General features: G+C 71.9%; 448 protein-coding genes, 5 tRNA genes and 10 pseudogenes (2 of these 463 only partly in view). 290 read left to right on the forward strand and 173 right to left on the reverse strand.

The window, feature by feature from the left end:
• The 16 genes from LG324_RS03370 to LG324_RS03445 form a co-directional block, all read left to right on the forward strand.
• Window positions 1-2,699, forward strand: the 3' portion of a protein-coding gene (locus LG324_RS03370) for a helicase-related protein (RefSeq protein WP_404351762.1). It extends 598 nt beyond the left edge of the window; only the last 2,699 of its 3,297 coding nucleotides appear in the window; its start codon lies beyond the left edge, outside the window; it ends in the stop codon at window positions 2,697-2,699.
• A complete protein-coding gene (locus LG324_RS03375) occupies window positions 2,696-5,452 on the forward strand; it encodes a class I SAM-dependent DNA methyltransferase (RefSeq protein ID WP_404351763.1) in 2,757 nt (918 codons plus the stop codon). The genes LG324_RS03370 and LG324_RS03375 overlap by 4 nt, the downstream gene beginning before the upstream one ends.
• Entirely contained in the window at window positions 5,442-6,524 is a 1,083-nt protein-coding gene (locus tag LG324_RS03380) for a DUF3644 domain-containing protein (protein ID WP_404351765.1), read from the forward strand. The genes LG324_RS03375 and LG324_RS03380 overlap by 11 nt, the downstream gene beginning before the upstream one ends.
• 810 nt (window positions 6,525-7,334) lie before the next feature.
• Complete coding sequence (locus LG324_RS03385) at window positions 7,335-8,147, forward strand: hypothetical protein (protein ID WP_404351767.1); 813 nt, start codon at window positions 7,335-7,337, stop codon at window positions 8,145-8,147.
• A gap of 44 nt (window positions 8,148-8,191) precedes the next feature.
• A complete protein-coding gene (locus LG324_RS03390) occupies window positions 8,192-8,386 on the forward strand; it encodes a hypothetical protein (protein WP_404351769.1) in 195 nt (64 codons plus the stop codon).
• A 518-nt stretch (window positions 8,387-8,904) separates the two neighbouring features.
• Window positions 8,905-9,219, forward strand: coding sequence for a hypothetical protein (locus LG324_RS03395; RefSeq protein WP_404351772.1), 315 nt, complete (start codon window positions 8,905-8,907; stop codon window positions 9,217-9,219).
• The gene (locus LG324_RS03400) at window positions 9,216-9,506 is read left to right on the forward strand and encodes a hypothetical protein (RefSeq protein WP_404351774.1); all 291 of its coding nucleotides are present in this window, start codon (window positions 9,216-9,218) and stop codon (window positions 9,504-9,506) included. The genes LG324_RS03395 and LG324_RS03400 overlap by 4 nt, the downstream gene beginning before the upstream one ends.
• Window positions 9,506-10,321, forward strand: a complete 816-nt coding sequence (locus tag LG324_RS03405; RefSeq protein ID WP_404351777.1) for a hypothetical protein — start codon at window positions 9,506-9,508, stop codon at window positions 10,319-10,321. Before LG324_RS03400 ends, LG324_RS03405 begins: the two co-directional genes overlap by 1 nt.
• Window positions 10,322-10,323: 2 nt before the next feature.
• Complete coding sequence (locus LG324_RS03410; RefSeq protein ID WP_404351779.1) at window positions 10,324-11,724, forward strand: hypothetical protein; 1,401 nt, start codon at window positions 10,324-10,326, stop codon at window positions 11,722-11,724.
• A gap of 14 nt (window positions 11,725-11,738) precedes the next feature.
• A complete protein-coding gene (locus LG324_RS03415) occupies window positions 11,739-13,247 on the forward strand; it encodes an SCO6880 family protein (protein ID WP_404351781.1) in 1,509 nt (502 codons plus the stop codon).
• Window positions 13,248-13,315: 68 nt separating this feature from the next.
• Entirely contained in the window at window positions 13,316-14,836 is a 1,521-nt protein-coding gene (locus LG324_RS03420) for an ATP-binding protein (RefSeq protein ID WP_404351783.1), read from the forward strand.
• A gap of 13 nt (window positions 14,837-14,849) precedes the next feature.
• A complete protein-coding gene (locus tag LG324_RS03425; RefSeq protein ID WP_404351786.1) occupies window positions 14,850-16,034 on the forward strand; it encodes a peptidoglycan DD-metalloendopeptidase family protein in 1,185 nt (394 codons plus the stop codon).
• A 38-nt stretch (window positions 16,035-16,072) separates the two neighbouring features.
• Window positions 16,073-17,410, forward strand: a complete 1,338-nt coding sequence (locus LG324_RS03430; RefSeq protein ID WP_404351788.1) for an ATP-binding protein — start codon at window positions 16,073-16,075, stop codon at window positions 17,408-17,410.
• Window positions 17,411-17,474: 64 nt separating this feature from the next.
• The gene (locus LG324_RS03435) at window positions 17,475-17,933 is read left to right on the forward strand and encodes a hypothetical protein (protein WP_404351790.1); all 459 of its coding nucleotides are present in this window, start codon (window positions 17,475-17,477) and stop codon (window positions 17,931-17,933) included.
• Window positions 17,930-19,384: a type IV secretory system conjugative DNA transfer family protein gene (locus LG324_RS03440; protein ID WP_404351792.1), complete on the forward strand. Its 1,455-nt coding sequence runs from the start codon at window positions 17,930-17,932 to the stop codon at window positions 19,382-19,384. The genes LG324_RS03435 and LG324_RS03440 overlap by 4 nt, the downstream gene beginning before the upstream one ends.
• Complete coding sequence (locus LG324_RS03445; protein ID WP_215512032.1) at window positions 19,381-20,040, forward strand: hypothetical protein; 660 nt, start codon at window positions 19,381-19,383, stop codon at window positions 20,038-20,040. Before LG324_RS03440 ends, LG324_RS03445 begins: the two co-directional genes overlap by 4 nt.
• Before the next feature lie 9 nt (window positions 20,041-20,049).
• Here LG324_RS03445 and LG324_RS03450 read toward each other — a convergent pair.
• Window positions 20,050-20,196: pseudogene (locus LG324_RS03450) on the reverse strand (integrase core domain-containing protein); the annotation flags it as partial.
• A gap of 68 nt (window positions 20,197-20,264) precedes the next feature.
• Between LG324_RS03450 and LG324_RS03455 the strand changes: the two are divergent.
• A pseudogene (locus LG324_RS03455) lies at window positions 20,265-21,433 on the forward strand (IS3 family transposase).
• Between the two features lie 69 nt (window positions 21,434-21,502).
• Window positions 21,503-22,243 carry a winged helix-turn-helix transcriptional regulator gene (locus LG324_RS03460; RefSeq protein WP_404351795.1) on the forward strand — a complete coding sequence of 247 codons (741 nt, stop codon included), beginning with the start codon at window positions 21,503-21,505 and terminating at the stop codon, window positions 22,241-22,243.
• A gap of 36 nt (window positions 22,244-22,279) precedes the next feature.
• Here the strand turns inward: LG324_RS03460 and LG324_RS03465 are convergent.
• Window positions 22,280-22,497: pseudogene (locus LG324_RS03465) on the reverse strand (transposase); the annotation flags it as partial.
• A gap of 222 nt (window positions 22,498-22,719) precedes the next feature.
• Here LG324_RS03465 and LG324_RS03470 point away from each other — a divergent pair.
• On the forward strand, window positions 22,720-23,493 hold the full coding sequence (locus LG324_RS03470; protein WP_404351798.1) for an RNA polymerase sigma factor: 774 nt from the start codon (window positions 22,720-22,722) through the stop codon (window positions 23,491-23,493).
• A 1,214-nt stretch (window positions 23,494-24,707) separates the two neighbouring features.
• Here LG324_RS03470 and mobF read toward each other — a convergent pair.
• A complete protein-coding gene (mobF, locus tag LG324_RS03475; protein WP_404351801.1) occupies window positions 24,708-30,245 on the reverse strand; it encodes a MobF family relaxase in 5,538 nt (1,845 codons plus the stop codon).
• Window positions 30,246-30,548: 303 nt separating this feature from the next.
• On the opposite strand from mobF, the gene LG324_RS03480 reads away from it, so the two are divergent.
• On the forward strand, window positions 30,549-30,878 hold the full coding sequence (locus LG324_RS03480) for a hypothetical protein (protein WP_404351804.1): 330 nt from the start codon (window positions 30,549-30,551) through the stop codon (window positions 30,876-30,878).
• Window positions 30,879-30,888: 10 nt separating this feature from the next.
• Window positions 30,889-31,383 (forward strand): hypothetical protein, encoded by a 495-nt coding sequence (locus LG324_RS03485; protein ID WP_404351807.1) that lies wholly within the window; start codon window positions 30,889-30,891, stop codon window positions 31,381-31,383.
• Between the two features lie 62 nt (window positions 31,384-31,445).
• On the opposite strand, the gene LG324_RS03490 is transcribed toward LG324_RS03485, so the two are convergent.
• On the reverse strand, window positions 31,446-31,628 hold the full coding sequence (locus LG324_RS03490; RefSeq protein WP_215512047.1) for a hypothetical protein: 183 nt from the start codon (window positions 31,626-31,628) through the stop codon (window positions 31,446-31,448).
• A gap of 84 nt (window positions 31,629-31,712) precedes the next feature.
• A complete protein-coding gene (locus tag LG324_RS03495) occupies window positions 31,713-32,996 on the reverse strand; it encodes an IS256 family transposase (RefSeq protein WP_404353118.1) in 1,284 nt (427 codons plus the stop codon).
• 450 nt (window positions 32,997-33,446) lie between these two features.
• Between LG324_RS03495 and LG324_RS03500 the strand changes: the two genes are divergently transcribed.
• Together LG324_RS03500 and LG324_RS03505 are read left to right on the forward strand one after the other, a co-directional pair.
• Window positions 33,447-34,529, forward strand: coding sequence for an IS110 family transposase (locus LG324_RS03500; RefSeq protein ID WP_192912052.1), 1,083 nt, complete (start codon window positions 33,447-33,449; stop codon window positions 34,527-34,529).
• 59 nt (window positions 34,530-34,588) lie between these two features.
• Window positions 34,589-35,841, forward strand: a pseudogene (locus LG324_RS03505) (IS3 family transposase).
• A 252-nt stretch (window positions 35,842-36,093) separates the two neighbouring features.
• Here the strand turns inward: LG324_RS03505 and LG324_RS03510 are convergent.
• Window positions 36,094-36,552: a hypothetical protein gene (locus LG324_RS03510; protein ID WP_404351810.1), complete on the reverse strand. Its 459-nt coding sequence runs from the start codon at window positions 36,550-36,552 to the stop codon at window positions 36,094-36,096.
• Entirely contained in the window at window positions 36,549-36,983 is a 435-nt protein-coding gene (locus LG324_RS03515) for an RNA polymerase sigma factor (RefSeq protein ID WP_404351813.1), read from the reverse strand. Before LG324_RS03515 ends, LG324_RS03510 begins: the two co-directional genes overlap by 4 nt.
• 451 nt (window positions 36,984-37,434) lie before the next feature.
• On the opposite strand from LG324_RS03515, the gene LG324_RS03520 reads away from it, so the two are divergent.
• The 13 genes from LG324_RS03520 to LG324_RS03580 all read left to right on the forward strand — a co-directional run bounded on the left by LG324_RS03520 (window position 37,435) and on the right by LG324_RS03580 (window position 45,903).
• A complete protein-coding gene (locus LG324_RS03520; RefSeq protein ID WP_404351816.1) occupies window positions 37,435-37,899 on the forward strand; it encodes an Asp23/Gls24 family envelope stress response protein in 465 nt (154 codons plus the stop codon).
• Window positions 37,896-38,216: a hypothetical protein gene (locus LG324_RS03525; RefSeq protein ID WP_404351819.1), complete on the forward strand. Its 321-nt coding sequence runs from the start codon at window positions 37,896-37,898 to the stop codon at window positions 38,214-38,216. The genes LG324_RS03520 and LG324_RS03525 overlap by 4 nt, the downstream gene beginning before the upstream one ends.
• A 361-nt stretch (window positions 38,217-38,577) precedes the next feature.
• Window positions 38,578-38,754 carry a DUF2273 domain-containing protein gene (locus tag LG324_RS03530; RefSeq protein ID WP_404351822.1) on the forward strand — a complete coding sequence of 59 codons (177 nt, stop codon included), beginning with the start codon at window positions 38,578-38,580 and terminating at the stop codon, window positions 38,752-38,754.
• Entirely contained in the window at window positions 38,747-39,115 is a 369-nt protein-coding gene (locus LG324_RS03535; protein ID WP_404351825.1) for an Asp23/Gls24 family envelope stress response protein, read from the forward strand. Before LG324_RS03530 ends, LG324_RS03535 begins: the two co-directional genes overlap by 8 nt.
• Complete coding sequence (locus tag LG324_RS03540; protein ID WP_404351828.1) at window positions 39,112-39,696, forward strand: DUF6286 domain-containing protein; 585 nt, start codon at window positions 39,112-39,114, stop codon at window positions 39,694-39,696. The genes LG324_RS03535 and LG324_RS03540 overlap by 4 nt, the downstream gene beginning before the upstream one ends.
• Entirely contained in the window at window positions 39,693-40,259 is a 567-nt protein-coding gene (locus tag LG324_RS03545; protein WP_404351831.1) for a hypothetical protein, read from the forward strand. The genes LG324_RS03540 and LG324_RS03545 overlap by 4 nt, the downstream gene beginning before the upstream one ends.
• 41 nt (window positions 40,260-40,300) lie before the next feature.
• Window positions 40,301-40,465 carry a CsbD family protein gene (locus LG324_RS03550; RefSeq protein WP_404351834.1) on the forward strand — a complete coding sequence of 55 codons (165 nt, stop codon included), beginning with the start codon at window positions 40,301-40,303 and terminating at the stop codon, window positions 40,463-40,465.
• 61 nt (window positions 40,466-40,526) lie between these two features.
• A complete protein-coding gene (locus tag LG324_RS03555; protein ID WP_215512057.1) occupies window positions 40,527-40,790 on the forward strand; it encodes a GlsB/YeaQ/YmgE family stress response membrane protein in 264 nt (87 codons plus the stop codon).
• Between the two features lie 318 nt (window positions 40,791-41,108).
• Window positions 41,109-41,918, forward strand: coding sequence for a hypothetical protein (locus tag LG324_RS03560; RefSeq protein ID WP_404351837.1), 810 nt, complete (start codon window positions 41,109-41,111; stop codon window positions 41,916-41,918).
• 151 nt (window positions 41,919-42,069) lie between these two features.
• A complete protein-coding gene (locus LG324_RS03565) occupies window positions 42,070-42,951 on the forward strand; it encodes a DUF2382 domain-containing protein (RefSeq protein ID WP_215520160.1) in 882 nt (293 codons plus the stop codon).
• Between the two features lie 114 nt (window positions 42,952-43,065).
• On the forward strand, window positions 43,066-43,755 hold the full coding sequence (locus LG324_RS03570; RefSeq protein ID WP_226901915.1) for a hypothetical protein: 690 nt from the start codon (window positions 43,066-43,068) through the stop codon (window positions 43,753-43,755).
• Window positions 43,756-43,874: 119 nt separating this feature from the next.
• Entirely contained in the window at window positions 43,875-44,063 is a 189-nt protein-coding gene (locus LG324_RS03575) for a hypothetical protein (RefSeq protein WP_215512060.1), read from the forward strand.
• Between the two features lie 592 nt (window positions 44,064-44,655).
• Window positions 44,656-45,903 (forward strand): IS256 family transposase, encoded by a 1,248-nt coding sequence (locus LG324_RS03580; RefSeq protein WP_404351842.1) that lies wholly within the window; start codon window positions 44,656-44,658, stop codon window positions 45,901-45,903.
• Here the strand turns inward: LG324_RS03580 and LG324_RS03585 are convergent.
• Both LG324_RS03585 and LG324_RS03590 read right to left on the reverse strand, forming a co-directional pair.
• A complete protein-coding gene (locus LG324_RS03585; protein WP_404351845.1) occupies window positions 45,853-46,260 on the reverse strand; it encodes a DUF6766 family protein in 408 nt (135 codons plus the stop codon). The genes LG324_RS03580 and LG324_RS03585 overlap by 51 nt on opposite strands.
• 639 nt (window positions 46,261-46,899) lie before the next feature.
• Window positions 46,900-47,397 carry a hemerythrin domain-containing protein gene (locus LG324_RS03590; protein ID WP_215512063.1) on the reverse strand — a complete coding sequence of 166 codons (498 nt, stop codon included), beginning with the start codon at window positions 47,395-47,397 and terminating at the stop codon, window positions 46,900-46,902.
• 967 nt (window positions 47,398-48,364) lie between these two features.
• On the opposite strand from LG324_RS03590, the gene LG324_RS03595 reads away from it, so the two are divergent.
• The 3 genes from LG324_RS03595 to LG324_RS03605 all read left to right on the forward strand — a co-directional run bounded on the left by LG324_RS03595 (window position 48,365) and on the right by LG324_RS03605 (window position 49,251).
• Window positions 48,365-48,625 carry an ANTAR domain-containing protein gene (locus tag LG324_RS03595; RefSeq protein WP_404351848.1) on the forward strand — a complete coding sequence of 87 codons (261 nt, stop codon included), beginning with the start codon at window positions 48,365-48,367 and terminating at the stop codon, window positions 48,623-48,625.
• Window positions 48,626-48,750: 125 nt separating this feature from the next.
• Window positions 48,751-49,083 carry an ANTAR domain-containing protein gene (locus LG324_RS03600; RefSeq protein ID WP_404351851.1) on the forward strand — a complete coding sequence of 111 codons (333 nt, stop codon included), beginning with the start codon at window positions 48,751-48,753 and terminating at the stop codon, window positions 49,081-49,083.
• A gap of 39 nt (window positions 49,084-49,122) precedes the next feature.
• Window positions 49,123-49,251 carry a hypothetical protein gene (locus LG324_RS03605; protein WP_404351854.1) on the forward strand — a complete coding sequence of 43 codons (129 nt, stop codon included), beginning with the start codon at window positions 49,123-49,125 and terminating at the stop codon, window positions 49,249-49,251.
• Window positions 49,252-50,184: 933 nt separating this feature from the next.
• Here LG324_RS03605 and LG324_RS03610 read toward each other — a convergent pair.
• The 4 genes from LG324_RS03610 to LG324_RS03625 form a co-directional block, all read right to left on the reverse strand.
• Window positions 50,185-50,964, reverse strand: coding sequence for a sigma-70 family RNA polymerase sigma factor (locus tag LG324_RS03610; RefSeq protein WP_404351857.1), 780 nt, complete (start codon window positions 50,962-50,964; stop codon window positions 50,185-50,187).
• 119 nt (window positions 50,965-51,083) lie between these two features.
• The gene (locus LG324_RS03615) at window positions 51,084-51,542 is read right to left on the reverse strand and encodes a hypothetical protein (protein ID WP_215512067.1); all 459 of its coding nucleotides are present in this window, start codon (window positions 51,540-51,542) and stop codon (window positions 51,084-51,086) included.
• A 362-nt stretch (window positions 51,543-51,904) separates the two neighbouring features.
• Entirely contained in the window at window positions 51,905-52,552 is a 648-nt protein-coding gene (locus LG324_RS03620; RefSeq protein ID WP_404351860.1) for a DNA-binding response regulator, read from the reverse strand.
• Window positions 52,553-52,982: 430 nt separating this feature from the next.
• Complete coding sequence (locus tag LG324_RS03625; RefSeq protein ID WP_404351863.1) at window positions 52,983-53,711, reverse strand: TetR/AcrR family transcriptional regulator C-terminal domain-containing protein; 729 nt, start codon at window positions 53,709-53,711, stop codon at window positions 52,983-52,985.
• 354 nt (window positions 53,712-54,065) lie between these two features.
• On the opposite strand from LG324_RS03625, the gene LG324_RS03630 reads away from it, so the two are divergent.
• Together LG324_RS03630 and LG324_RS03635 are read left to right on the forward strand one after the other, a co-directional pair.
• Window positions 54,066-54,431, forward strand: a complete 366-nt coding sequence (locus tag LG324_RS03630) for a hypothetical protein (RefSeq protein WP_215512070.1) — start codon at window positions 54,066-54,068, stop codon at window positions 54,429-54,431.
• Between the two features lie 1,774 nt (window positions 54,432-56,205).
• Window positions 56,206-57,126, forward strand: coding sequence for a helix-turn-helix domain-containing protein (locus LG324_RS03635; RefSeq protein ID WP_404351866.1), 921 nt, complete (start codon window positions 56,206-56,208; stop codon window positions 57,124-57,126).
• 240 nt (window positions 57,127-57,366) lie between these two features.
• Here the strand turns inward: LG324_RS03635 and LG324_RS03640 are convergent, their stop codons facing one another.
• Window positions 57,367-57,600, reverse strand: a complete 234-nt coding sequence (locus LG324_RS03640) for a hypothetical protein (protein ID WP_404351869.1) — start codon at window positions 57,598-57,600, stop codon at window positions 57,367-57,369.
• Between the two features lie 1,278 nt (window positions 57,601-58,878).
• On the opposite strand from LG324_RS03640, the gene LG324_RS03645 reads away from it, so the two are divergent.
• The gene (locus LG324_RS03645; RefSeq protein ID WP_404351872.1) at window positions 58,879-59,241 is read left to right on the forward strand and encodes a hypothetical protein; all 363 of its coding nucleotides are present in this window, start codon (window positions 58,879-58,881) and stop codon (window positions 59,239-59,241) included.
• Between the two features lie 332 nt (window positions 59,242-59,573).
• Window positions 59,574-59,759 carry a thermonuclease family protein gene (locus tag LG324_RS03650; RefSeq protein WP_404351875.1) on the forward strand — a complete coding sequence of 62 codons (186 nt, stop codon included), beginning with the start codon at window positions 59,574-59,576 and terminating at the stop codon, window positions 59,757-59,759.
• Window positions 59,760-59,805: 46 nt separating this feature from the next.
• Here LG324_RS03650 and LG324_RS03655 read toward each other — a convergent pair whose 3' ends face one another.
• Window positions 59,806-60,678: a hypothetical protein gene (locus LG324_RS03655; protein ID WP_404351878.1), complete on the reverse strand. Its 873-nt coding sequence runs from the start codon at window positions 60,676-60,678 to the stop codon at window positions 59,806-59,808.
• Between the two features lie 217 nt (window positions 60,679-60,895).
• Between LG324_RS03655 and LG324_RS03660 the strand changes: the two genes are divergently transcribed.
• Together LG324_RS03660 and LG324_RS03665 are read left to right on the forward strand one after the other, a co-directional pair.
• Complete coding sequence (locus LG324_RS03660) at window positions 60,896-61,237, forward strand: hypothetical protein (protein WP_215520167.1); 342 nt, start codon at window positions 60,896-60,898, stop codon at window positions 61,235-61,237.
• A 35-nt stretch (window positions 61,238-61,272) separates the two neighbouring features.
• A complete protein-coding gene (locus LG324_RS03665; RefSeq protein ID WP_404351882.1) occupies window positions 61,273-62,652 on the forward strand; it encodes a hypothetical protein in 1,380 nt (459 codons plus the stop codon).
• 268 nt (window positions 62,653-62,920) lie between these two features.
• Here LG324_RS03665 and LG324_RS03670 read toward each other — a convergent pair whose 3' ends face one another.
• On the reverse strand, window positions 62,921-63,247 hold the full coding sequence (locus LG324_RS03670) for an Lsr2 family protein (protein ID WP_404351886.1): 327 nt from the start codon (window positions 63,245-63,247) through the stop codon (window positions 62,921-62,923).
• Between the two features lie 624 nt (window positions 63,248-63,871).
• Here LG324_RS03670 and LG324_RS03675 point away from each other — a divergent pair.
• The 3 genes and pseudogenes from LG324_RS03675 to LG324_RS03685 all read left to right on the forward strand — a co-directional run.
• Window positions 63,872-64,495, forward strand: a pseudogene (locus LG324_RS03675) (type I restriction-modification system subunit M); the annotation flags it as partial.
• Between the two features lie 55 nt (window positions 64,496-64,550).
• Window positions 64,551-65,768: an integrase core domain-containing protein gene (locus tag LG324_RS03680; RefSeq protein WP_404351889.1), complete on the forward strand. Its 1,218-nt coding sequence runs from the start codon at window positions 64,551-64,553 to the stop codon at window positions 65,766-65,768.
• Between the two features lie 619 nt (window positions 65,769-66,387).
• The gene (locus tag LG324_RS03685) at window positions 66,388-67,581 is read left to right on the forward strand and encodes a Fic family protein (protein WP_404351892.1); all 1,194 of its coding nucleotides are present in this window, start codon (window positions 66,388-66,390) and stop codon (window positions 67,579-67,581) included.
• Between the two features lie 680 nt (window positions 67,582-68,261).
• Here LG324_RS03685 and LG324_RS03690 read toward each other — a convergent pair.
• Both LG324_RS03690 and LG324_RS03695 read right to left on the reverse strand, forming a co-directional pair.
• Window positions 68,262-69,344: an IS110 family transposase gene (locus LG324_RS03690; protein WP_192912052.1), complete on the reverse strand. Its 1,083-nt coding sequence runs from the start codon at window positions 69,342-69,344 to the stop codon at window positions 68,262-68,264.
• A gap of 351 nt (window positions 69,345-69,695) precedes the next feature.
• The gene (locus LG324_RS03695) at window positions 69,696-70,352 is read right to left on the reverse strand and encodes a hypothetical protein (protein WP_404351895.1); all 657 of its coding nucleotides are present in this window, start codon (window positions 70,350-70,352) and stop codon (window positions 69,696-69,698) included.
• 156 nt (window positions 70,353-70,508) lie between these two features.
• Between LG324_RS03695 and LG324_RS03700 the strand changes: the two genes are divergently transcribed.
• Window positions 70,509-72,374, forward strand: coding sequence for a histidine kinase (locus LG324_RS03700; protein ID WP_404351898.1), 1,866 nt, complete (start codon window positions 70,509-70,511; stop codon window positions 72,372-72,374).
• Window positions 72,371-73,012: a response regulator gene (locus LG324_RS03705; protein WP_404351901.1), complete on the forward strand. Its 642-nt coding sequence runs from the start codon at window positions 72,371-72,373 to the stop codon at window positions 73,010-73,012. Before LG324_RS03700 ends, LG324_RS03705 begins: the two co-directional genes overlap by 4 nt.
• Window positions 73,013-73,096: 84 nt before the next feature.
• On the opposite strand, the gene LG324_RS03710 is transcribed toward LG324_RS03705, so the two are convergent.
• The 3 genes from LG324_RS03710 to LG324_RS03720 are packed head-to-tail and all read right to left on the reverse strand — an operon-like array spanning window position 73,097 to window position 76,169.
• Window positions 73,097-73,528: a GNAT family N-acetyltransferase gene (locus tag LG324_RS03710; protein WP_404351904.1), complete on the reverse strand. Its 432-nt coding sequence runs from the start codon at window positions 73,526-73,528 to the stop codon at window positions 73,097-73,099.
• 44 nt (window positions 73,529-73,572) lie between these two features.
• The gene (locus tag LG324_RS03715) at window positions 73,573-74,220 is read right to left on the reverse strand and encodes a LuxR C-terminal-related transcriptional regulator (RefSeq protein ID WP_404351906.1); all 648 of its coding nucleotides are present in this window, start codon (window positions 74,218-74,220) and stop codon (window positions 73,573-73,575) included.
• Window positions 74,208-76,169 (reverse strand): sensor histidine kinase, encoded by a 1,962-nt coding sequence (locus tag LG324_RS03720; RefSeq protein WP_404351909.1) that lies wholly within the window; start codon window positions 76,167-76,169, stop codon window positions 74,208-74,210. Before LG324_RS03720 ends, LG324_RS03715 begins: the two co-directional genes overlap by 13 nt.
• Before the next feature lie 139 nt (window positions 76,170-76,308).
• Between LG324_RS03720 and LG324_RS03725 the strand changes: the two genes are divergently transcribed.
• Complete coding sequence (locus tag LG324_RS03725) at window positions 76,309-77,040, forward strand: hypothetical protein (RefSeq protein WP_404351912.1); 732 nt, start codon at window positions 76,309-76,311, stop codon at window positions 77,038-77,040.
• A 181-nt stretch (window positions 77,041-77,221) separates the two neighbouring features.
• Here LG324_RS03725 and LG324_RS03730 read toward each other — a convergent pair whose 3' ends face one another.
• A complete protein-coding gene (locus LG324_RS03730) occupies window positions 77,222-77,971 on the reverse strand; it encodes a hypothetical protein (RefSeq protein ID WP_404351915.1) in 750 nt (249 codons plus the stop codon).
• 116 nt (window positions 77,972-78,087) lie between these two features.
• Here LG324_RS03730 and LG324_RS03735 point away from each other — a divergent pair, with 116 nt between their 5' ends.
• Together LG324_RS03735 and LG324_RS03740 are read left to right on the forward strand one after the other, a co-directional pair.
• Window positions 78,088-78,396 carry a nitroreductase/quinone reductase family protein gene (locus LG324_RS03735; protein ID WP_404353119.1) on the forward strand — a complete coding sequence of 103 codons (309 nt, stop codon included), beginning with the start codon at window positions 78,088-78,090 and terminating at the stop codon, window positions 78,394-78,396.
• The gene (locus LG324_RS03740; protein WP_404351918.1) at window positions 78,360-78,593 is read left to right on the forward strand and encodes a hypothetical protein; all 234 of its coding nucleotides are present in this window, start codon (window positions 78,360-78,362) and stop codon (window positions 78,591-78,593) included. Before LG324_RS03735 ends, LG324_RS03740 begins: the two co-directional genes overlap by 37 nt.
• A gap of 26 nt (window positions 78,594-78,619) precedes the next feature.
• On the opposite strand, the gene LG324_RS03745 is transcribed toward LG324_RS03740, so the two are convergent.
• Window positions 78,620-79,153 (reverse strand): DUF1990 family protein, encoded by a 534-nt coding sequence (locus LG324_RS03745; RefSeq protein WP_404351921.1) that lies wholly within the window; start codon window positions 79,151-79,153, stop codon window positions 78,620-78,622.
• 142 nt (window positions 79,154-79,295) lie between these two features.
• Between LG324_RS03745 and LG324_RS03750 the strand changes: the two genes are divergently transcribed.
• Window positions 79,296-80,231, forward strand: a complete 936-nt coding sequence (locus LG324_RS03750) for an acyl-ACP desaturase (RefSeq protein ID WP_030526980.1) — start codon at window positions 79,296-79,298, stop codon at window positions 80,229-80,231.
• A gap of 86 nt (window positions 80,232-80,317) precedes the next feature.
• Here the strand turns inward: LG324_RS03750 and LG324_RS03755 are convergent, their stop codons facing one another.
• Together LG324_RS03755 and LG324_RS03760 are read right to left on the reverse strand one after the other, a co-directional pair.
• Window positions 80,318-80,761, reverse strand: a complete 444-nt coding sequence (locus LG324_RS03755) for a PA2169 family four-helix-bundle protein (protein ID WP_030526979.1) — start codon at window positions 80,759-80,761, stop codon at window positions 80,318-80,320.
• Window positions 80,762-80,856: 95 nt separating this feature from the next.
• The gene (locus LG324_RS03760; RefSeq protein ID WP_030526978.1) at window positions 80,857-81,267 is read right to left on the reverse strand and encodes a DUF1232 domain-containing protein; all 411 of its coding nucleotides are present in this window, start codon (window positions 81,265-81,267) and stop codon (window positions 80,857-80,859) included.
• Between the two features lie 174 nt (window positions 81,268-81,441).
• Between LG324_RS03760 and LG324_RS03765 the strand changes: the two genes are divergently transcribed.
• From LG324_RS03765 to LG324_RS03780, 4 genes are all read left to right on the forward strand, one after another.
• Window positions 81,442-83,268: a GAF domain-containing SpoIIE family protein phosphatase gene (locus LG324_RS03765; protein WP_404351925.1), complete on the forward strand. Its 1,827-nt coding sequence runs from the start codon at window positions 81,442-81,444 to the stop codon at window positions 83,266-83,268.
• A 121-nt stretch (window positions 83,269-83,389) separates the two neighbouring features.
• Window positions 83,390-84,418 (forward strand): acyl-CoA dehydrogenase, encoded by a 1,029-nt coding sequence (locus LG324_RS03770; RefSeq protein ID WP_404351928.1) that lies wholly within the window; start codon window positions 83,390-83,392, stop codon window positions 84,416-84,418.
• Window positions 84,415-85,806: a PIG-L family deacetylase gene (locus tag LG324_RS03775; protein WP_404351931.1), complete on the forward strand. Its 1,392-nt coding sequence runs from the start codon at window positions 84,415-84,417 to the stop codon at window positions 85,804-85,806. Before LG324_RS03770 ends, LG324_RS03775 begins: the two co-directional genes overlap by 4 nt.
• A complete protein-coding gene (locus LG324_RS03780; protein WP_404351934.1) occupies window positions 85,803-86,534 on the forward strand; it encodes a glycosyltransferase in 732 nt (243 codons plus the stop codon). Before LG324_RS03775 ends, LG324_RS03780 begins: the two co-directional genes overlap by 4 nt.
• An 18-nt stretch (window positions 86,535-86,552) precedes the next feature.
• On the opposite strand, the gene LG324_RS03785 is transcribed toward LG324_RS03780, so the two are convergent.
• The gene (locus tag LG324_RS03785) at window positions 86,553-87,248 is read right to left on the reverse strand and encodes an SDR family NAD(P)-dependent oxidoreductase (RefSeq protein ID WP_404351937.1); all 696 of its coding nucleotides are present in this window, start codon (window positions 87,246-87,248) and stop codon (window positions 86,553-86,555) included.
• 102 nt (window positions 87,249-87,350) lie between these two features.
• Window positions 87,351-88,847, reverse strand: coding sequence for a helix-turn-helix domain-containing protein (locus LG324_RS03790; RefSeq protein WP_404351940.1), 1,497 nt, complete (start codon window positions 88,845-88,847; stop codon window positions 87,351-87,353).
• 163 nt (window positions 88,848-89,010) lie between these two features.
• Between LG324_RS03790 and LG324_RS03795 the strand changes: the two genes are divergently transcribed.
• The 7 genes from LG324_RS03795 (at window position 89,011) to LG324_RS03825 (ending at window position 93,874) form a co-directional block, all read left to right on the forward strand.
• Window positions 89,011-90,054 carry an amidohydrolase family protein gene (locus LG324_RS03795; RefSeq protein WP_404351943.1) on the forward strand — a complete coding sequence of 348 codons (1,044 nt, stop codon included), beginning with the start codon at window positions 89,011-89,013 and terminating at the stop codon, window positions 90,052-90,054.
• The gene (locus tag LG324_RS03800) at window positions 90,054-90,869 is read left to right on the forward strand and encodes an iron-sulfur cluster assembly protein (RefSeq protein WP_404351946.1); all 816 of its coding nucleotides are present in this window, start codon (window positions 90,054-90,056) and stop codon (window positions 90,867-90,869) included. Before LG324_RS03795 ends, LG324_RS03800 begins: the two co-directional genes overlap by 1 nt.
• A 3-nt stretch (window positions 90,870-90,872) precedes the next feature.
• Window positions 90,873-91,907, forward strand: coding sequence for an NAD(P)-dependent alcohol dehydrogenase (locus tag LG324_RS03805; protein ID WP_211250965.1), 1,035 nt, complete (start codon window positions 90,873-90,875; stop codon window positions 91,905-91,907).
• A gap of 44 nt (window positions 91,908-91,951) precedes the next feature.
• Window positions 91,952-92,458: a DUF1097 domain-containing protein gene (locus tag LG324_RS03810; protein ID WP_404351949.1), complete on the forward strand. Its 507-nt coding sequence runs from the start codon at window positions 91,952-91,954 to the stop codon at window positions 92,456-92,458.
• Between the two features lie 107 nt (window positions 92,459-92,565).
• The gene (locus tag LG324_RS03815) at window positions 92,566-92,895 is read left to right on the forward strand and encodes a putative quinol monooxygenase (RefSeq protein ID WP_030526967.1); all 330 of its coding nucleotides are present in this window, start codon (window positions 92,566-92,568) and stop codon (window positions 92,893-92,895) included.
• A gap of 111 nt (window positions 92,896-93,006) precedes the next feature.
• Entirely contained in the window at window positions 93,007-93,498 is a 492-nt protein-coding gene (locus LG324_RS03820; RefSeq protein ID WP_030526966.1) for a polyketide cyclase, read from the forward strand.
• A 76-nt stretch (window positions 93,499-93,574) separates the two neighbouring features.
• A complete protein-coding gene (locus LG324_RS03825) occupies window positions 93,575-93,874 on the forward strand; it encodes a putative quinol monooxygenase (protein ID WP_030526965.1) in 300 nt (99 codons plus the stop codon).
• An 18-nt stretch (window positions 93,875-93,892) separates the two neighbouring features.
• Here the strand turns inward: LG324_RS03825 and LG324_RS03830 are convergent, their stop codons facing one another.
• The gene (locus tag LG324_RS03830; protein WP_404351953.1) at window positions 93,893-94,672 is read right to left on the reverse strand and encodes an isocitrate lyase/phosphoenolpyruvate mutase family protein; all 780 of its coding nucleotides are present in this window, start codon (window positions 94,670-94,672) and stop codon (window positions 93,893-93,895) included.
• A gap of 126 nt (window positions 94,673-94,798) precedes the next feature.
• Between LG324_RS03830 and LG324_RS03835 the strand changes: the two genes are divergently transcribed.
• The 5 genes from LG324_RS03835 (at window position 94,799) to LG324_RS03855 (ending at window position 98,145) form a co-directional block, all read left to right on the forward strand.
• A complete protein-coding gene (locus tag LG324_RS03835; protein WP_030526963.1) occupies window positions 94,799-95,080 on the forward strand; it encodes a DUF427 domain-containing protein in 282 nt (93 codons plus the stop codon).
• A 101-nt stretch (window positions 95,081-95,181) separates the two neighbouring features.
• Window positions 95,182-95,679 (forward strand): DoxX family protein, encoded by a 498-nt coding sequence (locus LG324_RS03840; RefSeq protein WP_030526962.1) that lies wholly within the window; start codon window positions 95,182-95,184, stop codon window positions 95,677-95,679.
• A complete protein-coding gene (locus LG324_RS03845) occupies window positions 95,679-96,632 on the forward strand; it encodes a glucosyl-3-phosphoglycerate synthase (protein WP_404351957.1) in 954 nt (317 codons plus the stop codon). Before LG324_RS03840 ends, LG324_RS03845 begins: the two co-directional genes overlap by 1 nt.
• Entirely contained in the window at window positions 96,629-97,519 is an 891-nt protein-coding gene (gene folP, locus LG324_RS03850) for a dihydropteroate synthase (RefSeq protein ID WP_404351960.1), read from the forward strand. Before LG324_RS03845 ends, folP begins: the two co-directional genes overlap by 4 nt.
• Window positions 97,516-98,145 carry a hypothetical protein gene (locus LG324_RS03855; RefSeq protein WP_404351963.1) on the forward strand — a complete coding sequence of 210 codons (630 nt, stop codon included), beginning with the start codon at window positions 97,516-97,518 and terminating at the stop codon, window positions 98,143-98,145. Before folP ends, LG324_RS03855 begins: the two co-directional genes overlap by 4 nt.
• 101 nt (window positions 98,146-98,246) lie before the next feature.
• On the opposite strand, the gene LG324_RS03860 is transcribed toward LG324_RS03855, so the two are convergent.
• Window positions 98,247-103,289 (reverse strand): GH92 family glycosyl hydrolase, encoded by a 5,043-nt coding sequence (locus tag LG324_RS03860; protein WP_404351966.1) that lies wholly within the window; start codon window positions 103,287-103,289, stop codon window positions 98,247-98,249.
• A 265-nt stretch (window positions 103,290-103,554) separates the two neighbouring features.
• Here LG324_RS03860 and LG324_RS03865 point away from each other — a divergent pair, with 265 nt between their 5' ends.
• The 4 genes from LG324_RS03865 (at window position 103,555) to LG324_RS03880 (ending at window position 105,987) form a co-directional block, all read left to right on the forward strand.
• A complete protein-coding gene (locus LG324_RS03865) occupies window positions 103,555-104,562 on the forward strand; it encodes a LacI family DNA-binding transcriptional regulator (protein WP_404353120.1) in 1,008 nt (335 codons plus the stop codon).
• Between the two features lie 173 nt (window positions 104,563-104,735).
• Window positions 104,736-105,074, forward strand: coding sequence for a helix-turn-helix transcriptional regulator (locus tag LG324_RS03870; RefSeq protein ID WP_030526956.1), 339 nt, complete (start codon window positions 104,736-104,738; stop codon window positions 105,072-105,074).
• A gap of 5 nt (window positions 105,075-105,079) precedes the next feature.
• Window positions 105,080-105,556: an SRPBCC family protein gene (locus LG324_RS03875; protein ID WP_030526955.1), complete on the forward strand. Its 477-nt coding sequence runs from the start codon at window positions 105,080-105,082 to the stop codon at window positions 105,554-105,556.
• Between the two features lie 14 nt (window positions 105,557-105,570).
• Entirely contained in the window at window positions 105,571-105,987 is a 417-nt protein-coding gene (locus LG324_RS03880; RefSeq protein WP_207025099.1) for a VOC family protein, read from the forward strand.
• A 3-nt stretch (window positions 105,988-105,990) separates the two neighbouring features.
• Here LG324_RS03880 and LG324_RS03885 read toward each other — a convergent pair whose 3' ends face one another.
• Window positions 105,991-106,176: a hypothetical protein gene (locus LG324_RS03885; RefSeq protein WP_207025098.1), complete on the reverse strand. Its 186-nt coding sequence runs from the start codon at window positions 106,174-106,176 to the stop codon at window positions 105,991-105,993.
• 40 nt (window positions 106,177-106,216) lie between these two features.
• Here LG324_RS03885 and LG324_RS03890 point away from each other — a divergent pair, with 40 nt between their 5' ends.
• From LG324_RS03890 to LG324_RS03900, 3 genes are all read left to right on the forward strand, one after another.
• The gene (locus LG324_RS03890; protein WP_404351970.1) at window positions 106,217-106,873 is read left to right on the forward strand and encodes a hypothetical protein; all 657 of its coding nucleotides are present in this window, start codon (window positions 106,217-106,219) and stop codon (window positions 106,871-106,873) included.
• Between the two features lie 121 nt (window positions 106,874-106,994).
• Window positions 106,995-108,761 (forward strand): S8 family serine peptidase, encoded by a 1,767-nt coding sequence (locus LG324_RS03895; protein ID WP_404351972.1) that lies wholly within the window; start codon window positions 106,995-106,997, stop codon window positions 108,759-108,761.
• A gap of 133 nt (window positions 108,762-108,894) precedes the next feature.
• A complete protein-coding gene (locus LG324_RS03900) occupies window positions 108,895-110,667 on the forward strand; it encodes a DUF3592 domain-containing protein (RefSeq protein ID WP_404351974.1) in 1,773 nt (590 codons plus the stop codon).
• Window positions 110,668-110,680: 13 nt separating this feature from the next.
• On the opposite strand, the gene LG324_RS03905 is transcribed toward LG324_RS03900, so the two are convergent.
• Genes LG324_RS03905 through LG324_RS03915 form a run of 3 tightly spaced genes read right to left on the reverse strand, consistent with a single transcriptional unit; the run spans window position 110,681 to window position 112,669 of the window.
• On the reverse strand, window positions 110,681-111,040 hold the full coding sequence (locus LG324_RS03905; protein WP_404351976.1) for a fluoride efflux transporter FluC: 360 nt from the start codon (window positions 111,038-111,040) through the stop codon (window positions 110,681-110,683).
• Window positions 111,037-111,447, reverse strand: a complete 411-nt coding sequence (locus LG324_RS03910) for a fluoride efflux transporter FluC (RefSeq protein ID WP_404351979.1) — start codon at window positions 111,445-111,447, stop codon at window positions 111,037-111,039. The genes LG324_RS03905 and LG324_RS03910 overlap by 4 nt, the downstream gene beginning before the upstream one ends.
• 4 nt (window positions 111,448-111,451) lie before the next feature.
• Entirely contained in the window at window positions 111,452-112,669 is a 1,218-nt protein-coding gene (locus tag LG324_RS03915) for a pyridoxal phosphate-dependent aminotransferase (protein ID WP_404351981.1), read from the reverse strand.
• Between the two features lie 100 nt (window positions 112,670-112,769).
• On the opposite strand from LG324_RS03915, the gene LG324_RS03920 reads away from it, so the two are divergent.
• Window positions 112,770-113,105, forward strand: a complete 336-nt coding sequence (locus tag LG324_RS03920; RefSeq protein WP_404351983.1) for an MGMT family protein — start codon at window positions 112,770-112,772, stop codon at window positions 113,103-113,105.
• A gap of 71 nt (window positions 113,106-113,176) precedes the next feature.
• Entirely contained in the window at window positions 113,177-114,448 is a 1,272-nt protein-coding gene (locus LG324_RS03925) for a PQQ-dependent sugar dehydrogenase (protein ID WP_404351985.1), read from the forward strand.
• A gap of 180 nt (window positions 114,449-114,628) precedes the next feature.
• On the opposite strand, the gene LG324_RS03930 is transcribed toward LG324_RS03925, so the two are convergent.
• Window positions 114,629-115,246, reverse strand: coding sequence for a hypothetical protein (locus LG324_RS03930; protein WP_404351988.1), 618 nt, complete (start codon window positions 115,244-115,246; stop codon window positions 114,629-114,631).
• 96 nt (window positions 115,247-115,342) lie between these two features.
• On the opposite strand from LG324_RS03930, the gene LG324_RS03935 reads away from it, so the two are divergent.
• From LG324_RS03935 to pntB, 7 genes are all read left to right on the forward strand, one after another.
• Window positions 115,343-116,677: an MFS transporter gene (locus LG324_RS03935; protein WP_404351990.1), complete on the forward strand. Its 1,335-nt coding sequence runs from the start codon at window positions 115,343-115,345 to the stop codon at window positions 116,675-116,677.
• On the forward strand, window positions 116,674-118,143 hold the full coding sequence (locus tag LG324_RS03940; RefSeq protein ID WP_404351992.1) for a pyridoxal phosphate-dependent decarboxylase family protein: 1,470 nt from the start codon (window positions 116,674-116,676) through the stop codon (window positions 118,141-118,143). The genes LG324_RS03935 and LG324_RS03940 overlap by 4 nt, the downstream gene beginning before the upstream one ends.
• Window positions 118,140-118,358, forward strand: a complete 219-nt coding sequence (locus tag LG324_RS03945; RefSeq protein ID WP_404351993.1) for a hypothetical protein — start codon at window positions 118,140-118,142, stop codon at window positions 118,356-118,358. The genes LG324_RS03940 and LG324_RS03945 overlap by 4 nt, the downstream gene beginning before the upstream one ends.
• A gap of 399 nt (window positions 118,359-118,757) precedes the next feature.
• Window positions 118,758-120,386, forward strand: a complete 1,629-nt coding sequence (locus LG324_RS03950; protein WP_404351995.1) for an AMP-binding protein — start codon at window positions 118,758-118,760, stop codon at window positions 120,384-120,386.
• A 192-nt stretch (window positions 120,387-120,578) separates the two neighbouring features.
• Window positions 120,579-122,618 carry a hypothetical protein gene (locus LG324_RS03955; protein ID WP_404351998.1) on the forward strand — a complete coding sequence of 680 codons (2,040 nt, stop codon included), beginning with the start codon at window positions 120,579-120,581 and terminating at the stop codon, window positions 122,616-122,618.
• Between the two features lie 183 nt (window positions 122,619-122,801).
• Window positions 122,802-124,352: a Re/Si-specific NAD(P)(+) transhydrogenase subunit alpha gene (locus LG324_RS03960; RefSeq protein ID WP_404351999.1), complete on the forward strand. Its 1,551-nt coding sequence runs from the start codon at window positions 122,802-122,804 to the stop codon at window positions 124,350-124,352.
• Window positions 124,349-125,752 carry a Re/Si-specific NAD(P)(+) transhydrogenase subunit beta gene (gene pntB, locus LG324_RS03965; protein WP_404352001.1) on the forward strand — a complete coding sequence of 468 codons (1,404 nt, stop codon included), beginning with the start codon at window positions 124,349-124,351 and terminating at the stop codon, window positions 125,750-125,752. The genes LG324_RS03960 and pntB overlap by 4 nt, the downstream gene beginning before the upstream one ends.
• 318 nt (window positions 125,753-126,070) lie before the next feature.
• On the opposite strand, the gene LG324_RS03970 is transcribed toward pntB, so the two are convergent.
• Window positions 126,071-126,730, reverse strand: a complete 660-nt coding sequence (locus LG324_RS03970; protein WP_404352004.1) for an HAAS signaling domain-containing protein — start codon at window positions 126,728-126,730, stop codon at window positions 126,071-126,073.
• 201 nt (window positions 126,731-126,931) lie between these two features.
• Here LG324_RS03970 and purM point away from each other — a divergent pair, with 201 nt between their 5' ends.
• Complete coding sequence (purM, locus tag LG324_RS03975; protein ID WP_404352006.1) at window positions 126,932-128,059, forward strand: phosphoribosylformylglycinamidine cyclo-ligase; 1,128 nt, start codon at window positions 126,932-126,934, stop codon at window positions 128,057-128,059.
• Window positions 128,060-128,251: 192 nt separating this feature from the next.
• Here purM and LG324_RS03980 read toward each other — a convergent pair whose 3' ends face one another.
• From LG324_RS03980 to LG324_RS04000, 5 genes are all read right to left on the reverse strand, one after another.
• Window positions 128,252-129,430: an endonuclease gene (locus LG324_RS03980; RefSeq protein WP_404352008.1), complete on the reverse strand. Its 1,179-nt coding sequence runs from the start codon at window positions 129,428-129,430 to the stop codon at window positions 128,252-128,254.
• A 119-nt stretch (window positions 129,431-129,549) separates the two neighbouring features.
• Window positions 129,550-130,077, reverse strand: a complete 528-nt coding sequence (locus tag LG324_RS03985) for a cysteine hydrolase family protein (protein WP_030526934.1) — start codon at window positions 130,075-130,077, stop codon at window positions 129,550-129,552.
• A complete protein-coding gene (locus LG324_RS03990) occupies window positions 130,074-131,618 on the reverse strand; it encodes a cytosine permease (protein ID WP_030526933.1) in 1,545 nt (514 codons plus the stop codon). The genes LG324_RS03985 and LG324_RS03990 overlap by 4 nt, the downstream gene beginning before the upstream one ends.
• A gap of 98 nt (window positions 131,619-131,716) precedes the next feature.
• Entirely contained in the window at window positions 131,717-131,965 is a 249-nt protein-coding gene (locus tag LG324_RS03995) for a DUF3073 domain-containing protein (protein WP_404352012.1), read from the reverse strand.
• 118 nt (window positions 131,966-132,083) lie between these two features.
• Window positions 132,084-133,175 carry a Glu/Leu/Phe/Val dehydrogenase gene (locus LG324_RS04000; RefSeq protein ID WP_404352015.1) on the reverse strand — a complete coding sequence of 364 codons (1,092 nt, stop codon included), beginning with the start codon at window positions 133,173-133,175 and terminating at the stop codon, window positions 132,084-132,086.
• A 184-nt stretch (window positions 133,176-133,359) separates the two neighbouring features.
• Between LG324_RS04000 and LG324_RS04005 the strand changes: the two genes are divergently transcribed.
• From LG324_RS04005 to LG324_RS04015, 3 genes are all read left to right on the forward strand, one after another.
• Complete coding sequence (locus LG324_RS04005; RefSeq protein ID WP_030526930.1) at window positions 133,360-133,758, forward strand: VOC family protein; 399 nt, start codon at window positions 133,360-133,362, stop codon at window positions 133,756-133,758.
• Between the two features lie 274 nt (window positions 133,759-134,032).
• The gene (gene fgd, locus LG324_RS04010) at window positions 134,033-135,070 is read left to right on the forward strand and encodes a glucose-6-phosphate dehydrogenase (coenzyme-F420) (protein ID WP_404352018.1); all 1,038 of its coding nucleotides are present in this window, start codon (window positions 134,033-134,035) and stop codon (window positions 135,068-135,070) included.
• A complete protein-coding gene (locus LG324_RS04015; protein ID WP_404352020.1) occupies window positions 135,067-136,221 on the forward strand; it encodes a CaiB/BaiF CoA transferase family protein in 1,155 nt (384 codons plus the stop codon). Before fgd ends, LG324_RS04015 begins: the two co-directional genes overlap by 4 nt.
• Before the next feature lie 81 nt (window positions 136,222-136,302).
• Here LG324_RS04015 and LG324_RS04020 read toward each other — a convergent pair whose 3' ends face one another.
• Window positions 136,303-137,469, reverse strand: coding sequence for an SGNH/GDSL hydrolase family protein (locus LG324_RS04020; protein ID WP_404352022.1), 1,167 nt, complete (start codon window positions 137,467-137,469; stop codon window positions 136,303-136,305).
• A gap of 62 nt (window positions 137,470-137,531) precedes the next feature.
• Here LG324_RS04020 and LG324_RS04025 point away from each other — a divergent pair, with 62 nt between their 5' ends.
• The 6 genes from LG324_RS04025 to LG324_RS04050 all read left to right on the forward strand — a co-directional run bounded on the left by LG324_RS04025 (window position 137,532) and on the right by LG324_RS04050 (window position 143,673).
• Window positions 137,532-138,293, forward strand: coding sequence for an enoyl-CoA hydratase-related protein (locus LG324_RS04025; protein ID WP_404352024.1), 762 nt, complete (start codon window positions 137,532-137,534; stop codon window positions 138,291-138,293).
• 247 nt (window positions 138,294-138,540) lie between these two features.
• Window positions 138,541-138,627, forward strand: coding sequence for a potassium-transporting ATPase subunit F (locus LG324_RS04030; protein WP_084696573.1), 87 nt, complete (start codon window positions 138,541-138,543; stop codon window positions 138,625-138,627).
• Between the two features lie 13 nt (window positions 138,628-138,640).
• Window positions 138,641-139,519 carry a winged helix-turn-helix domain-containing protein gene (locus LG324_RS04035; protein WP_404352026.1) on the forward strand — a complete coding sequence of 293 codons (879 nt, stop codon included), beginning with the start codon at window positions 138,641-138,643 and terminating at the stop codon, window positions 139,517-139,519.
• Window positions 139,520-139,778: 259 nt separating this feature from the next.
• Entirely contained in the window at window positions 139,779-141,572 is a 1,794-nt protein-coding gene (locus tag LG324_RS04040) for a BCCT family transporter (RefSeq protein WP_084696572.1), read from the forward strand.
• A 93-nt stretch (window positions 141,573-141,665) separates the two neighbouring features.
• Window positions 141,666-142,100, forward strand: coding sequence for a GNAT family N-acetyltransferase (locus LG324_RS04045; RefSeq protein WP_308279628.1), 435 nt, complete (start codon window positions 141,666-141,668; stop codon window positions 142,098-142,100).
• 37 nt (window positions 142,101-142,137) lie between these two features.
• Complete coding sequence (locus LG324_RS04050; RefSeq protein WP_404352028.1) at window positions 142,138-143,673, forward strand: ATP-dependent DNA ligase; 1,536 nt, start codon at window positions 142,138-142,140, stop codon at window positions 143,671-143,673.
• Between the two features lie 43 nt (window positions 143,674-143,716).
• Here the strand turns inward: LG324_RS04050 and LG324_RS04055 are convergent, their stop codons facing one another.
• On the reverse strand, window positions 143,717-144,112 hold the full coding sequence (locus tag LG324_RS04055; RefSeq protein ID WP_404352030.1) for a hypothetical protein: 396 nt from the start codon (window positions 144,110-144,112) through the stop codon (window positions 143,717-143,719).
• A gap of 733 nt (window positions 144,113-144,845) precedes the next feature.
• Between LG324_RS04055 and LG324_RS04060 the strand changes: the two genes are divergently transcribed.
• Both LG324_RS04060 and LG324_RS04065 read left to right on the forward strand, forming a co-directional pair.
• Window positions 144,846-145,577 (forward strand): HpcH/HpaI aldolase/citrate lyase family protein, encoded by a 732-nt coding sequence (locus LG324_RS04060; RefSeq protein ID WP_404352033.1) that lies wholly within the window; start codon window positions 144,846-144,848, stop codon window positions 145,575-145,577.
• A gap of 44 nt (window positions 145,578-145,621) precedes the next feature.
• Window positions 145,622-146,539: an alpha/beta hydrolase fold domain-containing protein gene (locus LG324_RS04065; RefSeq protein WP_404352035.1), complete on the forward strand. Its 918-nt coding sequence runs from the start codon at window positions 145,622-145,624 to the stop codon at window positions 146,537-146,539.
• On the opposite strand, the gene LG324_RS04070 is transcribed toward LG324_RS04065, so the two are convergent.
• Together LG324_RS04070 and LG324_RS04075 are read right to left on the reverse strand one after the other, a co-directional pair.
• Window positions 146,509-147,477, reverse strand: a complete 969-nt coding sequence (locus LG324_RS04070) for an aldo/keto reductase (protein ID WP_404352038.1) — start codon at window positions 147,475-147,477, stop codon at window positions 146,509-146,511. The two genes, LG324_RS04065 and LG324_RS04070, sit on opposite strands and share 31 nt — an antisense overlap.
• Window positions 147,429-148,580, reverse strand: coding sequence for a YbhN family protein (locus tag LG324_RS04075; protein ID WP_404352040.1), 1,152 nt, complete (start codon window positions 148,578-148,580; stop codon window positions 147,429-147,431). Before LG324_RS04075 ends, LG324_RS04070 begins: the two co-directional genes overlap by 49 nt.
• A 255-nt stretch (window positions 148,581-148,835) precedes the next feature.
• Here LG324_RS04075 and LG324_RS04080 point away from each other — a divergent pair.
• Window positions 148,836-149,108 (forward strand): annotated as a pseudogene (locus LG324_RS04080) (hypothetical protein); the annotation flags it as partial.
• A 125-nt stretch (window positions 149,109-149,233) separates the two neighbouring features.
• Here LG324_RS04080 and LG324_RS04085 read toward each other — a convergent pair.
• The gene (locus LG324_RS04085; RefSeq protein WP_404352042.1) at window positions 149,234-150,106 is read right to left on the reverse strand and encodes a DUF72 domain-containing protein; all 873 of its coding nucleotides are present in this window, start codon (window positions 150,104-150,106) and stop codon (window positions 149,234-149,236) included.
• Between the two features lie 79 nt (window positions 150,107-150,185).
• On the opposite strand from LG324_RS04085, the gene LG324_RS04090 reads away from it, so the two are divergent.
• The 4 genes from LG324_RS04090 (at window position 150,186) to LG324_RS04105 (ending at window position 152,736) form a co-directional block, all read left to right on the forward strand.
• Entirely contained in the window at window positions 150,186-151,034 is an 849-nt protein-coding gene (locus LG324_RS04090) for an SDR family oxidoreductase (RefSeq protein ID WP_404352044.1), read from the forward strand.
• A 118-nt stretch (window positions 151,035-151,152) separates the two neighbouring features.
• Window positions 151,153-151,488, forward strand: a complete 336-nt coding sequence (locus tag LG324_RS04095) for a DUF6671 family protein (protein WP_404352046.1) — start codon at window positions 151,153-151,155, stop codon at window positions 151,486-151,488.
• 529 nt (window positions 151,489-152,017) lie between these two features.
• Entirely contained in the window at window positions 152,018-152,374 is a 357-nt protein-coding gene (locus LG324_RS04100; RefSeq protein WP_404352049.1) for a Rieske 2Fe-2S domain-containing protein, read from the forward strand.
• Window positions 152,375-152,400: 26 nt separating this feature from the next.
• Window positions 152,401-152,736, forward strand: coding sequence for a cupin domain-containing protein (locus tag LG324_RS04105; RefSeq protein ID WP_404352051.1), 336 nt, complete (start codon window positions 152,401-152,403; stop codon window positions 152,734-152,736).
• Window positions 152,737-153,076: 340 nt separating this feature from the next.
• Here the strand turns inward: LG324_RS04105 and LG324_RS04110 are convergent, their stop codons facing one another.
• The 8 genes from LG324_RS04110 to LG324_RS04145 form a co-directional block, all read right to left on the reverse strand.
• Window positions 153,077-153,751 (reverse strand): (Fe-S)-binding protein, encoded by a 675-nt coding sequence (locus tag LG324_RS04110; protein WP_404352053.1) that lies wholly within the window; start codon window positions 153,749-153,751, stop codon window positions 153,077-153,079.
• Between the two features lie 155 nt (window positions 153,752-153,906).
• A tRNA-Phe gene (locus LG324_RS04115) sits at window positions 153,907-153,983 on the reverse strand.
• A gap of 49 nt (window positions 153,984-154,032) precedes the next feature.
• Window positions 154,033-154,106: transfer RNA gene (locus LG324_RS04120), tRNA-Asp, on the reverse strand.
• 18 nt (window positions 154,107-154,124) lie between these two features.
• Window positions 154,125-154,197, reverse strand: a tRNA-Glu gene (locus LG324_RS04125).
• Between the two features lie 120 nt (window positions 154,198-154,317).
• A complete protein-coding gene (locus tag LG324_RS04130; RefSeq protein WP_404352056.1) occupies window positions 154,318-154,734 on the reverse strand; it encodes a GntR family transcriptional regulator in 417 nt (138 codons plus the stop codon).
• Window positions 154,731-155,786: a PHP domain-containing protein gene (locus LG324_RS04135; RefSeq protein ID WP_404352059.1), complete on the reverse strand. Its 1,056-nt coding sequence runs from the start codon at window positions 155,784-155,786 to the stop codon at window positions 154,731-154,733. Before LG324_RS04135 ends, LG324_RS04130 begins: the two co-directional genes overlap by 4 nt.
• Window positions 155,787-155,862: 76 nt before the next feature.
• Window positions 155,863-157,074 carry a cysteine desulfurase-like protein gene (locus tag LG324_RS04140; RefSeq protein WP_207025054.1) on the reverse strand — a complete coding sequence of 404 codons (1,212 nt, stop codon included), beginning with the start codon at window positions 157,072-157,074 and terminating at the stop codon, window positions 155,863-155,865.
• A 94-nt stretch (window positions 157,075-157,168) separates the two neighbouring features.
• A complete protein-coding gene (locus LG324_RS04145) occupies window positions 157,169-158,605 on the reverse strand; it encodes a GuaB1 family IMP dehydrogenase-related protein (RefSeq protein WP_404352061.1) in 1,437 nt (478 codons plus the stop codon).
• Between the two features lie 214 nt (window positions 158,606-158,819).
• Here LG324_RS04145 and LG324_RS04150 point away from each other — a divergent pair, with 214 nt between their 5' ends.
• Together LG324_RS04150 and LG324_RS04155 are read left to right on the forward strand one after the other, a co-directional pair.
• Window positions 158,820-160,067 (forward strand): DUF445 domain-containing protein, encoded by a 1,248-nt coding sequence (locus tag LG324_RS04150; protein WP_404353121.1) that lies wholly within the window; start codon window positions 158,820-158,822, stop codon window positions 160,065-160,067.
• Between the two features lie 34 nt (window positions 160,068-160,101).
• Window positions 160,102-160,530 carry a DUF2177 family protein gene (locus LG324_RS04155; RefSeq protein WP_404352064.1) on the forward strand — a complete coding sequence of 143 codons (429 nt, stop codon included), beginning with the start codon at window positions 160,102-160,104 and terminating at the stop codon, window positions 160,528-160,530.
• A 24-nt stretch (window positions 160,531-160,554) separates the two neighbouring features.
• On the opposite strand, the gene LG324_RS04160 is transcribed toward LG324_RS04155, so the two are convergent.
• The 3 genes from LG324_RS04160 to LG324_RS04170 form a co-directional block, all read right to left on the reverse strand.
• Window positions 160,555-161,349, reverse strand: a complete 795-nt coding sequence (locus LG324_RS04160) for a DUF1295 domain-containing protein (RefSeq protein ID WP_030526897.1) — start codon at window positions 161,347-161,349, stop codon at window positions 160,555-160,557.
• A complete protein-coding gene (locus tag LG324_RS04165; protein ID WP_404352067.1) occupies window positions 161,349-162,647 on the reverse strand; it encodes a class I SAM-dependent methyltransferase in 1,299 nt (432 codons plus the stop codon). The genes LG324_RS04160 and LG324_RS04165 overlap by 1 nt, the downstream gene beginning before the upstream one ends.
• 71 nt (window positions 162,648-162,718) lie before the next feature.
• Window positions 162,719-163,714 (reverse strand): B12-binding domain-containing protein, encoded by a 996-nt coding sequence (locus LG324_RS04170; RefSeq protein WP_404352069.1) that lies wholly within the window; start codon window positions 163,712-163,714, stop codon window positions 162,719-162,721.
• A 101-nt stretch (window positions 163,715-163,815) separates the two neighbouring features.
• Between LG324_RS04170 and LG324_RS04175 the strand changes: the two genes are divergently transcribed.
• The 10 genes from LG324_RS04175 to LG324_RS04220 all read left to right on the forward strand — a co-directional run bounded on the left by LG324_RS04175 (window position 163,816) and on the right by LG324_RS04220 (window position 174,103).
• Window positions 163,816-165,096: an NAD(P)/FAD-dependent oxidoreductase gene (locus LG324_RS04175; protein WP_404352071.1), complete on the forward strand. Its 1,281-nt coding sequence runs from the start codon at window positions 163,816-163,818 to the stop codon at window positions 165,094-165,096.
• A 4-nt stretch (window positions 165,097-165,100) separates the two neighbouring features.
• The gene (locus LG324_RS04180; protein ID WP_404352073.1) at window positions 165,101-165,856 is read left to right on the forward strand and encodes a DUF1365 domain-containing protein; all 756 of its coding nucleotides are present in this window, start codon (window positions 165,101-165,103) and stop codon (window positions 165,854-165,856) included.
• Window positions 165,853-167,106 (forward strand): class I SAM-dependent methyltransferase, encoded by a 1,254-nt coding sequence (locus tag LG324_RS04185; RefSeq protein ID WP_404352076.1) that lies wholly within the window; start codon window positions 165,853-165,855, stop codon window positions 167,104-167,106. Before LG324_RS04180 ends, LG324_RS04185 begins: the two co-directional genes overlap by 4 nt.
• The gene (locus LG324_RS04190) at window positions 167,103-167,534 is read left to right on the forward strand and encodes an SRPBCC family protein (protein ID WP_030526891.1); all 432 of its coding nucleotides are present in this window, start codon (window positions 167,103-167,105) and stop codon (window positions 167,532-167,534) included. Before LG324_RS04185 ends, LG324_RS04190 begins: the two co-directional genes overlap by 4 nt.
• The gene (locus LG324_RS04195) at window positions 167,531-168,556 is read left to right on the forward strand and encodes an NAD(P)H-binding protein (RefSeq protein ID WP_030526890.1); all 1,026 of its coding nucleotides are present in this window, start codon (window positions 167,531-167,533) and stop codon (window positions 168,554-168,556) included. The genes LG324_RS04190 and LG324_RS04195 overlap by 4 nt, the downstream gene beginning before the upstream one ends.
• A gap of 5 nt (window positions 168,557-168,561) precedes the next feature.
• Window positions 168,562-169,296 (forward strand): CPBP family intramembrane glutamic endopeptidase, encoded by a 735-nt coding sequence (locus LG324_RS04200; protein ID WP_030526889.1) that lies wholly within the window; start codon window positions 168,562-168,564, stop codon window positions 169,294-169,296.
• Window positions 169,297-169,309: 13 nt separating this feature from the next.
• The gene (locus LG324_RS04205; RefSeq protein WP_404352080.1) at window positions 169,310-170,674 is read left to right on the forward strand and encodes a cryptochrome/photolyase family protein; all 1,365 of its coding nucleotides are present in this window, start codon (window positions 169,310-169,312) and stop codon (window positions 170,672-170,674) included.
• Between the two features lie 257 nt (window positions 170,675-170,931).
• Window positions 170,932-172,005, forward strand: coding sequence for a TerC family protein (locus LG324_RS04210; RefSeq protein ID WP_404352083.1), 1,074 nt, complete (start codon window positions 170,932-170,934; stop codon window positions 172,003-172,005).
• A 101-nt stretch (window positions 172,006-172,106) separates the two neighbouring features.
• The gene (locus LG324_RS04215; RefSeq protein WP_404352086.1) at window positions 172,107-172,940 is read left to right on the forward strand and encodes a D-hexose-6-phosphate mutarotase; all 834 of its coding nucleotides are present in this window, start codon (window positions 172,107-172,109) and stop codon (window positions 172,938-172,940) included.
• Window positions 172,937-174,103: an AGE family epimerase/isomerase gene (locus LG324_RS04220; RefSeq protein ID WP_404352089.1), complete on the forward strand. Its 1,167-nt coding sequence runs from the start codon at window positions 172,937-172,939 to the stop codon at window positions 174,101-174,103. The genes LG324_RS04215 and LG324_RS04220 overlap by 4 nt, the downstream gene beginning before the upstream one ends.
• 216 nt (window positions 174,104-174,319) lie before the next feature.
• Here LG324_RS04220 and LG324_RS04225 read toward each other — a convergent pair whose 3' ends face one another.
• Together LG324_RS04225 and LG324_RS04230 are read right to left on the reverse strand one after the other, a co-directional pair.
• Window positions 174,320-175,162 carry a transglutaminase family protein gene (locus LG324_RS04225; protein ID WP_404352091.1) on the reverse strand — a complete coding sequence of 281 codons (843 nt, stop codon included), beginning with the start codon at window positions 175,160-175,162 and terminating at the stop codon, window positions 174,320-174,322.
• Entirely contained in the window at window positions 175,153-175,731 is a 579-nt protein-coding gene (locus LG324_RS04230) for a TMEM165/GDT1 family protein (RefSeq protein ID WP_404352094.1), read from the reverse strand. The genes LG324_RS04225 and LG324_RS04230 overlap by 10 nt, the downstream gene beginning before the upstream one ends.
• A 305-nt stretch (window positions 175,732-176,036) precedes the next feature.
• Here LG324_RS04230 and LG324_RS04235 point away from each other — a divergent pair, with 305 nt between their 5' ends.
• The 7 genes from LG324_RS04235 to LG324_RS04265 all read left to right on the forward strand — a co-directional run bounded on the left by LG324_RS04235 (window position 176,037) and on the right by LG324_RS04265 (window position 181,841).
• Window positions 176,037-176,210 (forward strand): hypothetical protein, encoded by a 174-nt coding sequence (locus LG324_RS04235; protein WP_404352096.1) that lies wholly within the window; start codon window positions 176,037-176,039, stop codon window positions 176,208-176,210.
• 129 nt (window positions 176,211-176,339) lie between these two features.
• Window positions 176,340-177,362, forward strand: coding sequence for an NADP-dependent oxidoreductase (locus tag LG324_RS04240; protein ID WP_404352099.1), 1,023 nt, complete (start codon window positions 176,340-176,342; stop codon window positions 177,360-177,362).
• A 169-nt stretch (window positions 177,363-177,531) separates the two neighbouring features.
• Window positions 177,532-177,942, forward strand: a complete 411-nt coding sequence (locus tag LG324_RS04245; protein WP_404352102.1) for a molybdopterin-binding protein — start codon at window positions 177,532-177,534, stop codon at window positions 177,940-177,942.
• 10 nt (window positions 177,943-177,952) lie between these two features.
• The gene (gene modA, locus LG324_RS04250; RefSeq protein WP_404352105.1) at window positions 177,953-178,783 is read left to right on the forward strand and encodes a molybdate ABC transporter substrate-binding protein; all 831 of its coding nucleotides are present in this window, start codon (window positions 177,953-177,955) and stop codon (window positions 178,781-178,783) included.
• A 143-nt stretch (window positions 178,784-178,926) separates the two neighbouring features.
• Window positions 178,927-179,676, forward strand: a complete 750-nt coding sequence (locus LG324_RS04255; protein WP_207025041.1) for an ABC transporter permease — start codon at window positions 178,927-178,929, stop codon at window positions 179,674-179,676.
• Window positions 179,673-180,740: an ABC transporter ATP-binding protein gene (locus LG324_RS04260; protein WP_404352107.1), complete on the forward strand. Its 1,068-nt coding sequence runs from the start codon at window positions 179,673-179,675 to the stop codon at window positions 180,738-180,740. The genes LG324_RS04255 and LG324_RS04260 overlap by 4 nt, the downstream gene beginning before the upstream one ends.
• A gap of 804 nt (window positions 180,741-181,544) precedes the next feature.
• On the forward strand, window positions 181,545-181,841 hold the full coding sequence (locus LG324_RS04265) for a hypothetical protein (RefSeq protein ID WP_404352109.1): 297 nt from the start codon (window positions 181,545-181,547) through the stop codon (window positions 181,839-181,841).
• Window positions 181,842-181,941: 100 nt separating this feature from the next.
• On the opposite strand, the gene LG324_RS04270 is transcribed toward LG324_RS04265, so the two are convergent.
• The 6 genes from LG324_RS04270 to LG324_RS04295 form a co-directional block, all read right to left on the reverse strand.
• Window positions 181,942-183,168, reverse strand: coding sequence for an McrC family protein (locus LG324_RS04270; protein WP_404352111.1), 1,227 nt, complete (start codon window positions 183,166-183,168; stop codon window positions 181,942-181,944).
• Window positions 183,155-185,164, reverse strand: a complete 2,010-nt coding sequence (locus LG324_RS04275) for an McrB family protein (RefSeq protein ID WP_404352113.1) — start codon at window positions 185,162-185,164, stop codon at window positions 183,155-183,157. Before LG324_RS04275 ends, LG324_RS04270 begins: the two co-directional genes overlap by 14 nt.
• A gap of 171 nt (window positions 185,165-185,335) precedes the next feature.
• The gene (locus tag LG324_RS04280) at window positions 185,336-185,629 is read right to left on the reverse strand and encodes a transposase (protein ID WP_404352115.1); all 294 of its coding nucleotides are present in this window, start codon (window positions 185,627-185,629) and stop codon (window positions 185,336-185,338) included.
• 49 nt (window positions 185,630-185,678) lie between these two features.
• The gene (locus LG324_RS04285) at window positions 185,679-186,206 is read right to left on the reverse strand and encodes a hypothetical protein (RefSeq protein WP_404352117.1); all 528 of its coding nucleotides are present in this window, start codon (window positions 186,204-186,206) and stop codon (window positions 185,679-185,681) included.
• Window positions 186,207-186,209: 3 nt separating this feature from the next.
• Window positions 186,210-186,845 (reverse strand): MauE/DoxX family redox-associated membrane protein, encoded by a 636-nt coding sequence (locus LG324_RS04290; RefSeq protein ID WP_404352119.1) that lies wholly within the window; start codon window positions 186,843-186,845, stop codon window positions 186,210-186,212.
• Between the two features lies 1 nt (window position 186,846).
• A complete protein-coding gene (locus LG324_RS04295; protein WP_404352121.1) occupies window positions 186,847-188,028 on the reverse strand; it encodes an MFS transporter in 1,182 nt (393 codons plus the stop codon).
• A 124-nt stretch (window positions 188,029-188,152) separates the two neighbouring features.
• Between LG324_RS04295 and LG324_RS04300 the strand changes: the two genes are divergently transcribed.
• From LG324_RS04300 to LG324_RS04340, 9 genes are all read left to right on the forward strand, one after another.
• Entirely contained in the window at window positions 188,153-188,536 is a 384-nt protein-coding gene (locus tag LG324_RS04300; RefSeq protein ID WP_404353122.1) for an ArsR/SmtB family transcription factor, read from the forward strand.
• On the forward strand, window positions 188,529-190,487 hold the full coding sequence (locus LG324_RS04305) for a heavy metal translocating P-type ATPase (RefSeq protein WP_404352123.1): 1,959 nt from the start codon (window positions 188,529-188,531) through the stop codon (window positions 190,485-190,487). Before LG324_RS04300 ends, LG324_RS04305 begins: the two co-directional genes overlap by 8 nt.
• The gene (locus LG324_RS04310; protein WP_404352125.1) at window positions 190,484-191,014 is read left to right on the forward strand and encodes a signal peptidase II; all 531 of its coding nucleotides are present in this window, start codon (window positions 190,484-190,486) and stop codon (window positions 191,012-191,014) included. The genes LG324_RS04305 and LG324_RS04310 overlap by 4 nt, the downstream gene beginning before the upstream one ends.
• Entirely contained in the window at window positions 191,011-192,468 is a 1,458-nt protein-coding gene (locus tag LG324_RS04315; RefSeq protein WP_404352127.1) for a sodium/calcium exchanger protein, read from the forward strand. Before LG324_RS04310 ends, LG324_RS04315 begins: the two co-directional genes overlap by 4 nt.
• Window positions 192,465-193,289 carry an undecaprenyl-diphosphate phosphatase gene (locus tag LG324_RS04320; protein ID WP_404352129.1) on the forward strand — a complete coding sequence of 275 codons (825 nt, stop codon included), beginning with the start codon at window positions 192,465-192,467 and terminating at the stop codon, window positions 193,287-193,289. The genes LG324_RS04315 and LG324_RS04320 overlap by 4 nt, the downstream gene beginning before the upstream one ends.
• Before the next feature lie 245 nt (window positions 193,290-193,534).
• Complete coding sequence (locus LG324_RS04325) at window positions 193,535-194,035, forward strand: hypothetical protein (protein WP_404352131.1); 501 nt, start codon at window positions 193,535-193,537, stop codon at window positions 194,033-194,035.
• On the forward strand, window positions 194,032-195,012 hold the full coding sequence (locus LG324_RS04330; protein ID WP_404352133.1) for a cation diffusion facilitator family transporter: 981 nt from the start codon (window positions 194,032-194,034) through the stop codon (window positions 195,010-195,012). The genes LG324_RS04325 and LG324_RS04330 overlap by 4 nt, the downstream gene beginning before the upstream one ends.
• Before the next feature lie 495 nt (window positions 195,013-195,507).
• The gene (locus LG324_RS04335; RefSeq protein ID WP_404352135.1) at window positions 195,508-196,131 is read left to right on the forward strand and encodes a DsbA family protein; all 624 of its coding nucleotides are present in this window, start codon (window positions 195,508-195,510) and stop codon (window positions 196,129-196,131) included.
• An 11-nt stretch (window positions 196,132-196,142) separates the two neighbouring features.
• On the forward strand, window positions 196,143-198,140 hold the full coding sequence (locus tag LG324_RS04340; RefSeq protein ID WP_404352137.1) for a cytochrome c oxidase assembly protein: 1,998 nt from the start codon (window positions 196,143-196,145) through the stop codon (window positions 198,138-198,140).
• A 75-nt stretch (window positions 198,141-198,215) separates the two neighbouring features.
• Here LG324_RS04340 and LG324_RS04345 read toward each other — a convergent pair whose 3' ends face one another.
• Together LG324_RS04345 and LG324_RS04350 are read right to left on the reverse strand one after the other, a co-directional pair.
• On the reverse strand, window positions 198,216-198,845 hold the full coding sequence (locus LG324_RS04345) for a class I SAM-dependent methyltransferase (RefSeq protein WP_404352139.1): 630 nt from the start codon (window positions 198,843-198,845) through the stop codon (window positions 198,216-198,218).
• A gap of 186 nt (window positions 198,846-199,031) precedes the next feature.
• A complete protein-coding gene (locus LG324_RS04350) occupies window positions 199,032-199,898 on the reverse strand; it encodes a cytochrome c oxidase assembly protein (RefSeq protein ID WP_404352141.1) in 867 nt (288 codons plus the stop codon).
• Between the two features lie 508 nt (window positions 199,899-200,406).
• Here LG324_RS04350 and LG324_RS04355 point away from each other — a divergent pair.
• Complete coding sequence (locus tag LG324_RS04355; RefSeq protein WP_404352142.1) at window positions 200,407-201,012, forward strand: M23 family metallopeptidase; 606 nt, start codon at window positions 200,407-200,409, stop codon at window positions 201,010-201,012.
• 192 nt (window positions 201,013-201,204) lie between these two features.
• Here the strand turns inward: LG324_RS04355 and lnt (LG324_RS04360) are convergent, their stop codons facing one another.
• The gene (gene lnt, locus LG324_RS04360; protein WP_404352144.1) at window positions 201,205-202,701 is read right to left on the reverse strand and encodes an apolipoprotein N-acyltransferase; all 1,497 of its coding nucleotides are present in this window, start codon (window positions 202,699-202,701) and stop codon (window positions 201,205-201,207) included.
• Window positions 202,702-202,951: 250 nt separating this feature from the next.
• On the opposite strand from lnt (LG324_RS04360), the gene LG324_RS04365 reads away from it, so the two are divergent.
• Window positions 202,952-203,365, forward strand: coding sequence for an ArsR/SmtB family transcription factor (locus tag LG324_RS04365; RefSeq protein WP_404352146.1), 414 nt, complete (start codon window positions 202,952-202,954; stop codon window positions 203,363-203,365).
• A pseudogene (locus LG324_RS04370) lies at window positions 203,362-203,889 on the forward strand (cation diffusion facilitator family transporter); the annotation flags it as partial. The gene LG324_RS04365 and the pseudogene LG324_RS04370, both read left to right, overlap by 4 nt.
• Before the next feature lie 249 nt (window positions 203,890-204,138).
• Here LG324_RS04370 and LG324_RS04375 read toward each other — a convergent pair.
• From LG324_RS04375 to LG324_RS04405, 7 genes are all read right to left on the reverse strand, one after another.
• Window positions 204,139-204,798 carry a DUF305 domain-containing protein gene (locus LG324_RS04375; RefSeq protein WP_404352148.1) on the reverse strand — a complete coding sequence of 220 codons (660 nt, stop codon included), beginning with the start codon at window positions 204,796-204,798 and terminating at the stop codon, window positions 204,139-204,141.
• On the reverse strand, window positions 204,795-205,427 hold the full coding sequence (locus LG324_RS04380) for a DUF3105 domain-containing protein (RefSeq protein WP_404352151.1): 633 nt from the start codon (window positions 205,425-205,427) through the stop codon (window positions 204,795-204,797). Before LG324_RS04380 ends, LG324_RS04375 begins: the two co-directional genes overlap by 4 nt.
• Before the next feature lie 102 nt (window positions 205,428-205,529).
• Window positions 205,530-206,549 (reverse strand): c-type cytochrome biogenesis protein CcsB, encoded by a 1,020-nt coding sequence (gene ccsB / locus LG324_RS04385; RefSeq protein WP_404352153.1) that lies wholly within the window; start codon window positions 206,547-206,549, stop codon window positions 205,530-205,532.
• On the reverse strand, window positions 206,546-208,018 hold the full coding sequence (locus LG324_RS04390) for a cytochrome c biogenesis protein ResB (RefSeq protein WP_404352154.1): 1,473 nt from the start codon (window positions 208,016-208,018) through the stop codon (window positions 206,546-206,548). The genes ccsB (LG324_RS04385) and LG324_RS04390 overlap by 4 nt, the downstream gene beginning before the upstream one ends.
• 155 nt (window positions 208,019-208,173) lie before the next feature.
• The gene (locus LG324_RS04395) at window positions 208,174-208,947 is read right to left on the reverse strand and encodes a cytochrome c biogenesis CcdA family protein (protein ID WP_404352156.1); all 774 of its coding nucleotides are present in this window, start codon (window positions 208,945-208,947) and stop codon (window positions 208,174-208,176) included.
• Window positions 208,944-209,552, reverse strand: coding sequence for a TlpA family protein disulfide reductase (locus LG324_RS04400; protein ID WP_404352158.1), 609 nt, complete (start codon window positions 209,550-209,552; stop codon window positions 208,944-208,946). The genes LG324_RS04395 and LG324_RS04400 overlap by 4 nt, the downstream gene beginning before the upstream one ends.
• Window positions 209,553-210,000: 448 nt before the next feature.
• The gene (locus LG324_RS04405; protein ID WP_404352161.1) at window positions 210,001-210,294 is read right to left on the reverse strand and encodes a hypothetical protein; all 294 of its coding nucleotides are present in this window, start codon (window positions 210,292-210,294) and stop codon (window positions 210,001-210,003) included.
• Window positions 210,295-210,913: 619 nt separating this feature from the next.
• On the opposite strand from LG324_RS04405, the gene LG324_RS04410 reads away from it, so the two are divergent.
• The 4 genes from LG324_RS04410 to LG324_RS04425 all read left to right on the forward strand — a co-directional run bounded on the left by LG324_RS04410 (window position 210,914) and on the right by LG324_RS04425 (window position 215,072).
• Complete coding sequence (locus LG324_RS04410; protein WP_404352162.1) at window positions 210,914-211,285, forward strand: BlaI/MecI/CopY family transcriptional regulator; 372 nt, start codon at window positions 210,914-210,916, stop codon at window positions 211,283-211,285.
• The gene (locus tag LG324_RS04415; protein ID WP_404352164.1) at window positions 211,282-212,232 is read left to right on the forward strand and encodes a M56 family metallopeptidase; all 951 of its coding nucleotides are present in this window, start codon (window positions 211,282-211,284) and stop codon (window positions 212,230-212,232) included. Before LG324_RS04410 ends, LG324_RS04415 begins: the two co-directional genes overlap by 4 nt.
• A gap of 385 nt (window positions 212,233-212,617) precedes the next feature.
• Entirely contained in the window at window positions 212,618-213,685 is a 1,068-nt protein-coding gene (locus LG324_RS04420; protein ID WP_404352166.1) for a prolipoprotein diacylglyceryl transferase family protein, read from the forward strand.
• Between the two features lie 988 nt (window positions 213,686-214,673).
• Window positions 214,674-215,072, forward strand: a complete 399-nt coding sequence (locus tag LG324_RS04425; RefSeq protein WP_404352167.1) for a hypothetical protein — start codon at window positions 214,674-214,676, stop codon at window positions 215,070-215,072.
• 43 nt (window positions 215,073-215,115) lie between these two features.
• Here the strand turns inward: LG324_RS04425 and LG324_RS04430 are convergent, their stop codons facing one another.
• Window positions 215,116-215,358: a hypothetical protein gene (locus LG324_RS04430; RefSeq protein ID WP_404352169.1), complete on the reverse strand. Its 243-nt coding sequence runs from the start codon at window positions 215,356-215,358 to the stop codon at window positions 215,116-215,118.
• A gap of 54 nt (window positions 215,359-215,412) precedes the next feature.
• Complete coding sequence (locus LG324_RS04435; protein ID WP_404352171.1) at window positions 215,413-216,387, reverse strand: IS481 family transposase; 975 nt, start codon at window positions 216,385-216,387, stop codon at window positions 215,413-215,415.
• A 292-nt stretch (window positions 216,388-216,679) separates the two neighbouring features.
• Here LG324_RS04435 and LG324_RS04440 point away from each other — a divergent pair, with 292 nt between their 5' ends.
• From LG324_RS04440 to LG324_RS04455, 4 genes and pseudogenes are all read left to right on the forward strand, one after another.
• A complete protein-coding gene (locus LG324_RS04440; RefSeq protein WP_404352173.1) occupies window positions 216,680-217,033 on the forward strand; it encodes a DUF2752 domain-containing protein in 354 nt (117 codons plus the stop codon).
• Window positions 217,034-217,115: 82 nt separating this feature from the next.
• A pseudogene (locus tag LG324_RS04445) lies at window positions 217,116-217,409 on the forward strand (metal-sensitive transcriptional regulator).
• Window positions 217,410-217,441: 32 nt separating this feature from the next.
• Entirely contained in the window at window positions 217,442-217,660 is a 219-nt protein-coding gene (locus tag LG324_RS04450; protein ID WP_404352175.1) for a heavy-metal-associated domain-containing protein, read from the forward strand.
• A gap of 94 nt (window positions 217,661-217,754) precedes the next feature.
• Window positions 217,755-218,234: a cation transporter gene (locus tag LG324_RS04455; RefSeq protein ID WP_404352177.1), complete on the forward strand. Its 480-nt coding sequence runs from the start codon at window positions 217,755-217,757 to the stop codon at window positions 218,232-218,234.
• Window positions 218,235-218,449: 215 nt separating this feature from the next.
• Here the strand turns inward: LG324_RS04455 and LG324_RS04460 are convergent, their stop codons facing one another.
• From LG324_RS04460 to LG324_RS04475, 4 genes are all read right to left on the reverse strand, one after another.
• The gene (locus tag LG324_RS04460) at window positions 218,450-219,505 is read right to left on the reverse strand and encodes a cation diffusion facilitator family transporter (protein WP_404352179.1); all 1,056 of its coding nucleotides are present in this window, start codon (window positions 219,503-219,505) and stop codon (window positions 218,450-218,452) included.
• Window positions 219,502-219,873, reverse strand: a complete 372-nt coding sequence (locus LG324_RS04465) for an ArsR/SmtB family transcription factor (protein WP_404352181.1) — start codon at window positions 219,871-219,873, stop codon at window positions 219,502-219,504. The genes LG324_RS04460 and LG324_RS04465 overlap by 4 nt, the downstream gene beginning before the upstream one ends.
• Window positions 219,874-220,124: 251 nt before the next feature.
• A complete protein-coding gene (locus LG324_RS04470; protein ID WP_404352182.1) occupies window positions 220,125-220,742 on the reverse strand; it encodes a DUF3105 domain-containing protein in 618 nt (205 codons plus the stop codon).
• A gap of 73 nt (window positions 220,743-220,815) precedes the next feature.
• Window positions 220,816-221,205 (reverse strand): DUF302 domain-containing protein, encoded by a 390-nt coding sequence (locus LG324_RS04475; protein WP_404352183.1) that lies wholly within the window; start codon window positions 221,203-221,205, stop codon window positions 220,816-220,818.
• A gap of 223 nt (window positions 221,206-221,428) precedes the next feature.
• Between LG324_RS04475 and LG324_RS04480 the strand changes: the two genes are divergently transcribed.
• Both LG324_RS04480 and LG324_RS04485 read left to right on the forward strand, forming a co-directional pair.
• A complete protein-coding gene (locus tag LG324_RS04480) occupies window positions 221,429-221,665 on the forward strand; it encodes a hypothetical protein (RefSeq protein WP_404352184.1) in 237 nt (78 codons plus the stop codon).
• Window positions 221,666-221,718: 53 nt separating this feature from the next.
• A complete protein-coding gene (locus LG324_RS04485; protein ID WP_404352186.1) occupies window positions 221,719-221,970 on the forward strand; it encodes a hypothetical protein in 252 nt (83 codons plus the stop codon).
• Between the two features lie 20 nt (window positions 221,971-221,990).
• Here LG324_RS04485 and LG324_RS04490 read toward each other — a convergent pair whose 3' ends face one another.
• The 5 genes and pseudogenes from LG324_RS04490 to LG324_RS04510 all read right to left on the reverse strand — a co-directional run bounded on the left by LG324_RS04490 (window position 221,991) and on the right by LG324_RS04510 (window position 226,934).
• The gene (locus tag LG324_RS04490; RefSeq protein WP_404352187.1) at window positions 221,991-222,884 is read right to left on the reverse strand and encodes a potassium channel family protein; all 894 of its coding nucleotides are present in this window, start codon (window positions 222,882-222,884) and stop codon (window positions 221,991-221,993) included.
• Between the two features lie 34 nt (window positions 222,885-222,918).
• The gene (ccsB, locus tag LG324_RS04495) at window positions 222,919-223,959 is read right to left on the reverse strand and encodes a c-type cytochrome biogenesis protein CcsB (protein ID WP_404352188.1); all 1,041 of its coding nucleotides are present in this window, start codon (window positions 223,957-223,959) and stop codon (window positions 222,919-222,921) included.
• Window positions 223,956-225,487: pseudogene (locus LG324_RS04500) on the reverse strand (cytochrome c biogenesis protein ResB). Before LG324_RS04500 ends, ccsB (LG324_RS04495) begins: the two are co-directional and overlap by 4 nt.
• A 65-nt stretch (window positions 225,488-225,552) precedes the next feature.
• On the reverse strand, window positions 225,553-226,326 hold the full coding sequence (locus tag LG324_RS04505) for a cytochrome c biogenesis CcdA family protein (protein ID WP_404352189.1): 774 nt from the start codon (window positions 226,324-226,326) through the stop codon (window positions 225,553-225,555).
• Window positions 226,323-226,934 (reverse strand): TlpA family protein disulfide reductase, encoded by a 612-nt coding sequence (locus LG324_RS04510; protein WP_404352190.1) that lies wholly within the window; start codon window positions 226,932-226,934, stop codon window positions 226,323-226,325. Before LG324_RS04510 ends, LG324_RS04505 begins: the two co-directional genes overlap by 4 nt.
• Window positions 226,935-227,364: 430 nt before the next feature.
• Between LG324_RS04510 and LG324_RS04515 the strand changes: the two genes are divergently transcribed.
• The 3 genes from LG324_RS04515 (at window position 227,365) to LG324_RS04525 (ending at window position 229,680) form a co-directional block, all read left to right on the forward strand.
• Window positions 227,365-227,958 carry a DUF305 domain-containing protein gene (locus LG324_RS04515; RefSeq protein ID WP_404352191.1) on the forward strand — a complete coding sequence of 198 codons (594 nt, stop codon included), beginning with the start codon at window positions 227,365-227,367 and terminating at the stop codon, window positions 227,956-227,958.
• Between the two features lie 72 nt (window positions 227,959-228,030).
• On the forward strand, window positions 228,031-228,453 hold the full coding sequence (locus LG324_RS04520) for a rhodanese-like domain-containing protein (protein ID WP_404352192.1): 423 nt from the start codon (window positions 228,031-228,033) through the stop codon (window positions 228,451-228,453).
• Window positions 228,454-228,606: 153 nt separating this feature from the next.
• The gene (locus tag LG324_RS04525) at window positions 228,607-229,680 is read left to right on the forward strand and encodes a HoxN/HupN/NixA family nickel/cobalt transporter (protein ID WP_404352193.1); all 1,074 of its coding nucleotides are present in this window, start codon (window positions 228,607-228,609) and stop codon (window positions 229,678-229,680) included.
• Window positions 229,681-229,691: 11 nt separating this feature from the next.
• Here the strand turns inward: LG324_RS04525 and LG324_RS04530 are convergent, their stop codons facing one another.
• Together LG324_RS04530 and LG324_RS04535 are read right to left on the reverse strand one after the other, a co-directional pair.
• A complete protein-coding gene (locus LG324_RS04530) occupies window positions 229,692-231,173 on the reverse strand; it encodes a multicopper oxidase family protein (protein WP_404352194.1) in 1,482 nt (493 codons plus the stop codon).
• Window positions 231,146-231,307: a hypothetical protein gene (locus LG324_RS04535; protein WP_404352195.1), complete on the reverse strand. Its 162-nt coding sequence runs from the start codon at window positions 231,305-231,307 to the stop codon at window positions 231,146-231,148. The genes LG324_RS04530 and LG324_RS04535 overlap by 28 nt, the downstream gene beginning before the upstream one ends.
• A 217-nt stretch (window positions 231,308-231,524) precedes the next feature.
• On the opposite strand from LG324_RS04535, the gene LG324_RS04540 reads away from it, so the two are divergent.
• From LG324_RS04540 to LG324_RS04555, 4 genes are all read left to right on the forward strand, one after another.
• Entirely contained in the window at window positions 231,525-231,905 is a 381-nt protein-coding gene (locus LG324_RS04540; protein ID WP_404352196.1) for a DUF2752 domain-containing protein, read from the forward strand.
• Window positions 231,906-231,984: 79 nt separating this feature from the next.
• Window positions 231,985-232,278 carry a metal-sensitive transcriptional regulator gene (locus LG324_RS04545; RefSeq protein ID WP_055816919.1) on the forward strand — a complete coding sequence of 98 codons (294 nt, stop codon included), beginning with the start codon at window positions 231,985-231,987 and terminating at the stop codon, window positions 232,276-232,278.
• Between the two features lie 32 nt (window positions 232,279-232,310).
• Window positions 232,311-232,529, forward strand: a complete 219-nt coding sequence (locus LG324_RS04550) for a heavy-metal-associated domain-containing protein (protein ID WP_404352198.1) — start codon at window positions 232,311-232,313, stop codon at window positions 232,527-232,529.
• Between the two features lie 39 nt (window positions 232,530-232,568).
• Window positions 232,569-234,848, forward strand: coding sequence for a heavy metal translocating P-type ATPase (locus LG324_RS04555; protein ID WP_404352199.1), 2,280 nt, complete (start codon window positions 232,569-232,571; stop codon window positions 234,846-234,848).
• Between the two features lie 38 nt (window positions 234,849-234,886).
• Here LG324_RS04555 and LG324_RS04560 read toward each other — a convergent pair whose 3' ends face one another.
• Window positions 234,887-235,711 carry a F510_1955 family glycosylhydrolase gene (locus tag LG324_RS04560; RefSeq protein ID WP_404352200.1) on the reverse strand — a complete coding sequence of 275 codons (825 nt, stop codon included), beginning with the start codon at window positions 235,709-235,711 and terminating at the stop codon, window positions 234,887-234,889.
• 231 nt (window positions 235,712-235,942) lie between these two features.
• Here LG324_RS04560 and LG324_RS04565 point away from each other — a divergent pair, with 231 nt between their 5' ends.
• The 12 genes from LG324_RS04565 to LG324_RS04620 all read left to right on the forward strand — a co-directional run bounded on the left by LG324_RS04565 (window position 235,943) and on the right by LG324_RS04620 (window position 250,458).
• On the forward strand, window positions 235,943-236,635 hold the full coding sequence (locus tag LG324_RS04565) for a response regulator (RefSeq protein WP_404353123.1): 693 nt from the start codon (window positions 235,943-235,945) through the stop codon (window positions 236,633-236,635).
• Window positions 236,632-237,762, forward strand: coding sequence for a sensor histidine kinase (locus LG324_RS04570; protein WP_404352202.1), 1,131 nt, complete (start codon window positions 236,632-236,634; stop codon window positions 237,760-237,762). Before LG324_RS04565 ends, LG324_RS04570 begins: the two co-directional genes overlap by 4 nt.
• The gene (locus LG324_RS04575) at window positions 237,759-238,100 is read left to right on the forward strand and encodes an NADH-quinone oxidoreductase subunit A (RefSeq protein WP_404352203.1); all 342 of its coding nucleotides are present in this window, start codon (window positions 237,759-237,761) and stop codon (window positions 238,098-238,100) included. Before LG324_RS04570 ends, LG324_RS04575 begins: the two co-directional genes overlap by 4 nt.
• A complete protein-coding gene (locus tag LG324_RS04580; RefSeq protein ID WP_404352205.1) occupies window positions 238,091-239,194 on the forward strand; it encodes a hypothetical protein in 1,104 nt (367 codons plus the stop codon). Before LG324_RS04575 ends, LG324_RS04580 begins: the two co-directional genes overlap by 10 nt.
• 145 nt (window positions 239,195-239,339) lie before the next feature.
• A complete protein-coding gene (locus tag LG324_RS04585) occupies window positions 239,340-240,131 on the forward strand; it encodes an NADH-quinone oxidoreductase subunit H (protein WP_404352207.1) in 792 nt (263 codons plus the stop codon).
• Window positions 240,128-240,700, forward strand: coding sequence for an NADH-quinone oxidoreductase subunit J (locus tag LG324_RS04590; protein WP_235504610.1), 573 nt, complete (start codon window positions 240,128-240,130; stop codon window positions 240,698-240,700). Before LG324_RS04585 ends, LG324_RS04590 begins: the two co-directional genes overlap by 4 nt.
• A complete protein-coding gene (locus tag LG324_RS04595) occupies window positions 240,697-240,999 on the forward strand; it encodes an NADH-quinone oxidoreductase subunit K (RefSeq protein ID WP_055816905.1) in 303 nt (100 codons plus the stop codon). The genes LG324_RS04590 and LG324_RS04595 overlap by 4 nt, the downstream gene beginning before the upstream one ends.
• 13 nt (window positions 241,000-241,012) lie before the next feature.
• The gene (locus tag LG324_RS04600) at window positions 241,013-242,887 is read left to right on the forward strand and encodes a proton-conducting transporter membrane subunit (RefSeq protein WP_404352208.1); all 1,875 of its coding nucleotides are present in this window, start codon (window positions 241,013-241,015) and stop codon (window positions 242,885-242,887) included.
• Window positions 242,884-244,377 carry a NuoM family protein gene (locus LG324_RS04605; protein WP_404352210.1) on the forward strand — a complete coding sequence of 498 codons (1,494 nt, stop codon included), beginning with the start codon at window positions 242,884-242,886 and terminating at the stop codon, window positions 244,375-244,377. The genes LG324_RS04600 and LG324_RS04605 overlap by 4 nt, the downstream gene beginning before the upstream one ends.
• Before the next feature lie 14 nt (window positions 244,378-244,391).
• On the forward strand, window positions 244,392-245,795 hold the full coding sequence (locus LG324_RS04610; RefSeq protein ID WP_404352212.1) for an NADH-quinone oxidoreductase subunit N: 1,404 nt from the start codon (window positions 244,392-244,394) through the stop codon (window positions 245,793-245,795).
• A gap of 872 nt (window positions 245,796-246,667) precedes the next feature.
• Entirely contained in the window at window positions 246,668-247,174 is a 507-nt protein-coding gene (locus LG324_RS04615) for a TadE/TadG family type IV pilus assembly protein (protein WP_404352214.1), read from the forward strand.
• Window positions 247,171-250,458 (forward strand): LysM peptidoglycan-binding domain-containing protein, encoded by a 3,288-nt coding sequence (locus tag LG324_RS04620; RefSeq protein ID WP_404352215.1) that lies wholly within the window; start codon window positions 247,171-247,173, stop codon window positions 250,456-250,458. Before LG324_RS04615 ends, LG324_RS04620 begins: the two co-directional genes overlap by 4 nt.
• 237 nt (window positions 250,459-250,695) lie before the next feature.
• Here LG324_RS04620 and LG324_RS04625 read toward each other — a convergent pair whose 3' ends face one another.
• On the reverse strand, window positions 250,696-251,097 hold the full coding sequence (locus LG324_RS04625) for a heavy metal-responsive transcriptional regulator (RefSeq protein ID WP_404352216.1): 402 nt from the start codon (window positions 251,095-251,097) through the stop codon (window positions 250,696-250,698).
• 55 nt (window positions 251,098-251,152) lie between these two features.
• On the opposite strand from LG324_RS04625, the gene LG324_RS04630 reads away from it, so the two are divergent.
• The 8 genes from LG324_RS04630 (at window position 251,153) to LG324_RS04665 (ending at window position 256,743) form a co-directional block, all read left to right on the forward strand.
• Window positions 251,153-251,467: a thioredoxin family protein gene (locus LG324_RS04630; RefSeq protein ID WP_404352217.1), complete on the forward strand. Its 315-nt coding sequence runs from the start codon at window positions 251,153-251,155 to the stop codon at window positions 251,465-251,467.
• On the forward strand, window positions 251,464-252,816 hold the full coding sequence (locus tag LG324_RS04635) for a dihydrolipoyl dehydrogenase family protein (protein WP_404352219.1): 1,353 nt from the start codon (window positions 251,464-251,466) through the stop codon (window positions 252,814-252,816). Before LG324_RS04630 ends, LG324_RS04635 begins: the two co-directional genes overlap by 4 nt.
• Before the next feature lie 588 nt (window positions 252,817-253,404).
• On the forward strand, window positions 253,405-253,968 hold the full coding sequence (locus LG324_RS04640) for a DinB family protein (protein WP_404352220.1): 564 nt from the start codon (window positions 253,405-253,407) through the stop codon (window positions 253,966-253,968).
• An 83-nt stretch (window positions 253,969-254,051) separates the two neighbouring features.
• On the forward strand, window positions 254,052-254,375 hold the full coding sequence (locus LG324_RS04645; protein ID WP_404352221.1) for a hypothetical protein: 324 nt from the start codon (window positions 254,052-254,054) through the stop codon (window positions 254,373-254,375).
• The gene (locus LG324_RS04650; RefSeq protein WP_404352222.1) at window positions 254,372-254,797 is read left to right on the forward strand and encodes a MerR family transcriptional regulator; all 426 of its coding nucleotides are present in this window, start codon (window positions 254,372-254,374) and stop codon (window positions 254,795-254,797) included. The genes LG324_RS04645 and LG324_RS04650 overlap by 4 nt, the downstream gene beginning before the upstream one ends.
• 252 nt (window positions 254,798-255,049) lie before the next feature.
• Window positions 255,050-255,385, forward strand: a complete 336-nt coding sequence (locus tag LG324_RS04655; RefSeq protein ID WP_404352223.1) for a YnfA family protein — start codon at window positions 255,050-255,052, stop codon at window positions 255,383-255,385.
• Between the two features lie 213 nt (window positions 255,386-255,598).
• Window positions 255,599-255,976 (forward strand): ArsR/SmtB family transcription factor, encoded by a 378-nt coding sequence (locus LG324_RS04660; protein WP_404353124.1) that lies wholly within the window; start codon window positions 255,599-255,601, stop codon window positions 255,974-255,976.
• A complete protein-coding gene (locus tag LG324_RS04665; RefSeq protein WP_404352224.1) occupies window positions 255,976-256,743 on the forward strand; it encodes a cation diffusion facilitator family transporter in 768 nt (255 codons plus the stop codon). The genes LG324_RS04660 and LG324_RS04665 overlap by 1 nt, the downstream gene beginning before the upstream one ends.
• A gap of 105 nt (window positions 256,744-256,848) precedes the next feature.
• Here the strand turns inward: LG324_RS04665 and LG324_RS04670 are convergent, their stop codons facing one another.
• Together LG324_RS04670 and LG324_RS04675 are read right to left on the reverse strand one after the other, a co-directional pair.
• Window positions 256,849-257,790 (reverse strand): hypothetical protein, encoded by a 942-nt coding sequence (locus LG324_RS04670; RefSeq protein WP_404352225.1) that lies wholly within the window; start codon window positions 257,788-257,790, stop codon window positions 256,849-256,851.
• Window positions 257,791-258,046: 256 nt separating this feature from the next.
• Window positions 258,047-258,886, reverse strand: a complete 840-nt coding sequence (locus LG324_RS04675; protein ID WP_404352226.1) for a hypothetical protein — start codon at window positions 258,884-258,886, stop codon at window positions 258,047-258,049.
• 255 nt (window positions 258,887-259,141) lie between these two features.
• Between LG324_RS04675 and LG324_RS04680 the strand changes: the two genes are divergently transcribed.
• Both LG324_RS04680 and LG324_RS04685 read left to right on the forward strand, forming a co-directional pair.
• The gene (locus LG324_RS04680) at window positions 259,142-259,495 is read left to right on the forward strand and encodes a hypothetical protein (protein ID WP_404352227.1); all 354 of its coding nucleotides are present in this window, start codon (window positions 259,142-259,144) and stop codon (window positions 259,493-259,495) included.
• On the forward strand, window positions 259,492-260,976 hold the full coding sequence (locus LG324_RS04685; RefSeq protein ID WP_404352229.1) for a hypothetical protein: 1,485 nt from the start codon (window positions 259,492-259,494) through the stop codon (window positions 260,974-260,976). The genes LG324_RS04680 and LG324_RS04685 overlap by 4 nt, the downstream gene beginning before the upstream one ends.
• 88 nt (window positions 260,977-261,064) lie before the next feature.
• Here the strand turns inward: LG324_RS04685 and LG324_RS04690 are convergent, their stop codons facing one another.
• The 3 genes from LG324_RS04690 to LG324_RS04700 all read right to left on the reverse strand — a co-directional run bounded on the left by LG324_RS04690 (window position 261,065) and on the right by LG324_RS04700 (window position 262,868).
• Window positions 261,065-262,267, reverse strand: coding sequence for a tyrosine-type recombinase/integrase (locus LG324_RS04690; RefSeq protein ID WP_404352230.1), 1,203 nt, complete (start codon window positions 262,265-262,267; stop codon window positions 261,065-261,067).
• Entirely contained in the window at window positions 262,264-262,719 is a 456-nt protein-coding gene (locus LG324_RS04695) for a helix-turn-helix domain-containing protein (protein ID WP_404352232.1), read from the reverse strand. The genes LG324_RS04690 and LG324_RS04695 overlap by 4 nt, the downstream gene beginning before the upstream one ends.
• Window positions 262,720-262,795: 76 nt before the next feature.
• A tRNA-Lys gene (locus LG324_RS04700) sits at window positions 262,796-262,868 on the reverse strand.
• 234 nt (window positions 262,869-263,102) lie between these two features.
• Here LG324_RS04700 and LG324_RS04705 point away from each other — a divergent pair.
• Window positions 263,103-263,669 (forward strand): 2'-5' RNA ligase family protein, encoded by a 567-nt coding sequence (locus LG324_RS04705; RefSeq protein ID WP_404352233.1) that lies wholly within the window; start codon window positions 263,103-263,105, stop codon window positions 263,667-263,669.
• Window positions 263,670-263,709: 40 nt separating this feature from the next.
• Here the strand turns inward: LG324_RS04705 and LG324_RS04710 are convergent, their stop codons facing one another.
• On the reverse strand, window positions 263,710-264,147 hold the full coding sequence (locus LG324_RS04710; RefSeq protein ID WP_404352234.1) for a MarR family winged helix-turn-helix transcriptional regulator: 438 nt from the start codon (window positions 264,145-264,147) through the stop codon (window positions 263,710-263,712).
• Between the two features lie 133 nt (window positions 264,148-264,280).
• On the opposite strand from LG324_RS04710, the gene LG324_RS04715 reads away from it, so the two are divergent.
• Window positions 264,281-265,468, forward strand: a complete 1,188-nt coding sequence (locus LG324_RS04715) for an MFS transporter (protein ID WP_404352236.1) — start codon at window positions 264,281-264,283, stop codon at window positions 265,466-265,468.
• A gap of 45 nt (window positions 265,469-265,513) precedes the next feature.
• Complete coding sequence (locus LG324_RS04720; RefSeq protein ID WP_404352238.1) at window positions 265,514-265,813, forward strand: hypothetical protein; 300 nt, start codon at window positions 265,514-265,516, stop codon at window positions 265,811-265,813.
• A 3-nt stretch (window positions 265,814-265,816) separates the two neighbouring features.
• Here the strand turns inward: LG324_RS04720 and LG324_RS04725 are convergent, their stop codons facing one another.
• The gene (locus LG324_RS04725; RefSeq protein ID WP_404352239.1) at window positions 265,817-266,392 is read right to left on the reverse strand and encodes an NADPH-dependent F420 reductase; all 576 of its coding nucleotides are present in this window, start codon (window positions 266,390-266,392) and stop codon (window positions 265,817-265,819) included.
• A gap of 92 nt (window positions 266,393-266,484) precedes the next feature.
• On the opposite strand from LG324_RS04725, the gene LG324_RS04730 reads away from it, so the two are divergent.
• Entirely contained in the window at window positions 266,485-267,033 is a 549-nt protein-coding gene (locus LG324_RS04730) for a MarR family winged helix-turn-helix transcriptional regulator (RefSeq protein WP_404352241.1), read from the forward strand.
• 32 nt (window positions 267,034-267,065) lie between these two features.
• Here the strand turns inward: LG324_RS04730 and LG324_RS04735 are convergent, their stop codons facing one another.
• A complete protein-coding gene (locus LG324_RS04735; RefSeq protein ID WP_404352243.1) occupies window positions 267,066-268,091 on the reverse strand; it encodes a LacI family DNA-binding transcriptional regulator in 1,026 nt (341 codons plus the stop codon).
• 339 nt (window positions 268,092-268,430) lie between these two features.
• On the opposite strand from LG324_RS04735, the gene LG324_RS04740 reads away from it, so the two are divergent.
• The 3 genes from LG324_RS04740 to LG324_RS04750 all read left to right on the forward strand — a co-directional run bounded on the left by LG324_RS04740 (window position 268,431) and on the right by LG324_RS04750 (window position 271,083).
• Window positions 268,431-268,868: an isochorismatase family protein gene (locus LG324_RS04740; protein ID WP_404352244.1), complete on the forward strand. Its 438-nt coding sequence runs from the start codon at window positions 268,431-268,433 to the stop codon at window positions 268,866-268,868.
• 826 nt (window positions 268,869-269,694) lie between these two features.
• Window positions 269,695-270,507, forward strand: a complete 813-nt coding sequence (locus LG324_RS04745; protein ID WP_211251001.1) for a DUF1524 domain-containing protein — start codon at window positions 269,695-269,697, stop codon at window positions 270,505-270,507.
• A 240-nt stretch (window positions 270,508-270,747) separates the two neighbouring features.
• On the forward strand, window positions 270,748-271,083 hold the full coding sequence (locus tag LG324_RS04750; RefSeq protein WP_404352245.1) for a hypothetical protein: 336 nt from the start codon (window positions 270,748-270,750) through the stop codon (window positions 271,081-271,083).
• Window positions 271,084-271,098: 15 nt separating this feature from the next.
• On the opposite strand, the gene LG324_RS04755 is transcribed toward LG324_RS04750, so the two are convergent.
• The 3 genes from LG324_RS04755 to LG324_RS04765 form a co-directional block, all read right to left on the reverse strand.
• On the reverse strand, window positions 271,099-272,532 hold the full coding sequence (locus LG324_RS04755) for an ATP-binding cassette domain-containing protein (RefSeq protein ID WP_404352246.1): 1,434 nt from the start codon (window positions 272,530-272,532) through the stop codon (window positions 271,099-271,101).
• Window positions 272,533-272,713: 181 nt separating this feature from the next.
• Window positions 272,714-273,007 carry a DUF4193 domain-containing protein gene (locus LG324_RS04760; protein WP_030528457.1) on the reverse strand — a complete coding sequence of 98 codons (294 nt, stop codon included), beginning with the start codon at window positions 273,005-273,007 and terminating at the stop codon, window positions 272,714-272,716.
• Window positions 273,008-273,262: 255 nt separating this feature from the next.
• Window positions 273,263-274,411 (reverse strand): serine/threonine-protein kinase, encoded by a 1,149-nt coding sequence (locus LG324_RS04765; protein ID WP_404352248.1) that lies wholly within the window; start codon window positions 274,409-274,411, stop codon window positions 273,263-273,265.
• 259 nt (window positions 274,412-274,670) lie between these two features.
• Here LG324_RS04765 and LG324_RS04770 point away from each other — a divergent pair, with 259 nt between their 5' ends.
• The gene (locus LG324_RS04770; RefSeq protein ID WP_404352249.1) at window positions 274,671-275,990 is read left to right on the forward strand and encodes a serine hydrolase domain-containing protein; all 1,320 of its coding nucleotides are present in this window, start codon (window positions 274,671-274,673) and stop codon (window positions 275,988-275,990) included.
• Window positions 275,991-276,019: 29 nt separating this feature from the next.
• On the opposite strand, the gene LG324_RS04775 is transcribed toward LG324_RS04770, so the two are convergent.
• The gene (locus LG324_RS04775) at window positions 276,020-277,138 is read right to left on the reverse strand and encodes a YihY/virulence factor BrkB family protein (RefSeq protein ID WP_404352250.1); all 1,119 of its coding nucleotides are present in this window, start codon (window positions 277,136-277,138) and stop codon (window positions 276,020-276,022) included.
• Between the two features lie 145 nt (window positions 277,139-277,283).
• Here LG324_RS04775 and LG324_RS04780 point away from each other — a divergent pair, with 145 nt between their 5' ends.
• The 5 genes from LG324_RS04780 to LG324_RS04800 all read left to right on the forward strand — a co-directional run bounded on the left by LG324_RS04780 (window position 277,284) and on the right by LG324_RS04800 (window position 281,319).
• The gene (locus LG324_RS04780; protein WP_030528461.1) at window positions 277,284-277,928 is read left to right on the forward strand and encodes a hypothetical protein; all 645 of its coding nucleotides are present in this window, start codon (window positions 277,284-277,286) and stop codon (window positions 277,926-277,928) included.
• Window positions 277,929-278,194: 266 nt separating this feature from the next.
• Window positions 278,195-278,398, forward strand: coding sequence for a hypothetical protein (locus tag LG324_RS04785; protein ID WP_404352251.1), 204 nt, complete (start codon window positions 278,195-278,197; stop codon window positions 278,396-278,398).
• A gap of 67 nt (window positions 278,399-278,465) precedes the next feature.
• Entirely contained in the window at window positions 278,466-279,089 is a 624-nt protein-coding gene (locus LG324_RS04790; protein ID WP_030528463.1) for a DUF47 domain-containing protein, read from the forward strand.
• Between the two features lie 6 nt (window positions 279,090-279,095).
• Window positions 279,096-280,091: an inorganic phosphate transporter gene (locus tag LG324_RS04795; RefSeq protein ID WP_030528464.1), complete on the forward strand. Its 996-nt coding sequence runs from the start codon at window positions 279,096-279,098 to the stop codon at window positions 280,089-280,091.
• 196 nt (window positions 280,092-280,287) lie between these two features.
• Window positions 280,288-281,319 carry a hypothetical protein gene (locus tag LG324_RS04800; RefSeq protein ID WP_404352252.1) on the forward strand — a complete coding sequence of 344 codons (1,032 nt, stop codon included), beginning with the start codon at window positions 280,288-280,290 and terminating at the stop codon, window positions 281,317-281,319.
• Between the two features lie 32 nt (window positions 281,320-281,351).
• Here the strand turns inward: LG324_RS04800 and pstB are convergent, their stop codons facing one another.
• The 9 genes from pstB to LG324_RS04845 form a co-directional block, all read right to left on the reverse strand.
• Window positions 281,352-282,128, reverse strand: coding sequence for a phosphate ABC transporter ATP-binding protein PstB (gene pstB, locus LG324_RS04805; protein ID WP_030528466.1), 777 nt, complete (start codon window positions 282,126-282,128; stop codon window positions 281,352-281,354).
• Window positions 282,129-282,174: 46 nt separating this feature from the next.
• The gene (gene pstA / locus LG324_RS04810; RefSeq protein WP_404352254.1) at window positions 282,175-283,107 is read right to left on the reverse strand and encodes a phosphate ABC transporter permease PstA; all 933 of its coding nucleotides are present in this window, start codon (window positions 283,105-283,107) and stop codon (window positions 282,175-282,177) included.
• Window positions 283,104-284,096 (reverse strand): phosphate ABC transporter permease subunit PstC, encoded by a 993-nt coding sequence (gene pstC, locus LG324_RS04815; protein WP_207025019.1) that lies wholly within the window; start codon window positions 284,094-284,096, stop codon window positions 283,104-283,106. Before pstC ends, pstA begins: the two co-directional genes overlap by 4 nt.
• 128 nt (window positions 284,097-284,224) lie before the next feature.
• On the reverse strand, window positions 284,225-285,355 hold the full coding sequence (gene pstS / locus LG324_RS04820; RefSeq protein WP_404352256.1) for a phosphate ABC transporter substrate-binding protein PstS: 1,131 nt from the start codon (window positions 285,353-285,355) through the stop codon (window positions 284,225-284,227).
• Window positions 285,356-285,633: 278 nt separating this feature from the next.
• On the reverse strand, window positions 285,634-286,578 hold the full coding sequence (locus LG324_RS04825) for an NUDIX domain-containing protein (protein WP_404352257.1): 945 nt from the start codon (window positions 286,576-286,578) through the stop codon (window positions 285,634-285,636).
• 11 nt (window positions 286,579-286,589) lie between these two features.
• Window positions 286,590-288,902: an RNA degradosome polyphosphate kinase gene (locus tag LG324_RS04830; protein WP_404352258.1), complete on the reverse strand. Its 2,313-nt coding sequence runs from the start codon at window positions 288,900-288,902 to the stop codon at window positions 286,590-286,592.
• Window positions 288,903-288,954: 52 nt separating this feature from the next.
• Window positions 288,955-290,049, reverse strand: a complete 1,095-nt coding sequence (locus tag LG324_RS04835; protein ID WP_404352259.1) for an oxidoreductase — start codon at window positions 290,047-290,049, stop codon at window positions 288,955-288,957.
• A gap of 142 nt (window positions 290,050-290,191) precedes the next feature.
• The gene (gene mshD, locus LG324_RS04840) at window positions 290,192-291,073 is read right to left on the reverse strand and encodes a mycothiol synthase (protein WP_404352260.1); all 882 of its coding nucleotides are present in this window, start codon (window positions 291,071-291,073) and stop codon (window positions 290,192-290,194) included.
• Between the two features lies 1 nt (window position 291,074).
• The gene (locus LG324_RS04845; protein ID WP_030528474.1) at window positions 291,075-291,782 is read right to left on the reverse strand and encodes a response regulator transcription factor; all 708 of its coding nucleotides are present in this window, start codon (window positions 291,780-291,782) and stop codon (window positions 291,075-291,077) included.
• Between the two features lie 21 nt (window positions 291,783-291,803).
• Between LG324_RS04845 and LG324_RS04850 the strand changes: the two genes are divergently transcribed.
• A complete protein-coding gene (locus tag LG324_RS04850; RefSeq protein ID WP_404352261.1) occupies window positions 291,804-292,097 on the forward strand; it encodes a MoaD/ThiS family protein in 294 nt (97 codons plus the stop codon).
• 16 nt (window positions 292,098-292,113) lie between these two features.
• The gene (locus LG324_RS04855; RefSeq protein ID WP_051750508.1) at window positions 292,114-293,067 is read left to right on the forward strand and encodes a hypothetical protein; all 954 of its coding nucleotides are present in this window, start codon (window positions 292,114-292,116) and stop codon (window positions 293,065-293,067) included.
• A gap of 111 nt (window positions 293,068-293,178) precedes the next feature.
• Here the strand turns inward: LG324_RS04855 and LG324_RS04860 are convergent, their stop codons facing one another.
• Complete coding sequence (locus LG324_RS04860) at window positions 293,179-293,550, reverse strand: DsrE family protein (protein WP_404352262.1); 372 nt, start codon at window positions 293,548-293,550, stop codon at window positions 293,179-293,181.
• 12 nt (window positions 293,551-293,562) lie between these two features.
• On the opposite strand from LG324_RS04860, the gene LG324_RS04865 reads away from it, so the two are divergent.
• Complete coding sequence (locus tag LG324_RS04865; protein ID WP_030528478.1) at window positions 293,563-294,072, forward strand: FABP family protein; 510 nt, start codon at window positions 293,563-293,565, stop codon at window positions 294,070-294,072.
• 21 nt (window positions 294,073-294,093) lie between these two features.
• On the opposite strand, the gene LG324_RS04870 is transcribed toward LG324_RS04865, so the two are convergent.
• Window positions 294,094-295,161, reverse strand: a complete 1,068-nt coding sequence (locus tag LG324_RS04870; protein ID WP_404352263.1) for an LCP family protein — start codon at window positions 295,159-295,161, stop codon at window positions 294,094-294,096.
• Window positions 295,162-295,219: 58 nt separating this feature from the next.
• Between LG324_RS04870 and LG324_RS04875 the strand changes: the two genes are divergently transcribed.
• The 9 genes from LG324_RS04875 (at window position 295,220) to LG324_RS04915 (ending at window position 301,611) form a co-directional block, all read left to right on the forward strand.
• Window positions 295,220-295,639 (forward strand): Fur family transcriptional regulator, encoded by a 420-nt coding sequence (locus tag LG324_RS04875; RefSeq protein WP_030528480.1) that lies wholly within the window; start codon window positions 295,220-295,222, stop codon window positions 295,637-295,639.
• Window positions 295,636-296,667, forward strand: a complete 1,032-nt coding sequence (locus LG324_RS04880) for a YgfZ/GcvT domain-containing protein (RefSeq protein WP_404352264.1) — start codon at window positions 295,636-295,638, stop codon at window positions 296,665-296,667. The genes LG324_RS04875 and LG324_RS04880 overlap by 4 nt, the downstream gene beginning before the upstream one ends.
• A 75-nt stretch (window positions 296,668-296,742) precedes the next feature.
• A complete protein-coding gene (locus tag LG324_RS04885; RefSeq protein WP_404352265.1) occupies window positions 296,743-297,603 on the forward strand; it encodes a 3-keto-5-aminohexanoate cleavage protein in 861 nt (286 codons plus the stop codon).
• Window positions 297,604-297,825: 222 nt separating this feature from the next.
• On the forward strand, window positions 297,826-298,326 hold the full coding sequence (locus LG324_RS04890) for a DUF4395 domain-containing protein (RefSeq protein WP_404352266.1): 501 nt from the start codon (window positions 297,826-297,828) through the stop codon (window positions 298,324-298,326).
• Window positions 298,327-298,474: 148 nt separating this feature from the next.
• A complete protein-coding gene (locus LG324_RS04895; RefSeq protein WP_030528484.1) occupies window positions 298,475-298,849 on the forward strand; it encodes a helix-turn-helix domain-containing protein in 375 nt (124 codons plus the stop codon).
• 83 nt (window positions 298,850-298,932) lie between these two features.
• Entirely contained in the window at window positions 298,933-299,637 is a 705-nt protein-coding gene (locus tag LG324_RS04900) for a hypothetical protein (protein ID WP_030528485.1), read from the forward strand.
• 207 nt (window positions 299,638-299,844) lie between these two features.
• Window positions 299,845-300,840: an asparaginase gene (locus LG324_RS04905; RefSeq protein WP_404353125.1), complete on the forward strand. Its 996-nt coding sequence runs from the start codon at window positions 299,845-299,847 to the stop codon at window positions 300,838-300,840.
• On the forward strand, window positions 300,837-301,262 hold the full coding sequence (dtd, locus tag LG324_RS04910) for a D-aminoacyl-tRNA deacylase (RefSeq protein ID WP_404352267.1): 426 nt from the start codon (window positions 300,837-300,839) through the stop codon (window positions 301,260-301,262). Before LG324_RS04905 ends, dtd begins: the two co-directional genes overlap by 4 nt.
• 16 nt (window positions 301,263-301,278) lie before the next feature.
• Window positions 301,279-301,611 carry a DUF2516 family protein gene (locus tag LG324_RS04915; protein WP_404352268.1) on the forward strand — a complete coding sequence of 111 codons (333 nt, stop codon included), beginning with the start codon at window positions 301,279-301,281 and terminating at the stop codon, window positions 301,609-301,611.
• On the opposite strand, the gene LG324_RS04920 is transcribed toward LG324_RS04915, so the two are convergent.
• Entirely contained in the window at window positions 301,596-302,399 is an 804-nt protein-coding gene (locus LG324_RS04920) for a class I SAM-dependent methyltransferase (protein WP_404352269.1), read from the reverse strand. The genes LG324_RS04915 and LG324_RS04920 overlap by 16 nt on opposite strands.
• A 96-nt stretch (window positions 302,400-302,495) precedes the next feature.
• On the opposite strand from LG324_RS04920, the gene LG324_RS04925 reads away from it, so the two are divergent.
• From LG324_RS04925 to LG324_RS04940, 4 genes are all read left to right on the forward strand, one after another.
• Complete coding sequence (locus LG324_RS04925) at window positions 302,496-303,296, forward strand: hypothetical protein (RefSeq protein WP_036829991.1); 801 nt, start codon at window positions 302,496-302,498, stop codon at window positions 303,294-303,296.
• A complete protein-coding gene (mshA, locus tag LG324_RS04930; protein WP_404352270.1) occupies window positions 303,293-304,609 on the forward strand; it encodes a D-inositol-3-phosphate glycosyltransferase in 1,317 nt (438 codons plus the stop codon). The genes LG324_RS04925 and mshA overlap by 4 nt, the downstream gene beginning before the upstream one ends.
• Entirely contained in the window at window positions 304,606-305,127 is a 522-nt protein-coding gene (locus LG324_RS04935; protein ID WP_051750509.1) for a YbjN domain-containing protein, read from the forward strand. Before mshA ends, LG324_RS04935 begins: the two co-directional genes overlap by 4 nt.
• 83 nt (window positions 305,128-305,210) lie before the next feature.
• On the forward strand, window positions 305,211-305,948 hold the full coding sequence (locus LG324_RS04940) for a phosphoglyceromutase (protein ID WP_207024476.1): 738 nt from the start codon (window positions 305,211-305,213) through the stop codon (window positions 305,946-305,948).
• 6 nt (window positions 305,949-305,954) lie between these two features.
• On the opposite strand, the gene LG324_RS04945 is transcribed toward LG324_RS04940, so the two are convergent.
• The 4 genes from LG324_RS04945 to phoU form a co-directional block, all read right to left on the reverse strand.
• Window positions 305,955-307,886 (reverse strand): hypothetical protein, encoded by a 1,932-nt coding sequence (locus tag LG324_RS04945; protein WP_404352271.1) that lies wholly within the window; start codon window positions 307,884-307,886, stop codon window positions 305,955-305,957.
• A 384-nt stretch (window positions 307,887-308,270) separates the two neighbouring features.
• The gene (locus LG324_RS04950; protein WP_404352273.1) at window positions 308,271-310,163 is read right to left on the reverse strand and encodes a hypothetical protein; all 1,893 of its coding nucleotides are present in this window, start codon (window positions 310,161-310,163) and stop codon (window positions 308,271-308,273) included.
• Between the two features lie 87 nt (window positions 310,164-310,250).
• A complete protein-coding gene (gene ppk2, locus LG324_RS04955) occupies window positions 310,251-311,186 on the reverse strand; it encodes a polyphosphate kinase 2 (RefSeq protein WP_404352274.1) in 936 nt (311 codons plus the stop codon).
• Between the two features lie 38 nt (window positions 311,187-311,224).
• Window positions 311,225-311,914: a phosphate signaling complex protein PhoU gene (gene phoU / locus LG324_RS04960; protein WP_030528496.1), complete on the reverse strand. Its 690-nt coding sequence runs from the start codon at window positions 311,912-311,914 to the stop codon at window positions 311,225-311,227.
• Window positions 311,915-312,104: 190 nt separating this feature from the next.
• Between phoU and LG324_RS04965 the strand changes: the two genes are divergently transcribed.
• Both LG324_RS04965 and LG324_RS04970 read left to right on the forward strand, forming a co-directional pair.
• Window positions 312,105-313,298, forward strand: a complete 1,194-nt coding sequence (locus LG324_RS04965) for a cell wall metabolism sensor histidine kinase WalK (RefSeq protein ID WP_207024468.1) — start codon at window positions 312,105-312,107, stop codon at window positions 313,296-313,298.
• Complete coding sequence (locus LG324_RS04970) at window positions 313,295-313,975, forward strand: response regulator transcription factor (protein WP_030528498.1); 681 nt, start codon at window positions 313,295-313,297, stop codon at window positions 313,973-313,975. Before LG324_RS04965 ends, LG324_RS04970 begins: the two co-directional genes overlap by 4 nt.
• A 55-nt stretch (window positions 313,976-314,030) precedes the next feature.
• Here LG324_RS04970 and LG324_RS04975 read toward each other — a convergent pair whose 3' ends face one another.
• Entirely contained in the window at window positions 314,031-314,537 is a 507-nt protein-coding gene (locus LG324_RS04975) for a hypothetical protein (protein ID WP_030528499.1), read from the reverse strand.
• 266 nt (window positions 314,538-314,803) lie between these two features.
• On the opposite strand from LG324_RS04975, the gene LG324_RS04980 reads away from it, so the two are divergent.
• Genes LG324_RS04980 through ispF form a run of 3 tightly spaced genes read left to right on the forward strand, consistent with a single transcriptional unit; the run spans window position 314,804 to window position 316,517 of the window.
• Window positions 314,804-315,286, forward strand: coding sequence for a CarD family transcriptional regulator (locus tag LG324_RS04980; protein WP_030528500.1), 483 nt, complete (start codon window positions 314,804-314,806; stop codon window positions 315,284-315,286).
• Window positions 315,287-315,317: 31 nt separating this feature from the next.
• The gene (gene ispD, locus LG324_RS04985; RefSeq protein ID WP_404352275.1) at window positions 315,318-316,019 is read left to right on the forward strand and encodes a 2-C-methyl-D-erythritol 4-phosphate cytidylyltransferase; all 702 of its coding nucleotides are present in this window, start codon (window positions 315,318-315,320) and stop codon (window positions 316,017-316,019) included.
• A 9-nt stretch (window positions 316,020-316,028) separates the two neighbouring features.
• The gene (gene ispF, locus LG324_RS04990; protein ID WP_404352276.1) at window positions 316,029-316,517 is read left to right on the forward strand and encodes a 2-C-methyl-D-erythritol 2,4-cyclodiphosphate synthase; all 489 of its coding nucleotides are present in this window, start codon (window positions 316,029-316,031) and stop codon (window positions 316,515-316,517) included.
• A 39-nt stretch (window positions 316,518-316,556) separates the two neighbouring features.
• Here ispF and LG324_RS04995 read toward each other — a convergent pair whose 3' ends face one another.
• Entirely contained in the window at window positions 316,557-316,886 is a 330-nt protein-coding gene (locus LG324_RS04995) for a transcriptional regulator (protein ID WP_207024464.1), read from the reverse strand.
• A 151-nt stretch (window positions 316,887-317,037) separates the two neighbouring features.
• Here LG324_RS04995 and LG324_RS05000 point away from each other — a divergent pair, with 151 nt between their 5' ends.
• Window positions 317,038-318,132, forward strand: coding sequence for an S-(hydroxymethyl)mycothiol dehydrogenase (locus tag LG324_RS05000; protein WP_207024462.1), 1,095 nt, complete (start codon window positions 317,038-317,040; stop codon window positions 318,130-318,132).
• Complete coding sequence (locus LG324_RS05005; protein ID WP_404352277.1) at window positions 318,129-318,797, forward strand: MBL fold metallo-hydrolase; 669 nt, start codon at window positions 318,129-318,131, stop codon at window positions 318,795-318,797. Before LG324_RS05000 ends, LG324_RS05005 begins: the two co-directional genes overlap by 4 nt.
• A gap of 122 nt (window positions 318,798-318,919) precedes the next feature.
• On the opposite strand, the gene LG324_RS05010 is transcribed toward LG324_RS05005, so the two are convergent.
• Window positions 318,920-319,864: a type IV toxin-antitoxin system AbiEi family antitoxin domain-containing protein gene (locus tag LG324_RS05010; RefSeq protein ID WP_404352278.1), complete on the reverse strand. Its 945-nt coding sequence runs from the start codon at window positions 319,862-319,864 to the stop codon at window positions 318,920-318,922.
• A 230-nt stretch (window positions 319,865-320,094) separates the two neighbouring features.
• Here LG324_RS05010 and cysS point away from each other — a divergent pair, with 230 nt between their 5' ends.
• The 5 genes from cysS (at window position 320,095) to LG324_RS05035 (ending at window position 324,224) form a co-directional block, all read left to right on the forward strand.
• Window positions 320,095-321,528 (forward strand): cysteine--tRNA ligase, encoded by a 1,434-nt coding sequence (cysS, locus tag LG324_RS05015; RefSeq protein WP_030528507.1) that lies wholly within the window; start codon window positions 320,095-320,097, stop codon window positions 321,526-321,528.
• A 1-nt stretch (window position 321,529) separates the two neighbouring features.
• The gene (gene rlmB / locus LG324_RS05020) at window positions 321,530-322,483 is read left to right on the forward strand and encodes a 23S rRNA (guanosine(2251)-2'-O)-methyltransferase RlmB (protein ID WP_207024454.1); all 954 of its coding nucleotides are present in this window, start codon (window positions 321,530-321,532) and stop codon (window positions 322,481-322,483) included.
• A gap of 130 nt (window positions 322,484-322,613) precedes the next feature.
• Window positions 322,614-323,243, forward strand: a complete 630-nt coding sequence (locus LG324_RS05025; protein WP_404352280.1) for a hypothetical protein — start codon at window positions 322,614-322,616, stop codon at window positions 323,241-323,243.
• A 197-nt stretch (window positions 323,244-323,440) separates the two neighbouring features.
• Entirely contained in the window at window positions 323,441-323,767 is a 327-nt protein-coding gene (locus LG324_RS05030) for a CD225/dispanin family protein (RefSeq protein WP_404352281.1), read from the forward strand.
• A 4-nt stretch (window positions 323,768-323,771) separates the two neighbouring features.
• On the forward strand, window positions 323,772-324,224 hold the full coding sequence (locus tag LG324_RS05035) for a DUF2752 domain-containing protein (RefSeq protein ID WP_404352282.1): 453 nt from the start codon (window positions 323,772-323,774) through the stop codon (window positions 324,222-324,224).
• A 16-nt stretch (window positions 324,225-324,240) separates the two neighbouring features.
• On the opposite strand, the gene LG324_RS05040 is transcribed toward LG324_RS05035, so the two are convergent.
• From LG324_RS05040 to LG324_RS05060, 5 genes are all read right to left on the reverse strand, one after another.
• Window positions 324,241-324,663 carry a DUF2752 domain-containing protein gene (locus tag LG324_RS05040; protein ID WP_404352284.1) on the reverse strand — a complete coding sequence of 141 codons (423 nt, stop codon included), beginning with the start codon at window positions 324,661-324,663 and terminating at the stop codon, window positions 324,241-324,243.
• 1 nt (window position 324,664) lies between these two features.
• A complete protein-coding gene (locus tag LG324_RS05045) occupies window positions 324,665-325,129 on the reverse strand; it encodes a DUF4190 domain-containing protein (RefSeq protein ID WP_404352285.1) in 465 nt (154 codons plus the stop codon).
• 175 nt (window positions 325,130-325,304) lie between these two features.
• Window positions 325,305-325,991 (reverse strand): RDD family protein, encoded by a 687-nt coding sequence (locus tag LG324_RS05050; RefSeq protein ID WP_404352286.1) that lies wholly within the window; start codon window positions 325,989-325,991, stop codon window positions 325,305-325,307.
• A gap of 97 nt (window positions 325,992-326,088) precedes the next feature.
• On the reverse strand, window positions 326,089-327,330 hold the full coding sequence (locus LG324_RS05055; RefSeq protein WP_404352288.1) for a DUF4032 domain-containing protein: 1,242 nt from the start codon (window positions 327,328-327,330) through the stop codon (window positions 326,089-326,091).
• Between the two features lie 115 nt (window positions 327,331-327,445).
• Window positions 327,446-328,546 carry an ABC transporter ATP-binding protein gene (locus tag LG324_RS05060; RefSeq protein ID WP_404352290.1) on the reverse strand — a complete coding sequence of 367 codons (1,101 nt, stop codon included), beginning with the start codon at window positions 328,544-328,546 and terminating at the stop codon, window positions 327,446-327,448.
• A 200-nt stretch (window positions 328,547-328,746) separates the two neighbouring features.
• Between LG324_RS05060 and LG324_RS05065 the strand changes: the two genes are divergently transcribed.
• From LG324_RS05065 to LG324_RS05075, 3 genes are all read left to right on the forward strand, one after another.
• Window positions 328,747-329,175 (forward strand): CBS domain-containing protein, encoded by a 429-nt coding sequence (locus LG324_RS05065; RefSeq protein ID WP_404352291.1) that lies wholly within the window; start codon window positions 328,747-328,749, stop codon window positions 329,173-329,175.
• 289 nt (window positions 329,176-329,464) lie between these two features.
• Complete coding sequence (locus LG324_RS05070) at window positions 329,465-331,201, forward strand: serine/threonine-protein kinase (RefSeq protein WP_404352293.1); 1,737 nt, start codon at window positions 329,465-329,467, stop codon at window positions 331,199-331,201.
• A complete protein-coding gene (locus LG324_RS05075) occupies window positions 331,198-332,658 on the forward strand; it encodes a threonine/serine exporter ThrE family protein (protein ID WP_051750515.1) in 1,461 nt (486 codons plus the stop codon). Before LG324_RS05070 ends, LG324_RS05075 begins: the two co-directional genes overlap by 4 nt.
• A gap of 45 nt (window positions 332,659-332,703) precedes the next feature.
• Here LG324_RS05075 and csrA read toward each other — a convergent pair whose 3' ends face one another.
• Genes csrA through flgN form a run of 3 tightly spaced genes read right to left on the reverse strand, consistent with a single transcriptional unit; the run spans window position 332,704 to window position 334,002 of the window.
• The gene (csrA, locus tag LG324_RS05080) at window positions 332,704-333,042 is read right to left on the reverse strand and encodes a carbon storage regulator CsrA (protein ID WP_404352294.1); all 339 of its coding nucleotides are present in this window, start codon (window positions 333,040-333,042) and stop codon (window positions 332,704-332,706) included.
• Window positions 333,043-333,076: 34 nt separating this feature from the next.
• A complete protein-coding gene (gene fliW / locus LG324_RS05085) occupies window positions 333,077-333,481 on the reverse strand; it encodes a flagellar assembly protein FliW (RefSeq protein ID WP_207024437.1) in 405 nt (134 codons plus the stop codon).
• A gap of 8 nt (window positions 333,482-333,489) precedes the next feature.
• Window positions 333,490-334,002 (reverse strand): flagellar export chaperone FlgN, encoded by a 513-nt coding sequence (gene flgN / locus LG324_RS05090; RefSeq protein ID WP_051750517.1) that lies wholly within the window; start codon window positions 334,000-334,002, stop codon window positions 333,490-333,492.
• Window positions 334,003-334,251: 249 nt separating this feature from the next.
• On the opposite strand from flgN, the gene LG324_RS05095 reads away from it, so the two are divergent.
• The 34 genes from LG324_RS05095 (at window position 334,252) to LG324_RS05260 (ending at window position 363,250) form a co-directional block, all read left to right on the forward strand.
• Window positions 334,252-335,115 carry a sigma-70 family RNA polymerase sigma factor gene (locus LG324_RS05095; protein WP_404352295.1) on the forward strand — a complete coding sequence of 288 codons (864 nt, stop codon included), beginning with the start codon at window positions 334,252-334,254 and terminating at the stop codon, window positions 335,113-335,115.
• 157 nt (window positions 335,116-335,272) lie between these two features.
• Complete coding sequence (locus LG324_RS05100) at window positions 335,273-336,100, forward strand: flagellin (RefSeq protein ID WP_404352296.1); 828 nt, start codon at window positions 335,273-335,275, stop codon at window positions 336,098-336,100.
• Between the two features lie 92 nt (window positions 336,101-336,192).
• Window positions 336,193-338,058 carry a flagellar filament capping protein FliD gene (gene fliD, locus LG324_RS05105; RefSeq protein WP_404352297.1) on the forward strand — a complete coding sequence of 622 codons (1,866 nt, stop codon included), beginning with the start codon at window positions 336,193-336,195 and terminating at the stop codon, window positions 338,056-338,058.
• Window positions 338,059-338,074: 16 nt separating this feature from the next.
• Window positions 338,075-338,458: a flagellar export chaperone FliS gene (gene fliS, locus LG324_RS05110; RefSeq protein ID WP_030528526.1), complete on the forward strand. Its 384-nt coding sequence runs from the start codon at window positions 338,075-338,077 to the stop codon at window positions 338,456-338,458.
• Entirely contained in the window at window positions 338,455-338,769 is a 315-nt protein-coding gene (locus LG324_RS05115) for a hypothetical protein (RefSeq protein WP_404352298.1), read from the forward strand. The genes fliS and LG324_RS05115 overlap by 4 nt, the downstream gene beginning before the upstream one ends.
• 1 nt (window position 338,770) lies before the next feature.
• Window positions 338,771-340,141, forward strand: a complete 1,371-nt coding sequence (gene flgK, locus LG324_RS05120; RefSeq protein ID WP_404352299.1) for a flagellar hook-associated protein FlgK — start codon at window positions 338,771-338,773, stop codon at window positions 340,139-340,141.
• Between the two features lie 37 nt (window positions 340,142-340,178).
• Window positions 340,179-341,078: a flagellar hook-associated protein FlgL gene (gene flgL / locus LG324_RS05125; protein ID WP_030528529.1), complete on the forward strand. Its 900-nt coding sequence runs from the start codon at window positions 340,179-340,181 to the stop codon at window positions 341,076-341,078.
• A 318-nt stretch (window positions 341,079-341,396) separates the two neighbouring features.
• Window positions 341,397-341,753 (forward strand): flagellar basal body rod protein FlgB, encoded by a 357-nt coding sequence (locus LG324_RS05130; protein ID WP_404352300.1) that lies wholly within the window; start codon window positions 341,397-341,399, stop codon window positions 341,751-341,753.
• Complete coding sequence (locus LG324_RS05135; RefSeq protein ID WP_030528531.1) at window positions 341,753-342,145, forward strand: flagellar basal body rod protein FlgC; 393 nt, start codon at window positions 341,753-341,755, stop codon at window positions 342,143-342,145. Before LG324_RS05130 ends, LG324_RS05135 begins: the two co-directional genes overlap by 1 nt.
• Window positions 342,145-342,441, forward strand: a complete 297-nt coding sequence (gene fliE / locus LG324_RS05140; protein ID WP_030528532.1) for a flagellar hook-basal body complex protein FliE — start codon at window positions 342,145-342,147, stop codon at window positions 342,439-342,441. The genes LG324_RS05135 and fliE overlap by 1 nt, the downstream gene beginning before the upstream one ends.
• Window positions 342,438-344,018 (forward strand): flagellar basal-body MS-ring/collar protein FliF, encoded by a 1,581-nt coding sequence (gene fliF / locus LG324_RS05145; RefSeq protein ID WP_030528533.1) that lies wholly within the window; start codon window positions 342,438-342,440, stop codon window positions 344,016-344,018. Before fliE ends, fliF begins: the two co-directional genes overlap by 4 nt.
• Window positions 344,015-345,031, forward strand: coding sequence for a flagellar motor switch protein FliG (gene fliG, locus LG324_RS05150; protein WP_245616144.1), 1,017 nt, complete (start codon window positions 344,015-344,017; stop codon window positions 345,029-345,031). Before fliF ends, fliG begins: the two co-directional genes overlap by 4 nt.
• Window positions 345,015-345,671 (forward strand): FliH/SctL family protein, encoded by a 657-nt coding sequence (locus LG324_RS05155; protein WP_404352301.1) that lies wholly within the window; start codon window positions 345,015-345,017, stop codon window positions 345,669-345,671. The genes fliG and LG324_RS05155 overlap by 17 nt, the downstream gene beginning before the upstream one ends.
• Window positions 345,668-346,969: a FliI/YscN family ATPase gene (locus LG324_RS05160; RefSeq protein ID WP_404352302.1), complete on the forward strand. Its 1,302-nt coding sequence runs from the start codon at window positions 345,668-345,670 to the stop codon at window positions 346,967-346,969. The genes LG324_RS05155 and LG324_RS05160 overlap by 4 nt, the downstream gene beginning before the upstream one ends.
• On the forward strand, window positions 346,966-347,403 hold the full coding sequence (locus LG324_RS05165) for a hypothetical protein (RefSeq protein ID WP_030528537.1): 438 nt from the start codon (window positions 346,966-346,968) through the stop codon (window positions 347,401-347,403). The genes LG324_RS05160 and LG324_RS05165 overlap by 4 nt, the downstream gene beginning before the upstream one ends.
• Window positions 347,400-348,407 carry a transglycosylase SLT domain-containing protein gene (locus LG324_RS05170; RefSeq protein ID WP_404352303.1) on the forward strand — a complete coding sequence of 336 codons (1,008 nt, stop codon included), beginning with the start codon at window positions 347,400-347,402 and terminating at the stop codon, window positions 348,405-348,407. The genes LG324_RS05165 and LG324_RS05170 overlap by 4 nt, the downstream gene beginning before the upstream one ends.
• Window positions 348,407-349,828 (forward strand): flagellar hook-length control protein FliK, encoded by a 1,422-nt coding sequence (locus LG324_RS05175; protein WP_404352304.1) that lies wholly within the window; start codon window positions 348,407-348,409, stop codon window positions 349,826-349,828. Before LG324_RS05170 ends, LG324_RS05175 begins: the two co-directional genes overlap by 1 nt.
• A 5-nt stretch (window positions 349,829-349,833) precedes the next feature.
• Entirely contained in the window at window positions 349,834-350,265 is a 432-nt protein-coding gene (locus LG324_RS05180; RefSeq protein WP_030528540.1) for a flagellar hook assembly protein FlgD, read from the forward strand.
• A gap of 47 nt (window positions 350,266-350,312) precedes the next feature.
• A complete protein-coding gene (locus LG324_RS05185) occupies window positions 350,313-351,539 on the forward strand; it encodes a flagellar hook protein FlgE (RefSeq protein WP_404352305.1) in 1,227 nt (408 codons plus the stop codon).
• 14 nt (window positions 351,540-351,553) lie between these two features.
• Window positions 351,554-352,054: a flagellar FlbD family protein gene (locus LG324_RS05190; RefSeq protein WP_404352307.1), complete on the forward strand. Its 501-nt coding sequence runs from the start codon at window positions 351,554-351,556 to the stop codon at window positions 352,052-352,054.
• A 3-nt stretch (window positions 352,055-352,057) separates the two neighbouring features.
• On the forward strand, window positions 352,058-352,825 hold the full coding sequence (locus tag LG324_RS05195) for a motility protein A (protein ID WP_404352308.1): 768 nt from the start codon (window positions 352,058-352,060) through the stop codon (window positions 352,823-352,825).
• Window positions 352,822-353,706 carry a flagellar motor protein MotB gene (locus tag LG324_RS05200; RefSeq protein WP_404352309.1) on the forward strand — a complete coding sequence of 295 codons (885 nt, stop codon included), beginning with the start codon at window positions 352,822-352,824 and terminating at the stop codon, window positions 353,704-353,706. Before LG324_RS05195 ends, LG324_RS05200 begins: the two co-directional genes overlap by 4 nt.
• Window positions 353,703-354,173, forward strand: coding sequence for a flagellar basal body-associated protein FliL (gene fliL, locus LG324_RS05205; protein WP_030528545.1), 471 nt, complete (start codon window positions 353,703-353,705; stop codon window positions 354,171-354,173). The genes LG324_RS05200 and fliL overlap by 4 nt, the downstream gene beginning before the upstream one ends.
• 185 nt (window positions 354,174-354,358) lie before the next feature.
• Entirely contained in the window at window positions 354,359-355,222 is an 864-nt protein-coding gene (locus LG324_RS05210) for a flagellar motor switch protein FliM (protein WP_404352310.1), read from the forward strand.
• A 25-nt stretch (window positions 355,223-355,247) separates the two neighbouring features.
• Entirely contained in the window at window positions 355,248-355,649 is a 402-nt protein-coding gene (gene fliN / locus LG324_RS05215; protein WP_404352311.1) for a flagellar motor switch protein FliN, read from the forward strand.
• Window positions 355,649-356,251, forward strand: a complete 603-nt coding sequence (locus tag LG324_RS05220; protein WP_404352312.1) for a flagellar biosynthetic protein FliO — start codon at window positions 355,649-355,651, stop codon at window positions 356,249-356,251. The genes fliN and LG324_RS05220 overlap by 1 nt, the downstream gene beginning before the upstream one ends.
• Window positions 356,244-357,038 (forward strand): flagellar type III secretion system pore protein FliP, encoded by a 795-nt coding sequence (gene fliP, locus LG324_RS05225; protein ID WP_051750524.1) that lies wholly within the window; start codon window positions 356,244-356,246, stop codon window positions 357,036-357,038. Before LG324_RS05220 ends, fliP begins: the two co-directional genes overlap by 8 nt.
• A 10-nt stretch (window positions 357,039-357,048) precedes the next feature.
• Window positions 357,049-357,318 carry a flagellar biosynthesis protein FliQ gene (gene fliQ, locus LG324_RS05230; RefSeq protein ID WP_030528550.1) on the forward strand — a complete coding sequence of 90 codons (270 nt, stop codon included), beginning with the start codon at window positions 357,049-357,051 and terminating at the stop codon, window positions 357,316-357,318.
• Entirely contained in the window at window positions 357,318-358,097 is a 780-nt protein-coding gene (locus LG324_RS05235; protein WP_030528551.1) for a flagellar biosynthetic protein FliR, read from the forward strand. Before fliQ ends, LG324_RS05235 begins: the two co-directional genes overlap by 1 nt.
• A 4-nt stretch (window positions 358,098-358,101) precedes the next feature.
• Complete coding sequence (locus LG324_RS05240; protein WP_036830069.1) at window positions 358,102-359,211, forward strand: flagellar biosynthesis protein FlhB; 1,110 nt, start codon at window positions 358,102-358,104, stop codon at window positions 359,209-359,211.
• A gap of 109 nt (window positions 359,212-359,320) precedes the next feature.
• Window positions 359,321-361,393, forward strand: a complete 2,073-nt coding sequence (gene flhA / locus LG324_RS05245) for a flagellar biosynthesis protein FlhA (protein WP_036830005.1) — start codon at window positions 359,321-359,323, stop codon at window positions 361,391-361,393.
• A 1-nt stretch (window position 361,394) separates the two neighbouring features.
• On the forward strand, window positions 361,395-361,739 hold the full coding sequence (locus LG324_RS05250; RefSeq protein WP_030528554.1) for a hypothetical protein: 345 nt from the start codon (window positions 361,395-361,397) through the stop codon (window positions 361,737-361,739).
• Between the two features lie 158 nt (window positions 361,740-361,897).
• Window positions 361,898-361,973: transfer RNA gene (locus tag LG324_RS05255), tRNA-Thr, on the forward strand.
• 227 nt (window positions 361,974-362,200) lie between these two features.
• Window positions 362,201-363,250 carry a tyrosine-type recombinase/integrase gene (locus tag LG324_RS05260; protein WP_404352315.1) on the forward strand — a complete coding sequence of 350 codons (1,050 nt, stop codon included), beginning with the start codon at window positions 362,201-362,203 and terminating at the stop codon, window positions 363,248-363,250.
• Between the two features lie 7 nt (window positions 363,251-363,257).
• Here LG324_RS05260 and LG324_RS05265 read toward each other — a convergent pair whose 3' ends face one another.
• Both LG324_RS05265 and LG324_RS05270 read right to left on the reverse strand, forming a co-directional pair.
• Window positions 363,258-363,449, reverse strand: a complete 192-nt coding sequence (locus tag LG324_RS05265; protein WP_404352316.1) for a helix-turn-helix transcriptional regulator — start codon at window positions 363,447-363,449, stop codon at window positions 363,258-363,260.
• A gap of 45 nt (window positions 363,450-363,494) precedes the next feature.
• The gene (locus LG324_RS05270) at window positions 363,495-364,787 is read right to left on the reverse strand and encodes an ATP-binding protein (RefSeq protein ID WP_404352318.1); all 1,293 of its coding nucleotides are present in this window, start codon (window positions 364,785-364,787) and stop codon (window positions 363,495-363,497) included.
• 213 nt (window positions 364,788-365,000) lie between these two features.
• Between LG324_RS05270 and LG324_RS05275 the strand changes: the two genes are divergently transcribed.
• On the forward strand, window positions 365,001-365,729 hold the full coding sequence (locus LG324_RS05275; protein WP_404352319.1) for a hypothetical protein: 729 nt from the start codon (window positions 365,001-365,003) through the stop codon (window positions 365,727-365,729).
• A 214-nt stretch (window positions 365,730-365,943) separates the two neighbouring features.
• On the opposite strand, the gene LG324_RS05280 is transcribed toward LG324_RS05275, so the two are convergent.
• Together LG324_RS05280 and LG324_RS05285 are read right to left on the reverse strand one after the other, a co-directional pair.
• A complete protein-coding gene (locus LG324_RS05280; protein ID WP_404352320.1) occupies window positions 365,944-366,105 on the reverse strand; it encodes a hypothetical protein in 162 nt (53 codons plus the stop codon).
• Window positions 366,106-366,293: 188 nt separating this feature from the next.
• Complete coding sequence (locus tag LG324_RS05285; protein ID WP_404352321.1) at window positions 366,294-366,800, reverse strand: hypothetical protein; 507 nt, start codon at window positions 366,798-366,800, stop codon at window positions 366,294-366,296.
• A 505-nt stretch (window positions 366,801-367,305) separates the two neighbouring features.
• Here LG324_RS05285 and LG324_RS05290 point away from each other — a divergent pair.
• Window positions 367,306-367,605, forward strand: coding sequence for a transposase (locus tag LG324_RS05290; protein ID WP_404352323.1), 300 nt, complete (start codon window positions 367,306-367,308; stop codon window positions 367,603-367,605).
• 46 nt (window positions 367,606-367,651) lie between these two features.
• Here the strand turns inward: LG324_RS05290 and LG324_RS05295 are convergent, their stop codons facing one another.
• The gene (locus LG324_RS05295) at window positions 367,652-368,701 is read right to left on the reverse strand and encodes an IS110 family transposase (RefSeq protein WP_404352324.1); all 1,050 of its coding nucleotides are present in this window, start codon (window positions 368,699-368,701) and stop codon (window positions 367,652-367,654) included.
• Window positions 368,702-368,973: 272 nt separating this feature from the next.
• Between LG324_RS05295 and LG324_RS05300 the strand changes: the two are divergent.
• Together LG324_RS05300 and LG324_RS05305 are read left to right on the forward strand one after the other, a co-directional pair.
• Window positions 368,974-369,855: pseudogene (locus tag LG324_RS05300) on the forward strand (IS3 family transposase); the annotation flags it as partial.
• A gap of 917 nt (window positions 369,856-370,772) precedes the next feature.
• Window positions 370,773-371,333, forward strand: a complete 561-nt coding sequence (locus LG324_RS05305) for a copper resistance CopC family protein (RefSeq protein ID WP_404352325.1) — start codon at window positions 370,773-370,775, stop codon at window positions 371,331-371,333.
• Window positions 371,334-371,358: 25 nt separating this feature from the next.
• On the opposite strand, the gene LG324_RS05310 is transcribed toward LG324_RS05305, so the two are convergent.
• Window positions 371,359-373,344, reverse strand: a complete 1,986-nt coding sequence (locus LG324_RS05310) for a cytochrome c oxidase assembly protein (RefSeq protein WP_404352326.1) — start codon at window positions 373,342-373,344, stop codon at window positions 371,359-371,361.
• 121 nt (window positions 373,345-373,465) lie between these two features.
• Here LG324_RS05310 and ccsB (LG324_RS05315) point away from each other — a divergent pair, with 121 nt between their 5' ends.
• Complete coding sequence (ccsB, locus tag LG324_RS05315) at window positions 373,466-374,434, forward strand: c-type cytochrome biogenesis protein CcsB (protein ID WP_404352328.1); 969 nt, start codon at window positions 373,466-373,468, stop codon at window positions 374,432-374,434.
• A 7-nt stretch (window positions 374,435-374,441) separates the two neighbouring features.
• Here the strand turns inward: ccsB (LG324_RS05315) and lnt (LG324_RS05320) are convergent, their stop codons facing one another.
• On the reverse strand, window positions 374,442-375,986 hold the full coding sequence (gene lnt, locus LG324_RS05320; RefSeq protein ID WP_404352330.1) for an apolipoprotein N-acyltransferase: 1,545 nt from the start codon (window positions 375,984-375,986) through the stop codon (window positions 374,442-374,444).
• A gap of 5 nt (window positions 375,987-375,991) precedes the next feature.
• Entirely contained in the window at window positions 375,992-376,192 is a 201-nt protein-coding gene (locus LG324_RS05325; RefSeq protein WP_404352331.1) for a hypothetical protein, read from the reverse strand.
• 345 nt (window positions 376,193-376,537) lie between these two features.
• Between LG324_RS05325 and LG324_RS05330 the strand changes: the two genes are divergently transcribed.
• Together LG324_RS05330 and LG324_RS05335 are read left to right on the forward strand one after the other, a co-directional pair.
• A complete protein-coding gene (locus LG324_RS05330; protein ID WP_404352332.1) occupies window positions 376,538-377,164 on the forward strand; it encodes a TlpA family protein disulfide reductase in 627 nt (208 codons plus the stop codon).
• Between the two features lie 22 nt (window positions 377,165-377,186).
• Window positions 377,187-378,797, forward strand: a complete 1,611-nt coding sequence (locus LG324_RS05335) for a cytochrome c biogenesis protein ResB (protein WP_404352333.1) — start codon at window positions 377,187-377,189, stop codon at window positions 378,795-378,797.
• On the opposite strand, the gene LG324_RS05340 is transcribed toward LG324_RS05335, so the two are convergent.
• The 3 genes from LG324_RS05340 to LG324_RS05350 are packed head-to-tail and all read right to left on the reverse strand — an operon-like array spanning window position 378,758 to window position 381,046.
• Window positions 378,758-379,735: a cytochrome c oxidase assembly protein gene (locus LG324_RS05340; protein WP_404352335.1), complete on the reverse strand. Its 978-nt coding sequence runs from the start codon at window positions 379,733-379,735 to the stop codon at window positions 378,758-378,760. The genes LG324_RS05335 and LG324_RS05340 overlap by 40 nt on opposite strands.
• A gap of 10 nt (window positions 379,736-379,745) precedes the next feature.
• A complete protein-coding gene (locus LG324_RS05345; protein WP_404352336.1) occupies window positions 379,746-380,651 on the reverse strand; it encodes a cation diffusion facilitator family transporter in 906 nt (301 codons plus the stop codon).
• Window positions 380,648-381,046: an ArsR/SmtB family transcription factor gene (locus LG324_RS05350; RefSeq protein WP_404353126.1), complete on the reverse strand. Its 399-nt coding sequence runs from the start codon at window positions 381,044-381,046 to the stop codon at window positions 380,648-380,650. Before LG324_RS05350 ends, LG324_RS05345 begins: the two co-directional genes overlap by 4 nt.
• Window positions 381,047-381,471: 425 nt before the next feature.
• Here LG324_RS05350 and LG324_RS05355 point away from each other — a divergent pair, with 425 nt between their 5' ends.
• From LG324_RS05355 to LG324_RS05380, 6 genes are all read left to right on the forward strand, one after another.
• Window positions 381,472-382,164 (forward strand): M23 family metallopeptidase, encoded by a 693-nt coding sequence (locus LG324_RS05355; protein ID WP_404352337.1) that lies wholly within the window; start codon window positions 381,472-381,474, stop codon window positions 382,162-382,164.
• A gap of 127 nt (window positions 382,165-382,291) precedes the next feature.
• Complete coding sequence (locus LG324_RS05360; protein ID WP_404352338.1) at window positions 382,292-382,957, forward strand: DsbA family protein; 666 nt, start codon at window positions 382,292-382,294, stop codon at window positions 382,955-382,957.
• Window positions 382,954-383,562: a vitamin K epoxide reductase family protein gene (locus LG324_RS05365; RefSeq protein ID WP_404352340.1), complete on the forward strand. Its 609-nt coding sequence runs from the start codon at window positions 382,954-382,956 to the stop codon at window positions 383,560-383,562. The genes LG324_RS05360 and LG324_RS05365 overlap by 4 nt, the downstream gene beginning before the upstream one ends.
• A 141-nt stretch (window positions 383,563-383,703) precedes the next feature.
• Window positions 383,704-384,078 (forward strand): ArsR/SmtB family transcription factor, encoded by a 375-nt coding sequence (locus tag LG324_RS05370; RefSeq protein ID WP_404352342.1) that lies wholly within the window; start codon window positions 383,704-383,706, stop codon window positions 384,076-384,078.
• Window positions 384,075-386,141: a heavy metal translocating P-type ATPase gene (locus tag LG324_RS05375; RefSeq protein WP_404353127.1), complete on the forward strand. Its 2,067-nt coding sequence runs from the start codon at window positions 384,075-384,077 to the stop codon at window positions 386,139-386,141. The genes LG324_RS05370 and LG324_RS05375 overlap by 4 nt, the downstream gene beginning before the upstream one ends.
• A 983-nt stretch (window positions 386,142-387,124) precedes the next feature.
• Window positions 387,125-388,273, forward strand: a complete 1,149-nt coding sequence (locus tag LG324_RS05380) for a DUF2971 domain-containing protein (protein WP_404353128.1) — start codon at window positions 387,125-387,127, stop codon at window positions 388,271-388,273.
• Window positions 388,274-388,394: 121 nt separating this feature from the next.
• On the opposite strand, the gene LG324_RS05385 is transcribed toward LG324_RS05380, so the two are convergent.
• The 10 genes from LG324_RS05385 to LG324_RS05430 all read right to left on the reverse strand — a co-directional run bounded on the left by LG324_RS05385 (window position 388,395) and on the right by LG324_RS05430 (window position 396,882).
• Complete coding sequence (locus LG324_RS05385; protein ID WP_030529658.1) at window positions 388,395-388,592, reverse strand: hypothetical protein; 198 nt, start codon at window positions 388,590-388,592, stop codon at window positions 388,395-388,397.
• A gap of 212 nt (window positions 388,593-388,804) precedes the next feature.
• A complete protein-coding gene (locus LG324_RS05390; RefSeq protein ID WP_030529657.1) occupies window positions 388,805-389,557 on the reverse strand; it encodes a hypothetical protein in 753 nt (250 codons plus the stop codon).
• Window positions 389,554-390,756: a hypothetical protein gene (locus LG324_RS05395; protein ID WP_404352343.1), complete on the reverse strand. Its 1,203-nt coding sequence runs from the start codon at window positions 390,754-390,756 to the stop codon at window positions 389,554-389,556. Before LG324_RS05395 ends, LG324_RS05390 begins: the two co-directional genes overlap by 4 nt.
• Complete coding sequence (locus tag LG324_RS05400; RefSeq protein ID WP_030529655.1) at window positions 390,753-391,055, reverse strand: hypothetical protein; 303 nt, start codon at window positions 391,053-391,055, stop codon at window positions 390,753-390,755. The genes LG324_RS05395 and LG324_RS05400 overlap by 4 nt, the downstream gene beginning before the upstream one ends.
• Window positions 391,052-391,462: an SAV_915 family protein gene (locus LG324_RS05405; RefSeq protein ID WP_404352345.1), complete on the reverse strand. Its 411-nt coding sequence runs from the start codon at window positions 391,460-391,462 to the stop codon at window positions 391,052-391,054. Before LG324_RS05405 ends, LG324_RS05400 begins: the two co-directional genes overlap by 4 nt.
• A gap of 349 nt (window positions 391,463-391,811) precedes the next feature.
• Complete coding sequence (locus tag LG324_RS05410; RefSeq protein WP_404352347.1) at window positions 391,812-392,234, reverse strand: hypothetical protein; 423 nt, start codon at window positions 392,232-392,234, stop codon at window positions 391,812-391,814.
• Window positions 392,235-392,442: 208 nt separating this feature from the next.
• A complete protein-coding gene (locus LG324_RS05415; protein WP_404352349.1) occupies window positions 392,443-392,829 on the reverse strand; it encodes a hypothetical protein in 387 nt (128 codons plus the stop codon).
• A gap of 1,131 nt (window positions 392,830-393,960) precedes the next feature.
• Window positions 393,961-394,353, reverse strand: coding sequence for a hypothetical protein (locus LG324_RS05420; RefSeq protein ID WP_404352351.1), 393 nt, complete (start codon window positions 394,351-394,353; stop codon window positions 393,961-393,963).
• Window positions 394,354-394,698: 345 nt separating this feature from the next.
• Window positions 394,699-395,946 carry an IS256 family transposase gene (locus tag LG324_RS05425; RefSeq protein ID WP_404352353.1) on the reverse strand — a complete coding sequence of 416 codons (1,248 nt, stop codon included), beginning with the start codon at window positions 395,944-395,946 and terminating at the stop codon, window positions 394,699-394,701.
• Between the two features lie 429 nt (window positions 395,947-396,375).
• Window positions 396,376-396,882 (reverse strand): DUF6584 family protein, encoded by a 507-nt coding sequence (locus LG324_RS05430; RefSeq protein WP_404352355.1) that lies wholly within the window; start codon window positions 396,880-396,882, stop codon window positions 396,376-396,378.
• Window positions 396,883-397,343: 461 nt separating this feature from the next.
• Here LG324_RS05430 and LG324_RS05435 point away from each other — a divergent pair, with 461 nt between their 5' ends.
• The gene (locus LG324_RS05435) at window positions 397,344-397,595 is read left to right on the forward strand and encodes a hypothetical protein (protein WP_404352356.1); all 252 of its coding nucleotides are present in this window, start codon (window positions 397,344-397,346) and stop codon (window positions 397,593-397,595) included.
• Window positions 397,596-397,846: 251 nt separating this feature from the next.
• On the opposite strand, the gene LG324_RS05440 is transcribed toward LG324_RS05435, so the two are convergent.
• The 5 genes from LG324_RS05440 to LG324_RS05460 all read right to left on the reverse strand — a co-directional run bounded on the left by LG324_RS05440 (window position 397,847) and on the right by LG324_RS05460 (window position 403,189).
• Complete coding sequence (locus tag LG324_RS05440; protein ID WP_404352357.1) at window positions 397,847-398,110, reverse strand: hypothetical protein; 264 nt, start codon at window positions 398,108-398,110, stop codon at window positions 397,847-397,849.
• Between the two features lie 230 nt (window positions 398,111-398,340).
• Entirely contained in the window at window positions 398,341-401,331 is a 2,991-nt protein-coding gene (locus LG324_RS05445; RefSeq protein WP_404352358.1) for an ATP-binding protein, read from the reverse strand.
• A gap of 204 nt (window positions 401,332-401,535) precedes the next feature.
• Window positions 401,536-401,769 carry a hypothetical protein gene (locus LG324_RS05450; RefSeq protein ID WP_404352359.1) on the reverse strand — a complete coding sequence of 78 codons (234 nt, stop codon included), beginning with the start codon at window positions 401,767-401,769 and terminating at the stop codon, window positions 401,536-401,538.
• Between the two features lie 444 nt (window positions 401,770-402,213).
• Window positions 402,214-402,774: a hypothetical protein gene (locus tag LG324_RS05455; protein ID WP_404352361.1), complete on the reverse strand. Its 561-nt coding sequence runs from the start codon at window positions 402,772-402,774 to the stop codon at window positions 402,214-402,216.
• A 187-nt stretch (window positions 402,775-402,961) separates the two neighbouring features.
• On the reverse strand, window positions 402,962-403,189 hold the full coding sequence (locus tag LG324_RS05460) for a hypothetical protein (RefSeq protein WP_404352363.1): 228 nt from the start codon (window positions 403,187-403,189) through the stop codon (window positions 402,962-402,964).
• Window positions 403,190-403,877: 688 nt separating this feature from the next.
• Here LG324_RS05460 and LG324_RS05465 point away from each other — a divergent pair.
• From LG324_RS05465 to LG324_RS05475, 3 genes are read left to right on the forward strand one after another with little or no spacing between them, the layout of a single operon-like run.
• Window positions 403,878-404,750 (forward strand): tyrosine-type recombinase/integrase, encoded by an 873-nt coding sequence (locus tag LG324_RS05465; RefSeq protein WP_404352365.1) that lies wholly within the window; start codon window positions 403,878-403,880, stop codon window positions 404,748-404,750.
• A 60-nt stretch (window positions 404,751-404,810) separates the two neighbouring features.
• Window positions 404,811-405,134, forward strand: a complete 324-nt coding sequence (locus tag LG324_RS05470) for a hypothetical protein (RefSeq protein ID WP_404352366.1) — start codon at window positions 404,811-404,813, stop codon at window positions 405,132-405,134.
• Window positions 405,118-405,363, forward strand: coding sequence for a hypothetical protein (locus tag LG324_RS05475; protein WP_404352367.1), 246 nt, complete (start codon window positions 405,118-405,120; stop codon window positions 405,361-405,363). Before LG324_RS05470 ends, LG324_RS05475 begins: the two co-directional genes overlap by 17 nt.
• A gap of 66 nt (window positions 405,364-405,429) precedes the next feature.
• Here the strand turns inward: LG324_RS05475 and LG324_RS05480 are convergent, their stop codons facing one another.
• Complete coding sequence (locus tag LG324_RS05480; RefSeq protein ID WP_404352368.1) at window positions 405,430-405,651, reverse strand: hypothetical protein; 222 nt, start codon at window positions 405,649-405,651, stop codon at window positions 405,430-405,432.
• Between the two features lie 603 nt (window positions 405,652-406,254).
• Window positions 406,255-406,794, reverse strand: coding sequence for a PadR family transcriptional regulator (locus LG324_RS05485; RefSeq protein ID WP_404352369.1), 540 nt, complete (start codon window positions 406,792-406,794; stop codon window positions 406,255-406,257).
• A 145-nt stretch (window positions 406,795-406,939) separates the two neighbouring features.
• Between LG324_RS05485 and LG324_RS05490 the strand changes: the two genes are divergently transcribed.
• From LG324_RS05490 to LG324_RS05515, 6 genes are read left to right on the forward strand one after another with little or no spacing between them, the layout of a single operon-like run.
• Entirely contained in the window at window positions 406,940-408,436 is a 1,497-nt protein-coding gene (locus LG324_RS05490; RefSeq protein ID WP_404352371.1) for a class I adenylate-forming enzyme family protein, read from the forward strand.
• Window positions 408,433-410,850, forward strand: a complete 2,418-nt coding sequence (locus LG324_RS05495) for a xanthine dehydrogenase family protein molybdopterin-binding subunit (RefSeq protein ID WP_404352372.1) — start codon at window positions 408,433-408,435, stop codon at window positions 410,848-410,850. Before LG324_RS05490 ends, LG324_RS05495 begins: the two co-directional genes overlap by 4 nt.
• Window position 410,851: 1 nt before the next feature.
• Entirely contained in the window at window positions 410,852-411,631 is a 780-nt protein-coding gene (locus LG324_RS05500; protein WP_404352374.1) for an enoyl-CoA hydratase/isomerase family protein, read from the forward strand.
• Between the two features lie 7 nt (window positions 411,632-411,638).
• Complete coding sequence (locus tag LG324_RS05505) at window positions 411,639-412,547, forward strand: FAD binding domain-containing protein (RefSeq protein ID WP_404352376.1); 909 nt, start codon at window positions 411,639-411,641, stop codon at window positions 412,545-412,547.
• Window positions 412,544-413,797 carry a 2Fe-2S iron-sulfur cluster-binding protein gene (locus LG324_RS05510; RefSeq protein ID WP_404352378.1) on the forward strand — a complete coding sequence of 418 codons (1,254 nt, stop codon included), beginning with the start codon at window positions 412,544-412,546 and terminating at the stop codon, window positions 413,795-413,797. Before LG324_RS05505 ends, LG324_RS05510 begins: the two co-directional genes overlap by 4 nt.
• A gap of 3 nt (window positions 413,798-413,800) precedes the next feature.
• Window positions 413,801-415,162: an MFS transporter gene (locus LG324_RS05515; protein WP_404352380.1), complete on the forward strand. Its 1,362-nt coding sequence runs from the start codon at window positions 413,801-413,803 to the stop codon at window positions 415,160-415,162.
• A gap of 87 nt (window positions 415,163-415,249) precedes the next feature.
• Here the strand turns inward: LG324_RS05515 and LG324_RS05520 are convergent, their stop codons facing one another.
• Both LG324_RS05520 and LG324_RS05525 read right to left on the reverse strand, forming a co-directional pair.
• Complete coding sequence (locus LG324_RS05520; RefSeq protein ID WP_404352381.1) at window positions 415,250-416,305, reverse strand: helix-turn-helix domain-containing protein; 1,056 nt, start codon at window positions 416,303-416,305, stop codon at window positions 415,250-415,252.
• Between the two features lie 10 nt (window positions 416,306-416,315).
• Window positions 416,316-417,284, reverse strand: coding sequence for an alpha/beta hydrolase (locus LG324_RS05525; RefSeq protein ID WP_404352383.1), 969 nt, complete (start codon window positions 417,282-417,284; stop codon window positions 416,316-416,318).
• Between the two features lie 238 nt (window positions 417,285-417,522).
• Between LG324_RS05525 and LG324_RS05530 the strand changes: the two genes are divergently transcribed.
• A complete protein-coding gene (locus tag LG324_RS05530; protein WP_404352385.1) occupies window positions 417,523-418,695 on the forward strand; it encodes a serine hydrolase domain-containing protein in 1,173 nt (390 codons plus the stop codon).
• A gap of 195 nt (window positions 418,696-418,890) precedes the next feature.
• On the opposite strand, the gene LG324_RS05535 is transcribed toward LG324_RS05530, so the two are convergent.
• On the reverse strand, window positions 418,891-421,233 hold the full coding sequence (locus LG324_RS05535; RefSeq protein WP_404352387.1) for a transketolase-like TK C-terminal-containing protein: 2,343 nt from the start codon (window positions 421,231-421,233) through the stop codon (window positions 418,891-418,893).
• Window positions 421,234-421,502: 269 nt separating this feature from the next.
• Between LG324_RS05535 and LG324_RS05540 the strand changes: the two genes are divergently transcribed.
• Both LG324_RS05540 and LG324_RS05545 read left to right on the forward strand, forming a co-directional pair.
• Window positions 421,503-421,949 carry an Lrp/AsnC family transcriptional regulator gene (locus LG324_RS05540; protein ID WP_404352389.1) on the forward strand — a complete coding sequence of 149 codons (447 nt, stop codon included), beginning with the start codon at window positions 421,503-421,505 and terminating at the stop codon, window positions 421,947-421,949.
• 599 nt (window positions 421,950-422,548) lie between these two features.
• Window positions 422,549-423,175: a hypothetical protein gene (locus tag LG324_RS05545; RefSeq protein ID WP_404352391.1), complete on the forward strand. Its 627-nt coding sequence runs from the start codon at window positions 422,549-422,551 to the stop codon at window positions 423,173-423,175.
• On the opposite strand, the gene LG324_RS05550 is transcribed toward LG324_RS05545, so the two are convergent.
• The 5 genes from LG324_RS05550 to LG324_RS05570 form a co-directional block, all read right to left on the reverse strand.
• A complete protein-coding gene (locus tag LG324_RS05550; RefSeq protein WP_404352393.1) occupies window positions 423,163-424,557 on the reverse strand; it encodes a glycosyltransferase in 1,395 nt (464 codons plus the stop codon). The genes LG324_RS05545 and LG324_RS05550 overlap by 13 nt on opposite strands.
• On the reverse strand, window positions 424,554-425,594 hold the full coding sequence (locus tag LG324_RS05555; protein ID WP_404352395.1) for a hypothetical protein: 1,041 nt from the start codon (window positions 425,592-425,594) through the stop codon (window positions 424,554-424,556). Before LG324_RS05555 ends, LG324_RS05550 begins: the two co-directional genes overlap by 4 nt.
• The gene (locus LG324_RS05560; protein ID WP_404352396.1) at window positions 425,591-426,739 is read right to left on the reverse strand and encodes a glycosyltransferase family 1 protein; all 1,149 of its coding nucleotides are present in this window, start codon (window positions 426,737-426,739) and stop codon (window positions 425,591-425,593) included. Before LG324_RS05560 ends, LG324_RS05555 begins: the two co-directional genes overlap by 4 nt.
• Window positions 426,740-426,882: 143 nt before the next feature.
• Window positions 426,883-427,497 carry a hypothetical protein gene (locus LG324_RS05565; protein ID WP_404352398.1) on the reverse strand — a complete coding sequence of 205 codons (615 nt, stop codon included), beginning with the start codon at window positions 427,495-427,497 and terminating at the stop codon, window positions 426,883-426,885.
• A gap of 35 nt (window positions 427,498-427,532) precedes the next feature.
• Complete coding sequence (locus tag LG324_RS05570; protein WP_404352399.1) at window positions 427,533-428,300, reverse strand: hypothetical protein; 768 nt, start codon at window positions 428,298-428,300, stop codon at window positions 427,533-427,535.
• Between the two features lie 182 nt (window positions 428,301-428,482).
• Between LG324_RS05570 and LG324_RS05575 the strand changes: the two genes are divergently transcribed.
• Window positions 428,483-429,211, forward strand: a complete 729-nt coding sequence (locus tag LG324_RS05575; RefSeq protein ID WP_404352401.1) for a TetR/AcrR family transcriptional regulator — start codon at window positions 428,483-428,485, stop codon at window positions 429,209-429,211.
• A 612-nt stretch (window positions 429,212-429,823) separates the two neighbouring features.
• Window positions 429,824-430,861, forward strand: coding sequence for a hypothetical protein (locus LG324_RS05580; protein ID WP_404352403.1), 1,038 nt, complete (start codon window positions 429,824-429,826; stop codon window positions 430,859-430,861).
• A gap of 19 nt (window positions 430,862-430,880) precedes the next feature.
• Here the strand turns inward: LG324_RS05580 and LG324_RS05585 are convergent, their stop codons facing one another.
• Window positions 430,881-431,510, reverse strand: a complete 630-nt coding sequence (locus LG324_RS05585; RefSeq protein WP_404352405.1) for an alpha-ketoglutarate-dependent dioxygenase AlkB — start codon at window positions 431,508-431,510, stop codon at window positions 430,881-430,883.
• Between the two features lie 49 nt (window positions 431,511-431,559).
• On the reverse strand, window positions 431,560-432,063 hold the full coding sequence (locus tag LG324_RS05590) for a MarR family winged helix-turn-helix transcriptional regulator (protein ID WP_404352407.1): 504 nt from the start codon (window positions 432,061-432,063) through the stop codon (window positions 431,560-431,562).
• A gap of 124 nt (window positions 432,064-432,187) precedes the next feature.
• Between LG324_RS05590 and LG324_RS05595 the strand changes: the two genes are divergently transcribed.
• Complete coding sequence (locus tag LG324_RS05595) at window positions 432,188-432,979, forward strand: SDR family NAD(P)-dependent oxidoreductase (protein WP_404352409.1); 792 nt, start codon at window positions 432,188-432,190, stop codon at window positions 432,977-432,979.
• 286 nt (window positions 432,980-433,265) lie between these two features.
• Here LG324_RS05595 and LG324_RS05600 read toward each other — a convergent pair whose 3' ends face one another.
• Window positions 433,266-434,714: a peptide ligase PGM1-related protein gene (locus LG324_RS05600; protein WP_404352411.1), complete on the reverse strand. Its 1,449-nt coding sequence runs from the start codon at window positions 434,712-434,714 to the stop codon at window positions 433,266-433,268.
• Window positions 434,715-435,211: 497 nt separating this feature from the next.
• On the opposite strand from LG324_RS05600, the gene LG324_RS05605 reads away from it, so the two are divergent.
• Entirely contained in the window at window positions 435,212-436,222 is a 1,011-nt protein-coding gene (locus tag LG324_RS05605) for a LacI family DNA-binding transcriptional regulator (protein ID WP_404352413.1), read from the forward strand.
• A 1-nt stretch (window position 436,223) separates the two neighbouring features.
• Window positions 436,224-437,378, forward strand: coding sequence for a glycerate kinase (locus LG324_RS05610; protein ID WP_404352415.1), 1,155 nt, complete (start codon window positions 436,224-436,226; stop codon window positions 437,376-437,378).
• A 148-nt stretch (window positions 437,379-437,526) separates the two neighbouring features.
• Here the strand turns inward: LG324_RS05610 and LG324_RS05615 are convergent, their stop codons facing one another.
• From LG324_RS05615 to LG324_RS05630, 4 genes are all read right to left on the reverse strand, one after another.
• Window positions 437,527-438,714, reverse strand: a complete 1,188-nt coding sequence (locus tag LG324_RS05615) for a M15 family metallopeptidase (protein WP_404352417.1) — start codon at window positions 438,712-438,714, stop codon at window positions 437,527-437,529.
• Between the two features lie 414 nt (window positions 438,715-439,128).
• On the reverse strand, window positions 439,129-440,010 hold the full coding sequence (locus LG324_RS05620; RefSeq protein WP_030528579.1) for an NAD(P)H-hydrate dehydratase: 882 nt from the start codon (window positions 440,008-440,010) through the stop codon (window positions 439,129-439,131).
• Entirely contained in the window at window positions 440,003-440,245 is a 243-nt protein-coding gene (locus tag LG324_RS05625) for a hypothetical protein (protein ID WP_404352419.1), read from the reverse strand. Before LG324_RS05625 ends, LG324_RS05620 begins: the two co-directional genes overlap by 8 nt.
• Window positions 440,215-440,805, reverse strand: coding sequence for a histidine phosphatase family protein (locus LG324_RS05630; RefSeq protein WP_404352421.1), 591 nt, complete (start codon window positions 440,803-440,805; stop codon window positions 440,215-440,217). Before LG324_RS05630 ends, LG324_RS05625 begins: the two co-directional genes overlap by 31 nt.
• 239 nt (window positions 440,806-441,044) lie before the next feature.
• On the opposite strand from LG324_RS05630, the gene LG324_RS05635 reads away from it, so the two are divergent.
• The 4 genes from LG324_RS05635 (at window position 441,045) to LG324_RS05650 (ending at window position 444,588) form a co-directional block, all read left to right on the forward strand.
• A complete protein-coding gene (locus LG324_RS05635) occupies window positions 441,045-441,746 on the forward strand; it encodes a hypothetical protein (protein ID WP_404352422.1) in 702 nt (233 codons plus the stop codon).
• 207 nt (window positions 441,747-441,953) lie between these two features.
• On the forward strand, window positions 441,954-442,649 hold the full coding sequence (locus LG324_RS05640; protein ID WP_404352423.1) for a response regulator: 696 nt from the start codon (window positions 441,954-441,956) through the stop codon (window positions 442,647-442,649).
• Window positions 442,650-442,689: 40 nt separating this feature from the next.
• On the forward strand, window positions 442,690-443,079 hold the full coding sequence (locus LG324_RS05645; RefSeq protein WP_207024322.1) for a response regulator transcription factor: 390 nt from the start codon (window positions 442,690-442,692) through the stop codon (window positions 443,077-443,079).
• A 105-nt stretch (window positions 443,080-443,184) separates the two neighbouring features.
• Window positions 443,185-444,588 (forward strand): PAS domain S-box protein, encoded by a 1,404-nt coding sequence (locus LG324_RS05650; protein WP_404352424.1) that lies wholly within the window; start codon window positions 443,185-443,187, stop codon window positions 444,586-444,588.
• Window positions 444,589-445,630: 1,042 nt separating this feature from the next.
• Here LG324_RS05650 and LG324_RS05655 read toward each other — a convergent pair.
• The gene (locus LG324_RS05655; RefSeq protein WP_404352425.1) at window positions 445,631-447,124 is read right to left on the reverse strand and encodes an FGGY-family carbohydrate kinase; all 1,494 of its coding nucleotides are present in this window, start codon (window positions 447,122-447,124) and stop codon (window positions 445,631-445,633) included.
• A gap of 1 nt (window position 447,125) precedes the next feature.
• Complete coding sequence (locus LG324_RS05660) at window positions 447,126-448,160, reverse strand: LacI family DNA-binding transcriptional regulator (protein ID WP_404352427.1); 1,035 nt, start codon at window positions 448,158-448,160, stop codon at window positions 447,126-447,128.
• Window positions 448,161-448,295: 135 nt separating this feature from the next.
• Between LG324_RS05660 and LG324_RS05665 the strand changes: the two genes are divergently transcribed.
• The 4 genes from LG324_RS05665 to LG324_RS05680 all read left to right on the forward strand — a co-directional run.
• Window positions 448,296-449,363, forward strand: a complete 1,068-nt coding sequence (locus LG324_RS05665) for a sugar ABC transporter substrate-binding protein (RefSeq protein ID WP_404352428.1) — start codon at window positions 448,296-448,298, stop codon at window positions 449,361-449,363.
• Window positions 449,364-449,428: 65 nt separating this feature from the next.
• Window positions 449,429-450,268, forward strand: coding sequence for an ATP-binding cassette domain-containing protein (locus LG324_RS05670; RefSeq protein ID WP_404352429.1), 840 nt, complete (start codon window positions 449,429-449,431; stop codon window positions 450,266-450,268).
• Window positions 450,265-451,497, forward strand: coding sequence for a sugar ABC transporter permease (locus tag LG324_RS05675; protein ID WP_404352430.1), 1,233 nt, complete (start codon window positions 450,265-450,267; stop codon window positions 451,495-451,497). Before LG324_RS05670 ends, LG324_RS05675 begins: the two co-directional genes overlap by 4 nt.
• Window positions 451,494-452,468, forward strand: partial view of an NAD(P)-dependent alcohol dehydrogenase gene (locus tag LG324_RS05680; RefSeq protein WP_404352432.1) — the 5' portion only. The gene runs 72 nt beyond the window's last position; the window shows 975 of its 1,047 coding nt (coding positions 1-975); the start codon lies at window positions 451,494-451,496; its stop codon lies beyond the right edge, outside the window. The genes LG324_RS05675 and LG324_RS05680 overlap by 4 nt, the downstream gene beginning before the upstream one ends.

Here is a 452,468-nt window from a genome sequence, read left to right on the forward strand (position 1 = left end):
AATGGTTCGAGGACCGCTGGAACGACAAGTACTCCCTGGTCATCACCAAGGAGATCATCGAGCTGATTGAAGAGTCCTGGTCAGGGGAGCAACAGGCCACTCCGTTCGAGGTGTACCTGAAGGTCTGCCACGCGCTGTCCCAGGACGCGCGTGACGGGCTCGGCTACGTGCTGCCCAAGTCCATGCAGGACCTGCTGCTGGACTACCAAGTCACTGCTGTACGCACCCTCGCGCGTCGCATCGTGCGGCGGGGCGGCACGATGCTCGGCGACGTCGTCGGCCTGGGTAAGACCCTCACCGCCGTGGCGACCGCACTAATGTTGCAGGCCGCCGAGGACTACAGCGCGCTGGTCCTCTGCCCGAAGAACCTCGAGACAATGTGGCAGGAACACCTTGAGGCTTACGGGGTTGAAGGCGCCAAGGTCGTTCCCTACTCGATGGCCGACAAGGTCCTTCCCGACCTCAAGCTGTTCAAGCTCGTCATTTGCGACGAGTCACACAACCTGCGCAACGACACAACTAAAGCACATGAGGCTATCCGCGACTACGTTCGCCGCAACTCCAGCAAGGTCCTGCTGCTGACGGCCACGCCCTATAACCTTGCGTTCGCTGACGTCGCCAACCAGCTCGCGCTGTACATCGACGAGGACGATGACCTAGGGATCGTTCCCTCCGCAGCCATGGCGAAGGACCCCACCCTGGGGGACAAGGTCGACGGCAAGACGAACACTCTGGATGCGTTCAAGAGGTCCGAGGAAGCCGACGACTGGCGCCGCCTCATGTCCGACCACTTGGTCCGTCGAACCCGCAGCTTCATCAAGAAGTCCGCACGGAAGAGAACCGTCACCCTGGCCGACGGGACGACTCAGATGCGCGAGTATCTGCAGTTTGCCGACGGGACCGAGTTCTTCTTCCCCACCCGCATCCCGCACCCCCTGACACATGCCTTCGGCGACGACGACCCAGCGTCGAAAATGGAGGACGACACCACGCTGGATGCCATCGCCCGGCTTACCCTTCCGCGCTACCGGTTGTCCGACTACGAAGACCCCCGCGCATCCAAGACGGCCGAGGACAGGAAGTACCTCGACGACATCCGCTCCGGCCGCGGCAACGTCAGCGGGTTCGTCCGCGTCGGGCTCTTCAAGCGCCTCTCATCCTCGGGCCACTCCTTCATCCTTTCCCTGCAGCGGCAGCGTGCCCGCAACGAGCTGTTCATCTATGCCATCGACAACAAGCTCCAGGTCCCGCTGGGCAGCTTCACCGATCGTCAAATCACCGTGAGTGACGAAGACCTGGAGAGCGATGAGCCTCTGGGTGGATCGTTGGCGAGCCGGTACCAGGAGCTGCGCGACAGCGCGCCGGCCAAGACGAAGTGGCTCAACTCGACCGTCTTCAAGAGCACCCTGCGGCACGACCTGGTCAAGGACAACGAGCTCATCGGCACCCTTCTGACCCGCTTCGGCGCGTGGGACTCAACCCGGGATAGCAAGGTCAACGCGCTGGTCGATCTCCTGCGTGGCGAGCATGAGGGCAAGAAGGTTCTCGTCTTCAGCGAGTACAAGGACACCGCCTCTTACGTCGCCGCCGCCTTGGAGGAGGCGGGCATCGACAACGTCGGCCGGGCGACCGGGGATTCCACCGACCCTTCCGACGTCGCCCGACGGTTCAGCCCTCGGTCCAACCGCCTCCCGGGCCACAGCGTGGAGGACGTCAAGGAGCCCGAAGACCCGATCGACGTCCTGATCGCCACCGACGTCCTCTCCGAAGGACAGAACCTCCAGGACAGCCACGTCATCGTCAACTACGACCTTCCTTGGGCGATCATCCGGCTCATCCAGCGCGCCGGCCGCGTCGACCGCGTTGGTCAGGAGTCAGACACGGTTCACGTGTACCTCATCACCCACGACAAGGTCGAGCAGCAGATTCACCTTCGCCGCCGCATCCGTGCTCGGCTCACCGCCGCGGCCGAGGCCTTCGGCTCCGATGAGCAGTTCTTCGGCACGGACGACGAGATCAAGCTCCTGCACGACTTCTACGACGGGCGCTTGTCCGATGACGATGACGACGGCGAGGGTGAAGCCGACGCCGTGAGCGAGGCCTGGCTCGCTTGGAGCAACGCCCAGGACAGCAACCCCCTGGTCACCAAGCGGGTTCTCAGCCTCCCGGACCTCATCCACTCAACCCGCGACCGGTACGCGCGCGAGTCCGCCGGTGGCGTCGCCTGTTTCGTGCGTACCGAGTCCGGCATCGACGCCTTCGCGATGAGCGACTCCTACGGCTCCGAACGCCTCCTCACCCCCGCTGAGGCGCTGCGTGTCTTCGAGGCCGAACCCACCACACCCACAGCGCCACTTCGCGACGACCACTTTGACCTTGAAGCACAGCTCGTACGAGGCCCTCTGACCGTCGAGGCCAGGGCCGCCGGCAACCTGCGCGGGGTTCGCAAGCGCATCTGGGAAAGATTCGGTGGCACCTTCTACGCCGAGCAGGCCGAGGACGCGCTCAACGCCCTGCATGAGCGCCCGCTGACTACGCACGCCACGAACCAGCTGTCCATTGCCTTGCGGAACAAGTACGCCGACCAGGACGTCCTCGATCTGCTTGACCGTCTGCACCGCGAAGACCGCCTCGTCATCGGCTCTAGCGATTCCGACGAGCTGCGCATCGTCTGCTCGATTGGAGTGACCGACACGTGAGCCAGAACCTTCTCCCAAAGGTCGACCGCGGCGACTTCCAGGAGGTCTTCATCGAGGACCTCAACTGGCTCGCACCAGACGTCAAGCAGACGGTGAGCGTGACCAATGACGAAGGAAGCAAGATCAGCGCCCGAAACGTCGCCTCCTACAAGGGCCTCCGGGTCTGGGTCTGCGAAGAACGACCGGGCTCCGCACTCGAGGCCGAGCTCGATCGTCTGATCGCGAAGACCAGCACTGACCGGCTGGTCATCTTCGACGGTGATCAGGAGCAGGTCTGGCGATGGCCCGTGCGGCGAGCCAAGGACGGGTCCGTCACCTCGCGTCTGACCAGCCACCGCCACAAGAAGGGCGACGCCGACCCCAAGTTCGCGGCCCGCCTGGAAATCATCCGTATGCCCTTCGACGTCGTCCTCGACGCGAACGCCGTCCTGAGCAAGGTCAGACATGCCTTCGACACAGAGGCTCAGAACGAGTCCAAGCGTGCCTCGAAGCTCATGGCGAACATGTACGGGGCAGTCGAGAAGGCATACCCAGCCTCCACGGACCCCAAGAGGCGCGATCACGAGATCTCGGTGACCCTTGCCCGGATCCTGTTCCTCATGTTCGGCGACGACACCGAGATGTGGCAGACCGACGCCTTCCGCAACGTCATCCAGCACGAGACACGACCCGACGGCTCCGACCTTGCCCGCGTGCTCAACGACCTCTTCACATTCCTCGATACGCCCCGGCCCAAGGAGGTGCCGACCGGATTCGAAGGGTTCAAGTACGTGAACGGTGGAATTTTCGACGAGAAGATCAACCTGCCGGCCCTGGGCAAGGACTTCCGCACGGCCATCCTCGACGCGTGCGCCGTCGACTGGTCGGGCATCAGCCCCGCCATTTTCGGCTCGATGTTCCAGTCGGTCCGCGACGCGGAGACGCGCCGCGCCCTCGGCGAGCACTACACATCAGAAGAGAACATCCTTAAGACGCTCAACCCGCTCTTCCTGGACGAGCTCCGGGATGAGCTGACGGCGGCCCTTGCCCGCGACACCACCCAGAAGAAGGTCAACGCCCTCAACAAGCTCTGGGACCGCCTCGGCGATGTCCGGTTCATGGACCCCGCGTGCGGATGCGGGAACTTCATAATTGTCGCCTACCGAGAGCTCCGCGCCATCGAGCTCCAAGTCATGGAAGCCCTTTACGACCTCCGCGATAAGCACCAGCTCTCGCTCGACGCGAAGTCCGACCTCAAAGTCACCCTGGACCACTTCTACGGTATCGAGATCGACGAGTGGCCGGCGCGCATCGCCGAGACCGCCATGTTCATGATGGACCGACAGTGCGACCTCAATCTGCAGGAGCGCTTCGGGCAAGCCCCTGAACGGCTACCTCTCCAGCGCGAAGCCACGATCACGATCTCGCCGTCCCTGGCCGTGGATTGGCCCTCACTGGTTGATGGCGGCGGCGAACTCTTCATTGCCGGCAACCCCCCGTTCCGCGGTGGCCTGAAACTCTCGCCGGACCAGGCCGCGGAGCGCTCCGCGCTGTACAACAGCATGCCGGAGGCCAACGGTCTACGCGTGGGACGCGTTGATTACGTGTGCGCCTGGTTCGCGAAGGGTGCCGAGGCCAGCCGCAGGACCGGAGCCCGTGTTGCATTTGTGGCGACGAACAGCATCACGCAGGGCGAGCAGGCCCGCGTCATGGGTCCGCTGATGACCCGGCTTGGCGCCTACATTCATTTCGCGTACCGCACCTTTGCCTGGGACTCGGACGCTCAAGGCAAGGCCGCTGTACACGTCGTCATCATCGGCTTCCGCTCAGTCCCAGCCCGTTCCGTAACCCTCTTCGCCGAGAACGGCGGTGGCCCACGTCAAGAGGTAGTGGCCAATTGGTGGCTGGCCCCTGCCCATCACGTCGAGATCCCACCTCGTCGGCACCCCTTCCTGTCGGGCCTCCCACGAATGACAGTCGGATCCCAGCCAACGGACGGCGCCGGCCTCCTAATCACACAGGAGGAGGTGCAGTCGTTTCGCGATGACCCCGTGGCCGCTCCCTTCGTCAAGCGCTACATGGGCGCCGAGGAACTGCTACATGACAAATGGAAGTGGTGCCTCTGGCTGACTTCGGCTTCAAACGGGGCACTGACTTCCCGACGGATCTCCGAACGTCTGGCGATCGTGTCTGCTGCCCGCGCAAAGTCGCCCACAAAGGCGTTCAGGGAGACACCGCCCCACCTGTTCACACACCGCAAGCACCCACGAGGGGCATACATCGCTCTTCCGCAGAACTCGACAGACTCGAGAACTTGGATCCCTGCCGAAGTCTTTGACGAGGGCACCGTCGCCTCCAATAAGGCAACCATTGTGTACCCCGCGGAGACGTGGCTGCTCGGGCTACTGCAATCGCAGATGTATCAAACATGGATCCGGACGGTCGGTGGTCGGCTAAAGTCCGACCCGACGATCACAGCCGACCTCGCCTATAACTCGTACCCCTGGCCGGACTTGGACGAGCCGGCTAGAGGTCGGTTGACGGTGGCTACCGAGCACCTGATTGCCGTGCGTTCGCCGCTGAGGGCGAGCCGCAGCCTGGCCGAGCTTTATGAACCGAGAAGTATGCCCGTCGAACTGGAGATGGCACATCGAAAGCTCGACGCCGTAGTCGATGAGCTCTACGGCCTTCGCCAACCGGACTCTGCGCAGCGTGAGGCGGCCCTGTTCGAGCGGTACAGGTACCACGCTGAGAGAGATCGCCGTGAAGCGTGAAGTGAGGCTGCTCAAGGACAAGGCCGTTGCCTCGCTCACCCTCAGCGTCGAGCACTTCAATCGTCCTTGGGACCTTGGCCGAGGCGATGCGGTGCTGATCCTGCTGGACCATGCCTTTGAGATGCTCCTCAAGGCTTCGATCCTTCACCGCGGCGGAAGGATCCGGGAGCCGCGCGAGAAGAACACCATCGGGTTCGACGCTTGCGTGCGCAGGGCTTTGTCAACGCCCGGAGTCCAGTTCCTCACAGATGAGCAGGCTCTTGTCCTACAGGCCATAAACGGCCTTCGAGACGCCGCTCAGCATCACCTGGTCGATCTCTCCGAGGCACAGCTCTACCTGCACGCCCAGGGCGGCGTGACCCTGTTCCGCGACGTCGTGGACGCCGTGTTCCAGGAGAAGCTGAGCGATCTCTTGCCCGCTAGGGTGTTGCCGATATCAACCCGAGCCATCACAGACCCCATGTTGATGTTCGAAGAGGAGTTGGAAGAGGTGCGCCAGCTTCTCGCCCCTGGCAGCCGCAGACAGGCTGAAGCCCAGGCGAAGTTGCGAGGTTTGGCAATCGTTGACGGAGCTATCCGGGGGGAACTTCTGCAGCCAGGTGAAGGGGACCTCCGCCAGCTCGTGAAGAAGGTTCGGTCGGGGCACGAGTTCGGCCAGATCTTTCAGGGCATCGCCTCCGTCACGTTCGTGACTGACGGTTCGGGCCCCAACGTGTCACTGAGGATTGCCAAGAACGAAGGGGTGCCGATCACGATCGTCCCCGAGGGCACCCCCGGGTCATCGGTCATCGCCGTCAGGCGCGTGGACGAACTGGGCTTTTACAACCTCGGTCACAACGATCTTGCCAAGAAGGTAGGCCTGACTCCGAACAAGACTTCGGCAGCTATCCGTCTGCTCAACCTCAAGTCGGACCCGGACTGCTACAAGGAGTTCAAGATCGGGGCGGTCAGGCACCAGAGATATTCGCAGAACGCGATCGGACGGATCCGCGCGCTCTTGGCCGAGAAGGGGGTCGACGCGATCTGGCAGGAGTATCGGCGGATCCAGCAAGAGGCCAAGCTTCGCTCATAGGCGCCTGGGCAACCCGTGGATCCGTCCATCACAAGCGGCCAGCGACACGCCCGAGATTCATAACATCAAATGGTTCTAGAATGGTCAGCCGCCCCGTTCTTGCAAGATTCGGTGCATCTTAGACAGGGAGATACACCGATCCCCGGCGGTTAACTGGGCGTTGTGATGCGGGCGCACAGTGGGCGAAGTGACTCAAGTCCACGTTGGGGTCGGATCGAGGCCTACGGTCCTAGCCCCTCGGGACGTGTCACTGAGATTCTCGCTGGCTAGGAGGGCTTGGCATCATCTCCGCGCCAGCTGACCGGCCCGGCCCTCATGCCGGCCGTATCAGGGTCGCCGAGGGAACCTGGGTGACCTGAACCGGGTGACCGGGGTCGTCGACGGCCACGTATGTCACCTGGCCGTACACCCCGTCAGGACCGCGCTCCCACCGCAGCAGCAGCCCGGGGGACTAACTCTCCTCATGCCCCTGGGGTGACCTGACCCAGACGTGGCGTCGACTCGGAGCCGCCAGCGGCGCGTCGCCCCCCCGCTCATGCCCGAGGGTGACCGGACGCTGACCCAGCGGCGTCCCCGGGCGTCGGGGCGGGTCAACGGGCACTCCGGCAGTATCGCCGCCGGCCCTGACGTCCCGTGCACCACGGCTGTGGGCAACACCTTGAGGGGATCTTTCGGGGGGATGCCTCTGACCTGCGCAAACAGGCGCAGCGGGCGGCGTCCCCCCGCCGTCCCCCCAGGTCGGGGGGGACGGGTGAGGGGATGACCCGTCACGACCTTTCTCGTGTGAGACCGCGACGAAAGGACATGGTGATGAGCGTCGCCACGCAGCTGGGACTGGGCAGCCTCGACGAGGACCTGCTGGTGCAGGCACGAGACCGGTGGCCCTCCTGGGGGCGGCAGTACCCGGCGCTGGCCGCTGTCGGTGACCTGAGCGACCTGCCCGGCTGGCTACCGGCTGCGGACCCCGCAGCGGCCGACGACGTCCTGCATGCCCTGGCCGTTCTGGCCAGCCCTCGCGGGGGTGACGACCTCGCCGCGGCCGGGACCTTGGCGTGGGTGCTGCTGCCCGGCGCGTGCGTCGTGGCCTACCGGCTGCGAACCCTGACCTCCCGCATCGACGAGCTCGTGGCCGCCCAGCTCTGGCTGGAGGTGCGGTCCTTCGCGTGGGAGCGGCGGCGCAAGGTGGCCGCGAACATCGTGATGAACACCCGGCGCGGGGTGCTTCGCGACCTCGAGGTGGGAGAGCACGGTCGTGAGGTCGACGCCACCTGGGCCCAGGCGGTCCCGGTGCAGCCCGATGCGGAGCTGTGGACGGCTCTGGAGGCTCAGCGCTACAGCGCTCCGACCAACAGGACCGTCGAGCTGGGCGAGCTGCTGGAGTGGGCGGTGCGGGCAGGGGTGGTCGAAAGGCGGGACCTGGACCTGCTGCACCGACTGTCCGTGGCCGCCTGCGCGGCCGACCCCAGCCAGAACCATCGCGGCCGCGGAGGGCTGTTCTCCCAGGCGGCCCGAGCCGCGGTGGCCGCCGACGTCGGAGGCTCCGAGGCGACCATCCGGCGGCGCGCGAGCGCGGCACTGGAGGCCATCGCCGCAGCCCGCGCCCAGATGGGAGCCGTCGCGTGACCCTTGAGCCGGCCCGCCCCGCTTCCGGGAGCGAGGTGATGATCGTGACGACCGACGAGGACCTGGCCCAGCTGGTGCGCGATGCGCGCGACGAGGGAGCCGCCGTCGCAGACCTGGGGGCGGCCGCTGCTCGGCTGCAGCGCGCGTGGGCCGCCCAGCGCCGGCTGGCCGCCCTGCCCGGGGAGCAGCTGCGCGAGGTGCTGCGGCTGCAGCGCGGATCCGTTCAGGACGCGACATGACCCAGACCCAGACCAGGACCCCGACCCGTCCGGTGTCCGTCAGCGAGCTGCAGCGCGCCTGGCGCGCGGTGCGCGAGGGAGAGTTCCGCTGCGACGGCCCTCGCCCGCGCCCTTGGGTCGCGGACCCGGATCCGGAGTGCACGTGGTCGCCGCCGGGGCCTGTCATCGCGATCCTCGGGTGCCATCCGCAGGCCGGCGTCTCGACCCTGGCCGTCGCGATGGCGACCGTCGCCGCACCGGCTCAGGTGATCGAGTGCGCTAGCGCTACCGCTACCGGGCTGGCCTGTGCCGCCACCGCCGAGTTGGGGACCACTGGCGGGTGGCGGATCGGGCGGCGTGGCCAGGTCCACCTCGCTCGGGCCTCGACGGCGCTGCTGACCCCGGCCGAGGTTCCGGTTCCTCCCGCTCTCGAGGATCCTCAGCGCCTCCTGGTCCTGGACATCGGGTGGGAGCTCGGTCAGCTCCTGGCCGGCCAGTCCTGGGTGAACCGGAGCGTCGCAGAGGCGGCGTCGGCGGTCGTGACCACCACCGCCACCACCCCGGGATTACGGCGACTGGAGAACGCCCTGACGATGCTCAGCCCGCTCGAGCCGGCCATCGCCGTCCGCGGGCCAGCGCGTCGACGCTGGCCACGCCATCTCCAGGCCGGCCTGGGTCCGCTGAGCACCCACGCGAGCCGCGCCGGGCGCCTGCAGTGCATCCCGACCGACAAGGACCTGGCCGAGCGGGGCCTGACCGGACAGGACCTCCCAGCACCGCTGCTACAGGCAGCGGCCCACCTCCTGGCACTGACCGCCCCGGAGCTCAACCTCATGGAAGGAACCACCCGATGAACATCCACACCCTCACCGCCCAGATCGCCCGGGTCTGCCCCCAGGCGCCGCCCGGCGCCCAGCGCTACGCCGACCAGCTCATGGGATACGTGCTCTGGGGCGTCGGCATCCTCTTCGTGCTCGGCATCGTCGTCAGCATCGGCGCGATCGTCGCTGGCCGGGTCTTCGGCCTGCCGCATGCCAGCAAGGCCGGTGTGGTCGGTGTGGCGCTGGTCTTCCTGGCTGTGCTGGCCTACCTCGTCGGCCCGGGCATCGTGAGCAGCATGCTCGGCGCTGGCTGCATCTGATGATCGGGTCGCGTACCGAGCCGGGGGACCCGTGGAGCCGGCGCGCTCTGCTGCGCACGCTGGCCGGTGTCCTGGTCGCGGCCCTCCTGGCCGTCTTCGGAGTCGCCTACGCCGTGTACGCCGCGGTGCGCGGCCCGCGCGAGGAGCCGGCCGCGAAGAACGGACCGCCGCCGACCTCCCTGCCCTCGGGAGCCCAGCGACGCGACGCCATCGCGGCCGCGCCGATGCTCACCGTCCCTCCATCGGCCGCGCGCGGCGGCACCCCGGCCAGTGACCCCGGACCGACCATCACGGTCCCGGCCCCCACCGAGCTGGGCGCGGCAGAGGTACCTACCGGCTTTCCCCGCACACCCGAAGGAGCGCTGGGCCAGCTCGCGGCCATCGAGAGCACCGTGCTGCAGGGCATGTCGGTACAGCGCGCCACTGGTGTGCACCAGGCATGGGCACAGCCTGGGACGCAACCGGCAGGGCAGTGGGAGTTGGTCCGGAGCATCCAGGCCTTCCACACCTCCCGGGCCGGCTCCGCAGCTGCCCCCCTGGTGTCGGCGACACCCGTGGCCGGTCAGGTCAAGGGTGTCGACGGCCCGGACTGGGTCCTGGCGTGCGTCCTGATGGATGTGCGTGCCCAGGTCGCCAGCACCGCCCGCATCGCCTACGGGCACTGCGAACGGATGCAGTGGCTGCAGGGGCGATGGGTGATCGGGGCCGGCCCCGCTCCGGCCCGCGCTCCGTCGACCTGGCCGGAGACGGCCATGGCCCATGAGGCCGGGTGGGCCACCTGGTCCAGCTCCGGACCCACCGACGGGGAGGGCTAGAGATGGACTGGTGGGAGGTCATCGACCCGTTCACGCACCTGGGGAACTCAGCCGCCTCGATCGTCGCCGACGGGTGGACCACCGGCATGCTCGGCCTGTGGAACGCCGGGCTGTGGCTGCTGAAGCTGGTGCTGGGCCTCGAGGACGCCTTCCTCACCCCTGACCTGAGCGCCCAAGGACCCATGCGCAGCGTCTACCCGTTGACGTTCTGGATCTCCGGAACGCTGGTCCTGCTCCTGATGATGCTGCAGCTCGGTGCCGCCGCCTTCCGCCGAGACGGGGACTCTTTGGCGCGGGTGGCCATCGGGGTCGCGCAGTACGTCATTCTCTGGGTCGCCTGGGTGGGGTACGCCGTCCTGCTCCTGGCCGCCGCCAGCGGACTGACTAAGGGACTGATGCAGGCCCTGCTGGGCGTGGACTCGATGCAGGCCTGGCAGCCGTGGAGCGGCTTCGACGCCGCGGACATCACCGACGGCACGATGGCCACCGTCCTGGGCATCCTCGGCATCTTCCTGGTCTTCGCGGCGATCGGGCACCTGCTGGTCATGCTCGCGCGGGGTGCGTCCCTGCTCGTGCTGTCCGCTACGGCGCCGATCTCCGCAGCCGGGCTGGTCTGGGAGGGCGGACGGTCCTGGTTCTGGAAGTCCTTCCGCTGGTTCCACGCCGCCGCGTTCACCCCGGTGGTGATGATGCTGATGCTCGGCCTCGGTGTGCAGATCACCTCCAGCATCGCGCTCGGCGCGGGCGACAGCGTCGAGAAGGCCATCGGGACCGCGGTGCCTGCCGTGATGCTGCTGCTGGTCGGATGCTTCGCCCCGTTGGCCTTGTTCAAGCTGCTGGCCTTCGTGGATCCGGGCACCTCCTCGGGTGCGGCGATGAGAGCCGGCCTGGCCGCCCAAGGAGGAATCAGCGGTCTGCTCGGGCAAGGCGGCTCCGCCGGGCAGTCCTCGGCGGCCGCCACCAGTGACGGCGCCGGGCGCAGCCAGGGCGAAGTGGGAGCCGAGGCCGCGACGACCTCCCGGGTCGCCTCGGCCGCAGGCCGGGTCCTGGGCCCCGTCGGCAACGCCCTCGGAGTGGTCGTGGGGGCCGGCACCGCAGCCGCGACCATGGGGGCCGACCTGACCAACCAGATGGGGATCGGGCACAACACCTACATCCCGGACTTCGGCGGCGCGCGGTCCAAGGGCGGCAACACCGGCGGCCCGAGCAGCGCCAACCAGAACAACCCCGAGATCAACGGCGCCGGCGCCCCGCCGCCGTCGCCCAGTCCTCCCACACCAGCTGCCGCAGGAGTGGGAGGGGCCGGCGCCCCGGGCGCGGCCGGCGCCGCAGCGGGCGGGGGTGCCGCCGCAGGGGGCGGCGCCGCCGCCGCTGCCGCAGCCGTACCGATCGTCCCCGTCTGAGAGAAGGACACGTCATGACCGTGATCTACCGCGACTACTCCAAGGCCCGGATCGGCTGGCTCCCGTTCGGGCTCACCGGCTGGCAGGCCGGCGTCATCGTCGGGTCCGTGCTGCCGGTGTTCATCGCCCTGAACCGCGGAGCATGGGCGTCCGCAGGGTTGCTGCTGCTGGCCAGCGTCGCCGTGACCCTGGTGACGGTGGTGCCGGTGCGCGGCCGCTCGGCGACCGGGTGGCTGGTGGCCTCGATCGCGTTCGTGACCGGAGGGGTCGCGGGGTGGACCCGGTTCCGCTCCAGGGCGGCTCGAGGTGGTGTCGAGAACCTCGACCAGGCAGACCTGCCCGGGTCGTTGGCCGGGGTGGAGATCCATGAGGGCCCACCCAGCGGGCTCGAGGGCAGGCGGGTGGCGCTGATCCAGAACCACGCCGCCCGGACGTGGGCGGTCACGGCCGCCATCGTCCACCCAGGGCTGGGCATGCGCGACGCCGACGAGAGGTCCCGGATGGCCCAGGGGCTCGCAGACCTCATCGACCAGGCCGCTCGTGGCGAGCTCGTCGACGAGGTCCTCTTCCTCACGCGCACGGTCCCCGAGGACGGCGCCGAGCGCGACCAGTGGACGGCACGCCACCGCCGCGGCCCCGGCGGGCAGGTGCGCGCCATCAACAACGACCTGCAGCAGATCCTCACCGGCGCCTCGGTCCGGACCGAGACCTTCGTGACGGTCGTGGTCCCCGAGACACGGTTGGGGAAGGCGGCCAGGGAGGCCGGGCGCGGCATCGAGGCCCGCGCCCAGGTCCTCTATGGCGTCATGGCCGAGATCGAAGCCCAGCTCAAGGGCGGGATGGGCTGTACGAACATCACCTGGCTGACCAGTCCCGAGCTCGCAGTGGCCTGCCGGACGGGGTTCGCCCCCGGGGACCGTGCTGGCATCGTCGACGCCCTGACCGCTGCGGCCGCCGGGGTCGAGGTCAACACCCAGGTGCCGTGGGCGATGGCCGGGCCCTCCGGCGCCGACGTCGTGGCCCGGCACTACAGCCACGACGCCTGGAACTCGATCAGCTCAACCCTGCGCCTGCCGGTCAAGGGAGCCCTGCTCGGAGCGCTGGCGCCGATCCTGGCGCCGAGAGCCACCGGTGAGCGTCGCTCGTTCCTGGTGGCCTACCCGATCCTCTCCCAGCGCAAGGCGGCGCGTGCTGCGGCCTCGGGGGAGTGGGCTGCCGACGTCGGCAGCGCGCTGCGGGAGAAGGCGAGGATGCGCCAGTCCACCAAGGTCCGCGACGAGGTCGCCCAGGTCCGGGCACGTGAGGAGCGGCTCTCGCGAGGGAGCGCGATGACCCAGCCGTACGCGGTGTGCACGGTCACGGTGCCCAAGACCCTGCGGGTGGCCGAGTACGGGCGCCGCCTCGACGGCGCGATCCGCGCGGCCGGGTTTGCCGGCCTGCGGCTCGACCTGGCCCAGGACGTCGCGTTCGCCGCATCCGTGGTGCCCATGGGCATCAGCCTCACCCGCCGCGGCGACGGGTGAGGCTCCACGGCCGCCGGACCCGCCCACGGACACAGACCAGACGCCACAACCACCCTCGGGAGACCCAGATGACCGGAACGGCACGCGGCCGCGACGTCACCCGCCTGCTGGCCGACTTCGGCCACGACGTCCCCACGCTCGGGGCGGAGCCGACACCACCCAAGGAGGCCCGCCTCTTCCGCCACCAGCCCCGCCGGGGCGCCCGTGCCGCCGGCCGCGGCTGGGCCGCCGCCAGCGCACCCGTGACCGCCTACCGGATGACCTCGGACCAGGCGCCGGTGTTCTGGCCGTTCATCGCCGGACCGGGCCTGCCGCCGACCGGGGCGCAGATGGGCATCGACATGCTGTCCGGGTCGGCGTTCCACGCCGACCCGGTCGGGTGGGTCCTGCGCGACGACATCCCGGTCACCAACGCCAACGTCGTCTGCATGGGCAAGCCCGGCACGGGCAAGTCCGCCACGACCAAGGCGTTCTGCCTGCGGATGACCGACTTCGGCTACCGCATCCTGATCCTGGGCGACCCCAAGGACGAGTACGAGCGGCTCTGCCGCTTCTTCGGCGTCACTCCCTTCGCGCTCGGACCCGGGATGCCGGCACGGATCAACCCCCTCGGGCTCGGGCCGCTGGCCCATGGGTGGGCCGACCTCACCGCGGAAGCAGCCCGCAGCCGCAGCGCCGTCGCGTTCACCCGGTGGCTCACCCTCGTGCGTGCCCTCGTCGGCAGCCAGCGCATCGGCAGCGAGCGGGTCCCGTTCGGTCCCAGCGAGGAGACCGTCGTCAAGACCGCCCTGGAGGACCTCACCGGGTACGGCACCGGGAACACCACCCTGACCGAGACGACGATCCCCAAGCTGTGGCACTACCTCGACGCTCCCACCGACCGGCTCATCCAGCAGTGCCGCTACTCCAGCCGCCAACACTTCCTCGACCAGACCCGCCTCCTGCGCGACGCGCTCGGCCAGCTCGTCTCCGGCGCCCTGGCCGGTCTCTTCGACGATCTGACCAACATCGACGTCGACTGGCGAGCCCCCATCCAGTCCCTCTCCCTCTCCAGGCTCAACCCCCTGGGGGACGAGGCAGTCGGCACGGCCCTGGTGTGCCTGAACAGCTGGGGCCGCGGGATGCGCGAGATCGCCGACCCCGGAGACCTGCGCGTCGTCGTGCGCGACGAGGTGTGGAAGGCCATGCGGCTGGGCGTCGAGGCGGTGAAGTCGCTCGATGAGGACCTGCGCCTCTCCCGCGGTGTCGCCGGCCGAGGCGGCGACATCCAGTGGCTCAACGCACACAAGCCCTCGGACATGCTCACCGTCGGCGACCAAGGCTCCCAAGCCGCCAACATCGCCCGCGACCTGATGCACCTGGCGGACGTGAAGATCCTCCACGGCCAGAAGCAGGGCGTGGCCCGCGAGCTGGACGACATGCTCGGCCTGGGTGACCAGGCCCGCGAGGTGATGACCGGCTGGGCGATGCAGCGCAAGGGTCGGGCCTTGTGGCTGGTGGGGGAGCGTCCCTACAAGGTCGAGACCAGGCTGCACCCCCTGGAGGAGCACCTGACCTGGACCAACGAGGCGCTCGAGGGCGCGATCTGACGACGGCGCCACCGTGAAGAAGATCCTGCTCCCGGCCCTGCTGGTCGCCATCCTGGCCATCGGGGCACCCATGCTCCTGGTCGCGACCACCGCCGCCGGGACCGCCGCCGCCGTCCAGGCCACCAGCTGCGCCGCTGCCGGCGCCCCCGCGGCAGGAGCGTGGCGCCCACCCTTCCACCAGGCCTACGCCGTCGGCTCCCGCGGCTTCGGGATCAGGTTCCACCCGATCGAGCGCATCTGGAAAGAGCACACCGGGCAGGACCTGACCTCCCTGCCCCGGCCCGGCCCGGTCGTCGCGGCCGCAGCCGGCACGGTGGTCAGCGCCGGCACTGCCGGCGGCTACGGCAACCTCGTCGTCCTGGACCACGGCGGCGGCATCCACACCGCCTACGCCCACCTCGCCCGGATCAACCCCGACGTGCGCGCTGGGGCGGCCGTACGCATCGGGCAGCCGCTGGGCCTGGAAGGCTCCACCGGCAAGAGCACCGGGCCCCACCTGCACTTCGAGGTCCGCCGCGATGGCAGCGCCATCGACCCCATCCCCTTCATGCTCGAACGCGGGGCACCCCTGAACGGGGTGGCCGTCGCACCCAGCCAGGAACCCGGCGCCGCACGGCCTACCCCCCGCGAGTCCCCGCCCGGCCGCGGGTTCGACCTGCCCCCACCCGGCACCCCACGCCTGGCGTCCCTGACCAGCAGCCCGGCGCCGATCCCCGCCGACGTCAAGGCGCTGTACGTCGCTGCCGCGAAGCGGTACTCCCTGCCGTGGACGCTGCTGGCCGGGATCGGGATGGAGGAGACCGCGCACGGCGCACACACCGCCACCTCCAGCACCGGCGCCCAGGGCCTCATGCAGTTCATGCCCGCCACCTGGGCCAGCTACGGAGTCGACGGCGACGGTGACGGCCGCGCCGACATCCACAACAACGCCGACTCGGTGTTCTCCGCAGCCAACTACCTCACCGCCTCCGGGGTCGCCGAGGGAGCCGACGGCGTGCGCAAGGCCCTCTTCGCCTACAACCACGCCGACTGGTACGTCAACGACGTCCTGCACTACGCAGCCGCCTACGGCGGTGGAAGCGTCCTCGCCCAGCCCAGCGACTGCACCAGCAGCCGGCGAGAGGGTCCCCCCGCAGCGGCTGCAGCCATCTCCGACACGCCAACCCGACGTGCCACCACCACGGCAGCCGATAACTGAGGCTAGATATCGACAGTTATAGACGAGAGGAGCTGGCCGTGGACTCACGGATCTACACACCCGGTGCGGGCCACCAGCCACCGGTGCTCGCCGGGCGCGATGACCTCATGCGTGACTGGCGGCTCATGCTCAACGACACCGGTGCCCGGGGGAGGGTCGCTGCGGTCGACACCATCCTCGTTGGTCCTCGCGGGGTAGGGAAGACCGCCCTGTTGAAGGCCTACGGGCACGAGGCCGACCGGCACGGCTCGATCGTGCTGTCCGTGCAGGCGGTGCAGGGCGGGGAAGGGCTGATCGGGTCCCTAATGCAGCAGGCGCGCACACAAACCCAGGCCGAGGCCGGGCCCTGGCGTCGTGCGCGTGCAGCGTTCGAGAACGTCGCCGGCGTCAACGTCTCCGTCGCCGGCTTCGGTGGCGGTGTGTCGATGCGAGAGCCCGCCACCCAGGCCGCGCACCCCGACGCGGGGATGCTCGCCGCCGCTCTGGCCGGCCTGGCCGCGGAGGTGGGTAAGGACCACCCCGGGGCAGGTCTGCTCATGACCGTGGACGAGCTGCAAGTTGCCCCCCACCGCGACCTCGCGCTGCTCGCCGCGACCTTGCACCGCCTCAACGTCGACCACCCCGAGGCCAACGTCACCTTCGCCGCCACGGGCCTGCCACTGACACCCTCGGTCCTGACCGCAGCCGGGGTCACCCACCCCGACCGCCTCTTCTCGGTCCAGGACATCCCCCTGAACCTGACACCGCCCGATGCCCGGTACGCCCTGGTCGAGCCCGCCCGCGACCTCGAGGTCACCTGGCAGCCCGACGCCCTCGACCGGGTGCTGGCCGTCACCAACGGCTACCCGGCCCACCTGCAGCTGCTCGCCGACCGGGTCTGGCGCGCCGCCCCCGGCCCGGACACGGTCACCCTCGCCGACGTCGAAGGGGCCCTCCCGCGCCTGGCCGAGGAGCTGGAGATGCGGACCTTCGGCCCCCGATGGGACCGGATGAGCGACCGGCAGGCAGAGTTCCTGACAGCCCTGGCGGTCCTGGGAGGGCGCGCCGCCATGGCCGAGCTGGCCACAGCACTGGGACGGGCCAGCACCGACCTGAGCTGGTTGCGCGACCAGCTGCTCAAGGAAGGCGACATCTACGTCCCGCGCTACGGGCAGGTCGCGATCGCCGTCCCCCTCTTCGCCCCGTTCGTCCTGGCCCGCTACCCCCAGGACCGCCGCACCGGTCAGGAGAGCGGCATCCGCAGCCTCGAGGAGCTGCGCAACAACAGCGCCACGGGCCAGGCCGGCCCCCATCCCGGAAAGGTCACCAGGCCCAACCCCGCACGGCTCGACCCTCCAGGTGGCCCCGGGCCGCGAACACCGCCCCCGCCGCGCTGACCCCACACCACGAACCGGCGGCTTAGGGAGGACGAACAGCCACCGAGCACCCGGAGGTCCTCCCATGCAGCGCTCCCGCAGAACCAACCCTCACCCCTTCACCTGGGAGGTCCCCGTCGCGGGGACCGCAGTCCTCGTGGTGGCGTTGGTGCTCGGCGCCCAGGCCGGCCGCTCGGTCGCCAACCTCCTCGCCGGCAACGGGTGGGCCTTCGTCAGACGCGAGGACCTCTTCAGCACCCTCGGTGGAGTCCTGCAGGGCGACCCCTCGGCAGGCCTGTCGGGGATCGCTACCCCCGCAGGCCCCACCCTCCTGTGGGTCTGCGTCGGGCTGGTGGAGCTGCTGGTCCTTCTGGCGTGCGGCGCGGCGGCCACGTGGGCGCTGGGCCGGTGGGGCCCGGGGCGCCTCAAGGGCATGGCGACCCCGGCGCAAGCCGAGGCCCTGCTGGGCCGGACCCGGTTACACCGCCAGGCCAAGGTCATCCGGCCCGACCTGTACGGCGGGACGCGGCGGGACCCGCGATGAGACGACTACACCCCACCGACGTCGGCTGGCAGCTCGGCAAGGCCCGCGAACCCCGCGCAGGGCAGCTGTGGGTGCCCTGGGACCGCACCGCCGGCGTGATCGGGCCGCAGGGGTCCGGCAAGACCCTGGACCTTCTTGCCCCGGCGCTGATCAACGCACCCGGTGCAGCACTGACCACGCTGACCAAGGTCGACGACCTCCTGCTGACCTTCACCGCCCGCTCCAGCAGCGACCGTCCCGCCGTCGTCCTCGACCCGTTCGGTCTCGTGCCCGGACTGCCGGAGGTGGTGTGGGACCCCATCCGCGGGTGCGTCGACGCGCTCTTAGCCGAGCGCCGCGCCAAGGCGTTCACCGCCGGAACCGTCAAGGGAGCCGTCGCCGGCGGACACGGCGACGACTCGGCTCGGTTCTACGCCGCTGAGGCCGCCAAGGTGCTCCAGGGCTACTTCCACGCCGCAGCCCTGACCGGTCGCAGCCTCGAGGACGTCCTGCACTGGGTAGCCAACCCCGTCGCAGCGTCAGCTCCGCACGAGATCCTGCGCGCCCACCCCCACGCCGCGTCGTTCTGGGCCGGGCTGCTCCACGGCGCGCTGCACGGCGACGACCGCACCGCCGGCAACACGGTCACCACCGTGCAGCAGGCCATGGCCCTGTTCTTCCAGGAAGACACCCGCCGCCGCTGCGTCCCCTCCCCGGGACGGCCCGTCACCGACGTCGTCGACGTCATCACCCGCGGCGGGACCTTCTACCTCCTCGGCCGGGAGGACCCCTACGCCTCGGCGTCCCCGCTGATGACAGCCTTCACTGAGCACGTCCTGGACACCGCCCTCGAGGTCGCCAACACCACACCGTGGGGCCGGCTCTGCCCGCCCTTCCACGCCATCCTCGACGAGTTGCCCTCCACCGCACCCCTGCCGACCCTGCGCACCCGCATGGCCAACGAGCGGGCGCTGGGCATCTCGTTCCTGTGGGCCGCCCAGGCCTGGCCCCAGCTGGCCGCGGTCTTCGGCGAGCAGGAGGCCCGCACCCTGGTCAGCCTCACCAACAACCTCATCGTGTTCGGCGGCTCCAAGGACGTCGCGTTCAACCGGGAGATCTCCGACCTCCTCGGCGAGGTCCGCATCTCCCGCACCTCCTGGCAGTCCGGCCGGATGGGTGGCCGGCAGCACTCCGCCGACGACATCGCCATCCTCACCGGCGCCGAGATCCGGCAGATCAAGGGACGGCACGCCCTGGTCCTGTCCGAGAACGGCGCCCCGATCATCGCCCACCTGCACCGCTGCATCGAAGGCAAGCCAGGCCGCCAGCTCCTCGCCGACCAGGCCCGCCTCCGTGAGCACGTCAGCATCGGCCAACGCCACTCCGTGAACCCAGAAGCCCGCGCCACCGCCGCGCTGGTCCAGGCCCGCAGGCACGGCCTGACCGCCGACAACGACACCGAGCCGGCATGAGCGAACACACCCGCACCGGACGCGGCCCACGGCCGCAGCCCGTCCTCGAAGGGTTCCCCCGCCCTGGACGACGCGTCGAGCACGCCTACCGCGAGCTCAACGTCGCCCTCTACGGCGACGACAACGAGAAGAAGGCCCTGGGCAACTCCGCCGCCCTCGCCCGCCCCTGGGACCCCCCGACATGCGTCGACCCCGAGCTGCGCGCCGAAGTCTGGGACTGGCTCGACAGAGTCGCCACCTGGATCAACCACGAGTACGTCTGGGACCCCACCGCCATGATCCCTCCCTGCTGGCCCAAGCACCCCCACCTCGTCCACGAGATCGCCGTCATCGCCGACCTACGACGCCGCGCCGGCCTCGCCCTCACCTCCGAAGCACTCGAGGAGTGGCACCGCTACGCCCTGCCCGCGTTCACCGACCGGATGCGCCAACGACTCAAAGCCCAGTGCGAGGACCAAGACCACCAGACCTGGCCGGCGCAAGGACGGCACAAGCGACACCTCGCCCAAAGCGCGGTCGACGAGCGAGGCCGCCACTTCCAGAACGACCTCAACACCCTCACCGACGCGCCCGTGCCCCCGGAAGCGCGCACCCCCCGGCTACGGCTCGTGAACGACGACCAGGTCGACCTCATCACCGGAGAGACCCTCGACTAGGACGTGTTGCTAGATGTACTGACCGGGGACGTTGATCAATCGTGAGAAGGGCGGCTGGCCTCCGCAGGCGGTGTGTGGTCGGTGCTGGTTGTACTCGTGGAGCCAGTCGGGGAGGGCATCGCGGCGTTCGTTCTCGCTCGTGTAGCAGCGCGCATGGGACTGCTGAAGGTTCGGTTGACACCTGATCTGTGGGGCCGAGGAGGTCCCGCTGGGAGGATGTCGACATGCCTGCACCCCATCCAAAGGAGTTCCGTGAGGACGTGGTCGCGGTCGCCCGCAAGGGCGAGACCCCGATCGCGCAACTGGCCAGGGACTTCGGGATCTCCGAGTCGTGTTTGAGGAACTGGCTCAGGGCCGCTGACGTCGAGGACGGGATCCGTCCTGGCGTCACGCGGGCCGACTCCGAGGAGCTGCGAGACCTCAAGCGACGCAACCGGGCGCTGGAGCAGGAGAACGAGGTGCTGCGCCGAGCGGCCGCGTACCTGTCCCAGGCGAACCTGAAGCTGGGCCAGTCCCCAAAATGACCTTCCCGCTGGTCCTGGACCTTGCCGCCGACGGCATCCCCGTCGCGGTGACCTGCGGGCTGCTGGGCTTCTCCCGGCAGGCGTTCTACTCCTGGCGGGCGGTCCCGGTCTCCGAGCGGGACCTGGTCGACGCGTACGCGACCAACGCCGCCTTCGAGGTGCACGCCGAGGAGCCGGGGTTCGGGTACCGGTTCATCGCCGACGAGCTCGCCGACGCCGGGCACGAGGTCTCCGAGCGGCGGGTGTGGAAGGTCTGCTCGCAGGCTGGGATCGTCTCCGCGCACGCGAGGAAGCGGGGCCGGTCCAAGAAGCCGGGCCCGCCGGTGCACGACGACCTCGTCGAGCGGGACTTCACCGCACCCGGCCCGAACATGCTGTGGCTCACCGACATCACCGAGCACCCCACCGGCGAGGGCACGCTGTACCTGTGCGCGGTCAAAGACGTCTGGTCCCGCCGGATCGTCGGCTACTCGATTGACTCCCACAGGACCCGGCACCTCGCGGTTGACGCCTTGGAGATGGCGGTGGCCCGCCGAGGCCGCGCACGAGTCACCGGGTGCGTGGTCCACGCGGACAGGGGCTCTCAGTTCCGCTCCCGGACCTACGTCGCCGCCCTCGGCCAACATCACCTGAAGGGGTCGATGGGCCGTGTCGCCTCCTCGGCGGACAATGCCGCGATGGAGAGCTTCTTCTCCCTGCTCCAGAAGAACGTCCTGAACAGCCGCCGCTGGCAGACCCGTGACCAGCTGCGCCTGGCGATCGTCACCTGGGTCGAGCGCACCTACCACCGCCGGCGCCGGCAACGCGCCCTCGGCAAGCTCACCCCGGTCGAGTTTGAGACCATCAACCATGCCGCTCACGCGGCCTGAAACACCACACCGGAAGTGTCAACCAGACCTTCAGCAGTCCCAGGTGCGGCAGAAGACAGGGTGGCGGGCATGGCTCTCCTTGGTGTGAGAATGGTGCTTGATACTTTCAAGCGGGCACTTGATAAAGTCAAGGGGGTTCAGGTGAGGTCCTACGGACAGCTTTGTTCGATCGCTCGCGCCTTAGATGTCGTCGGTGACCGGTGGACTCTCCTGATCGTGCGTGAGCTGCTGATCGGGGGAGCATTGCGCTTTGGCGAAGTCCAGCGCGGCCTGCCTGGCATCGCGACGAACCTGCTCACCCAGCGCCTGCGGGACCTCGAGACCAACGGTGTCGTCGCCCGCGAGCCCGCCCCAGGAATCCCGGGCACGCCAACGTATCTACTTACCGAGCGTGGCCGGGCCCTGGACGGAGTGCTGCGCGAGCTTCTGAAGTGGGGTGCACCGACGGTTCCAGAGGCGCCGAGTGATGCGATCTTCCAGATGCACTGGCTCAGCCAACCGGCACGCTTCCTCCTCGCGGATCACAGACCGGACGAGCCACCGATCGTGATCCGGTTCGGCACCTTCGACGACGGCTTCGACCTCACCGCCGCCGCCGGGACCATCACGGTGAACCCTTGCCAGCGCGATGTCAGCCCCCTGGCGCGTGTTGCAGGCCCCGGGCCGGTACTGGTTGCCCTCCTGCAAGGCGCAATGCCTCTGCCCGCCGCTATCGCGCATGGCGTGGATATCACCGGCGATGCCGCGACCCTGACGCGAGTTCTACCAGCGCCGCAAGCGTCGACTAACGTCCCCGGTCAGTACAGCTAGAGAGTGTCCGATGAACGGTGTTCCCGGCGTTCATCCTCAGAGGTTCTCGGCGGCCGGCGGCCGGCGTGCGTCCGCGAACGCGTTCAGCGCGGGCTTCCACCACACGGCCCATCGCGCCTGACCGGTGCCTTTGGGGTCCATACCTCGCGTTACGAGGTAGCTGGTCTTCAGCGCGGCCTGCTCGGTGGGGGGTGCCCGCACACGCTGACCGCGCGGCGGTAGCGGGAGTGCAGTGACTCGATCGCGTTCGTGGAGAACAGACCCGCCAGGACCGGGCTCTATCGGCTGGAGGCAGGGAACTTCGAGGCGACGCGCGAGCATCGGGTCGTCACCGCGTGTTGGAGGGGCAGCGGACAATGGCTGTGCTCGACCCTGAAAAAAGTCGACGCAGAGTTGGGGGGTGGGCGTAGGTGGCCCACCTATGAGGGAACAACCAACGACGGAGTCGCTGGTCGTCCCCGAGAGAAGAAACAGGTATGGACTCAGAGCCAGAGAGCGAGCCGGAACTGCCCGGCGCCTCTGGCGCGCCCGTACAACAGCAGGTGCCAGAGGCGTGGCTCGTCGAGGCCGGACACGCAGATCTCGCGGACACCGTCGACCGGATGGCCGGCGACGTGGACCTCAACCTAAGCCTGGCACTGGCTGGGTACGAGGGTCGGCTCTGGGACTACTTCGCCAACGAACTGGCCAAGTACGGGTGCGCGGTCATCGCCAGCTGGATCCGCCGAAAGATCATCTTCGAACGCTGCCGGACCAAGGGCTTCGGCGGGCTCCCGACGTCCGACCGCCCCTTCACCGAGGACGAAGTAGCTGAGCTGACCTACGAGACGGTAACGAAGGCGCTCTTCCACTTCCGGCACGACGTGCTCATGAAGAGCAAGTGGGATCACCGTAGGGGAGCCACTCTCCGTACGTACTTCATCGGGCAGTGCCTCATCAGGTTCCCGAACATCTACCGCCGCTGGTGGGCTGGAGAGAAACGCAATCGCGCCCTACTCACTGAAGACGACGACCTGCTGAGCGTGTACCGGGGCGCTGTCAGCGGCCCTGAGCCCCGGGTCGTTGCGGGCGTGACCGCCGAGGAGGCGCTGTCCACGGTCAAGGACCCCCGGGTACGGCAAGCCATGCGACTCCGGGGCGAGGACTGGACGCAAGCCCAGATCGCCGACCACTTCGATGTCAGCGAAAAGACCGTGGAGCGCATGATCGCCAACGAGCGAGCACGACTAAAGAAGAGAGGTATTGCATGAGGAACTCGGAGATCCGAGCGAAGGTCAACGGCGGATCCCTCGGGACGCCGTCCGCGAGAGCGGCACGGCGGTCGGTTCCCGATGACACTGCGCGCCGAATCGTTGCTCGGGCACAAGGGGAGTGGAAGTCGAAAAGCATCCGCTCCAAGGAGTCTGGGGGGTGAGAAGGCGCCAGACACTTATACGCAGGCATCAGACGGTCCAACCGGTCCGCCTGTGGAGCCGCACAAGAGTGAGGCTCCTCAACCAGCAGAAGCCAGTCGAGGAGCCATCACGGGTGACATTGTGAGAGTACTCGACACCGGCCGTCTGCATGAGGGACTTGGAGGTCCCAATATGGCCAAGGGCCACGCAAGGAGCGCCATCACGGGGCGCTACATCTCGAGGGCGGCCGCCGCCCGCCATCCTCGTACCTCCGTCGTCGAGTCCGGCGGCAACAGGGGCTCGGGAACCGCACACCGGTCCGCCATCAGTGGTCGCTACGTGACCAAGGGGACGGCCCAGCGGAACCCGAACACCACGGTCACCGAGAACGGCTGACCACGTTCAGTGCTGCGGGGCGTCGGCCAGGCGCCCCGCAGCACTGGGTTCACCCGATGAGCTTTCGTGCTGTCTTCGCGTCGTGTCTACATGACTTCAGGGAGAGCCGGCCCGGCTTAGGTCCGCACCCGGCGCTCGACTGACTCGGACCCTCCCCCGGGTGTGACCCCGTCCCGAAGGTCAGCGGGTGATGATCCTGCTGACCCGGTGTGTCTCGGAGCCAACGAGGGTTGTCGACCCCACCTGACGCCACTGCTGGATGTGCCCGGCTCCACCGTGGTTGGTGCCAAGACACGAGCAGGTGCAGTCCTCACCCCTGGCGTTCTGGCATCTGGTGTCGCACTGCTCTGTGGAGCGGTAGTCGAGGTGCACCTCGACCTCTGGCCATCGGTCGAGGAGAGCATCCACGAGGGGAGATAGGTGGTTTCGAGCGATTGCCCAATGGCCAGCCGACCTCCTCCAGGTTGGCCGGATCCGATCACCGAGGGCTTCGTGAATCCACTGACGGTTGTCGGGTGCGTAGGGAATGCGCAGCTGTAGTCGGCCGTGGACCGGACGGACGATCGTAGGCCTCATCCCCATCGCAAGAACGTAACCGGTTCCAACTGGTGTAGCGCTGGGAGACGGACAATCGGGATGGTCAACGGCTGAAACCTGGACCGACGGCGCCGGGACTAGCGAGAGACCTGACGGTGATTCTGCGAGGGCGACGTCGGCGGGGCTGGTGGTGATGTAAGTGCCCGGTCGGGCGCAGGATCCGTCTGACGCGACATCCGGGCTCGAGTCGCCCTGATGTCGTCGAGCTGCTCATTAGCGACGTCGTGTGGCTCGTCGTCCCAACGGGCTACGGCGTCGGCGAGGTGGCGACGGAGCACGATACGGGGGACACCGGAGGTCTCGGCGATCGAGTCGATGCCAGCGTCCCAGCGGGACGGATGGCTGGCGGCGAGGACGGTTAGGGCCTGGCGAGCGCCGAGAATCCCGTCGAGTTGGGTGAGGCGTTCGTGGAGGAGGGCGTCGGCTAGAGGCGTGACGGCGGTCAGGGCCGTGCAGACCTCGTTAGCGCCGTAGCGGTGGAGCAGGTCGGCGGGGTCGGTACCTGGTCGCAGCGCGACGGTGGCCGGGTCGAGGTTGTGCTGCGCGAGGAGCCAGTAGTCGCGGTGTGCGGCGGTGCGGCCGGCGTCGTCGGCGTCGGTGGCGATGATCGGGTTCTGGTGGTGGGTGTGTGAGGCCGTGGCCAGCTGGCGCGACTGCTCTTCGGTGAGGGCGGTCCCGAGTGGGGCGATCCCGACGTAGTGGCCTTGGCCGGCCAGGGAGATGGCGATGGCGTCGAGCGGGCCTTCGACGAGGACGGGAACGGCGCCGGCCTCGAGGAGGTCTGGTCGGGGGGTGTAGAGCTGGGCGCCCTTGTGGAAGGCGGGGGTGTCGGGGGTGTTGAGGTACTTGGGTCCGTCGGCGTCGTCGCGGCGGCGGCCGACGAAGCCGAGCGTGCTGGTGGTGCCGTCACGTTCGGTGATGGTGATGGGCAGGACGAGGCGGTCGCGGAAGCGGTCGATGACGCGTCCGTTGCGAGTGAGGGTGGCCAGGCCGGACTCGGTGAGCTCGAGGTCGGTCGCTCCGTGGCTACGTAGGTGGGTGACGAGGTGGGTCCAGCCGGCGGGGGCGTAGCCGGGCCGGTAGTCGGGGTCGCCGGTGAGGTCGGTGCGGGTGCGGTCGGTGAGGTAGGTCTGGGCCCAGGAGCCGGGGTAGCGGCCGGTGTAGTAGTCCAGCGCGGCCTGGTTGAGTTCGATGATGCGGGCGCGGCTGACGGGGGCGGTGTCGTCGTCGTAGGCGCGGGCGAGGAGAGCATCGAGCTCACGTCCTTCGGGCTCGAGGACGCCGGCGTGCTGGCGGAGCTGCGCGGCGAGGGTGAGGTGGGCTGCGACGGCGAGGTCGTCGAGCTCGTCGTCGGGGTGTACCCGGTCTGCGTCGATGTCGCGGGGGTCCGGCTCGGTGTCGTCGAGGGGGACCAGCTGCGCCCATTCAGCGTCGGTGGGTGAGAGCTCGTGGTGCTTGAGGTCGTCCTCCCAGAACGGGTTGCGCTCCTGGTCGAGGGTGTCGGTGGCGGGGTCGAGAGGGTGCTCGAGCGGGGGAGGGGGGTCGTTCTGGATGGAGATGTGCCAGACCAGGGCCTGGCACGGGTCGAGGTCGGCGTCCGCTGCCGGCGGGGTGGTGAGCAGGTCGTGGGGGTTCGCGCCGCGTGCCATGGCGTGGTCGACGACGGCTACGAGCGTGGGCCACCAGCTGGAGGCGCGCAGCTGCTCGGCCCGCTCGGGGCCGACGATGTCGGGCAGCTGGGGCGTCCAGGGGGCGATGACCTGGTGCTCGGTGCCGGCTTGGACGGCGACGGCGGGGGAGAGGTGACGGGACAGGCGCCACCAGAGCGCGGCCGCGTTGTGGTCGTCGGGCAGTGGGCCTTCGCTCAGGGCGCGCCCGAGCAGGGCCGGCGCGTCGATCCGGGCACGGGTGAGTGCGGCGAGGCGCTCGGCGAGCAGGGGCGTGAACGGGTCCTTGCGGGACTGGATGAGCACGGTGTCGAGGGTGGGTCCCCACTCGGCCATCGCGGGTGTCCGTCCGGCGAGCAGCCGTTCCTTGAGGGTGTCCTGGTAGTGGTAGCCGGCCTTGGTGGGGTGGACCGGCCCGGTGGGGCGGCGGTCGGTGGCGTCGACGCCGTTGGCGGCGCGCCATACGGCGACGTCGGCCAGGATCTGCGGGGTGGGTCGGCCCTGGCCCTGCCGGGCCCAGGTGGGCAGGGCGGTAGCGGTCGTGGCGTCGTCGCGGACCTGGTCGCGCAGGTCGCGGACTCGGGCGGCTCGGGCGGCGAGGTAGGGGCCCCACTGGGGGTCGTCGGCCAGGTCCTCGGGGACGGCTGGCAGCCATGGGAGGGGGCCGGTGCCGGCGCTGCGCAGACCGGTGTCGTCCAGGCGCCAGTCGAGGACGGAGGCGACGTCGGCGGCGGTGTCGATCTCGCGGGAGGCCGCGGCCGCCCGCAGCTCCTCGAGGGGGTCGGTGCCGTGCGCGGAGCGCAGGATGAGGTGTGCGCGCAGGGTGGGCCAGGCCGGGGCGCGGGTGATGTCGGGGACGAGGAGGTCGGCGGTGTGACCGAGGCGGTCGATCAGTGCCGGGCCGAGCCGCGCTTCGGCGGCGACGTGCAGGGAGTCGGTGTAGCGGGCGACGGCCCGGGTGAGCTGGGTGGCCGGGTCCTGGTCCTCGCGGCGCAGGGTGGTGGCCGAGCGTGAGGAGTCGTCCCGGGCCAGGACGCGCTCGAGGAGGTCGGTCGCGGTCAGCGGGTGGGTGCTCTCGGGCTTGATGACGGTGTGCTCGTCGCCGTCGCCGACGACCTCGAGGTAGAGGTGGTTCTCGTGGCGGCCGCGGGTGACGGCGGTGTAGGCCAGCTGGCGGGACTCGGCGCCGGTGACCAGGGTGTGGCAGCTGTCGGCGGTGACGCCTTGGGCGGTGTGGACGGTGGAGGCGTAGCCGAGCTCGACGGAGGCGGTGACGTAGCGGTGGGGGAGGCGGACGTGGTGGCCGTTGCGCAGGTGCTGGACGGTGAGCGACCCGTCGGCGTCGACGTCGCTGACGCGCCACCGGTCGCCGTTCTTGACCCAGTCGCTCGAGGTCGTCCGCAGGTTCCGGTCGTTGCTGCGGGTGATGACGGTGTCCCCGAGCGAGGCGTGGGCGCCGTCGGCCAGTGCCGCGGCGGCCGACACCGGGGTGGGGTCGGTGGCCAGCCGGTGGGCTCGGGCGCGGGCGTTGAGCTCGGCGACGAGGTCGCGGGTGGGGGCGAGCATGATGGCGTCGCGGCCGGCGGCACGGTCCTGGGTCCACGCGGTGAAGACGTCGTCGGTGATGGTCGAGAGGTCCCCGACGTGGACGCGGCCACGGTCGAGGTAGAAGCCGAGCGCTTCGGGTTGTCCGTCGCGCAGTGCCAGTGACGCGGCGCCTTCGGCGGGGTCGGTGAAGCGCATGAGCTCGCTGAGGTGGAGGCATCCGTGGGTGGCTTGGATGTCGCGCAGGACACCGCCGGCGCCGACTGCGGCGAGCTGCTGGTCGTCCCCGATCAGGCGCAGAGAGCCGCCGCGGGCCAGGACGTACTGGACGACGGTGTCCAGGGTCGGGGTGTCGGCCATCCCGGCCTCGTCGATGACGACCAGGGTGCGTGGCCCGATGCCCTGAGCCCAGGCCGGCAGGGGTTCGCGGTCGGTGTGCTGGAGGTGCCAGGCGAGCTTGGCCATCGTGTCGGTGGAGGCGTCGAGGTGCTCACCCAGGACAGCGGCCGCGGCCGCGGACGGGGCGAGGCCGACGACGTCTCCACCGGCCTCGGTCCAGGCGTGGGTGAGGGCCCGCATGGCGGTGGTCTTGCCCGAGCCGGCCGGTGCGATCGCCAGCTGGAGCCGCGCCCCAGAGGTGGCCATCTCCCGCACCAGGGTGCCCTGGCCCGCGTTGAGGGCGAGCCCGTTGGCGGCTGAGGAGAGCATCGCCAGGTCGACCAGGTTGGCCGGGACGGCCATCCCGTCACGCAGGCCGGCCGCGGCCACGATCCGTGCCTCGGCCGCGAGCAGGTCGCCGGCGGTGTAGAGCTCGGAGCCGGCGACGGTGTAGACGCTCGAGCCGTCGCTGCGCTGCAGCTGAGCGGGTACCTCGACGTCGTCGCCGGGCCGGGTCAGCGGCACCGAGCGAGCCAGGACGTCGTCGACGAGGAGGGCCACGACGCGGTCGATGTCGCCGGTGGCCAGGTCGGTGCCGCGGACCTGACGCAGCGCCTCGGCCTCGACGTGCCAGCGCTGCCAGTGTGAGCGGCGCGCGGCCATCGTTTCCAGGATCTGCCCGGCGGTCCTGGCCACCCACGCGCTGTCGACGCGGGCCGCGGTACGGGCGGTGGGGTTGAGCGCCTCGGCGACCATCGCCTGCACCTGATCCGTGCCGCCGAGCGAGGCGGCCGCTTCACTGGCCCACGTCGTGCGCTGCTCCTGCAGGCTTCGGGGTTCGTGCTTGGCGTCGCGGGTCTCCAGCGTTGCCTGCTGCGCCAGGCGGATCGACTCGATCGGGGTCGGGGGTCGCCCGTGGGTGGCCTGGAACGTCTTGGTCAGGTCCTCGCGGCGAGCCTCGATGCTGGTGCGGCGTGAGGACCACACCTGGTTCAGTGCCGGCGCGACACCAACGATCTCCCGGATGGGCCGCTTGCCGGCCTGCGGGTCCTGACGGGCCGCGAACCGCACCCCCAGGGCGGTGCGGAGGTGGTGCTCCAGGCGGGTGTTGTACGTCTCGGACGCGGCGACGGTGGCCTTGAACAGCAGACGCCCGTCGATGGCCAGCCACGCGCCGCTGTCCCTGGCCTGCACCTTGTTCGCCACGGCCACGTGGGTGTGCAGGTCGGGGTCGCCGGCGCGTGAGTCGCGGTGGGTGAAGGCAGCGGCGAGCAGGCCGCGGGTCTCGACCTGGCGGGCCCCGTGGGCGCCCTCCCGGGTGAACAGGGCGTGCTGCTCGAGGTAGGTCAGGGCGTCCTTGACGGCCTGATGGTGGGCCTTCTCGATCGCGGCCGCGACCGACGGCGCAGCGACGGCCCACAGGGTGCTCACCGACTTCACCGGGGAGAACGTCAGGTCGTAGCCGGCCACGGCGTTGGTGCGCGGCCGGGAGTGCTTGGCGATGGTCGCGGCCACCTCCCGGGCGTCGACCGGGGCACGTCCGTGCTCGTCCCGGAAGAGCTCCACGGCGACCTCGGTGCGGATCCGGGCCCGGTCCTGCAGGCTGCCTGGCGCGTCGGCCGGGAGCCCCGCAGCCGTGTTCGCCGCGGCGACCCGCTGGGCCACCCGGCGGCGGAACTCCGAGACGTCGCCGGCGTACACGTTGAACGGCCGGCCCAACCAGCTGGCGTGGTCCTGGGCGCGCACGTCCAGTCCCGCGGCCGCAGCCTCCTCCCGCATCTGCTCGGCCAGAGGGTGGCGGCCGGCCCCGAACAGGTTGCGCATCTGCTCGGCGGTGACGATGTCGCCGGCGGCCACCCCCTCCAGGCCAGCCAGGCCCGAGCCCAGCCAGGTGCCCGGCGCCTCGCCCTTGGCGGAGTAGTACGACGCCAGGCCGGAGTGCCCACGTTCGGTGACGTCCTGGGCCGCGACCTGGCGGGTCAGGTAGTCATACCCGCTCCCAGCGGTCAGCTTGTGGATGGACATCGTCACACCACCCGTAAGCGGCGATCCTGGCGTGAAGGATCAGTGGTTGAAGCTGAAACGACCGTCGGTGCAAGAGGTGTGTGGGGCAGTGCGCTCGGGCGCGGACGGGTGGTGTCGCGGGGCGTGGGATCGCGTGGGGGGACGCCGTCGCCGGTGGGGTTGGGAGGGCGCGTGGCGGGCTGGTTGGGGTGGTGGTGACTCTTCGGCGCTGTCGGCGCGCTTAGGGGGGGGTGGATGCGATCAGCGGAAGGGGTGTGTGTGATGCCGAATCAGACGGCGCGGCAGCGGGCGAGGAGGGCGGCGTTGGATGCTCAGTCGCGGCTGCGGCAGGAGCGGGCGGAGCAGGAGCGGCGGCGCAGTGGGTTGGCGGTCACGGTGGTGACGGCGCTGGCCGAGCGCGACGAGCTGATGCGTGAGTGCGAGGCGCGGGCCGGGGAGGCGCTGCGGGCGCTGACCGAGGATGAGGGCCTGACCCTGGCCGAGGCGGTGCAGTGGTGCGGCGGTCAGGTGGACGCGCGTGAGGCGGCGCGGCTGCGGAGGGTCGGGCTCGGCGCAGGGGCCGAGCCCGACCCTCCGGGGTCGCGCACGGAGTCGGATGCGCCGGCGGCCGGCAGCGTGCCGGCCGCCGGCTGATCGAGGGCCCGTGGCGCGGCTGGACGACAGTGGGCTGCGGGCGCTGGCTGGTGCGCTCGGGCGGCCCGAGGTGGTGCAGCGGTACCGCTCCAAGGTGGTGGAGGTCGACGGCAGCGGCTGCTGGTGGTGGACGGGGGCGTTGTCCGGGCGGGGCCACGGGAGGTTCTGGCTGGGTCCACAGCGGGTGGTGATCGCGCACCGGTTCGGGTACGCGCGGGTCCACGGGGTCCAAGCCGTGGCGGCGGTGCCGGTGCTGGGCCACCGCTGTGACAACCCGTTGTGTCAGCGGGTCGGTCCGGGCCACGTGGTGGCCTCGTCATACGTCGAGAACCGGCGGGAGTGGGCGATCCGGAAGGCGATCTCCGGCTCCCCGTTGGATGACCCGCGCGGGTCACGGGCCAGGGCGCGCGAGCTGCGGGACCTGGCACGCCAGGACCCTGCCCTGGTGGCTGCGGACCTGGAACGGCTGCGGGCGCTGTACGGCGAGCAGATGGCGTTGTGGTGAGCGCAGTGCAGCGCCCGGCACGGAGGCGGCTCGCGTGCCGGGCGCTGCAGCGTGTGGCTGGGTCAGGTGCGGGTGTCCGGTGGCAGGTCGTAGGCGGTGTGGCCCTCGGCGTAGTCGGCGAACCGCTCGAGCGCGGTCGCGAGGTCGCGGGCCAACGTGGGGGACAGGCGCGCACCCTGGCCGCACCACGCCTCGAGGGCGCGACCGGTGTCGGTGAAGGTGAAGTCGCGCCCACGCTCGTCCATGAAGACGATGCCGACCCCGGCCCGGGGTCGTAGACGACGCCGGGGCCGGGACTGTCCGATGAACGGTGTTTCCGGCGTTCATTTTTAGAGGTTCTCGGCGGCCGGCATGCGGTCGGCGAAGGTGACGGCGAACGCGTTGAGCGCGGGCTTCCACCGCATGGTCCATCGTGCCTGCCCGGTGCCTTTGGGGTCCATGCCCCGGGTGACCAGGTACAGCGTCTTGAGCGCGGCCTGCTCGGTGGGGAAGTGGCCCCGGGCTCCGAGCGCGCGGCGGTAGCGGGCGTTGAGGGACTCGATGGCGTTGGTGGAGAAGAGGACCCGGCGGATCTCGACGTCGTAGGCCAGGAACGGGGTGAACTCCTCCCACGCGGCCCGCCACAGCTTGGGGATGGCCGGGTAGGGCTTGCCCCATTTCTCGTCGAGCTCTTCGAACGCCGCCCAAGCGGCCTCCACGCTGGGTGCGGTGTAGATCGCGCGCAGGTCCTTGGCGTGCTGGTCCCAGTACTTGCGTGAGGCGTAGCGCAGGGTGGCCCGGATCAGGTGGATCACGCAGGCCTGCACGATCGCGGCCGGGAAGACGATGTTGACCGCGTCGGGCAGGCCTTTCAACCCGTCACAGACGACGAAGAACACATCGGCCACGCCGCGGTTCTTCAGGTCGGTCAGGACGTTCATCCAGAACTTCGCCGACTCCCCACCGCCCTTGCCGGCCCACAGCCCGAGCACGTCCAGGTGGCCGCCCAGGTCGACCCCGATCGCGGCGTAGAACGGCTGGTTGCCGACCTGCCCGTCGCGGACCTCGACGTAGATCGCGTCGATGAAGATCGCCGCGTACACCCCCTGAAACTGGCGGGCGCACCAGGCCTGCATCTCCTCCACGACCCGGTCGGTGATCCGCGAGATCGTGTCCTTGGAGATCGACGCGCCGTAGACCTCGGCGAAGTGCGCGCTGATCTCACCGGTGGTCAGCCCCTTGGCGTACAGCGGGATCGCGACCGCGTCGACATCGGACAGGCGTCGCTGGCGCTTCTTGACGATCACCGGCTCGAACGTGCCGGCCCGGTCCCGCGGAACGTCGATCTGAACCTCACCGGCGGCGTCGGTCAGCACCGTTTTGCCTCGCGTGCCGTTGCGGATGTTGCTGGCCCCGCGCTCGGGGGCCTGGTGCTTGGGATGGCCCAGGTGGTCAGTCATCTCCTCCTCCAGCGCCGCCTCGAGCACTGAGGCGGTGATCGACTTCAGCAGCCCGTCCGGGCCGGTGATGTCGTCGCCGCGTTCCCGGGCAGCCCGCACCAGCTCGGTGATCGCCGCCCGCTCCTTGGCCGACGCCGTCGACGAGGACGTCCGCTTCTTCGCTTCCTTGGGCATCGCGCTCCCGCCCCTGACTGTCTCGGTCATCAGTGACCAACCTTCCCGCCAGCAGCTGCCGGCGTGCTAGGCCGGAAACACCGTTTGGCGGACAGTCCCCACCACCGAATCTGGAAACCAGGCTGTAGGGCAGGTCTAGTGAACCGCCTGTAAGTCTTCGTCTCGGCTGGCCTGGGGCTGGCTGGCAGGGTTGGCGTCGGTCACCCGGTGCGCGTTGTGACTCCTGAATCGCCTGACCCCCCTTGGGGGTGTCATGCCTGGGATCTGTCCAGCGTGCGCTGGGTGCCGGCGCCGACCCTGGCCCACAACGATGGCTTGATCAGAAGCATGTCCACCAACGGGATTGCCGTCCCGGTGGTGTGACTCATTACAGGCCCGCCTCGTCGTGACTTCTCACCCGGGCTGACGCCGGCAACGACGTCCAACCCGAACAAGTGAGGAGAACATCGCATGCCCAGTCTGCCGGTCACGGTGGCTGAGACCTACCGCTACGTCGTAGGGGTCGACACCCACGCCGCAACCCACAGCTACGCCGTCGTCGATGACCGCGGGGCACTGCTCGACCAAGCCACCTTCCCGACCTCCCCGGCCGGGCTGCGTCGCGCGAGGGACTGGATCGGTCGCCGCACCCAAGGTGATCTCGACTCGGTGCTGATCGCCGCCGAAGGAACTGGCTCCTACGGGGCTGTTCTCAGCGACGTCCTGTCTGATGCGGGCTACCGCGTGGTCGAAGCACCAACCCCTCGGCGCGAACGTGGCCGCGGGAAGACCGACGCTCTTGACGCTGTCCTCGCTGCCCGTGCCAGCTTGGTCATGCCGCTGGCCTCGCTACGTGATCGCCGCGCCGGTCAAGCGCACACCGCGCTGCGGGTCCTCACCGTCGCCCGTGAGCACCTCAACGTCGAGCGGACCAGGTGCATCAACGCACTGACCTCGATGCTGCGCAGTCACGACCTCGGCGTCGATGCCCGAAAGTCTCTGACTTCCCAGCAGGTCACCACCATCGCTGGATGGCGACGTCGCGAGGAAGGGATCGGGACGGCGACCGCCCGCGCTGAGGCAGTCCGACTGGCCAAGCGCGTGCTCGTGCTCGATGAGGAGCTGTTCGAGAACCGTCAGCGACTGACCGAGATCGTCACCGCCGAGGCGCCCGAGCTCCTCGAATTGCGCGGCGTAGGCGCCGTCACCGCAGCCATCATCCTGACCGTCTGGTCCCACCCTGGACGCATCCGTAGCGAAGCGGCCTTCGCCGCGATCGCCGGCACTGCACCAATCCCCGCCTCGTCCGGCAACACCGTGCGTCACCGCCTCAACCGCGGCGGCGACCGCCGGCTCAACCGGGCACTGAACACCATCGTGCTGACCCGCATGCGAACTGACCCAGACACCCGGGCCTACGTCCAACGGCGCCTGGCCGAGGGCAAGACCAGCAAGGAAATCCGACGCTGCCTCAAGCGCTACGTCGGACGGCAGATCTTCCGCACCCTCGCCGCGACCCACCCAGGACCAGAAGTGCTCGCGCCAGCTGCTTGACACGACATAGAAGCATCCCGGCATGTCCGGAGACTCCGAACCTTGGGAAGGTTGGAGTCATGCCAGGAGAGACGAGCAGGCGGTACCCGTCTGAGCTGAAGGCGCGGGCGGTGCGGATGTACGCCGAGATCCGCCCCGATCATCAGAGCGACTGGGAGGCGATGCGCCGGGTCGCTGAACTGCTCGGGGTCTCCACGGCGGAGACGGTCCGCAAGTGGGTGCGCCAAGGGCAGGTCGACGCCGGCGACCGCGCTGGGGTCAGTAGCGAGGAGGCTGCGGAGGTCAAGCGGTTGCGGCGGGAGAACGCCGAGCTGCGCCGGGCGAACGCGATCCTGAAGGCGGCCTCGAGTTTCTTCGCGGCCGAGCTCGACCGGCCTTCCCGGTGATCGTGGACTTCATCCGCGAGCACGCCGACCACCGCGAAGACGGTGGGCTGCGCTGGGGTGTCGAGCCGATCTGTGCGGTGCTGACCGAGCACGGCCTGCAGGTCGCCGTCGACGTACTACGAGCACGCCGGCCGCACCCCGAGCGCGCGTGAACGGCGCGACGAGCAGCTGCTGACCGAGATCCGCCGGGTGCACGCCGCGAACTACTCGGTGTACGGCGCACGAAAGGTGTGGCTCCAGCTCAACCGGGAAGGGCACCCGGTGGCCCGCTGCACCGTGGAGCGGCTGATGAAAGCTCACGGCCTGCATGGCGCGGTCCGCGGCAAGGTCAAGCGCACCACCGTCGCCGACCCGGCCGCCGAGCGGGCCCGGGACCTGGTGAGCCGCAACTTCACCCCGGCCGCGCCGGACCGGTTGTGGGTCGCCGACATCACGTACGTCTCGACCTCTTGGATTCCAGCAGTCGTCGCAACGGGGTGGTCATCCTGGGGTGGCGCACCGGCACCAGCATGAGCACCGACCTGGTCCTGGACGCCCTCGAGCAGGCCATCTGGACCCGGCAACGCACCGGCGCCGACCTCGGATCCGTTGTGGCACACAGCGACCGAGGCAGCCAGTACGTCAGCATCCGCCACACCGAACGCCTCGCCCAGGCCGGGATCGCCGCCTCTGTCGGCTCGGTCGGCGACTCCTACGACAACGCTTTGGCCGAGTCCATCAACGGTCTGTACAAGACCGAGCTCATCAAACCGCGCGGGCCGTGGCGCACCGCTGACGCCGTCGAGTACGCCACCGCCGAGTGGGTCGACTGGTTCAACCATCGCCGCCTGTACGAGTACTGCGGCGACGTCCCACCGGCCGAGGCCGAGGACCACTACTACGCTCAAACAGCAGCCCAGCCGCCGGCCGAGCTGTCACGCAACTGAGTCTTTGGACTCGCCGGGGCGGTTCACGAGCTACGGAAAACGCACGGTGAGAGTGTCGAGGCCAGCGGGGCCGATCGTCGCACTGGCCTTGCGAATGACCAAGTCGGGGCTCAGCGGTTGCCGCGGGGTCGCCATCTCCTCTGGGGCTGTCGGGTTGCCTCCGGACGGGGTGTCTCGCGGTTGATGGACACGCATTGTGGGTCACAGGTGACCGGTCGGCATGTTGTCTATCGCACGCGCCTTCAGAGAAAGTCAGGTCCGCCGCACGTCGTTGATGTGAACTTGCATGGTGTTGACCGTGACGGACGGCGTGATGGGTCCGAGCAACTCTTGGAGGACCTGCTGGGTGCGGTTCCGTATGTCGTCGGCAGTGGGCAGGATGGGTGAGCCGTAGTCAGCAGTGACGCAGACGACGACCCCGGTGTAGTGGTGCCGCTCGTTGGTGTTGACCTGGATTGCGGTGGGTAAGGCTCCGGCGACCTGGTCCAGGGCGTAGCGGATTCCAGCGATGAGGACCTGTTCGCTGACGTTGACCTTGCCGCCCGTTCCTTCGGCTCGGACGGGCATCGACCGTCGCGTCACGCGTAGGGCCTTGTCGAGGACTCGGTCGGCGACCTCGACCCAGCGTTCGTCCGCTTGAGTGCGGAGCGCGCTGACGGCGTGCTTGAGGTGCGCGTCAGTATCGGGGGCGCGCTTGCGCTGTGGGGTCATCGCCACTGCTCCATTCTGACCGCTAGAGTACGGCGCGCGCGGTGGAGTTGTCCGCGGACTACGGTTTCGTTGGTGCCGAGCACGCTGGCGATCTGGCTGTATGGCAGGTGCTCGACTTCCCGCAGCAGCCAGGCTGCGCGCTGCCTCCAGGGCAGCTCGGACAGCGCTTCGTTCAGGGCGTCGCGCAGTTCTCGGGTCGCGGCCACCTGTTCTGGTTCGTGACCGCGGGGTGCGCGAACCGTGCCGATGAGTCCGTCGTCCACGGAGACTGGTCGGCGGCGCCGGCGCGCGGCAAGGACCTCGTTGGCGGTGATGCGAAACAGCCAGGTCCTCAGGGATGACTGTCCGCGAAACGTGGGCAGGGCCACCCACGCCTTGGCCAGAGCTTCTTGCACGGCGTCCTCCGCTGCTTGGAAGTCTGCCTCCAGCATGCCGACCGCATACCGGTGCATCCCGGGTGCACAGCGCTGAACAATGAGCGCGAACGCATCCCGGTCACCCAGCGCGGCGGAAGCAGCGAGCTGCTCGTCGGTGCGCTCTGGAAGCGGCGCTGGAGTCCTAGGTGATGCGCCGATGTCTGCGCTCCTGTTCGTGCGGGGGCCAAGCGAAAGCCCGGCGGCGTTGGTAACAGCGTGCCCTGACGCGACACGGCGTATCGGGCCAGTCGGGGTTCATCGACACAGACCCTTCGCCCAAGATGCACCTGCCCAACGACTAGTTTACGTTGTACACGCCGTTTACGTTGTAAACAACGTTTGCCACTCAGGGCGACGGGTAGAAGTGGCGCAGGTCACAGTGGCGTTCGCGTGAGGGTTGCGCGATGGCTGCATCTAACCCGCGTAAGAGCACATCAAGAGACAGATCCATGTCCACATCAAGGAGATGACCGTGACGGAGAGTTCGAAGACCAACACCCCCACGGCCGCCGGTCGCGACAGCGCCCTGGTGACCAAGCACGGCAAGACCACCATCGCTGACACCGTCGTTGCCAAGATCGCCGGCATCGCCACACGCGAGGTTTCTGGCGTGCACGCCCTCGGTGGTGGCACCGCCCGTGCGGTTGGTGCGCTGCGTGAGCGCATCCCCGGTGGCCGGACCAACCATTCCCAGGGCGTCTCGGTCGAGGTCGGTGAGCGTCAGGCGGCCGTCGACATCGAGCTGACCGCCGAGTACGGCGTCGCGATCGCAGACTTGGCCACCAGCGTCCGCCGCAACGTGATCAGCGCCATCGAGCGGATGACCGGGCTCGAGGTCGCCGAGGTCAACGTCACAGTCCAGGACATCTACCTGGAGTCCGAGGACAACCCAGACGACGACCAGGACGAGAAGGGCTCGCGCGTCCAGTGAGCACCGAACCCGCCGGCACCGATCAGGTCCGCCCGCCCGAGCTCGCCGACCTCGTCGCCGCAGCCGTGCGCAGCGTGCCCGGTGTCGCGGGGTTGCACTCGGGCTCGTTCGGGGAGGCTGCGACTTACCTTCCCGGGCGTCGGGTGACCGGAGTCCGCCTGCGTGAGGACGTCGCCGAAGTCCACGTGACACTCATGTATGGCGTTCCCGTCCTCGCAGCGGCCGATCAGATCAGGGCGGCAGTCGCTCCGCTGGTCAGCACCCCGGTCGAGGTCAGCATCGAGGATGTTGTGCCCGGACCCTTGGCGTACTCGTGAGCGGCGGGCGCGCTCCACTGGACAGCTCCACCGCTGCCGCATGGATGCGCGCCCGCGCTCGTGCCGCACGTGCGCATCATCCAGACATGGGTGGAGACGTTGAAAGCTACCTGCGAGCCCTAGATGCAGTCGATGCGCGATTCGGCATCGGGGCGGCCGGCACCGTTCGTGTTCATGTACACCGCGACACGTCGCCACTGGCTCGCCTTCGGCGCCTGACGACGAAGGTGCGACACGTCGCGCAACGGTGCACCGTCGCCATGCCCAGCCGACTGCGTCCCGGGCCCACGTACATCGACCTGTAACACCCCAGCGACACTCGAACACCCCGAACACACCCGTCCAGACCAAGGAGACCACCGTGACGACCTCAACTGTTGGCCTGCTCGCCGGCCTGCTGCTCGGTGTGGCCACCGCCGCAGGCGGCTTCCCCGGGTTTCTCATCGCCCTTGTCCTCGGCTTGGTTGGCTACTTCGTCGGCGGCCACTACGACGGCGAAGTAGACCTGTCCGCCCTGTTCGGACGCCGGCGTGGCTGACGTTCTGCTGGCCGAGCCGGACCAACGCGGCCGCACCATCATCGAGGACGCCGTCCTTGAGCACATCGCCGCGCACGCAGCCCTCGAAGTGACTGGTGTGACCGTCACGGGTTCAGAGGTGGCCAAGCTCATCGGAAGGCGTCTTCCCAAGGCCGACGCGCACGTCGCGGGGACCAGGGCACGCGTCCAGGTCGAGGTCGCCGTCGCGTGGCCGCACCCCATCCCAACGGTCGCCTCCGCTGTCCGCGAACACGTCACCGCACAGCTGGTCGAGCTCACGGGCCTGTCGATCGACGCGGTCGATGTCGAGGTCACCCGAGTCGTCCACAACCCAGCGCCGCAAGAACGGAGGGTCCAGTGAGCACTGAGACCGTCACCACGAACAGAACCGTCCCTAGTGACAAGTCGACTGCGCCGCCGAGGGCCGCCAAGAACCCCGTGGGGCCCGGTGCCATCACCTTCATGGGAGGCCTACTGGCCATCGGTGTCATCGTTGTGGGCGCGCTTGGCCTCCAGGCCGCTGCGTCAGCAGTCGGTATCACCACTAGCAAGCCGTGGCTGAACCAGCTCATCACGGGCAGCGACGGCCTGCGTCCGCTCGGCTGGATGCTCCCCGTTGGCTTGCTGCTGGTCCTGGTGGGCCTGTGGTTGCTGCTGACGGCGCTACGCCCCCGCCCCAAGACGGCCGTGCCCCTAGACGCGCGGACTGGTGTGTTCATTCACCCGCGTGACGTGGCCCGCCTGGCTGAGCACGCTGCCGACGACGTGGACGGTGTCGCCAGCGTTCGCGCCCGAGCCACCCGCACCAAGGTGACTCTCAGCGTTGACTCCACCGGGGGGGATGAGGTCGCCGACGCCGTCAAGAGCGCAGTGACGGAGCAACTGTCCACGCTGAAAAAGGCACCCCGGGTGTCTGTAAGAATTAAGGCGGTCGCCCCGTGAGCCGTGCCGTCATCGCTTTCGACCGCCTTGCCACCCTGCTTCTGGGCCTCCTGCTCATCGTGGGGGGCCTGGCTGGCATTGCTTGGTGGCGCGGCGACCTGGGCTTGTCCGGTCCGCTGAACGTCGACGCCGTCGCAAAGCAGACCGAGCAGCCATGGTGGCCTTGGGTCACTGGGCTCGTCGGTGCCGCGCTGGTGCTGCTCGGCCTTCGCTGGCTTGCCGCGCACGTCATCACCCGGGGAGTCGGACAGGTTCGCCTGCCCGGGACTGGTAAGGCCGGACGGTTGACCGCACAGGTCAACCCCGTCGCGGACGCCGCAGCCACAGTCCTAGAGGGCACTGAGGGGGTCCGCTCATGCCGCGGAACCATCCAGCGCGACCGCGGTCAGCTCGTCGCCCGCCTTCGCGCAACCATCGAACCGCAGGCCGACCTACGCGAAGTGGCCGCCGCCGCTGACGGCGTCGCCACCGACCTGAAGAAGGTCCTCGGCCGCGACGACCTGCACTGCCTGGTCACCGTTCACGTCGCCCGCCGCCCACGCAACCTCGCCCGCGTCACCTGAGCCCGGCTGCCAGCAACCGCCTACGCCCTCCATACGGGTAAGTGACGAAGGAGATCCCCCGTGTGCGCTTCGACAAGCTGAACAAGGCCGCCCCGGACCTCAGCGGCAAAGCGAAGGAAGCGGGCGGCAAGGTCACCAACAACGAACAGAGCGCCGCGGACGCCAACAAGGCCGGCGGGCACGCCAAGGACGCTTGTCAGCACTGACTGCCCCACCCGAAGACCCACACCGCCTCAAGGCCGATTAGTCCACCAGGAGAACCCCCACATGGTCAGCAGCATCATCACCGCCCTCATCATCGGTGCCATCATCGGCGTCCTGGGCCGCCTCGTCGTCCGGGGAAAGCAGAACATCAGCATCCTGGCGACCATCATCATCGGCATCGTCGCCGCCCTCGTCGGCACCCTTATCGCCTCATTTATCGGCGTCTCTGACACCCCGGGCATCGATTGGATCGAGCTCATCCTCCAGGTCGTTCTCGCCGCCGTCGGTGTCTCCCTGGTGGCGGGGCGCGGCCTGAAGGTCCGCTGACGCGCCATGTTCGTGCTGCTCCGCAGCGCGTACCTCCCAGCAGTTCCACATCTTTTGGCCCGGTGGCGGGTAAGCACCCAACCCATCGATGACCAAGGAGTCGAGCAGCCGGCTCCCATTCCCAACAACCCCCGGTCACGGAGCCATCCGCAGCCGGTGCCCACCCCTACACCACAGACGGGGTGGGCAGGCCGCAGGGCCGGTTGCGCAACCTCTGTTGCCAACGGAACCCGTCGGAACGCACGCCAGCACGGCGTGTGGACCGCGGCCACACGCACTCAGAGCCTCTGAGTGCGCGAGACAACAGAAAGGCACGTCATGGAAGACGCACTGAAAAGCGCGTTGACGAGCATCGCGACCTTCGTGCCGAAGCTCGTGCTGTTCTTCGTCGTCCTCATCATCGGCGTCATCATCGCCAAGGTCCTGTCCAAGGCCGTCAACAAGATCCTCGAGCGGGTCGGCTTCGATCGCGCCATCGAGCGCGGCGGTGTGGGCAAGGCCTTGGAAAAGTCCAAGTACGACCCCAGCGACATCCTCGCCAAGCTCGTCTACTACGCCGTGATGCTGTTCACCCTTCAGCTCGCGTTCAGCGCATTCGGGCCCAACCCGATCAGTGAGCTGCTGACGTCGATCATCGCGTTCCTGCCGCAGGCGTTCGTCGCGATCGTCATCGTCGTCGTCGCCTCTGCCATCGCGGCAGCGGCCAAGACCCTCATTGAGGGCACCCTCGGCGGCCTTTCCTACGGTAAGGCGCTGGCGAACCTCGCGGCCGTGTTCATCCTCGGCTTGGGCATCATCGCCGCACTCAACCAGGTCGGCATCGCCACCACCGTCACCACCCCCGTCCTGATCGCGGTGCTGGCCACCATCGCCGGCATCCTCGTCGTCGGCGTCGGCGGCGGCCTCATCAAGCCGATGCAGGGCCGGTGGGAGTCCTACCTGACCAAGGCCGAGGAAGAGGCCCCCAAGGTCAAGCAGCAGGCCTCGAACGCTCCCAGCGTCAAGGAGCAGGCCCAGAACGCCAAGGACAAGGCCCAGTCCTTGTACGACCAGGCTGGGAGGGACAACACGGCCGTGTACGACCAGACCGGGTCCAGCGCCTACGGCCAGCCCAACCAGCGGTACTGAAACCAGCGCCCAATAGTGACGGGCGGCTGGGTTGCGCCCCAGCCGCCCGTCCCTCTCCACCGCACAACCAGAGAGTTCGTCGATCGCAGACGAGCCAAAACACGAACCGGCAGCACCTCCGCATGATTTCCACCCAAACGAAGGAAGCACCATGAGCATCGACCAGAACAACCTCAACGACGTCCTCGGCAAGGACGTCCTCGGCTCCGACGGCAACAAGATCGGAGAGGTCGGCCAAGTTTACCTGGACGACGTCACCGGCAAGCCCGAATGGGTCACCGTCAAGACCGGCATGTTCGGCAACAAGGAGAGCTTCGTCCCGGTGGCACAGTCCCAGTTCGCCGACGACGGCCTCCGCGTCCCGTACGGGAAGGACACCGTCAAGGACGCCCCGCGCGTCGACGCCGACCAGGGTCACCTGTCCCAGGACGAAGAGGCCGAGCTGTACCGCCACTACGGGCTGGACTACTCCGGAGACGAGTCCGACTCCGGTCTGCCCGACACCGACGGCAACGACCAGCGCGGTCTGGGTCAGGTCGATACCAGCGGGCGGACCGACGCCGACCGCTACGGCGACTCCCGTGACCTAGACGCGGACGGGACCGTCGGCCACGACACCTCCGGCCCGACCACCGATGACGCCATGACGCGTTCGGAGGAGCAGCTCAAGGTCGGCACCCAGACCCGCGAGGCTGGCCGGGCACGGCTGCGCAAGCACGTGGTCACCGAGGAGCAGACCGTCACCGTCCCGGTCTCTCGTGAGGAGGTCATCATCGAGCGTGAGCCGATCACGGACGCCAACCGTGACGAGGCCTTGGCTGGGCCGGAGATCTCCGAGGAGGAGCACGAGGTCGTCCTGACCGAGGAGCGCCCCGTCGTAGCGAAGGAGACCGTCGCCGTCGAGCGGGTCAAGCTCGGTAAGGAGACCGTCACCGACACCGAGCAGGTCACCGAGTCGGTCCGCAAGGAGCAGATCGACACCGACGGTGTCGACCTGCCCGACACCAGCGCAGACGACACCAACCGTCGCTGACCGCTCTACATCCGTCCCCCGCGGCCCCAGCGGCCAAGAGGCATGCGAGGGCCGCGGGCAGGACACCCCCAACGCACCACAGGGCGTGCTCGCGCGCCCGGCAAGGAAGTCATCATGAGCACCAGTGCAAGTTCCGCCGGCTCGCCTCGCCGCCCGGACACCAAGCAAAGCCGGGACGGGCAGTACACCGACCCGGACCAGAACGAGCAGCGCAGAACCTTCGGCGAGCACGACGGTGTGAGCCGTCGGGACGTGGTGGCCGCCGAGAAGGAACAGTTTGGTGGGATCAAGGTCGGGTCGGCGTTCTTCGGCTGGCTCACCGCGACCGGCACCGCGGTGCTTCTCACCGCCCTGGTCGCCGCCGCCGGTAGCGCGGTCGGACTGGCCAGCGGCACCGACGTGGACAAGGCCACCAGCCAGGCCACCAACGACCCGACCACGGTCGGTCTGGTCGGTGGCATCGTCCTGCTCGTTGTGTTGTTCGTCGCCTACTACTGCGGCGGGTACGTCGCAGGACGGATGGCCAGGTTCAACGGAGCCAAGCAGGGCATCGCCGTCTGGGTGTGGGCGCTGGTGATCGCCGTCGTCGTCGCCGTGGTCGGCGCCGTCGCTGGTAGCAAGTTCAACGTGCTCGCCAACCTGAACAGCTTCCCGCGGATCCCCGTCGGCGAGGGTGACCTGTCCACCGCGGGCATCATCGCTGCCGTCGGCGTCGCCGTCACCAGCCTGGTCGGCGCCATCGTCGGCGGGCTGGCCGGTATGCGTTTCCACCGCAAGGTCGACAAGGCCGGTCTCGGCAACTGACCAACCCTGCGGCCTCAGGGTCCACGGCATTCCAACGCTGGTCCTGACCACAAACGGTGTGGCGACCCCGCCATGTCGAGACAACATCCCGATAGGAAGCAGCAGAGGAGATCAACGCAATGCAAATCGACAAGCAGCAAATCATCGACATCCTCAAGAACCGAGGCGACGACGACAAGGCCGACCAGGCCCAGTCCGACCTGCCCGACCAGGTCGACACCGACCAGCACTCCGACAAGTTGTCCAAACTCGGCGTCGACCCCAAGGACCTCCTTGACGGCGGCATGGGTGACAGGCTCGGCTTCTAGCTGGAACGGAGCCGACGGTGGCGCCCCGCTCACGGGGCGGGGCGCCACCCCCCACCGGCCCGTCACGACGTGACATCGATGAGCACCCCGCCCCGTGTCTGCCGACCGCAACCCGCGCCGGCGCGGCTTGGACCCAGACATCCCGCCCGGCTACCCCCGCCGCCAGCGCCGCCGAGCCCGGCACCGCCAAGCACGCCAGCACCTCACGAATGGCCAACGCCGGTCACTGCTGAGCGGCATTCGGTGTCCTTGGTCAAGGCGGCGCGCGGGACGGGTGCGAGCGTCCAGACCTGGCGGCGACGGATCGCGGCGGGGGAGATGTCTGCCTATCGGAGCGCTCGGCTGACCCGGGTCATGGCGAGTGACGTGAATGCCGAAAGCGTCCAAATCCCGACCTTCCGCGCAGGAGGACAGGCTGCGCTTGTCCACCGAGCCAAAGGCGCCGCTCACCTGCCTAGCGACGTCTGCGAGTTGAGTCCCTGATAGTGGTGTAGCGCGGTCGTCGACATCGTCCCGATGGTGGACGTGGGTGCGGCCACCGCGTGATCCTTCGAGTGAACCTCTCACAGCACTCTCGAACGGAGTCATCACGATGACCGCACCACACATTGTCGACCCTGCCGGCCTGCTCGGTGAAGCCCTCGCGGAGGCCTCCCCGGATCTGATGCGCAGCCTGTTGCAGTCGATCATCAACACGCTGCTGTCCGCGGATGCCGACGCGGTGGTCGGTGCCGAGTACGGCCGCCCGTCCCCGGGGCGGACTACGCAGCGCAGCGGCTACCGGCATCGGGACCTGGACACGCGGGTGGGCACGATCGATGTCGCGATCCCGAAGCTGCGGACCGGCAGCTACTTCCCTGAGTGGCTGTTGGAGCGCCGCAAGCGGGCCGAGTCCGCGCTGATCACGGTCGTGGCCGACTGCTACCTCGCCGGCGTCTCAACCCGGCGGATGGACAAGCTGGTCAAGACCCTCGGGATCGACTCGCTCAGCAAGTCGCAGGTCTCCCGGATGTCGGGCGAGCTCGACGCCATCGTCGAGGACTTCCGCTACCGCCCCCTGGGCGATGCCGGACCGTTCACGTTCGTCACGGCGGACGCGCTGACCATGAAGGTCCGCGAAGGAGGCCGCGTGGTCAACTCCGTGGTCCTGCTCGCCACCGGCGTCAACGGCGAGGGACACCGCGAGGTCCTCGGGCTGCGCGTGGCCACCAGCGAGAGCGGGTCGGCGTGGAACGAGTTCTTCGCCGACCTCATCGCCCGCGGCCTGGCCGGGGTGCGCCTGGTCACCTCCGACGCCCACGCCGGGCTGCGCGAGGCCATCGCCGCGAACCTGCCCGGAGCCTCCTGGCAGCGGTGCCGCACCCACTACGCGTTCAACCTCATGGCTGTCACCCCGAAGGCGATGTGGCCGGCAGTCAAGGCGATGCTGCACAGCGTGTACGACCAGCCCGACCACGACGCCGTCCACGCCCAGTTCGACCGGCTCCTGGACTATGTCGCCGACAAGCTCCCCGCGGTCCACGACCACCTCGACGCCGCCCGAGCAGACCTGCTGGCCTTCACCGCCTTCCCGAAGGAGATCTGGACCCAGATCTGGTCCAACAACCCCACCGAGCGCCTCAACCGGGAGATCCGCCGCCGCACCGACTCCGTCGGCATCTTCCCCACCCGCACCGCGATCGTCCGCCTCGTCGGCGCCGTCATGGCCGAGCAGACCGACGAATGGGCCGAAGGACGCCGCTACCTCGGCCTCGAGGTCCTCGCTCGCTCCCGCGTCACGACCGTGCCGTCAACCGACCCCGAGATCGAAGCCGATGCACTCCCCGCCCTGACCGCCTGACCACAACAAGGAGAGCGCAGCGCTACACCACCACCGGGGACTTGACCTCTCACGGCCCTCGTCGCCCGGCGACTTCGACTCCGACGACCCCCGCTGCACCAGCCACACCGTGAAGAAGATGTACAGCACGAACTGCAGGAACTCAGACTGCCAGTTCTCGGCCACGTCCACCGCGAAGCTCGATGACGTCACGTACCGCAACAGCGAGATCTGCTGCAAACCAGCGGTCCTCGCCTCTTGGTTGTAGCCGACGACGCCCCAGAGCGACTGCCCCAGCAACGTGAGCAGCAACAGTCCGCCGAAGACCAGCGACAGCGCGTTGTCACGGAAAAACCCCCGCGGCTTCGGCGCACTCATCGCAGCATCAGCCCCATCACCACTCAGAAGACCAAGCCGACCGCGATGAGCACTGCGTACGCCAAGAACACGAGGCGCACCATCAACTCCCTTCTAGAAGGCAGTCGTATGGCACCGACGGGTCCGCCGACAAGCGCGTGCACCCCACGGCCGCCACCTTCCACCCGGTGTCGAAGAGCGACAGAAACACCGCCTCGCCCCTATAGCGGACCTGCGCCGTGTGCCCAGCCACGCTCACGGAACGCTGCTCACCGGCCGGGGGGGATGCCAGCCTCCGCGAGGTCCTTCGCGCACTCGCCAGAACCCTGCGACTCCAAGGACTCCACCGTGCGCGACGCCAACATCCGGCAGGCATCCGGTGGGTCCGACACCACCGCCGCGCTGAACGCGTCAGCTGGCGCTGCCGCCTGCCGCTTCTCCACGTCGGCTCCGCAGCCGGCGAGCAGCGCCACCAACGCTAGCCCCGTGGCGAGCGTGGATGCCGCGCGCGCCCGCACCCACCAAACCCTCGATCCCGATATCCGAGAAGGAAGACGCAACCGACCGACATCCTGGGCGCCATCGGGTACGACGCCTGCGACGGCTGTCATCCCTGGCCCCCGGGCCGAGAGGCGTGCCACAGTTAGACACCTGCGCCAGTTAGGAGAGGACGGCGTCGACGGTCTTCTTCAACGCGCTGGGCTGCTCCGGTCGACGTGGCGCCTTCTCCTTGGCCGCCGCCAGCTCGGCGCCCAGCTCGCGCAGCTGGGTACGCGAGAGGCCCTCACGGACCTTGGGGAACCACTCCTGCTCCTCCTCCTCGATGTGGTGCGTGACGTTCTCGATGAGCACCGTGGCCTTGGCTTCGAAGCGCTCGTCCTGCGGGGTCATCGGCACGAGCTCCATGACAAGCACGTCGGCCACGTGGTGCTCCTCGTACGACTCGAGCACGTCGTCTTCCAGGTCAGGGAGCAAGGCGCGCACGCGCGGGTACATGACCTCGTTCTCGATGTAGGTATGCACCGTGAGCAGCTCGATGATCTGCTCGACAAGCTTGCCCTTGCGAGCCTTCGTGGTCGACGACTTCCGGAACTCCCGGAAAAGGGCCCGGACCTCCTTGTGGTCAGCTTTCAGCATGACGATGGCGTCCTGGGACATCCCGGCTCCTCTCTCGTGGCGGGCCAGCAGCAGATCACCGGCGAACGACAAGGTAGCCACTCTTCCCCCGGGGGTGGGGATTTAGTGCAGGCCGCGATCTCGAACACAACCCTCGAGCTTTGCGGTCTTCGCCCGCACCTCCGCGTTGCTTCCCCACCTCGCGCACCAGCGACAGCAGAGTTTGCGCTCAGACGCTCGAACGTGGACTGTCTGCCGAGTTCCACCAGCGTCCGCACGCAAGAACGAGGCGTCTCGCCGTCATCCGGCTGCCCTCGCACCGGATGCTGGGACTGCATGCGAGTCACGTTCAGGTGGTGCGAGCGGGTGGCTCGGAGGTGGCTGCGGATGCATCAGCCCGGCGACGACCAGCATGCGGTGGTAGCCAGCCCGCCAGAACGGCTGGACCAGGTCGGGTGGTACCAGCCGGCGACAGCGGAGGACGCACTGCCGGGCGGCCGCGGAAGCCTCTACGGATGGCTCGGTGTCGAGGCTGCGTCCCTTCACGCGGCGCTGCGGCGTGACCTCGTCCTCGAGGCACCGCTCGACCCAAATGGAAGCGACGCCTGGGTCCGCCCGCGCCAGTCAGTCCCGCCCTGGTCGATGGTCGCCGGCCCTGAACGGGGCTGGCGACACGCTGGACGGTTTGAGCAACCCGGCCCCGGCCCACCCGGGCTCCAACTTCGGGAGGTCGCCGAGCTCGAGGTCGCGACCATGGGCCCACGCTTCTTGCCGTGACTCCACCCAAATGCACATACGACGATGCCTGGCCACCGATGGGGCGGGCGCGTCGGGCGCCTCCGGCCTACACAACTGGGGGCGGCGGATGGCTTCACAAGGTCCGCCGCGGCGGAGCCGATGACATCAGCACGCCCCCACCAGCCCAGGGAACACCCATCGAACCGTCTCGCCATACTGACCCCGTGACCGGACGGGATAGCGGCGGCACCTAGAGGACCTTGCCGCAACCTTGGAGCGAGACACGGCCCGTCTGGACGCGCTGGAACGTCACGTCCGTACCGACCGCGAGCTGATCGCTCAACTGCAGTGGGAGGGGCTGGTCTCCACCGAGCAGGCCCTGCATCTGCGGGAGGCGATGCGGTCCTCTCGCAGCGTCGGCGTTGCGGTCGGGATCATGATGAGCCGCGACGGCGTCAACGAGCGGCGCGCCTTCGGCATGCTGCGTCAGGTCAGCATGGACGAGCAGGTCCAAGATCTGGGTCCTGGCTGAAGAGGTGGCGCGCACGGGTGTTGCCCAAGAGCCCCTGGGGAGCGATAGACGACCCCTCGTGTTCGGCTCGAGGACCCGGCATACTGCGAGCCGTGCCTCATAAGCCTCACCCGCAACGATCCCAGGTGCTGCGGGGCCGACACCGCGCCCCCGCCCCCGACGACCTAGCGATCGACGACGACGCCCTGCAGCGGATGGAGCTCATCGCCGAGCTGCAGTGGGGCGGCGTCATCTCTTCCGTGCAGGTGAGTGAGTTGCAGGCCGTGCTGCGCGCGGCGCGGACGATCGGCGCCGCCACCGGGATCCTGATGAGCCGCTTCGGCCTTAGCCAGGAGCGAGCCAACGACCTCATCCGGCAGGGCGCGACCGCGCGCAACCTCACTGTCGGGGAGGTTGCGCGCGAGATCATCGAGACCCGCGGGCGCGCCTTCACACCACCAAGCCCACTCGATCGATAAGGACCACGCCCAGCTTTGCCTACTCCTACCCTTCGGGACGTGCGGATCGCCGAGTCGGGCCGGGTCAACCGGGTCTTCGTGTGGCATGAGCACGACGGGGAACTCACCGCCTGGTGCGAGGCCCTCGAGGGCGAGGGCTGGGAGATGCGTGTGCGCGAGGCCATGTAGATCCACGACGCGCTCGGGAAGGGCATGCTCGTCCCCGGCCGACAGTGCTTCGAGCACCCGCACGAGATCCCGCCTCGCTGACTCGAGGGCTAGGAACTGCCCACTGTCATCCCCAGAGGACAACGAGACAACCGCGCGCCCCGTAGGGAAGACGCTCCCCGGACGAGACAGCAGCCCCTGGCCGTTTCCACGGTAGCGCCTGCCCATTGTCACGCGTCACCCCGGTCTTGCGCCCCGCGCAGGCGAGCCGTGCTCCCTGCTCGAAGGCGGCTTGCGCACAAGAAGCGCTGCGCGTGCCCTGCTTGCGGGAACCCGCTCAGAGTGCTACTGGCTCCCGCCGACGCGGATGTCGCGGTCTTCGTGCTGCTTTGAGCGTGACAGGTTGCAGCACCGGGGGCTAGAAGTGAAGACCGTGTGACGCCTCACGGTTCGGCGCTCTCGATTCATCCGTTCTAGTCAGGTCGAGCAACCCGTGGACCGTCGCTTCGACGATGAACACCGGCCTAAACGCCTTCGTGGCCGGCCACAGCGACCGAGTTGCGTACAGGGCTATTGCTCGCCTGACCCACCGACACTCCCCACCCCGCAACCTGCTCATCGACCTGCAGTTCGACGACGTCAAGCCGATTAGGCGTATGCCGCAGCGAGCAGGCGGTCGAATTAGCCGGCGGCTGGGCCAGGAGGCGCGACAGCTGTCGTGATGAGCCGAAGTGCGTCACCTCGCACGTACACGGTCAGCAAGGGCGACGGAACTATGGCTTCGTGAGCATCGCGGCCGAACAACGTGCCCGACCCTCAGTGCAGCTTGACCAGGACCTCAAGCCGGCAGAGGAACGGCAGCGGGGCGACGTCGTGTTGCGCCGTGCGCACCACCACGACTATGGGCCGGACAGCGAGCCTCCAGCGAAGGCGCCCTCACGCCGGCCCTCTCGGTCAGGCGGCGACGACGTCGAGGCTCCCCCGCAGCTGCCGCAGGATGCGCGAGAGGATGCGCGAGACCTGCATCTGGCTGACCCCGAGCATCGACCCGATCTGCGACTGCGTCAGCTCCTCCACAAAGCGCAGCCGCACCACCCGGCGGTCCCGCTCCCCCAGCGACTCCAGGGCCAGCCGCAGGTCGGCGTACAGCTCGAAGCGGTGGTAAAAATCCCCGAGGTCGGCCAAGCGGTCGCCCTCCGTCCCGCCGGCCAGCACCGGCGCGTCCAGCGATGTGGGACGGAATCCGCTGCCGCACAGGCGTGCCGACTCGACGTCGGCGCACTCGCACTGCAGCAGCTCCGCGATCTCGGCGACGGTCGCCTCGCGGCCGAGCCGGTGGCGCAGGCTCTCCTCCGCCACGACGACCTCGGCCCTCAGCTCCTGCACGCGGCGCGGCGGACGGACGACCCAGCCGCAGTCCCGGAAGTGGCGCTTGAGCTCGCCCGTGATGGTCGGTACGGCGAACGCGACGAAACCCGCCCCCGAGTCGGGGTGGTAGCGGTCCACGGCGGCGACGAGAGCCGTCCGGGCGACCTGCTCGAGGTCGTCCCGCTCGATGCCCCGCCCGGAGTAGCGATGAGCCAGACCGTCGGCCAGCGGGAGCATCTCCTCGACGACCTGGGCGCGCAGCCGTCGCTGCTCGTCGGGGTCGGTCGTGACGGCGACGCGGTCGAGGAGACCTTCGACGACCTGGTCGCGCTCGCTGGGCAGGGTGGTACGAGTGGTCTTAGACATAGGTGTCCTCCATCAGAGCGAAGGAGGGCGCACTGCTTGACCCGCTGAGCGGCCGCGTCTGGACCGAGAGCACAACCGTTCCACGGATGTCCCGCCGACGGGGGGTTTGGTGACGGGCATTAGTCGCGGGTGCGGCCGCTGCGGGTCGATCGGCGCCCGGCCCACTCCAGGGCCGCCCGCCGTGCATGGCGCCGCAACTGACCGAACACGGCCCCCGGGGCGGGCGCCACCGCGTCGCCAACGCGGTCATCGCACCCGTGCAGTAGCTGCTCCACGTGGTCGAGGTCGGCCGCCTCGTGGGTCGTCACGAACCGTGGGCCGGTCTCCCGCTCCGACCTCGTCTCGTGCAACATCCCCGCCGGGAGGAGCCCGAGCTGCACCGCGAAGAACGGGCAGCCCGTGCCCAGGTCGTCGAGGTGCTCCGCCCCCTCGACGATCTCGTGGTCCTTGGCGGCGTGCGTCGCCCCGCCGTCCGTCGCGAGGGCGATGCGCTCCGCGGCCAGGTGCACCGCGAGGTGGCGCAGCAGCCGGTCTGGCGCCGCGCCCCCAAGCCCCCGGCGCCGCACGAGCGACCTCACCCACCATCTCGTGCAGCCGCCGGTGCCGGGCGACCACGATGCTGGCGAGCGTGGTGTGAGACATGCCTCTCCCTTCCCGAGGTGACGCCCCGGGGACGGCCCGGTCGCCATCCACAAGCTCTTCATAGGCCGATAGCTGGCCCCGCGATCGGTTACTCGGGCAGCAGGGGTGCGATCGGCTTCGCTCGTCCTGCGTCGCCGACCGCCCTACCGGTCTAGCTCGGCTCGTCTGACATCGCTCACACCTGACCAGCCTGCACGCGCGCCAGCCGAGAGACGTGCCATTCTTGGCCTGCCGTGATGTTGGGCCCAAAGGTTGGGTGGCAGCACCCCTGCCTGGCCACACCTCGCACTACAAGCCGTCAACGGACTCGGCCTCGGGGCGCCAAGTCAATCCGGCGACCTCGAGGTAGGTCCTTGGAGGGCAGCCGCCGCCGCGCTGCCCAGACGCATTCGTGATCATGAAGCGGCCATTTTCCGCCGCGAAGAAGTCCCCGTCGACGGGCCATGGCGACAACTTCTAGCTGCGAATGAGCCCCGAGCTTGGACATCAAAGCCGCCACGTAGCCACGGCACGTAGTGCGCGACATCCCGAGGTGTGGCGCGATCATGCTCGCAGCGCAACCCTCCCCCAGCAGCTGAAGAACCTGATCTTCGCGAGCTATCAGATGAACAGGTGCGTCCGCCGGCGCCTCACTCGGCGAGCAGTTCACGAGCAGGCGCAGCAGCGAGGGATGCACCCACAGCCCGCCCTTGCGGATGTCGCGCAGGACCCGCAGGAGGTCCTCGAGCGATCCATCTTCAGGCAGCAGGGCGCTCGCGCCGGCCATCATGGCGCGCTCCAAAAGCGAGTCCGTCACGACCGCCACCAAAAGCACGACGTGCAACCCGGGCAGCACGTCAAGCAGCTCGCTCATGGGCTCAAGACCACCCCCGTTCTCAACATCAAGCTCCACGATGACCACATCGGGGACAAGCGCGGCAACGCTCGACTGCGTCCTCGACGGCATGGACGGCTCCTAGCCACACCAAGTCGGGCTGAGCATCTACGGCGAGCCCCAGAAGGTCGGTGAACAGCTGGTGACGGTGCACTACCAAGAGTCAGCACGTGCCACGCGTGTCGCCCCTCCTTGGCCCATCACAGAGCCCAGAGTCCCTCACTCGGGCATTATGGCGCCCAACCGCGGATGCGTCGAGCAATGCTCTGCACCCCGTCCAACGCGCTGGCGGTCGACATACATGCACCGGTCACACACCCCCGAACGGATGCCGACAGCCCGCACAGCTGGCCGCTCATGTTGGCCGCTGCTGCAACGGGCGCCCGCGTCCCTCGCCGGCGGTACTTTTACCAACCCCTGAGACAGCACCAACTCCCCTGAATGATGTACCAGACTCTGCCCAACAACCGCAGCCACCCGTGATCACCGCGATGCGGTCCGCTCATTGCGAGAGGACGAGGTCCAGCCGGTCGAGCAGCGCCTCGAGCGACCGCTCGAACTCCTCGAGCGCGTGGTCCTCGGAAAGGAGCGGGGCGGTCCGCAGGATCGTGGGGAAGTCCTCGACCGACACCTCCTCACCCGGCGGGCGGACGGCGGCGCCGCCCTCGTCGAGCGGCTCCTCGACCGGCGAGGTCGTGGCCCCGAGCGTCGCGACCTCGAGCAGCAGGTGGCCGAGCAGGAAGCTCGTGAAGACGCGGTAGGCCTCGACGGCCTGGGCGTCGGTGAAGCCGCGGCGGGTCAGCCCGTCGAGGAACCCCTCGACGACACGCAGGCTGCGCAGCGGGGGACGCAGCCACGGCGCCGCCGGGTGGCGCGTCGCGACCAGCGGGAAGACCGCCGGGTGCGCGACGGCGAGCGAGCGCACCGAGTGCGCCATCCACTGCAGGAACGCCTGCCACCCGTCGGCCGGCTCGAAGAGGTCGCCGGGGTCGACGGCGATGGAGTCGACGAGCGAGTCGACGATCGCCTCGAGCAGGTCCTCGCGCCCGTTGACGTGGCGGTAGAGCGCCATCGCCTCGACCCCGAGCCGCGCCCCGAGCGAGCGCATGGTCAGCGCCTCGAGCCCCTCGGCGTCGATCATCGCGATGGCCTCCGCGACCACCACCTCACGGTCGAGCGGGCGGCGCGGCTCGGCCCTTTCTTGCGGCGACAGCTCGTCCGTCGGTGGCATGCGACCTCCTCGCAGGTGTCACCCCACCCTGCCACGGGGGCGCGACAGCGGGTCCGGAGTGAGCGCGGCCGGTCGCGGCGGTCCGATGTTTACGTCGCAAACATTCGGGGGTAGGCCCCGGGGGTGCCGCTCTCGGCGCGCCCCGTGAGCCGCCTCCAGCGGTCCCCTCGAATGGCTTCCCATGAACGACGCACCGCGCGACGCCCTGGCAGCGGTCGCCACTGCTGGCTGACGGCCACCGGCTCCGCCGTGCTCCTCACCGCGCTCGTGGCCGCCGCCGGCACCGGCGTCGGCATCGCGACCGGCACCGACATTTAGGACGCCGCGCACCGCGCCACCAGCGACCCCAGCACCGTGGGGCTCGCCGGCGGCATCGCTCTGCTCGTCGTCCTCTTCGTCGCGTACTACTGCGGCGGGTACGTCGCCGGCCGAATGGCCCGGTTCAACGGCGCCAAGCAAGGTCTGGCCGTCTGGCTCTGGGCCCTGGTCATCGCGCTCGTCGTCGCCGTCCTCGGCCTCGTCGCCGGCGACCGGTACAACGTGCTCGGGCAGCCCAACAGCTTCCCCCGGCTGCCCGTCGGCGAGGGCGACGTCGGCACCACCGGCATCCTCGCGCTCGTCGGCGTCGCTCGTCAGCCTGCTCGGGGCCCTCCTCGGCGGCCTCGCCGGCATGCGCTTCCACCGTATGTCCCTCGGGGACACTTCGACCCAGGCAGCTGAGCGAAACGTCCGAGCCACCCCAAGTCGCATGGACGAACCCACCACCGCCGTGTTCTCTGGCATCCGCTTCTGCAGCACCACGACTGCCTGAACGGCGCACGTCGATTGCCGACCTGCTGTAAGCATTCGGCCTTCGCAATCAGAGCTCGGTCGGCACCGCGTCCAGTCTCTTGGCAACGATTGTCGGTCTTGCGAGCGCGACCGCCGGCTCTTGAGTACTGCTTGGCGCTAGTCGATCAGCGGACTCCCTCGTCGGCCACCGACTGCCACCGCAGAGGTGTGGCAGGGCGCGGCACATCTCGCGGCCGACCAGGCCGACATCGCTGTGGGCTCACCAATGGCGACCACGGCGCCCCGCCCGACCTGGTGGTCGGACGGGGCGCCGTGGTACCGGTTCGGCGGATGTGGCGTCAGCTCCCCCTGCGGAGCTGGCCAGGCCGCCTGGCCTCGAGTCCGGTCCACCGCAAGCCCCTGCGCTCTTGGTGGTTCGTCCCGCCTCACCGGCCCCCGGACAGCGTCCCGTGGAGTGGTGGGGTTTGGGGTGACGGCGCGGCTTCCTGACTGAGGGGGGCCACCGGCGAGATTCTCGATGTGTACCGCCAAGTACTCGGCGGTCCTGTGCCGGGGTCGTGATGCCGGCCTGGTGCTCTCCTCGGAAAGGCACCACCCCGGCGAGGGCCTCCAGGCTGCCAGATCTTCCGGCCGGCCGCAGTGACGAAGTCCGGCGGCGGCACGACTCCTTGCGCGACCCACCGCACGATTGTCGGCTCCCCGATGCCGACGAGCTCGGCGAGAGCCTTCAACCCCACGAGTCCCGGGGGCAGCCGCGGGCCGCGCCGGTAGAACGGTCCCCACGGCGCGGTCGCCTTGCGCACCAGCGCCCGGGGTGCGCCGTACTCGGCGGCCACGGACTCGACGCTTCGACCCGACCGGCGCGCGCGCACCCTCTCCCTGACCACCTCGTGTGCTGGGAACGGTCCCCATGGGAGCGTGCGCCGGCTGATGATCTGCCGCGCGACCTGCTCGCGCCGCGCGATCGCCGAGACAGGCTCACCACGCTGTCGAGCCAGCACCCACCGCCGGACTCGTTCCGATGACAACTCCTCCAGCAGTTCGGTGCGGCCCAGCTGGCGCGTCGCACGGGGGAATGGCCCCCAGGGGTCCGTGGCGCGCGTGACCGCGTGTTCGCTCACCCCGTCACGCCAGGCGATCAGCGCCGGCGACTCTCCGTCCTTCCGGCGCGCGAGCCACTCCAGCGCCCGAATGGGCTCCCGTTTAGCCATCAATCCAAGGCATTGGACGTGGTGCGATCACGGCGGAAATCGCCCCGGCCGCCAAGTTCCATCCCGCTGTCGGCACGCTGCCATGATGGTACTGGTGTGCCGTGACCATCACGAATGCCGCCCGTGTCGTGAGGCGTGTCCGCGTGAGCAAGCACGCCTCACGACACTTCGCCGATAATCTACCTTATGTCATAATGGCGGCAATACGCCTCTCTCGCAGGGTGATAAGACGTCTCGCGCGACCGTGCACCCGGCCTTACGACGAATGCCCCTGTCTCGCTGAGCGGTCCTCGACCTCCGTTGCGGGTTCACCGGCGCGGTCGGCGAGATCCGAGACCAACTGCCCGGCGCTGTCCTAGCAAGTTGGGGCGGTGCTGCGCTCTGGTGGTGCCACGGCGTGTGCATAGGCGCTGCCACTGTCTGCCTGGGTTCGTGATGACACTTCGGTGGTCCAGGCCTGCTTACGGAGGTGAGCGGGCCAGGAGGTGGCGATGATGTATCGCAAGGCGTGGGAGGTGTCGTGGCGTCGTGAGCGCGCGGCCGGGGCCCCCGGCCGCTACGTGCCGGCCGAGCCGTCGATGGAGCGGCTGGCGCGGTTGCGCGACGCGCACGTGCCGCTACGGGCGTTGGCTCGCGGTACCGGACTGTCGGCGACGGCGATCCGCAGCATCCTCGATGGGGAGCACACCCACGTCCAGCGGCGCACGGCTGCGCGGGTGGCCAATCTGTCGTTGGCGCGGGTCTACGGAGAGCAGGCTCGGGGGCACGTCCCCAGGATCGGTGCACAGCGCAGGATTCAGGCCTTGATGGCGCTCGGATGGCCGCACGAGGCGATCGCGGCCGCAGGGGCCCAGAACACCTCCAACGTCCTGAACTCCGGTGGGCACCTGATGACTGCCGCGCGGTGGCGCGAGGTGCGGGACGTCTACGAGCGGTTGTCGATGACGCCGGGGCCCTCGCCGGAGACCCGCGGGTGGGCCCGCTCGCTCGGGTACGCACCACCACTGGCGTGGGACGAGGACGCCATCGATGACCCGACGGCCGAGCCGCAGGGGACCGAGCGCGGCGGTGGCCAGGCCGGGCCCCTCGTCGACTCTGTGGCGGTCAGTAGGGCCGTCGAGGGAGGTCACCCGCAGGGGATAGAGCTCAGCCGGCCCGAGCGGCTCATGGCCACCAGGAGACTGGCCGCCGCGGGCGCCTCCGACAGCGAGATCGCCGACCGGCTGGGCGTCTCGACCAGGACAGTCCTGCGGATCCGCGACGCAGAGCAGATCCCCGCTGGCCGTCCTCATGCCGCCAGCGGCGACGCGACGGTGGAGTGGGCGGCCGCTGGGGGCGCGACCCGCAATCCTCGCCGGCTACCCGATCACCCCTCCCTCGCCGGTCAACGAGCGATGGCCCGGACGCGCTGACTGATTAGTGAGACCGCTGAAGGTTCGGTTGACACCTTGAACACATCCGGTGCAGTGCCGCCTTGACTCGACACGACGCTGACGCCGTCAAGGGACAGCCGGCTTTGAGGCTTAGGTGATGCCATGCCGTGATAACACCACAGGTAAGACGGCAGATCAGTCCGACTTTCGGCCATACAGGTGCGGCATGTCCGGTCGACTCGCGGAGCCCCCGACGCCTTAGCGTTCCCTCGTGATTGTTCACATCGTCTGGCACGTCCGGCACGCCGCCAACACCGACGGATCCCCGACGCAGCACCGCGACGCTGAAGGAAGCTGCTCATCGACAAAGAGTTCGATGACGTCAAGCTCATCGGCGTCTACAGCACCGAAGCGACCGTGGAGGCGGCCATATCGCGAGCTCGCCTCCGCGAGGGGTTCCGCGACGAGCCCGAGTGCTTCTACGCCGCCCCATTCACCGTCGATGAAGACCACTGGACTGAAGGCTTCGTGAGCATCCCGTACTGCGAGCACGACTGACGGCTGGCGGCATGACAGCACGCCTGCCGGGCGATTCAGACGTCCGCACGCTGGTGCGCACTTCAATCGCCGGCGGCGCCGTCACCTGGAGCCCTACCTGCCGGACCCCGAGCCGCTTAAGGCCGAGCTCCTCGACGAGCTGGGCACTCAGGACGCCCCCGGGGCCGTGGGCGAGGTAGTGGCTGAGGTGCCGGCTCGCCTCCGACCGGGAAGTGCTGGTGTCGAGGGATCGCTGGGCTCGCCAGCGGGTGACCCTGCGAGGCGCTAGGACCGCTTACGGGGGGTGAAGGGGTGGCCGGATGCGCCGGCTGGCCCGTGTAGGGCTGGAAGGGCGGGCCCGGTGTCTAACCAACGGAATGGCGACCTGCCAGCGGTCCGGGGAGAGCTTCAGGAAGCCCAGCGCGCTGCTGCCGCTCTGGCCGAGTTGCTGAGCGGCGTTGTCCGGCGCGCGGGGCCGTCGACGGCCCCGGGGTTGGCGACGGTTGAGGACGTGGCGGTCGGTCGTGGATGAGCGAGTGAGCGCAGACCAGGTCATGGGGCTCCTGGCCGCGGCCCGAGCCAGCATCGGGCGTGCCACTGGCACGGCGGAGGACGTGCGGAGGTACGCCGGGAGCGCAGAGCGTGCCTTGGACGACGTCGAGGCCGAGCACGCCCGCTTCAGCATGGTCCCGCACGGATCGCTGGGTGTCAGCTACCTCACCGCGACCATCCGGGAGGTGGAGGTGCTGCGGTCTAGGTCTGCGGTGAGCGCGTCCACGGCGCTGGAGGTGCAGGAGGACCTGGAGGCTGCACGTGAACAGGTCGAGGGAGCGCGTCGGATCTTGAACGGTCGGGCCCCGGGCACGGTCACTGCGTCTCGTGAGATGGGTGAGCTCAGGGCCCAGCTCGACCACCTGGCCGGCGTGCTCGACCTGGCGTCGCCCTTGGCGGCCGCGGCTACAGAGCACCTGACGTCGGCCTCGCAGATCGCGACCCGCATCGCCACGCATAGCATCGCGGAGGACCAGCGGGCGGCGGTCGTCGCAGGGGTGGGAGTTGGGCCTGAGTGCGGCGGGGCGGGAGCTCGCACGCGGCGAGGTCACGGCCCGCCACCTGGATCACACGATGGGCTACGTGGCGACGACGGCGGGGGGGGGGCTTCGCGGGCGCCGACGCTCTCTCCGGGGCCGCCCACGACAGGTCCCGCTCCCCGCATGCGCCGGCGGGGTCCGATCTTGGGCCGGGGATGTCGCGGTGACGTCGATGGCGGTGCGAGACAGCGCGATCGGCCTGCGCGGTCAGATCCGAGCCGCCTTGGACTGTTTGGCGCCGGGTGACCTCGACCTCGGCGTGCTGCGGGATCATGAGGAGGGGCTGCGGCGGGGCTCGTCGTTTGATGTGGTGGTGCCGAGCCAGCACCTGCGGCGGTGTGTGGTCATCCGGGCGCTGCTGTTGGCGGCCGCGGACACCAGTCGGGCGGGTCTGCCGCCCGTCGGCGGCGTGCGGGTGCGTCGCCGGTTCCTCATGGCTGCTCTCGAGGTCGTGGAGGACCTGGTGTCTGTGGAGGCGCCGGCTCCAAGCCCCGTGCCCAGGCACGGGACCGGAGTGGCGCGATGAGCCGGCTGTCACGGGCTGTATGGGGGGTGCGGTGGCGGCTCTGGCGGTCGTGGGGGTGGTGCCCGTCGGGCTTCTGGTGGGGGAAGATTCACCGACTTCCGCCGGGTCGGTCGTCACGGTGGTGGGGATCCTTGACGGCGACACCGTGATCGTGGCCGGGGATGAGGCTCTGAACGTGCACCGGGTCCGGGTGCTGGGTGTCGACGCCCCTGAGATGGGGCGAGACGGGGCTGCGGCGAACTGTTGGGCGCTCCAGGCTCGCGAGCAGCTGATGCGGGAGGTGCCGGTCGGCTCCAGGGCCGTTCTCGTCCTGGTACAGCACGCAGCGTTCGGTGGACCGCTACGGCCGGCTGCTGCGCTACCTGCAGGTCGATGACCGCGACGTCGGCGCCGACCTGCTCGAGGCGGGCGGGGCCCGCACGTACTGGCCGGCGGGTGACGGGGAGCGGGCCTCGCGGTACGCGCAGATCGCCCTGCGCGCTGAGGGGGCGGGCAGAGGTCTCTGGGGAGCCTGTTAGCCAAGGCCGATCCCGGTGACTCCGGTGGCCGGCACCGGGAGGTTCCTCAGCGAGGAGGCACAGGGCTCGGCGCCAGGCTCAGTGCGGCCCCGGGCGCAGGCGGGGGTTCGAGGTCGCGAAGGCGGCCCCGGGTGGTCGCGGTCAGAGGTTGGCGCCGGAGCAGGCTGGCCCACGGCTCGGCCAGGCCGGCGTCGACCAGCGCCCCGTCCCCAGCGTGCAATACCGCGCGCCGCCAGTGACGTTCCCACCTCGGCATGAGGTAGCTGAGGGCTCCGAGCGTGCCCAGCAGGGCGGCCACCCACGGCTGCCCCTGGTGGACGGCTTGGGCGACGGCGATGCCGGCGACCACGAACCGCAGCCGCCACCCGATGGCCACGAGCGGCAGCCGGCTCAAGGTCGCGGCCAGGGCGTGGGCCAAGGCGCGGAGGGTGAGCCACGGCAGTGACCAGAAGGAGACCGCCAAGTCGCGGCGGAACCATCCGTCGCGCACGACACCGGCGGTGTGGCCGATCAGCGCGGCCGCCTGTTCCTGGCTGAGCCGACCGTCCGCCGCCGCGTCGAGGACGCCGCCGGCGACGACGACGGTGCGCCGGCCCAGCGGCTCGACGACCATGCGCCGGTCCCGTGGGTTGACGCGCAGCTCGACGAGCGGGGGGCCCAGGCGCCCCCGTGAGAGCAGGGTGAGCGCGGGACGGAGCGTGGCGAGCTCGTCGTCCTCGAGAGGGCGGGCGCGGGAGAGGCCGCGGGCGGCCGCCTCCTCTCCGACGCCGGCGGCCAGCAGGCCCAGGAGGACCACGCCGCCGACGAACAGGGCGAGACCCCACGGCGGCGGCAGCAGGGCGCAGAACATCCAGGTCAGGAGCGTGCTGGCCACCAGCCCGGGCCCCACGGCCAGGGCTCTCCACAGTCCTCGGCTCATCACATTCCCTTCCTGCACCCTCAGCGGCTAGGCCGAGTGGTTCCGACCTGTTGTGATGGCGACCCTTCCCGGCAGGTGGGGCCACTTACGGCGTGTGGAAGCAGTGTCCACAGGGGCGGTGACAGCCGCGGATATCCCCAGATCGGACCAGGCCTCTGCCAGGCGGCCGCAGGCTCTGGCTCGATGGGCTGGACCTGACCGGAGAGGAGCACCACCGATGACGACCGTGACCCCGACAACCCCTGCCCTACAGGCGTGGCGGGAGGCGATCGCGCTGCTGCACGACGCCTCAGACCTCGCGTACGCGGAGCGGAACACGTACGCCCTGGGTCTGTGGGCCGACCTGATCGGGTCCGCAGCCCGAAACCTGCTTCCGAGCGATCAGGGGCACATCCTCGACGAGATCGTCCTGCCACCTGAGGTGGTCGAGCGCGGGTTCTCCGCGATGGTCCTCGCGGCCGAGGAGCGGACCCGAGCGCACCCGATCGAGGAGTTCCCGCCCGGCGCCTCCGGGGTGATCGTCGAGCTCTGCAAGCTGGCCGGTCAGGTCTCGCCGTGAAGGGTGAGCCGCCTACGCCGGTCGTTGGGCGAAGTGTGGGTGAGCTGCTGCTGGATGCCGACCTGCACGCACGCTTGGCGCTGTGGGACCCCAACCCCGACGAGGCCGCGGCACGAGTTAGGACGTGGGGAGAGGTCATCGAAGCCGCCGCCGCGGTGTGGGCCGCGATCCCGGACCGTGACAACGACCCGACGATGGCGCAGCTGCACGCTCGGGCGGCCCGGCCCAACCCGCGGTGGCCAGGTGGAGGCGAGGGGGACCCGACGCTGACGACCGTGGCTGCTTCCCTGACCCGCGCGGCAGACCTCGTCAGCGCCCGCCGGCACCCGACCGCCGAGCTGTCCGAGGCGGGGCACCTGGACGCGGAAGCCGCGCGGACCCGGCTGATGCACACCGTGTACGTGGCCTCCCACGCCGTCGCGCTCTCCCTCGACCACCACGTGCGAGATCTCCGACGGCGGTTGGAGGCCGGGCGGGCGGTGCCTGCGGGTGAATCACTCACCCACGCCCGCACGGCACGAGAACGGGCGACGGCCGCCGAGCGGCTCGCCGGCCTCTACCTCGAGACCCGATGGCCCGCCGCGCTGGCGGGCCAGCACCAACCCAGTCCGGACACCTCGCGCCTTCAAACAGCAGTGGCGCGCTGGGACGTCGCCGCCCACCGCGCCCTCACCCGCTCCCCCACCATCGCGGACCTGAGCGCGGTGGCTCAGGTCCAGGCCCAGCTCGCATTGGCCACGAGCACGCTGACCGCTGCTGCGGCCCACGCCGCGCTCGTCGACGGCGAGTCGTTTGCGCAGCGGCTGGCCCCGTCCCTGGTCGAGGCGGAGCGGGCCTGGGCCCATTTGGGTGCCGATCTGCGACAGCTCACGGGCCGTGACCGCCGGCGCAACCCTGAGCTGCTTCTGAGCGCGAACGAGCTGACAGCGTCCCTGCGCGAGTACACCCACGACCAGTCAGGCCTGGCTCGGCCGTCGGCCGTTGCGCAAGACGAAGCCCTCTGGGAGGTGGCCAGGACGCTGCGCGGGGCAACTGCGGCGGCGCCGGACATCGCCCAAATCGTCCGAGAGGTCCTCGTGGAGGCAGAGTTGAGCGCGTCCGCGACGGCGACCCACGCCCTGGTCACTGCCCATCTGGGAAGCGACCGACAAGACGCATGGGTGAACCCTGCCGACCTTGCTCATCATCGACAGATTCCGCTCCCCCAGGCGGCACGGGGAGTCCTCGCCGAGGCCGCCGATCGGGCCGCCCAGGCTGTGAGCGCGGTCGACGTCGCCGCCGCGACCTTGCACCCAGCAGGCACGCCCGGCGCCCCGACCCGGGGCATGGACTCGGTCGCCACTGGATGGCGCCGACCCGAGCCAGAGCTTCCAAAGCTTGACTGGGCCCGACCGGGAGTTGGATGCGAACGGTGAGAGGCGTTGCAGTCCACCGCCGACACGCGCCCGGATGTTCAGCGCTGGGACGCATAGCGGTGCTTGCCTCGGCCAGTGATGGTCCTCGAACGCGGTTGGCTTGACGAATCACGCATCTCAATGGCCCGAGCCGTGTACACGTGCCGGCACGCGAAGTCCTCCGCGGTGGCCTAGGCCCTTGAGGCGTGGCGCCAACACCTCGGCTTAGAGGGAGCGTGCGATGACTAGTGGGCGTCCAATCGCGGTGCGCGCGGCTAGAGGCCGGGACCTAGCGGTTGTTGAGCGCGGCGGTGGCTTCCGTCGGAAGCCAGCCCCGGTCCTTGATGTCCGGGAATCCGTTTTGGCGCAGCCACTCACGGTCCTCCGAGGTAACGCTCGATCGGCGGGTAGGTGCCGAAGCGCGGGAGTGAGAGCCCGTGGCCTTTCGAGCCGCGTTCAGGTACGGGGTCAGGACCTTCTCCATGGCGTCGCGGTTCTTCTTCGACAGGTCGATCTCGTAAGTCGCGCCGTCGAAGGCGAATGTCACAGTCTCGATGTCCTTGCTCTCCTTGCCGTCCAGGTCGTCAGACAGGACCGTGATCGTTCGCTGCGCCATAGGGCTCCTCTCAACGGAGTGATTCCCCGTGGGTCAACCACACACACGGGGCTCAACATCTGTGTCGCCGCCGCAGGGATTCGGGCCAGGGTTCCGAACAAACGTTGCCGAAGCGAGCAGCTCAAGCGTTGTGGCGCATCATGATGCCGCAGGCATTCGGGAGCTTGCCAGATATCGACCTTCAGGCTGATCGTCCTCATGGCCCAGGTCTCGCGGTGGCGGTGTGCCCGGGGGGCGCGAACCCACAACCTACGGACTAACAGAACCTACGCAGTACCCGCGTGCTGACGGGCCCTGAGGTGCGCAGGCGGCTTCGAACGATGGTGGGTGATTGCAGCTACCCCTACCGCACGTGTGCCTATACGTGTCCCCCGCTGGACGGACCAACTTGTTGACGTCTGTGTACTTGGCTTGAACGTCGCTTGGCTTCCTCGGGATCGTCACCAGTACCTCGGGCGCCTGCGCCACCCCTCCTCGATGGGTCCCTTATGGTCCACCGGATCCGCGCACGGTCGAGGCAGAGGCGCGCGCTCCGGCAGTAGTCGCCGCACCCCAGCCTCCAAGTCAGGGGCTCGCTGACCGGTTGGTGCACCTCTGTCCTGCCTACCTGAGAGACTTCGGCCCGTGAGCCAGAGGATCAAAGAAGCCGAGCGGGCCGAGCTGCATAGGATCATCTGGTGGATCGCCAACGACCTGCGCGGCAGTGTCGACGGTTGGGACTTTAAGAGCTACGTCCTCGGGATACTGTTCTACCGGTTCATCTCGGAGAACCTCACCGCCTACCTCAACGAGGCCGAGCGAAGCGCCGGGAACCATCACTTTGACTACTGCGACCTCTCGAATTCTGAGGCCGAGTTCGGCCGCGAGGAAACGGTGAAGGAGAAGGGCTTCTACATCCTTCCCCAAGACCTCTTTGCAAATGTTCGCACCAAGGCCCGCCACGACGCGAACCTGAACGAAACGCTGTCCCGGGCCTTCACCAACATCGAGGCCTCCGCCGTTGGAACAGAGTCAGAGGACGGCATCAAGGGCCTGTTCGACGACCTCGACGTCAACAGCTCCAAGCTTGGCCCCACCGTGGCCAAGCGCAACGAGAAGCTCGTCGGACTGCTCGAAGCCATTGGCGACCTAAACCTCGGCAACGGTGGCTTCACCGAGCACACCATCGACGCCTTCGGCGACGCCTACGAGTACCTCATGGGAATGTACGCGTCCAGCGCGGGCAAGTCGGGCGGCGAGTACTACACGCGGTCGGGACACGGGGGACGTCGAGGGCGGTGAGGCGCTGCCGCCGGCGCCGTCGGTGGCCACGATCAACCGGATCCTGCGCCGCCATGACTTGGTGAAGCCGCGTCCGCGGAAGAAGCCGCGGAGTGCCTACATCCGCTTCGAGCGGCCGGGGCCGATGCAGCTGTGGGGCATCGACATCGTCGGCGGGGTCGAGCTGGTCGGCACCGTCACCGGCGAGGTGCGCGAAGCCAAGGTCGTCACCGGTGTCGATGACCACTCCCGGTACTGCGTGATGGCGGTGGTGGTGGAGCGGGCCACCGCGCGGGCGGTGTGTTTGGCGTTCGCCCAGGCCTTGGCCCGGTTCGGGGTGCCCGAGGAGGTGATCACCGACAACGGCAAGCAGTTCACCGACCGGTTCAGCCGGTACGCGGGTAACCGCGGGGAGGTGCTGTTTGACAAGATCTGCCGGAAGAACGGGATCCGGCACCGGCTGACCGCGCCGGCCTCGCCGAACCAAAACGGGAAGGTCGAACGCTTCCACGGCGCGTTCCGCCCCGAGATCACTGCGGCCGGGCCGTTCACCTCGATCGAGGCGGCCCAGGCCCGGGTCGACGTCATCGTCGAGGCCTACAACCGGGACCGTCCGCACCAGGGGCTGGATGAGCAGGTGCCGGTGGTGCCCGCGGACCGGTTCACCCCGGCGAGCAGCACCGAGATCGAGCTGTGGCTGCCGCCCGCGCTGGAGGTCACCGCAACCGTTCAGGCTCCCGACGTCGCCGACCCACCGGCTGTCGCGCCGATGCCGGCGGTCGAGGCGTCGCTGACACCGGTGGCTCTCGAGCTGGAGCGGACTGTCCCGGCGTCGGGGAACCTGGCGGTCCGTGGGCAGCAGTTCTGGCTCGGCCCGGCACGCGCCGGGCAGGTCGTCACGTTCTGGGTCGACTGCGACTGGGTGCACCTGTCCGCCGGCGGGGTCCGGATCAAGTCGCTGCGGTCCCGGTTCAGTGCTGCCGACCTGGCCTGGCTGCTCGTGCATGGTGGCGGCGTCCCTGCCGGCCCGGCCCCGATCGCTACCCGGCCCGGGCCGGGTAGCCGTGCCCGACACACGCTCGTCGAGGTCGAGCGGACCGTGGCAAGGTCCGGGACCATCTGCCTGGGCAGCCACGTCGTGCTCGCCGCGGAGATCTTGGCCGGCCGCCGGGTCGGGGTGTACATCAAGGACGGGGCGCCGCTGCTGTTCTTCGACCCCGACACCCGTGAGCTGCTGCGCGTCCGCCCCAACCCGCTGTGACCTGGCGAGGCGGTCCGGCTGCAGCGATCCCGTCCGCCCGGGACCCCGCCGCGGCCCTCCAGCGAGCCGGTCACCGTGCAACGCCGAGCCTCCAACTCCGGCGTGATCCTGGTCGCGGGTCAGAAAGGTCGCCCTCGGCCGCGAACACGCCGGAACCACCGTGACCGTCCACGTCGCCGAGACCACCCTGGCGATCGAGCTGCCCGAGAACGACACCCGCGTGGCGAGGCGCACCACCGACCAGCCCGTGCGTAGCATCAAAGGACAGCGGCCGCGGACCGCTGCCACCTCAGTGTCCTAGCCGAGAGTGTCAAGCATCAGGTGACACCAATCCGTCAAGAATCTACTGCGTCAAGACAGCCGTCCGCGCGTCGCCTTACATCGCACGCCTGTGACGGTCCTGCAGGGATGAGGTAGGCACTCACGCATCGAAGCGTGACAGAGGCGTGTCCAACTGGGAGGTCAGATTAGGGCTCGGTTAAGGATCGGCAAGCCTCTGACCTGCACGGTTGCCTACGGCTCGGCCTGTACGTAATCTTCGCAAATGAGGTCACTAGCGCAGTCGCATCCGTGGATTGACTTCACCTTCGACACTCGACGCGTCCAAGCTCGCACGTGGATGCTGCTTGGAGAGGCGTACTCCAAGTGCGAACATCTCGTCGGATCGCCGCTCAAGCCAGCTATCGCCAAGGAACTTGCTGCCATCTCCCTGACCAAGGGGGTTCACGCCACCACGGCGATCGAGGGGAACACGCTCAGCCTGGATCAGGTGCGGGAGCGAATCGAGGGAGGAAAGGCGCTTTCCGAGTCGCTCGAGTATCAAGGCATCGAAGTGGAGAACATCGCCAAGGCGCTGCTTCTGATCGACCACGAGATGGTCGATGGCGCCATGCCTGGGTTCACGGTCGAGCGTATCTTGGCCCTTCACGCAATGGTCCTCACTGGCCTCGCAGAACCGCCGGATCGTGCGCCAGGCGAATTCCGAACACACAGCGTCGGGGTTGGCACGTACGGCGCCCCTGAATGGAACATCGTCGAGGACCTGATGAGCCAGATGGTGGAGTGGCTCAACTCGATGGATCCGGGCTTCGATACACGGCGGTCCGATCGCTTCGCTGCAGCCGTCTTCTGCGCCGTCCTCGCGCACCTGTACATCGCATGGATCCACCCCTTCGGGGACGGCAACGGCCGCACTGCGCGTTTGGTCGAGGTGCACATTCTCGCTCGGAGTGGGCTCATACCGATGGTGGCGACGAACTTGCTGTCGGACCACTACAACACCACCCGGCCGAAGTACTACGAACAGCTTGCGCGAGCGTCGGCGACTGGTCAGCCTTATGACTTCGTGCACTACGCCGTGACAGGTTTCGTTGATCAGCTGCGTGAGCAGATCCAGACTGTAAAGGCGCACAACCTACGCGTGGCCTGGGAGTCGTACGTCCACGAGGGCTTTGCACATGTGAAGGCAACCGACGCGCGCTCGCGTCAGCGTGCGCTGGCCCTGGCTCTTCCGAGCGATTGGGTGACGAAGAAGCAGGCCACGGAACTCACCCCAGACCTGATCCGCGAGTACGCGGTGGCAGGACCCAGAATGCCCGCACGGGATCTAAACAAGCTCGTGGAACTTGGGTTGGCCTACCGAGACGGCGCTCGGTACCGCTCGGCAGTCGACACCCTCCAAGCGTTCAGTTCGCCAGTAGCCAACGCAAGTTTGGAGGCTGAGCTTGAGATCTTGGATGGCCTTCCTGAGCCTCCAACTGTTGACCTACCGACCCTGTTTGACTGGGAGGCGTCAGTCAGCGCTCCAGTCTGATGGCTGGGTTTCACAGACTGGGCTGGCTCCTTGTAGCGGAGCATCTGTAGGGCTCGGCGGGTTGGGTCAAGGGTGGCCGCAGGCCATCACGCAGTGACGCCGAGGGCGCCCTTGACGCGTTCCGGCGGGCCCGGATGATGGGGAGCGGGGGAGCCAGCCAACCCATGCGACCGTCCCTACGCACGGCAGCGATGTGTCCGGACGGTGGCCATGGCCTGAGCTCAGGGTCGCACGTGCGTCACGATCGCAGCGCTGGCTCCAAAATGGCCCCGAAACCGCGCACGGCGCACCGAGGACGACCGGGCGCGACCGAGTGCGACAGCAGACGACAACCGGCGTGCCGCCGCCCGTGACCTGCTACTTTGCCAAGACATGGGTGTCGGCTGATGGCGTGCCGGGTCGGCTCCAGGAACCCCCACAGCGGTCTACGGATCAGAAGGTTAGGGGTTCGAATCCCTTCGGGCGCGCTCTGTGTTGAGACAGTGAGACGGGCCCCGGCCGGCGGAAACGCGGCCGGGGCCCTGCTCTGTCCGGACTCCGAACGGCTCCTGAAGGCCCTCTGGGCTCCAAAATGCGCCGCACGGGCCTTCAGTCGCACGGGGTGACACTGGGGCCGTGAGCAGGAATGGTCGGGTCGCAGCCGTCCCCCAAGGGGGTGCCCGGGATGCTTCTATGTCGTGTCAAGCAGCTGGCGCGAGCACTTCTGGTCCTGGGTGGGTCGCGGCGAGGGTGCGGAAGATCTGCCGTCCGACGTAGCGCTTGAGGCAGCGTCGGATTTCCTTGCTGGTCTTGCCCTCGGCCAGGCGCCGTTGGACGTAGGCCCGGGTGTCTGGGTCAGTTCGCATGCGGGTCAGCACGATGGTGTTCAGTGCCCGGTTGAGCCGGCGGTCGCCGCCGCGGTTGAGGCGGTGACGCACGGTGTTGCCGGACGAGGCGGGGATTGGTGCAGTGCCGGCGATCGCGGCGAAGGCCGCTTCGCTACGGATGCGTCCAGGGTGGGACCAGACGGTCAGGATGATGGCTGCGGTGACGGCGCCTACGCCGCGCAATTCGAGGAGCTCGGGCGCCTCGGCGGTGACGATCTCGGTCAGTCGCTGACGGTTCTCGAACAGCTCCTCATCGAGCACGAGCACGCGCTTGGCCAGTCGGACTGCCTCAGCGCGGGCGGTCGCCGTCCCGATCCCTTCCTCGCGACGTCGCCATCCAGCGATGGTGGTGACCTGCTGGGAAGTCAGAGACTTTCGGGCATCGACGCCGAGGTCGTGACTGCGCAGCATCGAGGTCAGTGCGTTGATGCACCTGGTCCGCTCGACGTTGAGGTGCTCACGGGCGACGGTGAGGACCCGCAGCGCGGTGTGCGCTTGACCGGCGCGGCGATCACGTAGCGAGGCCAGCGGCATGACCAAGCTGGCACGGGCAGCGAGGACAGCGTCAAGAGCGTCGGTCTTCCCGCGGCCACGTTCGCGCCGAGGGGTTGGTGCTTCGACCACGCGGTAGCCCGCATCAGACAGGACGTCGCTGAGAACAGCCCCGTAGGAGCCAGTTCCTTCGGCGGCGATCAGCACCGAGTCGAGATCACCTTGGGTGCGGCGACCGATCCAGTCCCTCGCGCGACGCAGCCCGGCCGGGGAGGTCGGGAAGGTGGCTTGGTCGAGCAGTGCCCCGCGGTCATCGACGACGGCGTAGCTGTGGGTTGCGGCGTGGGTGTCGACCCCTACGACGTAGCGGTAGGTCTCAGCCACCGTGACCGGCAGACTGGGCATGCGATGTTCTCCTCACTTGTTCGGGTTGGACGTCGTTGCCGGCGTCAGCCCGGGTGAGAAGTCACGACGAGGCGGGCCTGTAATGAGTCACACCACCGGGACGGCAATCCCGTTGGTGGACATGCTTCTGATCAAGCCATCGTTGTGGGCCAGGGTCGGCGCCGGCACCCAGCGCACGCTGGACAGATCCCAGGCATGACACCCCCAAGGGGGGTCAGGCGATTCAGGAGTCACAACGCGCACCGGGTGACCGACGCCAACCCTGCCAGCCAGCCCCAGGCCAGCCGAGACGAAGACTTACAGGCGGTTCAGGGGTGGTTAGCTGCGTGGGGCTTCGATGCCTGGGTGCGGTCAGGCTCGGTGCTTAGGTGACCGGGTGGTGAGTCGCTGACGACGGGCCATGATGCCGGAGGCGCCGATCAGCCAGAACGGGAGGAGCACGTAGTTGACCAACCCTCCTGGGGGGACGCCGGCGTTCCCGAGGGCCCCCAGCACTCCGCAGGCGACGGTGGCGATGGCGAACCACCGCGGTAGCACTGCACCGGCAAGGCCACCCAAGCCCGTCGCGATGAAGGCCGTGGCGAGCCCTATCCCCATCCCTGCCCAGCCGAAGAATTGGACGTAGCTCAGCGACTTCAGTGCGGCGTCGTCGGACGCGGCGGCGGCCCCGATGATCAGGCCCCAGTTCCACGTCACCATCTGGGACAGCCCGGCAGCGGTGACCACCCAACCGCCGTGGGCAATCGAGGACCACGTGGCCTCCGCCGGCTCGGTGGAGCGCAGGAGGTTGCGGACGGCCGTGGCGAAGAAGAGCAGGACGATACCCATGAGGACGAGGCAGCCCACGCTCGCGTAGTTGAGCAGGAGGTGGTCTCTGATGACCTGGCTGGTTGCGCTTCCCGGTTTGTCCGTCTCCGTCACCGACTGCAACGTGCTGTGCCCGATCCAGCACGCTCCCGCGATCGCACCAGTCCAGGGCAGGAGCTTCTCGAGTCTGGTGAGCGGCATGACAGCCTCCCTCTCGTCTGCGTCCGCGACCATCGCCGACTGCCAGATGGTGTGGCCACGAGAAGTCCAGGTGCATGAGGCAGATGTCCCGAACGGGCCGGGAACTCGTCCCGGGAGGGCTGACGAGGCTGTGGGGCCGACCCCACACTGGTGTCCATGGGTGGTGCGGTGACATTCGCGGCGGCTCTGCCGGTGGCTCTCGGACTCTTGGTGGTCCTTCGCAGCGCCCAGGTGTCAATCGGAATGCTGCTCGTCTGCCATGGCGCGTCCGTGGCATTGATCGGTCTTCAGGCGCTCGACGTCCTGGGCGGGGGTGCCGGCCTCCTTCTCGACCAGCTCGCCCAGGGCGCATGGGTTCTGCTGTTCGTCTGGTCGGCCGTGATGGCCCACCTGTTTCCCGACGGTGCCCTGCCGTCTCCACGATGGCGGTGGTGGCTCGGCGCCGAGGTCCTGGGGGTCGCGGCGTTCGTCGTCGGGGCTGTGGGCAATGGCGAGACCTTCTCCGAGCAGCATCCTGGACAGGCGCCACCGTTGGGTGCGTTGCCCTCGACGGTCTCGGCGATCCTCGGCACTGTCGGGTTGGTCGCGCTCGTCTGCCTCGTGGTCGGTGCAGGGGTGGCGGTGGTCGTCCGTCTGCGCATGGCTCATGAGGACGCGAGGACTCGGTTGCTGTGGCTCGTGTGGGGTGCTTGGACCGTGCCCGTGTCGCTTGTCGTCGCCTGGGCGAATCACTTCCTGCTCGGTGACCAGACATGGCTGGTGATCGCCGCCCTGGGGGTGGGGACGCTCTCCGTCCCGCTCACTGTCGCGGTGGCGACCCTGCGCCACCGGCTCTTCGACATCCGGGTGGTGCTGAGCAGAACCGTGACGGCCACGGTGATGACCGGTGCCGTCCTCGTGATGTACGCCTCCGTTCTGGACGCAGTGCGCCGGCTCGGCGGCGACAGCACGGTCGGGGGCCTGCTGGCCGTCGCTGTCGTCGCCGTCGTGATCCACCCCGCGCACTCGTGGTTGCGACAGCGGGTGGAGAGGCGTGTCCATGGGTACCGCGGCGACCCGCACCGCGCGTTGCGGATGCTGGCCGACGCGACCGAGGCGGCTCCTCAGGAGACCTTGACCGCGTCGATCTCCGCCACCATTGCCGAGGCGGTGCGCGTCGACTGGGCCCGGATCGACACCGGATCAGGGGTGGATGACGGCAACCACCGCTTCCCACTCGAGCACCGCGGCGAGGTGATCGGCTCGTTGGTGGTCGCGTCACCGCCAGGAGGCCGGTTCGGCGCCGAAGACCTCGCTCTGCTGCGAGACCTCGCGAGGTACGCAGCAGTGGTCGTCTTCGCCGATCGGCACCACGGCGCCCTGCGCGACTCTCGAGCGCGGATCGTCGCCGCGAGGGAGGAGGAGCGTCGACGTCTGCGCAGAGACCTCCACGACGGGATCGGACCGTCGCTGGCCGCCGTGGTCCTGAAGCTCAACGCAGCCGAGACCCGCACCGATGCTCAGGAGCGGCACGCCATTCTCAAGGAGGCCCGCTCGGAGGTGAAGGAAGCCATCGACGAGGTCCGGCGACTGGTCGATGACCTGCGGCCGCCGGCGATCGACGAGGTGGGCCTCCTCGCCGCCATCCGCCAGCGCGCACTGGGCCTGTCCGAGGCGGTGGTGTTCGAGGTGAGGGGGCCGACCGTGATGCCCGGCCTCCCTGCGGCGGTCGAGACCGCCGCCTTCCGCATCGCAGCGGAGGCGATGACCAACGTGACCCGCCACGCGAGCGCCACCCGGTGTGAGGTCGACATCACCATCACGGGCGACGAGTTCGCGATCACGGTCACCGACAACGGTCGAGGCGCCGCGTCGACGGCGCGCTCGGGGATGGGGTGGGAGTCGATGCGCGAGCGAGCCGCCGAGCTCGGGGGGTCGTGCACGCTGACGAACGGGGCCCCGGGGACCGGGCTGTCGGTCCACGCGGTCCTTCCTCACCGGCCGTCACCGGGTCATCTGGCCGAGGCGGGCGAGAGGGCATGATCCGGCTGCTGATCGTCGACGACCACCCTGCCTTCCGTCGCGGGCTGGAGCTCATGCTCTCGGACGTCGACGACATCGAGGTCGTCGCCCAGGCGGCATCAGGTGAGGAAGCGGTCGAGCTGGCTGCACAGGTCCCGCCGGACGTCGTGCTGATGGACCTGCGGATGCCGGGCCTGGACGGGATCGAGAGCACCCGCCGGCTGAAGCGTCTTCACAGCTCGCTCTCGGTGGTGGTGCTGACGATGTTCGAGGACGATGCGTCCGTCTTCGCTGCGATGAGGGCCGGCGCCCGCGGCTACGTGCTCAAAGGGGCGGATCAGGACGAGATCGAGCGGGCGGTTCGAGCAGCGGCTGCCGGTGAGGCGATCTTCGGCCCTGCGATCGCCGACCGCGTCATCCTCCACTTCGCCCGGGACGGCGACCACCCGCGGTCGACGTTCCCGTCCTTGACCCAGCGCGAGCGTGAGGTGCTCTCGCTCATCGCCAACGGGAAGGGGAACGCGGCGATCGCCCACGAGCTGGGGATCAACCTCAAGACGGTGCGCAACCACGTGTCCAATGTCTTCACGAAGCTCCACGTGTCCGATCGGGCTTCGGCGATCGTCAAGGCACGCGAGTCCGGAATGGCCGGAGAGTGAGCACTGAGGGGTGCCCGCTCGCGCGCTGCCCGTGGTTGTCCACGTTGGCGTGGTGCGGGCTTGGTCGTTGGCGACCGGCCAGGCTCACCGACGCAGGCGCGCGACGAGCTCACCGTCGACGTGCTCGCCCGTCTCGACGAACCCCACGCCGCGGTAGAGGGCCGCGGCCCGACGGTTGTCGGGCCCGTACGAGAGGGCGAACCCACCGTCGGTCGCTCGGTCGGCCAAGAGGTCGAGCGCGGCGGTGACGGCGGACCCCCCGAGCCCGCGCCCTTGGTGCCGGCCGTCGATGACGATGCCGCCGAGCCAGCAGCTCGCATCCTCCTCGTCGATGGCCCACATGAGGAACCCCACCACGGTGTCCTCCTCGCAGACTGCGAGCGGGCGCCAGAGGGCCTCGCCGGCGCCCAGGGCCAGGTAGTGGGTCGGGCTGGCGACGAACCGGGACTGCTCCGGGGCGACGGTCAGGGCGGCCACGGCCACCCGGTTGGCCGCGTCGACCGGGACCAGTCTCACGCGAGCACCTGTCGCGGGCCCGTCGCCCGGATGGGCTGCGTACCTCATCCGCTTCGGTGGCTCTCGAGATAGCGCAGCACGGCGAGGACGCGGCGATGCTCGGTGTTGGCCGACTCGGCCAGCCCGAGCTTGGTGAGGATACGGCTGACGTGGGTCTCCACCGTGCGGTCGGTGAGGACGAGGCGATGGGCCACACCGGCGTTGCTGAGGCCTTCGGCCATGAGCCCGAGCACCTCTCTCTCGCGTGGGGTGAGCTCCTGAAGGGCGGACCTGTTGCCGACCATGAGACGGGCGACGACCTCGGGGTCTAGCGCTGATCCCCCGGCGGCGACGCGGTCGAGGGCGGCGATGAACTCGTCGACGTCGAGGACGCGGTCCTTGAGGAGGTAGCCGAACCGTCCACCGGCGACGAGGTGGACCGGTAGCCGGGACTCGACGTGCTGGGAGAGCAACAGCACGGCTGTGTCGGGCAGGGCCTCTCGGACCTCGGCCGCGACCCGGGCGCCGTCGTCGGCATGGTCCGGGGGCATCCGGATGTCGAGCACGGCGACGTCCGGGCGGTGATCCAGGACTGCCGCGAGGGCGGAGGGTGCGTCACCGGCATCGGCGACGACGTCGTGCCCGACCTCGGTGAGCAGGGCCCGTAGGCCGGCGCGGAAGAGGGCAGAGTCCTCGCCGATCACGACCCGCACGGGATCTCCGCGGTCATGACGGTGCCGCCCAGTGGTGGGCTGTGCAGGGAGAGGCGCCCGCCGAGGGCGTGGACCCGGTCGCAGAGCATGGACAGACCCGAGCCGGGGGTGATACGTGCTCCGCCGGAACCGTCGTCGCGGACGGCCACGAGGACGTTGCCGCGGTCGCGTCGCACGGCGACCTCGACCTCCCGCGCGCCCGAATGCTTGACGGCGTTAGCCACGCCCTCGCTCGCGACGTAGTAGGCGGTGACGCTGACGTGCTCGGGAAGCTCGTCGGCATCGAAGGTCAGGCGCAGGGGGAGGGCGCTGCTCCGTGTGAGGTTCTCGAGCGCGGGGGCCAGCCCGTCGTCGAGGCTGCTGGGCCGCAGGCCGTGGGCGATCTGGCGCAGCTCGGCCACGGCGGTGGCGATCTCGTCGACGGCGGAGTCGACGAGGCCGTCGAGCTCGACCGACCCGCCTGCGGCGACGCGACGCTGGGCGACGCGCAACCTCATGCCGAGGGACACCAGACGCTGCTGGGCGCCGTCGTGCAGGTCCATCTCGAGGCGTCGCCGCTCCTCGTACCCGGCACGCAGCAGCCGTTGTCGGCTCGCCTCGACCTCGGCCAGGGCGTGTCCCAGCTCGCCGCGCAGCCGGGTCGACTCGGCGACAAGAGCAGCTTCGCGCGCCACCTCCTCGGGAACAGGTGCCCGGCCCGGACCTGCCATGATCAGGCCGATCTCGTTGCCCTTGAGGCGGATCGGGACACCCGTCCCAGAAACGGCGTCCCCCGCCACGTCCACGAAGCCGGCCGAACCCGGCCACCGGTAGCCCACGCGCAGCGCCGGGTCGCGCATGGCCTCGCGCAACACGGACTCGAGCTCTTCCGGTTCCCTGGAGCCGTCATGGACGTCGGTGACCAGCGCCTGGACGGCCGCGACGCCCCGGGCGCGCCGCGGGTGCAGCCGCCTCCCCAGGAAGCGCAGCAGCAGGGCTCGCGCGGGCAGGAGCAGAACGACGACGGCGACAGTCGCCAGCACCGCCGGTGCGGTGGAGTCCGCTGCCACGGCCAGCGCGACCGCGGACGACACGGTGGCGTGGCCGGCCACGACGAGGAACGCCAGCACGGGGTAGACGGCCGCCGCCACCACCGCGCGGTCGACGTCGTAGAGGTCATGGCGCAGCATCGCCACCAAGGTGGCGGCCGGGATCGCGATGTTCATCGCGATCAGGCCACCGAGGGCGACGATGGGTGTCCCGGTGAGCAGGTAACCCGCCCAGCACAACAGGATCGTCGCCGGAACCGTCAGGCAGGCGACGAACATCCACCGCAGCCGCGCTCGTTCCAGCTCGTCGGCCGCGGCCCGGTAGCGACGACGGGTCGCCAACGCCGCCAGGACCAGGCAGGCGTAGAACACCACCAGCGCGGGGATGGCGCCGTAGCCGACCCAGTGCTCCCCGAACGGGCGCGGCCAGTCGTCCAGCGGGGGCATCAGCGGCCCAGGCGCCACCGCGAGGAAGAGGTTGAACGCGACCACCGAGAGGGGAAGGGCGATCGTCGTCCGCCGAGCCCACGCGTCGTTCGGGCGGCCGTCGGGGAAGAGGAGCAGCACCATCGCGAACGGCAGGAACCAGCCCATCCAGATGCCCTGGGTGAGGTTGAGGAGCTCCGCACTGGCCGCGAGGTCGCTCGGCGGTGCGGCCAGGGCGTCGGCCCAGTTACCGTGGGCCATCTGCAGCAGGATGTTCGCTCCGGCAGCGGTGAGCCATGGGCCCACCCAGTTGCGGGGGTCGTGCCGGACAGCAAGGAAGCCTGCCGCGAACGGGACACCCGACGCGAGCACGGCACCCCCGACGATCCAGGCGCCGGCCGGATCGCCGAGGTCGCGCACCGCAACGACGGTCAGCACCACCAGCACGACAGAGACCGCCCACAGCAGGTGGGTGATGCGTCGCGGCCACGGCATGGCTCAGGCTAGAGCGGCCCTCGAGCTGACGTCATCCGTACTGGCACGGACGGCAGGTCCGGTACCACCGCCGACGACGCGCCGGTTCCCCCGCCCCCACCGTGGAGGTCCCAACCAGACCACTCCGCAGGAGCCTCCCGTGACCACGACCCGTCACACCCCGACCCACACCGAGACCTCGCCCGACACCGCGCCGCGCGACCTGCGCCGCTCCTGGCGGTGGCTCGCCGCAGCCGCCCTCGTCCTGGGGCCCCTGGGCGTCACCGCCATCCGTGCCGTGATGCCCTACTGGACCGACGACACCCCCGCCGAGATGGTCGCTGGGTTCGCTGCCAACCCGGAAGCCGGGGCGCTGATGAACTGGCTCTCCCTCGTCACCACCCCGTTCCTCCTCCTCAGCGCGCTCGCGATGGGGTTCGTCGCCCGACGCCGTGCCCCCGTCATCGCGTCCTGGGGGACAGCCGTCCTCTTTGGCGCCTATGCCCTCGGCAGCGCCGTCAGCGCCCCCGACGTCCTGACCTCCGCGCTCCTTGGCCGCGGCGACGACCAGGCCTCGGTGGCCGGGACCGCAGCCCTACTCATGGATCACCCCCCGATGCTCGCGGGCGCGCTGTCCTTCGTCATCGGCCACCTCGTCGGCATGGTGCTCGTCGCCATCGCCGTCGTCAGGGCCAAGGTCGTCCCCTGGTGGGTCGGGCTCGTCATCGCCGTGGCCCAGCCCGTACACGTCGTCTCTGCCGTCGTCGTCCCGAACCGTCTGCTCGACGTCGTCCTCGGCTGGGGCGCCACCACCGTCGGCTACGCGCTCGTCGCCGGCGCCGTCCTCCGGACGGCGGACGAGGAGTGGGACCTCCAGCCGCAACCACAGTGAGGAGCCCTCGCGTGGGCCCCAAGATGGGCCCCAAAACTCATTCGCAGTCTCGATTCCGTAACGATGCGCCTTGGCGCGACGGGACGTGTCCTATCCGCTCTGACCAGCGGAAACGTCAGATCTCGGGTCGCGTCCGGTCGATGCGCGTCCGGGCGTTTCAGGGCCGGAACGGGCCTACGGATCAGAAGGTGAGGGGTTCGAATCCCTTCGGGCGCGCACTGTGTTGAGACAGTGAAACGGGCCCCGGCCGGCGGAGACGCGGCCGCGGCCCTGCTCTGTCCGAGGTGCCGGGGGGCGAGCCGGCGCAGGCGATGCGCGTGGCGAGCGACGACGCCGCGAGCACCGACTCGACGATGCGCCGGCAGGTCAGCACCGGCTGCGGGCCCCGCCGTGCCGGCGCCTCCGCGACGACAGGCAGGTGGTCGAGCACGGCGCGGAGGGCGTCGCCGTCGCGGAGGTGGTCGCCGTCCATCGCGGGCCCCGTGAGCGTCGGCAGCCGACGCAACCGGGCGACGCCGCACGACGCCAGGGCGTCGAGGTCGTCGCCGAGGTCCGCGAGCATCGCAGGGGTGAGGGCGCCGGCCGCCACCTGACGGGCGAGGCTGTCGACGAGGCCGTCGAGGTGGTCGAGCTCGGCGACGAGCCGCAGCTCCGACGCCGTGCGGGGCAGGGACCGCGGCGAAGTCGCACGATGGGCGACCCGGACGCGGGCGCAGCTGTCCGCGCGGCTGCACGCGAGCCGGCGACGGCCGGAGCCGCGCACGACGCGGCGGGCCGCGGTGGCATCCCCGGATCGGGCTGCGGCGAGCACTTGCTCGAGGCCGCGGGCCACGAGCTCGGCGGCCGTCGCGAGCATCGAGTCGGGGCCACCGGCCGACGAGCGGGTGGGAGGGAGGGGCGCGGGGGATGCGGTGTGCGATGGGGCGGTCACGCGGACCAGCCTCCGCCCGGTGGGCAGCCTGCCCGGCGAGCGGCACGTGATCGTGACGCCCTCCGACGCGTCTTGACGCGGTCCTGTCACCGGTCGCCGGAGGCATCCACCGAGGGCTGGTCAGGCCGCGGCGACACCCCTACCGTGGAGGGCATAACCGGTCCCGGGGGCGCGGCGGCCGCAGGGCCGCGCCGGACGTACGCGCGGTACCGTCTGCACGGTGTCGAGAACGCCGTGACGACGGTCCTCACGCGCGCCGGCTCATCCCCCACTCGTGGGTGCTGACGACGGTCGGTCGACGGACCGGCCGTGAGCGGCGCAACCCCGTCACCGTCGTCGACGTCGGCGGCCGGCGATGGCTCGTCGCCCCCTACGGCCCCGTTCCCTGGTGCTCAACACGCGCGCCGCAGGAGAGATCCGGCTGACCAGGAGGGCTGCGACGCAGCGGTTCCGGGTGCGCGAGGTGGGGGCGGACGAGGCCTGTCCCGTGCTCAAGGTGTACGCGAGGACGGCGCGCGCGACCCGGCCCTACTTCGGCGCGGGCCTCGACGACCCGCCCGAGGTGTTCGCCCGCGAGGCCCACCTCCACCCCGTCTTCGAGCTCCTGCCCGCCCCCGCCTGACGTGGGCACCTGACCGTCACGACCCGTCAGGGCCGGTCGAGGGCGCGGAGGTACCGGCGGGTCATCCACCGCTGGGCGGCGCGACCCACCGGGCCGGCGAGACGGGCGGGGAGCAACGCAGGCCGCGAGACGGCGGTGATGCGGAAGCGGAGGCGGCCGTCGTCGAGCCGCTCCAGCAGGAAGCGCTCTTCGCCGGCCTCGGGGTGGCCGACGAGCGTGCCGTAGGTGAACCCCGCGCGCCCGGGCTCGTCGACGACCTCGACGACCCGGCACGGGATGCGCAGCGCCGGCGGCCCGACGCCCCACCGCATCTCCACCACGGTGCCGGTGCGCAGCGGCAGCCGCGAGGTGCGGACGCGCAGCCCTGCGCGGGCCTGCACCTGCCAGGTGAGCAGGTCGTGTGCGGCCCGCTCGAAGTCGGTGCGGGACAGGATGGTCGACTCGTCGAGCAGCGCAAACCCGTCCGGTGGGCGATCAAGGAGGCCGGGGCGCCGTTCGTAGGACAGGTGTGCCGACGACAGCCGCGCCCGATGGCGCGGGTCGAGGAGGCCGACGGTCACGGGTCGATCCTGCCTCCTCGTGGCGGCCGGCGGTGGCAGTGCGCGAGGTTGGTCCGTCGCTCCCTCTGGCCCGGGGCCCGGCGAGGGTGTAGGCAGGGGGTGGGCGCGGCCCACGCGTTCGCCCCCGACGAGGAGGACCCGCATGGCCACACTCGACAGCGCCCGACTGCTCGCCGCGCTCGAGCCCACGGTGGAGGAGAACCTCAACCGCCACCTCGCCGCCGCGCAGGAGTGGATGCCGCACGAGTACGTGCCGTGGTCGCTCGGCCGGGACTTCAAGGAGCTCGGCGGCGAGCCGTGGTCGGTCGAGCAGTCACAGCTCTCGCCGATCGCCCGCACCGCCCTCGAGGTCAACCTCCTGACCGAGGACAACCTGCCGAGCTACCACCGCGAGATCGAGCGGGCCTTCGGCCGCGACAGCGCCTGGGGCGCGTGGGTCAACCGCTGGACGGCCGAGGAGGGCCGGCACGCGTTCTGCATCCGCGACTACCTCCTCGTCACGCGCGGCGTGGACCCCGACGAGCTCGAGCGTGCCCGCATGGACACGATGGAGACCGGCTACGACTCGGGCGACAAGCCGCTGCTCAACGTCTGCGCCTACGTGTCGTTCCAGGAGCTCGCGACCCGTGTCTCGCACCGCAACACGGGCCGGTTCACCGAGGAGCCCGTCGCCGAGAAGCTGCTGATCCGGGTGGCCAAGGACGAGAACCTCCACATGATCTTCTACCGCAACATCATCCAGGCGGCGCTCGAGCTGACCCCGAGCCAGACGATGCGGGCGATCACCGACGAGGTCGTGTCCTTCCAGATGCCGGGCTCGGTCATCCCCGGCTTCGGCCGCAAGGCCGTGCAGATGGCGATGGCCGGCATCTACGACCTGCGCATCCACCACGACGACATCGTCGCGCCGCTGCTGCGGCAGTGGGGCGTCTGGGAGCTCGAGGGCCTCGACGCCGACGGCGAGAAGGCTCGCGAGGAGCTCGCCGCCGCCGTGTCGTCGCTCGATGCCGAGGCGACCCGCTTCGTCGAGAAGCGGGAGGAGCGGGCCGCGAAGCTCGCCGCCCGCCAGAACGCCTGACGCGCAGCGCACCTCACGCACCGCACACACGACCGAGGGGCCCCGTCCGGCGCGGACGGGGCCCCTCGGGGCCGTGGACAGGCGGGTCAGCCCGCGGTCTGCAGCGCCTTGACCTCGTCACGGGCGGCGACGACATCGGCGTGCTGACGCGAGACGACCTCGCGGAAGCCCGCGCTCAGGTCCTGCTCCAGCGCCTTCTCGTACTCCTGGACCGCGTGGTCCTCGCCGGTGACGGCCGCGCCGAGCACGCTGTCGGGGCTGTCACCGGTCACGGCGTCCTTGAGGGCGATCCAGCCACGGTGCAGGGCGGCCGCGGCCGACCCGCTCTCGTCGACGTCGTCGCCGTACTCGTGACCCATCGCGACGATCTCGCGGTGGAAGCCCGCACGCTGCTCCGACAGACGCTGCAGCGTCGTCGCCCACTCCGGGTGGTCGCTGTCGCGCAGCTTCTCGGCGGCGTCCGCGAACCCGCGCTCGCCGTCCTTGAGGGTCTCGACGAGCTCCTTGGCCGCCTTGGCGTCGTCCGACATGTCGTGCTCCTTCGTGTTCGAGGTGGCTGGACACCTGCGCTACCCCGGCGGCCCGCCCGCGAACCGTCCTGTCGAGGACCTTGTCCGACGGCCACTCAGCCGGGCGGCAGGCCCGCCAGCCGACGGACCGCGGCGAGGCCGGCCGGGCTCCCGGGCCAGTGCCGCTCGAGCGCCTCGGGTCCGGCCCGGCGGGTGACGGAGCGCAGCGCGAGGGCGACGACGACCGCGTCGTCCGCGTACCCGATGACCGGGACGACGTCCGGGACGAGGTCGACCGGCAGGGCGAGGTAGCCGAGCAGGAGCCACAGGCGCACCCGCAGGCCCCGGGGGAGCGACCGGTCACGGGCCAGCCGCGCGAGCAGCCGGACGACGTCCGGCAGCAGGCGCAGCGCCTCCTTGAGGCCGGTCTCGTCGGGCCGGGCGCGCCAGAGCACGACGAGCAGTGCCGCCCAGAGCAGGACGAGCCCGCCGGCGACGGCGAGCAGCACACGTACCCATCCGTCCACGGAGCCATCCTGCCGGGAGGGGCGGGCGGGCAACGTTCGGCACCTTCGTCGGTCGATGCACGGTCCGGACGCCGCGTGAGGACGGGGCGGAGCGGCTCCGGACGGCGGTCCGTTCGACCCCTGCCCGATGGTCGGTGCTGACAAGCAGTCGTTCCACCTGCGAGGATGACGAGCGTGGAGCCGTTCGACGGAGCGCCGCGCACGCCGCGCCTCCCCCGCCAGGTCGGTCAGACACTGACCGAGCTCGCGCACGTCACGAACGAGCTCGTGCGCGCCACGACGGTCGAGGCCGTGACGACGGTCGTCACCGAGCACATGGCGGATGCCGTCGGCGCGACGATCGCCGCGCTCGGCCTGCGGCAGGGCGAGACCGACGCCCGTCTCATCGGGGTGCGGGGGCTGCCCTCCGACGAGGCGAGCGCCTGGCGCACCTTCCCGCTGTCCTCCGGAAACTCGATGGCCCACGCCATCCGCACCGGCGAGCGCGTCGTCGTCGTCGGTGCCGACGAGATCAGCCGGCGGTTCCCCGAGATCGCCGGCCGCGGTGAGCGGACCATCATCACCGTGCCGCTGCAGGGCAGCGAGCGCACGATCGGCGCGATCCACCTGTCGGTGCCGGAGGCGGTCGCCCCGCACCCCGCGGCGCTGGAGTTCGTCGACGTCCTCGCCGACACCTGCGCGCAGGCGCTCGAGCGCATCGAGGCCGCCGCCGTCGCCGAGAGGCAGACCAGCCGCCTCGCCTTCCTCGCGGAGGCCTCCATCCAGCTGGCGAGCAGCCTCGACGTGCGAGCCACGACCGCGAAGATGGCCCGGATGACCGTGCCGCGCTACGCGGACTGGTGCGCCGTTGACGTCGTGCGACGCGGCTCGCTCCGCCGTCTCGCCTCGGCGCACACCGACCCGGCCGCGGCCGACCTCGTCGCCGCGATGCGGGAGCGGTGGCCCGAGGGCGCAGCGGGCGGCTCGTGGCTCGACCGCGTGGTCGAGACCGGCCGGCCCATGCTCGTCTCCGAGGTCACCGACGAGCTCCTCGACCGCACCGCGCGTGACGCCGGCCACCGCGCGGCGCTCGCCGCCCTCGACCTGCGCAGCGTCCTCATCGTCCCGCTCTTCGTCCGCGGCCGGGTCGCGGGCCTGCTCACGTGGGGCTCGAGCACACCGGGCCGGCACTACGACGAGGACGACGTCCGCTTCGCCGAGCACCTCGCCCGGCGCGCGGCCAGCGCCCTCGACAACGCCGACCTCTACGGGCAGACGCGCGCCGTCGCCGAGCAGCTGCAGCGGGCGGTCCTGCCCGAGCGGCTCACCGGTGACGACGACTTCGAGGTCGCCTGGCGCTACGAGCCGTCCGGCCGCACCGAGGTCGGCGGCGACTTCTACGACGCCTTCCCCGTCGGGGACGGCCGGCACGTGGCCTTCGTCGGTGACGTCATGGGTCGTGGGGTCGCGGCCTCGGCCGCGATGGCCCAGATGCGGGCCTCGGTGCGCGCCTTCGCCTCGGTCGACCCCACGCCGGAGTCGGTCCTCGACGCGCTCGACCGGATGGTCACCCGCTTCGACGCCGACCAGCTCGTGACCCTCGTCTACGTGCTCGCCGACGCGCGCACCGGCACCCTGCACGTCGCCAGCGCCGGGCACCTGCCCCCGCTGCTCGCCCACCCCGACGGCAGCGTCGAGCGACTGCCCGACGCCGACGGCCCGCCGCTCGGGCTCGCCGACGGCCGGCACGGCCTGGAGCTGCCGTTCGGCCCGGGCGACTCGCTGCTCCTCGTCACCGACGGGCTCGTCGAGCGCCGCGACGAGGACATCGAGACGGGTCTGACCCGGCTGCAGAACGCGATGCGCGCCCTGCGCGGCGCAACCCTCGACGACGCGCTCTCGCGGCTGGTCCGCACCGTCGGCGACGAGTCGGCCGACGACGACGTCGCGGCCCTCGTGCTGCGCCGCACCGTCGTCTCCACCGCCGGTGGCGGCGTCGCAGCCCCCCGGATGAGCGCCTGACCCGTCCGACCGGCTGTTCGCGTCACCCGCGAAGCCGCCGCAGGTGTGGATCCCGCCCCGCGGGGTACACCCCCTCGCCGACGATGACGAGGGCCCTGGCGGGCGGTGAGGACGGTGGGGCGTGGACGCCCGGGTGCACACGACGTGGCGGGCGCAGGAGTGGCGACGCCCCGACCTCGAGCCGGACGGGCGTGACGTCGCCGCCGGCCTCGCCGTCGCCCGCGACGAGCACCGAGTGGCCGAGGGGCTGGCGGCCGACCCGTGGCGCTACCTGTCGACCCTCGCGACGCTGGGGTCCCTCGACCTGACGCTCGCGCGCGCCGCCGAGCCCCACCTTGACGCGGTCGCGATCCTCACTCAGGCGGGTGACCCGGACCTCTCGGTGCTCGGGGTCGACGCGGCGAGCACCTTCGGTGTCTACGCGGCCCGAGCGCCCGGGGCCGTGCTGGCCGCCCGCCCGGGGAGTGACGGGTCGGTGCGCCTCGACGGCACCAAGGCCTGGTGCTCGCTCTCGTCCGTGGTCAGCCACGCCCTCGTCACGGTCGACGCGGGGGAGCGCCCCGGCCTCTACGCCGTCCCGCTGCGGCACCCCGGGGTCGTGCACGACGACGGCCGATGGGTGCCGCGCGGCCTCGCCGCCGTCCGCACCGGCTCGATGACGCTGACCGACGTCCCGGCCGTCCCGGTCGGCGAGGGCTCGTGGTACCTCGAGCGGCCCGGGTTCGCCTGGGGCGGGATCGGGGTGGCGGCGGTGTGGTTCGGCGCGGCCGCCGCGGTCGCGGGACGCCTCGTCGACGCTGCCGCGCGCCGCCCCCCGGACCAGGTCGCCCTCGTGCACCTGGGCACGGTCGACCGGCTGATGCACGCCACGCTGCTGGCGCTGCGCGACGCGGCGCGGGTGATCGCGGACGGCACGGCCGACGGCTCCGCCGGAGCGCTGCTCGCGGCGCGGGTGCGGGCGGTCGTCGCGGAGGCCGCCGAGGAGGTGCTGCGCCTCGTCGGCCACGCGCTCGGACCGGCGCCGCTCACCGCCGACGACGAGCACGCGGGGCGGGTCGCCGACCTCACCGTCTACCTGCGCCAGCACCACGCCGAGCGCGACCTCGCCGCGCTCGGAGCGATGGTCCTCGAGGCTGGAGGGGTCCGATGACGGACCCGGTCCTGTTCCGGCACACCGACGCCGGCACCGACGAGAGTCGCTGGCTCGGCGACCCGCGCTGGGCGCTGGCCCCCGTCCTGGACGTGCCCGCTCTGGCGGCGACGCACGACGAGCTGCTGGTCCTCGCGGCGCACCCCGACGACGAGACGCTCGGGGCGGGAGGCCTGGTGGCGTTGGCCGCCCGGGCCGGCATGCCCGTCCGCGTGGTCGTCGTGACGGACGGCGAGGGCTCGCACCCCGACGCCTCGGTGTGGGACCCCGAGCGGCTCGCCGCGGTGCGCCGGGACGAGGCGGCCGCCGCCGTGGCAGCGCTCGCGCCCGACGCGGAGCTGCGGCACCTCGGGCTCGCCGACGGGTCGTTGGACCGTCGGCGCGACGAGCTCGACGCCGCGCTGGACGGGCTCGTCCGCCCGGGGTCCCTCGTCGTCGCGCCGTGGAGCCGGGACGGCCACCCGGACCACGACGCCCTCGGGGCCGCGGCGGGCAACGCCGTCCGACGGCGCGGCGCGACGCTGCTCCAGTACCCGGTGTGGCTGTGGCACTGGGCGACTCCCGACGAGCTGCCGTGGGCCCGGGCCCACGTCGTCGAGCTCGACCGGGCCGCGCACGACCGGCGGGCCGCCGCGCTGCGCGAGTACGGCTCGCAGTCGGCCCCGCTCGGGCCGGCCCCGGGGGACCAGCCGGTGCTCCCGCCGCCGGTGCTGCGCCGGGCCTCCCGACCGGTCGAGCTGGTCCTCGGCGACGGAAGCGCGCTGCCGGAGCTCGCGCGAGAGGCGGGGTCGGAGACCTTCGACGCGATGTACGACGGGAACGAGGACCCCTGGGGCTTCCACGGCTCGTTCTACGAGCGACGCAAGCGCGACCTGACGGTCGCCGTCCTGCCGAGGGAGCGGTACGGGCACGTCCTGGAGATCGGCTGCGCCACAGGAGTCCTCACCCGGCGTCTGGCCGGGCTCGCGGATCGCGTCACGGCGACGGACGTCAGCACGCGGGCCCTCGACCTCGCCCGGCGCGACGCGCCCGCGCACGTCACTTGGGTGCTCGGACGGGTGCCGGAGGCGCTGCCGGACGACGGGTCCCCGGAGGACGTCGTCGACCTCGCGGTCCTCTCGGAGGTGGGCTACTTCCTGCGGCCGACCGAGCTCCTCGAGACGCTGCGGCGCGTCCGGTCGACCCTCGCCGCCTCGGGCGAGGTGCTCCTCGTGCACTGGCGCCACGCCACCGAGGACGTGCCGCTCGACGGCCCCCTCGTCCACGAGGTCGCGGCCTCGGTCCTCGGGGACCTCCCGCACCGGGTGCACCTCGAGGACGACGACGTGGTCGTCGACCTGTGGGGCGGCCTGCCCGGCTCGGTCGCCGAGCGCGAGGGGCGCGCGTGACGCCCGTGCGCCACGTCGTCGTGGCGGTCCCGGCGCGCGACGAGGAGCTGGTCCTCGACCGCTGCCTGGCCGCGATCGGACGGGCGGTCCGTGACCTCGCGGACCACCGTCCCGGCCTCGGCGTCGACGTCGTCGTCGCCCTGGACCGCTGCCGCGACGCGTCGGCGTCCGTCGTCGCGGCGCACCCGGCCCTCGCCGTGGCGCTCGACGCCGGTGCGGCGGGCGCCGCGAGGCACCTCGCGGTCACCGTCGGCCGGTCGATGCCCGGAGCCGTGCGCGCCCGCAGCGGGGCGACGTGGCTGGCGTCGACCGACGCGGACTCCGAGGTGCCGGCGCACTGGCTGAGCGAACAGGTCCGGCTCGCCGACGCCGGCCACGACCTCGTGGTCGGCACGGTCGAGCCGCATCCCGAGCTCGCGCCCGGCCTCGCCGCCGCGTGGCGCGCCCGCCACGTCCTCGAGGAGGGCCATCCCCACGTCCACGGGGCGAACCTCGGTGTCCGCGCCGACGCCTACGACGAGGCCGGTGGCTTTCCTCCGTGGCCCACCCACGAGGACGTCGAGCTCGTCCGCCGGGTCCGGGCGGCCGGGCGGGCGTCGGTCGCCACCGACCGGCTGCGGGTCGTCACCTCGGCCCGGCTCGTCGGCCGGTCGCCGGGCGGGTTCGCCGCGTACCTCGGCGACCTCCTCGTCACGCCGAGTGCCGAGGTCGGGGTCGAGCCGGCCTGAGCCGCAGCGCGGTCCGGGTCAGCGGCGGCGGCGCCGCACCGCCATCCCGACCCCCGTCGCGGCCGCGGCGAGGAGCCCGGCCGCCGCCGTCAGCTCGCGCGGGGACGATCCGGCGGCCGCGCGCACGACCGCCGACGCGGCGGTCGCGGTGCTGTCGCCCTCGCCCCGCTCGACGAGCGCCAGGCGCACCGGGCTGCCCTCGGTGCGCAGCTCCTCGGTGACGGACTCGTGGAAGCCACGGACCGCGGCCTCCGCGCCCGACCGGGCCGACTGCCCGGCCCGGCCGCGCCGGGCGGCCGCCGACGTGACGTGGACGATCGTGCCCCGGCCGCGCTCGCGCATCCGCTCGAGCACCGCCATCGTCGTGTGGACGTGCCCGAGGTAGAGCTGCTCGGTGATCGCCCGGAACTCGCGCGGCTCGTGGTCGCGGAAGCTGCGGTCGCGCGGGTCGTCGGCCGTGTTGACCCAGACGTCGACCGGCCCCAGCTCGACCTCGATGCGGGCCACGGCGGACTCGACGGCGTCGGGGTCGGTCGTGTCGACGACGACCCCCATCGCGTCGGCCCCCGAGCGGCGCAGCGCGGTGACGAGCTCGTCGACCGCGATGGGGGTGCGGGACAGCAGCGCGACGCGGTCGCCCCGACCGGCGAAGCGCGCGGCTGCCTCGACCGCCGTCTCCGAACATGCTCCGGTGATGGCCACGACCCTGGGCACGACGCTCCTTCCGGGGCGGCCGCCTGCTCGGCGCCCCGGGTCATCATGACAAGGCGGCACCGCCCGGGCGACGACTCGGCCCGACCCGTCCCCAGCGATGTCTCAGCGCAGGTCGTCGAGGCCGTAGTGGCTGATCTTGCGGTAGAGGGTCGAGCGGCTCATCCCGAGCTCGGTCGCGGCCTGCTTGACGGTGACACCGGGCGCGGTGAGGGTGCGCGCGATCTCGTCGCGCTCGAGCGACTCCAGCCGCGAGAGCCGGTGGCCGCGGGTGGCCGTCAGCTCCCCGGGCAGGTGTCGCACGTCGACGGTCTCGGCTCGGGTGGCGGCCCCGTGGACGACCCGCACGAGCTCGTCGACGTTGCCCGGCCACGCGTACGTCGTGAGGACGCGCTCGGCCGCGGGCGTGAAGTGGACCTCGCGCATTCGCGTCTGGTGGCCGACGTACCGGGCGAGCGGCATGACGTCGTCAGGACGCTCGCGCAGCGGTGCGACCCGCACGGCCGAGGCGACGAGCCCGGCCAGGGGCGCCGGCACCGCCTCGAGCGACTCGGTGGTGACGGCCCACGCCAGGTCGGACGGCTCGCCCGAGGGGGAGGATCGCAGGGCGTCGACGGCCCGCCGGTGCAGCTCGGCCGCGGCCCACGCGGGGAGGGTGTCGACGTTCTCGACGACGACGGCGGTGTCGGGCTTGGTCAGCTCCGGGGTCCACAGCGACAGCCAGGTCTCGACGTCGTCGGGGGCGGGCGCCGCGGCGCTGAGGATGCGGTGGTGCGGGTGGGCCCGGCGCAGGGCCTGGGCGAGCAGGGTGGCGCGGCCGGCGCCCGGCTCGCCCACCGCGGCGACGACCCGGCCCGCGGCCAGCCCGGCGGTCGCCTCCTCGAGGGCGCGGACCCAGGGGCCGGAGACGCTGCGCAGCGTGCCCGCGCCCGGCTCGAGGCGCCCGCGCTGCACCCGGAAGACACCGCCCTTGGGCGGGGTTCGCGGCGCGCGACCCCGCGAGCGCGCGAGCATCATCGCGCTCGTCGTGCTCGCGGCCGACTGCGCGAGGGCGAGCAGCAGGTCGGCCGAGGAGCGGGCCCACGTCGTGATGTTGACGCTGCCCTCGAGCCGGCCGCTCACCGGGTCGAGGACCGGGACGGCCGCGCAGGTGTACGTGCACAGGCTCGCGCTGTAGTGCTCCTCGGCGCGGACGAGCGAGGGCGTGCGGTCGGCGAGGGCCAGGCCCAGCCCGTTGGTCCCGGCCTCCCGCTCGGAGAAGGCGAACCCCGGCGCGAGGTGCACGGCGTCGAGGGCGCGCAGCAGCGAGGTGTCGCCGGAGAAGCGGTTGAGGACCAGCCCGTCCGGGTCGGTGAGCATGAGCGAGAGCGGCTCGTTGGCCAGCGTGCGGTGCAGGTCGGTGAGCACCGCGCCGCCGCACTCGGCGAACAGCGACCCGTCGGCGACGGGCCCGACCCAGACCGGCTCGACGGACTCGAGCGAGACGCCGTACTCCTCGCTGCGGCGCCACGAGGCGAGCAGCCGGTGGTCGACGGCCGACCCCGGGGCACCGAAGGGCGCGGACGCCCGCTCCGGGAGTGGTGACCCGCCGCTCGGCCCCATCGCCGACTCCTTCCGACCTCCCGACGGTAACCCCGCACCGTCCGGGAGGCCAGCGATCCGTGTCCCAAAGTGGGACACGAGGGGTCTGGGACGCCTCCGGTGGCCGACCTAGCGTCGGTGGGGTCCACGACGACGAGGTCGTGGGGAAACGGAGACATCGGGGATGTACACCAAGGACGGCGAGAGCTACTTCATCGTCGACGCGCACATCGCGCTCTGGGACGCGCGGGCGGAGAACCTGCGCAACGTCCACGGCAAGCAGTTCATCGACTGCTTCTACGACTATCACCGCAACCTGTCGCCGGAGAGCGAGGTGTGGACCTACGACGAGTACCTCTACCAGGGCGGTCAGCGCCTCATGAAGGACCTCTTCGAGGACGGCTACGTCGACCACGCCATCTTCCAGCCGGCAGCCCTGACCGAGTTCTACCGCAACGGTTTCGGACAGACCGAGGAGGCGTACGAGCTCGCCGCCGCGAACCCCGGCCGGCTGACGTACAACCACAACTGGGACCCGCGCAACGGCGAGCAGGGCCTCGAGCAGCTCCGGGCCGACCACGAGAAGATGAAGTTCACCGGGGTCAAGCTCTACACCGCCGAGTGGCACGGGGAGTCGCGCGGCTGGAAGCTCACCGACCCGTGGGCCTACCGCTACCTCGAGGCCTGCCGGGAGCTCGGCGTCACGAACATCCACATCCACAAGGGCCCCACCATCCGGCCGCTGGACCGCGACGCCTTCGACGTCGCCGACATCGACCACGTGGCGACCGACTTCACCGACCTCAACTTCATCGTCGAGCACGTCGGCCTGCCGCGCCTCGAGGACTTCTGCTGGATCGCCACCCAGGAGCCGAACGTCTACGGCGGGCTCGCCGTCGCGATGCCGTTCATGCACACCCGGCCGCGCTACTTCGCGCAGATCCTGGGCGAGCTCCTCTACTGGATCGGCGAGGACCGCATCTTCTTCTCGAGCGACTACGCGATCTGGACGCCGAAGTGGCTCGTCGAGAAGTTCGTCGACTTCCAGATCCCCGAGGACATGAGCGAGTACGCGCCCGTCACGACGGCGCAGAAGAAGAAGATCCTCGGCCTCAACGCCGCGAAGATGTACGGCATCGACGTGCCCGCCGAGCTGCGCCTGCCCGAGGCCGACGCCCCCGAGACCGGCCCGCGCGACCCCGAGGCCGCCGACCTGGCGACGGTCTGATGACCGCCCTCGCCACGCGGGACGTCACCGACGCCGACGTCCGCGCCGCGCTCTCCGGCGTCCTCGACCCCGAGCTCGACGAGCCGATCACCGACCTCGGCTTCGTCCGCTCCGTCGAGGTCGACGGTGGCGACGTCACGGTGCACCTGCGCCTCCCGACGTCGTTCTGCTCCCCGAACTTCGCCTACCTCATGGCCTCCGACAGCAAGGACGCCCTGACCGGCCTCGCGGGGGTCGGGCGGGTGGTCGTCGAGCTCGACGACCACCACGACTCCGACCTCATCAACCGCGGGCTCGCCGCGGACGCGGGGTACCGGGGGACGTTCGGGCACGAGGCCGAGAAGGACCTGGAGGAGCTGCGGGCCACCTTCCGCCGCAAGGCCCACACCGCCGCCATGGAACGCTGCCTGACCGCCCTGCTGCGGGCGGACTCCACTCTCGCGGAGGACGGGCTGGGGTCGGTGCGCCTGCGCGACCTGCCGGCCGGCCGGGAGCGCGACGCGCTGCTGTCCCGTCGGTCGGCGCTCGGGCTGCCCGACGCGCCCGACGCGCCGGTCCTCGTCGACCACGAGGGCCGGCCGCCGGTGGCCGGCGACACGGCGATGTTCCTGCGCCGGGCCCGCTCGACACGCATCAGCATCGACGGCAACGCGCACTTCTGCCGCGGCCTGCTGCGCACCCGCTACGAGGGCTCCGGCGCCGACCAGGCGCCCCGGCCCGACGGGGCGGAGCCCGCCGACCACCACCTGCTGCTGCCCCTCACCCCCCTCACCAGCGGCACCGCTGTCGCCGACGCCACCCCGAAGGAGTCCTGACCCATGAGCACCATGCGAGCCGTCCAGGTGGTCGGCTACCACGAGAAGCTCGAGATGACGGAGAAGGCCGTCCCGGAGGCCACCGGCCCGTGGGACGTCGTCGTCCGGATCGGCGGGGCGGGCGTGTGCCGCACCGACCTCCACATCCTCGAGGGGCAGTGGGCCGAGAAGTCGCAGGTCGCGCTGCCGTACACGATCGGCCACGAGAACGCCGGGTGGGTGCACGCCGTCGGGTCGGCGGTCACCAACGTCACGGAGGGCGACAAGGTGATCCTGCACCCGCTCGTCACGTGCGGCCTGTGCCGCGCGTGCCGCTCGGGCGACGACGTGCACTGCGAGAACAGCGCGTTCCCGGGCATCGACACCCACGGCGGGTACGCCGAGTACCTGCTGACCTCGGCGCGCTCCTGCGTGCGGATCGACGACTCGCTCGAGCCGTCGGACGTCGCGGCCCTCGCCGACGCGGGGCTCACCGCCTACCACGCGGCCGCCAAGGCGGCCCGGCGCCTCACGCCCCGCGACACCTGCGTCGTCATCGGCGCAGGAGGGTTGGGACACATCGGGATCCAGGTCCTCAAGGCCCTGACGCCGGCGCGGATCGTCGTCGTCGACCGCATCCCGGCCGCGCTCGACCTCGCCCGCTCGATCGGGGCGGACGAGGGGGTCGCGGCCGACGGCACCCAGGTCGAGGCCGTGCTCGACCTCACCGGTGGCCACGGGGCCGAGGTGGTCGTCGACTTCGTCGGGGAGAACGGCTCGACGGCCGAGGGCCTCGCGATGACCCGGCAGGCCGGCGACTACCACGTCGTCGGCTACGGCGAGAACGTCGACGTCCCGACGATCGACCTCATCTCGAGCGAGAAGAACGTCATCGGCAACCTCGTCGGCTCGTACAACGACCTCCAGGACCTCATGGCGCTCGCCGCCAAGGGGCTGGTCACGCTGCACACGCAGAAGTACGCGCTCGACGACTTCCAGCAGGCCGTCACCGACCTCGACAACGGCGCCGTCCGCGGCCGCGCCATCCTCGTGCCCTGACCGGGCGCGACCCCCCCCTCACCTCCCGGACGAAGGAGTCCGTCGTGAAGAGCTACATCGGAGTCGCCGTGTCCATCGGCGTCCTCGCGGGCATCTGGACGCAGGTCAGCGTCGAGCTGGGCCTGGTCACCTGGATCGCGTTCGTCGTGTGGGCCGGCTTCTACGCCGCCGGCGGCAACCGGGACGGGTTCGTCCGCATCCTCGCCTCGGCGCTGTCCGGCGTCGTCTACGGCTGGCTGGCCGTCTGGTTCGCCGGCGTCGCCACGTTCCCCGGCGCGCTCGCGGTCGCGGTCGCGGTCATCGCCGCCGCGATGTGCCTGCAGGCCGGCTGGTTCGTCCTGTCGTTCATCCCCGGCGCGTTCTTCGGCGCGGCGTCGTACTTCGGCAACGGGGCGTCCTTCTGGTCGACCGTCGTCGCCGTCGTCGTCGGCGCCGTCCTCGGGTGGGCCTCGGCGGTCGCCGGTGCCCGCATCCAGGCGCTCGTCGACGGGCGCTCGGGTGCCGCCCGGCCGCCGGCCGCGGAGCCCCCCGCCGCCCCGGCGACCCTCTGATCCGGCGACCCGTCCGACCCGGCTGCTGCGGGCCGGACGGGTCGCCACCACCGCCGCGCCCCTACCGTGGAGCCGGTACGGACCCCCCCCGGCAGAAGGAGAGCCCCTTGATCCTCATCACCGTCAAGTTCCCGATCCGCGAGGACCGGCTCGAGGAGTGGAAGGAGCTCTCGCGGTACTACGTCGAGCACGTCACGGCCGAGCCGGGCAACGTCTTCTTCGAGTTCTCCGAGAGCGTGCACGAGCCGCGCACCTTCGTCTGCATCGAGGGCTTCCGCGACGACGCGGCCGGCAAGGAGCACATGGCGCAGCCGCACGTCGAGCGCTTCATGCGCGAGATGCCCGACATCGTCTCGGCGCAGCCGCAGATCATCTACGTGGACGCCGAAGAGGTCGACGGCTTCGGCCCGATGGGCGAGATCCAGCCCCGCGGCTGAGCCACCACCCCGTCGTCCCCGCCCCGTCGACCCCGGGCGCCGGCCTCCCACCCCTCCGGGAGACCGGCGCCCTCGTCGTGCGCTGGCCGGCGCGTCCGGGAGGATGGACCCGTGATCGGTGACCGCTGGGGCGTGACGGACGACGAGGTCGCCTTGCGCTACGGGTGCGACGCGATCGTGCCCCGGCCGGCGCTGCAGGCCTGGCGCGGCGTGACGGTGGACGCTCCGCCCGAGCGGGTGTGGCCGTGGGTGACGCAGCTGCGGGTCGCGCCCTACTCCTACGACTGGGTCGACAACCTCGGGCGCCCCTCGCCCCGGGAGCTGCTCGACCTCCCGCCGCTCGCGGTCGGCGACCCGTTCACGAGCACCGCCGGCCGCCCGGTGGGCCGGGTCGTGGCCGTCGCACCCGGGCGCGAGCTGACCGGGCGCATCCTCGGTGCGGTCATGAGCTACCGGCTCGAGCCCACCGGTGACGCCTCGACGCGGCTGCTGCTGAAGCTCGTCATGGCGCGGGGACGCCTGCTCGCGCCCGCCGTCGCGGTCGGCGACCTCGTGATGGCCCGCCGTCAGCTGCTCACCTGGAAGGCCCTCGCCGAGTCCTGAGAGGCCGGCCGCTCGCCGCGGCCGTGGACGGCGCCCGGCGCCCTACGCTGGGGCTCCCCGAGCAACGGAGACCCCCATGGCCGAGCTGCACGTCGTCGCCACCATCCCCGCCGCGCCCGAGCACGTCGAGCCGCTCCGTGCGGCGCTGCGCACGCTCGTCGAGGCCACCCGGCAGGAGGAGGGCTGCCTCGCGTACGACCTCTACGAGTCGGCCTCCGCCCCGGGCGTCTTCGTCACCGTCGAGCGCTGGACCGGGCAGGAGGCGCTCGACGCGCACATGGCCTCGCCGCACATCGCCGCGGCGATGGGGGCCGCGCAGGGCGCGCTGGCCGGCGACATCGCCATCCACCCGCTCGTGCCGGTCGACGCCGGCTGACCGACGCCGACCCGGGGGTCAGTTGAGCGGTCGGGTGCCCTCGGGCAGGCCGCGGCCCTCGTGCACGCCCTCGACGAGCTGCTGCAGGGCGGTGAGCGCCACCCGCTGCGACCACGGCCCGTACGAGACGCGGGCGACCCCGAGCTGCTCGAGCTCGGCCAGGGGGAGGGTGCCCGGCACGCCGATGAGGGTCAGGCGCTTCGGGCCGAACGCCTCGACCAGCGCCTCGACGTGCGCGCGCTCGGTGGCCCGGGGGACGAACACCAGCGGGGCGCCGGCGTCGAGGTAGCTCCGGCCGCGCTCGATGGCCGCGTCGAGGCACTCCTGCGGGCTGCGCCCCTCGGCCTTGACGAACGCGTCGGTGCGGGCGTTGAGGCAGAAGTCCGGCACGCCGGCGTCACGGGCGGCGCCCATCGCGGCCTCGACGGCCCGGACGGAGTCGGCGAGCGGGCGCATCCCGTCCTCGAGGTTCGCCCCGACGACGCCGAGGTCCACCGCGCGGGCGACCGTGCCGGCCGGGTCGCCGTACCCGGACTCGAGGTCGGCCGTGACCGGCAGGTCGGTGGCACGCACGATGCGCTCGACGGCGGCCAGCATCTCGTCGACCGGGATGTTCTCGCCGTCCTCGTAGCCGAGCATCGCGGCGATCGAGTGCGATGCCGTGGCGATGGCCCGCGTGCCGGGCACGTCCGCCACGACGGTGGTCGAGACGACGTCCCAGACGTTGACGACGGTGAGCAGCTCCGGGGCGCGGTGCAGCTCGAGGAGGTGGGTGGCGCGGGCGGCGGTGTCGGTCACCGGCCCATCCTCACCCGGGGCACAGGCTTCGACAAGCGCTCGCCGCCCGGGAAGAGGGCCAGCCCGTCGGGTGTTTCCGCCCCTGACCGGGAGCGCCCGGCCGCAGACCCACGCGAAGGAGCGGACATGAAGGCCATCTGGAACGGGACCGTCGTCGCCGAGAGCGACGACACCGTCGTCGTCGAGGGCAACCACTACTTCCCCGCCGAGTCGGTCCGCGAGGACCTGATGCGCCCCTCGGGCACGACGACGGTCTGCCCGTGGAAGGGAACCGCGAGCTACAAGAGCCTCGAGGTCGACGGCACGGTCAACGCCGACGCCGCCTGGTACTACCCGGAGCCGAAGGACGCCGCCCGCGAGATCACCGGCCGCTACGCCTTCTGGAAGGGCGTCGAGGTCACCGCCTGACCGACCGGCGCCGAGACCTAGAGTGATGGCGGCCCGACCGGGCCACGGCCCGGGCTCGCCGGGCCACCCCGCCGGTGCGCGGGGCGACTGACGGGAGCGGGATGGACCTCGACCTCGGGATGCTCGTGCTGCGGCTCGCCCTCGGGCCGATGCTCGTCCTCCACGGCGTGAACAAGGTGTGGGGCGGCGGTGGGCTGTCCGGCACGGCCGGATGGTTCGAGTCGCTCGGCCTGCGCCCGGGGTGGCTGCACGCGCGGCTCGCCGCCGGCACCGAGATCGTCGCCGGCGTGCTCGTGACCCTCGGCCTGCTCACCGGTCTCGCCGCCATGGCCTTCGTCGGGCTCATGGCCGTCGCCGCCCTGACCGACCACCGCGGCAAGGGCTACTTCGTCTTCAAGGGCGGTTGGGAGTACGTGCTCCTCGTCGCGATGGCCGCCGTCGCGCTCGCGGTCGTGGGCCCGGGCGGCTGGTCCGTCGACGCCGCCGCGGGGCTCGACCTCGCCGGCGCGTGGTGGGGCCTGGCCGCGGCCGTCGGTGGTCTGCTCGCGGCCGGTGGCCTGCTCGCCGTCTTCCGTCGTCCCACCCCCGGCGGGGCCTGATGCCGGTCCGCACCGTGAGCGGCCCCGGGCCGTCGGTCCCCGACCTGCTCGCCGCCAAGGGCGCCACGACCGTCTCGGTGGTGATCCCCGCGCGAGACGAGGAGGCGACCGTCGGCGACGTCGTGGCCGGGGTGCGCCGGGCGTGGGTGGAGGACGTGCCGCTCCTCGACGAGCTCGTCGTCATCGACTCCGACTCCACCGACCGCACCGCCGAGGTCGCGCGCGCCGCCGGCGCCACCGTGCACGCGGCCGCCGAGGTCCTGCCCGGGCTCGGGCCGGCCCGCGGCAAGGGCGAGGCGCTGTGGAAGGCGCTCCACGTCACCAGCGGCGACGTGCTCGTCTTCCTCGACGCCGACCTCGTCGAGTGGAGGACGCACTTCGTGAGCGGCCTGCTCGGCCCGCTGCTCACCGACCCGGGGGTCGCCCTCGTCAAGGCCGTCTACGACCGGCCGCTCCTCGACGCCGAGGGCCGGGAGGCCGAGACGGGCGGTCGCGTGACCGAGCTCGTCGCCCGGCCGCTCCTCGCGCTGCACCACCCGGAGCTCGCGGGGCTCGTCCAGCCGCTGGCCGGCGAGTGGGCGGTGCGGCGCTCCGCCTTCGAGCGGTTCTCGGTGCCGGTCGGCTACGGGGTCGAGATTGCGGCGCTCGTCGACACCGCCGCCCTCCTCGGGGCGGACGCCGTGGCGCAGGTCGACCTCGGCCGTCGCACGCACCGGCACCACCGCCACGACACGCTCGGTCCGATGGCCGTCCAGGTGCTGGCCGCGGTCGAGGCCCGGCTCGGTCGGGGCGTCGAGGCGGCGGCCGGCGTCGCGGACGGCTGCGCCACCCTGACGCAGTACGAGCGGACGGCCGAGGGCTTCACGCCGCGGCCCCGCGAGGTCGACCTCGCCGAGCGGCCGCCGGCCGTGACGGTCGAGGGCTACGCCACGAGGACGGAGACGGTGCGATGAGCGGGTCCGCTGCGGGACGTGGGGCGGTGCTCCGGCTGGGTCGGTACGAGTACCCCGCCTCGGCGCGCCTGGTGATGGCGATCGTCAACCGCACGCCGGACTCGTTCTACGACAAGGGCATCAGCTGGGCCGAGGACGCTGCCCTGGACCGCGTCCGGATGGTCGCCGAGCAGGGCGCCGACATCGTCGACATCGGCGGCATCAAGGCCGCACCCGGGGTCGAGATCGACGCCGCCGAGGAGAAGCGTCGGGTGGTCGGCTTCGTCGAGCGCGTCCGCGGCGAGTACCCCGACCTCGTCATCAGCGTCGACACCTGGCGCAGCGAGGTCGCCCGCGCCGTCTGCGGGGTCGGCGCCGACCTCATCAACGACGCGTGGGGCGGGGCTGATCCCGAGCTGCCCACCGTGGCAGCTGAGTTCGGTGCTTCGCTGGTCTGCACGCACACCGGCGGCGTGACGCCGCGGACCCGGCCGCACCGCATCGAGTACGACGACGTCGTGGCCGACGCGCGGTCGTCGCTGCTGCGCCAGGCCGAGCGCGCGGTGTCGATGGGCGTGGAGCGCGAGCGGGTCATCATCGACCCGGCGCACGACTTCGGGAAGAACACGTGGCACTCGCTCGAGGTGACCCGGCGGCTCGACGAGCTGACGTCGCTCGGCTGGCCGACGCTGGTCTCGCTGTCCAACAAGGACTTCGTGGGTGAGTCGCTCGACCTGCCCGTGGGTGAGCGGCTGACCGGCACGCTCGCCGCGACGGCGCTCTGCGCGTGGCTCGGGGCCCAGGTCTACCGCGTGCACGAGGTCGTCGAGACGCGTCAGGTGCTCGACATGGTGTCCGTCGTCGCCGGCGACCTGCGGCCGGCCCGTACCGTCAGGGGGCTCGCGTGAGGCGCTCGGTCGTCGTCGTCCCCAGCGCGCCGATGCTGCTGCCCGAGTACACCGGGCGCACCGACGCCGTGGCCGACCTGCGGTCGTGCGCCGTCGAGGCGCTCACCGCCGCCGTCCCGGACGCCGGGTCCGTCGTCCTCGTCGTCGCCACCGACCGCGAGCAGCGCGGCACCCGGCCGCCGCTCGGGGAGCGCGTCGGCCGGCACCTCGCCGGCCTGGCCGGTCTTTCCGTCGCCGAGGTCGTCGTCGTGCCGTGGGACGCGCCCGTCGACCGCTGCGTGGCGGCGGGGCAGGCCCTGGCGGCGTCGCATCCGGAGGCCTCGGTCGTCGTCGTGGCCGACGGCAGCGCGCGCCGCGGCGAGAAGGCCCCCGGGCACCTCGACGAACGGGCGTTCGCCGTCGACGAGGTGCTCGTCGCGGCGCTGCGCGCGGCCGACGCCGAGGCGCTGCTGGCGCTCGACCCCGCGCTGTGCGCCGACCTCCTCGTGCACGGCCGCGCCCCGCTCCAGGTGGCCGCCGGTGTCCTCGGCAGGGTCGACGGGACGGTTCGCGCACGCTGTGAGGCACTGCACACCGAGGACCCGTTCGGCGTCCTCCACGTCGTCGCCCGCCTCACCCTCCCCTAGCGCCTCCACATTTCGGGGTGACCCCGAAATGTCCACGAGACCCCGGTTCGGAACCGGGGTCTCGCGAACGAGCTCGTGCGTCGAGCCGGCGACGGACGCGCTCAGCGGACGGTGACCACCAGCGTGCCGACGACGTCCGAGCGGGTGTCGCCCGCGAGGACCGTCACGGTGTAGGCGCCGGCCGCGGCCCAGGTGTGCCGCCCCGAGAGGCGCACGGCACCGTCGGAGCCCGCAGCGAGCGTCGCGTCCTCGGTCACGCTGCCGTCGCCCCACTGCACGCGAGCCGCGTAGGCCTCGCCGGGCACGCCGCCCGACACCGTGCCGAGCGGCACCGTCGTCGCGCTGCCGCGCCGGGCGGTCGTCGCCCCGGCCGCGTCGAGGGCGACGGGGGCACCGTCGTCGGCGACGGCGAACACGTGGACGCGTCCGGCCGTCTGCGGGTCGCCGGTCTGCTCGGGCATCGTCACCGACACCACGGACCGGCCGGACGGCACCTCGAGCGGCGCCGTGGCGAACAGCTTGAGGCGGCACGGGTCCGTCCCGGTCCCGTTCGTCCGGTAGGCCAGCTCGACGGCCACGGTGTTGCCGAACTTCGCCGAGCCGCACCAGTCGCCGTACTGCAGCGGGTAGTCCGCGGTCGAGCCGTCGTCGAACGTCACCGTGGCGGTGGTGTCCTGGTCCTTCTGCGTCGCGGTGCCGATGAGCGACATCCGCGTCGCACCCGGCGCCAGGGTGACGTCGAGGGTCTGCCCGGCGCCCGACGCGCTGTCGGGCTCACCCGCCGGCACGGCCGGCAGCGACCAGCGCAGGTCGGTGCCCGGGACGGTCTGCACCCGCCCGGGGACGACGCCCTCGTCGGCCAGGGCCTGACGGGCGATGCCGGACCGGCCGCCGTCACAGGGGACGGCCGTGCCGACGTCACCGATGCACTGCAGGTCGAAGCCCTTCGCGTACGACGGGACGACGGCCTGGTGCACGGTCACGGCGGCCAGCCCGCTCGCGGACTCCTTGCCGGACGTCACGGTGACCCGCGGCTGGTAGAAGCCCGGCTCGGTCCACGTGTGCGACCCGCTGACCGTCGAGGTCCCGAGGTCGCCGACCTTGACACGGCCGGGGGACGAGGTGCCGTCACCCCAGTCGACCGTCACCGTCGGCGCCGTCTCCTGACCGCCGCGCCCACCGGCGAAGGTCGCCAGCGTGCCCGACCACTCGCGGCCGACGGAGGTCTCCGCCGCGTCGGCGCCGGTGACCGACAGGGGGCCCCGCGCCGCCTTGGAGCCGTCGGTCAGCAGCTCGACCTCCGAGAGGTTGACCGCGCCGTCGGCCGCCGTGACGACGAGCCGGTAGCTCGCGTACGCGCCGGGGTGGCGGATCTCGAACGGCCGGGTCTGCACCCGCCACGGGAAGCTCTCGCCGGAGCGCCGGTCGAGGGTCTTCCAGTGCTTGCCGTCCTTCGAACCCTCGAGCCGCCAGGCCGTCGGGTCGCCCTTCTCGGGACCGGAGGTGAGCGTGTACCAGGTGGCGCGCTGCCCGGGGCCGGAGAGCGTGTACGACACCGTCAGTCGCCTGGTCGTGAACGTCGCGGCGGTGCGCGAGGTGTCGTCGAACAGCGCCTTGGCGCTGCTGCCGTCCGCGAGACCGGTGGCCGTGGCCGAGCCACGTCCGGCGCCGGTGGCGTCACGCAGCGGGTTCGGCGCGTCCGTGCCCTTCGTCAGCGACGGCGGCAGGTCCTGCGGCCGCGAGCCGAACGACGAGGGGCGCGTCCCCATCGCGAACCGGACGGTCGTGCGGCCGGCCAGCTGCGACTGGTCGATCGACACGCCCGACTGGCGCTTGCCGTCGATGCTCACGCCCTGGACGTAGATCGCCCGCTCCGAGTTGCCGGGCGCCTCGACGACGAGGTCACCCTGCGTGCGGTGGACGGTCGTCTTCGTGAACTTCGGTGAGCCGATGGCCCACTGCGACGACCCGACCTGCAGCGGGTAGATGCCGAGGGACGAGAGCAGGTACCACGCCGACATCTCGCCGTTGTCCTCGTCGCCGGGGTAGCCCTGCCCGATCTCGCCGCCCACGTAGAGACGCCGCATGATCTCGCGGACCTTTTCGGCCGTCTTCCACTGCTGGCCCGTCCAGTCGTACATGTACGGGATGTGGTGCGAGACCTGGTTGCTCTGACCGAGCATCCCCATCCGGACGTCGCGGGCCTCGAGCATCTCGTGGATGACCCCGCCGTAGCCGCCGGGCTTCGTCGCGGTCTCCGGAGTCGCGAAGAACTCGTCGAGCTTCTTCGCGAGGCCGTCCCGTCCGCCGTAGAGGTGGGCCAGGCCGACGCCGTCCTGCGGTGCGTGGAAGGCGAAGTTCCACCCGTTGGTCTCGGTGAAGTCGCCCCCCCAGTCCTCCGGGTCGAAGGACGCCGCGTCCGGGAAGTCGCCGTCCGCCGCGCGGCCGCGGAAGAAGCCGGTCTCGCGGTCGAAGCTGTTGACGTAATGGGTCGCCCGCTCGAGGAAGTACGCCGACTCCTCGCGCAGCTGGGCCCGTCGGTCCTTCGGGGTCCGGCGGTCCGTCGCCAGCTTCTTCGCCATCTGGCCGATGCCGTAGTCGTTGACGAAGCCCTCGAGCCCCCACGACACCGACTCGTGCGTGGCGTTGCTCGTGTAGCCCTTGAAGGTCGAGGTGTCGATGCCCTTGCGGCCGACCGCGCTCGAGGTCGGCAGCACCGTGGCGTTGCGCACGGCGGCGTCGTAGGCCGCGAGCGGGTCGGGCAGGTCGACGCCCTTGACGTAGGCGTCGGCGAACGCCACGTCCGAGCTCGTGCCGGTCATCAGGTCGGCATAGCCCGGCGAGGACCAGCGCGCGACCCATCCGCCGTCCCGGTACTGCTGGACGAAGCCGTCGGCCAGCTCGGCGGCGACCTCCGGGTAGAGGAGGCTGTAGGCCGGCCACACCGTCCGGTAGGTGTCCCAGAAGCCGTTGTTGACGTAGATCTTGCCCTTGACGACCTTCGCGTTGGTGCGGGTCGCGGTGGCGTCACCGTCCTTCGGCGACACCGGGCTCGCGTAGGCGTACTTCGGCGAGCGGGCCGTCCCGGTGTTCTCGAACTGGCTGTTGGGGTAGAGGTTGAGCCGGTAGAGGTTCGAGTACAGCGTCGAGCGGTCGGTGTCGTTCGCGCCCTCGACCTCGACGACCCCGAGCCGCGCGTTCCACGCGGCGTTGGCGGCCTGGCGGACGCGGTCGAAGCCACGCCCAGCCAGCTCGAGCGCGTGGTTGTGCTTGGCCTGGTCGAGCGAGATGAACGAGGTCGCGAGACGCAGCGTCACGGCGCGGTCGGTGCTCGTGTCGAAGGTGGCGTAGCGCGTGCCGTCGTGCCCGTCGGGAGCGGTGCCGGCGCCGGTCGGCTTCCGCGAGAACGTGCCGTAGACGAACATCCGGCTGCGGCCGGCCGAGAGGCCGCTGCCGTTGTCGACCCAGCCGGTCACCGTGTTCGTGCCGGCCTGCACGGTGAACTCCCCGTCGTCATTGACGGTGTCGAGGACGAGGTGGCCGGTGGCCGTGTCCTTCGGGAAGGTGAAGCGGAAGACGCCACCGTGGTCGGCCGGCGTCTGCTCGGCGACGGTGCCGTCCTCGAGCACCGCCCGGTAGTAGTCGGGGTGCGCGATCTCGGTCGCGTGGTCGAAGGCCAGGCCCCGGGCGTCGGCGTCCCCGGTGGGCGTGCCGGACGCGGTCGACGGCATGACCGACAGCTGGTTGCGGTCACCCATCCACGGGCTCGGCTCGTGCGAGACCGCGAGGCCCTGCAGGACAGGGCGGTTCTGCTCGTCGTTGGCCGACTGGTAGTAGTACTGCCACGACTGGGAGGTCGCGTCGGTGACCGGCGTGAGGAACGTGAACCCGTTGGGCAGCGCGCTGATCGGCAGGTTGTTGCCGCGTGAGAAGCTGCCCGAGGCGTTGGTGCCGCGTCGGACGTCGACGAAGTTGGTCAGGTCGCGGCCGTCGACGACGGCGGGCTTCTCCTCGATGCTCACGTCGTCCAGCCAGCCGCCGAAGCGGGTGTCGGCTGCCGCCGTCGGGTTGTCGTAACCGAGGAGGATCGCGTCGACCGTGCGCCCGGCGGCCACCCGGCCGAGCTCGACCGTCACGGCGTTCCACTGGTTGGCGTAGAGGATCTTGCCGCGTCCCTGGCCGCTCGGGCTCGCCTCGGTGCCGTGGGCGTCGGTGGCCCGCAGGTCCGAGAGGAAGGTGCCGTCGGTGAAGCGCAGGTCGACGGCCGTGTACGTCGACGGGTAGGTCAGGTCGCCGCTCACCATGTCCGGGAAGATCTTGTACGTGAGGCGGCTGGCGTGCCCGACGGGGACGTCGACGTCGAACAGCCGGTTCCAGGCGTAGCCCCGGCCGGCCGCGGTGTGGCCGCCGGAGTAGCGCAGGGCCTTGACGCCGGTCCAGCCGACGAGCGGCTTGATGTTGAAGCCGGAGATCGGGCCGGGGCCGGTGCGCGTCACCATCGGCGAGACGGTGCCCGGGCCGGTCGTGCCGTCGCTGATGTCCCAGTCTGCGAGCTGCACGAGCCCGCCGGAGTGGTTGGCCGTCACGTCGAGCCGGTAGAAGCGGTACTCGGCGGGGGCGTCGACCTCGAAGTCGAGGGTCGCGAAGCGCTGCGGGAAGTCGAGGCCGGTCTCGCGGTCGAGGTCGGTCCACGTCGTGCCGTCGGCGGAGCCCTGGAGGGTGACGTCCTTCGGGTCGCGCTCGGGGGAGTCGTTGGCCGAGGTCATCGACCACTTCACGACGGTCGCCGGCTTCGCGAGCTCGTAGCGGACCCAGCCGGAGGGCTCGAAGGCGAGCCACTTGGTGTCGGGGTTGGCGTCCGCGAGGCTCGAGGCGGCCTCGTTCGGGGCGTTCTCGGCGCCGGCCGTCACGTCGGTGACCTGGCCGAGGAGGCTGCCGTCGGTCGACGCCGTGCCGGTGACGTTCTGCTGGAGCGGGCCCTTCGGCCCCTGCTCGACGCTCGAGTCGGCCGGCTGCGGCTGGCCCTCCTCGAAGGAGGTCGAGAAGTCGCCCGGCGCCGGGGCAGCAGCGCTCGGCAGCGCCGCTCCCGACACCGTGGCGGCCGCGACCGCGAGGACGGTGGCCCCCGCGCGGAACCTCGTCATGACACCCATCGGTCCTCCGTGCTCGCCCGCGTCGGGCGTCGTGCCGGCTGTCCGGGGCGGCGACGACGCGGCAGGTGAGGCCGTCGAGGGGGCGTCGCTGCCCACCGGTGCGGCGAGCCTCGGTGGGGGCGCGGCGGCCGGCAAGCCGGGACGCGGGCTTGTCCGGTCAGGACATCCGACCGGACAACGGGGTGTCGGGCGGGGAGGACGTCGCGCCCGCCTCGCTGGTCGGGGCGCCGTGTGGTGTCATGACGCGGTGACAGCGATGTCGGCCAACCGGACACCGGGGCGCCCCACGATGGCCGAGGTGGCCGCGGAGGCGCACGTGTCGGTCAAGACCGTGTCGCGGGTCGTCAACCACCAGGCCGGCGTGCGCCCGGACACCGCCGAGCGGGTGAGAGAGGTCATCCGGCGCACCGGTTTCCGCCGTGCGGGTGGGCTCGCGACCATCCGGGAGGGACGGACGTTCACGATCGGGCTGGCCGTCGAGGAGCTCGCCAACCCCTTCTACTCGCAGATCGCGGCCGGGGTCGAGCGCGAGGCCCGGATGCACCAGTACCACCTCATCACCGCGTCGGCCGAGAACTCCCCGAACCGCGAGCGGGCCGTCATCCGGGCGCTGCTGGCCCGTCGGGTCGACGGCATCGTCGTCGTCCCCGCCGGCGAGACACCGGTGGCCGACCCCGAGGTCGAGGGGGCCGGGGCGCCGATCGTCCACCTCGACCGGCCGGTCCGCGGCGCGACCTGCGACACGGTCCTCAGCGACAACGTCGGCGGGATGCGCAGCGCGGTCGAGCACCTCGTCGCGCACGGGCACCGGCGCATCGGCTTCCTCGGCGACGACCCCGAGTTCTGGACGGCGCGCCAGCGACGCGAGTCCTTCCTCGCGACCCACGTCTCCCTCGGGCTGCCCCGCACCCCGCCGGTCGCGATGGGGCCGCACTCGGCCGAGTCGGTGCGCACAGCGCTGGGGGAGTGGGTGGCCGACCCCGAGCCGGTCACCGCCGTCGTCACCGGCAACAACCGCGTGACGGTGCTGACGCTCGTCGCGCTGCGCCACCTCGGGCTCGACCTGTCGCTCGTCGCGTACGACGACTTCGAGCTGGCCGAGCTCGTCGACCCACCGGTCACCGCCGTCCACCAGGACCCCACGGCGATGGGCGAGAAGGCCGCGCAGGTGCTCTTCGCCCGCCTGCTCGGGGACGAGTCGCCGCCGCGCACCATCGTCCTGCCGACACGCCTCGTCGTCCGCGGCTCCGGCCGCCGCCGCTGACCCGCCGCCCCTCATCCGCCGCCCCCTCACCCGACACCCCCTCCCCGCCGCCCCTCCTTCCGCGCGAACGCGTGTTGACTCGCCGAGGAGCCCCGGCGAGTCAACACACGTTCGCGGAGCAGTGCGCAGAGATCAACTTGACGGTTGATCAACGATCTGGTTGAGTACGTCGCATGGACGACGAGCTGGTGGACCGGGGCTTCGCGGCTCTCGCCGACCCCGTGCGCCGCGCGATCATCGCGCGGCTCAGCCGCGGGCCGGCCACCGTCGGCGAGCTCGCCGAGCCCTTCGGGATCAGCGTGCAGGCGGTCTCGAAGCACATCCAGGTCCTCGAGCACGCGGGCCTGGTCACCAAGGGCCGGGACGCCCAGCGCCGCCCGGTCCACCTCGAACCGGCGGCCCTCGAGCGCCTCACGGCGTGGCTCGACGGCTACCGGCTCGCTCACGAGCGCGGCTACCGCCGCCTCGACGCCCTGCTCGGGGAGCAGTGGCAGGACCTCACGAAGGAGTGAGCAGCATGGCCAACAGCCTCGACCTCGACATCCCGGCCGGTGTGCCCTGGATCGACTTCACCCGCGAGTTCGACGCCCCCGTCGCCGCGCTCTACGCCGCGCACGCCGACCCCGAGCAGGTCCGGCAGTGGCTCGGGCCGCAGGGGTACGCGATGGACGTGCCGCGTTGGGACTTCACGGACGGTGGCGGCTACCGCTACGTCCACCGCTCGCCCGACGGCGGCGAGTTCGGCTTCCGCGGCAGCTTCCACACGGTGCGCACCGACGAGCTCATCGTCCAGACCTTCGAGTTCGAGGGGATGCCCGACGAGGTCGCGCTCGAGCTGCTCCGCTTCGAGGACCTCGGTGACGGGCGCTCGCGGCTGCACGGCCGCAGCATCGGCTCGAGCGTCGAGGGGCGTGACGCGATGGTCGCCTCCGGCATGGAGGGTGGGATGACCGAGGGCTACGTCAAGCTCGACGCCCTCCTGGCCCGGGGCTGAGGGAGGAGCGCAGCGTGGACTGGACCCTCGAGGTCGTCGTCGTCCCGGTCTCGGACCTCGACGCGTCGGTCGCCTTCTACCGGGACCGGGTCGGGTTCCACCTCGACCACGACACGGACGCCGGCTTCGGCCGGATCGCCCAGCTGACCCCGCGCGGCTCCGGCTGCTCGGTCGTCATGGGCACGATGCCGAACCTGCGGGCGATGCCGCCCGGCAGCCTGCACGGCGTCCAGCTCGTCGTCGCGGACGCCCGGGCGGCGCACGCCGAGCTCGTCGGCCGTGGGGTCGCGTGCGACGAGGTGGTCGTTCTCGACGAGCGGGACGGGGGCACGCTCTTCGGCTTCCGCGACCCCGACGGCAACTCGTGGACGGTGCAGGAGATCCGGGCGCGCGCCGGGCAGCCGCTCATCCCGCGGGTCGACGACGCCTGAAGGTCAGTGGTCGGCGTCGGGGCGCTCGTCGGCCGCGGCCTCGTCGAGGCGCGCCCGCAGGCGGTCGCGCACCTCGTCCGGCTCGTACGCGCGGCGGCTGCGCTCGTCGCGGGCGACGAGCACGCCGGTCGCCACGACACCGGCCGCGCCGGCCACCCCGAGCAGCTTCCACAGGCGGTTGCGGTCCACGTCGCCACCCTAGCGAGCGCGGCCCGGCAGACTGGGCGCCATGGCGCACACCGGCACCCGGCCCGTCCCCTTCGACGAGGCCGTCGCGGCGGCCCGCACCGGGGACCTGTGGATCTTCCGCGGGGGCACCGTGGCCGACCGCGTCATCCAGACCGCGAGCAACGCGCCGGTCAACCACGTCGGGATGGCCCTCGTCCTCGACGACCTGCCGCCGTTGCTCTGGCACGCCGAGCTCGGCCGCTCGATGCGCGACCACTGGACCGGCGACCACCATCGCGGCGTCCAGCTGCACGACCTCGTCGAGGCCGTCACCACGTGGCAGGTGCGCTACGGGCAGCGGGCGTGGCTGCGCCAGCTCGAGCCCCGCGCCGGCCGGGCCGAGGAGGACGCCGCGCTGCGCACGGTCGCCCGGCTCGACGGCGTCTCGTTCCCGTCGACCGTCCGGCTCGGGTGGCGGTGGCTGCGCGGGCGCGACGCGCACCTGACCCGGCGGGCGCGCGACGTCAAGGGACTGCGCCCCGAGGACGCCTACTGCGCCGAGGTCGTCGCGGCGACGCTCGAGGACATGGGCGTGCTGCGCCCGGACGTCCCGACGAACTGGTACGACCCCGGCCGCTTCTGGAGCGGCGACACCCTGCCGCTGGCCGACGGCTGGTCCTACGGGCTCGAGGTCGAGGTGGCCGCCGCCGACCGCTGAGAGATCCCCCGATCTCGGGGGTTCCCAGCCCGCGGCCGCTCCCCTACGGTGGCGCCCGGACGCACCGCCGCGTCCATCCCGACGGAGGAGACACACGATGCGACGATCTCGCATGGTTGCGATGACGGGAGTCGTGGCCCTGGCCACGGCGACCCTGGGGGCGGTGACGGCGACGGCATCCGCGCAGCCGACCGCAGCCACGGCCTCGACGGCCCGGACGGCGTACGCCGTGCTCGCCGACGAGGGCACCGACGCGCGCGCCCTCGCGCAGCGCCTCGAGAAGGCCGGCGCCACGGTGACCGCGGTCAACACCGACATCGGCCTGGTCTCGGTCACCTCGACCCGGGGTGGCTTCGCCGCCTCCGCCCGGTCGATGCCCGGGGTCGCGGCCGCCGCGAAGGACGGCGTCATCGGGCGCACCCCGGACGCCGGCAAGGTCAAGGACCGCGTGACCCGCGAGCAGCAGGACGCCGCCGTCCGGAGCGCCGCCGCCCGGCACGGCAAGGACGACCACAAGCCGCCGAAGCCGCCCAAGGGCGCCAAGGCCGACCCCCTCGACTCCCTCCTGTGGGGCATGGACATGATCGGCGCCCCGCAGGCGCACCGCACCGAGATGGGCGACAAGCGCGTCCGGGTCGGCGTGATGGACACCGGCGTCGACGGCTCGCACCCCGACCTCGCCGCGAACTTCGACCGCCGTCTCTCGCGCAACTTCACGACCGACATGCCCGACATCGACGGGCCGTGCGAGTACACCGGCTGCGTCGACCCGGCCGACCACGACGACGACGGCCACGGCACCCACGTCGCGGGCACCATCGCCGCGGCGATGAACGGTCTCGGCGTGTCGGGCGTCGCCCCGAACGTCGACCTCGTCAACGTGCGCGCCGGCCAGGACAGCGGCTACTTCTTCCTCACCCCCACCGTCAAGGCGCTGACCTATGCCGGTGACGCGGGCCTCGACGTCGTCAACATGTCGTTCTACGTCGACCCGTGGGCGTACAACTGCGCCGGCGGAGCGCCGGAGGACAGCCCGGAGGAGGCGGCCGAGCAGGACCTCATCATCCGGTCGATGACGCGGGCGCTCAACTACGCGCACCGCAAGGGCGTCACGCTCGTCGCGGCGCTCGGCAACAACAACGAGGACATCTCCAACCCCCGTACCGACACCTCGAGCCCCGACTACCCCGGCGGCACCGAGCACCCGCGGACGATCGACAACGCGACCTGCCTCGACCTGCCCGTCGAGGGCCCGCACGTCCTCGGCGTCTCGTCGGTCGGCCCGTCGGAGCGCAAAGCCGACTACTCGAACTGGGCCACCGACCTGCGCTCGGGCGAGATCGAGGTCTCGGCGCCGGGCGGCTGGTTCCGTGACGGCCTCGGCACCGACACCTACCGCACGAACGGCAACCTCATCCTCTCGACCGCGCCGCTCAACGTCATGCAGGCGGAGGGCCAGGTCGACGAGAACGGCGACATCACGCCGCTCGGGGAGTCGCTCGGCACGATGAAGGACTGCCGCGTCGTCAAGGGCCACGGCCGCGACAAGAGCCGCGAGGTCTGCGGGTACTACCAGTACCTCCAGGGCACCTCGATGGCCTCGCCGCACGCCGCCGGCGTCGCCGCGCTCGCGGTCTCGGCCCATGGCAAGTCGCAGCGCCACGGTGGCTTCGGTCTCGCGCCCGACACCGTGCGCTCGATCGTCATGGGCACGGCCCGCGACCACGCCTGCCCGGAGGGTGGCGTCCAGTCGTACACCGACGTGGGTCGCTCGGACCTCTACACCGCCACCTGCGTCGGCGGGAAGGGGTTCAACGGGTTCTACGGCGCCGGCATCGTCAGCGCCTCCGGCGTGGTGGCCAAGCACCACCACGGTCACGGTCACTGACCGAAACTTCCGGACCGGACGCGCCGCCCGCCCCGCTCTCGCGGGACGGGCGGCGCGTTCGTGCTTTTGAGCCGCGCGCCCGGCTCTCCCGGAACGGGCGGCGCGTTCGTCGTCGCTGACCTAGGCTCCCGCCGTGACCGTCGAAGCAGCGGGTGGGATGACGGCCGCGCGCGCCGCCGGTTGGGTGGCAGGACTCGAGAGCCGGTGGCGTCGCGGGTCGCTCGTGGCGGCGGGGGGCGCTGCGTTCGTCGCGTCGGCCCTCGGCGGGTCCGCGGAACGCTGCTCGGCGCTCGACCCTTCCGTCTGCGGCCCGGACGTGGTGTTCTCTGCGGCTGTCGTCCTGGCGTTCGCATCCACGGTGCTCGTGTGGTGGCTGCCGCTCGAGGCAGCGGTCTGTGCGGTGGGCTTCGCGGTGCTCGACGTCCGGTTCGACGACGTCGTGACGGCCAACGTCGCGTGGACGGTTCTCGCGCTGCTCCACGTCGGGCACGTGCTGCTCCTCCGCCGGGAGCGGGCGTCGCGACAGCGCGTCTTGGTCGGCGCCTTCGTCGACCTCCCGACCGAGGTCCGCGGGGTCACGCGCCGTCTCGTGCACGACACCGGGCCGTCGATCGGTGCCCGTCACCTCGCCCCCCTCGCGCTGTTCGTCGCCTCCCTGGCCTGCGTCGGCGTACTGGCCCAGCAGCTCGCCGCCGAGACCGAGCACGAGCAGCGAGCGAAAACCGTCGACGCGGTCGTCGTGGCGACCGAGGGCGCGGACGGTTTCGTCTACCGGCTGCGCCTGGAGGAGCCGGTGCCCGGCGTGCCGCGCGACCACGTCATCGAGACGCTCGACGAGTACGAGGTCGGCGAGCGGGTTCCCGTGCGTGTCGATCCGGAAGACCCCGGATGGACCCATCTCGTCGCCGAGCCCCCTGACGTCACGTGGTGGCTGTCCCTCGCGGTCGGTGCGCTGCTCCTCGCCGTCGTGCTCGCCCGGCCGCTGGTCGGTGGGGGCATGCACCGCAGGGCCCTCGCGGCGACGATGCACACGTCGGGGGTGCCCGTGCGCTGGGTCGAGGTCGAGGACGACCTCGTCCCGATCCTGGCCACGGACCGGGATGTCGTCGTGGCCGAGCTCGAGACCATGGCGGGTCCCCGGCCTGCCGGACCGGAGGCCCCCCGGCTCGACCAGCAGGTCCGGACCGGGTGGCTGGTCGGTGACGTCCGCGACGGCGGGTGGTGCGCCCTGCTCCACCCCGGTGGCCTCGAGCTGCCGGCGGCGCGGCTGCGCCCCTTGCCGGACCTGCCCGCGATCGACGACACCTCGCTCGACCCCGACCTCGAGCAGGACCTGGCCGACTGGAGCGACCCCGTGCCGGTCGGCGCGCACCCCGCTACGCTGCCCGTCGTTCTCGGCCCGAGTCCGCTCGACCGCCTCCTCGGCCTCGGCGCGATGCTCGCGGGGACGGTCGGCGGGGTCTGGGTGCTGGGCTGGGAGGAGGCCTCTTGGTGGCAGGGGATCGGCATCTGCCTCACCTCGTTCACCGTCGTCCACTGGGGTGTGGACCGGGCGGTCTCCGCGGTACGTGTCGACACCGACGGAATCGAGGTGGTGGACCCGTGGGGGCGCCACCGGGTACCCATGACGGTCGTGTCGGACGTCCGGGTGGCCGGTGACGAGGTGGTGGTCGTCGTTGAGGACGGCGAGCTGGTCCTCGGTCCGTGGACGAGAAAGCCGGGCGACGCCCGTACGGTCCCTCCCGCCGCCGAGGTGGCCGCCGCGGTGGACGCCCTCCGCCCTGTCGTGCGACCGACGACGGCTGCCGTTGTGAGCGTGCGCACCGCGGTGTCCACGGGGAGCGCGCTGCTCGCGCTCGCGGTCGCGCTGCTGGCGATTCGCTGGGTCACGGCGCTCGTCCTGTGACCCGTCCCCGGGGTCAGGGAGCGAGGGCGTAGCCGAGGGCCGCGGCGCCGAGGCCGAGGACGAGCGAGAGCCCGAGGTTCGCGGCGGCCGCGACGGGGCGGTCGTCGTCCAGGGCCTCCCACAGCTCGAGCGCCAGCGTCGAGAAGGTCGTCAGGGCCCCGCAGAAGCCGGTGCCGACGAGGGCGAGGGCCGAGCCGCCCACCGCGTCGCCGACGAGCACCCCGAGCACCAGCGAGCCGACGACGTTGACGGCCAGGGTCCCGGCGGGCGGCGCCGCCCCGAGCCGCTCGCGCGCGTAGTGGGCGACGACGAGCCGCAGAGGCGCCCCGACCGCGGCGCCGAGCGCGACGAGCAGCGCGTGCGCCGCGGTCACGGGCCCGGCCAGACGCGCCGGCCGCCGAGCATCCCCGCGGCGACGGCGAGCGTGCCGACGAGGAACGTCGCGCCGACGTAGAGCAGCGCCAGCTGCACGTGGTGCGTGGCGCCGAGCTGCACGGCGTCGACGGCCAGCGCCGAGAACGTCGTCCACCCGCCGAGTACGCCGACCCCCACGAACGGACGGGCCAGACGGTGGACCCCCGGTCGGTCGACGAGGAAGGCGACGAGCAGTCCCATCGCGAAGGCCCCGGTGACGTTGACGACGAAGGTCGACCAGGGGAAGGCGCCGACCTCGTGCGGGAGGGCGAGCCCGACCGCCCAGCGGCCGAGCGACCCCAGCACGCCGCCGACCGCGACCACGCCGAGCGTCGCGCCGTCGGGAAGGGCTGCGGCGGAGGCCATCCCGTCAGGCGCGCATCGTCGCGAGGTGCTCGGCGATGCGGCCGATCGCCTCGGTCAGCGTCTCCTCGTCGGGCAGCGTCACGAGCCGGAAGTGGTCCGGCGCGAACCAGTTGAAGCCGGTGCCGTGCGTCACGAGGATCTTCTTGGCCCGCAGGAGGTCGATGACGAACGCCTCGTCGGACTCGATCGGGTAGACCTCGGGGTCCAGCCGCGGGAAGCAGTAGAGCGCGCCCTGCGGCTCGACGCACGACACCCCGGGGATCTCGTTGAGCAGCCGCCACGCGAGCTTCGACTGCTCCCGGAAGCGACCGCCCGGCCCGATCAGTTCGTTGACCGACTGGTACCCGCCGAGCGCGGTCTGGATGGCGTGCTGCGCAGGGACGTTGGCGCACATCCGCATGTTCGCGAGGAGCGTCAGGCCCTCGAGGAAGTCCGACGCGAGGTGCTTGGGGCCCGAGACCATCACCCAGCCGGCGCGGTAGCCGCAGACCCGGTAGGCCTTCGACAGGCCGCTGAAGGTGAGGCAGAGGACGTCCTCGCCGGCGAACGTCGCGGCGTGGTGGTGCACCGCGTCGTCGAAGAGGATCTTCTCGTAGATCTCGTCGGCCATGACGACGAGGTCGTGGCGCCTCGCGATGTCGACGAGCGCGCGCACTGTCTCCTCCGAGTACACGGCCCCCGTCGGGTTGTTCGGGTTGATGACGACGATCGCGTGCGTGTTCGGGGTGATCTTGGCCTCGATGTCCTCGAGGTCGGGGTTCCAGCCGTTGGACTCGTCGCAGCGGTAGTGCACGGGCGTCCCGCCCGACAGCGAGACCGCGCCGGTCCACAGCGGGTAGTCGGGCGCCGGCACGAGGACCTCGTTGCCGTCGTCGACGAACGCCTGGAGGACCATGGTGATCAGCTCGGAGACACCGTTGCCGATGTAGACGTCCTCGACGCCGGTGTCGCGCAGGCCGCGCGACTGGTAGTACTGCGCGACCGCGGTGCGCGCCGAGTAGATGCCCCTGGAGTCGGCGTAGCCCTGGCTCTCCGGGAGGTTGTGCACCATGTCGGCGACGATGGCCTCGGGCGCCTCGAAGCCGAACGGCGCGGTGTTGCCGATGTTCAGCTTGAGGATCTTGTGCCCCTCGGCCTCGAGGCGCTGGGCCTCGACGAGGATCGGGCCGCGCACGTCGTAGCGCACGTGCTGGAGCTTCTGGCTCTGGACGATGCGCCGCATGCGGGACAGTCTCGCAGGCCCCACCCGTCCCACGCAGGGGTGTTTCGCGGGATGTCGCCCACACCGCGGGGCGGCGCACGCGTCGGGCAGACTCCTGCGCGTGGACGACGTGCTCGTGGAGCGGGTGCTGCGCGCGGTGGAGCAGGTGCCGCGCGGGTGCGTCGTGTCGTACGGCGACCTCGCGGCGCTCGTCGGCATCGGCCCGCGCCAGGTCGGCTCGATCATGAAGGCGTACGGCGGCAACGTCACGTGGTGGCGGGTCACGAACAGCTACGGGGACCTTCCCGCGCCCCTGCTCGAGCGCGCGCGGGAGACCTGGGCGGAGGAGGGCATCCTCCTCAAGCGCAACGGGCTCGGCTGCGACATCCGTCGGTACCGCGCCGACCTCGATGCGCTCGCCGCCGCCTACGAGCGGGCCGTCACCGACCTGCCCTGACCGACTGCCGCGACCTGTCGAACGCCGGTCCGGCCCGGGGCCCCGTCGCCGACGGGATGTGAGACTGGGGCATGGGACCCCGTCGCTCGACCGCCGTCCGCCGCACCGCGGCCTTCGCCGCCTGCCTCGGGCTCGTCGCCGTCGGCGGCTGCTCGTCGGGTGACGACGACGGGTTCGGCGAGGTGCCCGCCCGCCCGAGCACGTCGGCCTCCGGCAGCTCGAGCGCGCCGCCCTCCTCGAGCCCGGCGCCGCGCAGCACCCAGGAGCCCGAGCTCGACGTCGAGGAGGTCGCCGGCGGGCTCGAGCACGGCTGGGACATCGGCTTCCTCCCGGACGGCACGGCGCTGGTCACCGAGCGTCCCGGGCGGATCTCGCTCGTGTCGGGCCTGCGGGAGGGCGCGTCGGTCACGCGGGTGCGCGCCGACCTCGACGACGTCTACGTCAACAGCGAGGGGGGCCTGCTCGGGATGGTCGTGCACCCCGACTTCGCGCAGACCCGCCGGTTCACGACCTGCCAGACCCACCAGGAGGGTGGCGCGCCGACGGACATCCGCCTCGTCACGTGGCGGCTGGCGGCCGACGGACGCTCTGCCGAGCGGGAGAAGACGCTGCTCGACGGGCTGCCGATCTCGACCGGCCGCCACTCGGGCTGCCGTCCCGAGCTCGACGCCGACGGTGCGCTCGTCGTCGGCACGGGCGACACGGCCGTCGGCAGCATCCCGCAGGACCTGACGAGCCTCGGGGGCAAGACGATCCGGCTCGACCTGGAGACCGGGAAACCGATGGAGGACAACCCGTTCCCGTTCGCGAAGGACCCGATGCAGCGGTACGTCACGAGCTGGGGGCACCGCAACATCCAGGGCGTGGCGCTGCAGCCGGGGACCGGTCGCATCTTCACCGCCGAGCACGGCCCGTCGAACAACGACGAGGTCAACCTCGTCGAGCCGGGGAAGAACTACGGCTGGGACCCGGCCCAGGGCGGCACCGTCGGCGGCTACGACGAGAGCGTGCCGATGACCGACACGGAGCGCTACCCCGACGCCGTGCCGGCGGTGTGGCAGAGCGGTCGCACGACGCAGGCGGTCTGTGCGGCCGAGTTCCTCGAGGGCGAGCAGTGGGGGGCCTGGGACGGCGCCCTCGTCGTCACCGCGCTCAAGGGCGCCAAGCTGCTCGTCCTCAGCCTCGATGGCGACGGCTCCGTGACCGACGTGGCCATCCCGGAGGCGACGAACGGCCCCTACGGCCGCCTGCGGGCGGCACGCCTCGGCCCGGACGGCGCGCTCTACGTGACGACGACGAACGGCGACGACGACAAGCTGCTGCGCATCGCCCCGCGCACCTGACCCCCACCCCGCCCCTGACCCCGCCCGCCCCTGACCCCGCCCGCCTCACGCGTATCGGGTGACCCGATACCGCTGCGCCTCACCCGACAACCGTTCTCGGGTGAGGCGCGGTCGTATCGGGTGACCCGATACGCGAGTGACGCGGGGGGCGGGCACGAGGCGGGGGGCCACCGACGACCGTCAGGTGACGTCGACGATGGTCGTCGTGACCTCGGTGACCGACGGCCGGCGCGGGGTGGAGGAGAACCCGAACCGGCACGGCGGGTCGACGGGGGCCAGTGCGCCGAGGTCGGCGCCGTCGAAGCGACCCGACATCGCCGTCACGGCGTGGACGTCGGTCGCGCCGTAGTACTCACGACGTCCGGCGCGGGCGACGCCCCGGGTCCGCACCCCGTGCAGGACGAGCCGGGCGACGGGGTCGGCCAGCGTCGCGAAGGCCGGGCTCGTCGCGAGCACGGCTGGCACGAGGCCGAGGAGGGCGCCGAGCGGGGTCCGGCCCCCGAGGTCGGCGGTCAGGGTGAGCGACGGCGACGTGACGTCGAGGCGGGTGGGCCCGTCGCCGGTGAGGCCGACCGCCACCGGCTCGAGCCGGACCTCGTCGAAGGTGTAGGTCGTCGCGACGAGGTCGACGACCTGCTGCGTCGGGGCCAGCAGCACCCGATGCCCTGCGGCGGTCTCGACCATGACGTCGGCGAAGGCGCCGAAGGGCGACTCGAGCCACCACCCGACGACGACCCGCACCCCGGAGGTGGAGCCCACGCCCGTGATGCGTCCGCGGAACCTGCGCCTCGTGCCCACCGCCCCATCATCGCTGCCGCGCCGGGTGGCTCCACGGGCGCCCCGTCCTGCGTCGGGCCCCTCCCGCCGGGCGATGCGGCCCACTAGGGTCCGGCCATGGGCGAGCGCGGGGTGGCGACCGAGTCCGCCCGCCTGCCCGCGTCCGTCCGCCGCGGGTACGGCCTCGGCTCGGTCGCGACCGGGTCGTTCGGGACGGTGCCCGGGCTGCTGCTCCTGCCGTACCTGACCGACCGGCTCGGGGTCGGTGCGGGCCTCGCCGGCCTCGTCGTGCTCCTGCCCAAGGCCTGGGACGTCGTCCTCAACCCCGTGGCCGGGCGGATCAGCGACCGCTCGACGCACCCCGCAGGGCGGCGCCGGCCGTTCCTCCTGCGGGCCGGCCTGACGCTGGCGGTCGCGTTCGTGCTGCTCTTCGCCGGTCCGACGAGCCCGACCGCCCTCGCCGCGACGTGGGTCGTCGTCGCCTTCCTCGCCTGCGCGAGCGCCTACGCCTTCTTCCAGGTGCCGTACGTCGCGATGCCGGCCGAGCTGACCGACGACTACGACGAGCGCACGCGCCTCATGACGTGGCGCGTCGCGGTGCTCGCGCTCGCCATCCTCGTCAGCGGCGGGCTGGCGCCGGTCGTCCGCGACGCCGTCGGCCCCGAGCAGGGGTACCGCGCGGTCGGGCTCTTCGTCGGCGCGCTGATCCTCGTCGGCACCCTCGGCGCCTGGTGGGGGACGCGGGACGCGCCCGTGCGCCGCGCCGCGACCGCCGGCGGGAGCCTGCGCGACCAGCTGCGCGTCGTGTCGGCGTCGCGCGAGTTCCGCACCCTGCTGGCGGTGTTCGTGCTCCAGGCGCTCGCGACCGGCGCGATGCTCGCCGGCGTCGACTACGTGGCCCGGGTGCAGCTCGGCCGGCCCGGGGCGTCGGCCGTGCTCTTCGTCTGCTTCGTGGGGCCGGCGCTCCTCGTCACCCCGCTGTGGCAGCGGGTCGGCGAGCGCCGCGGGAAGCGCACCGGCTACCTCTGGGGGTCGGCGCTGCTGGGCGTCGGTGCGCTCGCCACGCTGTTCGCCCTGCCGCTGGGGACCGCCGCGACGGCCGTCACCGTCGGCGTCGTCGGGGTGGGCTACGCCGCCTGCCAGATGTTCCCGCTCGCGATGCTCCCCGACGTCGCGGCGGCCGACACCGCCCGCACCGGCGAGGACCGCGCCGGGACGTACACCGGCGTCTGGACCGCCGGGGAGACGCTGGGCCTCGCCGTCGGCCCGTTCCTCTACGCGCTCGTGCTCACCGTCGGCGGCTACGTCTCGTCGACCGACGCCGCTGCCGCGCAACCGGACTCGGCCCGCACCGCCATCGCCCTCGGCTTCACCGTCGTCCCGGCGGTGCTCGTCGCGGTCTCGGTCGTCGTGCTGCGCCGCTACCGGCTCGACCCGAAGGAGACCGGATGACCACCTCCGCCGCCCCCACCGGACCGCGCGCCGCCGAGGTCCTCGACGAGCTGCGCGCCCTGCGTGCGGCCGACCTGCCGACGCACGGCGGCCGGACCCTCGCCTACGTCTACGACTCCGGTCTCGCCGAGGCCGACGCCCTCGGCCGCGAGGCGCTGGCGATGTTCTCGTCGGCGAACGGGCTGGACCCCACCGCGTTCCCGTCGATCCAGCGGATGGAGAACGACCTCGTCGGCCGCGCCGCCACGCTGCTGCACGCGCCGCGCGGGGCCGTCGGCGTCGTCACCTCCGGGGGGACGGAGTCGATCCTGCTCGCCGTCCTCGCCGCACGCGAGGCCGCGCCCCACGTCGCGTCGCCGAGCATGCTCCTGCCCGCGTCGGCCCACGCCGCCTTCCGGAAGGCGGCGGAGTACCTCGGGGTGCGCGCGGTCGTCGTCGACGTCGATCCCGTCACCCTCCGGGCCGACCCCGCCGCGATGGCCGAGGCCGCGGACGGGTCGACCATCCTCGTCGTGGCCTCCGCCCCGTCGTACGCGCACGGCGTGGTCGACCCCGTCGCGGCCCTCGCCGAGCTGGCGCTCGACCTCGGCGCCCGCTGCCACGTCGACGCGTGCATCGGCGGCTGGGTCCTGCCCCACCTCGACGACGTGCCGCCGTGGGACCTCGCCGTCGATGGCGTGACGAGCATCAGCGTCGACCTGCACAAGTACGCGTACACCCCCAAGGGGGTGTCGGTCCTGCTGCACCGCGACGCCGGGTTGCGGCGCGGGCACCTGTTCGCGTCGGCGGACTGGCCCGGTTACACGATGCTCAACACGACGACCCAGTCGACGCGCTCGGGCGGCCCGGTCGCCGCCGCGTGGGCCGTCACGCGCTTCGTCGGGGACGAGGGCTACGCGCGGCTGGCGCGCGAGACGCACCGGGCGACGCTCGAGGTGGCCCGGGCGGTCGGGGACCTCGACGGCCTGCGCGTCGTCGCCCCACCTGGGTCGACGCTGCTCGCGCTCGCGACCGACGACACCTGCGACGTCTTCACCGTGGCCGATGAGATGCTCGCGCGCGGCTGGTTCGTCCAGCCGCAGATGACCTTCCGCGACCTGCCGCCGACCCTCCACCTGACGTTCTCGGCCGCCACCGCGGCGGCCGTGCCGGAGGTCGTCGACGCGCTCCGGGGGTCGGTGGCCGCGGCGCGCGCTGCCGGGCCGGTGCGTCTCGACCCCTCCCTGGCGGGGATGCTCGCGCACCTCGACCCCGCGACGCTCGACGACGCGGGGTTCGCCGGCCTGCTCGCGGCGGCCGGGCTGGCCGGTGACGACGGCGGCGTCGCCCTGCCCGCCCGGATGGCGCCGGTCAACGCGCTCCTCGACGCGAGCCCTCCGGCGCTGCGCGAGGCCCTGCTCCTCGGTGTCCTCGACCGGCTCTCGCGCCCGACCCGTCCCGGACCCTCGACCGGAGGACCTCGATGACCTCGTCCCTCTCGAGCAGCTGGCGCTGCGAGCAGTGCGGCCGCATCGTGCGCGGCCCGAAGCACATGACCCAGCTGGGTCGCACCGTCTGCACCTCGTGCCAGCACGACCACGACGCGCTCGTGCTCGGATCGTGGAGAGGCGGCGGCTTCGGCGACGTCGTCACGGTGCGCGGTGCGCGTAGCTGGATCCGTCGCGTGCTCGGCCGCGGCTGACCGTCGGGGCGTTCCGGCGGCCACGGAAAGCCCGCACGTGCGGGGTTGTCGCTGTCCGGTCGGGCCGGCGGCCACGGAAAGCCGGCACGTGCGGGGTTGTCGCTGTCCGGTCGGGCCGGCGGCCACGGAAAGCCCGCACGTGCGGGGTTGTCGTTGTCCGGACGGGTCGATGACCACGGAAAGCCCGCACGTGCGGGGTCATCGCTGTCGAGACGGGCCGGCGGCCACGGAAAGCCCGCACGTGCGGGGTCATCGCTGTCCGGACGGGTCGGTGACCACGGAAAGCCCGCACGTGCGGGGTCGTCCTCGCCCCGGGAGCGATGAGGCGGGGCTCGGTTGCCCGGCGGGCCGCGGACGTGTTGGCTGGACCTCGTTGGCACCGCCGCCGAAGGGACCCCGATGACGCTCACGCCCGACCCCGCCCTCTCGCACACGGTCGGCCTGCTCGACCCGCCCCTGCTCGAGCAGACCATCGGGGACGCGCTCGACGCCACCGTCGAGCGGTTCGGCGACCGGGAGGCGCTCGTCGACCGGGCCCAGGACGTGCGGATGACGTGGAGCGAGCTCGGCGAGGCCGTCGACCGGCTCGCCCGCGGGTTGCTCGCGAGCGGTCTCGAGAAGGGTGACCGCGTCGGCATCTGGGCCCCGAACTGCGCCGAGTGGACCCTCGTGCAGCTCGCGACGGCCAAGGTCGGGCTCGTCCTCGTCAACATCAACCCGGCCTACCGCACCCACGAGCTGACCTACGTCCTGCGGCAGGCGGGCATCCGGGTGCTCGTGACGGCGGCGTCCTTCAAGACCTCCGACTACGTCGCGATGGTCGAGACCGCCCGGCCCGAGTGCCCGGCGCTCGAGCAGGTCGTCGTCATCGGCCGCGACAGCTGGGACGCGCTGCTGGCCGGCGCCGACGATGTCAGCCCCGAGCGCCTGACGATGGCGCAGCGCGACCTCGACCCGTACGAGCCGATCAACATCCAGTACACGTCGGGGACGACCGGGTTCCCCAAGGGCGCGACCCTCTCGCACCACAACATCCTCAACAACGGCTACCTCGTCGGCGAGCTCTGCCGCTACACCGAGGCCGACCGCATCTGCATCCCCGTGCCCTTCTACCACTGCTTCGGGATGGTCATGGGCAACCTCGCGGCGCTGACCCACGGCGCCTGCATGGTCATCCCCGCGCCCGGGTTCGACCCGGCGCTCACCCTGGCCGCGGTGTCCGAGGAGCGCTGCACGTCCCTCTACGGCGTCCCCACGATGTTCATCGCGGAATGGGCTCTGCCGCAGTTCGACTCCTACGACCTGTCGTCGGTCCGCACCGGCATCATGGCGGGCTCGCCGTGCCCGGCGTCGATGATGACCAAGCTCATCGAGTCGGGCATCGAGGAGATGACCATCTGCTACGGCATGACCGAGACCTCGCCCGTGTCGACGCAGAACCGCGTCGACGACACCTTCGAGCAGAAGGTCAACACCGTCGGGTCGGTGCACCCCCACCTGGAGATCAAGGTCGTCGACCCGGTCACCGGCGAGACGGTGCCCCGCGGGACGCCGGGCGAGTTCTGCACCAAGGGCTACTCGGTGATGCTCGGGTACTGGGAGGAGCCGGAGAAGACGGCCGAGGTGCTCGTCGACGGCTGGATGCACACCGGCGACATCGCCGTCATGGACGACGAGGGCTACGTGCAGATCACCGGTCGCATCAAGGACATGGTCATCCGCGGCGGCGAGAACGTGTACCCGCGCGAGATCGAGGAGTTCCTCTACACGCACCCGGACGTCCTCGACGCCCAGGTCATCGGCGTCCCCGACGAGAAGTACGGCGAGGAGCTGTGCGCCTGGGTCCGGATGCGCGACGGCGCCGAGCCGCTGACCGTCGAGGCAGTGCGGGAGTTCTGCGCCGGACGCCTCGCGCACTACAAGGTCCCGCGGTACGTCAAGGTCGTCGAGGAGTTCCCGATGACCGTGACCGGCAAGGTCCGCAAGGTCGAGATGCGCGAGCGGACGGTCGAGGAGCTCGGTCTCTGAGGGCAGCCTGACCTGCGGCGACGCGTCGAGGACGGCAGGGTGGACCGTCTTGCCGCGTCCGGCGCCGACCCCCTAGGTTCTCCTCTCGCAGGGGATGCCCGGGCGACGCCCGGCAGGTGCCGCCGGGCCCGCGCCCGGCGGTAGGTTGGTCCGACGCCGTCACCCGGCGTGCTCTCGACAGAAAGTCCCGACATGCCCTCCACCACGATCCTCCTCGTCGTCGCCGCCGTCGTGGTCGTCGGCCTGCTGGCCGCCTGGCTCCTCGCGCGCCGGACCGCGAACCGGCGCAAGGACGCCGCGCGCGCCGAGGCCGCCGAGCTCCGGGCGCAGGCCGAGGGCCTCGCCCCCGCGGTCGCCGGGCACGAGGCGTTCGCCGCCCAGTCCGAGGAGCGGGCCGAGCTGGCCCGGGCCGAGGCCGAGCGCCTCGCCGCCGAGGCGGAGACCCGCCGGGCCGATGCGGAGGCCACCCGCACCGACTACGAGTCGCTGCTGACCCGCGCCGATGTCGTCGACCCCGACGTCGAGACGCCGCGCGAGGCCGTCGAGGCCGCCCCCGCGCAGGGTGCCGACACCGCCCCCGCGCAGGGTGCCGACGCCGCCGACACCGCCGTGGAGGCCGACCGTGCCCCGACGACCCGCGCCGAGGCCCGCCGCCTGCGCGAGGAGGCCGAGCGCTCCGCGTGGGCCGGCAGCCCCGCCGCGCCCGTGCCCGGCGCGGCCGGCGCCGCCGTCATGGGCGCCGAGCTCGCCGCCGAGGGGCCGCGCTCCGCCGGGACCTCGTCCGAGGAGGAGGCCCCGGTCGACCCGACCACCACGCAGGCGCTGCCGGCCGCCGACGAGGAGACCGTGGCCGCCGAGCCGGTCGTCGTCGACGCCATGACGGTCGAGCCGGAGCAGGAGCAGCCCGAGCCCGTGTCCTCGCCGTCCGGCGCCGACACCGCCACCGAGGACGCTGCCGCCGACGACGCGAGCGCCCGCATCGCCACGGCCGCCGACTACCGCGACGACACCCCCGCGGACGCCGACGTGTGGACGGCCACGGGCGCGGGTAGTGACGACGCCGTGAGCAGCGACCAGGACGAGACGTCTGCCGCCGACGACGCCCGGACCCCGTCCGGCGAGTGGGGCGGCCCCCGCGACCCCGAGGCGGCCCCGGCCGCCGCGGAGCCCACCACGCCCGCGGCCGACGCCGTGGACGTCCCCGCCGACGACCAGAGCGCCGAGTCCGACGAGAGCGTCGAGGCGCGGCCGACGGACGCCGAGCAGGTCGAGGACGCCCAGCCGGTCGAGGACGCCGAGCAGGTCGAGGACGCCGAGCCGCCCGCGCCGGCCGAGCGCACCGAGGACCCGGCCCACGATCCGGTCGAGGAGCCCGCGCCGCGCTCCGAGGTCCCCGACCACGAGGGGCCCGAGGCCTCGCAGGCCGTCGAGGACCCCGCCGACGGCGCCTTCGCCGAGCCCGAGGAGCCGGTGCCCGGCGACGAGCACGACCCCTCGACCCAGCGCGACTGGTCCGCCGACGAGGCCGAGCTCCTCGACGAGAACCGCGAGCGCGGCGACCGGCTGGCCCAGGAACGGGCCGAGATGGACCGCGAGGCGGCCGCCGTCGGGATGGACCCGGTCGACCCCGCGTCCGCCGAGTCCGTCGAGGAGCCCGTGTCCGACGAGGCCGCGTCCGACGAGCCCGCGGCCGACGAGCCCGTCACCGGTGAGCAGCCGGTCGCGGACGCGGCCGACGCCGAGCAGGACGGCGTCGAGCAGGCCGCTGACGCCTCCGCGACGGACGACGAGCCGGTCGCCGACGCGCCGGAGACGGACGTCGTCGGTGAGGTCCCGGCCGACCCCGACCCGGTGGCCGAGGCCCCGGTCGAGGAGGCGGCGAGCACCGACGAGCCGACGACGGACGAGCCGTCGGTCGACGAGTCGACGAGCGACGAGCCGACGACCGACGAGTCGGCCCCCTCCGACGAGACGGCCACCGACGCCCCGGCCGCCCCCGCGGCCCGCCGGGTCTCCGAGTTCCACGAGATCCGCGACGGTGGCTACGGCATGGGGTCCGCGGCGGCCCTCGAGGACGGCGCCCAGCCGCTCGACCACCCGGTGCAGGCCTACCGCGACACGATGACCTACCGCCTCCCGGAGGACGACGGCTACGCCGACGCCGTCGCCGACGTCTGGTTCTACGACGCGGACGCCGCCGAGCGCAGCGGCTTCCACCGCTCCGAGGGCTGAGCCCACCCCGTCCGTCGACGCGCCGGTCCCCTCGGGGGCCGGCGCGTCGCACGTCCACCGGCGCCGAGCCGGCCACGAGATCGCCGACGGCCGGCCGTGTGCCACGCGCCACACGTCGCGAATCCCCGGGCCCGACCCGCTAGGTTCGGACGGAGCCCGCCCCGGCAACGGAGAGGAAGCCCCGTGCGCATCGGAGTCCCCCGCGAGTCACGACCGGGGGAGACCCGTGTCGCCGCGACCCCGAAGACCGTCGAGCAGCTGGTCGGCCTCGGCTACACCGTTTTCGTCGAGGCCGGCGCCGGGGCGCGGGCGAGCTTCTCGGACGAGGCCTACCGCGAGGCCGGCGCCGACGTCATCGAGGGCGCGGTCTGGAACGCCGACGTCGTCCTCAAGGTCACCCCGCCGACCGACGAGGAGGTCGCGCGGCTGCGGCCGGGCACCGTGCTCGCCTGCCTGCTCGCGCCCGCGCTCGACCCCGACCTCGTGCAGCGCCTCGCCGACGCCGGGGTCACCGCGCTCGCGATGGACGCGGTGCCGCGGATCAGCCGCGCGCAGTCCCTCGACGTCCTCTCCTCGATGGCCAACATCGGCGGCTACCGCGCCGTCGTCGAGGCCGCCCACGAGTTCGGCTCCTTCTTCACCGGCCAGGTGACGGCCGCGGGCAAGGTCCCGCCGGCCAAGGTGCTCGTCGTCGGCGCCGGCGTCGCGGGGCTCGCGGCCATCGGCACCGCGAGCAGCCTCGGCGCGGTCGTGCGGGCGTTCGACGCGCGGCCGGAGGTCGCCGAGCAGGTCGAGTCGATGGGGGCGGAGTTCCTGCGCATCGACGTCGAGGACGACGGCCCGTCCGCCGACGGGTACGCGAAGCAGACGAGCGCCGACTTCGACGCCAAGGCCGCCGAGCTGTACGCCGCGCAGGCCCGGGACGTCGACATCATCATCACGACGGCGCTCATCCCCGGGCGCCCGGCGCCGCGCCTGCTCACCGAGGAGATGGTCGCCTCGATGAAGCCGGGGTCGGTCGTCGTCGACATGGCCGCGGCCAACGGCGGCAACGTCGCCGGCACGGTCGCCGGCGAGAAGGTCGTCACCGACCACGGCGTGACCCTGCTCGGCTACACCGACCTGCCGAGGCGGCTGCCGACGCAGGCCAGCCAGCTGTACGGCACCAACCTCGTCAACCTCATGAAGCTGCTGACGCCGCAGAAGGACGGTGAGGTCCACCTCGACCTCGACGACGTCGTCCAGCGCGGCATGACCGTCGCGAAGGACGGCGAGGTGATGTGGCCGCCTCCCCCGGTGCAGGTCTCGGCCGCGCCGACGCCGGGCACCGACGTCGTCACCGTCGGCACGACGGCCAAGCCCGCGAGGCAGCCGATGAGCGGGACGACGAAGCTCGCCCTCGCCGGGGTCGGCGCCGCGCTCTTCCTGCTCGTGTCGGCCTATGCCCCACCGCCGTTCCTCGGGCACTTCATGGTCTTCATGCTCGCGGTCGTCATCGGCTTCTACGTCATCGGCAACGTGCACCACGCGCTGCACACGCCCTTGATGTCGGTGACCAACGCGATCAGCGGCATCATCGTCGTCGGGGCGCTGCTCCAGGTGGGGCGGGACAGCGTGGCGGTGACGGTGCTCGCGTTCGTCGGCATCCTCGTCGCGAGCATCAACGTCTTCGGTGGCTTCCGGGTGACCGCGCGAATGCTCGAGATGTTCAAGCGCGAGGAGCCCGTCCGATGAGCTCGACCCTCACGCAGGGCGCGTACATCGTCGCGGGACTGCTCTTCATCCTCGCCCTCGCCGGGCTGTCGCGGCACGAGTCCGCGCGCCGCGGCAACCGCTTCGGCATCGCCGGGATGGTCGTCGCGCTCACCGCGACGGTGCTCGCGGCGACCGCCGGCACGGGCGGCTCCGGCTGGCTCGGCCTGCTGCTCATCGTCGTCGCCATGGGCATCGGCGCGGCGATCGGCCTCGACCGCGCCCGCAAGGTCGAGATGACCGGGATGCCCGAGCTGATCGCGATGCTGCACAGCTTCGTCGGGCTCGCGGCCGTCCTCGTCGGCTGGAACTCCTCCTACGAGATCACGGCGTACCCGACGATCCACGACGTCGAGGTGTTCGTCGGCGTCTTCATCGGGGCGGTGACCTTCACCGGCTCGATCGTCGCGTTCCTCAAGCTCTCCGCGCGCATCCCGTCCAAGCCGCTGATGCTGCCGTTCCGCAACTGGCTCAACGTCGGTGCCCTGGTCCTGTTCGTCGTGCTGACGGTGGTCTACGCCGCGGTGCCCGAGCACGCGGTGTTCGTGCGGCACCTGCTGCTCGGGTTCGTGACGCTCCTGGCCCTCGCGCTGGGCTGGCACCTCGTCGCGTCGATCGGCGGCGGCGACATGCCGGTCGTCGTCTCGATGCTCAACAGCTACTCGGGGTGGGCGGCGGCCGCGGCCGGCTTCCTCCTCGGCAACGACCTGCTCATCATCACCGGCGCGCTCGTCGGCTCCTCGGGTGCGTACCTGTCGTACATCATGTGCCGGGCGATGAACCGCTCGTTCATCTCGGTCATCGCCGGCGGCTTCGGGGTCGAGGGCGGCACCGTCGCGGCGGGCGACGTCGACTACGGCGAGCACCGCGAGGTCACGGCCGAGGGTGCGGCCTCGCTGCTCACCTCGGCGCGCTCGGTCGTCATCACCCCCGGCTACGGGATGGCCACCGCGCAGGCCCAGCACGCCGTCGCCGAGCTGACCAAGCGGCTGCGGACCTCCGGTGTCGACGTGCGGTTCGGCATCCACCCCGTCGCCGGGCGGCTGCCGGGGCACATGAACGTCCTGCTCGCCGAGGCCAAGGTGCCCTACGACATCGTCCTCGAGATGGACGAGGTCAACGACGACCTCGCCGAGACCGACGTCGTCCTCGTCATCGGCGCCAACGACACCGTCAACCCGGCCGCCGCCGAGGACCCCACCTCGCCGATCGCCGGCATGCCGGTGCTGCGGGTGTGGGAGGCCAAGGACGTCATCGTGTTCAAGCGGTCGATGGCCACCGGGTACGCGGGCGTGCAGAACCCGCTGTTCTTCCGCGAGAACACCCAGATGCTCTTCGGCGACGCCAAGTCCCGGGTCGAGGACATCATCGCCGCCCTCTGACGACGCCCCCGCGACTCGCGACCCCGGCGCTCCCTCCCTCCCTCCCTCCTCTGCGGAGTCGAGTGCGGAAGTGGTCGCCAGGGCGACCGCCGGCGCCCTCGACGCCGGGGCGTTGGAGCACACCGGTGCGGGTTGAGGGGCCCGAGCTTCCGCGGCATCACCGTGACGACGCGGAAGTTCCTCCAGGGCGGGGATGCATCCGCGACGCGCGTGAACATCCGCGTCATCACAGGGACGACGCAGATCCTCCGGCGTCGCCTGGTGCCCGAGGTCCGGCCGGGCCGCGCTCGCGCTCGGGGCCGACCCCGGCCGCGGCGCTCAGGCTCGGTCGGTCTCGGCCCAAGCCCGACGAGCGACCCGGACCAGAGCGACCCCGGTCGCGAGGCAGAGCACCACGGCGACGACGGTGCTCACCGAGCGTGGCTCCTGCCAGAACGTCGTCGCGAGCACGACGAGGAACGCGGCCGGCCCGGCGAGCAGGAGGGTGGCGCGAGTGCGTCCGTCGAGGCCCCGGGCCGCCGCCGTGCACACGGCGCCGACGAGCCAGGGCAGGCCGAGCAGGAAGGCCCCCAGGAAGAGCACCTCGGACGGCCCGAACATCCCCGGGCCCTGACCGAGGGCCGTGACCCGGGCGAGCACCTCGAGGGCGAGGAGCAGACCGGTGGTCCCGGCGACGAGGAGCGTCCCGACCCGGACGAGCCCGGGCGTCGGGGAGGCCGGCGAGGGGGTGGCCCGGTCCGCGACCGAAGGGGTCGCGGCGTCCCCACCCCGCGCCTCGGCGGCGATGCGCTCGGGCGGGCCGAGGCGGACCAGCGCCTGCTCGAGGGCGGCGGGGTCCCCGGGGTGCTCGGCGGCGACGGCATCGAGGTGCTCGCGCACCCCGGCGAGGACGTCGTCGCGGGTGCCGGGGTCGAGGTCGGAGAGCATCCGCGCGAGGTCGTCGAGGTAGGTGGTGACGCGGGTGTCGGAGCCGTTCACGGGTGTCCTCCCTGGAGGGTGGTGTCGACGGCGTCGCGGCTGCCGTCGGGTGGCCGTCGGCAAGCATCCGGCACACCTCCCGGGGTCGAGTGCGGAAGCGGCAGCCAGGGCTGCCGCGTGCGCCCTCGACTCCGGAGGGGGAGGGGTGCCGACCGCGGGCGCGGGCGGGTGGGGCGGCGCGGTCTCGGTAGGCTGCGCGGCGTGAGCGACACCGAGCAGCCCACCGCCATCACCTACGCCGCGGCGGGGGTCGACGTCGAGGCCGGTGACCGCGCCGTCGAGCTGATGAAGGAGTCCGTCCGCCGGGCCACCCGCCCCGAGGTCCTCGGCGGCCTCGGCGGCTTCGCCGGGATGTTCGACGCCAGCGCGCTCGCGGCCTACCGGCGGCCGGTGCTCGCGACGTCGACCGACGGCGTCGGCACGAAGGTCGCCATCGCGCAGGCCCTCGACCGGCACGACACCATCGGGTTCGACCTCGTCGGGATGGTCGTCGACGACATCGTCGTCTGCGGCGCCGAGGCGCTGTTCATGACCGACTACATCGCCTGCGGCAAGGTCGTGCCCGAGCGCATCGCGGCCATCGTCTCCGGCATCGCCCGCGCGTGCGAGCAGGCGCGGGTCGCGCTCGTCGGTGGCGAGACCGCCGAGCACCCCGGGCTCCTCGACCCCGACGAGTACGACGTCGCGGGCGCGGCCACCGGCGTCGTCGAGCACGATGCCGTGCTCGGGCCGCAGCGGGTGCGCGCGGGCGACGTCGTCCTCGGCCTCGCGAGCAGCGGCCTGCACTCCAACGGCTACTCGCTCGTGCGTCGTGTCGTCGCGCACGCCGGCTGGGCGCTCGACCGGCACGTCGACGACTTCGGTCGCACCCTCGGCGAGGAGCTGCTCACCCCCACCCGCGTCTACGCCGCCGACCTGCTCGACCTCGTCCGCCTCGACGGTGTCGACGTCCACGCGCTCTCGCACGTCACCGGCGGCGGGCTCGCGGCCAACCTCGCGCGCGTGCTGCCCGACGACGTGCACGCCCGGCTCGACCGCGCCTCGTGGACGCCGCCGGCCGTGTTCTCGACCGTCGGCTCGCTCGGCAACGTCCCGCGCGCCGACCTCGAGCGCACGCTCAACATGGGCGTCGGCTTCGTCGCGGTGCTCCCGGCCGCCTCGGTCGACGCGGCGACGGCGCACCTGACCGCTCGTGGCATCGACACCTGGGTCATGGGCGAGGTGCACGAGGCGTCGGCCGCGGGCGCCGCGACCGGCGAGGTCGTGCGCGGCGCGAAGGGCGTCGACGGCGGCTCGGTCGAGCTCGTCGGCGACCACCCGGCCGCCTGAGGGACGCCCCCACCGCGACGTCTTGCGCATCCGCCACCTCTGCGTGCCCTCGTGGGGGCCTTCGAGGTGGCGGACGGGCAATGAGTCGATGACGGGAGGGGCCGGCCGCCCGTCGGGACAGGGGACAGGATGTCGGCGACGGACGACCGGCGGTTCTGGTGGGGGTGGTCGGGGAGAGCGGCCCCGGGCGGGTCAGCCCCAGATGGCCGTGGCCCACTCCGGGTGGTCGACGAACGGGTTCCGGTTGTGCTGCCACGTCGTGTAGATGCGGTCGTTGCGGCGCATCTCGAAGGCGTCGACCGGGTCCTGGGCGTTCCACTGGAGGAGCACCGAGAGCCTGCCGATGTTCGGGGCGCTGCCGTTGCCGACGGAGTTGTTCATCTCGAGGTTCGCCCAGCCGTCGTCGCCCTCGTAGCGGACCGCCATGTAGAAGATCATCCGGGCGACGTCACCCTTGACCGCGTCGCGGGGCTCGAAGGAGTCGGAGTCCGAGAGGCAGCCGGTGCACTGCGCGACCGCACTGCCGCCGTCGTCGAAGTCGAGGTTGCCGCGGGTGGAGTTGACCGTGACGTCCTCGGGGCGCAGGTGGTGCACGTCCGTGCCCGGGCCGGTGGCCGTCCCGAAGTCGCCGTGCGACTTGGCCCAGACGTGCTCGCGGTTCCACTGGTCGACGCCGCCACCGTTGTCGGACTTGGCGATCGAGCGCCCCGAGTAGATCTCGACGACGTTGTTGGTGTTGTTCGGGTCCTCGTCGGTGTCCTTGAGGGCGGTCCACACCTGGTCGTAGGTGAGCTTCGTCTGGTCGTCGATGATGCCGTGCAGCGCCGTCTTGAGCGCCGACCCGGTCTTGCCGACGGCCGGGGCGTAGTAGGTGCCGTCGTAGTCACCGGTGCCCCCGGCGCCACCACCCGTCCCCCCGCCGGTGCCGCCGCCCCCCGTGCCGGCGGTCGCGACGGCGGTCGTGCCGGTCATCCCCGGGTGCGAGAAGTACGCGGCGAGGGTGCCGGTCACGTCGACCTGCCGGCCCATGAGGCTCGGGTTGGTCTTGAGGCCCCACTGCGAGCGCAGGGCGCTCGGCAGCTGGACGTAGAGCATCTTCGACGTCGAGGTCTCGGACGCGGTGTCGGCGATCGCGAGGGCGTAGTCGTTGGGGAAGGCCGAGCGCACGACGGTCGAGGTCGCCGTCGACTGGCCCACCACGTAGCCGCGGACCGTGTGGGAGGCGCCGTCCTGGGTCGCCACCGCTTGGGCGACGGTGAGCGGGGTCGCCGCCTGCGACGCGGGGGCGGTCAGGCCGAGGAGGACGACGAGGGCGGAGGCGAGCGCGAGGGCCGTGGGCAGCGCGCGCCGTCGGGTCTGGTGTCGGGTCACGGTGGACGACCCTGCCGGTCGGGCGGTCGGGCGGGGGTCTGCCGGGGTCAAGGATTCGGTCAGGACTCACCCATCCCCGGGTCAACCCCAACCGGGACTCCCCTCCGGAAGAAGCGGGGTCAGGTGACGGTGACCTGGGGGGCGAAGAGGGCCATCGTGGCCAGGGCCCGGGCGTGGTTCTCGGGGGTCGAGCCGGCGCACGCGTCCGCGACGACCTCGACCGTGACGCCGGCGTCGGCCATCGGCAGGACCGTCGAGACGACGCAGCAGTCCGTCGCCACCCCGGCCACCGTCACCCGGGCGTCGGAGCCGACGACGTCGCGCAGGACCGGCCACTTGCCGAAGGTCCCGGCGGTCACGACGGTGCCGGCGAGGCCGTCGAGCTCCGGCACGACGGCGTACAGCGGGTCGCCGTCGGGGACGAGGGCGAAGGGCCACTCCTCGTAGTACGGACCCCAGGACCCGCCGAGCGAGGGGTCGGCGACGAACCGCGTGACGACCGTGCGCTCCGGCCCGAACCGCTCGGCGAGCTGACGCATCCGGCCCACGGCGCCGGCGAACATCGACGAGCCCCACGGCGAGGTGCCGGGGTCGGCGAAGACGACCTGCGGGTCGACGACGACGAGCCAGTGCCCGCCGGACGTCATCGGGCGGCCGGTGCGGCTGCCGGGGTCTCGGCGCCCCGCTCCTGCCGGCGGACCGCGGCCCGGCGCGCGAGGAGCGTCACCCCGAAGCCGATGACGAACGCGAGGATGACGCCGATGTTCGCGTAGGGCCAGGTGCCGTCCCAGTACGGGGCGCCCTCGCCCTGCGTGACGTAGGTGCCGAGCCCCAGCGGCTCGAGGAGGTAGCCCTGCCAGTTGTTCCAGGCGGCGTCGACCGCGAAGTTGTTGACGACCAGGCCCCACCCGAGCACGGAGGCCACGACCATCGTCCCGACCGAGACCCAGTCCCACGCGCCGTAGCGGCCGCGCGGGTCGAAGAGGGCGTCGGCGCCGTCGGGGCCCCAGTCGTAGTCGCGGCGGCGCATCACGAGGTCGGCGATGAAGATGCCCGCCCACGCCGCGAGCGGCACGCCGAGGGTGATGAGGAAGGACTGGAACGGCCCGAGGAAGTCCTGCGCGACGAAGACGACGAAGAACGTGCCCAGCGTGAGGATGACGCCGTCGACGAGCGCCGCGGCCGGCCGCGGGACCTTGACCCCGAGCGAGAGCAGCGTCAGGCCCGAGGAGTAGATGCCGAGGACCGCGCCGGACACCAGCGAGAGGATGACCGCGACGAGGAACGGCACGAGGAACCACGTCGGGAGGATGCCGGCGAGCGCGCCGATCGGGTCGCTGCCGATGCCGGCCGCGACGTCGGGGTCGGAGGCGGCGACGAGCAGGCCGAAGCCGACGAGCAGCACGGGCGCGACGGACCCGCCGACCGTGTTCCACAGGACGACCGCGCGGTCCGAGGCGTCGCGGCGCTGGTAGCGCGACCAGTCGGCGGCGATGTTGATCCAGCCGAGGCCGAAGCCGGTCATCACCATGACGAAGGCGCCGACGACGGCGCCCGCCGGGCCGGACGGCACGGCCGAGACCTTGCTCCAGTCGATGGTGCCCTGCACGAGCACGATGACGACGAACATGACCGTCACGGCGCCGGTGACCCAGGTGAGCACCGACTGCAGCCGCATGATGACGTGGTAGCCGGCGACCGAGGCGCTGACGATGAGCAGCGCGACGACCACCGCCGCGACGACCTTCGTCACCGTGCCGCCGCCGAGGCCGAGGCGCTCGAAGACCGTCGCGGTCGCGAGCACGGCGGTGATCGCGAGGAAGGTCTCCCAGCCGATCGACGTCAGCCACGAGATGACACCGGGCACCTTCTGCCCGGTCACCCCGAAGGACGCGCGCGACAGGATCATCGTCGGGGCCGACCCGCGCTTGCCGGCGATCGCGACGACCCCACAGAGCAGGAACGACACGACGATGCCGAGCACCGCGACGAGGACGCCCTGGCCGACGGAGATGCCGAAGCCGAGGACGAATGCGGCGTAGGAGATGCCGAACACCGACACGTTGGCCGCGAACCACGGCCAGAAGAGGTCGCGGGGCGACGCGGTGCGCTCGGCCTCGTCGATGATCTCGATGCCGGTCGTCTCGACGCCGAGGCGCCGGGTCTCGGCTGCGCTGGTCTCGCTCATGGAGCGAGCATGGCAGACCACCGACGCGCGGACGGCGCACGGCACACCGCCGTCAGCGACGCCTCACGGCACCGGGGGAAGGGAGGGGGAGGGCGGCGTCAACGCCGCCCGGAGACCCACTGCCCGTCGTCGTCCTCCCAGTCGCGCTCATCGGCGGTGTCGCCGGTGTGGCTCTGGGTGTGCAGTTCACGCTCAAGCGCCGACAGGTCGGTGTCGGGGCTGAAGTACTTCAGCTCGCGAGCAACCTTGGTCTGCTTGGCTTTGGCCCGGCCGCGCCCCATGGCGTGACCCCCTCGTGAATCTGCCGGGGCGGCACCACAGGCCCGATGGCCCTCGAGGAGGGTCATCCAGCTCCGCGGGGCGGCTCCGGGAATGGTGTGCATATCGTGCTGCCAACGATACATGGCCCGGGGGCGTGACGGTGACCGGACCGACCGCGCGCGACCGGGTGGACAGGGTGTCCGGTCAGCGGGACGGCGGCGTGTCCCCGCGCCGCAGCCACGGGGTCCGGCCGCCGCCGGCGATGCGCCGCTCGGCGAGCCGGTCGGCGGCAACGGCGGGCGTCACGCCCTCGGCGTCGGCGGTCCGCAGCACCTCGCGGGTGGCCTCGAAGATCGTCCGCGTCCGGGCCCGGGCCCGCTCGAGGTCGAAGCCGTGGAGCTCGTCGCTGACCTGGATGACCCCGCCCGCGTTGACGAGGAAGTCCGGGGCGTACGTGATGCCCCGGGCCGCCAGCCGGTCCGCGGTCTCGGGGGTCGCGAGCTGGTTGTTCGCGCCGCCGCAGACGACGCGGGCCCGCAGCGCCTCGACGGTGACGTCGTCGAGGGCGGCGCCCAGCGCGTTGGGGCTGAAGACGTCGAGGTCGGTGCGCGCGAGCTCCTCGGCGTCGGCGACGACGGTGACCTCCGGGTGCCGCGCCAGGAGGCGCTCGACCGCGGCGGCGTCGACGTCGGTGACGACGACCTCCGCCCCGTCCTCGAGCAGGTGCTCGGTGAGGCGCGCCCCGACCTTGCCGGTGCCGGCGATGCCGACGCGCCGCCCGGCGAGGGTCGGCTCGCCCCAGACGTGCTCGGCGGCGGCGCGCATCCCCTCGAAGACCCCGAGGGCGGTGAGCAGCGAGGAGTCGCCGGCGCCGCCGCGCTCGGGGGAGCGGCCGGTGGCCCAGCGGGTCTCCTCGGCGACGACGTCCATGTCGGCGACGTAGGTACCGACGTCGCAGGCGGTCACGTAGCGGCCGTCGAGCGACTCGACGAAGCGCCCGTAGGCGCGCAGCAGCTCGGGGGTCTTGTCGCGGTGCGGGTCGCCGATGACCACCGCCTTGCCGCCGCCGTGGTCGAGGCCGGCCAGCGCGTTCTTGCTCGACATCGCCCCGGACAGGCGCAGGACGTCGGCGACGGCGGCGTCCATCGACGGGTAGGGGTGGAAGCGGGTGCCGCCGAGGGCCGGCCCGAGCGCGGTCGAGTGCAGCGCGATGACCGCGCGCAGCCCGGTGGCGGGGTCGGAGCAGAAGACGACCTGCTCGTGGCCCGCGAGGTCGACGAGGTCGGTGGGGGGCATGCGGCCACGGTAGACCGCGCGACCGCGCGACGACGGCCGTCGTCCCGTCCTCGGCCCCTCCGGCCGGACGGGGTGGGAGCGGCCGGGCGCTGGTAGACCGGACGGAGGCCGTCGACGCGCCCGGCGCGGGGCGGCCGGCACGCCCCACGGCCCACGGCACACGGCACACGGCAAAGGAGCCGACATGGCCTTCCCCGGTCTGCAGCACGTCGCGATCACCGTCACCGACCTCGAGCGCAGCACCCGCTGGTACTCCGCCCTCTTCGGGGCCGACCCGGTCCTCGACGAGGACGAGGAGGGCGGCCGCTTCCACCACACCGTGTTCGTCCTCGAGGGTGGCCAGCTCTTCGGGTTGCACACCCACCAGGGCCGGGAGTCGGGCGACGCCTTCGACGAGGAGCGCACCGGCCTGGACCACGTCGGGTTCGCCGTCGGGTCCGTGGCCGAGCTCGAGCAGTGGCAGGCCCGCCTCGACGAGCTCGGCGTCGAGCACGGCGGCGTCAAGCGAGCCGGCTACGGCGTCGGCCTGTCCTTCCGCGACCCCGACAACATCGCGCTGGAGCTGTTCACCGGGCCCGAGTGACCGCACCTGCGGCCCCGGCGAGAGCTTCGCAGCGGATTCGCAGCGCCGTCGTAGCGCCCGCGGTCACGCTGGTCCCGTCGCTGCACCCGGGGGGGACCGGGCGCGGCGGCTCCCGCGTCGGCAGGGGGTGGCGGCGCGGGACTCGTCGTCAGGGGGGTGCGGACCGGTCGGAGGGGGTCGGTCCGCACCGGACGGGGGGTCCGGTGGCCGGCGTCGACCGGGCGCCGCGCCGCCGACCGGTCCGCCCGCGCGCCGGGTGTAGCAGGATGGCGACATGAGCGCAGCGCAGGGCATCAGGGTCGGGTACAAGGCGTCGGCGGAGCAGTTCGCGCCGGGTGAGCTCGCGGGGTACGCGGTGCTGGCCGAGGAGCTCGGGCTGGACTCGGTGACCATCTCGGACCACTTCCAGCCCTGGCGGCTCGAGGGCGGGCACGCCCCGAACTCGCTCGCGTGGATGTCGTGGGTGCTGGCGCGCACCGAGCGGGTCATGGTCGGGACCTCGGTGATGACGCCGACCTTCCGCTACAACCCGCCGGTCGTCGCGCAGACCTTCGCGACGCTGGCCTGCCTCGCGCCGGGGCGCGTGATGCTCGGCGTCGGCACCGGCGAGGCCCTCAACGAGATCGCCGTCGGCTCGGTCGCCGAGGGCGAGTGGCCCGAGTTCAAGGAGCGCTTCGGGCGGCTGCGCGAGGCCGTCACGCTGATGCGGCAGCTGTGGACCGAGCCGCGGGTGACCTTCGAGGGCGAGTACTACCGCACCGAGGACGCCGCGATCTACGACCGCCCCGGCACCCCCGTGCCGGTCTACATCGCCGCCGGCGGCCCGATGGTCGCCCGGTACGCCGGCCGGCACGGCGACGGGTTCATCTGCACCTCCGGCAAGGGCGAGGAGCTCTACCGCGACCAGCTCGTGCCCTCGGTCGACGAGGGGATGGACAAGGCCGGGCGCGACCACGCCGAGATCGACCGGATGATCGAGGTCAAGGTCTCCTACGACCCCGACCCCGAGAAGGCGCTGGAGAACTGCCGGTTCTGGGCGCCGCTGTCGCTCTCGGCCGAGCAGAAGCACTCCATCCACTCCCCGGAGGAGATGGAGCGCGCCGCCGACGAGCTGCCGATCGAGCAGGTGGCCAAGCGTTGGATCGTCGCCTCGCGCCCCGAGGAGGTCGTCGAGACGATGCGGTTCTACACCGACCTCGGGTTCGACCACCTCGTCGTTCACGGCCCCGGCCACGACCAGGAGCGGTTCCTGCGCACCTTCACCGAGCAGGTCCTGCCCGGTCTGCGCGAGCTCGTCCCCGCCGCCCGGTGAGCGCGGGGTCGTCCGTCGCCGCCGGCCCGCTCGCCGGCGTCCGCGTCGTCGAGCTCGGCGGCATCGGGCCGGCGCCGTTCGCGGCGATGGTCCTCGCCGAGATGGGGGCCGACGTCGTGCGGGTCGACCGGCCCGGCGCCCCGAGCGACGTCGACGCCTCGGGCGGGCTGCGGCGCTCGCGGCCGAGCATCGCCGTCGACCTCAAGCACCCGGACGGCGTGGCCGCCGTGCGGCGGCTCGTCGCCGGGGCCGACGTGCTGGTCGAGGGGTTCCGGCCGGGAGTGCTCGAGCGGCTCGGGCTCGCGCCCGACGACCTGCTGGCGGACAACCCGCGCCTCGTCGTCGGCCGGATGACCGGCTGGGGGCAGGAGGGGCCGTGGGCGGCGCGGGCGGGCCACGACATCACGTACGCCGCGCTGTCCGGGACGCTGCACGCGATGGGCGGCGCCGAGCGGCCGGTCGCGCCGGTGCCGGTGCTCGCCGACTTCGCCGGTGGGGCGATGTACCTCGTGTCCGGCGTGCTGGCGGCGCTCGTCTCCCGGGGGACGACGGGGCGCGGGCAGGTCGTCGACGCGGCGATGGTCGACGGCGCCGCGCACCTGCTGACGCTCGTCCACACGATGCTCGGGGCGGGGGAGTGGACGGACCGGCGCCGGTCGAACGTCCTCGACGGCGGTGCGCCCTTCTACGACGTGTACGCCTGTGCCGACGGCCGGTTCGTCGCAGTGGGGGCGCTGGAGCCGCAGTTCTGGCGCGAGCTGCTACGGCTGCTCGGGGTGTCGGTCGAGGGGGACCAGTACGACCCCACGACCTGGGCGGAGCAGCGCTCGGCGTTCGAGACGGCCTTCGCGCAGCGGACCCGCGACGAGTGGGCGGCGCACTTCGAGGGTTCGGACGCGTGCGTCGCCCCGGTGCTCTCGCTCGAGGAGGCGCACCGGCACCCGCACCACGCGGCGCGTGGGTCGTTCGTGCCCGGGCCCGATGGCTCGCCGGTGCCGCGGCCGGCGCCGCGGCTGTCCGGGACGCCGCTCGGCACGCCCGGGCCCGAGCCGGTGCCGGGGCAGCACACGCGCGAGCAGCTGCTGGCGCACGGGTTCGGGGCCGACGAGGTCGAGGCGCTGCTCGCCTCCGGGGCGGTCGTCCAGGCCTGACCGGCCGTCTTCTCCGCGCGACCTGCGGGGTCCCGGCGCGACCGCACCCGGACCCGCGCAGGTCGCGGGGAGGACGGGCCGTCAGGTGGTGGGAAAGGGGCCGCCGTCGCCGAAGACGGTGCGCGCGAACCGCTCTCCCATCAGCCCGTGCGTCTCCTCGTCGGGGTGCAGGGCGTCCGGCAGCGGGTGGGCGGCGACGTCGTCCGGGCCGTACATCGCCAGGCCGTCGACGAGGTGGAGGTTCGGGTCGTCCGCCCGGCGCTGCTCGACGACGCGCGCGAGCTCCTCGCGGACCGTGCGCAGGGTGAGGCGGCCGGCCGGTACCTCGGCGGGGTCGCCGGTGGCGGTGAAGACGAGCCGGCCCTCGCGCAGCGCCTCGACGTCGACCGAGCCGGGGCCGGGGGTCTCCTCGTGGATCGGGCAGAGGACCGGCGTCACGACGAGCAACGGGGTGGTCGGGTGGCCCTCGCGGACCGTGTCGAGGAACCCGTGGAGCGCCGGCCCGAGGACGCGGCGGCGCATCAGGTCCCCGCCGACGATGTTGATGCCGACCTTGAGGCTCAGCAGGTCGGCGTCGAGGTCGCGCATCGAGCGGGCGACGAACGGGTCGAGGACGGCCGAGCCGCCGAAGCCGAGGTTGACGAGGTCGAGCCCGGCGGTGCGCGCGGCGACGACGGGCCAGGTGCCGGTGGGGCGGACCGCGTTGCTGCCGTGGCTGATCGAGCTGCCGTGGTGGACCCAGCGGGGGCGGCCGTCGCGCGGCACGGCGGTGACGGGGGCATCAGCGCGCAGCGCCACGAGCTCGACGCCTTCCTGGTGCGGCAGCCACAGCTCGACGGTCTTCTCGCCGTCGGGCAGCGGGAAGCGCACGGTACCGGGGCCGCCCTGGGCCAGGGTCGTGGCGCCGGTCAGCATGTCGGTGGTCAGCAGGTCGCCGTTCGGCACGACGGCGCCGTCCGTCACCTCGCCGTCGACGACGAGGTCGACCTGGCCCTCGGGCCGCGCCGGTGCGCCGGTCAGCGCCCGCCGGGTGACGACCGCGTCGAGCTCGACGGCCGTGGCGGTGGTCCGCAGCACGAGGCGCACACCCGCCGGCTGGCCCTCGTTGATCGCGAGCATCGGGTCGGCGTTCTGGGCGCGGGCCCAGGCCGGCAGCCGGTGCGGGCGCAGGCCGCGGTCGCTCGTCTCGAGCTCGACGGCGCCGTGCACGAGGTCGGGGGTCAGGGGGACGGGCTGGAGTCCGGTCACGGGGCACAAGTCCACCACCCGCCGCCGCTGCGGGGGCGCGCAGGGTGCGGTTGGATGGCGGGATGAGCAGCGCACGGGTCCGCGTGGAGGCGGACGGGGCCATCGGACGGATCACCCTCGACGCCCCGGAGCGGCTCAACGCCGTCGACCCCGAGATGTGCGCCGCCGTGACCGCGACCGTGCGCCGCTTCGACGCCGACCCCGACGTGCGCGTCGTCGCCCTGACCGGGGAGGGGCGCGGGTTCTGCTCCGGTGCGCCGCTGACCGCGGAGGGCGCGCAGATGGGCGTGCTCGACGCCGGCGCCGACCTCGTCCGGGCCATCGTCGGGGCGCGGACGCCGGTCGTGGCGCTGGTGCACGGGGTGGCGGCCGGCATCGGGGTGCCGATGGCGCTCGCCTGCGACTACGTGCTGGCCGCCGACGAGGCGCCGTTCGTCCTCGCGTTCAGCCGGATCGGGCTCATGCCGGACGGCGGCTCGACCGCGCTCGTCGCCGCCGCCGTGGGCCGGGCCCGGGCGATGCGCCTCGCGCTGACCGGCGAGGCGCTGCCCGGTCGCACCGCCGCGGAGTGGGGCCTCGTCGCCGAGTCCGTGCCGGCCGACGGGTTCGCGGCGCGGGCCGACGAGCTGCTCGCCGCGTTTGCCGCGGGCGCGACCCTCGCGCTCGGTGAGACCAAGGCCGCCGTCAACGCCGCCACGCTCGACCTCGAGGGCGCGCTGGCCCGCGAGGACGCCGGCCAGCGGGCGCTCGCGACCACCGCAGACCACCGCGAGGGCGCGGCCGCGTTCGTCGGCAAGCGCCGTCCGGAGTTCCGCGCCCGCTGACCTCCGGGCCCCGCCGGGCGTCCAGGAATCGTCGCTTTCGTCAATTTCTGCACGGTCAAGGCGGACCGGGCGTGCGGGAAGCGTCACATTCGTCGATTTCTGCACGGTCGGTTGGGGCGGGGTGTGCATCAATCGTCGCTTTCGTCGAATGCTGCACGGGTGAGGGGCGTCAGGATGGCGTCAAGAGGCCGTCAGCGCCGCGTCACCGCGCGGGGTGCGGCGGCGGCCCGCTGGTGTGGTGGGCCGCATGTGGGAAGACCTCCTCGCAGGCGTCATCGGCCTGCTCCTCCTCGGCTACCTCCTCGACGCGCTCGTGCGCCCCGACCGGTACTGAGGGGCGCCGCACCATGTCCATCGCCCTCCAGACGGCCACCGCCGTCCTCCTCGTCGCCGCGATCCTCGCCGCGATCCTCGCCGCGACCCACGTCCCCCTCGGCGCCTGGATGCACCGCGTCTTCACCGACGAGCGCGACTGGCGCGTCGAGCGCGTCGTCTACCGGCTCGTCGGGGTCGACCCCCGCACCGAGCAGCGCTGGCAGGGCTACGCCGGCTCGGTGCTGGCCTTCGCGGTCGCCTCGGTCGCGCTGCTCTTCCTCCTGATCCTCGGCCAGGGCCTGCTGCCGTGGGACCTCGGCCGCTCGATGCACTGGGACACCGCGACCGTCGCCGACGCCCCACCGGACCTCGTCGTGCTCGACCTCGGGCTGCCGGACCTCGACGGCGTCGAGGTGCTGCGGCGCATCCGCGCCCGCTCCCGCGTGCCCGTCGTCGTCCTGTCGGCGCGCCACCAGTCCGACGACAAGGTCGAGGCGCTCGACGAGGGCGCCGACGACTACGTGACCAAGCCCTTCGGGATGGACGAGCTGATGGCCCGGGTGCGCTCGGCGCTGCGGCGCGGCGGCGAGGACGAGGGGCTCGCGGCGGTCGGTCCGGTCGTCACGGACGCGTTCACGCTCGACTTCGCGACGCTGTCGGCGACGCGCGACGGCGCCCCCGTCCACCTCACCCCGACCGAGTGGCGGCTGCTCGCCGAGCTCGCGCGCCACCGCGGGCGCGTCGTCACCCAGGCCGACCTGCTGCGGGCGGTCTGGGGGCCGGGGTACGGCCGCGAGTCCAACTACCTGCGCGTCGACGGCAACCAGCTGCGCCGCAAGCTCGAGGCGGACCCGTCGGCGCCGCGGTACATCGTCACCGAGCCCGGCATCGGCTACCGGCTCGCCGTCTGAGCCGCAGCGCGGCACAGCGGCTCCGGGGGACGTGGGTTCCGCGGCAGGGCGTGACGACCGTCTCGCCGGGCCGAGGAATAGACCCGGCGTCCCCGCAGGTCAGCAGTGGTTCGACGCGCACGGCGTGCGGCGCCGCGCCCACGAGCCGGTTTGAGCGAGCGGCGCATCGGTGGTGTGGTTGAACGGTTGACCTGACCGAGTACCCCCGAGCAGAGCGAGAACGGAGGGCCGCGGGCACCCCGCGGCACACACCACGAGCGTGAGCACAGACATCCGTACCACCCCCGAGCCCACCCCACCGCCCACCGACGACGACGGCACCCGCGCCCCGGTCGCCGACGAGGCACCGCACCCCGTCCTCGGCATCGACGTCGTCGAGCAGACGGCGCGCGGTGCGACCGTCGACAAGGTCGTCTTCGGCGTCGTCGCGGCGATCGCCGTGGCCTTCGTCGCCTGGGGGTTCCTCAGCACGGACACGCTCTCGGCGGCGTCGGACTCCGCCCTCGGGTGGTCCGTGACGAACATGGGCTGGATGTTCGTCGTGCTCGCCTCGGGGTTCGTCGCCTTCGTCATCTGGCTGGCCGTCAGCCGGTTCGGTGACATCCCGCTGGGCACCGACGACGAGGAGCCCGAGTTCCGCACCGCCTCGTGGATCGCGATGATGTTCTCGGCGGGCATGGGCATCGGCCTGATGTTCTACGGCGTCAGCGAGCCGCTGTCGCACTTCGTGACTCCGCCGCCCGGTACCGGGGAGGCCGGCAACCCGCAGGCCGTGCAGACCGCGATGGCCACGACGCTCTTCCACTGGACGCTCCACCCGTGGGCGATCTACGCCGTCGTCGGCATCGCCATCGCGTACGGCGTCTTCCGCAAGGGGCGCTCGCAGCTGGTGTCCTCCGCGTTCATCCCGCTCATCGGCGAGAAGCGCGCGACCGGTGGCGCCGGCCGCGTCATCGACATGCTCGCGATCTTCGCGACGCTCTTCGGGTCGGCCGCCTCGCTCGGCCTCGGCGCGCTCCAGATCGGCAGCGGCCTTGAGATCGTCGCCGGCATCGGTGCGGTCGGCAACGGCGTGCTCGTCGGCGTCATCGCGCTGCTGACCGTCGCGTTCATCCTCTCGGCGGTCTCCGGCGTCGCCAAGGGCATCCAGTGGCTGTCGAACATCAACATGGTGCTGGCCATCGGCCTCGCCGTGTTCGTCTTCGTCGTCGGACCGACCGTCTTCATGCTCGACCTCGTCCCCACCGCGGTCGGCTCCTACTTCCAGGACCTCGCGATGATGTCGGCGCGCACCGACGCCGCGGGTGGCGACGGGATGGCCGACTGGCTGTCCGGCTGGACCGTCTTCTACTGGGCCTGGTGGATGTCGTGGACGCCCTTCGTCGGCATGTTCATCGCCCGCATCTCGCGCGGCCGCACCATCCGCCAGTTCGTCACCGGGGTGCTGCTCGTCCCGAGCCTGGTCAGCCTCGTGTGGTTCGCGATCTTCGGCGGCGCGGGCATCCACGCGCAGCAGAACGGCACCGACCTCGCCGGGCAGTCGACCTCCGAGGGGCAGCTGTTCGGCCTCCTCGACACGATGCCGCTGGCCGGCCTCACGACCGTCGTCGTCATGGTCCTCGTCGCGATCTTCTTCGTCTCGGGCGCGGACGCGGCCTCCATCGTCATGGGCACCCTGTCGCAGCGCGGGACGATGGAGCCGAGCCGCTGGAACGTGGTCTTCTGGGGCGTCGCCACCGGCGCCGTCGCGGCGGTCATGCTGCTGGTCGGCGGTGACTCGGCGCTGACCGGGCTGCAGAACCTGACGATCGTCGCGGCGCTGCCGTTCGCGCTCGTCATGGTGGGGCTGGCCTGGGCCCTCGTCAGGGACCTGCGCGAGGACCCCGTCGTCGTCCGGCGCAAGTACGCCGTGGCCGCCGTCGAGAAGGCCGTCGTCACCGGCGCCACGCTGCACGGCGACGACTTCGCGCTCTCCGTCGAGCCGGCGGACGAGCCGGTGCTCGGCGAGGGCGACAGCACCCCGAGCGAGGCCGCGGAGGTCGCGCGCGGTTGACCCCGCCCCACCGCGAACGCGTGTGAGCTCGCCGGACGTCCCCGGCGAGCTCACCCGCGTCCGTGCGTCGTGGGGGTCCCTAGGGTGGACGGCGTGCCCGTCGTCCGCTCCGCCCCGACCCGTGACCTGCCCGCCGAGGTGCTCTACGCGCTGATGCGCCTGCGGCAGGACGTCTTCGTCCTCGAGCAGGAGTGCCTCTACCCCGACCTCGACGGCCGTGACCTCGAGCCGGGCGCCGTGCAGTGGTGGTCCGAGTCAGGGTCGGGTGAGGTCGTCGCGACGCTGCGGGTGCTCGACGACGGGGGCGGGGTGCTGCGCATCGGCCGGGTGGCGACCGCGGCGTCGGCCCGCGGGGCCGGGGTGGCGCGCGAGCTGGTCCTCGCCGTGCTCGCGGCGACCCGCGGCCCGGTCGTGCTCGACGCCCAGAGCCACCTCGAGCACTGGTACGCCGGGCTCGGCTTCGCGCGCGACGGCGCCGAGTTCGTCGAGGACGGCATCCCGCACGTGCCGATGCGCCTCGCGCGCTGACGCCCTCCCTGTCGGTGGCGGCGGGCAGGATGACCGGATGGACGTCACGCTGGCCGAGCTCGTCGCCACGTCGCAGGAGGTCGCGGCCACGCGCTCGCGCACCGCGAAGACCGAGGCCATCGCCACGCTCCTCGCCCGCGCCGACGCCGTCGAGGTCGGCACCGTCGTCGCGTTCCTCTCCGGGGTGCTGCCGCAACGCCGGCTGGGTGTCGGCCACCGCTCGCTCTCCCGGCTGCCGGAGCCGGCCGCCGAGCCGACGCTGACCGTCGCCGAGGTCGACGCCGCGTTCGACCGGCTCGCCGCCACGGCGGGGGCCGGGTCCACGGCGTCCCGCCGGGCCGAGCTGGGCGGGCTCCTCGGCCGGGCGACCGCCGACGAGCAGCGGTTCCTGCGCAACCTCATGACCGGCAACCTCCGCCAGGGAGCGCTCGACGGCGTCGTGCTCGCCGCGCTGGCCCGCGCCTTCGAGGTGCCCGACGCCGTCGTGCGCCGGGCGGTCATGCTCGCCGGCTCGGCCCACGAGGTGGCCGGCATCGCCGCCACGGGCGGGCAGCCGGCCCTCGAGGAGGTGGGGCTCGTCGTGGGGCGGCCGCTGCGCCCGATGCTCGCCGGGTCGGCCAAGACGACGGACGAGGCGGTCGAGGGCTTCGGCGGGGCCGAGCTGCTCGTCGACGGCAAGCTCGACGGCATCCGGGTCCAGGTGCACCGGCGCGACGGCGGGGTCACGGTCTTCACCCGCAGCCTCGACGAGATCACCGAGCGGCTGCCCGAGGTCGTCGAGGCTGTCGCGGCCCTCCCCGGCGGCGACCTCGTGCTCGACGGCGAGGCCATCGTCCTCGGTGACGACGGCCGGCCGGCGCCGTTCCAGGTGACCGGGGCGCGCACCGCGAGCTCGGCCGACGTCGAGCGGCTGCGGGCCGAGGTGCCCCTGACGACGTTCCTCTTCGACGTGCTGCACGCCGACGGTCGCGACCTCGTCGACGCGCCGGCCCGCGAGCGGCACGAGGTGCTCGCCGCGCTGGCGCCGCACCTGCTCGTGCCCCGGCTCGTGACGGCCGACCCCGCCGAGGCCGCCGCCTTCTTCGGGCGGCTGGTCGCCGACGGCCACGAGGGGGTCGTCGTCAAGGACGCCGCCGCGCCGTATGCGGCCGGTCGCCGGGGGAGCGGCTGGGTCAAGGTGAAGCCGACGCACACGCTCGACCTCGTGGTGCTCGCCGTCGAGCGGGGCTCCGGCCGCCGGCGCGGCTGGCTGTCCAACATCCACCTCGGGGCCCGCGATGCGGGGACCGGCGAGCTCGTCATGGTCGGCAAGACCTTCAAGGGGATGACCGACGAGATGCTGCGCTGGCAGACCGAGCGGTTCACCGAGCTCGCCGAGGGGCCGACCGACGGGTACGTCGTGACGGTCCGGCCGGAGCAGGTCGTCGAGATCGCCCTCGACGGCGTGCAGCGCTCGACCCGCTACCCGGGCGGTGTCGCGCTGCGGTTCGCCCGCGTCCTGCGCTACCGCGACGACAAGCCGCTCGACGAGGTCGACACCCTCACCACCGTCCGCGCCCTCGGAGGGATCTGAGCGGGCCGACGCACCGAGCGCCGGTCGCGGGGAGTCGGGGCGGTCAGCCGCGGCGCCGCCGGCGAGCGTCCGGGTCGGGTGGGCTGCCGCCGAGGATGCGCACGAGCGAGGAGACGACGCCCGCCACCCCGCCGACGATGGCCACCACGAGAGCGGCCCGCAGCGGCGTGCGCCACGGGCTCCCCGCCACGACGGGGAAGAGGTCCCACGCGGCGACCGACGCAGCGAGGCCGACGGCGGAGGACGTGAGGTCGGCGACGGCCCGCCACCAGCGCGTCCGGACGACGAGCGCGACGGTCTCGAGGACGACGCCGGTCCACAGCGCTCCGACCATCCACGGCACGAGCTCCTCGGCGGCCGGCGTGAGCAGGGGCAGGGTGCGCCAGCCAGGCCACACCTGGACGAGGTAGAGCAGCCCCAGCTCGACGACCGCGACCACGGCGGAGACCGCGCGGGGTGGGAGGGAGCGGGTCCTTGCTCGCGGCGGGCTCGGCCGGGCGAGGGCTGCTGACATCGTGGTGCTCCTACCGGCGGCGGCGTCGGGAGAGCCGCGCCGCCGGGCGCGCGCCACCGCCACCTCGATCGTCCCACCGGGCGGGCGGCGCGACAGGGGGCTGGGAGGGACGTCACGTGGAACGGGTCGGGAGCGGCCGGCGCGGGGGTCGCCGGCGTCCCGAGGACTGTCAGCCGGCGGCGGCGCGGGCGAGGGAGAAGTGCTCTGTCGGCCGCTGTCGTTCGCGTCCGCCCTTGGAGCAACCATGACGAGCGGTCGCGTGTGCGTCTCCTGCTGGAGCAACCATGACGAGCGGTCGCGTGTGCGTCTCCTGCTGGAGCAACCATGACGAGCGGTCGCGTGTGCGTCACCTGCTGGAGCAACCGGGATGAGCGGGCGGTTGCTCTCGTGCGACATGCTTCTGACCGCTCGTCATGGTTGCGTCGGCGACGGGAGCGAACGACAGCGACGGGCGGACCCCTTTGTCCTGCCGGAGCCGTCCTCGGCCGACCTGCGGCTCGCCTCCCGTCTGCCGGTCCTCGGCCGACCTGCCCCTCGTCTCCGGACCCCCGCCTGCCGGTCCTGGGCCGACCGGCTCCTCGTCTCCGGACCCCCGCCGGCCGTCGGTCGACCGGCTCGCCGCCGCACCGGGGAGCCTCCCGGCTGGCACGATGCCCGGATGGAGGACTCCCGGGGTATCTGGACGACGACGGCCGACGTCGACCTGCTCCTGCGGCTCGCGGGCAGCGGCGTCGACTGGGTCGCCCTCGACGCGCAGCACGGCGCCCTCGACCGCGCCGCCCTCCACGCCGCCGGGCGCGCGCTGACCTCGGCCCACCACCCGTTCCTCGTCCGCGTCCCTGCCGTCGACCCCGCCTGGATCGGGGCCGCCCTCGACGCCGGCGCCCACGGGGTGGTCGTGCCGTCGGTCACCGGCGCCGGCGACGCCGAGCGCGCGGCCCTCGCCTCCCGCTACCCACCCCTCGGGGACCGTAGCTGGGGCCCGTGGCCACCGATGTGGGGAGTCGACGCCCCGGACACCGCCACCGCGAACGAGCTCGTGCGCTGCTGGGCGATGGTCGAGACCGTCGGCGCCCTCGACGAGGTCGAGCAGATCGCCGCCACCCCTGGCGTCGACGGCCTCTTCGTCGGCCCGCTCGACCTCGCCCTCGCGCTCGGCACGACCGTCGACGCGCTCCTCGACGACACCACGCCGGACGGTCCCCTCGCCCGGGTCGTCGCGGCCGCCGACCGGCAGGGGATCCTCGTCGGGGCCTTCGCGGGCAGCCCGGCGGTCGCCCACCGGCTGCGGGCGCACGGCATCGGGTTCCTCGCCGTGACGACCGACGCCGGCGTCGTCGCGGCCGGCGTGCGCGCGGTGCTCGACGAGCTGGGCCCGCGCCAGGCCTGACCGGAGGGCCATCCGCCCGCACCGGAGGCGACGAACCACGCAGCGTGACCCTCCTCGACGACGTCCGTGCGCTCGCGATGCAGGTCTCGGCGCGGTTCACCGTGCGCTACGGAGAGCCGCTGCGCTTCGCGGGCAGCGACCTGCCGGCCCCGCAGCGCCTGCGCGTCCCGACGCGCCACAGGCCGGTGCGGGTCGACCTGTACCGCCCGCCCGGCGTTGAGGCGCCTCCGGTCGTCGCCCACTTCCACGGCGGCGCCTTCGTCATGCGCTACCCCGAGATGGACGACTGGTGGTGCCGCTATCTCGCAGCGACCGCCGGCGTCGCGGTGGCGAACGTCGACTGGTCCGTCGGCCCGCAGGCGCGCTACCCCGTCGGCCAGGAGGAGGGGCACGACGTCGTCGCCCACCTCGCGGCGGCGGGGCACGAGCACGGCCTCGACGGCACGCGCGTCGTCGTCAGCGGCTTCAGCGCCGGCGGTCACGTGGCCGCCGCGGTCTGCCTCATGGCGCGCGACGCCGGCTCGTGCGCGCCGGTCCTCCAGGTCCTCGGCGTCCCCGCGCTCGACCTCGCCTCCGAGGTCGAGGACCGCCCGGGCATGGTCGACCCGGCCCTGCGCCGCCTCGTCCGCCGGGTCTACTTCCCGGACGTCGCCCGACGCGAGGAGCCCTACGCCTCACCGCTGCTCGCGCCCGACCTCGCCGGCCTGCCGCCGACCGTCGTCCTGACCGGCGAGCGCGACGCGTTGCGACCGGTACGCCGCCCGGCTGCGCGCCGCCGGCGTCGACGTGCTCCACGACGTGACGCCGGGCGCCGACCACTACTTCCTCACCGGCGACCCGGCGCGCGCCCGGCTGACCATGCAGATGGTCGTGGCGCGCATCCAGGAGGCCTGCACGGCAGGCGTGCCCGAGGCCTGACCGGCGACGGCGGTCAGAAGCCCGTCGGCCGCCGCGGCGTGTAGGCACGCTCGAGCGCGGCCACCTCGTCGTCCGTCAGCTCCAGGTCGAGCGCGGCGACGGCGTCCGGCAGGTGGTGCGGCTTGGTGGCCCCGACGATGGGGGCGGTGACGACCGGGTTGCGCAGCACCCACGCCAGCGCGACGGTCGACATCGCCACCCCGCGCTCGCGCGCCACGGCCTCGACCGCGCCGACGATCTCGCCGTCGCGGTCCTGGTAGAGCCGCTTGCCGAACTCGTCGGTGTCCGACCGCCCGGTCTGCTCGCCCCACGGCCGCGCGAGCCGCCCGCGCGCCAGCGGGCTCCACGGCAGCGCGCCGAGCCCCTGGTGCTCGAGCAGGGGGAACATCTCCTGCTCCTCCTCCCGCATGAGCAGGCTGTACTGGTCCTGCATCGTCACGAAGCGGGTCCAGCCGCCCAGGTCCGCCGCGTGCTGCATCGTCGCGAGCTGCCAGGCCCACATCGACGACGCCCCGATGTAGCGAGCCTTGCCGGCGCGCACGACGTCGTGGAGGGCCTCCATCGTCTCCTCGACGGGGACCTCGGGGTCGAAGCGGTGGATCTGGTAGAGGTCGACGTGGTCGGTCTGCAGCCGGCGCAGCGAGGCGTCGACCTGCTCGAGGATCGCCTTGCGGGAGAGGCCGCTCCCACCGGGGCCGTCGTGCATCTTCCCGTGCACCTTGGTGGCGAGCACGATGTCCTCGCGGCGGCTGTACGTCCGGATGGCCCGCCCCACGAACTCCTCGGACGTCCCTGCGCTGTAGACGTTCGCGGTGTCCCAGAACGTGATGCCGAGCTCGACGGCCTGCCGGAAGAACGCCCCGGACGTCTCCTCGTCGAGGGCCCACGGGTGGTAGCCGCGCGAGCCGTCGGCGTAGCTCATGCAGCCGAGCGCTAGCCGGCTGACGGTGAGCCCGGTGCTGCCGAGGCGGGTGTACTCCATCGAGGTGCTCCTTCGGTCGGGATGCTCCCCGCATCATGCGCCCCGACCACCTCCACGGCGGGCGCCGGGTGCACGCCGACCGCACCGTGGACGCGCCGAGCCGCGCGGCGGTGCGCGAGCCACCACCCGCCGAGGGCGAGGCCGCCGACCGGTACCTCCATCCCGACGACGAACGCGCGGTAGAGCAGCACCCCCGCGGCGGCCGGCGCGGCCGGCGTGCCGAGCGCGGTGAGCGCCCCGGCCATCCCGACCTCGACGACCCCCGTAGCGCCCGGCGTGATGACGAGCATCGACAGCAGCCGCTCGACGACGAAGGCCGACGCGACGAGCAACGGCGCCGCCGGCGCCCCCACCACGACGAGGCACGCCCACAGCAGGAGCGCCTGGAAGAGCGCGTACAGCACCTTGGCCCCGAGCATCCGCGCCCAGCCGCGACGCACGAGGTCGGCGCTCTCGGCGCGGAAGCGGGCGCCCCGCTCACCCCAGCCCTCGGGGGCCGCCGGCACCCGGCGGTGGCGGGCGGCGAGGCGGTCGAGCGCGCGCCCGGCCCGCCGCACGGCCCGGTCGTCGCGTCCGACGAGGACGACCCCGCTGAGGAGGACGAGGAGCAGGAGCAGGCCGAGCGCCCCCGGGACCGCCAGGCGCGCGGTGCCGCGGTCACCGGGCAACGCGAACCAGCAGAGCACGACTCCCGGCAGGAGCAGCTTGACCGCCGTGTCCGCGAGGTTGGTCACGAGCGCCCAGCGCCCGAAGGCGGCGGAGCCGAAGCCCCAGCCGCGGGCCATCCGCCAGTTGACGACCGTCCCCGCGGCGCCGCCGAGCGGCAGGAGGTTCGAGACGCACGAGCCGGACAGGTTGAGGAGGAGGGCGCGACGGTGGCTGAGGCCCGGCAGGGCCGCCGTGAGCGACGGGGTGTGCACCCACAGGCCCGCCAGCCACAGCACCGTGAGGAGCCCCAGCTGGAGCGGGCTCGGGTGGGTCAGCGCCTGCGCGATGGGCCGCCACGACGTCCCCGCCACCCGCGGCAGCGCGAGCGCCAGCACCGCGGCGGCGGCCGCCGTCCCCAGGCCCAGCCGCAGCCCCGGACCCCACATCCTCGTCATGGTCCCCACCGTGGCGTGCCTCCTGCCGCCCGCACATCAGGGGTGACCCGGACATCGACCCCGGCCCACCGTAGCGAGGTGGGGGTCCGGGTTCACGGGATTTCCGTCGTGTCGCGCCGGCCCGCCGGCGGCCCGGCCCGGCCCGTCCTACCTCCTACGGTGGGCGATGTGGAGCCGGGTGACGCAGTGCTGGTCGTGGCCGACGTGGGTGGGACCAAGGCCCTCCTGCGGGCGCTCGCCGCGGACGGCTCGGTGGTGGCGGAGATCCTCGAGCCGACCGGCCCGGGCACGACCGGGGAACGGCTCGACCACCTCGTGGGCGAGGTCGTGGCGGAGCATCCGAGCACGCGCTCGGTCGCGGTCGCCGTGCCCGGGCTCGTCGACCCCGAGGGCCGGGTGGTCGTCTCGGACGTCCTGCCGCTCCTCGCCGGATGGCGACCACGGCCGACGGCCGCAGGAGCGCCGGTGGTCGTCAACGACGTCCGCGCCGCGCTCGCGGCGGCCCGTGCCGCGGCGCCGGCGGTGCGCGACCTCGTCGTCGTCGTGGTCGGGACCGGCATCGCCGCCGGCGTCGTCAACGGGGGGTCCTGGGGTCCGGCGGCGGGGGCGTCCCCGAGGGTATGGATACCCCCCGGGGTGTGCAACCCGAGGGGTCAGGGACGGTGCGTCACCGGGACGTGGTGGTCGCCGAGGCGGGCGATGAGCCGGACCGCGTCGTGCGGCGCGTGGCCTCGCGCGTCGTTGTCGAAGAAGACGACGACGTCGTGGTGCTGCGCCCAGCCGCGGCAGCGCTCGGCCCACCGGTCCAGGGCGGCGTCGGAGTAGCCGCTCGCGTAGAGCTCGGTGTCGCCGTGGAGGCGGACGTACACGAGGTCGCTCGTGACGGCGTCGGCCGTCGGCCAGCGCCCGGCGGTGTCGGCGACCACCGTCGCGACGTCGTGGCGGCGCATGAGGTCGACCGCCTCGTCGGTGCAGAACGTCGCGCTGCGGAACTCGAGGGCGTGCCGGATGCGACGCGAGGCCAGCCCGCGCGGGGCCCGGGTCAGGGCGCGGGCCTCGGGGACCTTGGCGTCGTGCCGCCGGGCGAGCGCGGCCGCGTCACCGACGGTCCGGGGGAGGAGCGCGAAGAAGTCGGCGAGGAGCGCGGCGTCGTACTCCTGCCGCTCGGGCAGCTGCCAGAGCACCGGGCCGAGGGTGGGTCCGAGCGCCAGCACGCCCGAGGCGAAGAAGTTGGCGAGCGGCACCTCGACGTCGCGCAGGCGCTTGAGGTGGGTGACGAACCGGCCACCCTTGACGGCGAGCTCGACGCCGTCGGGGACCTGCTCCCGCCAGTGCACGTAGGTCGTCGGCCGCTGCAGGGAGTAGAACGAGCCGTTGACCTCGAGGGCGCCCATCCGCTCGGCGGCGTACCGCAGCTCCTCGCGCCGGACCAGGCCGCGGGGGTAGAAGTCCCCCCGCCAGCGCGAGTAGGTCCAGCCCGACGTCCCGACGCGGATGCGTCCTCCGCGCGCCTGGTCCACCGTCACCCCGGGCACCTACCCGGAAGGTTCGACGGTCACACCGGCGCCCTCCCGCGGAGGCTGCGGGCGGGTCTGCGCTCCGGCCATGTCGCGTCGCGAGGTCGCCCTGGTCACCGGTACGTCGAGCGGGATGGGGCTGGCGACCGCCGTCGGCCTCGCGAGGGCCGGCCGCACCGTCGTCGCGACGATGCGCGACACCGGACGGGCGGACCGGCTGCGGGCGGCGGCCGAGGCGGCGGGCGTCGAGCTCGACGTCCGGGCGCTGGACGTCACCGACGCCGACGGTGCCCGGGCCGCGGTCGAGGGGGTGCTGGCCGACCACGGGGGCGTCGACGTCCTCGTCAACAACGCCGGCCGCGGGGCGGTCGCGACGCTCGAGCAGCTGACCGACGCCCAGCTCCAGGAGCAGCTCGAGGTCAACTACCTCGGCGTGGCGCGGATGACCCGCCTCGTCCTCCCCGCGATGCGCGCCGCCGGCCGCGGGCGCGTCGTCACCGTCACGAGCGTCGGCGGCGCGGTCGGCCAGCCGTTCGCGGACGCCTACTGCGCGGCGAAGTTCGCCGTCGAGGGCCTCATACAGTCCTTGGCTCCCGTCGTCGCCCCGTTCGGGGTGACGGTGAGCATCGTCGAGCCGGGCGCGGTCGCGAGCGACTTCACCGGCAACGTCCACCGGGCCGACACGGGCGGGGGTGACGCGGACGCCGACGACCCGTACGCCGAGCTGCTCGCCGCCTACCTGCGCCGCACCGCCGGTGCCTTCGACGACGCACAGACCTCCGAGTCCGCGGCGGCGGTCATCGTCGAGGCAGCGACGACGGACGCACCCCGCTTCCGCTGGCAGACGACCGAGCAGGCCTCCGCGTTCGTCGGCCTCTCGCTGGCGGACCTCGACGGCAGCCGGGTGCTCGGCGCGACGTCGACCTGGCTGACCTGAGCCCGGGCACGACGACTCGCCGGGGACGACAAGAGCCGCAGCCCGGGGTGCGGACTGCGGCTCGTGGTGGTGGCCAGGGGCGGGGTCGAACCGCCGACCTTCCGATTTTCAGTTCGAGATGGGGTGTCCCAGAGGGGCCCGGCTCGCCCGGGACCATCCCCGGGTCCGCATCGAGACCGACCTGCGTGCCCACATGTGCCCCACGCGTCATCTCGTGATGGTCCGCGCCGCCCAGGACCTCCTGCTCAGGCTCTCCAGCCCGTGCCCCTCGTGCGCCGCCCCGGGCTACGGTGTCGAGGACGTCGTGCGCGGCGCGCCGTGCCGCGACTGCGGCACCGCGACCGACGAGGTCCTCGCCCTCGTACACCGGTGTCCGCACTGCGGCGCGACGAGCACGCGGTCGGCCGAGGCCGCAACGGCCGACCCGGCGCGGTGCCCCTCCTGCAACCCCTGAGGTCTTCCTCGCGCCCTGACCATGACTACCCGGATCGAGACGTATCGGGCGTCGTGAGGGAGCGGGCCAAACGGCGTGTTGGCGCAACCGCGACGGCGCGGCGTCGATGACACCATGAAGCGGCGTGTGGCCCCCAGTCACCCCGACGGGTCCGGTGGGGCTTGGTCCATGACGGGAAATCGGCGTGCCGAGGCACGGGCTATCGGACTGTCCTGGGGTGCGCTGCTCGGGGGAGCAAACCCGAGAGGCAGGTCCGTACGACCGTCTGCGGGCTCCTTGCATGACGTCCTCGCCGAGGCGGCTTCACCCCGCGGCCCGGCGCCCCGGGCCGGTGGACGAGATCCGCCTGTACAACTGTCCAATCCGGGAGTTGGCCGAGAGCCGCAGCCAGCTCGTCTGTGCTCTGCACGCCCGGATCCTCAAGGGATCGTGCACGGCGACACCCCCCCCCGCCTCCGGGTAGCACGGATGGCGCGCTCGTCCCCTTCGACACCCCGACGACCTGTGTTGCCTGTCTGTCACCGCGGTAGTGACCTCTCGGCCACCCGGGAAGGCCACGACCCGCCGTCCGGGTGGCGTCGATGGGCAGATCCCCTTCGGTGGCGGAGTCTCCGTCGGCCGCGACGTCACCGGTGCCGCCAACGACATCGCCGTACTGCGGGACGGTGACGGGCGGGTGTGGGCGACCGACGACACCTGTACGCACGAAACCGCGTCGCGGGCACACGGGTGGGTCGAAGACGGTACGGTCGAGTGCCCGCTGCACGGCTCGACCTTCTCGCTGTGGGCCGGCAAGATGCTCTGCCTTCCGGCCACCCGCGACACGGTCGTGTACCGGGTCGAGGTGATCGACGAGGTGTACGTCCACGTCGATGGAAGGCCGTAGTCAACGGTCGTGAGGAAGGGCAGCACATGGACAGCACGTCACTCACCGCACTGGGCGACGAGGTGCTCGCCGTCGCTCGAGAGAGCGTGGCCGGTCGTGCCTCGCGCACGATCCACGGTGGTCACGACCGGATGCTTCGCGAGACGGTCATCGCCCTCGTCGCGGAGCACGAGCTCGCCGAGCACGAGAGCCCTGGTGAGGCCACCCTGCAGGTCCTGAGAGGACGGGTCCGACTCCGCGACTCGGGCGGAGAGCGTGAGGCGGGCGCCGCCGACCACCTGGTCATCCCCCCACGTCGGCACTCGCTCTTCGCGGTCGAGGACTCCGTCGTGCTCCTCACCGTAGTCAAGCCGTTGTCATGAGCGACTCGGCGGGGCGGGCGTCCGACAGCGTCGCGGACCTCCAACGACTGATCCGCTGGGAGGAGTCCGGGGGTGTCTGGGAGGTGGCCACCCGGGGCCCGGTAGGGACGACGTTCGCACTCCTGCGATGTGACGCAGGTGAAGAGATGGACCGGTTCACGACGACCGACCCCGCCACCCTGGCCTACGCCGAAGGGCGGACACGGTCCGACCACCCTGCACCGTCAAGACCGAACCGGGACGGGTAGACGCGTGGGTGCCCGAGGCGTTCACGTCCCGGATGGTCAGGTCACGAGCGTGACGCCACGCGAGTCGTTCCGACTCGACGATCTCGTGTCTGTCAGTCGGGACTGCCAGCCTGCTGCGCCCGGATGGCGTCCCGGAACAGCTCGGCGAGGTGCCGGGGCTGTCTGTCGGTGAGGTGCTGGATCTGCTCGCGGCAGCTGAACCCGTCGGTGACGATCTGGGTGTCCGCCGAGGCCGCCCGGATCCGCGGCGCCATCTTCCGCTCGCCGACGCGCACGGACACGTCGTACTTGCTCGCCGAGAAGCCGAAGGACCCGGCGAGGCCGCAGCACCCGGCGTCCATCACCTCGGCGTCGACACCCATCCGCCGGAGTAGGGCCTCCTCGGCATCGGTGCCCAGGGCCGCGACGTGGTGGCAGTGCATCTGCACGAGGGCATCGACCGGGAGCCGCGGGGGCTGGTAGCGCTGGCGCTCGAGGAACTCGGAGAGGATGAAGGTCTGCTCCGAGAGCCGCCGGGCGTCCGCGTCGTCCGGGGAGAGGCCGACGAGCTCGTCCTGGAAGGCCGCGACGCAGTGGGGCTCGACGCCGACGACGGGCACGCCAGCCCGGATGTCGTCGCGCAGGATGTCGAGGACCTGGCGCCACAGGCGTTCGGCGGTGGTGAGCATGCCGGCGTCGTACAGCGGCCGGCCACAGCAGAGGGGCCGGGAGGGCAGCGACACCGTGTAGCCGGCGTGCTCGAGCACATCGACGGTCGCCTCGAGCACCGAGGACTCGACGTAGGGCGATTCATCTCACCCGTGCCGCCGCGACGACGGGCTCTGGAGGTACCGTTGTGGGCGGCTGTTGGCAAACTGTGAGCAAACGCGAATCCTGAGGAGTCGCGATCACTCGGCAACAACTTTGTGACCTGCGGGTTTGCTGGTGGCCAGGGGCGGGGTCGAACCGCCGACCTTCCGATTTTCAGTCGGACGCTCGTACCAACTGAGCTACCTGGCCTGGACCTGCACGGAAGGGCCGGACGTATCCGGCCCCTCTCGTGAAGGAGCGACCCCGACGGGACTCGAACCCGCGACCTCCGCCGTGACAGGGCGGCGCGCTAACCAACTGCGCTACGGGGCCTTGGCTGGTGCAAGACCGTATCCCCAACGGGATTCGAACCCGTGCTACCGCCGTGAAAGGGCGGGGTCCTGGGCCGCTAGACGATGGGGACCCGACTCTCGTCGGACCCTCTCCGTCGCACAACCCGGGATCGGATCCGTCGAGGACTCCGAAAGCATAGGGGAGATTCCCGCGACCACCAAAACGGGGTCCGGCCGGGGCGGGAGGGGCGTCAGTGCAGGTGCCCGAGGGCGTCCCGGACGAGCGCGACGGCCGCCTCGTCGGTGAGTCCGGCGGCCCGTGCGGCGCGGGCGAAGTCGGCCGCGGCCAGCCGCATCGCGGGGTCCGGGACGGATGCCCCGCCGCGTGCGCCGCCCCCGCCGCGGGGCGCGACGACGGTCCCGAGGCGTCCCCGGGTGACGACGAGGCCGGCGGCCTCGAGCTCCTTGTAGGCCCGGGCGACGGTGTTGGCGGCGAGACCGAGCTCCTCGGCCAGGCCGCGGACCGTCGGCAGCCGCGTGCCCTCGGCCAGGCGCCCGTCGCCGACGGCCTCGGCCAGCTGGGTGCGCACCTGGTCGAACGGCGGTCGCGCGCCGTCGTGCTCGACCCGCAGCACGCCGCCGAGGGCGGTCGTGACGCGCCCGCTCACCGCCCGACCCCCGTCCACTCCAGGACCTGCTCGACCTCCCACGTCGTGACGATGCGGTCGGCCGGCACGCCGAGGCGCTCGGCCCGCTCGCACCCGTACGCCTTCATGTCCAGCTGCCCCGGCGCGTGCGCGTCGGAGTCGATGCTGAACAGGCAGCCGATCTCGAGCGCGAGGGTCACGAGCTCGTCCGGCGGGTCGCAGCGCTCGGGGCGGCTGTTGATCTCGACGGCGGTGCCGTGCTCGGCGCAGGCCTCGAACACCGCCCGGGCGTCGAACTCGGACTGCGGGCGCGTGCCGCGCGATCCGGTGACCAGCCGCCCCGTGCAGTGACCCAGCACGTTGACCCGTGGGTTCGACACCGCGGCGACCATCCGCCGCGTCATCGGGTCGGCGTTCATCCGCAGCTTGCTGTGCACCGACGCGGTGACGAGGTCGAGACGGCCCAGCATCTCGTCGGTCTGGTCGAGCGAGCCGTCGTCGAGGATGTCGACCTCGATGCCCTTGAGCAGTGTGAACTGGCCTGCGAGCGAACGGTTCACGCCATCGACGATCTTCAGCTGCTGCCGCAGCCGTTCCACCGTCAGGCCGTTGGCCACGCGCAGCTGCGGGCTGTGGTCGGTGAGCACCATCCACTCGTGCCCGGTCTCGACGCCGGTCAGCACCATCTCGTCGATGGGGGAGCCGCCGTCGCTCCAGTCCGAGTGCAGGTGGCAGTCGCCGCGGAGCATCCCGTAGAGGTCCTCGCCGCCGTCGACGAGCGGGCCCCCGGACTTCTCCTGGAGCGACGCCAGGTACTCCGGCACCTCGCCGGCCACGGCCTCGGCGATGACGCCCGCCGTCGACTTCCCGATGCCGTCGAGCTCCTGCAGCGTTCCGGCAGAGGCGCGCTCGCGCAGCGCGTTGTCGTCCAGCGTCCTCACGTGCTTCACCGCGTTGCGGAACGCCTCGACCCGATAGGTGCCGGCGCGGGTGCGCTCGAGCAGGAAGGCGATGCGGCGCAGCGCGTCGACGGGGTCGACGGGAGCCTCCAGCGGCTCGAGCAGGGCGACCATGCCGTCGATGCTGTCACAGCCGCGGCACGGCCGGACGGGACGCGACGGCCCCGTCCGGCCGGGCAGGGGGCCGACGTCAGCAGACGTCGTCGAGCGCGCTGAGCAGCCGGTCGACGTCCTGGCGGTTCGTGTACGGCGCCAGGCCGACCCGCACGCCGCCCGCGTCGCCGAGGCCGAGGTGGCGGCTGCACTCCAGCGCGTAGAAGCTGCCCGCGGGGGCGTTGACGCCGTGGCTGGCCAGCGTGCGGCGCACGTCCTGCGGGTCGCGGCCGGTCACCGTGAAGAGGAGGGTCGGCGTCCGGCGGGCGGCGTTGGACCACACCTGCACACCGCGGCGGCCGCGCAGGGCCGGCTCGAGGCGGGCGAGCAGCCCCTCCTCGTGCTTCTCGAGGGCGGCCATCGACGAGCGCAGGCGCGCCCGGCGGTCCTCGGGCGTCACGGGCGTGTCGAGGTCGTCGAGGCCGGCGAGGAAGTCGACCGCGGCCGTGGCGCCGGCCAGCAGCTCGTAGGGGAGCGTCCCCAGCTCGAAGCGCTCGGGCACGTCGTTGCTCGAGGGCAGCAGCTTGTCGGGGTGCAGCGACTCCAGCAGCTCCGGGTCGGCCGCGAGGACGCCGCAGTGCGGCCCGAGGAACTTGTACGGCGAGCAGGTCCACACGTCGGCCCCGAGCGCGGCGACGTCGACCGGGACGTGGGCGGTCGCGTGCACGCCGTCGACCCAGTGCAGGGCGCCGACCGCGTGCGCGGCCGCCGAGATCGCGGCGGTGTCGGGACGGGTGCCGATGAGGTTGCCCGCCGCCGTCGTCGCGACGAGCCGCGTGCGCTCGCTGAGCACGGCCTCGACGGCGGAGGTCGGCATCTCGCCCGACTCCGGGTCGAAGTCGACCCAGCGCACGGTCGCACCGACCGCCTCGGCGACCTGGACCCACGGGCGGATGTTCGAGTCGTGGTCGAGCCGCGTGACGACGACCTCGTCGCCGGGACCCCAGCCCTTGGCCATGGCCCGGGCCAGGTCGTAGGTGAGCGTGGTGGCGCTGCGGCCGTGGACGATGCCGCGCGGGTCGGCGCCGAGGAGGTCGGCCATCGCCTGCCGGTAGGCGACGACGACGGCGTCGGCGCGGCGCTCGGAGGAGGTGACGACGCCGCGGTTGGAGATGGCCGAGGTCAGGGTGTCGGCGACGGCGCGGCCGACGACGTCCGGCACCTGGCTGCCGCCGGGGCCGTCGAAGTGGGCCGCCCCCTCGACGAGGGACGGGAAGTGGGAACGGATCCGCTCGACGTCGTAGGCCATGCACTCATTTTCGCCCATCGGCGACTACGCACGGTGCGCACCCTCCCGGCCGATGACCGGCTGTCCGAGGGGTGGGCGCGCACCCGGGCGGGGCTCACCAGGAGGTGTGCAGCGGCCGCCCCTCGGCGAAGCCGGCCGTGCTCTGGATGCCGACCGTCGCCCGCTCGTGGAACTCCTCGAGCGAGCGCGCGCCGGCGTAGGTGCACGCGCTGCGCAGGCCGGCGACGATCTGGTCGATGACGTCCTCGACGCTCGGGCGCGCGGGGTCGACGTACATCCGGGCGCTGCTGATGCCCTCCTCGAAGAGGGCCTTGCGGGCGCGGTCGTACGCGCTCTCGGTGGCCGTGCGGTTGCGCACGGCCCGGGCCGAGGCCATCCCGAAGGACTCCTTGTACTGGCGGCCCTGCTCGTCGGTGTAGAGGTCACCGGGGGACTCCAGCGTCCCGGCGAACCACGAGCCGACCATGACGTTCGACGCGCCGGCGGCCAGGGCGAGCGCGACGTCGCGGGGGTGGCGGACGCCGCCGTCGGCCCAGACGTGCTTGCCGAGCTCGCGGGCCGCCGTGGCGCACTCGAGCACCGCGGAGAACTGGGGGCGGCCGACCGCGGTCATCATCCGGGTCGTGCACATCGCGCCCGGGCCGACGCCGACCTTGACGATGTCGGCGCCCGCCTCGATGAGGTCGCGCGTGCCCTGCGCGGAGACGACGTTGCCGGCCACGACCGGCACCCCGAGGTCGAGGGCGCGCACCTGGCGCAGCGCCTCGATCATCTTCTCCTGGTGGCCGTGCGCGGTGTCGATGACGAGGACGTCGGCGCCGGCCTCGGCGAGGGCCTGCGCCCGCTCCGCGACCTCGCCGTTGATGCCGACGGCCGCCGCGATGCGCAGGCGGTTCGAGGCGTCGACCGCGGGGGAGTACAGGTGCGCGCGCAGGGCGCCGGCGCGGGTCAGCAGGCCGACGAGCGTGCCGTCGGGGGCGATGACCGGGGCGAGACGTCGGCGGGCGTGCGAGAGGACGTCGAAGGCCTTCTCGACGTCGACGCCGTCGTCGAGGGTCACCATCTCGCGGACCATGACGTCGGCGAGCTGGGTGAACCGGTCGACCCCCGTGAGGTCGGTCTCGCTGACGATGCCGACCGGGCGGTCGCCCTCGACGACGACGGCCGCGCCGTGCGCGCGCTTGTGGAGGAGGACGAGCGCCTCGCCGGCGGTCGTCGTCGGCGCGAGGCTGATCGGGGTGTCGTAGACGAGGTGGCGCGACTTCTGCCACGCGATGACCTCGCGGACGACCTCGACCGGGATGTCCTGCGGGATGACGGTCAGTGCGCCGCGGCGGGCGGTCGTCTCGGCCATCCGGCGGCCGGCGATCGCCGTCATGTTGGCGACGACGAGAGGGATCGTCGTGCCCGTGCCGTCGGTGCTGGCGAGGTCGACGTCGAGCCGGCTCGTGACCGACGAGCGGTTCGGCACCATGAAGACGTCGTCGTAGGTGAGGTCGAGCTGGGGCATGAGGCCGTTGAGGAACTGCACGGGTCCAGCGTAGGCGCGCCGGGCCGCCCGCCATCCCGCCATCCCGCCCCACCCCCCCCGGAGTCGAGTGCGCTCGCGGCTGCCCCAGCGACCGCCGGCGCCCTCGACCCAGCGAGGCGCGGGGGACCCCTGGCGTCGAGGGCGGAGGTGGTCGTCCTGACCACCACTTCCGCACTCGACACCGACGTCGGGCAGGATCGGCCGGGTGAGCCTCATGGCGGAGTCCCCGGCCGACGCGCGGCGCCGCACGGCGCTGCGCCGGATGCGCCTGGTCGCGCTGTCGTTGCTGCTGCTCGCGGCGGTCGTCTTCCTCGCGACGCTGCGCCTGGACCACGGCGGCGTGTGGGGGTACGTCAACACCGCGGCCGAGGCGGCGATGGTCGGCGCGCTCGCCGACTGGTTCGCCGTCACCGCCCTCTTCCGGCACCCGTTGGGCCTGCCGGTGCCGCACACGGCGATCATCCCGCGGCGCAAGAACGAGATCGGGCGCAACCTCCAGGAGTTCGTCACCGAGAACTTCCTCACCGTCGAGATCGCCCGCGAGCGGCTCGCGGCGGCCGACGTGACCGGCCGGGTCGGCCGCTGGCTCGGGGTCGCGCGCAACCGCCGACGCGTCCTCACCGAGGTCGTCCGGGTCGCGCGCGCCGGCCTCGGTCGGCTCACCGACGACGAGGTGCGCTCGCTCGTCGCCGACGTCCTCGTGCCCCGCCTCGTCCGCGAGCCGGTCAGCCCGATCGCCGGCGCGCTGCTCGAGGGGGTCGTCGAGGAGAGCACCCACCACGGGCTCGTCGACCTCGGCCTCGAGCAGCTGCACGACTGGCTGCGCGAGAACCCCGGCACCTACGCCGACGTCCTCGGCAGCAAGGCGCCGTGGTGGACCCCGCCGTGGCTCGACGACCGCGTCATCACCTGGACGTACGACCAGGTCCTCGCCTGGTTGCGCGAGATCCGCCGCGACCCGCGCCACCCGGCGCGCCTCGCCCTCGACGACCTCCTGCGCCGGCTCGCCCACGACCTCCAGCACGACGCCGACGTGATGGCGCGCGCCGAGTCGCTCAAGGAGCGCCTGCTCACCCACCCGCAGGCGGCTGAGACCGCGGTCGGGCTGTGGCGCTCGTTCCGCACCTCGCTCGAGACGGCGATGGACGACGAGCGCTCGTACTTCCACACCCGCGGCGACGAGCTGCTCGAGCACCTCGGCGCCCGGTTCGAGCACGACCCGGAGTGGAAGGCCGTCGCCGAGGCGCGCCTCGGGGAGGCGGTCTCGTTCGTCGTCTCGACCTACGGCGAGGAGCTGGCCGAGGTCATCTCCGTCACCGTCGAGCGCTGGGACGCCCGCGAGGCCTCCGAGCGCATCGAGCTGCACGTCGGTCGCGACCTCCAGTTCATCCGGATCAACGGCACGGTGGTCGGCGCCCTCGCGGGCCTCGTCATCCACGCGGTCGCGCAGCTGCTCGGATGACCCCGGCCGGCGCCCGGCTGGGATGCTGGGGCGCATGACCGCCGAGGCCGCCGCCCCGCCGACCCGCCTGCTGCTCACCGCTGCCACCGTGAGCGCGCTCGTCTTCGCCGTGCTCGACGCCGTCTGGCTGACCACCGGCTCCGGCACGCTCTACGACGACCGGATCGGCCACCTGCTCGCCGAGAAGCCGAACATGGCCGCTGCGGTGGCGTTCTACGTCGTCTACCTGCTCGGGTTCGTCCACTTCGTCGTCCGGCCGGCGCTCGCGGCGGGCTCGGTGCGGCGGGGCGTGCGCGACGCGGCGGCGTTCGGCGTCGTCACCTACGCGACCTTCGACCTCACCTCGATGGCGGTGCTGCGCGACTTCCCGCTCGTCGTCGTCCTCGTCGACATCGCGTGGGGGACGGTGCTGTGCACCGTGACCGCCGCCGTCGCGCTGGGCGTCACCCTGCGCCGCCGCTGACGGGCGGCAGCAGGGTGACGGCGCTCACTTCTTCTTCGGGGGGAGCGGGAAGAACATGCTCGTGCGCTCCTGGTACTCCGGGTAGCCGGGGCGCTTGGCCATCTCGGACTCCAGCAGCCGGGCCCCGGTCGCGAACGCGAGGAAGTAGGTCATGACGACCGGCGAGAGCACGGTGAGCACCCCGGGCCACGCCTCGGCCGCGACGACCCACATGCCCCACCAGACGGCGGAGTCGCCGAAGTAGTTCGGGTGGCGGGTCCAGCCCCAGAGGCCGCGGTCCATGACCTTGCCCTTGTTGGCGGGGTCGGCCTTGAACGCCTTGAGCTGGGCGTCGCCGACCGACTCGAAGGTCACGCCGACGAGCCAGACGAGGACGCCGAGCGCCGCGACCCAGCCGAGGGCCGAGTCGGTGGCGGCCGCGACCTGCAGCGGCAGGGACACGAACCACGCCGCCGCGCCCTGGGTGCCGAAGACCTTGACCAGGGCGGTGCGGAACCGCTTCTCCTCGGGGACGCCCGACAGCATCTTCGCGTAGCGCGGGTCCTCGCCCTGCCCGAGCGCACGCCCGCGGATGTGCCACGCCAGCCGGCCACCCCAGAGGGTGACGAGCACGGCGAGCAGCAGCGAGCGGCCCGAGTGCTGGCCGGCCAGGTACGCGACCCAGCCGATCGCGACGAAGACCAGGCCCCACGTGATGTCGACGACCGCGTACTTGCCGACCCGCTTCGACCACAGCGCCGTGGCGCCCATGGCCACGAGCGACGTGAGGGCGGACGCGACGAGGACGACGCCGAGCGTCCCTCCGGAGAAGCCGTCCATCAGCGCGCGGGGTCCGAGACGACGGCCGGGCCGCCGGTGCGGCGGAGGAGCAGCTGGTCGACGCCCATCCGGTTGTCGCGGAAGGCCTGCGCGCCACCGACGAGGTAGAGGCGCCAGACCCGCGCCCCCTCCTCGCCGAGGAGCTCGACGGCGCGGTCCCAGTTCTCCTCGAGGGTGCGGTGCCAGGCCTCGACCGTCCACACGTAGTGCTCGCGCAGGGCGTGCACGCCGCGGACCTCGAAACCGGCGCCCTGGAGGAAGGTCAGGGTGTCGCCGACCGGCCGCATCGTCATGTCGGGGGCGATGAACTGCTCGATGAACGGGCCGCCGCCGGGGTGGTGGCCGCGGAAGCGCGACATCTGCTGGACGAGGACGTACCCGCCGGGCTTGACGTTGCGGTGCAGCACCTCGGCGTAGGTGTCGTAGTTCTTCTCGCCGACGTGCTCGCCCATCTCGAGCGACGCGACGGCGTCGTACGGGCCGTCGTGCACCTCGCGGTAGTCCTGCAGGCGGATCTGCACCCGGTCCTGGAGCCCGCGCTCGCGGATCCGCTCGTCGATGAACGCCTTCTGCTCGGCGGCGATCGTCACGCCGGTGACGTGCGCCCCGAAGTGCTCGGCGGCGTACAGCGACAGCGAGCCCCAGCCGCAGCCGACGTCGAGGAAGCGCATGCCCTCCTGGAGGCCGACCTTGCGGCAGACCAGGTCGAGCTTGGCGGCCTGGGCGTCCTCGAGGCGCATCTGCGGACCGTCGGCGTAGAAGGCGCACGAGTAGGCCATGTGCGGGTCGAGGAGGAACTCGTAGAACTCGTTCGAGAGGTCGTAGTGGTGGCTGATCGAGGCGCGGTCGCGGGCCAGCGAGTGCAGCCGCCCCTTGATGACCGCCTGCGTGGCCGGCGGGGCCGGCGGGCGGGCGAGGGCCCCGGCGTCACGGGCGAGCCGGACGAGGTCGGGGAGCATCCGCGCGACGCGGGCCGGGGTGAGCGGCGGGAGGCTGCGCGCGGCCACCGTCTCGCGGACGAGGTCGAGGGCGTCACCGATCTCGCCGTGCACGTCGATCTCGCCGGTGACGTAGGCCTGCGCGGCGCCGAGCTCGCCCGGGTGCCAGAGGAGGCGGGTCAGGGCCTGCGGCGAGCGCAGCTCGACGAGCATGGCGCCCTCGGGGCCGGCCTCGGAGCCGTCCCAGGCCCGCAGCCGCACGGGCAGGGGGCCGGCGAGGAGGGGGCGCAGGGCGGCCTCGATGCGGGGGGCGAGCCCCTGTGTCGAGGTGCTCGTCGTGCTCCGGTCGGTCAGCGTCACGGGGGCTCCTGGGGTATGGGGGGTAGGGGAAGGCCGGGCGCTGGCTGCAGCGCCCGGCCCGTCGGGTGTGGTCACGACCGGGGTTCGGAGTCCGTCCGGGTCGCGGATGCCCCGTCGCCGGCGTCCTGCTCCTGGGCCTGCGCCCGGCGGCGCTCCCGCGCGGCGTTGGTCAGCTCGGTGACGTCGCCGACGAGGTCGGGGCCGAGGTGGTAGGCCTTGATCTCGTCGAGGACGCGCGGCGTCGTGCCGCGGCCGGCCAGCCAGACCGGGTGGCGCTCGGCGAGCCGGCGCAGGGCCGGTGCGTGCGCACGGAAGCCCGAGGGGCGGCGGCTGGCGAGGACGACGGCGTCCGGCTGGGTGAGGTCGGCGGCCGACGCGAGCGACGCGATCGGGGTGTCCGGACCGAGGTAGCGGATGCGCCACCCGGCCCGGCCGAGCAGCACGCCGAAGCTGAGGAGGATGATGTCGTGGAACTCGCCCGGCGGGCACGCGAGCACGGCCACCGGGCCCGTGCCGATGCCCCAGGTGAGCGACAGGACGCCGAGGCGCCGCCGCACGAGGCTGGAGGCGAAGTGCTCCTGGGCGATGCCGATGCGCCCGAGCTCCCACATCTCGCCCACCCGGACGAAGAACGGGACGAGCACGTCGACGATGGCGCTCTCCACGGAGCGGTCGAGGAACGCGGTGTCGAGGACGGCGTGCGCGCGGTCCTCGTCGAGCGCGGTGACTGCGTCGAGCAGCTGGGTGACGAGCAGCGGAGGGTCGGTGCGCATCGGGTCGACGGTGTGACCGTTGGTCGTCGGCTCGCCCTCGACGTCGTCGGTGGTGATGCCGGTCGCGGCGTTGCCGGCGCGCTCGGCGGCCAGCACCTGCCGGCATGCCTCCATGGCGCTGACGCCCTGCTCGCGCAGGGCCAGGACGTCGCGGACGCGGCGCTCGTCGTCGGCCCCGTAGAGCCGGTAGCCCCCGCTGCTGCGGACCGGGGTCAGCAGCCCGTAGCGGGACTCCCACGCACGCAGCACGTGGGTGCTGACCCCCACCTTGGTGGCCAGCTCTCCAATCCGCATCGATGGCGGAACCGAACGCCTCACGTCCTCCACGGTAGGCGCTCGGCAGAGATTTGACAAACCTTTGACGACATTCGATGAAAGGTTCTACGGTCGTGGCCATGCCCACCCACCCCGCGGCGAGCCCCGACGCTCGCCGGCGCATCGCCGTCGTCGGCGCCGGAGTCTCCGGTCTGACTGCGGCACACGTCCTCTCGTCCACCCACGACGTCACGCTCTACGAGGGTGAGGGCCGCCTCGGCGGCCACGCCCACACCCACACCGTCCCGACGTCGAGCGGCGACGTCCGGGTCGACAGCGGCTTCATCGTCCACAACGACCGCACCTACCCGCACCTGCGCCGCCTCTTCCGCGAGCTCGGCGTCGAGGCGCGCGACACCGAGATGTCGATGAGCATCCGGGACGCCTCGACCGGCCTCGAGTACGCGGGCGGCCGCGGGGTCAAGGGCTTCGTCGCCCGGCCCCGCCAGCTGCTCGACCGCGAGTACGTCGGGATGCTCCGCTCCGTCAAGCGCTTCCACGGCCTCGCCGCTCGCTTCCTCGACGAGACCGACGACGAGGACACGACGACCTACGGCGAGTTCATCCGCGAGCACGGCTTCCCCGAGTCTTTCACCCGGCTGTACGCCGTGCCGGTCGTCGCCTGCGTCTGGTCGAGCGGCGGCGGCGACGCCCTGGACTACCCGGCGCGGTACCTCTTCCGCTTCCTCCAGCACCACGGGATGCTCTCGGTCGGCGACTCCCCGCAGTGGATGACCGTCGTCGGCGGCTCCCGCACCTACGTCGACCTGCTGGCCGCCCGCCTGCCCGCGGTCCACGCCGGGGACCCCGTCACCTCCGTCGCCCGCACCCCCGAGGGTGTCGAGATCCGTACGGCGGGAGGGCGGCTCGACCGCCACGACCAGGTCGTCGTCGCGACTCACGCCGACGACGCCCTGCGGCTGCTCGCCGACGCGACGCCCGCCGAGAAGGAGGTCCTCGGGGCGTTCCGTTACTCCCGCAACGAGACCGTCCTGCACCGCGACGGCTCGCTGATGCCGCGCGCCCGGCTCGCGCGCGCGTCGTGGAACTACCTCGTCGGGGACCCGGCGCAGGGCGCCGTCGTCACGTACTGGATGAACAAGCTCATGGGCATCCCCGACAGCGAGCCCTTCTACGTCACGCTGAACGCCACCGAGCGCATCGACCCCGGTAGCGTCGTCGCCACCATGGAGTACACCCACCCCCTCTACGACGTGGCGGCCGTCCGGGCCCAGCGACGCCTGCCCGAGATCACCACGGACCGCACGGCGTTCGCCGGCGCCTACCAGGGCTGGGGCTTCCACGAGGACGGCTGCCGGTCGGGGGTGGAGGCGGCGCGCGCCTTCGGTGTCGAGTGGTGACCCGATGACCACCACCGCCGACCTGCCCGCCCTCCCCTCGATCGTCGTCGGGCAGGTGCACCACACGCGGCACCGCCCGGTGCGTCACTCGTTCACGCACAAGCACACGCAGTGGCTCGTCGACCTCGACGACATGCCGCGGGTCCCGTTGCCGCTCAGGCCTTTCGCCACGTTCCGCGCAGAGGACCACCTCGCCGGCAACCCGGGCATCCCGGCCCTCAAGGCCAACGTCCTGCGCGTCCTCGAGCGCCACGGCGTGCCGACGTCGGCCCGCGACCGGGTCGTCATGCTGTCGCACGCCCGGGTGCTCGGGCACGTGTTCGACCCGATGTCCGCCTTCTGGGTGTTCGCCCCCGACGGTGCGCTGCGCGCGGTGCTCGTCGAGGTGCACAACACCTACGGCGGCCGGCACGCCTACGTCCTGCGCCCCGACGAGGGCGGCCGCGCCTCGATGGACAAGGACTTCTACGTCTCGCCGTTCAACGACGTCGAGGGCGAGTACGCCATCCGCCTCACCCTCACCCCCGGGACCGTCGGCGTGGCCATCCGGCTGCGCACCCGCGACGAACCCCTCGTCACCGCGACCGTCACCGGACGCCCCCGCGCGGCCACCACCGCGCAGGTCGCCCGCACGGCGCTGCGGTACCCGCTCATGCCCCAGCGGGTCACGGCGCTCATCCGCGTCCACGGCATCTGGCTGTGGCTGCGGAGGCTGCCCGTCCGACCCCGCCCCGAGAACTCACTGGAGACCGTCCGATGACCGCAGAGACCCCCCGCCTCGAGCTCGCCACCCCGGCGCTGCGCTTCCCCCACGTCCTGACCCGGGGCACGGTCGCCAAGGCCATCACCGAGGTCGCCGTCAAGCCGATGCCGGTCCGGATGCGCTACCCCGACGGCACCGTCGTCGGCGCCGGCGGGCCGGACTCGCCGGTGCTCGAGGTCGTCCGGCCGCGGGCGATGTTCCGCCGGCTGGAGGCGCACCCGAAGATCGGCCTCGGCGAGGCGTACATGGCCGGCGACTGGCGCGTCGCCGACGGCACCGACCTCGCGCGGGCGCTCGCCCCGTTCGCGGCCCGGATGGGTGAGCTCGTGCCCAAGCCGCTGCTGTCGCTGCGCGGACTCGTCGACCGGGCCATCCCGCGGGCGCAGCGCAACACGCTCGAGGGCTCGCGCAGCAACATCAGCGCGCACTACGACCTCTCGAACGACCTCTTCGCGGCCTTCCTCGACCCGTCGATGTCCTACAGCTCGGCGCTATTCGACCCGACCCGTCCGGTCGCCGAGCAGGACCTCCACGAGGCGCAGGTGCGCAAGGTCGAGGCGATCCTCGACGCCGCCGACGTCCGCGAGGGCTCCCGTGTCCTCGAGATCGGCACCGGCTGGGGCGAGCTGTCCATCCGGGCGGCCGCCCGCGGCGCCACCGTCACCTCGGTCACGCTCTCGGCGGAGCAGCGCGACCTCGCGCTGCAGCGCATCGCCGCCGCGGGGTACACCGACCGCGTCCGGGTGCTGCTCCAGGACTACCGCGAGACGACCGGCGAGTACGACGCGATCGTCAGCGTCGAGATGATCGAGGCCGTCGGGGAGGAGTACTGGGAGACCTACTTCCGCCAGATCGACGCGCTGCTCGCGCCGGGCGGCGTCGTCGCCGTGCAGGCCATCCTCATGGAGCACCACCGGCTGCTGGCGACCAAGGGCTCCTTCGGCTGGATCCAGAAGTACATCTTCCCGGGCGGCCTCATCCCCTCGCTCCAGGCGATCCGCGACGTGACGCGTGAGTCGACCACCCTGCGGGTAGAGAGGGTCCACGGCTTCGGCGCCGACTACGCCGAGACGCTGCGTCGCTGGCGCGAGAGCTTCAACGCGCAGTGGCCGGACATCCAGCGGTACGGGTTCGACGAGACGTTCCGCCGGATGTGGGAGTTCTACCTCGCGTACTGCGAGGCGGGCTTCGCCACCGGCTACCTCGACGTGGCCCAGATCCGTTTCTCACGAAGGGACACCGCATGAGCACCACGGTGGAGCGCACCATCACGACGACCGCACCCCCGTCCGACGTCCTGCCCTACCTGGCCGACTTCCGCAACGCGACCGAGTGGGACGCGGGCACCGTCTCGTGCGAGCGGGTCAGCGGCGACGGCGGCGTCGGCACCACGTACAAGAACGTCTCGAAGTTCGCCGGCAACACCGTCGAGCTCGAGTACACGACCGAGGAGCTCGGTGAGGACCACGTCGTCATCGTCGGGCGCAACGACGCCGCGACGAGCCACGACACCATCACCGTGCGGCCGCACGGCACCGGCTCCGAGGTCACGTACAAGGCGGAGTTCGACTTCAGCGGGATCGTGGCCCTCGTCGGCCCGCTCATGACGCCGCTGCTCGAGCGGCTGGGCGACAAGACGGCCGCCCAGCTCAAGGACGTGCTGGACCGCCGGTGAGCGACTCCCGCGGCGCCGGCCGCCGAGCCCTCGTCACGGGCGTCACCGGCTACATCGGCTCCCGGCTCGTGCCGGCCCTCCTCGACGAGGGCTGGACGGTCCGGGTGCTGACGCGCGACGCCACCAAGCTCGACCGGCGCCTGTGGCGCGAGCGGGCCGAGGTCGTCGAGGGGGATGCGACCTCGCGCGCCACCCTCGCCGAGGCGCTCGCCGACGTCGACGTCGCCTACTACCTCCTGCACTCGATGGACGGCGCGGGCAACTTCGTCGAGCGCGACCGCGAGATGGCCCGCGCCTTCGGCCTCGCCGCCTACGAGGCCGAGGTCGGCCGCCTGGTCTACCTCTCCGGGCTGCACCCCGACGACGGCCCGCTCAGCGACCACCTCGCCTCCCGCGTCGAGGTCGGCGACCTCCTCATGGCCAGCGGCGTGCCGACCGCGGTGCTGCAGGCGGCGATCATCCTCGGGTCCGGCTCGGCGTCGTTCGAGATGCTGCGACACCTCACGTCGCGGCTGCCGGTCATGGTCGCCCCCAAGTGGCTCGACAACCGGATCCAGCCGATCGCCGTGCGCGACGTCCTGCACTACCTCGTCGGCGCGGCCGACCTGCCGCCGGACGTCAACCGCACGTTCGACATCGGCGGCCCGGAGGTGCTGACCTACCGCGAGATGATCACCCGCTTCGCGAGGCTGGGGGGCATGCTGCCGCGCACCGTCCTCACCGTGCCGGTGCTGACGCCGCGCCTGGCCAGCCAGTGGGTCGGGTTCGTCACCCCGGTGCCGACGGGGGTCGCCAAGCCGCTCGTCGAGAGCCTGCTCCACGAGGTCGTCTGCGAGGAGCACGACGTCGACGACCTCGTCGGCCCGCCCCCGCAGGGCGCGCTCGGCTTCGACCGCGCCGTCACCGACGCCATCGCCGGCGACGACGCGGACCCGCGTCCCGAGCCCGGCACCGTCGACCCCGCCCGGGTCACCGCGGCCGACCCCTCGTGGGCCGGGGGTGGCAGCGGGTCGTCGGGCTGAGTCCGATGGCCACGTCCGTCCGGCCGGTCGCCGAGCTGCGCGCGTTCGTCCGCGCCGCGCTCGTCGACCCCGTCCCGCGCGACCACACCGAGACCGACCGGGCCTTCCGTCGGCGCCGGGTCGTCGCGGTCGTCACCCTGCTCGTCGGGGCCGGCATCCTCGCGTACGCGCTGCGGATCGAGCCCGGCGACCCGACCTTCTACCTCGCGACCCTCGCGCTGGCGCTCGTCTGGGCGGTCGGGGCGTTCGTCTCGGGGCCGCTGCACCTCGGCCGCGCCCACTCGCGTGCGGGGCGCACCGACAGCCGCCCGGTCGTGCAGTCGCTGGCGCTCGGCGCGCTGCTGCTCGGGGTCTTCCTGCTCGGCTCAGTCGTCGTCGCGCAGATCCCCTTCCTCCGTGACCCCGTGCAGCAGCTGCTCGACCACGCCCGGTACGGCTCGCTCTGGGTCGTCGCGGTGATCACGGTCGTCAACGGGGTCGCCGAAGAGCTGTACTTCCGCGGTGCCCTCTACGCGGGCGTCGGCCGCAAGCACGCCGTCGCGGTGACGACCGTCGTCTACGCCCTCGTGACCGCCACCTCGGCCATCCCGCTGCTCGTCTTCGCCGCGGCGGTCGTCGGCGTCGTCGTCGGGCTGCAGCGACGGGTGACCGGCGGCATCCTCGGCCCGATCGTCACCCACCTCACCTGGTCCCTCGGGATGCTCTTCCTCCTGCCCCCCGTCCTCGACCGCCTCTCCTGAGGAGCGACCCGCGATGACCTCCGTCCTCTGGCTCCGCCGCGACCTGCGCCGCCGGGACCACCCGGCGCTCCTCGCGGCCCGTGACGCGGCGGGGGACGGCGACCTCGTCGTCGCCTTCGTCGTGGACCCGCGGTTCTGGGACCGCGGGGGGCCGGTGCGCCGCGCCTGGCTCGCGGCGACGCTGCGCGACCTCGACGAGACGCTCGACGGCTCGCTCACCCTCCTCCACGGCGACCCGCGGCAGGTCGTGCCCGCCCTCGCGGAGCGCGTGGGAGCCTCCAGCGTCCACGTCTCGCGCGAGACCACCCCCGGCGGGCTGCGGCGCGACGAGGCCGTCCGTGACGCGCTCGGCGAGGGCGTCGAGTGGGTCGAGACCGGCACCCCGTACGCCGTCGGGCCGGGCCTGGTGACCAACGGCTCCGGCGACCCCTACAAGGTCTTCACCCCGTTCTCCAAGGCCTGGCGCTCGCACGGATGGCCCGAGCCCGCGCCGACCCCGCGCACCCTGCCGCTGCGGCACGCCCGCAACGACGCCGACGCGACGGCGGCGCTCGACGCCGCCCTCTCCGCCCCCGACCTGCCCGACCTGCCGCCGGTCGGCGAGGAGGCCGCGCTGCGCCGCTTCCGGGCCTTCCGCGACGACGCCCTCACCGACTACGACGACGACCGCGACCGCCCGGCCCTCGACGCCACGTCGCGGATGTCGCCCTACCTCAAGCTCGGGGTCGTGCACCCGCGCACCCTGCTCGCCGAGCTGGCCGACCGCAGCGGCACCGGGGTCGAGACCTACCGCGACGAGCTCGCCTGGCGCGAGTTCTACGCCGACGTGCTCTTCCACAACCCACGCAGCGCGTGGTCCGACCTGCGACCGGCCCTGAAGGGCATGCGCTACGACGAGCCCGAGGACGCCGTCGAGGCGTGGCGCCGTGGCGAGACCGGCTACCCCGTCGTCGACGCCGGGATGCGGCAGCTGCTCGCCGAGGGCTGGATGCACAACCGCGTCCGGATGATCACCGCGAGCTTCCTCACCAAGGACCTCCACGTGTGGTGGCCGGTCGGGGCGCGGCACTTCCTCGACCACCTCTGCGACGGCGACCTCGCCTCCAACAACCACGGCTGGCAGTGGGTGGCCGGCACCGGCACCGACGCCTCGCCGTACTTCCGGGTCTTCAACCCGGTCACGCAGGGCGAGAAGTTCGACCCGAGCGGCGACTACGTCCGGCGCTGGGTGCCGGAGCTGCGGCACCTGTCGGGCAAGGCCGCGCACCAGCCGTGGAACCACGACGACGGCTACGCCCACGGCTACCCGGAGCGCATCGTCGACCACGCCGAGGAGCGCCAGGAGGCCCTCGACCGGTACGCCGCCGTCCGCGGCTGAGGTCGGCCACCGACCGGGTCCCGACCGTCGGTCCCGGGTCCTGCCCGGGGCCGGCGAGGGCGTCGAAGGTTGGGCGGTTTTCCGCACACGGACTTGGGGAAAAGATCGGCCCGCCGGTAGCCTTGGTCGCGACGAGGGGAGTACTTCCCAAGTCCGTCACCGGTCAGTACGAGCATCCCATGGTGCTCCCGGAGCGGCGCCACACCCCGGTGTGGTGAAGGAGACCTCGGGACAACGATCGTGCCCCGAGGAGCGTCATGCCATCCCTCCACACCCTCGTCGCGGCGGCCGAGCCCGCCGCCGCCGAGCAGTCCGTCGGCACCCCCCTGCTGTGGGGCGTCACCATCGCGGCCGTCCTCGGTCTCTTCGCCCTCGACTTCGTGCTGACGCGCAAGCCGCACGAGGTGTCGATGAAGGAGGCCGTCGGCTGGTCGAGCTTCTACATCGCCCTGCCCCTCGCCTTCGGTGTCTTCATCTGGTCGCAGTACGGCGGTGACCGCGGCCTCGAGTACTACACGGGCTACCTCGTCGAGAAGTCGCTCTCGGTCGACAACCTCTTCGTCTTCATGCTGCTGCTCGCGGCCTTCGCGGTGCCGGACGAGCTCAAGCAGCGCGTGCTGCTCATCGGCGTCGCCGGCGCCCTCATCCTGCGGGGCATCTTCATCGCCGTCGGGGCGCAGCTGATCTCGATGTTCGCGTGGACCTTCCTCCTGTTCGGCGTCATCCTCCTGATCACCGCCGTCAAGGTGCTCAAGGACGCGATGTCCGACGAGGAGGAGGGCGTCGACATCGGCTCGCTGCGCACCGTCAAGCTGCTCCGCCGGTTCTTCCCGGTCGTCGAGGACTACCGCGGCCCGCACCTGACCGTCAAGGAGAAGGGCAAGCGCGCCCTCACCCCGCTCGGCCTCGTCGCCGTGGCCATCCTCGGCACCGACATCGTCTTCGCGGTCGACTCGGTCCCGGCCGTCTTCGGCATCACCGGTGACGCCTACCTCGTGTTCGCGACCAACGCGTTCGCCCTCCTCGGCCTGCGCGCCCTCTACTTCGTCCTCGAGGGCCTGCTCGGTGCGCTGCGCCACCTCGGCTTCGGCCTCGCGGCGATCCTCGCCTTCATCGGCGTCAAGCTCGTCCTGCACTGGGCGCACGGCGTCTGGCCGGGCACCCCGGAGGTCCCGACCCTCGCCTCGCTCGGCGTCATCGTCGGCATCCTCGCGCTCGTCACGACGACGAGCATCATCGCCAACAAGCGTGACGAGGCCAACGGCGTCGACCGGGGCGATGACGACCCGGACGCGACGCGGCGCCCGGAGCTCGAGCCCGAGCGCTCCTGACCCCCACGCACGACACCGACGGCCCGGCGGGACACCCCAGCCGGGCCGTCCCGTGTGGACGCGACGTGCGCGAGCGCGGCACGCCTCACTACGGTGGGCCGGTGACCGACGACGCCCCCACCTCGCACCCGGTCTCGGGGGCGGACTGCACCGGCGAGGTGCTCGACGAGGGGGCGCTCGTCCTGCGCTGGCACCCCGTCGGCTCCGAGCCGGTCCTCTTCTCCCACCCGACGCTGCCGGTGCGCTCCGGCACGCCGCCGCACGCCGGGATCCCGGTGTGCTGGCCCTGGTTCGGCGCGGGGCGCCACGGCGACAAGGCGCCCTCGCACGGATGGGTGCGCTCGACGCGCTGGCACCTCCTCGAGGAGGTCGCCGACGCCCGTGGCGGCACGGTGCGGATGGGCCTGTCGTCGCGGGACTCCGGCAGCCTCCAGTGGCCGCACCCCTACCGGCTCGAGCTCGTCGCCCGGATGGGTCGCGAGCTCGAGGTCTCGCTCTCGACGACCAACCCCGGGCGCGAGCCCGTCGTCGTCGAGGAGGCCCTGCACGCCTACCTCGCGGTGGGGGACGTGCGGCAGGTGAGCATCGGCGGCCTCGACGGTGCACGCTTCCACGACAAGGTGACCGGGCGCGACGAGACCCAGCGGGGCGACCTCGTCCTCGACGGCGAGACCGACCGCGTCTACCGCTCGGACGTGGCCGTCACCGTCACCGACCCCGTGCTCGGCCGCCGGCTGCGCGTCGAGACCGAGGGCGCCGCCGACCGCGTCGTCTGGAACCCCGGCCCGGACAAGGGCCCCGGCATCCCCGACATCGCCGACGAGTGGCCGCATTTCGTCTGCGTCGAGGCCGCCAACGCGCTCGCCGACGTGGTGACCGTCGGCCCCGGGGAGACCCACACCCTGACCTACCGCCTGTCCGTGGAGGACCTGTGACCAGCTGGCTCGACGACCCGACCCACCGCGAGTGGCTCGGCCGGGGACTGTCCGACGTCCTCGGCTTCGCCCTGCGCTCGATCCGGCCCGAGGGCGGCTTCCACCACCTCGACGCCGACGGCACCCCCCTGCAGGACCACCCGCCGATGCTGTTCCTCACGGCGCGGATGGCGTACTCCGCGTCCGCCGGTGTGCGGCACGGCGTCCCGGGCTCGGGGGAGCTGCTCGACCACGCGATGGCCTCGCTCATCGGGCTGCACGCCGACACCGAGCACGGAGGCTGGCTGACCCAGCCGGGGACCGAGACGCGCAAGGCGACGTACGACCACGTGCACGTCGGGCTCGCCGCCTCCGCGGCGCTCGGGGTCGGGCACCCGGGAGCGCGGGCGCTGCTCGACCAGGTGGTCGAGGTCGTCGACACCCACCTGTGGGACGAGGGTTCGCGGTCGCTGCGGGAGTCCTTCGCCGCCGACTGGAGCGACTCCGAGGACTACCGCGGCGCCAACGCCAACATGCACGGGCTCGAGGCCTTCCTCGCGATGGGCCATGCCACCGGCGACGCCGTCTGGCACGAGCGCGGTCTCGACATCGCCGACCGGCTGATCAACCGGGCCGCGCGCGAGAACGGCTGGCTGCTGCCGGAGCACTTCTCGGCCGACTGGCAGGTGCTGCCCGAGTACAACCGGGACGAGCCGAACCACCCCTTCCGCCCGTACGGCGCGACCTTCGGCCACTCGCTCGAGTGGGCGCGCTTCCTCCTCCAGCTGGACGCCTCGCCGCTCGTCGGGTCGCCGGACTGGCTCGTCGAGTCGGCGGACGCCCTGGCGCGACGGGCGCTCGACGGCGGCTGGGCCCTCGACGGTCGCCCGGGCCTGGTCTACACGGTCGACTGGGAGGGCGCTCCCGTCGCGGACGTGCGCCTGCACTGGCCGGTGTGCGAGGGCATCCAGCTCTCGGCGTCGATGGTCCGGCTGACCGGCGACCCGCACTGGGAGGGCTGGTACCGCCGGCTCTGGGACCACGCGGCGCGCTTCTGGGTCGACGAGCGCGGCACCTGGCGCAACGAGCTGGACGACGAGATGCGCGAGGCCGGCACCATCTGGCCCGGGCGCCCCGACGTCTACCACTGCGGCGGCGCCCTCTCCGGCCCCCTCGAGGCCTGAACCCCGCGCCCCACACGCCCCACGCGTCCCCACATTTCGGGGTCACCCCGAAATGTCCACGAGACCCCGGCTCGGAGCCGGGGTCTCGCGGACGAACCGGGGTCTCGACGCCGCCGGGACCGGAGTGTCGCTGATGGCGCGTCCGGTGGCGTGAGAACCGGGGTGATGACCCCAGGTCCTGCGCCACGGATGGGACCACGCGCCGGCGGAGCGGGCTCAGCCGAGCACGACCACCGCGTCCGGGTCCTCGACCGGCAGGTCCGGGTCCGCGGTCGCGGTGACGTCCATCGCGAACGGACCGGTCTCGGCACCGAGCGTCGTCATGAGGGCGACGTCCGCCGCGTCCCGCCCGGTGCCGGTGCGCACCATCGACGCACGGGGCGCGAGCCGGGTCGCGTCGAGTAGGCGCCACTCGTCGCCGACCGCCGTCTCGACGACGGCGTGCGCGTCCATCGGGTCGAGGCCGGGGGCGTAGACCGAGACGTAGCGGGCCGGGACCTCGAGGGCCCGCAGCAGCGTGACCGTCAGGTGCGCGTAGTCCCGGCAGACGCCCTGCCCGGTGTGCAGCGGGACGAGGGCGTCGTCGCCGGCGTCGGTGGAGCCGGGGGTGTAGGCGGTGCGGTCGTGGACCCACGCGGCGACCCGGCGGGCGAGGTCCCACGGGTCGTCGACACCGGCGAACTCGGACGCCGCCCAGCCCTGCACGCGGTCGCTCGGGCAGTAGCGGCTCGGCAGGACGTCGGTGAACCGGTCGGCGTCGGTGACCGGTGCCGGGTCGAGCAGGTCGAGACGGACGGTCGCGCGGTAGCGCACCGACAGCTCGCCCCGCGGGGCGTCGACCACGTGCAGGTGGGTGTGGTGGTGCAGCCCGACCTCGCGGGCGTCGAGCGGGTGCCCATCGGGGCCGGTGACCGCCAGCGACTCGTCGCGGTCGAGGTGCCCGGCGTCGGTGAGGCAGAACGCGACCTCGCCGGCCGTGACGATCTCGGTGCGCAGGTCGAGCGCCACCGAGGTCGTCGGGCCGGCAGGCGTACCGCCCGCGGCGGGGCTCAGAGCCATCCGGCGCCCTGGGCGATGAGGAGCAGGCCGAAGACGAGGAACGCGGCGGCCGCGCCGTACTTGATGACCTTCTCCGGCAGCTTGCGGCCGAGGACCGCGCCGACGCCGATGGCCAGCGCGTCGGCGGCGACCATCCCGACGGTGCTGCCGATCCAGGTACCGAACCAGCCCTCCTGCGTCGCGAGCGTGATGGTGGCGAGCATCGTCTTGTCGCCGAGCTCGGCGAGGAAGAACGCGACACCGACGGCGAGGAGCGCCGCCCCGGTGCTGCGGCGGGCCTTGTCGGCCTCGTCCTCGGTCAGCTCGTCGCCGCGCAGGGTCCAGGCGGCGAAGACGAGGAAGGCGACGCCGGCGACGATCGAGATCGTCCCCTGGTACTGCTCGAAGGCGCTCCCGACGGCGGCGCCGATGCCGACGGAGACGAGGTGGACGATGGCGGTGGCGGCGGTGATGCCGATGAGGACGTCGCGGACGCGGTAGCGCGTCGCGAAGGTCATCGCCATGAGCTGGCTCTTGTCGCCGAGCTCGGCGACGAAGATGACGGCAGTGCTGAGCAGGAACGCGTACATGTGGTGGGGGCTCTTCCTCGTGCCGGACGAGGAGTGCCGCGGGAGGGACCTCTCGGCCGGCACGCGTGACTGGACGGGCGTGCTTCTGGCCGAAAGTCTCGTCCGCCACCCGAGGTGGCCCGCCGTACCGGACCCGGGGGTCAGTGTGTCGACACGGCGATTGGGGACTACTCCCTTTCGCCACCAACCGTAGCGGCCCACGACGTGGAGACGGAAATCGCCGGTGGTGCGCATCCCGTAGGTTGGACGGGTCGAGGCACGAGCACGCGGGCGGCACCGTCCGCGCACGAGGAGAGGTGGTCGCCGTGGCCGGGTCCGAAGGACTGTCGTGGGGCTACCGGTTCGGGTGGCGGGTCCGGTACCTCCTGACCAGCGTGTTCGGCCCGGCGCAGCTCGGCACCGAGGACGACCCCCAGGCGAAGCTCCGGCGCGAGCGGGCCCGGCGGGTCGAGAAGGCGCGGCGCTCGCGCGAGGGCTGAGGGATCCGTCGCCGCACGCGCACCGGCGCGGCGACCTCCGGCGGGTGAACGAGGTCACGGCATAGACCCCGGCCCCGGTGGCGTTGGAACCACTCGGTCCACGTCCCCGACACCCCTGGAGGTCCACCCATGACCGACCCCACCGGCTCCTCGAGCACCGCACGCGAGTGGCGCCTGGCGTCCCGCCCGACCGGCTGGCCGACGCCCGAGAACTTCGAGCTCGCCGAGAGCGACGTCCCCGCGCTGGCCGACGGCCAGCTGCGCGTGCGCAACGTCGTCCTTTCCGTCGACCCGTACATGCGCGGCCGGATGAGCGCCGCCAAGTCGTACGCCGCCCCCTACGCGGTCGGTGAGGCGATGAACGGCGGCGCCGTCGGCGTCGTCGAGGAGTCGCGCGCCGACGGGTTCGCCGTCGGTGACCACGTCCTCCATGGCCTGGGCTGGCGCGAGGTCGCCGTCCTCGACGCCAAGGACGCGCGCGTCGTCGACACCTCTGCCGCACCGGCGTCCGCCTACCTCGGCATCCTCGGGATGACCGGCCTGACCGCCTACGCCGGCCTCAAGCGCGTCGCCGCCCTCACGGAGGGTGACGTCGTCTTCGTCTCCGGCGCCGCGGGTGCCGTCGGTGGTGCGGTCGGCCAGATCGCCAAGGCGATGGGCGCCTCGCGCGTCATCGGCTCGGCCGGCTCGCCCGAGAAGGTCCGCCACCTGACCGAGGACCTCGGCTTCGACGCCGCGTTCTCCTACCGCGACGGCCGCGTCGCCGACCACCTGCGCGAGCTCGCGCCGAACGGCATCGACGTCTACTTCGACAACGTGGGCGGCGAGCACCTCGAGGCCGCCATCGGCTCGCTCAACCTCGGCGGCCGCATCGCCGTCTGCGGGATGATCTCGGTCTACAACGACACCGAGCCGGCCCCGGGCCCGCGCAACCTCGCGCGCCTCATCCAGACCCGCGGCCGCATCGAGGGCTTCCTCGTCGGCGACCACTACGACCTCGCGGGCGAGTACTTCTCGACCGCCGCCGGGTGGCTGGCCGACGGCACGCTGTCGCAGCGCGAGACCTCGGTCGAGGGCTTCGAGAACGCCGTCGACGCCTTCCTCGGCGTCTTGCGCGGCGAGAACACCGGGAAGATGGTCGTCACACTCTGACCTCCGCCTGACCCACGACACGGCCGCGGGCCGGGGCGCCTCCGCTCAGCACCGGTCCGCGGCCGTCGGTGTCGCAAGGCCGGCGCAGGCGCGGATGACGGCCCAACGAGAAGTGGCAGGTTCGCGCCGATCCGTGGACTCTGGCCGCATCTGCGGTTAGGGTCCGTGCATGCACCTCTTCCGGATGCGCGAGGCGGCCGATCTCCTGGGGATCAGCGACGACACGCTGCGTCGCTGGGCCGACGCCGGGCGGCTCGAGACCGTCACCGACCCCGCGGGGCGGCGGGCCGTCGAGGGTCCCGTCCTCGCCCGGTTCGCCGAGGAGCTCGCGGCCGAGGGTGCGCACCTCGAGGTGGGAGAGGTCGCGGCCGCCTCGGTCCGCAACCGGTTCACCGGGCTGGTCACGCGCGTGCTCAAGGACGGCGTGATGGCGCAGGTCGAGATCCAGTCCGGGCCGCACCGCTTCGTCTCCCTGCTCAGCCGGGAGGCCGCCGACGAGCTCGGCCTCGAGCCGGGGGTGCTCGCGGTGGCCGCGATGAAGGCCACGAACGTGTCCGTCGAGATCCCGAGCAGCCGGTGAGCGTCGCCCGATGACCACCACCCGTCGTCCCCGAGGAGCCACCGTGCGCCGTGCCGTCATCACCTGCGTCGTCCTCGTCGCGGGGCTCGGCCTCGCAGGGTGCGGGTCGGGCCCCGCCGCGTCCACCACCGCGGGCGGCGCGTCGTCCGCGTCGGCGAGCAGCCAGGTGACGGGTGACATCACCGTGCTCGCCGCGGCGTCGCTCACCGAGTCCTTCACGACCATCGCGAAGCAGTTCGAGGCCGCGCACCCCGGGACGACGGTGACGCTCAGCTTCGGCGCGAGCTCGGCGCTCGCGACCCAGGTCACCTCGGGCGCGCCCGCCGACGTCTTCGCGTCGGCGAGCGCGAAGAACATGGACGCGGTGGTCTCGGCCGGCGCCGCCACTGACCCGAAGACGTTCGCGCAGAACGTGATGGAGATCGCCGTCCCGCCGTCGAACCCCGGCGGGGTGACGGGCGTCGAGTCGCTGGCCGGCTCGGGCGTGAAGACGGCGCTGTGCCAGGAGCAGGTGCCGTGCGGTGCCACCGCGGCCAAGGTCTTCGCCAACGCGGGCGTCACGGTGAAGCCGGTGACCCTCGAGCCCGACGTGAAGTCGGTGCTCAGCAAGGTCACGCTCGGCGAGGTGGATGCCGGGGTCGTCTACGTCACCGACGTCCGCGCCGCCGGCGACAAGGTCAAGGGCATCGCGATCCCGGCCGACGTCAACGCCTCCACGAGCTACCCGATCGCCGCGCTCGACGACGCCCCGAACGCCGCGACCGCGAAGGCGTTCGTCGACTACGTGCTCTCGGCGGAGGGGGCGAAGGTCCTCACGGCGGCCGGCTTCGAGCAGCCGTGAGCTCGCACGGCGACGGGACACGTCGCGGCCGGCCCGGTTCTGCCACAGCCCGTCCGGTCACCCTGGACGCACGTGAGCGGCAGCGGCGCGCGAGCACGGGCGGGGCGTCCCGTCGGCCGCCGGCACCCTTGCTCGTGCCGGCCATGGTCGGGGTCGCCTTCCTCGTCGTCCCCCTGCTGGGGCTGGTCGTGCGGGCGCCCTGGGGGGACGCCTGGCGCATCCTGCGGGAGTCGCAGGCGTCCGAGGCGCTGAGGCTCTCGCTGTGGACCTCGAGCGTCGCGACCGTCATCGCCCTCGTCGTCGGGGTGCCGCTCGCCTGGCTGCTCGCGCGCAGCAGCTTCCCGGGGCTGCGGCTCGTGCGGGCACTCGTCACGCTGCCGCTGGTGCTGCCTCCGGTCGTGGGTGGCGTGGCCCTGCTGCTCGCGTTCGGGCGCAACGGTTTTCTCGGTCGCTGGCTCGACGAGTGGTTCGGCCTGACGATCCCGTTCAGCCCGGTGGCGGTGGTCATGGCCGAGACGTTCGTCGCGATGCCGTTCCTCGTCGTCACCGTCGAGGGGGCGCTGCGGGCGGCGAACCAGGGCTACGAGCAGGCCGCGGCCACGCTCGGGGCCGGCCGGATGACCGTCTTCCGGCGGGTCACGCTGCCGATGGTGGCGCCGTCGCTCGCGGCCGGCGCGGTGCTCTGCTGGGCGCGGGCGCTCGGCGAGTTCGGGGCGACCATCACCTTCGCCGGCAGCTTCCCGGGGCGCACGCAGACGATGCCGATCGCCGTCTACTACGCCCTCGAGACCGACCCGGACGCCGCCATCCTCCTCAGCCTGGTCCTGCTGCTCGTGTCGGTCGCCATCCTCGTCGCGCTGCGCGACCGCTGGCTGCGCGGAGGCACGGTGTGAGCAGCCGTGGGCTGGACGCGCGGGTCGAGGTGCGCCGGGGCGGCTTCGTCCTCGACGCCGCGGTGCGCGCGGCGCCGGGGGAGGTGCTGGCCGTCCTCGGGCCCAACGGGTCCGGCAAGTCGACGCTGCTCGGCGCCGTCGCGGGGCTCGTGCCGCTGGCGGGTGGGAGCATCCGGCTCGACGACGTCGTGCTCGACGACGCGAGCACGGGGGCCTTCGTCGAGGCGGCGCACCGCCCGGTCGGCTTCGTCTTCCAGGACTACCGCCTCTTCCCGCACCTCTCGGTGCTCGACAACGTGGCGTTCTCGCCGCGGGTCCGCGGGCGCTCGCGGGCCGAGGCCCGGGCCGTCGCCGCGGGGTGGCTCGAGCGTCTCGGGCTCGCCGACCTCGCGCGTCGGCGGCCCCACCTGCTGTCGGGCGGGCAGGCGCAGCGCGTGGCGCTGGGGCGCGCGCTGGCCGGCTCGCCCGACCTCCTCCTCCTCGACGAGCCGCTGTCCGCCCTCGACGCCCGGACCCGGCTCGACGTGCAGGCCGAGCTGCGCACGCACCTCGCCGAGTTCGGCGGCCCGAGCCTGCTCGTCACCCACGACCCGCTCGAGGCGCTCGTGCTCGCCGACCGGCTCGTCGTCCTCGAGGGCGGTCGCGTCGTCCAGGAGGGCAGCCCCGCGGAGGTCGCGCGGCGTCCGGCGACGGAGTACGTCGCGCGCCTCGTCGGGCTCAACCTCTACGCCGGGACGGCGGATGCCGACGGGGTCGCGCTGGAGGGTGGGGGGCGGTTCGTCGTCCCCGATCACGGTGAGCGCGGCGAGGTGCTCGTGGCCCTGCGGCCCTCCGCCGTGACGGTCAGCGCGCAGCCACCGGGCCCCTCGAGCGCGCGCAACACGTGGGCGGCGACCATCTCGGGGCTGACCCTGCTCACCGACCGCGTGCGGCTCGACCTCGACGGCGAGCCGTCGTGCCTCGTCGACATCACGCCCGCGGCCGTGGCCGACCTCGGGCTGTCGGCCGGGCAGCGGGTCTGGCTGTCCGCCAAGGCCGTCGACCTCGAGGTCTACGCCCGCTGACGTGTGATCAGTCGGCGGGAGTGGGCCCCGTGGGATTCGAACCCACAACCTACGGATTAAAAGGTCACGGCACCCCGTGTCAGACAGGCTCATCCGGTCGCTCGACCTGCGCTTTCGAGCCCAGCCTACGTTGATGAGACGCCGTGACACAGCATGCAACTGCACCGCAACTGCACCTCTGGGTATCAGGTGTGGTTCGCTCAGACGAGCGACGGAAATGTCGATGTCGACGTCGAGCTCGTGCTCCCCGGTTTCACGGAGCGCCCCCCGGGTTACTTCGCGCACCGGCATAGAAGGGACCATCCGCGCGAGCTGCGCCGAGGTTGCGACTGACACCTGAACCTGCGCTACGCTAGGACCCATAGTTCCCCACCGTCCCTCGGGATTGGTGGGGTTTTTTCTTCTGACGAGGAGTGCCATGTCTCCAGTGCCCGCGCCTCCAGGACTGCGGGCCGCAGTCGTCATGGACTACCAGAACGTCCACTTGGTGGGGCACGAGGCCTTCCCAAGCGCACGACACGGCGATCGCCACGAGTGCCTCGTCGATCCCTGCTCTTCGCTCAGCAGCTGCTGAGTCAGCGCAACGCCAACCAGCGCCCGGGCTTCCCCGACGCCCAGCTGCGGGACTTGTGGGTCTATCGCGGTCTCCCCTCGAGCGAACACGATCCGGATGACAACGCTCGAAGCCTGGCCCAGAAGGTTCATTGGGAGCGCGACCCACGAGTTCATGTCAGTCTGCGCCCCCTGCGGTACAGGGTGGAACGGGACGCAACCGGACGTCCGCTGCGTGACATCCACGGGCGCATGACCGTGATCGAGAAGCGCGAGAAGGGGGTTGATGTGCTGTGCGCCTTGGCGACGGTCCGAGAGGCAGCTCGTGCAGATATCGACCTGGTCGTGTTGGCGTCGTCGGATAGCGATCTGGAGCCGGCCATCGACGAGGCGCGCGTGCTGGGGACGGCGAAAGTCGAGACATTCAGATGGGACTCACCTGATTCGTTCGTCTACCAACTGAGGGCCGGGGACAGGTCCAGGCCGGTGTGGTGCACTCGGCTCGACGAGAAGGCCTTCCAGGCGTGCTGGGATCGAACTCCCTACTGAGCGTCGTCGACGTGCCTATGGCTTGAGCGCGGCGAGGCGAGCGGGCGATTGGCACCCTCCGCTCGGTTCGGAGAGAGTCGCGGATTGGCAGGCAGGTACTTCAGGGTTGCCAGTGAGAGGCACCCGCCATCGGCGACGACCGCGGGTCTCGCATGGCCGGAAGCAGTTTCTGCGCCAGATGGTCGACCTGGGTCTCGATGTCGGCGAGTGGGCGTGTGATGTCGACTGCGTGGATGTGGATGGTGACGTCGGCGCCGAAGATGTCGTACGGGTCGGGTTGTGGGTCGCCGGCGGCGTAGATGAGATGGCCGGTGCGAAGGCCCAGCCGCGCGCAGTAGGTCACGAACTGGTAGGCGTCGGCGTTGGGAAAGCTGCCCTTGTCGTCCAGGAGCTTGTACTTGGTGTCGGCCACGGCGACGGGGCGGCCGTTGAGGCCGTACCACACGAGGTCGGGACGGATGGTGAGTCGCCCGAGGGTGTCTAGCGGCATGGTGTCCTGGCCGGCAAGCCCGTGCGTCCGTTCGCGCAGTAGTCGGGTGACCAGTGCCTCGAAGAGCCAGGCCATGTTGACGACGAAGCCGCGCGTGCTGGTATCGCCCTTGTCGTGCTCGACGCCGGCATGGGCCAGCGCGATGTCGGCGAGATGGAGCAGCCGGTGCAGACGTACGTTGAGCCGCGTGGGCACCCACGCACGCCACCGGGTGCCCGCCGGCGGCACTCGGGCATCACCCAGCATGCGGTCCAGGCGCAGCAGCCCCTGCCGGGCCGCGGCCGGGACACCGGGCTGGGCGAGGAGGACCTGGGTGGCCGCACGAAGACGACGGTTGTCATCGGTGTCGAGGGTCCACTCGTCGACGGTGACCTCGAGCGGAGCCGGGAGGCCGTACCGGCGCAGGTACTGCTCGCGCATCCGCAGCCGGCCGCGCAGCCCGGGGAGAGTCTGGTCCTCGGCTCGGTAGCCGCGCAGAGGTCCTGCGGCCATCGCGGTCGCCGCCTCGAGCGAGAACAACATCGCGGGCACTGCGGAGAGGTCCGCGGCAGTGCCGACGTCGACGTACTCGGCGTCGATCTTCAGGCCCGAGACGCCGTGGGCGCGGGCCAGCAGCGTGAGCACCCGGACCAGGCCCATCTTCGGCGTGACACGTACGGTGAGGTCAGCGCGGTGCACGGAGGCCACGGCGAACTGGGCTGCGACGGACCACCCACCCAGGTCCGGCTGGACGGTGACCAGGCCGCTACGGTTCAGCGCGGCCGCCTCCGCCCGGGTCAGGTCGACGCCGCTGAGCCGCTGCCCTTCCTTGAGGGAGCCGAGGTCAGCCCGGCTCACCGACGTGCCCGCCGTCCATCGCCTGCTCCGCACTGGGCTGTTCGCTGCCTTGGGCGCGACTTGGCGACTCCACTGCCTGCTCTGACGCGGAAAGTACGTCCGCGTCGGTCTCGCGATCACCACTGGCCGGCGCCGGCTGGTGTGCGGGCGACTCGTCAGGCTCATCGCTCGACTCGGATGCGGCGTCCTTGAGGCCGAGCTCGGTGACCCAGGTCGAGAACGGGTACCAGGCGTCGACGTGCTCGTGGTCGCCGTAGTGGTGCTCGACGAGCATCGGTCGCAGCTGCCGGCGCCACAGTCGGTCCAGCCCGCCCGCCTGGTCCAGGCCGGGATCCATGAAGTATGAAGGCCCGAACGCGAGTGAGGAGTCCAGCCCGCGCTTGCGCATCTCGGCGTTGATGCGGTCTCGCAGCCACGCCAGCCCATCCGGACGACCGGTGGCGCCGCACCAGCGGGCGAGGACACCTGTCAGCGCGAGTTCGGTCCCGGTGTCCATGGACAGGAACTCGAAGCGCCGGCGCATCGCGGCGTCGAGAAGGGCGAGGGACCGGTCAGCGGTGTTCATCGTGCCGATGATGAACAGGTTGGCGGGCAACTCGAACGGGTCGTCAGGGGTGTACAGCAGCCGCAGCTGCTTCTCGCGGTACTCCAAGAGGAAGTAGAGCTCGCCGAAGACTTTGGTGATGTTGGCTCGGTTGATCTCGTCGATGACGAGGACGAACGGCTTGCCGGGTGCCTCGGCAGCCTCCTCCGCGAGGCGCTTCAGTGGGCCTGGCTGCACGACGAGTGTGGCTCCGTTGCCGTCGCTGGACTTGCTCGGGCGGAAGCCCTCGACGAAGTCCTCGTAGCTGTAGGTCGGGTGGAACTGCACCACCGTCGACTGTCCCTCCGTGACACCACAGGCCTCGAGGAGGTGGTTGACGAGGAACGTCTTCCCCGTTCCCGGCGGGCCCTCGAGGACGATCTGCTTCTTCGCGTTGAGGCTCAGGAGCAGCTCGTCGAGCCAGCTGCTGTCGGCGTGGTGCAGCTTTGCCGCGAGGGCGGCGGTGTCGCAGGAGAGCACCGCCGCGGCGGCCGGCGGGACGGGTGCCTCGTCGCTCTCGACGGGTACTTCAGCATGGTCGTCGATGTCGTCGGGCTCGATCGGTGAGATGTCCTCGTCGACCTGGGTGATGGCCTCCAGCGCAGCGCCGATCTCGGTGAGGTCGACGACGTCCTCGCCCTTGAACCGGACCCTGCTGCGCACCTGGCTCGGCAGCTCCTTGATGTCGGGGGAGGCCTCGCCGAACCACGCGACGGGACGCACGATCAGGCTGGACCCGCCGACGGACTGCAGGGTGGGATCGCCGTCCTGCAGCCGTCCCAGCCGCAGCGTGCCGCCGTCGACCGTGCAGACCAGGTCTCCGGGACGCATCCCGAGTACGAAGGTCAGCACGTCGCGCTTCTTGACCTCGCGCTTGACGACCTGGAGGTCGGAGTACCGGTCCTCGACCAGGCTGCTCAGCGCGTCCTGGGTGACGGGGGAGGGCAGCTGGGTGAGCCGGCCGACGGTCAGGGTGACCCGGCCCTGTGCGACCCACGTCGGGACGCGGTTCTGCTGGTCGAGCTCGCCGCGGACCAGCCAGGCCTGGCCCACCTCGGGGTCCTGGCTCCACTGCTGCAGCAGCGGCGCCGCCTCGTAGCGCACCGGCGCCCCGCCGCCCTCGCGCTGCAGGGTGAGGGTGATGTCCCGCAGATCGCGCTCCACGTCGCCGGTCGGCTCGGTCAGATGCTCGGCGAAGACCTCGACGATCCGGGCGCGGTCCGCCGCACGGAGCACTGTCGTGAACGACGACGGCTGCGCCACGAGGCAGAGCAGGGAGGCGACGCGGTCGTCGACGCCGGGGACGCGCGAGACCCGGTCGCGGAAGGTCCACGGGTTGCCCCAGGCCGCTTCGCGCTCCTCGGGGGTCAGCTGCCACCAGGAGTCGAGGACCCGGACGAACGACTGGAGCATCAGCAGCGGAGTCGCGATGAGCGTGCTTCCGCCGCGTACGAATCCGTGCTCCAGGTCGGCCGACATCTGCGTCGGGCCACCGGTAGTACGGCGCTCTCGCGATCTTCAGCACCCGGCACGTCACCGTCACGGGGATCCCGTCGACGGCCAGCTCACGGACGAGCGGGTACATCATTTTGGGCCGATGTTCGCCTGGGACAGGTAGGCGGCCGCCCGGCGCAGCACCTCCACCTCCTGCTCCAACAGCCGGTTGCGCCGCTTGAGCTCGCGCAGCTCGGCCAGCTCCTCACGGCCCGGCCCGGATCGGACACCGGCGTCGCGGTCGGCCTGGGTCATCCAGTTCGTCAGGCAGGACTCGGAGATCCCGAAGTCCTTGGCGACCTGCTTGAGGGTGACCCCGTCCTCGCGGGCACGGGCCACCCGCACGACGTCGTCACGGAACTCCTGGGGATAGGGCTTGGGCACGGCGACATCCTTCCAGCGGCACCTCTCGGCACCACAGATCGGTTGTCACCTATCCGTCGGCGCTTCGCAAGTACGCCTTCCCGGTGATCTTGTTCTCGCTGATCCTGAATGCGAACGGTGTGGACTTCACGTCGAGGCTGTTCACGATTTCGCGTGCCTGCGGGTCATACAGGACGGAGGAGTCAACCGTTGCAAATAGATTCCGTAGCCGTTCCAAACCCTCAGGGGTGCCGCCACTGACCAGGAAAATGGTTCGGTCAAGGCCTTGGCACCGCGAAACAATCTCGCTGGCGCGTTCAGTGCAAGGTACGCAGCTCGTCGACAGGAAGACTGCGACAAGGACCCCCTGGTTGGGGCCGATGCCGCCCTCGTATAGGAGGTCCAGCGTGCTCTCTGGCACCTGGCTCCCTACGGCCGGTCCGTCGGTGTCAACGTCGAACGACTCCCCAGAACTCATGCCACCCGCTTCAACGGCCAGCTGGAGAGCTCCTACGTGCCGAATAAGCGCAGCCAGCAATACGGTTAGGCCAACGAGCAAAACCACGGCCAGCGTGCCGAGTAGATATGTCCAGGTCACCGATCATCCCCCCTTTCGCGCCCCGAGCTCCATGCTGATCCACATCCAGTCGACGCGCTCGCCGAAGTCGCGAACAAGACTGCGCACGCGAAAGGCCAACCGAATCGTGTATGGCAGAAAGACAATGGTCAGAGCCATTCCGATGGCACTGAGTTGCGATTCTGCAGTAATGGTTCGTGTTCCATTCCACGCCACGTTCGCCCAAGCGAGGAGCGAGGCCACGAACAGTGCACCAGCGCGAACTGCGCTCAGCTTGGAAACCGGTTCCTTGCCCAGACAACTGCAGTCAAACGACTCGCCGCGCCTAAGGACCCCTACCGTGAGCACAGTGAAAAGGAGCGAAAGTGCGGTGCTCACGCCCAGTGCGACAAGTGCTAGGCCGCGGACGGGCATCAACAGAATGGCCGCCAAGGAGAGCTCGCCCAAGGCAATTGTTAAGCCCACGGCTTTGGTCGGTCTTACTGGGACGCGGAAGTTGGCCGCCGAGGTGGCGGCGGCCAACGGTTGACGCATTTTGTAGGTACCTGAAACCAGGTACACGAATGCCAATGTCGCTTGGAGGATTTGCGATGTCTGATCCCCGAGCATCCCATCCACCATCCGTAGGAATACGGCGTAGATGGAGTCAAACCCGCTCATGTCACGCCGTCGCAGGGATCAGGAGGTAACGCTGTCCGTTTCTGGGATCAGTCCAGCCCGACCCCGCGAGCACGTCTCCCGGGCCGATTCCGCGAAGAAGGCCGTGGAGGCGATCGCGAGACGCCGGCGTCTCGTCGGGAAGCTGGCCTCTCTGCAAGTCGATAGTGCCCTGCTCCGTGAAGGCCCTCGAGCCATCATCGCTGAGGCGCGTAACGCGGACGACGATGTCTCGGAAGATGCTACCCACGGAGGTTGCTTCACCGGATGCGGCGCCGACGACGAGGCCGAGCACGACCGGCAGCAGCCGCAGCCCGGTGGCCATCGGGGGGTGCCCACGCACCAGCTGCAGGTACATCGGGATGACGAACAGCAGCGCGAACAGTGCGACCCCGGCGAGGGCGGCGGCTCCGCTTCCCGCGGCGAACGAACGGTGCCGGAACAGGGCACCGTCGATGAGGGGATGATCGGTTCGCCGCTCCCATGCCACCAGGGCGGCCAGCAGTGCCAGGCCCGCGCCCAGGGTGGTCAGCACGGCGGGTGACCCCCAGCCGCGCAGCGGCGTTTCGATGACCGCGTAGGTGAACCCCGCCAGCTCGGCCACCCCCAGGGCGGCTCCGGTGAAGTCGGCCCGTGGCGGGGCGGGGTCAGCCGATTCCGGCACGAGGACGCCGACGGCGGCCAGCGCCGCGATGGCGATGGGCACATTGATGAGGAAAACCGACCCCCACCAGTATCTTTCGAGTAGCCAGCCGCCGACCACAGGGCCCAGCGGGACGCCCAAGCCTGTTGCCGCGACCAGAACGGCCACCGCGCGGCTGCGTTCCTGCGGAGAAGAAAACAGCACGGCCAGGGTGGCCAGGGTCATCGGCAGCACCATCGCCATGCCGACGCCCATGACCGCCCGCGCGGCGATGACCATGCCCGCGCCACCGGCCCACGCGGCCAGGACCGACCCGACCGTGAACAAGGCGAGCCCTCCCAGCAGGACCCGGCGCCGCCCCCACCGATCGCCGGCGGCACCTACCGGCAAGATGAGGCAGGCGAACACCAGAACGTACGCGTTGACCATCCACCGCAACGCGGACATGCCGGCACCCAATTGCGACCCGATGGTTGGTAAGGCCACGTTCAGGATGGTGATGTCGAACCCGCCGGTCAACGTGGCCAGCACCAGTGCCGCCACCGCCCACCATGCACCCCGACTGCGAGCTGCCATGACACCTCCCCTTGGCGCGCGAGTCAGCTTTTGCGAATCACACCCGGTTTGACGAGCCGCGCACTCTTGACGCTATCATCGGACTATGGCGATGACAACGAAAACGGCTGAACCAGACCATCGGGCCGAGCTTGGCGGGGCGGCCGCCCTGTTCCACGGCCTGGCCGACCCGACCCGCCTCGCGGTGGTCCGCCGTCTCGCGGACGGCGAGGCCCGCATCGTGGACTTGACTGCCCAGCTCGGGCTGGCGCAGTCCACCGTGTCCGCCCACGTGGCGTGCCTGCGCGACTGCGGCCTGGTGCAGGGCCGCCCCGAGGCGCGGCAGATGTTCTACTCCCTGACGCGCCCCGAGCTGCTTGACCTTCTGCTGGCGGCCGAGGCCCTGCTCGCCGCGACCGGGTCAAAGGTCAGCCTGTGCCGGAGGTACGGCACGGACGCAATGGGCGACGCGCGGGCGGAGGCAGCCGGTGAGTGACGCCTGCGGCTGCGACGAGCCCACCACCGAAGGCGCCGAGGAGAACGAGCAGGAGGCCGAACGGCTCGTCGACGTCAGCGAGCTGCGCGCCGCCGCCGTAGCCGGCGTGCTGCTGCTGGCCGGGTACGCCACCGGCTGGGCCGGTGGACCGGACCTACTCGGCCAGGTGCTGCTGTGGGCGGCGCTGCTGGTCGGCGCGTCCACGTTCGTGCCGTCGACGCTGCGGCGCCTGGCAAAGCGCAAGATCGGGGTCGGCACCCTGATGACGATCGCCGCCGTCGGCGCGGTCCTTCTCGGGGAGGTCGGTGAGGCCGCGATGCTGGCGTTCCTGTACTCGATCAGCGAGGGCCTGGAGGAGTACTCCCTGGCCCGCACGCGCCGCGGGCTGCGCGCGCTGCTGTCGCTGGTGCCGGACCAGGCAACCGTGCTCCGCGACGGTGCACAGGTGGTCGTGGCGCCGGCGGATCTGCGCGTCGGTGACCTGATGCTGGTCCGGCCCGGTGAGCGGGTCGCGACCGACGGGGTGATCCGGGCCGGACGGACCTCCCTGGACGTCTCGGCGATCACCGGTGAGTCCGTGCCCGTGGAGGCCGGTCCCGGACAGGACGTGTTTGCCGGGTCCATCAACGGCACGGGGGCCTTGGAGGTCGAGGTGACCACGACCGCGGCTGACAACTCCCTGGCCCGGATTGTGCGCATCGTCGAAGCCGAGCAGTCCCGCAAGGGCACAAGCCAGCGCCTCGCGGACCGCATCGCCAAACCGCTGGTGCCCGGCGTGCTGGTCGTGGCTGCCCTCATCGCGGTCGTCGGCAGCCTACTGGGCGACCCGGCCACCTGGATCGAACGCGCCCTGGTCGTCCTGGTCGCCGCGTCCCCGTGCGCGCTGGCCATCTCGGTCCCCGTCACCGTCGTCGCCGCGGTCGGTGCTGCCAGCCGCCTGGGCGTCCTGGTCAAGGGCGGCGCCGCGCTGGAGGCGCTCGGCGCGGTCCGCGTCATCGCCCTGGACAAGACCGGCACCCTGACCGCGAACCGGCCCCAGGTCGTCGAGGTCGCCACCACCGGCGACGCCACCCGGGACGAGGTCCTCGCCGTCGCGGCGGCGCTCGAGGCCCGCAGCGAGCACCCGCTCGCCCGGGCAATCTTGGCCGCGGTCACAACCGTCGGTGACGCCCAAGACGTGCAGGCGGTCACCGGGGCCGGGCTGACCGGCACCATTGACGGGCGGCCGGCACGGCTGGGCCGCCCCGGCTGGCTCGAGCCTGGCCCGCTCGCCGCAGACATCGCGCGAATGCAGACCGGGGGCGCGACCGCCGTCCTGGTCGAACACGCCGGCACCGTCATCGGCGCCATCGCGGTGCGCGACGAGCTGCGCCCCGAGGCGGCCGAGGTGGTCGCCGGGCTGCGCCGCTCCGGGTACGAGGTCGCGATGCTGACCGGTGACAACCACGCCACCGCGTCCGCCCTCGCCGCCCAGGCGGGCATCGAGCAGGTGCACGCCGAACTGCGCCCCGAGGACAAGGCGGCCATCGTAGCCCAGCTGCGGCAGCAGCGGCCGACCGCGATGGTCGGCGACGGCGTCAACGACGCGCCCGCCCTGGCGACCGCTGACCTGGGCATCGCCATGGGTGCGATGGGCACCGACGTGGCCATCGAGACCGCGGATGTTGCCCTGATGGGTGAGGACCTACGGCACCTGCCGCAGGCGCTGGACCACGCCCGCCGGGCCCGGCGCATCATGCTGCAGAACGTCGGCCTGTCCCTGGTCATCATCACAGCACTGATGCCGCTGGCCCTGTTCGGTGTCCTCGGGCTGGCCGCGGTCGTACTGGTCCATGAGGTCGTGGAGGTCGCCATCATCGGCAACGGCGTGCGCGCCGGCCGCGCCAAGACTCTGCCGCTGACGGCTGTGCCGGCTGCGGTGCATGCGCCCGCCGTCGTGGGCGCCCGGTGAGCGTCACAGAGACCGCCCCCGAGACCGCCACCGTCCGGCGGCAGGGGCGGCGCCCCGCCGCCCGCCGGGCTGTAGTGCTGGCCGTCGCGGCCGCGGTCGCGGCTGTGGACCTGAGCCTGAAGTCGTGGGCGCAGACCGGCCTGCCCGCGGGCGGCTTTGAGGCCGGACCGGTCGACCTGCGGCTGGCGTACAACCCGGGCGTAGCGTTCTCCCTGGCTGCCGGGGCGCCGGCCGCCGCCGTCATCGCCGGCACAGCGCTGGTCACTGTGGGTGTGGCCGCGCTGGTGTGGGTGGGTGCGCCGACCGCGACTCGGCTGCGGCTGGCCGCGTTCGCGGCGCTGCTCGGCGGCGCGGTCGCGAACCTGACCGACCGGGCCGGCGACGGAGTCGTGACCGACTACCTGCACAGCGGGTGGTGGCCCACGTTCAACCTTGCCGACACGGCCATCGTGACCGGCGCCATCCTGCTTGTCCTGTCGTCCATGGGTGCCTCCCGCACGGCGGGCAAACACGAGGCGGGGCGATGAGCTCGGCCACCACCCCCGGCGCCACGCCCGGCACAGTGGCGCGTCGGAGCGGCTTGCGCATCGCGGCCGGGCTGGGCCTGCCGCTGTTGGCCGCCCTTCCGGGACTGTGGCTGCGCCTGGGCGGTGCGAGCGTCCCGCCAGCGGTCGCCGCCGCCCTTTTCGCCGCCGCGGTCGTCGGAGCCGCGTTCCTGCTGACCTGGGGCACCGAGCTCGCTGAGATCGACATCGGCCAAGGTTTGGCCCTGGCGCTGCTCGCGCTCATCGCGGTCCTGCCCGAGTACGCGGTCGACGTCGTATTCGCCTGGCTGGCCGGGCAGGACCCGGACCGGTACGCGCCGCTGGCCCTGGCCAACATGACCGGCGCGAATCGGCTGCTCATCGGGGTTGGCTGGTCCGTGGTGGCGCTGGCCGCCCTTGCCGCTGCCCGCCGGGCACGACGCACTGCAACCGGCGCAGGCGGTTCCGCTGACACGCAGGGCGAGCCCACCGACGGTCACGCCGTGCAGCTACACAGGGTTCAGGTGGTCGAGCTGGCCTACTTAGCAGTGGCCAGCGCGTACGCGCTGACGTTGCCGCTGCGCTCCACCCTGACCATCGTCGACGCGGTCATCCTGTTCGCCATCTTCGGTGCGTACCTGTGGCGGGTGCGGGCGGTGGAGCACGAGCCGGACTCCGCCACCGGCGACGGTGACAGCGACCCGCAGAAGGTCGACGATGACACCGGGCACCAGGAGGAGGGCGGGGAGGAGGGCGAGGAGGAGTCGGAGCTGTTCGGTCCGGCGGCTGCGGTCGCGCAGATGCCGGCTCGGACCCGGCGCCTCATCACCGTCGGCATGCTGGCCGCCGCCGCCGCGGTCATCCTGGCGGTGGCCGAGCCGTTCGCGCAGAGTCTGGTCGCGACCGGTGAGCAGCTGCACGTCAGCCAGTTCCTGCTGGTGCAGTGGGTCGCGCCGCTGGCGTCGGAGACACCGGAGTTCATTGCGGTGCTGCTGCTCGCGCTCAAGTTGCAGTCCGCGGCAGCGCTCGGCGCGTTGATCTCCTCCAAGATCAACCAGTGGACGCTGCTGGTGGGCATCCTGCCGATTGTGTTCGCCGTTTCTGCCGGGTCGCTGGCCGGGCTGCCGATCGACCCGGTGCAACGCGAGGAGCTGCTGCTGACGGCGGCCCAGTCCGTGTTCGCGGTCGCCCTGGTTGTCACCGGCCGCCTGACCCGGACCGGGGCGTGGTCGTTGCTGGGCCTGTTCACCGCACAGTTCGTGGCGGCGTGGACAGCGCCGACCGACCTCGCCGGGACGGTCCGGCTGAGCATCGCCGCGGTGTACCTCGTTCTGGGTGTGGGTCTACTGGTGCTGCGCCGCCGTCACCTGATGCGAGTCCTTCGAACCGGGCTGCGCCCACCGCGCAGTGCAGCGAAGACCGACCGGTCCGGGAACCGTGCCGGCGGTGCAGGATGAGCTGGCTGGCCGCCGTTGTCCTGGGAGTGGTGCAGGGGCTTACCGAGTTCCTCCCCATCTCCTCCACGGCGCACCTGCGGGTCGTGGCAGCCCTGGCCGGGTGGCCCGACCCCGGGGCCGCCTTCACCGCCGTCACCCAGCTCGGCACCGAGTCCGCGGTGCTGCTGTACTTCCGCCGCGACATCGCCGGCATCCTGCGCGCCTGGACGCGGTCGCTGCGGACCCCGGCGCTGCGGGCGCGCCCTCAGGCCCGGCTCGGTTGGTACGTCATCGTCGGGACGGTGCCGATCGCGGTGCTCGGGTTCGCGTTCCAGGACCAGATCGAGACTGCGCTGCGGGACCTGCGCCTGGTCGCGGCCACCCTCATCGTGTTCGGTGTGGTGCTCGGCGTCGCGGACCGGATGGCGGCCAACCGGCGGCCGCTGGAGGCCCTGACGGCGAGGCACGCGGTCCTGTTCGGGTTCGCCCAGGCGATGGCCTTGGTGCCCGGGGTTTCCCGCTCGGGCGGCACCATCAGCGCCGGCCTGCTGCTGGGCTACACCCGCCAAGCAGCGGCCAGGTACGCGTTCCTGCTCGCCATTCCTGCCGTGCTGGCCTCCGGTGGGCTGGAGCTGACGAAGATCGGGCAGGGTCCCACCCCCGCCTGGGGGCCGACCCTGTTGGCCACCGTGGTCGCGTTCGGTGTCGGGTACGCGGTCATTGCCTGGTTCCTGCGCTACATCGCCACCCACCGGTTCACCCCGTTCGTGGCGTACCGCATCGTTGCCGGGGTGGGGCTGCTCGCCCTCATCGGCACCGGTGTCCTTACCCCCGCCAGCTGACCGGCCATGCTGAAACCACCACGACCAACCAAGAACTGCGCGCTGCGCAGACTCCGGCGCCATCGGCGGGACGGGCTGCCGGCCCGTCCCCGGGTCGGCAGACGCGGGGACGGCGGGGGCCGTTGCTGCTGGGGGTGGCCCTGCTCCTGTTGACCGGTGCAGTCGCGTCGGGGGCGACGCTGCGAGGCGACGCAACCGCCCTGTCATGGTTCACGAGCCTGGATGATGGCGGGGCCTCGCACGTCGTGGCCCGCATCCTGGTGATGGGCGGCCAGTTCTGGCTCGCCGGGTCGGTGCTGGCCCTGCTGGCGGCGTTCCAAGGCTGGGTGCAACGCTCGCTCCGCCCCGTGCTGGTGGCGGGGGTGTCGATGGCCGGCCTGGAGGCGGTGGTGTGGGCGCTCAAGGCGCTCACCGGCCGCACCGCGCCGGCGTCCGGGGTGAACGCGGTGCTGGCGGGTGGGTCCTCCTTCCCGTCCGGGCTGGGCTCGCAGGCGGTCGTGGCCGACTCGACCCAGACCCTGCTGTGCACCTACCTCTCGGGCGTCCTGCTGCTGGGGCTGGCCCTCAACGCGACCCTCGGGTGGTGGTGGGCCGACCCGGTCGTCGGCCTCGCCATCGCGGGGGTCGCCGCCAACGAGGGTCGGGAGGCGTGGCGGGGTGAGGGGTGCTGCGCGCCGTCCGGTGGCGGTGACGACGACCCAGGGTGCTGCTCATCGGGTGGGACGAGAACGGAGGAATCACGATGACTGGGCACAACCACGGCGGGAGCGGCGGCGCCAACGGTGGGCGGCAGGACGGGCGGTACCTGGGCGCCGCCCTGGCGCTGATCCTCGTGTTCATGGCGGTGGAGGTCGTCGTCGGCGTCATCGCCTCGTCGCTGGCGCTGATCTCGGACGCGGGGCACATGCTGACCGACGCAGCTGCGATCGCCCTCGCGCTGGCGGCCCGGCGGGTGGCCGCGCGGCCGGCGCGGGGGAACCTCACCTTCGGCTGGAAGCGGGTGGAGATCCTCTCCGCCCAGCTCAACGGCCTCACGTTGTGGGGTCTGACGGCGTGGTTCGCCTACGAAGCGGTGCAGCGGTTCCTCGACCCACCGGAAGTGTCCGGCGGCCTGGTCCTGGTCACCGCGCTCGTGGGGATCGTCGTCAACCTCGGGGCGAGCTGGCTGATCGCCCGGGCGGACCGCAGCTCGCTCAACGTCGAGGGCGCCTTCCAGCACATCCTCAACGACCTCTTCGCGTTCATCGCCACCGCGCTCGCCGGGCTCGTCGTTCTCCTGACCGGCTGGGCCCGCGCCGACGCCGTCGCCGCGCTCGTCGTGGCCGCGCTGATGGCCAAGGCGGGCTGGGGACTGTTGCGCGACTCGGGGCGGATCTTCCTCGAGGCCGCACCCCGGGGCACCGACGTCGCGGCCATCGAGCGGGACATCCGCGCGGTCGACGGCGTCGTCGAGGTCCACGACCTCCACGTCTGGGAGGTCACCTCCGGGTTCCCCGCGCTGTCCGCGCACGTCCTGGTTTCCGACAAGCACGACTGCCACGAGCGCCGCAAGACCATCGCGCAGATGCTGACCGACGACCACGACATCGAGCACACCACCCTGCAGGTCGACCATCCCGCCCCGACCACAATGCCTATCGACGCGGTCCGGGCACGGGATGGCCTGCTTGGAAGAGGCGCGACTGATGACGAGGCGACGAGCCATAAGCGCGCAGGACCGTGACAGCCCGAAGTCGCCGTTGGCGACCCTCTGGGCCGGTGCCGGGCCAGGCGAGCCTGCCTGACCGGGGAAGGACCTGGGTTACGCCCCGACATCCGGAGGATGATCACTGCGTCCCTTACTGGGCTCAAAGGCGAGAAGGGCAGAACTGGCGTGACCACGATCATTCCACGTCCAGCGGACGGGCAGCACGACGGCCATGCCGCGTACCTCCCTCCTGGACGGCGAAGAAATTGGACGGGCTCGCCGTCTGGGAGACGACCGCACGGGTGAAGCCAAGCTTGTCGGCTGGCGCGAGAGAAGAGGGTCCTCCGTCTCACCCGCTCATGACGTATGGGACGATCCCCACTCATGGATTCGCAGCACGGACCGCGAGCGGCGTCCCCCGCTCGCGCCCCTAGTCGCGTGCGCTCCCAGTCGCGGCGGGCGGGTCTCAATCACCGCAGCGCATGCCGAGCGCGCGGGGCCGCGTCGCCTGGTCGAAGGTGGGTTCTCGGCGTGGTCCTGGCGCTGGGCCTATCGGGCGCGGTGGGTACGGTCCTTCTGCACGACTCCGGGTCAGTCACGAGTCCGCCGCCACCGGCCTTGACAGGGGCGAGCGTCGACCACGGCGACAGTAACGTGCTTGTATCAGCTGGGCCGGGGAGTCCGGACCTGGTCGTCTTCCTCGACCTGGAGTCCCAGCGCTGCCGGGTTGCCCTGCCCGTCATCGACCGGGTACGCGCCGACTATCGGGGCAGGGCGAAGGTCGTCCTCCGGTACGCGTTCACCAACGGTCACACCAACAGCATGGACGCGGCGCGGGCGTTGGAGGCTGCATCTCGTCAGGGGGAGCTCGAGGGCATGGTGCACCGAATCTGCGAAACAGAGGATTGGCGCGAGGGAAGGGACTCGCAGCTGTCTAGGTTCCGTGGCTTCGCCGAGGACCTCGGTCTGGACATTGCGAGATTCCAGTCCGATCTCTCCGAACCGGGGATCCGGGACAGGATGGAGGAGGACCGCCGTGACGCCATCGCACTGGGTGTCCAGGACACACCGGCGTTCTTCCTGAACGGCCGAAGGATCCAGCCGGTCAGCGAGAGTGGGTTGCGCCAGCTGCTGGATGAGGTGATCGAGAGTTGACGCTGCCGGCCGTGACCGAGAGGACGAGAACAGCGCGGGTGGTTCTGCGTCCGCTGCCGTTGGGTCTGCTGGCAGCGATTCTCACGATCGTGCCGGCCGCTCTCGCGACGGGAGCCGCGGATCCCCTTGAGCTCGCGGATGCCGGTGCGGCAGTTCGGTGGGGGCTGCCGGTGGTTGATGCCGTAGCGAACATCGTGTCTGTGACCGTGGTTGGCCTGCTCGGGTTGGCTGCCTTCGTCGTCCCTGAGCGCCGCCACACGGACCGTCGAGGAGCCGCAGTCCGCACGGCCGGTCTGTTGGCCGCCGTGTGGGTCGTGCTGGGTGCGCTCCAGGTCGTCCTGCGGTTCGCGGACATCGCCGGAAGTCCGCTCTCGACGCCGGGGCTCCTGGAGCAGGTCGTGACCTTTGCGTGGCAGCTGGAGGTCACTCGGGTGATCTCCATCGGGGCCTTGTGCGCGCTCGGCGTCGCGGTCGGCGCGCTGTTCGCTCGCGGCCGTGGGTCCGTGGCGTGGCTGTCCGTCGTCGCGCTGTTCGGAGTGGTCGTGCAGGCGCTCATCGGTCACGCGGCCGGGTCGGCGAGCCATGCCGATGCCGTCAACGGGCTCGCGATCCACCTGCTGGCGGTGACGCTGTGGGTCGGGGGCCTGGTGGGCCTCGTGATCCTGCGTCCGCGCCTCGGGTCGGACCTCGGGACCTCAGTAGCCCGGTTCTCCGTCGTCGCGACGTGGTCCTTCGTTGCCGTTGGGCTGTCCGGGTTGCTTCAGGCCTGGATCCGTATCGGTTCTCCATCCGGGCTGTTCACCGGGTACGCGGCGTTGGTCGCCGCGAAGACCCTGCTGTTCGTGGGCCTCGGTTGGCTCGGGTGGCGGCAGCGCAAGGTGCTGGCGCGGCGGCTGGTGGCCGACCCGTTGGACGGCCGAGCGTTCAGGAGGTTGGCTTTTGGCGAGGTCGTTCTCATGGGACTTGCCATGGGCTTTGCCGCGGTGTTCTCCCGCAGTGAGCCTCCTGTCCCCGATGCCCTTCCGGACCCCAGCAACGTGCTGAGCCTCACTGACTACCCGGACCCCGGGCCGCTGACCGCCGCCGACTGGATCCTTGCTTGGCGTACCGACTGGCTGTTCCTCACCGTCACCGTGCTTGCTGTCGCGGTCTACCTCGGCGGGGTGCGTCGGCTACACCGCCGCGGCGATCCATGGCCGGTGCTGCGGAGCGTCCTGTGGGTCGCGGGCTGGGTGGTCTTCCTCTGGGCGACGTGCGGGGCGCCGGGGATCTGGGGCCGGGTGCTGTTCAGCATGCACATGGTCATGCACATGGCGGTGGCGATGATCGTTCCGCTGCTGCTCGTCCCGGCGGCTCCGGTGACCCTGGCGCTACGCACCCTTGCGGCGCGAAAGGACCGCACCTGGGGGCCGCGCGAGGTGGTCCTGCAGGTTGTGCACTCACGCGCCCTCCGGGTGCTGGCGAACCCGGTCGTGGCGGCGTCTCTGTTCTTCTTCAGCTTGGCGGCCTTCTACTTCTCTCCGCTGTTCTTCACCGCCCTGACGACTCACACCGGGCACCTGCTGATGATGGCCCACTTCCTGCTCACGGGGTACCTGTTCGTGTACGTGATGATCGGCACCGACCCGGGGCCGCCGAAGTGGTCGCCGCTCATGCTGCTCGTCATCCTCTTCGCGACGGTGTCGTTCCACGCGTTCTTCGGCGTCGTCGTCACTGGCAGCCAGGAGCTTCTCGCCGGCAACTTCTGGCGGGCGCTCGAGCTACCGTGGGGGCCAGAGCTGCTCGCCGACCAGCGGCTGGCCGGCGAGATCGCGTGGGGCGTGGGGGAAGCGCCGACCTTGGTGCTTGCCGTGCTCGTCGCCGTCCATTGGTTCCGGGCCGAGACCCGACGGGCGGTGCGCTCGGACCGGCAGGCCGACCGGGACGGCGATGCCGAGCTGCGGGCCTACAACGCCCACCTCGCTCGACTGCGCAGTGAGGCGGAACGGCTGAAGGGCACCAGCCGCTGACGGCGGCACTCGCGCATGGGCTGGGTCGGGATGCTCTCAGCCGTGATGACCGTGCATGTCGCGACGGGGTCGGGTTCAACAACGACTTGCACCACGGGCAGTGCCGGCTGCCAGGTAGACCGCGCCCCGCAGTGCCTCCGCGTACACCGTGTCGTCGGTGTGCCGCCGTAGAGACTCCCACGGGTGCAGGTGGCGATAGGCGACGGAGACACCGAACGGCCGGTTGAGGGCAGAGGCCAGACGGACCATCCATTCTGGCCATCGCCGAGGGTCACGCAACCCCGATATGGCGAGGCGGCCACCGGCCGGAAGCTCGCGGACGAGCCGGGCGATCAGCGCGTCGTGCTTGGGAACCATCTCGATCGCGAAGGTCGCAAGGACGGCGCGGGTCCCGGGAGGTAGGGGGAAGGCGGTGAGGTCGGCCTGAACGAGCGTGACGTTCGATCGGTGCGTGACACGACGGCGGGCCCGGTGGAGCATTCGGGGCGAGAGGTCCACGCTTGTCACGTGGCCTCGTGGCCCGACGGCATCCGCAAGGTGTGGCAGTGCCCATCCCGTTCCCGTGCCGAGGTCGACGACCTCGTCTTCGGGCTCCAGTCGAAGCTCGGTGATCGCGCGCCGCCCGAGACGGCGCCCACCGAGCACGACGTAGGGTGCGGTGAGCGGGTCGTACCAGGGCGCCACCCTGTCGTACAGCTTGCGCACCCCTGTCGGAACCAGGAGCCCGTCGTCGGCTGTGTCCGGTAATCGCCTCGTCTGTCGCCAGGTCCACCAGCAGAGGCCGAGGACGACGACTGCTGTCGTCCTCGGGTACGAGGAGCCCCGTGCGCGCGCAGTGCGGTGGCGGAGGCTCATTCGGTCATCGCTTGGGCACGGCGACTGGAGATCGACCTACGCGTCGTGGTCGCGCAGCTGGGCGAGGTAGGCGTTGTAGGCCTGGAGCTGGGCGTCGCCGTCGCGATCGGCCTTGACGTCAGCAGCGCGGGCAGTGAGGGTGTCGGCACGCTGCCACCGCGCGAAGACGATGAGCAGCAGGACCAGCGCAGGCAGCTCGCCGTAGGACCAGGCCAGGGCTCCGGCGACGGCTTGGTCGCCCATGATGTCGACCCCCCAGTCCCGCGGGGGATGGGTGAATGCTGCCACGAGCGGGCTCGCGGTCATGATGACGATGACCCCGAAGAACGCGTGGGTCGCCATTTCGATGAACATCTCGCCGACTTGCAGCTCATGGGGATGACGGCGCGGAACGGGGTCGCGCGACAGCACCGGCACGGTGAAGAGCACACCGGCGACAAGGAACAGAACCTCGAGCGAGATGTGTCCCGCCCAGGACCCGAGCAGCGCCCCGCCGGCGGGGCTGAGGTAGAGGCCGTAGTAGGTGAAGAGGAAGACGGGGATCGTCACGAGCGGGTGCAGCGCAGCAGCCCCAGGTCCGGCCCGTAGGCCCCAGATCGCTGCACGGAGCACGCCCCCGCCCATCCCTCCGTGGGGGGTCGCCCGAAGGAGCAGGGTGCCGGGTCTCCCCAAGATCAGCAACGGCGGGACGGCCATCATCAGAGTGAGCTGCTGGAACATGAACACGGAGAACATCTCTAGTCCGTAGCCCTCCACGGCCGGGCCGGTCACCAGAAGGAGCACCAGGACGCCCGCGAGGAAGGCCGCAGTCCGCCCCCAGGACCAAGGCATCCCGGAGCGCCTCAGCCGCCACAGCCCCGCCACGTAGGCCACGAGCAGGGCGACGCCCACAATCGGCAGCACGGGCAGCGGCTGGAGGTGGGGGGCCAGGTATGCCGAGAAGGACGGGGCTTGGGTCGGGACCCACACGGGACCGTCGAAACTCACCTGCAGCGCAGTAGGAGTCACGGAACGGTCCACCTCTTCGTCGTCGATGTGCGCTGGCACCACCGACGGTACAAGACACGGCAGGCACGCCCAGGAACTGCTGACGCGCAGCGTGCGGTAGGGAGGTCGTCGGTCTCCTGGGAGGGCGTGGGGCACACGTCGGTGGGTCCGGCCGTGCACGTGCTGCGGATTTCAGGGGCATGTGCCCGGCCGGGTAGGGTCTCTCGACGTTGACGTTTGCGACCCGAAGGGTGTCTGTCTTGTGAGTCGGTCGTACCAAGGACGTCACGGAGCCGGCCGCCATCGCAGCAGCTGGTCGTTGACTGGACCTCGAGTCTTGCTGTCGACGGCTCTGCCCGTCGCGGCCGCGGGGGCGGTGGCCGTCGTCACCACGGCAGCATCTGTGGCAGAGTCAGCGCCGGCGGTGGCACACGAGCCCCTCGCCTACGAAGTTGCGGCAGGGCGTGCTGTCGAGACGAACCAGGCCGACGTCGACGTGGATCTGGCGGACCGACGGCGGTCGGCCGCCGGGGCCCGGTCCGCGGCACTGGGTCGGGCCGAAGCCCGAGCCCGCGCCGCCCGGGCCGCGAAGCGCGAAGCCGCCGAACGAGCGGAGAAGGAGCGTCGTAGCCGTCGCTGGGTGAGGGCCATCGTGGATGGTCGGCAGACGTCGGGGTTCGGACCGCGGTGGGGTAAGACACACGACGGCCTGGACATCGGTGCGGCCACCGGCACCCCCCTCTACGCGATGTCACGGGGGACGGTCGTCCGTTCCTTCGTGGACCCGAGCTTCGGCAACAAGGTCGAGATCCAGTACTGGGACGGATCCGTGTCCTGGTACGCGCACATGGACTCCCGGTCCGTGCAGACGGGGGACTCCGTCATGCCAGGCGACGTCGTCGGCCGAGTGGGCAACACCGGCTACTCCTTCGGTCCGCATCTGCACATCGAGATCCAACCGGCGCCCGGGGTGGACGAGCCCCTCGATCCCCGACCTTGGCTGTCGCAGCGAGGCGTCGCAATCGGCTGACCCTTTCCGCGCCGGCCCGCACCTGATGGCCGAGCGCGATCGGTGTCGGAGGTGCGGGAAAGCCCTGGGCAGCGGACCCCTCCTCCGAGGACTCTGTGTCGGGTCGCGGAACCGACGCGTATATGGAGCACGACTTCCTCGACGTGGTGGGCGCAGCTGCGGAACCTCGGGTGCAGCATCCGGCCCGGCCCCCTACCGCCTGGGGTGGTGTCCGCGGACCGCGACAAGGACGAGGAGAGCGAGAACCCCCGTTGCGAGCGCCTGAGGCGCTTGCCCGAGCTGGTCCGCCAGGGTCCGCTCGCTCCGCAAGGAGACGGCAGCCACGCGCTGGGCTGGGGTGAACAGCGACGTCTTCTGGGTCACAGTCCCGTCAGGGGCGATCAAGCCGGAGACCCCGACCGTGGAGACGTGGACGACGCTGCGGCCGTGCTCGATGGCCCGGATCCGGGAGATCGCGAACTGCTGCTCGGACTCGGCGGTGTACCCGAAGGTCGCGTTGTTGGTCTGGACCAGGATCACCGAGTCGGTCTCTCCGGCGGCGGCGACGCTCTCGCGCATCAGCCCGTCGTAGGCGACCTCGAAGCAGATCGTCGGCAGGGCCGCGTACGAGCCGTCGGCCGCGGGCACCTCGAAGACCCCCACCCGGGTCCCGGCGACGAAGTTACCGGCGAGGTTCGCGGCCGGGGTGAACATCGCGAAGAACTCGCGGTTCGGGATGTACTCGGCGAAGGGCACCGGGTGGATCTTCGTGTACCGCTGAGACGGGGTCTGGGCGCCGTCGTAGAGGAGCGAGACGTTCGAGCTGCGGCCCGGTGGCTCGGCCAGCACCGCCCCGACCAGCAGCGGGACGCCGACGGCTTGCTGAGCGGCGGCGATCTGGTCCGCGGCGTCGGGGTTGCGTAGGGGGTCGATGTCCGAGGCGTTCTCGGGCCAGACGACGAGACCGGGGTCCTTCGTCGCTCGTTCGGCCAGGGAGAGCGTCCCGTTGACGTGGTTGTCGAGCACGGCACGGCGTTGGGCGTTGAAGTCCAGCCCGGAGGTGGGGACGTTGCCCTGGACGAAGCCGATGGTCTCGGTGCGGCCGTCGGTGGGCAGTGCGATGGCCGCCGGCCCGAGCTGTGCGGCGGCGGCGAGCGCGAGGACGGGTGCGGCCCTGCGGCGGGAACCGCGCACGACGAGGACGGCCGCCGACAGGAGCAGCATCCCGACGAGGGCCACGCCGAACGTCACGCCCGGAGCGCCGGCCCAGCGCGCGAGGTGCGCCAGAGGGCTGTCGGCTTGGCTGAAGGCCAGCCTCGCCCACGGAAACCCACCATACGGCGTTGTCGAGCGTGCCCACTCCTGAGCGACCCACCCGAGCGGCACGAGGGTGTGGGCGGCCCACGGGTGACGGGCAGCGATGAGCCGGCGTCCGGCGTAGCCGGTCACCGCGCCCTGGACCGCGAAGTAGAGCGCCTCGAGGGCGGCCAGGGCGAACCACGGCACCATCCCCACGTAGACCCCCGACCAGGACAGCGTGGGGACGAAGAACGCCATGCCGGCCACGAGGCCGAGGAGGAAGCCGCGCGGTCCTCCGGCCCGCAGCGTCGCGCCGCCGAAGACGGCGACGGCCAGGGGCGCGAGCCACCAGAGACCCTGGTCGGGGAAGGCCAGCCAGAGGAGGAGCCCTGCACCCGTGGCGGCGAGCACCCGGAGGATCTCGTGTCCTAGGTGAGCACGACTCGGCGGGCGGGCCGTGACGCCTGCGGGACTCATGCCCGCGAGACACGCTCGCGCACCGACCGAACGTGGGCGGGACGGTGGAGTGCGGGGGCGGGGGTCTCGCGCATCGCGCAACAGGTGCCGGGGTTTCAGACCTATCGCGGAGGCGACGAGCTGAGAGACGGTCGGCACGCGAAAAATGTAACATCTGATCATACGTTCAGATATAGAGGCTCTGATGGCTGACGTGTTGATGGGACTCGATGGCTGTGCCGTCGACTGCGTCCATCCTGAGAAGGTCGCGCTGGTGGGCGCGAACGCGCCCGGCGAGGACGAGCTCGCCGTGCTCACCGGTGTCTTCAAGCTCTTGGGAGATCCGACCCGTGCTCGGCTGCTCTACGCCCTGTTGGAGGCCGGCGAACTCTGTGTGTGTGACCTGTCCGCTGCGACGGCGACGGCCGCGAGCACCGTCAGCCAGGCACTGCGGCTGCTTCGGGCGTCCGGCGTCGTCGCCGGACGACGTGAGGGACGGAACGTGTACTACCGCCTCTCCGACGGACACGTTCGCCTGGTGCTCGACGTGACCCGTGAACACGTCGTCCACGGCACCTCGATGGCGGGTACGGGGAACCCGGCGGGAGCCGTCCGATGAGTGGGGGTCACTCGCACGGAGCCGGTGGCCACGCGGGCGGCCGTCACCGCTGGCGGCTCGCTGTGGCCTTCGGCCTCACCGCCTCGTTCTTCGGAGTGGAGCTGGTGGCCGGCATCCTCTCCCAGTCGCTGGCGCTCCTGTCCGACGCCGGTCACATGGCGGCCGACATCGTGACGCTCGGCGCGGCCCTCGTGGCCACTCGGATCGCGACCCGGACCGACACGACCGGACGCCGGACGTTCGGTTCCTATCGTGCGGAGATCTTCGCGTCGGGGTTCGCGGTCCTGGTCATGATCGGCGTCTCGGTCTACATCGTCGTCGAAGCCGTCGGCCGCTGGGGTTCGTCCCCGGAGGTGGGGTCCACCGCGATGTTCGTGGTCGGCGGGATCGGCCTCCTCATCAACGTCGTCGCCTTGATCCTCCTGCGTGGCGGGGCCGGCGAGTCCCTCAACGTCAAGGGCGCCTATCTCGAAGACGCCTCGGCCGTCCTGCGGGAGGACTTCGGCATCGCGCACGCGACCCTGCAGGTCGAGACGAGCGAGGACAGGCAGTGCCAGGGAGTCGACTGGTGACTCCCTGGCGCCGACGGACGTAGGTCACCGCGGTGGGCGTCCGGGGGCTGCCCGGGCAGAGATCCGTCGGAGGGGCACGGGGCCGGCTCTGGGACCGTGCCTGGTGCCTCGTGCCGGTCAACCCGTCCGAACATCATGTCCGTCGGGCTCACGTCCTGACGGGCCCACCGTCAGGACGTGAACGGGCCACCCCGTTGTTCGTCAGTTGCGGTCGGCGAGCATCGACGTCATGAGCTCGATCTCGGTCGTCTGCGCCCGGTCGATGGCGCCGGCGAGCGTCCTGACCTCAGGGGTCTTCGCGTCGGCGAGGGCGGCCTCGGCCATCGCCACGCCGCCTCGGTGGTGGTCGATCATCAGGCGCAGGAAGATCCGTTCCGCCTCCACGCCTCGGGCTGTCCGGAGCTCGTCGAGCTGCTGGTCGGTGGCCATCCCGGGCATCATCGCCGGCATCCCATCAGCGCTGCGCTGACTCGTGTCCCCGTCGTCGGCCCAGGCCATGGGGCCCCGGGGCGCGGTCTGCGGCAGGCCCCACTGCACGAGCCAGCCGTACATCTGGCCGGCTTGTTGTTGCTGGCTCGTGGCGATGTCGTAGGCGAGGGTGCGGACCGCCGCGTCGTCGGTGCGGTCGCGGATGATGAAGGCCATCTCGACGGCTTGCCGGTGGTGGGTCTGCATGTCGCGGGAAAAGCCGGCGTCGGCGCCGGTGTCGGCCACCGAGGTCGAGGTCGTGGCGCGAACGACGAGAAATGATCCCAGCGCTCCGAGGAGCAGCGCGGTGAGGCTCGCCAGGGCGAGCTTGGTCCAGGCTGGTCGGCGGCCGCTGCCGGTGGGCTCGGACGGGCGCGGGGTCTCGGTGGTCACGGCGACTGCTCCATGCCGGCGCCGCCGGTGCCTGTGCCGTCGGTGCCGCCGCTGCACGCAGCACCGGGCTCGGGGGTCTGCGGCCCCTGGCGGTACTCCCGGACGAACTCGGTGAGGCGAGGGTCGTCGACGCCGTCGAGCTCGAGCTGGGTGCCCCAGGCGGAGGCGACGACCGGTGATGGAAGCCCCTTGTAGGGGGAGACGATGACGTACTCGGACGGCAGGCTCGAGATGAGCGCGTCGACCTGGTCGGAGGGGAGGTCGGGAGAGTAGGTGACCCACACGGCGCCGTGCTCGAGGGAGTGGACGGCGTTCTCGTTGGGGACCGGCGCGTCGTACACACCGCAGTTGAGCCAGATGGGGTTGTGGTCGCCGCCGACGGGCGGCGACTGCTCGTAGGACACGGGGGTCGTCACGTGGTTCCTGCTCGGCTCGTAGGTCTTGACGGCGTCGAGCGTGGGGCGGCTCGCCACGTCCCGGGCGACGGTGAACACGACGACGCCGATGATGGCCAGAACGGCGAGGGACGTCCCGCCGATCCACAGGAACCTTGAGCGGCGCTCCCGGGCACGTTGCTGCGTCTTCAGCTCGTCGAGACGGGCGCGAGACGGACGATCGGGGCGAGCCACGGGGAAACTCCTGATGGTTTGGACTGTTCGGTGCATTCAGCGCTTCACGCGCGGGATCGGTTCCGGAGGGGCGGTGCCCTCCGTTGCTTGTGGGTGAGCGGATCAGAGCCCGGAGTAGGAGTGCATGCCGACGATGAAGACGTTGACGACGGCGAAGTTGAAGATGACGGCGCCGTATCCGGCCAGGGCGATCCAGGTGGCGTTCTGGCGCTTCCAGCCCGTCGTGGCGCGGGCGTGGAGGTAGGCGGCGTAGGCGACCCAGATGACGAAGCTCCAGACCTCCTTGGGGTCCCAGTTCCAGTACGAGCCCCAGGCCTGCCGGGCCCAGATGGCGCCGGCGATGACGGTGAAGGTCCACATCGGGAAGGCCACGACGTGCACGGAGTAGGTGAGCCGTTCGAGGCGGCGGGCGGACGGCAGCCGCGACATGAACCCGGGCGCCTTCAGACTGCCGGACTCGACCCGGTCCTGAATGAGGTAGAGGATCCCGGTGGAGGCGCCGATGGTGAACAGCGCGACGGTCATGGTCGCGACGGTGACGTGAATGGCCAGCCACACCGAGCGCAGCGATGGCAAGAGCTGTGAGGCTTCGGTGTACCAGATGACGATGGCTGCGCCGAGGACGAGCAGCACGGGCCCGACGACGAACAGGCCGAGCCAGCGCAGGTCGCGGCGCAGCGCCCACCCGACGTAGGCCAGGAGGGTGAACATCGCGCCGACGAGGGCGAACTCGTACATGTTGCCCAAGGGCCAGCGATGGACCTCGGCCGCCCGCAAGGCCACGCCCGCGACGACGAGAACAGTGCCGAGAACCGTCAGGGACCACCCGATACCGGCAGCTCGGCGGGCGCCGAGGGGTTCGTCCTGGGGGGCGGGCCCGGCGGGCTGAGCCGCGGCCGGCTCCGGGCCTGCGCCGGCCGTCCCGGTGGTGGCGGAGGCCCCGGCGGTGACGAGCCGGTGGCCGGGGACGGTCGCCGGTTCGGTTCCTGCGTCCTGCGCCTGCTCGCGCAGTGGCGCCAGCCGCGCGAGGTACACCGTGTACGCGATCATCGCCAGGGTCAGCACGGCGGTCGCGGAGTAGACAGCCAGGTTCGACAGCTCGGCCAGGGTGGTGTCGGTCATCTCGTTCCTTCGGGTGTGGTGAGCACGGCGGCGATCTCCTCGTCCATGCCCTCGTCGTCGTCCTTGGCGAGGCCGCCGATGGACACCACGGTTCGTGTGGGGTCCTCCGCGGGACGGATCCGGACGAAGACCCGCCGGCGGCGCACGACGAGGCTGAGCACGAGGCCGGCGAGCATGAGGACGGCCGAGACCAGGGTCAGGCTCTTGCCGGGGTCGGAGCGGATGGAGAGGCCCGCAAACCGCTCGACCCCGTCGAAGGAGATCGAGCCGCGACCCTCGGGCAGGTCGTAGGTGTCGCCGGGGCGCAGGAGGATGCGGAGCTGGTCCGCGCCGTTCTTGCCCGGCAGCGGGGTCATCTGCGCGGTGTCCAGGGTGTACACCGACTGCGGGGCCCCGCCGGGGAAGAGGGTCCCCGAGAACGCGGTGAGCGCCAGCTGGGGGTCCAGGGTGTCGGGAAATACCGAGTGTGGGCCCTGCTGGTCGTCGATGACGCCGGTGGGCAGGAAGAACCCGGCGAACCCCAGCTGGTCGGGCTGGGCTCCGGGGATCTTGACGGCCCCGACGGAGGTGTAGTTGTTGTCCTGGGCCAGGAACGGGGTGGCGTCGGAGTAGATGACCGTGCCGTCACCGTCGCGCACCGTGATCACGGGGGCGTACCCGTTGCCAAGCAGGAAGACCGTGCCGGCTCCGGTCTCCAGTGGACCGTTGACCTTGATGTCGACCTCCCGGGCCGGCCCGGAGGCAGGGGTGAACCGGGTGGAGGCGGTGAAGTCCCGCGGGGCGCCGAACTGTCCCCGCCCGCTGTCCCCGGTCTCGAACGAGACGGCGAAGTCCTCCAAGGTGAGGGTGAACGGGTCGAGGTCGTTGACGTCGACCCAGGGGCCGGGGCTGAAGGTGTCGTAGCGGGACAGGGTGTTGGCGAAGGTCTTGCCCACGGGCAGGATGATGTCGCCCTTCCAGCCCAGCAGGTGGCCCCACGCGACCCCGACGAGGACCCCGATCAGGGCCAGGTGAAAGACCAGGTTGCCGGTCTCCTTCAGGTAGCCCTTCTCCGCCGACAGGGTCACCTGGTCGTAGGCGTGGACCCGATAGCGCCGGCCGCGCAGCGCCGCACGGAGCCGGTCGCGTACCTCCTGCGGCGTCCCGTCGGCTTCCACCTCGCGGTGCGCCGCGAGCCGTTCCAACCGGCGGGGGGCCCGCGGCGGGCGCGCCCGCAGCTGGTGCCAGTGCAGCCGGGAGCGCGGTGCGACGCAACCGATGAGCGAGACGAACAACAGCAGGTAGATCGCGGCGAACCACGGCGAGGCGTATACCTCGAAGAAGCCCAGGCGGTCGAGAGTGGGTCCGGCGGTGGGGTGGTCGGTGATCCACTGCGCCGTCCGCGCGGCGTCGATCGAGCGTTGTGGGAAGGTCCCCCCGGGGATCGCCGCCACGGTCAGGAGCAGCAGGAGGAACAGGGCGGTGCGCATCGACGTCAGCTGCCGCCACACGTACCGCAACCATCCCGTCGGACCGAGCCGCGGCAGCCTGACGGGCCCGCCGGCACCCCCGCTCCCGCCCTCCTCGCCGGTCTCGGGGACTTCGGGTAGTGGCTGGGTGCTCAGGGCATCCGCGCGCGTCGTGCTCACAGGGACACCTGGAAGCCCGTGACGAGCTCGGTCTGGACCCAGCGGTTGAGGGTCTCCCACACACCGGTGAGCATCAGCAGCCCGACCAACACGAGCGTGGCTCCACCGAACACCTGGATGGTCCGCTGGTGACGGCGCAGCCAGCCCGAGAGCCGGCCGGCGCGGTCCAGCCCGGCCGCGACGAGGAGGAACGGCAGCCCGAGCCCCAGTCCGTACGCGACGGCGAGGGTGGCGCCCCGCCCGACCTGCGGATCCGCCGACGTCGACGCCAGGACCAGCACCGCGGCCAGGGTCGGGCCGGTACACGGTGCCCAGCCGAGCGCGAACACGGCCCCCAGCAGTGGCGATCCGACGAGTCCGGCCCGTGGCCTCCATCGGATCCTCGCCTCACCCCCACCGCCAACCCCGAGGAAGACCAGCCCCATGAGGACGACCACTGCGCCACCGATCCGCGACAGCAGGACCCGGTGCTCCACGAGCGCTCGGCCCACCCCGGTGACGAACACCGCACCGAGGACGAACACCACCGTGAAACCGACCACGAACAGCAGCGCGCCCAGCACCATCCGACCGCGCCCGGTGGCTACCGGGCCCGTACCGGAGACCTGACCGGTCAGACCCGTCACGTAGCCCAAGAACCCCGGCACCAGCGGCAGCACGCACGGGCTGGCGAACGACACCAGACCCGCCAGCGCAGCAACCGCCAGCGCCAGCGGCAGCGCCCCGCTGGTCACCGCGTCACCGGTGACGACGGCCAGGACCGGCGTCACGACTCCGCGACCACGTCGTCGACGAGGCCGATCAACGTGCTCGCGTCGACGGTCCCGTTGACCCGGGCCGCGATCCGGCCTTTCGGGTCCAGCACCAGTGTGGTCGGCACTGTCGGCGCCTTGCCTTGCAACCGCAGGATCAGCACCCCCGCCTCGTCGGACAGGCTCGGGTAGGTGATGCCGTACTTCTTGTTGAACGCCGCCCCGCGTGCGGCCTCCTCGCGGAAGTCGATGCCCATGAACTGTACGGGCAGCGACTTCTCTTGAACGCTCTCCCAGGCTTTCTGAAGGTCGGGCGCCTCCGCCACGCACGGCGGGCACCACGACCCCCAGACGTTGAGAACCAGCACCGACCCGCGGGTCGACGTGATGTCCCAGGGCGTGCCGTCGAGCAGCTCACCCGACATCGTCACCGGCTTGGCCCGGTCCGCCGCGGGGATCGTCTCCACGGCGCCGTCACCGGACACGTAGCCCTTCTGGTCCCCGGACTTGGCCTGCGCGGCGATGGAGTTCGGGTCCTGGCTACAACCCGTCAGAGCGAGGGCGGCCAGGCCGGCAGCGCCGAGGACCACCATCCGGCGGGGGCGGGGAGGGCTGGGACTCATATCCGTTCCTCGAAGGTTGGGCAGTTGGGGGATTGATGTCGAGAGTGAGGAGGGCGCTGGTCCGGTGACCGAGCATGACCCGGGACTGGATCGCCGGCTTCGCGACGTCCGGCGACACAAGTGAGTCTATGGCCGACGGCGTTTGATGCGCCGTCATCGCCAGCGCAAGCCGGACAATCGGCCAAGGGTTCCAGAAGATGGGTACCGCCTTCACTCCGGGTGACGAAGGCGGCTTGTCACCGAGTATTTGTCCCACGCGGTCAACAGACCGGGATGGCCCCGAGGGCGCGGCCCGCAAGCCGCACTGGAGAAAGGGGAGTGCCGAGCCCCTGGTTACGTGGCACTTCGAGTCGAGCCACACGGTGTGTGGGGCGACCGAGGCGCTCGGAACTCGGCACGAGTCCGTTCCCACTCTCACGGTGCGCCCTGGACCGGGAGCTCGTCGCCACTACCCGCGAGACATGCCCGGCATCGGCATGGCGCCGTCCTCCGACCCTGACATGCGGTTTCCCGACTCCGACATCATGTCCTTCATCTGCTTGCGCATGTCGGGGTCGCGCATCATGTCCTTCATCATCGCTGTCATGTCGGCCCGACGTTCGGGGTCCGACATCATCTGGCCCAGGTGGCTGCTGCGCTCGTCCGAGCCGGTGGTCTGGTGCGCGGCCGCGTAGCCCGGCACTCCGACGAGCACCGCTCCGGCAATCAGGCCGGCGGCTACGTACGTGGTGGTTCGCTTCATCTCTCGTGTCCTTTCGATGGTGGTCTTCGAGCGAGAACTCGCCGCGTACGACGGTGACGCCATGCCGTCGGGCAACGGCTCGAAGATCTCGGGTCGTGACTGGGGCGGTTCCCGGTTCCACTGACGGCCGGTGCCGGGCCCGGTTGGCCTCTGGTGAGGCCTCGGGGTGCGGCCGGGGCAGGTCGCTCAGCTCGGGCAGTCCGGGGGTGCGTTCCCGGTCGGCAACCCGATCTGCGGTCTCGGCACGCAGCTGGTCGACCTCCGCCCGCAAGCGGACGATCTCGTCGGACTGCGGCTGGGACTGTTGGGCGGTCTGGCTGTTCCCGCCGCGCATCATCATCCACATCATGAGTCCCATGACCACGGGGCACGCGAGGATGACGAGCGAGAGCAGTAGTCCGGACATCGATCGCTCCTTCGACTGGGATGACTACGATGGAACTTAGTAGAAGCAACCTACAGCAGAACATCGACGGAGGAAAACGCGGCGTGCCGAGGCAGCGGTGGCGCAGTGCGGCGCCTGGGATCGGGGCGCACTGCCGGGCGGTATGGTCGGTGCATCGCGGCCGAGGTCGGTGCGACTCGTCGATGGAGCGGTCCAGGCAGGGAGGAGGTCCCCGTGGGGCAGCTGGGGCATCTGGAGTCGGCGGTCATGGCGCGGATCTGGGCGTCCGGGCGGCCGATGCTCGTGCGTGAGGTTCTCGGTGACCTCCAGCTCGACCGTCCGCTCGCCTACACCACGGTGATGACCGTGATGGACAACCTCCACAAGAAGGGGTTGTTGACACGCGAGCGCGACGGGCGCGCCTACCGGTACCAGTCCGCGCAGACCCGCGAGCAGTACACCGCGGAGCTGATGGAGGACGCGCTGGCCAGCAGCGGGAACTCCGCGGCCACCTTGATGCACTTCGTGGCGCAGATCGCTCCGGAGGAGCTCGCCGGGCTAGAGGCGGCCGTCGCGCGGGCCCGACGCAGAGGGGAGCAGGCGTGATCGCCGCCGTGTCCCTCCTCGGCTATGCAGCGGCCATGGCGACCGTCGGCCCTTGGCTCCTCAACCGCACCCGGTGGACCCTGCGCTCACCCCGGCTCGGCATCCTGGCGTGGTTCGCCCTGGTCTCCTCCGTCCTGGTCGCGGTGCTGATGGCCAGCGTGGTCGCCTGGCTTCCGAGGTGGCCCGGAACGAGGGGTCTGGCAGACCTCCTGAACACCTGCGCCATGCTGCTGCAACAGCAGTACCGCACACCCGCCGGGGCCGTGACCGGCACGGTGGGCCTGCTCCTGGCGCTCGCCGTGGTCGCGCGACTGTTGCTGTGCGGCATGCGCATCGGAGTTACCACCCGTCGGGCCCGGCGGGCTCAGCGGCACCTGATCTCGATGGTCGGACCGGTCAGCGGACCGCACCCGGGGTACCACGTGGTGCACCACCAGGAGCCGGCGGCGTACTGCATCCCCGGCCGACACCCGGAGATCGTGCTCACCTCGGCGACCCTCAGCTCGCTGGACGGTCCCCAGCTGCGGGCGGTGCTCGCCCACGAGCGGGAGCACCTCCGCGGCCACCACCACCTCCTGGTGGCCCTCGCTGAGGCTGCCCGGGATGCCTTTCCCTTCGTTCCGGCCTTCGTCGCTGCCTTCGAGGAGATCACCCGCCTGGTCGAGATGCGAGCCGACCAACGGGCAGTGGAGGCCACCGACGAGCTCACCCTCGCCAGCGCGCTGCTCCGTCTCGCCCAAGGACGCACCCCGATCGGATCCTTGGCCGCCGGCGGAAGCGCGCTGGTCGCCCGGGTGGGACGGCTCACCGAACCGATGCAGCCGCTCACCCTCGCGCACGGCGTCGCCGTGCATGTCGCGGCGCTGATGCTCGCGGTGGTGCCCGTGCTCATCGCGGCCGCGCCCGCCCTCGCGGTCGTCTCCGCGCCGTACTGCCCGGTCTGGTGACCTGACCCGAGACCCCTCATCGAGCCGCGGGGGCCGGGTACACGGTCACTGCTCCGAGAGCGCGATTCCGCCGGCGTGTGGACCTCGGTGGCGAGGTGGGTGGCGGTGCGCTGATACTATGGAACTTAGTAGTCGCGCTCCCGGACGTGTCCGTCGGAGCAGCCCACCGGTGCGAAGGAGTCCTGCCGTGAGCCCGACGCAGCCGGCACGTGACGAGGGCGACCCCTCGTCCACCCGTGCCTCCGCCGGTGCTCCCGTGCGGGGTCCTCGAACCGCGCTCGGCCTCCCGGTGGCGGCCGCGGGAAAGGGGACTGCGGCGACCGTTCGTCCTCGAAGGTCGCCGGTCACGTCCACGCGCGGTCGGAGGTCGGACTTCGAGGCGTTCATGCGGGTGCCGGTCGACGAACGGCAGGCCGGCGGGTGGGACCCGTTCCCCGGGCTTCTCGACGAGGCCGAACCGCAGGCCATCGCCGTGACCTACCGGCTGCCGCCCCTGTCCGCACCCCGGGTCAGTGCGGCGATCCGCGTGGTCGGCGTGCGCCAGGGCGTCACGGGAAGGCCCGGCCCACGCGACCGCTTCCAGCGCGTCGAGCGTTTCACGGATGTTCCCGGCGGGAAGCGGGGGAGCGTGTCCCTCACCAGCCGCGTGGAGGGCATCGCGAGTGGCGAGTGGCGAGTGCGGGTCGAACCAGTCGAGTGCTCGGTCCCGGACGTCACGTTGCCGACGCGGATGATCCAGACCAGAAGTCGCTTCGCTCCGCTGGCGCAGGGGGTAGGGGTGCGGCTGTGGGCGTGGCCCTTGCTGGTGGGGTCTGGCGCGGCCGTCGCGCTCGTCGCGCAGGCCGTGCTCGCCGCACGAGCGGGCCTGGACGTGGCTGCCGTCCTCGCCCTGTCCGCATTCGCCTGCCTGGTGGGGTTCCTCGGGGGCAAGCTGTGGTACCTCGCTCAGCACCGCAAGGGCCTGAAGGACTTCTTGCGCTCCGGCGCCTGCATCCAGGGCTTCCTGCTGGCCGCTCTCGCCGTGCTCGCCGCCGGTTCGCAGCTCAGGGGTCTTCCCACCGGCACCGTCCTGGACATCACCGCGCCAGGAGTCTTCTTCGGTATCGCCGTGGGTCGTCCGGGATGCTGGCTGACCGGCTGCTGCGTAGGCCGTCCGACCACCTCGCGGGGGGGCCTGGTCTCCTCCGACCGCCGTCTGCGGATCCGACGCATCCCCGTGCAACTGTACGAGTCCGCAGCGGGGGCAGCCATCGGCGCGGCCAGCCTTACAGCCGTCCTGGTCGGGGTAGGCGCGCCGGGATCGGTGTTCGCCGTCGCGGTCACCGCCTACACGCTGGTCCGCCAGCTCCTGTTCCCTTTCCGGGGAGACCCGCACACGGTTCGAGGGAGGCTTGTGACCATCCTGCTGTCGACCTCGCTCCTCGCCGTGGCGTTGGTGACCCTCAACGGGTGAGCACGCCGTTCACCCGCTGACGGGCGCTGCGTCGCGAAAGCGCCAGCCCAAGAACGAGAGCAGAACACAGAGCAACGGCTGCGGCCTCGGCCCTGCTGACCGTGGCTCGGCGCCGTCCGGCGCCACCACCGAGAACCCTTCGAGAGAACAGGAACGGATATGGGAACGGACATGGGAATGGGAATGGGAATGGGATGGGCGATGGCCCTCTGGGGTCTCGTCGGGTTGGTCGTGCTCGTCCTCGCCGTACTCGCCGCGGTCTGGCTGGTGCGTAGCCTCATCAACGGCTCGCAGGCTGGTGGTCACGGAGACAGGGCCGAGGGCGAGCTCCGCGCGCTGTTCGCCGGAGGCCAAATCGAGGAGGACGAGTACCGTCGGCGCCTCGAGACTCTGCGGAAGCGGTAGAGACGCAGGGCGCGACGCCGGTACCCCGCCCTCCTGTCGCGGTCGGAGGCCTGAACACGTTGGCGCGAGGCACTCCATCGGCAGTGTTGCCGGGACGTCCACGGACCTTCGCACGGCTCGTTATCGCGCCGACCGCGCTCCTTACGCGATCGACGGTGCGCCTCCCGGGTCCCGCCTGCGCCAGGTGCGCCGAACTCCTATGTAAGATAGTAGATGATCATTCGTGCCGCCCTCCGGGAGTCACGCCGATTCGAGGAGGGAACCGTACGTGCACCAGCCCGCACCAGTCGACGAGACGCATGCCGACACCGCACGCGAGAAGGCGGCCGCAGCTCATCGCGAGGCAGTCGAGAGGCAACGCCGCCGACGCATCGCGATGGGGCTTGCGCTCGCCGTGCTCGCTGTCGCCGCTACGGTCGGAGGGGTCGCTGCCGTCCGGACGTCGGCCTCGAGCAGCACGCAGACGACGACGGAGCTGGCAGGCGGCAGCGGTCAGAGCGCAACTTCCGGGCCCCCATGGCCCGCCCCGACCCGGGACGTCGAGAAGCTCGTCGCGTCCGCCGGCCTCCCGTTCCGGATGGGGATGGCTGAGCATTACCACGCCCACCTCGACGTCATCGTCGACGGCGAGCCCGTGTCCGTCCCGGCGAACCTCGGGATCGACTCCGGCTCCGGCGCCATGGCCCCACTGCACACGCACACCGACGACGGCGTCATCCACATCGAAGCCACCACCAAGGGCGAGGTCTTCACCCTGGGGCAGCTGTTCACCGAGTGGGACGTCCCGCTCACCACCGACCAGATCGGTGGACTGCGGGCCGGCAACGAGAACGCCCTGACCGCCTACGTCGACGGGGACGCGGTCACCGGGGACCCGGCGCAGATCCAGCTGCGTCCCCGACAGGAGATCGCACTGGTCTTCGGTCCCCAGGACCAGCAGGTCGACGTCCCACGCACCTACGACTTCCAGGGCGGCGAGTAGTCGCATGGCGGGGGAGGAAGGAAGGGCGGGTCGGGTCATTCCCTCACTGGCCGCGAGGACGGTGACGCAGCGGCTCGCCACAGATGTCGTAGCCATCGAAGAACGCCCAGGCCCCCGCCAGAGCCGTCGCGCCCTCGGCCGAGTTGACCACGCCCTGCAGCTGCCCCGCCAGCTCGAACGCCTCGTCCTCCGACAGCGACTGACCCGACTCGGCCAGCTCACGACCCAGCCGCGCGCACTCCTCGCGCAGCCCCGCAATGCGGCGGGAGAGGGTCTCTGTGTCCATGCCTCAGTGTACCGAACACGTGTTCGACGGACAAGCGCTAGTTGTACCCGGCCATCAGGTTGGTGACAGGCGGCTGGTCGGTGGGAGTCCGCCGAGGGCGGTGTGGCGTCGTTGAGTGTTGTACTGCTCGAGCCAGGGGGCAAGGGCGTCGGCGCGGGCTTGGTTGCTGGTGAAGACTTGTCGGTAGGCCCATTCGGTGGCCAAGGTGCGGTTGAAGCGTTCGACCTTGCCGTTCTGCCAGGGGCAGTGGGGGCGGATGAACTTGTGCTTCGCGCCCAGAGCGGTCATCGCGGCCGCGACGTCGTTGCTCTTGCGGTAGCTGAAGTGGTTGTCGGTGATGACCCGCTCGATGACGGGGATGCCGTGCTCGGCGAAGTAGGCCGCGGCACGCTGGATGAAGGCCCCGCAGGTGGCTCCTTTCTCATCGGGCAGGATCTCGCTGTAGGCCAGGCGGGAGTGGTCATCGACCATCGAGTGCACGTAGTCGTACCCGATCCGGGCCTTCTTCTTCGCCGCGCTCGACCCCATCGAGCGGCCGTGGGCGCGCCACCCGCCACCGTCGGGGATCTTCCCGATCTTCTTGACGTCGACATGGACCAGCTCCCCGGGCCGGTCCCGCTCATAGCGGACCGCGGTGGACTTGCTGGCGCGGATCACCTCGCCGGTGAGTGGGTCCAGCACCCGCAGGAGCGGGACGTGGTGGCGGCGCAGGACGCGGCTGACGGTGCGGGCCGGCACGCCCAGCTCGGGCCCGAGCCAGTCCTGCCCGCGGCGGTGCTCGACCCTGGCAGCCAGGATCGCGGCCTCAACCGCTGCGCTGGTGCGGCGTGGGCTCGACCTCGGCCGGGAGGACCGATCCACCAGCCCGGCCTCGCCCTCGGCATCGAAGCGGGCCACCCACCGGTGGGCGCACTGACGCGAGATCCCCATCGCCTTCGCCGCATGCGCCACCGCCCACCCCTGGCGACGGACCCGGTCCACCAGAAGACGACGACCATGAACATTCAGACGAGCGTTAGCGTGGGCCACGAGAACCTCCGGGCGGTGTAGGACCTAGACAATCCACACCTCACCCGGAGGTTCTCCTCCTCGTCAACGCCTACGCGTCACCAACGTCCCGGCCGAGTACAGCTAGCTGCTGTTCGCTCGACGCGGTGGGACTGTCAGCATGTTGGCGCGGGTGTTTGTGGCCCCGGACGGAGAGGCATCGATGGTCGACGCAAGGGAACGGACCCCCGAAAGGCGCACTCCTGGGCGGCTGCTCACGGTTGAGAGGCACGACCGCTACCGGTGGCTGACCTCTCTGGCGCTCCTCGGAGTCGTGGCTGCGGCCGCCATGGCGCTCGTCGGTCTGCCGCCGGTGGACACCCACGGCCCGTTGCACTGGCTGGGAATCATGGGGCCGACCTGTGGGGCCACCCGGGCGGCGATGTTCACGGCTCGGGGTGAGCTGGGACTGGCGTGGACGTACAACCCGCTGGGGATCGCGGCGGTGGTGGGTGCGGGTCTGATGACCGCCCGGGCCCTCTGGGGGATCAGCACGAGGCGCTGGCCGGCGTGGGCGCTGTCGCTGTCGCCGAGGGCTCGGCGGGTGCTGTGGCTGGTGGCCCTGGCCACTCTCGTCATGCTCGAGGTGCGGCAGCAAGGGCGTGCCAACCTGCTCATGGGTCCCTAAGCCAGCGCTGTTCAGGTATATCTCTAGAGGGTAGTACGGTCAAAGTCGCGCACCCCATATGGGTACGACTGAGCAGGCAGCCATGGCCCACACCGTTCCCGGGTACATCGGTGAGACGCAGGCGGTCCAGAACCGGCTGCGGCGCATCGAGGGACAGGTGCGCGGACTGCAGCGCATGGTCGACGAGGACGTCTACTGCATCGACATCCTCACCTAGGCCGGCGCGGCCAGCAAGGCCCCGGAGACCGTGACCCTCGCCCTCCTCGACGAGCACCTGCGGCACTGCGTCACCGACGCGGTCCGTGCCGGCGGTGAGGAGGTCGACGTCAAGTTGACGGAGGCCTCCGACGCCATCGCGCGGTTCGTCCGCTCCTGACCGGCGACCGATTCACCGCCGGGACATCCCCCATGACCTCTCAGACCTACGGCGTCACCGGCCTCACCTGCGGCCACTGCGTCCAGGCCTTGACCAGCGAGCTGTCCGGCCTCGACGGCGTCAGTGAAGTCACCATCGACCTCGTGCCGGGGGACACCTCAGCCGTCATGGTCACTAGCGCCGGACCCCTGGACCGTGAGGCCGTCGCGGCCGCCCTCGACGAGGCGGGCGACTACCACCTCGCGTCCTGACGCGTCGGTCGGCGACGGCCGGGGAGGGAGGCTCTGATGACCAGCCATACCACGGGCGCCACGACCCACGAGACCCAGCTTGGTCATCGGGGGGATGACCGACGCCTCGTGCGCGGCCCGTGTGGAGAAGAAGCTCAACCGGATGGATGGAGTCACCGCAACGGTCAAGTACGCCATCGAGAAGGTCCGGGTCTCGTTCGTGGACGGCATCAGTCAGTGCCGCCGACCTCGTCGCGACGGTCGAGGCCACCGGCTACACGGCAGATCTGCCGCCGGATGCCTCGCCAGATGCCGACGGCGGGTCGACCGACCGGCACGCGCCGGACGAGCCGCCGCATGGCGGCAGCGGCTCCTCGTGTCGGCCGTGCTCGCCGCCCCGGTCGTGGTGCTCAGCATGCTGCCCTGGCGAGCCCGTCGTCGTCGGCTGTGTCCTCTACCCGCTTCGTCTGTCGCCAGGTCTACCAGCAGAGTCCGAGGACGCCGACTGCTGTCGTCCTCGGGTACCAGGAGCCGCGTACACGCGCCTCGTGGTGGCGGAGGCTCATTCGGCCATCGCTTCGGCACGGCGACTTGAGTCCGTCTCGGCGGGCCTTGCGAATGGCGTGGCTGCGGCCCTCGTGTTCGTCGTCGAGGGGGCGTAGCCGATGGAGGCGTACAGCCGGATCTTGTTGTAGTCGGCTCGGACCCGGTCGAGCTCAGCGGCGAGGTCGCCAGGGTCGACGGAACGGCCGGTCCGTGTCCGGCGTGGCCGACACACGCAGCTCGGCCGAAGTCGCGCTCTTGGGTCAGTCAGGGCCGCGGCGAGGGCTGCGGATCGTCGGTGTGCGCCTCGTCGTGGGATTGAGCCGGGTACGCGTGGACGACCGCAGTGGTGAGCCGCGGCACTTCGGCCGTCAGTGCATCTTCGGCCGCATGCGCGACGCGATGTGCCTCGTCGAGGGTCGCACGTGGGTCGACGTCCAGGTCGGCGTCGGCGTGGATCTCGTGTCCGATCCAGCGCATCCGCACCAGCCGCACGGAGCGGACGCCGTCGACGCGTGACAGAGCAGCTTCGGCTTTGTCGACGAGATCGGGGTCGACCGCGTCCATGAGCCGGCGGAAGACGTCCCGCGCCGCGGTCCGCAGGACGAAGAGGATCGCCACGGTGATGAGCAGCCCGACGACTGGGTCGGCCCACTGCCAGCCCAGCGCGACCCCGCCTGCACTTACGAGGACCGCGAGGGAGGTCAGCCCGTCGGTGCGGGCGTGGTGCCCGTCCGCCACGAGCGCGCCAGAGCCGATGGCCCGCCCTTCGCGGATACGGAACAGCGCGACCGCCTCGTTGCCGAGGAAGCCGATGAAGCCCGCGGCGGCGACCCAGCCGAGGTTGCTGATCGGTCGAGGGTCGAGTAGCCGGTCGATGGCCTGCCAGCACGCGAGGACGGCGGACAGGGCGATCATCGCGATGACGAAGAGCCCGGCGAGGTCCTCGGCCCGACCGAAGCCGTAGGTGAAGCGGCGGGTGGCGGCGCGCCGACCGATGACGAACGCGATCCATAGCGGCGCGGCGGTGAGGGCGTCGGAGAAGTTGTGGATGGTGTCCGCGAGGAGGGCGACGGACCCGGACCAGGCGACGACGACGAGCTGGAAGATGGCCGTGGTGCCCAGCCCGACCAGGCTCAGCTTGACCGCCCGGATCCCTCGCGCGCTCGCCTCTAAGGCGGAGTCGACGGAGTCGGGCGCGTCGTGCGAGTGCGGTGTAACGACGTGCGACAGCTGCTCCCACCATCCGTCGTGGTCGTGGTCGTGGTCGTGGTCGTGGTCGTGGTCGTGGTCGTGGTCGGGAGCTCCGCCGGGCCGGCTCATCGCGCGCTCTCCGTTAAGGGCGTGACGGCGCCGCGGTGGTGAGCGGGGACGCCGTCGGTCGCGTGCTCGGCGTTGTGGACCGCGTCCCGCACGAGGCTGGCGACGTGCTCGTTCTCCACCCGGTAGAACACCTGGTTGCCGTCGCGGCGGGTGCGGACGAGCCGTGCCATCCGGAGCTTGGCCAGATGTTGGGAGACGGCGGGTCCCGGCTTGCCGACCATCGCGGTCAGCTCGGTGACCGACCGCTCGGCCTCGAGGAGGGACCACAGCAGGCGCACCCGCGTGCCGTCGGCCAGCATTCGGAAGACCTCGACGGCGAGCTCGACCTGCTCGTCGGGAAGATCAGGTGTCTGCGAAGTTGCGCGCATACGCAGATACTAAGCGATGGTGACGGCTCCTGTGTTTCCGGGAGAATGCTGTCACTGGTCGGGCAAGGGCGGCGGTGGCGCCGTCGCATTCGGACCCCGGGGTCCGACTGCCACGATGCTCGTCGCCCCCATCTCGAGTAGGGGGTGAGCATCGGCACCTTCACCGCGCGGCTCGGCGCGGTGTTCGCTCTCGTTCGCGCGGCGTGATCGTCGCCGGCAGTCCGCTAAGCCGCAATCCGACGCGGGGGCCGTCACCCGGTCTGCGGTGCGGTGCTCCCGTCGGTTCCCCCGCTGCAGGTGGCGCCGGGCTCGGGGGTCTGCGGTCCCTGGCGGTACTCCCGGATGAACTCGGCGAGCCGGGGGTCATCGACGCCGTCCAGGGCGAGCTGGGTTCCCCAGGCGGAGGCGACGACGGGAGATGGAAGCCCCTTGTAGGGGGAGACGATCACGTAGTCCGCTGGAAGGTTGGAGACGAGGCTGTCGACCTGCCCGGCAGGCAGGTCGGGGGAGTAGGTGGCCCATACGGCGCCGTGCTCGAGGGAATGCACGGCGTTCTCGTTGGGGACGGGCTTGTCGTATACGCCGCAGTTGAGCCAGACGGGGTTGTGGTCTCCGCCGACGGGCGGCGACTGTTTGTAGGTCACGGGGGTCGTGACGTGGTTCCTGCTCGGCTCGTAGGTGCTCACAGCGTCGAGCGTGGGGCGGGTCGCCACGTCGCGCGCCACGGTGAACACGACGACGGCGATGATGGCCAACACGGCGAGGGAGGTGCCGCCGACCCAGAGCCACCGAGTGCGGCGTTCGCGGGCGCGCTGCTGGTTCTTCAGCTTCTCGAGCCGGGCACGGGAGGGACGATCGGGGCGGGCCACTAACGAGCTCCATGCGACAGGGAACTCGACCACGGTGGGACCGTGGTCGAGCGTGGAATTGTGAGCGGCGCGGTCAGGCGGTGATCGAGGTCAGGGCAGCCTCGAGACGGGCCCGCGCGTCGGCTGCCACGCCGTGCAGGTCCTGGTTGCCGGTGACCTGCACCATGACCTCCGGATCCATGGCCTCGACGAGCACCCGGTCGTCCGCCTCCCGGACGACGACGTTGCAGGGCAGGAGGAGGCCGATACCAGGCTCCGCTCGAAGAGCGTCGAGGGCCAGCGGCGGGCGGCACGCCCCGAGGATCACTTGGCCCGGGATCGTCTCGCCGGTCTTCGCCGCGAGGGTCTCGGCGATGTCGATCTCTGTGAGGACGCCGAAGCCCTGGTCCTCGAGGGCGGACCGGGTCCGTGTCAGGGTGTCGTCGAAGGGGCCGTCGGTCGTGACGGACAGTGCGTAGGACATGGCGCGGGCTCCTGTCTGGGTGTCGGACGATCCGACGCTCGCAGACCGTTCCTCGGGCGGCGTTGAGGAACCATGAACGTTTCGTCAAGAAGGTCGGGATGCACCGTTGCCGTGACCGCTGCGTGACGTCGACATGTGAGGCTCGACCCGTCGCCGCTCTCCTCGCCCTCGTCATCGCGGGTCTGACGGCGGACCGAACGACCACAAACAGGAGGACGGGCACATGCCAGAAGCGCACGGATCGGCAGTGCAGGAGTACCGGAGGCACCGGCGCCTGGTCCTGGCCGGCAAGGTGCTCATGGGCGTCGCCGCCGTCGTGGCGATCGTCCACGTCGGGGCACATCTGACGAGCAGCCCGTCGGGACTCGTCGACCTCGTGGCCGGCTATCCGGCGGCCGGCGCGGTCTTCGTCATCGGGGCGGTCCTGGCCGGCCGCGCTGAGCCGGGCACCCGTCGGTGATACTTGGCCACAGTTTCTTTGTCGCTGTAGCGCTGCTGCTCTCAACGGTCTTCGTGGTCGCCAGTCTGCGCAAGCGGCTCCCGCCGGTCTGTTGGCCGGTCGTCATTGCGGGTGGGACGGGTGCTCTGCTGGTTCCTGCCGGGATCGCTCACTACGCCGAGGATCGTTGGGATCTCGCGGCGATGGCGGCTCTGAGCGTGGCGGCGTTCGTGTCCCTGGCCCACGCCAGCCGCACGAGGATCGCGCAGCTGCCGCCGTGGTGGTCGGCGACGGTGGACCAGGAAGCGGGTCGGCTCGACCGTTGACGGACTCGCACCGCGCCGGGTCACGCGTCGTCGAGTGCGGCGTGGTCGATGAACGGTCTGTGCTCGTGATCGGCTGCGTACGCGCCGATCGGGTCGTCGTCCGCCGAAGCACCGATGACGTCGGCGACCTGGTGCTGGAAGGTGTCGAGCTCCGCCCGGAGTCGTCGTCCTGCGCGTCGGCACTCGACGTGCGCCGACGGGGCGCAGGCGCGGTCGGCCACGGCACGGGCCACGGGGAGGGCGGCGGCCAGGGCGGTCTCGCGCTGCGACTCCCGGAAGTAGTAGGACTCGCGGTACTGCTCCAGGTCGACAGCGGCAGTGGCGAGCTGCTGTATCAGGCCGTCCAGCAGGACCGCGTCGCTCGGGCCGGACCCCGCTCGTAGGTGGTCGGTGTAGCGAGTGCGGTGCAGGGTGTGCAGGCTGCGGGCGAGGACCCGGCGTCGGGTGAGGGCGGGGTAGAGCTGCAGGACCCACGAGATGGCCGCGGTCAGGAGGAGGAACCCGATCAGCGCCTCGAGGACGATGGCCGTCCGCATGGGTCCGTCGGCCGGAACGACGTCCCCTAGCCCGAGGGTGCTGACGGCGACCGTCGAGACGTAGAGGGCCGTGCCGAAGGTCGTCGCGGCCGGATGCCCGTGGTCGACGGTGAACGACTCCAGGCGTGGGTGGTAGACGAGCGCGAAGCCGCCGACCACGCCGAGGGCCCAGAGGGCGATGACGAGAACGAGGGCGGCCGGACCGGCGAGCTCCGGCCCGCGACCCCGGCGCCAGGCGAACCGGGTCCCTCGCCACACGGAGACGAAGGTGCTGCGGGCGATGGTCCCGAAGCCGCTCGGGTGGAAGAGGGTGTGGAAGATGTCCCGGAGCACGAGCCCGACGAGCAGGACCCCGGCCGTGGTCTCGAGCGTCGTCATCAGCGGGTCCCGCCCTCGGGCCGGTCGATGCCGGTCACAGGCCGGAGTAGGAGTGCATGCCGACGATGAAGACGTTGACGACGGCAAAGTTGAAGATGACGGCGCCGAAGCCGGCCAGGGCGATCCAGGTGGCGTTCTGGCGCCTCCAGCCGGTCGTGGCGCGGGCGTGGAGGTAGGCGGCGTAGGCGACCCAGATGACGAAGCTCCACACCTCCTTGGGGTCCCAGTTCCAGTACGAGCCCCAGGCCTGCCGGGCCCAGATGGCGCCGGCGATGACGGTGAAGGTCCACATCGGGAAGGCGACGACGTGCGCGGCGTAGGCGAGCCGCTCGAGAGCCTGCGCCGTCGGAAGCCGTCTCATGAAGGAGCGGCGGCCACGCGCGGAGCCGCCGGTCTCGATCCGGTCCTGGATCAGGTACAGGGCCCCGAGCGCAGCGCCGAGGGTGAAGACGGCGACCGTCATGGTCGCGACGGTGACATGGACGGCGAGCCAGTACGACCGCAGTGACGGCATGAGCTGGGATGCCTCCGTGTACCAGATAGTGACGGCCGACCCGAGGACGGCGAGGACGGGCGCCAGGACGAAGGCGCCCAGCCACCGCAGATCCCGCCGGGTCGACCAGGCGATGTACGCCAGGAGGGTGAACATGGCGCCGGCGAGCGCGAACTCGTACATGTTGCCGAGCGGCCACCGGTGGACGTCCAGGGCGCGCAGCACGACCCCGGCGACGACGAGGGCGGTACCCAGCAGGGTGAGCATCCAGGCGATGCCGGATGCCCGTCGACCAGGCCCGGGGTCGGGACGTCCGGTCTCGTGGTCGGGCCCGTCCGTCGTCGCGACCCCCACGAGCCCGGGGCCCGAGCTCTCGCCGTCGGGGGTCGGCGCCCCGGCAGGATCCACGAGCTGTTGCTGCGTCACGCGTGGAGCGGAGGTCATGGCGCCGTCCGATGTGGTGTCCTCCCGAGGCGCGGTTCGGACGAGGTGGACGACGTATCCCACGAGCGCGCCCGACAGGACGAGGAGGGCAGAGAAGACGGAGTAGTCGGAGAGCGCGGCCCAGGTCGATTCGGTCATGGCGTTCCTTTCACGGAGAGGATGATGTCGGCGACCTCGTCGTCCATGGCGGTGTCGTCGTCCTTGGCGAGACCCCCCACGGCCACGACCGTTCGGGCAGGGTCGTCGGCGGGGCGTACCCGGACGAAGAACCGGCGACGTCGGACGACGAAGCTGAGGACGAGTCCGGCGAGCGCGAGCAGGGCCGAGACGAGGGTGAGGGTCTTGCCGGGGTCGGTGCGGATGGACAGGCCGGCGAAGCGCTCGACGCCGTCGAAGGTGATCGACCCGCGACCGCCGGGCAGGTCGTAGGTGTCACCAGGGCGTAGGAGGATGCGCAGCTGGTCGGCGCCGTCCTTGCCGGGGAGCGCGGTCATCTGTGCGGTGTCGAGCGTGTACACGGACTGCGGTGCCCCGCCGGGAAACAGGGTGCCCGAGAAGGCGGTGAGGGCGAGCTGGGGGTCGAGGGCGTCGGGGAAGACCGAGTGCGGCCCCTGTTGCTGGTCGATGACGCCGGTGGGCAGGAAGAAGCCGGCGAACCCCAGCTCTCGGGCTGGGCGCCGGGGACCTTGATGGCCCCGACGGAGGTGTAGTTGTTGTCCTGGGCGAGGAACGGGGTGGCGTCGGAGTAGAGAACCCTGCCGTCGGCGCTCTTCACGGTGACGTGGGGGGCGTACCCGTTCCCCAGGAGGAAGACCGTGCCGCCACCGCTCTCGAGCGGGTGGTTCACCTTGATGTCGACCTCTCGGGCCGGTCCGGAGGCGGGGGTGAAGCGGGTGGTGGCGGTGAAGTCACGTGGGGCGCCGAACTGTCCCCGCCCGCGGTCCTTGGTCTCGAAGGAGACGGCGAACTCGTCCAGGGTGAGTGTGAACGGGTCGAGGTGGTTGACGTCGACCATTGGGCCGGGGCTGAAGGTGTCGTAGCGCGACAGGGTGTTGGCGAACGTCTGGCCCACGGGGAGGATGACGTCGCCCTTCCAGCCGAGGAGGTGACCCCAGGCAACGCCGATCAGGACGCCGATGAGGGCGAGGTGGAAGACGAGGTTGCCCGTCTCCCTGAGGTGACCCTTCTCGGCCGACAGCGTCGCGTCGTCGTACGCGTGGATCCGGTAGCGCCGACGCCGCAGGGTGGTCCGCAGTCGCTCGCGGACCTCGTCGGGGTGCCCGTCGATCTCCAGCTCGCGATGGGCGCCCAGCCGGTCGAGCCGCCGCGGCGCTCGCGGTGGGCGGGCCCGTACCTGCCGCCAGTGGATCCGTGAGCGTGGGGCGACGCAGCCGATGAGCGAGACGAAAAGCAGGAGGTAGATCGCGGCGAACCACGGTGAGGCGTACACCTCGAAGAAGCCGAGGCGGTCGAGCGCGGGCCCGGTGGTCGGATGGTCGGTGATCCACTGCGCGGTACGGGCGGCGTCGATCGAGCGCTGGGGAAAGGTACCGCCCGGGATCGCGGCGACCGTGAGGAGCAGCAGGAGCAGCAGCGCGGTGCGCATCGACGTCAGCTGCCGCCAGACGAACCGCAGCCACCCGACGAGCCCGAGCCGAGGCTGCATCACGGGACCGCCGGGGGCCGGCCCGTGGGCGTCTGACGCCGGCCCGGTGGGGCGCTGGTCGGTGCTCACAGCGAGACCTGGAAGCCGGCGACGAGCTCGGTCTGGACCCAACGGTTGAGGGTCTCCCACATGCCGGTGACAAGGAGTAGCCCGACGAGGATGAGCATGGCCCCGCCGAACATCTGGATGGGACGGTGGTGACGTCGCAGCCAGGCGGACGCCCGGCCGGCGCGGTCCAGTCCGGCGGCCACGAGGAGGAACGGCAGCCCGAGTCCAAGGCCGTACGCGACGGCCAGGGTGGCGCCCCGGCCCACCTGTGGGTCCACGGACGTGCTGGCCATGACCAGCACCGCGGCCAGCGTCGGACCGGTACACGGCGCCCACCCCAGGGCGAACACCGCCCCGAGCGCAGGCGATCCCGCGAGCCCTGCCCGTGGTCGCCAGCGGATCCGCGCCTCCCGGCCGCTGCCCACGCCGAGGAAGACCAGACCCATGAGGACCACGACCCCGCCACCGACCCGTGACAGCAGCACCCGGTGCTCCACCAGGACCCGACCGGCCGAGGTGACGAACACCGCACCCAGGACGAACACCACCGTGAAGCCCACCACGAACAGCAGAGCGCCCAGTACCGCCCGGCCACGCCCGGACTTCACCGCTTCCGCATCGGAGCCCTGACCGGTCAGCCCCGTCACGTAACCCAGGAACCCCGGGACCAACGGCAGCACGCACGGGCTGGCGAACGAGACGAGCCCGGCCAAGGCGGCGACGGCCACGGCCAGCGGCAGCGCGCCGGTCGCCACCGCGTCACCGGTGGCGACGGCCAGGATCTGCGTCACGACTCCGCGACCACGTCGTCGACGAGGCCCGTCAACGTGGTCGCATCGACGGTGCCGTTGACCCGGGCCGCGATCCGGCCTTTCGGGTCCAGCACCAGTGTGGTCGGCACTGTCGGCGCCTTGCCTTGCAACCGCAGGATCAGCACCCCCGCCTCGTCGGACAAGCTCGGGTAGGTGATCCCGTACTTCTGGTTGAACGCCGCCCCGCGTGCAGCCTCCTCGCGGAAGTCGATGCCCATGAACTGTACGGGCAGCGACTTCTTTTGAACGCTCTCCCAGGCCTTCTGAAGCCCAGGCGCCTCCGCCACGCACGGCGGGCACCACGACCCCCAGACGTTGAGAACCAACACCGTCCCGCGGGTCGAGGTGATGTCCCACGCCGTGCCGTCGAGCAGCTCACCCGACATCGTCACCGGCTCGGCCCGGTCCACCGCACGGACGGTCTCCACAGCGCCGTCACCGGACACGTAGCCCTTCTGGTCGCCGGCCTTCGCCTGCGCGGCGACAGAGTGGGGATCCGGAGAGCACCCGGCCAGCGCCGCCACGGCGGTGCTCCCGGCCAGGCCCAACAGCCCACGTCGAGCGATGTCGGCTGCGTGGCCGGTCACTGCCGACCGCCTCGTCCGGGCTGGAACGGCCGGGCACGGAAGCGCCGATGGCTGCCGACGGACGGGGCAACCGACGGGGCGGCCGATCCTCTTCCCGCCTTCGGCTGAGTGTCGACGCAGCGGATCACGGCGTAGACCACAGCGCCCCACAGGAGGGAGAGCGCCACCCCGGCGGCGAGGAGCGACCCGATACTTCCCGTGACCTCGAACACGCGCTCCACCGTGGCGTTCGCGTGTGAAGAGAGCAGCGACATCGTGTTGAGATTCCGTCAAGCCGGGCCATGGCACTTTCGGAGCCGCATCTACATGAAGTCTTCATGGTTCGGGTGGGGTGGCGGCCGGGGAACGGTCCGCACACTGGGACCACCGGCGGGTGGACCGCCACCGAACCTGGCTCGCGATCGCGGGTCCTCTTCCCGAAGGAGCCCGCGTGGCACCCAAGACCCTGGCTGTTTCGCTGACGCTCGCGGCCGTCGCGTTGACAGCGTGCAGCGGCACGGTGAGTGACGGTGCGGCGTCATCTTCGGCGTCGACGTCCTCGTTGTCCGCGACGACGTCAGCGACGTTCAACGACGCCGACGTCAGCTTCGCGACCGACATGATCTCCCACCACCGTCAGGCCGTCGAGATGGCGGAGCTCGCGGACACCCGGGCAAAGCGTCAGGAGGTCAAGGCGTTGGCGACGCAGATCAAGGACGCTCAGGGCCCGGAGATCAAGACGATGTCCGCGTGGCTGACCGCGTGGGGTCGGCCGGTACCGGCCGACATGAGCGGCATGGACATGTCGGGCTCGATGCCCGGGATGATGAGCACCGCCGACATGGCGTCCCTTTCCAAGGCCTCCGGAGCGGACTTCGACACCCGGTTCCTCACGATGATGGTGGCTCATCACGAGGGCGCCATCGAGATGGCACGTACCGAGATGTCTGACGGCGCCGACGCCGACGCCGTCGCTCTGGCGGGACAGATCGAGAAGGCGCAGACTGCGGAGATCGCGACGATGAAGAAGCTCCTCAGCTCCTGAAAGCCAAGGGTCAGGACCGCGAAGCGCAGACGCAGGAGGGTAGCCATCGACGAGGCGAGGACGAGTGACAGGATGTCCCGTCGAGCGCTGGTGCTCGTCCTGCCCCTCGCGGCGGTGGGTGCGACAGGCTGCGAGGCCGACGCGCAGACGCCGACGACCACCGACTCCCCGGCGGCTCGGCTGCTCCAGCCGGCTGCGTTCGCCGAGATGATCAGGAGGCCGAGCGTGACGGCGGTGAACGTCCACACGCCGTACGAGGGTGAGATCCCCGGGACCGACGTCTTTGTCCCCTTCGACCGGATCCGCGACGAACGCGAGCGGCTTCCCGCGGATACTGCGACCCTGATCGCCGTCTACTGCCGCAGCGGACGGATGAGCAGTGACGCGGCGCGCACTCTTGCGGGTCTGGGGTATACGAACGTCGTGGAGCTCCAGGGCGGGATGGACGCCTGGGAGGCCAGTGGCCGCAGCGTGGAGCATGACGCCGGAGGGTGATGACCGCGGTGCTCGCACCGCGTTGATGTTTCCCCGTGGACAGCTCGTGGTCTTCCACCGTCGTCGTGGGGGCCGGGGTCCGGCCGTGGGTGGTGCCCGGGTCGTGCAACAGCTTCCCGCCCTGTTGCGAATACCCTGCAATAAGGTGGGGGTGTGCCGACCGCCACCGACCGACGACGCTGGACGGCCAGCGAGCGGGTGGTCCTGGTCCGAGTCGTCTCGGCGGTCCTCCTCGTCAACGCCGTTGGCTGGGGAGTTCTCCTCCTGGTCATCGCGCCGCGCGGGTACGAGGTCGGCGACGCGGGCGTGTTCGGGGTCGGGCTCGGAGTCACGGCGTTCCTGCTGGGCGCACGCCACGCCTTCGACGCCGACCACATCGCGGTCATCGACAACACCACCCGCAAGCTCGTGGGCGAGGGGAAGCGGGCTCTCGACACCGGGTTCTGGTTCGCGCTGGGCCACTCCAGTGTCGTCTTCGGGCTGTCCTTCCTCCTCGCGGTGGGCGTGCGGGCCCTCGCGGGCCCCGTCCAGGACGAGAGCTCGACCCTGCAGAGCAGTCTCGGTCTGGTCGGGACGTTGGCGGCGGGAATCTTCCTCATCACGATCGGGCTCCTGAACCTGAGTGCCTTCTTCGGCATCGTCCACGCCTACCGCCACTGGAGAGCCGGCTCGTTCGACGAGGCTGCGCTGGAGCACCACCTGCACCAGCGAGGGCTGTTAGCACGCCTCTTCCACCGGGCCGTCCAGCGGGTCGACAAGCCGTGGCACATCTATCCGGTGGGCCTGCTCATGGGACTGGGCTTCGACACCGCGACACAGGTCGCCCTGCTGGTCCTCGCAGGCGGGACGGCCGCGTACACCCTTCCCTGGTACGCAATTCTCGTGCTGCCGACGTTGTTCGCGGCCGGCATGCTGCTGTTCGACAGCCTCGACGGCGTCGTGATGTCTCGCGCGTACAGCTGGGCGTTCGTCGACCCCGGGCGCAAGATCGCGTACAACGCCACCGTGACGCTCCTGTCGGTCGTCGTCGCGCTGGCCGTCGGCGTTCTGCTGCTGCTCCAGCTCACCGCGCAGCGCCTCGATGTTCCCGGGCTGTCCTGGGCGACGTCGGTTGACCTGGAGTTCGCCGGGTTCGCCCTCGTCGCCGTTTTCGCCCTCGTCTGGGCCACGAGCTTCGGCATCCTCCGACTGGCCCGCGCCCGTCGCGCCACCCGAACCCTCGGGTAGCGACCACGGCGTCAGACCGCCTCGACGACGCCCATCATCCCGAGGTCCTCGTGGTCGAGGATGTGGCAGTGGTAGACCGTCCGCCCGGGGTGGTCGCGCACGTCGACGCGGACGGTGACCTGTCCGTTCGCCGGCACGATGACGACGTCGCGCCAGTCCGGCTCGGCAGACTCCTCGGGACCGACGATCTGCATGGGCCACACGTGCAGGTGGAAGGGGTGGTCCATCGTCGTCGTGTTCGTGATGGTCCACTCCTCGACGGTCCCGAGCCGGAGCTTTTGGTCGACCCGGTCGGGGTCGAAGGTCCGTCCGCCGAAGCCGAACTCGGTCATGCCCATGCCCATCCCGCCGCCGGTCATCGTCAGCCGGCGGCTCCGGTCGACCGAGGTTCGGCGCAGGTCGCGGGCGGGGACCCCGGGGCCGCGCCATGAGACGGCTCGTGAGGCATCGGGCCCGGGAGTGATGGTGACCGCCGCGAGCGTGACGTCCTTGGAGGAGTCGACTTTGCCGCCCATCATGCCGCCACCCATGCCCATGTCCCCGCGGTCGTAGCTGCGGCTGCGGAGTGTCGTCGACCCGGTGGCCGAGGGCGAGACGAGGACGTCGACGCGGTTGCCCGGGGCGAGCAGCAGGGAGTCCCGCTCCTGGGGTGCGCTTAGAGCCTGGCCGTCGTAGCCGAGCAGCTGCCAGGGCCGGCCCTCGAGCTCGAGGTCGAGGAAGCGGGAGACGCAGGTGTTGACGACGCGCCACCGCTCGGTGGTCCCGGCGGTCACCTCGATGCGCGGCTCCCGGAGCCCGTTGACAAGGACGAGGTCTCCCTCACGGCCGAGCATGGCGTCCATGTGGCCGGCCCCAGCGACGGTGCCGTCGCTCGTGAGGGTGGTGTCGCTGACGACGAGAACCCGGTCGCGGTCGACGACCGGCTCGTCGGGTCCGGTGACGACGATGGCGCCGAGCAGGCCGCCGAAGACCTGGTCGGTGACGGTTCCGTGGTGGTGCGGGTGGTACCAGAACGTGCCCGACGGGTGGTCGTCGGGGATGCGGTACTTGTAGTCCGCGTCCGTGCCGGGGCCGACGATGCGGAAGACGTTGTCGCTCCTCCCGGCCGGGGAGACGTGCAGGCCGTGCGTGTGGAGGTTGGTGGCCTGGTCGAGCCGGTTGCGCAGGGTCACCCGCACCAGGTCCCCCGGGCGGACGACGAGTGTGGGTCCGGGCGAATGCCCGTTGTATCCCAGGGCGTGGGTGGAACGCCCCGCCAGGGTCACGCCGGGCGCCGCTTCCAACACGACCTTGAGCAGTCCGTCGGCGCTGCGACTGACCGGCGGCTCGGCGAACGAGGCCCCGCCGGTCGAGGATCTGCCCACGGCCTGCCAGGTGCCCCAGGCCCCGAGCGCGACAGCGGTCGCGCCCAGGCCGCCCGCGGCGACCACGGCGCGCCGGCTCACCGGGGGGCGCGGGTCCGGCGTCATCGTCGCCGCCGTCGGGTGGTCCACCAGGTTGCGAGGGACACCAGAGCGACGAGCGCGACCGCGACGCCCCACCCGCGCAGGCCACCGATTCCCGGCCCGGCCGAGGCGGCGCTGAGGGCCGCCTCCGGTCGCATGGCCTTCAGCACGTTCTTCTCCATGGCTCCACCATCACGCGGACAGATGGAGACGCGGCTTGCGGCCCGTCAAGAAGCGATGAAGATCTGCGGGTCCCGCTCGACCTCCCGAAGGCTGCTCCAGCACAGTAGGACGGTCGTCGTGTCGTGGAGGAGATGGACCGTGGGAGTGCGCCTGGGACCCGTCCCACGACCGTCCGGGTGGCCGGTGGCGGTCGAGGACCACGACCGCCACCGTTGGGTGACCCTCGTCGCGACCGGGGGCATGGTGGCGGCCGTCGTGCTCGCCGTGGTCGGACTGCCGTCGCTCGACACCCACGGACCGCTTCATCGCTGGGGTGTCATGGGTCCCACGTGTGGAGCGACGCGGGCGGCGGTGTTCACCGTTCGCGGCGAGCTCGGCCTCGCGTGGACGTACAACCCGCTCGGCATTGCCGCTGTCATGGCCGCGGGACTCATGGTGCTGCGCGCGGGGTGCGGCGCTCTCACGTCGAGGTGGCCGGCCTGGGTCTGGTCGCCTTCCTCGGGGGCTCGCCGCCTGCTGTGGCTGGGCGTCGCCGTCGCCGTGGTCGCGCTCGAGGTGCGACAACAAGGGCGGGCCGACCTGCTGATGGGCCCCTGAGGGAGCCACTTGACGCATACCCCCCACGGGTAATAACCTTTCTTCGTGATACCCCCATGGGGTAGGCGAGGAGGCGGAGATGGCACACACGGTCCCGGGCTACATCGGGGAGAAGCAGGCGGTGCAGAACCGGCTGCGGCGGATCGAAGGCCAGGTCCGCGGTCTGCAGCGGATGGTCGACGAGGACGTGTACTGCATCGACATCCTCACGCAGGTCGCAGCCGCCACGAAGGCCCTCGAGACCGTGGCCCTCGGCCTGCTCGACGAACACCTCCGGCACTGCGTCACCGACGCGGTCCGGGCCGGAGGTGACGAGGCCGAGGTCAAGCTGACCGAGGCGTCGGACGCCATCGCCCGGCTCGTCCGCTCCTGACCGCACCACCACCCATCGAGAGGAACACCACCATGCCCACCCAGACCTACAGCGTCACCGGCCTCACCTGCGACCACTGCGTCCACGCCGTCACCGAGGAGCTGTCCGGGATCGATGGCGTCACCGGAGTGACGATCGACCTCGTGCCCGGGGACGCCTCCGCCGTCGCCGTCACGAGCGCGGAGCCCCTCGACCAGGAGGACGTGGTCGCCGCGCTGGACGAGGCGGGCGACTACCACCTCACGTCCTGACCCACACGCTGGCGGCCGCACCAGGAAGGAAGACCAGTCATGACCGACGTCACCGCAGGCGCCGCGACACACGACACCGAGCTCGTGATCGGCGGCATGACCTGTGCCTCGTGCGCTGCCCGGGTGGAGAAGAAGCTCAACCGGATGGACGGCGTCACCGCGACGGTGAACTACGCCACCGAGAAGGCGCGGGTCACCTTCGTCGACGGCATCAGCGCCGCCGACCTCGTCGCGACGGTCGAGGCCACCGGTTACACCGCACAGCTGCCGTCCGAGCCGTCGGCGACGCCCGCTGACACGGCGACCGCCGGCGAACCGGACGAGGCGGCCGGCTGGCGGCAGCGGCTCGTGGTGTCGGCGGTCCTCGCGGCCCCGGTTGTCGTCCTCAGCATGGTGCCGTGGCTCCAGTTCGACGGCTGGCAGTGGATCACGCTCACCCTGGCCTCGCCGGTCGTCGTGTGGGGCGCGTTGCCGTTCCACCGCGCAGCGGTCACGAACGCCCGGCACGGGGCGGCGACGATGGACACCCTCATCTCGGTCGGGGTGGCCGCGGCCTACCTGTGGTCGCTGTGGGCGCTGCTCTTCACGATGGCCGGCGAGCTCGGGATGCGGATGGAGTTCACGCTGCTGCCGAGCGCGGCCGGCAGCGAGCCGCACCTCTACCTCGAGGTCGCGGCGGCGGTCACGGTCTTCATCCTCGCCGGGCGGTACTTCGAGGCGCGGGCCAAGCGGGACTCGGGCGCGGCGCTGCGCGCGCTGCTCGACCTCGGCGCCAAGGACGTCGCCGTGCTCCGCGGCGCCGGAACGGACGAGGCCGAGGTCCGGATCCCCGTGTCGGACCTCGCGGTGGGGGACCGGTTCGTCGTCCGGCCCGGTGAGAAGGTCGCCACGGACGGCGTCGTCGAGTCCGGGACGTCGGCGGTCGACGCGTCCATGCTCACGGGGGAGTCGATCCCGGTGGAGGTGGGTCCGGAGGACGCCGTCGTCGGCGCCACCGTCAACGCCGGCGGCCGGCTCGTCGTGCGGGCCACCCGGGTCGGGTCCGACACCCAGCTCGCCCGGATGGCGCGGCTCGTCGAGGACGCGCAGAGCGGCAAGGCGGAGGTTCAGCGGCTCGCGGACCGCGTCTCGGCTGTGTTCGTGCCGGTCGTCATCGTCCTGGCCCTGGCGACCCTCGCCGTCTGGCTGCTCCTGGGACACCCGGCGGCGGCGGCCTTCACGGCCGCGGTCGCGGTGCTCATCATCGCCTGCCCCTGTGCTCTGGGGCTCGCCACGCCGACCGCCCTGCTCGTCGGGACCGGTCGCGGGGCGCAGCTCGGCATCCTCATCAAGGGTCCGGAGGTCTTGGAGTCGACCCGGGTCGTCGACACCGTCGTCCTCGACAAGACCGGCACCGTGACGAGCGGACGGATGCGGCTCGTCGAGGTCGTGCCCGCCCCGGGGGAGGAGCGGGACGAGGTCGCCCGCCTGGCCGGCGCGGTCGAGGGTGCCTCGGAGCACCCGATCGCCCGGGCCGTGGCCGACGGGGCGCGCGACCTCGTCGAGGGCCGGCTGCCCGGGGTCGAGGACTTCTCCTCGACCGCCGGGCTCGGGGTCCGGGGTGTCGTGGACGGCCGGGTCGTGCTCGTCGGCCGACCCTCCTGGGTGCGGGACGCGCACGACGTCGCCGTCGACGACGCGCTCCTCGCCGTCGCGGCCGAGTCCGAGGCGGAGGGCGCGACCGTCGTCCTCGCCGCATGGGACGGCGTCGCCCGCGGTCTCCTCGTCGTCGCCGACACGGTGCGGCCGACGAGCCCCGACGCGGTGCGTGCACTGCGCGACCTCGGGCTGCGCCCGGTCCTCCTGACCGGCGACAACGACCGCGCCGCGCGGTCCGTCGCCGCGGCGGTCGGGATCGACGAGGTGCACGCCGAGGTCCTGCCCCAGGACAAGGTCGACGTCGTGCGAGCCCTCCAGGCCGACGGCCGGGTCGTCGCCATGGTCGGTGACGGCGTCAACGACGCGGCTGCGCTGGCCACGGCCGATCTCGGGATCAGCATGGGCACGGGCACCGACGTCGCCATCGAGGCCTCGGACCTCACTCTCGTGCGGGACGACCTCACGGCCGCCGTCGACGCCATCCGGCTCTCGCGACGCACCCTGGCGACGATCAAGGGCAACCTGTTCTGGGCGTTCGCCTACAACGTGGCCGCGATCCCGCTGGCGGCCCTCGGCCTGCTCAACCCCCTGATCGCCGGGGCGGCCATGGCCTTCTCCTCGGTGTTCGTCGTGACCAACAGCCTGCGGCTGCGAGGCTTCCGGGCATCGACGACGCCGTGAGGACGCCTGCCGCGCCGGTCCGTTGGCGACGAGTGGGGTCAGACCACCCGTTCGAGGGTCTCTCCCAAGTCGGTCGTACGCACCACGGTCTCGCCGACGACGAGGAGGACGTCCAGCCCGTCGGCGGTGCTCGTCGCGGACACCGCGGAGGCTTGACCGACCGACCCGCCCGCCGCCCAGGTTCCGCCGGCATCCTCGCTGACGACGAGGGAGCCGGTGACGCTCACCCCGACGAGGGTGTCGGCGTCGGCCCACGCGACGGTGACGAGCAGATCGGGCGTCGTGACCGGTGTCCACGTCCGGCCCTCGTCGTCGGACGAGAGCAGACCCTGCTCGGTGGTCGCGAGCAGCCGACTACCGGTGGGCGAGGCCGACAGCGTGCGCGGCGGCGCCGGGATCGACCGTTGCTGCCAGGAGGAGCCGTCGGTGCCGACGCGCAGGGCTCCGTCGAAGCCTGCGACGACACCGGGGCCCGCGGTGAGGGTGTGGAAGTCGGACTCCCCGGCCCGGGAGACCGCGGCCCAGGACTGCCCTCCGTCCTCGGACCGGATGAGCCCGACGGGCTGGTCCAGGTCGACGCCGGGACCGGGGTGGCCGGACGCGAGGTAGGCGCCGCCGGGCGACACGGCGAAGCCCATGAGGTCGACGACGGGCCCCACAGGCGTGGGCCCGGACGGATCGACGCGGTACAGACCGCCGTGCGTCGCGAGAAGGACGTCACCGCTGGCGGGGTCCCGGGCGACGCCGTGGATGTGCCCCATCGCACGTGCGTCCGCGCTCGAGGCCCCGAGGTCGGCATCCTGCGAGGTGGAGCCGCACGAGGCGAGGACCAGCGCCGCGACGACCGCGGTCGCGAGGCTCACGGCGATGCGATGAGGGCGAGTGGCCAGTGGCCGGCGAGGCATGAGTGGCGTCTCCAGAGCTCGGGGTCGAGATCGGGGGCGGCCGGCCGCCCCGGTCGGCGGACACCGAGCGTTTCAGCCGCAGGTTCAGGTTCCATGAAGAATCGACGAAGGATGGTGGCGCGCAGTCCCGGGACCTCGTCGCCCCGGTGGCCGGTCCGACAGACTGGCGACGTGCCTGCTCCGGACGAGATGCCACCGGCCAGTGTCCTCGTCGTCGACGACGAGACGGCCCTGGCCGCCATGGTGTGCACCTACCTGGAACGCGCCGGTTACCGCACCCAGAGGGCCACGACCGGTCCGGAGGCTGTCCGCACGGCGCGGGAGACGGCGCTGGACGTCGTCGTCCTCGACCTCGGCCTGCCCGGACTGGACGGGATCGAGGTGTGCCGCCAGGTGCGGACCTTCAGCGACTGCTACATCCTCATGCTCACCGCGCGGTCGGAGGAGACGGACCGGATCGTCGGACTCTCGGTGGGGGCCGACGACTACATGACCAAGCCGTTCAGCGTGCGCGAGCTCGTCGCCCGGGTCCACGTGCTGCTCCGCAGACCCCGCAGCGGTCCGGTCCCGGACGGCGCCGACACCCGCGTGTTCGGTGACCTGGAGATCGACCCGGGAGCGCGGCAGGTGTTCCTGGGCGGACACCTCGTCGACCTCACCCGGACCGAGTTCGACCTCCTCGAGGTCCTGTCCAGCAGACCGCGGTACGCCTGGGCGCGGCGGCAGCTCATCGACGAGGTCTGGGACCCGGCCTGGGTCGGGGACGAGCACATCGTCGACGTCCACGTCGCCCATCTGCGGCGCAAGCTCGGTGACGACGCGGGCGAGGCGCGCTTCGTCGAGACGGTCCGCGGGGTCGGCTACCGGATGCTCCCGTCATGACCGCGCCCCGGATCGGGCGGTGGGACGGCTTCGCGACGCGACTGATGCTTGCGCAGCTCGGGGTGCTCGTGGCCAGTGTGGTCACGGCTGCCGTGGTCGCGGCCGTCCTCGGGCCGCCCCTCTTCCACTCGCACCTGCTCCGCGCCCGCGGGTCGCTGAACGACAGCCAGGTCGACCACGTCGAGCGGGCCTACCTCGACTCCAGTCTCCTGGCCTTCGGGGTCGCCTTCCTCATCGCGATCGCCAGTGCGGGGGCGGTCACCTGGGTCATGGCACGGCGGTTGCGTCGCCCGCTGGACGACCTGTCGTCGGCGGCTCGCGCGATCGCGGGCGGCCGCTACGACCGGCGGGTGGCACCGACGGGCGCGGGTGCGGAGCTCGACGTGTTCGCGGAGTCCTTCAACGAGATGGCGATGCGCCTCCAGACCACCGAGGACACCCGACGCCGGCTGTTGGCGGACCTGGCCCACGAGATGCGCACGCCGCTGGCGACCTGCTCGGCCTACCTCGAGGCGCTCGACGACGGCGTCGCCACGTGGGGCCCGGACACGAGCGGGATCATGGCGCAGCAAGTGATCCGTCTGTCCCGGTTGGCGGCCGACCTGGAGGACGTGAGCCGCGCGGAGGAGGGCCGGCTCTCCCCCGACCTGCGCGAGGTCCCGGTGGCCAGGCTGGTCGACACCGCCGTCGCCACCGTCCGGCCCCGGTTCGAGGACAAGGCGGTCTCGCTCGAACGCGTCGACGAGGCGGGTCCGGCGCCGACCGTGCGGGTGGACGCGCAGCGCTTCGGACAGGTGCTGACGAACCTGTTGGACAACGCCGTGAGGCACACCCCGGGCGGCGGCCACGTGCGGATCGCCAGCAGGGTCGACGCCGAGGAGGTCGTCATCACCGTGCAGGACGACGGTGAGGGCATCGGTGACGACCAGCTGCCCCACGTGTTCGAGCGGTTCTACCGGGGAGACACCGCCCGCGACCGCACCGACCGCGGATCCGGGATCGGCCTGACCATCAGCCGCGCCATCGTCGACGCCCACGGCGGATCCATCACCGCGCAGAGCAGTGGACCGGGTCGAGGGGCGACCCTCGAGGTGCGCCTGCCGACCCGGGCGACGGTGCGGACATGAGTGGCCTGCTCGCGATGGCGACCCTCGCCATCGGCGGGGTCGCCGTCGTGTACACCGCCCACCGGCTGCTCGTGCCGTGGCGTGCTGCGCTCCGCCCGCTGCCGTACCAGTCCGGGTGGGAGCCGGACGCCCATGCCCTCTCGCGCTACCACGTGCGGTGGTACCTCGCGACGCTCCTGTTCCTGGCCTTCGACGTCGAGATGCTCTTCATGTACCCGTGGGCGGTGGTCGTCGCAGACCTCGGCGCGAGCGCCGTCACCGAGATGTTCGTCTTCCTCGGTGCGCTGCTCGTCGCCGTCGCCTGGGCCTGGCGGGAAGGGGCGCTGCGGTGGGTGTGAGGTCCTGGCTCGCACGCCGGGCCGTCCGCGCAGCGCGCGTCCTCGTCGTCGAGTGCCCGGGCTCGTGGGAGGTCCGGGTCGCTGTGGAACGAGCCGTGCGCGACCGAGGGTGGCGACTGGCCCTCTCGCCGGCATCCGCCGACGTCCTCGTCGTCACCGGCCGCGCGGACGGCGAGATGGCCGAGATCGTCGAGCGACACTGGGATGCCATGCCGGGACCTCGTGCCCGTGGACGCGCCGAGAGCGCGGCCGCCGTGGCGGACGTGCTCGACGCCGCCGCTGTCGACCTCCTCGACGACGGGACACAACGCATGGATGCCGACGGACGGTCCGGATCGGCGAGTGGCGACCCGGCACGCGCCGACGACTCCACGAGCCACGGCGAGATGGACCACGGCGGGATGGACCACGGCGAGATGGACCACGGCGAGATGGACATGGCGCCGGACGGGATCCCGCTCGCCGGCGCGTCCGAGCACGACCGCGATGGGCTCGAGATGGACGAGCTGCCGCTGCGGCTGGGGCCGGTCCTGCCCGCGTGGCCGGCCGGTCTGGTCCTCGACCTGGTGCTGCACGGGGACCTCGTGGTGGCCGCCACCGGGTCCTTCGTGCCCGTAGGGGCCCCCGCCGAGGTCGGTGCGGCCCTGGTGGGGGCCCGGCGCTGTGATGACCTCGCGGCCATGCTCGACCTGGCCGGGTGGGCGGACGGTGCCGCCCGCGCCCGACGGGCGAGGGACGCGGCGCTCGACGGCCGGGACGAGGTCGCCGTGACGGTCCTTTCGGCCCTGCGCCGCCGGATCGAGAGCTCCCGGACGCTGCGGTGGTCGCTGGCGGGGGCCGGCCACGTCACGGCGGAGTCCGCACCGGGGTTCCACGTGCCGGAGTGGCTCGTCGGCGACTGCCACGACCGGCTCCTCGTCCTGGCCGACCGGGCTCGGGCCGCGACGAGCGGCGAGGGCGCCGACGTCTCCAGCGCGGAGCTCGTGGGGCCCGAGACGGTGGCGGCTCTCGTCACCGGGCTCGACGTGGGGGAGGCGCGGCTCGTCGTCGCCAGTCTGGGCGCCACAGCGGTCCGGGAGGTCGTCGATGTCTGACGCGTCGTCGCTCACGACCGTCGGTCTGCCGGGTCTTCTCCTGTGGGCCGCAGCCCTGCTCGCGTTGGCCGTTGGCGCCGTCGCTCTCGACGGCGTCCTGGCGGCGAGGTCGGAGGGAGCTCCCCTGCGGCCGAGCCTGACCCGTGTGGTCGACGAGACGGCCCGTCTGCTCCGTCAGCGGCGCCGCGCACCGCTGTCGGCCGACACCCTGGTGTGGCGCGTAGGAAGCAGCGGGCTCGTGGTCGCCGCCCTCCTCATGGTCGCCGTCGTCCCCTTCGGCGACCACGTGGTGTCCGACCTCGACGTCGGCATCGTGTGGTTCAACACCATGGACGTTCTCGTCTGGGCCCTGGTCTGGCTCCTCGGCTGGGGGGCCAACTCGGCGCACTCCCTCGTCGGGGGGTACCGCTTCCTGGCCCTGGCGTTGGCCTACGAGCTGCCGCTGATGTTCGCCCTCGTCGCCCCGGCGGTCGGAGCCGCCAGTCTCCGGCTCGGTGACGTGGCGGCGGCCCAGTCCGGCCTGTGGTTCGTCGTGTGGATGCCGGTCGCGTTCGCCGTCTACTGTCTCGGCGTCGTTGCCTTCTCCGTGTGGGGTCCCTTCGCGGTCCCGGCCGGTCACGACCTGGCCGGTGGGGTGCTCGCCGAGCTCAGCGGGGTCGACCGGCTCCTGGCGCAGGCGGGCCGCTACGCCCTGCTCGCGGCGGGCGCCCTGTTCGCCGTCCCTCTGTTCCTCGGTGGCGGTGCGGGACCGGCGCTCCCCGGGTGGCTGTGGGTCCCGGTCAAGGCCAGTGTGCTCCTCGCGCTGTTCGTCCTCGCCCGGCGGACCCTGCCGTCGGTGCGTCCGGAGCGGCTGATGGAGGTCGGCTGGGTCGTCCTGCTGCCCGCCGTCCTCGTCCAGGACCTCGTCGTCGCCGTCGTCGTCGCGGTGCGGGGGTGATCGGGGTGCTCGTCGACATCGGCTTCTGGGTCCTCGGGATCCTCGCCGTCGCCTCCGCGGTCCTCGTCTTCGTCGTGGACTCGATGGCCCGCGCCACCTACGCCCTCGCGCTGTCCTTCGTCGCCGTCGGCCTCTCGCTCCTGCTGCTGCAGCAGAACTACGTCGGCGTCGTCACCGTCCTCATGATGGTCATGGAGATGGCGGTCATGGCCGTCTACATGGTGATGTACATGGGGATGAACCCGGCCCTCATGCCAATGTCGATGGTCCACGACAAGCGCGCCGCCCTCGCCGTGTCCGTCGCCGCCTTCGTCGTCCTCGGCGCCGGAGCGCTGCTCGTGCCGTGGCCCGTGCGCCGTGGCGTCCCGTCGCCCGACGTCACGGCCGCGCTGGGTGAGGCCCTCATGGGAAAGCAGATGCTCGTCATGGTCGTCGTCAGCCCCGTCATGGTCGCGACCATCGTCGGGGGGATCGTCCTGGCCGCCGGTCGCACCCGCTACGACCGGTTCGGTGACGACCTCGACGTCCGGCCGCCGCGCGACCCCGAACGGGGAGGGGTGGGTCGATGACCCTCCAGACCGTCCTCCTCGTCGCGGCCGCGCTCTTTGCGGTCGGACTCTACGGCGCGATCTCGCAGCAGGTCGTCGTCATGGTGATGATGGGCCTCGAGGTCATGGTCAACGCCGTGCTCCTGGCGGCGGGGGCGATGTGGTGGTTCCTCGCCCCGGACCCCACCGGCCAGGTCCTCCTCCTCGTCGTCCTGGCCGCGATGACGGTCGAGATGGCGATGGGTTTCGCGGTCGCCACACTCGTCCATCGCCACCGCGGCAGCGACATGACCGACTCGGCGACGGACCTGGCCGGATGAGGTGCTCGACCGGATGACCTTCGCGCAGACCGCCCTCTGGGCTCTCGTCGTGCTGCCCGCGGCCGCGGGAGGCATGCTGGTGCTCGCGCCGTCCTCCGCAGCACGCGGACGGGTGGCCGCAGCGGTCGGGGTGGGCGTCGCCGCGGTGACGAGCCTGCTCGCCGCCGTCGCCGCGACCATGCGGCCCTCCGTCGGGGTGCCGTTCCTCGCGGGGTCCGACCTCGCGCTGGAGGTCGACGGCCTCGCCGCGGTCGTCGCGCCCGTCGTGTCGGTCGTGGCGACCCTCGCGCTGCTCGGCGGCTCGGCGGACGTCCGCGAGTCACGCCACCGCTTCCACGGCCTGATGCTGGTCTTCACGGCGGGCGCCCTGCTGACCGTCACGGCGGCGACACTGCCCACCCTCCTGCTCGCCTGGGAGGTCATGGGCGCGACCTCGTACGCCCTCATCGGCTTCGAGTGGCAGGAGCGGCGACGGGTGGCCTCGGGTCTCACCGCCTTCCTCACGACGCGGGCCGCCGACCTCGGCCTGTACGTCGCGGCGGCAGCGGCCCTGGCAGGGGGTGCCGGACTGGGACTGGCCGACCTCGCGACCACACCATCCGGGTGGCGGGACGTCCTGGCTGCCGGCGTGCTCGTCGCGGCGCTCGGGAAGGCCGCCCAGCTCGTCCTCGCCTTCTGGCTGTCCCGGGCGATGGACGGTCCGGCGCCGGTCAGCGCGCTGTTGCACTCGGCCGCCATGGTCGCCATGGGTGGGTATCTCCTGCTGCGGCTCGAGCCGCTGTTGTTGTCGACCTCGTGGGCCGGGTCCGCCACGGCGTGGTCGGGCGCCCTGACGACGGTCGCTCTCGGGCTGGTCGCGGTGGGGCAGCGCGACCTGAAGCAGCTCCTCGCGGCCTCGACGTCGGCCCAGCTCGGGTTCGTCGTCCTCGCCGCCGGGCTCGGTGCGACGGCGGCCGGAACGGCTCACCTCGTCGCGCACGCCGCGACGAAGGCCGCGCTCTTCCTCGCTGCCGGGGCCTGGCTCTCGGCGCTCGGCACCAAGGCGCTGGACGGGTTGCGCGGCGCCGTGGGGGAGTGGCCGCTCGTGCGGGTCGCGGCGACCGTCGCGGTGCTCTCGCTCGCGGGCCTCCCCCCGCTGGCGTTGTGGGCCACCAAGGACCTCGTCCTGGCCGCGGCCTTCGAGCGGTCCACCGTGCTCGGGCTGGTCGCCGTCGTCGGCGCCGGGCTGTCGGCCGCGTACGCGGGGGTCGTCCTGAGGGTCCTGTGGGCACCCGTGGGACCGGGCGAGGCCGAGCGGGCCCGGGATCTAGGGGGCTCGGAGGAGGAGGCCCGGGGAGGGGTGCCCCGCTCGCTGGCAGCGGCGATCGTCGCCCTGGCGACGGCCGCGGTGCTGCTGGGCGCTCTTGCCGTCCCTGCGGTCGCCCAGCGGGTGGAAGAGGTGGTCGGGGGTCAGCTCGTCGAGCCCGGAGCGTCGGGCATGGCCGGCAGCGGTGTGCTCTCGGTGCTCGTCATCGCCGTGCTCTGGTGGCGCCCCGTCAGCCGCGACGGCCGGTGGGTCGCCCTCGTGCGGACCTGGGGTGGCGTGGAGCGCGCGGTCCACCACTTCGTGGTCCGCCCGACCGTGCTCCTCGCGCAGGCGCTGGATGGGATCGACCGGAAGATCTCGGAGGGCGTCATCGGGCTGGCCACGGCAGCGCGCCGAGTGGCGTCGTTCACGGGGACCGTGGACGAGCAGCGCATCCACGGCACGGTGCTCGCGGTCGCCGGTGCCGTCCGGCGGGCCGGGAGGGCGGCCCGACGGCCGCAGACCGGGCAGCTGCACCAGTACTACGTCCAGGCCGTCGCGCTCGTCGCGTTCGGTGTCGTCCTGCTCCTCGTCGTGAGGTGACCGTGCTCTCGCTGACCGTGTTCCTTCCGCTCGTGGCGGCGTCGCTGCTGCTCGTCCCCGGTGTCGGTCCCACCGCCGCCCGGTGGGGGTGGGTGCTCGCGTCGGCTCTCGAGCTCGTGCTCGTCGGGGTCCTGTGGTGGCGCTACGAGACCCCGCCCGACAGATCCCTGGCCTTCGACGAGCAGGTGCCCTGGATCCCCGGGGTGGACTCCAGCTACCACGTCGGCCTCGACGGGCTGTCGCTCCCGCTCGTCGCGATGACCGCCGTCGTCTTCCTGGCCTGCGCCGTGTACTCGGTGCGTGACCCGGACCGCCCACGCAGCCGCGCCGCCCTCTTCCTCGCACTGGAGACGGTCTGTCTCGGCGTCTTCGCCGCCGCGGACCTCATCCTCTTCTTCGTCTTCTTCGACCTGTCCATCGTCGGCATGTACGTCGTGATCGCAGGGTGGGGCCACGGCGACCGCGCCCGCTCGGCCCTGCAGTTCTTCCTCTACACCTTTCTCGGCTCCCTCGCGCTGCTGGCGGGGTTCATCGGCCTGTACCTCGCCGCCGACCCGCACACGTTCGACATGCTGGAGCTCGCCCGGCAGGACCCGTTCGCCGGTGGCGGGACCGTGGCGGCCGCGGTGCTGGGTGCGATCCTCCTCGGGCTGGCCGTGAAGACGCCGACGGTCCCGTTCCACACCTGGCTGCCGCCTGCGCACACCGACGCTCCCGCCGTCGGGTCGGCGGTCCTGGCCGGGGTGCTGCTCAAGCTCGGGACCTACGGGTTCGTCCGGTTGGGGATGGTCCTGCTGCCCGAGGCCTGGCGGGCGTGGGCCTGGGTCGTGCTCGTCGTCGGGCTGGTGTCGGTGCTGTGGGGAGCCCTGGTCGCGTTGGCCCAGAAGGATCTCAAGCGGATGATCGCCTACACGTCGGTCAACCACATGGGGTACGTCGTCCTCGCCGTCGGTGCGGCGGGGGTCGTGTCGTCGGGGACGACGGAGGCGCGGAGCATCGCTGTGTCCGGCGCGGTGACCCAGATGGTGAGCCACGGCTTGGTCACGGCGGCACTGTTCCTGATCGCCGGTGTGTTCCTCGACCGCTCGGGAACCTACGAGATCGACCGCTTCGGAGGGCTGGCCGGGCCGGCGCCGCGCACGACGGGGCTGTTCGCCGTGGCCGCGTTCGCCTCGCTCGGGCTGCCCGCGCTGTCCGGGTTCGTCGCCGAGTTCCAGATCTTCACCGGCAGCATCGCCGCCGTCCCGTGGAGCGTGGTCGGGCTGCTCGGGATCCTCGTGGTGTCCGGGGTGCTCCTGTGGACCCTGCAACGTGTCTTCACCGGCGACCTCGGGCCGTCCTCCCGGGGTTTCACGGACGTCGGAGGTCACGAGCTGTGGGCCATCGCACCCCTGCTAGTGCTGTCGCTCGTCATTGGTGTCGCCCCGCGCCCCCTCCTCGACGTCGTCGAGCCCGCCGCGAGGTCGGTCGTCGGCCTCCTCGGTGGGTGAGGCGAATGCAGTCGATGGCCATGAGGCCGCTGGCCATGCTGCCGGAGATGCTGCTCTTCGGGGGCGGACTGGCGTGTCTGCTGGGCGGCTCGTTCACCGCACGTCGCCGCCAGTGGCGCCTGCGGGCCGTCGCCGCGCTCGCTCTCCTCGGGTGTGCCGTCGCCGCCGTCCTCGGCTCGCTCGTGCCCGGCTCCGCCTTCGAGGGTGCCTTCGTCGTCGACGGTGTGACCACCGCGGGACGGGTGACCGTCGCCGTCGCGACCCTGCTCGTCCTGCTACTGGCCGGTGACGAGGTCGCCGGGAACGACCGCGAGAGCGAGACCTACGCCCTGGTCCTGTTCGCCGCCACCGGCGCCCTGGTGCTCACGGGAGCACGTGACCTCCTCGTCCTTGCCGTCGGGTTCCTGCTCGCCAGTCTGCCCGTGTACGCCCTCGTCGGGCTGCGCCGAACTGCTCGTGGCGCCGAGGCCGCGCTCAAGACCTACCTGGTCGGGGCGATCTTCGGGATACTCATGCTCCTCGGGGTGACGCTCGTGTACGGGCTCGCCGGGTCTACCAGCTACCCCGACCTGGCCGCCCGCCTCGAGGGCCTGCCGACCGTCGCGGTCGCCGCCGGGGTCGTCCTCGTCGTCGCCGGGCTGGCGTTCGAAGCCGGAGCGGTTCCGGCGCACTTCTGGGTCCCGGACGCGGCGCAGGGCTCCACCGGGCTCGCCGCGGCCTTCGTCACGACAGTGCCGAAGATCGGTGCCGTCATCGCGTTGTACCGCCTGCTCCTCGCCCTCCCCGACACCCTCGCCTGGGGCCTGCTCGTCGCAGTCATCGCCACGGCGAGCATGACCCTGGGCAACCTCGCCGCGTTCGGCCAGGAGGACCCGCGACGACTCCTCGGCTGGTCGACCGTGAGCCAGGCGGGCTACCTCCTGGTCCCGGTCGCCGTCGCGGGCAGGAGCGACCTGGCGCTGCCGTCGATGCTGCTGTACCTGGCCGCCTACGCGGTGACCAACATCGCTGCCTTCGCGGTGACGACGGCGCTCCCGGACGTGCGCGACCTCGCGGGCTATACCGGACTCGTCCGTCGTCGGCCGGGCCTGGCCGTCGCCCTCGTCGTCGCCCTTCTCGGCCTGGTCGGTACGCCCCCGACGGCGGTGTTTGTCGGCAAGCTGACAACCGCGACCGCGGCCTGGGACGGCGGGATGCCATGGCTCACCGTCGTCGTCCTTAGCAACTCGCTGGTGTCGCTGTTCTACTACCTCCGGTGGGTCGCACCCGCACTCGCTCGGACGGAGCCGGCAGCGGGGTTGGCGGCCCCGCGCCCGTGGTCCGCGCGGACGGCACAGCTGGGCGCGGCGATCTCGGTCGTCGTGGGTCTTGGCGCCGGCCTCCTCTTGGCCCTCGCCGACGTCACCGTGCTTCCCTGAGAAACTGACTGCACCGGCAGGTGACAGGCCACTCCCGGCTGTCAGGACCGAACAGGACGTTGGACGTCCCCATGGTGCAAAACCCCGGCTCGGGCTTGACGGTCCCTCGTCGGAGGCGCCGGTGCGAAGTCCCTGAACTCCGAGAACCCGACCGCCCCCGCGCCCGACGCCGACCCGGTCGAGGACCTCGACTGGGCGCCGCGCTACCGACGACGGCTCCGGGTAGCCCTGGAGGCGCTCGCCGTGTCGGAGCAACGTCTTCATCCATCAATGTTCCGTGCCCGGCTGCGTGACCGCCACCCCGGCGGGCTCACCTCATGATCTTGCGTGTCACTAGTCCGACGGCTCCTGCGGGGACTGGGGGTTCGGCGGTTCAGGCGTCTCTGATGGACGAGAACCGCCGAGGCGCTTCGGGCGAGGTACCGCTCGTTTCAGCCCCTTCATCGCCGTCAGTGCCTGAGACTCGTCGGCGATCCCGTCGCCGTCGAGGTCGACCCGTCGGAAAGGCCTCGCGACGCGACCGGCAGCCGACGCCGCGCTCTTGATCGTGGTGAGCGCCTGAGGCTCGTCCGGGACTCCGTCACCGTCGAGGTCGACGTGGCGGAACGGCTTGGTGATGGCAGTTCCAGCCACGCCCGAGCCGAGGCCGAGAGCGCCGCTGCGTCGAGTTTGGCGAACCAGCGAGTCAACTGCGGGCACAGCGCGGTGACGGTCGACACGAGCGGGTTCGCGTCCCCGGTCGGCACACCCGCCGCCGTCCGGGCGACGGTGACCTGCGTCGTCAGCCTCTCCGACCTGTCCGTGCCAGGGATCCCCGGCAGCCGGAGTGTGACCGCGACGATGACCTCGCCGCTCGACACCTACCGGGACCGGTGAGACTCGTGCCCGTCCATCTGTCGCCACCCCTGCGCCTGCAGAGCACTTCGTCGAGAGGCCAGCGCTTCAGCGTCTTCCTGCGCAGTAGGACGCGGGATGAGCGCGGCTCGGTCACCATCTGGCTCGCCACCGCCGGGTTCATCACGACCGTCCTCGTCGGCATGGCCGTCGACCTCGGCGGACAGGTCCACGCGCAGCAGCACGCCCGCGACGTCGCGCGCCAAGCGGCTCGGGCCGGCGGCCAGCAGTTGCAGGCCGCTCCGGCCGTCCGGGGACAAGGCGCCATCGCCGACCCCGTCCGCGCGACCCAGGCCGCGCGCGCCTACCTTGCCGCCAGCGACGTCTCCGGGTCCGCCACCGTGACCGGCGGCAACACCATCACGGTGAACACCAGCACCGTCTACGCGACGCAGTTCCTGTCGATCATCGGCATCAACCGCCTGACCGTGACCGGCCACGCGCAAGCCAACATCACCCGTGCCTTCGAAGGAACTCGGCGATGACATTGCGCACACGCCTCTCCGGACTGCTGGCGTCCTTGACGATCGTTGCCATCGTCGTCGCGCTACCTCTCGTCCTGCTCGCAGTCGGCGCGAATCCCATCCCCACCACCTGGCCCTCCCTCGACCAGACCCGCGCCGCCGCGATGAGCCCGGACGACGGAACCCTCGCGCTCGGCGCGATCAAGCTCGTCGCGTGGGGCGCCTGGGCATTCCTCACCGGCTCGATCGTCCTCGAGGTCCTGTCCCGCGTCCGTGGTGTCCGTGTCCCGCGCGTGCCGGCGCTGGCTGTCCCGCAGGCAGCGGCCCGGGGTCTCGTCGGCGCAGCGATCCTGCTGTTCGCGGCAGCGCCGGTGAGCCACAGCCCGGCCAGCGCAGCCCCCGTGGTGGCGACATCAACGGCGGCGACGGTGGCGGCGTCGTCTGCTGGGCACCCGACCCACGTGTCGAGAGCGACAACTCACGCGGCGCCTCGGGCCGTCGCCCTTGCGACGCCGCCTCGTCATCAGACGCCCCCGACGGCGGACTACGTCGTGCAGCGTGGTGACACCCTCTGGGCCATCGCCGAACGTCACCTCGGCTCCGGCGTCCGCTACACCGAGCTGGTCGACCTAAACCGGGGCAGGCTGGGCGCCGACCCGGGTTTCCTGACGGCCGGCGAGGTTCTGCAGATCCCCAGCGAGCCTGCACGGCAGACGACCTCGGTCGAAGAGCACACCGAGACCGTGAAGCGTGGCGACACCCTGTGGGACCTCGCCGACGAGGAGCTCGGCGACCCCACGCGGTACCCAGAGATCTTCGAGGCATCTCGCAACACCGTGCAGCCGGATGGCCGCCGACTGACCGACCCCGACCTGATCGTGCCCGGCTGGACGCTCATCGTCCCCGCAGAGCAGACGGCGGCCGTGGAGAAGCCGGCCCCGCGGCAGACACCAGAGATTGCACCGCACCTGAAGTTCACGCCGACGCAGGGCGGCACACCATCGACCACCGAGAAGTCGCCAACGCCGGCCACTCGTGAGTCGGTCCCGCAGGCGGCCGGGCCCATCGACACGTCTAGGCCAAGTCAGTCGGTCCGAGACTCCACACCGGCTCAAACTTCCGAGGTCGTTGACGTGGATGACGCCGGCTCCGACCACGCGTCATGGATGGTGACCGGTCTGACCGGGGGAGGGGTGATGTTGGCCGCCGCCATGCTGCTGGCGCTGCGCCGACGCCGTCGCGCACAACTCCGACACCGGCGTCCTGGACGCATCATCGCCGCGCCCGAGCCGCACCTGGCTCCCGTCGAGCGGACGCTCACCGTCGCCGGTGGACCGGTCAGCCTCGACCTCGAGCGGATGGACGAAGCACTTCGGCGCCTAGCCTCTGCCGGGACCGCGCTGAACGCGCCGATGCCGATGCTGGCCGCTGTCGAGCTCCGCCGGCATGACCTGGCCCTGCACCTGTCTGCGCCTGCGACTCTCGGCGATCCGTGGACCGGCAGCGACGACCGGATGCACTGGACGCTCGCCGGGACCGCTGCGGTGGATCAGGTCGGAGCCCTCGTCCCCGACCAGCCGGCGCCGTACCCGCTCTTGGTGACCGTCGGCTCCGACGACGAGGGCCAGGTGTGGCTGCTGAACATCGAGGAACTGGCGCTCACTGTTACCGGCGATCCCACCTTCGGACGGGACTTCGCTCGGTACCTCGCCGCGGAGGTCGCATGCAACCCGTGGTCGCACGGCGTCACCGTCGACACGGTCGGTGTCGGGCATGAGCTCGAGCCGATGAACCCCGACCGGCTCCGCGTACCCACCGACGGACTGCACGCCGCTGCCGCGTGCCTGACCCACGCCGCCAGCATGATCGACCGCAGTAGCGACGCGGGAGTCGATGTCGCCACCGCCCGGGCGCATCAAGATGGCGCCGACTCGTGGCCAGCTCGCCTCCTGATCGCGGATCTCACCGAGTACGCCTCTCGTGCAGCGGCGGATTCGTCGGTGCCGGGCATCGACAAACTGTTGGATTTCTTGCACGACAACTCTCGGCAGACCGGGGCCTCGGTCCTGCTGCTCGAAGATGGCCGGCGTGAGCACGGGGTGGAGCTGCACTTCACAGATGACGGTCGGGTGCGCTTGCCGCACGTTGGACTCGACCTCGTGGCTGTAGGCCTGACGAGCGACGAGGCGCGGGGGTGCGCGGCTCTCCTCGCGCAGGGCGAGGAACTGGCCGATGCGCCGATGCCGGTCGACGAGATTGCGTCGGACGGGTGGCGAGCATGGTCAGACGAAGCCGGTTCGCTGCGCCATGAGCACACCATCGCTCGCGACGACGTCGAGGATCACACCGGCCCCTCGTCCTCGCTGCTCGACCACTCCGACGAGTCCTACCTGGAGGTATGTGCGACCACGCGTGAGGACCTGGCGGAACTCGCGCCTTTTGTACCGGAGCGGGTGGGGGATGCCGTGAGGGACTCAGATCCCACACTCGACGAGGACCTGGCCATGTGGTGGTCGGATGACTGCCCACTGCCGCGGCTGACGCTCCTGGGACCGGTCGGAGCGCGCACGAGAGGGACGCCGGTGACCAAGCGCAAGCCCTACTACACCGAGATGCTCGCTTTCGTGGCTCTGCGCCCGCACGGCGCGACGCCGGACGAGCTGGCCGACGCGTTCTCGCTCAGCCCCGGCAAGGCGCGCGACTACGCCCGGATCGTCCGAGACTGGCTGGGCACGAACCCGCGGAACGGGAAGCCTCACCTACCCGACGCGCGCCAGTCGCCCGCAGCGAAGACGCAAGGCGTGAGCGTCTACCAGGTGCTTGACCTTCTCGTCGACGTCGACCTGTTCCGCCGCCTGCGCGTTAGAGGGGAGTCACGTGGACCGGACGGCGTGCACGATCTCTGCGAGGCTCTCCGTCTTGTCCAAGGCCGGCCCTTCGACCGTCTTCGCGACGGCGGCTGGTCCTTCCTTTCCAGCGGAGACCGGCTGGACCACCACATCACGTGCGCCATCGTCGACGTCGCCCACCTCGTGACGACGTTTAGCCTCGAGGCGGGCGACATCCGCAAAGCCCGACTCGCAGCGGAGACAGCGAATCTCGCGGCGCCCTACGAGGAGATCCCGAAGCTGGACCTGGCCGCTGTGGCCGACGCCGAGGGTGACCATGCCGAGGCTGACCGCATCCTGCGCGAGGACGTGTGCAACCGCACGGATGACGACGACGCACCCCCAGAGATCTCTGACCGAACCCGTCGTATCGTCGCGGCGCGCGCGTGGCGGGAGCGAACCAGAAAGGCAGGCTGACCAGGGTGGCGGAGTGATCACTTGACGCGGAGCCCCGTGCGGTCGATCGCTACCCGTCGAGGTCCGGGATCCACGAGCCGTCGAGAACGAGGCGCTCGATCTTCCTCGCCCCCGTGATGCCACCTTGGTGGTGCTGCATACCGCCCACTGTGGGGCACGAGCACTCCGCCCATAAGAGATGCGGATCAGGGCAGCGGCGGCACAGGTCTCGAGGCCTTTCAAGCCCCCGACGGCCTGTTAGCGCCGCGCCGGGAGGATGTGGCAGACCTCGGTGTCGGAGCAGTCTGCGGGGTCGAGGCGACGGCTGCGTTCGAGGAGCGTTCCGAGCTCGGTCTCCAGGGCGGTGAGGGATGCGATCCGTGCCCGTACGGCGGCGAGCTTGTTCTCGACGAGCCCTGCCACGTGGGTGCAGGGCACGGTCCCGTCGTCGCGGAGGTCGATGATGCCACCGATCTCGGCCAGCGTGAGCCCTGCCGCCTGCCCGGCGCCGATGAAGTGCAGCCGGGTGATGGTGGACGCGTCGTAGTTGCGGTAGCCGTTGGCGCCGCGCTCGGGATCGGGCAGCAGGCCCCTGCGCTCGTAGAACCTGATGGTCTGCGTGGGTAGCCCGGCCGCGCAGGCGAGCTCGCCGATCAGCACGGCGCCACCTTCACCGTTGACATTGCACCACGGTACAACGTCTACGGTCGCAGACATGGACGTCACGCTCTTGTACTTCGACGACTGCCCTAACTGGAAGATCGCCGATCAACGCCTCGCCGCGGCCGCCGCGGACCGCGCCGACATCACGGTGACGCGTTGCCGGGTCGAGACCATCGAGGAAGCCGAGCGGGTGGGCTTCCACGGCTCGCCGAGCATCCTGGTCGACGGAGTCGACGCCTTCGCCGAACCTGGCGCCGGGGTCGGGCTCTCCTGCCGGGTCTACCGCACCCCGGACGGCCTGGCGGGGGCGCCCACGGTGGAGCAGCTCCGAGCGGCGCTCGGCGTGGCGCCCGAGGGTGAGCGATGAGCCGCCGCTACGACCTGATCGTGATCGGGGCGGGCATGGCCGGTGTCGCTGCGGCCAACAAGTGCGCCGCGCAGGGCTGGAGCGTCGCGATTGTCGATGCCCTTCCCTACGGCGGCACGTGCGCCCTGCGGGGGTGCGACCCGAAGAAGATCCTGCGCCGCGGCGCCGAGATCATCGACAGCGCCCGACTGATGCGCGGCAAAGGCATCGACGACGACGGCCTGGCGATCAACTGGGCCGACCTGATGAAGCACAAGCACGGCTTCACCGGTCCGGTCCCGCGCAACATGGAGGACGGCCTGGCCGATAACGGGGTCGCCACCCTCCACGGGCATGCCCGGTTCAGCGGGACGAACACCCTCGAGATCCAGGGGGACCGCTACGAGGCGGCGCACTTCCTGATGGCGACCGGCGCCCGCCCACGCCCACTGCACTTCACAGGTCACGAGCACCTCATTGACAGCACCGACTTCCTGGACCTTCCGGCGCTCCCGGCGCGGATCCTGTTCGTCGGCGGCGGCTACCGCTCCTTCGAGTTCGCCCACATCGCGGCCCGCGCCGGCAGCACCCCGACCATCGTCGAACACGGCCCCCGCTCCCTGAAGGGATTCGACCCCGATCTCGTCGAGCTCCTCATCGCCCGAGGCGAAGAGGCGGGGATCGAGCTGCAGCGCTCCACGACCGTCACCGCGATCGAGAAGTGCCGGAGCGGCTACCAAGCCAGGCTGGAACGATCCGGCGACGCCGAGACGATGGAGTTCGACCTCGTCGTGCACGGCGCCGGCCGGATCCCCGACCTGACCGGCCTGGACCTGGACGCGGCCGGCGTGGAGTGGGACGAGCACGGCGTGCACGTCGCCCCCCACCTCCAGAGCCCCACCAACCCGGCCGTGTACGCCGCCGGCGACTCCGCCAACACCGCGGGGATGCCGCTGACCCCGGTCGCCGTCATCGAGGGCAAGGTCGCCGCGTCGAACATGCTCAAGGCCACCACGACCGTGCCCGACTACGCCGGCATCCCAACCGCGGTGTTCACCATCCCCGAGCTCGCCCGAGTGGGCATGCTCGAACACCAGGCACGAGACCAAGACATCGACCTCGAGGTCCGCTACCACGACACCAGCAGCTGGTACTCCAACTACCGCATCGGGGAGACCACCGCCGCCGCCAAGATCCTCATCGACCGAAGCAACGACCGAGTCGTCGGCGCGCACCTGCTCGGACCCGAGTACGCCGAGCTCGCCAACATCCTCGGTCTCGCCATCAAGCTCGGATTGACCACCCGCCAGCTCAAGTCCATGACGGCGGTCTACCCCACCGTCGGGTCAGACCTCGGATCGATGCTCTGAACCCGCGCGGCCCTAACGCCGGCAGGCGACCACCCGGATCGCGGCAGTTCAGGACGAATATGTGCCTTGCCCGACCAGTGCGACGCGAGGCGCCAGCGCGTCAACGCGTTCAGCGAGCGCGCCATGTGCCGCGCAAAGGCGGGTTCGCCAGCCAAGGGGACCGGATCCGGCACCGACCAGTGCGCCCAGCTCGCGCCCCCTAAGTCAGGCCGCCCATATCGGGGTCGGGCGCCTCTGGTCATCGGTGGTCGGGTCGGATCAACATGGGTCTATGGAGATCGCAGCCGCCGAGTCCGTGCCTGAGCAGCAGCCGTCCTGCTGGTGCTGCGGCACCCCGTTCGAGGACTCGGAGCTGACCCGACTCGGTGAGCATCCGGAAGTGGGCGTCTGTGCCGGGTGCGCGCACTGGCTGTATCGGCGCGCCCGGCTCGGCGCGGACCGCCACCGCCGCGCACCCACAGCGGTGCTCCGCCGAGGCGTCCACCGCACCCGCGGCGCCGTCATCCGACTCGGCGCCCCCGACTGGCCGGTGCTCGGTCCACTGCTCCGGCGCCTGGACCGACACCTGCCCTGAGGGCAGACCTAACCGTGAACTCGGCAGCGACCCCATCAGCCCCGGTCGACCGTGCAGCGATCGCCACGGACCTGCAGGAGTGTCGGGCCGACCTGCATCACCTTCTCGCCGGCGCGACCCACGACCGGCTGCGCGCCAGGAGCAACGGCACCGCCTGGACCAACGAGCAACTGCTCTTCCACATGGTCTTCGGCTTCCTGGTCGTGCGGCGCCTGCTGCCGCTGGTGCGAATGGTCTCGGCGATACCCCCGGCCGTCGGTCGCGCCTTCGCCGCGGCGTTGAGCGCTGGCCGGAGACCATTTCATTGGGTGAACTATGCGGGGTCATGCGGTGGGGCATTGGTGTTCAACCGCGACCGGATGGGACGTCTCAGCGACCACACCATCGAGCACCTGATCAACCGACTGGAGGAGGAGCCCGAGGCGCGACTGACTCGATCCATGCCGTTCCCGACCAGCTGGGACCCCTACTTCCAGCCCCGCATGAGCATGGCCGACGTCTACGCGTACCCGGCCCTGCACTACCGGCACCACCGTGCCCAGCTCACGCTCACAGGCAACCCTGCCAACGGCGGCTAGGTCGGCAGGCTGAGTGGACGAGCCTCAGGGTCCGTGGCGCAACACTTGCATCCGGTACTGAGGTACAGGTTTAGCCTTGCGGGATGGACGACCTGATGACCACCGGCGCGTGCACGCTTCCGACGACTGAGCGCCCGTTGAGGCTTGCGGAGTTCGACGCCCTGTTCACTGAAGCCGTGCGTTCGGTTCACACGGATGGCGGACGAGTGCGGATGCACATGACAGGTGACGACGCTCTCCGAGAACGAGTCCGGGACCTTGCCGACCGGGAGAGTGCGTGCTGCTCGTTCTTCACGTTCGCCATCCAGGGGTCAGCGAGTGACCTCACTCTTGAGATCACGGTGCCACCCGAGCACATGGACATCCTCACGGCTCTGGCCGAACGGGCCGCGAGGCTGTCGGTGTGAGCCTGCGTGCCGGCGAGGTGGCACAGGCTGCCGGGGTCAATCGGGAGACGTTGCGCTACTACGAACGCCGGGGACTGCTCGGCACACCGGATCGCAGCCCGGGCGGGCACCGCCTCTACGACGAGCAGGCGATCACGACCCTCCGGGTGATCAAGGCCGCCCAGCGACTGGGGTTCACCCTCGAGGAGGCCGCTGACCTGGTTGAGGTCGGCCGTCGGCACGGTCGCGACTGGGGACTGCAGCAGCGAGCCCGGACAAAGCTCGCCGAGGTGCAGCAGCGCATCATCGACCTGGAGGCGATCCGCGACACCCTGGTCGCCGCGATCGAGGCCGGCTGCGACGACCTCCACGTGTGCGCCGGAAGCGACTGCTGCCCGATCTCGTTCGTCGAGCTCGCCGAGTTGCGGGCCGGTCGCTCATGACCGAACAGGCCAGGTCGAGGCGCCTCCTCATCGGGGGTGGCGCGGCCGCGTGCGCCATCTGCTGCGCCCCTTCGGTTCTGGCCCTCCTGGGCATCGCGGGCGCCGGAGCGGCAGCCACCGCCGCCACCCTGGTCTTCGCCGGCGTCATCTTCGCAATCGTCGTCGCCGGCATGACAGTGATGGCGTTGATCCTCCGCCGCAGACGCGGGAGCCGGCCCCGCCCGCTACCTGCACCACAGGCACAATCAGCGCATGAACGTCGCCCGCTCCCTGACCCTGTTCGTCGCGGCAGCGATAGCTGAGATCGGCGGCGCCTGGCTGGTCTGGCAAGGCGTTCGGGAACACCGCGGCTGGGCCTGGATCGGGGCCGGCATCATCGCCCTGGGAATCTACGGCTTCGTCGCAACCCTCCAACCCGACGCGCACTTCGGCAGAATCCTGGCCGCCTACGGAGGCGTCTTCGTGGCCGGCTCCCTGGCCTGGGGGATGGTGATGGACGGGTTCCGACCGGACCGCTACGACATCACCGGCGCGCTGATCTGCCTGCTAGGTGTCGCAGTCATCATGTACGCCCCACGCAGCACCTGATTGCACCCATGCGGCTCACTCCTGAATCCTGACGACCTTGACCGCTCGTCGGCACATTCGGTCGGACCTTTAGTCCCGGCACCTGCTGCATAGCGCCGCCTGTCGACGGCTTGGATCGTTGCGTGGCCGGGTGGGCGTAGCCGGTCCGCGCGAGGCATGGGAGGGCGGGCTTGACGATGTGCCCCTACGGTGACTTAGCATCGCCGCATGGCGATGACAGCGCTACCAAGAGTGAGAACCGGCGAGACGGCTGAGAGGACGGCCCTCACCGCGGCAGCGTGCCTGTTCCACGGATTGTCCGATCCCTCCCGGCTGGCGATCGTGCGCCATCTCGCAGTGGGTGAGCACCGGGTCGTGGACTTGACCTACCACCTGGGCCTGGCGCAGTCGACGGTCTCCAAGCACCTGGCCTGCCTGAAGGACTGCGGCCTGGTGGCCTCTCGCCCGCACGGCCGAGCGTCGATGTGGTCGCTGAACCACACGGACACCGTGATGGAGCTGCTGTCCGCTGCCGAGCGGCTGTTGGCCCTCACCGGTGACGCCGTCACGCTGTGTCCGAACTTCGGTACCACCACGCTGGAGCGTTCCTGATGGCCACGCGTGCCCACGTCTACGTCCCGCTGGATGCTCGCGAGAAGGCGCGGCTGGGACGGCGAGCCCAGTTCCTGGCCGCCGCCTCGGTCACCTACAACGTGATCGAGGCCGTCATCGCCATCGCCGCCGGCGTGGTCGCCGGGTCCGTTGCGCTGGTGGGGTTCGGGCTGGACTCGATCGTGGAGGTGTCCAGCGGGCTGATCATCCTGTGGCAGTTCCGACACCGGATGCCCGAGTCACGTGAGCAGCGGGCACTGCGGTTGATGGCCTTGTCCTTCTTTGCCCTCGCCGGCTACGTGACGTTCGAGTCCGTCCGGGCCCTGATCACCGGCCACGACCCGGACTCCTCGCCCGTGGGTATCGGACTCGCGGTCGCCTCGCTCGTGGTCATGCCGTTCCTGTCCTGGGCCCAGCGCCAGACCGGTAGGGCGCTGGGCTCGAACGCGGTGGTCGCAGACTCCACGCAAACCCTCCTGTGCACCTACCTGTCCGCCGTCCTGCTGGTCGGGCTGGTACTCAACGCGACCCTGGGCTGGTCCTGGGCCGACCCGATCGCCGGCCTGGTCATCGCCGCGGTCGCCGTCAAGGAGGGCCGCGAGGCATGGCGGGGCCAGGGCTGCTGCGGTCCGACCCACAGCGGGCACGGCCCCGACCAAAGCGCCGACTGCACCTGCGCCGAGGGGAGCTGCTACGACGAGCGCTGCGCCCCGACGTCAGCGCCCCAACCGCAAATTCTGACCCTGCACACCCGCAAAGACACCTGACCTCACCGGCGCGACGGAAGGTCCACACCTGCGTCTATTCGCCGCCATAGGGCGTGCCGCCGGGCTGTCCGGTCGATGGGGCCGGCAGCAAGGACCCTGATGACGTCAGAGTCCGACTGCTGCTCCTGGATTCTGGGCCAGCGGAGTCGCCGTGCTGTCACGTCCGGCGCTACTCAGCCGCTGAGAGCGCTGTAGTCGTTCGGTCCCGGAGGCGTCGACCGGGAGACAGCGGAGGGGCCCGGCCTTGGCGGCCGGATGCATCGACTCGATGGCATTGCGCTGACGGAGTCTCAGGACTGTTCGGTCAACCACACCGACGGCGCGGGCGATGTCGGTGTCGGACGATCCCCTCAAGGCAAGCACACGGATGGCCGCGAGCCGCTCGTCCGGGGTCAGGAGCGCGGCGGTCTCACATGTCACGCCGGCGGTGCCCGCAGCGACAGCCCGGTCGACGGCGACTTGGTCGACTTCGTGGGGGCCTGCCGCGGCCGTTGCTGGGACTGCGCGTGGGTCGTCGATGGTGTCGTCGTCCCACGCGAGCGGAGGTAGGTATCCGCGCGCTCGGGCACGGTCGCGGCACACTTGTGATGGGCCGGGCGTCATGCTGAGGCGGTCGTAGACGTCGCGGGTCCGTCTCCAACCGGTCGCGGTGACCCACTCGCGGTCAGGGCGTGTGATCAGGTTCGAGGCGGGGACACCAGCGGCTTCGAGGTCTGACTTGCGCCACCCGATGGCCATCAATGCCTGGATGCGCCGAATGGTGCCGATGCTGGGGACGTTGCCACTTTCTTGCTCGAAGACATCGGCGAAGCGCAGAGCGGCGACGCGGCGCGCCGTTGTTCGCCGGACGAAGCGCTGCTCGCCCGCCACCAGGCGGCCGACAGAGGTGTCGCTGAGTCCAGACGCGCGCGCGATCGTCCGGAGTGACACGTGGGCGTCCACCAGCGTCTGCAGCCGGACGCGGGTGTCCTCGGCAGGGACGTACCGTCGGTGGCCCTGGGCGCGTTCGCGCTCGTAGTTGACCCGCCACGCCTTGTTGTAGGCCATTGTCTGCCCCTGGTGCTCGCGCGACCTCGCCGTCGTGGACCAATGCGGGGGGCGAACAAGCGATGGACACCGCGGTGCGCGCTGGTCGAAGTGAGCGACGCGGGCGACGCGGCCGGGCAGTGACTGAGCCGCGAATAGGTTGCGCAGCCCACCGCGGCTACGAGCAGAGGAGCCGCTATCAGCGTTCGTCCGGGCGCCGGAGCCGGCCTGCTACGCGCCGCCGCGAAGTGAAGGACGGCCAGCGGCTTGGCGCGAGTCAGTGGGGCATAGGAACCGCCGCGAGACGAGCTCGGTGTGCCGGCCGGGAGAGGGCGTGCGCTCGCTCGTGGGCTTCGAATGATCTCGAGCGGCGGAGAAGGAAGCGTGCGAGGGCGTCGCCGAGCCCGGCCTCGCGTACCGCGGTGTCGCCGATCGTGACCAGAGCCCGCGCCCACGCGCGTTCCCATCTACCCGTCAGGTAGGTCAGTGCGCACACCGTCACGATGACGACCGCCACCCCGACTTGGCCGGCCATGGCTGCCTGGACGCCAGCGATCGTGGCGACGACGAAGCGACCCTTCCACGCGAGCGACAGCAGCGGTGACCGGCGGAAGGGCGCGGTCAGGGCGGACAGGATGCCGCGGGCGATCTGCCAGGGGAGCGTGCAGAGATCGAGGGCGAGGTCGGCCCGGACCGCGCCGCTGACAACAGCCGCGGCGCCGTGCGTCAGGACAGCGGCGGCCTGGTCCACCGGGAGTCTCCCGTCGCGTACTGCTCGGATGTAGCCGCCGGTGACGACCACGGTCCGTCGACCGACGCCGTAGGCAGCGACGGCCGCCCAGGACTCTCGGACGCGGAGCTCGAGCGTCGCCAATGGCACCCCGTGCTGGCAGGCGAACCCGACGGCCGGGGCCAGCGCGTCGACTTCCAAAGCCGCCAACGACCGCGCCTGCCCCACGACCCTCACCACCGGACCCTCCGCCACTTTCGAGAGCACTGCGACGGCCAGGACCACGAGCGCAACAAACGCGACCAGCCCGACCAGCGGCGGGAGAAGGGCTCCGAGCATGACCGTGACCAGCCCGCTGAACGTAACTGCCGGCCCGTAGGCGAGCACCTTCCTCGACGTCGTTCTCATCTCGACCACCTCTCAGGAGTGGCTGACCTGCTGGTGCAGAAGTCTCAACCGCCAAACCCGCTGACCATCACGCGCTGGTCGGCGGCCTTCGGCCATCGAGAAGCAGTGTCATCCCCACCCATGACATCCCAGGCCGGTTGTCCACAGGCCCCCAGAGCGTCCTGTCGCGGCCGCCGGCGTGCTGCGTGGATGGGGAGGCAACCCCTTTCGATCCGCACGAGGAGCCCGACGACCATGAGCACCGATACCCGACCCACCCGCGACGACGCCCGCTCGATCCTGGCCCACACGGCCGCCCTGCTGGCGCACGCGTCTGACCTGACATGGTCCGAGGTCCGGACCGACCCGAGCCCGCAGAAGCGTTTCCTCGGGCTCGGGCTCGACCTCGCCGCGTGTGAGGCCGCCCGACTGCTTCCTTCCGGCCTCGACGTCGACGTCCCCGGCGCCGATGCTCTCGCGACCAACGTCCAGGAGCTGGTGCGCGCGGCCGAGGGCTGTCTGCGGCTGCTGCCGATCGAGCAGTTCCCGCCCGGGACGTCGCAGCTGGTCGTCGACATCTGCGACCTGATCCAGGAGAGCGCCCCGTGAGCGACATCGACCGACGCAGCGTCGGCGAGCTGCTCCTGGAGGCCGACTCGACAGCACGGACCATCCTGGTCGACGTCGCAGAGATGGACGCGGCGACGATGCTGCGTACCTGGGGCGAGGTGGTCCAGGCGGCCTCCGAGCTGTGGCAGGCCCTACCCGCTTCCGGGCCGGTGGGAGACGAGGCCCTAGCACGTCCGGACGCCTCCGACCTGACGATCCTGCGACTGGATTCGATGAGCCGGGCGCAGCACCGCAGCGGCGCCCGGGGCTGGCCGGGTGACGGGCCTGCCGACGACCGCCATCTACGGATCGCCGAGTCCTTCGCCCGCGCAGAAGGGCTGGTCGAGCGGTACGCCAGCCGCAAGCACCCTCCGGTGACCGCTCGCGCGCTCGCCGACCGCGACGCCGCACGAGTGCGGATCATGCACACCCTGTACGTCGGCGCTCACGGCGTCGCGGTCGCCCTCGCCGCGCACGTGCGGGCGCTGGAGAAGGTGCACGCCGCCCGACGCGCGATCCCTGCAGGGGAGTCGCTGAGGCAGGCCCGGACGGCGTACAAGCGGATCGCCGCGTTCGAGCGGGTGGCCGGAGCCTACGTTGCGCAGACCTACCCCGGCGCCCTGGCCGGTGAGCACCGGGCGCCACCGATCGCCAACCGTCTGGCCGACGCCCTCGCCCGCTGGGACGTCGCCGCCCACCGCTCCCTGGTGAACACCCCCCGCACGTCCGAGCTCATGCTCACCGCACGCACTCAGGCGGTCATCCTCAGCGGCAGCGACGCCCTGCTCCACGCGGCCAGCCAGACCGGGCACATCGACACCGCGCAGCACCGGCGCCGCCTCGAGACCGCGATCGCCACCACCCAGGACCGGTGGGAGACCCTCGCCGCGACCCTGGCCACGCTCGCCCCGCCGCTGGAACGCCGAGCCGACCGAGCCCTGACCGCCGCCAGCCTCGAGGTGCGGGCCGCGCTGCGGGAGATCCTCGTCGACGGAAACCGCGCCGCCACCGCGGACGTGGTCGGGCAACGCACCGACCTGAGCCGGTTGCCCGACCTCGTCGGCCAGGCCCTCGCTGCCAACCTCGAGTTGGCGCACGTCACCCGGGACGCGATGACCGACGAACGACTCACCGGAGGCGCCCGAGGCATCCACGAGATCGCCACCGCCGCGCGCAGGGCGTCCCTCGACCCCCGCATCCTCGACCACAGCCCCCACAGCGTCGACATCACCCCCCAGGACCTCTTGGCCAACCGCGCAGTCCCACTGCTGCCTGTCGTCTGGGCCGAGCTCAGCAAGGCCGCCGACGCCGCGACCGACGCGGCCGCCACCGCCATGAGTGCCGGCGCGCCGCTCACCGGTCGGGTGGTATCGCAGACCCCGGCGACCGACCAGCCAAAGAGCCTCGGACGTGAAACCGCGGAGCGCTCGTTCGCAGTGGGGATCGCACAGGGACCGGCCGGTCCGCGCTGCGAACGCTGATCTGTCCGCCCCCGCGCTGATCAAGGACGTCCCGAACATGCGGGACATCGGGCCCTATCACTGCCGACTCTCGGTAGACCGGCTCGGCTCAGTCACCCCAGATCGCGGTGCCGACTTTCACGGCGGCCTCGACCCGCATGGTGTCCATGACGTGCTGGTACCGGGTGAGCAGCACGGCCTGGCTCCACCCCATCAGGCTCATCACCACCCGGCCGTCGACGCCCTGGGCGAGCAGGATGGTGGCGGCGGTGTGTCTGGCGTCGTGCAACCTGGCTTCGCGGATCTCCGCACGAGCCAGCAGCCGCTTCCAGACTCGGTGGTCGTTCCGTGGGTCGGCAGGCCCACCACCCGGGCGAGGGAAGACCAGGTCGTGCTCCGCCCAGGCGGAGCCGACCGCCAGACGCTCGGCGGCTTGGGCACGTCGGTGATCGAGGAGCTGCGGGACCATCTGCGGTGGAAGAGCGAGGACCCGCCGCCCCGCGCCGCTCTTGGTGTCGTCGAACCTCAAGCCGCCGGAGTGACGCTGCGGGCACTCGGCGGGAGGGTGTCGAGGCTCGCTCTCGACGCACCCGTGCTCCCACGGGTGGCGCTGCAGCTGACGGCGGACCGCCAGCGTCCCGTTCTCCAGGTCGATGTCCGACCACTGGAGAGCCAACGCCTCACCCTGGCGTAGCCCCAACGCCAGCGCGACCGCCCATCGCGCTGCGTTGCGCTCGCCGGCGGCGATGCTCAGCAGCCGATGCACCTCGGCCACGGTGAGCGGCTCGACCTCCACGTGTGCGACCCGAGGCACGGTGGCGTAGCGGCACGGGTTGGCAGCGATGAGACCGCGACGAACGGCGATGGTGAACGCGGACCGCAGCGTGCGGTGCAGGTTGCCGGCTGTCGTGGGGCTGACTGCTGTCGCGACGCGGTGCAGCAGGTCGTCGATGTGCCGGACGGTGACCTCGTGGAGCTTGACCGACCGCAGCTGTTGGCAGTGGGTGCGGACCAGGGCGTCGTAGGTCGTGAACGTGCGAGGCTTCCGGCTGCGCTTGACGAGCACGAGCCATTCGTCGAGCCACTCACCGAGGGTCTGCCGGCGGTTGGCTGCTGCGAGACCCGCCGAGCTCGCCCGCTCCCGCTCGAGGTCGGCGACCCGCTCGGAGACGACGGCCCGCGTCCGACCCCGCACGTGCCGGCGGACCGGTTTGCCGTTCTCGTCGCGGCCCATCGACACCCACCCGTGCCAGGTCCCCGAGGAGTCCCGGTAGACCGACGACCGGCCGTTGGCCGACCGGGTCCGGCTCACGACGCGGCCTCACCTGCCGTGTAGCACCGTAAGTCGTCGGGCCGGAAGCGCGTGCGAGTCCCGATCTTCACGCACCGCAGGCGTGGGTCGGTCCGCAACAGGCGGTACATCGTGGCCCGGGAGACTCCGAGCCAGTCGGCTGCCTCCTCGACGTCGAGCAGGTGGTCATCACCCGGCGGCGAGGTCAGTGCGGCCAGCGCCTGCAGGTCGCTGCGGATGGCCGACTCGTGCTCGGCGATGGACTCCAGCCGTGCCTCGATGCGCTCGGTGATCGAGCGGATCTCAGTGGGGGTCATCTCCGTCACGGCCACCAACGCCCGGGACGGCGTGCGGGTGGTCAGATCGGGCGGAGCCTGAGACACCCTGACCCGTGGTGACACGCCCTGCGACGGATACGGCCGCACAGTCTCACACTGTCTCACCAGGGTGGGCAACTGCACCGGAAACTGCACCGCTCGCACTCGAAAACCATCCATCAGAACTCTCGATTCTTCGTCGAGAGCCTGCCTGACCTGGGGTGTTGCAGAGTGGGCCCCGTGGGATTCGAACCCACAACCTACGGATTAAAAGTCCGCAGCTCTGACCGTTGAGCTAGAGGCCCGAGGGTGGGGGACGTCGTCGTGGAGCCCACCGACGACATCCGGTGGCCCGGATGTCCCGTCCACCCGCGTGACCGAGGGTAGCGTCACCTCCGGTCGTCCCCGGAGGGACCGGACCGGTGGGCCGTCCACGGGCCCTTTGCCCGGGTCGCGTCGGACGGTGACGGCCCGAGCCTTCCGGAACGCGGGGGCCGACAGTGCCACGATGTCGTGGACCCGACGAGCGAGGAGGTGCCATGCAGGTGTCCGTGGCGGTGCGTCCGCCCGAACACATCCGCGACGCGGTGACCGGCATCGCCGCGCGCGTCCCCGGTGCCCGGCAGCAGCTCGAGCTCACGCACTCGGGAGCGTTCCGGCTGAGGATGATCGGCCTCGGCAACCTCACCGTCCCCGACGCCCGACGGCTGCACGAGGCCCTCTACTGGCCGGTGACGCGGTTCGGCCTCGTCGCGAAGGTCCGGCTCTCGGGCGTCTGGGCGCTCGAGGACGAGACCGACCCGAGCATCGCGATGAAGCTCGAGGGCGACCTCGACACGCTGGCGGAGATCGCGCGCCGGCTGCCCCCGCTCGTCGCGGACCACGCCTTCTACGTCGACCGCCGGATCTTCGTGCCCCGCCTCACGGTGGCGCGCGTGACCCCCGAGACCACGGTGCCCGTCCTCGAGCACCTGGTCGAGGCGCTCGAACGGTACGAGAGCCAGGAGTGGGAGATCTCGGCGGTGCAGATCCTCAGCCGAGTCAACCGCGACACCGGCCACTCCTTCGAGGTCTTCGAGGACCTCCCCACCGTCGTCCCGTCCTAGCGGTCGATCCGGCCGGCAGCGGCCCGCCCGGTCGGTCGCCTCAGGCGAGGCCGACGGCCCCGACGAGGTCGGCGAGCTCCGGTGTCGCACGGGCCTGCTCGACCGCTCCGTGCAGGGCGTCGTCCGCCGTCGGCCGGGCCTGCTCGAGCAGCTCGCGGCCGGCGGGCGTGAGCTCGGTGTAGATGCCGCGACGGTCGTCGGCGCAGAGGATGCGGGTGAGCAGCCCGCGGTCCTCGAGCCGGTTGACGAGCCGGGTGGCGGCGCTGGGGGAGAGGGCGGCCGCGCGGCCGAGCTGCGTCATCCGCAGGTGCCAGCCGTCCTGGCGCGAGAGCGTGTCGAGGACGGTGTACTCGACGACCGAGAGCCCGTGCTCGTCGGAGAGCGAGCGCTCGAGGGTCGACTCGATGAGCCCGTGCAGGGCGGCGAGCCGGCGCCAGCCCTGGGCGCGCACCTCCACGGCGCTGTCGCTGATCCCCATCGGTCCTCCTCGTGGTCGGGCGTACTGCCATCCTATCGCGTTGTGCAATATCCCGCGTGTGCAACTACCGTCGTCCGAGTTAGTTGCGCACGCGGGATATCGCCGCGTGCACCCATCCCGAGAAGGACCTGTCATGCCCCTCGCACTCCTCGCCCTGGCCGCCGGCGGCTTCGGCATCGGACTCACCGAGTTCGTCATCGCCGGCCTGCTGCCGGAGGTCGCCGCGGACTTCGCCGTCTCCGAGGCCGCCGCCGGATGGCTCATCTCCGGCTACGCGCTCTCCGTCGCGGTCGGCGGCGTGTTCCTCACGATGGCCACCGCCCGGATGCGCCCGAAGCGCGTCCTGCTCGGCCTCATGGTGCTGTTCGTCGTCGGCAACCTCGTCTCCGCTCTGGCGCCCACCTACGCGCTCCTCATGACCGGACGCGTCGTCGCGGCCCTCTGCCACGGAGCCTTCTTCGGCATCGGCGCGGTCGTCGCCGCCGGGCTCGTCGCACCGGACCGCAGGGCCGGCGCCGTCGCCACGATGTTCGCCGGTCTCACCGTCGCCAACGTCCTCGGGGTCCCGTTCGGCACCTTCCTCGGGCAGGCGTACGGCTGGCGGTCCACCTTCTGGGCGATCACGGCCATCGGCGTGCTCGCCCTCGTCGCCATCGCGGCGCTCGTGCCCGCGGCGGGCGCGGACGATCGGCAGCCGACGAGCCTGCGCACCGAGGTCCGGGCCTTCGCGAGCGGCCAGGTCTGGCTCTCGCTCGCGGTGACCGTCCTCGGCTTCGGCGGGATGTTCGGCGCCTTCACCTACATCGCCTACACGCTGACCGGCGTCTCCGGCTTCGCCGCGAGCTGGGTGCCGTGGCTGCTCGTGCTCTTCGGGGTCGGGCTCTTCGTGGGCAACCTCGCCGGCGGCCGCGCCGCCGACCGCGACGTCGACCGCACGCTCGTCGTCGTGCTCGCGGGCCTCACGGCCGTCATGGTCGCCTTCGCCCTGCTCGCGTCCTCGGCGGTCGCGACGGTGGTCCTGCTCGTCCTCATGGGCGGGTTCGGCTTCGCGACGGTGCCCGGGCTGCAGATGCGCATCATGCGCTTCGCCGGCCAGGCCCCGACCCTCGCGTCGGGTGCGAACATCGCCGCCTTCAACGTCGGCAACGCGCTCGGCGCCTGGGTCGGCGGGATGGCGATCGCCGCCGGGCTCGGCTACACCTCGCCCATCTGGGCGGGCGCCGGCATCACCGTGCTCGGCCTCCTCGTCCTCCTCCCGGCGGCGCGACGGGCGCGCCGGACGGCCGAGGTGGTCGAGCCCGCCGAGCCCGCCCTGGTCTGACCGGCGAGGGGTGACGGCGGCGGCCGCCGCGCCTACCGTGGGCGGATGGCCTTCCTCCGTCTGGCGTTCTTCCCCGGCGCCACCGCCGAGCACTGGGCCGCGGTCGTCGAGGCGGTCGGCGAGGTCCCACCGCCCCCCGGACGGCGGGCCTTCGCCGCCGGGCCGGCGGAGGGCGGCTGGCAGGTCGTGCAGCTCTGGGACACCGAGGCCGGTCTCGAAAGGTTCAACGCCGAGGTCTTCGGACCCGCCCTCGCGCGGCTGGGTGGCGGAGGGTTCCCGGCGCCGCCGGTCGTGCGCGACGTGCACACGACCGCGGCGTGGGTCGACGGCGAACCGGTGACCTGAGGGTCAGGCCTCGAGGGCGAAGCCGCCCGTCCAGGGGGTCTTCTCGCCGACGGCGAGGGTCAGCTGCAGGAAGCCGAGCGCCTCGAGCTCGCGCGCCCGGCGCAGGCTGCCGGCGTCGACGGCACGCAGGCCGGCGGAGGTCACGACCTCCGACAGCGTCGCCTTGGCGTTCGCGTCGTCACCCGCGACGAGGACCGCGGTCGGCCGACCGCCGACCGTCCCGGAGGTGAGGGTGGCGACGAAGTTCGTGTTGAACGCCTTGACCACGTGCGCGTCGGGCAGGGCGGCGGCGAGCTCGGCCGCCGCGGAGGAGTCGGCCGGCACGACGAGCGTGTCGAAGGTCTCGAAGTCGAGGGGGTTGGTGATGTCGACGACGACCTTGCCGGCGAGCTCGGCAGCGCGGGCGCCCACGATCTCGTGCAGCGCCGGATAGGGCACGGCGAGGACGACGACGTCACCCGTGACGGCCTGGTCGGCGTCGGCGCGGCCGAGTACCTGCACCGTGTGACCGCCCTTCTCGGCGAGGGCGGCGATGGCCGAGCCCATGGACCCGGCCCCGATGATGCTCACTGCGGTCATGACGTGTCTCCCTGGGATGATTTGGTTGTTCCGACAACTAACGTAGCAGCGAATAGTTGTACCGACAACCACTGCCGCGGCAGACTGTCTCCGTGCCTGCCGACGACCCCTCGACCCCGGTGTCCTCCCGCGAGCCCCGCGAACCGCGCTGGCTCTCCACCGCCGAGCGGGCCGCGTGGATCCGCGTGGTCTCGGTCCTCGAGCTCCTGCCCGGAGCCCTCGACTCCCAGCTGCGCCGCGACGCCGGGCTGACCTTCTTCGAGTACTACCTCCTCGCCCGGCTCTCCGAGGCGCCGAACCGCGTGCTGCGGATGAGTGCTCTCGCGCACGGCACCAACTCGACCTTGCCCCGCCTCTCGCACGTCGTGCGCCGGCTGGAGGACCGGGGCCTCGTCGAACGGCTGCCCTGTCCTGGCGACGGTCGCGCGACGAACGCCCACCTCACGGATGCAGGCTGGGACGCCGTGGTCGCCGCCGCGCCGGAGCACGTCGGGGAGGTGCGCAGCCGCGTGTTCGACGGCCTCGGGCCGGGTCAGGTCGCGCAGCTCACCGCCATCTGCGATGCCGTGCTGACCACGCTCGACACAGAAGGGCGTACGAGGGCTTTCGACGGGCTCGGGGCCGACGGCCCCACCGGCTGAGGAGAGGCCGGGCGACCTCAGGTCCGTGCTGCTCAGGAGGCGGTACCGGGCGCGTGGAGGACCAACCGCGGGGGCACCAGCCGATGTCGGCCGAGGCGGCGGCGGCCGTGGATCGAGTCGATGAGCAGGTCCACGCTCTCGCGGCCGATCTCGTTCGCGCGCAAGGCGATGCACGGGAGGGGCGGTCTGGTGGATGCGTATGCCGGGTTGTCGGTGATGCAGACGACGCGCAGGTCGTGGGGCACCTGCAGGCCGGTGCGGTCGGCGACGTCCAGGACGTGGTGGCCGGAGTCCTCGTACACGCCCACGACGCCGTCCGGCCGATCGTCCCCGGCGAGGAGCGCGGCCGCCGCCGCCGTCTCCGATCCGCGGTAGTCGGGCAGGGGCGCGAACGGGGCGATGCGCACGGCCACCCCGGTGCGTGCGGTCCAGGCCTCGCACCCGGCCAGCAGCTGGGTCGGGAAGGCGTCGTCGTGCTGGGGGAGGAGGAGGGCCGGCCGCCGGGATCCGTTCTCCCACAGGTGGTCCAGCGCCATGATCATGGCGCCGGCGGTGTCGCTGTGGACCCACAGCTCGTCGCGTGCCGTCGGCCCGGGGTGGCCCGCGCTGACCATCGGGATGCCGCGCCGCAGCAGGATCTCGCGCACCGGGTCGTCGGCGCGGGGCTCGCTGTGCACGACGCCATCGAGCGGGGTCGACATCCAGGCCCACGAGGTGAGCGAGCTCGGCAGGACGAGGAGGAGGTAGCCGCGGCGCAGGGCCTCCGCCATCGCGCCGAGGACCAGCTCGCGGTAGTAGGAGATCTCGAGGTAGTCGACCGGGTGGTCGCCGTAGAGCGTGAGGGTCAACCCGACGACCCCGGTGCCGCCCCGCTCGCCGGCCCGCGCCGACGTCCACGGGCTGTAGCCCAGCTCGCGGACGGCGTCGAGGACTCGCGCGCGGGTCGGTGTGGCCATCCGGCCCGTGCCGTTCATGACGTTCGAGACGGTGGCAGGGGAGACGCCGGCCAGCGTCGCGACCTCGCGGACGGTCGGCCGGGAGCGGTAGCGAGAGGTCATGGGCGCCCCCTTGTGGTGAACACGTTCATCATCGAGCGTCTCGCCCGGGACGTCCACGGCCGCCCGGCCACCGGACCTGCAGGGCGGTGTGACCACCGGCCCACGAGCACGCAGGAGGCGTCATGACGGTCGACCTGACTCGACGAGGACTCATCACCGGCGCGGGAGCGCTGGCGGTCGGAGCGGCAGGGACGGCGGCGGCCGGCCCGGCCGCCGCGACGACCGACCGGAGGCGGCGCATCGCCACCGTGGTCGTCAACGGGAAGGTTTCACGGCCACGGGGCGCGAACAGGGCCCCTCGAGGCCGTCGCGATCGACGGCTCGGGGTGCATCATCGCCGTGGGACGCAACGCCCGGGCCCGCTCCTGGATCGGCCGTGGCACCGAGGTGTGGGACGACCCGGAGGCCGACTTCTTCAGGCCGGGGACGCCGGGCGTCGAGATCCACCACCTCGTCGCGCCGCGGGACGGCGAGCCGGTCGCGCAGAAGGCCTTCCCGAACGCGTTCCGCGACACCGACCTGCGGGCGAAGCTCGCGTCGCTCGGCGTCGACGCGCTCGTCGTCGCCGGGATGATGACGAGCCTCTGCGTCGACGCGACCGTCCGGGCGGCCGCCGACCTCGGGTTCGACGTCACGGTGGTCGCCGACGCCTGTGCCGCACCGGACCTGGAGTTCGGTGGGCCCACGGTCGCTGCCGCCGACGTGCATGCCGCGTTCCTCGCCGCGCTCGCCGACTCGTACGCCACCGTCACGACCGCCGACGAGCTCGAGGTCTGAGCCTGCGGTCGTCGCGCCGTTCTCGGGACACGGTCCGGCCCGGGCGTCTAGAGTCGCGCCGTCACGGGGGACCGACGTGGGGCACGAGCGTGCCCGGCGTCGCGGTCCCGGGTGTCACGACACGGTCGTGCGTCCGGGGTCGACGGGGCATCGCGGACCGGGGGTCGTCGACCGTCGGGTCATGAGGGAGGAGCCGACGGCATGATCGCGTGGACGGGAGACCCCGCGGGGTCGCACGAGCCCGGGCGACGTCCTTGGGCGGGCGCATCGGCCGGCCGACGCGTCGGGCCGGGGTCGGAAGTCGTCGCCGTGCTCGCCATACTGCTCGTCCTCGTCGCCGGTCTGGGCCTCGCGCTCACCGGGGTGGTCCACGCCGTCACGCTCGGGCCGTGGCCACTCGTCGCCGGAGTGATGATGACGTCGGCCGCCCTCGCCGGCATCGTCGCGGTCGGGCGCGGCCGACCACGGGCCTCCACGCACGCACCCGTCCGATCGGCGGGTCCGTCGTCCGTTCGGACCCTCCTCGGCGGGTCCCCGTGGCGGCAGGGTCGGCCGAGGGCATCCTGTCCGGGTGCGGCACACCGGGAGTCATGACCATCGACTCCCCGGGCCCGGACGGGTGGCGCGCGGGTCCGCCCGCCGGCGACTGACGCTCGGAGCCGGTCTGCTCGCTCTCGTGCTCAGCGGATGTGCGGGGGCGTCGGCCGACGCTCCCACCCCCACCCCCGCTGCAGCATCGGGACCCGCGACCACGGTTCCTCCCCTCCCGGGGCCCTCGGCCTCGGGGACGCCCTCTCGCCCGTCGTCCCCGTCCGCGACGCCCACCATGGCGCCGTCGCCCCCCGAGCTCGGCACCGCGCTGGCCACGCTCGGCTCGATCCCCGTCAAGGGTCGTGCGGCGAAGTCCGGGTACGACCGCGCCCGGTTCGGGCAGGCGTGGGCCGACGTCGACCGCAACGGGTGCGACACCCGCAACGACATCCTCCGGCGTGACCTCTCGGCAGTCACGCTGAAGCGCGGTACGCGCGGGTGCGTCGTCCTGTCGGGCACCCTGCACGACCCCTACACCGGACGCACCCTCGCCTTCGTGCGCGGCGCACGCACCTCCGGCGCGGTGCAGGTCGACCACGTGGTCGCCTTGTCCGACGCCTGGCAGAAGGGCGCTCAGCGCTGGGACGAGGCCACCCGCACGGCGTTCGCGAACGACCCCCTCAACCTGCTCGCGGTGGACGGGCCCACGAACGCGGCGAAGGGCGATGGCGACACCGCGACCTGGCTGCCGCCACGGAAGGCCGCACGCTGCGGGTACGTCGCCCGCCAGGTCGCGGTCAAGAGCCGCTACCACCTGTGGATGACCGCCGCCGAGCGGGCCGCCGCCGAGCGCGTCCTCGGCGGCTGTCCCGGGCAGGCCGTGCCCACGACGCGACCCGTCGCCCTCGGAGGCGCGCCCGAGGAGCCCGAACCGGCTCCGTCACACCGCGCGACGCCGCGACCGGTCTCCTCCGGGCGCACCCCCGACCCGCGCTTCGGCTCGTGCCGCGCAGCCCTGGCCGCGGGGTACGGCCCCTACGTCGAGGGCCGGGACGTCGAGTACGGCTGGTACCGCGACGGCGACTCCGACGGCACGGTCTGCGAGTAGCCCCGGTCGCGCGGAGCTCGTGCAGCCGATCGCGTGGGTCGAGGCCGATGTTGGACAGGAGACCGACGCGCACGCCGTGCCGGCGCAGGCCGACGAGGACGGCACGGAGCATCCCGGCATCCTGTCAGCCGACCGACGACGCGCCGCTCCGGCGGAGATCGCCTCCCTCGACCCGTGCGACGGGTCCGGCAGACTCCGAGGAGCACGGCGCTCCGGGCCGCGAGTGAGGGGAGCAGCACCATGTCCACGCACGAGACACCGCCCGTCCCGGGGTTCGAGCCGCCGGCGCGCGGCCCGTCCGGCCCTCCGCTCGTCCGGCTCCAGACCTGGGTCAACATCGTGCTGATCATCACGCTGCTCGCGTCCTGCGGCGCGGCGAGCAGGTCGGGTGAGGTCGTCTCCGGGGTCCTCGGTGGTGGGGACGCCGCGTCGAGCGCCCAGGTCGACGACATGTGCCGGCTGCTCGGGGCCGTGGCGCAGAAGCAGGGCATCGACCTCGACACCGTCCTGCCCGAGGGGTCGGGCGACCCGTCCTCGTCCTGCGGGACCCTCGCCCGGGAGCCCGGCACCCCCTGAGGCGCCGGGCCGGCGTCAGGCGTCCTCCTTCCGGAAGGTCGACGTGCCCCACCACATGGCGGCGGCGAAGAGCCCGAGCGCCCAGGCCGATCCCCAGAGCATCCGGTCGTTGCCGAACTCGCCGAGGAACGAGGTGCGGACGGCATCGGTGATCCAGCGCACCGGCATGAAGTCGCTGACGTCCTGGAGCCACTGCTTGCCGAGCGTCATCGGCAGGAGGATGCCCGAGAGCAGGAGCACCGGCATCATCACGACGTTGATGACCGGCGCCATGACGTCCTCGCTCTTCGTCGTCAGCGCGAGGGCGTTGGAGGCGGCGGCGCACGCCCCGCCCATGAGCAGGGTGAGCACGACCCCGAGCGCCGCGCCGCCGGCCGAGGCGTCCATCCCGAGCGCGTAGCCGAGCGTCGGACGGCTGGTGTCGGTGGTCGGCGAGTCGGCGCGGTCGGGGCTGTCGGCGGAGCCGGGCGGGTTGGGGTCCTCGGAGGCGGCGCCGGAGTCGCGCAGCGAGCGGCCGGTGAGGGCGAGGAAGACGTCGTCGAGCGTCGGGCGGCGCACCTCGAACGTCGCGAGGTCGGTCCCGGCGACGGCGAGGTCGCGCAGCAGCGGGGGCACGGCCACGGCCGCGCGCGGTACCCGGCCACGGGCGTGCCGACCCTCGACCTCCACGCCCGTCGCGATGGCTCCCAGCCGTGCCGCGACGTCGGCGACACGCCCGGGGTCGACGACCTCGAGGTCGACGAGGTCGCCGCCCACCTGCGCCTTGAGGTTGTCGCTGGTGTCCGCGGCGACGATCCGGCCGTGGTCGATGACGACGATGCGGTCCGACAGCGTGTCGGCCTCGTCGAGGTAGTGGGTCGTGAGGAAGACGGTGGCCCCGCGTTCCGTGCGCAACCCGGCGATGTGCTGCCAGAGGTTCGCGCGCGCCTGCGGGTCGAGACCGGTCGTCGGCTCGTCGAGGAAGACCAGCGTCGGGTCGTGCACCAGACCCATCGCGATGTCGAGGCGCCGGCGCTGGCCGCCCGACATGGACCTCGGCTGGCGGGTCCACATCCCGGGGAGGTCGAGCTGCTCGAAGAGCTCCCGGCCGCGTCGACGGGCGTCGGCCCCGGACATCCCGTAGAGCATGCCGTGGTCGACGATCTCGTCACCGGCCCGCGCGAAGCTGCCGGTCGAGCCGCTCTGCGAGACGTAGCCGATGCGGCGCCGCACCTCGGCCGGTGCGCGCACCACGTCGAAGCCGGCGACGGTGGCGGTGCCCGCGCTCGGCCGCAGCAGCGTCGTGAGCATCCGCAGGGTCGTCGTCTTGCCGGCGCCGTTCGGTCCGAGGAAGCCGACGACCTCGCCCTCGGCGACGTCGAGGTCGACGCCGTCGACCGCTCGGACCTCCTTCTTGGCACGTCCCTCGCGGGTCGTGAAGGTCTGCACGAGGCCTCGTGCCTGGATCATGGTCCCTCCCGGGGGCCCCGTGACGGCGGGGCCGCGTCGTCGCACGGGACGACGGTCGCCGTCCCGTCAGGATGGACCGGGGCCGGCCGCCGGACTCATCGGCGCGGGGTGGGACGCGTGAAGGCCGCACTCCGGTGGAGTGCGGCCTTCGGGGGCGTGCGGTGCGGCGGGTTCCGGACGCTCAGGCGCAGTCGAGGCAGATGCTCGTGCCCGGCTTGGACTCCTGCGAGCGGTGCACGAGGAGGAAGCAGCTGATGCACGAGAACTCGTCGGCCTGGCGCGGGATGACCCGCACCTCGAGGGAGAGGTCGGACAGGTCGGCGCCGGGGAGGGTGAGGCCGTCGACGGCCTCGGTGTCCTCCTCGAGGAGGTCGACGCTGGTGCCGCGGGAGCGGGCGGCGTCGAGCTCGATGATGTTGTCGGACTTCTCCTCTTCGCCGTCACGGACCCGGGGAGCGTCGTAGTCGGTTGCCATGTCAAGCACCTCTCGGTCGGTCTGGGTCGGCTGGGGCGGTGAGGCCGGAGCCATGAGTATGGCGAGGTCAGAGACCTTTGTCAAAGCTTTGTCTGAAGTTTGACGAAGGTGCGTCTGCTCGGTGAACGGTGGGGGGCCCACCGATGTTCCCGAGGGGTCCCGCAGCCGTCGGTGCGCGACCTCCCGTGGGTGGTCGACGGGGGTCGACAGGAGGGCTGGTCGACCCCGGACGGGGCCGTCGGCCGCGGGCGTCGGTCAGTGCGTGAGGGCGAGGAGGAGGCCGACGGCGAGCGTCGCCGCGAGCACGGCCGTGGCCGGCAGCCAGGCCCAGTGGACGCGCCGGACGCCGTCCTCGCCGACCGTCACCGACGGGCCGGCCGGGACGCTCCCGCGCTCGTGGTGCAGCGCCCGCCGACGTCGACGGCGGGCCCGCGGAGCGGCGAGAGGGGCCACCGGGGTGGTGGGGGTCGGGGCGGGGTCGTGGTGGGCGTGCCCCGGTGCGTCCTGGGGTTCGGCCGCCACGGAACGGCGCTCGGCCGACAGGGCGCGACCCTCGACGTGGTGCGCGGCGACCTCGTCCGGCGTCCGCACCGGCGAGTCGGACAGCTGCTCCCCGAGCTCGCGCGCGCTCGCCGGGCGCTCGTCCGCCCGCTTGGCCAGGCACTGCTCGACGAGCGCGCGCAGATCGCCGGTCACGTGCTCGGGCAGCGGCGGCGGCGGGTCGTTGACCTGCGCCAGGGCGGTGGCAACGGGCGTGTTGCGGTCGAACGGCCTTCTGCCGGTGAGCATCTCGTGCGAGACGATGCCGAGGGCGTAGAGGTCGCTGGCGCCCGTGGCGGCCTCGCCCAGGGCCTGCTCGGGGGAGAGGTAGTGCGGCGTGCCGACGACCTCACCGGTCTGGGTGTGGCCGCTTCCGTCGAGCGCGCGGGCGATGCCGAAGTCCGTGAGCTTCACCGTGCCGTCGGCGGTGAGCAGGATGTTGGCCGGCTTGACGTCGCGGTGCACGACCCCGGCCTCGTGCGCGGCGCCGAGGGCGAGCGCGGCCTGGGCCATGACCGACCGCACGCGCTCCGGCGGCTGGGCTCCCTCACGGCGCACGAGGACCGAGAGCGGCTCGCCGTCGACGAGCTCCATCACGAGGTACGCGAGGTGGTCCTCCTCGCCGTAGTCGTAGACGGTCGCGATGTTCGGGTGCGCGAGTCCCGCGGTGTAGAGGGCCTCGTCACGGAAGCGGCGGGCGAAGACCGGCTCGCTGTCGGTGCTGGGGCGCAGCACCTTGACGGCGACCGTGCGGTCGAGGACCTCGTCGTCGGCGCGCCACACGTCGCCCATCCCGCCGGAGGCGATGCGTGAGCCCAGCAGGTACCGGCCCCCGAGGCGGTACCCCTGCTGCAGCCGGTTCACCGGTGTCGACTCGTTCGCACGGGGACGACGATACGCCCGTCGAAGCGGACGACTCGCCGAGGCTGACCTGCGGTGTTGAGGGTTTGTCGAGATGAGACCGAACCGAGACCCCATCCGCCCCACCGGGCACCGGCGCACCCGCCGCCTCAGGCGTGAGGGGGAGGCCGGAGCCCGCCCTGCGGGGGAGCCGCGGACCTCGGCCTGCGGGTAGACCGGAGGAGGGCAGCACGCCCGCGCCACCCGACCCGAGGGGAACCCGATGACCAGCACCCGACGACTCCACCGCCTTCGCGCCGGCCTCGCCCTCGGCGCGGTCGGCGCCCTGACCGCCACCGGCGCCGCCCAGGCCGCCCCCGCCCCGGCCGCGACGGAGGCCTCGCGGGTGGCTGCGGTGACGGCCGACGACCGGGCCGCCGCCCGCGCGCGCCTCGACGACCGCCTCGAGGAGCTGACGGCCGCCGGGGCCGTGGGCGCCGTCGCCCACAGCCGCGGCGCCACCGGGCGCGCCTGGAACGGGTCGGCCGGCGTCCGCACCATCGACGCCGCGCGCCCGGCCCGGCCCGGCGACACCGCGCGCGTCGCGAGCGTCACCAAGGCGATGGTCGCCGTCCTCGCGCTGCAGGAGGTCGACCGCCAGCGGTGGACGCTCGAGACGACCGTCGACGACGTCTGGCCGGGGCTGCTGCCCGGCCACGGTGACGTCACCCTCGAGCAGCTGCTCTCGCACCGCAGCGGCCTGCCCGACTACCTCGTGCCGCTCCTCGGCGACGCGCAGACCGGCACCGAGCTCGTCGACGTCCTCACCCGGGACCGCACCGACCGGCAGCTCGTGCGGGCCGGGCTCTCCCAGCCCTGGCTGTTCGAGCCCGGCACGTCCTTCTCGTACTCCAACACCAACTACGTCGTCGTCGGGCTCATGCTGCAGCGCGCGACGCACCGCTCGGTCGCCTCGCTCCTCCAGCAGCGCGTCTTCCGCCCGGCCGGGATGCGCGACGCCCGCTTCCCGACCACCGGACGGACCTTCGCCGGGCCGGCGCACCTCGGCGACTACGCCGTGCTCGAGCGGCCCTACCTGCTCGACGGCACGAGCTCGAGCGTCTTCTCGTCGGCGGGCGCGGTCGTCGCGAGCGCCGCGGACATCGGGTCCTTCTACCGCTCCCTCATGGCGGGCCGGCTCGTCTCGAAGCGCTCGCTGGCGCAGATGCTCACCCCAGGCACCACCGGGCCGCTCGCCTACGGCCTCGGCGTCTACCGCGCGACCGACCCCTGCCCGGACGCCTCCGGGCAGCCCGGCACCCTCTACGGCCACGACGGCGCCTCGTTCGGCACCATCACGCTCGTCTTCACCTCCGCCGACGGCACCCGCCAGGCGAGCGTCGCCTTCGGAGGACGGCAGTACACCGCCGACGCACCGACCCTCCCGGCGGCCAACCAGGTCCTCGTCGACGCCCTCGTCTCGACCTGCCCCCGGCCCGTGCCGCCGGCGGCGGCGCAGCGCAGCCTCGTGGAGCTCGACCGGCTCTCGGCCGGCCTCGACACCCGGGCCGAGGCCCTGCCCGAGGCGCTCACGGCTCGCTGAGGGCGGCTCCCCGCGGGGCGCCTGCCGGCTCAGGACCGGCGGGCGCCCTGCGAGGGCAGCGGCTCGAGCTCGACGCCGTCGGCGCGCTCGTCGTGCGGCCGCGGCTCCGGGATGCCCCGCCGCAGCCGGCGCCCCGCGCGGACCCGCTCGTCGAGCTTCTCCTTGGCCTTCTCCGCGCCCGAGGCGTCCTTGAGCGGCAGCTGGATTGTGTGCTCCGCCTTGATGCCCGCCTCGAGCTCGCGGACCCGCTCGAGCTCGGCGTCGACCTCGGCACCGAAGAGCAGCGCGAGGTTGGTGATCCACAGCCAGAGGAGGAAGACGATGATGCCGGCGAGCGAGCCGTAGGTCTTCGCGTAGGAGCCGAACGTCGTCACGTAGAACCCGAACCCGACCGAGGCGAGGACCCAGACGCCGATGGCGACCGCGGCCCCGACGGAGACCCAGCGGAAGCGCGGCTGGCGCACGTTGGGCGTCCAGTAGTAGAGCACCGCGACCATGACGACGACGACACCGAGCATCACCGGCCACTTGGCGACGGCGAAGACGGTGACGGTGGCCGCCTGCAGCCCGATCCGGCTGCCCACGACGTCGGCCAGCGGGCCGCTGACGACGAGCCCGACGAGCACGAGGCCCGCCATCACGACGAGGCCGAGGGTGATGAGGACCTGCTGCGGCCGCAGCTTCCACACCGGACGCCCCTCGGGCACCTCGTAGACGCGGTTGAGGGCCCGGCCGAACGCGCCGACGTAGCCCGAGGCGGAGAAGAGGGCGGTGCCGATGCCGAGGACCAGCGCGAACCCGGCGCCGCTCGCGCCGATCATCGAGCGGATGGGCTCCTCGAGCTGGTCGGCCGCGTCGCCCTGACCGAGCTGACGCACGATGTCGAGCAGCTGCTGGGTCGTCGACTCACCCTGCCCGAACACGCCGAGCAGCGAGACGAGCGCGAGGATCGCGGGGAAGATCGCCAGCACCGAGTAGTACGTGAGGGCGGCGGCGAGGTCGGTGCACTGGTCGCGCTGGAACTCCGCGAACGCGTTCTTGGCGGTCCGGCGCCATCCGCGGGGGCTGACGTCGGTGGGCGAGTCCGGCGTGCGGTCGCGGCCGGCCCCGGGCTCGCGCCGCCGGTCGGCGGGTGCGTCGGTGGCCATGGTCGTCCTCCGGGGGTGCGGGGGTGCCCGGCGGGGCACGGCGGTCCCTCCCAACCTAGCCGGGGCCACCCGCATCGGCGCTGGTGAGGGCGCCTCGATGCCCCGTGCCGCCACGGGGCGGCGTGCGAGGTGCGAGACTGCCCGGATGACGAGCGACGGAGGACGACCCGTGCCGCGCCGGCCGGTGCGCTTCGGCCCGGACGCCCTCGAGGCCCACGGTGGGACCCTGCCCGGCCCCGCCGAGACCACCGAGATGGCGCACCAGACGGCGGCCATCCTCGTCGGCGCGGGACGCGCGGCCCACGACCCGCAGGTCACCTCGCGCCTCGTCTCGCTCGTCGACGACCTCGGCCTCTCGACCGTCGCGGACCTGTGGTCCTCACGGCCGGGGCGCTCGCTGCCCGGCGCGCTGTGGCGGCTCTACGCGCTGCGCGAGTGGGTGCGGCGCAGCCCGGAGGCCGCCAGCCGCGAGTACGCGGCGGGCATCCGGTTCACCGACGTCGCGCACGTCGTCGCGGGCATCGCCGAGCCGCCCGAGCCCGCCGAGCTGATGCGCGTCGCCGACCAGATCCTCGCCGGCGTCTTCGAGGGCGACCTCGCCGTGGCGCTGGAACGGGCGTCGGCGTTCTGCGCGGTCATCGCCGCCGGGCGCGCCGAGCTCGCCCACGACCACGACGTCCTCGACCCCCTCTCGGCCACCGACCTCACGCGCAGCGGCGCCGCGCTGCTCGCGACCGGTGAGGACCTGCGGGCCAGCGCGCGGCTCTGGCGCACCGGCGAGCTCGACTGAGAGCCCTCCGGCCCGTCCGGCGGTCCCGTCGACGGATCCGTCCCCGCATCGGGAACATCCCCGGCCGGGGCACGCGTTATGGTCTTCCGTGGGTGCCGGGCCGCGGCAGCCCCGGGTCCCAACATCAGCCGCTACGAGCGGCCACGCGCCGTGAGGCGCTCCCGGTCCGGCATCCACCTCATCGCCCCGCGGCCGTCTTGGACGCCGCGCCCGTTCGTCCGGTCGGCGTCCTGCCGTCATGCGGTGTTTACCCCTACGGTGACGACATGCGACCGGACGACCCGCTGACCGACGACGCGCTCCAGGAGGAGATCGAGCTCGTCGGAGCGCTCGTGCTCGAGGCCTCGGCCAGCGACGGCCCCATGGACCAGGAGCACATCGACGCCGTCCTCGGGGTCGGGGAGGGCGACGCACCGGCGGAGCCCGACGCCGACGGGGACGACGCGACCGCGGAGGATGCGGGGTCCTGACGCGGGGTGTCGTGCGGGGGCCTAGCCTGTACCCGAGCACCAGGCCGTTCCCCGGGAGACCTTCATCGTGGGCTTTCGCCGCACCCCGTCCGACCCCTCCTTCTTCGCGCTGTTCGCCGACTCGGCCCGACAGCTCGTCGAGGGCGCGGGGGCGCTGACCGCGCTCCTCGGGGCGGACGCCGACGAGCGCGAGGCCATCCTCAAGCAGATGCACGAGATCGAGGCCGCGGCCGACGACGCGACGCGCGCGATCGTCCGCAAGGTCGGCGGCTCGTTCGTCACGCCGTTCGACCGCTCCGACATCCACGCCCTCGCGGTCGCCCTCGACCAGTGCGTCGACCTCATGGAGGCTGCGGTCGACCTCATCGTCCTCTACCGCGTCGACGAGCTGATGCCGCGCGTGGCCAAGCAGGTCGAGGTGATCCAGCGGATGGCGGAGCTGACGGCCGACGCGATGCCCCGGCTGCGCTCGCTCAAGGAGATGGACGCCTACTGGGTGGAGATCAACCGGCTCGAGAACCGGGCGAACAAGCAGTACCGCCGGATGCTCGCCGACCTCTTCAACGCCAAGAAGGCCGACCCCCTGACGGTCATGAAGCACAAGGACATCATCGACGCGCTCGAGGCCACCGCGAACGGCTTCGAGCACGTGGCGATGACCGTCGAGGCGATCGCCGTCCGGGAGTCCTGACCGGTCGTGGAGTGGTGGCCCGCGGCCCTCGTCGTCGTCCTCGCGATGGGCTTCACGTACACGAACGGCTTCCACGACTCGGCGAACGCCATCGCGACCTCGGTCTCGACGCGGGCGCTGACGCCCCGCATCGCGCTCGCGCTGGCGGCCGTGATGAACCTCGCCGGCGGGTTCGTCGGCGTGCGCGTGGCCGAGACCGTCGGCGGCGACATCGTCTCGGTGCCGACCGGGCCCACGGGGATCGTCCTGTGCGTCGGCGCGCTGCTCGGGGCGACCGGCTGGAACCTGCTCACCTGGTGGCGGGGGCTGCCGTCGTCGTCGACGCACGCGCTGATCGGCGGCCTCGGCGGGGCGGCGCTCGCGGCCGGGGCGACCGTCAAGTGGGACAGCATCCTCGACAAGGTGCTCGTGCCGATGCTCGTCTCGCCGGTCGTGGGGCTGGCCGGCGGGTTCGTGCTGATGACGCTCATCCTGTGGGTCTTCCGGGGGGCGCGGCCGGGGCCGGCGGTGCGCGGCTTCCGGTACGCGCAGACGGTGTCGGCGGCGGCGATGGCGTTCGGCCACGGGATGCAGGACGCCTCGAAGACCGCCGGTGTCGTCGTGCTCGCGCTCGTGGCCGGGGGGCACCGGGGGGCCGACGACGCGTCGGTGCCGTGGTGGGTGCTCGCGCTGTCGGCGGTGGTGCTCTCGCTCGGGACGTACGCCGGTGGGTGGCGGATCATCCGCACGCTGGGGCGCGGGATCATCCACCTCGACCCGCCGCAGGGGTTCGCGGCCGAGGCGTCGGCGGCATCCGTGCTGTGGGTCGCGACGATGACCGGGGCGCCGGTCTCGACGACGCACGCCATCACGGCGGCGATCACGGGGGCCGGGGCGACGCGCTCGGCCAAGGCGGTGCGGTGGGGCGTGGCGCGCTCCATCGTCATCGGCTGGCTGCTGACCTTCCCCGGCGCCGGCCTCGCGGCCGCCCTCGTCTACGCCGCCCTCTCCCCCCTCACCTGACCCCGCCTCTCCCCGTTCACGCCGACTTATTGCTCATCCGCCACCTCTCAGGCCTGGATTTGGGCCCTCCGAGGTGGTGGATGGGCAATGAGTCGGGTCGAGCGGGGCGTCCACAGGGTCGGCGCAGGGTGCGCGTCGTCCACAGATGCCGCCGTGGGGGTGCCGCTCGTCCGCGCTCGGGCCGATGGTGGCGCCCATGGCGAACCTCCCGACCTGCTTCACGCGGGCCGAGGCGCTCGCGGACGGATGGTCCGCGCGGCGCCTCGATGCCGCGGTGCTCGGTGGTCGTCTCGAACGGATCGTGCCCGGGTTGTACGCGGACGCCGACGCGTGGTCGACGATGCCGCCGTGGGACCGCCATCGGGCCATCGCCCGCACGGCGAGCCGGACCACCCCCGACGCGATCATCAGCCACGCGAGCGCGGCCGCGCTCCTCGGTCTGCCGATGCCGCCGCACCCGCCGCAGCTGGCCACCCTCACGCTGCTGGACGACTCCCGGACGTCGCGAGAGGACTCCTGGCGCCGGTTCCATCGTGGTGCAACGCCACCGTCGCACGTGTGGATCAGGAAGGGGACGCCGTTCCTCGATCCCGCGCGGACGGTCGTCGACTGCCTGCGGGACATGCGGCCCGGCGATGCGCTCGCCGTCGTCGATGCGGCGCTGCGTCGGGGACTGGTGACATCCGCCGGGTTGGCGGCGATGCGGGAGCACCAGCGCCGCTGGCCGGGCATCGCGGTCGCGGACCTGCTGCTCGCGCTGGCCGACGGCCGGCGCGAGAGCTGGCTGGAGTCGGTGAGCGCGTACGTCTTCGCCTCGTGGGAGGCCCCACCGGGCGTGCCGCAGGTGGTCGTGCGCGACGAGCACGGCCGCTTCGTCGCCCGTGTGGACGTGGGGTGGGAGGGGCTCGGCGTGGTGGGGGAGGCCGACGGCCGGGGGAAGTACCTGCTGGACGCACCGCCCGACGTTGGGCAGGAGGAGGCTGCCGCGCGCAAGGTCGTCGCCCAGGGTGTGCGGGAGTCGCGCCTAAGGGACCTCGGCCTCGAGGTGCTCCGGTGGGAGACCGCGGACGTCCTCGGCCGCCAGGAGGAGTTCCGGGAGCGGTGGGAGTCAGCGCTGGGACGAGCCCGCCCGGACGTCGTCACGGCGCGGTTCGAGTGCTCCTGCTGCGCCCGTCCCCCCACTGATTGCGCATCCGCCACCCGGACGGACCGTTTCCGGGGGTCCTGAGGTGGCGGATGGGCAATAAGTCGGGTCGAGGGTCAGCCGAAGCGGCCGCTGATGTAGTCCTCGGTCGCCTTCTCGGTCGGGTTGGAGAAGATGCGCTGGGTGTCGCCGACCTCGACGAGGCGCCCGGGCTCGCCGGTGGCCTTGAGGTTGAAGAACGCCGTCTGGTCCGAGACGCGGGCCGCCTGCTGCATGTTGTGCGTGACGATGACGATCGTGTAGTCGGACTTCAGCTCGTTGATGAGGTCCTCGATGGCCAGCGTCGAGATCGGGTCGAGCGCCGAGCACGGCTCGTCCATGAGGAGCACCTGCGGGTTCACGGCGATGGCGCGTGCGATGCACAGCCGCTGCTGCTGCCCGCCCGAGAGGCCGGCGCCGGGCTTGTCGAGGCGGTCCTTGACCTCGTTCCAGAGGTTCGCGCCCTTGAGCGAGGTCTCGACGACCTCGTCGAGCTTCTTCTTGTTCTTCAGCCCGTTGAGCTTCAGCCCGGCGGCGACGTTGTCGCGGATGGACATCGTCGGGAACGGGTTCGGCCGCTGGAACACCATCCCGACCGTCCGGCGCACCGCCACGGGGTCCATCGACGAGGCGTACAGGTCCTGGTCGTCGAGCATGACCGAGCCGTCGACGCGGCCGCCGGGGATCACCTCGTGCATCCGGTTGAGGGTGCGCAGCACGGTCGACTTGCCGCAGCCGGACGGGCCGATGAAGGCGGTGACGGAGCGGGGCTCCACGGTCATCGTCACGCCCTCGACGGCCTTGAAGTCGCCGTAGTAGATGTCGAGGTCCTTGACGTCGATGCGCTTGGCCATGGGTGCGGTGTCTCTTTCCGGAGGTGGTCGTCGGGGACGTCGGGGGTCAGCTCTTGACCTTGCTGAAGCGGCCGACGAAGCGGCCCAGCAGGTTGAGCAGGAAGACGAGGAGGATGAGGGTGAGCGAGGCGCCCCAGACCCGGTCCAGGGCCGGCTGGAGGGCCTCGGTGCGGTCCTGGTTGATCATCGTCGGCAGGGTCGCCATGAGGCCGCCGAACAGGTCGGTCGCGATGACCTTCGTGTACGGGCCGAGGATGATGAGCGGCGCCGTCTCGCCCATGACGCGGGCGAGGCCCAGCAGGATGCCGGTGACGATGCCCGAGAACGCCGTCGGGACGACGACCTTCATGATCGTCTTCCACTTCGGCACGCCGAGCGCGTACGACGCCTCGCGCAGCTCGTTGGGGACGAGCTTGAGCATCTCCTCGGTCGAGCGCACGACCGTTGGGATCATGAGCAGGGTCAGCGCGAGCGTCACCGCGAAGGCGACCCGCTGGAAGCCGAACGTCGTCACCCAGAGCGCGTAGACGAACAGCGCCGCGACGATCGAGGGGATGCCGGTGAGGATGTCGACCATGAACGACACGACCCGGGCCAGCCGGCCACGGCCGTACTCGACGAGGTAGACCGCGGTCAGCACGCCGACGGGCACCGACATCACGGCGGTGACGACGGCCTGGATGAGCGTGCCCTGGATGGCGTGGACGGCGCCGCCGCCCTCGCGCCGCGAGGTGATGCCGGCCTGGCTGTTGGTCCACCACTGCGCCTCGAGCAGCATGTGGCCGCCCTTGACGAGCGTCGAGCCGAGGATCCAGACCAGCGGCACGACGGCGATGGCGAAGGCCAGCCACATGACGACCTTCGCGAGGAGGTCCTTCGCGGCGCGGCCGCCGGACTTCTCGCCGAGGCCGCGGGTCGGGGAGGACCCGGTGCCGGGGGGCGTCGTGGGGGTGGTGGTGTCGAGCTGGGCGGTGCTCATTCGGAGAAGGCCTTCCTGCGCTCGATGACGATGCGGGCGGCGGCGTTGACGAGGAACGTCACGACGAAGAGCACGAGGCCGGCGGCGATGTACGCACCGGTCTTCTGCGGGGTGTCGAACTCGCTCGCGCCGCCGGCGATCTTCGAGGCGAAGGTGGAGCCGCCGTTGAAGATCGAGAAGCTCCACTCCTTCGTCGGGCTGAGGGTCGACAGGAGGATGAGGACGGCGAGGGTCTCACCGAGCGCACGACCGAGGCCGAGCATCGCCGCGCTGATGATGCCGGGCTTGCCGTAGGGCAGCACCGCGACGCGGATCATCTCCCACTTCGTCGCGCCGAGGGCGAGCGCGCCCTCCTTGTGCGTCGTCGGCACCTGCGCGAAGACCTCGCGGGAGATGGCCGTGACGATCGGCAGGATCATGATCGCGAGGATGACGCCGGCGAAGGCGAGGGTGCTCTTCGCGCTGACGTTCTGGTCGGACAGGAACGGGATCCAGCCGAGCGCGCCCTGGAGGAGGCCCGCGACCGGCTCGAAGTACTGGCCCGCGATGTTGAGCCCCCAGAAGCCGTAGACGATCGAGGGGACCGCGGCGAGGAGGTCGACGGTGGCCGCCGCCGGGCGGGAGAGCCAGCGCGGCGCGTACTGCGTGATGAAGAGGGCCACGGCGACGCCGAGCGGCACCGCGATGACCATCGCGATGACCGAGGTGACGAGGGTGCCCCAGGCGAGGTCGGCGATGCCGAAGCGCGGGTTCGCGCCGCTCGGGCTCCACTCGCGCGAGAGGAGGAAGTTGGCGTCGTTGTTCATGAGCGACGGCACGGCCTGCACGAGCAGGAAGACGCCGACGAGCGTCACGATCGCGACGACGAGCAGGCCCGAGCCGGTGGCGAGACCGCCGAAGATGCGGTCGCCCAGCCGGCCGGTGGAGGCGCGGTCGGCGTCGTGCGGGTCGTCGTCGATCGTCGAGCGGCCGGTGATGGAGGTCGTCACGTGGTCCTCGGTCTCGGTGGGGGTGGTGGTCGTGCCAGAGGGCGGGCCGGTGGTTCCGGCCCGCCCCCGTGGCGGGTGGTCGGGGCGGCGAGACGCTCCGACCGGGTGGCGCCGCGGGCGCCGGTGGGTCAGGAGATCGCCGCGATGGCGGTCTGGACCTTCTCCTCGATGGAGGACGGGAGCGGCGCGTAGCCGATCTCCTCGAGGCCCTTCTGGACCTCCGGGTCCGCGAAGTGCGTGAGGAAGCCCTTGACCTTGGTGGCGGTCGCCGCGTCCTTGTACTTGGAGCAGACGATCTCGTAGGTGACGAGGAGGATCGGGTAGGCGCCGGCCTCCTTGGTCGCGTAGTCGAGCTTGAGGCGCAGGTCGTTGCCCTCGCCGTCGTTGGCCGCGGCCTCGAGGGCCTTGCCGACCGACTCGCCGGTCAGCTCGACGGCGCCGCCGCCGTTGTCGACCTTCGCGACACCGAGGTCGTTGTCCTTGGCGTAGCTCCACTCGACGTAGGTGATGCCGCCCTCGGTGGACTTGACGCCCTCGGCGACACCGGCGGACTTCTCCTTGCCCTCACCGGAGGCGGGCCACACCTTGGCCGGGTCGTAGCTCCACGCGTCGCCGGCCGCACCCGAGAGGTACTTCATGAAGTTCTCGGTGGTGCCCGACTCGTCCGAGCGGAAGAAGACCTTGATGTCGGTCGCGGGGAGGGTGACGCCGGAGTTGATCGCGGCGATCTTGGCGTCGTTCCACTTCGTGATCTTGCCGTCGAAGATCTGCGCGGCGACGTCCGGGGTGAGCGTCAGCGAGTCGACGCCGGGGACGTTGTACGCCAGCGCGATCGGGCCGGTGACCATGGGGATGTTCCAGGCGGGGGAGCCGCAGGTCTGGGCGGCCGCGTCCGTCTCGACGACGCCGTCCTTCTCCTCGGTCTTGAGCGCCGAGTCGGAGCCGGCGAAGTCGACCTGGCCGGCGATGAACTGCTTGATGCCCGCACCCGATCCGGTCGGGTTGTAGTTGACGGTGGCGCCGGAGCAGGCCTCCGAGTAGGACGCGGCGGCCTCCTCGAAGGCGTTCTTCTGCGCGGAGGAGCCCTCGGCGTTCAGGGTGCCGTCGAAGCAGTCGGCGGACGCGGAGGAGGCAGCGGAGCTCGAGCCGGAGCCGGCGGTCGCGCCGGGGCCCGAGTTGTTGTCCGAACCACAGCCGGCGAGAGCGATGGAACCGACCAGGGCGAGGCTCGCGAGCTGGCCGAAGCGGCGGGTCTTCACAGGTGTACCTCTCGGAGGTCAAGGGGAGTCGTGGAGCCGGACACCGATGTCCGACGCTGAGGACGGTAGGGACGCCGGGTGACGCCGCGGCCCGTCACCGGTGAACGGGGCGTGAACAGCACCCGAGCATCGGCCGACGGGACGGTCAGGTCCCGGGGACGGGTGCGTGTCGCGACGGGCGCTCCCGCGTCCCGCCGTCCTCCCGAACGTGTGTGGAGAACGTCGGCATGCCGACGTTCTCCACACACGTCCGGGAGGGAGCGGGTGGGGCCCTCGTGTCAGGGGAGGTGGCGCTCGACGGCGACGACGCGGGCGGCCGGGCCGGTGCCGGCGATGTGGAGGACGAGGGCCTCGCCCTTGACGAGCTTCGCGTCGGCCGCGGCCGCCAGCAGCGCCCGGTCGGCGGCGGGGGCCGTGGCCGCGAGCGGCGCCAGCACCTCGAGCAGGGCCGGGAGCACCGGGCCGTGCGAGCAGAGCACCGCCGGCCGGCCGGCCTCGAGCAGCCGCAGGACGCGGCGGGGCGCCTTCGTGGCGTCCTCCTCGAACCCCTCCTCCGACAGCCCGCCGCGGGTGCGGACGGTCAGCCCGGCGGAGTCCGCGAAGGGCGCGACGGTCGCGACGCAGCGCACCGACGGCGAGCTGATGACCCGCCGTGGGGCGTACGCCGCGAGCACGCCGACGAGCGCTGACGCGCGCGCCACCCCGGCGGCGTCGAGCGGGCGCAACCTGTCGTCGCCGCCGGACCACGCCCCGCGCGCGACGGCGTGGGCGTGCCGGACGACGACGAGCGGCCAGGTGTCGAGCGAGCCGGCCTGGTGGTGGCGGACGAGGGCGCGCAGCTGCTCGCGGTCGCGGGCGTAGTCGAGCCGGTCGTGGGCCGCGCGGGGGTCGAGCCACGCGACGTCGTCGATCTCGTTGACCAGCTCGCCGGTGCCCCCGACCACGCGCGCCGCCCAGTAGCGCACCACCTTGTCGGCGGGCCGGCCGTCCTTGCCGAGCATCGTGTAGCGGGCCTCGGGCAACGGCACGCCGAGGCGCACCTGCAGCCCGGTCTCCTCCTCGGTCTCCCGGGCGGCGGCGGGCGCCCACTCCTCGCCCGGGTCGAGCTTGCCCTTGGCCCAGGCCCAGTCGTCGTAGCGCGGCCGGTGCACGAGGGCCACCTGGAGCGCGTGGCCGCGCACCCTCCAGGGAAGGGTGCCGGCGGCCGGGATCGTCGTCGGCACGGTCGGGCCGCTCAGCGCCGGCGGGCCTTGCGGCGGCGCTTGGCGTGCATCTCGACCAGCGCGGTCTGGAGGTCCTCCAGCGGCTGGCCCTCGTCGTCGAGGTGGCGGCGGGTCCATCGACCGTCCGGGCCGAGGGCCCAGTGCGAGTACCGCTGCGAGGCACCGCGCTCCATGAGTGAGCGCAGGTCCTGGACGTGCCGCGGGTCGGTGAGCCGGACGAGCGCCTCGACGCGGCGGTCGAGGTTGCGGTGCATCATGTCGGCGCTGCCGATGTAGACGAGCGGGTCGCCGCCGCCGCCGAAGTAGAAGATGCGCGAGTGCTCGAGGAAGCGCCCGAGCACCGAGCGCACCTCGATCGTCTCGGACAGGCCCGGTACCCCCGGCCGCAGCGCGCAGATGCCGCGGACCCACAGCTGCACCCGCACGCCGGCCTGCGAGGCGCGGTAGAGGGCGTCGATGACCTGCTCGTCGACGATGGAGTTGACCTTGAGGCCGATGTAGCCGCTGCCGGGCTCGGCGCGCTCGTGCTCGATCTCCTGGTGCACGTGCGCGACGAGGCCGGAGCGGACCGAGCGCGGCGCGACGAGGAGGCGGCGGAACTTGCTGCGCGGGGCGATGCCCGACAGCTGGTTGAACAGGCGGCTGAGGTCCTCGCCCACCTGCTCGTCATCGGTCAGTAGCCCGAGGTCCTCGTAGAGGCGCGCGGTCTTCGGGTTGTAGTTGCCGGTGCCGACGTGGCAGTAGCGGCGCATCCCCTCCGCTTCCTGGCGGATGACGAGGCAGAGCTTGGCGTGGGTCTTGAGGCCGACGATGCCGTAGACGACGTGGACCCCGGCGTGCTCGAGCTTGCGGGCCCAGGAGATGTTGTTCTCCTCGTCGAAGCGGGCCTTGATCTCGACGACCGCGAGCACCTGCTTGCCGGCCTCGGCGGCGTCGATGAGGGCGTCGATGATCGGGGAGTCGCCGCTCGTCCGGTAGAGGGTCTGCTTGATCGCGAGGACCTTCGGGTCGGCCGCGGCCTGCTCGAGGAGCGCCTGCACCGAGGTCGAGAACGAGTCGTACGGGTGCTGGAGCAGCACGTCCTGCTTGCGGATGGACGCGAAGATGTCGCGCGCCTTGGCCGACTCGGTCGGGGCGAGGTCGGCGTTGGTGCGCGGCACGAACGGCTCGAAGTGCAGCTCGGAGCGCTCGAGGTCGGCGATGACGTTGAGCGCGCGCAGGTCGAGCGGCGCCGGCAGCCGGTAGACCTCGGCGGCGTGGACGCCGAGCTCGCGGACGATGAGGTCGAGGACGTGGTCGTCGATGTCCTCCTCGACCTCGAGGCGCACCGGCGGCCCGAAGCGGCGCCGGGTCAGCTCGCGCTCGAGGGCGGTGAGGAGGTTCTCGTTGTCGTCCTCCTCGACCTCGAGGTCCTCGTTGCGGGTGACGCGGAAGGTGAAGTGCTCGCGGATCTCCATCCCCGGGAAGAGCTGGTCGAGGTGGGCGGCGATGACGTCCTCGAGCGGCACGAACCGGGTGTCGTACATGTCGGCCAGCGGTGACTGGTCCGGCCCGGGCTCGACGCGCACGAGGCGCGGCAGCATCGGCGGCACCTTGACGCGGGCGAAGTGCTCCTTGCCGGTGCGCGGGTTGACGAGGATGACCGCGAGGTTGAGCGACAGGCCGGAGATGTACGGGAACGGGTGCGCCGGGTCGACGGCCAGCGGCGTGAGGACGGGGAAGAGGCGCTGCGTGAAGACGTCACCGAGGCGCTCGCGCTCGTCGTCGGAGAGGGCGTCCCAGTGGACGATCGTCACGCCCTCGGACTCCAGCGCCGGGCGGACCTGCTCGGCGTAGACGCGGGCCTGCATCCCCATCAGCTCGTGCGCGACGAGGCTGATCTGCTCGAGCACCTCGCGCGGCTCGAGCCCGGAGGCCGACCGGACGGCGATGCCGGTGGCGATGCGCCGCTTGAGGCCGGCGACCCGGACCATGAAGAACTCGTCGAGGTTCGAGGCGAAGATCGCGAGGTAGCGGGCGCGCTCGAGCAGCGGCACGTTCTCGTCGCCGGCGAGCTGGAGGACGCGCTCGTTGAACTGGAGCCACGAGATCTCGCGGTCGAGGAAGCGGTCGGCCGGCAGGCCCTCGTCGTCGTCCGGCTCGGGGTGGTGCGCGCCGCGGACGAACCGGCCGTTGGCGCTGCGCGGCTGCTGCCGGGTCTCGGTGGCCGAGGCGCTCGCGATGGAGACCTCGCTGACGATCGCGCCCTCGGCCGACGCGTCGGCCGCGGCGTCGCGCGCCGTCCCGCCCTGCTCCTCGACGTCCACCGCCGTCTCGTCCGTCATGCGTCCATCCTGTCAGGTCCGCGCCCGGGCGGTCAGCCCGCTCGCGGCCGGTTCAGCGGATGGACACGCGCGCGACACGACCCTTGCCCCCGGCGGCCCAGCACGACCCGTCGGCGGTGCAGTCGACGGTGTGGAACCCGGTGTCGGAGAGCCGGTGCCAGGAGCGGCCCGCATCGAGGGTGACGCTGACGCCGCCGACGTCGCCGCTCTCGCCGACGGTCACCGCGCCGCGGCGCACACCGGGGAGCCAGGCGACGTCCTCGCCGAGGTGCTCGAGGTCGCCCGCCGAGGTCCAGCGCCGACCGTCGCGGCTCGTCGAGGTCGCATCGACGCCGTCGGCGGGGGCCGAGAAGTCGCCGCCGACCGCGAGACCGCCCACGCCGGGGCGCACCGCGAGGCCGAAGACCCCCGCGGCCTCACCGGCGGGGATGCGGGACTCGGTGGCCGTCCAGGTGCGACCGAGGTCACCCGAGCGGAAGACCCGTGAGCGCTCGCCGCCGCTGCCGAACCACGCCTCGTGGCCGGAGACGGTGAGGCACTCGCCGCTCGCGGAGAAGTTGGCCTCGCCGGTGCTGTCCGGCATCCCCGTGCTCGGCAGGACGTGCCACGAGCGGCCGCCGTCGGTGGTGCGCGCGATGCGGAAGCGGCCGTCCACCGGGTCGCTGACGGCGAGGCCGGTGCGCCCGCCGGGGAAGAACGCCAGGCAGTTGTAGAACGCCGCGGGCTCGGTGTTGCGGAAGGTCTCGGTCCACGTCCGGCCGTCGTCGCGGGTGCGGTAGATGCGTGAGGCCTCGCCCTCGCCGATGGCCAGCACGGTGACCGTGCCGCGGCCGGTGACCTCGACGTCGCGGAAGTTCAGGCCCTCGGTCTGCGGCGGGGAGACGTCCACCCACGTCCGGCCGCCGTCGTGGGTGCGCCAGACCCCGCCCGTGTCGCCGGACACGCTGCCGCCGGCGACCCAGGCGGTCCGGCGGTCGACGGCGTCGAGGCCGCGGAAGGACTGGTCGGCGTCGACGACGTGGGTCGAGGTCGTCAGGTGCGGTGCGTGGCGTCCGTCGGCGGTGCCCGCGTGAGCCGGCGCGGCGGCGACGAGGGAGGCCGCGAGCACGGCGGCGGAGGCGAGGGCGGCGGGCAGCGTTCGGCGCATGCCGGCACTCTTCCCCCGCCGGGTGGGTCGCGCCACCCGGGCAGCCGGCCCTCTCCGCGCGAGCAGCGCGCGCTACACCGCAGTAACTGCTGCTGTGACGACACGTACTGCGGCGTAGCCCGCGATGGAGGGTGCGCCGGGGTCAGCGGGGGACGGTGTACTGCACGTCGACCGCGGCGTCCTCGAAGCCGAGGCGCGCGTAGGTCCGGCGCGCGGCGGTGTTGTCGCCGTCGACGTAGAGCTCGACCTCGGCGAGGCCGCGCCGGGCGAGGTGGGCCGTGCCGAGGCGGGTCAGCGGACCGCCGAGGCCGTGGCCCTGCTCGGCCGGGTCCACCCCGACGACGTAGACCTCTCCTGATGTCGAGCCGGGCTCGACCTTGGTCCAGTGGAACGCCACGACCCGCCCGTCGCGCTCGACGAGGATGAACCCCGCGGCGTCGAACCAGTCCTGCTCCATCCGCTCGTGCAGGTCGGCCACGGTGAGCTGGCCCTGCTCGGGATGGCTCGCGAACGCCGCGGCGTTGAGCGCGACCCAGGCCTCGTCGTCGCGCCCGGGCTCGAAGGCGCGAGCGGTGTACCCGTCGGGGAGCTCGGGGTGGGCGGCGTCGTCGGAGGTCAGCGGCCGCGCCATCCGGAACAGCTCGCGGGTGCGCTCCAGCCCGGCGGACGTGGCGAGCGCGCCGGCGGCCGGCAGGTCGCCGTGCGCCCAGACCGACCGGGCGCCCTCGACGAGCGCGGCGTCGAGCAGCGCCCGGCCGTGGCCCGAGCGCCGGTGCGCCGGGTCGACGACCAGCTCGGCCACCGCGTCGTCGGTGCCGGCGGACGCGACCTGCGCGTACCCCACGACCTCGTCGCCGTCCGCGCGGACGAGGTGCACGACGCCGTCGCGCGCGGGCCCGACCGCGAGCCGGAACGCCTCCGAGACCGCGCCGACCCCGTCGGCCTCCTCGGCCCGCGCCCACAGCGCGCGCAGCCGTGCGGCGAGGTCGCCGTCGATCGCCTCCAGCCGGTCCGTCGACCCCACGTCAGCCCTCGACCTCCTCGAGCTCGTCGTCGACGGCCGCGGCCTCCGGGACGAAGCGGTAGCCCACGTTGCGCACGGTGCCGATGAGCAGCTCGTGCTCGGTGCCGAGCTTCGCGCGCAGCCGGCGGACGTGGACGTCGACGGTGCGCGTGCCGCCGAAGTAGTCGTAGCCCCAGACCTCCTGGAGCAGCTGCGAGCGCGTGTAGACGCGGCCCGGGTGCTGCGCGAGGTACTTGAGGAGCTCGAACTCCTTGTACGTGAGGTCGAGCAGCCGGCCGCGCAGGCGCACGGAGTACGTGGCCTCGTCGATGACGAGCGCGCCGGCGGTGATCGGGCCCGCCTCGTCGTCGGCGGTCTCGGCGCGGCGCCCGAGGGCGAGCCGCAGCCGGGCCTCGACCTCGGCGGGGCCGGCGGTGTCGAGGAGGACGTCGTCGACGCCCCACTCGCTCGTGAGCCCGGCGAGGCCGCCCTCCGTGACGACGGCGAACAGCGGCCCGGACACGCCGGTCGTCGTGAGGACGCGGCAGAGCGAGCGGGCCATCGCGAGCTCGCGGCGGGCGTCGACGAGGACGGCGTCCGCCTCCGGGGCGTCCACCAGCGCCGACGCCTCGGCCGGGAGGATGCGAACATGGTGGCTGAGCAGCCCGAGCGCCGGGAGCACCTCGGCCGCGGGGGCCAAGGTGTTCGTCAACAGCAGCAGGTGGGCCATCGCCCCACAGGATAGGCGGTCATGGACGCACGGCACGGGGCCACGGCTCCTCTTGGGACAGGCGCCTCCTCCACGGCGGTCGTCACGGTGCGCTACTGGGCCGGGGCCCGGGCCGCCGCGGGTGTCGACGGCGAGGACGTCGCCGCGCCCGCCACGGTGGGCGAGCTGACCACGGCTCTCGCGCAGGCCCGCCCGGCGCTCGCCGCCGTGCTGCCGGTCTGCTCCGTGCTCGTCGACGGGCTCGCCGCCTCCGGCGACGACCCGCTGCCGCCCGGGGCCACGGTCGAGGTGCTCCCGCCGTTCGCCGGTGGGTGATGCGAGGATGCCGGGCGTGGACGAGCACCCGGACGGCGCAGGCGCCGAGGCATCCGACGCGCCCGTGACGGTCGACGAGGCCGTGGGGAGCGACGCGGTGCTCGAGGGCCCGGAGGCCCCGGACGGCTCGGACCCCTCCGGCGCGCCCGCCGCCGAGACGCGTGCGTCGCGCCGCGCCCGGCTCGAGGCCCTCCGCCGTCACCCGGTGCTCCCGGAGATGGCGACCGTCGTGCGCCCCGTCGTCGTGGCCGTCACCGTCGTGCTCGCCGCCCTGCTCGTCCTCGCGCTGCGCACCGACGCGGTCGTCCTCGCCGGCGGTCTCGCGTGGACCGGGCTGGTCCTCGCGTGGGGATGGCCGCGCCTGCTCGGCAGCTCCAGCCGGTTCGGCTCCTCGCTCGCCGTCGGCGTGGCGGGCGTGCTCGCGCCCGCCGCCGGGGCCGCGACCTCCGACGAGCCGTGGCTGCGCCTCGTGCCGGTCGCGCTCGCCATCGCGCTCGGCGTGATGTTCGTCCACCAGATCGTCCGCCGCGACGGCCGGCCCCGCCTCACCGAGTCGATCGGGGTCACCGCCTTCGGGCTGGGCCTGGTCGCGGTCGGCACCACGTGGCTGCCGCTGGCCCGCTCGGCGCGCGCGACCGACCTCGCCACGGTGGCCCTCGTGGGGGTGGCCGTCGGGGCGCTCGCCGACCTCGCCGCCGGGACCAAGCCGCTGCGCGGCTGGCTGCTCCCGCTCTCGATGGTGCTGGGCGGGGCGGGCGCGCTCGTCGCGGCGAGCCTCCTCGGCGGACCGAGCGCGGGCACGGCCGCGACCGTCGGTGTCCTCTGCACCGCCGTCGCCCATGCGCTGCGCCGCACCCTCGTCGTGCTCCCGCCGGTCACCGCCGTGCGCTGCCAGCTGGCGACGGGGGCCGCCTCGCTGCTCGTGCCGGGCGTCGTCGCCTACGGCCTCTCGCTCTGGCTCGTCGGCTGACCGCCGTACAAGAACTGACGAAAGCGTCACTTCCTGCACGCGGGTGGGGCCGAGGGGCGTACGGAAATTGACGAAAGCGACGAGTTCTGCACACGCGCGGGTGGTTGTGCGTCAGTAGACGAGGGCGCGGGTCGCGGGGGCGACGACCTCCTCGACGAACGCCGCGGCGCCCCGGACCGTCGCGCCCGGCAGCAGGTCGGCCTCGGTGAGCCCGCGGCGGGCCGCGCACTGCCCGCACACCGTCATCCGGCCGCCCGAGAGCACCGCGTCGCGCAGCTCGGCGAGCGGGGCCGAGTGCGGCAGGTCGACCTCCTCGGCGCGGCCGGGCACCGCCATCCAGGCGGCGTCGCCGGTCAGCCACAGGCTCACCTCGAGCCCGGAGGCGAGGGCGGTGGCCGCGACGGTGAGCCCCTGCGCGAGCCGTTCGGGGGCCTCCGGCCCGCACGTGACCTTGACGACGAGGGTGCGCGCGGCGTCATCCATAGACTGGACCCTATGGTCTTCACGCTCGACACCTCCCTCCACGAGGATCTCGCCCCGCTCGCCTGGCTCGTCGGCACCTGGGCGGGGGCCGGCCTCGTCGGCTACCCGACGATGGAGTCGCAGCGCTTCGGGCAGGAGGTCGTCTGCAGCCACGACGGCCGCCGCTTCCTGCGGTGGGACTCGCGCACCTGGCTCCTCGACGACGACGGCAACCAGGTCCGCCCGCTCGCGACCGAGACCGGCTTCTGGCGCCCGGTCACCGGCGCCACCGACGGCACGAACGTCGAGCTGCTGCTCGCCCACCCCACCGGTTTCGTCGAGATGTACGCGGGCGTCGCCGAGCCGGCCAAGGTCGAGATCCGCACCGACGGCGTGATGCGCAGCCCCGACGCCAAGGAGTACAGCGCGGCGCACCGGCTCTACGGGTACGTCAACTCCAACCTCATGTGGGTCATGGACATGGCCGCCGTCGGGCAGCCGCTCCAGTCGCACGTCTCGGCGGAGCTCAAGCGCGTCGAGTGAGCGCCCGGCCCCGCCGGGGCGTCACGGGGTGACGAAGACGTCGAGGTAGTCGTCCATCGTGTCCTCGCGCAGCGCCTCGCCGAGCAGGGCCATCCCCTTCTCGTCGACGATGTCGATGCTGCCCGCCGTGGGGTCCGTGCCGAACCCGGTGAACGGCGCGGTCGCGAAGACGACGTCGGAGCCGCGGATGTCGCGCAGCTCGAGGGCGTAGTCCTTCATCGTCCCGACGCTCAGTCCGCGGTCGACGACGAGGTTCTTCGTCGCGGCGTCGGTGAACCGGGCGATCGCGAGCGGGTTGCGGACGGTCTCGGCGCTCGTCGCCTTGAGCAGCAGCGCCTTGACGAACGCCATCTGGCGGCGGCCGCGGGAGATGTCGCCCTCGCTCAGCTGGTAGCGCTCCCGGACGAAGGCCAGCGCCTGCTCGCCGTTCAGCTCGTTCCACCCCTTCTTGATGGCCAGGCCGCCGTTGCCGGTCGCCGAGTTGCCCTCCTCGGCGTAGACGCGCACGCCGCCGACGGCGTCCGTCATGCCCTTGAAGCCCTCGAAGTCGGTGCGGGCGACGTGGTCGATCCTGATGCCGACGAGGTCCTGGATGGTCTCGACGAGCAGCGGCTCGCCGCCGAAGGCGTACGCGGCGTTGATCTTGTTCTTGCCGTGGCCGGGGATGCTGACGAAGAGGTCGCGGGGGAAGTGGACCATCTGGATGGTCTGCGGGTCCTTGGGCACGTGCACGAGGACGATGACGTCGGCGCGACCGCGGTCGGCGCCGCGGCTGTCGGAGCCGACGAGGAGGAAGTTCGTCCCCTTGTCGGGGCCGATCGTGATGGGCGTGCCGTCGGCGGCGACGGTGGGCGGCGGCACGGTGGGCAGGAGGTCCGCCTGCGTGACGTTGTCGGAGACGCGCCAGCCGAGGTAGCCGACGAACCCGCCGACGACGAGGACGACGAGCAGCACGAGCACGCCGAGGACGGTGAGGACCCGGCGCAGGCGGCGGCGGGGCGGACGGCCGGCGCCGTCCTCCCGGGTGTCGTCGGGGGTCTCGGGGCGGTCGTCACCGAACCCGAGCAGGTCGAGGTTCTGTCCGCTCACCGGGTCAGTGTAGGAAGGCCCGCTGGGTCGCGTCGGGAGGTCGGCCTACATTGGAGGGGTGAGCGACCTCGGTGAGCGCCTGCGGGCGCACGGCAAGCGTCTGACGACGCAGCGTGAGCGCGTGCTCGCGGCCGTGGGCCGGCTCGGGCACGGCACCCCCGACGAGGTGGCCGACGCGGTCGCCGCCGACGGGGGCGGCGCCGTGCCGGTCTCGACCGTCTACCGCTCCCTCGACGCGCTCCAGGAGCTCGGGCTCGTCGCCCACACGCACGTCGACCACCGCAGCCCCAGCTACCACCTGGCCGAGCACGCGACCCACCTCCACCTCGTCTGCCGCGGCTGCGGCTGGGTCGGCGAGCTGCCGCTCGACGTCGCCGACGAGCTGGTGGCCCGGGTCGACGACCGGCTCGGTTTCGCCGCCGACGTCGGCCACGCCGCCGTGCACGGGCTGTGCCGCACCTGCCGGGAGGACCCGTGACCGCATCCGTCCAGACCACCCGCTCCCCGCTGCTCGACCGCCACGGCGCGGTCGAGGGCGAGGGGCCCGACGCCGGGGTCGCCGCCCACTACGGCGACCCGATGCGCGAGCAGCGCCTCCTCACCGAGGGGCTCGCGGTCGTCGACCTGTCGCACCGCGGTGTCGTCACCGTCACCGGCTCCGACCGGCTCACGTGGCTGCACTCGATGACCACCCAGCAGCTGGCGGGGCTGCCGCCGCGCACCTCGGCCGAGTCGCTCGTCCTGTCGCCGAAGGGTCACGTCGAGCACGCGCTGCACGTCGTCGACGACGGCACGACGACGTGGCTGACGCTCGAGCCCGGCACCGCGCCGGCGCTCGTCGCGTGGCTGGAGTCGATGCGCTTCATGCTGCGGGTCGAGGTCGCCGACGTCAGTGACGCCTGGGCGGTGCTCGGCGAGCCGGTCGGCACCGAGTCGGCCGAGGGCGAGCCGCTGGCCTGGGTCGACCCCTGGCCGCGCCTCGTCGGCGACACCGTTGCGTACGGCCCGGTCGAGGGTCACGCGGGGGAGGGGCGCGCCTGGCGCGAGCTGCTCGTGCCGCGCGACGGGCTCGAGGCCGCCGTCGGCGACCGCCCGCTCGCCGGGACGTGGGCGGCCGAGGCCCTGCGCGTCGCGGCGTGGCGTCCGCGCCTCGGCCACGAGACCGACCACCGCACCATCCCGCACGAGGTCGACTGGCTGCGCACCGCCGTCCACCTGCACAAGGGCTGCTACCGCGGCCAGGAGACGATCGCCCGGGTCCACAACCTCGGGCGGCCGCCGCGCCGGCTCGTCTTCCTGCACCTCGACGGGTCCGGGCACGTGCTGCCGGCCGTCGGGTCGCCGCTGAGCCTCGACGGTCGCGAGGTCGGCCGGCTGACGAGCGTCGCGCGCCACCACGAGGACGGGCCGGTCGCGCTGGGGGTCGTCAAGCGGTCGGTCGCCGAGAACGTCGATCTTCTCGTCGACGGCATCTCGGCCGCACAGACGGTCGTCGTCCGCGGCTGATCGCCGAAGATCCTCCGGCGCACCGTGGCGGCGACCGGATGGCGCGCGGCGTCCCCCGCCTGACAGGATGGCGGCATGACGACGCCGTCCGCCGGGGTGACCGGCACGCTCATCACCGTCGCGCCGACCGGCGCCGAGCACGCCAAGGCCGACCTGCCGCAGCTGCCGACCACCCTCGACGAGGTCGTCGAGACGGCCCGGCGCTGCGAGGCCGCCGGCGCGTCGCTCGTCCACCTGCACATCCGCGACGCCGAGCACCGGCCGACCCTCGACGGCGGGTACCTGCGCGCGGCGGTCGAGGCGCTGCGCGAGGCGACCGACCTCGTCGTCCAGCTGTCGACCGGCGGGTCCGTGCACGATCCCCTGGAGCAGCGGCTCACCGTGCTCGACGCCGAGCCGGACTCGTGCTCGCTCACCTGCGGCACGACGAACTTCGGCGACGACGTGTTCCTCAACCCGTGGGGGTTCATGAGCGACCTCTACGTGCAGGCACAGGAGCGCGAGGTCGTCCCCGAGTTCGAGCTCTTCGACCTCGGTCACGTCCACGCGCTCGCCCGCCTGCTCGACACCCACGGCCTGCCGTACGGCGGCAAGGTGCACGTCGACTTCGTGACCGGTGTGCCCGGCGGGATGCCCGCGACGACGGCCGCGCTCATGGCCGGGGTCGCGATGCTGCCCGCCGAGGTCACGTCCTGGTCGGCCACCGGCATCGGCCGCGGCCACCTGCCGGTCATGGCGGCGGCGTTGTCGGCCGGCGGCCACCTGCGCGTCGGGATGGAGGACAACGTCGTCTACCGGCGCGGGCAGGTCGTCCAGCACAACGACGAGCTCGTCGCGCGGGCCGCGGAGCTGGCCGCGACGATGCAGCGCCCGGCGCTCTCGACGGACGAGGCCCGCACCCTGCTCGGCATCAAGGAGCGCCGCCCCGGCCGCTGACCGCGCGCGCCCCGTCCACCCGTCCCCGCCCCGCGTCTCCCCTCGCTCCCTTCCGCGAACGTGTGTGAAACCGCCGGTACCGCCCGGCGATTTCTCACGCGTTCGCGGATGGTCGGGGCGAGCCGCGCGGGTCTCGGGGGTTCGGGGGTTTCGGGGTCCGAGGGATGGACCGGGATCGCCGGTCGCGGAATGCCGAGCGCATAATCCGGTGTTATGGCGACCATGCGTTCACTGATCGGTTTCCCGGCGATCGTCAACGAGAAGGCCGCGCGCGCCGTCGCCGCCCAGGTCGTGCTCGTCGCCGTCGTCGCCCTGGCCACCGGGTGGCTCTGGCTGACCGCCGTCCTCGCCGTCGGGTTCGCCCTCCGGGTGGCCTCGGGGCCGCGGTTCGACCCGTTCGGCCGCCTCGCCACGCAGGTCATCGCCCCGCGCCTCGGCGAGCCCCGCATGGTCTCCGGCGCGCCGAAGCGCTTCGCGCAGGTCATCGGCCTCGCGTTCACGCTCGCCGGCACCGTGGCCCTCGCGCTCGGCGCGCCGGTCGTCACGGTCGTGCTGCTGTCGGTCCTCACGGTCTTCGCCGCGCTCGAGGCCGTCGTCGGCTTCTGCGCCGGCTGCTTCGCCTTCGCCCAGCTGATGCGCCTCGGCGTCGTCTCGGACGACACCTGCGTCGAGTGCGCGGACATCTCGCTGCGCCGCCACCGCCACGAGGCCGCCGCCGCCTGACGCTCGCCTCCTCCTTGTCCGAACGTGTGTGAAGAACGTCGGCCTGCCGATGTTCTTCACACTCGTTCGGGGGGATGCCGGGAGGTGTGGGGCGGCTCACGCTTGCCCGAGTTTGCATTATGCTAACTGGAGCAAGCAGAATGGGGGCATGAGCAAGAACCCGCTGAACGACCTGGGCGAGAGCCTCGGCGAGTACCTGCGCGACCAGCGCCGGTCCGCCCGGCTCTCCCTGCGTCAGCTCAGCGAGCTCGCCGGGGTGTCCAACCCCTACCTGTCCCAGATCGAGCGCGGGCTCAAGCGCCCGAGCGCCGAGATCCTCCAGCAGCTGGCCAAGGGTCTCGAGGTCTCGGCGGAGTCGCTCTACGTGCGCGCCGGCATCCTCGACGCCGAGCACGCGCCCTCGACGGACGGCGCGCCGGACGTGCGCCGGGCCATCGCCGAGGACCCGCGCCTCACCGCGCGCCAGCGCAAGACCCTCCTCGACATCTACGAGTCCTACGTCGAGGACGACGCCCGGCCCTGAGGCCGCACCGCCCCACGGCAGCGCCGCCCGCCGGGCCACCCAGACACCGTCAGCACCGCAGTCCCACCACGAAGGAGCCCACCATGGCCGTCAAGGACGACCTCCGCAAGACCGTCGACACCACCCCCCTCTACGCCCTCGCCGGTGCCACCGACCTCGCCGTCGAGAAGGTCCGCGAGGCCCAGAAGCGCGCCGACGCGCGTCGCGCCGAGATGACCAAGCGCGCCGAGGCCGCCCGCGCCGACCTCGCGCCCGCCGCCATCCAGGCCCGCGTCACCACGGTCGCCGGCCAGGTCAAGGAGCTCCCGGCGCTCGCCGTCAACCAGGGCCTCGTCGTCGGCGGCAAGGTCTCCGAGGGCTACGACGACCTCGTGACCCGCGGCAAGGACATCGTCGCCCGCATCCGCCGCCAGCAGGCCACCCAGGACCTCGTCGCGCAGGCCGAGACCACCGTCGCCCAGGCCAAGGGCGCCGTCACGACCGCCCGCAAGGCCGTCGCCGAGGTCGAGCGCTCCGCCAAGGCCACCGTCACCGTCGGCCGCAAGGAGGCCGCCAAGGCCTCCGACGTCGTCGCCGAGACCGTCGAGCAGGACGCGAAGGTCGCCGAGACCGAGGTCAAGACCGCTGCCAAGCGCACCCGCACCGCGGCCAAGCGCACGAGCACGACGACCAAGAAGGCCGCGAAGAAGACGACCTCCTCCACCAAGGCCGCGACGACGAGCGCGCGCAAGACGGTCAAGGCCGTCGAGAAGGCCGTCGAGGCCGGCGCCGCCAAGGTCGGCGACTGACCCTCGCACCACCTCCCGGGGCCCGACCCCGTCGAGTGAACAGGACACGCCGTGTGGGCACCAGCCCGCGCGGCGTGTCCTGTTCCCTCGACGGGTGGGGTGGCGGTGGGGGCGCACCCGGCGGGAGGGACCGGCGCTAGGGTCGCTGGCGTGTCCGACCCCGCCGCACCCGCCCCGCTCCCCGCCTCCTCGCTCGCGTCCTCCGCGATGCCCACGGCCCCGATGCCCACCCCGCCCGCGCTCGCGGACGCCCCCGTCCTCGCCCACGTCGTGCGTGGCGGGGTCGTCGAGTCCGCGCACCGCGCGAGCGTCACCGTCACCGCGCCCGACGGGAGCATCGAGCACGCGTGGGGCGCCGCCGACGACCCGGTCTTCCCGCGCAGCTCGAACAAGCCGGTCCAGGCCCTCGCGATGCTCCGCGCCGGTCTGCAGCTGCCCCCGCCGCACCTCGCCCTGGCGAGCGCCAGCCACAGCGGCGAACCGTTCCACCTCGACGGCGTCCGCGCGATGCTCGAGGCCGCCGGCTTCACCGAGGCCGACCTCCGGAACACCCCGGACCTGCCCTACGACCCGAAGGAGCGCGACGCCTGGGTCGCCGCCGGCCGCGCCGCCTCGTCCGCCGCCCAGAACTGCTCGGGCAAGCACGCGGGGATGCTCGCCGCCTGCCGCGCCGCCGGGTGGGACCCCGCCACCTACCTCGACCCGCAGCACCCGCTCCAGCGCCTCATGGACGCCACCCTCGAGGACCTCGCCGGCGAGCCCGTCGCGGCGACGGCCGTCGACGGCTGCGGCGCCCCGGTCATGGCCGTCTCGCTCGCCGGCCTCGCGCGGGCGTTCGGGCGCATCGCCGCCGCCGACCCCCGCACCGACGAGGGCCGGGTCGCCGACGCCATCCGTTCCCACCCCGAGATGCTCGGTGGCACCCGGCGCGACGTCACCGCGCTGATCCTCGGGACCGCGGGCGTCGTCGCCAAGGACGGGGCCGAGTCGGTCTACGCCGTCGGCCTCCCCGACGGCCGGGGGGTGGCGCTCAAGGTCGCCGACGGCGGGCAGCGCGCCCGCCCGGTCATCCTCGCCGCGGTGCTGCGCCGGCTGGGCGTCGCGTCCGACGCCTACGCGCGCCTCGAGGACGCACCGGTCCTCGGGCACGGAGCCCCCGTCGGGGCGGTCGTCGCCGTCGGGCTCGACGAGGGCGCTGCGTGAGGGCGGTCCTCCAGCGGGTCTCGCGGGCGGCCGTCCGGGTCGAGGGCGAGGTCGTCGGGGCCATCGACCGGCCGGGGCTCGTCGCCCTCGTCGGCGCGACCCACGACGACGGGCCCGAGCAGGTCGCGACGCTCGCCCGCAAGATCGCCGAGCTGCGCATCCTCCACGACGAGCGCTCGGTGCTCGACGAGGGCGCCCCGGTGCTCGTCGTCAGCCAGTTCACGCTCTACGCCGACACCCGCAAGGGGCGCCGGCCGTCGTGGAACGCCGCGGCGCCGGGGCCGGTCGCCGAGCCGCTCGTCGAGGCCGTCGTCGCGGCCCTGCGCGAGCGCGGGGTCGAGGTGGCGACCGGTCGCTTCGGGGCGCACATGGAGGTCGAGCTGGTCGGTGACGGCCCGGTGACCATCCTCCTCGACGTCTGACACCTAGGCTGGGGGCATGAGCTGGCTGGCCAACGCGCAGTACGCCGTCTACCTGGTGCTCTCGATCGCCGCGCTCGGCGTCGAGCTCTGGGCCCTCGTCGACTGCGTGCGCCGTCGTCCCGACGCGTTCGTGGCCGCCGGCAAGCGGACGAAGAACTTCTGGATGCTCGTGACGGGCGTCGCGGCCCTCGTCGGGTTCGCCACCGCCGCGAGCCCGGCGGCGCTGGGGCTCCTCGGCATCGCCGCCCTCATCGGCGCCGGCGTCTACCTCGCCGACGTCAAGCCCGCCCTGGACCAGGTGACGGGTCGCGGCAGCGCCGGCCGGCAGGGCCCCTACGGCCCCTGGTGAGGCGCGACGGCGGCCCACGCGAGCGTCAGCTCACCGAGCCGCCAGCGTGACGGGCCGTCGACGAGCGGCCAGCCGGCCTCCCGCAGCGCCGTCGCCGTCGCGATGAAGCGCTGCCGCACCCCGTACGACGCGAGCGGTGCCTGGCGCATCCACGCGTCGTCGAGCGCGCCGAGCAGCGTGTGCACCGGCTCGCCGGGGACGTTGCGGTGGATGAGCGCCTTGGGCAGCCGCTCGGCGACCACCCCCGGCCGCTCGAGCCCGCGCAGCCGCCACGACAGGGTCAGCATCTTGGGACCGTCGGCACCGACCGCCACCCACGCGGCGAGCCGGCCGAGCTCGTCGCACGTGCCGTCGACGAGCAGCCCGCCGGGTGCGAGGCGCTCGACCGTGGTCGCCCACGCCTGCTCCACCTCGTCCTCGTCGTACTGGCGCAGGACGTTGAAGGCACGCACGAGCACCGGTCGTGCGCCGGCCGGCAGGGGCACCTCGAAGCCGCCGCGCGCGAACCGCAGCCCCGGCCGCTCGAGGGGCCGGGCGGCCGCCACGCGGGCCGGGTCGATCTCGATGCCGACGACCTCGACGTCCGGGCGGACCCGGCGCAGCCGGTCGTGCAGCTCGAGGGCCGTGACCGGCGAGGCGCCGTAGCCGAGGTCGACGACGACGGGCGCCGCCCCGGCCCGGCGCAGCCGCCACCCCTGCGGCCCGGCGAGCCAGCGGTCGCACCGCCGCAGCCGGTTGGGGTTGGTGGTCCCGCGCGTGATGACACCCACGGGTCGCTGGCCGGCCACCGGACCAGCCTAGGGCGACGGGCGCCGGCATCCGCCCGCCGTCGAGGGACGTCCACCGCGCACCGGGTCCCCGGCCGGCCGACATACCCTTGACCGGTGCTGACGTGGTGGCGCTCCGAGGGGCGGGAACAGCGGGTGAGCCTGTCGATGGTCTCGCTCGTGCTCTCGCTGACGGCCGCCCTCGTCCTCGGGCTGACCTCGTGGGTGCCGCGGGTGCTGGCCCGCGACATCGGCATCGTCGACGCCGAGCCCGGGCTGCTCCAGGTGGCCCAGGGGGCGTTCGGGGTGCAGTCGCTGGGGGCCGGCCTCACCGTCACCCTCTACGACCGCGGCTTCCGGCTCTCGCGGGGCAGCACCGTCCTCGCCGACACGGTGACCAAGGGGGCACCGGTCGTCGCGATGACCGGCACCGTCGACGAGACCGGCGACCACCCGCGCGAGACGGTGTCGCGCGTCTACTCGGCCGTGAGCATCGACGCCGTGAGCCGCGACGACGAGACCGTCACCTACAGCGGCGTCGTCCACGACGCGACGGGCAGCCTGCCGCTGCGTATCCGGTTCGAGCCGACCGACGGGCGCATCCGGATGGACGTCGCGGTCCGCGGTGCCTCCGCGGTCGCGGTCAACCTCGACTGGCGCCCCGCGACGGTCGGCATCGCCCCGGCGCTGCCCGAGCGGAACCTGCGGGAGCGGGCGTACTGGGTCGACCCGGTCGAGACCGAACAGCCGGCCTTCACGTGGGTCCTCGGGACCGACGTCTCCATCGCGCCGGTCCAGGTCCCGCGGGCCGTCGACCTGCGCCAGGACGGCCGCATCGGGATCCACGTGTGGTCCCCTCGGGCCGTGGTGACCGTCACGGACACACCCCGGCCGAGCGTGGAAGACTCGGCCCCATGACCGACCCCACCGGTGCGTCGCGCCCGCACCGGGTCGCGATGGTCACGGTGCACACCTCCCCGCTCGCGCAGCCGGGCACCGGCGACGCCGGCGGGATGAACGTCTACGTCCTCGAGGTCGCGCGCCGGCTGGCCCGGCTCGGGACGCAGGTCGACCTCTTCACCCGGACGACGAGCGCGGCGCAGGCCGAGGTCGTCGAGGTCGAGCCCGGGGTCGTCGTCCGGCACGTCGCCGCCGGCCCGTACGAGGGGCTCTCGAAGGAGGACCTGCCGGGGCAGCTGTGCGCCTTCGCCGCCGGGATGATGCGCGTCGCGGCCCACGCGCCGCTCGGCTACTACGACCTCGTGCACTCGCACTACTGGCTCTCGGGCCAGGTCGGATGGCTCGCCGCCGACCGCTGGGGCGTGCCGCTCGTGCACACGATGCACACGATGGCCCGGGTCAAGAACCTCCACCTGGCCGACGGTGACGAGCCCGATCCCCGCGGCCGCGAGATCGGGGAGTCGCAGGTCGTCGAGGCGGCCGACCGGCTCGTCGCGAACACCGAGCGCGAGGCGCGCGAGCTGGTCGACCTCTACGACGCCGACCCGGCGCGGGTGGCGGTCGCGGCCCCCGGGGTCGACCTCGGGACCTTCACGCCCGGCTCCCTCGCGCAGGCGCGCGCCGAGCTCGGGCTGCCCGCCGACGCGGTGCTCCTGCTCTTCGTCGGACGCGTGCAGCCGCTCAAGGCGCCGGACGTCCTCGTGCGGGCCGCGGCCGAGCTCGTGCGGCGGCACCCCGCGCTGCGCGAGCGGCTCGTCGTCGCGGTGCTCGGCGGGGCCAGCGGCGCCGGCGAGCGGACGCCGATGGGGCTGGACGCGCTGGCGACCTCGCTCGGGATCGGAGACCGGCTGCGCCTCGTCCCGCCGGTCGACCGCGCGACGCTGGCCCGCTGGTACCGCGCCGCCGACGTCGTCGCCGTGCCGTCGCACAACGAGTCGTTCGGGCTCGTCGCCGTCGAGGCGCAGGCCTGCGGCACACCGGTCGTCGCCGCGAACGTGGGCGGGCTCCCGACCGCCGTCGGGGACGGTGGGCTGCTCGTCGACGGTCACGACACCGCCGACTGGGCGACGGCCCTCGGGCGGGTCGTGCTCGAGCCCGGGCTGCGGGACGCGTTGTCCCCGAGGGCGGTCGAGCACGCGCGCGGCTTCGGGTGGGAGCGGACGGCCGAGCGCCTGCTCGAGGTCTACGGCGAGGCGCTGGCCCGGCCGAAGGATGTCTCCATCCACGGCGCGCAGCGCATCGCCGGTGTGCCGCAGGCGGTCATCCCGTGAGCACCCCCGACCTGCTCGCCACCGTGCGGGCGTTCCTCGACGAGTCCGGCCTCGAGTGGGAGGCCGGGGCCCGGGACGACGAGGTCGTCGTCGCGCTCCCCGGCGAGAAGAAGCTGAAGACCGTCGTGTCGCTCGTCTGCGGCGAGCAGGCGTTGTCGGTGTCGGCGTTCGTCATCCGCAACCCCGACGAGAACCACGGCGAGGTGTACCGCTTCCTGCTGAGCCGCAACCTGCGCCTGCCGGGGCTCGCGTACGCCGTCGACCGGTCGGGTGACGTCTTCGTGACCGGCCGCGTGCCGGCCGCGGGGGTGGACGCCGACCAGCTCGACCAGCTGCTCGGGGTCGTGCTGGCCGCGGCCGACGAGCCGTTCAACGAGCTGCTCGTCATGGGCTTCCTCTCCTCGATGCGCAAGGAGTGGGAGTGGCGCGTGTCGCGCGGCGAGAGCCTGCGCAACCTCGAGGCCTTCCGGCACATCCTCGAGCGGCCCGGCGACCCGCCGCGCGAGGGCTCCGCCTGACCCGGCCGGTGGCCTCCGTGCGGCGGCGTCCACGGGGGCGGATGGTCGGTTCGGTGGCGTCCGCGGCTCGCTAGGCTGGCGGCATGACGGAGCACACGCTGATCCTCCTGCGCCACGGCGAGTCCGACTGGAACCAGAAGAACCTGTTCACCGGATGGGTCGACGTCGACCTCACCGACAAGGGCCGCGCCGAGGCCGTGCGCGGCGGGCAGCTGATGCGCGACGCGGGCCTCCTGCCGGACGTCGTGCACACCTCGGTGCTGCGCCGCGCCATCACGACGGCCAACCTCGCGCTCGACGCGTGCGACCGCCACTGGGTGCCGGTGCACCGCAGCTGGCGCCTCAACGAGCGCCACTACGGCGCGCTCCAGGGCCTCGACAAGGCCGCGACCCGTGACAAGTACGGCGACGAGCAGTTCATGCTGTGGCGTCGCTCGTTCGACACCCCGCCGCCGCCCATCGAGACCGGCAGCGAGTTCGACCAGACCGGCGACCCGCGCTACGCCGGCGTCGACGTGCCCGCCACCGAGTGCCTGGCCGACGTCATCCCGCGGATGATGCCGTACTGGGAGAACGAGCTCCGGGCCGACCTCGGCGCCGGGCGGACCGTCCTCGTGACCGCGCACGGCAACAGCCTGCGGGCGCTCGTCAAGCACCTCGACGGCATCAGCGACGACGACATCGCCGGCCTCAACATCCCGACGGGGATGCCTCTGGTCTACCGGCTCGGCGAGGACTTCATGCCGACCGGTGCCGGCGAGTACCTCGACCCCGAGGCCGCGGCGGCCGCCGCGGCGGCGGTGGCCAACCAGGGGCGCTGAGCCCGGTCAGGCCGGGTTGGGCAGCACCGGCACCTCGACGCTGGTGCCCCTGGCCGGCAGGCCGAGCCACCCCGTGTCCTGGTCGCCGAGCAGGGCCTGCCCGACCGGGGGCACGCCGGAGTGGACCAGGCGACCCGCAGCGTCGCGCACGACGAGCCGGAACGCCGCGGCGTCGTCGGCGTTGACGACGGAGACGACCGCGGTGCGGCGCTTCATCGGCGTCACCTTCGAGACGGGGTACGCGTTCGGGCTCGTCGCGAGCAGCTGGCAGGTGGCGCCACCGTCGGGGACGACGACGAGGAAGCGGCCGGTGCCGGGCGGGTCGTCGTCGAGGCGGTGGACGGCGGGTGCGCTGGCCTGCTCGGCCGGCACCACGACGGCCGGGAGGACGAGGAACCCGCTGCGGCCGGAGCGGCCGTCGTCGCGGACGTCGAGCCGGCGGACGACCCCGCCGCCCGGGAGCCGCACGCTGCTGAGCAGGACGCGGCCGTCACCACCGGTGGGGGAGTCCGCGGAGGTGTCGAGCACGCTGCCGACGACCGGTGAGTCGCAGAGGACCTCGCCGCGCAGGTCGCGGCGGGCGAGGCCGGTCGCCGAGGCGACCTGGTCGAGGAGGCCGTCGAGCGGTGCCCCGGTGGCCGATGTGAACGCGGCGGCGTTCCAGTCCTCGGGGGTGACCGGCGGGCCGTCGTAGGCCGAGACGGCCACCCGGCCGGCGATGCCCCAGGGTCTCGCGGCGAGGGTGCCGACGCCGTCGCGGAGCCGGATCGGGAGCGAGTCGCGCTCCACCGCACCGGTCCTCGACGGCAGGACGAACGGGGAGAAGCGCGCCGACGTGACGGTGGGTCGGGTGAGGACGAGGAGCGCGGCGTCCTCGGCCCGGGGGAGGCCGACGGCGACGACGTCCTCGGCGCCGAGGATGGCGTCGAACCCGAGGCGCACCTCGTCGAGGCGCTCGGCGGGCGAGCGGGCGTCGCCGGTCCACACGCGGACGGAGGTGCTGGAGGGGCGCTCGCCGAGGAGGGTCGTCGCGATGACGACCCTGGTGTCGTCGAGGTCGCCCGCCCAGAGCAGACGGGTCCCCGGGCCGGCGCGTGCGACGAGGGCGAGGATGCCGAGGTCGTCGCGCAGGGGGCCGCGAGCCGGCCACCGGGACGCAGAGGCCCAGGCCGGGTCGTCCGGGCCGGCGGTCGTCGGGGCCGGCGACGGGCGGGGTGGGGTGGCGGTGGTGCTGCTCGTCCGGCGGTCGACCACCGCCCAGGCGAGCGCTGCGGCGCCGGCCGCGGCGAGGCCGCCGAGCACCACGGTGCGGCGGGAACGTGAGCGGTGGAGGCCGGCGACGAGCTCGGCGGGGTCGGGGGGGTCGGGCTGCGAACGGGCGAGACGAAGGACGAGGTCGTCGAGGTCGCTGCGCAGCCGGGCGTCGTCGGGGGCGAGGCCGACGACGGCGCGGGCCTGCCGGTGCGCGGCGAGCATCCGGTGGTGGGTCTCCGCCGCGACGTGCGGGGCCGGGCCGGGGCCGTCGTCCCAGACGACCTCGGCGGCGAGGGCCAGGCGCTGCTCCGGCGGGGTGGCGGCGAGGGCGTCGAGGAGGGCGGCGGGCACCGGGTCGTCGGGATCGGCCACGAGGGCCGTGAGCTGTGGGAGGTGGGTGGGGGGCTCCTGCGCCTGCGCCGTTGATGCGGTGCCGGGGCGGGTCGGGGTGTGCGGGAGGCGGGTGACGAGCCCGTGGCGGGCGACGGCGGTGGGCGCGCCCTCCTCGACGGCCTCGGCCCAGCGGCGGCGTACGGCGACGAGGGCGTCGGTGGTGGTGCGGCGGGCGGCGACCGGGTCGAGCAGGGTGACGAGGGCGACGACCTCGAGGTCGGGCCAGCGGGCGGCGACGAAGCGGTCGGCGTCGGCGGCGGTGTCCGCGTCGGCCGGGCGGCTCGTCGTCATGCGCCCATGATCACCCGACAGGAGGGCCCGTGGGGCCGACCGCGCGGTTCGGAGGACGGCGCTCGCCTTCCTGAGAGCGGCCGGGTGGGGTAGGTGCTCCCAGCCTCCATGCGCCGCGGAAGGAATCCCTTGCCGGGTGGAAGGAATCCCTTGCGAAGCGGAAGGACACCTTTCCGGGTGGAAGGACTCCCTTGCCGACTGGAAGGGAAACCTTGCGGGGCGGAAGGAATCCTTTGCGGGGTGGAAGCGAAACCTTGCCGGGTGGAAGGGAAACCTTTCGCGGCAACAGGAGGCTGGGAGAGCACCATTGCTCCCGGCTCCCGGCTCCCGGCTCCCGGCTCCCGGCTCCCGGCTCCCGGCTCCCGGCTCCCGGCTCCCGGTTGGTCACCCGTAGTAGGTGCCGGAGCCGGAGCCCACGTCGTAGAGGTCGTACAGGTCGAGGACGTCGCGACCCTTGGGCGGGACGTCGTCGTAGAGGAGCCGACCGCCCGCCCCCCGAGCCACGACGCGCACGTCCTCCCCGGTGAACGCGCTCGTCAGCCGCGGCAGCGCGGCGCCGCCCCGCACCGGCGTCGGACGGCACAGCGGCGCCCCGCTGAGGGTCCGCAGCTCGACCGTCGTCGACCTCGCCGGGGCGGTGACGAAGTACGTCGGCCGCTCCCCGTTCCCGATGAGCGGGGTGACGTACGGGCTGCGCACCGACGCGGCGGGGATGACGAACGGCGCGTCTCCGTACTCGGCGCTGCCGTCGGCACCTCCGCCACGGAACGAGGCGAAGCGCACGACGGCCCCCTCCCGCGTCCGGACGAGGACGACCTCCGCGGAGGCCGGCCCCCGCACCCCGAGCACGTCACGCAGGCTGTCGTCGGGGAGGACGTGCGAGGTGCGCTCGACCTCGAGCGACCGACGGGGCACCCCGAACGTGGCCGCGAGCTCGACGACGGTGCTCTCGGCGAAACCGCCCGGGCCGACGACCCTGTCGTCGTCCGTCAGCTCGTAGGGGAGCGGGCCGTCGAAGTCGCCCAGCCGGAACCGGGCGGCCGGACCCGGGGACCCGGTGAGCACCGTCGTGGCGACCCCGTCGCGCAGCGCGAAGCGGCTCCACGAGCGGTCGACCCGACCCTCGGGGGTCGGGTGCACCACCAACGAGCACTCGCCCTCGCTCACGCCGGGCCGGGTCAGCGCGACGAGCACCGACCGCCGGCCGGAGCGGACGACCAGGCCGACGGCGTCCGTCGCGAGACCGCCCCAGCCGGAGCCGAGCTGGAGCGAGATGAGGCGCGACGCCGCCGTCCCGGCGGGGCCGCCCCACGCGCGGATCGCGAACCCGTCGTCCGCGACGACGGCGGGGTCGGTCGACAGGACGACGCGCCGGCCCTCGACGTCCCCGGCGAAGAGGAGCCGCGACCCGGCCGCGTCCGACGCGAGCATCGCCAGGACCCCCGGGTCGCGCGCCAGCTCGCCCCGGGGCGGCCACCGGTAGACCGACCCCCACGCGGGGTCGTCCGGTCCGGCGGTCGACGGAGCCGGGCGCGGGCCGCGGGCGACCGGGGCAGGGGTCGTCGGCCGCGACGCCACCGCCCAGCCGCCCACCCCGACTCCGGCCACGGCGAGGGCGCCGACCACGACGAGCGAGCGCCGGCGCACGCCGCGCTCGCGGGCGCGCACGAGGTCGGCCGGGTCCGGGGGGTCGGGCAGCGTGGCGGCGAGCCGGTCGAGGAGGTCGGCGAGGTCGATGCCCACCCGGTGGTCCGCGGGCGCCGCCCCGGCCTCGGCGAGTGCGCCGCGGTGCGCGTCGAGCAGGCGGTCGCGGGCACCCCGCAGCGCGTCACCCTCGACCCCGCGCGGGCGACCGAGGCCCGTCCGGCCGGGCGCGAGCCGGTCCACCTCGTCGTCGCCCAGCTCCCAGAGCGGTCCGGCGGCGAGCAGCGCCCGCACCGGCGCCGGCTCGCGCGCGAGCGCCGCGAGGAGAGCCCCGGGGACGGGGTCGCCGGGCGCGGAGGGGTCGCGGGCCGCATCGCGCAACCGTTCCGGGACCGCGGTCCCACCGGCCTCGCCGAGCGCCCGCACCCGCGCGAGGAGCTCGGCGCGCGCGGACGCGGTCGGCGCTCCGTCCTCGACGACGGCCGACCATCGCGCGTGCAGCGCCGTGACGGTGGCCGTCGTCACCGTGCGGGCGAGGCCCGGGTCGAGCGTCGCGACGAGCGCGACGGCCTCGAGGGCGGGCCAGCGCGCGGCCGCGAACCCCTCGAACCCGTCCCCGTCGTCGTGCGTCACGCCGCCATGATCACCCACGAGCGCGATCGTGTGCAGCCCTTCGCGGCGAGCGGTCGGTCCGGACCCGCCGACGGGGCCCGGCCGACGTCAGAGCCGCGGGAGCACCCGCTCGGTGTGCTCACCGGGCTCGAAGATCCGCGAGGCGGGGCCGACGATGAGCGGGTCGGGGACCCCGACGAGGTCGACGTCCTTCGAGGCGTAGTCGACCCCGCAGAGCAGGACCCGCATCGCCTCGAGCCGGGCCCGCTTCTTGTCGTTGCTCTTGACGACGGTCCACGGGGCGTCACCGGTGTCGGTGGAGAAGAACATCGCCTCCTTGGCCTCGGTGTAGGCGTCCCACTTGTCGAGGCTCGCGAGGTCGGTCGGCGAGAGCTTCCACTGCCGGACCGGGTCGTTCTGGCGCGAGGCGAAGCGCGCGGCCTGCTCCTCCCGGCTGACGGAGAACCACAGCTTGACGAGGTGGATGCCCGAGTTGACGAGCATCCGCTCCAGCTCCGGTGCCTCGCGCATGAACTCGAGGTACTGACTGGGGGAGCAGTAGCCCATGACGCGCTCGACGCCGGCCCGGTTGTACCAGGACCGGTCCATGAAGACGATCTCGCCACCGCTCGGCAGGTGCTGCACGTAGCGCTGGAAGTACCACTGCGTGGTCTCGACCTCGGTCGGCTTCTCGAGCGCCACGACGCGCGCACCGCGCGGGTTGAGGTGCTCCATGAACCGCTTGATGGCCCCGCCCTTGCCGGCGGCGTCACGCCCCTCGCAGATGACGAGGACCTTGCTCCCGGTCTCCTTGACGTGCAGCTGCAGCTTGATGAGCTCGATCTGCAGGCGGCGCTTGGTCCGCTCGTACTCCTCGCGCGGGAGCTTCCTGTCGTAGGGGTAGCCGTGCTGCCACGCCTTGCCGGTCGTCGGCGCCGCGGCCTCGCCGGCGGCGCCCTCGACCTCCTCGACCTCCTCGAGGTCGTGCAGCTCCTCGAGCTCCTCGGCGTAGTCCTCCGTCACGGACCGGCGCTGGTCGTCCACACCTCGAGCGTAGTCGCGTCCTCGCGACCCGTCAGGGGTCAGGCGACGGTGTGCTCGCCGACCTCGTCGTGGCCGCCGGCCGCCTCGTCGCCCCACTCGCCGGTGACGATCCAGATGACCCGCTCGGCGACCGACACGGCGTGGTCGGCGAAGCGCTCGTAGTAGCGGCCGAGGAGCACGACGTCGACGGCGGTCTCGGTGTCGTGGGCCCAGTCCCCGCCGGTCACGTGCGTGAAGAGGTCGCGGTGCAGGCGGTCCATCGCGTCGTCCTCGCGGGCGACGTCGCGGGCGGCGTCGACGTCGCGGGCCGCGATGACGGAGCCGGCCTTCTCGACGACGAGCTCGGCGACGGTGCCCATCTCGCGGAAGGTGCCGCGCAGCTCCGGCGGGACCGCGGACGCGGGGTAGCGCAGGCGGGCTACCTTGGCGACGTGGCGCGCGAGGTCGCCCATCCGCTCGATGTCGCTGCTCATCCGCATGCTCGTGACGACGACCCGCAGGTCCGTCGCCACCGGCTGCTGGAGGGCGATGAGGTCGAACGAGAGGAGGTCGACCTGCTCGCGCATCCGGTCGATCTCGGCGTCGGCGGCGATGACGGAGTCGGCGAGGCTGACGTCGGCGTCGAGGAGGGCGGTCGTCGCGCGGCTCATCGCGGACGCCGCGAGGTGGGTCATCTCGACGAGGCTCTCGGCGATCCGGTCGAGCTCCTCGTGGTAGGCCTTGCGCATCACGGCTGGGGTCCTTCGTGGCTGGGGGTGCGTCGGCGCGCGACGGCAGCGGTCGGTCGCGCCGTCGCCCGGGAACCATCCCACCCGGGGATGAACCGCAGACGTGGCCGAGGTGAACTTCGGGCGTCCGGAGGCGCGGCAGGGCCCCGGATGGCGGGGAGCGGTCGGTGGACCCCCGTACCCTGACGTCGTGGATGCGACCATCGCGGCGAGCCTCGGCGGGGCGGCCGGCCTCGTCGTCGGCGCCGTCGCCGTGCTCGCGGCCCGGTGGTCCGAGCGCAGCCTCGACGACGCACCCGTCGTCGAGGAGCCGCCGCTGGCCCGCGGGGTGGGGGACGTGCTCTCGGTGCTGCGCTCCATCGCCGTGGTCGTCGACGCGTCCGACGCGGTGGTCAAGGCGTCGGCCCCGGCCGTCACCTACGGCCTCGTGCGCCACCAGGAGCTGGTGCACCACGAGCTGCGCCACCTCGCGCGCCAGGTGCGCCGCGACGGCGTCATCCGTGAGGCCGAGCTCGACCTCGCACGCGGGCCGAACCCCGACGGGAGCGTCGTCATGCGGGTGCGCGTCGCCCCGCTCGGCGTCGCCCACGTGCTGCTGCTCGCCGAGGACCACACCCACGCGCGCCGCGTCGAGGAGGTCCGCCGCGACTTCGTCGCCAACGTCAGCCACGAGCTGAAGACCCCCGTCGGCGGCATCTCGCTGCTCGCCGAGGCCGTCCTCGACGCCAAGGACGACCCCGTGGCGGTGACGCGCTTCGCGCAGCGCATCCGCGTCGAGGCGACCCGGCTCGGGCGGCTCGTCCAGGAGATCGTCGACCTCTCGCGCCTCCAGGTCGCCGACACCCTCCACGAGCCCGAGCTCGTCGACCTCGGCACGGTCGTCGTCGAGGCCGTCGACCGCGTCAAGGTCGCCGCCGAGGCCAAGGAGATCGAGCTCGGCCTCGCGACCGAGCGGGGGCTGCGCGTCTTCGGCGACCGCGAGCTGCTCGTCACCGCCGTGACCAACCTGCTGACCAACGCGGTCAACTACAGCGACCCCGGGACGAAGGTCGGCCTCGGCGCCCGCCGCGTCGACGAGACCGTCGAGGTCGCCGTCACCGACCAGGGGCAGGGCATCCCCGCCGCCGAGCAGGAGCGCATCTTCGAGCGCTTCTACCGCGTCGACGCCGCGCGCTCGCGGGCCACCGGCGGCACCGGCCTGGGCCTGGCCATCGTCAAGCACGTCTGCGCCAACCACGGCGGCGAGGTCACCGTGTGGAGCCAGGAGGGGCGCGGCTCGACGTTCACCATGAGACTCCCCGTCGCGGCCACCCCGGTCGACGACGACGACGCGACCGCGCCGGACCCCGGCGCCGGGGTCGCCCGAGAAGAGAGCACCGCATGACGCGCATCCTGATCGTCGAGGACGAGGAGTCGTTCTCGGACCCACTGAGCTACCTCCTGAGCAAGGAGGGCTACGAGGTCTCGGTCGCCGACAACGGGCACGACGCCCTGAGCGAGTTCGACACCGGGGGCGCCGACCTCGTGCTGCTCGACCTCATGCTGCCCGGCCTGTCCGGCGTCGACGTCTGCCGCGCGCTGCGCCAGCGCTCGAACGTGCCGGTCATCATGCTCACCGCGAAGGACAGCGAGATCGACAAGGTCGTCGGTCTCGAGCTCGGCGCCGACGACTACGTGACCAAGCCGTACTCCTCGCGCGAGCTGCTGGCGCGCATCAAGGCCGTCCTGCGCCGCGGGGCCGAGCCCGAGGAGCTCCTGCCGACGACCCTCGAGGCCGGGCCGGTGCGGATGGACGTCGAGCGCCACGTCGTCACCGTCCGCGGCGAGCAGCGCTCGATGCCGCTCAAGGAGTTCGAGCTCCTCGAGATGCTGCTGCGCAACACCGGGCGGGTGCTGACCCGCGGGCAGCTCATCGACCGGGTGTGGGGCAGCGACTACGTCGGCGACACCAAGACGCTCGACGTCCACGTCAAGCGCCTGCGCGCCAAGATCGAGACCGATCCCGGGGCGCCGCAGCACATCGTCACCGTGCGCGGGCTCGGCTACAAGTTCGAGGCCTGAGGGCGGCCGGCGCCCGGCGCGGCGCCCGGCGGGCGATGCCGGCCGGCGCCCGTCGTCAGCTGGCGCTGGGCGACGGGGTGGCGCTCGGCGTCGCCGACGGGCTCGGCGCGAGGCCCTCGTAGTAGCGCTCGGAGGGCAGCACCGGCACCTGGACGACGTTCTGCCCGGCCTGCTGGGTCGTGACGACGAGCTGGACCATCGAGCCCGGGCGCTGAGGCACCGTCTCGAGGGTGACCGCCTTTCCGTCGGCGGAGATCGCGTCGTCGGAGTAGGGCGCCACCGTCGTGGTCGTCGGGGACGAGCCCTCGAGCGAGAAGGACACCTCGACGGGATCGCGCCCCTCGTTGACCGCCTGCCCGACGATCGTGCCGGGACCGCCCTCCTCGTCCGAGACGATGACCAGGTTGCGCAGGTCGAGACCCGGGATGGTGAGCGGGACGCCGTCCGCCGGGATGTACGGGTAGTCCGTCTGGACCGGCGAGAAGACGCCGCAGGCGGAGACCGTGAGGGTGGCGGCGGCGAGTCCGGCGAGCCGGAGGGCGGAGGCGGCGCGGGTCGTCACGCGCCCAAGGATAGCGGGGGGTCGGGTGCCGCCTCGCCCGGTGTCCCGGCCCGCGTCGTCGGACGCGCTCGCGCGGCGCGACGAGGCCGTCTGGGCGGCGCGCCCGCGTCGCGCGCGAAGCACGCCACCGGCCCGTCTGTCAACCCCCGATTTTCTCCCGTGGATGCTCGTTTCAGGCCCCTGACCTGCGGAAACGTCCCGCGTTCCCGTTGGGCCGGATCGGCGTGTCGTGGTATTCTTGGGGCCTCGAAAGGGGACAACACCACATGGTTTTCAAGGTCGGCGAGACGGTCGTGTACCCGCACCACGGGGCCGCGCGCATCGAAGAGATCAAGACCCGCACGATCCGCGGAGAGGAGAAGCTCTACCTCAAGCTGAAGGTCGCGCAGGGCGACCTCGTCATCGAGGTACCCGCCGAGAACTGCGACCTCGTCGGCGTCCGTGACGTCGTCGACAAGGCCGGCCTCGACAAGGTCTTCGAGGTCCTCCGCACTCCGTACGCCGAGGAGCCGACCAACTGGTCGCGCCGCTTCAAGGCCAACCTCGAGAAGCTGGCCTCCGGCGACGTCATCAAGGTCGCCGAGGTCGTCCGCGACCTGTGGCGTCGCGACAAGGACCGCGGCCTGTCCGCCGGTGAGAAGCGGATGCTGGCCAAGGCGCGCCAGATCCTCGTCTCCGAGCTCGCGCTCGCCGAGAAGACCGACGAGGACAAGGCCGAGTCCATCCTCGACGAGGTCCTCGCGTCCTGACGCACCCGGTCGCCCCGGCGACCGCTCCGACGTGACCGACGACGCCCGCACCGCCCCGCGCGGTGTGGGCGTCGTCGTCGTCGCGGCCGGGTCCGGGACGCGCCTGGGTGCCGGGATGCCCAAGGCCTTCGTGCCGCTGGCGGGGCGCCCCCTGCTCGGCTGGGCGCTCGACACCGTGGCCCGGGTGCCCGGTCTGCGCTCGGTCGTCGTCGTCGCCCCGTCCGGGCTCGCCGACACCGGCGCGCCGGCCTGGGCCGGCGTCACCCTCCCGGAGGGCGCCGTCGTCGTGCCCGGAGGGGCGGAGCGCACCGACTCCGTCGCGGCCGGGCTCGCCGCGCTCGACCCCGCCTGCGACGTCGTCCTCGTCCACGACGCCGCCCGCTGCCTGGCCCCGGTGGCCGTCTTCGTCCGCGTCGTCGACGCCGTGCGCGCCGGCGCCGCCGGGGTCGTGCCGGGTGTCGCGGTCGTCGACACCGTGAAGACCGTCGACGCGCGCGGGGTCGTCACCGGCACCCCGGACCGCGCGACGCTGCGGGCCGTCCAGACCCCCCAGGGCTTCCGCCGCGAGGTGCTCGAGGCCGCCCACGCCGGAGGCGCCGGGGCCACCGACGACGCCGCCCTCGTGGAGCAGCTCGGCCACGACGTGCTCGTCGTCGACGGCGACCCTCGCTCCTTCAAGGTGACGACGGTCGACGACCTCGCCCACGCCGAGCGCCTGCTCGCCGGCGCCTAGCATCGGGGCATGAGCGTGCTGCCCCGGGTCGGTGTCGGAGTCGACGTCCACGCCCTCGCGCCGGAGGGGTCCGCCCGCGAGCTGTGGGTCGCCGGCCTGCACTGGCCGGGCGAGCGAGGACTCGACGGCCACTCGGACGCCGATGTCGCGGCCCACGCCGCCTGCGACGCCCTCTTCTCCGCCGCGGGCATCGGGGACCTCGGGGCGCACTTCGGCACCGCCCGGCCGGAGCTGGCCGGGGCGTCGGGGGTCACGCTGCTCGCCGAGGCGGCCCGGCTGGTCCGGTCGGCCGGCTTCGAGGTCGGCAATGTCGCCGTGCAGGTCGTCGGCAACCGGCCCAAGGTCGGCACCCGCCGGGCCGAGGCGGAGGCCGTTCTCTCGGTGGCGGCCGGCGCCCCGGTCTCGGTGAGCGGCACGACGACCGACGGCCTCGGGCTGACCGGCCGCGGCGAGGGCGTCGCCGCCATCGCGACCGCGCTCGTCGTCGCCCGCGACTGAGGGCACGTCCCGCGAGGGGCTGCGCGACCGCGGTGCGGGTCAACGGGAGCGGGGGCCGCCCTGCACGCGCCGGTCGGCGCCGACGATGCGGGCCATCCGCTGCAGCTCCGCGACGTGCCCGCAGAGGGCGTCCCGGCCGGCGCCGGTGAGGACGACGGTCGTCACCTGGCGTCCCTCGCGGGACCCGCGCTCGAGCCGGGTGTAGCCCTTGCCCGACAGGGCCTTGAGGTGCTTGGACAGGGCGGAGTCCGACAGGCCGATCTCGTCACGGACCTCGCCGAACTCGCGTCCCGCGCTGGGCACGAGGAAGGCGCAGATCCGCAGGCGGTGCGGCTCGTGGATGACGTCGTCGAACACCGGGTACGGCATGTCCGCAGGATACGTCGGCTTGCCCGTCGGGAAAGGGGCTTCGGTCGCCCGCGGGCGGCCCGTGCCCGTGGCCCGACCCACCGGGCACTGCCGTCGGCGCCCCGCCTTCGCTAGCGTGGCGAGACCCAGCACCGCCCACCCAGGAGGAACCGTGCCGCAGACCGTCAAGGGCGTCGTCGCCCGCGCCAAGGGCGCCCCCGTCGAGCTCGTCGACGTCGTCGTCCCCGACCCCGGTCCGGGGGAGGCCGTCGTCGTCGTCGAGGCCTGCGGGGTCTGCCACACCGACCTGCACTACCGCGAAGGCGGCATCAACGACGAGTTCCCCTTCCTCCTCGGCCACGAGGCCGCAGGCCGGGTCGAGGCGGTCGGCGAGGGCGTGACCGAGGTGGCCCCCGGTGACTTCGTCATCCTCAACTGGCGGGCCGTGTGCGGGCAGTGCCGCGCCTGCCGCAAGGGCAAGCCGTGGTACTGCTTCGCGACGCACAACGCGACGCAGAAGATGACGCTCACCGACGGCACCGAGCTCTCGCCGGCGCTCGGCATCGGGGCGTTCATCGAGAAGACCCTCGTCGCCGCCGGACAGTGCACGAAGGTCGACGAGGCGGACGCGGCCGCGGTCGGCCTGCTCGGCTGCGGGGTGATGGCCGGCTTCGGCGCGGCGGTCAACACCGGCGGGGTGGGTCGCGGCGACTCGATCGCGGTCATCGGCTGCGGCGGCGTCGGTGACGCGGCCATCGCCGGCGCGAAGGTCGCCGGCGCGACGACCATCATCGCGGTCGACGTGGACGCGAAGAAGCTCGCCTGGGCGAAGGACCTCGGCGCGACGCACACCGTCGACGCCTCGACCGAGGACGCCGTCGAGGCCGTCCGGGCGCTGACCGGCGGTCACGGCGCGGATGTCGTCGTCGAGGCGGTCGGGCGGCCCGAGACCTACGAGCAGGCGTTCTACATGCGCGACCTCGCCGGCACGGTCGTGCTCGTCGGGGTGCCGACGCCGGAGCAGCAGGTGACGCTGCCGATGATCGAGATCTTCGGGCGCGGCGGGGCGCTGAAGTCCAGCTGGTACGGCGACTGCCTGCCCTCGCGGGACTTCCCGATGCTCGTCGAGCTCTTCCGTCAGGGCCGCTTCCCGCTCGACGCGTTCGTGTCGGAGCGGATCGGCATCGAGGGGGTCGAGGAGGCCTTCACGAAGATGCACGACGGCGACGTGCTGCGCTCGGTCGTCGTCATGGGCGGGTCGGCGTGAGCGGGGCCACGACCATCGACGGCGTCCCCACCTCGCCGGGCGGCGTGCGGGTCGAGCGGCTCGTGACGTCGGGCGTCTTCGAGCTGGACGGCGGCTCGTGGGACGTCGACAACAACGTGTGGCTGCTCGGCGACGACGACGAGGTGCTCGTCGTCGACGCCGCGCACGACGCGCGCGCCATCCTCGAGGCGGTCGGCGGCCGGCGGGTCGTCGGCATCGTCTGCACGCACGGCCATAACGACCACGTCAACGCGGTGCCCGACCTCGTCGCCGAGACGGGGGCGAGCGTCTGGCTGCACCCGGACGACCGCGTGCTGTGGGACATGAGCCAGCACGAGGCGCCGGACGAGGACCTCGCCGACGGCACGACCTTCACCGTCGGTGACGTCGGGGTGGTCACGCTCCACACGCCGGGCCACGCGCCGGGGGCCTGCTGCCTCCACGCGCCGTCGCTCGGGGTGCTGTTCAGCGGGGACACCCTGTTCCAGGGCGGGCCGGGGGCGACGGGTCGCTCGCACAGCGACTTCCCGACCATCGTCGAGTCGATCAGCACCCGGCTGCTCTCCCTGCCGCCCGAGACCGTCGTCCTCACCGGCCACGGCGACACGACGACCGTCGGGGACGAGGCACCGCACCTCCAGGAGTGGCTCGACCGCGGCCACTGACCCGGCCCGCCCACCCTCGAGGTTCCGCGTCGTCACCGCGACGGCGCGGAACCTCAGCCCTGACGGGGATGCATCCGCGTCCGGATGGAGCAACCGCGTCGTCACCGTGATGACGCGGATGCTCACGGCCTGGGCAGCAGCCCACGAGCCGCCGCGCGGGAGAGCGCCGCCCGGACGAGGGCCGCCACCCGCTGCGGGCTCGCGAGGTCGGCCCAGGTGAGACGCACGATCTCGTAGCCGAGGGCCCGCAGTCGGTCCTCGCGCACCTTCTCGGCGGCGAGCGCTGCTCGCCCGTCGGCCCCCTCGTACTTGACGAGTCCGTCGAACTCGACGACGACGCACCCCTCGACCAGCAGGTCGACACGGGCGAGGACGATCCCGTGCCCGTCGGCGATGCGGACCTGCGACCGCACGCCGTGGCCGAGGTCGACGAGCATCAAGCGGGTCCGGGTCTCGCCCACGGACTCGCTGAGCGGGTCGGCGAGGTGGAGCCACCGGAGTGCGCGGGTGGCCCGGCGAGGGGACTCGGCCAGCTGCTCGACGAGGTTCGCCACCCGCGTCAGCTCGGTGAAGCCGTCGCGCAGCGCTCGGTCGGTGGCGACCACCACCGCGTCGCGTCCCGCGCGCAGTGCGACCTGGGCCAGGGCGGCCTCCACCGGGATCGTCGGGCAGCAGTCGACCGTCTGCACCGGCAAACCGGCCGGCGGGTGGATGCGCAGGCCGCTCGCCCGGCGGACCCGTGTGACGTTGCCGCTCACGTCGACCACGTCGAGGGCCACGTCGTGCAGGGGCAGCCCGTGGACGGCGAGGGCGCTCTGGTGGGTCGCGGCCTCGTGCGGCCGGCCCCGTGCGTGGAGCACGGCTCGGGCGCGCAGGTCGAGACGTCGCTCCGGCGTGGCCGGTGCCCAGATAGTGCCGAGGACGTAGGCGCCGCGCCGGACCCGGACGAGCGTCCCGGCGTCGACGAGCGCCGTGAGGGCGTTGGGGTCGACGTCGAGGCGGGTGGCATCCGGGCTGGAGACGACGCCGTGCTGCGCGGCGGCGAGGGCCAGGAGTCGGTCGGACATCGACCGATCGTGCCCGGTTCGACGACGCCGCCCGCCGCGTCATCCACAGGCCCCGACCGCCGAGGCCGTCGAGGATCCGCGTCATCACGGTGATGGCGCGGAAGCTCCACCCGGACGGGGATGCATCCGCGTCCTGGCTGAAGAACCGCGTCGTCACGGTGACGTCGCGGAAGTTCCGGGCGGTTGCTGCGATGCGGGGTGCTCGCGGCCCGGCCGGTAGCCTGTCGCGGGTGACCCTCAGGCTGTTCGACTCCCTCACGCGCGAGCTGCGTGACTTCGTCCCCGTCGTGCCCGGCAAGGCGGGGATCTACATCTGTGGGCTCACGACGCAGGCGCCGCCGCACATCGGGCACGTCCGCTTCGCCGTCGCGTTCGACGTCCTGCGCCGCTGGCTGGCGGTCGGGCACGGCTACGACGTCACGCTCATCCGCAACGTCACCGACATCGACGACAAGATCCTCGCGAAGTCGGCCGAGGCCGGCGAGCCGTGGTTCGCCCTCAGCTACCGCAACGAGATGGAGACCGCCGACGCGCTCGCCGCGCTCGGGGTGCTCCCGCCCACCTACGAGCCCCGCGCGACGGGCCACGTGCCCGAGATGGTCGAGCTGATGGAGACCCTCGTCGGCTCCGGACACGCCTACGCCGCCGCGGACGACTCCGGCGACGTCTACTTCGACGTGCGCAGCTGGCCGAGCTACGGCGAGCTGACCCGCCAGAGCGTCGAGGACATGTCCGACGCCGAGGACGCCGACCCGCGCGGCAAGCGCGACCCGCGCGACTTCGCCCTCTGGAAGGGCCGCAAGGCCGACGAGCCCGCGACGGCCTCGTGGCCGACCCCCTACGGCGCCGGCCGCCCGGGCTGGCACCTCGAGTGCTCCGCGATGGCCCGCAAGTACCTCGGCGACACCTTCGACATCCACGGCGGCGGCGTCGACCTGCGCTTCCCGCACCACGAGAACGAGGTCGCCCAGTCGCGCGCCGCGGGGCTCGGGTTCGCCAACTACTGGCTGCACAACGCGTGGGTGACCATGGGCGGCGAGAAGATGAGCAAGTCGCTCGGCAACTCGCTGCGCGTCTCGGAGGTCGTCCGCGAGCACCGGCCGCTCGCCGTCCGCTACTACCTGACGGCGGCGCACTACCGCTCGACGATCGAGTACCACGAGGGCTCCATCGAGGAGGCCACCGCCACCGTCGAGCGCATCGAGGGCTTCCTGCGCCGCGCGCTGCCGGGCGTCGACACCCTCGTCCCCGACGGCTCGGCCGAGCTGCCCGCCGACTTCCGCGAGGCGATGGACGACGACCTCGGGGTCTCGGACGCGCTCGCGGCGCTGCACCAGGCCGTCCGCGCCGGCAACACCGCCCTCGACGACGGCGACCACGACGACGCCGCGACCATCGCGCGCCAGGTCGTCGCGATGGCCGACGTCCTCGGCGTCAACCCCCTCGACCCGCACTGGGCCGCCGGTGGGTCGGAGTCCGACGAGATGACGGCGGCGCTCGACGCGCTCGTCGCCGACCGCGTCGCCGCCCGGGCCCAGGCCCGCGCCGCCCGCGACTACGAGACCGCCGACGCCATCCGCGACGCGCTCGCCGCGGCGGGGATCGCCGTCGAGGACACCGCCGCCGGAGCGCGGTGGACCATCATCCGAGGAAAGGGCGACTGACGTGGCCGGCAACTCCCAGCGCCGCGGCGCCGTGCGCAAGAGCAACAAGAAGGGCTCCACCGTCGGCTCCGGTGGTCAGCGCCGCCGCGGCCTCGAGGGCAAGGGCCCGACCCCGAAGGCCGGCGACCGACCGAACCACAAGGCCCACAAGATGGCCAAGGCCGCCGAGAAGCGGGGCGGCGGACGCCCGCCGCAGCGCTCGCCGAAGAAGTCGGCCGCCTCGAGCGAGGTCGTCGCCGGGCGCAACTCCGTCGTCGAGGCGCTGCGCGCGCACGTGCCGGTGACGACGATGTACGTAGCCGGCCGCATCGACTCCGACGACCGCGTCCGCGAGGCGATCAAGACCGCGACCGAGCGCTCCATCCCCATCCTCGAGACGCCGCGCGGTGAGCTCGACCGGCTGACCGACGGCGCGGTCCACCAGGGCCTCGCGCTCCAGGTGCCGCCGTACGCGTACGCCGACCCGCGCGACCTCGTCGACCCCGAGCAGCCGGGCATCCCGCTGGTGGTCGCCCTCGACGGCATCACCGACCCGCGCAACCTCGGCGCCATCGTCCGCTCGGTCGCCGCGTTCGGCGGCCACGGGGTCGTCGTCCCGAGCCGTCGTTCGGCGGGGATGACCGCCAGCGCGTGGAAGACCTCCGCCGGCGCGGCGGCCCGCATCCCGGTCGCGCAGGCCACCAACCTCACGCGGGCGCTCGAAGACTTCCGCAAGGCCGGCTTCTTCGTCATCGGCCTCGACATGGACGGCGACGTCGAGCTGCCCGACCTCGAGCTGGCGTCCGAGCCGCTCGTCGTCGTCGTCGGCTCCGAGGGCAAGGGCCTCTCGCGGCTCGTGCGCGAGACCTGCGACCAGATCGTGTCGGTGCCGATGAGCTCGGCGGTCGAGTCGCTCAACGCCGGCATCGCCACGGGCGTCACCCTCTACGAGGTCGCGCGCCGCCGTCGCCGCTGACGCCGGGGCCTGCGGGACAGGCCGGTCCGGCCCGTCGCGCCACGGAAGCCCGCCGTCGGTGTGCCACGATCGAGGGGCGAGCGGTCCACCGACGACCGCCGTCGCCGCTCGCGAGGAGGGATGACCGACGATGTCCGACCAGTACCCGCCGCCCCCGCCCCCCGGTGAGCCCACCGGCCCGGGGACGCCCCCGCCGCCCGGAGGCAGCGCCCCGCAGTACGGCACCCCGCCGGCCGAGAACCCCTACGGCGCACCGCCGCCCGCGCCGGCGTACGGCTACGCCCCGCAGGCCGGTCCGGTCACGCGCCCGAAGTCGATGGACACCGCCGTCATGCTCATGCGTGTGGGTGCGGTGCTCTCCCTCGTCTCGCTCGTGCTCAGCTTCGTCTTCGCGGGCGACATCCGGGAGCAGGCCACCCAAGCGCTGGAGGAGTCCGGCCAGACCGTCGACCCGACGCTCGTCGACAGCGCCGTGACCATCGTCATCGCCATCGCGGTCGTCTTCGGCCTGCTCGGCGCCGGCCTCTGGCTCCTCATGGCCTGGGCCAACGGCAAGGGCAAGTCCTGGGCGCGCATCACGGCCTCGATCCTCTTCGCGCTCTCGTTCGTCACGTTCCTCATCGGGCTGGCGCAGCCGACCCCGCTCCTCTCGCGGGTGCTGAGCATCGTGAGCATCGCCCTCGGCGGGTACATCGTGTACCTGCTCTGGCGCAAGGAGTCCTCGGAGTTCTACGCCGCGAGCAACGCCCCGCGCTACTGACCCCGCGTTACCCACGAGGATGCCCCGCACCGGCCACCGGTGCGGGGCACCTTCGTCCACGGACCTCACGAAACCGCCTGCCCGCGAACTGGGTCTGTGCCACGATCGACGCCGCCGGACGAGCCGGCACGGGGTGCGGGGCCGGCGACCGATGAGGTCGGGGTCCGCCCCCGCTGACCTCCAGGAAGCGAGGCGACATGTCCGCCTACGGTGCCACCCCTCCGCCGCCCGTCCCGGGCCACCCCGCCGGGGGGCCGCCCGACAACAAGCTCGTGTGGTCCATCCTCGCGACCCTCTTCTGCTGCCTGCCGTTGGGCATCGTGGCCATCGTCAAGTCCGCCGAGGTCAACACCCGCTGGGGCGCGGGCGACGTCGCCGGCGCGCACGAGTCCGCCGCTGCCGCGGGCAAGTGGATCACGTGGTCGGTCATCGCCGGCATCGTCGGCATGGTGCTCGGCGTGCTCCTGTGGTTCGGGCTCGTCGCGAGCTTCATGGCCGCCTCCACGACGACGACGAGCCCCTGACCGGATGACCGCCGCCGCCTCGCGGGCCGACCGGGTCCGGGCGCTCGAGACGAGCACGGTCCGGTGGCACCGTCTCGTGCGCCCGGCGGTGGTCGCCGTCGGGGCGGCGGCCGTGGTCACCGTCGTCGGGTCGCTCGACCCGAACGCGCCGGGCCACTACCCGCCCTGCCCGTGGCTGTTCCTCACGGGGACGTGGTGCCCGGGCTGCGGGTCCCTGCGCGCCGTGCACGCCCTCGCCCACGGCGACGTCGGCACCGCGCTGGCGCGCAACCCGCTCGCGGTCGTGGCGGCGGTCTGGCTGACGGCGTGGTTCGTGCTCTGGTCGCGCCGGCAGTGGCTCGGCCGGCGACGCACGACGATGGCTCCGGCCGCCGCGATCCACGCGCTGCTCGGTGTCGTGCTGGCCTACTGGGCGCTGCGCAACGTCCCGGGCTGGACCTGGCTCTCGCCGGCCTGAGCGGGCGGCCGCGACCTCAGGCGGGGGAGAGGAACTCGGCCCCGGGCAGGTTGCGCACCACGCCGAACACGAGCACCGCGACGCCGATCGCGACGGGGAGCCAGCTCGGGACGACCGTGCGGACCGGGCGTCCCTGACGCGCGCGCAGGAGGCGGTAGCCGAGGTACAGCGCGACCGCGAGGTAGAGCGGCGGCACGAGGGGGTGGCGCTCGAAGGCGGCTCCGACATGGCCGTGCAGCAGCTCGTAGGTGGCGCGCGTCCCCCCGCACGCGGGGCAGTAGAGACCGGTCGCCGCGTACAGGACGCAGCCGGGGTAGTGACCGGCCTCGTAGGGGGAGTGGGTGGCGAGCCACGCGGCTCCACCGGCGACGGCGACCCCGGCCGCCCCCCACCACACGCGTGGTGAGAGGTGACCGAGGCCGCCGACGTGGGTCGTCATCTCAGCTGCCGGTGATCCGGTTGCCGAGGTCGAGGGAGGCGAAGGCGACCGGGACGATGATGCTGAGGACGACGGCGATGATGCCGGTGACGAAGCCACCCTGCGCGAGACCGCGACCGGCCTGGCCGGTGCGCGCGATCTCCTGCTTGGCCAGGAAGCCCAGGACCGCACCGCCGATGCCGAGGATCAGGCCGAGCGGCCAGCAGCAGAAGGCGAAGACGAGCCCGAGCACGCCGAGGACGAGGGCGATGATGGCCTTGATGTTGTTGCCGCCGGCGTTGCCTCCGGGCAGGCCGGGCGCGGGCATGCTGGGCGGCGGGGTGTAGCCACCACCGGCACCGGGCGGCGGCGGGGGCGGCGGGTAGCCGCCGGTGGCCGACGAGTCGCTCGGCTCCTCGGGCTCCGGCGGGGGCGGGTAGCTCCCACCGGGCGGGGGCGGCGGGGGCGGGGGCGTGCTGCTGCTCATGGGTCCTCCGTCGTCAGGGAGCCGACGACTGCCGGCTCGCGTTCACCCTAGCGGCCGGCCGGTAGCGGACCCCGGCATTCCACGGGCGTCGTGGAGGCCCGGGGCATCCGGCTCGTCGGGGGTCGAGGTGATGTCCGACCACCTGAGGGTCGGGTATCACCTCGACCCGAGGAGGTCAGGCCTTGGGGACCTTGATGACCGTCGAGTGGACGGCCTTGTCGGCGACCGTCTGCCGGTTGTCGTCCCAGAGCATCCAGAGGTAGGAGAGGTAGACGACGCCGTTGACGACCCCGCTGACCAGCTCGCGCAGGAAGCAGTTCCCCGCGCCGATCGGGGCGCCGGTGCGGGCGTCGACGAGCGTGAGGCCCACGACCGACTTGCCGATGCTCTGGCCGCGCCGGCCCATCCGGAAGACCCGGTTCCACAGCTGGAAGCCGACGCCGACGAGCCAGAACAGCACCATGACGGCGATGCCGACGGCGATGAGCGCACCGTTGGCGTCCCCGTACGTCGTCATCCCGTACTCGTCGACCCCGTTGCGGTCCGGGACCCCCGCGACGATGAAGGGGATGCCGGCGAGCATGAGGAGGAACGGCAGGAACGAGAGGCCGACGTCGACGAGCAGCGCGAGCACCCGGTCGCCGAAGGACGCGACGGGGCCGAAGTGGGCCTCGACGTACGGCACCGACTCCGGCACGGCGGGTCCGCTGGCGTACGCCGGCGCGGTGGTCCATCCGCCGTACGGGTTCTGCTGCGGCGCAGGCTGGTTCGGTTCGGCGGGCTGGTACGGCGCGGTCGTCGGCGCGGTGGGTCCCGGGGGCGGAGCGGGCTGCTCCGGGGTGGGGGGCTGCTGGTCGCTCATCGAGGTCCTCCGTCGGCGTGCGGCGGGGCGGCCGCCCCGCAGTGTCGCGTGCGCACGCCGTCGATCCTAGGGCGCGGCCGGCGGCCGGTCGGGGACGTCACCGGTCGGCGATGACCGGCAGCTCCTCGGTGTCGACGCCGAGGACCGCGCGCTCGTCCGGCTTGCCGGGGAGCACGTTGGCGACGTAGTCGTCGACGACCTCGCGGATCGGGATGTCGTGCTGCGCGCGCTCGGCCATGTACCAGCGGTGCTCGAGCACCTCGTGGAAGACCTCGGCGGGCTCGAGCTTGGCGACGAGGTCGCGGGGCACGCCGCGGGTGACGGGCTCGTAGACCTGCGCCAGCCAGTCGTGCGCGATGATCTCCTCGTCCTCGCCCTGACGGCCCGTCGCGGCGGAGTACACCTCGAGGTCGTTGAGCAGCCGGCGCGCCTGGTTCTCGCGGACGTCGAGACCGGTGAGCCGCAGCAGCCGCCGCGAGTGGTGGCCCGAGTCGACGACCTTGGGCTGCAACCGGATCGACGTGCCGTCGATGTCGGTCGTGATCTCGAGCTCGTCGACGTCGAAGCCCAGCTTGTTGAGGCGGCGGATGCGGTCGTCGACCCGCCAGCGCTCGGTGTCGTCGATGGTCTCGGCGTTGGTCAGCTCGGCCCACAGCTCGCGGTAGCGGGTGACGATGCGCTCGCTGACGTCGACCGGGTCGCGCTCCTCCTGGAGCAGGCCGCCGGCGTCGAGGTCCATCAGCTCGCCGGCGATGTTGACCCGCGCGATCTCGAGGTCGTGCTCGCGCTGGCCGTCGCTCAGCCGGTTGCGCAGCTCGCCCGTCTCGGCATCGACGAGGTAGGCCGCGAACGCGCCGGCGTCCCGGCGGAAGAGGGTGTTGGACAGCGAGACGTCACCCCACCAGAAGCCCGTGAGGTGCAGGCGCACGAGGAGCACGGCGAGGGCGTCGATGAGGCGGGTGGCCGTGCCCTTGCGCAGCGACTGGCTGTACAGGGCGCGGTAGGGGAGGGAGTACTGGAGGTGCCGCGTCACGAGGCAGGCGTCGAGCGGCTCGCCGTCGAGGCCGACGCGCCCGCTGACGACCGCGAACGGCTCGACCGACGGCAGGAGCAGCCGGCGCAGGTTGCGCAGCATCTCGTACTCGCGGCGCGCGATGTCGTCCTTGATCTCCTTGATGGCCAGGACGCGGCCGGAGAGGCGGACGAAGCGCACGACGTGCCGCGAGATGCCGCGGGGGAGCGCGGCGAGGATGTCCTCCGGCCACTCCTCGAGCGGGATGCGCCAGGGGAGGTCGAGCAGGGCGGGGTCGGGGCGGGCGGCGGTGAGCTCGAGGGCCATGACGGGCTTCCGGGGTCGGGGGACTCGGGACGGCGGGCGGGCCGGGAACGGGCGACGCCCCGGACGAGTGTCTCGTCCGGGGCGTCGTCGCGTGCGGGCGAGTCGGCGGAACGCCTCAGAGGCGCTTGCCGCTCTCGGGGTCGAAGACGTGCATGTGCTGCGCCTTCGGGTAGACGTAGACCTTCGAGCCCTTCTCGGGGACCGAGCGGCCGTCGACGCGCGCGATGAACGGCTTGGCGAGGTTGTCGTCGCCCCCGACGAGGCTGATGTTGCCGTCGGTCGGCGTGCCGTAGACGTACGCGTCGGCGCCGAGCTCCTCGACGACGTCGATCGTCAGCTCGAGGCCGTCGTTGTTCGTCGTGATCTCGACGTCCTCCGGCCGGACGCCGACGACGACGTGCGAGCCGCCGTGCTCGACGCCCTCGCGGGGGATGGTGACCGTGTGGTTGCCGAACTTCGCGCCGTCGGACGAGGCCGGGACGGTGACGAGGTTCATCGCGGGGGAGCCGATGAACCCGGCGACGAACAGGTTCGCCGGGTTGTCGTACATCTCGCGCGGGGTCGCGCACTGCTGGAGGACGCCGTCCTTGAGCAGGGCGATGCGGTCGCCCATCGTCATGGCCTCGACCTGGTCGTGCGTGACGTAGACGGTCGTGACGCCGAGGCGGCGCTGGAGGCTGGCGATCTGGGTGCGGGTCTGGACGCGGAGCTTGGCGTCGAGGTTCGACAGCGGCTCGTCCATGAGGAAGACCTGCGGGCTGCGGACGATCGCGCGGCCCATCGCGACGCGCTGGCGCTGGCCACCGGAGAGGGCCTTCGGCTTGCGCTCGAGGTACTGGGTGAGGTCGAGGATCTTCGCGGCCTCCTCGACGCGCTTGCGGATCTCGCCCTTGTCGACGCCGGCGATCTTCAGGGCGAAGCCCATGTTGTCGGCGACCGTCATGTGCGGGTAGAGCGCGTAGTTCTGGAAGACCATCGCGACGTCGCGGTCCTTCGGCGAGAGGTCGGTGACGTCGCGGTCACCGATCCAGATCTTGCCGCCGTTGACCTCCTCGAGGCCGGCGAGCATGCGCAGCGAGGTGGACTTGCCGCAGCCGGAGGGACCGACGAGGACGAGGAACTCCCCGTCGGCGATGTCGATGTTCAGCTTGTCGACCGAGGGGGTGTCGTTGCCCGGGTAGATGCGGGTGGCCTCGTCGAACTTCACAGTTGCCATGGCGTCGTTGCCTTTCCTTCACCGGCAGGAACGTGCCGGACGATCCGTCGTAAAGGGGGTGGAGCTCCCGCCTGCGTCGGTGCAAACGGTTTCGCCAGTATGCCGGACGACCCGCCCGCGCCGCGAGGACCGTCCCAGGGGGTGGCGCGGCGGCCGTCCTTCCTCTGGCGCGTCCCGCCGGGAGTCCCTACGGTTGGGCCATGAGGATCGCGGACGTCGTCAAGCGCAAGGGTGATGCGGTCGTCACGGTGCGGCCCGACGCCACCGTCACCGAGCTGCTGGCCCTCCTGGCCGAGCACCGGATCGGCGCGGTCGTCGTGAGCGGCGACGGCTCGTCGGTGCAGGGCATCGTCAGCGAGCGCGACGTCGTGCGGCACCTGCACTCCGACGGTGCCGGCGCGCTGGAGGCCCCCGTCGAGCAGATCATGACCGCCGACGTGCACACCTGCAGGCCCGACGACTCGCTCGAGGACCTCGCCACGCGGATGACCGAGCGGCGCATCCGGCACGTGCCGGTCGTCGTCGACGGCGCGCTCGGGGCGATCGTCAGCATCGGCGACATCGTCAAGTTCCGGATCGACACGCTGCAGGCCGAGCGCGACCAGCTGCGCGACTACATCCAGCAGTAGCCCTCCCGGGACCTCCCGCCACGCCGCGAAGGTGCTGCGCGGCGCGGGGGCATCCCGGCGCCACGCCGCGCGGGTGTGCAGGAATCGACACATTCGTCGATTTCTGCACGGATGGGGTCTGCGCGGGTGTGCAGCTATCGACACATTCGGCGATTCCTGCACGGATGGGGTCTGCGCGGGTGTGCAGCTATCGACACATTCGTCGATTGATGCACGGGGGGGGCGCGGGGAGCGGTCCGGGGGTGCACCCGTCCAGCGCGTACCCAGCCCCAGCGAATACCGTGGAGCCATGACCGCCGACGCCCCCGTGGACGGACATCCGTCCCCGGATCCCGACGACCCGGGGACGCACGCCCGGCTCGGGCCCTACCGGCTGGTCCAGCGGCTCGGCGAGGGCGGGATGGGCGTGGTCCACCTCGGGCTCGACCGCCACGGCCGGGCGGTCGCCGTCAAGGTCCTGCGCTCCCACGTCGCGCACGACCCGGACGCCCGCCGGCGCCTGGCCCGCGAGGTCGACACGCTCGAGCGCATCCGCAGCCCCTTCGTCGCGCCGGTCGTCGACGCCGACGTCGACGGCGACACCCCCTACGTCGTGACCCGCTTCATCGACGGCCCGGCGCTCGACACCCACGTCGCGGCCCGCGGGCCCCTGCCCCCGCCCGAGCTGCACCGCCTCGCCGACGGCCTGGCCCAGGCGCTCGATGCCATCCACGCCGCCGACGTCGTGCACCGCGACGTCAAGCCGGGCAACGTCCTCCTCGTCGACGGCGACCCGGTCCTCATCGACTTCGGCATCGCCCACGTCGTCGACGACGTCCGGCTGACCAGCGTCGGGCTCGTCATGGGCACCCCCGGCTACCTCGCCCCCGAGGTCGTCCACGGCGACGACGTCACCGACGCCACCGACTGGTGGGGATGGGCGGCCACGACCGCCTTCGCGGCGAGCGGCACGCCGCCGTTCGGCAGCGGCGGGATGAGCGCCGTCCTCGCGCGGGTGGCGGCCGGCGAGCCGGACCTCGTCGCCGTCGACCCCCGCATCGAGCCCCTGCTGTACGCCGCGCTCTCGCCGTACCCGGACGAGCGACCGCACCAGCACGAGGTCGTCCGCGCCCTCGAGCGCTACGCGCGCGGCGAGCTCGCGACCTCGGCCATCGAGGTGCGCCGCGCCCGCCCCGAGACCCAGGCGCGCCCCGAGACCCAGGCCCTCCCGGCGTCCGGCACCGCGGTGCTGCCCGCGCCGGCCACGGCCCCGGCGCCGCTGCCGCCCGTCGCCCCGCGCGTCCGACCGCAGCCCGCGCCGTCCCGCGACCCGCTCCCGCCACCCCCGACCGGCGCCGGCCGGCCGGGGCCGCCGCCCTACGCCCTGCCGCCCGCACCGCGACCGGATGACGACGACGTCCTCGAGGCGCGCGTCGACCCCCGCATCGGCCTGCCCACGCGCTCGGGTGTGCTCCTCGCGCTGCTCGCCCTCCTCGCGGGGCTGACGGCCACCGCGCCGCTCGTCGCCCTCGCCGCGCTCGCGGTGTGGATGGTCCTCGCGCGCACCGCCGACCGGTCCGTCACCTCCCTCGTCATGCGCCGCCACGACCGGGGGGCCCGCGGCAGCGACGTCGCGGTCGCCGTCGTCAGCAGCCCGTGGCACGTCGTCGTCGGGGCCGTCGGCACCCTCGTCACCCTCGCGCTCCCGCTGCTCGTCGGGGTGTCGGCGATGTTCGCCGGGGCCCTCGTCGTCGGCAGCGTGACCGGCGGGGCCACCCGGGCCGACGGCGTCGTGCCGCTGCTCGCGGCCGGTGTCTTCACCGCGCTGACCGCCTGGTGGGGCCCCGGCGGCGCCGGCCTGCGCCGGGGCAGCCGCAGCCTCGTGCGCGGCGCGACCGGGCACCCGACCGTGCGGCAGGTGCTCGTCGTCGCGCTCCTCCTCGCCGGGGCGCTGCTCACCGCGCTCACCGCCTCCCGGGGCGGGCCGGAGTGGTGGCCGCTGCCCGAGGCCCCGTCGTGGGTCGACCAGGTGGTGCCGCAGCTGTGACCGACCCCCGCACCCGGCGGGCCCGCATCCTGCGCGGCGACCTGCCCACCGAGCCGATGCCGATGGCGGACCTGCTGCGCCGCACGCCCTACCGGCACGCCCGCATCCCCGGCGCCTCCGCCCCGGACCCGACGATCGAGCGCGGGCTCGACCTCGCGCTGCGCGTCGGCGCGCTGATGCTGCGCTGCGGCGCCGGCGCCCCGCAGGTCGAGGGTGCGATCGCCGCGACGGCCGCGGCCGCCGGTGTCGACCAGGTCGAGCTCGACATCACCCTCCAGTCGATCCTCGTCCAGGCGCGCAGCGCGGAGGGGCGCCAGCACACGATGCTCAAGGTCGTGCGGCACACCCGCTTCGACTACGCGCGCCTCGTCGCGGTGCACCGGCTCGTCGAGTCGCTCGTCGCCGGCGAGGTGACCCCCGACGAGGCCTCCGACCGGCTCCGGCAGATCAAGCGGACCCCCCGCACCTACCCGAAGTGGGCCATCTCGCTCGCCAACGCCGTGCTGGCCTCCGCCGTCGCGGTCGTCATCGGCGCCAGCGCGCTCGCGGCCCTCGCGACCATCGGGGTGGTCCTCGCGGTCGCCGGGATCGCCCGGCTGCACGCCCGGGTCGACCTGCCCGAGTTCTACGGGAACGCCATGAACGCCTTCGCGGCGACCCTCCTCGCCGGCGGCCTCTACGCGATCGGCGCGACGGGGGCGATCCCCTTCACGGAGGCCGACTTCGCCTTCGTCGTCGCCGGCGGCATCGTCGCGATGCTGCCCGGACGCACGATGGCCTCCGCGATCGAGGACGTCATCTTCGGCTACCCGCTGACCGGCGCCGGGCGCCTGCTCGCCGTGCTGCTGTCGCTGACCGGACTGATCATCGGCATCGCGTCCGGGCTCTCCGCGATGCTCATGCTCACCCGCTGGACCAGCAGCAGCTTCGTCTCGCCGGACGTGCTGGACCTGCGGGTCAGCCAGGCCCCGATCGTCCCGGCCCTGCTCGCGTCCCTCGTCGTCGGTCTCGCCGCCGGGGTCACCGTGCAGAGCCGCCGGGGGCTCATCCTCCCGATGGGGCTGCTCACCATCGTCGGGGTCGCGGTCTCGGCGGTGCTCACCCGCGGCCCGGGGGTCGGGGCCGTCACGGCCACCGGCATCGCGGCCGTCGTGGTCGGCGTGCTCGGCCGGCTGCTGGCCCAGCGCATGGATGCCCCCTCCCTCGTCCTCGTCGTGCCCGCGAGCTTCGGCCTGCTGCCCGGTCTGACGATCTTCCGGGGCCTCTACGAGCTCGTCGCCCAAGGCCAGGACTCGGGGCTGCTCACCTTCCAGTCCGGCCTGTCGACGCTGCTGTCCGCCGGCGGCGTGCTGCTGGCCATCGCCACGGGGACCGTCCTCGGTGAGTACCTCGCTGCGCCGTGGGACCGCCACGTCCGGGGCTCACGCCGGCCGCGCACCGACGCGGTCCCGCGCTGACGCAGCCCGACGACGGGTCCGTCGTGACGGACCCCGGGAGCGGGGTCAGCCCCGACGCGGGTCGGCCGGCGGCCGCGGGGTGGCCGGAGCCGGGGACGCCGCCGGGGGCGCCGCCGGAGTCGAGGGGGCGGGGCCGGCCGGGCCGCGCGGAGCGGGGGCGCCGCCACCGAGGGCACGCGCGAGGTCGCCGGCGGCGCCGGGACGGGCCGTGGCCTCCTCGTTGGCCGCGCGCACCGCGAGGTAGATCTCCTCGCGGTGGATCTGGACGTCACCGGGCGCCTCGATGCCCAGGCGCACCTTGTCGCCGCTGATCTCGAGGACCGTCACGACGATGTCGTGGCGGATCCGGATGGCCTCGTGGGGGCGTCGGCTCAGGACGAGCACGCGAGCACCCCCCGGCCGAGCAGCCCGGCGCCGGTCATGCGGCCACCAGGGGCGCCCGCAGGGGGAGGTCCTGCCCGGTGAGGACGACCTGCTCGGCGTCGGAGGTGCGGGTGTTGACGACGAGGGGGGCGAGGAGGTTGGCCGTCGAGCGGGTGATGTCTTCGGCGATCGTCACGACGACGAGGACGAGGGCGTCCTCGGCGGTGCTCAGGTGCAGCCGGTCGGCCGTCGCGTCGTCGATCTCGGGGTGGTAGTCGGGGAAGAACGCGGCCGCGTCGGCGGTGACGAAGCTCGGGCCGGCGTCCCCGACGGGGGCGAGGTCGAACAGCCCGGTGGCGACCGCCCGCACCTCGTACTCGGTGGCGGGGAAGCCCACGAGGCCCTCGGGCAGGTGGATCCGACGGACGTCGAGGTCCGCCTCCTGGGTCTGCTGGGTCATCCGGTCCCTCACGTGGTCTCGTCGAAGAGGCGCCCGGCGGTGTCCCGGTCACGCCGTCCGCTGGCGGTGTAGGTGGAGCCGGCGCCGGCTCCGTGGAAGCGCGAGAGCGCCTCCTCGATGGCCTGCGCGCTCGAGGCGAGCAGCTCGCGGTTGGCGAGGGCCGCCTGGAGGAGCGCGGCGGTGGCCTCGCCCAGGGCGTGCCGGTGCTCGGCGAGCACCTGGTCCCAGGGCGCCGGCACGGCCTCGGCCAGCTCGCGCAGGCTGGCCTGCGGGGACAAGCCGAGGGCCTCGGTCAGGGGGAGGAGGTCGACCGAGCGTGCGAGCTCCGAGGAGCGGATCGTCGCGATGGTGTCGTCGACCTCGCGGGTCGAGCGGGCGAGCCAGCCGGAGCGCGCGGTCTCGACGAGGGCCCGCTGGACCTCGATGCGGTAGGCGAGCACGTCGAGCAGCTCGCGGGTGCGCCACAGCGACTCGGACAGGTCCGCGCAGGCGGCGGCGATGTCGGTCTGGCTGTCGGGCACGGTGTCCTCATCGGGTCGGGCGGGGCGGACTTGAGCGGCTCCGCGGCACGGATCCGGCTCTGGGTGCTCCAGCCAGTCTGCCACGCGCGCGCGCACGCGTGGCGCAGGCGCGGATCGGCACGACAACCGGCCGTTCGGACGACCCCCGGTGACCGGTCGGAGACGCCCCCGGTGGCCGAAGGGATCGAAGTCGGCCCCGGAGCCTTCTACGGCTGGCGACATGCCCGGACGTCCCTCGACAGTGGACCCATGACCACCACGGCCTCCCCTGCGGCCCCCCGTCACGACGTGGACGCGCTCTGCCGCGAGCACCTCCCGATCGTCACCTACGAGGTGCGCGCCCTCAGCGCCCGCCTCCCCTCCCACGTGGCGACCGACGACCTGACGTCGGCCGGCCTCTTCGCCCTCGCGTCGGCCGCCGAGTCGTTCGACGCGAACCGGGGCGTGCCGTTCGGCCGCTACGCGGCGACCCGCATCAAGGGAGCCCTCCTCGACGAGCTGCGCTCGATGGACTGGGCGACGCGCTCGGTCCGCACCCGGGCCCGCGAGCTCGACGCCGTCCGGGGCGCGATGACCTCCGAGCTGGGCCGTGAGCCGGCAGAGCGCGAGCTCGCCGACCGCCTCGGCGTCGGGGTCGAGGCCGTGCGCCAGGTCTCCGAGGCGGTGCACCGCTCGGTCGTCGTCCGCCTCGACTCGCTCGTCGACGCCGGGGTCGCGGACGCGGCCCTGCCGCGCGACGAGCGCACCCCCGAGGACGTCGTGGTCCAGCGCGAGCGCGAGAGCTACCTCTCGGCCGCGGTCGCGGCACTGCCCGAGCGGCTGCGCATCGTCGTCCAGGCCACGTTCTTCGAGGACCGGCTCCTCAAGGACGTCGCCGAGGAGCTCGGGGTCACCGAGTCCCGTGTCTCGCAGCTGCGCACGGAGGCCCTCGGGATGCTCCGCGACGGGATGCGCGCCACGCACGGCGAGGAGCGCCCCGCCGCCGCGGCCGCCGCGACGACCGCCGCCGCCCGCCGCCGCGCGGGCTACTACGCCGACATCGCCCAGCGCGCCTCCATGGCGCAGCGGGGCTCCGTCGCCGGCCGCCCGGCCGGCGTCCGGTTCGCGGGCTGACGCCCGCGCACCACCCCTGAACGGTCTCGGCGGAAAAAGTTCGCCGGGGCCCTCAAGTCCCTCACGGCGCCGCCGATGAGGGGTGTGCCGCCCCGACTGGGAGCGGCACGGATCGCCACGGACGGCGGTCCGAGACCCCATCCAAGGAGGAAACATCATGGGTCTGCAGGTCAACACCAACGTCGCCGCTCTGAACGCCTACCGGCACCTCAGCTCCACCCAGAGCTCGATGAACACCAGCCTCGAGCGCCTGTCCTCGGGTCTGCGCATCAACCGCGCCGCGGACGACGCCGCCGGCCTGGCGATCAGCGAGAAGCTGCGCGCCCAGACCAACGGTCTCTCCCAGGCCACGTCCAACGCCCAGGACGCGATCTCCCTCGTCCAGACGGCTGAGGGTGCGCTCAACGAGACGCACTCGATCCTCCAGCGCATGCGCCAGCTGGCGGTCCAGTCGGGCAACGACACGAACACCGCGGACGACCGCCTCGCCATCCAGAGCGAGGTGACCGCCCTCAACGACGAGCTCGACCGCATCGCCAACACCACCCAGTTCAACGGGCAGAACCTCCTCGACGGCACCGGTGGCACCGCCGGCACCTTCACGTTCCAGATCGGCGCCAACAGCGGCCAGACCGTCGACGTCGCGTTCGCGCAGGCCGACACGACGACCCTCGGCACCGACACCCTGGACGTGTCGACCTCGGCCGGCGCGGCGACCGCGCTCACCGCGATCGACGCCGCCATCAAGACCGTCTCGGGCAACCGGGCCGACCTCGGTGCGGTGCAGAACCGTCTGCAGCACACCATCAACAGCCTGAGCGTCGCGTCGGAGAACGCGGCCGCCGCCGAGTCGCGCATCCGTGACACCGACATGGCGAAGGAGATGAGCTCCTTCAGCCGGAGCCAGATCCTCTCCCAGGCCGGCGTCTCGATGCTCGCCCAGGCGAACAGCGCCCCGCAGTCCGTCCTCAAGCTCCTCGGCTGAGCCTGAGCACTGACTGACACCGTCGCCCGGGTCCGGCTCTCGCACGGACCCGGGCGAACGGTCAGCACCACCAGCGAGGAAGGAACAGGACCATGGCGGGAGTCGACGGGCTGATCTCCGGCCTCAACACGACGCAGATCATCAGCCAGCTGATGACCGTCGAGCGGCAGTCGGGCGCGGGCCTGACGAAGGGCAAGACCGCCAGCCAGACGATGGTCAGCGTCCTCCAGTCGCTCAACACGCAGATGCTGTCCCTGCGCGACGCCGCGAAGTTCTTCGTCCCCGACCCGCTCCTCAAGACCTCGGGCTGGACGACCACGACCTCCACCTCCTCCGCGCCGAGCGCCGTCTCCGTCGTCACCGACGGCACGGCCCTGTCGGGGACCACGACCTTCACGGTGTCGAGCGTCGCCTCCGCCGGGTCCGCGGTCTCGAAGGGGTCGGTCGCCTCGACCTCCACCGCCGTCACCGCCGGCCCGGTCGTCGCCGCGAAGGGCCTCGGGGCGCTCGGCGCCTCCGCCCTCCTCGCGGGCACGACGCTCGCGGCCGGGTCCCACACCGTCAAGGTGACCCAGGCCTCGGGTGGCGCCACCCTCTCCGGCGTCCCCCTCGGCTCGACCGTGACCATCGGCTCCGGCGCCCAGCTCGTCGTCGACCTCGGGTCCGGCCCCCAGAGCATCAGCATCGCCGCCGGCACCTACACCCCGTCGCAGCTCGCGGCCGAGGTGACGCGCGCGGCCGGCGGCGGCCTCACCGCGACCGCCGGCGACGACGGTGCGCTGCGCCTGGCCACCACCCGCGAGGGCAGCGCCGCCTCGCTCCAGGTCGTCTCCGCCGACCCCGCGCTCGGCCTCACCGACACGACCACGACCGCCCACGGCACCGACGGCGTCGTCGAGATAGACGGCGTCGCGACGACGCTCAGCGACCTCGGCCCCGGCTCCACCGTCACGCTCGCCGGGGCGGGCACGGACTCCGTGCAGCTGTCGCTCGCGGGCGGCCTGCGGGCCGGCACCGCGACCCTCGCGGACCTCGGCCTCGCGGCGGGGTCGAACATCGCCCAGGTCGCCTCGGCCGCGACCTCCTCGTCGCTCGGCCTCTCCGGCACGACCATCAAGGTCGGCGACGCCGCCTACAAGCTCCAGCTCACCTCGTCGACCACGGGCGCCGCGTCCGACGTCATGGTCTCGGCCGGCGCGTTCGGGGCGAGCGGCCTCGGCGACCTCGTCGAGCTCCAGACCCCGACCGACACGGTGCTGCGCGTCGGCACCGGCCCGGGCGCCTTCGACGTCCGCTCGGCGAGCAAGGACGTCACCGGACTGCTCCCGGGGACGACCATCACCGCGACGAAGGCCGACCCGACGACGCCGGTCACCGTGACCGTCGCCGGTGACTCCTCCGGCATCGCGGACAAGATGCAGGCCCTCGTCGACGCGGCGAACGCCGCCATCTCGTTCATCGGCGCGCGCTCCGGCTTCAACGGCGACACCAAGACCGCCGGTGTGCTGCTGGGCAACTCGCTGACCCAGAACATCGTGCGCCGGGTCACCGACGCCGCGGTCGGCGGCTCCGCCTCGCAGCCCTCCGCCGCCGGCATCACCGTCGGACGCGACGGCAAGATCGCCCTCGACAGGACGGCCTTCCTCGCCGCGTACGCCAAGGACCCGGCCAAGGTGACGGCCAACCTCACGAAGATGGCGTCGAGCATCGCCGACGTCGCCCAGCAGGCCGCCGACCCGCTCAAGGGCTCGATCACCAACGCGGTGAAGTCCGAGCAGGGCCGGATCCGCGACTACACGAACCAGATCGCGTCCTTCGAGACGCGGATGTCGCTGCGCGAGGACACCCTCAAGCGGCAGTACGCCGCCCTGGAGTCCCTCCTCGGGACCGTCAAGTCCCAGGGCGACTGGCTGACCGGCCAGCTGAAGACCCTCCCGACCAACTCGAGCTCGAACTGAGCCAGGAGACGACGACGTGACCACCACCGCCACCCTGCGCCGCCTCTACCAGAGCGACTCCGTGACGACGGCCTCCCCGAGCCGCCTCGTCGTGCTGCTCTTCGACCGGCTCGTCAAGGACCTTCACCTCGCGATGATCGCCATCGAGAAGCGCGACATCCAGGGTTCGCACCACGCGCTGCGGCACGCGCAGGACGTCGTCACCGAGCTCTCGACCTCGCTCGACCTCGAGATGTGGCCCGAGGGTCGCGGCCTGGCCGCCCTCTACGACTACGTCGTCGAGCGCCTCGTCCGGGCCAACGCGACGAAGTCGCACGAGCTCGTGGCCGAGGTGCTCGAGCTCGTCGAGCCGCTGCGCGAGGCCTTCACGACCGTCTCGGCCACCGCGGAGGCGTCGTGACCGTCGCCGACCTCTCCTGGGACGACGCACTCGACGCGGTCGAGGGCGACCTCGCGCGCGCCGAGCACGCCGTGCGCTCGGGGGACCTCGTCGACCTCGCGGAGGTGCTCGGCCGCTCGCCGCGCGCCACCGGCCCGCTGCCGGAGCGGCTCGCCTCCCGCGCCACCGCCGCGCTCGAGCGCACGCGCGCGCTCGAGGCCGAGATCGGCGAGCGGATGGCCGCCACGGTCCGTGCCCTCGGTGCCGACGAGCGCCGCCCGCACACCACCCCCGTCCGGCAGACGCCGGCCTACGTCGACGCGAGGGCCTGAGATGTCCAGCGCCTCCTCCCTCGGCATGGGCCTGAGCGCCCTCCAGGCCGCCCAGCGCGGACTCGAGATCGCCGGCCAGAACATCAGCAACGTCAACACGCCCGGCTACACGCGCCAGCGCATCGACCAGGCCGCCGCGTCCAGCACCGACGTGCCGTCGATGTTCGGGCGCATCCCGGCGATCGGCGAGGGCGTCGTCGTGCTCGGCACGACCCGCATCCAGGACCAGCTCCTCGAGGTGCGTGCGCAGCAGACCCGCGGCGCCGCGACGGCGGCCACCCAGGTCGCCAACGGCTACTCGATGGTCGAGTCCGCCTTCGGCGAGCCGGGCGACACCGGGCTGCAGGCCGGCATGGCCGAGTTCTGGAGCACGTGGGGCGACCTCGCGACCGACCCGGAGAGCAGCGCGGCCCGCACGAGCGTGCTCGAGGAGGGCGGCCGCCTCGCCTCCCAGTTCCGCGAGCTCGCCGGCCGGCTCTCGACCCAGTGGGGCGGCACCCGCGAGGCGCTCAGCTCCTCGGTCGACCGCGTCAACCGGCTCGCCCAGGACGTGGGTGACCTCAACGACGCCATCCGCGCCTCGAAGGTCGCGGGCGTCAACACCTCCGAGCTCGAGGACCGCCGCGGCCAGCTCATCGGCCAGCTCGGCGACGTCGTCGGTGCCATCGCGCAGCCGATGGAGGACGGCACGATGACGCTGACGGTCGGCGGCTCGGTGCTCGTCTCCGGCGCGCACGTCAGCAGCCTCGCCGTGTCCGGCCCGTCCACCGGCCCCGGGGGCGCGAGCCCGGTCTCGGTCGTGTGGGCGGCCAGCGGCACCCCGGCCACGGTCGGCGCCGGCGAGATCGGTGGGATGCTCACGACGCTGGACAGCACGATCCCGACCGTCATGTCGCGCCTCGACGCCGTCGCCGCGTCGCTCGCGAGCACGGTCAACGCCCAGCAGGCCGCGGGCTACGACGCGACCGGCGCGGCCGGGGCCCCGTTCTTCGCCGGCACCTCCGCGGCGTCGCTGCGCCTCGCGCCGCTCACCGCGGCGGGGGTGGCCGCTTCCTCCGCGCCGCCGCCCGCCAGCGACGGCAAGAACGCCGACGGGATGTCGGCCCTCTCGGAGCTGCAGTCCGGCCCCGACGCCACCTACCGCGACCTCGTCGTCTCCATCGGCGTCCAGGTGCAGGGTGCCTCGCGGCGGGCCGACGTCCAGACCGCGCTCGCCGGCCAGGCCGAGTCGGCCCGGCTCGGGGTCTCGAGCGTGAGCGTCGACGAGGAGATGGTCTCGCTCATGGGCTTCCAGCACGCCTACGAGGCGGCCGCGCGCTTCATCAGCGCCGTCGACGAGACGCTCAACACGCTCATGCAGATGGCACGATGACCATGTCCGACGCCTCGCCCGTCCCCGGAGCACCGCGATGAACCGCGTCACGCCCAGCGCCACCCGCCAGCAGGTCGTCTCGTCGCTGCAGGCCAGCCTCGCGCGCCTGCAGGCGACCCAGGACCAGATCAGCTCGGGCAAGCGCCTCGGCAAGCCGTCGGACTCGCCGACCGACACCGCGACCGCGATGTCGCTGCGCTCCGAGAGCCTGCGCAACGAGCAGCTGCAGCGCGCGATGGACGACGGCGCCGGCTGGCTGGCCAGCGCGGACTCCGCCCTCATGCAGAGCGGCCCCCTGCTGCAGCGCGCGCGCCAGCTCGTGCTCGCGGGGACCAACGACACCAACAGCACCGACGAGCGCGCGGCGATGGCCGCCGAGCTCGACCAGCTGCGCTCGAGCCTGCTCGACGTCGCCAACACCCGCTACCTCGGCCGCGCGGTCTTCGCCGGCACGCAGGACACCGAGAACGCCTACGCGAGCAACGGGGCCTACCTCGGCAACACGACCGCGGTCGAGCGCCGCATCACGACGGGTCCGGACCGGCTGGAGGTCAGCATCGTGGGACCGCAGGCCTTCTCGACCCTCTTCGCCGACCCGAGCGACCCGGCCGGGGCCGGCATCCTGCAGCGGCTCTCCGACGCGCTGCGCAGCGGCGACAAGACGGCGATGGAGCAGGGCCTGAGCGACCTCGACGCCGCGAGCTCGACGCTGCGCACGAGCCAGAGCATCATCGGGTCGCGCACGACGCGGCTGGAGTCGGTCCGCAGCGTCAGCGAGACCGCGGCGACCCGCGCGTCGGTGCAGCTGTCGACCGTCGAGGGCATCGACCTCGCGAAGGCGCTGACCGACCTCAGCGTGCAGCAGACCGCCTACCAGGCGGCGCTCCAGGCGACGGCCAAGGTCGTCCAGCCGTCGATCCTCGACTTCCTGCGCTGACCCCGGCCCGGTGCACATTTCGGGGTGACCCCGAAAAGTGCACGAGACAAGGGAACGGTTCCGGGGTCTCGTGGACATTTCGGGGTGACCCCGAAAAGGTGAGGCACCGGGAGGGGCTCCGCGCAAGCCGACCGGGGAGGTCCGGCCGAGCGTCGGAACGTGACTCGGCCGTTCGGCCACACCGCGGTTGGCGCCTCAAGTCACCCGGGGGGACGCCGATGGGGCAGTCGGTCATGGATGGCCGTCAGCCGCCAGGGACGCGCGGCGTACCCGACGCACCACCGTTCGCGGATGGTGCGTGACGCCTCCAGGAGAACCATGATCGACCTCGTCGGCGACAGCACGTTCCGTGCTCTGGGCCGGGCGCTCACCGGTCTGTCGGTGCGCCAGCGCACGATCGCGGACAACATCGCGAACCTCCAGACCCCCGGGTACACCGCGCAGCGCGTCGACTTCGAGAGCAGCCTCGCCTCCGCGTGGGCCTCCGGCGGCGACACCGGCTCGTCCGCCATCCGCACGATGGCGTCCTCCGACCCCGCCGGCCTCAACGGCAACAACGTCAACCTCGACGAGGAGACCCTCGCCGCCACCGAGACCGGCCTGTCCTACCAGCTCGGCGTCCAGGCGATGACCGACCGCTTCCAGCGCCTGCGCAACGCGATCGGCGGTGCGTGATGGCCCTCTTCGGTGCGATGAACACCGCGGGCAGCGGTCTCCTGCTGCACCGCACCTGGCTCGACGCGATCTCCGACAACATCGCCAACGTCAACACCGTCCGTCCGACGAGCGAGAACGCCTTCCAGGCGCGCTACGTCGTCGCCCAGTCCCGGGGCAACGGCACGGGCGTCGACGTCGCCGGCATCCAGCTCTCCTCGGCGCAGGGCCGGCTCATCCACGACCCGAGCAACCCCATGGCCGACGCGCAGGGCTTCGTCCGCGCCCCCGACGTCGACCTCGGCGAGCAGATGACCCAGCTGATCATGTCGCAGCGCGGCTACCAGGCGAACCTCGCGACGGTCGAGCGTGCCCAGGCCGCCTACCAGCAGGCGATCGGGCTGGGCCGCTGATGAGCATCAGCCCGATCTCCTCGCTCGGCGCGCTGCCCCCCGTCGGGGCGACCCAGCGCGCCGCCGGCCCCCAGGCCGCCGGGTTCGGCGACGCCGTCACCCAGGGCCTCGAGAAGCTCGACCAGCTCCAGAAGGTCAGTGACACCAAGGCCGTCGAGGCCGTCACCGGCCAGCTGAGCGACGTCCACGACTACACGATCGCCGCCAACCAGGCCGCCGTCGCCACCCAGCTGACGGTCGCCGTCCGCAACAAGGCCGTCGAGGCCTTCACCGAGATCATGAGGATGCCCGTATGACCGGCCCGGACCCCAAGGCCCTCCTCGCGCGCGGCGGGAAGATGTTCTCCGACCTCACCTCCGGCCAGAAGATGGTCGCGCTCGTCGCGGTCCTCGGGGTGGCCATCGGTGGGTTCTTCTTCGTCCGCTGGGTCTCCACGCCGGCCTACGCGCCCCTGTTCACCGGCCTCAGCGCCTCGGACGCCGGCGCCGTCACCTCCGCGCTCACCGACGCGGGGACGCCCTACCAGCTCGCCGACGGCGGCCAGACCGTCCTCGTGCCGCAGGCGCAGGTCTACCAGCAGCGCATCTCGCTCGCGGGCCAGGGCCTGCCGGCGGGCGGCGGCGAGGGCGCGACCGGCTACTCGCTCCTGGACCAGCAGAGCATGACGAGCAGCGACTTCCAGCAGAAGGTCACCTACCAGCGCGCGCTCGAGGGCGAGCTGGCCAAGACCGTCCAGGCGCTCGACGGCGTGCAGTCGGCCGTCGTCCACCTCGCGGTCCCCCAGGAGGACGTCTTCACCTCCGACGCGACGAAGCCCACCGCCTCGGTCCTCGTCAAGACCGCCCCCGGCAAGACCCTCTCGACGGGCGCCGTCGACTCGATCGTCAACCTCGTCTCCGGCTCCGTGCCGAAGCTCGCCGCGGCCGACGTCACCGTCTCGGACGCGACCGGCCAGGTCCTCAGCGCCGGCGGCAACGGCACCGGCGCCGGGGGCAGCGACGCCCGCCAGACCCAGCAGCGCGCCGTCTCGGACGCCGCCGCCGCCAACCTCCAGTCGATGCTCGACAAGGTCGTCGGCCCGGGCAAGGCCGTCGTCCGCGTCGACGCCACCCTCAACTTCGACGCCCAGCAGACCGACCGCGAGACCTACATCCCGACCAAGCCGCAGACCACCACGCAGCTGCAGACCTCCAAGGAGACCTACACCGGCACCGGCGCCCCCGCCGGCGGTGTGCTCGGCGGCACGACGACCACGGGAGCCGGTGGCACGGGGTCGTACTCGAAGACCGAGACCAGCCAGACCAACGCGCTCGGCACCCTCAAGGAGTCGGTCAAGAGCACCCCGGGCAAGGTCGAGCGGATGTCCGTCGCGGTCCTCCTGGACTCCGCCGCCTCGGCCTCGGTCAGCTCCAACGACATCACCCGCCTCGTCACCGCGGCCGCCGGCCTCGACCCCAAGCGCGGCGACCTCGTCGAGGTCACCTCGCTGCCCTTCGACACCTCCGCGGCCGCCGCCGCGCAGAAGGAGCTCGAGGCCGCCGCCGCGGACGCCAAGCAGCAGAACATGATCGACCTCGCCAAGACCGGCGGGCTCGCGCTCCTCGTCCTCCTGGCCCTCGTCTTCGGCTTCCTCCGCAGCCGCCGCCGCAAGGGCGACGCCGAGCCCGAGGAGATCGAGTACTACCGCGTGCCCGAGGGCCCGGCCCCCGCCGACGCCGTCCTCGAGATGGCCGAGGCCCGCGCCGCCCTGCCGATGCCCGCGGAGACCCAGCTCGTCACCGCCGGCTCCGGCGCCGTCGAGTCGATGGCCCGCGACAACCCCGACGACGTGGCCCGCCTGCTGCGCGGCTGGATCTCGGAGGGGGCGAAGTGACCGTCACCGCCCAGCCGATGAGCGGCATCCGCAAGGCGGCCCTGCTGCTCATCCAGCTCGGCCCGGACCAGTCGGCGCCGGTGCTGCGCTCGCTGCGCCCGGAGGAGATCGAGGCCCTCATGGCCGAGGTCGCCGCGATGGACGTCGCCGACGAGGACTCGCGCGAGGCCGTCCTCGCCGAGTTCCACGAGATGGTGCGGGTCAGCAAGCAGCGCACCCGCGGTGGCTTCGACATCGCCGAGGAGATGCTCGTCAAGGCCGAGCACGAGCAGTCGCGCGAGATCCTCGGGCGGCTCTCCACGGCCATCACGCACGCCCCGTTCGCGTCGCTGCGCACGGTCGACGGCGCCCTGCTGCGTCCGTTCCTCGAGGACGAGCACCCGCAGACCATCGCCCTCGTGCTCGGGCACCTCTCGAGCGAGCAGGCGGCCCTCGTCCTGTCCGGCCTGGCCGACGCGGTCCGCGCCGACGTCGCCCACCGCCTCGCGACGATGGACAAGACGAGCCCCGAGGTCGTCCGGGTCGTCGAGTCGCACCTCGTCCGCAGCCTCGCGACCCTCGGCGACGCCCGCGACCACGTGACCGTCGGCGGCCTCGACCCCCTCGTCGGCATCATGAACCGCTCGCAGCGCGAGACCGAGCGCGCCATCCTCCTCGGCATCGAGGAGCGCGACCCCACCCTCGCCGAGGACCTGCGCTCGAAGATGTTCGCCTTCACCGACATCGTCGACCTCGACGACCGGACGATCCAGCTCGTCCTGCGCCAGGTCGACGCCAAGGAGCTCGCGCTCGCCCTCAAGGGTGCGCCGCCGGCGGTGCGGGACAAGGTGTTCCGCAACATGTCCGAGCGCTCCGCGGCCGCCCTCCAGGAAGAGGTCGAGGTGCTCGGCCCGGTCCGCACGGCCCAGGTCGAGGAGGCCCGCTCCGCCGTCGTCAAGGGCATCCGTGCCCTCGAGGAGGCCGGCGAGATCGTCATGTCCCGGGCGGGAGGCAGCGATGACCTCGTCCACTGACCTCCGCCCGACCACCCTCCTGCGCGGCGCGGACGAGCTGCGCCCGGCGAGCTTCGGCCGTCAGCTCGCGCCCGCCGGCGACCCCGCCGGCGTCGGCATCCCCGCCGAGTGGCTCGAGGGCCGCGAGGCCGGGATCGCCGCCGGCCGGCGCGAGGCCGCCGCCGAGCAGCTCGCCTGGCTGGAGCGCGCCGAGGCCGCCACCGCCGCCGAGCGCGCCGAGCAGGCCCGCCGCGTCACCGCGGCGCTCGCCGGCATCGGCCGCGCCGCCGAGGACGCCGTCGCCGGGCTCACCGTCCGTGACGTCCTCACCACCGCCGCGGCCCTCGCCGTCGACATCGCCGAGGCGCTCGTCGGCCACCACCTCGAGGTCGACGGCTGCGCTGCCCGCGACGCCGTCGCCCGGGCGCTCACCGAGGTGCCGCGCGGCGGCACCGTCCTCTTCCGCCTCAACCCGGACGACGCCGAGCTGCTCGCCGCCTCCGCCGAGGACCTCGGCGCTCTCGCCCCCACCTCCGTCCTCGAGCTCGTCGCCGACCCCGCCGTCGAGCGCGGCGGCTGCCTCGCCGACGTCGGCGACCGCACCGTCGACGCGCAGCTCTCCTCGGCCCTCACCCGCGTCCGCGAGGTGCTCGCGCGATGACGACCACCCTCCACGACGAGCTCGTCGCCGCGGCCCGCCCCCGGGTCACCGGCCGGGTCACCCGCGCCGTCGGCGTCGGCCTCGAGGTCAGCGGCCTCGACGTCGCCGTCGGCGAGGCCGTGCGCGTCGTGGGGGAGCGCGGCTCGATCCTCGCCGAGGTCGTCGCCCTCGACGACGGCACCGCCCGCTGCATGCCGGTCGGCGAGCTGCGCGGCGTCCGCGTCGGCGACCGCGTCGAGGCCACCGGCGGTCCGCTGCGCGTGCCGGTCGGAGACGGCCTCGTCGGCCGCGTCGTCAACGCGCTCGGCCAGCCGATCGACGGCGGCCCGGCGCTGACCGACGTCCAGTGGGTCGGCACCGACGGCACCCCGCCGCCGGCGATGACGCGCGAGCGCATCAACACCCAGCTCGGCCTCGGCATCCGCGCCTTCGACACGCTCATCCCGTGCGGCCGCGGCCAGCGCATGGGCATCTTCGCCGGCTCGGGCGTCGGCAAGTCGAGCCTGCTGTCGATGATCGTCCGCGGCACCGACGCCCCGGTCACGGTCCTCGCGCTCGTCGGCGAGCGCGGCCGCGAGGTGCGCGAGTTCGTCGAGCACGACCTCGGCCCCGAGGGCCTGGCCCGCGCCGTCGTCGTCGTGGCGACCTCCGACGAGCCGGCACTCGTGCGCCTGCACGCGGCGTTCACCGCGACCCGGATCGCCGAGTGGTTCCGCGACCAGGGTCGCGACGTCCTCCTCGCGATGGACAGCGTCACACGCGTCGCGATGGCCCAGCGCGAGGTCGGCCTCGCCGCCGGCGAGCCCCCGACGACCCGCGGCTACCCGCCGTCGGTCTTCGGCATCCTGCCGCGGCTGCTCGAGCGCGCCGGCACCGCCGAGCGCGGCAGCATCACCGGCCTCTACACGGTGCTCGTCGAGGGCGACGACATGAACGACCCCGTCGCCGACGCCGTGCGCTCCATCCTCGACGGCCACGTCGTGCTCGACCGCCGCCTCGCGACCGCCGGCCACTACCCGTGCATCGACGTCCTCGAGTCGGTCTCGCGCGCCAACCGCGCCCTCACCGACCCGCAGCAGCGCGCCGCCGCCGACACCCTGCGCAGCCTCCTCGCCGCGCGCCGCGACGCCAAGGACCTCGTCGAGATCGGCGCCTACGTCGCCGGCACCAACCCGCTCGTCGACCGCGCCCTCGCGCAGAGCGGCGCCATCGACGCCTTCCTGCGCCAGGACCTCGACGACGTGACCGGCGCCCGCGACAGCTGGGCCGCCCTCTCGAGCCTGGCGGGTGCGCTGTGAGCACCCGCACCGAGCGCCTGAAGACCGTGCTGCGCGTCCGCACCATCCAGGAGGAGCAGCGCCGCGGCGACCTCGCCCGCGCCGCCGCCGCGCAGGGGCGCGCCGCCGAGGCCGCCGCCGAGGCCGCGGCCCGCTACGGCGCGCGCGACGTCTGCGGCGTCGGCGTGCCGGTCGACCTCGCGACCTTCCTCGGGACGCGCGCCGCCGAGACCCGCCGGGCCGACGGCGTGGCCCACGCCGTGCGCGAGCAGGCCCTCGCCGAGGGCGAGACCGACCGCGCTCGCGCCCTGCTCACCGAGGCCCGCACGCGCACCTCGGGCCTCGAGCGGCTCGTCGAGCGCGCGGCCGAGGAGCAGCGCCTCGAGGTCCTCGCGGCCGACGAGCAGACCGCCGAGGAGTCGGTGCGCGGCCGCCGGACGGAGGACGAGGGATGAGCGTCGAGACCTCCGGCCCCGCCGCCGCCTTCGCCCGGATGGCCGCCATCCAGGGCGCGATCGCCTCCGTCTCCGGCGGCGCCCGCACCCAGACGGCGGCCGCCATCACCGGGGCGTCGTCCTTCGACTCCGTCTACGGCGCCGCGCTCGAGGGTGTCGAGGGCGGCACCGACCTCGCCGGCGGCTCGTCCGTCGGTGGCTCCGACACCGGCTCGCGCGCGGTGGCCGCGGCCAAGAAGTACCTCGGCGTCCCCTACGTCTGGGGCGGCACCACGCCGAAGGGCCTCGACTGCTCGGGCCTGGTCCAGCTCGCCTACCGCGAGGTCGGCGTCGAGCTCCCCCGGGTCGCGGCCGACCAGGCGCGGCAGGGCACGGCGGTCCCGGACCTCGCCCACGCGCAGCCCGGCGACCTGCTCGCCTTCAACTCCCCGGTCACGCACATCGCGATCTACGTCGGCGACGGCAAGATGATCGCCGCTCCCAAGCGCGGGGACGTCGTGAAGATCCAGGACGTCTACAAGACGCCGACGGCCATCCGCCGGATCGGCCCGACCGTCGCGGAGGGCGTCTCCGCCACCGGCCCCGCCGCCGCCACCGGTGGTGTCGCGGCCCTCTCCGGCAGCGGTGCGCCCGCCGGCCTCCACCAGCTGTTCTCGGCCGCGACGGCGCGCTACGGCCTCCCGGCCGGCCTGCTCGACGCGGTCGCCAAGGCCGAGAGCGGGTACAACCCGCGGGCGGTCAGCGGCGCCGGCGCCCAGGGCCTCATGCAGCTGATGCCGGCCACCGCGCGCGGCCTCGGCGTCGACCCGTTCGACCCGGCCCAGGCCGTCGACGGTGCGGCCCGGATGCTCAAGCGCGACCTCGCGCGCTTCGGCCGGCTCGACCTCGCGGTCGCGGCCTACAACGCCGGGGCCGGTGCCGTGCAGCGCTACGGCGGCATCCCGCCGTACGCGGAGACCCAGCAGTACGTCCGCCGAGTCCTCGGCACCCTGGGGGTGAGCTGATGTCCCTCGTCGTCACGCCGACCGTCGCGCCGCAGCCGGGCGCGTCGCGTCCCGGGCGGCCCGCCGCGTCCGACGACGGCTTCGCGGCCGTGCTCGCGGCCCGCTCCGGCTCCGCCTCCGACGAGGCGGCGCCCGCGCGCACCGGCGACCGCGTCGACCCCGCCGACCCGCGCGAGCGGCGACCCGCCGAGGTGAAGCCGGCCCACGTCCGCGGCGAGCACGCCACCGACGGTCCGTCCGCCCGCACCACCCCGGACGACGGGGGAGCGGACCGTCCGGTCGCCGCCGCCGCCGACACCACCGACTCCGCCGACGTCGCCGCGACCCCTGCGGTCGACCCCACCGCCTCCGAGGTCACGGCGACGACGGCCGTGCCCGCCCCGGCCTCCCCGCCCGCGGGTCTCGTCCTCCCGGTCGTCGTCGGCGCCCCGGTGGCCGCCACCCCGGACCAGGCCCCGGTCGACACCGTGGCGACGACCGCCGGCGCCGCCCCGGCCGGCGCGTCCACGACGACCGCTGCCACGACGGTCCAGGACCCGACGAGCGACGGCACGGCGACCCACGGAACCACGACCGGGGGCACGACGACCTCCGGCGCGACCGTCCCGACCACGGACGCCGCGGCCACCGCGACCCCGGGTTCCGCGACCGCCACCACCGCGACCGCCACCACCGCCACCGACGCGGCGGCCCCGACGAGCGCTCCCGCCACCACGCCCGCGACCCCGGCCCCGGCCGGCGCGCCCGCACCGGAGGGTGCCACCGGCGACGCCGCCTCGGCGCCGACGACCGGTGCCCCGACGACCGGTGCGCCCGCCCCGGCCGCGACCGACGTCCCCGCGCCCGCCCACGCCGCGGTGCACGAGGCCCTGACGACGGCCGTCGCGAGCACGCCCGACACCACCCCGGCGCCGACCGTGGTGGCTCCCGCCCTCGCGGCGCCGGCGCCCGTCACCGGCGCGACGGCCACGGCGGCCACCCCGGCCGCCGCGCCCGTCCCGCAGCCGGCGCACACCCAGGTCCTCACCGCCGTGGGTCCGCTCCTCACGGGCGCCGACGGCAGCCACGAGCTGACCATCCGCCTCGACCCCGACGGCCTCGGCGCCGTGCACGTGCGCCTCTCGGTGAGCGGCGACGAGGTGCGGATGCACCTGACCGCCGCCGAGACCGGCACGCGGGACGCGCTGCGCGACGGCCTCACCGAGCTGAAGGCCCGCCTCGAGGAGTCCGGCCTGCGGGCCACGAGCCTCGACGTGGGCACCGGCAGCACCCCCGGCCGGAACGGCGCCGACGCGCAGGACCTGCGGCAGCCGCGCCCGAGCGGGCACGCGACCGTCCGCCACGGCCCGGCGCCGCCGCTCGTGGCTCCGACGCCGGCACCCCTGCAGCACACCGACTCCCGACTCGACCTGAGGATGTGAACCCGATGACCACGATCCCCACCGGCGCCGCCGCCGCGGGGCAGGCGGCCGCCGCCGGCTCGACGGCCGCGACGAGCTCAAACAAGAGCTCGATCGACTCCGGCGCCTTCCTCAAGCTGCTCGTCGCGCAGCTGAAGTACCAGGACCCGAGCAAGCCGGTCGACAGCTCCGCCTTCATGGCCCAGACCGCGCAGATGCAGATGGTCGAGAGCATGAACCAGCTCGTGTCCCAGAACGCCGCCATGATCGGCGGCCAGAACAGCCTGAGCGCCCTCGCCCTCGTCGGCAAGGACGTCAGCTGGACCGTCGACGGCGTCACCAAGTCCGGTGTGGTGCAGGCCGTCAAGCTCGACTCCACCGGACCGCTCCTCGTCGTCGGCAGCGCCGAGGTCCCCCTCTCCGTCGTCTCCCGCGTCAGCCAGCACGGCACGGCCTGAGCCGCGCCGCCCCGACCTCGCACCACCGACCCCGAAGGACCCCCACCATGCTCCGTTCGCTCTTCTCCGCCGTCACCGGCATGCGCAGCCACCAGACCGCGATGGACGTCATCGGCAACAACATCGCCAACGTCAACACCGCGGGCTTCAAGTCCAGCCAGACGCAGTTCCAGGACACCCTCAGCCAGGCGCTGCGCGCCGGCGGTGGCGGCGTCAACCCGGCCCAGGTCGGCCTCGGCGTCCAGGTCGCGGGTGTCGCGACGAACTTCAGCCAGGGCAGCGCCCAGACGACCAACCGCCCGAGCGACCTGATGATCTCCGGCGACGGGTTCTTCATCGTCCAGCAGGCCGGCTCGCAGGTGTACACCCGCTCCGGCGGTTTCTCGCTCGACGACCAGGGCAACCTCACCTCGCCCAACGGCGGTGTCGTGCAGGGCTGGCTGGCGGTCGACGGCCAGATCAACACCGGCACCTCGATGACCGGCCTGCGCGTGCCGACCGGCCTCATCATGGCGCCGACCCCGACGCAGGCGGTCGACGCGGGCGGCAACCTCTCCGCCGACGCCGCGGTCGGCGCGACGGTCGTCAACGGCATCGACGTCTTCGACCAGACCGGCCGCAGCATCCCGGTCACGCTGACCTACACCAAGACCGGCACGGACACCTGGTCCGCCGTCGCCACGGTGACCAACTCGGCCGGCAGCACCGCGACCGTCGGGTCGGCCAACCTCGCGTGGGACTCCACGACGATGTCCTTCACGCCCGAGACCGTGACGATGACCAACGGGGCGCTCGCCTCCGCGGGCTTCGTCTTCGCCGGCGACGTCGCGGTCAACCTCGCCGGCGACGGCACGCCGCTCACGCAGTACGCCGGCGCCAGCACGGCGACCCTGCGGGGCCAGGACGGCTCCTCGGCCGGCCAGCTGCAGAGCTGGGGCGTCGGCGCCGACGGCGTCATCACCGGCTCGTTCTCCAACGGCCGCACCCAGTCCCTCGGCATGGTCGCCCTCGCGTACTTCGGCAACCCCGAGGGCCTCGAGAAGGCCGGCGACACCTCCTACCGCGTCTCCGCCGCCTCCGGCCAGCCGGCCATCGGTGTGCCGGGATCGGGCGGGCGCGGGTCCATCGCGGCCGGCCGCCTCGAGATGAGCAACGTCGACCTCGCGCAGGAGTTCACCAACCTCGTGATGATCCAGCGCGGCTTCCAGGCCAACTCCCGCGTCGTCAGCGCCTCCGACGAGATCCTCCAGGACCTCGTCAACCTCAAGCGCTGAGCCGGAGCCGGTCGATGACCGACGGTCCCTCGGCGGGCCCGCCCCCCTCGGGGGCGGGCCCGCTGGCGTGCCCGTCGGGCGACGGCACGCACGACCCCTCGCACGACCCCGCGGACGGCCCGCTCGCCCCCGCGATCCCCCTCGTCGGTACCCGCCCGGACCTCAAGTCCTGGGCCCGGCTGCCGATGGGAACCCCGACGCGCCACGGACGGCGCATCCAGCACACCCAGGACGGACCCGGCCCCATGATCATCCTCACCCGCCGCAACGGCACGCGCTTCGGGATCAACCCCGACCTCGTCGAGCGCGTCGACGAGACCCCGGACACCATCGTCCTGCTCGTCACCGGCTCGCGCTACGTCGTGCAGGAGACCCTCGACGAGGTCGTCTCGATCATGCGCGAGTCGCGCGCCTCGGTCCTGCACGCCGCCGAGGAGTCCGGCACCGGCCAGCCCGGGTCCCGTCCCGGCGCCGGCCGCGTGGCCCTCCGTGCCGTCCGCGGCCTGGAGGACTGAGCCATGGAGCTCGCGACCATCGGTGGGATCGTCCTCGTCTTCGTGGCGGTCATCGTCTCGCTGATCATGGAGGGCGCCTCGCCCACCTCGATCATCCTCATCCCGCCGATCATCCTCGTCTTCCTCGGCAGCATCGGCGCCGCCGTCGCCGGTGGCTTCCTCTCCGACGTCTCCTCGATCCTCAAGCAGACGGTCAAGGCCTTCACGACCTCCGCCCCGAAGAGCGCCGACGCCGTGACCGAGCTCATCGGCCTCGCCGACATCGCCCGACGCGAGGGCCTGCTCGCCCTCGAGGAGAAGGCCCGCAGCGCCGAGGACCCGTTCCTGCGCGAGGGCCTGGAGATGACGGTCGACGGCACCGACGCCGACGAGATCTACGACGTCCTCGCCGCCCGCATCAAGACGCGCAAGAAGGCCGACCAGCTCGGCATCAAGTTCTTCGCCGACATGGGCGGGTACGCGCCGACCATCGGCATCATCGGCACCGTCATCGGCCTCATCCACGTCCTGAGCAACCTCGACGCCCCCGAGGAGCTCGGCCAACTCATCGCCGGCGCCTTCGTCGCGACGCTCTGGGGCGTCATGACGGCGAACGTCATGTGGCTGCCGCTCTCGAGCAAGCTCAAGCGGATCAGCGAGGCCGAGGCCCTGCACCTCGAGATGGTGCTCGAGGGCATCATGTCGATCCAGGCCGGCACGAGCCCGCGCGTCGTCGAGAAGCGGCTGCGCGCCGTCATCGCCGGTGACGCCCCGCTCCAGGACGCGGCGTGAGCGGCCCCGGGCCCGGCGGCAAGCGTCGCAAGGGCCACGAGGAGGAGCACGAGGGCGGTCACGAGAACGCCGAGCGCTGGCTCCTCAGCTACGCCGACATGATCACGCTGCTCATGGCGCTGTTCATCGTCCTCTTCGCGATCAGCCAGGTCGACCAGCAGAAGCTCCTCCAGCTCTCCTCGGGCCTGCAGGAGTCCTTCGGCGCCCCGCAGATCACGAACCACACCAACGGCGTCCTCGACGGCACCTCGGTCGACTCGGCCATCCAGGCGATCGCGCCGATCGCGCCGCAGGTGACGAACGACATCGCGTCGGCCCCCGGCAAGTCGCAGACCTGCGTGCCGGTCGACGAGAAGGCCAAGCAGGCCTCCCGCGACCAGCTGACCGCGGTCCGGCAGAAGATCACCAAGGCGCTCGCTGCCCAGGGGATGGCCAACGCCGCGCACTTCGAGGTGCGTGACGACGGGCTCGTCGTCGACATCGTCTCCGACCGGGTGCTCTTCGACCCGGGCCAGGCGACGCTGCGCGACGGCGGGCGCAAGGTCCTCACCGCGATGGCCCCGACGCTGCGCCAGCTGTCGAACACGATGACCATCGAGGGCCACACCGACGACGTGCCGGTCGCGAGCTTCTACCGCTCCAACTGGGAGCTGTCCACCTCCCGCGCGACGACGGTGCTCGAGTACCTCATCGCCTCCGGCGTCCGCGGCAAGCAGCTCTCCGCCGCCGGGTACGCCGACCAGCGCCCGCTCGCGAGCAACACGACCGACGCCGGCCGGGCCCGCAACCGCCGGGTCGCCGTCGTGGTCCACGCCGCGACGACCGGCGCCACCTCCTCCACCTCGACCAGCGCCACCGCCACCTCAGGAGGCTCCCGATGAGCACCGCCACCGTCCCCGCCGCCGCGGCCGCCGCCGCCGCGCCGGAGAAGAAGAAGCCGATGATGCTCATCGCCGTCGTCGTGGCCCTCGTCATGGCCGGCGCCGGGTACTGGTTCTTCCTCAAGCCCTCGTCGGCCGAGGGGGCCGAGGCGCCCAAGCCCGAGCCGACCCCCGGCGTCGTCGTCGACCTCGACCCCCTGACCCTCAACCTCGCCGACGGCCGCTACCTCAAGATGGGCCTCTCGCTCGAGGTCACCGAGGAGGCCCAGGCCGCCGCCGGCAAGGAGGGCGTCAACGGTGCCAAGGCGCGCGACGCCGCCATCACCATCCTCGGCCAGCGCACCTACGAGCAGATGCTGCAGCCGAAGACCAAGGAGGCGGCCATCAAGACGCTCGAGAAGGAGATCAAGAAGCGTTACGACGGCGACGTGATGGACGTCTACGTGACGGAGCTGGTCATGCAGTGACCCTGCACTGACCCTCGGCCTTCGGGCCGGCACGGACAGGGAGCCGGCCCGCAGCCACCCGGTCGGGGGACGCCGCCCACTCGGGCGCTCGTCCCCCACCGGGTCGGCCGAACGGCCCTTGCTGCCCCCGTGCGACACGAACCGCTCAGGTCCCCCCGGTGGGTGCCGATGGGCAGGCCGTGAGTGTGGAGCCACAGACGTACGACTTCCGGAGCCCGGACCGTCTCTCGCGACAGCGTGAGCAGGCGCTCCAGGTCGTCGTCGAGACCTGGGCGCGGCGCGTCTCCACCGTGCTGTCGACCGCCCTGCACACGATCGTGCCCGCGAAGGTGGTCGCGCTCGGCCAGTGCACCTACGGCGAGTACCTCGAGTCGATGGCCCGCCCCAGCGTGCTCGGCGCGCTCGCGGTCGAGAACCTCCCCGGCGGCGGCCACCTCCAGCTCTCGCTCGGTGACGCCATGGGCTTCGTCGACCGCATGCTCGGCGGCTCCGGCACCGGCGCGCAGCCCGAGCGGCCCCTCACGGAGATCGAGTCCGGTGTGGCCGAGCTGCTCCTGGCCCAGATGGTCGGCGAGCTGCCCTTCTCGTTCACCGTCATCGGCGACCTGCCCGTCGCGATGACCGGCCTGGAGTCGACGGTGCGCTTCCACCAGGTCGCCCGCACCACCGATCCCGTCGTCACGGTCGAGCTCGAGCTGCTCGTCTTCGAGCGGCCGGTCCCGCTGACCGTCGCGGTCACCCTCGCCACGCTCACCCCGCTGCTCACGTCCCTCGACAAGATGGCCGACGACGACGGCGCGGGGGAGCGGGCCGCGCAGGTCCGCCGCGTCGTGACCGACCGCCTCGGCCAGGTCGAGGTCGACCTCGCCGTCTCCTTCCGCGAGGTCACGCTGACCTCCGCCGAGGTCTTCGCCCTCTCCGTCGGCGACGTCGTCCCCCTGCGCCACCGCACCGCGGAGCCGCTCCTCGTGTCCGCCGGTGGCACCCGCGTCGCCCGCGCGACGCCCGGCAGCCACGGCCGCCGCCTCGCCGTCCAGATCGTCCCCTGACCCCCGACCCGACCGGAGACCCGCCATGAGCATCGCCGACACCCAGGACCCGTTCGCCGTCACCGGTGAGGAGGCGCCCGCCCCGACGACCGAGGCCGCGCCCGCGCTGCCGCCGCTCGGTGGGGCCGTGCCCGCCGCCGCGCCGGCCGCGCCCGCCGCGGTCGACCCCCGCCGCCTGCACCTGCTGCGCGAGGTGGAGCTCGGCATCAGCGTCGAGCTCGGCCGCAGCCGGATGACGGTGCGCGAGGTGCTCGGCCTGGCTCCGGGCGCCGTCGTCGAGCTCGACCGCCCGGCCGGCAGCCCGGTCGACGTCCTCGTCAACGGCACCCTCATGGCGCGCGGCGAGGTCGTCGTCGTCGACGACGAGTACGCCGTCCGCGTCACCGAGATCGTCAGCGCCGACCCGGCCCTGGGGCTCGGCGCCTGATGGACGGATCCGTCGTGCTCGTCGTGCTGCGGCTGCTCGTCTCCCTCGGCGTCGTCCTCACCCTCCTCGTGCTGCTCGCCCGCTGGGCGCGCAAGCGCGGGCTCGGGGGTGCGGTCGGCTCGCGTGCCGGGGTGCAGGTCGAGGTGCTGTCGCGGCGCGCGCTGGGCCGCGGGTCCGCCCTCCACGTCGTGCGCGTCGGCGAGCAGGTGCTCGTCCTCGGCGTCACCGACCAGCACGTCTCGCTCCTGCGCGAGCTCGACCCGCAGGTCCTCGAGGTCGTCGAGCCGGAGCAGGAGGCTCCCGTGGTCACCGCCCCGACGGTCGCCATCGCGCCCGCCGCCGCGCCGGACTTCGCCGCCGCGCTGCGGGCGCAGGCCGACGAAACCGGCCTCGACCTCGGTCCCGCAGCCACCGTGCCGGTCGCCGTCGCCTCCGTCGCTCCCGCTGCTCCGGTCACCCGCGGCGGTCGCCACGCCGCGGCGCGCCGCCCCGTCCTGCCCCGCCCCGCCGCCCCCGCGGCCGGTGGCGCCCCGGTGCCGACCGGCTGGCCGTGGAACGCCGCGAGCCTCGTCGTCGGCGCGATCAAGGGGAGTCGTGCCTAGTCCCCTCGCCCTCCTGCGGCGGGTGCGCCCGCTGCTCGTGACCGGCCTCGTGCTGTTCACGGCGTTCGGCCCCGGCGCCGCCCTCGCGTCGGCCGCGCCGAGCCCGAGCCCGTCGCCCACCCCCGGTGGGGTGTCGGTGACGCTCGACGGCGGCGCGACCCAGCCGAGCCAGACGGTGACGATCATCGTCCTGCTCACCGTGCTGTCGCTGGCGCCGGCGCTGCTCATCCTCACGACCGCCTTCACCAAGGTGATCGTCGTGCTGTCGCTGACCCGCAACGCGCTCGGCACCCAGACCATCCCGCCGAACCAGGTCTTGGTCGGCCTCGCGCTCTTCCTCAGCCTCTTCATCATGGCGCCGGTCCTGTCGCAGATGAACGACCAGGGCATCCAGCCCTACATGAAGGGCGACATCACCCAGTCGCAGGCGATCGAGCGCACCGTCAAGCCGCTCCGGACGTTCATGGGCGAGCAGACCCGCCCGGCCGAGCTCGCGACGATGGTCAAGCTGAGCGGTGAGGAGAAGCCCGCGACGGTCGACGACGTGCCGCTGACGACGCTCGTGCCGGCCTTCGTCCTCTCGGAGCTGAAGTCCGCGTTCATCATCGGCTTCGTCATCTTCGTGCCGTTCCTCGTCATCGACGTCGTCGTCAGCTCCGTGCTCATGTCGATGGGCATGATGATGCTGCCGCCCGCGCTCATCTCGCTGCCCTTCAAGCTCCTGCTCTTCGTCATGGTCGACGGCTGGGGCCTCATCGTCACCGCCCTCGTCCAGAGCTACCGGTGAGGGGGAGGACGTGACCGACGCCGACATCGTCCACATCGGGGTGCAGGCCATGATCGTCAGCGCGAAGCTGGCGATGCCCGTGCTGCTCACCGCCCTGGCCATCGGCTTCGTCATCTCGCTCTTCCAGGCGGTCACGCAGGTGCAGGAGGTGACGCTCAGCTTCGTGCCGAAGCTCCTCGGCGTCGCGCTCGTCCTCGTCGTCGCCGGCCACTGGATGCTCCAGGAGGCGGTGTCCTTCACCCGCGCCATGTTCGACCTCCTGCCGCAGCTGCTCACCTGATGACGATCGCGTTCGCCGCCGACTCGCTCGTCACGCTGCTGCTCGCGACGACGCGGCTCTCGGTGTTCTTCCTCCTCGCCCCGCCGTTCAGCAGCAAGGCCGTTCCGGCGCGCGTCAAGGCCGGTCTGGCCGTGGCGCTCTCGCTCGCGGTGCTCCCGGCCATCCGTGGGCAGGCGACGCCGGCGCTCGAGCTCTTCCCGCTGCTCGGCGCGGCCCTCTACCAGGCGGTCGTCGGCGCGGCGATGGGCTTCGTCGTCCTGCTGGCCTTCGCGGTCGTGCAGGCCGCCGGCGAGCTGCTCGACCTCGCGAGCGGCTTCACGCTCGCCTCGCTCTACGACCCGATGTCGAACGCGACGAGCAGCATCTTCGGGCGCATCCACCAGCTGCTCGCGATCACCCTGCTCTTCGCGACCGGCGGGCACCTCTTCCTCGTGCGCGGGCTCATCTCGACCTTCACGGTCCTTCCGCTGCACCCGATGGCCCTCGGCGACCTCGCCCGGCTCGTCACCGACGGGATCGGCACCTTCCTCGGTGGGGCGCTGCAGGTGGCGGCGCCGGTGCTCGTCGTGCTCTTCCTCTCGGAGATCGCGCTCGGCCTGGTGTCGCGGGCCGTCCCGACGCTCAACATCTTCGCGATCAGCTTCCCCGTGAAGATCATCCTCGTCATCTCCTTCGCGGGGATGGCCTTCGCGCTGCTGCCCGGGGTCGTCAGCGAGCTGCTCGACCAGACCGGACGCGACATGACGTCGGTGGCGCGGATGCTCGGGGCGGGTGGGTGAGCCGGTGAGCGACAAGTCGCAGAAGACCGAGAAGCCCACCCCGCAGCGGCTCAAGAAGGCGCGCCGCGACGGGCAGGTCGCCCGCACCGCCGAGCTCAGCGCGTGGGCGGCCGTCATGCTCGCGTCCGTCGTCCTGCCGCACCTCGTCTCCGGGCTGTCCGAGCTGTTCGTCGGCACCCTCCAGGGGCTGCGCGAGGTCATCCTCGACCCGCAGCCCGAGCGCGGCGTGACCGTGATGCGGCAGACGGGGATCGACGCCGTCAAGGTGCTCGCGCCGTTCCTCGGCGTCATGGTCGTGGCCGCGCTGGCCAGCAGCGCGGCGCAGGGCGGCATCCGCGTCTACCCCGGCAAGTTCAAGCCCAACTTCGGTGTGCTCAACCCGGCCAAGGGGCTCAAGCAGCTCGTCTCCGCGCACGCCGCGTGGACCCTCGGCAAGACCCTGCTGAAGTTCGTCATCTTCGGGTGGGTCGGGTACACCGAGCTGCGCGACGTCGCGATCCTCATGACGACGCACGGCTCGTGGTCACTCGGGGCTGCGGCGTCCGCGGCGGTCGGGGCCGTGACGCACGTGCTCCGGCTCGTCGCCGGCGTCGGGCTCGTGCTCGCCGCAGCGGACTTCGTCATGGAGAAGCGGCGCATCGGCTCGCAGCTGAAGATGAGCCAGGACGAGATCAGGCGCGAGCACAAGCAGTCCGAGGGCGACCCGCTGCTCAAGGGCATGATCCGCGGCAAGCAGCGCGAGATGAGCCGCAACCGGATGCTCTCCAACCTCGCCTCGGCCGACGTCGTGCTCGTCAACCCGACGCACGTCGCGGTCGCGCTCAAGTACGAGATGGGCCTCGGCGCACCGCGGGTCGTCGCGCGCGGCGCCGGTGCGGCGGCGGCCCGCATCCGCGAGGAGGCGGCCGAGCTGCGGCTGCCGATGGTCGAGGACGTGCCGCTCGCGCGCACCGTCTACCGGATGTGCGACGTCGGCGACGAGATCCCGCCGGAGCTCTTCGATGCCGTCGCGGGCGTGTTCGTCTTCGTCCTCGGGCTCAAGCGCCGCGGCGTGACGAGCGGCTTCCACCGCAGCCCGTACGCGGGCACCGACCGGGCGGGGGTCGCCGCGTGAGCTCCGCGACCACCCCGACCGTCTACACCCCTCAGGTCACGTCCCCGCCTGCCGATGGGAGTCCCGAGATGACTGCCACCACCCGCTCCCGTCGCCACCGCGAGGTCCGATGAAGAACGCACGGCTGAGCCAGATCGGCATCCCGGCGGCCGTCGTCGGCGTCGTCGTCATGATGGTCGTGCCGGTGCCGAGCATGCTGCTCGACCTGCTGCTGGCCCTCAACCTCACGATCTCGGTGCTCGTCCTGCTCGTGGCCCTGCGCGTGACGCGGCCGCTGGACTTCGCGGTCTTCCCGTCGCTGCTGCTCGTCGCGACGCTCTTCCGGCTGGCGCTCAACATCAGCGCGACCCGCCTCGTGCTCGTCGACGGGTTCGCCGGCAAGGTCATCGAGGCGTTCGGTCACTTCGTCGTCGGCAGCTCGCTCGTCGTCGGCCTCGTCATCTTCCTCATCCTCGTCGTCATCCAGTTCGTCGTCATCACCAACGGTGCGGGGCGCGTGGCCGAGGTGGCCGCCCGCTTCACCCTCGACGCGATGCCCGGCAAGCAGATGGCCATCGACGCCGACCTCAACTCGGGCCTCATCGACGAGGACGAGGCGCGGCGCCGCCGCAAGGAGGTCTCGGGCGAGGCGGACTTCTACGGCGCGATGGACGGTGCCTCGAAGTTCGTCAAGGGCGACGCGATCGCCGCCATCGTCATCACGCTCGTCAACCTCATCGGCGGCCTCGTCATCGGCGTCGTCCAGAACGGCCAGGCCGTCGGGGACGCGATCCAGACCTACAGCCTCCTGTCGGTCGGCGACGGCCTCGTCTCGCAGATCCCGGCCCTGCTGCTGTCGATGTCGACCGGCATCATCGTCACCCGCGCCTCGACCGAGCGCGACATGGGCGGCGACATCATCCACCAGTTCGGCCAGCAGCGCGGCGCCATCCAGATCGCCGGCGTCGTCATCATGGCGCTGGCGCTCGTGCCGGCCCTGCCGAAGCTGCCGTTCATCCTCATCGGCGGCGGCGCGGTGCTCCTGGCCCGCGCGATGCCGAAGCTCGAGGAGCGCGAGGAGGCCCGCCGCGCCGAGGAGGCCGCCGCCGAGCGCGAGGCCCTGCCGTCTCCCGACAGCCCGCAGGTCCTCGCCCACGACATCCGCGTCGAGCCGCTCGAGCTCGAGCTGGCCTTCGACCTCATCGGCCTCGTCGACGCCGACAACGGCGGCGACCTGCTCGGTCGGGTCAAGGCGCTGCGCCGCAAGCTCGCGATGGAGCTCGGCGTCGTCATCCCGCTCGTGCGCACCCGCGACAACCTCGACCTGCCCTCGCACACCTACGCGATCCGCGTCCACGGTGTCGAGGTCGCCCGCGGCGAGGCGCCCGCCGGGCACGTGCTCGTCATCGGCGACGCCATCGCGCACCTCGAGGGCATCCCGACCCGCGAGCCGGTGTTCGGCCTCGAGGCCAAGTGGGTCGCCGCGCACCTGCGCGGACGCGCCGAGGCCCTCGACGGCACGGTCGTCGACCGCTCGTCGGTCATCACCACCCACCTCGCCGAGACCGTCCGCCGGCACGCTGCGGACCTGCTGGGCCGCGAGGACGTCAAGCTGCTCGTCGACGCCGTGCGCTCCACGCACCCGCAGGTCATCGAGGAGCTCACCCCCAACCCGCTCGCGCTCGGCGAGATCCAACGCGTCCTCAAGGGACTGCTCGTCGAGGGCGTCGGCATCCGCGACCTCGTCCGGATCTTCGAGGCGATCTCGCTGCGGGCCCGGGTCACCACCGACCCCGACCAGCTCGTCGAGGCAGCGCGCCTGGCGCTCGGCCCGGCCATCGCGGCGTCGCACGCCTCCAACGGCGACCTCCACGTGCTCACCTTCGAGCCGCGGCTGGAGCAGAAGCTGCTCGAGTCGCTGCGCTCCGGTGACGGCGGCCCCCAGCTGCTGCTCGACCCGTACTTCGCCGACCGGCTGGCCACCGAGGCCGCCCGCGTCTCACGCACGGTCGAGGAGGGCGGTGTGCAGCCGGTGCTCGTGTGCGCGCAGCCGCTGCGGCGGGCGGTGCGCCGGCTCGTCGAGGGCGCGGCCCCGCAGCTGCCGGTGCTGGCGTACCAGGAGCTCGGTGGCCACCTGCGCCTGACCACGGCCGGCGTCGTCGACGTCGCCGCCGCCGACGCGCTCGGCACGGCGGGGGTCTGACATGGGCCGCACGAAGTCCGGGGGAGAGGCGAAGGCCAAGCCGGCCAAGGCGCACTCGCCGGAGCGCTTCGCGTTCGGCGCGCTCTTCGGCGTCGCGCTGTTCGTCCCCGCGGGGATGCTCGTCTACGCCGGCAACCTCTCGATCGACCAGGCCGTGTACCGCTTCGGCCTCGCGTGGCTCGTCGCGGTCGTCGGCGTCGGCATCGTCGCCTCCACGCTCCACAACCCGGTCGTCCGCACGCCCGCTGCGGCTCCCGTGCCGGTCGCCGCGCCGGCTGAGCAGCCTCCGGTCGACGAGACGATGGCTTTCCCCACGACCGACCCCGCGGACCCGCAGGCCGGCTGACCGCCCGCCGGTTCGAGGTGAAACCCGACCACGTCAGGGTCGGCTTTCACCTCGACCGCGTGCGGTGCTCCGACCACCGTCCCGCACTGCTCGGAAGCCGCACGGTGGGTGCCCGAGTGGCCGATAGAGTGTGGGGCCGTCGGCCTCTGCGCCGGCCCGCTGGCGTGGCGCAATCGGTAGCGCACCTGTCTTGTAAACAGGGGGTTGGGGGTTCGAGTCCCCCCGCCAGCTCCATCGCCCGGCCATTGCTTTCACCCCTCTGACCTGCGAAAATGTCGCTTGTCGACGCCTCGTCGATGCTGACATCGGGGGACATGGATGATCGCAGCTAGCCACAGATACAGCACATATGTAGCACGACCGCTGTCGGGAAACAGGTCACGATGAGCGGCGCGCGGCGGGCCCGACGCGGCTTCGGGTACCTCAGGAAGCTTCCTTCCGGTCGGTACCAGGCCAGCTACATGGCGCCCGACTTCCGGCGGCTCAAGGCGCCCGACACCTTCGCCTCGAAGGCCGACGCGGAGGCCTGGCTGGGGACCGAGCGCTACAAGATCATGCTCGGCGAGTGGGAGCGCCCGGAGCCGCCCCCGCGGAGGAGCGAGGCCTTCGCCGAGTTCGCGACGTCCTGGGTGGCGACCCGCGACCTCAAGCCGCGGACCCGTGAGGGGTACCTCCACCTCCTCGACACGTACCTCGTCCCGAGGCTGGGGCGAGAGCCAATCGCCGACATCACGCCGGCCATGGTGAGGAAATGGTGGACGTCGATGCCGCTGGATCGACCGACGTCGCGGGCGCGGGCGTACTCGCTCCTCAAGGCGATCATGAGCACCGCCGTGAGCGACGACCTCATCGCCGCCAACCCCTGCCGAATCCGCGGTGGTTCGAGCACGCCTCGGGAGCGCGAGATCCGGCCGGCGTCGATCGACGAGTTGCGGGTCATCGTCGAGAGCCTGCCCGAGCGGTACCGGGCACTGGTCCTCATTTGTGCGTGGTGTGCGCTGCGCCAAGGCGAGGTGCTCGAACTGCGGCGGTCGGACGTCGATCTTGCCCGTGGGACGATCCGCGTAGAGCGAGCTCTGACGTGGGTGCATGGCAAGCCGATCGTGGGGACGCCGAAGTCGGCCGCCGGCACGCGCACGGTCGCGGTGCCGCCCCACATCGAGCCAGCGCTCAGACACCACCTCGAGCAGCTCACCGCGCCCGGACCGAAGTCGCTCCTCTTCCCGAGCGCAGACAGCGACTCCCATCTTCAGCCGTCGACGTTCTACAAGTCCTGGCGAACGGCGCGCGAGTCCGCCGGTCGGTCGGATCTCCGACTGCACGACCTGCGTCACACGGGGGCGACGATGGCGGCAATGGCTGGTGCGACCTTGGCCGAGCTTCAGCAGCGGCTCGGCCACAGCAGCGTCAACGCAGCGCTGCGCTATCAGCACGCGGCGGCAGGACGCGACCGTCAGATCGCCGACGCACTCTCGGCGCTGGCGCGTGCCGCTGAGTCCGCCTCGGGCTGAGGCGAACTCAGCGAAAGTTCGGGATCCGCTGCAGCAGACGATCCACGTCCTCCGGGTCGAGCCGGATGATCCGCGGGCCGGCGCGGTAGGCGGTGAGCTCGCCGCACGAGATGCGTCGACGGAGCGTGCGGGTGCTGACGCCCGTGCGCTCCGCGGCCTCGGCAAGCGATTCGTACTGACGGCGAGTGGTCTGGGTCATGGTGGCCTCCTCATGACACGTATGCCAGCAAATTGACCTTCGCGGTCACGGGCCAAGTAGGGCCGCCGGAATTACGGCTATCCCATCGGGGCGGCGGTATGCCTCTCGTCCCGTGGTGACGACGGCGGCATCCAGTAGCTCGTCGTCAAGCTGATCGCGTAGCCACAAGAGATGTCGGACATCGTCTTCACTCACGGTTGCGGACAGTTTGACCTCGACGGCCACGACCCGAGAATCGTCGCGCAGAAGAATGAAGTCCACCTCGCGCTCGCCGGCTTTGGTCCGAAGGTGGCGCACCTTTGCTTCGGCCGCTTGCGCGTAAACCCGAAGGCTAAGGCCCACAAGCGACTCGAAGAGCGCTCCGAGGAGCGTTCCGTCGCGCGGCACGACTGGACCGCTGCTGCGGCCAGAAAGCAACGACTCCGGGCCCACTCCGAGTAGTCGCGCGGCCAAGGCTGGGTCGGCGAGCTGGTGCTTCGGCGCCTGCGCTAAGCGTCGAAGGTGATTTCTGCTCGGGGTCCAGGCGGGAACAGGATCAAGAATCCATAGGCGTTCCAGAACCTCACGGTAGGGCTCTGTCGTCGTCTTGGCTGGCTTGTCCCCCTGACCCCCTGTCGCCGCGTCCCGAATCGCTTCGTACGCGGCGGTGGTCGACGTCGCTGCTGCGTACGCCTCCATCCAGCGACGCAACGTGTCAGGCCTACGCACTGGCTGCCCCATTTCTGGGAAGTCATGGTCGACGATCCTTGCGAGATAGCCGTCGAGTTGCGCGCGTAGTGCACGATCGGGGAGTCCGCGCAGCGCGGGGAACCCGCCAGCCAAGATCTCAGTTACGTAGTCATCTAGGCCAATCTCGGTCGAGCCCTCGATGACTGGACGTGCTCCAGACATAAGGGCGGCGACGCTGACGCTGGGAGACATCCCGCGTTCCGAGAGGGTCAAGGGCCGCATGCGTAGTTGGACGATCCTGCCTGCGCCGGAGTGGGTCTGAGGTGTCCGCGGCGAGGCGGAACCAGTCAGCAGGAAGCGGGACGGAGAGGCGTCGGCGTCCACCGCTCTTCGAACCGCGTCCCACACGGGTGGGAGGCGCTGCCACTCGTCAATCAGGACGGGAGGTTCCGTCGCCAGAAGGCGGTCGATATCGGCGCGGGCGACCTCCAACTGTTGTTCGTCATCAAGAAGATGGACGCTGCCTGCGCGCTTCCGTGCCGTCTCCGTCTTGCCGACCCCCTTAGCCCCCTCGAGCGCAATCGCGGGAAGACCAGGCAGGAGGACGTCAAGCTCTGCGTCAATGACCCTTGGCCTGTATCCGCTCAGTGGTGGCGTTCCCCAAGTCATGGCCCAACACTCCCATCGGTCGAGCCTCAACGCTACTGTTTGTCGGCCTTGGACGCTACCAACGGGCGCTCATAGACGTTTAACAGAGCCACGAGCGACCTTTAGGATAGGCTCGTAGAGCTTCTGTGGCGGACTGCAATAGGAAGTACTTCGGGACCCCATGAACCTCTAGTACCCCCCGCAACCCCGCTCCGAGCGTCCAAGGAGAGTGACATGGACCAAGACGCGTTGGACGTCCTGCGCAGCGCGGTCGAGCGGTCGAAGCGGCACAGCACCGTTCAATTGCCAATCGACTTCGTGCGCGATCCCTCGGAAGGCGACACGCCGCTGCACCAGATTGGGTCAGATGGTCGCGGGCAGGGACTTCGTTTAAAGCTCTACCTATCAATGGTGATGTTGGCCACCAAAGAGCCGCGGCAGCTGCGCCCGTACCCCGCCTCTGCCTACGCCACGATGTTGTCGATTCCAGACCCTGCAGGACAGGGCGCGCGTCGCGTCAACCAGGCGCAAAGATGGCTGCGCGATGCAGGCTTCATCCAGCGTGTGGAGAACGGCACGCATCCACCTCACGTAACCATCTTGCCGCTACCAGAACTCGGCGACTGGGGTGGGCGCTGGATCACGTTGCCCTTGGACCTTTGGTCTAACGGTTGGATCCACGTCATGTCCGGAAGAGCGCTGAGCATCTACGTGGTTCTTCGAGAACTAACAGGCGGACGTCCCGACGGTTCTGCTGCGGATGGTCGTCGGAAGCGCCAGTACTGCTTGTCAGACGAGACGTGGGCTCGAGGAGCGAAGGACCTGCAAGAGATCGGGCTGCTTAGGGTCATGAGGATCGTGGATGCCACAGATCCTTTCGCGCGTCGTCAGCCGCGACTCAAGTATGAGCTGACCGACGACTTAATGGCTGACCTGCCCGGGCCTGCGCGCAGAAGAAGCTGAGAACAAGAGACTTGGTCCACCGTCTCAATACTTCGCAACGTCGTTGAGGACTGCACAGGCAAGCGAGGGCTCAGCCATGTGTGTATCCGCCCACTGATGACTGGAAGTTCTGCACGGAACCCGGCCCCTTTGTACGTTGTCGATCCAAAGGCACGGGCGACACACCCGCTGCATCCCGGTGTGCTCAGTCGCTGTCACGACTCTCTCGCCGTCGTCAGCGCTCGACGTTGCGGAGTACGAGGACGGTTCCGTCCTCGTGGACCTTGAGCCTGCGGACGTCGCCGCCAGCCTGCTTGAGGGCCTCGGCCCAGACCGGCGGGTCGGGTCGACGCGACACCACGGGGGTCGAGGCGGAGCGGCGGGGGCGTGGGGTCACGGCTCGAGGATCCCACGCGACTGCGGGCACCTTTGGCGCGGTTCGGTCACGCCGCATCATGACGGGGGCAGGAGGACTTTGCCCCGCTCGGACTTGGGAGGGACGAGGGCCGCCCGAGGCAGGGACTTTGCAGGTCAGGTGGGAGGGACGAAGGCTCGGTGCATGTCGTTGTGACGACCTGGGCGTCGTCAGCGGACGCGTCGGTTGAAGGCGAGGATCAGCGCTGACATCGCGGGCAGGAGTTCGGACACGTCGCGGTCGTAGATGCGGCCTTGGTCGAGTCGTTCGGCCAGTGTGGTGAGCAGGTCGGACCAGTGCCTAGCTGAAGTGGGGGAGACGACGACGGGGACGGTCTCGGTCTTGGTGATCTCGCGGATGACCTCGACGGGTCGGTCGACCACCTCGACGGCGACCAGGCCGGACTCGGCGGCACGGCGTTGTTCCCAGGCGCGGTGCCGGCACGCGGGGGAGCACCACTTCGGCATCCGGCCCACTCGCGCGACCGTGATGCTCGTGCCGCACCATCCGCAGGTGACGACGCCCCGATCTTTGGGGACCCGGTTGGCGATGCGCTCGAGCCGGGCGGCTTCGCGGCGCTCGTCTCGCAGCTTGATGAGGCGGGCTTGGCCTCTCTTCGCCTGTCGGCGTTCGAGGTCTTTGAGGTGCATCCTCGGCTGGATCCAGTGTCCGGTCATCGCTCGCCTCCCTAACGTTTCTCCTCTCCCAAAGCGCGCTCGCGATCGTTCAGGGCCAGGCCTTCTTGCGAGCCTCAAAACAGATGCGTCACAACGAAACATCCAACCCGAGATGCATGAGGTGTGAGGTCGTTCTGCTGTCGTGTCACGACGCTTCCGGTGTCGGGCGGTGGGGCGTCAACGGACGGGCAAGAACCGGCAAGGCGGCAACGCAGAGGTGCGCGGAGGTGGCGGGGCGGAGGGGCGTAGGGACCCGCTGCCATGTAACGGCCCGGGTCGTCCGCTATGTGATGACAGGGGAGGCGAGGGACTGATGAGGACTCGCAAGTGCCATCCGTGCGCTCCACTCCGCGGCGCTGTGACCCAGCTCTGCCCGGGAGCTCCATAGAGCTCGCCTCGTCCGACCCGACCGGTTTGACCTCTGGGTGGGTGGAGATGGGACTGCTGAAGGTTCGGTTGACACCTGATCTGTGGGGCCGGGAGGTCTCGCTGGAAGGATGTTGACATGCCTGCACCCCATCCGAAGGAGTTCCGTGACGACGTGGTCGCGGTCGCCCGCAAGGGCGAGGCTCCGATCGCGAAGCTGGCCGCGGACTTCGGGATCTCCGAGTCGTGCCTGCGCAACTGGCTGCGCCAGGCCGACGTCGAGGACGGCGTCCGTCCCGGCACCACGGCGGCTGAGAACGCCGAGTTGAAGGAGGCCCGGCGCAAGATCCGGCTCTTGGAGCAGGAGAACGAGGTCCTGCGCCGGGCCGCGGCGTACTTGTCGCAGGCGAATCTGAGGCTGGGTCAGTCCCCAAAATGACGCTTCTATGCCTGCTGTCAAGGGGTTTAGGGGGAGCAGGCGCGGTCTAGGTGAGGGCGGGCATTGTGCGCAGTTGGCGGAAGATGGACCGGGCGACGTAGCGCTTCAGGTTGCGTCGCGCTTCGCGTCGGGTCTTTCCGGCGGCGACTGAGCGGGCCAGGTAGGCCCGCGTGTCGCTGTCGCAGCTGAGGCGGGTCCTGACGATGACGTCCAGGGCTCGGTTGAGCTGTCTGTCACCCGATCGGTTGAGTCGGTGGCGTTCGGTGTTGCCGGAGGAGGCTGGCAGGGGCGCGACGCCGGCCAGCGCTGCGAAGGCGGCTTCGTCGCGAAGGCGTCCGTGGTGGGAGTAGGCGCACACCATGATCGCCGCGGTGACTGGTCCAACGCCGCGGATGCCTTGAAGGCCGGGGGTGAGTCGCTCGACGAGCGCGGCGAGGTGCTGGTGGTTCTCGCGCAGGATGGTGTCCTGTGCGAGGACCGCGGCGGCGAGCCGTTTGGCTTCGCTTCGGGCCGGTAGGAGAGGGTCGCCGGGCTGGGGTCGCCACGCGGCGATCTGCCGGATCTGTCCCTGACGCAGCGGGCCGCGCACGTCAAGGCCGAGGGGAACCGTGCGCAGCAAGGCCAGGAGGGCGTTACGGTTCGCGGTGCGCTGATGGTCAACAAGGCTTCGGGAGGCGAGTAGCACCCGGAGCATCGTCCTGTCGCCGGTGGCTCGCGGTTGGGGCACGCGGCGGGCGTCACGTCCGAGGGCTGCTCGAGCCGCGGCCTCGGCGTCCATCAGGTCGGATTTCCCGTGGTGGGCGTGGCTGCTCTTGGGCCCGGGGCGGATCTCCCCGATGGCGATCCCGACGTCGCTCAGGGCTGCGGTCAGCGACGCCCCGTAGCTGCTGGTTCCTTCTACGGCGGCGAAGACGAGCTCACCTTCGGTGCGGACCATCAACCAGGTCAAAGCGCGGCGGATGCCCGCCACGCTGGTCGGGAACGTCGCCGTGTCCACGATGGCGCCCCGCTCGGACTCAATGAGGCAGTAGGTGTGGCTGCGGGCGTGCGTGTCCACGCCCACGACGTACGGGTAGGTGTCCGCGATGAGCGGCATCTCAGGCTTCCATTCTCTTGATGGATGGGACAGGCCCAGCCCGGATGGGGGTCGCGCAAGACGCATCTGTAATGAGTCACGCCCGGCGTTGCCGCAAACGGCGACAGGGTGGACAGGCTTCTAATCAGGTCATTCGCGCGGCGGGGCTGGAGTCTCGCCCGGCGGCAGGACGGGTCATTTTCAAGACACCACGCTGATGGAGGGTCAGACATACGCCTGGGTCACTGCCGCCGGTCGAGGCCCAGCCTCGCAGCCAACCTCAGGCCGGCCGAGATCCATTACAGACCTACCCGCTGGTCCTGGACCTTGCCGCCGACGGCATCCCCGTTGCGGTGACCTGCGGGCTGCTGGGGTTCTCCCGGCAGGCGTTCTACTCCTGGAAGGCGGCCCCGGTCACTGAGCGGGACCTGATCGACGCGTACGCGACCAACGCTGCCCTCGAGGTGCACGCCGACGAGCCGGGGTTCGGGTACCGCTTCATCGCCGACGAGCTGGCCGAGGCCGGCCACGAGGTCTCCGAGCGGCGGGTGTGGAAGGTCTGCTCGCAGGCTGGGATCGTCTCGCTGCACGCCCGCAAGCGGGGCCGGTTCAAGAAGCCGGGACCGCCGGTACACGACGATCTGGTCGAGCGGGACTTCACCGCGACTGGCCCGAACCGGCTGTGGCTGACCGACATCACCGAGCACCCCACCGCCGAGGGAAAGCTGTACCTGTGCGCGGTCAAGGACGTCTGGTCCCGACGGATCGTCGGCTACTCCATCGACTCACGGATGACCCGCCACCTCGCGGTCGACGCCCTGGAGATGGCCATCGCACGCCGCGGACGCGACGCCGTGGCCGGGTGCGTGGTCCACGCCGACCGGGGCAGCCAGTTCCGCTCCCGGACCTACGTGAGCGCGCTCGGCAAGCACCACCTGAAGGGGTCGATGGGTCGGGTCGCCTCTTCCGCGGACAACGCCGCGATGGAGTCGTTCTTCGCCCTGCTCCAGAAGAACGTCCTCAACGCTCGGCGCTGGGACACCCGTGAGCAGCTGCGCCTGGCGATCGTCACCTGGACCGAGCGCACCTACCACCGCCGGCGACGGCAACGCGCCCTCGGCAAGCTCACCCCGATCGAGTTTGAGACCATCAACCGGGCCGCTCACGCGGCCTGAAACACCACACCGGAAGTGACAACCAGACCTTCAGCAGTCCCGATCGAGTGCGGTGTGAGTCAGGGGCGTTATCTGGCGGCGCACCCGCGGCCCGGGTGGCGCGCTCTCGCTCCTTCTTCGAGATTCACACTGTCGCGAGGGCCAAGGTCGCTGGGATAACCCGGTCCATCGTTCCCTTACGCTCTGTCGTATGACGTCCCGTAGCGCGCCTTTGGTGCGGCTACTGCGCGCGGTGGTGGCCACATTGGTCATCGTTGGTCTGGCGTCGGGGGCGCATGCATTGGGCGGTGGGAGTTCACCGGGGTTGATCCCCGTTGGGATCGTGGTGGCACTCATTGGGCCTCTCGTCGCGGCTCTGACCCGAGCGCGGACCACGGCGCCGCGAATGTTTGGGGCGGTCATTCTCGGCCAGGTCGCCACGCACCTCCTGCTTCAGGGGATGGACCCAGCTCGTGGAGGAAGCGGCGTTGCTGCCCACATGCACGAGCACGTGGCGGTCGCGCACTCTGCCCAAGCCGTGACGTTCGTCCTGCCTCTCAGCGGTCCCATGGTCGTTGCCCACATCGTCTCGTCGCTCGTGGCGGCTTTGGCCCTGACTCGCGGCGAAGACGCGATTCGTTGGGTGGCCGCGTATCTCGCGGTGCCTTTGCCTGCAGCGCGGCACACGCGCGGAGGTCGGGTGCGCACGGCTGCGTCGGATCGTGGGCTGGCGCGCACTGCGCCGATGATCGTCCCGTTGGGCGAGCGGGCTCCACCGGCGAGCTGCTGAGGCTGACCCCAGATGGAGGTCGGTCGTCCGCCCCTCATTTGCTGAGCCCAACAAGCCTCGGAGTTTCGCCATGACTGCTTCCTTCCGCCTATCCCCTTCCAGGTCACGTCGGCGCGGCGCTGCTGCGTTTGCTGGCGCTGCCGCCCTGATGACCTTGCTCGTCTCATCAGCCTGGGCCACACCCAACTCAGCTGTCGCGACGGTGGTGCCGACTCACGCGCGACTGGACGCCGTCGTCCCGAAGGACGGCTCGTCAGTCGATTCGCCGACAGAGGTGCGACTGACCTTCAACGAAAGAGTCAATGCGGACTTCGTGATGGTCACTGTCGTCGGACCCAGGGGGTCGATCGTCGGGGGTGACCCAGAAGTTCAAGGTCGCGTGGTTCGTCAGCCTCTGACGGAGGATCAGGCGCCGGGGCGCTACACAGTGACGTACCGGGTCGTCAGCACGGACGGTCATCCGATTTCGGGAACGAGCACCTTCGCGTCGCTCGCTACGGCATCGCCTGCGTCTTCGCCCAGCCCGACCGCGCCATCGACAGTCCCGCCGGTGTCACCGGTTCCCTCGAACTCGGTGCGCCACACCCCGGTCGAGACATCGCGATATGAGGGCGTCCCCGACATCGTGCTGCTGACACTGGCTGCCATTGCCGTCATCGCACTGGTGCTGGGAGGTGTCGCCGTCGCTCGGCGTCGAATCCACGAGTGATATCGGGGTCCTCCGAGCGACCGGCTTACGCAGATCCGTCGATCTGATCCCGCTCGCGGAGGCGGCGCAGGCGCTCGTTGTACGCGCGCAGCTCGGCGTCGCCGTCGCGGTCGGCCTGCCGGTCGAGGCGACGCGTCTCGGTGGCGTCGCGGCGCATCCACTGGACGGCGACGATGACGGCGAGGACGAGGGTCGGCGCCTCCCCGACACCCCACGCGATCTCGCCGGCGCGGTGCTGGTCGGCGAGCGGTAGCGGACCCCACGGCAGGTTGATCTGCGCGAAGAAGTCGGGCGCGAGCAGCTGCTCGGAGCCGGTAAGCGACACCCCGAAGAACGCGTGGAACGAGATCGTCACGAAGAGGATGACGAGCAGCATCAGGGGCGACCACTTCGGCACGCCGGGGTCGATCCCGATGAGCACCCAGGTGAACAGGTACCCCGTGAGGAGGAAGTGGGCGAGCATCAGCAGGTGGCCCGTGTGGGTCGTCAGCGAGAGCTCGAACAGGCCGGTCCAGTAGAAGATCGCGAGGCTGAAGAAGAACATCGAGGCGGCGACGACGGGGTTGGCGAAGACCTGCATCGCCCGCGAGTGCACGACCTGGAGGATGACCTCGCGTGGCCCCCACGTGCGGTCGGGCCGCGAGCGCAGGGTCCGCAGGGCGAGCGTCACCGGCGCCCCGGGGACGAGCAGCAGCGGCACGATCATCGCGACCGCCATGTGCATGACCATGTGCACGCTGAACAGCACGCGCCCCCAGATGCCCGGTGCCCCGGACGTCGCCCACACGAACAGCGCCCACCCGAGCACCCAGCAGATGGTGCGACCGACCGGCCAGTGGTCGCCGCGCCGCACCAGCCGCACGACGCCTGCGAGGTACAGCCCCACCGCCAGCACCGCGACCGCCAGCAGCAGCCAGTCGAAGCGCCACGCGGTGAACCAGTCGGCGCTCGCCATCGGTCCGGGGTCGGGGAAGCCGGTGAGCTCGAGGATGCGGCTCGGGGCCGGAGCGGCGTCCGGGGTGGGTGGCGGGATGCGGGACAACACCGACGCCAGACCGGTGGCGGCCCCCATCAGCCCCACCTCGACGAACGCGAGACGGAACAGGGCGCGGCCGTCGCTGGGGTCGACCCTCAGACGGGTCGCGATGGTGCGCCGGTTCAGCCAGCCCAGGACACCCAAGGCCACCAGGGCCGCCGTCTTGAGGGCGAGGACCACGCCGTACGAGGTGGCCACCGCCCCGAACGAGCCGAGCCGGATCCACGCCTGCTGCAAGCCGGTCACCGTGACCGCGACGAAGCACCACAGGGCCACCGTCGAGTAGCGCGCGACCGTGGCGCCGAGGTCGGAGCCGAGGGTGCGGCGCATCGTCACGAGCGCGGTGAGCCCGCCGACCCAGACGACGACGCCGAGCAGATGCGCCCCGAGCGAGTTCACGGCGTCCTCGTGGCTCGCCGACCCGGCCGCGTGCCCGGTGAGGGCGAGGATGACGACGGCGAACAGCGTGAGGACGGCCAGCCACGCCATCGGGGCCCGGCGCGAGGTGAACGCCGCGGCCACCGCGACGACGACCGCGACCACCGCCGAGATGAGGAGGACGCGGGTCGTCTCGAGCTCCCACGTGAACGAGATCAGCTGGCTCGGGAGGCTGGGGCTCGAGAGCGGGGTCCCCGCCAACGACGCGAAGGTGAGCACGACCTCGAGCAGGGCGGCGACGGCCCACAGCGCAGCAGCGCGCGCGGCGAAGCGCGTGGCCGTGGCCCGACGCTCGGTGGACGTGCGCTCGGGCACGAGGAACGCCGCGAGCCCGAGCAGCCCCACCGTGGCGCTCGACGCCAGCGTGGCCACCGTGGAGACGAGCGGGAGCCCCCAGCGGACCACAGGTCCGGGGTCGGCGAGGTCGAGCGGGTCGACCGCACCGGTGAGCAGCGCCGCCGCGACCGCGGCGACGAGACCCACCCCGACCGCGAGCCCGAGCGGGCGTATCAGGGTTTGCCGTGTCTCAGTACCCATGCGCGCAGCCTAGAGTCCTTGCCTGTTCATCTGAACATCCGTTCTGAAGTTGTACTCTTCGAGGACCCCGCCAGGACGCACGCTGTCGACGACGTTCCTTACGTGCCTATGGAGGCATCCGATGACCGACACCACGCTCGCCCAGCTCTCGAACCTGGCGATCTACTCGGCGATGGCCGTGCTCACCCTCGCCATGGTCATGAGCGCGATCTACCTCGCCCGCCTCGCCCCCACGCGGGCGAAGGCCGAGGTCGTCGAGCGTGAGCTCGTCACCTCCGACGGCGAGACGGCGCCCGCCGCCGAACCGACCACGTCCGAGGCCCCGGAGGCCGAGTCGACCCGCGCGCGCAAGGCCGGTGGCATCGCCTGGAGCCTGACCCTGCTGGGCACCCTGCTCACGGTCGCGGGCGTCGCGCTGCGCACCCTCGAGGTGCACCGCTGGCCGCTGGGCAACATGTACGAGTTCGCCGTCGTCGGCTGCATGCTCACGTTGCTCGCCTACGTCGGCTGGTCCACCCGGCGCGACCTGCGGTGGCTGGGCCTGTTCGTCACCGGACCGGTGCTCCTCACCCTCGGGCTCGCGATCACCGTCTGGTACACCGACGCCTCCGAGCTGATGCCGTCGCTGCGCTCGGTGTGGTTGGCGATCCACGTGTCCGTGGCGACGCTGTCGGTCGCGCTGTTCACCATCGGGTTCTCGCTCGGGATCATCTACCTCGTCCAGGCACGTCTCGAGGCGGCCGACGAGCGGCCCGTGTCGTTCATGGACCGGCTCCCGGATGCGCGGGCGCTCGAGCGGTTGACCTACGCCATCCACGTCGTCGCGTTCCCGCTGTGGACCTTCACCCTCATCGCCGGCGCCATCTGGGCCCGCCAGGCGTGGGGTGCCTACTGGCAGTGGGACCCCAAGGAGGTGTGGACCTTCGTCATCTGGACCGTCTACGCCGCCTACCTCCACGCCCGCGCCACCACCGGCATGCGCCGCCAGAGCGCGGCCTGGATCGCCCTCGCCGGGTTCGGCTGCATCATCATCAACTACACGGTGGTCAACATCTACATCGTCGGCATGCACTCCTACTCGGGGCTCTGACGACCCATCAGCGGTTCCCTCGTAGGGGGTGTCGCCGTGCCCACCGGGTCCGGGCGTATCCGAGCACGGGTGTGCCCAGGCCGGCGGCAGCGATGGCTCCCTCGATCGGCCCTCCGACCCGCATCGCGGGGGTCCTCGTCTGCGAGAGCGGGAGAGTCGCTGTCAGGCGTTCGGCCGTGAAGTGCCCACCCTTGGCGGCGAAGGACCCGTCCGGGCGGATCAGGCCACTCACCCCGACGGTGGAGACGTGGGCGACCGAACGTCCGAGCTCGACGGCTCGCAGCCGAGACATGGCCAGCTGTTGCACGCTCTCGTCGGTCCGACCGAAGGTCGCGTTGTTCGTGGGGACGAACAACAGCTGGGCTCCATCCGCCACCGCGGAGCGCAGGTGGTCGTCGAACGCCACCTCGAAGCAGATGCCGACACCGAGACGGATGGCCCCGGCGTCGACCGTGTGGGGCCCCCTTCCGGGCGCGAAGTCCTTCCTGACGAGGTCGACCGTTGCGGTGATGGACCTGACCAGTCCGCGAAACGGAACATACTCGGCGAACGGAACGGGGCGGTTCTTGACGTAGCGATCGGTGATGGCGCCGAGCGGCGACCAGACCAGGGTGGCGTTGGAGACCCGAGGCTCGGGCTCGGCCAGGACTGCACCGATGACGACCGGCACGCCCAGCGCTCGAGTGGCCCGGGTGATGTCCGAGGCCGCCTGAGCATCTCGGGTGGGGTCGATGTCACTGGAGTTCTCCGGCCACAGCACGACATCGGGTCGGCGCTCTCGCCCCTCCCGCACGTCTTCTGCCAACAGCAGGGTCTGGCTGACGTGGTTGCGCAGGACCGCACGGCGCTCGGCGTTGAAGTCGAGACCTGGTTGGGCCACGTTCCCCTGGATGGCTGCCACGTTGACCGATGTGTCAGCGGATTCTCGCGTTGTGGCGAGGAGGGGCACACCCGCGGCGAGGACGCCGGCCGCCATGGTCACCGAGGCCGCGAGTCGAGCCAGGCGTCGCCACGGTCGCTGCCCGCGACGGACGAGAAGGCCCCGCGTCCCGATGGCGAGCAGTGAGCCCGAGAAGGCCACGACGAGGGTCACCATGGGAGCGCCACCGAGCCACGCCCAACCCAGGGCCGGCCCGTCGACCTGCGAGAAGGCGACCCTCCCCCAAGGGAAGCCTCCGAACGGCGTTCGGGACCGCAGCCCTTCGGCGCCGACCCAGAGCAGGGGTGCGGTGAGGAGATGAGCGCTGGGCCCAAGCCATCGTCCGGCCAGCGAGGTGGCCGCTCCGAACACCGCAACGAAGGTGGCTTCCAGGGTGGCGAGGGCCAGCCATGGCAGCGCGCCGACGTAGATTCCCGACCAGGACACATGAGGGACGAAGAACCCCAAGCCGAACAGGAACCCGATCGCGCCCCCGAGCCGGACGCTGCTGGTCGTCAACAAGAGGAACAGGACGGCGAGCGCCAGGGGAGCGGCGAACCACAGCCCGCGACCGGGGAAGGCGGCATCAAGGGTCAGCCCTGCGAGCGGCGCCAGGCCGAGGCGAGCGCACACGGCTCTCACTTCACGTCGTCCGCTGTGCCGTCCGCGCCTGATGGTGGTTCCGGCGCCGCGTCTGCCCCCTGCTCGGCTTCCCAGCGAGCCAATGCGCGGCGTTCGCGCCGATCAGCCTCGAGCATCGAGCGGATGATGCGGTAGAAGACGAACCCGATGGCGACCGGCGGCGTCAGGGCCCTGACGTAGTCGACGAGAACGGTCATGTCCACAGATCGTTCGCGCGCGCCAACCGCAGGCTCGCCGGCGTTCCGACCTCTGGCCCGATCCGAATGTCGCCGCGCGACAGGGATGCTGGGTTCGCCATGGGGCGCCGCCCCACGCCAGCTGGTCGACGTCGCAGCTCGGCCGTCTTCTCAGGGTCGGCTGAACGCCGGCCTTCGCGGGTGCCTGCTGTCGGCGTCATCGGCGTCCCTCCTGCGTGGCTGCACCCGGGCCGTGGGGGATCGCTCGGCATCAGGGTGCGGGGTCGTGGGACACCGTAGCCGAGCCATCTGACTGTTCGGTCAGGTGTTCGCCTCTGGGGACTCTCGGACGAAAGGGACTGCCCGATGCTCCGCACGCCCCCGCGTCGCACGACAGGTGCGGACGTCCACCGACGTGGTGCGCTGGCCGGGGCTCTGGCCGTGGGGGCGCTCGCGCTGGCCGGGTGCGGCGATGACCCGGGATCGTTGGCGGCCCAGGCGAAGGCGGGGGACCAGAAGGGCTACATCTCCGGTGACGGCACCGTCGAGAAGATCGCGCCCGCCGACAGGAGCGAGCCCGTCTCCCTGCGGGGGGCGTTGCTCGACGGAGGGCAGTGGGCGAGCTCCAGCGCCATCGGCAGCATCGTGGTCATCAACGTCTGGGGCTCCTGGTGCGCCCCGTGCGTCGCCGAGGCCCCGCACCTGCAGGACGTGTGGGAGGACGTCGAAAAGCGTTCTCTGCCAGTGGTCTTCATGGGTATCGACTTCCGAGAGGACCCCGCACGCGGACTCGCGTTCATGACGAGGATGGGCCTGACCTACCCAAGCCTCAGTGACGAGTCAGGGACGTTGATCCTGGCACTGCAGGGAAAGGCGCCGACTGTGCCCACCACCCTGGTTCTCGACCGTCGAGGCCGGATTGCCTCTCGGGTCAATGGCCCCGTCGACGTGTCGACGCTCACGGCGCTCATCGACGACGCCGTCGCCGAGTGAACCCTCCCCAGGTGCCTGACTGATGGGCGAGCCCGCGAAGCGCTCCTCCGAGCCCGGTGACCTGCCCGCCACCCCGCGTCTCGCCGGGGTGAGCTGGGCCCGGTGGGCCTGGCGACAGCTCACCAGTATGCGTACCGCGCTCCTGCTCCTCCTCCTGCTGTCCGTGGCCGCAGTGCCGGGGTCGACATTCCCTCAGCGAAACATCGATGCCTCGCGCGCGGCACGGTGGATCGCGGACAACCCGAGGGCGGGCAAGGTCCTGGACTCGCTGGGTGTCTTCGACGTCTACTCCTCGCCGTGGTTCGCAGCCATCTATCTGCTGCTCTTCACCTCACTGGCCGGCTGTGTCGTCCCCCGAACGCGGCTGCTGGTCCGTCAGCTGCGGGCGAAGCCGCCGCGTGTTCCCCGCCGTCTGGACCGGCTCTCCACGCATACCCAGGTGGTCGTCGACGGCGACGTGGACGAGGCGTTGGGTCTGGCGCGCACGGTCCTGCGCGGCCGCCGGTACCGAGTGCACGCCCACGATGGCGTCTCGCTCTCGTCCGAGAAGGGCTACTTGCGAGAAGTAGGGAACCTCGCCTTCCACGTGGCCCTGGTCGGGGTCCTCGTCGGCATGGCTGCCGCTCAGCTCCTGGGATGGCGCGGTGACGTGATCCTGCCCGAGGGCAAGACATTTGCGAACACCTTGTCCCGGTATGACACCTTCAAACCCGGCGCCTGGATGGACGTCAACGCGCTGGAACCGTGGTCGCTGACCTTGGACCGGTTCACCGCCGAGTTCGAACGCGAGACCACTGGCCGTGGCCAGTTCGGGGCTCCGCGGGACTTCGAGGCTGCCACGACGTTCGTGGCACCTGACGGGACCAACGCGTCGCGCATGGTGAGGGTCAACGGTCCCCTCGAAACTGGGGGCGGAACGGTGTACCTCCTGGGCAACGGGTACGCGCCGGTCATCACGGTGCGCGACGCAGCGGGCGCCGTCCTGTACTCCGACGCCACTCCGTTTCTCGCGCAGGACAACAACTACACCTCGGTGGGCGCGGTCAAGGTGGCCGGCGCCTCCCCGAAACAGCTCGGTTTCGCGGGCTTCTTCCTGCCCACCGGACAGATCGACCCTGCCACCGGTCCGGTTTCGATCTTCCCCGACCTCTTGGACCCACAGCTGGCCCTGACCGCGTTCGAGGGTGATCTCTTCACTGGTGGGCGCCCCCAGTCCGTCTACACCCTCGACACGGCGACGATGAAGCCGGTGCCGGGAAAGGACGGCAGGGACCAGCTTCGAATCCTGCTGCGTCCGGGGGAGGTGTTCGAGCTACCCGATGGGCGAGGCTCCATCGCGTTCGACGGGGTGAAGCGCTTCGCGGGGTTCTCCATCAGGACCGATCCCGGCAAGATCGTGACCTTGGTGTCCGCGTTGGTGGCCCTCGGCGGGCTGGTGTTGTCGATGGTGGTCCCGCGGAGGCGCGTGTTCGTCCGCTGCTCACCCGGCCAGGCTCCCGACACCGTCAGGGTCGAGATCGGTGGGCTGGCCAAGGATGACGACACGGCCATGGTCGAGGAGCTGGCGGCAGTGACCGCGGGCCTCGGTGTGGGTCAGAGCCCTTCGGAACGGCTGGACAGGCCGCGCAGGTAGTCGTTGTAGGCGTCCAGGTCGGGGTTTCCGTCCCGGTCGATCTGGAGGTCCTTGGCGCGGGCGGCTTGCGAGTCGCTGCGGAACCAGCGGCGAAGCACGATGAGGAGGACGACGAGAGCGGGGAGCTCGCCGTAGGACCAGGCCAGGGCGCCGGCCACGGCCTGATCGCCCATCACGTCGATGCCCCACGAGAGCGGGGGGTGGGTGAACGCCGGCACCATCGGCGCGACCGCCATGATGACGATGACCCCGAAGAAGGCGTGCACGGCCATCTCGACGAACATCTCGCCGATCTGGAGTCCATGACCGTGCCGGCGAGGTAGAGGGTCGCTGGACAGCACGGGTGCGGTGAAGAGGACCCCTATGGCGAGGAACGCCACCTCCAGTGAGAGGTGCCCGGCCCACGAGGCGAGGAGCAGGTCGGCCGCCGGCCCGAAGTACAGCCCGTAGAACGCCAGCAAGAACAGCGGCACGGTGACGGCAGGGTGCAGCACGACCCGGCCCGCGGCGCTCCGAAGGCCCCAGAGCCCGGCTCTGAGGACGTGGCTGCCGATTCCTCGGTGTGGCACCGCCCGGAGGAACAGCGTCCCGGGACGGCCGAGGATCAGGAGCGGCGGGATCGCGATCATGAGCGTCAGCTGCTGGAACATGAACACGGAGAACATCTCGAACCCGTAGGCCTCGGCTCTGGTGCCCGTGATGAGCACCAGGAGGAGGCAGCCGCTCAAGAACAATAGGGTCTGCCACCACGGCCACCGCCGACCACCCCACCGAAGTCGAGCGACTCCGGCGACGTACGCCGCCGCCAGGACCAGTCCGAGGACCGGCAGGACGGGAACGGGCTGCAGGTCGGGCACCAAGAAGCTCGACCAGGTGGGGGGTTCGGTCGGCAGCCGAACCGGCCCGTCGAAGCCGGCAGGGGCCGCGTGAAGGCTCATCGACGCCGGATCACCAGTCGACGTTCTGGCAGTGCTTGTTTTCGCTGGTCTCGACCTGAAGCGTGGCGTGCGCGATCCCGAACCGCTCGCGAAGGGCGGCTGACGCATCAGTGAGCACGCGATCTGCGGAGTCCTCGCGAGCCACGAGGTGTGCGGTGGCAACGTCCATTCCGGAGGTGAGCGTCCACACGTGCAGGTCATGGACCTCCGTGACGCCGTCGACCGCCTCGAGGGCTTGCAGGACCTCCACGGGCTCCACGTCTGCCGGAGCGTGCTGACCCAGAACCGCAAGGACCTCTCGGCCGAGCCTGAGGGCCCGGATCAGGACGAACGCGCCGATCGCGAGAGCGATGACGGTGTCCCACACGGCAGAACCCGTGGTGGTGACCAGAATCGCGGCGAGGATGACGCCGACGGACCCGACCGTGTCCGCGACCACCTCCAGGTACGCGCCCTTGACGTTGAGGCTCTCGCCGGCGCCCCCACGCAGGAGGAGCAGGGCGATGACGTTGATCAGCAGGCCGATCCCGCCGACGACGAACATGGCGGTCGAGCCGACCTCCGGGGAGGACCCGATGCGCCCGATCGCCTCGATGACGATGTAGACCGAGACTCCCACCATGACGAGAACCGCGAACCCGGAGGCGAAGATCTCCGCTCGGTAGGAGCCGAAGGTCCGACGGCCGGTGGTGTCGGGTCGCGTCGCGATGCGCGTCGCCACCAGGGCGGCTCCCAGCGTCACCACGTCCGCGGCCATGTGCCCGGCGTCGGAGAGCAGGGCGAGTGACTGCGAGATGATTCCGGCCGCGAGCTCGACTCCGAAGAACGAGGCCACCAGGCCGAAGGCCACCGCGAGGCGCCACCGGTGACGGCCACCTGCCGTGGCGCCGGGCCCGTGCGAATGTCCGCCACTCATCGAACCGCCCCCTGGCGCTCCGACGACCCGACCGACGTCGTGTGGACGACATGCTCGCGAGTGACGTCGAGCAGCATCCGCACGTGTCCGTCGGACAGCCGGTAGAAGACGTTGCGCCCCTCACGCCGACCTGTCACGACCCCTGACGCCCGCAGCATGCGGAGCGCCTGGCTCACGGTCGACTCGGCGGTACCTGTCGACGCCGCGAGGTCGCAGACGCACAGCTCGCCCGCCTCGAGGAGGGCGTAGAGCAGTCGCGCGCGCGTCGGGTCGCCGAGGAGCTTGAAGACCTGGGTGACAACCGACAGCTCGTCCGGGTCCGGCGCGCTCGCGACGACCAAGGCCACCTTCTCCGGGTGTACGCAGTCGACGGTGCACCCGTCGAGACCGATGATCTCAGGCACAACATCCTCCATCTCTGAACGAACGATCAGACGTTAGCGTGGGCGCACCGCTCCTGGATGTCAATTCGCGCTGCGGCACGGTCTTGTCCTGCATCAGCAAGGGGCTGTCGTGGGACCAGCCAGGCGAGTGTCGTGCGAGCGGGCAGACGACCGCCCGACCGCCGCGCGCATCGAACGCCGTCACGCGTCTCCGTCAGGTGGCTGGCCCCGCGTGCTGGGTCGTCGGCGGGGCAGGTCGTGCTCCGCCCAGCCCCATCTTTTGATTACGAAACGGTCACGCTATGGTGTGGAGGCCCCGCCCTCCCTCGAAGGTCCTCTGCCCCGTGAGTTCGCGATACCGCGGGCGCCACTCTGCCGGACGTCACCGCGTCTCGCGTGGAGGTGCGCGCCAACGCCGCTCGATGTCCACGAGTTTTGTGCTGCCGACCGTCACCGCCGCCGCCCTGGTCGTCACGGCCACAGGTGCGACCGTCGCCGACTCGACCACCGCCATGCGACTGGACTTCACCGAAGGCGAGGCCCGGGCCGCAACGCTCGACGCCGTCGCTCAACGTGCGACGGTGGGGGACCTCGCCTCGAGGCGCCAGGCCGCGTCGGCCCAGCGCTCAGCCCTCCAAGGGCAGGCCGAAGCCAAGGAGCGCGCGTCCCGCGCGGCCGCACGAAAGGCCGCGGCCGAAGCGGCCGCAAAGGCCAAGGCCGAGCGGGAGGGCAAGCGCTGGGTGAAGGCGATCCGTACGGGTCGGCAAACGTCGAACTTCGGCCCTCGATGGGGCAAGACCCACGACGGCTTGGACATCGGCGCTCCGGCCGGGACGCCCCTGTACGCGATGTCACGAGGCACCGTGGTGCGCTCGTTCGTCGACTCCAGCTTCGGCAACAAGATCGAGATCCAGTACTGGGACGGCTCGGTCTCCTGGTACGCACACATGAGCGCTCGACTGGTCCAAGCCGGAGACACGGTCATGCCAGGTGACGTGGTCGGCAAGGTCGGCAACACCGGCTACTCGTTCGGCAACCACCTCCACGTCGAGATCCACCCTGCCCCGAGGGTCGACAACCCGCAGAACCCGATTCCCTGGCTGCGCAGTAGGGGCATCCAGATCGGTTGATGCTCCACCTCGCAGTTCACGCTCTCCTTCCGAGGTCCTCGTGGGCGCACCCGTCCTCGATCTCTGAACGAGCGATCAGATGTTACGGTTGGGCGTCCCTCCGCCGCACCGTCCGATTGGGAACTGAATGAACCGCCGAGCCATCGCGTCAGGCGTTGTCGTCGCCGTCGTCATCGCCGTGGTGGCCATCTTGACCGCCATCGCCCGCCCCAGCGCCCCCGAGGCGCGTCCTCAAGCCGAAGCCAGCTCACCGGCCGCGCCCGAGCTCGTGGTGCGCGAGGACAGCCACCGGCTCTCGAAGGCGCCGGCGGGAAGCCCCGTCTTCGTCGAGTTCTTGGACCTGGAATGCGAAGCGTGTCGTGCGGCCTACCCGCTGGTCGAGAAGCTCCGCAAGGACTACGAGGGCCGGGTCGAGTTCGTCATCCGATACTTCCCGATCGACAGCCACGCGAATGCGATGAATGCCGCCGTGGCTGTCGAGGCCGCAGCCCGGCAGGGCAAGTTGGAGGAGATGTACTCGCGCATGTACGAAACGCAGGCTGAGTGGGGCGAGCAGGAGTCCTCGCAGGCACCCCTGTTCCGGACCTTCGCCGAGGACCTCGGTCTCGATCTGAGTCGCTTCGACTCCGACGTCTCCTCCGCCGACGTCAAGGCGCGGGTCGAGAAGGACCGGCAGGACGGGCTGGCTCTGGGGGTCCAGGGCACGCCGACCTTCTTCCTTGACGGCCAGATGATCCAGCCCAACAGCGAAGAAGGCCTGCGCCAGCTGCTCGACGCGGCCATCGCGAGGTGACGACCGAGAGCGGCGGTTCGTTCACCGGCTCCTCCGTCCAGGACCGCACCCTCCTCCCCTCCCGGGCGGCCGCATTCGCCCTTCTGCTCAGCGGCCTGCTGGGCACTCTGGCGGCGGCCGTCCTCGTCGTGGAGAAGTTCTTGCTCCTGGCGAACCCGTTCTACGTGCCCAGCTGCACCGTCAACGCCACCGTCAACTGTGGTGCGGTGATGAGCAGCCCTCAGGCGGAGGTCTTCGGCTTTCCCAACCCTGTCATCGGCTTGGCGGCGTTTCCCGTGGTCGCCGCGGTGGGGGCCGCCGTTCTCGCGGGGGCCAGGATGAGGACCTGGTTTTGGGCCGCCCTCGCCGGGGGGTCGCTCCTGGGGTGGGCCTTCGTCCACTGGCTGATCTTTCAGAGCGTGTTCGTCATCGGCGCCCTCTGTCCCTACTGCATGCTCGTGTGGGCTTGCGTCCCTGTCGCGGCCATGGCCGCCATCTCCGTCCTGGCGCCGACCGGACGCCTCCTGCGCTCGATGGGGCGGAACGCCGTGCTCATCGGCATCGCGTGGACCGGCGGCGTCGTCATCCTCGTCACGGGGGCGCTGGCGAACATCTGGGGCGCCTGACCGCACGACGCCATGCGACCCGAAGGCGTGCCACGGGCCGGGCTGACGCAGGCACCTGAGGCTGCCCTGGCCATCCTGCCGCGCCAGGTTCCTGTCCAGCCGAGCTAGCGGACATGTCACTCTCCGCTGTATGGTCAGCGCATGCTGAACAGTTCACAGCGGGCCGATGTGTTCGGGCGACTGGGCCGGGCGCTGTCAGATCCGACGCGCATGCGCATTCTCATCGAGCTCCTCGAGGGCCCTACGTACCCCGCGGCTCTGGCTCGGTGCCTGGGTCTGACCAGGTCGAACGTGTCGAACCACCTGGCCTGTCTGCGCGGGTGCGGTTTGGTGGTCGCGGAGCCGCAGGGGCGGCAGGTGAGGTACGAGATCGCCGATCCCCACCTGACCCGGGCCATCGAGCAGCTCGTGCGGGTCGTCATCGCGGTTGACGAGGGTGCGCCCTGTGTCGACGACGGGTGTGACGCCGGACCGTGCTGCTCGCGCAGCGCAGCCATGACGGGCGCGGGCGCATGAGCAAGGAGTGCTGCGGCGGCGACGAGCCGATCCGGCTGGGCCGGCAGCCCCTGCCGGAGGCCCAGCCCCGCGTCGTCGGCGCGATTGCTGGCTCTTCCCCCGGGATCCCCACGCCGCCGGAGGTGGCGGACTTCGCGCCTTGGTGGCGTGACCGGGCGCTGCTCCTGCCCGTGGTTTCCGGTGTGTTCGTCGCGATCGGCTACGGCGTGCAGTGGTCGGAGGCATCGGAGCAGGTGGCCCTCGGCGCGTTCGTCATCGCCCTGGCGGCGGGCGCGTGGACGTTCGTTCCGGGCGCCCTTCGTCGGCTGCTCTCCGGACGTTTGGGCGTCGGGCTGCTGATGACCATCGCCGCCGTGGGAGCGGTCGCTCTCGGGCAGGTCGCCGAGGCGGCCGCACTCGCGTTCCTGTTCTCGATTGCGGAGGCCCTTGAGGACCGGGCGATGGACAAGGCCAAGCACGGCCTGACGGCCCTCCTGGCGTTGATCCCTCAGACAGTCCGAGTCGTGCGCGACGGCCTCGAGTCGTCAGTCCCGGCGTCGGAGGTCCGCTGCGGTGACGTGCTGGTTCTCGCTGCCGGGGATCGTCTGTCGACGGACGCCACCGTCGTCGACGGCCTGTCCAGCCTGGACACCTCCGCCGTGACCGGAGAGTCGATCCCGGTGGAGGTCGGGCCCGGGACCGAAGCGTTGGCGGGGTCGGTCAACGGCGGGGGCCGGCTGCGGCTGCGTGCGACCGCAGACGGCAACGACAACTCGCTGACCACCATCGTCCGCCTGGTGCAAGAGGCGCACGCCCGCAAGGGGGAGCGCGCGCGGCTTGCCGACCGCATCGCGCGTCCCCTCGTGCCACTCGTCCTCGCCAGTTCAGCGCTGGTCGCCCTGTACGGCGTTCTGGTCGGCGACACCTCGACCTGGTTCGAGCGGGCGTTGGTGGTCCTGGTCGCGGCGTCGCCGTGCGCGATGGCGATCGCCGTGCCGGTGACGGTGGTGTCCGCCATCGGTGCTGCGAGTCGCTACGGCATCGTCATCAAGTCCGGCGAGTCCTTCGAGCAGCTCGGCACCATTCGGACGGTTGCCTTCGACAAGACCGGCACCTTGACGCGCAACCAGCCCCAGGTGGTCGAGGTTCGGCCCCTTCCGCCGTACACCGAGGACGAGGTGGTCCAGCTCGCCGCCGCCCTGGAGGCCTCGAGCACGCACCCCCTCGCGCATGCTCTCGTCGAGGCCGCCCCATCGTTCCCGTCCGCCGAGGACGTGACCGAGCACCCCGGGAACGGGATCACCGGAAAGGTCGGTAGCCGCTCGGTCCGGGTCGGGAGCACCCGCTGGGTCGATCCGAGGTCCTTCGCTGCGGACGCTGACCGGATGGCCGGCGAAGGCATGAGCATCGTCGTCGTCGACGTCGACGGCGTGGTCGCCGGTGTCATCGGGATCCGCGACGAGCTGACGCCGGACGCACCCTTCGCTGTGGCCCAGCTCGCAGCAGCCGGTATCGACGCCGTGATGCTCACCGGGGACAACGCTCGCACTGCCCACGCACTGGCCGCGCGCGTCGGCATCGACGACGTCCGGGCAGAGCAGCTCCCAGCCGACAAGGCCTCCGCCATCGAGTCGCTCCGATCCAGGTCCCCGGTGGCGATGATCGGTGACGGCATCAATGACGCTCCGGCCCTGGCGGCTGCCACTGTCGGCATCGCCATGGGCGTGCGTGGCTCGGCGGCCGCCATCGAGTCGGCCGACGTCGCGTTCACCGGACAGGACCTGCGGCTCATCCCCCTGGCCCTCGAACACGCGCGTCGCGGCAGGGGCATCATGACCCAGAACATCGCCCTCGCCCTGGCGATCATCGTGGTCCTCATGCCTCTGGCCTTGCTCGGTGTCCTCAGCCTCGCCCAGGTCGTGCTCGTCCATGAGCTCGCGGAGGTCGTGGTCATCGGCAACGGCCTTCGCGCTGGTCGAACAATGCGGCACTCCGTGCTTCCGTCAGGTGACGCCGGGCCGCGCCGGGAGGGCCAGGCCGGTCGCGTGGCTTCCCCGCAGGTGTCCCGCTCTGGGAGGCTGTGACCGAATCTCCGTCTCCGGGCGCAACCCTCAAGGCCACCTCACCGGACTGCGCCGAGGCGGACTGGCCACGCCATGTCATGACGTTCGTATCGCACGCAGGTTCGCGCGGCACGGCCTACAGTGTGTTTACGCAGGTCAGACGCCTGCGAATCGGCGCTGGCCAGCCTTGTAAACAGGGGGTTGGGGGTTCGAGTCCCCCCGCCAGCTCCGTCCGCTGTTTCGGTGCGCCCCGTGGTGTCGTTGATGCCGTCACAGTCAGGGTGATGACCCCAGCTACGGCGCCCCGAGCCGCGACATTGTTTCGCCTGAGGCCTGACAGGTGCTCCGGCTGATCCTCGACGCTCTTGGTGAGATGCGTGTGGCTGGGCAGCCGCACGCCTTGGCGCTGGGGAGGACCAAACCCGGGTGGCGCCCGCCACGCTTGGGCAAACGACCAGTCCGAGGAAGTCGCGAGTGGGCAAGAGCGGCCCCCACGAGCATGTGGTGGTGGACGCGTCCCTTCCGCCACTGGGGTGCCCCACTCCGCCCACTGTGGGCGCCCCTATCCACCCACTACGGTGGAAGTCAACTTCAGGTTAGGCCCAAGCCCTTGCGGCGCCCGCAAGCCCAATGACTCTGAGCCGCTCCGTCAACCTGCATGGTGGTTCGATACGGCTATGGATCAGGATCATGACGCTTACTTCGACGCAGAACTGCGCGCCGCATCCAGATCGTTGACTTCCCATCTCTACCACTACACCAGTGCGGAGGCTGGGGTGTTTGGGATACTTAACTCCGGAACACTCCGCCTGTCACCATTCGAGTCAACCAATGATTTGTGGGAGTCCCGTCCGACGTACTTAACCCTAAGCGCGCATGAGGACGACGTTGAGATCCTTCGCCTAGGGGAGCAACGCGCTATTTGGGAGGAGATCGATCGACACATAAGGGTCAACGCGAAGGTCGCGTGCCTGACTCAAGATTGGGAACTACCCCAACACGTGATGGATCGCGACGCCCTCAGAGGCTGGGCGCACCTCTCACTTTGGGCGCACTATGGAGCTCATCACGCCGGCATATGTCTGCGCTTCGACAGAGAGAGGTTGGTCGAGGCGCTTGCGGCTCCGGCGACTGGTGATGCTCGCGTGTTCCACGGCCCCGTAACGTACCGATCGGTGTCAATGGGTACGGGGCCTCACGGAATTGATATAGGGCAAGTGCGGGAGTTCGGTGTTGATGCGGTAGCCATCGCTCACGCGGACACACACTCGTCATCCATTTTTTTTCGGAAGCATATTGACTGGGCGAATGAGTCGGAGTACCGACTCGTCAGGCTCGATCAGTCGCCTCTTCACTTTGACCTGGACATCAAGTCGGCTTTGACGGGGGTGGTTCTCGGGGACCGCTTCCCAAAGCACCGGCTCCCCGCCTTGATGGAGGTCTTGTCCGGGTACCCAAGAGTCGAGTTGTTTCGTGCAAGCTTCCACAACCGCCGATTGACCTGTTGGCCGTTCGACAGGTCACAAAACGAAGCGCCGGATGTGTCGCCACATTGGGCGGGGCGTCGGAGCGGAACGCTTGGGGAGCGCATCTCGGCCCTTCGCATGGCGGAGGTCCGCGCAGCAGATCTTCACGATGTGGCCGAGTCAGCGGCTAGCGAGCTCCGCGCTCGGATGCTTGAGGACGTGAGGCAGCTCTCAGAGCAACTCCGACCGTGGCCAGCGACCGACATGGAGACATGGGACGGGATCGATGCCGTACCACCCAGAGAGCGAGCCAGACGACCAGGCGTCCTCGGTGAGGAGGTCCACTATGAAACAGGTTCGCTGGTGGTGCTCACCGCAGTCCCCGACAGGCAACACGTATTCGTTGCGTCGGCAGCCCTGCAAGTTATTGGTGAGGACAGGTTCAGGCTGCACGCTGCAGTTCGAACTGAGATCATGACGGATGCTCCAAATCACCAGCGCGAGCATTGGCGTGTCGCCCGCGAAGGTGCGATTTCCTCTGGAGCGGCGATCTGGGACGAGGTGCACCAGCAGCTCCGCGCCGCGGCTCTCGGCCTGCAGGGCCAATTCGACCTCGAGCGCAGACTGGGGTCGGTGGAGCCAAAGCTGAGTGGAGACCAGGGTGAGGAAACGACAGGGGCTCGCTAGATTCACCTTCGATGACGCCGCCTCATGCCCATCTGCATCGAATCCCCGATCCCGATTCGCGTCTCTTCGCTGCTACTTGAACTCCCTCATCGCGGCATGAGCGCACGGACGGTGGACCCCGTCAGGGAACGGTGGTGGAGGGGCGCTGCAAGTTTCGCGTGCGGATCAGACGCACAGCAGTCGTCACAAAGCCCACCAGCATGACGAAGGCCGCCAAGGCCCAGAGGAACCCGCTAATGCCCACGCTTTCGAGGGCGTTGACGCTGGCGATGACGAAGCCACCCGCCGACCAGTAAAGGTCTGCCGTCCTCGCCCGCATGGGTCGATTGTGAGGTATGAGCGCCGGACGAGGCAGCCCTTTCAGGGCTTGTCCCCAGATCGAACTTCCCCCGTCGCGGCATGAGCGCAAACTTCGCCCGCACGATCCGTTCGGGCTGGTCAGACGAGGCGCGACGAGGGAGAGGTCTTCGCTCGACGTGGTGGAGCAGACTGTTGGGGCTTGGGCGGAGGAGCTGAAGCCCTGTCGGCCGCTTAGTGCGAAGGCGGGGCACTGGTGACGTCACCACGGTCAATGCGGTCCGTGGCTTCGCCAGTGGCGAGCTCTCGACGCAAGGACGGGTGAGTGCGGTAGAACTCGATCACGTCGGCGACGCGGTGGGGATCGGCGCGTAGGGAATGTCCGTCGATCACGCCACCACCTGCGGCGAGCATCGCCTCCAACCGCGGGCCGCCGTTGGGCGGAGCGTCGGCGAGCTGCCCCCAAGGGATCTCGACCACCCCGCGGGAGGTCTGCACGCTGACCAGCGCTGGGTCGAGGCTGATCTGGGTTCGTCGCCAGCGGGCCTGCCAGAACACCCCGGCCACACCCAGTGGCACGGCCAGCCAGAGCCAGAAGCGGATCTGCGTGGGGACCTGCTCGCCGATGCGGGCGGCGTCCCAGTGCACCAAGAGCGGTGCGGCCAGGAAGAGGAGCGCCATGACGGCGTAGCTCCACCGATCGGCGGCCGGGGCGTCGAAGACCAGGGCCCGGCCGGACTGGACGGGGGCGGCGCTACGACGCTGGCGGGTCAGGTCGGGCCACACCTGCGGCAGCGCGAGCAACGGCAACGGTAGGCACGCCAACGCGATGGCCACCAGCGGCGCTCTGGTTCCGGCGGTCACGGCGACGACGCACCACACCAGCAGCGGCACAGCGAACATCCCGAGCACGATGCCGCGCTTGCGGGGGTGGGGGTGCGGCGTACTCGTGCCGCCTCGCGGGGCCGCGGGCTGGTCGGAGGTCACCCGAACACGCTATTCCACGCCCCGGAGACCGCGTCGGTGGCGCCGTCCCAGGCGTCCGAGGCGGTGTCGGTGGTCCAGTCCCATGCCGCCCGCGCCCCGTCGTCGATGGACTCGCGCACATCCTCGGGCACCCACGTCTCCCACGCCTTGGTGGCGCCCCATGCCACGACGCCGCCGATGACCACGACTGCGCCGGCAGTCACCCACACCGGGGCGGTGACCACGCCGGCGGCCACGACGGCGCCGGTCGCGACGCCGGCGGCCAGACCGGCGACCAACCCGACGCCCACCGAGCTCGGTGACTCACCGTTGGCCAGGGCGATACCAGAGCTGACCACACCCAGGACCGGGCCACCGAACTTGAGGACCTTGCCCCACCGGGCCACCTCGCCGGCTTCGGCGATCAGGTTGGCCGCCTTCGTGCCGGGCTTGGCCGCGTTGGCCAGCCCTCTCGCGCTGGGCGGAACCCGGCCGGATCGGACGGCCGGGTTGCGGGAGCGGCTGGCGGCCAGGGCGGTGGCGGCGCGGTCGGCGGCCTTGCGCAAGTCCCTCTCGCGCACCGTGAACGCGGTCCCGCCGAAGTCGATCGCGTTGCCGGTGCGCTCGGCGGCGGCCTTGGCCTTGGCTAGCAGGGCCTTCAGGCCGGAGTCGGACGCGGCCTCCTCCTGGGCCGGAGCCAAGGTAGCGGTGACACAGGCGTCGAGGCGGTCGTAGGTGGCGCGCACGTCGATGCGCAGCTGCTCGTAGAGCTCGTTCTGCTCCAGCCGGCCCGTGAACGCATCCTGGTCGTTGTCGTACTGGCGCTGCTGGGCGGGGGTGGCCATCAGCAGCGGCGGCCCGGGGTCGAACGCGGCCGGTGGGGCTTCGATGGTGGCGCCGACCACGGCCAGGCCGCCGGCGGCGGCGCGCGCGCGATGGGCGGCCATCTCGGCCTGGCACGCCTGCAGCTCCCAGGCGTAGGTGTCCACGGCATGGGCGCAGCGCCGCACGACCCCGACGCGGGCGTCGCCGGCGGTGATGACCTCGCTCACGTGCGCGTTGTAGGCGGCGTGGCTGGCCCCGTCCCAGTCGGCGGCAGCGGCCGAGCGGGCGGCCACGGCGTCGTCGCCGGCGCCGTCCATCGCGTCGGCCAGGTCGGCAAGCCAGCTCGAGGCGGCCTGCAGCGAGGCGAACGATCCGGGCAGGTCGGTGTCGATCATGACGCCGGGGTGCAGATCGGGGCCGCGGACTGGCGCAGCACGGCGGCGGCCTCGGCGTCGGTGGCTTCGGTGTCGGCGGCCACGGTGCGCAGGGCGGAGGCGGTGCCGGTGTTGAGCTGGGCCAAGGCGTCGGCATCGGCGCCGAGGTCGGCCAGCATGAGCAGCACGTGCGGGCCGCCCTCGCCGCCGTCGACACCGGCCGGCTGGGCCGGTGCGGTGCCGGCGACCTCGCTCGCGGCGTCGGCGTGGGTGCCGGCCATCGAGGTCAGCCGGGCCGGGGAGATGTCGAAGTCGCTCACGAGGTTCTCCGTCCCGGACCGGCTGGGTCCCCGACCTCGCGCACCGCCGGCGCCGGGTCGGCCGGTTCGGTCTCGGTGTGGCGCAGCTCGTCGGGGATGGTCATGTCGAAGTAGACGACGTCGTAGGGCTGCTCCGCCTTGAGCCGGTCCAAGTTCGCGGTCGGCACGAGCGCGTACGGCTGGTGCGGACCGCAGCAGTCCAGCAACCGGTCAAAGGCCGAGTACGCCAGCAGCGCCAACCTGCCGTCAGTCGTGGTACGCATCTCGATCTCGAGCGGCTCGTCCACGCCTGTGGCACGGGCCACCGGCAGGTACAGCACCGGCGGGATGGAGGCCCGGTAGCGGGCCTGGAACTCCTCGAACGTCTCGCCGTCGCGAGGTCGGGCAAACGTCTGCGGTGTGCTCATCTGCGGCCACCCCCTGGGTCGCGGTTCGCCGGTCCGCTCCCTCGAGCCCGGCTACTGATCGGTACTAGTCGGTTCGACCGTACGACGACCCCGGCGCGGCGTGCCACTCAAACGGCTTGCGAGTAGTCGCAAATCTGCTCCCCCGGTGTGGTCAAGCATCGAGCGCAACGCGGCATGAGCGGATGAAGGGTTAGAGGACTTAGCCAGATCAGTGGGTTGGCTGGCGCGCCTGCCTTGGTGCGGCGCTGCCTGTCGAATTCGAGTTCAGCGCTCCCGTCCACGAATACGCTGCACGGTGACCCAAGAGCAAGGGCCCAGCTCAGGCTGCCGTGCCGTCCTGTGGCAGCTCTCAGGCTGCCGTGCCGTCCTGTGGCAGCTCACCGGGGTAGAGGTGGTGCGCGTGTGCCATCCGGGAGCAGAACTCCTGAGCACCGGACGGCTTCGCGCCCATCCAGATGGTGCCGAGGAGGACGATGCCTCGCCACCGCTTTGCTTGGGCGCCGGTCGGGTCCTCTGGGGGTGGGCCGATGACCGTTGCCGCGGCGTCGCGTACGGCTGGCTTGACCAGGTCGGTGGGTTGCGGCTCCCCGAGCAACCGGTGGAGCTCGACGATCGTGTCCATGCACGTGGCTTCGTTCTTCATGGCGCTGTCCATGCTCGGCTGAACCTGCTGCGAACTGTCTCCGGCCATGTCGACCGGTTCTGGTTGCGAGCAGCTGACCAGCAGGACGAGCGCAGCCAGTGCAACGGCAACGACTCGCGGCGCACCCACTGTGTTTCCTTCGACTCGTGCCACTGAGGGTTTCAGAGTAGGCGCGGCTGATTGGCGGGGAAGGCGCTTCATTGAGCCATCTCGTAGCAAGGGGAGGCTGACGGCGCCTGCTGCGGCACGCGCACCCGAGTGCGAGCGGCAGACTTCTGCATCACGGGAGTAGCACCGCTGACTCCACCTTGGGAGGTCCCCGCGGCGTGAGAGTGCGTTATGCCCAGCGGCTCAACCACTCCGCCAACGGTCCCGAGGACGGCTTCCGTCGCCACCACCAGCCGTCCTTAAGTTCGATTCGGTAGTACTTGCCCAAGAGGCCTTCGGCATCATCGATCGTGGCTGCTCGAAACGTCGCATCGGCGCCGGCGATGTGTACCTGAACCTGCACCCGTAGGTCCTTCGACGCTCGGCTGGCGAAGTCCGCCAAGTAATCTCGCGAACACAGATCGTTCGTGTAGTCGTCGACCGTCGCTTCGTAGGTGTTGACCTCGGCTGCTAGCTGGTTCCAACTTCGCAATTCACGGTCGAGGCCCTTGTGACCTGCCCAGCCGGCCGCTCGCATGTCCGACTCGATATTCCGAACCTCATCGGCGTGCTCCACGCAGTGATCTTCGCACCCACTCATAGGCCTGGCGCCACGTTCGCGATCCGCGGCATGAGCGTGCGATCTTCTTGCCGCTCGGCGTAGTCTTCGGGTCGTGATTTTCCCGGACGGAGAGCACCCCTGCCCCGTCTGTGGGGCGGACTGGAAGGTGCCTCACATCTGGCCACGAAGGCCGGGCCGGCAGAAGCCCCGTCGCGACCGGAGCCGATGGTTCGTACCTGAGGATTCCGGATGGTGCTCAGACCCGGAATGCCGCATCACGCACGAGCAGCGTGACGAGTACCGGGCGTTCCGCCGCATGATGGGTTGGGACCCGACTGAGGATTCGATCGCCAGGCCACCCGAGTAGCGAATCGCGGCATGAGCGGATGCGTCGGCCGTCAGCGGGCTGTTTGTGATGCCCGAGTCCTGACGTACCGGCTGCCCACGACCGCGAAGGCTGCGAGCGCGGCGAGTAGCAACGCAATGCTGAGGATCGGGAGGGGCGAGTACGCGGCTCCGCAGGAAGGGTCCGGCAACGGGGACGGTCGACCGAAGAGGGCCGGCCCACACTCCACGTACATGCCGTTGGGCTCCGCTCCACTGAGCGGAAGTGCCCCGAGCCCCCAACCCGCAAATGCGAGGAGGACAGCCAGCACGGCCAGCACCGGGACGGCGACGCGCTTCACGGATCAGACCGTAGCGCGGCCTCTGCGCCAAGGCCTGGTGATCGCGACATCGATCCGCGCCCGGCGGCATGAGCGGAAGCGAACCGTGCTGACACACTGGCGACATGCACCAGTTGTCGGCTACCCAGGTAGGCGACCTCGAACGCCTCTGGTCCGAACTCGGCTTGGCGTACCCCATGGCCTCACCACCGGAGAACGATGACGAGGTGCTTGCCGCAGCGCTTGATGCCTGGATCGCCGGCGTCGTCAGCAGCGAGGGCCGCGTGTCGACCGCTTCCATGGACGACCTAGCTGACGTGGTCAAGGGCCTGGGCGCTGAGGGCCGAGCCGCTGCCTTCGCACAGCGGGTCCTAGCGGTAATTCGGCCGGCTCGCTAAGCGGATGTTGCGCCCGTTCGGTCATGACGATCTGCGGCATGAGCGGAAGTAGAGGCGGGTGGACGACTCGGACAGACGGCCGGCTACCGGTCGGAATGCTTGGCATTGAGCCGCAGAGCGTCTCCGCCAGTTGGTCCTCGAGACCTATCGCGGCGGCGCAGGTAAGCCTCCGCAAGCACGACGCTCGAAGTCACTCCGAAGCCGAAGAAGAGCGCAGGCAGATGGAGGGCAACGGAGCCTGAAGTCACACCAGAGAGGAACTGGAGGAACGCCCCGATCGCAAACAGGACAGAGAGCCAGGTGAGCCGATCAGCGATATCCTTGCGGTCAACGAGTTGCCACATCAGACCGATGCCAAGCCCAACGATGGAGGCGAGCGTCAGCGCTGGAGACGCCGAGACGTGCGGACCAATGCCGCCAGCGGCAACGAGCCCAAGAAAGGGCACGATGAAGAATCCCGTCGTCCACCTGCGCATGCGCAGATGCTCTCACCATCAAGCGCCGCCGGCCGGAGATTGACGAGCGCCCGGACGAGTCGGTCCGGGCAGATCCGGTGCTCCTCTTCGCAGGCCTGATCCTCCGCGCCCTTCCCGGCAGATGAGGGTGGTTCACGCGAGAGTCTGACCGTCGGCCGCTGTCGCGTAGCCCTCCAGTCAGAAGGTGCTTGAAGCATCGGCCAGTGCTCGAGCGAGAGGGGCCCGCCGCGTCATGGCGCACATTCCCTCAGTGGGCACCCAACAGCGCGGAGATGGACACGACTCGTCCGGTGAGTCAGGTCAAGTCCCTGATGGTGGTGTAGCGCTGCGTGCTCCTCTTTGTGGTTATGCGGTCAGGGCGGGGAGGGCGTCGGCTCCGATCTCTTGGTCGGCTGAGGGCACGATGGTGACGCGGGAGCGGGCGAGGACCTCGAGGCCGAGGTAGCGGCGCCCTTCGGCCCATTCGTCGGTCTGCTCGGCCAGGACAGCGCCGACGAGTCGCACGATCGCGGTGCGGGTGGGGAAGATGCCGACGGAGTCGGTGCGGCGGCGGATCTCCCGGTTGAGGCGTTCGGTGGGGTTGTTGGACCAGATCTGGGTCCAGATCTCCTTCGGGAAGGTGGCGAAGGCCAGCAGGTCGGCCCGGGCGGCGTCGAGGTGGTCGTGGACGGCGGGGAGCTTGTCGGCGACGTAGTCCAGGAGCCGGTCGAACTGGGCGTGGACGGCGTGGTGGTCGGGCTGGTCGTACACGGAGTGCAGCATCGCCTTGACCGCCGGCCACATCGACTTCGGGGTCACGCCCATGAGGTTGAACGCGTAGTGGGTGCGGCACCGCTGCCAGGAGGCTCCGGGCAGGTTCGCGGCGATCGCCTCGCGCAGCCCGGCGTGGGCGTCGGAGGTGACCAGGCGCACCCCGGCCAGGCCGCGGGCGATGAGGTCGGCGAAGAACTCGTTCCACGCCGACCCGCTCTCGCTGGTGGCCACGCGCAGCCCGAGGACCTCGCGGTGTCCGTCGCCGTTGACGCCGGTGGCGAGCAGGACCACGGAGTTGACCACGCGGCCTCCTTCGCGGACCTTCATGGTCAGCGCGTCCGCGGTGACGAACGTGAACGGTCCGGCATCGCCCAGGGGGCGGTGGCGGAAGTCCTCGACGATGGCGTCGAGCTCGCCCGACATCCGGGACACCTGCGACTTCGACAGCGAGTCGATACCCAGGGTCTTGACCAGCTTGTCCATCCGTCGGGTGCTCACGCCGGCGAGGTAGCAGTCGGCCACCACCGTGATCAGCGCGGACTCGGCCCGCTTGCGCCGCTCCAGCAGCCACTCGGGGAAGTAGGTGCCGGTGCGCAGCTTGGGGATCGCGACATCGATCGTGCCGACCCGAGTGTCCAGGTCCCGGTGCCGGTAGCCGTTGCGCTGCGCGCTGCGTCCCGGGGAGGGCCGGCCGTACTCCGCCCCGACAACGGCGTCGGCATCCGCGGACAGCAGCGCGTTGATGATCGACTGCAGCAGGCTGCGCATCAGATCCGGGGAGGCCTGCGCGAGGGCTTCACCCAGAAGGCCTGCAGGGTCGACAATGTGTGGTGCGGTCATCGTGATGCTCCGTTCGAGGGTGCTGTGAGACGTTCACTCGAAGGATCACGCGGTGGCCGCATCCACGTCCATCATCAGGACGATCTCCGCAACCGCGCTACACCACTATCGGGGACTCAACTGGCGCAGTATCCAATTGGGAGGTCATCGTGCGGCTCAGCAGTGCGGCAAGGGGCTTTCGCGGACGACCCAACTGCCTCACGGGTCCGCAGTGGCATGAGCTGCCAAGTGTTGGAACTCGGTAAGACTTTCGTAGGTGGCTTAGGAGTCATTCTGCTAGGACACAGCCGGAACGGCCCTGGCTCACTGCTTAGCTAGCTACGCACATCGGCAAGTGCGATCAATTCGACCCGCGGCATACCGCCGCGAGCCGACTCCCGGATCACCGCAGATCCGCGCATTGGGTCACCTGTCACCACGCCGAGGCGTTCAGTGCCAGGGCCGCTTGGCGAACACGATCGCGAAGGCACGGGCGACTGCCGCGAATGGCCCGTCAGAGCGATCAGGACTACGCCGATGAGGCAGGTCCACTAGAGCCGCACGCCCTGTGTCGTCGGAGATGGCGGTCAAGTCATCGACTCGAAGGAGCCGTCGAAGTCGTGACTCGGTCATTCGTGTGTGCCAGCCAAACGCGCAGTGGCGCTCGAACGCCGAGCGTTCCTCAGCCGTCGCCGCAGGCCCGACGAGGTACCCCCATCGGCCGGCTTCAGGCCACTGACGGTCGCGCCGGTAGGCCTCAGCCAAAAGTGCGCGTACCTCGTTGTCGTGCGGATACGTGTTGACAAGCCCCTTCAGCCGGTCACGAGCTTTGCGGGCATCCCCAGCCTCGAGGTCTCGCTGAGCCCGCGCCAACCCATCCACGCAGCAAGAATGCCCGCACTGGCGAGCCCCTTCGAGCACATTCCGGCAAATCCTCCTGCACACCTGACCCGGCATGAGTCTTCACTCGACGTGCCTCACACCGCCGCGAGATTCCAGAGACAGGCTCAAACGCCTACCCCTCACACGCGGATGGGACGTCACCGGGCTCGGGGTGGTCGCACAACTCCGCTCAACTCGGCGTCGGCGTGCCAGCATGGAGACATGCCTCGACTCCCGCAGCCAGTGATAGAGGTGGCTTGGCGCCACACCGGCGAAGTCGGCAAGATCCACTACCGAGCGAAGCGTCCAGATGGCTCGAATCGTCACCTCATAACGAAGGAGGGCGACGCGCTCTACGAGCTCCTCGAGCAGCACCTCCAAGCCATTGGATATACCGGGCCGAAGTCCGCAGGTGAAGGGTCCAGCGAACACTAGGTTGACGCGGCGCCCCTGCCTCGCGGCTTAGCGTCATATCGCCGCGAGCTGGGCTATCGCGTTCGCGGCATGAGCTGTCACACCGATGCAAGGATCAGACAGTGACGCTGCCCGCCGACGCCCACATCCTCGAACTCCTCGTGAACCGAGATGGGCTTCCAACGCTCGTCACTTTGGAGAACGGCGCAACGATCACTGTGTACAACATCGCATGGGGCTACGACATCGGCGACGAGTACGCCCACGTCACCAGCAACGTCAGCCCCGAGGTTGATGGAACCGCCATTCACTTGTTCTTGACCAGCGAGGTTAGGTCGATCTCTGACCCAGATTCCGGCGAGACCCTAGGTTGAACCGACCCGTCCGTATCTCGGCAGTTCCGGTCGAATCTCCGGTCGCCGGGACCTACTGCATACCGCCGCCAGTCGCCCAGCTCATGCGCGGTTGATAGTGGACTTCTTGGCTCTTCCCACGCGATTCACCGCCGGGCCGAGTCCATCCATGGACCTGAAGGTGCCACAGCACGTGGGCGACCGGGAACGCGACAGCGGGAGCGGCCCCGGACCTATCGGGTCCGGGGCCACCGTGATGGTGCCGGGTCGGCTCACCGCTCGGGAACCCATGCAGGTGCCGGCACCCCATTTCCGGTGTTGTCGTCGCACCGGACGTATTGGGTGTCGACTCGCTGAAGGAGGCACTCGCCGCCGTCGCCGGCACGTGCGGTGGCCGGTCCGGCATCCTGTCGTGCTGCCGCCGGTCCGCCGCCGGTACCCAGCGTGAGGGCGGTGAGGAAGAGGGCTGTCGCTGCGAGGGTGAGGACCGGGTGGTTCTGCCGACGCTGGGCGTTCTGCTGCTGGTTCTGGAACATGTCGATCTCCTGATGGGCTGTGGGGCGTTCCGACTTCTCCACGGTCGGACCCAGCGGCCCTCAGCCACATCCGGCTCACCACCTCAGAAGCGCGCTCAAACCTCCTCAGATCAGCGACCGCCTGCGGGCGAGCGCCGCTCCCATTCCCTGCTTCCAATGGACGGTCAAGCACCTCGATCGTGCGCAGCCAAGCTGGAGGAAGCCGCAGCTCGTGCCTGCGGCGGAGCCAATCAACCCCTGTCGAGTACGCCGACCTGTTCGGCCCAAGCGGCAGCCTGAACCCGGTTCTCGACACCGATCTTGCGGAGAAGGTTCGAGACGTGGACGCTGACGGTTTTCGGGCTGATGAACAGGTCAGCGGCAATCTGGCCGTTAGATCGGCCGGCGGCAATATGGCTCAGGACCTCGAGTTCACGCTCGGTGAGCGGGACGGGCGGGCTCAGGGTCCGACGGGGCGCGGCGACGGGCCGAGTGGTGAGGCTGATGTGGCTTGGCCCCGCAATCTCGATGATGGCGCCGCGGAGGGGTTGCATTTCGACGGAGAGCTCGTATGCGCGGTGGATCGCTGAAGCGATTTCTGGGACTGGAACACCGAGCGCGACTTTGGCCTGAGCGCACCGCCACCAGCAGTACGCGGCGCGGTGTGGGCGCGCCTGCGCCTCCCAGTGCTCGGCGGCTGCGGTCCACAGGAGCGGGTCGCTGGCCAGGGCGGCGCGAGACAGCTCGGCCTTCCATTGCGCTTCGTCCGCCACCTCGCGTCCGCCGTCGAGTGACTGTGTGAAGGGGCTTGGGACGAACGTTTCGACGAGGCCTTCCAGAATGTGCAGGTCGCGTTCGGCGCTTCGGCGGCCTTCATCGTCGCCTCGGGCGTAAGCGATCGCCACGCTGTCGGCCGCTGCGGCAGCGCCGGCGGTGAACAATTCGCTCGTTCGGCTCTGTTCGTCGGTTCCCGTCAGGAGTTCCAGGTCGATCAGTGCGCCGGCCAGCCCACGCTCCGGATGGCCTGCCCAGCGAAGGATGAAGGCAGCCGCTTGACCGGTCAGTCGGATGTCCTCGGCGGAGTTGGTGGCCCTCGAGACGGCGCTGACGCTCTCGATCCGTGCCAGGGCGTGTTCGATCGCACCGATGTTTAGGTCCGCGAGAGCGCGCAGCACGTGGTCTCCCGTGGTGTGGATCTCCGGCTCTCTGCCGGTGGTCCCCGCCTCAACCAGCGCCATCGCGTGGCGGCTGCGGCCCATCTCCAGTTCTGCTTCTCCGGCGTTATAGCGCAGCACGGATGCGTCGAACGTCCGGCCGTAGCCTTCCTGCCGCAACCGCTCGAACGCGGCCTGAGCGACATCGCGGCCCTGTTCCAATCGCGAAGTGCGAAGCAAAAGGTCGCTTTCGAACGTCGCCAGGAGGCCATAAGCGCGAGCGTCCACGGCGATGTCTGCGCGAGTTGCAAGTTCCCGAGTTCGGGACACAGCCTCCTCGAAGCGGTCGTTTTGAACAAGGAGATGTCCGAGCGAAACAACCGCCGCGACTTCGGCGTGCCGGGCGCCGCACTCGTGTCCTGCAGAGATCGCGTTCTCCAGAAGTTCCCGAGCGATCTCGGGTCGGCGTTGGCGGGCCTCTATTCGGCCCAAGTAGCTCAGCGCCAGAGCAAGGGCCGGCGACGGCTCGTAGCGGGACAGGACGCGAACCGCATCGCGCAGGACGGCCGCGCCACCGGCCAAATTCCGAAAGGACTCCAATCGGCCGACCCACATGCGAAAGACCCCTCCGAGGGGCGACTCCTCCAACGGCGTGAGAACGGTCAGGGCGTCGTGGGCCAGATCGATCGCACGCTCCGTCTGGCCGGCCCAGTCCAGGCACTGCAGGGCGGCCACCGCGCTATATAGGGGTGAGAGCCCATGCTCAGCCGCCTCATCGGGATAGCGCTGCGCGAGGCGGAACACGCGTTCCCACATGCGAGCGGCCAGCGCGAAGTCCGCCATACCTTCGGCGGCCACCGCTGCGCGAGGCGTGGCGCGCAGTTCGTCACGATCACGACCGGCAGCCGCCCAGTGACCCGCAGCGGCCACCGCGCGCTCCCTGTCGCCGGCGGCCTCCAGGAGCGCAGCTACCGCTGCGTGACTGCGGGCTACGGTAAGAGGATCGGATGCCTGTGCTGCAGCGACCGCGAGGAGCGCATGCTTGGGCTCAAGTCGTCCGCGCCCGACCGCGGCCACCAAGGCCGCGTCTGACAACTCACGGACCACCTCTGCTGTGACACCCGGTGCCAGATCCGCGGCGGCCGTCAACTCTTCCTCGGAAAGCGGCAGCCCGGCAACGCCGAGAACGAGCAACGCCCATCGAGCCTGCTCGGTAACTCGTCGAACCCGCGTCAAGAGAAAGCCTGCCAAGTGTGATGACAGGCTCCCGGGGTCCATGTCAGACCAACCAGCGTCACTTGGGTTCTTGGCGTTCATGCACAACTGTTCTGCGAAGAACGGATTCCCGCCCGAAAGCTCCACGATCTGGTCCACCAGCTCTTGGGGCAAGAGCCGTCCCAACGCTCCGGAGACTAGAGCCGCGGTCATGGGTACGGACAAGGGTCCTAGTTCGACGGTCAAGACTCCTTCAAAGCGTTGCAGTTCCGCCATTACCTCAAGGATCCGGTCAGCGCTGGGCCACTCGTCGGTCCGTACCGTGACGATGAACGTCGCTCCCGTTCTACGTCCTGCCACCAGGTAGCTGAGCAGATCCAATGTGAACGGGTCAGCCCACTGCGCGTCCTCGATGACGACGACGGTGGCGTCAGTCCGTGCAGGCGGACTCAAGAGTGCCTCTACCGCGAGCACGAGCTTCTCCCGCTCCCAGGCCCCCAGTTCGCTGAGCACGGCCTGCTCACCGGCATCCTGACCCGAAAGTGGGCCCACATCGCGCTGCAGGAGTGCGCTGGCGGCGACGGCCAACGGGGCGGGCATGCGACCCACGGCCGCCGAAAGATCTTCCTCACTCATACCGCTCAGGGCCTGCACGAACGGGAGCAAGGGCAGTTTCTGGGCGAGAGAAACGCATCCTCCGACAAGCACCGTGAAACCCGCCGCGCGTGCGGACTCAACCGCACGGGCCACCAGTCGTGACTTGCCGATACCCGCGTCGCCAGCGACGAAGACCAAGGGCGCGCGCGAATCAAGCGCACCCATGACTGCACGGAGCTCCTCGTCACGACCCACCAGCGGCCCCTTGCCCGGCATCTTTGGACTATCGGGCCGCAGAACCCTCACGTCAACAACGAGCGGGTCCAGTCACCTCGAATGAGCCTTCACCCCGCAAACCGCAACGGCGCTCTACAAGGAGGCGGAAAGAAGAGCAACTGGGACCAGTATGGTCTCCACGCAGGTTGCGTCACTTCGCCGCGAGACGACCTACCTCATCGCGGCATGTGCGGGCGCTTCTCGTCAGTAGCCGGGAGGCAGCGGAGCGTCGGCGAAGTCGGTGACAGCGACCACGTCGGACGCCACGAACGGAACTTCCTCCATACCTAGCACTCCGACGACGCGGTCCCCGGCAACCATGACATTTCCAAACGTCCGACCGTCGCTGAGTTCCACTCGCACGCGGTTGACGCCCATGCGGAACTCTGGCCAGACGGCTACCTCGCCAGCGATGTCGCGCGGCAGTTCGTTAGACACGATCGAAAGGGTCTCACGGGCACCCGCCCCATCGGCATGTCCAGCCGCAGGGCCGAGGGGCATACTTGGCCCATGCGCGCACCAAGCTCCAGAACCCTCGCTCGCATAACCGAACTGACCACGTACGGAACGGGTTTCATCTATGCCTGGGCGATCTGGATCACGGGTGCGGCAGCGGGTGGCCTGCTTGGGTGGCTGTCGACTGGCGATCCAGAAGTCGGGATAGGTATCGGAGTTTTCGCGGGGGTGGCTGTCTGGGCGGGCTTGCTGGTTGCTTCAATCCGACTGCTCCAGAGATACGAGGGGCGGCGGCGCGCCGAGTCATAGCTGCAGGGCGGGCATCGGCCCGCCACGCGGATAAGACGTCCGGTCATCGGCAGATCCGGACGGATCCGCGAACCTGCGACCTGCCCCACTCCGCCGCGAGCCGACCGCCACCGCGCCCTACTCCTGCGAGATGACCAGGTGCGTGTCGGGGTGTTCGGTACTGGGCGCGAGGCCCAGGTCCGCCCGAGCCTGCTGGCGGTACTGACGCATTGCCTGGCCTACGGCTTCATAGTCTTCGCCAAGCACGCTCCGTGATTGTGCCCACAGCGTCATTGCACGCTTGGCTGACTGCGCCCTAGTGAGCGCCTCCCTTGTGCCAAACATCTCGACGGTGTCTAGGGCGTCGAGCAGTTCGTCGAGCTCTATCGGTTTCGCATCGTGCTTGCCGAGGGCTGCGAGCGTCTGCTCGTGAACGTGCCGGTGAGCGGTGTTAAAGGCAGCGTAGGCAGCGCGTTGTTGTTCTCGTGCCCAAAGCTGTTGCTCATGGGACCTTTCCCTAGACTCGCGAGCGTTGGCCCTTCCTTCCGCCCACCACTGACCAAGGAAGCCGCCGACTCCGGCGAGCAATCCTCCCAAGGCGGTAGAAGCCAATATGGACCAGTCCATGTCTTTCCCCTCGATGACCATGCCTTCGACCATCATCGGATCCAGAGCCCGAGCCTTCAATTCGTAGAGCACGTGACCCCTTCGCGTGCCTGCGACTTGGGGGCCGCTGTGCCCGTAGGAGGCAAACCATGGGTGCCGCCAATGTAGATCCGTGTCCCTCGCTCACGGATTGACCTAAGCCAGTGCTGCCGGATGCTGCACAGCGTCGCCTGCCGGGCCGCCATGGTCGCCACCCCGGACTCAAGCCCAAGCTGAGGGCTCAGGTGGCGGGCCCCTTGAGCCCGGCGCACATCCTCGGAAAGAGGTAGCAGAACTCGCCGCCACCCCACGAGTCGACCAAGCCGCCGGCATCTTCCAGCGCGTTCCACATCGGTTCCGAGGCGCGCACGATGTGCTCTGCCGCCTCAAGGTCCATCTCGAGCGCCTTGCTCACAGCTGCGATCACCTCGAAACGGGACTCCGCAGGCATGACATCAAGAGGGTCCATGGCCGGAGCGTAGGTCGTCCCGACACCCGGCGGGAGTGGTCGGCGACGATGCGTCTATCCGCCGCAAGCCGACATAGTTCGGCGGCGCGCCCGTGCATGACCCGCGCCTAAGGTTCGGGTCATGAGCGAGCCGATTCTCGGTCGTGCTGGTGACGTGGTCAGCCGGTACGGAGCCAAGCCCTCCCCGGTGCTGGCGGGGGAAACCCTTGGCGTCTCTCGCGATGTGGGTAACGTCCTTCTACCAGTCAACGGCCTCCGTCACCCGCCGGCGGGCCGCACGTGCGGTTGGTACGTCTGGGCAGGCGAGGAGCTCTCGGACGACGCTGACTTCTTCCTCCCGAGGCATCTGGAACATCTGGGTCCGATCGCTCAGTACCTGAGGCCTTATCTGGAGCTGCCACCGGGATGGTAGTTCTTGATTGCGCCTGACTACGAAGACGTGTGGTTCGACGAGACCCTGCTGCAGGTCGCACGCGACTGAGGTTCCGAAGTCTTCGGTCCTGGTCGTTGACATGTGCGTCTCTTCGCCGCCTGACGGGGCTGTTCAGAGGGACATGTCGGGTCTAGTCTTCGCGAGGTCCGGGTGCCCGGCCGCTGTCGCGGCGGGCGGGTGCGGGCGAAAGCTGGTCGCCGCGTGAGGTGACTGATGTCTGCGCCGACTGCTCTTCTTCCGTTCCAGCCGTCCACCATGTCGACCGCGCAGCTGGCCGCAGTGTCCTACCTGGCGCGCTATTCGGGGCGAACGCACCGGTTGTACGCCTTTCAGCTGCGGGAATGGTTCTCGTGGTGCGAGGGACACGGGCTGGACCCGCTGGTCGGGGTCCAGCGCGCGCACGTCGAGCTGTACATCCGCGGGCTGGGGGAGCGGGGACTTATGGACTCCTCGGTGGTGACGATGATGCACGGGGTGCGCGGGTTCTTCCGGTTCGCGCACATCGACGGCCTGGTCCCGGCGGACCCGGCCGTGTACGCCCGGCTGCCGAAGGTGCACCGTGACGAGTCCCGCACCCAGGGCCTGGACCGGCTGGAGCTGATCCGGTTCCTGCAGGTCTCCCAGACCATCACCGTCCACCACGGCGCGCTGGCGTTCCTGCTCGGGATCAACGCGCTGCGGGCCTCGGAGGCGGCCGCGGTGCGGATCGAAGACTACGCCGAGACGCTGCGCGGGCACCGGGTGCTGCGCCTGGTCGGCAAGGGCAACAAGCCGGCCACGATGCCGGTGACCGTCCCGGTGCTGCGGGTCCTCGAGGCGTGCCGCGGGGAGCGCGCCGACGGCCCGCTAATCCTGCGACCGCAGAGCGGGAACCCGATCGACCGCCGCGACGTGTACCGGATGGTCGCCCGGATCGCCAAGGCCGCCGGGATCCCCAGGCACATCAGCCCGCACTCGCTGCGGCACGCCGCGATCACCAACGCCCTGGACGCCGGGGTGCCGCTCCGGGACGCGCAGATCCTCGCCCGCCACGCCGACCCCCGCACCACCGAGCACTACGACCGCGCCCGCGGCAACCTCGACCGGCACGGCGTGCACTTCCTCACCGCCTACGTCGCCGGCGTCTGATGCGGCCAGTTCGCTTCGAAATGCGTAGTACATCGTCCGGCAAAGACGTACGCTGGCCCAGTGGGCGAGGAGATCCGGTGGGACCCCGAGGCCATCGACTACATCCGCTCCCGCGGCGACCGCTACCCCGGCGCCGACGGGATCGAACCCGGCTGGGCCCAGGAGGTCATGGACGATGTCGACCTCCTCGCGCTCGAACCCGACCCGAAGTCCCGGATGGGCGCCTCCCGCTTCATCGGCCACTCCCCATCCGCGGAGCGGGTGATCGTCGTGATCGCCTACCGCGACCTCGACGGCGACCTGCACGGCATCAACGCCTGGCCGGCCACCGGCGCCGACCTCACGCTCTACCAGCAAGGAGACGATGATGGCCAAGACGATTGACCCAGCACTGGCCGAGAAGCTCCGGGAGGAGTCCGAGCAGACCAAGGACGAGGCTTACCCCGCCGGAACCACCGGCCGCCGGCCGAACCGGCAGAAGGTGTACTCGGTGCGGCTCAGCGCCGAGGAGGAAGCCGAGGTTCAGCGCGTCGCAGCCGCGAAACACCTCCCCGCCTCAACGCTCGTCCGCTCCTGGATCCTCGAACGACTCGACCGCGAGCGCTCCGCCTGACGTAGCCCTCTTCGCCGCGAGACGACGGCGTCGCCGTCGGGCGCGGTTCCTCCGCCGAGGCTTCCGTTAGTAGTGCGCCAGCACCTGCCGCACCGGATGGCCCATTAGCCGTCCGACCTCGTGGAGCTCCGATTCGTCGAGCTCGTACCTCGCCCGGCGGGCGTTGAGCACACCGATCTCGAACCGGGCAAAGCCCATCGGCCAGTCGTAGTCGAGATCGTTCAGGCTCGCGTGCGCGCCACAACACGGCAGGTGCACCCAGATCGCTGAGGTCCTCGGACCGCTCATCGACCAGGTCGAGAACCCATTCGATGCCGGTGACGGTGGAGCAAGCCCCACACGTGAAGGAAGCCGTGTTGACGCCGGAGTCGATGAGGGCGGTGCGATCGTGGAACTCGGCTTCGACGTCATCCACCGCCTTGCCAGGACCAGCGAACAGGCCAGACACGTAGTCGACGGCCGACTCCGCAGCTTCCCGGGCCGGCTGCCAAGACGGCGAGGTTGGGATCACTCGGATCCAGTCGTCGCTCATACCCACATCGTGCAACAGCCCGGGCCACGCCCCGCCGGCTCAAACCTGCGTCTATCCGCCGCCAGATGCCGTCCCCGCGAACGAACCGGACGGGGCATACGGCGAGCGACATCTCTTGAGCCTGGACGCTGGATCAGGGCACTAAGGGCGTAGTCAGTTGAGGTTCGACTTGCGGGGACGTCAGGACGGCCGAGCGGTCGGCGAGGCATCTCGTTCTGCGCTTCGCAGACGCGCCGATCAACTTCGGTGGATCTGAGCTGAGATCGTGAGGATGCGCAGGCTCCGCAGCCCAGTTCAGCAGCTGGCGTTCGCGCTTCGACATCCTCGACACCGACGAAGGTCCCGACGCACAGCGGCGACTAATGCGAGCTGCGCTCCTTCTCCAGTTTTCGCCAGAACTTCAGTGCGGCGTACTCGAGCTCGAGCCCCAGCTGCAGGGGCACCATCCGGTCGGCGACGTCCTCGCGCTCGGAGAAGCGGGCCTGCATGGACTCGTAGACCTCGATCCGGTCCTGGTGCTGGACGATCTGCTCCCGAGCCAGGTTGAGCACGTCGTCCGGCCGGGCGAACTCGCCGAAGAAGAGCTTGAGCTCGGCAACGTCGCGCACCTGGAGCTGCTCCGTGGTGGGCTCGGCAAGCCATGCTCTCAGTGCGTCGCGGCCCTCGGAGGTGATCGTGTACGTCTGCCGCCGTCTGCCCCCGGACTCCACCTCGAGGTCCAGCAGGCCCATCTCTTCGAGCCGCTTCGGCTCGGAGTAGAGCTGCGCGTGCGGGAACGGCCAGAAGTAGCCGACCGAATGGTTCACCGCGCGTTTGAGGTCATACGACGTGCTCGGCCCGCGCATCGCCACCATGCCGAGCACGACGTAGGAGGTGGTGGTCAACTGCCCCATTGACATGGTCCGAACCATACCGTAGCATGCAGTTCGTCTGAAACAGACGGTATGAAATAGACGATAGGATCGCGCCATGGATCTTGCCACCGCCTTCCGATGGACCACGGAGCGCTACCCGCATCGCCGGGCCGTCGGCGGTCCTGCTCCCATGACGTACGCCGAATGGGACGCCCGGACAGACCGCGTCGCACACGCCCTCGGCGCTCTCGGCGCCGGTCCCGGGACGCGAGCGATCTTCCTGCTCCAGGGCGGGGAGCCCCTCGCCACGCTGCACCTCGCCGCGCAGAAGGCCGGCATCGCCTCGCTCCCGCTCTCCACCAGGTTCGGCGCCGAAGAGCTCGCGTACTGCATCTCCGACTGCTCGCCGGTGCTGATCGCGGTCGACGAGGCCACCCACGCCCTGGTCGCGCTGGCGCTGGAGAGCATCGAGCAGCCGCCCACCGTCGTGTGGGCCGGAGCCGCTGCCGACGCGCCCAAGGGCACGGTCTCGTTGGCGGCCGAGATCGACCGGGCCCGCTCCGGTCCGGTGCCCTTTGTGCCGTCTGAGGCTGACACCAGCGTGATGCTCTACACCTCGGGCACCACCGGTCGTCCCAAGGGGGTGCCGCGCACGCATGCCGCCGAGTTCCACTCGGCGCTCGCCCACCTGCTGCAGACCGGACATGCCCCTGGCGAGGTCACCCTCGGCGTGATGCCGCTCTTCCACACGATGGGTCTGCGCAGCCTGCTGGCCACCGTCCTGGCCGCGGGCACTTGGGTGCCCCAGGCGAAGTTCGACGCCGATGCCTCACTCGAGCTGATCGTCAGGGAGAAGGTCGGCGCGCTCTACCTCGTGCCGACGATCTTCTGGTCACTGCTCCAGACCGGTCGCCTCGGCGAGGCGACCTCCGTGCGCAAGCTCGCGTATGCCGGGGCGTCGATGACTCCGACGCTGGCTGAGGGGCTGGGCGAGACCCTGAACCCTGAACGGTTCGTGAACCACTTCGGCAGCACCGAGATCTACACGTTCTCGATCGGCCCCGACGGCATCGCGAAGCCCGGGTGCGCCGGCCGTGCCGGGGTCTTCTCCAGGCTCCGGCTCGTCGATCCCGAACCCGGCGCCCACCCCGACCAGGTCGTCGCGAACGGCGAGCAGGGCCAGGTCGCGGTCTCCATGGACAGCCCCGAGGCGTTCGCTGGCTACTGGAACCGCCCGGACGCCGACGCGAAGTCCATCCGCGACGGCTGGTACTTCACCGGCGACCTGGCCACCACCGACGAGGACGGTGACCTCTGGGTCTCCGGGCGGGTCGACGACATGATCAACTCCGGCGGGGAGAACATCTATCCCGAGGAGATCGAGAACGCCCTCGCGCGGTGTCCCGACCTGGCCGAGGTCATCGTGGTGGGCACACCGGACGACAAGTGGGGGCACGCGGTCACCGCCTTCGTGGTCGGGCCGCCCGGCGTCGACCCGGCCCACACCCTCGCGAAGGTCGAGGCCTACGCCCGCGGCGCCTCCGGACTGCCGTCGATGAAGCGGCCGAAGCGCATCGTCGTGGTCGACCGGATCCCCAGGTCGGCCGTCGGCAAGACCCTGCGCCGACACCTGGCCGCGGGCGACTTCTCGGCGCTCGCAGACTCCACCGGGACGGCGCCGCGATGAGCACGCCGAGCAAGACCGGACCCAGCCGCATCGAGGACGCTGCCCTGCTGACCGGGCAGGGGCGCTTCCTCGACGACATGGACCCGCTGCCCGGCACCCTCGTCGTCGCCGTGGTGCGCAGCCCGCACGCGCACGCCCGGATCAAGGCAGTGAACCTCGACGCCGCGCGCAGCCACCCCGGCGTGGCGGCCGTGATCGGTCCGGACGAGGTCCTGGCCACCCTCCGGCCGTTCCCACTGTCGGTGAAGGCGCCGACGCCCTACTACCCGACCGCGACCGACAAGGCCCGGTTCGTGGGCGAGCCCGTGGTGGTGGTCGTTGCCGCGGACCGCTACTCCGCCGAGGACGCCGCGGAGCTCGTCGAGATCGAGTACGAGGTGCTACCGGCCGTCGTACGGACGGACCGGGCGCTCGAGGAGGACGCACCCCGGCTGCACGATCAGGCCGACAGCAACGTCGCCACCGATCGCACCTTCACGTTCGGCGACGTCGACGCTGCCTTCGACCGCGCGGCGCACACCGTGACGGGCCGCTACTCGTTCCCGCGATACTCCTCCATGCCGATGGAGTGCTACTCCGTCGTCGCCGACTGGCAGGACCGCGCCGATGGGCCCGAGGTGACCGCCTGGTCGAACTTCCACGGACCGTTCTCGATGGCTCCGGTCGTAGCCGGCTGCCTCGGCATCCCGACCTCGTCGCTGCGGCTCATCGTCCCGGCCGACATCGGGGGCAGCTTCGGCATCAAGTCGGCCGTCTACCCCTACATCGCGCTGATGGCTCTCGCCAGCAAGCACGCCGGCCGGCCGGTGCGCTGGACCGAGGACCGGCTCGAGCACCTGCAGGCCAGCTCGTCGGGCTCGGACCGGCTGATGACGTTCTCGGCGGCGGTCGACGCCGACGGTGTCATCAGCGCCCTGCGCGTCGACCTGGTGGACAACGTGGGCGCCTACCTGCGTCCTCCCGAGCCCAGCACGCTCTACCGCTGCTTCGGCAACATCACCGGCGCCTACCGCATCGACGAGGTCGAGATCCGGGCCCGCGCGGTCGTCACGAACAAGGCACCGACCGGGCTCAACCGGGGGTTCGGCGGCCAGCAGCTCTACTTCGGTCTCGAGCGACTGATCGACGACATCGCGGCCGATCTCGGGCTCGACCCGGCCGACGTACGCCGCCGAAACCTGCTCGACGCGGACCAGTTCCCGTACGCCACGCCCAGCGGAGGGATCTACGACAGCGGTGACTACCACCGCGCCTTCGAGCTGGCCCTCGAGAACGTCGACTACGACAGGCTGCGCAAGGAACAGGCCGTCGCCCGCGAGAACGGGGAGTGGATGGGCATCGGCATGGCCACGATCGTCGATCCGTCCGCCACCAACATCGGCTACGTCGGCCTGGCGACGCCGGTGCAGGACCGGACGGCGAAACGAGGCAAGTCGGGCTCGACCGAGCACGTCCGGATCAGCGTCGACCCGCAGGGAGTGGTCTCGGTGCTTCTCGGCACGGTCCCGCAGGGACAGGGTCACGCCACCGTGGCCCGCGACGTCGTCTCCCGGCACCTCGGCCTCCCCGTCGAGCAGGTCCGGACGCGCGTCGAGATGGACACCGCCAGCACCCCGTGGACGATCAGCTCCGGCAGCTACTCCTCCCGGTTCGCCCCGTTGTTGACCAGTGCCCTGCTCGAGGCCGCCGACGGCATCGCAGCCACCATCAAGCTCGCGGCGGGCGTGCTGCTCGAAGCCGATCCCGAGTCACTGGAGCTGGCCGACGGCCGCGTACGCGTCATCGAGGATCCGGACCGGGCGGTCGAGTTCAGGCACGCCGCCGGGCTGGTGCACTGGGACCCGGGCTCGCTGCCCGAGGGTGTCCCGGCGCGGCTCTACGAGGAGGCGGCCTTCACTCCGCCGCAGTCGAAGGCGGCCTCGCGGACGGACCAGATCAACTCCAGCCTCTGCTACGGGTTCGTGGCCGAGGTGGTGGTCGTCCGGATCGACCCGGAGACGATGCGGGTCTCGGTCGAGAACGTCTCGAGCGTGCACGACGCCGGCACGATCCTGAACCAGACGCTGCTCGATGGCCAGATCCACGGTGCCATCGCGCAAGCCCTCGGCGGAGCGCTGTACGAGGAGATGACCTACTCCGACGCGGGCCAGCCAACCGCGGGCACCTTCATGGACTACCTGTGCCCCACCTCCGCGGAGTCGTGCTTCCCCCTGATCAGCGACCACGTGGTCACGCCCTCGCCGCTCACCCGACTCGGAGCCAAGGGCTCCGGCGAGGGCAGCTCGATGAGCCTGCCGGTCGCGATAGCCAACGCCGTCGCGGATGCGCTGGCGCCCGAGGGCGTCGCGATCAGCTCGCTGCCCCTGCACGGAAACGTCCTTCACCAACTGCTCCACCAGACGAAAGGAACCTGACATGCCCCTCACCGGAGGAGAGATCCGGCTCGACCGCAGTCACGACGGCAGGGTCGCCAACCTGACGCTGTCGCACGGCCGCTACAACGTCATCACCTGGGAGACCCGCCAGGTGATGGCCGACCGCTTCGCCGAGATCGACGCGGACCGTGACGTGAAGGTCGTCGTGATCCGCGCCGAGGGCGAGCACTTCACCTCCGGCGGCGACATCGCCGGCTTCATGGAGGTCGATCCGGTCGATCTGACCGACCTCGGCCACAACGTGACCGCGGCCGCTCGCAGCCCCAAGCCCGTGATCGCCGCGATCGACGGCTACTGCTTCGGCGTCGGCCTCGAACTGGCGCTCGCCTGCGACATCCGGATCGCCACCGACCGGTCGCGGTTCGCCCTGCCCGAGATGAAGCTCGGCATGATCCCCGGCAGCGGTGGCACGCAGCGACTGGCTCGCCTGATCGGCCTGTCCCGGGCGAAGTACCACATTCTCACCGGCGAGCGGATCACCGGACAGCAGGCTCTCGACTGGGGACTCACCTCGCACAACTGCGCCGATGCCGATGAGCTCGAGAAGCGGACCGACGAGGTCGTCGCCATGCTGCTGGGCTACTCGCCGATGGCACTGCGGACCGCCAAGGAGGTCCTCGACCGGGGCATCGACGGCCCGCTCTACACGGGCATCGAGCTGGAGCGCAAGGCCTACTCGATGCTGCGTGCGAGCCACGACTTCGCCGAGGGCGTCACCGCGTTCGAGGAGAAGCGCGCGCCGAAGTTCCAGGGTCGGTGAAGCAGCTGTGAAGCCTGCCCCGTTCGCCTACGTACGCCCCGGCACGACCGAGGACGCCCTGGCCGAGCTCGGCCGGGACGGCGCCAAGGTGCTGGCCGGTGGCCAGTCCCTCGTGCCGGTGCTGGCGATGCGACTGGGGCGCCCGTCCACGCTCGTCGACATCAACGCGATCCCCGAGCTCAACCGGATGTCGCGCAGCAACGGCCACCTCCGCGTGGGTGCGACGGTGCGCCAGCGACAGGTCCAGCACGACGACACGGCGGCGAGCGTGCCCCTGCTGCGGCTCGCGCTGCCCTGGGTCGGCCACCGGGAGATCCGCAGCCGAGGCACCGTCTGCGGCAGCATCGCGCACGCCGACCCCTCTGCCGAGCTGCCCGCGGTCGCCTCCTGCCTGGACGCCACCATGGTGGTTGCCAGCACCGGGGGCACCCGGGAGATCCCGGCTGGCGAGTTCTTCACCGGCGCGATGAGCACCGCGGTGCTGCCCGAGGAGCTGCTGACCGAGGTCCGGTTCCCCGTCGCCGAGGACGGCGACGGCTTCGGGTTCGGCGAGTTCGCCCGCCGGCACGGTGACTTCGCTCTGGCAGGCGTCGCAGTTCGCGTGCGTACCACGACCGCGGGCCCCGACGCCCGGATCAGCTGCTTCGGCATCTCCGACCACCCGGTCACCCGTGACGTCTCCCAGCAGCTGCGCGCAGCACTCGACGCCGCCGGTGCCGATCCCGACGCCTCCAGCCTGAGCCGGGCGCTGGGGGACCACGCCGTCGGCATCGCCGACGACGTGGTGGACACGGGTGGCGACGCGCACGCGAGCGCGGCGTACCGCCGCCAGCTGGTCGCCGGCCTGGTCTCCCGCCAGGTCGCGCAGGCGTACCTGAAGTCCGTCCGATCCATTCGAGAGGGGGAGCCCTCGTGAGCCTCCCGAACGCCTATGCCCACACCGAGGCCGACGAGACTGTCGACGTCACCATGACCGTCAACGGCAGCGAGGTCACCCTGTCGCTCCCCGCGCGGGTGACGTTGTCGGACGCGCTCCGGGACCACCTCGGACTGACCGGCACCCACGTCGGGTGCGAGCACGGGATATGCGGGATGTGCACCATCCTCGTCGACGGCCATGCCTCCCGTGCCTGCCTCCTGTTCGCGGTCCAGCTCGACGGTGCCGAGATCGTCACCGTGGAGGGCCTCGGTCGCCAGGACGACCTGCACCCGCTGCAGGAGTCGTTCAGCAAGCACCACGCACTCCAGTGCGGCTTCTGCACGCCCGGGTTCTTGATGAGCTCCTACGACCTGCTCACCCACGAGCCCGACGTCGCGACCGACGACCTGCCCAAGGAGCTGTCCGGCGTCCTGTGCCGGTGCACGGGCTACCGCAACATCATCGACGCCGTCGACGAGGTGGCCAAGGTCCACCGCGCCGGACTGCCCGGGCCGGGCAACTGTGCCCAGCGCACCCTGATCGGACGCACGCCGACCGGTGCAGGAACCGCCGCGGCCGCGGAGGCCGCCGAGGTCACCGTGCCCGGGCACCACCCCGACGAGATCGCCCTCCCCACCGGCGAGCCCAGCATCGTCGTCGACGTGACCAGCCAGCTCGAGTCGGCGCCGGACGAGGTGGCTGGGATCTTCAACGACATCCGGCTGCTCGCCCGGTGCCTGCCCGGCGCGGAGCTGACCGACGAGCTCGGGGACGACTGGTACCGCGGACGGGCCCGGATCGCTCTCGGGCCCGTCCGCCTGTCCTTCGACGGCATCGCGCACGTGATCGAGCAGCGCGACGACCGCCTCACCCTGAAGGCCCAGGGCAAGGACACCGGTGGCGGCGGCGCCCAGGCGGAGATCGTGATGACGGCCACCCCTTCAGGCGCCGGCGTCTCGCTGCACGCCGAGGCCAGGGTGTTCCTCACCGGCCGCATCGCCAGCTTCGGGCGCTCCCTCGCCGGCGACGTCAGTCGCCGCATGTTCGAGGACTTCGCCCGGGGCATGGACCGGGCCGCAGCCGGCGTGGAGCCCGATGTCAGCGCCAAGCCGCCCGGCGCCATGGCGGTCCTCCTCGGCGCGCTGTCCGACCGGGCCCGCGCCCGCATCAGGAACCTCCGGCAACGCAGCCGGGACCACACACCCCGACGTGCCAAGCGTCGGACCCCCTCACGAGACGAACGGTGACCCATGTCCCAGCCCACACCTGACCCCGCTGCCGGCGCACCGCCGAGCAGGTCCGCGCTGCCAGCCGCGTTCGCCTCCGTGGCCGGCTGGGCCTTCGACCTGTTCGACCTGTTCCTCCTGCTCTATGTCGCCAAGGCAGTCGGCCACCAGATCTTCCCGGCCGAGTCGGAGACGCTCAGCCTGGCGCTGGTCTTCGCGTCGTTCGCCGTCAGCATCGTGATGCGACCCGCCGGCGCGGCCCTCTTCGGAGAGCTCGCCGACCGCAAGGGCCGCAAGACCATCATGGTCACGGTGATGGCCGGTGTCGGCCTGTCGACGGCGTCCATGGGTCTCGTGCCGACATACGCCTCCATCGGCGTCATCGCCCCGATCACCTTCCTGGTCCTGCGCGTCATCCAGGGCCTGTTCGTCGGCGGCGTCACCGCCACCACGCACACCCTGGGCACCGAGAGCGTCCCTCCGCGCTGGCGGGGCCTGATGAGTGGTCTGATCGGTGCGGGCGGTGCCGGGCTGGGTGCGGCGATGGCCAGCATCACGTTCATCGTGGTGAGCCGGTTCTACCCCGGTGACTCGTTCAACGAGTTCGGCTGGCGGGTGATGTTCTTCAGCGGCCTGATGGGCGGTCTGCTCAGCCTCTTCGTGCTGCGCAAGGTCGAGGAGTCACCGATGTGGCTCCAGGCCCAGGAGGCCGCGAAGTCCGGTCCACCGGCCCCGCGGATGCGGTTCCTCGACCTGGTCAAGGGCGAGTACCGCAGCATCACGCTCCTCAACATCGCGGTCGCGGCGGGCGGAGGCGCGATGTACTACCTGACGTCCGGCTTCCTGCCCACGATGCTCGACTCCGTCGTGGGGATGCCGTCCGGTCCGCGCGGCGGGGTGCTGCTCGTGAGCAGCCTGGTCGTCGTGATCGCATCGGTCATCGCAGGAGAGGCCAGCCAGCGGTACGGCCGCCGACGGACCATGCTGACGCTGGGCGCGGTCAACATCGTCGCCCTGCCGATCCTCACGCTATTCATCTCCCGCAGCGAGCCGGGCAGCACCACGCGGATCATGCTCGCAGCCTGCCTGCTCGCCTTCCTCGCCAACGCGGCCTACTCGCCGGTGATGATCTTCCTCAACGAGCGCTACCCGACCGCCATCCGCTCCAGAGGCACCGCCGTCTCGTGGAACACCGGCTTCATGCTCGGCGGCCTGCTGCCCACCTTCGTCAACCTGCTCAGCCCGACCGTCTCCGACATCCCGGGCCGGCTGGCAGCGTTCATCATCGGCGCCGCAGCGCTCTTCATCGCAGCCGTGCTGTGGAGCCCCGAGACACGCGGCCGGCTCGACACAACTGCCATGACCATGGAGCGGCAGAAGGCCTGACGACGCATGTGCCGCTGGCAGTCCCCTCCGCATGTGCGGCCCACTCGATGTGCGTCATTCGTCGTGTGTCCCGTTCCCTGGGGACGCTCACTTCCGTGTCTCGGTTGTGGGTGAGGGGAGATCGAGCACCCGGGATCGGCGCAGTCGCCAGACGAGGTAGGCCGCACCGAGTCGCGGTTTGCCGAAACCGTCGAAGGGGTCGAAGCCGAGCAGGGCGGAGATGGTCTCGATTCGGGTCTGCATCGTGCTGTGGTGCACGCCTGCCAGCCGTGCCGCCTGACGCACGGACTGCGAGTGGATGACCGCTTCGATCGTCGCGACCCCCCACCCGTGGACCTCGAGCTCGGCCAGTCGGTCGGCGTCAGGCTGGGCGCTCGCCGCCGGGGCGTCGGCGAGCAGTCCGATCAGGCCGCCGTACTCGTCGGCGTAGACCGTCGGGACGCGTGGCGGGTCGCACAGACGGAGAGCGACGAGGGCGGTGCGGAACGAGTGATGAAGGTCCTGCGGTGTGGTGGCGACCCCTACCCCGACCGGGCTCGCCTTGAGTGTCTCGTCGCCGGGCTCCGCAGGGACGATGACGGCGTGGATCGGCCCATGGACCGTGGGCACGACGTCCTCGGGGCCGCGGGGGTGCCGCTCCCAGACGGCGAACAGGGGTGCCGTGACGAGCCGGTAGAGCCGGGATGCGCCGAGCCCGAGGGCCCCGGCGGCCGCCAAGCGTTCGTCGACCGGGGTGTCCCCGTCGACCAGGCGTCCGAGGTCTCGTCGGTGGTCGGACCCGGTTCGACTGCGGCCGTGCCGGATCCGCACTGCGAGGGCAAGCCGTTCCACGATGATCGCGTCGTTGGGCAGGGCGTCACCAACGCGCTCCAGCCAGACGGAGAGCCCGTCCGCGGTGGTGGCCGTCGCGGGGACAGGTGCGGTCGTGTCGCGGAGGACCTCGCCTCGGGGGTTCACTCGCAGAGAACGAACCGGTTGGTCCTGGTGGAAGCCGGCCACGCAACCCGCGAGCGAGGCAGCGGCCGACAGCAGGGCCCGCGTGTTGACGTTCCCGACGACCAGCTCGTCGAAGCAGGCGATGACGCGCAGGCCGAGGCTGGCGCTGGGGTCGAGCCGGGCGATGCGACCGAGGAGCTCTTGCACGTAGTCCCCCTCAGTCCGCGAGGATCGTCTCGAGCCAGGTGTTGCGGGCCTTGATCATGCTCTGGCCCACCGCGGTGTGGGGCGCGAAGATGTCGCACGCGTGGAACGCACCGGACCAGACGTGCAGCTCGGCGTCGCCTCCCGCCCTCCACAGGGCGTCGGCGTAGGCGATCGCCTCGTCGCGGAAGACCTCGGCTGCCCCGACGTCGATGAAGGCCGGCGGAAGACCACGCACGTCCCCGGCACGCGACGGGGCCGCGTACGGGGAGACGGCCTCGGTTCCACAGGTGTCCCCCAGCAGCGCCCGCCACCCCGTCTGGTTGCTGACCCGGTCCCACACCCCCACCCCGTCGAACTGGTGCATCGACGTCGTAATGCCGCGGTCGTCGAGCATCGGGTAGTCCAGGACCTGCCCGACCAAGGGCGGGCCGCCACGGTCGCGTGCTGCCAAGGCCATGCCGGCGGCCAGTCCGCCACCGGCGCTCGCGCCGGCCACGACCAGCCGGTCCGGCCGGATGCCGAGGGCGTCCGCGTGGCTGGCGGTCCACTCCAGGGCCGCGTACATGTCTTCGCGGGGATAGGGGTCGGGGAACTCCGGAGCCAGGCGGTACTCGACCGTCACGAGGACGGCGCCCATCCGGTCCACCCAGTCGAGGACGAGGTCGATACCGCTGAACCGGTCACCGAACATCAGCCCGCCGGAGTGCGCGTACACCACCGCCGGCCGCGGGCCGTCCTGGCCCGGTGGGCGCAGGACCGACACCTGGAGGGGGTCCCCGAGGTGCCCCGGGGCGACGTGCTCCTCACGCGCGATGCCACGGTCGCGCAGAACGTCGTCCATCGGGGGCGAGGCATAGGAGACGCGCATGAAGTCGATGAGATCGGCGGTGATCGTCGGGGGGAACATGCCGCCGACGACGGCCAGCCCGGCGCGCAGCTCGGCGTCGAACTCGGGGCGCAGCACCGGGGCCACGGTCATCGCCACCTCCTGGTCCACGAGGGCGTCCGCGATGCGGTGATGCCCGGTTCTCGCACGGTAGCCGCGGCGAGCAGCACTGGCCAGCGTTCCTGGCGGTCTCGTCGTGGCGCCACCGCCAGGTGGCGGGTCGGTGGCGCCGAACTGCTGACGTCCGTCGGTTTCCAGCCGGACGACGGTGGGGCAGCGTCATCCGTGACCGGACGCAACGGCGCGGACGGCCTGAACGAGGAGGTTCGCGATGACGAGGAGCATCAACGGCGACGCGATCGACGCGGTGCTGGCGGCGGCTGTGGAGCGAGGTGCCGTCCCGCACGTCGCGGCCATCGTGGCAGACGCCGACGGGGTCTTCTACGAGGGAGGAGCGGGGGTCCGCATCCAGGGCGAGTCCGAGGACCCGGTGACGACATGGACCCAGTTCCGGATCATGTCCATGACGAAGATGGTCGCGACGACCTGCGCCCTGCAGCAGAAGGAACGCGGCGAGCTCGACTTCGCCGCTCCCATCGAGGAGTACGTCCCCGAGTGGGCCGACGTCCAGGTGCTCGACGGGTGGGACGGCGACACCCCCCGACTGCGAGCACCCGCGACGAAGGCGACCGTGCACCAGCTCGTCACCCACACCACCGGCCTGGGCTACTGGTTCTGGAACGAGGACCTGGTCCGGTTCGAGGCCGCCACAGGCACACCCAACGTCGTCCCCGGATCCATGGACGCCTTCAAGGCGCCCCTGACGACGGACCCTGGAACGGCGTTCGTCTACGGCATCAACACCGACTGGCTCGGACGGGTCGTCGAGGCGGTCGCCGGCGCGACGCTCGACGTCGTCGTCAAGGAACACGTCACCGAACCGCTCGGCATGCACGACACGATGTTCCGACTCGACGCCGGCCGCACCGAGAAACTCGTGACGGTCCACGTGCCAGGAGACGGCGGCTGGACCTCCGCCGGCGAGATCCTCAACCAAGAACCGGACTGGTGGGCCGGTGGCCACGGCCTCTACTCGACGCCGCGGGACTACATCCGCTTCGAGCGGGCCCTGCTCCGCGGCGGGGAGCTCGACGGCACCCGAATCCTCCACCAGGAGACGGTCGATGACGCCTTCCGCAGCCAGATCGGTGACATCCCGTTCCCCGAGGAGATCCCCACCGCCGATCCGGCGACCACCGACACCCTCCACGTCGGACCGGGCTGGACCTGGGGCTACGGACTCATGATCAACACCCAGGACGTGCCGGGGCGGCGCCGGGCAGGAAGCGGCGCCTGGGCCGGGCTGTTCAACACTCACTTCTGGGTCGACCGGACGACGGGCATCTGCGCCTCGATCTACACCAACTCCCTGCCCTTCATCACCGAGAACGACGCCTGGCGCACCTACGGCGAGTTCGAGGAAGCGGTGTACGCGGCGCTCTGACATCCAGCGACGCGCGCCGGCTCCCGGAGAACCCGTCGGGAGCCGGCGTGGCACTCGCGTCTGAAGCCTGGGCTCGATGTCGCCATCAATGGAGACAGCCGTGCCGATGCCTCGCGCACGACGGCGCGGCGGGCGGGAGCGGACCTTCGTGACGGATCACCGTACCGAACCGGATTCCCTGCTGGAGGTGAGACGTCAGTGCCCGGTCAGGGACAGCGCGGCGTCCACGATCGACCCGGCGTCGATGCCGTGCCGCCGGTAGGCGCTCGCGAGGTCGCTCGACTGACCGAACTCGGCCACCCCGAGGCAGCGGATGCGGTCCCCTCGGGCAGCGGCGAGGAAGGACAGCGTGTGCGGATGGCCGTCCATCACCGTCACGATGGGTGCCGGGTGGGCGGCGGGGAAGAGGATGTCGATGATCCCGTCACCGTCGGCGCGTCCGAGCACACCCCGTCGGGTGAACGAGCGGAACAGCAGGTCGGGGCTCGTGAGGCAGACCACTCCTGCCGTGACCCCCCGTTCGGAGAGGACGTCGGCCGCCTCGAGGACCTCCGGCATCACGGCCCCCACACCGGCCAGGGTGACGATCTCGGCGGAGGGTTCGTGGATCGTCAGTCGGTAACCACCGGCGACCGCTTGCCGACGTCGACGTTCCAGAAGAATCTCGTTCTCGGGGAGGCGGGCCAGGGTCTGGTCGATCGGGCGGGTCGAGAGGCGGAAGTAGGACGAGGTGCCGCCCTCGATCCCGACCCGTGACATCGCGGCGAGCATCGTCCACTCCAGGTCCTGGGCGAACGCCGGTTCCCATGCGATGCACTCTGGCTGCTCGAGACCAATCGAGGGGGTCGTGATCGATTGGTGTGCGCCGCCCTCGGGGGCGAGAGTCACGCCCGAGGGTGTGCCGATGAGGATCGACTGCCCGCCGGCGTAGATGCCGTAGGACCACGGCTCGAGCGCTCGGCCGACGAACGGGTCGTAGAGCGTCGCGATCGGGATGAGCCGCTCTCCCCAGCGCGACCAGGTGGCACCGAGCTCGCCGAGCAGTCCGACGAGGTTGACCTCCGCGATGCCCAGCTCGATGTGCTGGCCGCTGGGGGCCTCGGACCACCTGAGGACGCGCTCGGCATCGTCCGAGAACCAGTCGGGACGAGTCGCGACCGACCACACCCCGGTCTTGTTGATCCATCCTCCGAGGTTGGTCGAGGAGGCGACGTCGGGGCTGCAGGTGACGACGCGCTCGGCGAGCTCCGGGGCAGCCCTCGCGATCTCGACCAGGAACCGACCAAGTGCTGCCTGGGTCGAGATCGGCCTTCGGTAGGCCCGTGACAACTTCTCGGGAATCGCGACGGCGCGACCCGGTGCTCCGGCCGATCGAGCGAGCTGCCGACTTCGGGCTGTGCACAGCCTCGCTGCGGGTGAGTGGTCGGAGAAGCGCGCCCAGGGGTCCTCGGGGTCTGTTCCCGACCTCTTGGCCAGCTCGCTCATCTGGTCACCCGTGAGCAGCGCGGAGTGGTTGTTGGGATGTCCCTCCGTGGGTAGGCCGCGGCCCTTGATCGTGTAGGCGAAGATCACCGTAGGGCGCGTGGTGTCGACCGTCCTGTAGCTGTCCAGCAGCAAGCCGATGTCGTGGCCACCGAGGTCGCGCACCGCCCGGGCCAAGTCCTCCGCCGGTACCGAATCCACCAGGTCCGTGAGCTCACCGGTTCCACTGCGGCCCACGATGCGCTGTTTCACCTCGGAGGGACCAACGCGCAGCAGGCGCTGGTACTCCTCGTTGGGCATGTCCTCGAGGCGTCGCCGGAGCTCTGCTCCCCCGGGGCGGGAGAACAACTTGGTGATGGCGCGTCCCCACTTGAGGGTGATCACCTGCCACCCGGCCGCCTCGAACATCCCACGCAGACGAGCGATCTGGATGTCCGGGACGACACGGTCCAGCGACTGGCGGTTGAGGTCCACGATCCACAGCAGCTCGCCGAGCCGAGGCACGGAAGGGTCGGCGACCGCTTCCCAGACCGCTCCCTCGTCGAGCTCGGCATCACCGAGCAGGCTGACGAAGCGACCCGCGGGTGGGACCGACGGGAAGCGCGCGCTCACATAGCGGTGGGCCATCGCCGCCCAGAGGGCGGCGGTCGCACCGATGCCCACCGACCCCGTGGAGAAGTCCACGCGGTCGGGGTCCTTACGCCGGCTGGGGTAGGACTGGAGTCCGCCCTCGGACCGGAGCAGCGGCAAGTACTTCTCGTCGAGGTCGCCGAGAAGGTAGTTGATTGCGTGGAGCACCGGTGAAGCGTGTGGCTTGACGGACACCCGGTCCGTGGCGGTCAGCTCGGAGAAGTACAGCGACACCATGATCTCGACCATGGAGGCGCTGGAGGCCTGGTGGCCGCCGGACTTCACTCCCGAAGAGTTGGGACGCCCGCGGTTGGCGGCGTCCACCATCGCCGCGGCGATCCAACGGACGCGGTCGGACACCTCGTGGAGGAGGTCGGTATCGGCGCGGGTGGGAGCCTGGGAGGCGCGGAGAGGTGCGTCGGTCATGAGAGTCGTCCCGTGGTCGTTGTCATTGACCCGCGGGCGCTCGTGCAGTCGTGTGAGCCGGAGCGTCCTCGGAGCGGGTGTTCGACCGATGCGGCGAACTCGTAGTCATGGGGGTCACCCGGGGCGACCTTGACATCCCGGCTGGGCCACCCAACAGCATCGTGCGCAAATTCGGCCTAGGTTGATGGGTTCCTGCTGACGCGACCCGACGAGAACGGCACTAACGTGCTGAACCGCGCACGATTTCGTGCGAGAGAGGTGGAGGAGCGATGGACGCGGTTGATCGACAGATCCTCGAGCTCCTGGCGTCGCATGCCCGCACCCCCGTCAGCGAGATCGCGCGTCAGGTCGGTCTCTCGGCCGCCCCGGTGGCGCGGCGAATCGAGCGCCTGGAGCGCGCGGGCGTCATCAAGGGCTACGTCGCGGTGTTGGACGAAGGCAAATCCGGGCGGCTGGAGGCCTTCACAGAGATCCGCCTCCACGGAGACACCGACAGTGCCGAGGTCAGCGAGCTGCTCCGGCACCTGCCGGAGGTGCGCCAGTACTTCACCATCGCCGGCGACCCCGATGCAGTGGTGCGCATCGTGGTGAGCGACGTGGGCCACCTGCAGCGCGTCGTCAACGCGATGCGGCGCACCGGCAAGGTGGCGGGAACAAAGACGCTCATCGTGATGGATTCGTGGAGCCGTCAACCCATCGAGCCGCGCGCTCACTGACCGAAGTTCGGGGAGTCCGCCGTAGCGCCTGAGGTCATCCAGGGCCCGAGTCCCCCCGCCAGCTCCACCCCGCTGCCTCGCTCCGCCCGGTGGTGTCGTTGATGGCGTCGCAGCCGGGGTGATGACCCCAGCTGCGACGCCACGAGCCATGGCACGGTTCGCCCCAATGCGCCACCCGCGTTCGAGCTATCGCGAGCCCGGATCCCGAAGAGCCACTCCATGGCCTCGTCCGTCGACATCGGCCCTTGCCGGCGCTCGTCGCCGTAGTTGCGTTCGATGGCGAGATGCCGGCCTGCTTCATGCGGCGCGCGGCGACACCTCCACGTGGCGCACCTTCCCTCGGGCCCTGCCGTCGCACCCTAGCGAGAGCCGACCGGCGTGCGGGCGCTCGTGCTCCCCTGACCGGCACGCCGGGCAGCATCGATCCGACCGGGTCCACCACTACGTGCAGACCCGACCCCACGACGTCGGTCCTCGGCGTCCTCTCCTGGTCCCGATCCCCGTGCACCGATCACGCGACGTGATGGTGCCGTCACCGAGACTCGACCCATGACACCTGCCTCCTGCGCCATGCTCCTCGTCGTCGACGGGATCCGCTGATGGCGCTGCTCGACGCGGGGCGGGGGCTGCTGTTCACGGCCGCACCCGGCACGGCCAGCACGGCCCTGCGCGAGGCCCTGTTCGCGCAGGGCGGCGTCGTCGAGGTACCTGCCGCCGACGCAGTGCGGGTCGAGGGCATCGACGTCAAGCACGCGACCGCGGCCCAGCTGGTCGGTGCCGGGTTCCTGGCGCCGGACCACGGGCTGCGCGTGGTCACCACGACCCGCAACCCGTTCGACTTCTACGTCGCGGAGTACGAACGCACCCGCCGTCGCTGGGTGCACGAGCTGCGGCAGCCGGACTCGTGGGTGTACGCCACCCCCGGCGCGGTCGGACGGATCGTGGATGCCGTGACGCTCGAGTTCAACCAGTGGCTGGCGCTGGCCGTCGACGGCTCCGGTGAGCGGCGCGTCAACCGCGGCCACGTCGACGAGGCCGACGTCGTGCTGCGGATGGAGCACCTCGAGGAGGACCTCCGCAGCCTCCTCGGCCTCGAGCTCACGGTTGCGGCCACCAACGTCACCGACCGCGAGCGGGCCTACTGGCGGGCGTACGACGCCCGCAGCCGAGCTCTCGTGCAGACCGCCCACGTCGCGGACCTCGAGCGGTTCTCCTACGCGTTCTGACCGCGCGACCGGCCCGCTCCCTTTGGTCCCGCGAGCCCGGCCTTCAGCAGACGACCCGCCACACCGGAACCTGTCGGCGTAACGTCCGCGGCCACAGAGGAAAGCAGCTGCGGTGCAACGAGGTCCGGCCGGTCCCACAGCGCGGCCCGGCGCAGCGCGCGCAACGACCGGACCTCGAGGAGCGGTCGGCCGTCGTGCTCGACGGTGACCCGTTTGGGGGCACCGGCGCGGTCCACGTCGGACAGCAGCCGGTGCCAGGTGGCGGGGGAGGCGTGGGCGGGCGCGTGGACGTGGACGTGGCGCCGGTAGCGCCCGGCCGCGTCCAGCAGCGCCACATCGGGGACGCCGTCCGCGTCCCCCTCGGGTCGAGGACGCACCCGACGCTCGTGCTGCAGCAGCGCGGCGTGGGCCTCGTCGAGGAGCAGTCGTGCGGTCGGGGCGGCCTGGAGGAGGGGGTCGAGCGTGATGACGAGGGCGGCGAGGTCGAACCAGGGTGACACCGTCACGACCACGTCGTCCGCCCCCAGGTCGAGGGCGCGCGTGGTGACCCCGGGGACGCCGACGCGGCTGGCGACGGCGAGCGACTCCAGGTCCTTCGTGTGAGCGGCGTCCTCGCGTCCCCAGTCCCGGGGCTCCTCGCCCGCGTCGGGGCCGTCGTGCCAGACGGTCGCGTCGTGGGCGTGGGCGAGCAGGCCCCCGGCCTCCCAGGCCCGCGCGGCCCACTCCCAGTCCTCGCCGCCGTAGGTGGTGAACCCCTCGTCGAAGCCACCGACGTGGTCGAACCACCAACGGCTGCACGCCACGGCCGCCGAGATCACGTGACGGAACGACAGCGCGTCCGCGTGGAGCAGGTCGGCCGAGCCGGAGTACGCCTCCCGCAGCCACGCCGGCTCGGCCAGCTCGTGCGCGGGCCCGCTGGTCTCGACGGGCGCCTCCACCGGGACGGTCGCGAGGTCGGCGTGCCGTCGCCGACCGACGACGACGGCCTCCGGCAGCAGCCGCGGGAGCCGGGTGACGGCACGGAGGAACGACGGCTCGGGTGTGGAGTCGGCGTCGAGGAAGACGAGCACGTCGGCCCGGGTCCGCCGAGCACCGGCGTTGCGGGCGGCGGCCGCCCGGAAGCCGCGGTCCTCCTGGGTCACCAGGCGCACGCCGTCGGGGACGCTCGGGGGCGGGTCACTGCCGTCGTCGGTGACCACCACCTCGACCGCGTCCGCGGGGTAGTCCTGGCGCGCGAGCGCGTGGAGGGTGCGGTCGAGCTCGCGCTGCTGGCGGTAGTGGAGCACCACGACACCGACGCTGCGGACCGGAGCGTCCTGCCCCTCGACGAGGTCCCAGCGGTTGCCCGGGACGGGTGCGCCCCAGGGGGGTTGCGGGCTCACCGCGCCCACCAGGACCGGTAGGCGTGCACCACGTCCTCCAGCGTGTGGGGCGGCCGGTAGTCGCGGGGCAGCCAGGTCCGCGCCGGGTCGTCCATGGCCAGGGCGACCTCGGCGGGCCAGGCGTCGAGAGGACGGACGAGGTGGGCGCCCGGACGGAGCTCGTCGAGCTCGATGGTGGAGGGGTGCTCCCGCAGGAGGGGTCGCCGGCCCGCGGCGACCCAGCTGTTGACCGATCCGGACGCCGACGGATGCCGGTGGGCGGCCACCGGCACCGTGGTCTCGTGCATCGCCCGGACCAGGGCGTCGTCGTCGAGGTACCCGGTGACGTGCCACGCCACCCCGAGGCGGTCGGCGAGGCGCGCCAGATCGTCCGCGAGCTCGTCGTGGCCGGCGACCACACCCCCGAGGGCGGCGACACCGAGGGCGCGGCCGGTCGAGTGCAGGGCCGCCGCGAGCTCGATGGCCTCCTCATGGCCCTTGTCGGGGTAGACCCAACCGAGCATCCCGATCCACCCGTCCCGGGCCCGCGGCGGACGAGGCGGCAGGACGGCCGAGTCTGCGCCCACGGCTCGCGTCGGACCGGTGGCCCGGGGCTCGAGCACGATGGGGAGCGGGATGACCTCAGGGCCGCGGGGCGCCTCCGGCAGGGCCGCCGCGGCGAGGGTCGCCTCCCAGCGGCTGTTGACCGCCCATGCGGACGAGCGCGCCACCAGGTGCGAGTAGACCGCCGCCCGCCGCCCCCATCGCGACCCCTCGGCCGGCTGCGGGACGTCGTGCAGGGTGAGGCTCAGCCGGGTCCCGGCCGCCCACGCGTCCACGACGTCCCGGGCCGCTTCCGGGGAGCCGAACAGGCCGGTGGAGAAATGGAGATGGACCGGGCGGCCGTGGAGCCGGGCGGGCACCTCGTGGCCCCGGACGACCGGGGCGCCGGCCGCGTCGGCCACCTGGCGGGCCAGCAGGGTGACCCCGTGCCGGTCGGGACCCGGGAGCCAGTGCACCGGCAGGTCGTCGACCTGCGGGGCCATCGCCTCGCTCATCCTGCGGACCCCCGGGCGAGGAGCGCGGCGTACACCTGCGCGTGCGCGTCGCGCACCTCGGTGACCTGCCGCGCGCGGGCGTCGGCATCGGCACCCGGGAGACCTGCGGCGCGCGTCCTCAGGGCACCCTCGACGGCGGCGAGCAGCGACGCCTCGTCGGCGCCGCCCGGGCGCCACCGATAGACGCCCTCCGGCCCCTGGTCGACGAGGTGCCCGACGTCCGGCGCGACCACGCTCGTCCCGAGGTCGTGGCACGCCTCCAGCCAGCCCGAGTGCGTCCCGTGCCGGTAGGGCAGGACGGCGACGTCGAGCGACGCCAGGTGCGACCAGAGGGTGTCGTCGTCCATGGGCGGGTGGACGACGAGCCGGACGCCGTCCACAGCGGCCTCGGCCAGGGCGCGGCACACCTGACGGGCCCGGTCGTCCGGCGGTGCGTTCCAGGTCCGTTCGTGCAGCCACACGCAGACGTCGACCTCGGGCATCGCCCGGGCCAGGTGGCGCAGCGCCGGCAGCAGGCCGAGAGCGTCCGTGCCGGCCCGCAGGTCCTTCAGCGTCGTCCCGACGACCGGGCGCCCCGCGGGTGCGGCCGCCCGCGAGACACGCACTGCGCGCATCGTGGTCAGCGGGACGAGGTGCGGGTGCGGCACGACGAATGCCGTTCGGTGCCAGCGTCGTTCGATCTCGGCCGCGGCCCCGGGGGTCAGCGTCAGCACCGTGTCGGCGGCCTCGACCAGGAGGGAGAGCCGCTCCTCGTGGCCGGCCTGCTCGTGCAGGTGGGGGTTCTCCAGGTCGTGGACGGTCTGCACGAGCGGTCGCCCCGTCTCCCGCAGGGCGCGGACCGTCTGCTCGAGGGTGGACAGCGGCACCTGCTCCACCCCGAAGTGGACGTGCATGAGGTCGAAGTCGGAGCGCGCGACCCACTCGGGGGTGAGCATCCGCGGCGGCCACCAGCGAGCCCCGGCCACCTCACCGTCCAGGTCGGGATGGGGGTCCGGCAGCGCGGCGAAGCCGGCCTCGACGGGCATGACCGTCCGGGAGTACGCGTGCGCACCGGGCACCACCGCCACCGTGCGGACCCCTTCCGGCTGGTCGACGAGCACGCAGGGTGCGGCAGCAGGCGGGACAGCGAGGGGCACGGACGTCACTCCCGGGATGGTGGGACGGGGCCGCTGCCCCGCGGGTCGGTATCCCACCGGCTCTACCCACCGGCGGCGCGGGCCACGCATCCTGCCTCCGCCGGCCGGTGACGGGGCGCCCTCGGTGCGAGGGCGCCCCGTCCGGTCACGCGTCAGTCGCCGAGACCGGCGCGGTCGACCTTGCGGTGGAAGCGCATCCCGGCGAGGCCGCCGAGGACGGCCCCGAGCAGGCTGACGACGGCGACACCGACGAGCGCGAGGATGCCGGCGGTGCCGACGTCGCCCTCGCCGACGGGCAGCCGGGGGAAGCTGTTGAGCTGGCCGAGCACGTTGTACCGGTCACCGGCGACGAGCCCGAGGACGGCGACGACGAGCGCGATGACCAGGGCCCAGAGCCAGACGGCGAGGCCCTGCTTGGCGCCGTTGAAGCGGGCCATCCGGCCGGCCACGTAGCCGCCGCAGTAGTAGGCGACGAAGAGGACGACGAGCAGGGCGATCCCGCCGGCCAGCCCCACGGTGGTGGGGTCGCTGGTGGCGCGGTCCGCGGCGTCCTGGACGTCGGTGCCGGTCGCGATGCCGACGCCGGTGCCGGCGGCGGCCACGAGCGCGGTGAGGAGCACGGCGGAGCCGGTGGCGGTCAGCCAGCCGAAGAAGGCCGAGCCGACCTTGATGCCGCCGTACCGCTCCTGCTCGGCGTCGAGCACCTCGTGGCGCGTGGGTGCGGCGTCGCGCGGCACGGTGTCGCGGGGGGTCTCGGTGTGGTCCACGGTGGTCCTGTCCTCGTGAGGGGTGGCCATGGCGGTCAGCGGGGGGTGCTGGCGTCGGACGCCGAGGTGGGCTGGGTCGCGGCGCGCGCCTGGCGCGCGGCGTCACGGGCCTGGTCCTCGACGCTCGGCGACGCGGCCACGTGGGCGCGCATCTTCGGGGCCTCGTCCTCGACCGTGCCGAGGTAGCGCTCCCAGCGCGACTGCATCGGCTTGACGAGCCCGCCACCGACACCGACGACGAGGATGCCGCCGATGGTCGCGAGGACCGCGACGAGCACGGGGGTCGTGACGGTCGTCGCGATGCCGACCTGGTTGAGCGCGGCGATGACGCCGAGGCCGAGGATGAAGACGCCGGCGATGTTCGCGAGGACCTTGCCGTACGACAGGCCGCCCAGCGTGTTCTGGATCAGGCCCTTGACCGCGGCCGAGATGGCGGCGGCCACGACGACGATGACGATGGCGACGAAGACGCGCGGCAGGAAGGCGATGACGCCGGTCAGCAGCTCGCTGATGGGGTTGGGCCCGAAGGCGCTGAAGGCCAGCTGCAGGGTGAAGAGCAGGATCGCGTAGTAGACGATCTTCGCGAGGATGTCGGAGGCGTCGTACGACGAGGACTCGAGCATCCGGCCGATGCCGCCACGCTCGATGGCGCGGTCGAACCCGACGCGCGTGAGGACGGCCGAGACGGCTTTGGCCAGGGCCTTCGCGACGACGAAGCCGATGAGCAGGATGACGAGGAACAGGAGCAACCTGGGGACGAAGGTGGCGACCGCCGCCAGGGCGTCGCGCAGTGCGTCGTTCATGGAAAACCTTTCGAAGGGGCCGCTGGAGGCGGCTCACGGGGCGCGCCGAGAGCGGCACCCTCGGGGCCTACCCCCGATGTTTACGACGTAAACATCGGACCGCCGCGGCCGGCCGCGTCCCGCTCCGGACCCCGGTGTCGCGCCCCCGTGGCAGGGTGGGGTGACACCCGCGAGGAGGTCGCATGCCACCGACGGACGAGCTGTCGCCGCAGGAGAGGGCCGAGCCGCGCCGCCCGCTCGACCGGGCCGTGGTGGTCGAGGAGGCCATCGCGATGATCGACGCCGAAGGGCTCGAGGCGCTGACCATGCGCTCCCTCGGGGCGCGGCTCGGGGTCGAGGCGATGGCGCTCTACCGCCACGTCAACGGGCGCGAAGACCTGCTCGAGGCGATCGTCGACTCGCTCGTCGACTCCATCGCGGTCGACCCGGGCGACCTCTTCGAGCCGGCCGACGGCTGGCAGGCGTTCCTGCAGTGGATGGCGCACTCGGTGCGCTCGCTGGCCGTCGCGCACCCGGCGGTCTTCCCGCTGGTCGCGACCCGCCACCCGGCGGCGCCGTGGCTGCGGCCGCCGCTGCGCAGCCTGCGCGTGGTGGAGGGGTTCCTCGACGGGCTGACCCGCCGCGGCTTCACCGACGGCCAGGCCGTCGAGGCCTACCGCGTCTTCACGAGCTTCCTCCTCGGCCACCTGCTGCTCGAGGTCGCGACGCTCGGGGCCACGACCTCGCCGGTCGAGGAGCCGCTCGACGAGGGCGGCGCTGCCGTCCGCCCGCCGGGTGAGGAGGTGTCGGTCGAGGACTTCCCCACGATCCTGCGGACCGCCCCGCTCCTTTCCGAGGACCACACGGTCGAGGAGTTCGAGCGGTCGCTCGAGGCGCTGCTCGACCGGCTTGACCTCGTCCTGTCGCAGTGACGGGACTGGGGGACCCTTTTCGACGGGGACGGTGCAGGGGTTGGTCTCAGCATCCAAGAGGCACGCAGCGCTCTCCACGGTCGGCCTCTCGGGGGCGATCCCGCTGTATCCGTGGCGGTCTCGGCACAATGCTTCGGAATGAGTGTACTCAGGTGGATATTTCTGACTCATCCGTTCGGCCGATCTTCGGGGCGGAACCCATCCAATCCGAGCGCCGAGAGTAAAGGCCCGGTAAAGTCATCGTCAGCAGAAGGGCAGGACAGAGGGTCGCAGGGGCCCGACGAAATCCGGTCTGCGACAGCCCACAGGGCTTGGCAGGGAAGCCACCCGAGAAGTCTTCGGGACGACAAGTGAATCCAGCAGTTCGGGTCAGTACTCACCCACTCCGTGCACGGCGGAACCGGTGAGGACGGACGAACCACCAAGGGCGCAGGGGCTCGCGGTGGACCGGACTGGAGGCCAGGTGGCCTGGCCGGCTCCGCAGGGGGAGCTGACGCCACAGCCGCCGAACCGACACCACGGCGCCCCGTCCGACCACTAGGTCGGGCGGGGCGCCGTGGTGTGCCGAGCCGGCGTGCTCCCTCCCGTGGCGGGAACCTCTACGTCCGCCTGATGCTCGGGCTCGGCGTCGGTGACGCGACCGCCGGTTTCTGCGCCTTCCGGCGCTCGGCGCTCGAGATGATCGACCCCGCGAGCCTGGCCAGCGAGGGCTACGCCTTCCAGATCGAGTCCACGTACGTCGCCCACCGGCTCGGGCTGCGCCTCGCCGAGGTCCCGATCACCTTCACCGAGCGCGCCGAGGGCACCTCGAAGATGAGCGGTCGCATCGTCCTCGAGGCGCTGCTGCGGGTCACCGGCTGGGCGGTCGGGATCGGTCGGCCCCCGGCCTCCCGGCGCCGGGCGGTGCTCGCCCGCAGCGGGTCGGCCCCGCCGGTGGGACCGCTCGCGCGCGTCGCCGCGGTGCTCGCCGCGCTCCTGCTCGTCGGCGGGGTCGCGCTCGCGGCCCAGGCGGCGACGCACCCCGAGCCGGCGAGCCTGGCCCCGCTCCCCGCCCGCACCGGGGCGCCGTCACCGACCGCGTCGGCCCCGGATGCCCCGGCGTCCGGCGGGGCGGGCGGGGCGGACGCGGCGCAGGGCGCGCCGGCCCGGGACGCCGGCTCGAACGACGCGTCCATCCCGGTGCCCGCCGCCGGCTCGGACGCACCGGCGGCACAGCAGCCGGTCGCCATCCGCATCCCGGCCATCGGGGTCGCGCTCGCGGCCCAGGCGGCGACGCGCCCCGAGCCGGCGAGCTTGGCCCCGCTCCCCGCCCGCACCGGGGCGCCGTCGCCGACCGTGTCGGCCCCGGATGCCTCGGCGTCCGGCGGGGCGGGCGGGGCGGACGCGGCGCAGGGCGCGCCGGCCCGGGACGCCGGCTCGAACGACGCGTCCATCCCGGTGCCCGCCGCCGGCTCGGACACACCGGCGGCACAGCAGCCGGTCGCCATCCGCATCCCGGCCATCGGGGTCGAGTCGCGGCTCATCGACCTCGGCATCGCGAAGGACGGCACCATGCAGGTGCCCACCGACCCGGCGCTCGCGGGCTGGAGCGGGGACATCGACCCGGTGAGCGGGCACTACGTCGACAACACCGTGGTGTTCGCCTCCTGACCGTCCCGCGCCGTGCGGCTCAGCGGTCGGGGACGGCCTGGCCGGAGGCGGCGAAGTTGACGCTGATGCGCGGGCCCGACGCCGCGCCCTGCTTGGGGACGCAGTGCCGCCAGTCGGTCTGGCAGCGCCCACCCATGACGACGAGGTCGCCGCTCACGGGGCGCAACCGCCGGCTCGGACCGCCCTCGGTCGGCCGGAGGAGGAAGTGCCTCGGCGCGCCGAGGCTGAGCACCGGGACGACGCACTCGCGCCGGCGGGCCGAGGCCCCGTCGCCGTGCCAGCCGGTGCTGTCGCGGTGGTCGCGGTAGAGGTTGAGCCAGAGCCGGTCGTAGTCGACCCCGTAGTGCTCGCCCAGCTCGCCGGCCAGCTCGCGCAACCTCGACGGTGCCGCGCGCACGTCGGGGTACTCGGCGGTCAGCCGCGGCTCGGTGACGACCTCGTCGTACATCCGGCGCCGCCGCTGCTCCCACCCGGGCAGGGCGAGCAGCTCGGCGAACAGGTCGTCGGCGCCGGCGAGCCAGCCCGGCACGTGCTCGACCCACGAGTGCTCGTCCAGACGCAGCCGCTGCGCCGCCGCGAACGACACCCCGGAGCGCGCCCGGTCGGCGCCGTCAGCGTCCCCGAAGAGGGGGAGGGGCACGTCGGTCATGCCCTCACGACTACCAGCGGGCACCGACACCCGCCGTGTGCCGGCTCGGTCAGCCCTGCGGGGCCTCCGGCGGGACGGCCCAGCCCCCGTCGTCCCGGATGGCCCGGACGATGCGCCGGCTGGCCTCGCGCAGCCCACGGGCCTGCGCCGCGGTGAGCCGGTCGAGCACCAGGTCGTGCACGAGCCGGACGTGCCCCGGCGTGGCCTGCTCGACCTTGTCACGCCCGGCGGCCGTCAGGGTGGCGAGGGTGTAGCGACCGTCCCGGGGGTCGGGCGACCGGCGCAGCCATCCGCGGGATTCCAGCCGGGTGGCCGCCCGGGACAGCCGCGAGAGCGTGCTGTTGGCGTACCCGGCGAGGACGCTGAGGCGCAGCTCCCCACCCTCGGCCTCCGCCAGCGCGTAGAGGACGCCGTACTCGAAGTGGGTGAGGTCGGCGTCCCGCTGGAGCTGCGCGTCGAGCGCCGCCGGCAGCCACTCCAGGACGGTGGCCAGCGCGGCCCAGGTCTCGAGCGCCTCGCCCGTGAGGCGCTGCGGGGCGGGGGATTCGGGCATGCCCGCAGCCTACGCATCCGCGTCTGGTCCGCGGTTGTCATTGACTTGCCCGAGCAAGTCATCCGGCCTACATTGACTTGCTCAAGCAAGTGATTTCGGCCGGAGGCCGAGGACGGAGAAGAGCGTGGACCTGGACCTGGCCGGCCAGCGGGCGTTCGTCAGCGGTGCGACCCGAGGCATCGGGTACGCCGTCGCGCGAGGGCTGCTCGACGAGGGTGCGGAGGTGGTCGTCAACGGCCGGGACGAGCGGCGGGTGGCCGAGGCCGTCGAGCGGCTGCGCGCGCACCGCCCGGGCGGGCGGGTCAGCGGGATCGCGGCGGACCTCGCGGACGCCGCACAGGTGGAGGGGCTGATCGCGGCCCTCGGGCCGGTCGACGTCCTCGTCAACAACGTCGGGGTGTTCGAGGTCGCGCGCTTCGAGGACCTTCGCGACGAGGACTGGCTGCGGTACTTCGAGGTCAACGTCATGAGCGCGGTGCGCCTGTCGCGCAGCGTGATCGGGCCGATGCTCGAGCGGGGATGGGGGCGCATCGTCTTCGTCAACACCGAGTCCGCGGTCGACGTCCCCGCCGACATGCTGCACTACGGCGTCACCAAGGCCGGGGCGCTCGCGCTCGCCAACGGCCTGGCGAAGCTGACCCGAGGGAGCCGCGTGACGGTCAACACCGTCCTCGGCGGGCCGACCTGGTCCGACGGCGTCGCCGACGCGGTGGCGGAGGTGAGCCGGGCACAGGGCGTGCCGGTCGACGACCTGCGTGCCGCGATCGTCGGGCCCGACCACCGCGGCCTCCTCCAGCGGTTCATCGAGCCCGACGAGATCGCCTCGCTCGTGCTCTACCTCGCGAGCCCGCGCTCTTCGGCGACGAACGGCGCGGCGCTGCGGGCCGACGGCGGGGCGCTGCCCACCATCGTCTGACGTGATGCTCCGCCGGACGTCACGTGGAGGATGAGCGGCCGGCGTGCATCCGGCCCGCACGTGCGGGGTTGTCGCTGTCCGAACCCCTGTTGGCGCGCGGAAAGCCCGCACGTGCGGGGTTGTCGCTGTTCGGACCCGCCAGAGACCGCGGAAAGCCCGCACGTGCGGCGTTGTCGCTGTCCGGACCCGCCAGAGACCGCGGAAAGCCGGCACGTGCGGGGTTGTCGCTGTCCGAACCCCTGGCGGCGCGCGGAAAGCCCGCACGTGCGGGGTCGGCGGAGGGCCGCTAGGCCGTCCGGAGGGCGGCCGACGCGGCGTCGAAGAGCCGCTCGGCTTCTTCCGCGGTCCGCCCGATCGCCGTCGCCCCGACGGTTCCCCGGTCGTCCAGCGAGGGGAACATGTGCAGGACCACGCCGGTCCGCGCGACCGGGTCGAACGCGAGCCCGGCGGCCTCCAATGCCGCGATGACGCGCGCAGCCGTGACGCCCCGCCCGACCTCGACGTCGTCGCTCGAGCGGTAGTGCCGCTCCCCGCCGTCGTCGGCCAGCCACCGGCCGCTCTGGGTCTCGTAGACGCCGGGCGCGAGGTGGCGCAGCGCGGCGTACGAGTGGCTCGTGCCGCCCTTGCGCAGGTTGAGGTCGACGGCCACGAGCGTCCGCCCGCCCGCTCCCCGGGCCGCGACGAAGTCGACCGAGAGCCAGCCGACGGCGCCGCGCTCGGCCAGTCGGCGCGCCACGGCCGCCGCCTGCGTGGCGACCTCGGCCGCGTGCGCCGCATCGGCCGGGAAGCGGCTGCCGATGAAGACCTGCCCGTCCTCTCCGCCGAGGAGCTGCTCGTGGGTCGCGCGGACGACGACCTCCCCGTCCCGGCCGATCTCGACCTGGGCGCTGGGGCTGCCCACGACCTCGCCGGTCACCAGCTCCTCGACGACGCCACCGAGCGACAGGTCCCGCAGGAACGCGGGCGGGGAGAGCCGCGCGAGAGCGGCCACGAGCGCCTCGTCGGGCAGTGGTCGGCCCTCGTCTTCCCGCACCGGCAGGACGAGGTTGCCCTCTCCTGCACCGGAGTTGTCGAGCTTGACGACCACCCGCTCGACCAGCGGCCTCTCCCGCAGGATGGTCCGGACCGCCACCGCCACCTCGTCGCTGCTGCGGACGGCCTCGACCCCCACCGGGACGGCCACGTCGCACTCGCGGAACAGGCGGCGCGAGGCGCTCTTGAAGCCCAGCGGCCACAGCTCGGCGGGACCGCCGTTGAGGGGGACGCCGAGGGCCTGCGCCACCGCGAGCTCGTCGTCGGTGACGTTCCACGGCTCGATGACCGCCGGGGTGGCGCCCACCTGCCGGCGCAGCCGGTCGAGGAGGTCGGGCCGGTCGAGTAGCTTGGCGGCGATGCCACGCGGGCCGTCGTCGGGCACGACGAGGCACGTGACCCGGCGGCGCGCGTCGTCGGGGTCGTCGGGCCGCGCGAGGCGTGCGTAGTGGTCGAGGACCTCCGGCGCCGGCTCGCTGCTCGTGACGACGACCACCCGCGCCGCGGGGTCGTGCGCCGTGACGAGGCCGTCGAGGAGGGCGCGGTGCTCCAGGGCCGGCAGGTGCGACGCGTGCCGCTCGAGCAGCCGCGCCGGCATGCTGTGCGACGGCAGCGAGACGACGACATGGTCGTGGCAGGGCGACCCGTCGGACGGGTCCGGGGAAGGGGCGGCCGCGACGTCGGCACGCTCGCGGGCGCTCATCCGGACCACCCTAGGTGCTGGGCGCCCGCAGGGTCGGTCGCGACGGCGACCGGCCCTGCGTGGGCATGCGCTCAGACCGGCTGGGGGGCCTCGGCCACGAGGTGCGGCGCCACGAGGGCGGCGTAGCGCTCCCACGTGTCGCCGGGGGAGGGCACGAGGTACCCTGGCAGGCTCGAGGTCACCGACGTGAGGAGCCACCAGAGCACGAGGACCGCCGCGACGAACGCGGCGGGTCGGCCGTACGACCGCAGCAGGGTCCCCGTGCGCGGGGTGCGTGGCCGGGGCGCCGGCGGGGCGGGTCGGGCGAGCGTGGAATTCGTCGCCATTGGCGAAGGCTCCTGGGGTGACGGGAGCGCGGCTCCTGTTGCGGATAGCGCTTTCCCGAACGGCATGGTCTGCTCTGAGGTGTGTTAACCACGTCGTGGGACGCAGGTGGTCGCCCGACGACCACCGACCCAGCACACTGGGCTCGGCCAGCGACGACGAAAGGGGCCACGATGGCGACGACGCTGCAGGAGGTCGCGCGGAGTGCCGGCGTCTCCCTCGCCACGGCCTCCCGCGTCCTCAACGGGTCCGACCGCCATCCCGGACCGGAGATCGCCTCCCGCGTCCGCGCCGCCGCCGAGTCGCTGGGCTACGTCCCGCACGCCCAGGCGCAGGCCCTCGCGCGGGCGACGAGCGACCTCGTCGGGCTCGTCGTCCACGACATCGCCGACCCGTACTTCTCGACGATCGCCGGCGGTGTCCAGTCGGTCGCGCAGCCCCTGGGCAAGCAGACCCTCCTCGCGAGCACCGGCCGCGACCCACAGCTCGAGACGGCCGCCGTGCGCTCCCTCGCCGCGCAGCGCACCCAGGCGATCATCCTCGCGGGCTCCCGACGGCGCAGCGCCGACGGCGCCCACCGCGAGCTCGTCGCGGCCTGCCGGATGTACGAGCGCAACGGCGGTCGCCTGGCGTTCGTCGGGCAGCAGTTCGAGGGGTTCCCGGCCGTCGTGCCGGACAACGCCGGGGGTGCCCGCCGCCTGGCCCGGGCCCTCGTCGAGACCGGGCACCGGCGGTTCGCCGTCGTCGAGGGCCCTCGCTGGCTGCGCACCTCGGTCGACCGCGCGGACGCCTTCCGTCGGGAGGTCGGGCCGGAGCGAGTCGCGTGGTCGGTCCGCGGCGACTTCTCGCGCGCAGGTGGCTACGACGCCGTGCGCTCGGTCCTCGAGGGTGGTGACGACCCCGGGCCCCTGTGCGTCTTCGCGGTGTCCGACGTCATGGCGCTCGGGGTCCTCGCCGCGTGTCGCGACCTCGGGCTGCGGGTGCCCGAGGACGTCGCCGTCGCCGGCTTCGACGACATCCCGACGTTGCTCGACGTGACCCCCACGCTCACCACCGTGGCGCTGGACCTGCGCGCCATCGGCGCCCGGGCCGCCGAGCTCGCGCTGGACGGCGCCGCGTCGGCCCGCCGGGTGTCCGTGGCGGCGGAGGTGCGGTTGCGCGACAGCACCGCGCTCGGGGGCTGACGTGCATCCCAAGGCCGCCGCGGGCCACGCCCCGCGGCAGCACAGGGTCGTCGTCGCGTCGGACAAGTTCAAGGGTTCGCTCTCGTCCGACGGTGTGGGAGAGGCGGTCCGGCGCGGCCTGCTGTCGGTCCGACCCGATGTCGAGGTGGACGTCGTCCCCGTCGCGGACGGCGGCGACGGCACCCTCGCGGCCGCGGTGGCGGCGGGCTACGAGCTGGTGCCGGTGACCGCGGCCGGACCCACCGGAGAGCCGGTGGCGACCGCCTACGCCCGTCGGGGCGACCGGGCCGTCGTCGAGCTCGCGCACACCACCGGCCTGGCGCTGCTGCCCGGGGGTCGACCGGCCCCGTGGGCGGCGACGACGCGCGGCACCGGCGAGGTGCTCGCCGCGGCCCTCGACGCCGGGTGCCGCGACATCTGCCTCGGCGTCGGCGGCAGTGCGAGCACCGACGGCGGCGCCGGCCTTCTCCTCGGGCTGGGCGCCGGCCTCGTCGGCGCCGACGGCGCGCCCGTCCCCGACCCGGGTGCCCGGCCCGACCGGGTCGCGGCCCTCGACCTGCGGACGCTGCACCCGGGGCTGTCCGAGGCCCGCCTGGTGCTGGCGTGCGACGTCGACAACCCGCTGCTCGGACCGCGCGGTGCGGCAGCGGTGTACGGCCCCCAGAAGGGTCTGCGTCCCGACGACCTGCCGGTCGTGGAGCGCGCGCTGGAGGCGTGGGCGGACGTGGTCGACGCGGCCACCGGGACCGACCACCGGGCCACGCCGGGGGCCGGCGCCGCGGGCGGTGTGGGCTTCGCCGTCCTCGCGGCGCTGGGCGCCGAGGTCCGGTCCGGCGTGGAGGTCGTCCTCGAGCTGGTCGGGATCGACGAGCGGCTGCGCGGCGCCCCGCTCGTCGTGACGGGGGAGGGGGCGCTCGACGTGCAGACCCTCGCGGGCAAGGCCCCCGCCGGGGTCGCGGCGCGGGCGCGCGCCGCGGGGTGCGACGTCGTCGCCGTGTGTGGCGCACGGCAGCTCGACGAGGCCGGGCTGCGCTCGATGGGGGTGGGTGCGGCGTACGCGCTGCTCGACATCGAGAGCGACCTCGCCCGGTGCCACGCGGAGCCCGAGGTGCTGCTCGAGGAGCTCGGCCGCGTCATCGCCCGCGCCCACCTCTGAGGGTCGTCGGGGGCGGTGGTCCGGCGTGCCGGCGAGCCCGGGACGTCCTCGCCGTTCGGATGCGGGAATGGCTCGCGCAGAGACGAGTACGCCGCAGGGCCGGTCGCGACGGCGACCGGCCCTGCGGTGGGTGTGCGGGGAGCGGCGGTCAGCGACCGCTCTCCGAGACCTCGACCTCGTCGCCCACCGAGCCGACGTACCCGTCGGCCCCGGCGAACACGAAGCGGTAGGTGGAGTCGACGTCGCGGTCGACACGGGCCCACACCCAGCCGTCGTCGTTGGTCTCGAGGGTGTCCTCGGTCGTCCAGGTGGACGAGCCGTCGACCCGGCGCTGCAGGGTCACGGTCCGGCCGTCGAGGCGGTCGCCGGCGGGCGTCGTCAGGCGCCCGACGACGAGCGGGTGGCGACGTCCGTCGGTGAGACGGCTGCGGAGCCGGGTCACGGTCGTCAGCGTCGTGGTCCCGGTCGCCGGCTTCGCGGTGCTCGAGCCGGCGAACGTGAAGCGGACGACGGTCGGCGTCTCGGGCGCCTGGGTCCAGGCCACGCGGCCGGCGGAGTCGGTCGTCGCCGTCCGCACGGTCCGGAACTGGGTCGAGCCGAGGTCGCGGGTGTCGATGCTGACGCGCGCGCCGGCCACGGCCTTGCCGGTGCTCTTGACGCGGAGGGTGAACGTCGCCGTCCGCGGCCAGGTGCCGGTGACGGAGAGCGACCCGGTGGTGACCGCCGGGGCCGGCGGCGCCGGCGGCTTGGGAGCCGGCGGCTTGGGAGCCGGCGGCTTGGGGGCCGGCGGCTTCCGCGCGGGCGGCGGCGGGGTGGGCAGGGCGGTCCCGAAGAACTGCCAGTGCCACGGCTCGGGGTTCGAGCCCTTGGCCACGGCCCAGGTGGGCTGCGCCCATCCGTACTTGCGGCCGACGCTGGCCATCCACTTGTAGCGGGCGCCGCTGTACGCGCCGACGCCGCAGCCGAGGTCGACGGCCAGTCCCCAGCCGTGGGTCGAGGTGCCGGGCTTGGCCGCGCGCGGCGACCCGTACTTCTTGTAGAGCGCGACCTGCTTCGTGTACGAGCGGTACGCGTCGTTGATGCAGAGGTTGGCGCCGAATCGGGCCTTGTAGGCCGTGTTGAGCGAGGTGAGCTTGCGCGTCGCGTCGCAGCGCAGGCTGTCGGTCCTGTCCCAGGGGATGGCGCACAGCGCGGACGCGGGGATCTTGCCGTTGGTGTGGCCGCCCCACCCGAGGGAGGAGCCGGCGGCGGTGGCGGTGGGCGCGGCGGCGGTGGCGAGGCCGAGCGCGAGCAGGGGGACGGCGAGCAGGGTGGTGGGTCGTCTGAGGGCGGACATTCGGGCACGTTCCTTCCGGGTGGGCCGCCTACGGAACGTGACCTGTCGGGTTGGGACGCCGGTGCGCCCCGCCCTCGTGAGAGGACTTCACCCCGAGGAGCGACTCCATGTGCCTGGGCGCCCCGCCCCCACCATCACAGGGATCGCGAGGGCCCCGGGTGCTGGTGGGGTTCGGCGACACCCGGGCCGGTCGGAGCAGGGGTTCCGGCCGACGATGGTCCTCGACCAACGACGCTACGAGCGGGTCCCGGCGCGCGGGCGGGACCGGGCGGCGGGTGGGCCGAACGGCCCAGCGGTTCACCCGTTCAGCCCTCTGACCATTGCGTTTGCCCTGGAGCGCCACATCCGCGGGCGGCACGCCCCACGCTCGGGGGTCGACGCCGCACGCACGCCCGGCCGGCGGGCACGAGCCGGTCAGGTCTCGACCTCGTCGAGGATGCGCGGCAGGCGCGACACGAGGTCGCGGGCGAGGAAGCCGACCCGACCGACCTCGGACGTCAGCCGCTCGCCCGCGCCGTCGTGGAGGTAGGCCCCCCACACGGCGGCCTGGGTGGGCTCGGCCCCGCGTGCCAGGAGCCCGGCCACGACCCCGGCCTTGACGTCCCCCGACCCGGCCGAGGCCGACCCGGGCGCCCCGGACCCGAGCGTCCAGGTGCGGCCGTCCGGTGCGACGACGTGCGACACGTCCGACCCGGCGAGGACCGTCGCGCCGGTGGCGCGGGCCATCCGGGAGGCCGCCGCCGGCACGTCGGCCGCGACCTCGTCCTCGTCGGCGCCGATGACGAGCGAGAGCTCGCCGATGTTGGGGGTGACGACCGATCCCGCCGCGAGCGCGCCGAGGCCGTCGGGGTGCTGCGTGAGGAAGGCCGTGGCGAGGGCGTCGACGACGAGCGGCACCTCGAGCAGCGGCACGAGCGCCTCGAGCAGCGCGAGCGCAGCGTCGGGGTCCCCGATGCCGGGGCCCACGAGCACCGCGTCGGCGCCGGACGCCTGCTCCGCGACGCGCCCCGCGGCCGCCGCCGAGATCTCGTCGCCCGTCGCGGGCAGACCGGTGACGAACGCCTCCGGCAGGGAGACGGCGACCTGCGTGGCGGTCGTCCCGACCGTCGCCACCTGCACCTTGCCGGCGCCGCTGCGCAGGGCCGCCTCTGCCGCGAGCAGGACGGCGCCCGGGTTGCCGGCACAGCCGCCGACGACGACGAGGCGCCCCTTGGTGTCCTTGCTGCCGGTGGGGTCGGGCAACCGCCAGTCGCGCAGGAGGGCCGGTGTGACGACGACGGGAGCGTGCTCAGGCATCGTGGTCACCGCCGTCCGCGGGCCCGTCGCCGGTGCCGGCCGGTGTCGGCGCGGAGTGCGTCGTCCGCGCGCCGCCCGGGCGCTCGAGGTGCTCGACGGCGCCGTACCCGGTGAGCTCGAGGCCGCCCTCCCCGCTCCGGTAGGTGGTGAGCGAGCAGTTGGCCAGCGGGGTGTCGCGGTCGATCCCGAGCAGGTCCTGCTCGGTCAGCCCCTCGAGGACGTAGCGGAAGGCCATGATGACCGCCTGGTGGGTGAAGACCCACACGCGGCGGTCCGCGCAGTCGGAGCGCACGTCAGCAGCAGGCCGCGTACCCGCAGCACGACGTCGACCCAGCTCTCCCCGCCGGGTGGCCGGTAGTAGAACTTGCCCATCGACTCCCTGCGGCGGGCCTCGTCCGGGTGCAGCTCGCGGATGCCGCTGCTCGTCAGGCCGTCGAACAGGCCGAGGTCGCGCTCACGCACGCGCTCGTCGTGGACCGGCGCGGGCACGGCGCTCACGTCGGCCAGCGCGTGGTCCGCGGTCGCGGCCGCCCGGGTGTAGGGCGAGGCGATGACGACCTCGGGCAGACGTTCCGTCGGCCACGTCGCGAGGTGCCGGCCCAGCGCGCGGGCCTGCACCTCGCCGGTGTCGGACAGCGGTGTGTCCGGGTCGCGGTGTTCGAGGTCGAGCCGGTCGACCCCGTGGCTGCCGGCTGCCTCCGCGGCAAGGTTGCCCACGCTCTGGCCGTGCCGGACCAGCACGAGCTCGCTCGGCCAGCCCTCGGTCGACGGGGGGCCGGGGGGACGGTCGGGCACGGGGGCCTCCTGGGCGGCCGGGACGGGACATCCGGTCCCGTACCCACGACGGTGCGCGGGATGCGTCCTCGCCTCGACGGGCAGGTGCACGGAGTTCGCGGCGTAGGGTCGCCGGATGGCGCTCGACCCGGCACCCGGCCCCCGGACGGAGGGGGACGCGCCGGTCCCGGACGGGCTCGCGTGGCACTACACCGACGGCCCCGGGCGCCGGCAGCGCGTTCATCCTCAGCGCGAGCAGCTTGCCCGACTCGCTCGCGATGTGGCGGCTGTACGGCGGGGTGAAGGAGTCTTACGCGATCGGGCTCGACCCCGCGCAGCCCCTCGTCGCGCTCGCCCGCGAGGACGTCGACCTCCGGCCGGACCGCGACGGCGAGGTCCACCTGCGCCGGCACGGCTGGCAGCCGGTGCGCTACCGGCGGGAGATGCAGCTCGAGCTCGTCGACGCGGCGCTCGCGCTGCTCGGCGACCTCGCGGGCGGTCCGGCGGCGCCCTTCGCGCGGCGCCCGCTCGACGACGGCACCGAGCCCGAGCTCACCCCGGCGCTGCGCGAGCACCTGGCCCGTCACCTCGAGCCCTTCCTCGACGCCCTCCAGGAGGCGCTGCTCCTCGTCAAGCACGAAGGCTTCGCGGACGAGCGCGAGACCCGCTACGCCGTCATGCTCCTCACCCGGCCGGGCGAGGCGAGCCGGCTCGTCGAGGCCTCGCTCCTGTCCTCCCGTGCCTCCGCGTACGGCATCGCGCCCTACCTCCGGCTCACCGGGACCGACCCGGACCGGCCGGACGCCCCGGTGGCGACGCGACCCTCCCTGCTCCCGATCCGCGCGGTCGCGGTGTCGCCGTCCCCCAACGGCAGCGAGGCGACGGCGTCGGTGCGCACGCTCCTCCTCTCGCACGGCCACGGCGTGCCGGTGCGGCGCTCCGCCATCCCCTTCCGGTCCTGACGCGCCCGTCCGGGCGCCCCGCGAGGTATCGAAGCCATCGACGCCGTCGCGCCCCGCCGGTAGCGTTCGGGGCCTCGGTGACCGCGACGTCGCCGTCATCGGGGGGAAGGGACACCGGCGCGGCGCAGGCCGTCGTCTGGTGCAGATGCATCACGTCGGGTGGTGCACGGAGTTCTGGCGGGGCGACTCGGGGAGCGGGACGATGACATGACCGATGACAGGGAGCAGGACATGACACCGACGGCCGCGGCCGAGCCGCACACCGGCACGGTCACCGTGGTCGTCGTCGACGACCACCTGCTGCTGGCCGACGCCGTGGCGACCGGCCTGCGGATGCGTGGTCGCACGACGGTGCTCGACGTCGCGGCCTCGTGCGCCGAGGGGCTCGCGGCGGTCGAGCGACACCGCCCGGACGTCTGCCTCCTCGACCAGCGTCTGCCCGACGGCTTCGGCACCGACCTCATCCCCCGCCTCCTCGCCGCGAGCCCCGGCACCAAGGTCCTCCTCGTGACCGCCGACGACAGCGTCGACGTGCTGCACCAGGCCCTCGCCGCCGGCGCCGTGGGCATCGTCAACAAGGGCCAGCGGGCGGACGCCCTGCACGAGGCGGTGATGCGCGCGGCCGAGGGCATCACGATCCTCAGCGCCCGCGACGTCCAGCGGCTGCTGCCGTCGTCCGAGCGGGGTGGCCAGCAGCTGGGGGACGACCTGACCCCCCGTGAGCGCGACGTGCTGCGCCTGCTCGTTCAGGGTGTGTCGACGCGCGACATCGCGGCCCGGCTCTTCATCTCGTACGCGACGGCGCGCAACCACATCCAGTCGGTCATCGGCAAGCTCGGCGCCCACAACAAGCTCGAGGCCGTGACCATCGCCCTGCGCGAGAACATCGTGAGCGGGCCGTGAGCGCGTCGCGTGCCCACCGCCCCCTGCAGCGGGGTGTGCCGTGACGTCCACCGAGGTCGGGGTGCGGCGGGTGTTCCTCTGCGACGACCAGTTCGAGATGCGACAGGCGCTGACCGCGGTGATCACGGCCATCCCCGGTTTCGCCGTGGTCGGCGTGGGGGAGGACGGCGACCAGTGCCGCGAGGGGCTGCGGGCCGAGGACGTCGACGTGCTCGTCGTCGACGTCAGCATGCCCGGCGGTGGGGCCGAGCTCGTGGCGGCCGTGCGGGCGGAGCACCCCGACCTCGCGATCATCTCGTTCTCGGCGCACTCCGAGCCCGAGGTGCGTGAGGCGATGCTCGCCGCCGGGGCCGACGACTTCGTGCTCAAGACCGGCCGCCTCGCCCCGTTGCGCGAGGCGCTCCTGCGGCATTCGCCTGTCGTGGAATGAAATTGCCCGGGCGTCGCAGTTCGACATGACGTCGCGCCGGTCCGTGCGGCCCCCTAGCATGGGCGGCGACGGGGACGTCGAACGATCCTCGGGTGGGGAGGGGCGGTGTCCGACGCATCGGACGGGGAGCACCGGCGAGGGCTGTCGGCGGCCCAGGCGCTCGAGCGGATCGTCGGGGGCGTGTTCTCGGTCGGCCCCGACGGCACGGTCCAGTACGTCAACGGGTCCATCCTCGCGATGCTCGGCGAGGAGGCCTCCGCGGTGGTGGGTCGCAACGTCTACGAGCTCTACCCCCAGGCACGCGACCCGGACTTCCTGCACTATCTCGAACGTGCCCTCGAGACCGGCGAGGTCGAGGAGTTCGCGGCGTTCGCCCCGCGGGTCGGGAGATGGCTGCGCCGCCGGCTCTACCCCACGACCGACGGCGTGACCGTCATCGTCGACGAGGGGCGTCCGGGTGACAGCGAGGACGTCCCGGACCCGCTGCGCGAGGCGCTCGGGCGGGCGCGCGCGGCCGAGCAGCGCTACCGCGACCTCCTCGACTCCATGGCCGAGGGCTGGAAGGAGACCACGCCGGCGGGAGACATCCTCGCCGTCAACGAGGCGCTCGCGACGAGGCTCGGCTACGACGACGCCGCGGACCTCCTGGCCCGGGTCGGCAGCGCCAACGACCTGTACGTCGACCCCGAGGACCGGGTGCGGGGTCTGCGGAGCGAGTCGGGGGGCAAGCCGCGGATGATCGAGGCGCAGATGCGCCGTCGCGACGGCGGGACGGTGTGGGTGCGCTCGACCCTCACGCCCCGGTACGGGCCGGCGGGCGACATCGTCAGCTTCCGGGGGTTCGTCGAGGACATCACCGAGCACCGCGACGCCGAGCGCCGGCGGCGCGAGGCCGAGGAGCGGATCGAGGCCCGCGAGCGGACCCTCCTCGCCGAGGCGGTGCACGACGAGCCGCTGCAGCTCGTCGTCGCGGCGATCCTGCGGCTGGACGGCCTCCAGGCGCAGCTGCCTCCCGAGCTCGCCGAGCCGGTCGAGCACGTCGTCTCCCTCCTCGAGCAGACCATCGAGCGGCTGCGCAACCTCGTCGTCGCGCTCAGCCCGCCGGACCTGCGCGACGGCCTGGCGGCCTCCATCCGGGCGCTGGCCGAGGGACTCTTCATGGGCACGGCCACCGAGGTCGAGGTCGAGGGGCCCGTCCTCCTGCCGCTCGAGCCCGAGATCGAGACGGGGGCCTTCCGGGTCCTGCGCGAGGCGCTCGTCAACGTCCGCAAGCACGCCCGGGCCGACCGGGTGCTCGTCCGCCTCACCGAGTCGGGGGAGACCGTGGTGCTCGAGGTCGTCGACGACGGCGTCGGGGGAGCGAGGGCCAGCACCGAGCCCGGGCACCTCGGCATGACCTCGATGGTCGCCCGCGCCGAGAGCCTGGGCGGCAGCCTCACGGTCGACAGCCCGGCCGGCGGCGGGACCCGCGTCTCGCTCGTCGTGCCGGTCGGTGACCGCGCCTCGTAGTGCGACTGCATCAGTCAGGACTGGACGTCCGCCCCTGTCGGCTCCGGGGGCCCGCGCGCCACACTTGAGCCATGCCTCGGGGCCACGGCCTCCTTCCCCTGCAGGGGGCAGGCCCCCGGGACACGTGCACCAGGGCGTCCGGCCCCCTTTCCCCTGCATCGGGGCCGGCCCCCCGACCCGCACACCGCGAGAGCCCGGCCTCCTTCCCCCTGCACGGAGGCCGGGCTCTTCGCCGTCCCCCGGCCGGTGGGTTGCCCGGGGTGACGTGGACTGGCGCCGATGCATCACGCAGGTCCGGCCGTCCGCCCCTGTCGAACCCGGCTGCGCCGCAGGATGACTGTGGGCATGCCTCGGGGCTCCGGCCCCACCTCCTCCCCCGTCCCGGGGTCGGGGCCCCCGGGGCGGGCCGCCGGTGGTGCCACGAGTCGACCTCCGCGACGAGGGCACGAGGTGGTGACGCCGAGCGCCCGGCCGGGGGTGACGAGCCACCCCCCGGCCGGAGCACCGGTCGGGCTGCAGCGGCGGCGTCACCACCTCCCACCCCTCACCTGCGGCCCCGGGGCCCGGCCCGCGGGTCGGGCCCCGGCCGCGCGGGAGCACCACTCCGGACCGCCGGCCGGGTCGAGGTGAAACCCGACCGGCTGATGGTCCTTCGTCACCTCGAACCGCGGGCTGAACCAGCGGGTCGAGGTGAAACCCGACCGGTTGACGGTCCCCTTTCACCTCGAACCGCGGGCTGAACCAGCGGGTCGAGGTGAAACCCGACCGGCTGATGGTCCTTCGTCACCTCGAACCGCGGGCTGAACCAGCGGGTCGAGGTATCCGGCCCTTCTCCCGAGGTGGCCGGATACCTCGACCCGTCCAGGCGGGGGCACCGGCTCGCGCGACCCGTCCCTCGCACCCCTGCCGGTCGCCCCAGCACCCGGAGCAACCGGGACGAGCGGCCGCTCACGACCGCTCGTCCCGGTTGCGTCAGATGCGGGGGCGAACGACAGCAGCCGGACGACGCGTGCCGACCGGCTGGCCCGCCTCGTGACCGACGTCAGGAGCCGGGGCCCGCCTGGAGGTCGGCCAGCAGGTGCTGGTGCTCACGCGTCGCCGGGTGCAGCGACGTGTAGGCGGCGTAGAGCTCGTCGTAGAGCCCTCGGTGCGTGGCGTTCGGCTCGACGACGCGGTCGAGGCTCGCCCAGTCGGCGTCCGGCGCCACGAGGCCGGCGCCCTGCGCGGCCATCAGCGCGTCGCCGTAGGCCGCCCCGATGGTCTGTCGCGGCAGGTGCTGCGGGCGGCCGGTCACGTCGCTGACGACCTGCGTCCACAGGCCTCCCTGCGTGCCGCCGCCGACGGCGACGAGGCGCTCGACGGGGTTCTCGGGGGAGTCGAGCAGCTCGAGGATCTGCCGGATGCCGAAGGCGATGCCCTCGTACGCCGCACGGAACAGGTGGCCGCGGCGGTGGCGCAGCGTGAGCCCGACGAGGACACCGCGGGCGCGGGTGTCGAAGATCGGGGTCCGCTCGCCGACGAGGTAGGGCAGGAGCAGGAGCCCGTCGCTGCCCGGCGGGACGGCACCGGCCTCGCGCACGAGGTCCTCGAAGGGCGGGCCCCCGACGAGGTCGCGCACCCACGTCGTCAGGCTGCCGGAGGTCGACATCCCCGCCGCGAGCGAGAAGCCCGCAGGCGTGACACCCCGGGTGTTCCACAGCTGCGGGTGCGGGGCGGGGGAGCGCAGCTCCTGGACGAAGAACATCGTCGAGCCGTACATGAGCATGAGGTCGCCGGGTGCCCGGACGCCGGCGCCGTAGGCCTCGGCCCACGCGTCGACCGTGCCCGCGCAGACGGGCGTGCCGACGGGCAGCCCGGTCTCGTCGGCAGCCGCCGCGGTGACGGCGCCGACGACCTCGCCGGACCACGCGAGGGTGGGCGCGGGCAGGCCGGCCATCACCTCGTCGTACCAGTCGTGGGCCCAGTCGGCGGTGTGCAGGTCGTAGAGCGGCACCGACTGGCTGGCCGTGTGGTGGTCGAGGACGTACTCACCGCTCAGCCGGAACGCCGCGTACGAGCCGGCGCTGAACCAGCGCTCGGCCCGCGCCCACGCCTCGGGCTCGTGCCGCTGCACCCAGAGTGCCTTGGGGCCGACGGCCTGCGTGGTCAGCGGGGTGCCGCACCGCCGGAGGACCGCGTCCGCACCGAGCCGCTCGTCGAGCTCGGCGATCTCGGCGGTCGCGCGGCCGTCGATGCCGTAGAGGATCGCCGGCCGGACGGGCGTGCCATCGGCGGTCGTCAGGAGCAGGCACGGCCCGAGCCCGCTGACGCAGACCGCCGCCACCGGGCGCGCGGGGTCGACGAGCTCGCGGCAGATCGCGACGACGTCGGCCCACCACACCGCCTCGGCGTCCATCTCGGCGCGGTCCGGCCGCGGCATGACCATCGCGCCCTCGTGGGCGCGCACCGCGGTGGCGACGACCGTGCCGTCCGGGGTGGCGAGCACGCCCTTCGTGCTGCCGGTGCCGATGTCGATGCCCAGGACCAGCTCGTCCACGTCAGGTGCTCCCGTCGGTCGTGGTGGGTGCCGCCGGTCCGCTCGAGCCCCGGACGACGAGCCCGGGGGCGAAGAGGCGGTGCGGCTCGTGCGGGGTCTCGCCGCGGACGACCGCGAGGAGGAGGGTGAACGCCGCGACGCCCATCGCGTGGTGGGGCCGGGCGACCGTGGTGAGCGGCACGGCGAGCTGCGCGGCGAGCGGGATGTCGTCGTAGCCGACGACGGAGACGTCGTCGGGCACGCGGATGCCGTGCCGCTGGAGCTCCTGGAGGATGCCGACCGCGACGACGTCGACGGCGCACGCGACGGCGCCGGGGCGCTGCGCGGCGGGCATCGCCGCGATCGCCGCCCCGACCTCGCGGCCGCCCTCGACCGACAGCGCGCACGGCAGGTCGACGAGGGTCGCGCCGGCCTCGGCGACGACCGCGCTGACGCCGTCGTGGCGGTCGCGGACGGGGATGGCGAGCGCGGGGTCGCCGGCGAAGGCGACGGCCCGGTGCCCGAGCCCGAGCAGGTGCTCGGCGGCGAGCCGACCGCCGAGCATGTCGTCGACGCCGACGCTGACCGCCCCCTCGCGCGGGTCCATCCGGTCGAGGACGACGAGGGGGACGCCGCCGGCCCGCACCCGGTGCAGCTCGGAGGAGAGCGGGTCGTGCGGGACGACGATGGCACCGGCGACGCGGTGCTCGGAGAAGACTGTGAGAGAGGCCTTCTCGCGCTCCAGGCTGCGGGCGCTGTTGGCCATGAGGAGCGTCATCCCGGCCTCCGCGGCGGCGTCCTCGACCCCCCGGGCCATCTCGGCGAAGGCGGGGTTCCAGGCGTCGAGGAGGAGGAGGCCGACGGTGCTCGAGTAGCCGGCCCGCAGCTGGCGGGCGGACTCGTCGCGGACGAAGCCGAGCCGCTCGATGGCGCGCTGCACGGCCTCGCGCCGTGACTCGCTGACCCGCTCGGGGTGGTTGAGGACGTGCGAGACCGTGCCGACCGACACCCCGGCCGCGCGGGCCACGTCCTTGAGACCCACTCGTCGCGTCGTCACCCTCGACAGCTCCTGACCGTGATCCTTGACACGTTTCAGAAACGGACCCTACCATCGTCGACACCTGCTTGAAACGATTCAAGCAGCCTCAGCGAAGAGGAGAACGCAATGGCGCGTGGTCGGATCATCCGAGGCGTGGTGCTGGCCGGGGCCGGCCTGTCGACCCTGCTCGTGGCGGCCTGTGGGTCCGGTGACAGCGGGGCGGGGTCGTCGTCCGGGGGCGGCGGTGGGGACGGGGCGAAGGTCGCCTTCCTCATGCCCGACACCGGCTCCACCCGGTACGAGCTGCACGACCGTCCGGGGTTCGAGAAGCGGCTCAAGGAGCTCTGCCCCTCGTGCCAGCCGCTGTACAACAACGCCGACGGCAGCGCGGACAAGCAGCAGCAGCAGTTCAACTCGGCCCTGGCCCAGGGCGCCAAGGTGATCGTGCTCGACCCCGTCGACTCGGCGGCCGCGGCCTCGCTCGTCAACGCCGCGCACTCCAAGGGCGTCAAGGTCATCGCCTACGACCGCCCGATCCCGGACATCAAGGTCGACTTCTACGTCTCGTTCGACAACGAGAAGATCGGCAATGCGATCGCGACCTCGCTCCTGGAGAAGATCAAGCAGGACCCGGTTCCCTCCGGCTCCGGCCTGCTCGTCGTCAACGGGTCCCCGACCGACGCGGCCGCCGGCCTCATCAAGAAGGGCGTGCACTCGGCCGTCGACAGCAGCGGCATCCCGATCCTCGCCGAGTACGACACGATCGAGTGGAAGCCCGAGAACGCCCAGAAGTTCGTCAGCGGCCAGATCTCGCGCTTCGGCGACAAGATCATCGGCGTCGTCGCGGCCAACGACGGCACCGCGGGCGGCTCGATCGCCGCGTTCAAGGCGGCCGGGGTCAACCCCAACCCGCCGGTCAGCGGCAACGACGCGACCGTCGCCGGCCTGCAGCTCATCATCGCGGGCGACCAGTACAACACCATCAGCAAGCCGAGCGAGATCGTCGGCGGCGCCGCCGCCGAGGTGGCCGTCAAGCTGCTGAACAACGAGTCGCCCGAGACGACCGGGGACCTCTTCGGCTCCCCGTCGAAGCTCTACGACCCGACGCTCATCACGGCCGAGAACCTCAAGGCCGAGATCGTCGACAAGCAGATCACCCCGGCCTCGGAGCTGTGCACCTCCGAGTACGCCGCCGCCTGCCAGAAGCTCGGCATCTCCTGAGCCCGGACCGCCGCCGTGGGGCACCCCGCCCCGGCGGCCGGCCGGCCGACCATCGGAGGACCTCGATGACCACGACCACCACCGCACCGCCGCTGCTCAGCCTGCGCGGCGTCACCAAGACCTTCGGCGCGGTCAACGCGCTGACCGACATCGACCTCGACGTCGCGCGCGGCGAGGTCGTCGCGCTCGTCGGCGACAACGGCGCCGGCAAGTCGACCCTCGTCAAGGTGCTCTCCGGCGTGCACGCGCCGGACTCCGGGACGATCTCGTTCGACGGACGGCCCGTCACCGTCGCCGACCCCTCCGCCGCGATCGCCCTCGGCATCGCGACGGTGTTCCAGGACCTCGCCCTCTGCGAGAACCTCGACGTCGTCGGCAACCTCTTCCTCGGGCAGGAGCGTGGTCGCATGCGCCTCGACGAGGTGTCGATGGAGGTCCGCTCCTGGGAGCTGCTCCAGCAGCTGTCGGCGAAGATCCCGACCGTCCGCATCCCCATCGCGTCGCTCTCCGGCGGCCAGCGCCAGACGGTCGCCATCGCGCGCTCGCTGCTCGGCGACCCGCAGGTCATCATCCTCGACGAGCCGACCGCGGCCCTCGGGGTCGCGCAGACCGCCGAGGTCCTCGACCTCATCGAGCGGCTCCGGCAGAGAGGGCTCGGCGTCATCATGATCAGCCACAACATGGAGGACGTCCGCGCCGTCGCCGACCGCGTCGTCGTCCTGCGGCTCGGCCGCAACAACGGCAGCTTCGACGCGCGGTCGGTCTCGTCCGAGACGATCATCGCCGCCATCACCGGGGCCACCGACAACGTCGTCACGCGGCGTCGCGAGCGGGTCGGCGGCGGGTCCGCCGGAGCGTCCGCGGCGGCCGTCGACGCCCCCGCCGACGAGGAGGCCACCCGATGAGCACCGTCCAGCTCGACCGCGCCGACGAGCGCATCACCCACGACGCGACGACGGCGGGGCGCGCGCGAGCCGCCCTGCGCAACATCCGGTCCGGTGACCTCGGGGCGCTGCCCGTCGTCATCGGGCTCGTCATCATCGCCGTCATCTTCCAGAGCCTGAACTCGGTCTTCCTCTCGAGCGGCAACCTCGTCAACCTCATGCTCGACTCGGCCGCGGTCGGGGTCATCTCGCTCGGCATCGTCTGCGTGCTGCTCGTCGGCGAGATCGACCTGTCCGTCGGCTCGGTCAGCGGCTTCACGGCGGCGGTCGTCGCGGTCCTGTTCGTCCGCCACGACTGGAACTGGGTGCTCGCGGTCGTCGTCGCGCTCGGCATCGCGGCCCTCATCGGGCTGGCGTACGGCTTGGCCCTCACCCGGTTCGGGATGCCCAGCTTCGTCGCCTCGCTCGCCGGGCTGCTCGCGTTCCTCGGCCTCCAGCTGGCGATCCTCGGCGACCAGGGCTCCGTCAACCTGCCCTTCGACTCCTTCCTCGTCACCTTCGCGCAGGTCGCGTTCGTGCCGCCGTGGCTCGCGTACGTGCTCGCTGCGCTCGGCCCGGTCGCGGTCTTCGCCACCGGCTACGAGACGATGGTCCGCCGCCGGCGCGCCAACCTCTCGGCGACCTCGGTGCAGGTCCTCGCGGTGCGGTCGGTGGCCCTGCTCGTCGCTCTCGAGTTCGTCGTCTGGTACCTCAACCGCGAGCGGGGCGTCGGCTGGATGGTCGTCTTCTTCGTCGCGCTCGTGCTCCTGCTGAACTACGCGATCACGCGCACCGGCTGGGGCCGTTCGCTGCTCGCCGTCGGCGGCAACGTCGAGGCCGCGCGGCGCTCGGGCATCCCCGTCCGGCGGGTCTACCTCAGCGCGTTCGCGGTCTGTTCCTTCCTCGCCGCGCTCGGGGGCATCCTCGCCGCGGGCCGGCTCGCGTCGGCGAACCTCAGCAGCGGCACCGGCGACGTCAACCTCAACGCCATCGCGGCGGCGGTCATCGGTGGCACGAGCCTCTTCGGCGGCCGCGGCAGCGCGTGGTCGGCGCTGCTGGGCACGGTCGTCATCGCGGCGATCGCCAACGGGCTGACCCTGCTCAACCTCGACTCGTCCTACCGGTTCGTCATCACCGGCCTCGTCCTGGCCGTCGCGGTGGCGATCGACTCCCTCGCCCGGCGCTCCCGCGCCTCGCACGGCCGCGCATGAGCACCGCCGTGACCCCCGACGTCCCGTCCCAGGAGGACACCATGATGATCCGTGCGGCCGTGATGACCGAGCTCGGCCGGATCGAGGTGCAGGAGCGGCCCCAGCAGGAGCCCGGCCCGCACGAGGCGCTCGTCCGGCTGCGGGCCGTCGGGGTGTGCGGGTCGGACACCGCGTACTTCACGGTCGGCCGGATCGGCGACTGGGTGGTCGACGGGCCGATCGTCCTCGGCCACGAGGCCGCCGGCCAGGTGCTCGCCGTGGGGGAGGAGGTGACCGGCGTCGACGTCGGCGACCGCGTCGCCATCGAGCCGGGCACCCCCTGCCGCCAGTGCGGCGAGTGCATGGCCGGGCGCTACCACCTCTGCCCGGACCTCGTCTTCCTCGCGACCCCGCCGTACGACGGGGCGCTCATGGAGACGATGGTCATCGACGCCCGCAACCTCCACCGCATCCCCGCGTCGATGTCGTACGAGGAGGGTGCGCTCGTCGAGCCGCTCTCGGTCGGCATCTGGGGGTGCAAGCGGGCCGGCCTCGAGCCCGGGGACGACGTGCTCGTCACCGGCGCCGGACCGGTCGGGCTGCTGGCCGGGGCCGTCGCGCTCGCCTTCGGGGCACGGTCGGTCGCCGTCACCGACCCGAGCGAGTTCCGGCAGGGGATGGCGCGCGACCTCGGCCTCGGGGTCGACGACGGCACGGGCGGGCAGGACTTCGACGTCCTGCTGGAGTGCTCCGGCGCGAAGGGCGTTCTCGCGCAGGGGCTCCGGCGACTGCGGCCGGCCGGCCGGGCGGCGATGATCGGGATGCCCAAGGAGGAGCTCGTCGGGCTGCCCCTCTCGCAGCTCAACGTCAACGAGCTCTCGCTCAGCCTCGTCAACCGCTACAACCACACGTGGCCGCTGGCCATCGCCCTCGTCGCCTCGGGCCGGGTGAAGGTCGACTCCCTCGTGACGCACCACTTCTCGCTCGCCGAG

The organism is Phycicoccus jejuensis (assembly GCF_044797865.1).
In the GTDB taxonomy this organism is placed as follows: Bacteria; Actinomycetota; Actinomycetes; order Actinomycetales; family Dermatophilaceae; genus Phycicoccus; species Phycicoccus jejuensis.

Bases quoted from the DNA above. Each gene is read 5' to 3' on its own strand.
- LG324_RS03385 (WP_404351767.1), top strand. From the start codon at position 7,335: ATGAGCGTCGCCACGCAGCTGGGACTGGGCAGCCTCGACGAGGACCTG.
- LG324_RS03805 (WP_211250965.1), top strand. From the start codon at position 90,873: ATGAGCACCATGCGAGCCGTCCAGGTGGTCGGCTACCACGAGAAGCTC.
- LG324_RS04595 (WP_055816905.1), top strand. From the start codon at position 240,697: ATGACCCTCCAGACCGTCCTCCTCGTCGCGGCCGCGCTCTTTGCGGTC.
- LG324_RS03575 (WP_215512060.1), top strand. From the start codon at position 43,875: ATGCAAATCGACAAGCAGCAAATCATCGACATCCTCAAGAACCGAGGC.
- LG324_RS05275 (WP_404352319.1), top strand. From the start codon at position 365,001: ATGGACCAAGACGCGTTGGACGTCCTGCGCAGCGCGGTCGAGCGGTCG.
- LG324_RS04720 (WP_404352238.1), top strand. From the start codon at position 265,514: ATGGCCTTCCTCCGTCTGGCGTTCTTCCCCGGCGCCACCGCCGAGCAC.
- LG324_RS04035 (WP_404352026.1), top strand. From the start codon at position 138,641: ATGTCCATCGCCCTCCAGACGGCCACCGCCGTCCTCCTCGTCGCCGCG.
- LG324_RS04200 (WP_030526889.1), top strand. From the start codon at position 168,562: ATGGCCACGTCCGTCCGGCCGGTCGCCGAGCTGCGCGCGTTCGTCCGC.
- LG324_RS04940 (WP_207024476.1), top strand. From the start codon at position 305,211: ATGACGGAGCACACGCTGATCCTCCTGCGCCACGGCGAGTCCGACTGG.
- LG324_RS04135 (WP_404352059.1), bottom strand. From the start codon at position 155,786: ATGGTCGCCCTGCTCGAGCCGCTGGAGGCTCCCGTCGACCCCGTCGAC.
- LG324_RS05540 (WP_404352389.1), top strand. From the start codon at position 421,503: ATGGACGCGGTTGATCGACAGATCCTCGAGCTCCTGGCGTCGCATGCC.
- LG324_RS05590 (WP_404352407.1), bottom strand. From the start codon at position 432,063: ATGCCCGAATCCCCCGCCCCGCAGCGCCTCACGGGCGAGGCGCTCGAG.
- LG324_RS05500 (WP_404352374.1), top strand. From the start codon at position 410,852: ATGCCCCTCACCGGAGGAGAGATCCGGCTCGACCGCAGTCACGACGGC.
- LG324_RS04365 (WP_404352146.1), top strand. From the start codon at position 202,952: ATGGCTGACGTGTTGATGGGACTCGATGGCTGTGCCGTCGACTGCGTC.
- LG324_RS04190 (WP_030526891.1), top strand. From the start codon at position 167,103: ATGAGCACCACGGTGGAGCGCACCATCACGACGACCGCACCCCCGTCC.
- LG324_RS04900 (WP_030528485.1), top strand. From the start codon at position 298,933: ATGGCCGTCAAGGACGACCTCCGCAAGACCGTCGACACCACCCCCCTC.
- LG324_RS05265 (WP_404352316.1), bottom strand. From the start codon at position 363,449: ATGACCCAGACCACTCGCCGTCAGTACGAATCGCTTGCCGAGGCCGCG.
- LG324_RS04255 (WP_207025041.1), top strand. From the start codon at position 178,927: ATGGTCGGGGTCGCCTTCCTCGTCGTCCCCCTGCTGGGGCTGGTCGTG.
- LG324_RS04465 (WP_404352181.1), bottom strand. From the start codon at position 219,873: ATGCGCGCAACTTCGCAGACACCTGATCTTCCCGACGAGCAGGTCGAG.
- LG324_RS04275 (WP_404352113.1), bottom strand. From the start codon at position 185,164: ATGCTCCAGTCGTTCGTCCGGGTCCTCGACTCCTGGTGGCAGCTGACC.
- LG324_RS05065 (WP_404352291.1), top strand. From the start codon at position 328,747: ATGAGGATCGCGGACGTCGTCAAGCGCAAGGGTGATGCGGTCGTCACG.
- LG324_RS03775 (WP_404351931.1), top strand. From the start codon at position 84,415: ATGACGGACCCGGTCCTGTTCCGGCACACCGACGCCGGCACCGACGAG.
- LG324_RS05640 (WP_404352423.1), top strand. From the start codon at position 441,954: ATGACCGATGACAGGGAGCAGGACATGACACCGACGGCCGCGGCCGAG.
- LG324_RS04915 (WP_404352268.1), top strand. From the start codon at position 301,279: ATGAGCTGGCTGGCCAACGCGCAGTACGCCGTCTACCTGGTGCTCTCG.
- LG324_RS03490 (WP_215512047.1), bottom strand. From the start codon at position 31,628: ATGGACGAGCGTGGGCGCGACTTCACCTTCACCGACACCGGTCGCGCC.
- LG324_RS04725 (WP_404352239.1), bottom strand. From the start codon at position 266,392: ATGACCGCAGTGAGCATCATCGGGGCCGGGTCCATGGGCTCGGCCATC.
- LG324_RS05625 (WP_404352419.1), bottom strand. From the start codon at position 440,245: ATGGCCTTCCGCTACGTCCTCGAGGGGCTGACCGAGCAGGACCTGCTC.
- LG324_RS05190 (WP_404352307.1), top strand. From the start codon at position 351,554: ATGACCGACGGTCCCTCGGCGGGCCCGCCCCCCTCGGGGGCGGGCCCG.
- fliD (WP_404352297.1), top strand. From the start codon at position 336,193: ATGGCGGGAGTCGACGGGCTGATCTCCGGCCTCAACACGACGCAGATC.
- LG324_RS05475 (WP_404352367.1), top strand. From the start codon at position 405,118: ATGGCCAAGACGATTGACCCAGCACTGGCCGAGAAGCTCCGGGAGGAG.
- LG324_RS03750 (WP_030526980.1), top strand. From the start codon at position 79,296: ATGGCCACACTCGACAGCGCCCGACTGCTCGCCGCGCTCGAGCCCACG.
- LG324_RS03840 (WP_030526962.1), top strand. From the start codon at position 95,182: ATGGACCTCGACCTCGGGATGCTCGTGCTGCGGCTCGCCCTCGGGCCG.
- LG324_RS04005 (WP_030526930.1), top strand. From the start codon at position 133,360: ATGGCCTTCCCCGGTCTGCAGCACGTCGCGATCACCGTCACCGACCTC.
- LG324_RS04770 (WP_404352249.1), top strand. From the start codon at position 274,671: ATGACCAGCACCCGACGACTCCACCGCCTTCGCGCCGGCCTCGCCCTC.
- LG324_RS05600 (WP_404352411.1), bottom strand. From the start codon at position 434,714: ATGAGCGCCCGCGAGCGTGCCGACGTCGCGGCCGCCCCTTCCCCGGAC.
- LG324_RS05025 (WP_404352280.1), top strand. From the start codon at position 322,614: ATGTCCGACCAGTACCCGCCGCCCCCGCCCCCCGGTGAGCCCACCGGC.
- LG324_RS05030 (WP_404352281.1), top strand. From the start codon at position 323,441: ATGTCCGCCTACGGTGCCACCCCTCCGCCGCCCGTCCCGGGCCACCCC.
- LG324_RS04760 (WP_030528457.1), bottom strand. From the start codon at position 273,007: ATGGCAACCGACTACGACGCTCCCCGGGTCCGTGACGGCGAAGAGGAG.
- LG324_RS04225 (WP_404352091.1), bottom strand. From the start codon at position 175,162: ATGGCTCTGAGCCCCGCCGCGGGCGGTACGCCTGCCGGCCCGACGACC.
- LG324_RS04885 (WP_404352265.1), top strand. From the start codon at position 296,743: ATGACGACGCCGTCCGCCGGGGTGACCGGCACGCTCATCACCGTCGCG.
- LG324_RS05490 (WP_404352371.1), top strand. From the start codon at position 406,940: ATGACGTACGCCGAATGGGACGCCCGGACAGACCGCGTCGCACACGCC.
- LG324_RS04155 (WP_404352064.1), top strand. From the start codon at position 160,102: ATGACCGCCGAGGCCGCCGCCCCGCCGACCCGCCTGCTGCTCACCGCT.
- LG324_RS03670 (WP_404351886.1), bottom strand. From the start codon at position 63,247: ATGGCGCAGCGAACGATCACGGTCCTGTCTGACGACCTGGACGGCAAG.
- LG324_RS05095 (WP_404352295.1), top strand. From the start codon at position 334,252: ATGACCACCACGGCCTCCCCTGCGGCCCCCCGTCACGACGTGGACGCG.
- LG324_RS05260 (WP_404352315.1), top strand. From the start codon at position 362,201: ATGGCGCCCGACTTCCGGCGGCTCAAGGCGCCCGACACCTTCGCCTCG.
- LG324_RS05010 (WP_404352278.1), bottom strand. From the start codon at position 319,864: ATGTCCGACCGACTCCTGGCCCTCGCCGCCGCGCAGCACGGCGTCGTC.
- LG324_RS03500 (WP_192912052.1), top strand. From the start codon at position 33,447: ATGCCCAGTCTGCCGGTCACGGTGGCTGAGACCTACCGCTACGTCGTA.
- LG324_RS05485 (WP_404352369.1), bottom strand. From the start codon at position 406,794: ATGTCAATGGGGCAGTTGACCACCACCTCCTACGTCGTGCTCGGCATG.
- LG324_RS04575 (WP_404352203.1), top strand. From the start codon at position 237,759: ATGAGTGGCCTGCTCGCGATGGCGACCCTCGCCATCGGCGGGGTCGCC.
- LG324_RS05160 (WP_404352302.1), top strand. From the start codon at position 345,668: ATGACGACCACCCTCCACGACGAGCTCGTCGCCGCGGCCCGCCCCCGG.
- LG324_RS05465 (WP_404352365.1), top strand. From the start codon at position 403,878: ATGTCGACCGCGCAGCTGGCCGCAGTGTCCTACCTGGCGCGCTATTCG.
- fliW (WP_207024437.1), bottom strand. From the start codon at position 333,481: ATGACCCAGCAGACCCAGGAGGCGGACCTCGACGTCCGTCGGATCCAC.
- LG324_RS05405 (WP_404352345.1), bottom strand. From the start codon at position 391,462: ATGAGCACACCGCAGACGTTTGCCCGACCTCGCGACGGCGAGACGTTC.
- LG324_RS04240 (WP_404352099.1), top strand. From the start codon at position 176,340: ATGACCGACCCCACCGGCTCCTCGAGCACCGCACGCGAGTGGCGCCTG.
- LG324_RS05330 (WP_404352332.1), top strand. From the start codon at position 376,538: ATGCTCCGCACGCCCCCGCGTCGCACGACAGGTGCGGACGTCCACCGA.
- LG324_RS03755 (WP_030526979.1), bottom strand. From the start codon at position 80,761: ATGTCGGACGACGCCAAGGCGGCCAAGGAGCTCGTCGAGACCCTCAAG.
- LG324_RS03795 (WP_404351943.1), top strand. From the start codon at position 89,011: ATGTACACCAAGGACGGCGAGAGCTACTTCATCGTCGACGCGCACATC.
- LG324_RS03560 (WP_404351837.1), top strand. From the start codon at position 41,109: ATGGAAGACGCACTGAAAAGCGCGTTGACGAGCATCGCGACCTTCGTG.
- LG324_RS04170 (WP_404352069.1), bottom strand. From the start codon at position 163,714: ATGCGGATTGGAGAGCTGGCCACCAAGGTGGGGGTCAGCACCCACGTG.
- LG324_RS05055 (WP_404352288.1), bottom strand. From the start codon at position 327,330: ATGGCCCTCGAGCTCACCGCCGCCCGCCCCGACCCCGCCCTGCTCGAC.
- LG324_RS03445 (WP_215512032.1), top strand. From the start codon at position 19,381: ATGAGCGAACACACCCGCACCGGACGCGGCCCACGGCCGCAGCCCGTC.
- LG324_RS05325 (WP_404352331.1), bottom strand. From the start codon at position 376,192: ATGACCGTTCTCGTCGACTACGTCAGGGCCCTGACGCCGCCGGTCGCC.
- LG324_RS04555 (WP_404352199.1), top strand. From the start codon at position 232,569: ATGACCGACGTCACCGCAGGCGCCGCGACACACGACACCGAGCTCGTG.
- LG324_RS03935 (WP_404351990.1), top strand. From the start codon at position 115,343: ATGGGCGAGCGCGGGGTGGCGACCGAGTCCGCCCGCCTGCCCGCGTCC.
- pstA (WP_404352254.1), bottom strand. From the start codon at position 283,107: ATGAGCACCGCCCAGCTCGACACCACCACCCCCACGACGCCCCCCGGC.
- LG324_RS04630 (WP_404352217.1), top strand. From the start codon at position 251,153: ATGGACGTCACGCTCTTGTACTTCGACGACTGCCCTAACTGGAAGATC.
- LG324_RS05580 (WP_404352403.1), top strand. From the start codon at position 429,824: ATGCTCGGGCTCGGCGTCGGTGACGCGACCGCCGGTTTCTGCGCCTTC.
- LG324_RS05530 (WP_404352385.1), top strand. From the start codon at position 417,523: ATGACGAGGAGCATCAACGGCGACGCGATCGACGCGGTGCTGGCGGCG.
- mshA (WP_404352270.1), top strand. From the start codon at position 303,293: ATGACCGACCCCACCGGTGCGTCGCGCCCGCACCGGGTCGCGATGGTC.
- LG324_RS03400 (WP_404351774.1), top strand. From the start codon at position 9,216: ATGAACATCCACACCCTCACCGCCCAGATCGCCCGGGTCTGCCCCCAG.
- LG324_RS04140 (WP_207025054.1), bottom strand. From the start codon at position 157,074: ATGGCCTACGACGTCGAGCGGATCCGTTCCCACTTCCCGTCCCTCGTC.
- LG324_RS04425 (WP_404352167.1), top strand. From the start codon at position 214,674: ATGGCTGAGCATTACCACGCCCACCTCGACGTCATCGTCGACGGCGAG.
- LG324_RS05460 (WP_404352363.1), bottom strand. From the start codon at position 403,189: ATGGACCCTCTTGATGTCATGCCTGCGGAGTCCCGTTTCGAGGTGATC.
- LG324_RS03990 (WP_030526933.1), bottom strand. From the start codon at position 131,618: ATGAGCGAGACCAGCGCAGCCGAGACCCGGCGCCTCGGCGTCGAGACG.
- LG324_RS04660 (WP_404353124.1), top strand. From the start codon at position 255,599: ATGACAGCGCTACCAAGAGTGAGAACCGGCGAGACGGCTGAGAGGACG.
- LG324_RS03865 (WP_404353120.1), top strand. From the start codon at position 103,555: ATGTCGGCCAACCGGACACCGGGGCGCCCCACGATGGCCGAGGTGGCC.
- LG324_RS04620 (WP_404352215.1), top strand. From the start codon at position 247,171: ATGACATTGCGCACACGCCTCTCCGGACTGCTGGCGTCCTTGACGATC.
- LG324_RS04545 (WP_055816919.1), top strand. From the start codon at position 231,985: ATGGCACACACGGTCCCGGGCTACATCGGGGAGAAGCAGGCGGTGCAG.
- LG324_RS04000 (WP_404352015.1), bottom strand. From the start codon at position 133,175: ATGCCCCCCACCGACCTCGTCGACCTCGCGGGCCACGAGCAGGTCGTC.
- fliN (WP_404352311.1), top strand. From the start codon at position 355,248: ATGAGCATCGCCGACACCCAGGACCCGTTCGCCGTCACCGGTGAGGAG.
- LG324_RS03895 (WP_404351972.1), top strand. From the start codon at position 106,995: ATGACGGGAGTCGTGGCCCTGGCCACGGCGACCCTGGGGGCGGTGACG.
- LG324_RS05420 (WP_404352351.1), bottom strand. From the start codon at position 394,353: ATGCGCAGGTGGACGACGGGATTCTTCATCGTGCCCTTTCTTGGGCTC.
- LG324_RS05040 (WP_404352284.1), bottom strand. From the start codon at position 324,663: ATGACGACCCACGTCGGCGGCCTCGGTCACCTCTCACCACGCGTGTGG.
- LG324_RS04835 (WP_404352259.1), bottom strand. From the start codon at position 290,049: ATGCGCCGAACGCTGCCCGCCGCCCTCGCCTCCGCCGCCGTGCTCGCG.
- LG324_RS04060 (WP_404352033.1), top strand. From the start codon at position 144,846: ATGGAGGACTCCCGGGGTATCTGGACGACGACGGCCGACGTCGACCTG.
- phoU (WP_030528496.1), bottom strand. From the start codon at position 311,914: ATGCGCAAGGCCTACCACGAGGAGCTCGACCGGATCGCCGAGAGCCTC.
- LG324_RS04535 (WP_404352195.1), bottom strand. From the start codon at position 231,307: ATGGAGAAGAACGTGCTGAAGGCCATGCGACCGGAGGCGGCCCTCAGC.
- LG324_RS05135 (WP_030528531.1), top strand. From the start codon at position 341,753: ATGGCCCTCTTCGGTGCGATGAACACCGCGGGCAGCGGTCTCCTGCTG.
- LG324_RS04300 (WP_404353122.1), top strand. From the start codon at position 188,153: ATGACAACGAAAACGGCTGAACCAGACCATCGGGCCGAGCTTGGCGGG.
- LG324_RS05100 (WP_404352296.1), top strand. From the start codon at position 335,273: ATGGGTCTGCAGGTCAACACCAACGTCGCCGCTCTGAACGCCTACCGG.
- LG324_RS04290 (WP_404352119.1), bottom strand. From the start codon at position 186,845: ATGAGCGGGTTTGACTCCATCTACGCCGTATTCCTACGGATGGTGGAT.
- LG324_RS04715 (WP_404352236.1), top strand. From the start codon at position 264,281: ATGCCCCTCGCACTCCTCGCCCTGGCCGCCGGCGGCTTCGGCATCGGA.
- LG324_RS05305 (WP_404352325.1), top strand. From the start codon at position 370,773: ATGACCTTGCTCGTCTCATCAGCCTGGGCCACACCCAACTCAGCTGTC.
- LG324_RS04600 (WP_404352208.1), top strand. From the start codon at position 241,013: ATGACCTTCGCGCAGACCGCCCTCTGGGCTCTCGTCGTGCTGCCCGCG.
- LG324_RS04490 (WP_404352187.1), bottom strand. From the start codon at position 222,884: ATGACGACGCTCGAGACCACGGCCGGGGTCCTGCTCGTCGGGCTCGTG.
- LG324_RS04245 (WP_404352102.1), top strand. From the start codon at position 177,532: ATGCACCTCTTCCGGATGCGCGAGGCGGCCGATCTCCTGGGGATCAGC.
- LG324_RS04405 (WP_404352161.1), bottom strand. From the start codon at position 210,294: ATGAAGCGAACCACCACGTACGTAGCCGCCGGCCTGATTGCCGGAGCG.
- LG324_RS03690 (WP_192912052.1), bottom strand. From the start codon at position 69,344: ATGCCCAGTCTGCCGGTCACGGTGGCTGAGACCTACCGCTACGTCGTA.
- LG324_RS04070 (WP_404352038.1), bottom strand. From the start codon at position 147,477: ATGGAGTACACCCGCCTCGGCAGCACCGGGCTCACCGTCAGCCGGCTA.
- LG324_RS04745 (WP_211251001.1), top strand. From the start codon at position 269,695: ATGGCGCCGTCGCCCCCCGAGCTCGGCACCGCGCTGGCCACGCTCGGC.
- LG324_RS04175 (WP_404352071.1), top strand. From the start codon at position 163,816: ATGCCCACCCACCCCGCGGCGAGCCCCGACGCTCGCCGGCGCATCGCC.
- LG324_RS03495 (WP_404353118.1), bottom strand. From the start codon at position 32,996: ATGCCCAAGGAAGCGAAGAAGCGGACGTCCTCGTCGACGGCGTCGGCC.
- LG324_RS04980 (WP_030528500.1), top strand. From the start codon at position 314,804: ATGGTTTTCAAGGTCGGCGAGACGGTCGTGTACCCGCACCACGGGGCC.
- LG324_RS03415 (WP_404351781.1), top strand. From the start codon at position 11,739: ATGACCGTGATCTACCGCGACTACTCCAAGGCCCGGATCGGCTGGCTC.
- LG324_RS03875 (WP_030526955.1), top strand. From the start codon at position 105,080: ATGGCCAACAGCCTCGACCTCGACATCCCGGCCGGTGTGCCCTGGATC.
- LG324_RS05175 (WP_404352304.1), top strand. From the start codon at position 348,407: ATGTCCCTCGTCGTCACGCCGACCGTCGCGCCGCAGCCGGGCGCGTCG.
- LG324_RS04090 (WP_404352044.1), top strand. From the start codon at position 150,186: ATGTCGCGTCGCGAGGTCGCCCTGGTCACCGGTACGTCGAGCGGGATG.
- LG324_RS04830 (WP_404352258.1), bottom strand. From the start codon at position 288,902: ATGACGGACGAGACGGCGGTGGACGTCGAGGAGCAGGGCGGGACGGCG.
- LG324_RS03700 (WP_404351898.1), top strand. From the start codon at position 70,509: ATGGGTGGTGCGGTGACATTCGCGGCGGCTCTGCCGGTGGCTCTCGGA.
- LG324_RS05480 (WP_404352368.1), bottom strand. From the start codon at position 405,651: ATGAGCGGTCCGAGGACCTCAGCGATCTGGGTGCACCTGCCGTGTTGT.
- fliE (WP_030528532.1), top strand. From the start codon at position 342,145: ATGAGCATCAGCCCGATCTCCTCGCTCGGCGCGCTGCCCCCCGTCGGG.
- LG324_RS04460 (WP_404352179.1), bottom strand. From the start codon at position 219,505: ATGAGCCGGCCCGGCGGAGCTCCCGACCACGACCACGACCACGACCAC.
- LG324_RS05545 (WP_404352391.1), top strand. From the start codon at position 422,549: ATGGCGCTGCTCGACGCGGGGCGGGGGCTGCTGTTCACGGCCGCACCC.
- LG324_RS04230 (WP_404352094.1), bottom strand. From the start codon at position 175,731: ATGTACGCGTTCCTGCTCAGCACTGCCGTCATCTTCGTCGCCGAGCTC.
- LG324_RS04025 (WP_404352024.1), top strand. From the start codon at position 137,532: ATGAGCAGCGCACGGGTCCGCGTGGAGGCGGACGGGGCCATCGGACGG.
- LG324_RS04205 (WP_404352080.1), top strand. From the start codon at position 169,310: ATGACCTCCGTCCTCTGGCTCCGCCGCGACCTGCGCCGCCGGGACCAC.
- LG324_RS04390 (WP_404352154.1), bottom strand. From the start codon at position 208,018: ATGCGCACCGCCCTGTTCCTCCTGCTGCTCCTGACCGTGGCGGCGATC.
- LG324_RS04775 (WP_404352250.1), bottom strand. From the start codon at position 277,138: ATGGCCACCGACGCACCCGCCGACCGGCGGCGCGAGCCCGGGGCCGGC.
- fliF (WP_030528533.1), top strand. From the start codon at position 342,438: ATGACCGGCCCGGACCCCAAGGCCCTCCTCGCGCGCGGCGGGAAGATG.
- LG324_RS05555 (WP_404352395.1), bottom strand. From the start codon at position 425,594: ATGAGCGAGGCGATGGCCCCGCAGGTCGACGACCTGCCGGTGCACTGG.
- LG324_RS05195 (WP_404352308.1), top strand. From the start codon at position 352,058: ATGGAGCTCGCGACCATCGGTGGGATCGTCCTCGTCTTCGTGGCGGTC.
- LG324_RS04800 (WP_404352252.1), top strand. From the start codon at position 280,288: ATGGCGAACCTCCCGACCTGCTTCACGCGGGCCGAGGCGCTCGCGGAC.
- LG324_RS04895 (WP_030528484.1), top strand. From the start codon at position 298,475: ATGAGCAAGAACCCGCTGAACGACCTGGGCGAGAGCCTCGGCGAGTAC.
- LG324_RS04845 (WP_030528474.1), bottom strand. From the start codon at position 291,782: ATGGCCCACCTGCTGCTGTTGACGAACACCTTGGCCCCCGCGGCCGAG.
- LG324_RS05070 (WP_404352293.1), top strand. From the start codon at position 329,465: ATGACCGCCGACGCCCCCGTGGACGGACATCCGTCCCCGGATCCCGAC.
- LG324_RS04400 (WP_404352158.1), bottom strand. From the start codon at position 209,552: ATGAGTCCCAGCCCTCCCCGCCCCCGCCGGATGGTGGTCCTCGGCGCT.
- LG324_RS04945 (WP_404352271.1), bottom strand. From the start codon at position 307,886: ATGACGACGAGCCGCCCGGCCGACGCGGACACCGCCGCCGACGCCGAC.
- LG324_RS03940 (WP_404351992.1), top strand. From the start codon at position 116,674: ATGACCACCTCCGCCGCCCCCACCGGACCGCGCGCCGCCGAGGTCCTC.
- LG324_RS04550 (WP_404352198.1), top strand. From the start codon at position 232,311: ATGCCCACCCAGACCTACAGCGTCACCGGCCTCACCTGCGACCACTGC.
- LG324_RS04905 (WP_404353125.1), top strand. From the start codon at position 299,845: ATGCCCACGGCCCCGATGCCCACCCCGCCCGCGCTCGCGGACGCCCCC.
- LG324_RS05235 (WP_030528551.1), top strand. From the start codon at position 357,318: ATGACGATCGCGTTCGCCGCCGACTCGCTCGTCACGCTGCTGCTCGCG.
- LG324_RS04735 (WP_404352243.1), bottom strand. From the start codon at position 268,091: ATGACCTCTCGCTACCGCTCCCGGCCGACCGTCCGCGAGGTCGCGACG.
- LG324_RS04710 (WP_404352234.1), bottom strand. From the start codon at position 264,147: ATGGGGATCAGCGACAGCGCCGTGGAGGTGCGCGCCCAGGGCTGGCGC.
- LG324_RS05395 (WP_404352343.1), bottom strand. From the start codon at position 390,756: ATGATCGACACCGACCTGCCCGGATCGTTCGCCTCGCTGCAGGCCGCC.
- LG324_RS03435 (WP_404351790.1), top strand. From the start codon at position 17,475: ATGCAGCGCTCCCGCAGAACCAACCCTCACCCCTTCACCTGGGAGGTC.
- LG324_RS05380 (WP_404353128.1), top strand. From the start codon at position 387,125: ATGGATCGCGACGCCCTCAGAGGCTGGGCGCACCTCTCACTTTGGGCG.
- LG324_RS05185 (WP_404352305.1), top strand. From the start codon at position 350,313: ATGCTCCGTTCGCTCTTCTCCGCCGTCACCGGCATGCGCAGCCACCAG.
- LG324_RS05220 (WP_404352312.1), top strand. From the start codon at position 355,649: ATGGACGGATCCGTCGTGCTCGTCGTGCTGCGGCTGCTCGTCTCCCTC.
- LG324_RS03585 (WP_404351845.1), bottom strand. From the start codon at position 46,260: ATGAGTGCGCCGAAGCCGCGGGGGTTTTTCCGTGACAACGCGCTGTCG.
- LG324_RS05425 (WP_404352353.1), bottom strand. From the start codon at position 395,946: ATGACCGCACCACACATTGTCGACCCTGCAGGCCTTCTGGGTGAAGCC.
- LG324_RS03890 (WP_404351970.1), top strand. From the start codon at position 106,217: ATGGCGCACACCGGCACCCGGCCCGTCCCCTTCGACGAGGCCGTCGCG.
- LG324_RS03705 (WP_404351901.1), top strand. From the start codon at position 72,371: ATGATCCGGCTGCTGATCGTCGACGACCACCCTGCCTTCCGTCGCGGG.
- LG324_RS05375 (WP_404353127.1), top strand. From the start codon at position 384,075: ATGAGCAAGGAGTGCTGCGGCGGCGACGAGCCGATCCGGCTGGGCCGG.
- LG324_RS04105 (WP_404352051.1), top strand. From the start codon at position 152,401: ATGGACAGCACGTCACTCACCGCACTGGGCGACGAGGTGCTCGCCGTC.
- LG324_RS03915 (WP_404351981.1), bottom strand. From the start codon at position 112,669: ATGCGGCGCATCGTCCAGAGCCAGAAGCTCCAGCACGTGCGCTACGAC.
- LG324_RS05155 (WP_404352301.1), top strand. From the start codon at position 345,015: ATGACCTCGTCCACTGACCTCCGCCCGACCACCCTCCTGCGCGGCGCG.
- LG324_RS04705 (WP_404352233.1), top strand. From the start codon at position 263,103: ATGCAGGTGTCCGTGGCGGTGCGTCCGCCCGAACACATCCGCGACGCG.
- LG324_RS03925 (WP_404351985.1), top strand. From the start codon at position 113,177: ATGGGACCCCGTCGCTCGACCGCCGTCCGCCGCACCGCGGCCTTCGCC.
- LG324_RS05035 (WP_404352282.1), top strand. From the start codon at position 323,772: ATGACCGCCGCCGCCTCGCGGGCCGACCGGGTCCGGGCGCTCGAGACG.
- ispF (WP_404352276.1), top strand. From the start codon at position 316,029: ATGAGCGTGCTGCCCCGGGTCGGTGTCGGAGTCGACGTCCACGCCCTC.
- LG324_RS05060 (WP_404352290.1), bottom strand. From the start codon at position 328,546: ATGGCAACTGTGAAGTTCGACGAGGCCACCCGCATCTACCCGGGCAAC.
- LG324_RS04420 (WP_404352166.1), top strand. From the start codon at position 212,618: ATGCGGGTGCCGGTCGACGAACGGCAGGCCGGCGGGTGGGACCCGTTC.
- LG324_RS05430 (WP_404352355.1), bottom strand. From the start codon at position 396,882: ATGCCGGGTCAGGTGTGCAGGAGGATTTGCCGGAATGTGCTCGAAGGG.
- LG324_RS05670 (WP_404352429.1), top strand. From the start codon at position 449,429: ATGACCACGACCACCACCGCACCGCCGCTGCTCAGCCTGCGCGGCGTC.
- LG324_RS03580 (WP_404351842.1), top strand. From the start codon at position 44,656: ATGACCGCACCACACATTGTCGACCCTGCCGGCCTGCTCGGTGAAGCC.
- LG324_RS05440 (WP_404352357.1), bottom strand. From the start codon at position 398,110: ATGTTCCAGAACCAGCAGCAGAACGCCCAGCGTCGGCAGAACCACCCG.
- LG324_RS05270 (WP_404352318.1), bottom strand. From the start codon at position 364,787: ATGACTTGGGGAACGCCACCACTGAGCGGATACAGGCCAAGGGTCATT.
- LG324_RS03635 (WP_404351866.1), top strand. From the start codon at position 56,206: ATGATGTATCGCAAGGCGTGGGAGGTGTCGTGGCGTCGTGAGCGCGCG.
- LG324_RS05675 (WP_404352430.1), top strand. From the start codon at position 450,265: ATGAGCACCGTCCAGCTCGACCGCGCCGACGAGCGCATCACCCACGAC.
- ccsB (WP_404352328.1), top strand. From the start codon at position 373,466: ATGACCGACACCACGCTCGCCCAGCTCTCGAACCTGGCGATCTACTCG.
- LG324_RS03515 (WP_404351813.1), bottom strand. From the start codon at position 36,983: ATGCTGGAGGCAGACTTCCAAGCAGCGGAGGACGCCGTGCAAGAAGCT.
- LG324_RS04655 (WP_404352223.1), top strand. From the start codon at position 255,050: ATGAACGTCGCCCGCTCCCTGACCCTGTTCGTCGCGGCAGCGATAGCT.
- LG324_RS04330 (WP_404352133.1), top strand. From the start codon at position 194,032: ATGACTGGGCACAACCACGGCGGGAGCGGCGGCGCCAACGGTGGGCGG.
- LG324_RS03910 (WP_404351979.1), bottom strand. From the start codon at position 111,447: ATGGCCTCCGCCGCAGCCCTTCCCGACGGCGCGACGCTCGGCGTGGTC.
- LG324_RS04970 (WP_030528498.1), top strand. From the start codon at position 313,295: ATGACGCGCATCCTGATCGTCGAGGACGAGGAGTCGTTCTCGGACCCA.
- LG324_RS03625 (WP_404351863.1), bottom strand. From the start codon at position 53,711: ATGCCACCGACGGACGAGCTGTCGCCGCAAGAAAGGGCCGAGCCGCGC.
- LG324_RS04160 (WP_030526897.1), bottom strand. From the start codon at position 161,349: ATGGACGGCTTCTCCGGAGGGACGCTCGGCGTCGTCCTCGTCGCGTCC.
- LG324_RS04755 (WP_404352246.1), bottom strand. From the start codon at position 272,532: ATGATCCAGGCACGAGGCCTCGTGCAGACCTTCACGACCCGCGAGGGA.
- LG324_RS04570 (WP_404352202.1), top strand. From the start codon at position 236,632: ATGACCGCGCCCCGGATCGGGCGGTGGGACGGCTTCGCGACGCGACTG.
- flgL (WP_030528529.1), top strand. From the start codon at position 340,179: ATGAACCGCGTCACGCCCAGCGCCACCCGCCAGCAGGTCGTCTCGTCG.
- LG324_RS04670 (WP_404352225.1), bottom strand. From the start codon at position 257,790: ATGGCCTACAACAAGGCGTGGCGGGTCAACTACGAGCGCGAACGCGCC.
- LG324_RS04780 (WP_030528461.1), top strand. From the start codon at position 277,284: ATGACGAGCGACGGAGGACGACCCGTGCCGCGCCGGCCGGTGCGCTTC.
- LG324_RS03995 (WP_404352012.1), bottom strand. From the start codon at position 131,965: ATGACCCTCCTCGAGGGCCATCGGGCCTGTGGTGCCGCCCCGGCAGAT.
- LG324_RS04185 (WP_404352076.1), top strand. From the start codon at position 165,853: ATGACCGCAGAGACCCCCCGCCTCGAGCTCGCCACCCCGGCGCTGCGC.
- modA (WP_404352105.1), top strand. From the start codon at position 177,953: ATGACCACCACCCGTCGTCCCCGAGGAGCCACCGTGCGCCGTGCCGTC.
- LG324_RS05250 (WP_030528554.1), top strand. From the start codon at position 361,395: ATGGGCCGCACGAAGTCCGGGGGAGAGGCGAAGGCCAAGCCGGCCAAG.
- LG324_RS05285 (WP_404352321.1), bottom strand. From the start codon at position 366,800: ATGACCGGACACTGGATCCAGCCGAGGATGCACCTCAAAGACCTCGAA.
- LG324_RS05360 (WP_404352338.1), top strand. From the start codon at position 382,292: ATGAACCGCCGAGCCATCGCGTCAGGCGTTGTCGTCGCCGTCGTCATC.
- LG324_RS03825 (WP_030526965.1), top strand. From the start codon at position 93,575: ATGGCCGAGCTGCACGTCGTCGCCACCATCCCCGCCGCGCCCGAGCAC.
- LG324_RS03835 (WP_030526963.1), top strand. From the start codon at position 94,799: ATGAAGGCCATCTGGAACGGGACCGTCGTCGCCGAGAGCGACGACACC.
- LG324_RS04750 (WP_404352245.1), top strand. From the start codon at position 270,748: ATGTCCACGCACGAGACACCGCCCGTCCCGGGGTTCGAGCCGCCGGCG.
- fgd (WP_404352018.1), top strand. From the start codon at position 134,033: ATGAGCGCAGCGCAGGGCATCAGGGTCGGGTACAAGGCGTCGGCGGAG.
- LG324_RS05535 (WP_404352387.1), bottom strand. From the start codon at position 421,233: ATGACCGACGCACCTCTCCGCGCCTCCCAGGCTCCCACCCGCGCCGAT.
- LG324_RS03520 (WP_404351816.1), top strand. From the start codon at position 37,435: ATGACCGTGACGGAGAGTTCGAAGACCAACACCCCCACGGCCGCCGGT.
- LG324_RS04865 (WP_030528478.1), top strand. From the start codon at position 293,563: ATGGTCTTCACGCTCGACACCTCCCTCCACGAGGATCTCGCCCCGCTC.
- LG324_RS03405 (WP_404351777.1), top strand. From the start codon at position 9,506: ATGATCGGGTCGCGTACCGAGCCGGGGGACCCGTGGAGCCGGCGCGCT.
- LG324_RS03720 (WP_404351909.1), bottom strand. From the start codon at position 76,169: ATGCCGTGGCCGCGACGCATCACCCACCTGCTGTGGGCGGTCTCTGTC.
- LG324_RS03610 (WP_404351857.1), bottom strand. From the start codon at position 50,964: ATGTCTAAGACCACTCGTACCACCCTGCCCAGCGAGCGCGACCAGGTC.
- LG324_RS04320 (WP_404352129.1), top strand. From the start codon at position 192,465: ATGAGCTGGCTGGCCGCCGTTGTCCTGGGAGTGGTGCAGGGGCTTACC.
- LG324_RS05290 (WP_404352323.1), top strand. From the start codon at position 367,306: ATGCCTGCACCCCATCCGAAGGAGTTCCGTGACGACGTGGTCGCGGTC.
- flhA (WP_036830005.1), top strand. From the start codon at position 359,321: ATGAAGAACGCACGGCTGAGCCAGATCGGCATCCCGGCGGCCGTCGTC.
- LG324_RS04150 (WP_404353121.1), top strand. From the start codon at position 158,820: ATGGCGGAGTCCCCGGCCGACGCGCGGCGCCGCACGGCGCTGCGCCGG.
- pstB (WP_030528466.1), bottom strand. From the start codon at position 282,128: ATGGCCAAGCGCATCGACGTCAAGGACCTCGACATCTACTACGGCGAC.
- pntB (WP_404352001.1), top strand. From the start codon at position 124,349: ATGAGCTCGACCCTCACGCAGGGCGCGTACATCGTCGCGGGACTGCTC.
- LG324_RS03410 (WP_404351779.1), top strand. From the start codon at position 10,324: ATGGACTGGTGGGAGGTCATCGACCCGTTCACGCACCTGGGGAACTCA.
- folP (WP_404351960.1), top strand. From the start codon at position 96,629: ATGAGCGGGTCCGCTGCGGGACGTGGGGCGGTGCTCCGGCTGGGTCGG.
- LG324_RS04030 (WP_084696573.1), top strand. From the start codon at position 138,541: ATGTGGGAAGACCTCCTCGCAGGCGTCATCGGCCTGCTCCTCCTCGGC.
- LG324_RS04455 (WP_404352177.1), top strand. From the start codon at position 217,755: ATGACCGACGCCTCGTGCGCGGCCCGTGTGGAGAAGAAGCTCAACCGG.
- LG324_RS03555 (WP_215512057.1), top strand. From the start codon at position 40,527: ATGGTCAGCAGCATCATCACCGCCCTCATCATCGGTGCCATCATCGGC.
- LG324_RS04665 (WP_404352224.1), top strand. From the start codon at position 255,976: ATGGCCACGCGTGCCCACGTCTACGTCCCGCTGGATGCTCGCGAGAAG.
- LG324_RS04850 (WP_404352261.1), top strand. From the start codon at position 291,804: ATGGACGCACGGCACGGGGCCACGGCTCCTCTTGGGACAGGCGCCTCC.
- flgK (WP_404352299.1), top strand. From the start codon at position 338,771: ATGTCCAGCGCCTCCTCCCTCGGCATGGGCCTGAGCGCCCTCCAGGCC.
- LG324_RS05345 (WP_404352336.1), bottom strand. From the start codon at position 380,651: ATGAGTGGCGGACATTCGCACGGGCCCGGCGCCACGGCAGGTGGCCGT.
- LG324_RS04890 (WP_404352266.1), top strand. From the start codon at position 297,826: ATGCGTTCACTGATCGGTTTCCCGGCGATCGTCAACGAGAAGGCCGCG.
- LG324_RS03460 (WP_404351795.1), top strand. From the start codon at position 21,503: ATGGCTCTCCTTGGTGTGAGAATGGTGCTTGATACTTTCAAGCGGGCA.
- LG324_RS04860 (WP_404352262.1), bottom strand. From the start codon at position 293,550: ATGGATGACGCCGCGCGCACCCTCGTCGTCAAGGTCACGTGCGGGCCG.
- LG324_RS05295 (WP_404352324.1), bottom strand. From the start codon at position 368,701: ATGCCGCTCATCGCGGACACCTACCCGTACGTCGTGGGCGTGGACACG.
- LG324_RS05605 (WP_404352413.1), top strand. From the start codon at position 435,212: ATGGCGACGACGCTGCAGGAGGTCGCGCGGAGTGCCGGCGTCTCCCTC.
- LG324_RS05370 (WP_404352342.1), top strand. From the start codon at position 383,704: ATGCTGAACAGTTCACAGCGGGCCGATGTGTTCGGGCGACTGGGCCGG.
- LG324_RS05310 (WP_404352326.1), bottom strand. From the start codon at position 373,344: ATGGGTACTGAGACACGGCAAACCCTGATACGCCCGCTCGGGCTCGCG.
- LG324_RS03950 (WP_404351995.1), top strand. From the start codon at position 118,758: ATGACGCTCACGCCCGACCCCGCCCTCTCGCACACGGTCGGCCTGCTC.
- ccsB (WP_404352188.1), bottom strand. From the start codon at position 223,959: ATGACCGAATCGACCTGGGCCGCGCTCTCCGACTACTCCGTCTTCTCT.
- LG324_RS03620 (WP_404351860.1), bottom strand. From the start codon at position 52,552: ATGCCGTCGAGGACGCAGTCGAGCGTTGCCGCGCTTGTCCCCGATGTG.
- LG324_RS04095 (WP_404352046.1), top strand. From the start codon at position 151,153: ATGGGGTGTCCCAGAGGGGCCCGGCTCGCCCGGGACCATCCCCGGGTC.
- LG324_RS05575 (WP_404352401.1), top strand. From the start codon at position 428,483: ATGCCACCGACGGACGAGCTGTCGCCGCAGGAGAGGGCCGAGCCGCGC.
- LG324_RS05050 (WP_404352286.1), bottom strand. From the start codon at position 325,991: ATGAGCGACCAGCAGCCCCCCACCCCGGAGCAGCCCGCTCCGCCCCCG.
- LG324_RS03685 (WP_404351892.1), top strand. From the start codon at position 66,388: ATGCTGCTTGGAGAGGCGTACTCCAAGTGCGAACATCTCGTCGGATCG.
- LG324_RS04785 (WP_404352251.1), top strand. From the start codon at position 278,195: ATGCGACCGGACGACCCGCTGACCGACGACGCGCTCCAGGAGGAGATC.
- LG324_RS05620 (WP_030528579.1), bottom strand. From the start codon at position 440,010: ATGCCTGAGCACGCTCCCGTCGTCGTCACACCGGCCCTCCTGCGCGAC.
- LG324_RS04680 (WP_404352227.1), top strand. From the start codon at position 259,142: ATGAGCACCGATACCCGACCCACCCGCGACGACGCCCGCTCGATCCTG.
- LG324_RS04995 (WP_207024464.1), bottom strand. From the start codon at position 316,886: ATGCCGTACCCGGTGTTCGACGACGTCATCCACGAGCCGCACCGCCTG.
- LG324_RS05180 (WP_030528540.1), top strand. From the start codon at position 349,834: ATGACCACGATCCCCACCGGCGCCGCCGCCGCGGGGCAGGCGGCCGCC.
- LG324_RS05045 (WP_404352285.1), bottom strand. From the start codon at position 325,129: ATGAGCAGCAGCACGCCCCCGCCCCCGCCGCCCCCGCCCGGTGGGAGC.
- fliL (WP_030528545.1), top strand. From the start codon at position 353,703: ATGAGCACCGCCACCGTCCCCGCCGCCGCGGCCGCCGCCGCCGCGCCG.
- LG324_RS05130 (WP_404352300.1), top strand. From the start codon at position 341,397: ATGATCGACCTCGTCGGCGACAGCACGTTCCGTGCTCTGGGCCGGGCG.
- LG324_RS03470 (WP_404351798.1), top strand. From the start codon at position 22,720: ATGGACTCAGAGCCAGAGAGCGAGCCGGAACTGCCCGGCGCCTCTGGC.
- LG324_RS03440 (WP_404351792.1), top strand. From the start codon at position 17,930: ATGAGACGACTACACCCCACCGACGTCGGCTGGCAGCTCGGCAAGGCC.
- LG324_RS03570 (WP_226901915.1), top strand. From the start codon at position 43,066: ATGAGCACCAGTGCAAGTTCCGCCGGCTCGCCTCGCCGCCCGGACACC.
- LG324_RS03655 (WP_404351878.1), bottom strand. From the start codon at position 60,678: ATGAGCCGAGGACTGTGGAGAGCCCTGGCCGTGGGGCCCGGGCTGGTG.
- LG324_RS05515 (WP_404352380.1), top strand. From the start codon at position 413,801: ATGTCCCAGCCCACACCTGACCCCGCTGCCGGCGCACCGCCGAGCAGG.
- LG324_RS05525 (WP_404352383.1), bottom strand. From the start codon at position 417,284: ATGACCGTGGCCCCGGTGCTGCGCCCCGAGTTCGACGCCGAGCTGCGC.
- LG324_RS04520 (WP_404352192.1), top strand. From the start codon at position 228,031: ATGTCCCGTCGAGCGCTGGTGCTCGTCCTGCCCCTCGCGGCGGTGGGT.
- LG324_RS04480 (WP_404352184.1), top strand. From the start codon at position 221,429: ATGCCAGAAGCGCACGGATCGGCAGTGCAGGAGTACCGGAGGCACCGG.
- LG324_RS04265 (WP_404352109.1), top strand. From the start codon at position 181,545: ATGACCGTGATCGAGAAGCGCGAGAAGGGGGTTGATGTGCTGTGCGCC.
- LG324_RS03870 (WP_030526956.1), top strand. From the start codon at position 104,736: ATGGACGACGAGCTGGTGGACCGGGGCTTCGCGGCTCTCGCCGACCCC.
- LG324_RS05495 (WP_404352372.1), top strand. From the start codon at position 408,433: ATGAGCACGCCGAGCAAGACCGGACCCAGCCGCATCGAGGACGCTGCC.
- LG324_RS03660 (WP_215520167.1), top strand. From the start codon at position 60,896: ATGACGACCGTGACCCCGACAACCCCTGCCCTACAGGCGTGGCGGGAG.
- LG324_RS05335 (WP_404352333.1), top strand. From the start codon at position 377,187: ATGGGCGAGCCCGCGAAGCGCTCCTCCGAGCCCGGTGACCTGCCCGCC.
- LG324_RS05570 (WP_404352399.1), bottom strand. From the start codon at position 428,300: ATGAACGACGCACTGCGCGACGCCCTGGCGGCGGTCGCCACCTTCGTC.
- LG324_RS04315 (WP_404352127.1), top strand. From the start codon at position 191,011: ATGAGCTCGGCCACCACCCCCGGCGCCACGCCCGGCACAGTGGCGCGT.
- ccsB (WP_404352153.1), bottom strand. From the start codon at position 206,549: ATGACCGACACCACCCTGGCCGAGCTGTCGAACCTGGCTGTCTACTCC.
- LG324_RS04050 (WP_404352028.1), top strand. From the start codon at position 142,138: ATGGACGTCACGCTGGCCGAGCTCGTCGCCACGTCGCAGGAGGTCGCG.
- LG324_RS04210 (WP_404352083.1), top strand. From the start codon at position 170,932: ATGCCATCCCTCCACACCCTCGTCGCGGCGGCCGAGCCCGCCGCCGCC.
- LG324_RS03790 (WP_404351940.1), bottom strand. From the start codon at position 88,847: ATGGGGCCGAGCGGCGGGTCACCACTCCCGGAGCGGGCGTCCGCGCCC.
- LG324_RS05170 (WP_404352303.1), top strand. From the start codon at position 347,400: ATGAGCGTCGAGACCTCCGGCCCCGCCGCCGCCTTCGCCCGGATGGCC.
- LG324_RS04635 (WP_404352219.1), top strand. From the start codon at position 251,464: ATGAGCCGCCGCTACGACCTGATCGTGATCGGGGCGGGCATGGCCGGT.
- LG324_RS05445 (WP_404352358.1), bottom strand. From the start codon at position 401,331: ATGCCGGGCAAGGGGCCGCTGGTGGGTCGTGACGAGGAGCTCCGTGCA.
- LG324_RS04565 (WP_404353123.1), top strand. From the start codon at position 235,943: ATGCCACCGGCCAGTGTCCTCGTCGTCGACGACGAGACGGCCCTGGCC.
- LG324_RS03845 (WP_404351957.1), top strand. From the start codon at position 95,679: ATGCCGGTCCGCACCGTGAGCGGCCCCGGGCCGTCGGTCCCCGACCTG.
- LG324_RS05340 (WP_404352335.1), bottom strand. From the start codon at position 379,735: ATGAGCCTTCACGCGGCCCCTGCCGGCTTCGACGGGCCGGTTCGGCTG.
- LG324_RS05385 (WP_030529658.1), bottom strand. From the start codon at position 388,592: ATGCGGGCGAGGACGGCAGACCTTTACTGGTCGGCGGGTGGCTTCGTC.
- LG324_RS04075 (WP_404352040.1), bottom strand. From the start codon at position 148,580: ATGACGAGGATGTGGGGTCCGGGGCTGCGGCTGGGCCTGGGGACGGCG.
- LG324_RS03695 (WP_404351895.1), bottom strand. From the start codon at position 70,352: ATGCCGCTCACCAGACTCGAGAAGCTCCTGCCCTGGACTGGTGCGATC.
- LG324_RS04610 (WP_404352212.1), top strand. From the start codon at position 244,392: ATGGCCATGAGGCCGCTGGCCATGCTGCCGGAGATGCTGCTCTTCGGG.
- LG324_RS03860 (WP_404351966.1), bottom strand. From the start codon at position 103,289: ATGACGAGGTTCCGCGCGGGGGCCACCGTCCTCGCGGTCGCGGCCGCC.
- LG324_RS03985 (WP_030526934.1), bottom strand. From the start codon at position 130,077: ATGACGTCCGGCGGGCACTGGCTCGTCGTCGTCGACCCGCAGGTCGTC.
- LG324_RS04475 (WP_404352183.1), bottom strand. From the start codon at position 221,205: ATGTCCTACGCACTGTCCGTCACGACCGACGGCCCCTTCGACGACACC.
- LG324_RS03955 (WP_404351998.1), top strand. From the start codon at position 120,579: ATGCCCTCCACCACGATCCTCCTCGTCGTCGCCGCCGTCGTGGTCGTC.
- LG324_RS04450 (WP_404352175.1), top strand. From the start codon at position 217,442: ATGACCTCTCAGACCTACGGCGTCACCGGCCTCACCTGCGGCCACTGC.
- LG324_RS03590 (WP_215512063.1), bottom strand. From the start codon at position 47,397: ATGTCCCAGGACGCCATCGTCATGCTGAAAGCTGACCACAAGGAGGTC.
- LG324_RS03510 (WP_404351810.1), bottom strand. From the start codon at position 36,552: ATGACCCCACAGCGCAAGCGCGCCCCCGATACTGACGCGCACCTCAAG.
- LG324_RS05585 (WP_404352405.1), bottom strand. From the start codon at position 431,510: ATGACCGACGTGCCCCTCCCCCTCTTCGGGGACGCTGACGGCGCCGAC.
- mobF (WP_404351801.1), bottom strand. From the start codon at position 30,245: ATGTCCATCCACAAGCTGACCGCTGGGAGCGGGTATGACTACCTGACC.
- LG324_RS05615 (WP_404352417.1), bottom strand. From the start codon at position 438,714: ATGTCCGCCCTCAGACGACCCACCACCCTGCTCGCCGTCCCCCTGCTC.
- LG324_RS03800 (WP_404351946.1), top strand. From the start codon at position 90,054: ATGACCGCCCTCGCCACGCGGGACGTCACCGACGCCGACGTCCGCGCC.
- LG324_RS03945 (WP_404351993.1), top strand. From the start codon at position 118,140: ATGACCTCGTCCCTCTCGAGCAGCTGGCGCTGCGAGCAGTGCGGCCGC.
- LG324_RS04645 (WP_404352221.1), top strand. From the start codon at position 254,052: ATGGACGACCTGATGACCACCGGCGCGTGCACGCTTCCGACGACTGAG.
- LG324_RS04430 (WP_404352169.1), bottom strand. From the start codon at position 215,358: ATGGACACAGAGACCCTCTCCCGCCGCATTGCGGGGCTGCGCGAGGAG.
- LG324_RS03565 (WP_215520160.1), top strand. From the start codon at position 42,070: ATGAGCATCGACCAGAACAACCTCAACGACGTCCTCGGCAAGGACGTC.
- LG324_RS04180 (WP_404352073.1), top strand. From the start codon at position 165,101: ATGACCACCACCGCCGACCTGCCCGCCCTCCCCTCGATCGTCGTCGGG.
- LG324_RS03420 (WP_404351783.1), top strand. From the start codon at position 13,316: ATGACCGGAACGGCACGCGGCCGCGACGTCACCCGCCTGCTGGCCGAC.